405 protein-coding genes, 1 tRNA gene, 1 pseudogene and 3 riboswitches (2 of these 410 running past the window's edge) are annotated in these 451157 nt (G+C 71.3%); of the genes and pseudogenes, 213 read left to right on the top strand and 194 right to left on the bottom strand.

What is annotated here, in order from left to right; genetic code table 11:
• Positions 1–481 carry the 5' end (the start) of an amidohydrolase family protein gene (locus J3S20_RS16305; protein WP_216837542.1) on the bottom strand. It extends 953 nt beyond the left edge of the window, so 481 of the gene's 1434 nt are visible here — the first part of the coding sequence; its start codon is at positions 479–481; its stop codon lies beyond the left edge, outside the window.
• 167 nt (positions 482–648) lie between these two features.
• Here J3S20_RS16305 and J3S20_RS16300 point away from each other — a divergent pair, with 167 nt between their 5' ends.
• The 3 genes from J3S20_RS16300 to J3S20_RS16290 all read left to right on the top strand — a co-directional run bounded on the left by J3S20_RS16300 (position 649) and on the right by J3S20_RS16290 (position 3215).
• Positions 649–1272 (top strand): glutathione S-transferase family protein, encoded by a 624-nt coding sequence (locus tag J3S20_RS16300; RefSeq protein WP_216837541.1) that lies wholly within the window; start codon positions 649–651, stop codon positions 1270–1272.
• Positions 1272–1844 (top strand): histidine phosphatase family protein, encoded by a 573-nt coding sequence (locus J3S20_RS16295; RefSeq protein ID WP_216837540.1) that lies wholly within the window; start codon positions 1272–1274, stop codon positions 1842–1844. Before J3S20_RS16300 ends, J3S20_RS16295 begins: the two co-directional genes overlap by 1 nt.
• 201 nt (positions 1845–2045) lie before the next feature.
• On the top strand, positions 2046–3215 hold the full coding sequence (locus J3S20_RS16290; protein WP_216837539.1) for a sensor histidine kinase: 1170 nt from the start codon (positions 2046–2048) through the stop codon (positions 3213–3215).
• On the opposite strand, the gene J3S20_RS16285 is transcribed toward J3S20_RS16290, so the two are convergent.
• Positions 3212–3934 carry a lysophospholipid acyltransferase family protein gene (locus J3S20_RS16285; protein ID WP_216837538.1) on the bottom strand — a complete coding sequence of 241 codons (723 nt, stop codon included), beginning with the start codon at positions 3932–3934 and terminating at the stop codon, positions 3212–3214. The genes J3S20_RS16290 and J3S20_RS16285 overlap by 4 nt on opposite strands.
• A gap of 160 nt (positions 3935–4094) precedes the next feature.
• Positions 4095–5081 carry a phosphatidate cytidylyltransferase gene (locus tag J3S20_RS16280; protein WP_216837537.1) on the bottom strand — a complete coding sequence of 329 codons (987 nt, stop codon included), beginning with the start codon at positions 5079–5081 and terminating at the stop codon, positions 4095–4097.
• A 136-nt stretch (positions 5082–5217) separates the two neighbouring features.
• On the opposite strand from J3S20_RS16280, the gene J3S20_RS16275 reads away from it, so the two are divergent.
• Entirely contained in the window at positions 5218–5970 is a 753-nt protein-coding gene (locus J3S20_RS16275; RefSeq protein WP_216837536.1) for an SDR family NAD(P)-dependent oxidoreductase, read from the top strand.
• Here J3S20_RS16275 and J3S20_RS16270 read toward each other — a convergent pair.
• Genes J3S20_RS16270 through J3S20_RS16250 form a run of 5 tightly spaced genes read right to left on the bottom strand, consistent with a single transcriptional unit; the run spans position 5967 to position 11193 of the window.
• Positions 5967–6944: a Bug family tripartite tricarboxylate transporter substrate binding protein gene (locus J3S20_RS16270; RefSeq protein ID WP_216837535.1), complete on the bottom strand. Its 978-nt coding sequence runs from the start codon at positions 6942–6944 to the stop codon at positions 5967–5969. The genes J3S20_RS16275 and J3S20_RS16270 overlap by 4 nt on opposite strands.
• 28 nt (positions 6945–6972) lie before the next feature.
• The gene (locus J3S20_RS16265; RefSeq protein WP_216837534.1) at positions 6973–7812 is read right to left on the bottom strand and encodes a fumarylacetoacetate hydrolase family protein; all 840 of its coding nucleotides are present in this window, start codon (positions 7810–7812) and stop codon (positions 6973–6975) included.
• Positions 7809–9305 carry a bifunctional 3-(3-hydroxy-phenyl)propionate/3-hydroxycinnamic acid hydroxylase gene (locus tag J3S20_RS16260; RefSeq protein ID WP_216837533.1) on the bottom strand — a complete coding sequence of 499 codons (1497 nt, stop codon included), beginning with the start codon at positions 9303–9305 and terminating at the stop codon, positions 7809–7811. Before J3S20_RS16260 ends, J3S20_RS16265 begins: the two co-directional genes overlap by 4 nt.
• Positions 9302–10198, bottom strand: coding sequence for a VOC family protein (locus J3S20_RS16255; RefSeq protein ID WP_216837532.1), 897 nt, complete (start codon positions 10196–10198; stop codon positions 9302–9304). Before J3S20_RS16255 ends, J3S20_RS16260 begins: the two co-directional genes overlap by 4 nt.
• Positions 10195–11193: an amidohydrolase family protein gene (locus tag J3S20_RS16250; protein ID WP_246602873.1), complete on the bottom strand. Its 999-nt coding sequence runs from the start codon at positions 11191–11193 to the stop codon at positions 10195–10197. The genes J3S20_RS16255 and J3S20_RS16250 overlap by 4 nt, the downstream gene beginning before the upstream one ends.
• Positions 11194–11299: 106 nt before the next feature.
• Here J3S20_RS16250 and J3S20_RS16245 point away from each other — a divergent pair, with 106 nt between their 5' ends.
• Together J3S20_RS16245 and J3S20_RS16240 are read left to right on the top strand one after the other, a co-directional pair.
• Positions 11300–11974 carry a GntR family transcriptional regulator gene (locus J3S20_RS16245; protein WP_216837530.1) on the top strand — a complete coding sequence of 225 codons (675 nt, stop codon included), beginning with the start codon at positions 11300–11302 and terminating at the stop codon, positions 11972–11974.
• A gap of 52 nt (positions 11975–12026) precedes the next feature.
• A complete protein-coding gene (locus J3S20_RS16240; protein ID WP_216837529.1) occupies positions 12027–12338 on the top strand; it encodes a putative quinol monooxygenase in 312 nt (103 codons plus the stop codon).
• A 4-nt stretch (positions 12339–12342) separates the two neighbouring features.
• Here J3S20_RS16240 and J3S20_RS16235 read toward each other — a convergent pair whose 3' ends face one another.
• The 10 genes from J3S20_RS16235 to J3S20_RS16190 all read right to left on the bottom strand — a co-directional run bounded on the left by J3S20_RS16235 (position 12343) and on the right by J3S20_RS16190 (position 23687).
• Positions 12343–13128: an ABC transporter permease gene (locus J3S20_RS16235; protein ID WP_216837528.1), complete on the bottom strand. Its 786-nt coding sequence runs from the start codon at positions 13126–13128 to the stop codon at positions 12343–12345.
• Positions 13125–13970 carry an ABC transporter permease gene (locus J3S20_RS31130; protein WP_216837527.1) on the bottom strand — a complete coding sequence of 282 codons (846 nt, stop codon included), beginning with the start codon at positions 13968–13970 and terminating at the stop codon, positions 13125–13127. The genes J3S20_RS16235 and J3S20_RS31130 overlap by 4 nt, the downstream gene beginning before the upstream one ends.
• Positions 13967–15022 (bottom strand): ABC transporter ATP-binding protein, encoded by a 1056-nt coding sequence (locus J3S20_RS16225; RefSeq protein WP_216837526.1) that lies wholly within the window; start codon positions 15020–15022, stop codon positions 13967–13969. Before J3S20_RS16225 ends, J3S20_RS31130 begins: the two co-directional genes overlap by 4 nt.
• Positions 15019–16053: an extracellular solute-binding protein gene (locus tag J3S20_RS16220; protein ID WP_216837525.1), complete on the bottom strand. Its 1035-nt coding sequence runs from the start codon at positions 16051–16053 to the stop codon at positions 15019–15021. Before J3S20_RS16220 ends, J3S20_RS16225 begins: the two co-directional genes overlap by 4 nt.
• 17 nt (positions 16054–16070) lie before the next feature.
• Positions 16071–17054: an isopenicillin N synthase family dioxygenase gene (locus J3S20_RS16215; RefSeq protein ID WP_216837524.1), complete on the bottom strand. Its 984-nt coding sequence runs from the start codon at positions 17052–17054 to the stop codon at positions 16071–16073.
• A gap of 79 nt (positions 17055–17133) precedes the next feature.
• Entirely contained in the window at positions 17134–18105 is a 972-nt protein-coding gene (locus tag J3S20_RS16210; RefSeq protein WP_343215239.1) for a Bug family tripartite tricarboxylate transporter substrate binding protein, read from the bottom strand.
• The gene (locus J3S20_RS16205; protein WP_216837523.1) at positions 18102–19697 is read right to left on the bottom strand and encodes a hydantoinase B/oxoprolinase family protein; all 1596 of its coding nucleotides are present in this window, start codon (positions 19695–19697) and stop codon (positions 18102–18104) included. The genes J3S20_RS16210 and J3S20_RS16205 overlap by 4 nt, the downstream gene beginning before the upstream one ends.
• A 19-nt stretch (positions 19698–19716) precedes the next feature.
• On the bottom strand, positions 19717–21555 hold the full coding sequence (locus tag J3S20_RS16200) for a hydantoinase/oxoprolinase family protein (RefSeq protein WP_216837522.1): 1839 nt from the start codon (positions 21553–21555) through the stop codon (positions 19717–19719).
• A 2-nt stretch (positions 21556–21557) separates the two neighbouring features.
• A complete protein-coding gene (locus J3S20_RS16195) occupies positions 21558–22799 on the bottom strand; it encodes an NAD(P)/FAD-dependent oxidoreductase (protein ID WP_216837521.1) in 1242 nt (413 codons plus the stop codon).
• Between the two features lie 87 nt (positions 22800–22886).
• Positions 22887–23687, bottom strand: coding sequence for an IclR family transcriptional regulator domain-containing protein (locus tag J3S20_RS16190; RefSeq protein WP_216837520.1), 801 nt, complete (start codon positions 23685–23687; stop codon positions 22887–22889).
• Positions 23688–23790: 103 nt separating this feature from the next.
• Here J3S20_RS16190 and J3S20_RS16185 point away from each other — a divergent pair, with 103 nt between their 5' ends.
• From J3S20_RS16185 to J3S20_RS16160, 6 genes are all read left to right on the top strand, one after another.
• Complete coding sequence (locus J3S20_RS16185; RefSeq protein WP_216837519.1) at positions 23791–25116, top strand: aromatic ring-hydroxylating dioxygenase subunit alpha; 1326 nt, start codon at positions 23791–23793, stop codon at positions 25114–25116.
• Positions 25113–26528, top strand: coding sequence for a glutamine synthetase family protein (locus tag J3S20_RS16180; RefSeq protein WP_216837518.1), 1416 nt, complete (start codon positions 25113–25115; stop codon positions 26526–26528). The genes J3S20_RS16185 and J3S20_RS16180 overlap by 4 nt, the downstream gene beginning before the upstream one ends.
• A gap of 65 nt (positions 26529–26593) precedes the next feature.
• Positions 26594–27361, top strand: coding sequence for an ABC transporter ATP-binding protein (locus J3S20_RS16175; RefSeq protein ID WP_216837517.1), 768 nt, complete (start codon positions 26594–26596; stop codon positions 27359–27361).
• Positions 27354–28118: an ABC transporter permease gene (locus J3S20_RS16170; RefSeq protein WP_216837516.1), complete on the top strand. Its 765-nt coding sequence runs from the start codon at positions 27354–27356 to the stop codon at positions 28116–28118. The genes J3S20_RS16175 and J3S20_RS16170 overlap by 8 nt, the downstream gene beginning before the upstream one ends.
• A gap of 10 nt (positions 28119–28128) precedes the next feature.
• Complete coding sequence (locus J3S20_RS16165) at positions 28129–29088, top strand: ABC transporter substrate-binding protein (RefSeq protein ID WP_216837515.1); 960 nt, start codon at positions 28129–28131, stop codon at positions 29086–29088.
• Positions 29088–29843, top strand: coding sequence for an ABC transporter permease (locus tag J3S20_RS16160; protein ID WP_216837514.1), 756 nt, complete (start codon positions 29088–29090; stop codon positions 29841–29843). The genes J3S20_RS16165 and J3S20_RS16160 overlap by 1 nt, the downstream gene beginning before the upstream one ends.
• Positions 29844–29850: 7 nt before the next feature.
• Here the strand turns inward: J3S20_RS16160 and J3S20_RS16155 are convergent, their stop codons facing one another.
• From J3S20_RS16155 to J3S20_RS16140, 4 genes are read right to left on the bottom strand one after another with little or no spacing between them, the layout of a single operon-like run.
• Positions 29851–30780 carry a branched-chain amino acid ABC transporter permease gene (locus J3S20_RS16155; RefSeq protein WP_216837513.1) on the bottom strand — a complete coding sequence of 310 codons (930 nt, stop codon included), beginning with the start codon at positions 30778–30780 and terminating at the stop codon, positions 29851–29853.
• Complete coding sequence (locus tag J3S20_RS16150) at positions 30780–31703, bottom strand: branched-chain amino acid ABC transporter permease (protein WP_216837512.1); 924 nt, start codon at positions 31701–31703, stop codon at positions 30780–30782. Before J3S20_RS16150 ends, J3S20_RS16155 begins: the two co-directional genes overlap by 1 nt.
• Positions 31703–32428 carry an ABC transporter ATP-binding protein gene (locus J3S20_RS16145; RefSeq protein WP_216837511.1) on the bottom strand — a complete coding sequence of 242 codons (726 nt, stop codon included), beginning with the start codon at positions 32426–32428 and terminating at the stop codon, positions 31703–31705. The genes J3S20_RS16150 and J3S20_RS16145 overlap by 1 nt, the downstream gene beginning before the upstream one ends.
• The gene (locus J3S20_RS16140; RefSeq protein WP_216837510.1) at positions 32425–33174 is read right to left on the bottom strand and encodes an ABC transporter ATP-binding protein; all 750 of its coding nucleotides are present in this window, start codon (positions 33172–33174) and stop codon (positions 32425–32427) included. The genes J3S20_RS16145 and J3S20_RS16140 overlap by 4 nt, the downstream gene beginning before the upstream one ends.
• Positions 33175–33290: 116 nt before the next feature.
• Between J3S20_RS16140 and J3S20_RS16135 the strand changes: the two genes are divergently transcribed.
• From J3S20_RS16135 to J3S20_RS16115, 5 genes are all read left to right on the top strand, one after another.
• Complete coding sequence (locus J3S20_RS16135) at positions 33291–33626, top strand: TIGR04076 family protein (RefSeq protein ID WP_216837509.1); 336 nt, start codon at positions 33291–33293, stop codon at positions 33624–33626.
• The gene (locus J3S20_RS16130) at positions 33623–34660 is read left to right on the top strand and encodes an aldo/keto reductase (RefSeq protein ID WP_216837508.1); all 1038 of its coding nucleotides are present in this window, start codon (positions 33623–33625) and stop codon (positions 34658–34660) included. The genes J3S20_RS16135 and J3S20_RS16130 overlap by 4 nt, the downstream gene beginning before the upstream one ends.
• Positions 34653–35051: a DUF4440 domain-containing protein gene (locus tag J3S20_RS16125; RefSeq protein WP_216837507.1), complete on the top strand. Its 399-nt coding sequence runs from the start codon at positions 34653–34655 to the stop codon at positions 35049–35051. The genes J3S20_RS16130 and J3S20_RS16125 overlap by 8 nt, the downstream gene beginning before the upstream one ends.
• Before the next feature lie 62 nt (positions 35052–35113).
• The gene (locus J3S20_RS16120) at positions 35114–36397 is read left to right on the top strand and encodes an ABC transporter substrate-binding protein (protein WP_216837506.1); all 1284 of its coding nucleotides are present in this window, start codon (positions 35114–35116) and stop codon (positions 36395–36397) included.
• Positions 36397–37845, top strand: a complete 1449-nt coding sequence (locus tag J3S20_RS16115) for an aldo/keto reductase (protein WP_216837505.1) — start codon at positions 36397–36399, stop codon at positions 37843–37845. Before J3S20_RS16120 ends, J3S20_RS16115 begins: the two co-directional genes overlap by 1 nt.
• On the opposite strand, the gene J3S20_RS16110 is transcribed toward J3S20_RS16115, so the two are convergent.
• The gene (locus tag J3S20_RS16110; RefSeq protein ID WP_246602869.1) at positions 37842–39404 is read right to left on the bottom strand and encodes an ABC transporter substrate-binding protein; all 1563 of its coding nucleotides are present in this window, start codon (positions 39402–39404) and stop codon (positions 37842–37844) included. The two genes, J3S20_RS16115 and J3S20_RS16110, sit on opposite strands and share 4 nt — an antisense overlap.
• 94 nt (positions 39405–39498) lie before the next feature.
• On the opposite strand from J3S20_RS16110, the gene J3S20_RS16105 reads away from it, so the two are divergent.
• From J3S20_RS16105 to J3S20_RS16095, 3 genes are read left to right on the top strand one after another with little or no spacing between them, the layout of a single operon-like run.
• The gene (locus J3S20_RS16105) at positions 39499–40881 is read left to right on the top strand and encodes an amidohydrolase family protein (RefSeq protein WP_216837503.1); all 1383 of its coding nucleotides are present in this window, start codon (positions 39499–39501) and stop codon (positions 40879–40881) included.
• 10 nt (positions 40882–40891) lie between these two features.
• Positions 40892–42193 carry an NtaA/DmoA family FMN-dependent monooxygenase gene (locus J3S20_RS16100; protein WP_246602867.1) on the top strand — a complete coding sequence of 434 codons (1302 nt, stop codon included), beginning with the start codon at positions 40892–40894 and terminating at the stop codon, positions 42191–42193.
• A 12-nt stretch (positions 42194–42205) separates the two neighbouring features.
• On the top strand, positions 42206–43210 hold the full coding sequence (locus J3S20_RS16095) for an aldo/keto reductase (RefSeq protein ID WP_216837501.1): 1005 nt from the start codon (positions 42206–42208) through the stop codon (positions 43208–43210).
• A 4-nt stretch (positions 43211–43214) separates the two neighbouring features.
• On the opposite strand, the gene J3S20_RS16090 is transcribed toward J3S20_RS16095, so the two are convergent.
• From J3S20_RS16090 to J3S20_RS16060, 7 genes are all read right to left on the bottom strand, one after another.
• Complete coding sequence (locus J3S20_RS16090; protein WP_216837500.1) at positions 43215–44321, bottom strand: ABC transporter ATP-binding protein; 1107 nt, start codon at positions 44319–44321, stop codon at positions 43215–43217.
• A 61-nt stretch (positions 44322–44382) separates the two neighbouring features.
• Positions 44383–45108 carry a class II aldolase/adducin family protein gene (locus tag J3S20_RS16085; RefSeq protein WP_216837499.1) on the bottom strand — a complete coding sequence of 242 codons (726 nt, stop codon included), beginning with the start codon at positions 45106–45108 and terminating at the stop codon, positions 44383–44385.
• A complete protein-coding gene (locus tag J3S20_RS16080) occupies positions 45101–46090 on the bottom strand; it encodes an ABC transporter ATP-binding protein (protein WP_216837498.1) in 990 nt (329 codons plus the stop codon). Before J3S20_RS16080 ends, J3S20_RS16085 begins: the two co-directional genes overlap by 8 nt.
• Positions 46087–47058 (bottom strand): ABC transporter ATP-binding protein, encoded by a 972-nt coding sequence (locus J3S20_RS16075; RefSeq protein ID WP_216837497.1) that lies wholly within the window; start codon positions 47056–47058, stop codon positions 46087–46089. The genes J3S20_RS16080 and J3S20_RS16075 overlap by 4 nt, the downstream gene beginning before the upstream one ends.
• Positions 47055–47930, bottom strand: coding sequence for an ABC transporter permease (locus tag J3S20_RS16070; protein WP_216837496.1), 876 nt, complete (start codon positions 47928–47930; stop codon positions 47055–47057). Before J3S20_RS16070 ends, J3S20_RS16075 begins: the two co-directional genes overlap by 4 nt.
• On the bottom strand, positions 47927–48937 hold the full coding sequence (locus J3S20_RS16065) for an ABC transporter permease (protein WP_216837495.1): 1011 nt from the start codon (positions 48935–48937) through the stop codon (positions 47927–47929). Before J3S20_RS16065 ends, J3S20_RS16070 begins: the two co-directional genes overlap by 4 nt.
• Positions 48937–50520 carry an ABC transporter substrate-binding protein gene (locus tag J3S20_RS16060; RefSeq protein ID WP_216837494.1) on the bottom strand — a complete coding sequence of 528 codons (1584 nt, stop codon included), beginning with the start codon at positions 50518–50520 and terminating at the stop codon, positions 48937–48939. The genes J3S20_RS16065 and J3S20_RS16060 overlap by 1 nt, the downstream gene beginning before the upstream one ends.
• Positions 50521–50630: 110 nt before the next feature.
• Here J3S20_RS16060 and J3S20_RS16055 point away from each other — a divergent pair, with 110 nt between their 5' ends.
• The gene (locus tag J3S20_RS16055) at positions 50631–52343 is read left to right on the top strand and encodes an N-acyl-D-amino-acid deacylase family protein (RefSeq protein ID WP_216837493.1); all 1713 of its coding nucleotides are present in this window, start codon (positions 50631–50633) and stop codon (positions 52341–52343) included.
• Here J3S20_RS16055 and J3S20_RS30870 read toward each other — a convergent pair.
• The 4 genes from J3S20_RS30870 to J3S20_RS16040 all read right to left on the bottom strand — a co-directional run bounded on the left by J3S20_RS30870 (position 52340) and on the right by J3S20_RS16040 (position 54383).
• The gene (locus tag J3S20_RS30870) at positions 52340–52471 is read right to left on the bottom strand and encodes a hypothetical protein (protein ID WP_281419543.1); all 132 of its coding nucleotides are present in this window, start codon (positions 52469–52471) and stop codon (positions 52340–52342) included. The two genes, J3S20_RS16055 and J3S20_RS30870, sit on opposite strands and share 4 nt — an antisense overlap.
• Entirely contained in the window at positions 52459–52740 is a 282-nt protein-coding gene (locus J3S20_RS16050; RefSeq protein WP_246602866.1) for a MarR family winged helix-turn-helix transcriptional regulator, read from the bottom strand. The genes J3S20_RS30870 and J3S20_RS16050 overlap by 13 nt, the downstream gene beginning before the upstream one ends.
• A gap of 111 nt (positions 52741–52851) precedes the next feature.
• Positions 52852–53577: an N-formylglutamate amidohydrolase gene (locus J3S20_RS16045; protein WP_216837492.1), complete on the bottom strand. Its 726-nt coding sequence runs from the start codon at positions 53575–53577 to the stop codon at positions 52852–52854.
• On the bottom strand, positions 53574–54383 hold the full coding sequence (locus tag J3S20_RS16040; protein ID WP_216837491.1) for a transglutaminase-like domain-containing protein: 810 nt from the start codon (positions 54381–54383) through the stop codon (positions 53574–53576). The genes J3S20_RS16045 and J3S20_RS16040 overlap by 4 nt, the downstream gene beginning before the upstream one ends.
• 152 nt (positions 54384–54535) lie before the next feature.
• On the opposite strand from J3S20_RS16040, the gene J3S20_RS16035 reads away from it, so the two are divergent.
• Positions 54536–55603, top strand: a complete 1068-nt coding sequence (locus tag J3S20_RS16035; protein ID WP_216837490.1) for a GlxA family transcriptional regulator — start codon at positions 54536–54538, stop codon at positions 55601–55603.
• On the opposite strand, the gene J3S20_RS16030 is transcribed toward J3S20_RS16035, so the two are convergent.
• Genes J3S20_RS16030 through J3S20_RS15980 form a run of 11 tightly spaced genes read right to left on the bottom strand, consistent with a single transcriptional unit; the run spans position 55594 to position 70324 of the window.
• Positions 55594–56181 carry an amino acid synthesis family protein gene (locus J3S20_RS16030; protein ID WP_216837489.1) on the bottom strand — a complete coding sequence of 196 codons (588 nt, stop codon included), beginning with the start codon at positions 56179–56181 and terminating at the stop codon, positions 55594–55596. The two genes, J3S20_RS16035 and J3S20_RS16030, sit on opposite strands and share 10 nt — an antisense overlap.
• Positions 56178–57029: a UPF0280 family protein gene (locus J3S20_RS16025; protein WP_216837488.1), complete on the bottom strand. Its 852-nt coding sequence runs from the start codon at positions 57027–57029 to the stop codon at positions 56178–56180. The genes J3S20_RS16030 and J3S20_RS16025 overlap by 4 nt, the downstream gene beginning before the upstream one ends.
• Before the next feature lies 1 nt (position 57030).
• Positions 57031–58527, bottom strand: coding sequence for a 6-hydroxynicotinate reductase (locus J3S20_RS16020; RefSeq protein WP_246602857.1), 1497 nt, complete (start codon positions 58525–58527; stop codon positions 57031–57033).
• Positions 58524–61211, bottom strand: coding sequence for a molybdopterin-dependent oxidoreductase (locus J3S20_RS16015; RefSeq protein WP_216837487.1), 2688 nt, complete (start codon positions 61209–61211; stop codon positions 58524–58526). Before J3S20_RS16015 ends, J3S20_RS16020 begins: the two co-directional genes overlap by 4 nt.
• Entirely contained in the window at positions 61208–62050 is an 843-nt protein-coding gene (locus J3S20_RS16010; protein ID WP_216837486.1) for an FAD binding domain-containing protein, read from the bottom strand. The genes J3S20_RS16015 and J3S20_RS16010 overlap by 4 nt, the downstream gene beginning before the upstream one ends.
• Positions 62047–63720, bottom strand: a complete 1674-nt coding sequence (locus J3S20_RS16005) for a hydantoinase B/oxoprolinase family protein (RefSeq protein ID WP_216837485.1) — start codon at positions 63718–63720, stop codon at positions 62047–62049. The genes J3S20_RS16010 and J3S20_RS16005 overlap by 4 nt, the downstream gene beginning before the upstream one ends.
• Positions 63717–65747, bottom strand: a complete 2031-nt coding sequence (locus J3S20_RS16000; RefSeq protein ID WP_216837484.1) for a hydantoinase/oxoprolinase family protein — start codon at positions 65745–65747, stop codon at positions 63717–63719. The genes J3S20_RS16005 and J3S20_RS16000 overlap by 4 nt, the downstream gene beginning before the upstream one ends.
• A 5-nt stretch (positions 65748–65752) precedes the next feature.
• Positions 65753–66466 (bottom strand): ABC transporter ATP-binding protein, encoded by a 714-nt coding sequence (locus J3S20_RS15995; protein WP_216837483.1) that lies wholly within the window; start codon positions 66464–66466, stop codon positions 65753–65755.
• Entirely contained in the window at positions 66459–67241 is a 783-nt protein-coding gene (locus J3S20_RS15990) for an ABC transporter ATP-binding protein (protein ID WP_216837482.1), read from the bottom strand. The genes J3S20_RS15995 and J3S20_RS15990 overlap by 8 nt, the downstream gene beginning before the upstream one ends.
• Positions 67238–69091 (bottom strand): ABC transporter permease, encoded by a 1854-nt coding sequence (locus J3S20_RS15985; RefSeq protein WP_216837481.1) that lies wholly within the window; start codon positions 69089–69091, stop codon positions 67238–67240. The genes J3S20_RS15990 and J3S20_RS15985 overlap by 4 nt, the downstream gene beginning before the upstream one ends.
• A gap of 9 nt (positions 69092–69100) precedes the next feature.
• Positions 69101–70324 (bottom strand): ABC transporter substrate-binding protein, encoded by a 1224-nt coding sequence (locus tag J3S20_RS15980; protein WP_216837480.1) that lies wholly within the window; start codon positions 70322–70324, stop codon positions 69101–69103.
• A gap of 187 nt (positions 70325–70511) precedes the next feature.
• On the opposite strand from J3S20_RS15980, the gene J3S20_RS15975 reads away from it, so the two are divergent.
• Positions 70512–70988 (top strand): DUF3830 family protein, encoded by a 477-nt coding sequence (locus J3S20_RS15975; RefSeq protein WP_216837479.1) that lies wholly within the window; start codon positions 70512–70514, stop codon positions 70986–70988.
• A gap of 6 nt (positions 70989–70994) precedes the next feature.
• Here the strand turns inward: J3S20_RS15975 and J3S20_RS15970 are convergent, their stop codons facing one another.
• The 7 genes from J3S20_RS15970 to J3S20_RS15940 all read right to left on the bottom strand — a co-directional run bounded on the left by J3S20_RS15970 (position 70995) and on the right by J3S20_RS15940 (position 76867).
• Positions 70995–71963: a succinylglutamate desuccinylase/aspartoacylase family protein gene (locus J3S20_RS15970; RefSeq protein WP_216837478.1), complete on the bottom strand. Its 969-nt coding sequence runs from the start codon at positions 71961–71963 to the stop codon at positions 70995–70997.
• A gap of 116 nt (positions 71964–72079) precedes the next feature.
• On the bottom strand, positions 72080–73108 hold the full coding sequence (locus J3S20_RS15965; RefSeq protein ID WP_216837477.1) for an ABC transporter ATP-binding protein: 1029 nt from the start codon (positions 73106–73108) through the stop codon (positions 72080–72082).
• Positions 73105–73890 carry an ABC transporter permease gene (locus J3S20_RS15960; RefSeq protein ID WP_216837476.1) on the bottom strand — a complete coding sequence of 262 codons (786 nt, stop codon included), beginning with the start codon at positions 73888–73890 and terminating at the stop codon, positions 73105–73107. Before J3S20_RS15960 ends, J3S20_RS15965 begins: the two co-directional genes overlap by 4 nt.
• Positions 73887–74705 carry an ABC transporter permease gene (locus tag J3S20_RS15955; RefSeq protein ID WP_216837475.1) on the bottom strand — a complete coding sequence of 273 codons (819 nt, stop codon included), beginning with the start codon at positions 74703–74705 and terminating at the stop codon, positions 73887–73889. The genes J3S20_RS15960 and J3S20_RS15955 overlap by 4 nt, the downstream gene beginning before the upstream one ends.
• Position 74706: 1 nt before the next feature.
• Complete coding sequence (locus J3S20_RS15950; protein WP_216837474.1) at positions 74707–75753, bottom strand: extracellular solute-binding protein; 1047 nt, start codon at positions 75751–75753, stop codon at positions 74707–74709.
• A gap of 77 nt (positions 75754–75830) precedes the next feature.
• Positions 75831–76727: a Rieske 2Fe-2S domain-containing protein gene (locus J3S20_RS15945; RefSeq protein WP_216837473.1), complete on the bottom strand. Its 897-nt coding sequence runs from the start codon at positions 76725–76727 to the stop codon at positions 75831–75833.
• The gene (locus J3S20_RS15940) at positions 76718–76867 is read right to left on the bottom strand and encodes a Rieske (2Fe-2S) protein (RefSeq protein WP_216837472.1); all 150 of its coding nucleotides are present in this window, start codon (positions 76865–76867) and stop codon (positions 76718–76720) included. The genes J3S20_RS15945 and J3S20_RS15940 overlap by 10 nt, the downstream gene beginning before the upstream one ends.
• Before the next feature lie 247 nt (positions 76868–77114).
• On the opposite strand from J3S20_RS15940, the gene J3S20_RS15935 reads away from it, so the two are divergent.
• Both J3S20_RS15935 and J3S20_RS15930 read left to right on the top strand, forming a co-directional pair.
• Positions 77115–78146, top strand: coding sequence for an ABC transporter substrate-binding protein (locus tag J3S20_RS15935; protein WP_216837471.1), 1032 nt, complete (start codon positions 77115–77117; stop codon positions 78144–78146).
• A gap of 103 nt (positions 78147–78249) precedes the next feature.
• Positions 78250–78447, top strand: a complete 198-nt coding sequence (locus tag J3S20_RS15930) for a hypothetical protein (protein ID WP_216837470.1) — start codon at positions 78250–78252, stop codon at positions 78445–78447.
• A 19-nt stretch (positions 78448–78466) separates the two neighbouring features.
• On the opposite strand, the gene J3S20_RS15925 is transcribed toward J3S20_RS15930, so the two are convergent.
• Both J3S20_RS15925 and J3S20_RS15920 read right to left on the bottom strand, forming a co-directional pair.
• Positions 78467–78883 (bottom strand): hypothetical protein, encoded by a 417-nt coding sequence (locus J3S20_RS15925; RefSeq protein WP_216837469.1) that lies wholly within the window; start codon positions 78881–78883, stop codon positions 78467–78469.
• A 140-nt stretch (positions 78884–79023) separates the two neighbouring features.
• Positions 79024–79893: a diacylglycerol/lipid kinase family protein gene (locus J3S20_RS15920; protein WP_216837468.1), complete on the bottom strand. Its 870-nt coding sequence runs from the start codon at positions 79891–79893 to the stop codon at positions 79024–79026.
• A gap of 274 nt (positions 79894–80167) precedes the next feature.
• Between J3S20_RS15920 and J3S20_RS15915 the strand changes: the two genes are divergently transcribed.
• The 5 genes from J3S20_RS15915 to lpxK all read left to right on the top strand — a co-directional run bounded on the left by J3S20_RS15915 (position 80168) and on the right by lpxK (position 85455).
• On the top strand, positions 80168–80992 hold the full coding sequence (locus J3S20_RS15915) for a UDP-2,3-diacylglucosamine diphosphatase (protein ID WP_216837467.1): 825 nt from the start codon (positions 80168–80170) through the stop codon (positions 80990–80992).
• 181 nt (positions 80993–81173) lie between these two features.
• Positions 81174–82223 (top strand): glycosyltransferase family 4 protein, encoded by a 1050-nt coding sequence (locus tag J3S20_RS15910; RefSeq protein WP_216837466.1) that lies wholly within the window; start codon positions 81174–81176, stop codon positions 82221–82223.
• A 94-nt stretch (positions 82224–82317) separates the two neighbouring features.
• Positions 82318–83013 carry a lysophospholipid acyltransferase family protein gene (locus tag J3S20_RS15905; protein WP_246602855.1) on the top strand — a complete coding sequence of 232 codons (696 nt, stop codon included), beginning with the start codon at positions 82318–82320 and terminating at the stop codon, positions 83011–83013.
• A complete protein-coding gene (locus J3S20_RS15900) occupies positions 83010–84341 on the top strand; it encodes a 3-deoxy-D-manno-octulosonic acid transferase (protein ID WP_216837464.1) in 1332 nt (443 codons plus the stop codon). Before J3S20_RS15905 ends, J3S20_RS15900 begins: the two co-directional genes overlap by 4 nt.
• A gap of 127 nt (positions 84342–84468) precedes the next feature.
• Complete coding sequence (gene lpxK, locus J3S20_RS15895; RefSeq protein ID WP_216837463.1) at positions 84469–85455, top strand: tetraacyldisaccharide 4'-kinase; 987 nt, start codon at positions 84469–84471, stop codon at positions 85453–85455.
• Between the two features lie 15 nt (positions 85456–85470).
• On the opposite strand, the gene J3S20_RS15890 is transcribed toward lpxK, so the two are convergent.
• The 5 genes from J3S20_RS15890 to gcvT all read right to left on the bottom strand — a co-directional run bounded on the left by J3S20_RS15890 (position 85471) and on the right by gcvT (position 91439).
• Positions 85471–86490, bottom strand: coding sequence for an alpha/beta fold hydrolase (locus J3S20_RS15890; RefSeq protein WP_216837462.1), 1020 nt, complete (start codon positions 86488–86490; stop codon positions 85471–85473).
• Positions 86491–86557: 67 nt separating this feature from the next.
• Positions 86558–87043 (bottom strand): CinA family protein, encoded by a 486-nt coding sequence (locus J3S20_RS15885; RefSeq protein ID WP_343215238.1) that lies wholly within the window; start codon positions 87041–87043, stop codon positions 86558–86560.
• Positions 87044–89950 carry an aminomethyl-transferring glycine dehydrogenase gene (gene gcvP / locus J3S20_RS15880; RefSeq protein WP_216837461.1) on the bottom strand — a complete coding sequence of 969 codons (2907 nt, stop codon included), beginning with the start codon at positions 89948–89950 and terminating at the stop codon, positions 87044–87046.
• A complete protein-coding gene (gene gcvH, locus J3S20_RS15875) occupies positions 89947–90324 on the bottom strand; it encodes a glycine cleavage system protein GcvH (protein ID WP_216837460.1) in 378 nt (125 codons plus the stop codon). Before gcvH ends, gcvP begins: the two co-directional genes overlap by 4 nt.
• A gap of 14 nt (positions 90325–90338) precedes the next feature.
• Positions 90339–91439 (bottom strand): glycine cleavage system aminomethyltransferase GcvT, encoded by a 1101-nt coding sequence (gene gcvT, locus J3S20_RS15870; RefSeq protein WP_216837459.1) that lies wholly within the window; start codon positions 91437–91439, stop codon positions 90339–90341.
• A 47-nt stretch (positions 91440–91486) separates the two neighbouring features.
• A riboswitch (glycine riboswitch) is annotated at positions 91487–91595 on the bottom strand.
• Positions 91596–91607: 12 nt separating this feature from the next.
• A riboswitch (glycine riboswitch) is annotated at positions 91608–91717 on the bottom strand.
• Between the two features lie 140 nt (positions 91718–91857).
• Between gcvT and J3S20_RS15865 the strand changes: the two genes are divergently transcribed.
• The 3 genes from J3S20_RS15865 to J3S20_RS15855 all read left to right on the top strand — a co-directional run bounded on the left by J3S20_RS15865 (position 91858) and on the right by J3S20_RS15855 (position 93832).
• On the top strand, positions 91858–91977 hold the full coding sequence (locus J3S20_RS15865) for a DUF2218 domain-containing protein (RefSeq protein WP_216837458.1): 120 nt from the start codon (positions 91858–91860) through the stop codon (positions 91975–91977).
• Positions 91978–92087: 110 nt separating this feature from the next.
• Complete coding sequence (locus tag J3S20_RS15860) at positions 92088–93263, top strand: zinc-dependent alcohol dehydrogenase (RefSeq protein WP_216837457.1); 1176 nt, start codon at positions 92088–92090, stop codon at positions 93261–93263.
• Positions 93260–93832, top strand: coding sequence for a hypothetical protein (locus tag J3S20_RS15855; RefSeq protein ID WP_216837456.1), 573 nt, complete (start codon positions 93260–93262; stop codon positions 93830–93832). The genes J3S20_RS15860 and J3S20_RS15855 overlap by 4 nt, the downstream gene beginning before the upstream one ends.
• A 17-nt stretch (positions 93833–93849) precedes the next feature.
• Here the strand turns inward: J3S20_RS15855 and J3S20_RS15850 are convergent, their stop codons facing one another.
• Positions 93850–94242 carry a hypothetical protein gene (locus J3S20_RS15850; RefSeq protein WP_216837455.1) on the bottom strand — a complete coding sequence of 131 codons (393 nt, stop codon included), beginning with the start codon at positions 94240–94242 and terminating at the stop codon, positions 93850–93852.
• Positions 94243–94535: 293 nt separating this feature from the next.
• On the opposite strand from J3S20_RS15850, the gene J3S20_RS15845 reads away from it, so the two are divergent.
• The 3 genes from J3S20_RS15845 to J3S20_RS15835 are packed head-to-tail and all read left to right on the top strand — an operon-like array spanning position 94536 to position 96818.
• Complete coding sequence (locus J3S20_RS15845; protein WP_216837454.1) at positions 94536–95318, top strand: hypothetical protein; 783 nt, start codon at positions 94536–94538, stop codon at positions 95316–95318.
• Entirely contained in the window at positions 95311–95712 is a 402-nt protein-coding gene (locus tag J3S20_RS15840; protein ID WP_216837453.1) for a phage holin family protein, read from the top strand. Before J3S20_RS15845 ends, J3S20_RS15840 begins: the two co-directional genes overlap by 8 nt.
• Positions 95709–96818 (top strand): DUF3618 domain-containing protein, encoded by a 1110-nt coding sequence (locus tag J3S20_RS15835; RefSeq protein ID WP_216837452.1) that lies wholly within the window; start codon positions 95709–95711, stop codon positions 96816–96818. The genes J3S20_RS15840 and J3S20_RS15835 overlap by 4 nt, the downstream gene beginning before the upstream one ends.
• A 32-nt stretch (positions 96819–96850) precedes the next feature.
• Here J3S20_RS15835 and J3S20_RS15830 read toward each other — a convergent pair whose 3' ends face one another.
• Positions 96851–97441, bottom strand: a complete 591-nt coding sequence (locus J3S20_RS15830) for a TetR/AcrR family transcriptional regulator (RefSeq protein ID WP_216837451.1) — start codon at positions 97439–97441, stop codon at positions 96851–96853.
• A 148-nt stretch (positions 97442–97589) separates the two neighbouring features.
• Here J3S20_RS15830 and J3S20_RS15825 point away from each other — a divergent pair, with 148 nt between their 5' ends.
• Positions 97590–98366 carry a class II glutamine amidotransferase gene (locus J3S20_RS15825; RefSeq protein WP_216837450.1) on the top strand — a complete coding sequence of 259 codons (777 nt, stop codon included), beginning with the start codon at positions 97590–97592 and terminating at the stop codon, positions 98364–98366.
• A gap of 65 nt (positions 98367–98431) precedes the next feature.
• Positions 98432–100024 carry an ABC transporter substrate-binding protein gene (locus J3S20_RS15820; protein WP_216837449.1) on the top strand — a complete coding sequence of 531 codons (1593 nt, stop codon included), beginning with the start codon at positions 98432–98434 and terminating at the stop codon, positions 100022–100024.
• Between the two features lie 3 nt (positions 100025–100027).
• Here the strand turns inward: J3S20_RS15820 and J3S20_RS15815 are convergent, their stop codons facing one another.
• The gene (locus J3S20_RS15815; protein WP_246602854.1) at positions 100028–101170 is read right to left on the bottom strand and encodes a YihY/virulence factor BrkB family protein; all 1143 of its coding nucleotides are present in this window, start codon (positions 101168–101170) and stop codon (positions 100028–100030) included.
• 129 nt (positions 101171–101299) lie between these two features.
• On the opposite strand from J3S20_RS15815, the gene J3S20_RS15810 reads away from it, so the two are divergent.
• The 7 genes from J3S20_RS15810 to J3S20_RS15780 all read left to right on the top strand — a co-directional run bounded on the left by J3S20_RS15810 (position 101300) and on the right by J3S20_RS15780 (position 108629).
• Positions 101300–102115 carry an MlaE family ABC transporter permease gene (locus J3S20_RS15810; protein WP_216837448.1) on the top strand — a complete coding sequence of 272 codons (816 nt, stop codon included), beginning with the start codon at positions 101300–101302 and terminating at the stop codon, positions 102113–102115.
• Positions 102112–102810, top strand: coding sequence for a P-loop NTPase family protein (locus tag J3S20_RS15805; protein WP_216837447.1), 699 nt, complete (start codon positions 102112–102114; stop codon positions 102808–102810). The genes J3S20_RS15810 and J3S20_RS15805 overlap by 4 nt, the downstream gene beginning before the upstream one ends.
• Positions 102792–103811, top strand: coding sequence for an MlaD family protein (locus tag J3S20_RS15800; RefSeq protein ID WP_216837446.1), 1020 nt, complete (start codon positions 102792–102794; stop codon positions 103809–103811). The genes J3S20_RS15805 and J3S20_RS15800 overlap by 19 nt, the downstream gene beginning before the upstream one ends.
• Positions 103808–104683 (top strand): hypothetical protein, encoded by an 876-nt coding sequence (locus tag J3S20_RS15795; RefSeq protein WP_216837445.1) that lies wholly within the window; start codon positions 103808–103810, stop codon positions 104681–104683. The genes J3S20_RS15800 and J3S20_RS15795 overlap by 4 nt, the downstream gene beginning before the upstream one ends.
• A gap of 42 nt (positions 104684–104725) precedes the next feature.
• Positions 104726–106402 carry a dihydroxyacetone kinase family protein gene (locus J3S20_RS15790; RefSeq protein ID WP_216837444.1) on the top strand — a complete coding sequence of 559 codons (1677 nt, stop codon included), beginning with the start codon at positions 104726–104728 and terminating at the stop codon, positions 106400–106402.
• 164 nt (positions 106403–106566) lie between these two features.
• Positions 106567–107022, top strand: a complete 456-nt coding sequence (locus tag J3S20_RS15785; RefSeq protein ID WP_216837443.1) for a MauE/DoxX family redox-associated membrane protein — start codon at positions 106567–106569, stop codon at positions 107020–107022.
• A gap of 104 nt (positions 107023–107126) precedes the next feature.
• Positions 107127–108629, top strand: a complete 1503-nt coding sequence (locus J3S20_RS15780; RefSeq protein WP_216837442.1) for an ATP-binding protein — start codon at positions 107127–107129, stop codon at positions 108627–108629.
• On the opposite strand, the gene J3S20_RS15775 is transcribed toward J3S20_RS15780, so the two are convergent.
• Positions 108626–109627 (bottom strand): D-2-hydroxyacid dehydrogenase family protein, encoded by a 1002-nt coding sequence (locus J3S20_RS15775; RefSeq protein WP_246602853.1) that lies wholly within the window; start codon positions 109625–109627, stop codon positions 108626–108628. The two genes, J3S20_RS15780 and J3S20_RS15775, sit on opposite strands and share 4 nt — an antisense overlap.
• 72 nt (positions 109628–109699) lie before the next feature.
• On the opposite strand from J3S20_RS15775, the gene J3S20_RS15770 reads away from it, so the two are divergent.
• The 4 genes from J3S20_RS15770 (at position 109700) to J3S20_RS15755 (ending at position 114816) form a co-directional block, all read left to right on the top strand.
• Positions 109700–110683 (top strand): tripartite tricarboxylate transporter substrate-binding protein, encoded by a 984-nt coding sequence (locus J3S20_RS15770; RefSeq protein WP_216837441.1) that lies wholly within the window; start codon positions 109700–109702, stop codon positions 110681–110683.
• A 44-nt stretch (positions 110684–110727) separates the two neighbouring features.
• Positions 110728–112734 carry a M3 family metallopeptidase gene (locus J3S20_RS15765; protein WP_216837440.1) on the top strand — a complete coding sequence of 669 codons (2007 nt, stop codon included), beginning with the start codon at positions 110728–110730 and terminating at the stop codon, positions 112732–112734.
• A gap of 58 nt (positions 112735–112792) precedes the next feature.
• The gene (locus J3S20_RS15760; protein WP_216837439.1) at positions 112793–114427 is read left to right on the top strand and encodes an alpha-D-glucose phosphate-specific phosphoglucomutase; all 1635 of its coding nucleotides are present in this window, start codon (positions 112793–112795) and stop codon (positions 114425–114427) included.
• A gap of 77 nt (positions 114428–114504) precedes the next feature.
• A complete protein-coding gene (locus J3S20_RS15755; protein ID WP_216837438.1) occupies positions 114505–114816 on the top strand; it encodes a chorismate mutase in 312 nt (103 codons plus the stop codon).
• Positions 114817–114947: 131 nt separating this feature from the next.
• On the opposite strand, the gene J3S20_RS15750 is transcribed toward J3S20_RS15755, so the two are convergent.
• Positions 114948–115895: an isocitrate lyase/PEP mutase family protein gene (locus tag J3S20_RS15750; protein WP_216837437.1), complete on the bottom strand. Its 948-nt coding sequence runs from the start codon at positions 115893–115895 to the stop codon at positions 114948–114950.
• 107 nt (positions 115896–116002) lie between these two features.
• Here J3S20_RS15750 and J3S20_RS15745 point away from each other — a divergent pair, with 107 nt between their 5' ends.
• From J3S20_RS15745 to J3S20_RS15735, 3 genes are all read left to right on the top strand, one after another.
• Positions 116003–116968 carry a Bug family tripartite tricarboxylate transporter substrate binding protein gene (locus tag J3S20_RS15745; protein ID WP_216837436.1) on the top strand — a complete coding sequence of 322 codons (966 nt, stop codon included), beginning with the start codon at positions 116003–116005 and terminating at the stop codon, positions 116966–116968.
• A 352-nt stretch (positions 116969–117320) separates the two neighbouring features.
• Positions 117321–118265 (top strand): isopenicillin N synthase family dioxygenase, encoded by a 945-nt coding sequence (locus tag J3S20_RS15740; RefSeq protein WP_343215236.1) that lies wholly within the window; start codon positions 117321–117323, stop codon positions 118263–118265.
• Between the two features lie 17 nt (positions 118266–118282).
• The gene (locus J3S20_RS15735) at positions 118283–119869 is read left to right on the top strand and encodes a CocE/NonD family hydrolase (RefSeq protein ID WP_216837435.1); all 1587 of its coding nucleotides are present in this window, start codon (positions 118283–118285) and stop codon (positions 119867–119869) included.
• A gap of 3 nt (positions 119870–119872) precedes the next feature.
• On the opposite strand, the gene J3S20_RS15730 is transcribed toward J3S20_RS15735, so the two are convergent.
• From J3S20_RS15730 to J3S20_RS15700, 7 genes are all read right to left on the bottom strand, one after another.
• Complete coding sequence (locus J3S20_RS15730) at positions 119873–121057, bottom strand: MFS transporter (protein ID WP_343215235.1); 1185 nt, start codon at positions 121055–121057, stop codon at positions 119873–119875.
• Positions 121054–122394, bottom strand: a complete 1341-nt coding sequence (locus tag J3S20_RS15725) for an NAD(P)-binding domain-containing protein (RefSeq protein ID WP_216837434.1) — start codon at positions 122392–122394, stop codon at positions 121054–121056. The genes J3S20_RS15730 and J3S20_RS15725 overlap by 4 nt, the downstream gene beginning before the upstream one ends.
• A complete protein-coding gene (locus tag J3S20_RS15720) occupies positions 122391–122792 on the bottom strand; it encodes a PadR family transcriptional regulator (RefSeq protein ID WP_246602852.1) in 402 nt (133 codons plus the stop codon). Before J3S20_RS15720 ends, J3S20_RS15725 begins: the two co-directional genes overlap by 4 nt.
• Positions 122793–122859: 67 nt before the next feature.
• Positions 122860–125949 carry an efflux RND transporter permease subunit gene (locus J3S20_RS15715; RefSeq protein WP_216837433.1) on the bottom strand — a complete coding sequence of 1030 codons (3090 nt, stop codon included), beginning with the start codon at positions 125947–125949 and terminating at the stop codon, positions 122860–122862.
• A gap of 3 nt (positions 125950–125952) precedes the next feature.
• A complete protein-coding gene (locus tag J3S20_RS15710) occupies positions 125953–129075 on the bottom strand; it encodes an efflux RND transporter permease subunit (RefSeq protein ID WP_216837432.1) in 3123 nt (1040 codons plus the stop codon).
• Positions 129072–130580, bottom strand: a complete 1509-nt coding sequence (locus J3S20_RS15705; RefSeq protein WP_216837431.1) for an efflux RND transporter periplasmic adaptor subunit — start codon at positions 130578–130580, stop codon at positions 129072–129074. Before J3S20_RS15705 ends, J3S20_RS15710 begins: the two co-directional genes overlap by 4 nt.
• Positions 130577–132067 carry an efflux transporter outer membrane subunit gene (locus tag J3S20_RS15700; protein WP_216837430.1) on the bottom strand — a complete coding sequence of 497 codons (1491 nt, stop codon included), beginning with the start codon at positions 132065–132067 and terminating at the stop codon, positions 130577–130579. The genes J3S20_RS15705 and J3S20_RS15700 overlap by 4 nt, the downstream gene beginning before the upstream one ends.
• A gap of 332 nt (positions 132068–132399) precedes the next feature.
• Here J3S20_RS15700 and J3S20_RS15695 point away from each other — a divergent pair, with 332 nt between their 5' ends.
• The gene (locus J3S20_RS15695) at positions 132400–136560 is read left to right on the top strand and encodes a choice-of-anchor I family protein (protein WP_216837429.1); all 4161 of its coding nucleotides are present in this window, start codon (positions 132400–132402) and stop codon (positions 136558–136560) included.
• Here J3S20_RS15695 and J3S20_RS30865 read toward each other — a convergent pair.
• The 3 genes from J3S20_RS30865 to J3S20_RS15680 form a co-directional block, all read right to left on the bottom strand.
• Positions 136550–138859 (bottom strand): hypothetical protein, encoded by a 2310-nt coding sequence (locus tag J3S20_RS30865; RefSeq protein ID WP_216837428.1) that lies wholly within the window; start codon positions 138857–138859, stop codon positions 136550–136552. The two genes, J3S20_RS15695 and J3S20_RS30865, sit on opposite strands and share 11 nt — an antisense overlap.
• Position 138860: 1 nt before the next feature.
• Positions 138861–139745 (bottom strand): hypothetical protein, encoded by an 885-nt coding sequence (locus J3S20_RS15685; RefSeq protein WP_216837427.1) that lies wholly within the window; start codon positions 139743–139745, stop codon positions 138861–138863.
• Positions 139746–140008: 263 nt separating this feature from the next.
• Positions 140009–141019: a 2-hydroxyacid dehydrogenase gene (locus J3S20_RS15680; protein WP_216837426.1), complete on the bottom strand. Its 1011-nt coding sequence runs from the start codon at positions 141017–141019 to the stop codon at positions 140009–140011.
• A gap of 98 nt (positions 141020–141117) precedes the next feature.
• Here J3S20_RS15680 and J3S20_RS15675 point away from each other — a divergent pair, with 98 nt between their 5' ends.
• A complete protein-coding gene (locus tag J3S20_RS15675; RefSeq protein ID WP_216837425.1) occupies positions 141118–142071 on the top strand; it encodes a 1-phosphofructokinase family hexose kinase in 954 nt (317 codons plus the stop codon).
• 7 nt (positions 142072–142078) lie between these two features.
• Here J3S20_RS15675 and J3S20_RS15670 read toward each other — a convergent pair whose 3' ends face one another.
• Positions 142079–142642, bottom strand: coding sequence for a hypothetical protein (locus J3S20_RS15670; RefSeq protein WP_216837424.1), 564 nt, complete (start codon positions 142640–142642; stop codon positions 142079–142081).
• Between the two features lie 353 nt (positions 142643–142995).
• Between J3S20_RS15670 and J3S20_RS31245 the strand changes: the two are divergent.
• The 3 genes and pseudogenes from J3S20_RS31245 to J3S20_RS15655 form a co-directional block, all read left to right on the top strand.
• Positions 142996–143508 (top strand): annotated as a pseudogene (locus J3S20_RS31245) (glycosyl hydrolase family 8); the annotation flags it as partial.
• 142 nt (positions 143509–143650) lie between these two features.
• Positions 143651–144241 (top strand): glycosyl hydrolase family 8, encoded by a 591-nt coding sequence (locus J3S20_RS30855; protein ID WP_216837423.1) that lies wholly within the window; start codon positions 143651–143653, stop codon positions 144239–144241.
• Between the two features lie 79 nt (positions 144242–144320).
• Positions 144321–145310 carry a hypothetical protein gene (locus J3S20_RS15655; protein WP_216837422.1) on the top strand — a complete coding sequence of 330 codons (990 nt, stop codon included), beginning with the start codon at positions 144321–144323 and terminating at the stop codon, positions 145308–145310.
• On the opposite strand, the gene J3S20_RS15650 is transcribed toward J3S20_RS15655, so the two are convergent.
• Positions 145286–145756 carry a PaaI family thioesterase gene (locus J3S20_RS15650; protein ID WP_216837421.1) on the bottom strand — a complete coding sequence of 157 codons (471 nt, stop codon included), beginning with the start codon at positions 145754–145756 and terminating at the stop codon, positions 145286–145288. The two genes, J3S20_RS15655 and J3S20_RS15650, sit on opposite strands and share 25 nt — an antisense overlap.
• Positions 145757–145842: 86 nt before the next feature.
• Here J3S20_RS15650 and J3S20_RS15645 point away from each other — a divergent pair, with 86 nt between their 5' ends.
• Together J3S20_RS15645 and J3S20_RS15640 are read left to right on the top strand one after the other, a co-directional pair.
• The gene (locus J3S20_RS15645) at positions 145843–146109 is read left to right on the top strand and encodes a DUF6522 family protein (protein ID WP_216837420.1); all 267 of its coding nucleotides are present in this window, start codon (positions 145843–145845) and stop codon (positions 146107–146109) included.
• Between the two features lie 106 nt (positions 146110–146215).
• Positions 146216–148240 (top strand): hybrid sensor histidine kinase/response regulator, encoded by a 2025-nt coding sequence (locus J3S20_RS15640; RefSeq protein WP_216837419.1) that lies wholly within the window; start codon positions 146216–146218, stop codon positions 148238–148240.
• A 41-nt stretch (positions 148241–148281) separates the two neighbouring features.
• Here J3S20_RS15640 and motA read toward each other — a convergent pair whose 3' ends face one another.
• From motA to J3S20_RS15625, 3 genes are all read right to left on the bottom strand, one after another.
• Positions 148282–149148, bottom strand: a complete 867-nt coding sequence (gene motA / locus J3S20_RS15635; RefSeq protein WP_216837418.1) for a flagellar motor stator protein MotA — start codon at positions 149146–149148, stop codon at positions 148282–148284.
• Positions 149145–150239 (bottom strand): flagellar motor protein MotB, encoded by a 1095-nt coding sequence (locus tag J3S20_RS15630; protein WP_246602851.1) that lies wholly within the window; start codon positions 150237–150239, stop codon positions 149145–149147. The genes motA and J3S20_RS15630 overlap by 4 nt, the downstream gene beginning before the upstream one ends.
• Before the next feature lie 76 nt (positions 150240–150315).
• Positions 150316–151728 carry a helix-turn-helix domain-containing protein gene (locus J3S20_RS15625; RefSeq protein WP_216837417.1) on the bottom strand — a complete coding sequence of 471 codons (1413 nt, stop codon included), beginning with the start codon at positions 151726–151728 and terminating at the stop codon, positions 150316–150318.
• Between the two features lie 153 nt (positions 151729–151881).
• Between J3S20_RS15625 and aceA the strand changes: the two genes are divergently transcribed.
• The 3 genes from aceA (at position 151882) to J3S20_RS15610 (ending at position 154072) form a co-directional block, all read left to right on the top strand.
• On the top strand, positions 151882–153231 hold the full coding sequence (gene aceA / locus J3S20_RS15620; protein WP_216837416.1) for an isocitrate lyase: 1350 nt from the start codon (positions 151882–151884) through the stop codon (positions 153229–153231).
• 22 nt (positions 153232–153253) lie between these two features.
• Entirely contained in the window at positions 153254–153442 is a 189-nt protein-coding gene (locus J3S20_RS15615) for a hypothetical protein (RefSeq protein ID WP_216837415.1), read from the top strand.
• A gap of 93 nt (positions 153443–153535) precedes the next feature.
• A complete protein-coding gene (locus tag J3S20_RS15610) occupies positions 153536–154072 on the top strand; it encodes a cytochrome b (protein WP_216837414.1) in 537 nt (178 codons plus the stop codon).
• A gap of 9 nt (positions 154073–154081) precedes the next feature.
• Here the strand turns inward: J3S20_RS15610 and J3S20_RS15605 are convergent, their stop codons facing one another.
• Genes J3S20_RS15605 through J3S20_RS15595 form a run of 3 tightly spaced genes read right to left on the bottom strand, consistent with a single transcriptional unit; the run spans position 154082 to position 156801 of the window.
• Complete coding sequence (locus J3S20_RS15605; protein ID WP_216837413.1) at positions 154082–154696, bottom strand: DUF1345 domain-containing protein; 615 nt, start codon at positions 154694–154696, stop codon at positions 154082–154084.
• A 6-nt stretch (positions 154697–154702) separates the two neighbouring features.
• Positions 154703–155683, bottom strand: a complete 981-nt coding sequence (locus tag J3S20_RS15600; RefSeq protein ID WP_216837412.1) for a threonine ammonia-lyase — start codon at positions 155681–155683, stop codon at positions 154703–154705.
• Positions 155680–156801: an NAD(P)/FAD-dependent oxidoreductase gene (locus tag J3S20_RS15595; protein WP_246602850.1), complete on the bottom strand. Its 1122-nt coding sequence runs from the start codon at positions 156799–156801 to the stop codon at positions 155680–155682. Before J3S20_RS15595 ends, J3S20_RS15600 begins: the two co-directional genes overlap by 4 nt.
• A 182-nt stretch (positions 156802–156983) precedes the next feature.
• On the opposite strand from J3S20_RS15595, the gene J3S20_RS15590 reads away from it, so the two are divergent.
• The 6 genes from J3S20_RS15590 to J3S20_RS15565 all read left to right on the top strand — a co-directional run bounded on the left by J3S20_RS15590 (position 156984) and on the right by J3S20_RS15565 (position 162965).
• Positions 156984–158342 (top strand): ABC transporter substrate-binding protein, encoded by a 1359-nt coding sequence (locus J3S20_RS15590; protein WP_216837410.1) that lies wholly within the window; start codon positions 156984–156986, stop codon positions 158340–158342.
• Between the two features lie 73 nt (positions 158343–158415).
• Complete coding sequence (locus tag J3S20_RS15585; protein ID WP_246602848.1) at positions 158416–159342, top strand: carbohydrate ABC transporter permease; 927 nt, start codon at positions 158416–158418, stop codon at positions 159340–159342.
• Positions 159342–160238 carry a carbohydrate ABC transporter permease gene (locus J3S20_RS15580; protein ID WP_216837408.1) on the top strand — a complete coding sequence of 299 codons (897 nt, stop codon included), beginning with the start codon at positions 159342–159344 and terminating at the stop codon, positions 160236–160238. Before J3S20_RS15585 ends, J3S20_RS15580 begins: the two co-directional genes overlap by 1 nt.
• Positions 160239–160537: 299 nt before the next feature.
• A complete protein-coding gene (locus tag J3S20_RS15575) occupies positions 160538–161638 on the top strand; it encodes an ABC transporter ATP-binding protein (protein WP_216837407.1) in 1101 nt (366 codons plus the stop codon).
• 58 nt (positions 161639–161696) lie between these two features.
• Positions 161697–162782 carry a malate/lactate/ureidoglycolate dehydrogenase gene (locus J3S20_RS15570; RefSeq protein WP_216837406.1) on the top strand — a complete coding sequence of 362 codons (1086 nt, stop codon included), beginning with the start codon at positions 161697–161699 and terminating at the stop codon, positions 162780–162782.
• Positions 162783–162965 (top strand): hypothetical protein, encoded by a 183-nt coding sequence (locus tag J3S20_RS15565; RefSeq protein ID WP_216837405.1) that lies wholly within the window; start codon positions 162783–162785, stop codon positions 162963–162965. It abuts the gene before it with no gap.
• 6 nt (positions 162966–162971) lie between these two features.
• On the opposite strand, the gene J3S20_RS15560 is transcribed toward J3S20_RS15565, so the two are convergent.
• Entirely contained in the window at positions 162972–164057 is a 1086-nt protein-coding gene (locus tag J3S20_RS15560; protein ID WP_246602847.1) for a PA0069 family radical SAM protein, read from the bottom strand.
• Between the two features lie 83 nt (positions 164058–164140).
• Here J3S20_RS15560 and J3S20_RS15555 point away from each other — a divergent pair, with 83 nt between their 5' ends.
• The 4 genes from J3S20_RS15555 to J3S20_RS15540 all read left to right on the top strand — a co-directional run bounded on the left by J3S20_RS15555 (position 164141) and on the right by J3S20_RS15540 (position 166675).
• Positions 164141–164842 (top strand): TIGR04283 family arsenosugar biosynthesis glycosyltransferase, encoded by a 702-nt coding sequence (locus J3S20_RS15555; RefSeq protein ID WP_246602846.1) that lies wholly within the window; start codon positions 164141–164143, stop codon positions 164840–164842.
• Entirely contained in the window at positions 164839–165417 is a 579-nt protein-coding gene (locus J3S20_RS15550) for a TIGR04282 family arsenosugar biosynthesis glycosyltransferase (RefSeq protein WP_216837403.1), read from the top strand. The genes J3S20_RS15555 and J3S20_RS15550 overlap by 4 nt, the downstream gene beginning before the upstream one ends.
• Entirely contained in the window at positions 165414–166184 is a 771-nt protein-coding gene (locus tag J3S20_RS15545; RefSeq protein WP_216837402.1) for a class I SAM-dependent methyltransferase, read from the top strand. Before J3S20_RS15550 ends, J3S20_RS15545 begins: the two co-directional genes overlap by 4 nt.
• Before the next feature lie 110 nt (positions 166185–166294).
• On the top strand, positions 166295–166675 hold the full coding sequence (locus J3S20_RS15540) for a hypothetical protein (RefSeq protein ID WP_216837401.1): 381 nt from the start codon (positions 166295–166297) through the stop codon (positions 166673–166675).
• A 12-nt stretch (positions 166676–166687) separates the two neighbouring features.
• Here the strand turns inward: J3S20_RS15540 and J3S20_RS15535 are convergent, their stop codons facing one another.
• Positions 166688–167182 (bottom strand): cupin domain-containing protein, encoded by a 495-nt coding sequence (locus J3S20_RS15535; RefSeq protein ID WP_216837400.1) that lies wholly within the window; start codon positions 167180–167182, stop codon positions 166688–166690.
• Positions 167183–167289: 107 nt separating this feature from the next.
• On the opposite strand from J3S20_RS15535, the gene J3S20_RS15530 reads away from it, so the two are divergent.
• Both J3S20_RS15530 and J3S20_RS15525 read left to right on the top strand, forming a co-directional pair.
• Complete coding sequence (locus tag J3S20_RS15530) at positions 167290–167961, top strand: ribonuclease HII (protein WP_216837632.1); 672 nt, start codon at positions 167290–167292, stop codon at positions 167959–167961.
• 92 nt (positions 167962–168053) lie between these two features.
• The gene (locus J3S20_RS15525) at positions 168054–169142 is read left to right on the top strand and encodes a site-specific DNA-methyltransferase (protein ID WP_216837399.1); all 1089 of its coding nucleotides are present in this window, start codon (positions 168054–168056) and stop codon (positions 169140–169142) included.
• A 20-nt stretch (positions 169143–169162) separates the two neighbouring features.
• Here the strand turns inward: J3S20_RS15525 and J3S20_RS15520 are convergent, their stop codons facing one another.
• The 3 genes from J3S20_RS15520 to J3S20_RS15510 form a co-directional block, all read right to left on the bottom strand.
• The gene (locus J3S20_RS15520; protein WP_216837398.1) at positions 169163–169684 is read right to left on the bottom strand and encodes a biotin transporter BioY; all 522 of its coding nucleotides are present in this window, start codon (positions 169682–169684) and stop codon (positions 169163–169165) included.
• A gap of 85 nt (positions 169685–169769) precedes the next feature.
• Positions 169770–171851: a methyl-accepting chemotaxis protein gene (locus J3S20_RS15515; protein ID WP_216837397.1), complete on the bottom strand. Its 2082-nt coding sequence runs from the start codon at positions 171849–171851 to the stop codon at positions 169770–169772.
• Between the two features lie 68 nt (positions 171852–171919).
• Positions 171920–172972 (bottom strand): A/G-specific adenine glycosylase, encoded by a 1053-nt coding sequence (locus J3S20_RS15510; protein ID WP_216837396.1) that lies wholly within the window; start codon positions 172970–172972, stop codon positions 171920–171922.
• A 2-nt stretch (positions 172973–172974) separates the two neighbouring features.
• On the opposite strand from J3S20_RS15510, the gene J3S20_RS15505 reads away from it, so the two are divergent.
• The 6 genes from J3S20_RS15505 to J3S20_RS15480 all read left to right on the top strand — a co-directional run bounded on the left by J3S20_RS15505 (position 172975) and on the right by J3S20_RS15480 (position 182293).
• Positions 172975–173436 carry a DUF721 domain-containing protein gene (locus J3S20_RS15505; RefSeq protein WP_216837395.1) on the top strand — a complete coding sequence of 154 codons (462 nt, stop codon included), beginning with the start codon at positions 172975–172977 and terminating at the stop codon, positions 173434–173436.
• Between the two features lie 26 nt (positions 173437–173462).
• The gene (locus J3S20_RS15500; RefSeq protein WP_216837394.1) at positions 173463–174098 is read left to right on the top strand and encodes a thioredoxin domain-containing protein; all 636 of its coding nucleotides are present in this window, start codon (positions 173463–173465) and stop codon (positions 174096–174098) included.
• A 93-nt stretch (positions 174099–174191) separates the two neighbouring features.
• Positions 174192–178202 carry a chromosome segregation SMC family protein gene (locus J3S20_RS15495; RefSeq protein WP_246602919.1) on the top strand — a complete coding sequence of 1337 codons (4011 nt, stop codon included), beginning with the start codon at positions 174192–174194 and terminating at the stop codon, positions 178200–178202.
• 131 nt (positions 178203–178333) lie between these two features.
• Positions 178334–178843: a molybdopterin-dependent oxidoreductase gene (locus tag J3S20_RS15490; RefSeq protein WP_216837392.1), complete on the top strand. Its 510-nt coding sequence runs from the start codon at positions 178334–178336 to the stop codon at positions 178841–178843.
• Between the two features lie 10 nt (positions 178844–178853).
• Positions 178854–181172 carry a putative bifunctional diguanylate cyclase/phosphodiesterase gene (locus J3S20_RS15485; protein WP_216837391.1) on the top strand — a complete coding sequence of 773 codons (2319 nt, stop codon included), beginning with the start codon at positions 178854–178856 and terminating at the stop codon, positions 181170–181172.
• Positions 181173–181318: 146 nt separating this feature from the next.
• Positions 181319–182293: a Bug family tripartite tricarboxylate transporter substrate binding protein gene (locus J3S20_RS15480; RefSeq protein ID WP_216837390.1), complete on the top strand. Its 975-nt coding sequence runs from the start codon at positions 181319–181321 to the stop codon at positions 182291–182293.
• 6 nt (positions 182294–182299) lie between these two features.
• Here J3S20_RS15480 and J3S20_RS15475 read toward each other — a convergent pair whose 3' ends face one another.
• The 7 genes from J3S20_RS15475 to J3S20_RS15445 all read right to left on the bottom strand — a co-directional run bounded on the left by J3S20_RS15475 (position 182300) and on the right by J3S20_RS15445 (position 191867).
• A complete protein-coding gene (locus J3S20_RS15475) occupies positions 182300–183844 on the bottom strand; it encodes a sensor domain-containing diguanylate cyclase (RefSeq protein WP_216837389.1) in 1545 nt (514 codons plus the stop codon).
• Positions 183845–184097: 253 nt separating this feature from the next.
• Positions 184098–185576, bottom strand: coding sequence for an MFS transporter (locus J3S20_RS15470; protein ID WP_216837388.1), 1479 nt, complete (start codon positions 185574–185576; stop codon positions 184098–184100).
• Positions 185577–185583: 7 nt separating this feature from the next.
• Entirely contained in the window at positions 185584–186402 is an 819-nt protein-coding gene (locus tag J3S20_RS15465; protein ID WP_216837387.1) for a TSUP family transporter, read from the bottom strand.
• A complete protein-coding gene (locus J3S20_RS15460) occupies positions 186399–188648 on the bottom strand; it encodes a heavy metal translocating P-type ATPase (RefSeq protein WP_216837386.1) in 2250 nt (749 codons plus the stop codon). Before J3S20_RS15460 ends, J3S20_RS15465 begins: the two co-directional genes overlap by 4 nt.
• A 12-nt stretch (positions 188649–188660) precedes the next feature.
• Positions 188661–190253: an ABC transporter substrate-binding protein gene (locus tag J3S20_RS15455; protein ID WP_216837385.1), complete on the bottom strand. Its 1593-nt coding sequence runs from the start codon at positions 190251–190253 to the stop codon at positions 188661–188663.
• Positions 190254–190264: 11 nt separating this feature from the next.
• On the bottom strand, positions 190265–191089 hold the full coding sequence (locus tag J3S20_RS15450; RefSeq protein ID WP_216837384.1) for a polysaccharide deacetylase family protein: 825 nt from the start codon (positions 191087–191089) through the stop codon (positions 190265–190267).
• 13 nt (positions 191090–191102) lie between these two features.
• Positions 191103–191867 (bottom strand): SDR family NAD(P)-dependent oxidoreductase, encoded by a 765-nt coding sequence (locus J3S20_RS15445; RefSeq protein ID WP_216837383.1) that lies wholly within the window; start codon positions 191865–191867, stop codon positions 191103–191105.
• A gap of 94 nt (positions 191868–191961) precedes the next feature.
• Between J3S20_RS15445 and J3S20_RS15440 the strand changes: the two genes are divergently transcribed.
• Genes J3S20_RS15440 through J3S20_RS15430 form a run of 3 tightly spaced genes read left to right on the top strand, consistent with a single transcriptional unit; the run spans position 191962 to position 194096 of the window.
• A complete protein-coding gene (locus tag J3S20_RS15440) occupies positions 191962–192324 on the top strand; it encodes a PhlB family protein (RefSeq protein WP_216837382.1) in 363 nt (120 codons plus the stop codon).
• The gene (locus J3S20_RS15435) at positions 192321–193466 is read left to right on the top strand and encodes a thiolase family protein (RefSeq protein ID WP_216837381.1); all 1146 of its coding nucleotides are present in this window, start codon (positions 192321–192323) and stop codon (positions 193464–193466) included. Before J3S20_RS15440 ends, J3S20_RS15435 begins: the two co-directional genes overlap by 4 nt.
• Before the next feature lie 60 nt (positions 193467–193526).
• Complete coding sequence (locus tag J3S20_RS15430) at positions 193527–194096, top strand: hypothetical protein (RefSeq protein ID WP_216837380.1); 570 nt, start codon at positions 193527–193529, stop codon at positions 194094–194096.
• A 2-nt stretch (positions 194097–194098) separates the two neighbouring features.
• Here the strand turns inward: J3S20_RS15430 and hemN are convergent, their stop codons facing one another.
• From hemN to J3S20_RS15415, 3 genes are all read right to left on the bottom strand, one after another.
• The gene (gene hemN / locus J3S20_RS15425; protein ID WP_246602844.1) at positions 194099–195439 is read right to left on the bottom strand and encodes an oxygen-independent coproporphyrinogen III oxidase; all 1341 of its coding nucleotides are present in this window, start codon (positions 195437–195439) and stop codon (positions 194099–194101) included.
• Between the two features lie 80 nt (positions 195440–195519).
• Complete coding sequence (locus J3S20_RS15420; RefSeq protein ID WP_216837379.1) at positions 195520–197031, bottom strand: phospholipase D-like domain-containing protein; 1512 nt, start codon at positions 197029–197031, stop codon at positions 195520–195522.
• Between the two features lie 118 nt (positions 197032–197149).
• The gene (locus tag J3S20_RS15415; protein WP_216837378.1) at positions 197150–197617 is read right to left on the bottom strand and encodes a MarR family winged helix-turn-helix transcriptional regulator; all 468 of its coding nucleotides are present in this window, start codon (positions 197615–197617) and stop codon (positions 197150–197152) included.
• A gap of 113 nt (positions 197618–197730) precedes the next feature.
• On the opposite strand from J3S20_RS15415, the gene J3S20_RS15410 reads away from it, so the two are divergent.
• The 3 genes from J3S20_RS15410 to J3S20_RS15400 all read left to right on the top strand — a co-directional run bounded on the left by J3S20_RS15410 (position 197731) and on the right by J3S20_RS15400 (position 200120).
• Positions 197731–198156, top strand: coding sequence for an organic hydroperoxide resistance protein (locus tag J3S20_RS15410; protein WP_216837377.1), 426 nt, complete (start codon positions 197731–197733; stop codon positions 198154–198156).
• Between the two features lie 171 nt (positions 198157–198327).
• Positions 198328–198783, top strand: a complete 456-nt coding sequence (locus J3S20_RS15405; RefSeq protein WP_343215232.1) for a DUF2231 domain-containing protein — start codon at positions 198328–198330, stop codon at positions 198781–198783.
• The gene (locus J3S20_RS15400; protein WP_216837376.1) at positions 198783–200120 is read left to right on the top strand and encodes a PQQ-dependent sugar dehydrogenase; all 1338 of its coding nucleotides are present in this window, start codon (positions 198783–198785) and stop codon (positions 200118–200120) included. Before J3S20_RS15405 ends, J3S20_RS15400 begins: the two co-directional genes overlap by 1 nt.
• 186 nt (positions 200121–200306) lie before the next feature.
• Here J3S20_RS15400 and J3S20_RS15395 read toward each other — a convergent pair whose 3' ends face one another.
• The gene (locus tag J3S20_RS15395) at positions 200307–200663 is read right to left on the bottom strand and encodes an MmcQ/YjbR family DNA-binding protein (RefSeq protein WP_216837375.1); all 357 of its coding nucleotides are present in this window, start codon (positions 200661–200663) and stop codon (positions 200307–200309) included.
• Positions 200664–200743: 80 nt separating this feature from the next.
• Positions 200744–202414: a methyl-accepting chemotaxis protein gene (locus J3S20_RS15390; protein WP_216837374.1), complete on the bottom strand. Its 1671-nt coding sequence runs from the start codon at positions 202412–202414 to the stop codon at positions 200744–200746.
• A gap of 169 nt (positions 202415–202583) precedes the next feature.
• Between J3S20_RS15390 and J3S20_RS15385 the strand changes: the two genes are divergently transcribed.
• On the top strand, positions 202584–203213 hold the full coding sequence (locus tag J3S20_RS15385) for a hypothetical protein (RefSeq protein WP_216837373.1): 630 nt from the start codon (positions 202584–202586) through the stop codon (positions 203211–203213).
• 13 nt (positions 203214–203226) lie between these two features.
• Here J3S20_RS15385 and J3S20_RS15380 read toward each other — a convergent pair whose 3' ends face one another.
• Complete coding sequence (locus J3S20_RS15380; protein ID WP_216837372.1) at positions 203227–204270, bottom strand: Ldh family oxidoreductase; 1044 nt, start codon at positions 204268–204270, stop codon at positions 203227–203229.
• Positions 204271–204420: 150 nt separating this feature from the next.
• Between J3S20_RS15380 and J3S20_RS15375 the strand changes: the two genes are divergently transcribed.
• On the top strand, positions 204421–206061 hold the full coding sequence (locus J3S20_RS15375; RefSeq protein WP_216837371.1) for a methyl-accepting chemotaxis protein: 1641 nt from the start codon (positions 204421–204423) through the stop codon (positions 206059–206061).
• Here the strand turns inward: J3S20_RS15375 and J3S20_RS15370 are convergent.
• On the bottom strand, positions 206042–206788 hold the full coding sequence (locus J3S20_RS15370) for an HpcH/HpaI aldolase family protein (RefSeq protein ID WP_246602917.1): 747 nt from the start codon (positions 206786–206788) through the stop codon (positions 206042–206044). The genes J3S20_RS15375 and J3S20_RS15370 overlap by 20 nt on opposite strands.
• A 129-nt stretch (positions 206789–206917) precedes the next feature.
• Here J3S20_RS15370 and J3S20_RS15365 point away from each other — a divergent pair, with 129 nt between their 5' ends.
• Together J3S20_RS15365 and J3S20_RS15360 are read left to right on the top strand one after the other, a co-directional pair.
• The gene (locus J3S20_RS15365; RefSeq protein ID WP_216837369.1) at positions 206918–207739 is read left to right on the top strand and encodes an IclR family transcriptional regulator; all 822 of its coding nucleotides are present in this window, start codon (positions 206918–206920) and stop codon (positions 207737–207739) included.
• A gap of 205 nt (positions 207740–207944) precedes the next feature.
• On the top strand, positions 207945–210353 hold the full coding sequence (locus J3S20_RS15360) for a recombinase (RefSeq protein WP_216837368.1): 2409 nt from the start codon (positions 207945–207947) through the stop codon (positions 210351–210353).
• Between the two features lie 97 nt (positions 210354–210450).
• On the opposite strand, the gene J3S20_RS15355 is transcribed toward J3S20_RS15360, so the two are convergent.
• Both J3S20_RS15355 and J3S20_RS15350 read right to left on the bottom strand, forming a co-directional pair.
• The gene (locus J3S20_RS15355; RefSeq protein WP_216837367.1) at positions 210451–211119 is read right to left on the bottom strand and encodes a maleate cis-trans isomerase family protein; all 669 of its coding nucleotides are present in this window, start codon (positions 211117–211119) and stop codon (positions 210451–210453) included.
• Between the two features lie 11 nt (positions 211120–211130).
• Positions 211131–211688, bottom strand: a complete 558-nt coding sequence (locus J3S20_RS15350; protein ID WP_216837366.1) for a carboxymuconolactone decarboxylase family protein — start codon at positions 211686–211688, stop codon at positions 211131–211133.
• A 140-nt stretch (positions 211689–211828) separates the two neighbouring features.
• Here J3S20_RS15350 and J3S20_RS15345 point away from each other — a divergent pair, with 140 nt between their 5' ends.
• Entirely contained in the window at positions 211829–213199 is a 1371-nt protein-coding gene (locus J3S20_RS15345; RefSeq protein ID WP_216837365.1) for an esterase/lipase family protein, read from the top strand.
• 7 nt (positions 213200–213206) lie between these two features.
• Here J3S20_RS15345 and cysK read toward each other — a convergent pair whose 3' ends face one another.
• Positions 213207–214193 (bottom strand): cysteine synthase A, encoded by a 987-nt coding sequence (gene cysK, locus J3S20_RS15340; RefSeq protein ID WP_216837364.1) that lies wholly within the window; start codon positions 214191–214193, stop codon positions 213207–213209.
• A gap of 105 nt (positions 214194–214298) precedes the next feature.
• Between cysK and J3S20_RS15335 the strand changes: the two genes are divergently transcribed.
• Entirely contained in the window at positions 214299–214742 is a 444-nt protein-coding gene (locus J3S20_RS15335) for an RrF2 family transcriptional regulator (protein WP_216837363.1), read from the top strand.
• A gap of 58 nt (positions 214743–214800) precedes the next feature.
• Here the strand turns inward: J3S20_RS15335 and J3S20_RS15330 are convergent, their stop codons facing one another.
• Both J3S20_RS15330 and metE read right to left on the bottom strand, forming a co-directional pair.
• Positions 214801–215964, bottom strand: a complete 1164-nt coding sequence (locus J3S20_RS15330) for an MFS transporter (protein ID WP_216837362.1) — start codon at positions 215962–215964, stop codon at positions 214801–214803.
• Between the two features lie 96 nt (positions 215965–216060).
• The gene (metE, locus tag J3S20_RS15325; protein WP_216837361.1) at positions 216061–218343 is read right to left on the bottom strand and encodes a 5-methyltetrahydropteroyltriglutamate--homocysteine S-methyltransferase; all 2283 of its coding nucleotides are present in this window, start codon (positions 218341–218343) and stop codon (positions 216061–216063) included.
• A 60-nt stretch (positions 218344–218403) separates the two neighbouring features.
• Positions 218404–218631, bottom strand: a riboswitch (cobalamin riboswitch).
• Positions 218632–218745: 114 nt separating this feature from the next.
• Between metE and J3S20_RS15320 the strand changes: the two genes are divergently transcribed.
• Positions 218746–219906, top strand: a complete 1161-nt coding sequence (locus tag J3S20_RS15320; RefSeq protein ID WP_216837360.1) for a hypothetical protein — start codon at positions 218746–218748, stop codon at positions 219904–219906.
• A 52-nt stretch (positions 219907–219958) separates the two neighbouring features.
• Here the strand turns inward: J3S20_RS15320 and J3S20_RS15315 are convergent, their stop codons facing one another.
• A complete protein-coding gene (locus J3S20_RS15315) occupies positions 219959–220912 on the bottom strand; it encodes a LysR family transcriptional regulator (protein ID WP_216837359.1) in 954 nt (317 codons plus the stop codon).
• 106 nt (positions 220913–221018) lie between these two features.
• On the opposite strand from J3S20_RS15315, the gene J3S20_RS15310 reads away from it, so the two are divergent.
• Together J3S20_RS15310 and J3S20_RS15305 are read left to right on the top strand one after the other, a co-directional pair.
• On the top strand, positions 221019–221417 hold the full coding sequence (locus tag J3S20_RS15310) for a RidA family protein (RefSeq protein WP_216837358.1): 399 nt from the start codon (positions 221019–221021) through the stop codon (positions 221415–221417).
• Positions 221418–221452: 35 nt separating this feature from the next.
• The gene (locus J3S20_RS15305) at positions 221453–221815 is read left to right on the top strand and encodes a hypothetical protein (protein WP_216837357.1); all 363 of its coding nucleotides are present in this window, start codon (positions 221453–221455) and stop codon (positions 221813–221815) included.
• A gap of 9 nt (positions 221816–221824) precedes the next feature.
• Here J3S20_RS15305 and J3S20_RS15300 read toward each other — a convergent pair whose 3' ends face one another.
• Positions 221825–222079 (bottom strand): hypothetical protein, encoded by a 255-nt coding sequence (locus tag J3S20_RS15300; protein WP_216837356.1) that lies wholly within the window; start codon positions 222077–222079, stop codon positions 221825–221827.
• Between the two features lie 107 nt (positions 222080–222186).
• Positions 222187–222261: transfer RNA gene (locus J3S20_RS15295), tRNA-Gln, on the bottom strand.
• 239 nt (positions 222262–222500) lie between these two features.
• Between J3S20_RS15295 and J3S20_RS15290 the strand changes: the two genes are divergently transcribed.
• Together J3S20_RS15290 and J3S20_RS15285 are read left to right on the top strand one after the other, a co-directional pair.
• Positions 222501–224228, top strand: a complete 1728-nt coding sequence (locus J3S20_RS15290; RefSeq protein ID WP_216837355.1) for a M10 family metallopeptidase — start codon at positions 222501–222503, stop codon at positions 224226–224228.
• 133 nt (positions 224229–224361) lie between these two features.
• Positions 224362–224619, top strand: a complete 258-nt coding sequence (locus tag J3S20_RS15285) for a hypothetical protein (protein WP_216837354.1) — start codon at positions 224362–224364, stop codon at positions 224617–224619.
• Here the strand turns inward: J3S20_RS15285 and J3S20_RS15280 are convergent.
• Positions 224616–224798, bottom strand: a complete 183-nt coding sequence (locus tag J3S20_RS15280; protein WP_216837353.1) for a hypothetical protein — start codon at positions 224796–224798, stop codon at positions 224616–224618. The genes J3S20_RS15285 and J3S20_RS15280 overlap by 4 nt on opposite strands.
• 567 nt (positions 224799–225365) lie before the next feature.
• Positions 225366–226130 (bottom strand): creatininase family protein, encoded by a 765-nt coding sequence (locus tag J3S20_RS15275; protein ID WP_216837352.1) that lies wholly within the window; start codon positions 226128–226130, stop codon positions 225366–225368.
• A gap of 68 nt (positions 226131–226198) precedes the next feature.
• Between J3S20_RS15275 and J3S20_RS15270 the strand changes: the two genes are divergently transcribed.
• Complete coding sequence (locus tag J3S20_RS15270) at positions 226199–227452, top strand: hypothetical protein (RefSeq protein ID WP_216837351.1); 1254 nt, start codon at positions 226199–226201, stop codon at positions 227450–227452.
• Here J3S20_RS15270 and J3S20_RS15265 read toward each other — a convergent pair whose 3' ends face one another.
• Positions 227453–227863, bottom strand: a complete 411-nt coding sequence (locus J3S20_RS15265; protein WP_216837350.1) for a type IV secretion protein Rhs — start codon at positions 227861–227863, stop codon at positions 227453–227455.
• Positions 227864–227974: 111 nt separating this feature from the next.
• Here J3S20_RS15265 and J3S20_RS15260 point away from each other — a divergent pair, with 111 nt between their 5' ends.
• Complete coding sequence (locus tag J3S20_RS15260) at positions 227975–230032, top strand: hydantoinase/oxoprolinase family protein (RefSeq protein WP_216837349.1); 2058 nt, start codon at positions 227975–227977, stop codon at positions 230030–230032.
• Here the strand turns inward: J3S20_RS15260 and J3S20_RS15255 are convergent.
• From J3S20_RS15255 to J3S20_RS15245, 3 genes are read right to left on the bottom strand one after another with little or no spacing between them, the layout of a single operon-like run.
• Entirely contained in the window at positions 230029–231828 is a 1800-nt protein-coding gene (locus J3S20_RS15255; protein WP_216837348.1) for a hydantoinase B/oxoprolinase family protein, read from the bottom strand. The two genes, J3S20_RS15260 and J3S20_RS15255, sit on opposite strands and share 4 nt — an antisense overlap.
• Entirely contained in the window at positions 231825–233216 is a 1392-nt protein-coding gene (locus tag J3S20_RS15250) for a M20 family metallopeptidase (protein ID WP_216837347.1), read from the bottom strand. Before J3S20_RS15250 ends, J3S20_RS15255 begins: the two co-directional genes overlap by 4 nt.
• A complete protein-coding gene (locus J3S20_RS15245; RefSeq protein ID WP_216837346.1) occupies positions 233213–234952 on the bottom strand; it encodes a M28 family metallopeptidase in 1740 nt (579 codons plus the stop codon). Before J3S20_RS15245 ends, J3S20_RS15250 begins: the two co-directional genes overlap by 4 nt.
• A gap of 164 nt (positions 234953–235116) precedes the next feature.
• Between J3S20_RS15245 and J3S20_RS15240 the strand changes: the two genes are divergently transcribed.
• The 9 genes from J3S20_RS15240 to J3S20_RS15200 all read left to right on the top strand — a co-directional run bounded on the left by J3S20_RS15240 (position 235117) and on the right by J3S20_RS15200 (position 246691).
• Entirely contained in the window at positions 235117–236820 is a 1704-nt protein-coding gene (locus J3S20_RS15240) for an ABC transporter substrate-binding protein (protein ID WP_216837345.1), read from the top strand.
• A 16-nt stretch (positions 236821–236836) separates the two neighbouring features.
• On the top strand, positions 236837–237814 hold the full coding sequence (locus tag J3S20_RS15235; RefSeq protein ID WP_216837344.1) for an ABC transporter permease: 978 nt from the start codon (positions 236837–236839) through the stop codon (positions 237812–237814).
• Entirely contained in the window at positions 237801–238697 is an 897-nt protein-coding gene (locus tag J3S20_RS15230) for an ABC transporter permease (RefSeq protein ID WP_216837343.1), read from the top strand. Before J3S20_RS15235 ends, J3S20_RS15230 begins: the two co-directional genes overlap by 14 nt.
• Positions 238697–239701: an ABC transporter ATP-binding protein gene (locus J3S20_RS15225; RefSeq protein WP_216837342.1), complete on the top strand. Its 1005-nt coding sequence runs from the start codon at positions 238697–238699 to the stop codon at positions 239699–239701. The genes J3S20_RS15230 and J3S20_RS15225 overlap by 1 nt, the downstream gene beginning before the upstream one ends.
• On the top strand, positions 239689–240663 hold the full coding sequence (locus J3S20_RS15220; protein ID WP_216837341.1) for an ABC transporter ATP-binding protein: 975 nt from the start codon (positions 239689–239691) through the stop codon (positions 240661–240663). The genes J3S20_RS15225 and J3S20_RS15220 overlap by 13 nt, the downstream gene beginning before the upstream one ends.
• An 11-nt stretch (positions 240664–240674) precedes the next feature.
• Entirely contained in the window at positions 240675–242438 is a 1764-nt protein-coding gene (locus tag J3S20_RS15215; protein ID WP_216837340.1) for a hydantoinase B/oxoprolinase family protein, read from the top strand.
• Positions 242425–244455 (top strand): hydantoinase/oxoprolinase family protein, encoded by a 2031-nt coding sequence (locus J3S20_RS15210; RefSeq protein WP_216837339.1) that lies wholly within the window; start codon positions 242425–242427, stop codon positions 244453–244455. The genes J3S20_RS15215 and J3S20_RS15210 overlap by 14 nt, the downstream gene beginning before the upstream one ends.
• Before the next feature lie 16 nt (positions 244456–244471).
• Positions 244472–245803, top strand: a complete 1332-nt coding sequence (locus J3S20_RS15205; RefSeq protein WP_216837338.1) for an LLM class flavin-dependent oxidoreductase — start codon at positions 244472–244474, stop codon at positions 245801–245803.
• Positions 245804–245887: 84 nt separating this feature from the next.
• Positions 245888–246691 (top strand): class II aldolase/adducin family protein, encoded by an 804-nt coding sequence (locus J3S20_RS15200; RefSeq protein ID WP_216837337.1) that lies wholly within the window; start codon positions 245888–245890, stop codon positions 246689–246691.
• Here J3S20_RS15200 and J3S20_RS15195 read toward each other — a convergent pair.
• Positions 246679–247746, bottom strand: coding sequence for an amidohydrolase family protein (locus J3S20_RS15195; protein ID WP_216837336.1), 1068 nt, complete (start codon positions 247744–247746; stop codon positions 246679–246681). The two genes, J3S20_RS15200 and J3S20_RS15195, sit on opposite strands and share 13 nt — an antisense overlap.
• 99 nt (positions 247747–247845) lie before the next feature.
• On the opposite strand from J3S20_RS15195, the gene J3S20_RS15190 reads away from it, so the two are divergent.
• Positions 247846–250506 (top strand): type II toxin-antitoxin system ParD family antitoxin, encoded by a 2661-nt coding sequence (locus J3S20_RS15190; RefSeq protein WP_216837335.1) that lies wholly within the window; start codon positions 247846–247848, stop codon positions 250504–250506.
• Positions 250507–250577: 71 nt separating this feature from the next.
• On the opposite strand, the gene J3S20_RS15185 is transcribed toward J3S20_RS15190, so the two are convergent.
• Entirely contained in the window at positions 250578–251333 is a 756-nt protein-coding gene (locus J3S20_RS15185; protein ID WP_216837334.1) for an SH3 domain-containing protein, read from the bottom strand.
• An 89-nt stretch (positions 251334–251422) separates the two neighbouring features.
• On the bottom strand, positions 251423–252022 hold the full coding sequence (locus J3S20_RS15180) for a TetR/AcrR family transcriptional regulator (protein ID WP_216837333.1): 600 nt from the start codon (positions 252020–252022) through the stop codon (positions 251423–251425).
• A gap of 129 nt (positions 252023–252151) precedes the next feature.
• On the opposite strand from J3S20_RS15180, the gene J3S20_RS15175 reads away from it, so the two are divergent.
• From J3S20_RS15175 to J3S20_RS15165, 3 genes are read left to right on the top strand one after another with little or no spacing between them, the layout of a single operon-like run.
• Positions 252152–253354: an efflux RND transporter periplasmic adaptor subunit gene (locus J3S20_RS15175; RefSeq protein ID WP_216837332.1), complete on the top strand. Its 1203-nt coding sequence runs from the start codon at positions 252152–252154 to the stop codon at positions 253352–253354.
• Between the two features lie 30 nt (positions 253355–253384).
• The gene (locus J3S20_RS15170) at positions 253385–256555 is read left to right on the top strand and encodes an efflux RND transporter permease subunit (RefSeq protein ID WP_216837331.1); all 3171 of its coding nucleotides are present in this window, start codon (positions 253385–253387) and stop codon (positions 256553–256555) included.
• 53 nt (positions 256556–256608) lie between these two features.
• Positions 256609–257586 (top strand): ketopantoate reductase family protein, encoded by a 978-nt coding sequence (locus J3S20_RS15165; protein WP_216837330.1) that lies wholly within the window; start codon positions 256609–256611, stop codon positions 257584–257586.
• On the opposite strand, the gene J3S20_RS15160 is transcribed toward J3S20_RS15165, so the two are convergent.
• Entirely contained in the window at positions 257583–258014 is a 432-nt protein-coding gene (locus tag J3S20_RS15160) for a SprT-like domain-containing protein (RefSeq protein WP_216837329.1), read from the bottom strand. The genes J3S20_RS15165 and J3S20_RS15160 overlap by 4 nt on opposite strands.
• On the bottom strand, positions 258011–258745 hold the full coding sequence (locus J3S20_RS15155) for a DUF2786 domain-containing protein (protein ID WP_216837328.1): 735 nt from the start codon (positions 258743–258745) through the stop codon (positions 258011–258013). The genes J3S20_RS15160 and J3S20_RS15155 overlap by 4 nt, the downstream gene beginning before the upstream one ends.
• A gap of 73 nt (positions 258746–258818) precedes the next feature.
• Here J3S20_RS15155 and J3S20_RS15150 point away from each other — a divergent pair, with 73 nt between their 5' ends.
• A complete protein-coding gene (locus tag J3S20_RS15150) occupies positions 258819–259763 on the top strand; it encodes a ring-cleaving dioxygenase (protein ID WP_216837327.1) in 945 nt (314 codons plus the stop codon).
• A gap of 1 nt (position 259764) precedes the next feature.
• On the opposite strand, the gene J3S20_RS15145 is transcribed toward J3S20_RS15150, so the two are convergent.
• Positions 259765–260448: a cysteine hydrolase family protein gene (locus J3S20_RS15145; protein WP_216837326.1), complete on the bottom strand. Its 684-nt coding sequence runs from the start codon at positions 260446–260448 to the stop codon at positions 259765–259767.
• Positions 260445–261341, bottom strand: coding sequence for a polysaccharide deacetylase family protein (locus J3S20_RS15140; protein ID WP_246602841.1), 897 nt, complete (start codon positions 261339–261341; stop codon positions 260445–260447). The genes J3S20_RS15145 and J3S20_RS15140 overlap by 4 nt, the downstream gene beginning before the upstream one ends.
• 70 nt (positions 261342–261411) lie before the next feature.
• Between J3S20_RS15140 and J3S20_RS15135 the strand changes: the two genes are divergently transcribed.
• Positions 261412–262473: a TRAP transporter substrate-binding protein gene (locus J3S20_RS15135; RefSeq protein ID WP_216837325.1), complete on the top strand. Its 1062-nt coding sequence runs from the start codon at positions 261412–261414 to the stop codon at positions 262471–262473.
• 183 nt (positions 262474–262656) lie between these two features.
• Here J3S20_RS15135 and J3S20_RS15130 read toward each other — a convergent pair whose 3' ends face one another.
• Complete coding sequence (locus J3S20_RS15130; protein WP_216837324.1) at positions 262657–263925, bottom strand: hydantoinase/carbamoylase family amidase; 1269 nt, start codon at positions 263923–263925, stop codon at positions 262657–262659.
• Between the two features lie 11 nt (positions 263926–263936).
• On the opposite strand from J3S20_RS15130, the gene J3S20_RS15125 reads away from it, so the two are divergent.
• Positions 263937–265448: an amidohydrolase family protein gene (locus tag J3S20_RS15125; protein ID WP_216837323.1), complete on the top strand. Its 1512-nt coding sequence runs from the start codon at positions 263937–263939 to the stop codon at positions 265446–265448.
• On the opposite strand, the gene J3S20_RS15120 is transcribed toward J3S20_RS15125, so the two are convergent.
• Together J3S20_RS15120 and J3S20_RS15115 are read right to left on the bottom strand one after the other, a co-directional pair.
• Positions 265445–266755 (bottom strand): TRAP transporter large permease, encoded by a 1311-nt coding sequence (locus J3S20_RS15120; RefSeq protein WP_216837322.1) that lies wholly within the window; start codon positions 266753–266755, stop codon positions 265445–265447. The two genes, J3S20_RS15125 and J3S20_RS15120, sit on opposite strands and share 4 nt — an antisense overlap.
• Positions 266752–267351, bottom strand: a complete 600-nt coding sequence (locus tag J3S20_RS15115) for a TRAP transporter small permease subunit (protein WP_216837321.1) — start codon at positions 267349–267351, stop codon at positions 266752–266754. The genes J3S20_RS15120 and J3S20_RS15115 overlap by 4 nt, the downstream gene beginning before the upstream one ends.
• Before the next feature lie 99 nt (positions 267352–267450).
• Between J3S20_RS15115 and J3S20_RS15110 the strand changes: the two genes are divergently transcribed.
• From J3S20_RS15110 to J3S20_RS15100, 3 genes are read left to right on the top strand one after another with little or no spacing between them, the layout of a single operon-like run.
• Positions 267451–268788 carry an NAD(P)/FAD-dependent oxidoreductase gene (locus tag J3S20_RS15110; protein ID WP_216837320.1) on the top strand — a complete coding sequence of 446 codons (1338 nt, stop codon included), beginning with the start codon at positions 267451–267453 and terminating at the stop codon, positions 268786–268788.
• Positions 268788–270368, top strand: coding sequence for an ABC transporter substrate-binding protein (locus tag J3S20_RS15105; RefSeq protein WP_216837319.1), 1581 nt, complete (start codon positions 268788–268790; stop codon positions 270366–270368). The genes J3S20_RS15110 and J3S20_RS15105 overlap by 1 nt, the downstream gene beginning before the upstream one ends.
• Positions 270365–272059, top strand: a complete 1695-nt coding sequence (locus tag J3S20_RS15100; RefSeq protein ID WP_216837318.1) for a gamma-glutamyltransferase family protein — start codon at positions 270365–270367, stop codon at positions 272057–272059. Before J3S20_RS15105 ends, J3S20_RS15100 begins: the two co-directional genes overlap by 4 nt.
• Here the strand turns inward: J3S20_RS15100 and J3S20_RS15095 are convergent.
• Complete coding sequence (locus J3S20_RS15095) at positions 272041–275328, bottom strand: DEAD/DEAH box helicase (protein ID WP_216837317.1); 3288 nt, start codon at positions 275326–275328, stop codon at positions 272041–272043. The genes J3S20_RS15100 and J3S20_RS15095 overlap by 19 nt on opposite strands.
• Before the next feature lie 87 nt (positions 275329–275415).
• Positions 275416–276732 (bottom strand): NtaA/DmoA family FMN-dependent monooxygenase, encoded by a 1317-nt coding sequence (locus J3S20_RS15090; RefSeq protein WP_216837316.1) that lies wholly within the window; start codon positions 276730–276732, stop codon positions 275416–275418.
• A 200-nt stretch (positions 276733–276932) separates the two neighbouring features.
• On the opposite strand from J3S20_RS15090, the gene J3S20_RS15085 reads away from it, so the two are divergent.
• Positions 276933–278177 carry an NAD(P)/FAD-dependent oxidoreductase gene (locus J3S20_RS15085; RefSeq protein ID WP_216837315.1) on the top strand — a complete coding sequence of 415 codons (1245 nt, stop codon included), beginning with the start codon at positions 276933–276935 and terminating at the stop codon, positions 278175–278177.
• 2 nt (positions 278178–278179) lie between these two features.
• On the opposite strand, the gene J3S20_RS15080 is transcribed toward J3S20_RS15085, so the two are convergent.
• The 4 genes from J3S20_RS15080 to yghU all read right to left on the bottom strand — a co-directional run bounded on the left by J3S20_RS15080 (position 278180) and on the right by yghU (position 282919).
• Positions 278180–278680 (bottom strand): ureidoglycolate lyase, encoded by a 501-nt coding sequence (locus J3S20_RS15080; protein ID WP_216837314.1) that lies wholly within the window; start codon positions 278678–278680, stop codon positions 278180–278182.
• Between the two features lie 72 nt (positions 278681–278752).
• Complete coding sequence (locus J3S20_RS15075; protein WP_216837313.1) at positions 278753–279166, bottom strand: DUF3775 domain-containing protein; 414 nt, start codon at positions 279164–279166, stop codon at positions 278753–278755.
• 120 nt (positions 279167–279286) lie between these two features.
• A complete protein-coding gene (locus tag J3S20_RS15070; protein ID WP_216837312.1) occupies positions 279287–281884 on the bottom strand; it encodes an HWE histidine kinase domain-containing protein in 2598 nt (865 codons plus the stop codon).
• A gap of 159 nt (positions 281885–282043) precedes the next feature.
• The gene (yghU, locus tag J3S20_RS15065; RefSeq protein ID WP_216837311.1) at positions 282044–282919 is read right to left on the bottom strand and encodes a glutathione-dependent disulfide-bond oxidoreductase; all 876 of its coding nucleotides are present in this window, start codon (positions 282917–282919) and stop codon (positions 282044–282046) included.
• Positions 282920–283054: 135 nt separating this feature from the next.
• Between yghU and paoA the strand changes: the two genes are divergently transcribed.
• The 3 genes from paoA to paoC are packed head-to-tail and all read left to right on the top strand — an operon-like array spanning position 283055 to position 286773.
• Positions 283055–283630 (top strand): aldehyde dehydrogenase iron-sulfur subunit PaoA, encoded by a 576-nt coding sequence (gene paoA, locus J3S20_RS15060; protein ID WP_216837310.1) that lies wholly within the window; start codon positions 283055–283057, stop codon positions 283628–283630.
• The gene (locus J3S20_RS15055; protein ID WP_216837309.1) at positions 283627–284577 is read left to right on the top strand and encodes an FAD binding domain-containing protein; all 951 of its coding nucleotides are present in this window, start codon (positions 283627–283629) and stop codon (positions 284575–284577) included. Before paoA ends, J3S20_RS15055 begins: the two co-directional genes overlap by 4 nt.
• A gap of 3 nt (positions 284578–284580) precedes the next feature.
• Positions 284581–286773, top strand: coding sequence for an aldehyde oxidoreductase molybdenum-binding subunit PaoC (gene paoC / locus J3S20_RS15050; RefSeq protein WP_216837308.1), 2193 nt, complete (start codon positions 284581–284583; stop codon positions 286771–286773).
• Positions 286774–286776: 3 nt separating this feature from the next.
• On the opposite strand, the gene J3S20_RS15045 is transcribed toward paoC, so the two are convergent.
• Positions 286777–287490 carry a GntR family transcriptional regulator gene (locus J3S20_RS15045; protein WP_216837307.1) on the bottom strand — a complete coding sequence of 238 codons (714 nt, stop codon included), beginning with the start codon at positions 287488–287490 and terminating at the stop codon, positions 286777–286779.
• Positions 287491–287619: 129 nt separating this feature from the next.
• Between J3S20_RS15045 and J3S20_RS15040 the strand changes: the two genes are divergently transcribed.
• The 19 genes from J3S20_RS15040 to J3S20_RS14950 all read left to right on the top strand — a co-directional run bounded on the left by J3S20_RS15040 (position 287620) and on the right by J3S20_RS14950 (position 307002).
• Positions 287620–288600, top strand: coding sequence for a Bug family tripartite tricarboxylate transporter substrate binding protein (locus J3S20_RS15040; protein WP_216837306.1), 981 nt, complete (start codon positions 287620–287622; stop codon positions 288598–288600).
• Between the two features lie 8 nt (positions 288601–288608).
• A complete protein-coding gene (araD, locus tag J3S20_RS15035; RefSeq protein ID WP_216837628.1) occupies positions 288609–290348 on the top strand; it encodes an L-arabinonate dehydratase in 1740 nt (579 codons plus the stop codon).
• A gap of 11 nt (positions 290349–290359) precedes the next feature.
• Entirely contained in the window at positions 290360–291076 is a 717-nt protein-coding gene (locus tag J3S20_RS15030; protein ID WP_216837305.1) for a ribonuclease activity regulator RraA, read from the top strand.
• Between the two features lie 24 nt (positions 291077–291100).
• Entirely contained in the window at positions 291101–292075 is a 975-nt protein-coding gene (locus tag J3S20_RS15025) for a C4-dicarboxylate TRAP transporter substrate-binding protein (protein ID WP_216837304.1), read from the top strand.
• Between the two features lie 4 nt (positions 292076–292079).
• Positions 292080–292568: a TRAP transporter small permease gene (locus tag J3S20_RS15020; RefSeq protein ID WP_216837303.1), complete on the top strand. Its 489-nt coding sequence runs from the start codon at positions 292080–292082 to the stop codon at positions 292566–292568.
• Complete coding sequence (locus J3S20_RS15015; RefSeq protein ID WP_343215230.1) at positions 292565–293842, top strand: TRAP transporter large permease; 1278 nt, start codon at positions 292565–292567, stop codon at positions 293840–293842. The genes J3S20_RS15020 and J3S20_RS15015 overlap by 4 nt, the downstream gene beginning before the upstream one ends.
• Before the next feature lie 12 nt (positions 293843–293854).
• A complete protein-coding gene (uxuA, locus tag J3S20_RS15010) occupies positions 293855–295030 on the top strand; it encodes a mannonate dehydratase (protein ID WP_216837302.1) in 1176 nt (391 codons plus the stop codon).
• Positions 295027–296499 carry a mannitol dehydrogenase family protein gene (locus J3S20_RS15005; protein WP_246602839.1) on the top strand — a complete coding sequence of 491 codons (1473 nt, stop codon included), beginning with the start codon at positions 295027–295029 and terminating at the stop codon, positions 296497–296499. The genes uxuA and J3S20_RS15005 overlap by 4 nt, the downstream gene beginning before the upstream one ends.
• Before the next feature lie 212 nt (positions 296500–296711).
• Positions 296712–297191, top strand: coding sequence for a PTS sugar transporter subunit IIA (locus tag J3S20_RS15000; RefSeq protein ID WP_216837301.1), 480 nt, complete (start codon positions 296712–296714; stop codon positions 297189–297191).
• A 9-nt stretch (positions 297192–297200) separates the two neighbouring features.
• Positions 297201–300149 (top strand): monovalent cation/H+ antiporter subunit A, encoded by a 2949-nt coding sequence (locus tag J3S20_RS14995; protein WP_216837300.1) that lies wholly within the window; start codon positions 297201–297203, stop codon positions 300147–300149.
• Positions 300149–300493, top strand: coding sequence for a Na+/H+ antiporter subunit C (locus J3S20_RS14990; RefSeq protein ID WP_216837299.1), 345 nt, complete (start codon positions 300149–300151; stop codon positions 300491–300493). The genes J3S20_RS14995 and J3S20_RS14990 overlap by 1 nt, the downstream gene beginning before the upstream one ends.
• The gene (locus J3S20_RS14985; protein WP_343215229.1) at positions 300490–302085 is read left to right on the top strand and encodes a monovalent cation/H+ antiporter subunit D; all 1596 of its coding nucleotides are present in this window, start codon (positions 300490–300492) and stop codon (positions 302083–302085) included. Before J3S20_RS14990 ends, J3S20_RS14985 begins: the two co-directional genes overlap by 4 nt.
• On the top strand, positions 302082–302573 hold the full coding sequence (locus J3S20_RS14980) for a Na+/H+ antiporter subunit E (RefSeq protein WP_216837298.1): 492 nt from the start codon (positions 302082–302084) through the stop codon (positions 302571–302573). The genes J3S20_RS14985 and J3S20_RS14980 overlap by 4 nt, the downstream gene beginning before the upstream one ends.
• Complete coding sequence (locus tag J3S20_RS14975; protein ID WP_216837297.1) at positions 302570–302866, top strand: K+/H+ antiporter subunit F; 297 nt, start codon at positions 302570–302572, stop codon at positions 302864–302866. Before J3S20_RS14980 ends, J3S20_RS14975 begins: the two co-directional genes overlap by 4 nt.
• On the top strand, positions 302863–303240 hold the full coding sequence (gene mnhG, locus J3S20_RS14970; RefSeq protein ID WP_216837296.1) for a monovalent cation/H(+) antiporter subunit G: 378 nt from the start codon (positions 302863–302865) through the stop codon (positions 303238–303240). The genes J3S20_RS14975 and mnhG overlap by 4 nt, the downstream gene beginning before the upstream one ends.
• A 178-nt stretch (positions 303241–303418) precedes the next feature.
• Positions 303419–304702 (top strand): 3-isopropylmalate dehydratase large subunit, encoded by a 1284-nt coding sequence (locus J3S20_RS14965; protein ID WP_216837295.1) that lies wholly within the window; start codon positions 303419–303421, stop codon positions 304700–304702.
• Complete coding sequence (locus J3S20_RS14960; RefSeq protein WP_216837294.1) at positions 304699–305229, top strand: 3-isopropylmalate dehydratase small subunit; 531 nt, start codon at positions 304699–304701, stop codon at positions 305227–305229. Before J3S20_RS14965 ends, J3S20_RS14960 begins: the two co-directional genes overlap by 4 nt.
• A gap of 7 nt (positions 305230–305236) precedes the next feature.
• Positions 305237–306211, top strand: coding sequence for a Bug family tripartite tricarboxylate transporter substrate binding protein (locus tag J3S20_RS14955; protein ID WP_216837293.1), 975 nt, complete (start codon positions 305237–305239; stop codon positions 306209–306211).
• A gap of 83 nt (positions 306212–306294) precedes the next feature.
• The gene (locus J3S20_RS14950) at positions 306295–307002 is read left to right on the top strand and encodes a 2OG-Fe dioxygenase family protein (RefSeq protein WP_216837292.1); all 708 of its coding nucleotides are present in this window, start codon (positions 306295–306297) and stop codon (positions 307000–307002) included.
• Between the two features lie 11 nt (positions 307003–307013).
• Here J3S20_RS14950 and J3S20_RS14945 read toward each other — a convergent pair whose 3' ends face one another.
• Positions 307014–307196 (bottom strand): KGG domain-containing protein, encoded by a 183-nt coding sequence (locus tag J3S20_RS14945; protein ID WP_216837291.1) that lies wholly within the window; start codon positions 307194–307196, stop codon positions 307014–307016.
• 127 nt (positions 307197–307323) lie between these two features.
• Here J3S20_RS14945 and J3S20_RS14940 point away from each other — a divergent pair, with 127 nt between their 5' ends.
• Positions 307324–308301: a hydroxyacid dehydrogenase gene (locus J3S20_RS14940; RefSeq protein ID WP_216837290.1), complete on the top strand. Its 978-nt coding sequence runs from the start codon at positions 307324–307326 to the stop codon at positions 308299–308301.
• A gap of 21 nt (positions 308302–308322) precedes the next feature.
• Here the strand turns inward: J3S20_RS14940 and J3S20_RS14935 are convergent, their stop codons facing one another.
• The 3 genes from J3S20_RS14935 to J3S20_RS14925 all read right to left on the bottom strand — a co-directional run bounded on the left by J3S20_RS14935 (position 308323) and on the right by J3S20_RS14925 (position 311790).
• On the bottom strand, positions 308323–309246 hold the full coding sequence (locus tag J3S20_RS14935; protein WP_216837289.1) for an MBL fold metallo-hydrolase: 924 nt from the start codon (positions 309244–309246) through the stop codon (positions 308323–308325).
• Between the two features lie 11 nt (positions 309247–309257).
• Positions 309258–310244, bottom strand: a complete 987-nt coding sequence (locus J3S20_RS14930; protein WP_216837288.1) for an MBL fold metallo-hydrolase — start codon at positions 310242–310244, stop codon at positions 309258–309260.
• A 265-nt stretch (positions 310245–310509) separates the two neighbouring features.
• Positions 310510–311790, bottom strand: a complete 1281-nt coding sequence (locus tag J3S20_RS14925; RefSeq protein ID WP_216837287.1) for a class I SAM-dependent RNA methyltransferase — start codon at positions 311788–311790, stop codon at positions 310510–310512.
• A 46-nt stretch (positions 311791–311836) separates the two neighbouring features.
• Between J3S20_RS14925 and J3S20_RS14920 the strand changes: the two genes are divergently transcribed.
• Positions 311837–312658: an FkbM family methyltransferase gene (locus J3S20_RS14920; protein WP_216837286.1), complete on the top strand. Its 822-nt coding sequence runs from the start codon at positions 311837–311839 to the stop codon at positions 312656–312658.
• 148 nt (positions 312659–312806) lie between these two features.
• On the opposite strand, the gene J3S20_RS14915 is transcribed toward J3S20_RS14920, so the two are convergent.
• The 13 genes from J3S20_RS14915 to J3S20_RS14855 form a co-directional block, all read right to left on the bottom strand.
• Positions 312807–314054 (bottom strand): acyl-CoA dehydrogenase, encoded by a 1248-nt coding sequence (locus J3S20_RS14915; protein WP_216837285.1) that lies wholly within the window; start codon positions 314052–314054, stop codon positions 312807–312809.
• Positions 314055–314214: 160 nt separating this feature from the next.
• The gene (locus J3S20_RS14910; protein ID WP_379793686.1) at positions 314215–316398 is read right to left on the bottom strand and encodes a DEAD/DEAH box helicase; all 2184 of its coding nucleotides are present in this window, start codon (positions 316396–316398) and stop codon (positions 314215–314217) included.
• A gap of 153 nt (positions 316399–316551) precedes the next feature.
• Positions 316552–317187: a TetR/AcrR family transcriptional regulator gene (locus J3S20_RS14905; protein ID WP_216837283.1), complete on the bottom strand. Its 636-nt coding sequence runs from the start codon at positions 317185–317187 to the stop codon at positions 316552–316554.
• Positions 317188–317314: 127 nt separating this feature from the next.
• Positions 317315–318280 carry a D-2-hydroxyacid dehydrogenase gene (locus J3S20_RS14900; RefSeq protein WP_216837282.1) on the bottom strand — a complete coding sequence of 322 codons (966 nt, stop codon included), beginning with the start codon at positions 318278–318280 and terminating at the stop codon, positions 317315–317317.
• Positions 318281–318330: 50 nt separating this feature from the next.
• Positions 318331–319173 (bottom strand): 16S rRNA (adenine(1518)-N(6)/adenine(1519)-N(6))-dimethyltransferase RsmA, encoded by an 843-nt coding sequence (rsmA, locus tag J3S20_RS14895; protein WP_216837624.1) that lies wholly within the window; start codon positions 319171–319173, stop codon positions 318331–318333.
• Positions 319174–319270: 97 nt separating this feature from the next.
• Positions 319271–320590 (bottom strand): peptidylprolyl isomerase, encoded by a 1320-nt coding sequence (locus J3S20_RS14890; protein ID WP_216837281.1) that lies wholly within the window; start codon positions 320588–320590, stop codon positions 319271–319273.
• Positions 320591–320688: 98 nt separating this feature from the next.
• Positions 320689–322923: an LPS-assembly protein LptD gene (locus tag J3S20_RS14885; protein ID WP_343215227.1), complete on the bottom strand. Its 2235-nt coding sequence runs from the start codon at positions 322921–322923 to the stop codon at positions 320689–320691.
• A 143-nt stretch (positions 322924–323066) separates the two neighbouring features.
• Entirely contained in the window at positions 323067–324203 is a 1137-nt protein-coding gene (gene lptG, locus J3S20_RS14880) for an LPS export ABC transporter permease LptG (protein WP_216837280.1), read from the bottom strand.
• 6 nt (positions 324204–324209) lie between these two features.
• A complete protein-coding gene (gene lptF / locus J3S20_RS14875) occupies positions 324210–325367 on the bottom strand; it encodes an LPS export ABC transporter permease LptF (protein ID WP_216837279.1) in 1158 nt (385 codons plus the stop codon).
• Positions 325368–325442: 75 nt separating this feature from the next.
• Positions 325443–326090 carry a hypothetical protein gene (locus J3S20_RS14870; protein WP_216837278.1) on the bottom strand — a complete coding sequence of 216 codons (648 nt, stop codon included), beginning with the start codon at positions 326088–326090 and terminating at the stop codon, positions 325443–325445.
• A gap of 98 nt (positions 326091–326188) precedes the next feature.
• Positions 326189–327631: an FAD-binding oxidoreductase gene (locus J3S20_RS14865; protein WP_216837277.1), complete on the bottom strand. Its 1443-nt coding sequence runs from the start codon at positions 327629–327631 to the stop codon at positions 326189–326191.
• 24 nt (positions 327632–327655) lie between these two features.
• Positions 327656–328186 carry a chromate transporter gene (locus tag J3S20_RS14860; protein ID WP_216837276.1) on the bottom strand — a complete coding sequence of 177 codons (531 nt, stop codon included), beginning with the start codon at positions 328184–328186 and terminating at the stop codon, positions 327656–327658.
• Positions 328183–328731 carry a chromate transporter gene (locus J3S20_RS14855; RefSeq protein WP_216837275.1) on the bottom strand — a complete coding sequence of 183 codons (549 nt, stop codon included), beginning with the start codon at positions 328729–328731 and terminating at the stop codon, positions 328183–328185. Before J3S20_RS14855 ends, J3S20_RS14860 begins: the two co-directional genes overlap by 4 nt.
• A gap of 138 nt (positions 328732–328869) precedes the next feature.
• Between J3S20_RS14855 and J3S20_RS14850 the strand changes: the two genes are divergently transcribed.
• The 3 genes from J3S20_RS14850 to J3S20_RS14840 all read left to right on the top strand — a co-directional run bounded on the left by J3S20_RS14850 (position 328870) and on the right by J3S20_RS14840 (position 331537).
• A complete protein-coding gene (locus J3S20_RS14850) occupies positions 328870–329847 on the top strand; it encodes a Bug family tripartite tricarboxylate transporter substrate binding protein (RefSeq protein WP_216837274.1) in 978 nt (325 codons plus the stop codon).
• Positions 329848–329966: 119 nt separating this feature from the next.
• The gene (locus tag J3S20_RS14845; RefSeq protein ID WP_246602838.1) at positions 329967–331016 is read left to right on the top strand and encodes an alpha/beta hydrolase family protein; all 1050 of its coding nucleotides are present in this window, start codon (positions 329967–329969) and stop codon (positions 331014–331016) included.
• A 221-nt stretch (positions 331017–331237) separates the two neighbouring features.
• Positions 331238–331537 carry a hypothetical protein gene (locus tag J3S20_RS14840; RefSeq protein WP_216837273.1) on the top strand — a complete coding sequence of 100 codons (300 nt, stop codon included), beginning with the start codon at positions 331238–331240 and terminating at the stop codon, positions 331535–331537.
• Positions 331538–331556: 19 nt separating this feature from the next.
• Here the strand turns inward: J3S20_RS14840 and J3S20_RS14835 are convergent, their stop codons facing one another.
• Positions 331557–332528, bottom strand: coding sequence for an L-threonylcarbamoyladenylate synthase (locus J3S20_RS14835; protein WP_216837272.1), 972 nt, complete (start codon positions 332526–332528; stop codon positions 331557–331559).
• A complete protein-coding gene (gene cysQ / locus J3S20_RS14830) occupies positions 332525–333283 on the bottom strand; it encodes a 3'(2'),5'-bisphosphate nucleotidase CysQ (RefSeq protein WP_216837271.1) in 759 nt (252 codons plus the stop codon). The genes J3S20_RS14835 and cysQ overlap by 4 nt, the downstream gene beginning before the upstream one ends.
• 88 nt (positions 333284–333371) lie before the next feature.
• On the opposite strand from cysQ, the gene J3S20_RS14825 reads away from it, so the two are divergent.
• From J3S20_RS14825 to J3S20_RS14810, 4 genes are all read left to right on the top strand, one after another.
• The gene (locus J3S20_RS14825) at positions 333372–334877 is read left to right on the top strand and encodes a leucyl aminopeptidase (RefSeq protein ID WP_216837270.1); all 1506 of its coding nucleotides are present in this window, start codon (positions 333372–333374) and stop codon (positions 334875–334877) included.
• A gap of 254 nt (positions 334878–335131) precedes the next feature.
• Positions 335132–336451 (top strand): leucyl aminopeptidase family protein, encoded by a 1320-nt coding sequence (locus J3S20_RS14820; protein ID WP_216837269.1) that lies wholly within the window; start codon positions 335132–335134, stop codon positions 336449–336451.
• Positions 336451–336909 (top strand): DNA polymerase III subunit chi, encoded by a 459-nt coding sequence (locus tag J3S20_RS14815; protein ID WP_216837268.1) that lies wholly within the window; start codon positions 336451–336453, stop codon positions 336907–336909. The genes J3S20_RS14820 and J3S20_RS14815 overlap by 1 nt, the downstream gene beginning before the upstream one ends.
• A 149-nt stretch (positions 336910–337058) precedes the next feature.
• Complete coding sequence (locus tag J3S20_RS14810; protein WP_216837267.1) at positions 337059–337877, top strand: N-acetylmuramoyl-L-alanine amidase; 819 nt, start codon at positions 337059–337061, stop codon at positions 337875–337877.
• Between the two features lie 172 nt (positions 337878–338049).
• Here J3S20_RS14810 and arsJ read toward each other — a convergent pair whose 3' ends face one another.
• The 6 genes from arsJ to J3S20_RS14780 form a co-directional block, all read right to left on the bottom strand.
• Entirely contained in the window at positions 338050–339285 is a 1236-nt protein-coding gene (gene arsJ, locus J3S20_RS14805; protein ID WP_216837266.1) for an organoarsenical effux MFS transporter ArsJ, read from the bottom strand.
• The gene (locus J3S20_RS14800) at positions 339282–340325 is read right to left on the bottom strand and encodes an ArsJ-associated glyceraldehyde-3-phosphate dehydrogenase (protein ID WP_216837265.1); all 1044 of its coding nucleotides are present in this window, start codon (positions 340323–340325) and stop codon (positions 339282–339284) included. The genes arsJ and J3S20_RS14800 overlap by 4 nt, the downstream gene beginning before the upstream one ends.
• Positions 340322–341173 (bottom strand): metalloregulator ArsR/SmtB family transcription factor, encoded by an 852-nt coding sequence (locus tag J3S20_RS14795; protein WP_216837264.1) that lies wholly within the window; start codon positions 341171–341173, stop codon positions 340322–340324. The genes J3S20_RS14800 and J3S20_RS14795 overlap by 4 nt, the downstream gene beginning before the upstream one ends.
• Positions 341174–341233: 60 nt before the next feature.
• Positions 341234–342283 carry an ArsO family NAD(P)H-dependent flavin-containing monooxygenase gene (locus J3S20_RS14790; protein WP_216837263.1) on the bottom strand — a complete coding sequence of 350 codons (1050 nt, stop codon included), beginning with the start codon at positions 342281–342283 and terminating at the stop codon, positions 341234–341236.
• 6 nt (positions 342284–342289) lie between these two features.
• Positions 342290–343264 (bottom strand): Bug family tripartite tricarboxylate transporter substrate binding protein, encoded by a 975-nt coding sequence (locus J3S20_RS14785; protein WP_216837262.1) that lies wholly within the window; start codon positions 343262–343264, stop codon positions 342290–342292.
• Between the two features lie 318 nt (positions 343265–343582).
• The gene (locus tag J3S20_RS14780; protein WP_216837261.1) at positions 343583–345457 is read right to left on the bottom strand and encodes an ABC-F family ATP-binding cassette domain-containing protein; all 1875 of its coding nucleotides are present in this window, start codon (positions 345455–345457) and stop codon (positions 343583–343585) included.
• Between the two features lie 68 nt (positions 345458–345525).
• On the opposite strand from J3S20_RS14780, the gene J3S20_RS14775 reads away from it, so the two are divergent.
• The 4 genes from J3S20_RS14775 to ndk all read left to right on the top strand — a co-directional run bounded on the left by J3S20_RS14775 (position 345526) and on the right by ndk (position 347956).
• Positions 345526–346017: a nucleoside deaminase gene (locus J3S20_RS14775; RefSeq protein ID WP_216837260.1), complete on the top strand. Its 492-nt coding sequence runs from the start codon at positions 345526–345528 to the stop codon at positions 346015–346017.
• 42 nt (positions 346018–346059) lie between these two features.
• Complete coding sequence (locus J3S20_RS14770; protein ID WP_216837259.1) at positions 346060–346659, top strand: TetR/AcrR family transcriptional regulator; 600 nt, start codon at positions 346060–346062, stop codon at positions 346657–346659.
• A complete protein-coding gene (gene map, locus J3S20_RS14765) occupies positions 346656–347456 on the top strand; it encodes a type I methionyl aminopeptidase (protein WP_216837258.1) in 801 nt (266 codons plus the stop codon). Before J3S20_RS14770 ends, map begins: the two co-directional genes overlap by 4 nt.
• Positions 347457–347533: 77 nt before the next feature.
• Complete coding sequence (ndk, locus tag J3S20_RS14760) at positions 347534–347956, top strand: nucleoside-diphosphate kinase (RefSeq protein ID WP_216837257.1); 423 nt, start codon at positions 347534–347536, stop codon at positions 347954–347956.
• A gap of 71 nt (positions 347957–348027) precedes the next feature.
• On the opposite strand, the gene J3S20_RS14755 is transcribed toward ndk, so the two are convergent.
• The 3 genes from J3S20_RS14755 to purM are packed head-to-tail and all read right to left on the bottom strand — an operon-like array spanning position 348028 to position 349947.
• On the bottom strand, positions 348028–348186 hold the full coding sequence (locus J3S20_RS14755) for an aa3-type cytochrome c oxidase subunit IV (RefSeq protein WP_216837256.1): 159 nt from the start codon (positions 348184–348186) through the stop codon (positions 348028–348030).
• 28 nt (positions 348187–348214) lie between these two features.
• Positions 348215–348880 (bottom strand): phosphoribosylglycinamide formyltransferase, encoded by a 666-nt coding sequence (gene purN, locus J3S20_RS14750; RefSeq protein WP_216837255.1) that lies wholly within the window; start codon positions 348878–348880, stop codon positions 348215–348217.
• Positions 348881–348885: 5 nt separating this feature from the next.
• On the bottom strand, positions 348886–349947 hold the full coding sequence (gene purM, locus J3S20_RS14745; RefSeq protein ID WP_216837254.1) for a phosphoribosylformylglycinamidine cyclo-ligase: 1062 nt from the start codon (positions 349945–349947) through the stop codon (positions 348886–348888).
• Between the two features lie 47 nt (positions 349948–349994).
• Between purM and J3S20_RS14740 the strand changes: the two genes are divergently transcribed.
• The 9 genes from J3S20_RS14740 to J3S20_RS14700 all read left to right on the top strand — a co-directional run bounded on the left by J3S20_RS14740 (position 349995) and on the right by J3S20_RS14700 (position 360830).
• Positions 349995–350822, top strand: a complete 828-nt coding sequence (locus tag J3S20_RS14740) for a hypothetical protein (protein WP_216837253.1) — start codon at positions 349995–349997, stop codon at positions 350820–350822.
• Complete coding sequence (locus J3S20_RS14735) at positions 350806–351396, top strand: CDP-alcohol phosphatidyltransferase family protein (RefSeq protein ID WP_216837252.1); 591 nt, start codon at positions 350806–350808, stop codon at positions 351394–351396. Before J3S20_RS14740 ends, J3S20_RS14735 begins: the two co-directional genes overlap by 17 nt.
• A 5-nt stretch (positions 351397–351401) precedes the next feature.
• A complete protein-coding gene (locus J3S20_RS14730; protein WP_216837251.1) occupies positions 351402–352613 on the top strand; it encodes an AI-2E family transporter in 1212 nt (403 codons plus the stop codon).
• A 178-nt stretch (positions 352614–352791) separates the two neighbouring features.
• Positions 352792–353682, top strand: a complete 891-nt coding sequence (locus J3S20_RS14725; RefSeq protein WP_216837250.1) for an alpha/beta fold hydrolase — start codon at positions 352792–352794, stop codon at positions 353680–353682.
• On the top strand, positions 353682–354389 hold the full coding sequence (locus tag J3S20_RS14720; protein ID WP_216837249.1) for an HdaA/DnaA family protein: 708 nt from the start codon (positions 353682–353684) through the stop codon (positions 354387–354389). The genes J3S20_RS14725 and J3S20_RS14720 overlap by 1 nt, the downstream gene beginning before the upstream one ends.
• Before the next feature lie 9 nt (positions 354390–354398).
• Entirely contained in the window at positions 354399–356633 is a 2235-nt protein-coding gene (locus tag J3S20_RS14715) for an RNA degradosome polyphosphate kinase (RefSeq protein WP_216837248.1), read from the top strand.
• A gap of 212 nt (positions 356634–356845) precedes the next feature.
• Positions 356846–358345 (top strand): Ppx/GppA family phosphatase, encoded by a 1500-nt coding sequence (locus J3S20_RS14710; RefSeq protein WP_216837247.1) that lies wholly within the window; start codon positions 356846–356848, stop codon positions 358343–358345.
• A gap of 120 nt (positions 358346–358465) precedes the next feature.
• Positions 358466–360130 carry a DNA methyltransferase gene (locus J3S20_RS30850; protein ID WP_281419533.1) on the top strand — a complete coding sequence of 555 codons (1665 nt, stop codon included), beginning with the start codon at positions 358466–358468 and terminating at the stop codon, positions 360128–360130.
• 79 nt (positions 360131–360209) lie between these two features.
• Complete coding sequence (locus J3S20_RS14700; protein WP_216837246.1) at positions 360210–360830, top strand: transposase; 621 nt, start codon at positions 360210–360212, stop codon at positions 360828–360830.
• Between the two features lie 75 nt (positions 360831–360905).
• Here J3S20_RS14700 and J3S20_RS14695 read toward each other — a convergent pair whose 3' ends face one another.
• Together J3S20_RS14695 and rnd are read right to left on the bottom strand one after the other, a co-directional pair.
• Positions 360906–361472, bottom strand: coding sequence for a lipid-binding SYLF domain-containing protein (locus tag J3S20_RS14695; RefSeq protein WP_216837245.1), 567 nt, complete (start codon positions 361470–361472; stop codon positions 360906–360908).
• Between the two features lie 113 nt (positions 361473–361585).
• Positions 361586–362767 (bottom strand): ribonuclease D, encoded by a 1182-nt coding sequence (gene rnd, locus J3S20_RS14690; RefSeq protein ID WP_216837244.1) that lies wholly within the window; start codon positions 362765–362767, stop codon positions 361586–361588.
• 110 nt (positions 362768–362877) lie between these two features.
• Here rnd and aspS point away from each other — a divergent pair, with 110 nt between their 5' ends.
• Positions 362878–364695, top strand: a complete 1818-nt coding sequence (gene aspS, locus J3S20_RS14685) for an aspartate--tRNA ligase (RefSeq protein WP_216837243.1) — start codon at positions 362878–362880, stop codon at positions 364693–364695.
• A 30-nt stretch (positions 364696–364725) separates the two neighbouring features.
• Positions 364726–365595, top strand: coding sequence for an EipB family protein (locus J3S20_RS14680; RefSeq protein ID WP_246602837.1), 870 nt, complete (start codon positions 364726–364728; stop codon positions 365593–365595).
• Here J3S20_RS14680 and J3S20_RS14675 read toward each other — a convergent pair whose 3' ends face one another.
• The 3 genes from J3S20_RS14675 to J3S20_RS14665 form a co-directional block, all read right to left on the bottom strand.
• A complete protein-coding gene (locus J3S20_RS14675; RefSeq protein WP_216837241.1) occupies positions 365596–366597 on the bottom strand; it encodes an asparaginase in 1002 nt (333 codons plus the stop codon).
• Between the two features lie 139 nt (positions 366598–366736).
• Positions 366737–367159 (bottom strand): hotdog fold thioesterase, encoded by a 423-nt coding sequence (locus tag J3S20_RS14670; protein ID WP_216837240.1) that lies wholly within the window; start codon positions 367157–367159, stop codon positions 366737–366739.
• 28 nt (positions 367160–367187) lie between these two features.
• The gene (locus tag J3S20_RS14665) at positions 367188–368597 is read right to left on the bottom strand and encodes an MATE family efflux transporter (protein WP_216837239.1); all 1410 of its coding nucleotides are present in this window, start codon (positions 368595–368597) and stop codon (positions 367188–367190) included.
• Between the two features lie 119 nt (positions 368598–368716).
• Between J3S20_RS14665 and J3S20_RS14660 the strand changes: the two genes are divergently transcribed.
• A complete protein-coding gene (locus tag J3S20_RS14660; RefSeq protein ID WP_216837238.1) occupies positions 368717–369760 on the top strand; it encodes an alpha/beta hydrolase in 1044 nt (347 codons plus the stop codon).
• Positions 369761–369930: 170 nt separating this feature from the next.
• On the opposite strand, the gene J3S20_RS14655 is transcribed toward J3S20_RS14660, so the two are convergent.
• Positions 369931–371451: a PAS domain-containing sensor histidine kinase gene (locus J3S20_RS14655; RefSeq protein WP_216837237.1), complete on the bottom strand. Its 1521-nt coding sequence runs from the start codon at positions 371449–371451 to the stop codon at positions 369931–369933.
• Positions 371444–372211 carry a response regulator gene (locus tag J3S20_RS14650; protein WP_216837236.1) on the bottom strand — a complete coding sequence of 256 codons (768 nt, stop codon included), beginning with the start codon at positions 372209–372211 and terminating at the stop codon, positions 371444–371446. Before J3S20_RS14650 ends, J3S20_RS14655 begins: the two co-directional genes overlap by 8 nt.
• Before the next feature lie 313 nt (positions 372212–372524).
• Between J3S20_RS14650 and J3S20_RS14645 the strand changes: the two genes are divergently transcribed.
• Genes J3S20_RS14645 through J3S20_RS14630 form a run of 4 tightly spaced genes read left to right on the top strand, consistent with a single transcriptional unit; the run spans position 372525 to position 376276 of the window.
• Positions 372525–374315, top strand: coding sequence for an IlvD/Edd family dehydratase (locus tag J3S20_RS14645; RefSeq protein ID WP_216837235.1), 1791 nt, complete (start codon positions 372525–372527; stop codon positions 374313–374315).
• 11 nt (positions 374316–374326) lie between these two features.
• Positions 374327–375076 carry an SDR family oxidoreductase gene (locus tag J3S20_RS14640; RefSeq protein ID WP_216837234.1) on the top strand — a complete coding sequence of 250 codons (750 nt, stop codon included), beginning with the start codon at positions 374327–374329 and terminating at the stop codon, positions 375074–375076.
• 35 nt (positions 375077–375111) lie between these two features.
• The gene (locus J3S20_RS14635; RefSeq protein WP_216837233.1) at positions 375112–375957 is read left to right on the top strand and encodes a fumarylacetoacetate hydrolase family protein; all 846 of its coding nucleotides are present in this window, start codon (positions 375112–375114) and stop codon (positions 375955–375957) included.
• A 13-nt stretch (positions 375958–375970) separates the two neighbouring features.
• The gene (locus tag J3S20_RS14630; RefSeq protein ID WP_216837232.1) at positions 375971–376276 is read left to right on the top strand and encodes a YdhR family protein; all 306 of its coding nucleotides are present in this window, start codon (positions 375971–375973) and stop codon (positions 376274–376276) included.
• Between the two features lie 7 nt (positions 376277–376283).
• On the opposite strand, the gene J3S20_RS14625 is transcribed toward J3S20_RS14630, so the two are convergent.
• From J3S20_RS14625 to ubiA, 5 genes are all read right to left on the bottom strand, one after another.
• On the bottom strand, positions 376284–378482 hold the full coding sequence (locus tag J3S20_RS14625) for an esterase-like activity of phytase family protein (RefSeq protein ID WP_216837231.1): 2199 nt from the start codon (positions 378480–378482) through the stop codon (positions 376284–376286).
• A gap of 84 nt (positions 378483–378566) precedes the next feature.
• Positions 378567–378959 carry a VOC family protein gene (locus tag J3S20_RS14620; RefSeq protein WP_216837230.1) on the bottom strand — a complete coding sequence of 131 codons (393 nt, stop codon included), beginning with the start codon at positions 378957–378959 and terminating at the stop codon, positions 378567–378569.
• A gap of 32 nt (positions 378960–378991) precedes the next feature.
• Positions 378992–379417 carry a lasso peptide biosynthesis protein gene (locus J3S20_RS14615; protein ID WP_216837229.1) on the bottom strand — a complete coding sequence of 142 codons (426 nt, stop codon included), beginning with the start codon at positions 379415–379417 and terminating at the stop codon, positions 378992–378994.
• Positions 379414–380058 carry a class I SAM-dependent methyltransferase gene (locus J3S20_RS14610; protein ID WP_216837228.1) on the bottom strand — a complete coding sequence of 215 codons (645 nt, stop codon included), beginning with the start codon at positions 380056–380058 and terminating at the stop codon, positions 379414–379416. Before J3S20_RS14610 ends, J3S20_RS14615 begins: the two co-directional genes overlap by 4 nt.
• Positions 380055–380954, bottom strand: coding sequence for a 4-hydroxybenzoate octaprenyltransferase (gene ubiA, locus J3S20_RS14605; protein ID WP_216837227.1), 900 nt, complete (start codon positions 380952–380954; stop codon positions 380055–380057). The genes J3S20_RS14610 and ubiA overlap by 4 nt, the downstream gene beginning before the upstream one ends.
• Positions 380955–380983: 29 nt before the next feature.
• Here ubiA and J3S20_RS14600 point away from each other — a divergent pair, with 29 nt between their 5' ends.
• The 3 genes from J3S20_RS14600 to J3S20_RS14590 are packed head-to-tail and all read left to right on the top strand — an operon-like array spanning position 380984 to position 384352.
• Positions 380984–381703, top strand: a complete 720-nt coding sequence (locus J3S20_RS14600) for a 16S rRNA (uracil(1498)-N(3))-methyltransferase (RefSeq protein WP_216837226.1) — start codon at positions 380984–380986, stop codon at positions 381701–381703.
• A gap of 49 nt (positions 381704–381752) precedes the next feature.
• Positions 381753–383096: a glutamate--cysteine ligase gene (locus J3S20_RS14595; RefSeq protein WP_216837225.1), complete on the top strand. Its 1344-nt coding sequence runs from the start codon at positions 381753–381755 to the stop codon at positions 383094–383096.
• A 2-nt stretch (positions 383097–383098) separates the two neighbouring features.
• Positions 383099–384352: a 3-phosphoshikimate 1-carboxyvinyltransferase gene (locus J3S20_RS14590; protein ID WP_216837224.1), complete on the top strand. Its 1254-nt coding sequence runs from the start codon at positions 383099–383101 to the stop codon at positions 384350–384352.
• On the opposite strand, the gene J3S20_RS14585 is transcribed toward J3S20_RS14590, so the two are convergent.
• The 3 genes from J3S20_RS14585 to J3S20_RS14575 form a co-directional block, all read right to left on the bottom strand.
• A complete protein-coding gene (locus J3S20_RS14585; protein ID WP_343215226.1) occupies positions 384325–384723 on the bottom strand; it encodes a GNAT family N-acetyltransferase in 399 nt (132 codons plus the stop codon). The genes J3S20_RS14590 and J3S20_RS14585 overlap by 28 nt on opposite strands.
• 44 nt (positions 384724–384767) lie before the next feature.
• A complete protein-coding gene (locus J3S20_RS14580; protein WP_216837223.1) occupies positions 384768–385946 on the bottom strand; it encodes a pyridoxal-phosphate-dependent aminotransferase family protein in 1179 nt (392 codons plus the stop codon).
• Positions 385947–386083: 137 nt separating this feature from the next.
• A complete protein-coding gene (locus J3S20_RS14575) occupies positions 386084–387313 on the bottom strand; it encodes an MFS transporter (protein WP_216837222.1) in 1230 nt (409 codons plus the stop codon).
• A gap of 154 nt (positions 387314–387467) precedes the next feature.
• Between J3S20_RS14575 and J3S20_RS14570 the strand changes: the two genes are divergently transcribed.
• From J3S20_RS14570 to J3S20_RS14560, 3 genes are all read left to right on the top strand, one after another.
• Positions 387468–387671, top strand: a complete 204-nt coding sequence (locus tag J3S20_RS14570; RefSeq protein WP_216837221.1) for a DUF1127 domain-containing protein — start codon at positions 387468–387470, stop codon at positions 387669–387671.
• A 79-nt stretch (positions 387672–387750) separates the two neighbouring features.
• Entirely contained in the window at positions 387751–388440 is a 690-nt protein-coding gene (locus J3S20_RS14565; protein WP_216837220.1) for an ArsR/SmtB family transcription factor, read from the top strand.
• Between the two features lie 29 nt (positions 388441–388469).
• Complete coding sequence (locus J3S20_RS14560; protein ID WP_216837219.1) at positions 388470–389123, top strand: LysE family translocator; 654 nt, start codon at positions 388470–388472, stop codon at positions 389121–389123.
• On the opposite strand, the gene tldD is transcribed toward J3S20_RS14560, so the two are convergent.
• The 3 genes from tldD to J3S20_RS14545 are packed head-to-tail and all read right to left on the bottom strand — an operon-like array spanning position 389124 to position 393949.
• Positions 389124–390557 (bottom strand): metalloprotease TldD, encoded by a 1434-nt coding sequence (tldD, locus tag J3S20_RS14555; RefSeq protein WP_379793674.1) that lies wholly within the window; start codon positions 390555–390557, stop codon positions 389124–389126. It lies immediately after the preceding gene.
• Positions 390558–390599: 42 nt separating this feature from the next.
• The gene (locus J3S20_RS14550) at positions 390600–392861 is read right to left on the bottom strand and encodes a PAS-domain containing protein (RefSeq protein WP_216837218.1); all 2262 of its coding nucleotides are present in this window, start codon (positions 392859–392861) and stop codon (positions 390600–390602) included.
• Positions 392858–393949, bottom strand: coding sequence for a COX15/CtaA family protein (locus J3S20_RS14545; protein WP_216837217.1), 1092 nt, complete (start codon positions 393947–393949; stop codon positions 392858–392860). The genes J3S20_RS14550 and J3S20_RS14545 overlap by 4 nt, the downstream gene beginning before the upstream one ends.
• 118 nt (positions 393950–394067) lie before the next feature.
• On the opposite strand from J3S20_RS14545, the gene J3S20_RS14540 reads away from it, so the two are divergent.
• The 4 genes from J3S20_RS14540 to J3S20_RS14525 all read left to right on the top strand — a co-directional run bounded on the left by J3S20_RS14540 (position 394068) and on the right by J3S20_RS14525 (position 397441).
• Complete coding sequence (locus J3S20_RS14540) at positions 394068–394904, top strand: glycosyltransferase family 2 protein (RefSeq protein WP_456305698.1); 837 nt, start codon at positions 394068–394070, stop codon at positions 394902–394904.
• 2 nt (positions 394905–394906) lie between these two features.
• On the top strand, positions 394907–395584 hold the full coding sequence (locus tag J3S20_RS14535; protein WP_216837216.1) for a TVP38/TMEM64 family protein: 678 nt from the start codon (positions 394907–394909) through the stop codon (positions 395582–395584).
• A gap of 56 nt (positions 395585–395640) precedes the next feature.
• The gene (ubiM, locus tag J3S20_RS14530) at positions 395641–396810 is read left to right on the top strand and encodes a 5-demethoxyubiquinol-8 5-hydroxylase UbiM (RefSeq protein ID WP_216837215.1); all 1170 of its coding nucleotides are present in this window, start codon (positions 395641–395643) and stop codon (positions 396808–396810) included.
• Between the two features lie 64 nt (positions 396811–396874).
• Positions 396875–397441, top strand: a complete 567-nt coding sequence (locus tag J3S20_RS14525; protein WP_246602835.1) for a hypothetical protein — start codon at positions 396875–396877, stop codon at positions 397439–397441.
• Here J3S20_RS14525 and J3S20_RS14520 read toward each other — a convergent pair.
• Complete coding sequence (locus tag J3S20_RS14520; protein ID WP_216837214.1) at positions 397428–397724, bottom strand: usg protein; 297 nt, start codon at positions 397722–397724, stop codon at positions 397428–397430. The two genes, J3S20_RS14525 and J3S20_RS14520, sit on opposite strands and share 14 nt — an antisense overlap.
• Before the next feature lie 298 nt (positions 397725–398022).
• Here J3S20_RS14520 and groES point away from each other — a divergent pair, with 298 nt between their 5' ends.
• The 3 genes from groES (at position 398023) to J3S20_RS14505 (ending at position 400593) form a co-directional block, all read left to right on the top strand.
• On the top strand, positions 398023–398334 hold the full coding sequence (gene groES, locus J3S20_RS14515; protein WP_216837617.1) for a co-chaperone GroES: 312 nt from the start codon (positions 398023–398025) through the stop codon (positions 398332–398334).
• A gap of 95 nt (positions 398335–398429) precedes the next feature.
• The gene (groL, locus tag J3S20_RS14510) at positions 398430–400079 is read left to right on the top strand and encodes a chaperonin GroEL (protein ID WP_216837213.1); all 1650 of its coding nucleotides are present in this window, start codon (positions 398430–398432) and stop codon (positions 400077–400079) included.
• Between the two features lie 310 nt (positions 400080–400389).
• Positions 400390–400593, top strand: coding sequence for a cold-shock protein (locus J3S20_RS14505; RefSeq protein WP_168050971.1), 204 nt, complete (start codon positions 400390–400392; stop codon positions 400591–400593).
• Between the two features lie 99 nt (positions 400594–400692).
• Here J3S20_RS14505 and J3S20_RS14500 read toward each other — a convergent pair whose 3' ends face one another.
• A complete protein-coding gene (locus tag J3S20_RS14500) occupies positions 400693–401214 on the bottom strand; it encodes a hypothetical protein (RefSeq protein ID WP_216837212.1) in 522 nt (173 codons plus the stop codon).
• Between the two features lie 100 nt (positions 401215–401314).
• Between J3S20_RS14500 and J3S20_RS14495 the strand changes: the two genes are divergently transcribed.
• Together J3S20_RS14495 and J3S20_RS14490 are read left to right on the top strand one after the other, a co-directional pair.
• Positions 401315–402268 carry a threonine dehydratase gene (locus tag J3S20_RS14495; RefSeq protein ID WP_216837211.1) on the top strand — a complete coding sequence of 318 codons (954 nt, stop codon included), beginning with the start codon at positions 401315–401317 and terminating at the stop codon, positions 402266–402268.
• Positions 402265–403440, top strand: coding sequence for an amidohydrolase family protein (locus tag J3S20_RS14490; RefSeq protein WP_216837210.1), 1176 nt, complete (start codon positions 402265–402267; stop codon positions 403438–403440). Before J3S20_RS14495 ends, J3S20_RS14490 begins: the two co-directional genes overlap by 4 nt.
• 7 nt (positions 403441–403447) lie before the next feature.
• On the opposite strand, the gene J3S20_RS14485 is transcribed toward J3S20_RS14490, so the two are convergent.
• The 5 genes from J3S20_RS14485 to J3S20_RS14465 all read right to left on the bottom strand — a co-directional run bounded on the left by J3S20_RS14485 (position 403448) and on the right by J3S20_RS14465 (position 410903).
• Positions 403448–403888 (bottom strand): tellurite resistance TerB family protein, encoded by a 441-nt coding sequence (locus J3S20_RS14485; protein ID WP_216837209.1) that lies wholly within the window; start codon positions 403886–403888, stop codon positions 403448–403450.
• A 63-nt stretch (positions 403889–403951) separates the two neighbouring features.
• A complete protein-coding gene (locus tag J3S20_RS14480; protein ID WP_216837208.1) occupies positions 403952–406006 on the bottom strand; it encodes a prolyl oligopeptidase family serine peptidase in 2055 nt (684 codons plus the stop codon).
• Between the two features lie 2 nt (positions 406007–406008).
• Positions 406009–408804, bottom strand: coding sequence for an ATP-dependent DNA helicase (locus tag J3S20_RS14475; RefSeq protein WP_216837207.1), 2796 nt, complete (start codon positions 408802–408804; stop codon positions 406009–406011).
• Positions 408805–409091: 287 nt separating this feature from the next.
• A complete protein-coding gene (locus tag J3S20_RS14470) occupies positions 409092–410102 on the bottom strand; it encodes an aspartate-semialdehyde dehydrogenase (RefSeq protein ID WP_216837206.1) in 1011 nt (336 codons plus the stop codon).
• Between the two features lie 60 nt (positions 410103–410162).
• Positions 410163–410903, bottom strand: coding sequence for a carbonic anhydrase (locus J3S20_RS14465; protein WP_216837205.1), 741 nt, complete (start codon positions 410901–410903; stop codon positions 410163–410165).
• A gap of 199 nt (positions 410904–411102) precedes the next feature.
• Here J3S20_RS14465 and J3S20_RS14460 point away from each other — a divergent pair, with 199 nt between their 5' ends.
• Together J3S20_RS14460 and J3S20_RS14455 are read left to right on the top strand one after the other, a co-directional pair.
• Positions 411103–412797 carry a lysine--tRNA ligase gene (locus tag J3S20_RS14460; RefSeq protein ID WP_216837204.1) on the top strand — a complete coding sequence of 565 codons (1695 nt, stop codon included), beginning with the start codon at positions 411103–411105 and terminating at the stop codon, positions 412795–412797.
• Complete coding sequence (locus tag J3S20_RS14455; protein ID WP_216837203.1) at positions 412794–414731, top strand: phosphatidylglycerol lysyltransferase domain-containing protein; 1938 nt, start codon at positions 412794–412796, stop codon at positions 414729–414731. The genes J3S20_RS14460 and J3S20_RS14455 overlap by 4 nt, the downstream gene beginning before the upstream one ends.
• Before the next feature lie 9 nt (positions 414732–414740).
• Here the strand turns inward: J3S20_RS14455 and J3S20_RS14450 are convergent, their stop codons facing one another.
• On the bottom strand, positions 414741–415388 hold the full coding sequence (locus tag J3S20_RS14450; RefSeq protein ID WP_216837202.1) for a S24 family peptidase: 648 nt from the start codon (positions 415386–415388) through the stop codon (positions 414741–414743).
• A 181-nt stretch (positions 415389–415569) separates the two neighbouring features.
• Between J3S20_RS14450 and J3S20_RS14445 the strand changes: the two genes are divergently transcribed.
• The 12 genes from J3S20_RS14445 (at position 415570) to terL (ending at position 427191) form a co-directional block, all read left to right on the top strand.
• A complete protein-coding gene (locus J3S20_RS14445; RefSeq protein WP_216837201.1) occupies positions 415570–415995 on the top strand; it encodes a hypothetical protein in 426 nt (141 codons plus the stop codon).
• Complete coding sequence (locus tag J3S20_RS14440) at positions 415992–416423, top strand: hypothetical protein (protein WP_343215225.1); 432 nt, start codon at positions 415992–415994, stop codon at positions 416421–416423. Before J3S20_RS14445 ends, J3S20_RS14440 begins: the two co-directional genes overlap by 4 nt.
• 172 nt (positions 416424–416595) lie before the next feature.
• Positions 416596–416841, top strand: a complete 246-nt coding sequence (locus tag J3S20_RS14435) for a hypothetical protein (protein WP_216837200.1) — start codon at positions 416596–416598, stop codon at positions 416839–416841.
• Positions 416842–416845: 4 nt separating this feature from the next.
• Positions 416846–418270 carry a portal protein gene (locus J3S20_RS14430; RefSeq protein WP_379793666.1) on the top strand — a complete coding sequence of 475 codons (1425 nt, stop codon included), beginning with the start codon at positions 416846–416848 and terminating at the stop codon, positions 418268–418270.
• 8 nt (positions 418271–418278) lie between these two features.
• Entirely contained in the window at positions 418279–419007 is a 729-nt protein-coding gene (locus J3S20_RS14425) for a capsid assembly protein (RefSeq protein WP_216837199.1), read from the top strand.
• A gap of 261 nt (positions 419008–419268) precedes the next feature.
• The gene (locus J3S20_RS14420) at positions 419269–420108 is read left to right on the top strand and encodes a phage capsid protein (RefSeq protein WP_216837198.1); all 840 of its coding nucleotides are present in this window, start codon (positions 419269–419271) and stop codon (positions 420106–420108) included.
• A gap of 128 nt (positions 420109–420236) precedes the next feature.
• On the top strand, positions 420237–420806 hold the full coding sequence (locus tag J3S20_RS14415) for a hypothetical protein (protein WP_216837197.1): 570 nt from the start codon (positions 420237–420239) through the stop codon (positions 420804–420806).
• A gap of 4 nt (positions 420807–420810) precedes the next feature.
• The gene (locus tag J3S20_RS14410) at positions 420811–422691 is read left to right on the top strand and encodes a hypothetical protein (protein WP_216837196.1); all 1881 of its coding nucleotides are present in this window, start codon (positions 420811–420813) and stop codon (positions 422689–422691) included.
• The gene (locus J3S20_RS14405) at positions 422691–423131 is read left to right on the top strand and encodes a hypothetical protein (RefSeq protein WP_216837195.1); all 441 of its coding nucleotides are present in this window, start codon (positions 422691–422693) and stop codon (positions 423129–423131) included. Before J3S20_RS14410 ends, J3S20_RS14405 begins: the two co-directional genes overlap by 1 nt.
• Before the next feature lie 27 nt (positions 423132–423158).
• Positions 423159–425444: a phage tail fiber domain-containing protein gene (locus tag J3S20_RS14400; protein WP_246602833.1), complete on the top strand. Its 2286-nt coding sequence runs from the start codon at positions 423159–423161 to the stop codon at positions 425442–425444.
• Positions 425441–425758 carry a hypothetical protein gene (locus J3S20_RS14395; protein WP_216837194.1) on the top strand — a complete coding sequence of 106 codons (318 nt, stop codon included), beginning with the start codon at positions 425441–425443 and terminating at the stop codon, positions 425756–425758. The genes J3S20_RS14400 and J3S20_RS14395 overlap by 4 nt, the downstream gene beginning before the upstream one ends.
• Positions 425755–427191, top strand: coding sequence for a phage terminase large subunit (terL, locus tag J3S20_RS14390; protein ID WP_216837193.1), 1437 nt, complete (start codon positions 425755–425757; stop codon positions 427189–427191). The genes J3S20_RS14395 and terL overlap by 4 nt, the downstream gene beginning before the upstream one ends.
• 162 nt (positions 427192–427353) lie before the next feature.
• Here the strand turns inward: terL and J3S20_RS14385 are convergent, their stop codons facing one another.
• The gene (locus J3S20_RS14385; RefSeq protein ID WP_216837192.1) at positions 427354–427575 is read right to left on the bottom strand and encodes a hypothetical protein; all 222 of its coding nucleotides are present in this window, start codon (positions 427573–427575) and stop codon (positions 427354–427356) included.
• 97 nt (positions 427576–427672) lie between these two features.
• Between J3S20_RS14385 and J3S20_RS14380 the strand changes: the two genes are divergently transcribed.
• The 4 genes from J3S20_RS14380 to J3S20_RS14365 are packed head-to-tail and all read left to right on the top strand — an operon-like array spanning position 427673 to position 429981.
• Positions 427673–428047, top strand: coding sequence for a hypothetical protein (locus tag J3S20_RS14380; protein ID WP_216837191.1), 375 nt, complete (start codon positions 427673–427675; stop codon positions 428045–428047).
• Positions 428044–428487: a cell wall hydrolase gene (locus J3S20_RS14375; RefSeq protein ID WP_216837190.1), complete on the top strand. Its 444-nt coding sequence runs from the start codon at positions 428044–428046 to the stop codon at positions 428485–428487. The genes J3S20_RS14380 and J3S20_RS14375 overlap by 4 nt, the downstream gene beginning before the upstream one ends.
• 31 nt (positions 428488–428518) lie before the next feature.
• Positions 428519–428875: a DUF952 domain-containing protein gene (locus tag J3S20_RS14370; protein ID WP_216837189.1), complete on the top strand. Its 357-nt coding sequence runs from the start codon at positions 428519–428521 to the stop codon at positions 428873–428875.
• A gap of 44 nt (positions 428876–428919) precedes the next feature.
• Positions 428920–429981 carry a phosphotriesterase family protein gene (locus J3S20_RS14365; RefSeq protein ID WP_216837188.1) on the top strand — a complete coding sequence of 354 codons (1062 nt, stop codon included), beginning with the start codon at positions 428920–428922 and terminating at the stop codon, positions 429979–429981.
• Between the two features lie 250 nt (positions 429982–430231).
• Here J3S20_RS14365 and J3S20_RS14360 read toward each other — a convergent pair whose 3' ends face one another.
• The 3 genes from J3S20_RS14360 to J3S20_RS14350 all read right to left on the bottom strand — a co-directional run bounded on the left by J3S20_RS14360 (position 430232) and on the right by J3S20_RS14350 (position 433119).
• Complete coding sequence (locus J3S20_RS14360) at positions 430232–431779, bottom strand: UxaA family hydrolase (protein WP_216837187.1); 1548 nt, start codon at positions 431777–431779, stop codon at positions 430232–430234.
• 86 nt (positions 431780–431865) lie between these two features.
• Positions 431866–432276, bottom strand: a complete 411-nt coding sequence (locus tag J3S20_RS14355) for a hypothetical protein (protein ID WP_216837186.1) — start codon at positions 432274–432276, stop codon at positions 431866–431868.
• A 96-nt stretch (positions 432277–432372) separates the two neighbouring features.
• Positions 432373–433119, bottom strand: coding sequence for an SDR family NAD(P)-dependent oxidoreductase (locus tag J3S20_RS14350; protein ID WP_216837185.1), 747 nt, complete (start codon positions 433117–433119; stop codon positions 432373–432375).
• 109 nt (positions 433120–433228) lie between these two features.
• Here J3S20_RS14350 and J3S20_RS14345 point away from each other — a divergent pair, with 109 nt between their 5' ends.
• From J3S20_RS14345 to J3S20_RS14335, 3 genes are read left to right on the top strand one after another with little or no spacing between them, the layout of a single operon-like run.
• Positions 433229–434842, top strand: coding sequence for a thiamine pyrophosphate-binding protein (locus J3S20_RS14345; RefSeq protein WP_216837184.1), 1614 nt, complete (start codon positions 433229–433231; stop codon positions 434840–434842).
• Positions 434839–436434: a hydantoinase B/oxoprolinase family protein gene (locus tag J3S20_RS14340; protein ID WP_216837183.1), complete on the top strand. Its 1596-nt coding sequence runs from the start codon at positions 434839–434841 to the stop codon at positions 436432–436434. Before J3S20_RS14345 ends, J3S20_RS14340 begins: the two co-directional genes overlap by 4 nt.
• The gene (locus tag J3S20_RS14335) at positions 436431–438482 is read left to right on the top strand and encodes a hydantoinase/oxoprolinase family protein (protein ID WP_216837182.1); all 2052 of its coding nucleotides are present in this window, start codon (positions 436431–436433) and stop codon (positions 438480–438482) included. The genes J3S20_RS14340 and J3S20_RS14335 overlap by 4 nt, the downstream gene beginning before the upstream one ends.
• A 99-nt stretch (positions 438483–438581) precedes the next feature.
• Here J3S20_RS14335 and ilvE read toward each other — a convergent pair whose 3' ends face one another.
• Positions 438582–439490 (bottom strand): branched-chain-amino-acid transaminase, encoded by a 909-nt coding sequence (ilvE, locus tag J3S20_RS14330; protein ID WP_216837181.1) that lies wholly within the window; start codon positions 439488–439490, stop codon positions 438582–438584.
• A gap of 96 nt (positions 439491–439586) precedes the next feature.
• Between ilvE and J3S20_RS14325 the strand changes: the two genes are divergently transcribed.
• On the top strand, positions 439587–440681 hold the full coding sequence (locus J3S20_RS14325) for an alpha/beta fold hydrolase (RefSeq protein ID WP_216837180.1): 1095 nt from the start codon (positions 439587–439589) through the stop codon (positions 440679–440681).
• Here the strand turns inward: J3S20_RS14325 and J3S20_RS14320 are convergent, their stop codons facing one another.
• The 3 genes from J3S20_RS14320 to J3S20_RS14310 all read right to left on the bottom strand — a co-directional run bounded on the left by J3S20_RS14320 (position 440682) and on the right by J3S20_RS14310 (position 443532).
• Positions 440682–441629 (bottom strand): hypothetical protein, encoded by a 948-nt coding sequence (locus J3S20_RS14320; RefSeq protein WP_216837179.1) that lies wholly within the window; start codon positions 441627–441629, stop codon positions 440682–440684. It abuts the gene before it with no gap.
• Positions 441630–441839: 210 nt separating this feature from the next.
• Positions 441840–442715: a TauD/TfdA dioxygenase family protein gene (locus J3S20_RS14315; protein ID WP_216837178.1), complete on the bottom strand. Its 876-nt coding sequence runs from the start codon at positions 442713–442715 to the stop codon at positions 441840–441842.
• A gap of 61 nt (positions 442716–442776) precedes the next feature.
• Positions 442777–443532, bottom strand: a complete 756-nt coding sequence (locus J3S20_RS14310) for a GntR family transcriptional regulator (RefSeq protein ID WP_216837177.1) — start codon at positions 443530–443532, stop codon at positions 442777–442779.
• A gap of 208 nt (positions 443533–443740) precedes the next feature.
• On the opposite strand from J3S20_RS14310, the gene J3S20_RS14305 reads away from it, so the two are divergent.
• The 6 genes from J3S20_RS14305 to J3S20_RS31125 form a co-directional block, all read left to right on the top strand.
• Complete coding sequence (locus J3S20_RS14305) at positions 443741–444844, top strand: OmpA family protein (RefSeq protein ID WP_216837176.1); 1104 nt, start codon at positions 443741–443743, stop codon at positions 444842–444844.
• 155 nt (positions 444845–444999) lie between these two features.
• Entirely contained in the window at positions 445000–446622 is a 1623-nt protein-coding gene (locus J3S20_RS14300) for a carboxyl transferase domain-containing protein (RefSeq protein ID WP_216837175.1), read from the top strand.
• A complete protein-coding gene (locus J3S20_RS14295; RefSeq protein WP_343215224.1) occupies positions 446619–448625 on the top strand; it encodes an ATP-binding protein in 2007 nt (668 codons plus the stop codon). The genes J3S20_RS14300 and J3S20_RS14295 overlap by 4 nt, the downstream gene beginning before the upstream one ends.
• Positions 448626–448702: 77 nt before the next feature.
• Entirely contained in the window at positions 448703–449737 is a 1035-nt protein-coding gene (locus tag J3S20_RS14290; RefSeq protein WP_216837174.1) for an SdrD B-like domain-containing protein, read from the top strand.
• An 83-nt stretch (positions 449738–449820) separates the two neighbouring features.
• Positions 449821–450792: a Bug family tripartite tricarboxylate transporter substrate binding protein gene (locus tag J3S20_RS14285; RefSeq protein ID WP_216837173.1), complete on the top strand. Its 972-nt coding sequence runs from the start codon at positions 449821–449823 to the stop codon at positions 450790–450792.
• A 168-nt stretch (positions 450793–450960) separates the two neighbouring features.
• On the top strand, positions 450961–451157 hold the start of the coding sequence (locus tag J3S20_RS31125) for a hybrid sensor histidine kinase/response regulator (protein WP_216837172.1). It continues 1864 nt past the right edge of the window; the window shows 197 of its 2061 coding nt (coding positions 1–197); its start codon is at positions 450961–450963; the stop codon falls past the right edge of the window.

Genomic DNA, 451157 nt, shown 5'->3' with positions numbered 1-451157 from the left:
AGACGCCGGGGCAGAGCACGCTGCGCACGCCGATGCGGCGATAGCCCGCCGCATGCGCCTCCGCATGCGCGGCATCGTCGGTGCGGGAGCCGTAGGCGCCGAAGATGGAAAGCCCCGTGGTGACGCCGGCCTTCAGCCGTTCCAGCGCGGCGAGCGCGCCATCCGCGCCCCAGAAATCGGGCGTCGCGCCGCGCGGATAGATGGCCTCCACCGCTTCCGTCCAGCGCGCCCCATCGCCGCCGCCCAGCGTCTTCACCAGCGTATGGCCGGCATGGGCATGCGCATCGATCAGCCCGGGCAGCACGGCCTTGCCGCTGGCATCCAACTCCGCCGTGCCGGGATGCGCGGCACGCAGCGCGGCGGTATCCCCGACCGCGGCGATGCGCCCATCGGCCACCAGCACCGCGCCGCCCTCGATCACGCGGCGGTCGGGGTCCATGGTGACCACCAGGCCGTTCACGATCAGCAGTGTCTCGGACATGGCTCGCTCCCTCCGTCTTGCGGGGCGAGCCTAGGCAAGCCGCTGCGGCATGGCGAGGCGATGCGCGGGCGTCATCGCTGCCTTCGCCGCCCGGGGATGGCAAGGGGGTGACGCACCCGGCGGCGCAGCCTAGCATCCCGGCAAACCCTACCCCCGGAGCGTCCTCGATGAAGCTGTACTATTCCCCCGGCGCCTGCTCGCTCGGCATCCACATCATCCTGGAGGAGATCGGCAAGCCCTATGAGCTGTCGCTGGTGGCGCTGAAGGAAGGCGCGCAGCACAAGCCGGAATTCCAGGCGGTGAACCCGAAGTCCAAGGTGCCGGCGCTGGATCGCGGCGATGGGCGGGTGCTGACGGAATTCCCGGTGATCGCCTGGTGGCTGGGCAAGTCGAACCCCGAGGCCGGGCTGATGCCGACGGATTTCGAGGCCGAGACCCGCTGCCTGGAAATGCTCGACTATGTCTGCGGCACCATCCACCCGCAGGGCTTCACCCGGCAGTTCCGCGCCGCCAACTTCACGCCGACCGAGGCCGACCAGCCCAAGGTGGTGGAGCAGGGCAAGGCGCTGGCCGCCAAGTACTTCGAGACGCTGGAGAAGAACTGGACCGGCGGCACCTATGTGCTGGCCTCCGGCTATTCGGTGGCCGATGCGGCGCTGTTCTTCGTGGAATACTGGGCGACGCGGCGGTCCGGCATGACCCTGCCTTCGCACCTCGCCAAGCACCTGGACGCCATGCTGGCGCGGCCGGCGGTGCAGCGGGCGCTGCAGCAGGAAGGTCTCCCGGCCTGATGCTGCACCCCACCGCCTTCTGGTTCCTGCGCCATGGCGAGACGGACTGGAATGCCCAGGGCCTGTCGCAGGGCCGCACCGATATCCCGCTGAACCATGTGGGAGAGGCCCAGGCCGCGCGGGCCGCGCGCACCCTGGCGGGCATTGCCATCGCCAGCATCGTCGCCTCGCCCCTCGTGCGCGCGCACCGGACGGCGGAGGTGGCGGCGGCGGCGCTCGGCCTGCCGGTGACGCTGGATGCGGATCTGGCGGAGGTGAATTTCGGCAGCCAGGAAGGCCTGCCGATGGGCGACTGGTACGATGACTGGATCGCCGGCGACTACACGCCCGATGGCGCCGAGACCTTCGCGGAACTGCGCGACCGTGCGGTGCGCGGCGTGAACCGCGCCTTGGCGCTGCCGGGCCCGGTGCTGGTGGTGGCGCATGGGGCGCTGTTCCGCGCGCTGCGCCAGGCGGCGGGGCTGGAGGCGAATGTGCGCACCCCCAATGCGCTGCCGCTCTGGATGGAGCCGCCGGGCGCCGGTGACGCCGCCTGGCGCATCACCCCGGCGCAGCTGGCGCCGGAGGCCTGACGACCCGATCCCAGGTCCCGGCGCATGCGGCGCCGGGGCCGCCATCCTGCTGCCATCCTTGAATGTTTTGTGCGGCGCGGGAACCGTGACGCGGCCGCGGCTTGCATGCCGCGGTCGCCGCATGGGAAGGAACATCCCGTGACCCTCGCAACACGGGGTTGCGATGTGGGATCGAATCTTTCACGCAATGGATAGTCGTTGATGTCGGATATCGGCCGGCCGGAGAACGGCGGGGAATTGCGCCGCCGCCTGCGCCAGCAGCAGCTGATCTCCGCCTTCGGGCGCGAAGCCCTGCGTGGCCCGGACCTCGATGGCCTGCTGCAGGATGCGGCGCAGGCGGCCTCCGATGGGCTCGGCACCTCGCTCGCCAAGGTGCTGCAGCATATCCCGGCGGAGAATTGCCTGCTGATCGTCGCCGGCGTCGGCTGGGGGGAGGATGTGGTGGGCGTGGTGCGCTTCGGCACCGACCTCGCCTCCCCGGCCGGCTTCGCGCTGCGTACCGGCGCGCCGGTGATCTCGAACCACTTGGGCGGGGAGGGCCGCTTCCGCACGCCGCAGCTGATGGTGGACCACGGCGTGCGGCGCGCGGTGAATGTGCTGATCCGCGGCGAGGCCGGCGCGCCCGCCTTTGGCGTGCTGGAAGTGGACAGCCGCGACGAGGGGGAGGAATTCTCCGACAGCGACGTGGATTTCCTGCAGGCCCTGGCCAATGTTGTGGGCCTTGCCATCGACCGGGACCGCGACCGCCGCGACCGCGACCTGCTGACGCGGGAGGCGCATCATCGCGTCAAGAACAGCCTGCAGATCGCCCAGACCCTTCTGCGCCTGCAGCTGCGTGAGGTGGAGGATCCGGAGGCCCGCGTGCAGCTGGAACAGGCCGCGCGGCGCATCATGACCATCGGCGCGGTGCATGAGCGGCTGTTCTCCGGCCCCGCCATCGGCCAGGTGGCGGTGGCCACCTATCTGCGCGGGCTAATCGAGGATCTGCGCAGCTCGCTCGGTGTCGGCGAGGGCGGCCGGCCGCTGGCGCTGGAGGTGACGCCGGCCAGCGAGACGGCGATCTGGGACGGCGACCGGGTGACCACGCTGGGCCTGGTGGTGACCGAGCTGGTGACCAATGCCTTCAAATACGGCCGGGACGGCGTGGTGGTGCGGCTGGATATCGCCGCGCTGGATGGCGCCGGCGTGCTGGTGGTGGAGGATGGCGGCGATGGGCCGCCGGAGGGCTACGACCAGGTGAAGGGCCGGGGCCTCGGCATGCGGATCCTCAACACCCTGCTGCGCGGTGGCGGGCTGGTGGCGGAACGCCCCACGGACGGCCGCTTCCGCTTCGTCGCCACGCTCTCGCCGGCGCCGCCCCCTGCCGCTTAAGAGGCAGGGGGCGGCGCCAGGGCGCGCACCGCGGCCTCGCAGCGCTGCGCCACCTGGGTCCAGCCCTCGCGGTCCTGCGGCGTGTCGGCGAAGGTGAGCGGCGGGCCGATATGCAGGTGCAGCCGGCCCGGCCGCGGCCAGCGGCGCTGCGGCGGCCAGGCTTCATGCGCCCCCTCCAGCCAGCAGGGCACCACCGGCACGGCGGAGCCCGCGACGAAGGCGCCAAGTCCGGGCTGGAAGGCGGCCATGCTGCCGTCGCGGGACCGCGTGCCCTCCGGGAACAGGATGAAGACCAGCCCGTCCTCCTCCAGCCTTGCGCGCAGCGTCACCAGGTCCTTCGGGCGCGTGCGGCGCCGCCAGACGGGCAGGGCGTTGATCGCATAGGCCGCGAAGGCGGCCATGGCGTGGGAGGTGAAGAAGGTGTCGCCGGCCGCCAGCGCATGAGCGCGCCGCGCCGCCGGGCCGCGCAACGCGGCGCCGACCGCCAGCGCATCCAGGTGGCTGGCATGGTTCGCCACGATGACGAAGGGCGGCGCGGGCAGATTCTCGCGGCCTGAGACCGTGAGGCGGTGCATCGCGGCCATATACAGGCGCACCAGGCGGCGCCAGCTGCCCTGCAGCAGCGTGCCGACCAGGCCTGCCTCCCGCCCATGGCTGCGCAGCCGCTCCGCCGGCGGCAGGCCGAGGTCGCGGGCGGGCTTCAGCTTCCAGCCGGTCACGCCAGATCCCGGTGAGCGTGACCGATCACCGCCTCAGTCGCCGGCGCCGGCATCCGCCGGCTTGGCTGCGCGCCACGTGACTCCGCGCCACTGGGCGCGGCGGCCATTTGGCCGCTCGCCCGCCTGCGGCGGGCGCAGGTTCCATCAAGGAGATCTGGTATCATCCGGCGCCACCCGTCATCAGCCGCGTCGGCGCCGAAAGGCCCCAGCCGTTGAAATAGCCGATCAGGTGGAAGGCGGCGGGGGCCACCAGCAGCAGGCTGTTGAAGCGGTCCAGGATGCCGCCATGGCCGGGCAGCAGCACGCCCATGTCCTTGATGCCGATGTCGCGCTTGATCGAGGACAGCATCAGGTCCCCCGCCTGCCCGCCGATGCTGACCAGCGCGCCGAGCAGCACCAGCTTCCAGGTGCTGTCCATCGGCGTGCCCTCGAAGATCATCCCGGCGACGAAGGCGACCACCGTGGTGGTGCAGACCAGCGCGCCGAGGGCGCCTGAGATGGTCTTGTTCGGGCTGGTCGCCGGCAGCAGTTTGGGGCCGCCGATCAGCTTGCCGCTGGTGAAAGCTGCGACATCGTTCAGCCCCACGGCGAGCACCAGCAGCAGCAGCAGCGGCCGGTAGCCCGGCTCGTTCGCCATATAGCCGAGATGGGCGAGGCCGGCGCCGAACAGCATATAGCCGAAGATGGCGAGGCCGGTGCGCTGGATATAGCCGGAGGGCCGGTCCAGCGGGATGGAGGCGATGGCGATCACCGTGACGGTCAGCGGCCAGAGCGCGACGAAGAAGCCGTACCAGTGATCGAGCGCGGCGAAATTCACCAGCACGACGCCCAGCACCACGACGGCCACCAGCGCATATTCGCGGAACAGGCCGGTGGCGCGGTCATACTCGCGCAGGCAGGCCAGGCCCAGCAGCGTGACGGCGCCGATCACCCATTCCCGGCCCAGAAGAATGGGCCCCATGATCAGCGGTAGCAGCACCGCCCAGGACCCCAGCCGCAGCCACAATTCGCGGCGGAAGGCGGGGGTGGCGCGACCGGTGGCGGAGAGTGCGCCGATCACCGCCGCGGCCAGCGCCAGGATGCCCAGCGTGGCGGCCACCAGCCCGCGAGTCACGGGATGGCCGAAGGCGATATCCCAGCCGCTCATCTCATCATCCGTCGCAATGCCCTGCGTAGAATGGCGCGCGCGACCGCCGGGCGATAGCGGCGCGGCTGTCACAGTGTTTCCATCCGCTGCGCGATATGGCCTTTTGGCGTGACGCACGCCGCCGGAGATCCCCCGCATGCCCCGCCCACGCACCATCCTCGTCACCGGCGCCGCCAGCGGGATCGGTGCCGCCTGCTGCCGCGCGCTGGCAGGGCCCGGCACGGCGATCCTCGTACATACGCGGAAGAACGCGGCAGGGGCGGAGGCCGTGGCGGAAGCGGTGCGCGCAGCGGGCGGCCTGGCCGAGGTGATGCTGGGCGACATCGCGGACCCCGCGCTGCCGGCGGCGCTGGTGGCGCGTGCACAGGCGCGCTTCGGCGGGCTGGATGTGGTGGTGGCCAATGCGGGCTTCGCCGATCGCACGCCGGTGGCGGCGCTGACCGAGGCCGGCTTTGCGCAGTCGATGGACACGGTGCTCTGGGCCTTCCTGCGCCTGGCGCAGGCGGCGATGCCGGTGCTGGCGCGGGGGGAGGCGACGCGGCTGGTCGCCATCTCCTCCTTCGTCGCGCATGTTTTCCGCACCGATGCGACGATCTTTCCGGCCACCGCCGCAGCCAAGGCGGGGGTGGAGGCGCTGGTGCGGGCGCTGGCGGTGGAGGCGGCCGCCAGCGGCACCACGGTGAATGCGGTGGCGCCGGGTTTCACCCAGAAGGACGCAACCGGCCACAGCGCCATGACGCCGGCGCAGTGGGATGCGGTGCGGGCCCGCATCCCGCTCGGCCGGCTGGGCACGCCGGCCGATGTCGCGCAGGCGGTGGCCTATCTCGCTTCACCTGGCGCGGGCTATGTCACCGGCCAGGTGCTGCATGTGAATGGCGGGCTGATCTAGCGGGAAGGGCCTACGCCGGCGAGCCGCACCAGCTCCGCGCCCGCCGCGCGTTCCCGCGCGATGATGGCGGCGAATTCGGCGAGGGTGTTGCCGATGCCGTTGAAGAAGTTCGGCGCCAGGGCGCGGCCCACGAATTCCTCGTTGGTCACCACGCGGCGCACCGCGGCGGCCATCGCCTCCGCGATCGCGGGCGGCAGCGCGCCGGGCGCGGCCAGGCCCCACCAGGCGCCGCCATAGGGGAAGTTGAAGCCGAGCTCGGCCATCGAGGGCGTGTCCGGCAGCTCCGCCAGCCGTCGCGATCCCAGCACCGCCAGCGGCCGGATGCGCCCGCCGCGGATCAGCGGCATGGACAGTGCCATGGCGCCGTAGCTGGCCTGCACGCGGCCGGCGACCAATTCGCGGAAGGCGTCGCCGATGCCGCGGAAGGGCACGTGCTCCATGGCGAAACCCTCCTTCGCCTTCAGCCATTCGAAGAGCAGTTGCTGCGCGGAGCCGACGCCGGAGGAGCCGTAGTTGATCTCGCGCTGGCCCTTCGCCCAGGCGATGAAGGCGCGCAGGTCGCCTTGCGGCACTTCCGGGCTGCCGACCAGCACGCTGGGGGCGGAGGCGAGTTGCGTCACCGGCAGCAGCGAGGCGAAGCGGGCAAACAGCTCCGGCTCCGCATGCGGCATGGTCGCCATGGATTCGATGTTCACCGCGCAGAAGGTGGTGCCATCGGGCGCGGCCAGGGCGCAGGCTTCCAGGCCGATGACGCTGTTGCCGCCGGGGCGATTCTCCACGATCACGGGCTGGCCGAGATCCTGGCGCAGCCCCTCCGCCACCGCGCGGACCAAAATGTCCAGGTTCCCGCCCGGCGGCTGCGGCACGATGATGCGCATGGGGCGGCGCGGCCACTCCGGCGCTTGTCCGAGTGCGGGGGCCGCGAGCAGCGCGGTGGCGCCCGCCAAAAGCCCGCGGCGGCTGATGTTGTTCATTGTTGTTTCCTCCCTGGCTTGGCTCGTCTCAGCTTTCGTCGGCGACCGGGTTGCGCAGCAGGCCGACGCGGTCGATCTCCACCTCCACCACATCGCCGGGCTTCAGCCACAGCGGCGGCGTGCGCTTGGCGCCGACACCGCCCGGCGTGCCGGTGGCGATGACATCGCCCGGCTCCAGCCGCGTGAAGGTGGAGCAGTATTCGATCTGGCGCGGGATATCGAAGATCATCTGGCCGAGCCGCGCATCCTGCACCACCTGGCCGTTCACCCGAGTCTGCAGGCGCAGGTCATCGAGCGCGCCGACCTCGTCCGGCGTCACCATCCAGGGGCCGAAGGGGCCGGTCTCCGGGAAATTCTTGCCCGGCGTGAACTGATGCGTGTGGCGCTGCCAGTCGCGCACGCTGCCGTCATTGTAGCAGGCATAGCCTGCGACCTGTGCGAAGGCGTCATCCCGGGAAACGTGGCGGCAGGAGGTGCCGATGATGACGGCCAGCTCGCCCTCGAAGTCGAAATCCGTCGAGACCTTCGGGCGCAGCAGCGGGGCGAGATGGCCGGTCTGGCTGTTCGGGAAGCGCGTGAAGACGGTGGGATTCTCGACCTCGGAGCGTCCCGTCTCCTTGCGATGGGTCTCGTAGTTCAGGCCGATGCAGAGGATCTTGTCGGGGTTCGGGATCACCGGCAGCCAGGTGATCTCCGCGAAGGGAATGCGCGCGCCATCGGCCTGCGCGGCCTGTGCCACGGCGCCGGCGGCGATCAGCGACTTCAGGTCTGGGAAGCGGGCGCGCAGCGTGCCGGCCTCGGTGACGAAGCCGTCGCCGACCAGGCCCCATGTCGCCGTGCCGGCATGAGAGAAGCTTGCGAGTTTCATGCGTATTCCCCTTGAAGCGCTTGCAGCATGTGTTCCAGCGACGCGGCATCCGCGGCGACGCCATAGACATAGTGGTCAGGCCGGACGATCGCGGCCTGCACGGCATGGCGCGAGAACCAGGCGGCGAGCAGGCCGTCCTGTTCCTCGACATCGTCGAGATGCAGGGTGGCGAAGGGTGCTGTGATGCGCGGCGTCTTGGCGCCCAGCACCAGGCGCCAGCCATGGCCGAGGATGCGGTCCATCAGCACCCAGTCCTTCCCCTGGCGCAGGCGTGGCTGCGGAAACAGCGTGCCCTGGGCGGGATGCGCGGGTGTCGCCAAAAATCCACCGGCCAGCGGCGGCACGATTTCCTGCCGCGTCACCACCGGCGCGCGGCCGCCGCCCTGCGCCAGCAGCGCGGCATCGCGCGCGCGGGCGGCGGCGGGATCACGCTCGCAGATCTGCCGGCCGATCGCCTTGATGCGCGCGGTCAGCGTTCGGACATGTTCCGCGCGCTCCACCTCGTAGCTGTCGAGCAGCGCATCCGGCGCGCCGTCGCGCACCGCGGACAATTTCCAGAGAAGATTGGAAACGTCCCGCAGACCCTGGCACATGCCCTGGCCGATGAAGGGCGGCTGCTGGTGCGCGGCATCGCCGGCCAGGAAGATGCGGCCCTGGCGCCAGCGTTCCGCCACCAGCGCGTGGAAGCGGTAGCTGGCGGCGCGCCAGAGCGTCGCCTCCCCCGGCTTCACCCAGCGGGAGAGCAGGCGCCAGACCTCGGGCTCGGTCTGCATCCGCGCCGGATCCTCGCCGGGCAGCAGCATGATCTCCCAGCGGCGATGGTTGCCGGGGCCGACAATGGCGGTGATGGGGCGCGCCGGGTCGCAATGCTGCGCGGCGGTGGCGGGCAGGCGGGCCAGCGCCTCCTCCCCCACCAGCATATCCACTACCAGCCAGGGCTCGTCGAAGACGAGATCGGTGAAGCCGATGCCGAGCGCCTGGCGGGTGAAGGAGGAGGCGCCGTCGCAGGCGATGACCGTCCGCACGGTGACGGCCCGCGTGCCCGCGGCGCTGCGCAGCGTCAGCGTTGCGCGCTCTGCATCCTGCGCGATGCCCACAAGCTCCGTGCCCAGTTCCACCGTCACGCCCGGCTGCGCCGCGGCATGGGCGCGCAGCACCGCCTCCACCGGCGGCTGGGTGAAGACCATGGTGGGCGTGTAGCCGAGCGGATAGGGCGGCGGCACCATATCGATGCGGCGGATTAGCTGGCCGTCGACGCCAAAATGCTCGGAGGCGGGGAAGGGCGCGGTATGCGGCAGCACCTGCTCCGCGATGCCCATATTGTCGAACAGGCGAAGGATCTCGTGGTCGATCGCGATGGCGCGCGGCTTCGGATAGATCTCCGCGCTGCGATCGATGGCGAGCGTGCGGAAGCCGGCCTGGCCGAGCAGCGCGGTGGCGACGGCGCCCGAGGGGCCGAAGCCTGCCACCACCACATCATAATCCGTGCTCATGGCGCGGCGAACCGGATGGCGAGCTGGGCGCGCTTCGTGGCCTCCGGCTTCGGCGGCGCGATGCCCCATTGGTCCGTGCGGCCGGGCGGCCAGACCCATTCGCTGGGGCCGCGCACCACGTGGCTGTCATCCACCTGCTGCACCTCCGCCGTGTATTCCACCACGATGCCGAAGGGGTCGATGAAATAGGCAAAGACGTTGTCGCCCGGCCCGTGGCGCCCGGGACCCCAGGCCATGGGATGGCCGCCATCGATCACGCGGCCGGCGCCGCGCATCACCGCCTCCCACCCCGCCATCTGGAAGGCGACATGGTTCAGCCCGTCATGCGGGGCCTCTGCCAGCACCACCGCGTGGTGGTCGCTGTTGCAGCGTTCGAAGGCCATGAGTTTCGAACGGTCGGTGAGCTGGAAGCCGAGGCCGGATTCGAAGAAGCGTGCGGTGGCATCGACATCGGCGCAGTTCAGGTTGACATGCGCCAGCCGCTCCGGCCGGTCCGGCGAAGCCGCATCCGCTGCACGCCGCTCGTCATCGACGACGAGGCGGAACAGGGAGCCGAAGGGGTCGCGCAGCGTGGCGCCGAAGCCGCCGGCGGGCTCGGCGAGGGGCGCGGGCGGCGCCAGCAGCGAGGCGCCCGCCGCCTGGGCGCTGGCCAGCACGCGGTGCAGCGCATCGGCGTCCGCCGCCCGGAAGGTCACGCTGCGGATGGCCGGCTGCGGCGCCGCATGCAGCGCCAGCACATGGTGATCCGCCCCGGTGGCGCGCAGCCACAGCGAGGAAGGCTCGCGCGCCACGACCGTCAGGCCCCAGGTCGCGGTGTAGAATCGCTCGGCCACAGCGAGGTCCGGCACCAGCAGATCGACGCTGCGCAGCGCGGTGAGGGGGAAGCGTGTCATGCCGGCAGTCCCAGGAAGCTCAATGCATTGTCCCGCAGCACCGCCTCGCGCGCCGTGCCGGGTTCCAGCACTTCGGCGATGCGGCCGACGGGATCGTTCTCGCGGAAGGCGAAGGGGTCGTCGGTGCCGAGCAGAAGTCGCTCGGGCCCCATCACGCCCAGCAGGTGGCGCAGCATCGGCGCGTCGAAGACCAGCGCATCGACGAAGAAGCGCCGCGCCTGCGCGCTCGGCGCTTCCTCGATGCTGTCGCGCAGGGCGGGAAAGGTGTGCCAGGCCTGTTCCAGCCGCGGCAGCAGGCTGGCCAGCGTGCCGCCGCCATGGCTGAAGCAGAGCCGCAGCGCCGGGTGGCGCAGCATGAGGTTGGAGGTGATGACGGAAGCCGCGGCCAGGCCGATCTCGCTCGGATAGCCCAGAGCCTGCTGCAGGTTCTTGGGGCCCACCAGCCGGTCCATGCCCGCGGGCCGCACCGGATGCACCAGCACGGCCATGCCGAGCTGCTCGGCGGCGGCGAAGAAGGGCCGCAGCGCGGCGTCGCCGATCACCGTGCCGTTGATGTTGCTGCCGATCTCGACGCCGGCGAAGCCCAGCTCCTCCTTCGCCCGCCGCATCTCCGTCAATGCCGCGTCCAGGTCCTGCATGGGCAGGGCGGCGAGGCCGATGAGGCGGCCGCCGGAGGCCGCGACCATCTCCGCCGTGCAGTCGTTCACATGGCGCAGCAGCGGCACCGCGGCCTCGGCCGGCATCCAGTACGAGAACAGTTCCGGCATGGGCGAGATCGCCTGCCGCGCCAGGCCCTTGGCATCCAGATCAGCCAGCCGCAGTGCCACGTCCCAGCAGCGCGCGGCGACGGTGCGGTACGGCTTGCCGTCGATCATCACATGCCGCTGGCCGCCTTCCGCGGGCGCCATGCTCGGCCAGCCGGGCAGGTCGCGCGCCGGGAAGGCGCCGGGCACCACATGGGCGTGGATATCGATGGGGCCGGCCGGTTGGGCCATGGTGTTTCCTCGCGTCTGGCCCATGGATGATGGATAAGCGGGCAGCTGTAAAGGGGAATGTATATATTTTGCGGGCGGCCGATCCCTGTGTATATCTGGTCCCGCCATGAGCAGCCCCGCCACCCACGCCTCCTCCGTCTTCGAGCGCATCCGCGCCGATATCCTGGCCGGCCGCCTGGCGCCCGGGCGGCGGCTGCAGATCAAGGCGATGATGGAGAGCTACCAGATCGGCCAGACGCCCTTGCGGGAGGCGCTGAATCGCCTGAGCGCCGATGGCCTGGTGCTGTGCACCGACCAGCGCGGCTTCACCGTCCCCGGCATCAGCGCCGCCGAGCTGCTGGAACTGACAAAAACGCGCTGCTGGCTGGAGGAGCGCGGCCTGCGCGAATCCATGGCCGCCGCCACGGTGGAATGGGAGGAGCGCCTGCTGGTCGCCGGCCACCGCCTGGCCCGCACGCCGCGTGGCCCGGATGGCGAGGCCGCGGCCGAGGATGCGACCTGGGAGGCACGGCACCGCGACTTCCATCGCCTGCTGGTGGGCGGCTGCGGCTCCTCCTGGCTCATCGGCTTCTGCGACCAGCTGACCGACCGCCACCAGCGCTACCGCAAGCTCGCCGCCCGCCGCGCCTTTCCGCGCCGGGATGTGGAGGCGGAGCACCAGGCGATCCTGGATGCGGTGCTGAAGCGGGATGCGGACCGCGCGGTGGCGCTGCTGACCGCGCATTACACGCGGACGGCGGAAATCATCCTGGAGGATGCGGCGGTCTTCCCGCCCGGTTGACGGCGCCCCCGCCCACGGCCGAGGCTGCCGGGACCGGAGAGGAAACGCCCGAATGATCCATGTGCTCGCCTTCATCACCACCAAGCCCGGGATGCGGGAGGCCGTGCTGGCCGAGATGCGCGCCAATATCCCCGCCGTGCTGGCGGAGGAGGGCTGCCTCGAATACGGCCCCACCATCGATGCGGAGGGCATCGGCGCCATCCAGACGCCGCTCGGCCCGGACAGTTTTGTCGTGGTGGAGAAGTGGTCCAGCGCCGCGACGCTCGCCGCCCATGGCGCCGCGCCGCATATGAAGGCCTATGGCGCCAAGGTGCGGGACATGGTGGCGAGCCGCGTCATCCATGTGCTGAGCCCGGCCGCATAGCGCCTCAAAAGGCCCGACGCAGCCCCACCAGGCGCTCGATCAGCACCACGCCGCAGAAGGCGAAGATGACGGAAAGCGTGGCGGCTGCCGCCGCCGTCGGGTCGAAATCGTAGGTGAGGAAGTCGAAGAGCGCCAAGGGCAGGGTATTGCCGCCGATCGGCTTCAGCAGCAGCGAGATGGTGAACATGTCGAAGGAGACGATGAAGGCGAAGAGCCCGCCCGTCAGCATCCCCGACTTCACCAGCGGCAGCACGACCCGGCGGAAGGTCTCGAAGCCCGAGGCGCCGAGCGAGGCGGAGGCTTCCTCCAGCGCCGGGTCCACCTGCTCCAGCGCCGCGACGATGGCCAGGAAGGCGAAGGGGAAGGCGATCACCACATGGCCGATCTGCAGCCCGGGCAGCGTCTTGCCCAGGCCCAGATGGTTCAGGAAGAACAGCAGGCCGATGGCGGTCAGCAGCTCCGGCAGCAGCAGGGGCAGCAGCATGGCCACGCGGAAAGCGGCACCCAGCCGGCGCGTCAGCGCGCGGTGGCAGAGCGCGGCCAACGTCGCGACCGTGACCACCACCAGCACGGTGGTGCCCGCCACCTGCAGCGACAGGGCCAGAGCCTCCCGGAAGGTCTCGCTGCCCAGGAAGCGGCCGAACCATTTGAGCGAAAGCCCCTGCGGCGGCAGGCGCATCATCTCCCCCGCCGTGAGGGAGGCGCCGACCACCGCGACCAGCGGCAGCAGCAGGAAAGCGTAGATCAGGCCGAGGCCGATGGCCGAGAGGCTGCGCAGAAAGGCGGTCATGCCCGGGTGCGCTCCGCCAGGCCCTGCGTCAGCAGGGTGAAGACCGCGACGACGGACAGCGTCGCCACCGCCATCACCACCGCCAGCGCCGCGCCGAAGGGCCAGGCGAAGGAGCCGATCAGCTCCCGCACCACGATGGCCGGCATCAGCGCCACGCCCTGCCCGCCGAGCAGCGCCGGCGTGACATAGGCGGCGACCGAGAGCACGAAGACCAGCACCACCCCCGCCTGCACGCCCGGGAAGGCCAGCGGCAGCGTGACGCGCCAGAAGGTCTCGAAGCGGCCGGCTCCGAGCGAGGTGGAGGCTTCGCGCAGCGCCGGGCTGATATTGCGCAGCGCGGTGGCGATGGGCAGCACCATGAAGGGCGTGAAGACATGCACCAGCGCCAGCACCACCAGCCCCGGCGTGAAGAGCACGCGCAGCGGACGCTCGATGAGGCCGGCGGCCAGCAGCCAGCGATTGGCCGGGCCATCCACCGTCAGCAGCAGCATCCAGCCGAAATTGCGCACCAGCACGCCGATCAGCAGCGGCGAGACGATGCAGGCGAAGAAGACCACATGCCAGCGCCCCTGGGTGCGGGACAGGTGCAGCGCCAGCGGGAAGGAGAGCAGCAGACACAGCAGCGTCACTACGCCGCCCATCAGCAGGCTGCGGCCCAGCGCGCCGAGATAGAGCGTATCGCCCAGCGCCCGCTGGTAGTGCAGCAGCGTATGGCCCTCGCCGAAAGGCAGGCCGCTGGCCGGCGCACGAAAACTCATTGCCACCATCTCGACATAGGGCAGCACGAAGAACAGCAGCAGCAGCGCCACCGCCGGCAGGCCGAGCAGCAGGCGTGTCTTCACGGCGCGATATCCGGCATCAGCCAGGCATGCGCCGCATCCACCGCCAGATGCACCGCATCCCCCGGCGCGACGGCGAGATGGGGCGAGGCCTGCAGCCGCAGCCGCGTGCCATCCGCCAGGGCCACGTCGCATTGCTGGGAGGCGCCGAGGAAGGCCGCCGCCAACACACGCGCCGGCACGCCGGTGGGCGCCAGGGACAGCGCCTCCGGCCGCAGCATCAGCAGGGCGGAGGCGCCCTCGGCCAGCGTGGTCGCGCCCGGCACCTCCAGCACCGTCTCGCCGATCGCCACGCGCCAGAGGCCCTCGGCCAGGCGCTGCGCCGGGCGGGCCGGCAGCATATTCGCCTCGCCGGTGAAGCGCGCGACATAGGCCTCGGCCGGGCGCTGGTAGATCTCGCGCGGCGTGGCGAACTGCACCACGCGGCCGCCCTTCATCACGGCGACGCGGTCGGACAGCGCCATGGCCTCCGCCTGGTCGTGGGTGACGTAGAAGGCGGTGATGCCGGCCTGCTGCTGCACCTCGCGGATCAGCCAGCGCACCTCGTCGCGCAGCCGGGCGTCCAGATTGGCCAGCGGCTCGTCCAGCAGCAGCAGGCGCGGGCGGATCACCAGCGCGCGGGCCAGCGCCACGCGCTGCTGCTGGCCGCCGGACAATGCGCGCGGCAGGCGGGATTCGAGCCCCGTCAGCCGCACCAGCGCCAGCGCCTCCGCCACCCGCTTCTGCTGCTCGGCCGGTGCGATGCGCCGCACCTGCAGCCCATAGGCGACGTTCTGGAAGACGGTGAGATGCGGGAACAGCGCGTAGTTCTGGAAGACCACGCCGAAATCCCGCTTCTGCGGCGGCAGCGCCACGATGTCCTGGCCATCGACGCGGATCTCCCCGCCATCCGGCGTCAGGAATCCGGCGATGCAGCGCAGCGTGGTGGTCTTGCCGCAGCCGGAGGGGCCGAGGAGCGACACCAGCTCCCCGTCCCGTGCCTGCAGGGCCACGCCATCCAGCGCCAGCGTGCCGCCATAGCGCTTGGTCAGGCCCGCGATATCGACCTGTGTCAAATGGCGCGCGTCCAGCGTTCGTTGATCTGGCTGGCCAGCCGCGCCGCCAGCGCCCAGTCGAAGCGCAGCGTGCGGGCCAGCGCCTCCTGCGTGATCGGCAGGGCATCGGCCAGGTCGGGCGGGATCGCCACCGTGCCGTTCACCGGGGCCACGAAAAATTCCCGCGCCAGCAGCAGCTGCACCTCGGGGCTCAGCATGAAGTCGATGTATTTCGCGGCCGCCGCCTTGTCCGGGCCGTTGGCGGCGATGCTGAAGGTCTGGTCGAACATCATCAGCCCGTCCTCCGGCTGGATGATCTCGATCGGCACGCCGCGGCGCTTCAGCGGGATCACCTCGCCATAGTCGAGCGGCGCGATGGCGACCTGGCCCTGGGTCAGCAGCGGCACCATCTGGCCGCTGAAGCCGACCTGCGGGAAGGGCTTCAGCTCGACGAACTTGGCGATGGCGGCATCCAGGTCGTCATGCCCGCGGCCGAACATGGCCCCCGCATGCATCAGCAGCATGATCGAGGCGGAGTTGCCGATGGCATAGAGGCCAAGCTGGTCGCGGTAGCGCGTGCTCAGCAGTTCGCGCCAGGATTTCGGCGGCACGCGGACCATGTCAGTGCGATAGGCGATGCCGATGGGGGAGATCATGCCGATCACGCCCATGTCGCCGGCCGTGCGCGCGGTGGGGATGACATTGGCCATGTTCGGCATGCCGGCCACCGGCAGCTTCTCGAAGAAGCCTTCGTTGCGCAGCAGCACGGCGAAGCGTTCGTTTGTCATCAGGCTGGTGAAGGGCGGGTTGGCGGCGCCGGCGGCGCGGAAATTCGTCACCCAGCCATTGCCGACGCCGATATCCAGCCGCACCGGCCGGCCGAGCAGCGTCTGCAGCCGCGGCGAAAGCTGGTTGCGCCAGAAGGCCTCCCATCGCCCGCCATAGGTATTGGCGATGAAAGGGCCGCTCTGCGCCTGCGCGGGCCGCGCGCCACCCTGGGCGGCGAGCAGCGTGGCGAGGCCGGTGAGCGCGGCGCGTCGTGTGGCGGGCATGGCGTGGGGTCCTTCGGTCAGGCCTCTTGGCGGTACGCGTAGTTCTTGTTCAGCCGTTCCAGCAGGTAGTCGCCATAGAGCACCGGCGGGTGCCTCGGCGGATTGGCGGCGTCGGTGCAGCTCGGCAGGCAGGCCACTTCGCTGCCCATGTCCATGTCGAAGAAATAGGGGCAGGAATAGCGGTCCCCGCCCGAGAGGTTCTTCACGCGGTGCGGCGTGGACTGCCAGCGGCCATTGGTCCAGCGCGCCAGCATGTCGCCGACATTCACCACGAAGCTGCCGGGAATCGGCGTCGCCTTCAGCCAGACGCCATCGGCGCGCCGCACCTCCAGCCCGCCGGACATGTCCTGCACCAGCACGGTGATGAAGCCGTAGTCGGTATGCGGGGCGGAGCCGAATTCATCATCCGCCGAATCCGGCGGCTGCGGCGGGTAGTGCAGCAGGCGCAGGAAGGTGGTGGGTTTTTCGAACCAGGGCAGCAGGTAGTCCCCCGGCAGGTTCAGCGCGAGCGCGATGGGCCGCAGCAGCCGCCGGCAGAAGTCTTCCATCGCCGCCTGGTAGGCGAGCACCTCCGCCCGGAAATCGGGCAGGGGCTCGGGCCACTGGTTCGGCCCCTGCAGCGGCAGGCCGAAGCGCGGATCCTCGGGCGGCACCTCATGCATGAACATGAAGGATTCGGAGTAGTTCGGCTTGGTGACGCGGGCGACGGAGGAGGTGGCGATCACCGAAGTCTTCGGCGCCATATAGCCGCGATGGAAGCCATTCATGTCGATGGCGCGCTTCTCGGCCTCCGGCAGGGCGTGGAAGCGGCGGGAGGCGGCGAAGATCGCGGCCTGCTGCGCTGCGGTGACGGGGGTATTGGCGAAATAGGCGAAGCCGATGCCGCCGAAGGCGGCGTCCAGCTGGCGGGCGATTGCGGCATCGCCGGCCTCGGTGCCGAGGGCGCCGAGGTCGATGATCGGCAGCGTCTCGGGAAGCAAAGCGGATTCGGCGGCGCTCATCGTACAAACCTCCGTGCCGCGGTCGCGCGCCGCGGCACCTGTTGGGATGATCCAGGCAACTCCCGTGCCAGGGATTCGGTCAATCCAGGCTGACGCGGCCCTCGCGCACCACCACGGCCCATTTCGCGACTTCCGCCTTCACGAAGGCATCGAACTCCGCCGGCGTGGTGGCTTCGACCAGGAAGCCCTGGCTCGCAAAGCTGTCCTTGATCTCGGGGGACTGCATGGCGCGCGCCACCTCCGCATGCAGCTTCCCCAGCACCTCGGCCGGCGTGCCGGCGGGCGCGAAGAGGCCCTGCCAGGAGGCCGCGTTGAAGCCGCGCAGCCCGGCTTCCGCCATGGTCGGCACCTCCGGCAGCAGCGGGTGGCGTTCCAGCGAGGTGACGGCGATGGGGCGGATCGCGCCGGCGCGCACCTGTGGCAGCACCACGAGGAAATCCGCGAAGCTCGACTTCACCTGGCCGGCGATGAGATCCGTCAGTGCCTGGGCGGAGCCGCGATAGGGCACATGCGTCAGGTCGACGCGCGCGGCCTGGCCGAACATCACGCCGGTGAGATGCATGGAGGTGCCGTTGCCCGGCGTCGCATAGGTCATGCCGCCATTCGCGGCGCGCGCCGCGGCGATGTAGCCCTGCACATCGGTCGCCGGCACGTCCTTGTTCACCACCAGGATCAGCGGCGCGGAAACCAGGCGGGAGACCGGCGCGAAGGCGGTGGCGGGATCATAGGGCAGGTTGCGGAACAGGCTGCCGGCAATGGCATTGCTGCCGGTGACGCCCATCAGCAGGGTGTGGCCATCCGGCGGCGACTTCGCCACCGCATCCGCGCCCACCGTGCCGCCGGCGCCCGGCCGGTTCTCCACCACCACGGTGTGGCCCAGCGCCACGGTCAGCTTTTCCGCCAGGCGCCGCGCGAGCACATCCGTGCTGCCGCCGGGCGGGAAGGGGACGACGATGCGGATCGGCCGCGTCGGCCAGGTCTGTGCGAAGGCGGGGGCGGCCAGGACCATGGCGAGGGCGGCGCCGAGGCCGCGGCGGGTGAGATGGGTCACGCAGAATCTCCCTGTTGTTGTGCGGGGCCCCAGCCGCCCCCGCCCGCGGTCTCCAGGATGAAGCGCTCGCCTGCCGCCCAGGCGATGCGCGCCTTGGAGGGAAGTGTTTGCGCCGTGCCATCAGTGCGCAGGATGATGGCCGTGGCAGGCGCGCCGGCGCCACCGCCCTGCGCGCCCGGCGCGCCGGCCAGGTGCCGCTCCCCGCGATAGGAGATCTCGGCTGTGCCCGACAGCAATCGATAGATTCGGCGGACACCATCGCCGCCGGGATGCTGGCCGGCGCCGCCGGAGTTGCGGCGGCGCGCGATGGATTCGACGCGGATCGGCGCCAGGCCTTCCAGCATCTCGGCCGGCAGGTTGCGCGCATTCGAGACATCGGCGGAGAGCCCCGGCAGCCCCGGCCCATCCGGCCGCCCACCGGACCCGCCGGCCACGATCTCCGTAAAGATCCAGCGCCGGCCGTCGCCATCGGTGCCGCCGATGGAGAGCACCACGGCGACCCCGGCATTGGGCGCGGCCGCAGGCCTGGGCGAGAGCCGCGCCAGCGCCGCGAACAGCGCATTGCAGGCCAGCTTCACCGTGGCCGTGCGCGCATTCACCGCGGCCGGAAAGCGCGGATTCACCACGCTGCCCTCCGGCAGATGCAGGTCCAGCAATTCGAGCAAGCCGTGATTGGCCGGCGCCTGCGGCGCGATGCGCTGCAGCAGGCAGAAGCAGGCGGCGAGCAGGCCGGAGGGCGCGGCATTCACCGGCCCCTCGGTCTGCGGCGCGGAGCCGGTGAAATCCACCGCCAGCCGCGGGCCCGGCAATCGGCGCAGCGTGACGCGGATGGGCACGGCGGCCGGGCTGCGGCCATCGCCTTCCAGCGCATCCTCCGCCACGGCCGCGCCTTCCGGCAGCGCCGCCAGCGCCTGCGCCAGCGTCTCCCGCGCCTCGGCGAGCAGCCCGGCGCAGCCTGCGGCGAAGGCGGCGGCACCCATGCTCGTGGCGAGCGCCGCGACCTCCCGCGCCGCCAGCGACACGGCCGCCCATTGCGCGGCGAGGTCGCCCGCCAGCATGGCCGGCGTGCGCGTATTGGCGGCCAGGATCGCGGCGATGCCGGCATCCTCGACCCCCGCATGCCGCCATTTCACGGGCGGCAGGCGCAGCCCCTCCTGGAAGATATTATGGGCATCGGGCGGCACGGAGCCGGGAGCGATGCCGCCGACATCCTGGTGGTGCAGGATGGTGGCGGCGATCGCCACCAGCGCGCCCTCGGCGAAGACCGGCCGCGCCAGGATCAGGTCCGGCAGATGCGTGCCGCCGGTCCAGGGGTCGTTCATCAGCAGCCCGTCGCCCTCCGCCAGGCTCGCCGCCGGGAAGGCGCGGAGCAGGCCGGCGATGGCCGGGATCATGCCGCCGAGCAGCAGCGGCAGCGAGCGTGCCTGGGCCAGCACACGGCCATCCGGCAGGAAGAGCGCGGCGGCGCAATCCATCCCCTCCCGCGCCACGGGGGAGAGCGCGGTGGCGAGCAGGCTGTCCTGCATGCGATCGGCCAGCCCCTCCAGCGCCAGGCGCAGGATGTCCCGGGCCGCGGCCTCGGCGAGGCTCATGCCGGGGCCCCGGCGAGGCTCATGCCGCGCGCTCCAGCAGCAGGGCACCATCGGCGCGGGGCATGGCCTGCCAGCCGGGGGGGATGCGCAGCGTGGCATCGGCGCCGTCGCGCAGCTGCGTGCCATCGGGCAGCGTGCGATGCGCCAGCGTGCCGGGGCTGGGCGGGGGCGGCGGCGGGCCGAGCGGCGCCTCCGCGACGCAGCGCAGCGCCAACATGCGCCGCGCGCCGCCGGGGTCATGGCCGCGCGTGGCGGCGTGCAGGGCATCGAAGCGGGTGGCGAGGTCCTGCGGCGCCTCGCCGGGCTGGAAGGGCACGGCGAGCGTCTCCGCCTGGCCGCCATAGGCCATGGCGAGGCTATGGGCGGGCCGGGCGGTGCAGCCCCAGGCCGCCAGCCGCGCGGTGAGCGCCGCGGCCTGGGCGGCAGCCTGCGGGGCGAGCTGCGCCACATACTCCAGCGCCAGGTCGCAGGACGCCTCCAGGCTCGCCGCGGCCGGGGCCAGCGCCACGCCGAAGGCGGAGAGCAGGCCGGGCGTGGGCGGCAACAGCACGCGCCGCGCGCCGATGCGCTGCGCGATGGCCGCCGCATGCAGCGGCCCGGCGCCGCCGCCGGCCACCAGCAGCGCGCGCGTTGGGTCCAGCCCGCGGCGCAAGGCGATGCGGCGCAGGGCGTTCGCAATGACGGCCTCCGCCAGTTCCAGTGCAGGCGCGGCCTCCGCGGTGCCGAGCGCCGCGACCAGCGCCGCGGCCGCCGCCGCGCGGTCCAGCGCCAGGCCGGGCGCGGCACCGGGCAGCCAGCCGGCGCAAAGCGCCGCATCGGTCAGCGTGGCCTGGGCGCCGCCGCGGCCGGCGGGGCGCGCCGCGGGACCGAAGCGAAGGCGCCCCTCCTGCAGCGCCAGCGTGGTGCCGCCGCCCATGGCGAGGCTTTCCACATCCAGCGCCGGGCAGCGCAGGCGCAGCGCGCCGAGGCCGATCTCCCGCGCCGTCAGCGGCTGGCCGGCGCGCACCAGGCTGACCTCCGTCGTGGTGCCGCCCATGTCGAGGCCGATGGCGTTCTCGCCCTGGGCCCAGAAGGCCACCGCACGGGCGCCGGCGGCGGGGCCGGAGAGGGCGAGGCCGAGCGGATGGTCCAGCGCCTCCGCCAGCGGCGCCAGGCCGCCCTCCGCCCGCAGCACCCAGGGCGCGGGGGTGAGGCCGGAGAGGCGCGCGGCGGCAAGCGGTTTCAGCGCCGCATCGGCCAGCGTGGCGAGGGTGCGTTCGAATTCGCGCGGGCCGGGATCGACCTGGTGCGAGAGGGACAGGCGCAGGTCGGGGCGGGCCGCGGCGATGGCCTGCGCCACGGCCAGCTCATGCGCCGGGTTCAGCGGCGCGAAGAGCAGGCAGATGGCAGCGGAAGCGCCGGGCGGCAGCCTGGCCAGATGCGCCAGCACGGCGTCCAGCCCCTCCAGCGGCTCGACCTCCTCGCCACGCGCATCGATGCGGCCGCCGATCTCGCAGCGCAGATCGGGCGGCGAGAGCCAGTGCGGCGTGGGCGGCGGCGGCGCCTCGTCCATCGGGTCGCGCTTCGACTGGCGGCCGAGATCGGGCACATCGGCAAAGCCGCGCGTGGCGACCAGCGCCACCGGGCCGGCCGTGCCATTCACCAGCGCATTGGTCGCCAGCGTGGTGGCCAGGCGCAGCCGCGCGACCTCCGCCGGCGCGATGCCGGCCTGCGCCAGCAACGCGGCCACCGTGGCGCCCAGCGCGGCTTCGGGATCGCGCGGCCGCTTCAGCAGGATCGTTGGCTGGTCCGCGCCATGGGCGACAAGGTCGACAAAATCGCCGCCGACATCGATGGCGACGTCGAGGCGGCGCGGCATGCTCAGGCCGCCCAGCGCGTGGGGGCGAAAGCGGAAAGATCGATCTCCGGATCGCGGCCGGCGACGAGATGCGCAATCTCCCGCCCCGTGCTGGCGGCGCCGCACATGCCGATATGGCCATGGCCGAAGGCGAACCAGGCATTGTCCACGCGCGGCGCGCGGCCGATGACGGGCAGGCTGTCCGGCAGGCAGGGCCTGTGGCCCATCCATTCGCTGGTGACGCTGGTATCGAGATGCGGGAACATCTCCTTCCCACGTGCCAGCAGCATCGCGGCGCGCCGAAAGTCCGGCGCGGCGTTGAGGCCGGCGAATTCGACGGAGCCGGCGAGGCGCAGGCCCATCCGCATGGGGTTCACCATGAGGTTGTGTTCCACCGCCATAACCGTGTGGCGCAGCGCCAGGTTGTTGCTGCCGACCGTCACGTGATAGCCGCGCTGCGTCTCCAGCGGGATGCGCGGGCCGAGCTGGTTGGCGAGGCGCGCGGACCAGGCGCCGCCGGCAAGCACCACGCCCTCCGTCTCCAGCGTCGCGTCGCCTTCGAGTTCCAGCGCATGGACGGAGCCGCCCTTGACGCGGAAGCCGGTGACGCGGGCGCGATGCACCTGAGCGCCGTCGCGTTCGCATTGCTCGAAGAGCGCGCGCGTCATCGCAGCGGGGTCGAGCGTGCTGCCATTCTCCGGCGCCAGGATGCCGAAGCGGAAGCGGCCCTTCAGGTCGGGCTCCAGCGCAACCAGCTCATCCTCGGCCACGTCGCGCATCTCGACGCCGAGCGAGCGGCGCAGGTTCATGCCCCAGGCCCATTGCCGCGCGGCCTCCGGCCCCGAATAGACATAGAGGCAGCCGCTGCGGCGCATCAGCCCGCTGCCATTGGCACGCTGCAGCAGCGGCTCGTAGCAATCAAAGATCGGCGCCAGCAGCCCGCGCAGGGCGGTGGCGATGCGCACCACCTCCTCCCGCGAGGAATGCCTGAGGAAGCGCGTGAGCCAGGGCGCGACGACGGGCGCGTACCACCAGCGCACGGCGAGCGGGCCGAGCGGATCGAGCAGCCAGCCGGGAACCTTCTTCCACATGCCCGGCATGCCAACGGGCAGGCAGGCGGAGGGCGAGAGCGAGCCGGCATTGCCGAAGGAGGTGGCCTCGGCCGGGCCCAGCGGATCGACGAAGGTGACCTGGTGGCCATCGCGCTGCAGCCAGGCGGCGGTGGCGGTGCCGACGATACCATTGCCGATCACCGCGATGCGCATGCTGGGGTCCTGCACCTGGCTGCTGTTCGGAGACCGAACGTCTGTGCGAATGCTAGCTTGCGTTCCGCGCGGAGCGCAACGGATAGGTCACAACAATTGCGGCGCGAGGTCGGCCGCCTGTGCGCGCAGCAGAGGCAGGTAGCCTTCGCGCAGGGCAGTGGCCGTACCGCGTTCGGTATGCATGCCGACGTTGAGCGCCGCGACCACGCGCCCGTCATGCCGCCGCAGCGGCACGGCGAGGGAGCGAAAGCCTTGCTCGGCTTCCTGGTCCACAAGGGCAAAGCCATCCGCGCGCGCCTTGGCGATGCGCTTGCGGATGCGGGCAGGGTCGAGCTCCGTCTGCGGCGTCACGGCGAAGGGCGGGTGCTGTGTGAGCAAGGAGTCCAGCGCATCCTCAGGCAGACCCGCCAGCAGCACGCGCCCAAGCGCGGTGCAGAAGGCGGGCAGGCGCAGGCCCACCATGGTGGTGAGATTGAGCAGACGCGCCGGCTGGCCGTAGGCGATGAAGACGATCTCCGCCCCGTCCAGCACCGCAGCGGAACACGGCGCGCCGACCTCCGCGCTCAGCTTCTCGCAGCGTGGCTGCAGGATCTGCGACAGGCCATTGGCGCCGAGATAGCCGGCGGCCAGCCGCAGCACGCGCGGCGTGAGGCGGAACAGCTTGCCCTCGACCTCGACATGGCCAAGCACGACCAGCGTGTGCAGCGCGCGGCGCACGGTGGCGCGCGGCAGGTCCACGGCGCGTGCGGCCTCGGCCAGCGTCATCTGCCGGCGCTCCGGCCCAAAAGCCTGCAGCACGGCGAGGCCGCGCGCGAGGGCTTCGAGAAAATCCGGGCCGTGGCCGGCGGCCTCGCGACGGCCCGCATCCTCGGCATTCAGGCGCGGCATGGTGAAGAACCTTCCAAAAGCGGCTTGTGCGGAAAGCTGGGCCTTCGCTACTATCGCACAAGTGTTCGGTCAGTGAACACTTGTTGCCGGAGCTGCAGCCGCCATGATCTCCGCCGAGATGAACGAACGCCTGACGCGCGTGGGGCCCGGCACGCCGGGTGGGCGCGTGCTCCGGCAGTACTGGCAGCCGATCGCGCTGGTCGACGAACTCGAGGAGAAGCGCCCGGTGCGCGCCGTGCGCGCGCTGGGGCAGGATTTCGTGCTGTTCCGCGACGAGCAGGGGCGGCTCGGCCTGCTGGATCGCGACTGCCCGCACCGCAACGCCGATCTCGCCTTCGGGCGGCTGGAGGATGGCGGGCTGCGCTGCCCCTTCCATGGCTGGCTGTTCGACACGCAGGGCAAGTGCCTGGATACACCGGCGGAGCCCGAGGGCAGCACGCTCTGCACCCGCATCCGGCAGCGATCCTATCCGGTGGAGCTGCGCAGCGGCATCGTCTTCGCCTTCCTGGGCGAGGGCGCGGCGCCGCCTTTCCCGGCGCTGGATTGCTTCACGGCGCCCGATACGCATGTCTTCGCCTTCAAGGGCCTGATCTCCTGCAACTGGCTGCAGGCGCTGGAGGTCGGCATCGACCCCGCCCATGCCAGCTTCCTGCACCGCTTCTTCGAGGATGGTGACGCGTCCGAGGCCTATGGCAAGCAGTTCCGCGCCACCTCCGACGGTTCCGACCTGCCGATGACCTATGTGCTGCGCGAATATGCGCGGCCGCGGATCGAGGTGGAGAACACCGACTTCGGCCTGCGCGTGACCGCGCTGCGCACCATCAACGACGCGACGACGCATGTGCGCGTGACGAACCTGGTTTTCCCGCAGGCCTTCGTCATTCCGATGAGCGCGGAGATGACCATCACCCAGTGGCACATGCCGGTGGATGATACGCATACCTATTGGGTGGCGATCTTCACCAGCTTTTCGAAGCCCGTGGACAAGGCGCAGATGCGGGCGCAGCGGCTGGAATCCTACAGCCTGCCGGACTACCTGCCGAAACTCGGCCGCCACAACGACTACGGCTTCGACCCGGAGGAGCAGGCGACCGAGACCTACACAGGCATGGGCGAGGACATCAATGTCCACGACCAATGGGCCGTGGAATCGCAGGGCGCCATCCAGGACCGGACTCGGGAGAATCTGGCCAGCAGCGACAAGGCGATCGCCGCCAATCGCCGCCTGCTGCTGCGCGCCATGGCGGCGATGGAGGAAGGCCGCGCGCCGGCGCTGATGCAGGATGCGGAGGCGACGCCGCGCATCATCGGCCCCGCTACCATCGACACCATGGCGCCGACCGCGGAATGGGAAAGCCGCTGGCGCGAGGCCGTGGCACGCCGCCGCGGCGCCGCCCCCTGGGCCCCGCCGGCGCTCGCCGCCGAATGAGTTTTGTTCAGCGACACGGGCTGGATCAGCCCGGGCTGCGTGCCGAGGTCCTGAAGCAGATCGAGGCGGCCGGCCTCGGTGTGCTGCGGCTCGCCTTCCCCGACCAGCACGGCATCCTGCGCGGCAAGACCATCATGGCCAGCGAGGCCACAGGCGCGCTGGCCAATGGCGTGGCGATGACCACGACGCTGCTGCTGAAGGATTCCTCGCATCGCACCGTCTTCCCCGTCTGGTCCGCCGGTGGCGCGCTGGGGGAGAAGGCGATGGAGGGCGCGGCGGATGCGCTGCTGGTGCCGGACCCCGCCACCTTCCGCACCCTGCCCTGGGCGCCGCATACCGGCTGGATTCTCTGCGACGCCTATTTTGCCGATGGCCGCCCGGTTCCGCTCGGCACGCGCCACCTGTTGCGGCAACAGGTTTTGCGGGCTGGCGAGCTGGGCTTCGAGTTCTGCACCGGGCTGGAGGTGGAGTTTCATCTCTTCCGGCTGACCGATCCGAAGCTGGCGCCTGGTGATGCGGGGCAGCCGGGCACGCCGCCGGAGGTGGCGCTGCTGACGCAGGGCTACAACTACCTGACCGAGCTGCGCTACGACCAGCTCGACCCGATCCTCGAAATCCTGCGCCGCGAGATCCAGGCGCTCGGCCTGCCGCTGCGCTCGATGGAGGTGGAATACGGGCCGAGCCAGGTGGAGTTCACCTTCGGCCCGCAGAAGGGCCTGGCGAGCGCCGATGCCATGGTGCTGTTCCGCAGCGCGGTGAAGCAGGTGGCGCGGCGGCATGGCTACCACGCCACCTTCATGTGCCGCCCGCGCATCCCCAATGTGATGTCGAGCGGCTGGCACCTGCACCAGTCGCTTGTGCGGGACGGCCGCAACATATTTGCGGGGGAGGGCACGCTGCTGTCGGAGACGGCGCGGCACTTTCTCGGCGGCCTGCTGTCGCATGCGCGTGCGGCGGCGGTCTTCGCCACGCCGACCATCAACGGCTACCGCCGCTATCGCAGCCATTCGCTGGCGCCGGATCGCGCCATCTGGGGCATCGACAATCGCGGCGTGATGGTGCGCGCGCTGGGCGCGCCGGGCGACGCGGCGACGCGGCTGGAAAATCGCGTCGGCGAGCCGGCGGCGAACCCCTATCTCTACCTGGCCTCCCAGCTCGCCTATGGGCTGGAGGGTATTGTGGCGCAGCGCGACCCCGGGCCGCCGGCGGACACGCCCTATGAGACCGAGGCGCCGCTGCTGCCGCGCAGCCTGGCGGAGGCTGTGACGGCGCTGGAGGAGAGCGCCACGGCGCGCGCTGCCTTCGGCGACATCTTCGTGGACTATTACGCGCGGCTGAAGCGCGCGGAGATCGCCCGCTTCGAGGCCGAGGTCTCGGACTGGGAACATCGCGAGTATTTCGAACTCTTCTGACGGGATCGGGAGGGGCAACGACCCCGTCTTCGGAAACGCCGCACGGCTCCAGGGAAAGGATGCAGATGCTCCTCGAGCTCGATGCGGTCAGCAAGGAATTTCCGACGCGCGGCGGTCCGCCCGCGCGGGTGATGGATCGCGTCTCGCTGGACGTGCGCGCGGGCGAGTTCATGGCGGTGCTCGGCCCCTCCGGCTGCGGCAAGTCCACGCTGCTGCAGATGGCGGCGGGGCTGCTGCCGGTGACTTCGGGCACGGTGCGGCTGGCGGGGCGGCCCGTCACCGCGCCGCCACCGGAGGCGGTCTATGTCTTCCAGCAATACAGCCGGTCCCTGCTGCCCTGGCGCACGGTGCGGGACAATGTGGCCTTCGCGACAGAGCACCGCGTGGGACGTAAGCGCGCACGCGCGGCGGCAGAGGAGCCGCTGGCGCAGGTGGGCCTGGGCGGCTTCGGCGACCACTTCCCCTGGCAGCTCTCGGGCGGCATGCAGCAGCGCGTGGCGATCGCCCGCGCACTGGCGGCGGAACCGGCGATGCTGCTCATGGACGAGCCCTTCAGCGCGGTGGATGCGCTGACGCGGCTCGACCTGCATGCGCTGGTTCTCGAGATCTGCGCGCGCCGCAGCCTGACCGTGCTGCTGGTGACGCATGACGTGGAGGAGGCGATCACCCTGGCCGATCGCATCGCCGTGCTGACGCCGCGGCCGACCACGGTGGCCGAAGTGATCGAGGTCGGCATCGACCGGCCGCGGGATCCGGTGGCGACACGCGAGCTGCCGCGCTTCCTCGAACTGCGCCATGCGCTGCTGGACCGGTTGATGACCCGTCATGGCTGAGCGGCTGCGTGCCATCCTGCCCGGCTTGGCCGTGCTGGCGCTGCTGCTGGCGGGGCTGGAATGGGCGGTGGAGGCGGGGCTGATCCGCCGCGTGCTGCTGCCGCCGCCTTCGGTCATCGGCACCACGCTCTGGGACCTGCTGGCATCGGGCGAATTCATCGCGCCGCTGCTGGCGACGCTGCGGCTGGTCTTTGCCGGCTTCGCCATAGGCAGCGTCATTGGCGTCGTGCTCGGCACCGCGATGGGCTGGTGGCCGGCGGCTTTTCGCCTGTTCGAACCGCTGGTGGAACTGCTGCGGCCGATCCCGAAATCCGCGCTGGTGCCGCCGCTGATGCTGTTCCTCGGTATCGGCGACACCATGAAGATCACCTCCGTCACGCTGGTGGTGATCTTTCCCGTGCTGCTGAATACGCTGCAGGGCGTGCGCGGCGTGGATCGCGTGATGCTGGATGCGGCGCGCACGCATGGCTGGGGCACGGCGCATACGCTGTGGCACCTGGTGCTGCCGGCGGCGCTGCCCTTCATCCTGGCGGGAATGCGCATCAGCCTCGGCCTGGCGCTGGTGCTGGCGGTGCTGGCCGAGATGCTGGCGGGGCAGGGCGGGCTCGGCTTCCTGATCCTCGACATGCAGCGCAGTTTTCTGATCCGGCAGATGTATGCCTGGCTGGTCATTCTCGCGCTGCTCGGCCTGGTGCTGAACGGCGTCTTCGTTGCGTTGGAACGTCGCGCGCTGCATTGGCAGAACCGCAACCCCTGAGGAGGTCTTCGTGGACATCACCCGTCGTACTGCCCTGGCCATCCCCGCCGCGCTGGCCGCGCCTGCGCTGCGCGCGCAGAGTCTGACGAAGATGCGCGTCAGCGTGATTCCCGTGCTGGATGTGGCGCCGCTGCATGCCGCGATCCGCGAAGGCTATTTCGCGGCGGAGGGAATCGAGATCGACACCTCCACCACCGCCGGCGGCGCCACCGGCCTGCCGGGGCTGGTCGCTGGTCAGTTCCGCGTCGTCTTCTCTAACGTCGTCTCCATCATGCTGGGCGCGCGGGAGGGGCTGGATTTCCGTTTTGTCTCCGGCGCCAGCAAGGGCAAGGACGGGCCGCCGGATATCCTGGCGCTGCTGGTGCGCAAGGGATCGGGCCTGCGCACGGGCAAGGACCTGGAGGGCAAGCGCATGGCCTCCAACACCCGCAACAACATCGTTTGGCTGCGCGGCATGGCCTGGGTGGAGAAGACCGGCGGCGACTGGCGCCGCGTCACTACCGTCGAAGTGCCCTTCCCGCAGATGGCGGATGCGCTGGCCGGCGGACAGGTGGATGCCGCGATCTTCTCCGAGCCTTTCGTCGCCGCGGCGCTGGAGACGCATGGCGACAGGCTGGAGCGCATCGGCTGGCCGATCAGCGAGACCGAGCCGGGCGGCACCAATGCGCAATATGTGGCGATGGCCGATGATCTCGCGCGGAACGGCGAGCTCTTCGATCGCTTCGCCCGCGCACTGCACAAGGGCGTGGACTGGGTGAATGAGTGGGCCGGCCAGCCGGCGCTGCTGGAGCTGATCTCCGCCTTCTCCCGTGTCCCGCTCGCGCGGCTGCAGAACACGGCGCTGCCCGCCTATCCGAAGGGTGTGACGCCGGCGGAACTGGATACGCTGGTGGCCACCATGCAGCGCTACGGGCTGACCGGCCGCTACCCCGCCAGCGCCAGCCTCATCCACCGCACCGCACGCGTCTGATGCGGCGGCCGTCCTCCGGTGTCTGGCTGGTGCTGGGCCTGCTCGCGCTTTGGGAAGCCTCGGCGCGGCTGGGCTGGGTGGACAGCACGAACTGGCCGCCGGTGACGGAGGTGGTTGGTGCGCTGGTCCGCGACAGCGTAACGGGCGAACTGCCGCTGCGCGTCGGCGGCTCGCTCTACCGCATGTTCGCGGGACTGCTCGCGGGCGGCCTGGCCGGCGTTGTGGTGGGGCTCGGCTTCGCGCTGGTGCCGATGCTGGCGCGGCTGTTCGGCGTGGTGGTGGAGCTGTTGCGGCCGATCCCGGTTCCGGCGGTGATTCCGCCGCTGGTGCTGTTCCTCGGCCTCGACGATCCGATGAAGATCACCGTGGTGGCGCTGACCGTCTTCTTTCCGGTGCTGACCAATACGCTGCAGGGCGTGCGCGCGGTGGAGGCGGAGGCGCTGGCCATGGGCCGCACCTTCGGCATCGGTGCCTGGCGCCGCGCGGTCTTCATCGTGCTGCCCGCCTGCCTGCCCTATATCCTCGCGGGTCTTCGCGTGGCGCTCGGCCTGGCGCTGGTGGTGACGGTGGTGGCGGAGATGATCGCGGGCGAGCAGGGCGTGGGCAATTACCTGGTCGTGATGCAGTTCGCCGGTCGTGCGCCGGAGATGTATGCGACGGTGTTGCTGCTGGCCGCGCTCGGCTATGCGCTGAACCGCGGCTTCGTCGCGCTGGAACACCGCGCGATCCGCTGGTGGTTCGCGATGGGGCGCTGAGGCCGCGTCACGTCGCATCCTCGGCGGCGTGGCGAGAGACGGTGGCGCGTTCTCCGAACAGCCCGCGCGGCCGCGCCACCAGGATGGCCGCGATCAGCACGCCGATGAGCACCACCTGCAGCGCCGCGCCGCGCGCCTGTTCCGCCTGCGGCAGCAGGTCCCGCAGCAGCCCGCCGGAGACGGTCCAGATGCCCCAGACCAGCACTGCGCCCGCCACGGCGCCGAGGTTGCGGCCGGACCCACCGACGATGAGCATGGCCCAGACCTGGAAGGTGAGGACCGGCAGGAAGTCCTCGGGCGCGATATAGCCGACGAAATGCGCATAGAGCGCGCCGCCCAGCCCCATCAGCATGCAGCCGAGCACGAAGGCCTGCAGCCGATAGCGCCGCGCCGGCTTGCCGAGCGAGGCCGCCGCCGCCTCATCCTCCCGGATCGCGCGCAGCACGCGGCCCCAGGGGCCCGCCACCAGCCGTTCCAGCCCCCACCAGGCGAGGCCCACGACGCCCAGCACCAGCGCGAGATAGGCCAGGTTCCAGGCCAGCCCCGCGCCCAGCCAGGCGGACAGCGGCTTCGGGATGGACTGGATGCCGAAGGGGCCGCCGGTCAGCGCCTGGGCGTTCAGGGCGACCAGCTGGATCACCACCGCGATGCCGAAGGTGGTGATGGCCAGGTAGTCCTCCCGCAACCGCAGCGCCGCCAGGCCGACGATGAAGGCCGCGATGCCGGCCGCCGCCATGGCGCCAATCCAGCCCAGCGCCACGGGCCAGCCGAGCGAGGTGGTGAGCAAGGCGGAGGCATAGGCCCCGATCGCGACGAAGCCCGCGACGCCCACATTGAACAGCCCCGCAAAGCCCCATTGCAGGTTGAGGCCCAGCGCCATGACGGCGAAGATGCTGGCGAAGCACAGAAAAAAACTGCCATAGGCGAGGAGCTCCATCAGGGCTTCTCCCCGAACAGCCCATTCGGCCGCAGCAGCAGGATGGCGATCAGCACCAGGAAGGCGGTGGCGGCACGGTATTCGGCGCCGAAGATCGGCACGGAGAAACTCTCAGCCAGGCCGACGATGAAGCCGCCGAGCACGGCTCCCCAGACGCTGCCGATACCGCCGAGGATGGCTGCGGCAAATAGCGGCAGCAGCAATTCGAAGCCGAGGCCCGGGCGGATCTGCCCGACCAGCCCGGCAAACACGCCGGCCACTGCCGCCAGCGCCGCGCCGATGATCCAGGTGGCGCGGATCACCGCCGCCACATCCACGCCGGCCACGCGGGCTAGCGCCGGGTTCATCGCCGTGGCGCGCATGGCGCGGCCGAGCGTGGTGCGCGTCAGCAGCAGATGCAGGCCGAGCACCACCGCGCCCGTCATGCCGATGACCAGCAGCTGGTCCGGCGTGATGCGCAGTCCGCCGAGCACATCGCGCGGCACCAGCCGGATCGCGATCTGGATTTCCCGCGTGTAGTATTCGGGCAGCGTGCCGTAGAGGAACTGCAGCAGGTTGCGCAGCGCCAGCGCGGCGCCGAAGCTCGCGATCACCAGCGTGATGGCCGCACCCCGCGCGCGCAGCCGCTGGAACAGCAGCCAGTCGACCAACAGCGCCAGCCCCGCCGTCAGCGCGGCCGCGATGACCATGGCCACCAGCAGTTCCCAGCCGAAGGAGAAGGGCCCGATCGGCTGCATCACGCCGCCGCCCGTCACCGCCACGACGAAGCCAAGCGCCGTCACGGCGAGATAGGCGCCCCAGGTCAGGAACTCGCCCTGGCCGAAATTGGCGAAGCGCAGGATGGAATAGGTCAGCGTCAGCCCGACCGCGCCGAGCGCGATGACGGATCCCACCACCAGCCCATCCGCCAGCAATTGCAGCATCACGCGGCCTCCAACCCCGCACCGAGATACAGCCCCGCCAGGCGTGGGTCCTGCGCGAGATCGGCGGCCGCGCCGACCAGCCTCTCGCGCCCCTCCACCAGCACCGCGGCCCGGTCGGCGATGGCCAGCGCCGCCTTCACATTCTGCTCCACCAGCAGGATGGTGACGCCGGCCTCGCGCACCGCCTGCAACCGCTCGAAGACTACGCCGATTAGCTTCGGCGACAGCCCGGCCGAGGGTTCGTCCAGCATCAGCACGCTGGGCGAGGCGACCAGCGCGCGCGCCACGGCGAGCATCTGCCGCTGGCCCCCGGAGAGCCGCCCGGCCGGCAGCTTTCGCAGCCGCTCCAGATCCGGAAACAGCGCGAACATTTTTGACAGTTCCCCGCGCCGGTCCTTCGGCACCAGGGCAGCGGCGAGTTGCAGGTTTTCCAGCACGGATAGATTGGCAAAGATGTTCTCGGTCTGCGGCACGAAGCCGAGGCCTTCCTGCACCATGCGATGCGCGGGGGTGCGGGTGATGTCGCGGCCGTTGAGAAAAACCTGGCCGGACCAGATCGGCACCAGCCCTGCCGCCGCCTTCACCAGCGTGGACTTGCCGGCGCCATTGGGGCCGAGCAGCGCCACGATCTCGCCCGGCGCCACGGCCAGCGAGGCGCCGCGCAGGATGGGCAGGCCTGGCTCATAGCCGCCCTCAATGGAGGAAAGTTCCAAGGCCGGGGTCATGCGCCGAGATAGGCTTCGATCACGCGGGGGTCGCGCTTCACCTCCTCCGGCGCGCCTTCCAGCAGCAGGCGGCCCTGCGCCAGCACCAGCACGGGGCGGCAGAGGCGCGTGACCAGCTCCATATTGTGCTCGATGATGAGGAAGCTGGTGCCCTGGGCGTTCAGCACCTCGATCTTCTCCATGATGGTTTCGAGCAGCGGCGGCGCGACGCCGGCGCCGGGTTCGTCCAGCAGGATCAGGCGCGGTTCGGCCACCAGCACGCGGGCCAGTTCCAGCAGCTTGCGCTGGCCGCCCGACAGGACCCGCGCCGGTTCCTGCGCCAGCCGCGTGAGGCCGACGAAATCCAGCCAGTGCCGCGCCCGGTCGCGGATGCGCCGTTCCTCCGCCGCCACGGCGCCGGGGCGCAGCCAATTGGTCCAGAAGCGCTCGCCGAGCTGGCCCGGCGGCGCCAGCATCACATTCTCCAGCACCGTCATCGCCGGGAAGGGCTTTGGGATCTGGAAGGTCCGCGCCAGGCCGTGGCCGAAAACCTGGTCGGGGCGCAGGCCGTCGATGCGGACGCCGTCCAGGGTGATGCGGCCGGCGCTGGGCTTCAGGCTGCCGGCCAGGCAGTTGAACAGGGTGGTCTTGCCGGCGCCGTTCGGGCCGATCAGCCCGGTGATGGCGCCGCGGGTCAGGGTGAAGGACACGTCCTGCACCACCGGCGGCCCGCCAAAACTTTTGGAAACCCCCTCCGCCACCAGCATCCCGCGGCCATCCCCGATCCACCGGCCATGAAACGTCCGGCCGCGCCCCGGTCAAGGCCCGTCTTGCAGCTTTGTCATCTTCCGCCTGATATGGGGGGCCTGGGGGTGGCGCGGCGATGGAGTCGGACGTTTTCGAATTGTGGGACCTGCGGGTCGAGGTGGTGGCCCCGCCCGGGGCGAAGCTGTGGTGCGGCGCCGTGCCGGGCGACCATTTCGAGGTGCGGGGCGAGATGCTGCACATGCCGCCGGGCCAGGGCTTTTCCATGTATTCCCTCGCCGCCCTGCTGCCCCTGCTGCCGGCCAAGCAGCGGCCGACGCATCCGCAGGACTGGATGAGCACGGATGCGGAGGTGGCCTGCCCCGATCCCAACTGCCCCTCCCGCTTCCGCATCACCCGCACGGCGCTGCGCCGCTTCCGCCATGGCGAGACCACCGCTGTGCCGGCGCCATGAGCGTGGAGCGGTTCGAGCTCGCGCCGGGCTATGCCATCTCCCGCATCCTGCGCGGCGGCTGGCAGCTGGCGGGTGGCCATGGCGACATTGCCAGGGATCGCGCGATTGCGGAGATGCGCGCCTTCGTCGAGGCGGGCGTCACCACCTTTGACTGCGCGGATATCTACACCGGCGTCGAGGAGATGATCGGCGACTTTCGCGCGACCCTCTCGTCGGCCGAACGCGCGGGCATGCAGGTGCACACCAAATTCGTGCCGGACTGGTCGGACCTGCCGCGCGTGGACCTCGCCTATGTCACGCGTATCATCGACCGGTCGCTCCAACGGCTGCGGACCGATCGGCTGGACCTGGTGCAGTTCCATTGGTGGAACTATGCGACGCCCGGATGGGTGGACGCGGCGCAGCACCTGGACCGGCTGCGGCAGCAGGGCAAGATCCGGCATGTGGCCGGCACCAACTTCGACACGCCGCATGCTTCCGCGATGATCGAGGCGGGCGTGCCGCTGGTCTCCATGCAGGTGCAGTATTCGCTGCTGGATCGGCGGCCGGCCGGGGCGCTGTCCGGTTTGTGCGCCGAACTCGGCATGAAACTGCTGTGCTACGGCACGGTGGCGGGCGGCTTCCTCTCCGCCCGCTGGCTCGGCCAGCCGGCGCCGGCGGAACCCCTCGCCAATCGAAGCCTGGTGAAATACAGGCTGATCATCGAGGAGTTCGGCGGCTGGGACGCCTTCCAGGCGCTGCTGCGCGCGATGGAGGCGATCGCGCGGAAGCATGGCGTCTCGATCACGGCCGTCGCCACGCGCTGGGTGCTGGACCAGCCGCATGTCGCCGGCGCGATCGTGGGCGCGCGCTACGCGGAACACCTGGCGGACAATCTCACCGTCTTCCGCTTCGCGCTGGATGCAGCGGATGTCGCGGCGCTGGAGGCTGTGCTGGCGCAGGCGCCGGGGCCGGCGGGCGATACCTATACGCTGGAACGCGACCGGGACGGGCCGCATGGGCGGATCATGAAATATGACCTCAACCGTGACTGACGCCGAGGCCTGCCTGGCCGAAGTGGTGGCGCTGCACGCGCTGTTCGAAAGCTGGCTGGGCGCGCCCGGCCATGGCGATTTCAGCCGGTTCGAGCAGGCTTTCGCGCCCGGCTTCACCATGGTCGGCCCCGGCGGCACGCGGATGGACCGCGCCGGCACGCTGTCCTTCCTGCTGCGCGCCAAGGGCAGCCGCGGCGAGGGCTTCCGCATCGCGGTCGAGGAGGGCGCGCCGCTGCACCAGGCGCCGGGCCTCGTGCTGATGCACTACATCGAGCGGCAGTGGCTGCGCGGCGGCGAAACCGCCCGCCGCGCCGCGGCCCTGCTGCAGATGACGCCGGCCGGGCCGCGCTGGCTCTTCGTGCAGGAAACCTGGGTGACGCCGCCGGTTTGATGCTGGACAGCCGGCCCTGGCTTCAGGACATTCCAGCCACAAGACGAATGGGAGATTCGGGAATGACCCTCCGCCGCGTGGCGCTCGCCGCCCTTGCCGCCGCCGCCTGGGGGGGCACGCCCGCCGCGGCGCAGGCCCCCGCCTGCACCCACAATGTCGGCATGGTCGTCTCGCTCACCGGCCCGGCCGGGCGGTTCGGCCAGGCGGCGGCGAAATCCGTCGAGCTCGCCTTCAACGAATTGAACGCGGCCGCCGGCGCGCAGGGCATCGCCGGCTGCCGGCTGGCCTTCGACCTGCGCGATGCGCAATCCCAGGGCAGCGTGGCGGTGGACCAGGCGCGGCAGCTTGTGGATCTGCGGCGCGTGCCGGCCATCCTCGGCGGCATCATCAGCAGCGTCTCCATCCCCATCGTCACCAGCGTGACGGGGCCGGCCGGCGTGGTGCAGATCTCGCCCGCCTCCTCCTCGCCCACGCTGACGCGCATGGCGGTGGAGGGGCAGACGCGCGGCTGGTTCTTCCGCACCATCACCTCGGACGCGCTGCAGGGCACGGCGGCGGCGCGCTACGCGATGGACCAGGGGCTGCGGCGGCTGGCCATCATCCATGTGAACAACGATTTCGGCGTGAACATGGTGAACGAGTTCCGCCGCGCCTATGTAGCGCTCGGCGGCACCATCGTCTCCGCCACGCCCTACAACCAGGGCCAGGCGAGCTACGCGCCGGAGGTTACCAATGCGCTGCGCGGCGATCCGCCGGCGCTGTACCTGGTAAGCTATCCCGGCGATGGCACCACCATCGCCCGCACCTGGATCCAGCAGGGCGGCCCCGCGACCTTCCTGCTGAATGACGGCATGAACAGCGCCGACTTCATCCGCGATGTCGGGCCGCGCTTCCTGAACAATGCTTTCGGTACCTCCTCCGGCACCGTCACCACGCCCTCCACCGAGTATTTTTCCCGCGCCTATCCCGCCATGTCGGGCGGCTTCGGCGCGGGCGCGCCGGCGGCGGACCGCGCCTTCGATGCGGCGGCGATCCTGGGGCTGGCCATCGCCAAGGCGGGCAGCTTCGAGGCCGCGGCGATCCGTGATGCGATCCGCGCCGTGACCGCGCCCGGCGGCACCGAGATTCATGCGGGGCCAGAAGGCTTCGCACGGGGCCTCGCCGAGCTGCGCGCCGGGCGCGCCATCCGCTATGTCGGCGTGATCGGCGCTGTGGAATTCGACGCGAACGGCGATATCACTGGCCCCTTCCGCAAGTGGCGCATCCAGAACGGCGAGATCGTCACCGTCGGCCAGATGACGGTGGACGAAGTGCAGGCCGTGCAACGCCAGCTGCCGCCGCGCTGATGCCGCACCGTCCACGCCCGCCCCGCGTGCTGCTGGCCCCGGGGCTGGAGGCCAGCCGCATCGTCACCGGCCTGTGGCAGGTGGCGGACCAGGAACGCGACGGCCGCGTGCTGGACCACGCCGCCGCGGCCGCCGCCATGGCGGACTATGCCGAAGCGGGCTTCGACAGTTTCGACATGGCCGACCACTACGGCGGCGCCGAGCAGATCTTCTCGCGGTTCCGCGACGCCGACGGCACCGGCCAGGTTTTCACGAAATGGGTGCCGACGCCGGGGCCGATGACGCGGGAGGTGGTGCGCGAGGGTGTCGGCCGTTCGATGGAACGGCTGGGCTGCGTGCCCGACCTCATGCAGTTCCACTGGTGGTCCTTCCGCCACCCCGCCTGGCTCGATGCGCTGCGCGAGCTGGCGGCGATGCGGGCGGAAGGCGCGCTGCGCCATATCGGCGTGACGAACTTTGATACCGACCATCTGCGCGTCGCCGTCAAGCAGGGCATTCCGGTCATCACCAACCAGCTCTCCTTCTCGCTGCTCGACAGGCGGGCGGCGGGGGCGATGAGCGCCTTCTGCCTCGCCCATGGCGTGAAGCTGCTGGCCTATGGCACGCTCGGCGGCGGCTTCCTCTCGGAGCGCTGGCTGGGGCGCGAGGAATCCGCCGGGATCAGCGACTGGTCCAAGATGAAGTATCGCCGCTTCATCGAGGCACTGGGCGGCTGGGATGCCTTCCAGCATCTGCTGCGCGCAGTGGCGGAGATTGCGCGCAAGCATGGCGTTTCCATCAGCAATGTCGCGACGCGATGGGTGCTGGAGCAGCCCGCGGTCGGCGCCGTGATTTTGGGCGCGCGGCTGACGGAGGCGGAGCACCGCGCGGACAATCTGCGCCTGTTCGGCTTCGCGCTGGATGCGGAGGATCACGCGCGGCTCGACCAGGTCTTCGCGACGCTGCGGCCGATCCCCGGCGATTGCGGCGACGAATACCGCAAGCCGCCCTTCCTGACCGCCTCCGGCGATCTCAGCCACCACCTGGACAGCCTGCCCAAGGCCTTCATGGCCACGGAATTCCGCCCGGGGCGAAGCCGCGTCGACAGCGGCAGCGTGTGGGAGACGAATTGCGGCTATAGCCGCGCCGTCCGCGTCGGCGACCGGATCCTGGTCAGCGGCACCACCGCGACGCATACCGATGGCAGTGTGGTCTGCCCCGGCGATGCGGCGGGGCAGGCGGTCTATATCCTCGACAAGATCGCCGCGGCGATCGAGGCGCTGGGCGGTGCGATGGAGGATGTGGTGCAGACCCGCATCTGGCTGCGCGACGCGCAGGACTGGGAAGGCGTGGGCCGCGTGCATGGCCGGGTTTTCGCGGAAGCGCGCCCGGCCAATACGCTGGTGGAAGTGGCCCGTCTGGTCGGCCCCTATCTCGTGGAGATCGAGGCCGAGGCCGTGGTGGGTTAGTTCGCCGGCTTCATCGACATGGCATAGGTCTCCTCGTCATTGCGCGCGATCACCTCGATGTTGCGGCGAGAGGCCCAGATATTCACCTGGTGGTGCAGCGGGATGATGGCGTGGTCGGCCATGGCGATGCGCGTCGCCTGGCGGTACAGCTCCTCGCGCTGCGCCACGTCGATGGTGGTCAGCGCGCGTTCCAGCAGCGCGTCGAATTCCGGATTGGAATAGAGCGAGCGGTTGGAAGTGCCGCGGCCGCGCTCGCGGTTGGGGGTCGCGATCAGGCCGACCATGGGGCTGTCGGGCTCGCCCGTGCCAGTGCCCCAGCCGGACAGGCCGATGGGGAACTCATTGCGAGCGGAGCGGCTGAAATAGACGTTTGACGGCATGGCCTGCACATCCGCCCGCACGCCGATGCGCGCCCACATCTGCGCCACCGCCTGGATGATCTGCTCGTCGTTCACGTAGCGGTTGTTGGGGCCGGCCAGCAGCGCGCGGAAGCCGTTGGGGTAGCCGGCTTCCAGCAGCAGTTGCTGCGCGCGGGCCGGGTCGTAGGGGGCGGGCTTCAGCGTCGGGTCGTGGCCCATCACGCCTTCCGCGAGGAACTGGCCGGAGGGGGAGGCGAAGCCACCCATCACGCGGCTGACGATGGCATCGCGGTTGATGGCGATGGACAGCGCCTGGCGCACGCGGTTGTCGCGCAGCGGGCTGCGCTCCAGCCTTTCGCCATTGGGACCGGAAAGGCCCGGCGGATCGTCGCGCTCATGGTCGAGATAGAGGTAGATGTTGCGCAGCGCGGCGCGGCTGGCGATGCGGATATTGCTGTCGCTGCGCAGCGTCGGCACGTCGCGCGTGGAGACGGCGTCGATAGCCTGCACGTCGCCGGCGCGCAGCGCCGCGATGCGGGAGGCGTCGTTGGCGATGATGCGGTAGTTCACCCGCGCCCAGGGCTGCGCCGGGCCCCACCAGTTCGGGTTGCGCTCCATCACCGCCTCCGTCCCCGGATTGTAGGAGACCAGGCGATAGGGGCCGGTGCCGATGGCGGCGCGGCCATTGTTGAAATCCGCGGTGTCGATATCCGTGCCGAATTGCGCGCTGATGATGGAGATGCCGCTCATCCAGTTCGGCACCAGCGGGTTGGGCGCCGCGGTGTGCATGCGGATGGTATGCGCATCCACCACCTCCAGCCGCTGCACCTGGCGGGTGTAGATGGTGAAGCTGCCCGGGCTGTTGCGCACATTCGGCACGCGCGCGAAGGTCGAGACGATATCCTCGGCCGTGAAGGGCTTGCCGTCATGCCAGGTGACGCCCTGCCGCAGCTTGAATTCCCAGACGGTTGGGCTGATCGAGGTCCAGCTTTCCGCCAGGCCCGGGCGCAGGCGGAAATCCTCGTCCGTGCCGACCAGCCGGTCGAAGATGTGCTTGTTCAGCGCATTGTTGGGCGTCAGCGTGTGGTAGTGCGGATCCATCGAGGTGAAGGCACCGCCGACGCCGATGCTCAGCGTCTGCGCCATTCCGCCCGAGGCGGCGAAGGCCAGGAAGGTGGCGGCCAGCAGGGTCTTGCGCATGGTTCTCTCCCCGGACATGCTCGTCGGGCTGCATGGTATTGTCCGTACAATGCGGCCGCAACCGCCTTGTCACCGGCCCGGGGGAAAGTCTTCGATGGATTTGCTCGTCACCGATGCAGTCATCGTCACCCAGGATGCAGACCGCACCATTCTCGACCGCGGCGCGATCGCCATCCGCGGTGACCGCATTGCCGATATCGGACCGACGGCGCAGGTCGAGGCCGCGCATCCGGACCTGCCGCGCATGGCGGGGCGCGGCAAGGCGGTGCTTCCAGGCTTCGTCAATGCGCATACGCATACGATCCTGACCGTGCTGCGCGCGACGGTGGAGGATTGGTCGGGCAATGCCGTCTACGGCTATATGTCGCCCGTCTCCTACACCATGACGCCGCATGAGCGCGCGGTGATGGGCATGCTCGGCATCGTCGAGGGCATCCGCTCCGGCACAACCACCTTCGTCGACCCCTTCCGGCATGTGCCGGACTACGCCGATGCCATGGCCTCGCTGCGCGTGCGGCTGGTGCTCAGCGAGAACTGCGCGGACGTCAACACGCTGAAGATCCGCCACGGCGACTGGTCGCAGGACCCGGCCTTCGGCGAGGGGTTTCTCGAGCGCACGCGCGCCGGCATCGAACGCTTCCACAACACGTATGAGGGACGGCTGCAGATCCAGATCGCGGCGCATGCGACGGACAACTGCACGCCGGACTATCTGGAGAAGCTGACCGACCTAGCGCGCCAGCACGGCATGCCGCGCACCATCCACCTGGCGCAGTCGGTGGAAGAGATCCGCGTGATCCGAGAGAAGTACGGCTGCACGCCCGCCGAATACATCGCCCGCCACGGCTGGGCGGAACCCGATGTGGTCGGCGCGCATTGGACCTATCTGACCGAGCACGACATCGCGCTGCTGAGTGAGCGCGGCATGCAGATGGTGCATTGCCCGGCCAATGGGTCCCGCCGCGGCCCGCATCCGGTGCTGGCGAAATCCATCCGCCGCGCCGGGATCAACATCTGCTTCGGCACCGACAACATGACGGAGGACATGTTCCACGCCATGAAGATCGGCCTGATCGTGCATCGCGGCGCCGAGAACCAGCAGGGCACCGATCCGCAGCCGGAAGACATCTTCGACAGTTGCAACCGCAACGGCGCACGCAGCATCGGGCGGCAGGACGACATCGGCAGCCTGGAGATCGGCAAGAAGGCCGACCTCACCTTCCTCAACCTGAACACGCCGGCGCTGCGGCCGGTGACGAACCTGATCGGCAATATCGTGCATTACGGCCACCCCGGCACGGTGGAATCGGTGATGGTGGATGGTGAATTCGTGCTGCGGGACGGCAAGGTGCTGGTGACGGATGAGATGGCCCTGCTGGAGGAAGCGCAGGCGGTGACCAAGGCGGTCTGGGCGCGGATGCTGGCAAACAACCCGGACCTGCCGCCGCCGCGCAAGCTGAACTGGATGGATGTGTGAGGCCGCGCCTATGAAGAAGATGCACCTGGTCGCCTATATGAAGACCGGGCCAAGTGCCAGCTATCCCGGCAGCTGGCGCCACCCCACCGCGACGCTGCACGACCTGTTCGAACCCTCGCGCTACGAGCACATCGCCCGCGTGCTGGAAGCCGCCTGCTTCGACGCCTGCTTCTTCGCCGATGGGCTCGGCCTGCCCGACAACTACAAGAACCACTTCGCCGATTACGCCGGGCGCGGCGGGCAGACCAGCATGCTGGACCCGATGGTGGTGCTGCCGTTGATGGCGCGGGTCACCAAGCATCTCGGCCTCGGCGCCACACTGTCCACCACCTTCCACAATCCCTACAACCTGGCCCGCGCGCTGGGCTCGCTCGACCTGCTCAGCAAGGGCCGCGTCGCCTGGAACGTGGTGACCACGGCGCGGGAGTTCGAGGCGCAGAATTGCGGCCCCGAATCCCTGCCGCCGAAGGAAACGCGCTACGACCGTGCGGATGAGATCCTGGAGGCCTGCTGCGCGCTCTGGGATGGCTGGGATGCGGATGCGCTGGTGCTGGACAAGGCCAGCGGCGTCTTCGCCGATGCGACGAAGATCCGTTACGCCAACTACGTCGGCCAGCACGTCTCCTCACGCGGCCCGCTTTCCATCCCGCGCAGCCCGCAGGGGCGGCCGGTCATCATGCAGGCGGGATCGTCGGAGCGCGGGCGTCGCTTCGCGGCGCGCTGGGCGGAGATGATCTTCTGCTCGCCCGCCACGAAGCAGGCGGCCATCGCCTATCGCAGCGACATCCGCGCGCGCATGGAAGCCATCGGTCGCAACCCCGATGAATGCGCCGTGCTGCCCACGCTGCAACTGGTGATCGGGGAGACGGAGGCGATTGCGAAGGAAAAGGCGGAGCTCTATGCCTCCCTCGCCGATCCGGAGCTGGTGCTGGCCGCCAGCTCCTGGGCCGTCGCCGCCGATCTCAGCCTGCTGGAGACGCCGGAGGCGATCGAGGGCCAGGGCGGCAACCAGGGTGTGCAGGGCCATCGCGACCGCATGATGCAGGTGGCCAAGGCCAAGGGCATCAGCTTTGCGGAAGCGGTGCGCCGCCCGCGCGACCTGACGGCCGGCACGCCGGCGATGATCGCCGATATCATGGAGGACTGGTTCCGCTCCGGCGCCTGCGACGGCTTCATCCTGCCGCCGACCACCTGGCCCACGAGCTTCGAGGAATTCGGCACCATGGTGGTGCCGGAGTTGCAGCGCCGCGGCCTGTTCCGCACCGCCTATGCCGGGTCTACACTACGGGAGAATTTGCATAATCCCGGGTGAGGACAACGCCAGATGAAGTATCGCAACCTGGGCCGCAGCGGCCTGCGCGTTTCACCGCTCTGCCTCGGCGCCATGATGTTCGGCGGCGCGACGGATGAGCCGACCAGCCGCCGCATCATCGACACGGCGCGCAGCCAGGGCATCAACTTCATCGACACGGCGAATGGCTACAATGCCGGCGCGTCGGAGGAGGTGGTGGGCCGCGCCATCGCCGCCGATCGCGCCTGGTGGGTGCTGGCCACGAAGCTGGCCAATCCGGTGACGCCCGGCCCGAATGGCGGCGGCCTGTCGCGACTGCACATCATGCTGGCGGTCGAGGCCTCGCTGAAGCGGCTCGGCACCGACTGCATCGATATCCTCTACTGGCACAAGGAGGATCACGCGACGCCGCTGGCGGAGGCCGTGAACGCAATGGCCGACCTGGTGCGGGCCGGAAAAATCCGGCACTTCGGCGTCTCGAACCACCGCGCCTGGCGCGTGGCGGAAATCTGCCGGCTCTGCGACCTGGCGGGCATCGACCGGCCGGTGGTCAGCCAGCCGCTCTACAATGCGCTGAACCGGATGGTGGAGGTGGAGCACATCCCCGCCTGCGCGCATCTCGGCCTCGGTGTCTTCCCCTATTCCCCGCTGGCGCGCGGCGTGCTGACCGGCAAGTACAAGCCGGATGCGCCGCCGCCCGAAGGCACGCGCGCCGCGCGGCAGGACAAGCGCATGATGGAGACGGAGTGGCGCCCGGAAAGCCTGCGCATCGCCGCCGAACTGGCCGCGCGCGCGGCGGAGCGCGGCATCTCGGCGGGACAATTCGCGCTGGCCTGGGTGCTGCACAATCGCCTGGTCACCGGCGCCGTGGTCGGCCCGCGGACGGAGGCGCATTGGGCCGACTATATGGGCGCGCTGGACTACGCCTTCACGGCGGAGGATGAGGCGCTGGTGGATGGGCTGGTCGCGGCCGGCCATCCCTCCACACCCGGCTACAACGATCCGCAATATCCGCTGGAAGGCCGCGTGCCGCGCTGAGGCGTCACTCCGGCAGGGGGAAGACCAGCAGCCGGTCTGCCGGGATGGCGGCCAGCAGCACTTCCTCCATCGCCGGCGCGGCATCGACATGCGCATCGGCCAGCAGGCGGAGATGGCCGGCCTGCAGCGTCAGGCGCTGCACCGGGCCGCGGAATTCCTGCTGCAGCACGCGCGCGGCGAAATGCCCTTCCATCGCCGACGCGGCGGGGCCGAGCACGATATCCTCCGGCCGCATGAAAGCCTGCACCGGCGTGCCGTAGATTAGGCCGCGCGCCGCCAGGCTCGGCAGCGCCAGGCCGCCGGCGCGCAGCGTGCCGGGCGGCGCATCCACCGTCGCGGCGAAAAGGCTGCCATGGCCGATGAATCCGGCGACGAAGGCGGTGGCGGGATGGCGATAAATCGCCTCCGGCGTGCCGAGCTGCGCGACGCGCCCCTGGTCCAGCACCAGGATACGATCGGCCAGCAGCAGCGCCTCTGCCTGGTCCTGGGTCGCCAGCACCATCGTGCTGCCGAGGCGACGCTGCATCGCCCGCAGTTCCTGCCGCAGCGCCGCCCGCAGCGCGGGGCTTTGGGCCGAAAGCGGTTCGTCCAGCAGCAGCAGCTCCGGCTCCGGCGCCACGGCGCGGGCGAGGGTCAGGCGCTGGCGCTCCCCGCCGGACAGGCGCGCCACGGGCAGCGTGGCCTGCGACGTCAGCGCGAAAAGCTGCAGCAACTCCGCCACGCGCTGCGCCCGCCGCGGCCGCGGCCAGAGCCGGCCGCGCAGCACCTGGCCGAGGACTTCGGCCGTGGTCAGGCGGCTGGCGGCGGCGGCGTCGAGCATCACCGAAATCTGCGGATCGGGCGCCGTGATCTCCCGCCCCTGCAGCAGGATGCGGCCGCTGCTCGGTGGATCGAGGCCGGCGATGGCGCGCAGCAGCGTGGACTTGCCGCTGCCGGAGGGGCCGAGCAGGCCAAGCACCTCGCCGGGCGCGAGGCGCAGGCTGACGCGCTCCAGCAGCCTTCGCCCGCCGCTGTCCTTCGTCACCTGGTCCAGCAGAAGCTGCGCCGGAAGCGGGGTTTCCGGCGAGATGAGGGGCGCCGTGCTGCGCGTGGCGGGCGGCGATGCGGGCATGTCGCGCGTCACATGACGCGGCGGGGCGGTGCCGTCATGTGAAGCTTTGATGTCGGGGCCGCTACAGCTTCGCCAGCTCCTCCGCCAGCCAGGGGCGGGCGGCCAGGACGCGGTGCAGATAGTGGTTCCAGCGCAGTGCCAGCACCTTGTCGGATAGCAGGAAGCGCTTCGCCTCCGCCGCCGTCGCCCCCTCCACCCGGCGCAGCGGGCGGCCACAGGCGGCGGCCATGGCGCCGAGCTGGATGCGGCAGGCCTCGTCCAGCATGATGGCGCAGTGCACCGCCTCTCGCACATTGCGGCCGACCACCAGCGTGCCGTGATTGGCCAGCAGCAGGGCGCGGCGCGGGCCGAGGGCGGCGGCGAGCTGGCGGCCGGTCTCCTCCGTGTCGATGATGCCCTCGTATTCGGTGTGCGTCGCGCAATCGCCCGCGAACATCAGGGCGGATTGGAACAGGGGCAGCAGATCGCTGCCCGTGGCGGTCAGCATCACCGCGCTCGGGCTGTGGGTGTGGATGACGCAGCCGATATCGGGCCGCGCGGCATAGAGGCCGGTGTGGATGACCAGCGAGGGGTTGATGCGGCCGGGGCCCGAGAGCACGCGTAGCGCCATGTCGGCCTGGTGAAGGTCGGCCGCGCGCACTTCCTCGAATCCCTGGCCATAGCCGTGGCACCAGAAGCTGTCGCCGCCAGGCACGCGGGCGGTGAGGTGGCCGGCGATGCCGGCATTCTGCCCTTGGCTGTCGAGGATGTGGAAGGCGGCGAGAACCTCCTGCTTCAGCTCATCCATCGGCGACCTCCGGGATGCGATTGGCGCCTTCGGCGATGCGCAGGCAGGCGGCCTGGTGCGCCGTGTCGCCGTGGACAGCGCGCAGTTCCGGCGCCGTGGCGCGGCAGTCCGGCACGGCCACGGGGCAGCGGCTGGCAAAGTGGCAGCCGGGCGGCAGGGCGATGGGGGAGGGGATCTCGCCTTCCAGCACATGCCGCCGCAGCACCGCCTCGGGGTCCGCCGGCAGATGCGCGGAGATCAGCGCCTGGGAATAGGGATGCGCGGGATCGGCGAAGACCTTGGCCGCCGGCGCATATTCCACGACGCCGCCGAGATAGAGCACCATGATGCGGTCGCTGATCAGCTTCACCGTGCCGAGGTCGTGGCTGATGAACATCATCGCCACGCCCGTTTCCGCCTTCAGCTCCGCCAGCAATTCCAGGATGCCGGCGCGCACCGAGAGGTCGAGCGAGCTGGTCGGTTCGTCCAGCACGATCAGTTTTGGCTGCGTGGCGATGGCGCGGGCGATGCAGACGCGCTGCAGCTGGCCGCCCGAGAGCTCGGAGGGGTAGCGCGTCAGCAGCTCCGTGGTCAGGCGCACGCGGCGGGCCAGTTGCTCCGCGCGGTCGCGGCGTTCGCTGCGCGAGAGTTTTGTGTGCAGCAGCAGCGGCTCCGCGATCAGCTCGCCGATGCGAATGCGCGGGTTCAGCGCGCTCCAGGGGTCCTGGAACACCATCTGCATCTCGGCGCGCAGCGGGCGGCAGGCAGATTCGGGCAGGGTGGTGATGTCGCGGCCCTGGAAGCGGATGCGGCCGGCGGTCGGCTTCAACAGGCGGATGACGGCGCGGCCGATGGTGGATTTTCCGGAGCCGCTTTCGCCGACCACGCCCAGCGTCTCGCCGGGATTGATGCTGAAGGAGACGCCATTCACCGCATGCACGGTGCGGCCGCCCTGCGCCGGGAAATGCTTTTGCAGGTTCTCGACCTGGAGAATGGGCGTCATGCGGCCACCCGATGGCAGCGCGCGATATGGCCGGCGCCGAGCGCGACATCCGGCGGCGTCTGCGCGCAGTCCGGCCCGGCCTGCGGGCAGCGGTCGCGATAGGCGCAGCCCTCCGGCAGGCGGAACAGGTTCGGTGGCGGGCCACCCACCGTGCGCGGCCCGCCGAGGCGCAGGCGTTCCGGGGTCGCGCCAATCAGGTTCGCCGTGTAGGGATGGGAAGGCTGACCAAAGACCTCGCGCACGGGGCCGCTCTCCACGATGGCGCCGGCATACATCACCGCCATCTCGTCGCAGTAATGCGCGACCACGCCGAGGTCGTGGGTGATGATCATCGCGCCGATCCCCGTCCGCCGCACCAGGTCGCGCAGCAGGTCCAGGATCTGCGCCTGCACCGTCACATCAAGGCCCGTGGTCGGCTCGTCCGCGATCAGCAGGCGCGGTGCGTTCATCAAAGCGAGCGCGATCAGCACGCGCTGCGCCATGCCGCCCGAGAGCTCATACGGCCACGCGGCCATGCGGCGCGCCGGGTCCGGGATGCCGAGCGAGGCCAGCATCTCCACCGCGCGGTCCCGCGCCGCGGCCTCGCTCACCTTGCGATGCGCGCGATGGATGCGGATGAGTTGGTCGCCGATGCGGGTCAGCGGGTCCAGCGAGGATTTCGGGCTCTGCACCACCAGGGAGATGTCGCGGCCGCGCAGGGCGTTCACCTGTGCCTCGGGCATCGCCAGCAGGTCCTGGCCCTCGAACAGCGCACGCCCGCCCACGACGCGCGCCGGCGGGCGCAGCAGCCCCATGAGCGATGTGGCGGTCAGCGACTTGCCCGCGCCGGTCTCCCCCACCAGGCCCAGGATACGGCCGGCCTCCAGCGTGAAGGACACGCCGTTCAGCGCGCGCGCGACGCGGATCTGGTTGTCCAGGTCGCGCGAGATGAAGTGGGTGTGCAGGTCTTCGACCGAAAGCAATGTCACCGCGTGGCCGCCTTCCGGCGCGGGTCGAGCATGTCCTGCATTCCATCGCCCAGCATGTTCAGCCCCAGCACCATCAGGATCAGCGCGATGCCCGGGAAGACACCGACCCACCATTGGCCGGTGACGAGATACTCCGCGCCCTGGCGGATCATCGCCCCCCATTCCGGCGTGGGCGGCTGGATGCCGACGCCAAGGAAGGCGAGCGTCGCGGAGATGCGCACCGCCCAGGCCGCGCGCACCGCGGTCTGCGCCATGGCGCCCTGGATGGCATTGGGCAGGATATGCACGAAGAGGATGCGCCAGGTGGGATTGCCGGCGGCGACGGCGGATTCCACGAAGGTGGAGCCGCGCAGCGCGATCACTTCCGCTCGGACTACGCGTGCAAAAACCGGGCTGTCGAGAAAGCCGATCACCAGCACCACGTTCAGCAGCGAGGGGCCGGCGGCAGCGACCACGGCCAGCGCCAGGATGATGGAGGGGAAGACGCGCAGCGCATCGAAGCCGCGCATCATGATCTCGTCCGGCCAGCCGCCGCGATAGCCGGTGTAGAGGCCAAGCGGGACGCCAGCGAGCAGCCCCACCAGCACGGCCGGGATGGCGATGCCAAAGGCCCAGCCGGCGCCGGCGATGACGCGGGACAGCACATCCATCCCATTGCCATCCGTACCGAAGGGATGCGCCCCGCCCGGCGGCGCCAGCACGTTGCGCGGCTGCGCCTGGATCGGGTCGAAGGGCGCGATCCAGGGTGCCAGGATCGCGACCAGCGCAAACACCAGCAGGATGGTGGCGCCGATCGCCAGCGTCGGGCTCCGCCGCGTGATGCCCGCGATGCGCAGGGCCCAGCGCGGGGTGGGGGCGACGGTCGTGCTCATGGTGCCGCCCCCGCGCGCGGCTCGGTCAGCATGACGAAGACATCCACCGCGAGGAAGACGAGCACGGAGAATAGCGCCAGCACCAGCACATAGCCCTGCACCACGGCGAAATCCCCGGCGATGATCGCGGACAGGCCGTATTGCCCAAGCCCGCCCCAGGCGAAGACATATTCGATGAGCGAGGTGGTGCCGACCAGGCCGGTGATCTCTGTGCCGATGAAGGTGACGACCGGCGTGGCGCTGTTGCGCAGTGCCATGGCGCGGATCTGCCCATGCGGCAGGCCCTGGGCGCGGGCATACCGGATATAGTCGGAGGCCAGCACCTCCAGCGCGATGGCCCGCGTCTGCTTGATGATCGGCGCGGCGGAGATGATGGCGACACACAGCACCGGCAGCACCAGCTGGCTGAAGGCGGAGCCCGCCGCCTCCCAATCCGCGGCCAGCAGCCCATCGATCAGGTAGCTGCCGGTGATGCGATCCGGTGGCGTCAGGAACAGGTCGATGCGGCCCATCCCCGGCGGCGCCCAGCCGAGCAGGTAGAAGAAGACGAACAGCATGATCAGGCCGAGCCAGTAGGTCGGCACGGAAAAGCCCAGCAGGGACAGGAAGCGCGTGACCTGGTCGAAGCTGCCATCCGGTCGGAAGGCGGCGCGCAGCCCGGCGGGAATGCCGAGGCCGGCGCCGATCAGCACGCCCCAGAACATCAGCTCGATCGTCGCCGGCGCACGGTCCAGGATCTCGGCCAGCACGGGGCGGTTGCTCAGCCAGCTCTGGCCGAGATCGCCCTGCAGCACCTTGCCGAAATAGACGCCGAACTGCACCCAGATGGGCTGGTCGAGCGCGAGCGAGGCGCGGACCAGCGCGATTTCCTCCGTCGTCGCGGTGGGGCCGGCGAGCAGCCCCACCGGGTCGCTGCCGCTGAGCCGCACCAGCAGGAAGGTGAACAGCAGGATCACTGCCAGCAGCGGCACCACCAGCGCGATGCGCCGGGCGAGCAGCCCGGACATCAGCCCACCTTCAGGTCGTACCAGCGTTCATGATCGTCCGGATGCGGGCACCAGCCAGAGATATTGGGCGCCATCGCCTCCCAGACGCTCGGGTAGACGGTGGCGATCCAGGGCGCCTCCTCCATCCACAGCGCCTGGGCCTGGCGCATCAGCTCGTTCCGCCGCGGCACGTCGAGGCTGGTGCGCGCCTCGTCGATCAAGGCGTCCATGCGCGGATCGGCGAAGCGGGCGCGGTTGGACACGCCCTGGGAATGCGCCAGCAGGTAGGTGGTATAGACCGGGTCCAGCACGATGGGCCCGTCCTCGAAGGCGAAGAAGGGCATGTCCTGCCGCGCCGGGGCGCCGCGTGCGCGCATGTCGCTGTCGCTGATCCGCACGGCGCGCGCCTTCACGCCGATGGATTGCAGCTGCGAGGCCACCTGGATGGACAGCGCCTCCTCCCAGTTGAAGATCTGGCTGTAGAGGATCTCTACATCCTGGTTGAAGTCGAAATTCGCCTGCGCCAGCAGCGCCTTCGCCCGGTCCGGGTTGTGGTCGTATTTGAAGGCGCTGGGGTCGTAGCTGGCGACGATGGGCGGGATGATGGAGCGTGCCTGCTCGGCCAGGCCGAAGAACACGCCCTGGATCAGCGCCTGCTTGTCCACCGCATAGTTGAAGGCCTGCCGCACCAGCTTGTTGTCGAAGGGCGGGAAGCGCAGGTTCATGCGCAGCGAGGAGATGGTGCGGCCGAAGCTGTCCTGCGTCTTCACGCGGCGATCGGCGCGCAGCTCCGCCACCTGCTGCAGCAGCGGCCTGTGGATCCACTGCACCTGGCCGCTGCGCAGCAGGGTGATGCGGGACGCCGCGGAGGGCACGGCGCGGAAGATCACCCGGTTGAAATGCGGCTGTTCGCGGAAATAGCTCGGATTGGCGACGAAGACCGCCTGCTCGCCCGAACGCACCGATTCGAGGTGATAGGCGCCGAAGCCCGCCGTATTGGTCTCCATCCACTTTAGCCCCCAGGGGTCCTCGGCGGTGGCGTGCTTCTTCACCTCGGTGCTGTCGTAGATGCCGGGCACATAGAGCGTCAGCGCGGAGAGCAGGATCAGGCTGGGGGCGGAGAGGGTGAACTCCACCTCGTAGCGCGACTTCGCCTTCACGGCGGTGACGTTGGAGACGCTGGCGATGAAATTGCCGGTGCGGCGCTGCGCGAAGGATTTGGCCCAGCTCCACTCCACATCCGTGGCCGTCAGCTCGTTGCCGTAGAAGCTTTTCACGCCTTGCCGCAGCTTGAAGACCCAGCTCTTGCCGTCCGGCGAATTGGTCCAGCTTTCCGCCAGATGGCCCTCGATGACGTCGGGGTTGAGGTAGGGGCGGCCGTCGCGCTCCGTGCGGCCGTAGCGGGTCAGGCCCTCATAGACCTGCACCACCGTCTCCTGCGTGCCGGGCCGCAGCGCATCGCCGTCGAAGCCCTCCGGTGCGCCGGGGGCGGCCAGCAGCAGGGTGCGGCCGCCGCGCTGCGCCAGCACGGCGGGTGCGCCGAGCGATGATCCGGCCGCGAGTGCCGCGGTGCCCAGCAGAAGGTCGCGCCGTTCGATGCTCATGGAAAAATGGTCCCTCGTTCGCCCCGCGCACATTGACACCGCTTCCGGCAGAGATTTCAAGACTGGGATGCAAGTGCTCTTCCGGGGCACGCCAGGTTGAGGGGGTTCGCATGCACGATTTGGTCATCCGGGGCGGCACCATCGTGGACGGCACCGGCCAGCCCGCCTTCACCGGCGACGTGGCGATCGATGGCGACCGCATCACCCAGGTGGGCGGCAAGGCGGGGCCGGCGAAGCGGGACGTGCCGGCGGAAGGCCGTCTGGTGACGCCGGGCTGGGTCGATGTGCACACGCATTACGACGGCCAGGCCACCTGGGACCCGGTGCTGGCGCCTTCCGTCTGGCACGGCGCCACCACCGTGCTTTTCGGCAATTGCGGCGTGGGCTTCGCCCCGGTGCGCAAGCGCGACCACAAGGCCCTGATCGATTTGATGGAAGGGGTGGAGGATATTCCCGGCATCACCCTGACCGAGGGGCTGAAGTGGAACTGGGAGAGCTTCCCCGAATATCTCGACGTGCTGGGCAGCATGCCGCGCACCATCGATATTGGCGCGCAGATCGCGCATCACCCGCTGCGCGTCTATGTGATGGGCGAGCGCGGGCTGAACCGCCAGGCCGCCACGGCCGAGGATATGGAGGAGATGGCGACACTGACGGAGCATGCGCTCCGCGCCGGCGCCTTCGGCTTCACCACCTCCCGCACCGACCAGCACAAGACGCCGACGGGCGACCTGGTGCCCGGCCGCTATGCGGAGGAGAAGGAACTGCTGGCCATCGGCCGCGCCATGGGCCGCGCCGGCCGCGGCACCTTTGGCATGCTGTCCGACTTCGAGGACGAGGCCGCCGACTTCCGCTGGATGCGGGAGCTTTCGACGATTTCGGGCCGTCCCGTGTGGTTCCTGCTGACGGACCGCAACTACGACCCGCAGCGCTGGCGCCGGCTGATGAGCAATGTGGATGCGGCGCGCGCCGATGGCCTGCCGCTGTCCGCGCAGGTGGCCTGCCGCCCCGTGGGCCTGATCCTCGGCCTGACCACCTCGCTGAATCCCTTTGCCCTGCGCGAAGGCTTTCACGAACTGGCCGCGCTGCCGCCGAAGGAACAGCTGGCAAAGCTCCGGGAGCCGGCAACCCGGGCAAAGATCCTGGCGGAGGAAGCCTCGGAGCGGCTGCTGCATGTGGTGCCGCCGCTGTCGCGTCAGATCGCGACGCGCTGGGACAATATGTTCGCCCTCGGCGATCCGCCGGATTACGAGCCGCCGCCGGAGCGTTCCATCGCCGCCCTGGCCGCCAAGGCCGGGCAGGACCCGGCCGCCTTCTGCTATGACTACCTGACGGCGGATGATGGCGGGCGGATGCTGTACTTCCCCGTGGTGAACTATGTCGGCGGCGATCTGTCGGTCGTGCATGACATGATGCTGCGCCCGCATACGGTGAACGGGCTTTCGGATGGCGGCGCGCATTGCGGCGTCATCTGCGATGCCTCCATGCCCAGCTTCATGCTGACGCATTGGGTGCGCGACCGCGCGCGCGGCGACCGCGTGCCGCTGGAATTCGCGGTGAAGCGGCAGACCAGCGAGACGGCGGATTTCTTCGGCATGACCGATCGCGGCCGGCTGCAGGTGGGCAAGAAGGCGGATGTGAACGTCATCGACTTCGAGGCGCTGCGCCTGCACCACCCGGAGATGATCTACGACCTGCCCGCCGGCGGCCGCCGCCTGGTGCAGCGCGTGGAGGGTTACGACATGACCCTGGTCTCCGGCCAGCCGATCATGGAGCGCGGGCAGGAGACGGGCGCGCGTCCCGGCAGGCTGGTCCGCGCCTAGTCGATAATGGCTTCCGCGGCGGCGCCCGGCTTCGGCCGGGCGCGCCGCAACAACAGCAGCATCGGCACGGCGGCCAGGGCCACGAACATCATCAGCTTGGGGTGCGCCGTTTCCGTCAGATGCAGCACGCGCAGGCGGCGGTCGTTGGGTTAAGGCGGCGCTCGATCAGCCCATTGGCCTGCAACCGGTCCAGGATGCGGACCAGGGTGATCGGCTCGAGCTCCAACAGCTCCGCCAGCGCGCCCTGGTACAGCCCTTCGTTGCGGGCGAGCGTGGCCATCACCTGCCACTGGGCGCGGGTCAGGCCGAGATGCCGCGCATTCTGCTCGAAGCCCTTGCGCAGCATCCGGGCGGTGTCGTGCAGCAGGAAGCCGAGATTGCGGTCGGGCGCTTCCATGTCATCCCCAGGCAATAGAGGATGATGAGGGCAAGCGCGCTTACGATATCCCCAAGCCTGGCAGCCATGCGGCCGGGAAGGGGCGGCTGCCAGGCTTCCGCATGGGTGGGCTCAGGCGATGGCGGTGGAAAGCACCCCCGCCAGGCGCTGGGCCCAGGCCTCGATCCCGGGATCATCGGCCAGCAGGTCCTGCCGCACCTCGATCAACGCGGCCGGGATGTCCCGGGCATCGCCATGCACCGGCACCGTGTAGTCCTCCGCCAGATCGATCCGGTAGGGCTCGTTGTCGCCCACCGTCAGGGCCGGGTCCTCGCGCAGCGCGGCGATCAGCGCGGCGCCGAAGCCGGTGGCCTCGCCATACAGTAACCCGGCCTGCCACGGGCGCGGCACGCCCTGGAAGACCGGGGTGAAGCTGTGCACGCCGAGCAGGAAGCGGGTCGGCCGCGCATCCAGGAAGCGCGAGATGCGGTCCTGGAAGGGCCAGAAATATTCGTCCTGCCGCTGCGCCACCTCGGCCGGCGTCAGGTCGTGATTGCCCGGGATATCCGTCGTCTCGCTGCGCAGCGGGATGCTGCTGGGCACGCCCAGCGGGCGGTTGCAGTAGATCAGCAGGCGGGAATAGCCCGAGAGGAACAGCGGCGCATCCAGCAGCGCGGACAGCCGCCGCGCCAGCGCCGCCGCGCCGATGTCCCAGGCGATGTGGCGCTGCAATTCCGCGGGCGGCAGGCCCAGCGCGGCGTGGCGTGCCGGAATGTGGTTGCTGGCGTGTTCGCAGACCAGCACCAGCGGCGAGGCGCCGGCCGCGTTCACCGCGGTGACGGCCGGCGGGTCGCTCAAGCCGGCGCCTCGTCCGTAAAGACCTGGAAGCCGGAGAGGGTGCAGGGCCCGAAGGTGGTGGTGATGGCGACATCCGTCGCATCCCGCCCGCGCGCCATAAGGATGCGGCCGATGCGCGGCGTGTTGTTGCGCGCGTCGAAGGTGTGCCAGGCGCCGTCGAGATACACCTCGAACCAGGCGGCGAAATCCATCGGCCCATAGGGCGGCGGCATGCCGATATCGCCCAGATAGCCGGTGCAGTAGCGCGCCGGGATATTGACGCAGCGGCACAGCGTGACGGCCAGATGCGCGAAATCCCGGCAGACGCCGACCTGTTCGCGATGCGCATCATGCGCGCTGCGGGTCGCGCTGGCCCGCTGATAGTCGAAGGTGATGTGGTTGTGTGCATAGTCGCAGATGGCCTGCACCCGCGCCCAGCCTTCCGGCCCCTGGCCGAACTGCGCCCAGGCGAAATCGGCCAGCTTGTCCGTGTCGCAGTAGCGGCTGCCCAGCAGGTAGACCAGCGCCTCGTCCGGCAGGTCCTCCACCTTGTGCTGGCGCGCATAGGGCAGCAGCGGGTCCGGGCGGCCGCTATCCTGCACCAGCAGCTTCGTGCCGATGACCAGCCGGCCGGGCGGGGCGACGATGCGCGTGCAGGTATTGCCGAAGCCGTCCCGGTAGTGGTGCGCGGGGATGGGCGGGTCGAACGTGACCTGGTGCGGGCCGATCAGGTCCGGGGTACGAGAGGGATGCGGGCTGATCATCAGCAGCATCGGGGTCGGCTGCGGGCAGTCGTAGGTGATCTGGCAGCCGGCGCTGATGCGCATGGCGAACTCCTCGGGGACGGGATGAGCCGGGAAGGCCCGGCCCTTGGCAACGCAATCACGTGAACGGAACGAACCAGGCTTGGTTCCCTGGCATAGGCCGCGCAGCCGCCGGTGGACAGCGAAAGGTCCTGGCGCCACCATCGCGTGTCCCGATGACAACCTCGCCGACCACGCGCTTCCCGACCTCCGGACCGCCTGACCCCCGCGGGCCGATCCGGCGCGACGGTCTGGCGATCGGGGCCGCGCGGCTGGAGGCGGCGCCGCAACGCATCGGCTTCGTCCTGGTGCCGGACTTCGCGATGCTGGCCTATGCCTGCGCCGTGGAGCCTTTCCGCGCCGCCAATGACCTGGCGGGCGTGATATTGTACCAGTGGATTCATATCTCGCCGGACGGCAAGCCGGTGCGCGCCTCCAACGGCGTGTCGATCGTGGCGGACCAGGGCACCGGCGCGCCGGCGCAGGTCGATGCGCTTTTCGTCTGCGCCGGCGGCAATCCGGCTGAATTCGAGGATCCGGCGACGCTGGCCTGGCTGCGGGCGGAAGCGGCGCGCGGCATCCGCATCGGCGGCGTTTCGGGCGGACCCTATATCCTGGCGCGGGCCGGGCTGCTGGCCGGGCACCGCTGCACGGCGCATTGGGAATACATCCCGGCGATGGCCGAGCGCTTCCCCAACCTGACCCTGACCCGCTCGCTGTTCGAGGTGGATCGCGACCGCTGCACCTCCTCCGGCGGCACCGCGGCGCTGGACATGATGGTGGCACTGATCGAGGCCGCGCATGGCCGCCCGCTGGCGCGCGCCGTGGCCGAATGGTTCCTGCATACCCGCCCGCGCGCCGGCGACGAACCGCAAAGGATGAGCCTGCGGGAACGCTACGACATCGGCCATCCCAACCTGCTGGCGGCGCTGGCGCAGATGGAACGCGCCATTGAGACGCCGCTCTCGCGCGAGGTCCTGGCGGAGCAGGCCGGCATCTCCGTCCGGCAGCTGGAACGGCTGTTCCGCAGCCATCTGGGCCGCACCATCGGCGCGCACTACCTGGGCCTGCGGCTGGACCATGCGCGCCGCCTGCTGCAGCAGACGGCGCTTTCGGTGCTGGAGGTGGCGATGGCCTGCGGCTTCGTTAGCGCCGCGCATTTCTCCCGCGCCTATGGCGCCCGCTTCGGCCGGTCGCCGCGGCAGGATCGCGGCGGCGCGCCAAAGCTCGCGGATCAGCGCTGACCGTCCCAGGCGCTGATCGCATCCTGCGTCAGCCCGCCGACCCGGGCATGCGGGCGGCCGCCGGTGGTCATGGCGAGCGCGAAAAGAATCTCCTCCGGCCGCGGCGCATCCGGCACCGTCGCGGTGATGCCGTCGAAATGGCTGCGCACATAGGCGGCGTTGCGATGGTGGATGGGCAGGTCCAGCACCGCGCCCATCGGCCCCACCTTGGTCATCGACGGCACGATGGACAGCGCCTGGCCAAGCAGGCCGCGCATGGCATAGCCGCCCGCCACATGCCACAGCGCGCCGTGCTCCAGCTCCCCGGCCGAGCCGACCAGGCCGCCCTTGCCATAGGCCTCGATCCGCGCGGGATCGCCGCCGAGGCCCGCCAGCAGCCTTTGGGCCACCATCAGCCCGATCGGCTTCATCGCCTCCATCATCCACATCAGCTCAGGCTCGTGCCGCCCGGCGAAGGGGTTGCGCAGGATCACGGCGCACCAGCCCTTCAGCAGCGGGGTGGCGAGGCGCGGGCCGCCATCATGGTGGATCTCCTCCACGCAGAGCACGGTCTTCCGGATGTCCAGCGTCTGGGTCATGGGCTTGGGGCCTTCAGCGAGAGGAAGGGGGTGCCGACGAGGCGGAACTGGCCGCCGAGGCGCAGCGCGGCGGCGCGGATCAGCCCGGCCTGGCAGCAGGATTCGGCGAAGGTGGCGCCGGCGTGAAGTGCGGCCTCGATCTCGGCCGCGGTCAGCGCGCCGACCGCCATCGTCACCAGACGCTCGCCCAGATCGCTGTCCGGATCGAGCGTGGCGGCGGGGCGGCGGGTGATGGCGGAGCTTTGCACATCCACCGCATTGGCGATCAGCGTCGCTGCCACATCCGCCGCAGCCGCATCGCGCGCCAGCACCGTGACGGCATCGGCGATGCCGAGGGAGAAGGACCGGCCGTGCCGGCCGGAGGTGGCGATGCCGCCGATGCCATCGGCCGCGCGCAAATGCAGCGCGCCGTCGAAGCCGCCGCGCGGATCCATCGCCAGGCCGATATCAAGGCCGTCGCCGGGCAGCACGGCGATATCGCCGCCGTCATTGACGAAGGCGCGGGCGAGATCCGGCGCCGCGGCGCGCATCGCCGCCAGCAGCGCATCCGCCACAGCGCCGGCGACCGCCGCCATGGGCGTGACGAAAAAGCCGCGCGCGGCATGGGGCAGGCAGGCGGCATGCATGGTCCTGGCAATGTCGCCCTGCGGCCGCACGGCGGGGTCCGCGGCGCGGCGCAACAGCGGCAATTCGGCGACGAGCTCGGGCAGCACGCTCTGGAAGCGCGCCACCGCGGCCGCCTCCGCCGCGGCGACGGAAGCAGGCGGACCCCAGGCGCGCAGCACCACGTCGATCGGGCCATGCTGCAGATGCAGCCGGTCCTGCGTCAGGCGCTGCACCTGCGGCATGTCAGCCGGCGAAGGGCCAGGGATTGCCCGCCTGCCAGTCCTCGATGCGCAGCGACGGGCCGAGATTCCGCAGCAGATCCTGCACCGGCACGATCTCGGACATATGCCCGCCGAGGCGTTCGTACAGCGCGCGCGGCAGCGTGAATTCGATGGGCGCGACCAAAGCCGGCGTCGGCACATAGCCGAAGGCGTTCTTCGGCAGGCGCAGCACATCGGCCATGACGGTGATGCCGCCGCCGGGCCAGAGATAGACGGGCGCGCCGCCCATGGTGACGCGCGTTTCGCCGGAGGCCACGCTGCGCGTCAGCAGCACCGGATTCTCCGTGACGCCCGCGCGCAGCGATCCGCCGGCGCCGGCCATGAAGATGACGGTGCAGAGCGAGGGTTCGCAATTCTCGCCGATGCGCTCCACCACCTTGGCAACGCCGTCAGGCATGGGGCCGGGGATGGGGCGCAGCGTGTCATCCAGCACGCACCACAGCGCGTCCTCGCCGGTGGTGGAGGTCAGCAGCAGGCGCAGGCCGGGCCAGGCGATCTTTGGGTCGATGCTCTCGATGATCGCCAGCGGATCGCTGATATCCGTCCCGCCCCAGCCGAGGCCCGGATTCGCCACCTGGAAATAGCGCCCGGGGGTGGAGCGCCGTCCGCGCAGCCGGATGCCGGTGGGCTTCATGCCCAGCACCTTGCCCGCCTGGTGTTCCGAAAGCAGGCCGGTGATGTGGTCATCCACCACGATGACCTCATCCACCTGCCCAAGCCACTGCTGGGCGAAGATGCCGATGGTGGCGCTGCCGCAGCCGACGCGCATGCGCACCTCCGGCTTGCCATCCACCACCGGCGCCTGGCCGGCCTGCACGCGCACCGCATGGCCGCCATCGATGGTGAGGCCCACCGCCTCGCCCGCGCACAGCTTCAGCAGCGTGTCGCAGGTGGTGGTGCCTTCCTTCTTGCTGCCACCGGTGAGGTGCCGTACGCCGCCGAGGGAGAGCATCTGGCTGCCATATTCGGCCGTGGTGACATGGCCCACCTGTTCGCCATTCGCGCGCACGGCGGCGGCCTCCGCGCCCAGGTGCCGATCCGTGTCGATCTTCACCTTCACGCCGCAATAGCTGAAGATTCCCTCCGTCACGATGGTGACGGTATCCACCCCCGCATGGCTGGCGCCGACGATGAAGGGGGCGGGCTTGTAGTCCGGATAGGTGGTGCCGGCGCCGATGCCGGTGACGAAGGCGCGCGACGGATCGAGCAGCTGGCCGTCCCAGGCGCCCTCCGCGAAGGCGACGACGGGGCCGCCCGATTCCACCGCGCGCGCCAGCGTCACCGCCGGATCGGTGCGCACCAGCTGGCCATTCTCATTGGCGTAGCGCGAACAGGCGCCGCTGCGGCCGGGGCGGATGCGGCACAGCACCGGGCAGGCATCGCAGCGCACGATGCCCTGGTCGCCCTCCGGCGCGCCGAACTTCTGGGATCGTGCGGCGAGGCTGCCATGGTCGCTCATCGCATCTGCTCCCACAGCCGGTGCGGCAGCACCGGCACCTGGCGCATGGTGACGCCGGTGGCGTGGCGGATGGCGGAGAGGATGGCCGGCGCCGTCGGCACCAGCGCGGGCTCGCCTACACCTTTCGCGCCGTAGGGGCCTTCGGGTTCCGGATCCTCGATCAGATGCACCGCGATCTCCGGCACGTCGCCTGCGGTGGGGATCAGGTAGTCGTGCAGGTTCTCGGTGCGGCCGGGTATGAATTCCTCCATCAGCGCGAGGCCGAGACCCTGGGCGATGCCGCCATGGATCTGGCCGAGCACGAGCGTGGGATTCACCGCGCGCCCCACATCCTGCGCCGCGACGATGCGCTTCACCCTGGTGACGCCGAGCGCAGTGTCCACGGAGACGAGCGCGATCTGCGCGGCAAAGCCGTAGGTGGCATAGGGCGTGCCCTGGCCGTTCTCGTCGAGCGCCGTGGTCGGCGGATCGTAACGGCCTTCGGCTTCCAGGTCGGCGTCGAGCGTGGCGAGGTCGATCACGCGCGCAGCCCCGACGCGCAGCTGCGTGCCCTCGAGCGCCAGCACCGCATCCTCGCCCGCATTGGCCAGCGCCAGGATGCGCCGCCGCAGCGCCAGCCCCGTCTCCATCGCGGCGCGGCCACTGACGAAAGTCTGGCGCGAGGCGCTGGTCTTGCCGGCGTCATAGGTGCGCGACGTATCGCCCAGCACGAATCGGAAGTTCTGCAGCGGCAGCCCCAGCGCATCGGCGCAGATCTGCGCCATGACCGTCGTGCTGCCCTGGCCGATATCCACCGCGCCGTTGAACAGCGTCAGCGTGCCGTCGCGCGAAAGCGTCAGCTTCATGCGCGAAGGGTTGGACATGCTGGTATTGCCGCAGCCGTACCACATGCAGGCGATGCCCGCGCCGAGCCTTTCGCGCGGCGACGTGGCATTGTGCGCGGCGACGCGCGCCAGCATCGCCTCCCACTCCGGCTTCAGCGCATCCAGGCATTCTGGCAGGCCAGCGGAGGCATGCAGCACCTGGCCGCTATGCGTCGTGTCGCCGCGCCCGATGGCATTGCGGCGCCGGATCTCCCAGCGATCCAGGCCGAGCTGTTCCGCCAGATCGTCCACCAGCGATTCGGTGGCGATCGCCGCCTGCGGTACGCCAAAGCCGCGAAAGGCGCCGGCGGGCGTGTCGTTGGTATAGATGGCCCGCGCGCGGTTGCGCAGGTTCGGGATGCGATAGGGACCGCCGGCATGCACCGGCACGCGATTGGCCACCGTCGCGCCCCAACTGGCATAGGCGCCGGTGTTGAAATCTGCGTCGAATTCGTAGCTGGTGAAGCGGCCTTCCGCATCGGCCGACATGCGCGCGGTGATGCTGGCGGGATGGCGCTTCGTCGTGCTCGCCATGCTTTCGGCGCGCGAATAGACGATGCGTATCGGCCGGTTCAGCTTGCTCGCGGCCACCGCGAGCAGCGGCTGCACCGAGACATCCAGCTTCCCACCAAAACCGCCGCCACAGGCGCTGGGACGGATTCGCACGAGCTCTTCCGCCACGCCCAGCACGCGCGCGGTCTCCTCGCGGTCCATGTAGGGCGCCTGGGTGCAGGCAAAGACCTCCATGCCGAGGCCATCCGGCGCGGGCTGCGCATAGCCGGCTTCGGGCTCGATATAGGCGTGTTCGACGAAGGCGGTGGTGAAGCGGCCTTCTGCATTGGCGATGTCACGCGCCGGCGTCCCGCGATTCAGCTTGCCCTCGATCAGCAGATTGCCGGGCGCATGCGCGTGCAGCTGCGGCGCTTCCGCCGCGCTGGCCTCCGCCGTACCATGCAGCGCGGGCAGAGGGTGCCAGGTGATCGGCAGGGCGGAATCGCGCACCGCCATCACCGCCTCCCGCGTGCCGACCAGGCCCAGCACCGCCTCGCCACGGAAACGCACCAGCCCATCGGACAGTACCGGCTGGTCCTTCAGAGCTGGCATGATGCCGAAGGCGTTCAGCCCAGGCACATCGTCGGCGGTCAGGATGGCGTCCAGCCGCCATTCGCGTCGTGCGGCTTCCAGGTCACCAAGAGTGAACCGCGCGCTGGCATGCGGGGATCGCACCACGCGCAGCCAGAGCGCATCAGCCGGCGCTTCATCCGCGCCGAAGCGATCCGTGCCATCCAACTTCGCCACGCCATCCAGCCGCGCGATGCCGGCACCGACCGCCTTCCCCGCCTCTGGCGCGGGAGCAGCCTGCGGCGCCGCATCCAGCACGGCATCCAGGACCTTCGCATAGCCGGTGCAGCGGCACAGCACACCGCCCAAGGCATCGCGCACCGCCGCGCGATCCGGTGCCGCATTTCTCAGCAGCAGATCCGTGGCGGCCATCAGCATGCCCGGCGAGCAGATGCCGCATTGCGCCGCGCCATGCGCGAGAAAGGCGGCGCGCAGACGCGCCAGCACGGCACCAACCTCGCCCTGCGTCGCCTCCACCGTCTGCACCTCTGCGCCCTGCGCCTGCGCCGAGGGGATGAGGCAGGCGCAGGCCTGGGCGCCATCTACCAGGACGGTGCAGGCGCCGCAGTCGCCGGCATTGCAGCCTTCCTTGGTGCCGGTCAGGCCGAGCCTTTCGCGCAGCGTGTCGGAGAGCGGCGCGAAGGGCGGCGCGGCGACGGTGCAGGGTGTGCCGTTCAGAGTGAAGGCGATGTCGATCATGCGCGCGCCTCCAGCAGATCCCGCAGCAGCACCAGCGCGGCGTCACGGCGATAGGCAGCGCTGGCGCGGATATCGTCGATGGGGGAGATGGATTGCAGGTGATGCGGTTGCACGACCTGCGTGGCCTGCGCACGCGCCACGCCGATCAGCGCCGCCTCCAGCGCCGGCAGCCGCTGCGCCACGGCGGAACAGGCGCCCAGCGCGATGCGGGCGCTTGTGATGCGCCCTGCGGAATCGGTCGCGATCACGCCTGCTGTCATGGCGATGGAGATCACCAGGTAATGCCGCGCGCCCAGCTTGCGGAAGCCACCCTGTCCGCCATGCAGCCGCGGCACGTGCAGCGCGAGAACCAGCTCATCCGCCGCCAGGGCCGTCGTGCGATAGCCGGTGAGGAATTCCGCCACCGCCACCCTGCGTGCGCCACGCCGGCTGATGATCTCCACGGACGCGTCCAGCGCCAGCAGGATCGGAATGCCGTCGCCGGCCGGCGAGGCGGTAACCATGTTGCCTACCAGCGTCGCGCGATTCTGCACCTGCCGGCCGCCTACCTCCCGCGCCGCGGCCTTCAGCCCATCAAAAAGCGGCGGCAGCGCGGCCCCGATCAGCGTGGACCAGGTGACGAGGCAGCCGATGCGCCAGCCTTCGTCGGTTTCGGAGATCTCGCGCAGGCCGGGCAGGGCGCTGATATCCAGCACGTCCTTGTGCGTCGGATCGCCCCAGGCGGCACGCGCGGTGCGGGCGGGAAAGATGTCCGTGCCGCCGGCGAGCACGGCCACATCCGCGCCGGCGCGGATCGCCAGCGCATCCTCCAGCCTCGTCGGGCGGTGATAGGCCGTCATCCCCACACTGCCTTTGCCTGCTCCGGCGTATAATAGCCGCGCCGCACATCCCGCGCGACGAGCGCGGGATCGCGCGCGCGCGGGTCGCCATAGCCGCCGCCGCCGGGCGTCATCACCTCCACCCGGTCGCCCGCGCGCAGCTGCAGCCCCTGGTCCTTCGACAGATGCAGCGGGATGGTGGTCTGGCCGCCGCGATGCAGCTTCACGACGTTCTTCGCGCCCTCGCCGCCGCCGAGCACGCCGGGCGGGCCGAAGCGGCCGTGATCCATGACGAAGCTGGCCTTGGCCTCGCCGCGCAGCAGCTCCACCTCGTAATGCACGCCAAAGCCGCCGCGCTGCGCGCCGGCGCCACCCGAACCCTCATGGATCGCGAAACGCCGGAACAGGACGGGGTAGTACTGTTCCATCACCTCCACCGGCGCGGTCTTGCTGATGCCGATGGTGGAGCAGCCATTGGTCAGCCCGTCCGCCTCCGCCGTGCCGCCATAGCCGCCGCCGGTGATCTGGTACATCACATAGCCGGCCTTGCGCGCCGGATCGAAGCCACCAAGGGCGAAATTGCCGGAGGTGCCGGCGGGCGCGGCCCAGACTTCCGCCGGCAGCGCCTGCGCGATCGCAAGGAACACCGCCTCCGCAATCCGCTGCGAGACTTCCGCCGCGCAGCCGGAGACGGGCCGCGGATAGCGCGCATCGAGGAAGGTGCCCTCGGGCCGGATCACGCGCAGCGGTGCGAAGGTGCCGGCATTGATCGGCACATCCGGGAAGATGTGCTTCATCGCCAGATACACGGCGGAACAGGTGGTGGCCCAGACGGAATTCATCGGCCCCTGGCAGGGCGGCGAGGAGTCCGAAAGATCGAAGACAAGCTCGTCGCCCTGGCGCGTGACGGTCAGCGCGATGCGCAGCGGCGCATCCACCACGCCATCCGAATCCACGAAGGTTTCAGAGGTATAGACGCCATCCGGAATGCGTTGGATTTCCGCCAGCATGCGCTCCGCCGCGCGCGCGCGGATTCCGGCGATGGCCTCGCGCAGCGTGGGCAGGCCATAGCGCGTCACCATCTCCGCCAGACGCGTCTCGCCCACCAGCAGCGCCGCCGCCTGCGCCTTGATGTCGCCGATGCGCTGGTCCGCGACGCGGATGTTGGACTGGATGATCGACAGGATCTCCCGATCCAGCGCGCCCTTCTTGAACAGTTTTACGGGCGGCAGGCGCAGGCCTTCCTGTTCCACCTCGGTCGCATGCGCGGAGAAGCCACCGGGCACCATGCCGCCGATATCGGGCCAGTGGCCGGTGTTCTGCAGCCAGCAGAACAGCTCGCCATCCACGAAGAAGGGCCGGCAGAAGCGCACATCCATCAGATGCGTGCCGCCGAGATAGGGGTCGTTGACGATGTAGATGTCACCCGGCTCCGGCGCCGCAACCGCACCCTCGCCGATCAGCCGCACCAGATGCGCGGCCGAATGCGCCATGGTGCCGACGAAGACCGGAAGGCCGAGCTCGCCCTGCGCGATGAGCGCGCCATCCTCCGCCGCATAGATGCCGTCCGAGCGGTCATCGGCCTCCGCAATCACCGGCGAGAAGGCGGCGCGGGAGAAGGTGATGTCCATCTCGTTGCAGACCTGCTGCAACCCGGCCTGGATCACGGCGAGCGTCAGGGCATCGATCATGGCTTCACCGTGATGCGCAGGTTGCCGATGGCATCGACCACGGCCTCGGATCGCGGCTCCAGCACCGTGGTGGCATCCGCCTGCTGGATGATGGCGGGGCCGGCGATGCGCGCGCCCTCCGCCAGCCTCTCCCGCTGCCAGACCGCGGCGCGATGCCAGGCGCCCTCGGCATAGAGGTCGCGCTCGCCGAGCCGCGCCTCACCCACGCGCTCGGCAGGGTCGAGCAGGGCAGAGAGGGAGAAGGCGCGGCGGCGGCCGATTACGGTGGTGGTGAGGTTCACCAGCACCGCGCGGATCTCGGGCAGTTGCACCTGAAAACGTGAAAAATACGCAGCCTCGAAGGCGGCTTGGATCTCGGCGCGGGTCATGTCGATGCGCGGCAGGGCGACGCGGATAAGATGCGTCTGGCCGCGGAACTGCATATCCGCGGCATGCAGCACATCGGTCCGCTCGATCTCGGCACTGTCGGCGGCGACGACCGCCAGCGCGCGGTCGCGCTGCGTAGTCAGCGTCGACGTGATCTCCTCGGCCGTCACGTCGTCCAGGCCGCGGTTCAGCGTATTCACCGCATCCTGCCGGAGGTCGGCGACCAGGCAGCCCAGCGCATTGGTCAGGCCGGGCCGCGCCGGCACCAGCACCATGGGGATGCCGATCTCCCGCGCCAGCGCCACGGCATGCAGTGGCCCGGCGCCGCCGAAGGCAAACAGACAGAAATCGCGCGGGTCGTGGCCGCGTGAGAGCGAGACCATGCGGATCGCGCCGCTCATATGCACATTCGCCAGCCGCAGCGTCGCCTCCGCCGCCTGTTCCACGCTCATGCCGAGCGGCGTGCCGATCTGATCGGCAAAGGCCGCGCGCAGCTGTTCCATCGGCACCGCATCGCGCACCGCCAGCAGCCGCGCCGGATCGAGCCGGCCGAGCACCAGGTTGGCATCCGTGATGGTGGGTCGCGTGCCACCGCGCCCAAAACAGATCGGTCCCGGCAGACTGCCCGCACTTTCCGGGCCGACGCGGAACATCCCGGCGCGATCGATGCCGGCGATGGAGCCGCCGCCGGCGCCCACCGTGCGCACATCCACCATCGGCAGATGGATCGGCAGGCCATAGGCGATGGACAATTCGGCGGAGACCTCCGGCACGCCACCCGCGATCAGCGCGACATCGGTGGAGGTGCCGCCCATGTCATAGGTGATGGCGTTGCGCAGGCCGCTCTGGGCCAGTGTCGCCGCCGCGGCCATGACGCCGGAGGCGGGGCCGGACATCACGGTCTTCGCGGCTTCACGCGCCACCAGCCGCGCCGGCACGGTGCCGCCATTGCCGTTCATCACCAGCAGCTCGCGACGGTGGCCCTGCATGGCGAGCTGCGCCTGCAAGCGGGTGATGTAGCGATCCAGCACCGGCTGCACGGCCGCATTCACCGCGGCGGTGGTGCCACGCTCGTATTCACGGAATTCCGAGAGAAGCTCATGGCCCAGCGTGACGTAGTCGTTCGGCCAGAGGGCGCGCGCGATCTCGCCTGCGCGGCGCTCATGCGCGGGATTGGCATAGGCGTGCAGGAAATGCACGACCAGCGCCTCGCAGCCCTCCGCCAGCAGCGCACGCACCTCGCGCTCGACCGCGACTTCATCCAGTGGCGTCACCACGCGGCCGCACGCATCAATGCGCTCCGCCACCTCGCGGCGCCATTCGCGTGGCACCAGGGGTTCGAAGCTGCCCTTCAGCCCATAGGGATTCGGGCGGGTGCGACGGCCAAGCTCCAGCACGTCACGGAAGCCGGCGGTGGTGATCAGGCCAACCTTGGCGAGCTTGCGCTCCAGCACCGCATTGGTGGTGGCGGTGGTGCCGTGGATGATGAGGTCGAGCTCGGCCGGCGAACTGCCTGCGGCCGCGATCGCCGCCAGCACGCCCTCCGCCTGGTTCGCCGTGGTGGTCGGCACCTTGGCCAGTCGCACGCGCCCTTCCGCATCCTGCAGCAGAAGGTCGGTGAATGTGCCGCCGACATCGATGCCGGCCGTGATGCGGGACATGCGCGTCAGACCGTCAGATAGGTGGTGCGGATGTGGTCATCCGCTTCCAGCGCCGCCATGGTTCCGGCGAAACGGATGCCGCCCTTCTCGATGACATAGGCGCGGTCTGCGACGGCGGCGGCGAAATCGAGGCTCTGTTCGGAGAGCAACACGGACAGCCCTTCCGCCTTCATGCGCAGCACGGCCTCCGCCATCAGCTCCACGATCACCGGCGCGAGACCCTCGGAGGGTTCGTCCAGCAGCACGGCCTCCGGATTGCCCATCAGCGTGCGGGCGATGGTCAGCATCTGCTGTTCTCCGCCCGACATGGCCGCCGCGCGGCGGCCGCGCATCTCGGCCAGGTTCGGGAAGATTTCGTAGAGGCGCTCCACCGTCCAGGCCGCACGCCCGCCCTGCGCGGCGCGGCGGCCGACTTCGAGATTCTCCGCCACGGTGAGATCCGTAAAAATGCGGCGGTCCTCCGGCACATAGCCGAGGCCCGCGCGCGCGATTCGGTAGGGTGCCCAGCCGGTGATATCCTGGCCGGCGAAGCGCACCTGGCCGGCGCGTGGCGGCAGCAGGCCCATGATGGCCTTCATCGTGGTGGATTTGCCGGCGCCGTTGCGGCCCATCAGCGCCGCAACCTCACCGCGTTCCAGCGTGAGGTCGACGCCGAACAGCACCTCGGCCGGGCCATAGCCGGCGGTGACGCCCGAGACTTCGAGAACGGTCTCAGCCATGCGTGCCTCGCCGCGCCCGCAGCGCCGCCTTGTGGCCGGATTGGCCGAGATAGACGCGCTGGACTTCGGGATTGGCGCGCACGGATTCAGGCGAGCCTTCCGCGATCACCTCGCCCCGCACAAGTACCAGGATGCGGTCGGCATGCGCGAAGACGGCGTCCATGTCGTGTTCCGTGAACAGCACGCCGATGCCCTTTTCGCGCGCGATGTTTGCGGTGAGCTGCATCAGCGCGGCGCGCTCGCGCGGGGCCATGCCCGCGGTGGGCTCATCCATCAGCAGCAGCTTGGGTGCGGCGGCCAGCGCGATGGCGAGCTCCACACGCTTCACATCGCCATAGGCCAGTTCGCCGATCGGGCGATCCGCCGCCTCCGCCATGCCGACCTGCGCCAGCAGCGCCAGTGCCTCCGCGCGATAGAGCGAGGCCGCATCCGCCACCACATCCCGCGTGCGGCCATGATGTGCGATCAGCGCCATCTGGACATTGCCGGCGACCGACATGGACAAGAAGGTCTGCGCCACCTGGAAGGTGCGGCCGACGCCGAGCTTGCAGACCTGGCGCGGCGGCAGGCCGGTGATGTCCTGGCCGGCCAGCAGCACGCGGCCGGAGCTCGGCGCCAGCTGCCCGCCCACCATGTTGAAGGTGGTGGATTTGCCGGCGCCGTTCGGGCCGATGATCGCCAGCATCTCGCCCGCCGCCAGGGCGAAGGAGACATCCTTGGCCGCGACCACGCCGCCAAAACGCTTGTTCAGCTTCTCCGCCGCCAGCAGCGTCATGCGCGCCTCCGCAGCGCGCCATAGGCGCCCGACAGGCCTCTCGGAAAGATCAGCACCAGGGCGATGATGGAGGCGCCGAGGAAGAACCGCCAATGGTCCGTCAGCGGCATGAAGAAGTCCTTGATGGTGTGGAAGGCCGCGGCACCGGCGACCGCGCCCATCACCGTCTGCATGCCGCCCAGCAGCAGCATGGCCAGGAAGTCGATGGACATGGGGATGGAGAGCAGCGTGGGGTCGATGGAGCCCTTGGAGAAGGCGTAGAGACCACCCGCCAGCCCAGCCGCGCCGCCGGCGAGCGTAAAGGCCAGCCAGCGATGCATGCGCACATCGATGCCAATGGCATCCGCGCGCTGTTCCGAATCCCGCGCCGCCCGCAGCGTGGCGCCGAAGGGCGCGTAGATCACATGGCGCAGCGCCGCGATGCCGAGGATGCAGCAGGCGGCGACGAGGTAGTGAAACACGTCGCGGGAGCGCGCCCAGGCGCTGGGCCAGACGCCGACCACGCCATTGTCGCCGCCGGTCACCTCCACCCATTGGAAGCAGACGGCATAGGCGATCTGCGCGAAAGCCAGCGTCAGCATGGCGAGATAAATGCCGCTCAGCCGCACCACGAAGAAGCCGAAGAGCGCGGCGAAGGCGGCGCCGGCGATCGGCGCGGCGATCAATGCCGGCTCCATCGGCAGGCCGCCCTTCGTCACCAGCAGCCCGGCCGCATAGGCGCCGAGGCCGAAATAGGCGGCATGGCCGAAGGAGACAATGCCGCCATTGCCGACCAGAAAATTCAGGGAGAAGGCGGCGAGGGCGAAGATCAGCACCTCGGTGGCCACCTTCACGGTATAGGCGTCGCCGAACACCGGCACGGCCAGTGTCGCGACCAGCACGACGGCCAGGATGACCTTCTCCCAAGGGCCGAAGCGTGGGGTGGCCAGGATTCCCTCCGGCAGCGCGGCACGTCCCGCCGCCGCTTCCGGCCGGCCGAGCAGGCCCCAGGGCTTCACCACCAGCACCACCGCCATCAGCAGGAAGACCAGCACCAGCGTGATCTTCGGGAAGATCAGCACGCCGAAGGAATTCAGCTGGCCTATGATGACGGCGGCCAGGAAGGCACCGGGCACGGACCCCATGCCGCCGATCACCGTGACCACGAAGGCCTCCGTGATGATCGAGAGATCCATCTGCGAGTTGGCGGAGACGCGCGGAATCTGCAGTGCGCCGCCGAGCCCCGCCAGAAAGGCGCCGAGGAAGAGCGTGCCGGTGAAGAGCATCGCCTGGTTGACGCCCAGCGCACCCACCATCTCCCGGTCCCGCGTCGCCGCGCGGATCAGGATGCCGAAGCGCGTGCGATGCATCAGCAGCCACAGCAGCCCGAGCACCGCGGGGCCGACGCAGATCAGAAACAGCTCATAGGCCGGGAAGCGCTGGCCCAGGATTTCCACGCCATGGCGCAGCCCCGGCGCGCGCGGCCCGGGAATTTCCACCGGCCCCCAGAGCCACAGCACCGCATCCTGCACCATCAGCACCACGCCGAAGGTGGCCAGCAGCTGGAACAGTTCCGGCACCTTGTAGAGTCGCCGCAGCAGCAGGACCTCCATCACCACGCCCAGCACGCCCACCACCGCGGCGGAGATCAGCACGCCGCAGAAAAACAGCAGTGGCGAGCGGTCGAAGTCCAGCAGCCAGGGCACCACCGTCACCGCCATATAGGCGCCCAGCATGTAGAAGCTGCCATGCGCGAAATTGACGATGCGGGTGACGCCGAAGACCAGCGTCAGCCCCGATGCAATGACGAAAAGCGAGGAGGCGCTGGCCAGTCCCGACAGGGACTGGACCACCAGGAACCCGAAATCCATGCGCCGCGATCAGCTCCGCGGGCGCGCGGCGCGCACCTCGTCCTCGGGGAACATGTAGTTCGCGCCATCGGCGTAGCGCGCATTGCGCATGGTGCCGGTGCGGCCGCGCAGCACGGTCTCGCCGACCCAGGTGCCCATGGTGCCCTGGTGGTCCAGCGCGCGCATCACGACGGGCCCCACGATGGTCTGCGTCGGCAGGTCGGCCAGCGCATCGACCAGCGCCTCCGTCTCGGTGGAATTCGCCTTGTTCAGCATGCTGGCCACGACCTGCGCTGTGACGTAGCCGAGCACGCTGCCCTTGCGCGGCGTGTCGTTGAAGCGGGCGCGATAGGCGTCAATAAAAGCCTTGTGCGGGGCTTCCTGCACCTGTTCCCAGGGATAGCCGGTGGTAATCCAGCCATCGGGGCATTCATCGCCCAGCGGCAGCATGTATTCGGGCTCGCCGGTCAGCAGGGACAGCACCAGGCGACGCTCGAACAGGCCGCGGGTATTGCCCTCGCGGACGAAGGCCGTCAGGTCCGGTCCGAAGAGCACGTTGAAGATGCCGTCCGGCCGCGCCTGCGCCAGCGCGCCCACCGTGGCGCCGGCGTCCACCCGGCCGAGCGCCGGATATTGCTCCGCCACGATCTCGGCGCCCGGAATTGCGATGCCGATCAGCTTCTTGAAATTGGCGGCGGCGGATTGGCCGTATTCGTAGTTCGGCGCGACGATTGCCCAGCGCTTCTGCGTCTTGCCGCGCGCGGCTTCCACCACCATGCGCGTCTGCATGTAGGTGCCGGGGCGCAGCCGCCAGGTGTAGCGATTGCCCTGCGCCATGGTCAGCGCATCGGTCAGCGGCTCCGTCGCCAGGAACAGCTTTTTGCGCTGGTTGGCGAGGTCCGACACGGCCAGGCCGACATTGGAGAGGAAGGTGCCGGCGAGGAAGGCGCAGCCTTCGCGGGTCAGCAGATCCTCCGCCACGCGCACGGCGTCGCCGGGGGTGGAGCCGTCGTCGCGGAAGATGAATTCCAGCGGCCGGCCGCCCATCACGCCACCGGCCGCGTTGATCTGGTCCACCGCCAGCTGGATAGCGTTGCGATAGGGCATCGCGAAGGCCGCCATGCGCGCGTAGGAGTTCAGCTCGCCGATCTTGATCGGCGTACCCTGCGCCGGCGCCAGGCCGGGGCGCAGCCCCGCCAGCAGGCCGCCGCCGGCGGCGAGTGCGCTGCGTCGGGTAACGGTGAAACCAGCCATGGCACGGATCCCCATCTCACTCTCTGGCGGCATCCTCCAACGGCCCGAGCCGCCGGTCCAGCGGGTTTCCGCGGCGTGGTGCGGCCGCGGCCTCGGCGGATTGCCCAAATGCCGGGCGCCGCGGCCCCCGGTTGACCAGTGCGGCGGCGTGGGACGATCCTGCGCGCCTTGGATACAGGAGACTCCGATGCCCCGCCTGCTGCGCTTCACCTTCGTCGATGCCGGCGTTTCCGGCCGTGTCGAACTGCATGAGACGCTCGCCGCCCGCACGGTGGAGGCCATCTGGGGCGCGCTGGCGACGCCGGTGCGGCAGCTGTCCTTCCACGCGATGTTCGCGGGGCCGGAGATCATGATCGGCCTGCCGCCGGAGAACCAGACCTTCGACCCGCGGAGCCTGCCGCCCGAGAACCAGACGGTGATCCCGACGCCGGGCGACGTGCTGTGGTTCTACCAGGCACCGAAAATGATGAAGGGCCTGGCCGACGAGTTCTGGGAGATCGGCATGTTCTACGGCGATGGCGGGCGCGTGTTCGGCCCGCTGGGCTGGACACCGGTGACCATGTTCGGCCGCATGCTGCCCGAGGACCTGCCGGCCTTCGCCAAGGAATGCGCGGATATCCGGCTGCGCGGCGCGAAGATGCTGGAGATCAAGCGGGAGGGCTGAGCCCTCCTACTTGCGCTCGACCACCTCCACCACCTGGTCGCCGGCATAGAGCGGCATCCAGGGGCGGCGGATGGAGCCGACCCAGGCGGATTGCGCGGGGCAGGTGATGGTCTCCACCACCTGTCCCGTCATGTCGACCATATGGCCCATGACATCGCCCGCCTGAATGTCCTGGCCCGGCTCCACGCGGCAGTCCCAGTAGCCGCCCTGGCTGCACTTCACATGCACCGCATTGCCGCCGTAACGGATGTCGCTCGCGGTCGGCGGCGTGCCCGGCAGCATGCCGAGCGCCTGCGCCGTGCCGGTCAGGGCCTTGGCGAAATTCGCCAGATCCTCCGGCCGCACGCGGGCGCCGCCGCCGCTTTCCACGATCAGCGCCGCCTTGTTGTGCCGGCGCGTGACATGGGTGAGGAAGGTGCCCTCCATCCAATCCTCCGTCGCGCCCCATTGGTAGCGGCTGCCGACCTGCGCCGAGAGCTGCTTGGAGGCAAGCTGGGCGGGCGACGTGCCCTTGGCGTCGTGGATGACGTAGAAGGCGGTGATGGTCAGCTCGCCGCCGCTGTGCAGGTCCAGCACCGCATCGCCGCCATGCTCGCCGGCGAGCGCCAGCAGCCGGTCGGCCAGCTGCTCGCCGACGCTGCCCCTGGGGTTGCCGGGGAAGATGCGGTTCAGGTTGGTGCCGTCCTGCGGGATCAGCCGGCTGTGCATGCGCTGGCCGAGCGGATTGGCGCACATCAAGGCGGCGATGCTGCCCTTGAAGGTCTTGAGGTCCAGACCGCGCAGGAAGCGCGCGGCGGCGATCGGCCCGACATTCTCGCCGCCATGGATCAGGCACTGAATGTACAGCCGCGGCCCCGGTAGCGCGCCGCGCGCGAGCATGACGGGCGAGAGCAGCGGGCCGATCGGGTCGCTGGTCAGCGTGATGGTGCCGGTGGCGAGTTCGCCGGGGGCGGCTTCGGCGGTGCCGAATTTCATGGGTGAGTCTCCTGCGTATTTGCCCCCACCCCGACCCTCCCCCGCGCCGCGGGGGAGGGAGAGCGGCGGCCTTCTCCCTCCCCCGCTCTTGCGGGGGAGGGTCGGGGTGGGGGTTTCTACTCCGCCGGAAGCGCCACCAAATCGTCCCGCATCCAGCGCGCCGTCGCCGGCCCGCCGGTGTGAAAACGGTCGGCGAGCGAGGCCGGCCCCTCGACCAGCAATTGCCGCCCGCCAGGCAGCCGCAGCACCGCCTGGGTCCCGGTGCCGAGAAAACTCAGCAGATCGACCGTGCCCGCAACCGCGTTCGGCCCCTCGGCCGGCGCCTCGTCCAGCGTCACGCGCTCCGGCCGCAGCACCAGCGTGCCCTCCGGCCCATCGAGCGGAATCCCATCCTCCGACCGCCCGTCGCGACTGACAAAGATATTGGCGCGGCCGATGAAGCTGGCGACGAAGCGGGTGGCCGGGCGCTCATAGACCTCACGCGGCGTGCCGAGCTGTTCCAGGCGGCCCTTGTTCATCACGGCGATGCGGTCGGAGATGGCCATCGCCTCCGCCTGGTCATGCGTGACGAAAAGGGTGGTCAGGCCAAGTTCCGTCTGCAGCCGCCGCAGCTCGATCCGCGTGCCCTCCCGAAGAAGGGCGTCGAGGTTGGAGAAGGGCTCGTCCAGCAGCACGACGGCAGGGTTGATGACCAGCGCACGGCCCACCGCGACGCGCTGCTGCTGGCCGCCCGAAAGCTGCTTGGGCAGCCGCGCCTCCAGCCCCTGCAGTTGCAGCAGGGCGACCATGCGGGCGACGCGCTGCGCGATCTCGGGCTTCGGCACGCCACGGCGCTTCAGGCCGAAGGCGATATTCTCCGCCACGCTCAGATGCGGAAACAGCGCATAGGACTGGAAGACCATGCCGGTGTCGCGCTGATGCGCCGGCATGGTGGTGATGTCCTTGCCGCGTAGCAGGATGCGGCCCTCGCTGGGTTCGATGAAGCCCGCCACCATGCGCAGCGTGGTGGTCTTGCCGCAGCCGGAGGGGCCGAGCAGCGCCACCAGCTCCCCGGCCGCGACGGTCAGATCCATGCGGGCGACGGCGGTGGTGCTGCCGTAGCGGCGCGCCAGCCCGTCCAGCACCAGATCCGCGCTGTTCGTCATCGATTCGCATACATCTGTTGGGCCACCATCAGCAGCAGCGCGAGCAGGATGAGCAGCGAGGAGACGGCGGCGACCGTCGGGTCCATCTGCATCTGCGCGGCGCCATAGAGCACGACGGTGAGCGGCGCGTCCCGGACCGAGCCCAGGAACAACGCCATCTCGACCTCGTCGAAGGAAAAGATGAAGGCCAGCGCCGCCGCGGCGATCAGCCCCGGCCGCAGCACCGGTAGCGTCACCAGGAAGAACGCTTTTGTTGGTGAAGCGCCGAGGTTGCGCGCCGCCTCCTCGATCGCCGGGTCCACCCGCCGCAAGACGGGGAGCATAACTCGCAAAACCATCGGCACGCCGACCAGGAGATGCGAGATGACGAGGCGAGTCATGCCCGGTGGCGCGATGGGATTGGCGGAGAAGAACAGCGTCAGTGCCACCGCCAGCACCAGCGCCGGCAGCACCAGCGGCGAGAGGAACAGCGCCTCCAGCAGCACCGATCCCGGGAAGGCGAAGCGCGTCAGCGCCACGGCGGCGGCGGTGCCGATGATCAGCGACAGCACCGCGACCATCGCCGCCAGCCGCAGGCTGACGAAGAAGCCCGTCAGATAGCGCGCATCGGCCAGCGCCGCGTGATACCAGCGCAGCGAAAAGCCCTGCGGCGGGAAGGCCAGGTAGCCGGTATCGCTGAAGGAGGCCGCGACGATCACCAGCAGCGGCCCCAGCAGATAGATGAAGCCGAGCACCGCCATGCCGCGCAGCACCCAGCCCAGCGGAGAGCGCAGGCTGGTCATCGGGTTTTCTCCCCCAGCAGCTTGCCATAGGTCAGCGCGACGGAGAGCGAGATCACCAGCAGGATGGCGGCGATGGCCGCGGCGAAGGGCCAGTCCAGCAGCTCCAGCGTCTGCTCATAGATCGTCACCGCCATGAAATGCGCCCGCGCCCCGCCGATCAGCGACGGTGTTGCGAAGGCGGAGACGGAGAGCGAGAAGACCAGCAGCGACCCCGCCAGAACGCCGCCGCGCGCCAGCCGCAGCGTCACCAGCCACAGCGCCACGGCCGGGGAGGCGCCGAGGTTCATCGCCGCATGTTCCAGGTCCCGGTCGACGCCACGGATCACCGCATAAAGCGTGACGATCATGATCGGCAGCAGCACCTGCGCCAGCGCGATCACCACCCCCGCAAAGGTGCCGATGAGCTGGAAATCCGGCGCGACCAGCCCGGTGCCCTGCAGGAAGCGGGATGCGACGCCGGAGCGGAAGAACAGCACCATCCAGGCGAAGCTGCGCACCACCGCGGAAACCCACAGCGGAAAGGTGGTCAGCAGCAGCAGCAGCCCGGCCCAGCGCGTCTCCGCCCGCGCCAGCAGGAAGGCCAGCGGAAAGCCCAGCACCAGCGTCACCAGCGTGACACAGACGCCAAGCAGCAGGCTGTTACCCAGCACGCCAAGATAGTAGCTGTCGCCGAGGAAGCGCGAAAAGGTCGGCGGGCCGCCGAGGGATTGCAGAAACAGCCCGAGCTGCGGCCAGACGAACAGGATGGCGAAGACCAGCGCCGCCGGGGCGAGCAGCCCGGCAGCGATCAGCCCTCGCCGGGCGCCTTCGATCATCTCAGCGCGCGATCTCGCGGTTGAAGCGGTCCGTCCAGGCCGGGCGGTTCGCGTTGATCGCGTCGCGGTCGAGATTCGCCAGCTTGTCGGTGGGCGCCATGAAGGGCGCGACATCCGGCGGCAGTTGCGTCGCAGTGTTCACCGGCGCCCAGCCGATCTCGCGCGCGATGGCGGTCTGCACCTCGGGGTCCAGGTGGCGGTTCAGCACGAAGCTCGCGATATCCGCATTGCGCGACCGCTTCGCCACCGCGCCGGTCAGCAGCACATAGGGCGCGCCCTCCTCCGGCACCGCGTAGGAAACGGGGATCCCCATGGCCTTGCTGCGCATGGCGGAGGCGCCGTCATAGGGCATGATCCAGATATCGCCCGAGGCGAACAGCGTCTGCACCTCCGCCGCCGAGCGGAAGATATTGGCGCGGCCGGAGATGCGCTTCAGCGCCTCGAAGCCCGGCCCGATATTCTGCTCGCTGCCGCCGAAGGTCTTGGCCAGCATCACCAGGAAGTCGGTGCCATAGCCGTTTGTGATGTGCGGGAAGGCGATATGGCCTTCGAACTCCGGCTTGAAGAAGTCCCGATAGCTGCGCGGCGGCGTCGCGATCTTGTCCGGGCGATAGAGGATGCCCTCCGTCACCAGGCCCCAGGCGATCCACTGCCCATCGGCATCCTTCAGATTGGCGGGGACATTGGCGAAGTTGGGCGCATCCGGCAGCTTCTGCGTCAGGTCGCCGGCCTTGGCCGCCACCTGCTGGCCGCCGGAGTACATGAAGAGGTCGATCTGCGGCGCCTGCGTCTCGGCGCGCATGCGGGCGAAGGCATTGGCCGAGAGCAGCGGCGTCTGCGTGCCGCGCGCGCCGGTCTCCCGAGCGATCGGGTCATAGACCAGGCGCTGGATCAGGTCCTGGCTCGGCCCGCCGAAGGCCGTCGCCACGATCTCGCGCCCCGTGAAGCGCTGCTGCGCCCGGGCACTGGGCGCCAGCAGCGGCAGGGTGGCGGCGGTGAGTGCGGTGCGTCGCGTCAGGGGGCGGGACAGGAAGCCATCGCGGGACATGATCGGATCCTCGATCGAAGCTGATTTGTCCGGACTATGCGACCGGGCCGCGGCGCCCCGCAAGCCCGGGCGAGGCATCATTCCTCGGCGGGAAGCCGGGCCTCCCGCTCGCCATGTTCGGCTAGCAGCGCGGCCAGGCGACGCCGCATCTCGATGCCCGGCTTGTCCGCCGGCATGTGCAGCTCCGCCCCCATTTCCAGCGGCACGTCGAAGGTCGTGGTCTCCAGCACCGTGCGATCCTCCATCGTCACGGCGCGGTCGAATTCGATGACCTTGGCGGCGGGCGACTCCGCCTCGCTGTCGTTCCGATAGACCCATTGGCAGATCATGCTGTGCGCATCGTCGATCGGCGCGGCGCCGGTGCAGAGGATGTGGGTCAGGCCGCTCGGATAGTCGATGCGGCTGGTGCGGAAGAAGGGCAGGAACCAGCGGCCCTCGATGACCCGCACCGTGCGGTCGCTGTCCGATTTGATCAATTGCTTGCTGATGCCGCGGTTGGAGACCGGGGCCTCGGACCGCATGACGAAGCCCCAATCGGTATGCTCGATGGTCGAGGGTGCGGGCCTCGGATCCTCGGGGATCCCGAAGGTGGCCGCATGCACATAGGAGAAATGCGCGGTATCAAAGCTGTTCTCCATGATGCGCAGGCCGGAGACGGCCCAGGCCTCGTGGAATTCGTCGATGCGGCGGAAGGCGGGGTCCGCGGCCTCCGGGATTTCAGGGATGGGCTGCGCAGGATCCTCCAGGCACACCCAGATCCAGCCATAGCGCGCCGCGGCGTGATGCGCCCGCGCGCCGCCCTTCATGCCGCGCAGCGGGTCATGCGCCTGCGGCACCTTCACGCAGCGCCCATCGGCGCCGAAGGCCCAGCCGTGATAGCCGCAGGCCAGCGCCGGCCCTTCCGGCACCGCCTCGTCCAGGAAGCCGGTGGAGAGCTTCGCGCCGCGATGCGGGCAGCGATCGGTCAGCGCCACGGCGCGCCGCCCGGCCCACACCACAGCACGATGTCCCGGCCGAGCAGGCGGAAGGGCACCGGCTTGCCGGCTGCCAGCGCGCCCTCCGGTATCACCGGATACCAGAAGCGTCGCAACACTCTTTGGCGCGTGGCCAGCATGAGATGGTCCGTGGAACTGCCTCGCCCCCATGGCGGCTGCAGGCCCCTCGCAACGCGCGTGCCAGCCTGCTTCGAAGGCATTTCCCGCGTGATGCAGGATTTTCGCCCATCCAGCGAGCGTGCTTGCCTGCAAACTGGGCTTCGCTGGTCGCTGCAGGCCCCGTGGGCGCGGCATGCGGGTTGCTCGCATCGAAGGCCGAACAAACCGCCGCGCCGGCCCCACGGCGCGCGACAGAGAGGCCGAACGATGCATCCCACCCGTCGTACCCTGCTCGCCGCCCCCGGTGGCCTGCTTGCCCTGCCCAACCTCGCGCGCGGCCAGGCCGCGCTGACGCCCATCAAGTTCTCCCTCGACTGGGCCTTCCAGGGTCCCCAGGCGCCCTATCTGCTGGCGCTGGAGCGCGGCTATTTCCGCGAGGAAGGGCTGGATGTCAGCCTGGATCGCGGCTTCGGCGCCGGCGACGTGCCGGTGAAGGTCGCCAGCGGCGCCTATCAGTTCGGCGTCGGCGACGTCTCCGCCGTCATGCGCCTGCGCCTGACCCAGCCGGGCACGGACCTGATCTGCCCCTTCGTCCTGGCTCAGGGCAGCCCGCTTTCCGCCATCACCCTGCGCCGCACCGGCATCCGCGTGCCGAAGGACCTGGAGGGCAAGCGCCTTGCAGCGCCGGAGACGGATGGCGGCCGCCAGTTCTTCCCCGCCTTCGCCCGCGCCAACGGCATCGATGCCTCCAAGATCACCTGGATCACCGTCACCCCGCCGCTGCGGGAGCCGATGCTGGCGCGCGGCGATGCCGACGCCATCACGGGCTTCGAGACCTCCGGCGTCTTCAGCCTGCGCGCGCTGAACATCCCGCAGGCCGATATCGTGGTGATGCGCTATTCCAACTTCGGCGTGGCACTGCTCTCCACCGGGCTGCAGGTCCGGAAATCCTATGCCGAGGCCAATCCGCGCATCGTCACCGGCATGATCCGCGCCATCATCCGCGGCCATGCCGATGCCTGGAAGGACCCCGATGCCGCCATCGCCGCCCTGGTGCGGCGCGACCCGACCGCGCCGGCGGCGCTGGAGAAGGAACGGCTGATCGCCAACTTCGAATTCCTGCGCACGCCCGAGGTGCTGGCGGGTGGCTATGGCAACCTGCCGATGGAGCGGGTGCAGGCCTCCATCGAGACCATCCGCAGCGCCTTCGGCATTTCGGCCACCCTGGCGGCGGCCGATTTCTACACCTCCGCCTATCTGCCGGCAGCGGACCAGCTGCGGGTGGCCAGCGCCGGCTGATTGCGGGAGCGGGAGGTTGCGCCAGCGACCTCTCTTTCTCGTGCCTGGATCGTGGCTGAAAAAAGGCGCATACCCGAATTTCGCCATGATTGGAGGTCCAAGCATGCTCCTCGCCCTCTGCATCCTGGCCGGATCGACGGCGCTGCTCGGCATGGCCAGCGTGGCGCTGACGCTGCTTCCGGCGCTGGGGATGGGCCTGGCCGGGCTGAGTGCCGCCGCCGGCTTCGGCCTGGTGTCGCTCGCCGCGGGCGTGGGTGCGGCCGTGCTGGCGCTGGGGCAGGAGCGGATGCGCACGGGCTGAAGGCCCGGCGAACAGGAATTCAGCCGCGGCGCGCCAGCAGGGGGGCCAGGCCGGGGTCTATGTAGCGCACCTCGTGCAGCATCACCTCCGGCCCGCCGATCGTCTCCCCCATGCTGATGGTCAGGCAGAGGCTGGCGCCCATCAGTTCCAGCCGCTTATGGCCGCGCAGCGGCAGCGGAAGGCGGTTGCGGCGGCAGGCCTGCAGGATGACGGCCAGCATATCCCCGGCGGTGAAGGACCAGGCGGCGCGCTGGCCGCGGCGCTGCTTCTGCGGCACCAGCCGCGCGATCACCTCGCCCGAGGGCGCGGTCGCCATGTCCAGCCGCACCGGACCCGTGGCGGCTGGCCAGCCGGAATCGGCCAGCGTCATGGCCTCCACCAGCATGTCCAGCACCTCCTCCGGCGAGAAGAGGATGTAGCGGACTTCCTTCGGCATCGGCGGCTCAGCTGGCCCAGGGCGAGGCATGCAGGCGCCAGCCCTGGCCGCCTGCCACCCCATCCCGCCATCCGCGCCTGCCTTGCACCATCCGGGTATCATGGCGGCCGGCCTGCTGAAGGAAGCGATAATGCGGGCCTCTATGGCAGCAGGATGCGCAGCGGCGCGGGGGCATCCTCGATCCAGGCCGGCAGCCGCCCGGCCGGGTCGCCATCCGCCTGGGCGGGCACCGCGACATTGCCGAGTTCCACCCGCTGCACATGGCGGATCGTCACGCCCGGCAGCCGGGAGACGAGGCCGAGCGGCAGGGCCGCCCCTGCCAGCGCCGCGGCGGCCGGCCCGCCCTGCTGGAACAGCACCACCTGGAAGCCGGGCTCCGCTGGCCTGGCCGCCGGCGCCAGCAGGTAGCGCCCGGCATAGAGCCGGCCCTTGCTGACAATGACGCTGGCGGCCTGCAGCGGCTGCCCATCCAGGCGCAGTTCGATCGGTGGGAAGCCGTAGCGCGGCAGCTCCGCCAGCGTCTGCAGGACATAGGCGGCGCGGCCCAGCCGGCGCTTCAGCCGCAGGTCCAGCCCGGCTACCACCGCGGCGTCGAAGCCGGCGCCCAGCATCTGCACGAAAAGCCGCCGCCGGCCATCGGCGAATCGCGCCTGGCCGGGCCAGATCCGCCCAGGCCGCCCGCGCGCCAGCACCCCGGCCGCCGCTTCCGGCGCCAGGTGCAGGCCCAGCTCCCAGGCCAGCACATTGGCGGTGCCGAGCGGCAGAAGCCCGAGCGTGGCCTCGCTGCCCTCGAGCCCCGCCGCGACCTCTGCGATGGTGCCATCGCCGCCGGCGGCCACCACCACGGCCCTGCCGTGCCGGGCGGCGGCGGCGGCGATCAGGCGGGCATCGCCGGGGCCCTGGGTCTCCGCCACTTCCGGCCGCAGGCCGAGGCCGGCCAGCGCCGCCATGGCGCGGGCCAGGCGGCGGCGGCGGCCGGCGCCGGCGGTGGGATTGAAGACGATGAGCATGGCCGGGCCCTAACCCGCGCATCGTGACACGCCGTGGTCATTCCGCTGACGCGGCGGTGACAAGCGCGCGGCAGCGCCCCAGCGGGGCACAAGTCATTCAAGATTCACGTCGCAGCGCCCGATCCCGCGCTAGAGCGCGCTCGCGCAACGGAACCGCTTGCGGTGCGTTCCGGGCCGCGCAGGGAAGGGCCGGCGGGATCCTGCGCAGCGGATCGCCGGCCTCGCATCGTGCCGCGGTTCGCCGTGGCGGCGTGGAAGAAGGCGGGCAGATCGCATGGACAGCACGGCAAGCCGGTTCGACGCAGGCCTCCGGCGGCGCTACCGGACGGTCTTCCTGTCCGACCTTCATCTCGGCACGCGCGGCTGCCGCGCCGACTTCCTGGTGGATTTCCTGCGCCAGACGGAATGCGAGCAGCTCTACCTGGTGGGCGACATCGTCGATGGCTGGCGGCTGCGAAAATCCTGGTACTGGGACGCCGAGCATGACGAGGCGATCCGCCTGGTGTTGCGCATGGCGCGCAACGGCACGGAGGTCACCTATATCCCTGGCAACCACGACGAGATGTTCCGCGACTGGCTGGGGCTCGAGATCGCCGGCGTGCGGCTGGCCAAGGAAGCGGTGCATGACGCCGCCGATGGCCGCCGCTTCCTGGTGATCCATGGCGATGAATTCGACAGCGTGGTGCGCTACGCCAAGTTCCTCGCCCATCTCGGCGACTGGGCCTATGATTCCGCGCTGGTCGCCAACCGCTGGTTCAACGCGCTGCGCCGCCGCTTCGGCTATCCCTATTGGTCGCTGTCGCAATGGCTGAAGCGGCAGGTGAAGGGGGCGGTGATGGCAATCGACCGCTTCGAGACGGCGCTGGCCCAGGAAGCCCGCCGCCGTGCGTTGGACGGCGTGGTCTGCGGCCATATCCACCACGCCGAGATGCGCGAAGTGCAAGGCGTTCTCTACATGAACGATGGTGACTGGGTGGAAAGCTGCACCGCGCTGGTCGAACACCATGACGGCCGCTTCGAATTGGTGGACTGGGCGCGGGAGAACCGGCTGAGCTTCTTCCGCGGCGCTGCGCCCGCCGCCGTGCCGGAAGCGGCTTAGGCCGGCCGCGCGGGGGCGCGAGGCGCATGCGATCCGCCATCCGCTGCCACGGCACCCCTTTCACCGAAGCGTCTTCTGGGGCACCAGAAGGCCCGCGCGCCATGCATCGGGCGGCTGAGGTGAAGAGGACCCTTTGGACGACGAAGCCGTTTGGGGCATGGGCGCGCTCGAGGATTCCGAGATGACGGGCGTATCCGGCCCGCTCCGGATCCTCGTCGTCTCCGATGCCTGGACCCCGCAGGTGAATGGCGTGGTCCGCACCATGGCGACCGTGGTGGAGGAGCTGCAGCGCCTGGGCGATGTGGTGGAGGTGATCGGCCCCGATCGCTTCCGCACCGTGCCCACCCCCGGCTATGCCGAGATCCGCCTGGCCATCGCGCCGAAGCGCCGGCTGGCGCGGCTGGTCGACGATTTCCGGCCGCAGGCGGTGCATATCGCGACGGAGGGCCCGCTGGGCTGGGCCATGCGGTCCATCTGCAAGGCGCGCGGCTGGCGCTTCACCACCTCCTTCCACACCAAGTTCCCGGACTATGTGCATGCCCGCACGCGCACCCCGAAGGCCTGGTCCTGGGCGTTGATGCGGCATTTCCATGCGGCCGGGCAGGGCACGCTCTGCGCCACGCCGACACTCGCGGCGGAGCTCTCCGCGCGGGGATTCACCCATGTGGTGCCCTGGTCGCGCGGGGTGGACCTCGAACGCTTCCATCCGGACGCCGCGCATCGCGGCGAAGCCGAGGCCTGGGAAGACCTGCCGCGCCCCATCTTCCTCGTCGCCGGGCGGGTGGCGGTGGAGAAGAACCTGGAGGCCTTCCTGGCGCTGGACCTGCCGGGCAGCAAGGTGGTGGTGGGCGACGGGCCGCAGCGCGCCGCGCTGATGCGCCGCTTCCCCGAGGCGCATTTCACCGGCTGGCGGGAGAATGGCGCCCTGGCCCGGGCCTATGCGCGGGCGGATGTCTTCGTCTTCCCCTCCCGCACCGACACCTTCGGCCTGGTGCTGCTGGAATCACTCGCCAGCGGCACGCCGGTGGCGGCCTTCCCGGTGACCGGCCCGCTGGACGTGATCGCGGATCATCCGGTGGGCGCGCTGGATGCGGATCTGCGCGCCGCCTGCCTGGCCGCGTTGCAGGCGGACCGCGCCACCTGCCGGGCGCATGCCCAGAAATTCTCCTGGGCCGCCTGCGCCCTGCGGTTCCGCGACAGCCTGCTGCCCGGCCCCGCGGCCCCCGGCTGAACCGCACCCGCGGGGGGTGCATTTCCCCTCCCGCCGGGCCGTGCTACCGGCTTGCGCATGGCGTGCGTCCACCTCCGCCCCTGATGCGCAAGTGATGCGCAAGCTGATCCGGCATCCGGCGGTCCAAGGGGGCTTGGCGCGGCTGGTGGGACTCTACCTGTCGCTGGTGGTGCGGACCACGCGCTGGCAGCTGCAGGGTGCCGAGCCCGCCTTGGCCCTGGTCGCCGCCGGCCAGCCGCTGATCCTCGCCTTCTGGCATGAACGCCTGCCGCTGATGCCGGCGCTGGTCGGCCTCGCCCGGGCGCGGGAACCGGCGGCCGCGCGGGTGCGGCCGCAGGTTCTGGTCAGCCAGCACCGCGATGGCCGCTTCATCGGCGCCGCGGTGGCGCGCTTCGACATGGACATGATCTACGGCTCCTCCCGCCGCGGCGGGGCGGGGGCCATCACGGCGCTGCTGCGGGCGCTGCGAAAGGGCCAGCCGGTGGCCATCACGCCGGATGGCCCGCGCGGCCCGCGCCGCCGGGCGGCGCCGGGCGTCGGGCAGATCGCCGCCGTCTCCGGCGCGCCGGTGGTGCCGGTGGGCGCCGCCACCACCGCGCATCGGCGGCTGGGGTCCTGGGACCGCATGATGTTCCCGCTGCCCTTCGGCCGCGGCGCGGTGGTCTGCGGCCTGCCCATCACCGTGGCGCGGGACGCGGCGGAAGCCGCGCTGCCCGAGATCGAGGCGGCGCTGACCGCCGCCTGCACTGAGGCCGACCGCCTCTGCGGCCTGCCGGATGCGGGCGCATGACGCTGCCGGCGCTGGCCTGGCAGCTGCTGACCCGCCTGGCCGCGCCCCTGCTGCCCTGGCACCTGGCCCGCCGCGCCCGGCGGGGCAAGGAAATCCCGGCGCGGCTGGAGGAACGCCGTGGCGGCGGCGCGCAGCGCCCCGAAGGACGGCTGTTCTGGCTGCACGCCGCGAGCGTGGGGGAGGCGCTGTCCGCCCTGCCGGTGCTGGAGGCGCTGCTGGCGCGCGACCCGGCGCTGCACCTGCTGGTCACCACCGGCACCGTCACTGGCGCCGAATCCCTGGCCCGCCGCCTGCCGCAGGCCTTCACCGCGCCCGGCCCCGATGGCCTGCCGCGCATCGCCCACCGCTTCCTGCCGCTGGACGTGCCGGCCTTCGTCGCGCGCTTCCTGGATGGCTGGCGGCCGGATGCGGGGGCGCTGGTGGAAAGCGAGCTCTGGCCCAACCTGCTGCGCGCCGCCCGCGCCCGCAACCTGCCGATGGCGCTGGTGAATGCCCGGGTCAGCCCGCGCTCCTTCGCCCGTTGGCGCCGCCTGCCGCGCACGGTGGCCGAGCTGCTCGGCGGCTTCCGGCTGGTGCTGGCGCGGTCGGAGGCGGATCGGGCACGGCTGCTGCAATTGGGCGCTTCGAGCGCGCAGTGCTGGGGTGACCTCAAGGCCGCCGCGCCGCCGCTGCCGGCGGATCCGGCGGCGCTGGAGCGCCTGCGCGGGCTGCTCGGCGACCGGCCGGTCTTCCTTGCCGCCTCGACCCATCCGGGGGAGGAGACGCTGGCGCTGGCCGCCCATGCGCTGCTGGCCCCGGCCTGGCCGGAACTGCTGACCGTGCTGGTGCCGCGCCATCCGGACCGCGGGGCGGCGGTGGCGGAGCAGGCGGCAAAGCTGGGGCTGACGGTCGCGCGGCGCAGCGCCGGCGGGGCGCCGGGGGACGAGGTCTCGGTCTATGTGGCGGATACGCTGGGCGAGCTCGGCCTGTTCTACCGCCTGGCGGGCGTCGCCCTGGTCGGCGGCAGCCTGGTGCCGCATGGCGGGCAGAACCCGCTGGAGGCGGCACGGCTGGGCTGCCCCATCCTGCTCGGCCCGCATACCTTCAACTTCGAGGAGCCGGTGGCCCGCCTGCTGGCCGCTGGCGGGGCGCGGCTTGTGGCGGCCGAGGCCGGGGCGCTGGCGGAGCAGGTGGAGGCCATGCTATCCGATGCGGCGAGGCGCCACGCCATGGCCGCCGCTGCCGCGCAGGTGGCGGAAGGCCAGGCCAGCCTGCCGGGGATGGTGGCCGCTGCGCTGCTGGACCTGATCGACGGGGAACGGGCCCAGGGGGATTGCCCAGGGGGGTGACCGCGATCCGCAAGGGATGGGGGGCGTCCAAGCCGGCGGCCCCTGGCGACAGACCCCCGGGGCGGCAGGGCGCTTCGGCGGCGCTGCGGCACAAGGTTGTTGAACGGAACATGATGGTCGAGGCCTGATGCGAGCACCCGCCTTCTGGGCGGGCGGCGGCGGGGTGATGCCCCTGCTGCTGGCCCCCTTCTCCGCGATCTATGCGCAGGCGACCGCGCGGCGCATGGCGCAGCCCGGCTGGCAGGCTCCGGTGCCGGTGATCTGCTGCGGCAATGCGACGGCCGGCGGCGCCGGCAAGACCACCGTCGCCATGGATATCGGCCGGCGCCTGGCCGATCGCGGCGTCGCGGCGCATTTCCTGCTGCGCGGCTATGGCGGCACGGTGCGTGGCCCGATGCGGGTGGACCCCGCCAGCCATGACAGCACCATGGTGGGCGACGAGGCGCTGCTGCTGGCCGAGGTGCGCCCCACCTGGGTCTCCGCCGACCGCGCCGCCGGCGCCAAGGCCGCCGTGGCCGGCAATGCCCAGGCCATCGTCATGGATGACGGGCTGCAGAATCCGGGCCTGGCCAAGGACCTGTCGCTGCTGGTCATCGATGGCGGCTTCGGCTTCGGCAATGGCCGCATCATCCCCGCCGGCCCGCTGCGCGAACCGGTGGCCGCCGCCGCCGCCCGCTGCCAGGCCGCGGTGCTGATCGGGGAGGATGAGACCGGCGCGCTGGACCTGCTGCCCCCCGGCCTGCGCGTGCTGCACGCCCGCCTGGTGCCGGGGCCAGAGGCCGCGGTGCTGCGCGGCCAGCCGGTGTATGCCTTCTGCGGCATCGCGAACCCGCGCAAATTCTTCGCCACGCTGCAGGAGGCCGGCGCCGTTCTGGCCGGGCGCGAGGCCTTCGGCGACCACTACCAATACGATGCCGAGGAAATCCGGGACCTGCTGGCCCAGGCGGATGCCGCCCGCGCCTTGCTGGTGACCACCAAGAAGGATTTCGTCCGCATTCCGGCCCAGTTCCGGTCCCGCGTCACGGTGGTGACGGTGGGGCTGGAATGGGCCGAATCGGCGCAGATCGAAAGCCTGCTGGACCCGCTGGCCGGCCGGGTGCCGATCCCGGCCTGACCAGCCCGCCAGGGCCTATCGCCAGAGGCCCTGCGCCGCCAGCCAGTCCTGCACCGCCTGCGCCACCTGATCGCTGTTGCGGTCCATCATCACCATGTGGCTGTTGCCGGGAATGCCGCGGCTCGGCAGGTCCACATCCTCGACCTTGCCGCCGGCCGCGGTGATGGCGGCGGCGAAGCCGCGGGCATTGCGGCGGATGACGGACCAGCGCGGGTCCTGGTCCACGTAATCGCCATAGAGCAGCATCTGCGGCACATCCTTCAGCCGCGCCGCCTGCGCCGCATCGCCGATGCCGGCGGGTTCCACCAGCACCAAAGCGCGGAAAAGCTCCGGCCGGCGCTGCGCCACCTGCCAGGCCAAGGCGCCGCCCTGGCTATGGGCGATGACGACGGAAGGCCCGACCCGCTCCAGCAGCGCGATATAGGCGGCGATCACATCGTCATCCGTGCCCAGGTAGCGCGCCACCACCTGGCGCATGAAGGCCTGGTAGTGCTCGGGCTCGCTTGGGAACTGGTTGCCCGGCAGCACGCTGCGCGTGGCATAGGACCCGGCGCCGGTGCCGATGCGGAACCGCTCCCACGGATTCTGGGCCGGCAGGTGCAGCGGCGGGGCGTAGATCTCCGGCACCATGGCGGCCCCGCTGCGGCCGCGTTCCACCGCATCCGTCACATAGGTGGCCCAGCCGCGGCGCAGGAAGAACTCGTCCCAGCCCGGCCGGCCATCCGGCGTGGTTTCCCAGGTGACGCCGGTGAGATAGGCGCCGTGCCACAGCATCATCGGCGCCGCGCCACGCTGCGGCGCGGGCACCATGAAGCGGGCATACATCTGCCCCACCGTGTGCACGCCGTTCGGGTCGATCCGCAGCGGCACGCTGCCCGCCGTCGGCAGGTATTCGCGCACCGGCCGGTCCTTCAGCTCCACCAGCCGCCCGCCGACATGGAAGGAGCCGAAGCGTTCCAGCGTGATCGGCTGCGCCTGGGCGACGCTGCCCAGGCCGAGACAGGCCGCGACCAGCGCGGTACCCCATTTGGTCATGACATTTCCCCCGGCCGGCTGCCGGGCCGGCATGGGAAACATCCTAGGATGCAGGACGGCGTCCCGCCTATGCCCCGGCGAGCGACTTTTCGAACACGTCTAGCAGCGCCATGGCGAAGGCCTGCATATTGGCCGCCCGGTCGCCATGGCCGGTTTCCAGCGTCACCACCACCTCCGCCGGGCCGGAGACCGCCAGGCAGCTATGCCCCGCCGCATCCCCGTAGCGATTGCCGGAAGGCCCGGCCGCGCCGGTTTCCGCAATGCCCCAGCTGGTGCCGAAGCGCGACCGCAGGCTGCGCGCCAGCAGCAGGGCATAGGGTTCCGAGGAGGAGCGCAGCCCCGCCATATCGGCAGTGGTGATCCCCAAAAACTGTTCCCGCGCCGTGGCGGTGTAGACCACCGCCCCGCCGAGGAAATAGGCGCTGGCCCCTGGCACCGCGAGCAGGCTGGCCGAGACCAGCCCGCCGGCCGAGCTTTCGGCCACCGCCACCGTCTCGCGCCGCGCCTTCAACAGCGCGCCGACCGCCTCGCCCTTAGCTAAGAGCGCCTCCACCTATTCCGCCGCCTGGGCGTAAGCTTCCAGCGGCGCGCAGGTGCAGACCAGGTTGCGGTCGCCATGCACATTGTCCACCCGCTTCACCGGCGGCCAGTATTTCTGGCGCGCGACGTAAGGCAGCGGGAAGGCCGCCTCCTCCCGCGTATAGGGGTGCGACCAGTCGCTGGCCATGACCTCGGCCGCCGTGTGCGGGGCGTTCTTCAGCGGGTTGTCGGCGCGGTCCATGCGGCCCTGCTCGATGGCGCGGATTTCGCCGCGGATCGAGACCATGGCGGCGATGAAGCGATCCAGCTCGCCCATCGTCTCCGACTCGGTCGGCTCCACCATCAACGTGCCGGTCACCGGCCAGGACATGGTCGGCGCGTGGAAGCCGTAATCCTGCAGGCGCTTGGCGATGTCCTCCACCGAGGCGCCGCCATTCTGCTGGAAGCCGCGGCAATCCAGGATGCATTCGTGGGCCACCATCCCCTGGCGCCCGCGATACAGCACCGGGAAGTGCTCGCCCAATTTCACGGCCATGTAGTTGGCGTTGAGGATCGCCACCTGCGTGGCGCGCTTCAGGCCGTCCGGCCCCATCATGCGGATATAGGCATAGGAGATCGGCAGGATGGAGGCGCTGCCGAAGGGCGCGGCGGCCACCGGCCCGTGGCTGGTCGCCTGCGGGCCCGCTTCCGCCAGCATCGGATGCGCCGGCAGATAGGGTGCCAGATGCGCCGCGACGCCGATCGGCCCCACGCCCGGACCGCCGCCGCCATGCGGGATGCAGAAGGTCTTGTGCAGGTTCAGGTGGCACACATCCGCGCCGATCGCGGCCGGGCTGGTGAGCCCGACCTGCGCGTTCATGTTCGCACCGTCCATATAGACTTGGCCGCCCTTGGCATGGATGAGGGCGCAGATCTCGCGGATGGCCTCCTCGAAGACGCCATGGGTGGAGGGGTAGGTCACCATCAGCGCGGCGAGGCGATCCGCATGCTGCTCCGCCTTGGCGCGCAGATCGTCCAGATCCACGTTGCCATCGCGGTCGCAGCCCACCACCACCACCTTCATGCCGGCCATCACGGCGGAAGCCGGGTTGGTGCCATGGGCGCTGCTCGGGATCAGGCAGATGTCGCGATGCAGGTCGCCCCGTGCGCGATGCCAGCCGCGGATCGCCAGCAGCCCGGCATATTCGCCGGCGCTGCCCGCATTCGGCTGCAGCGATATGGCGGCGAAGCCGGTGACGGCGCAGAGCCAGGATTCAAGGCGACGGATCATCTCGATATAGCCGGTCGCCTGGTCCACCGGCGCGAAGGGGTGGATGTTCCCGAAACCCGGGAAGGTCACAGGGATCATCTCGGCCGTCGCATTCAGCTTCATCGTGCAGGAGCCCAGCGGGATCATGCTGCGGTTCAGCGCGACGTCCTTGTCCTCCAGCTTCTTCAGGTAGCGCAGCATCGCGTGTTCCGCGTGATGGCTACGGAAGACCTCGGCCGTCAGGAAGGCGCTGGCGCGGGTGAGGGAGGCGGGGATGCCCCCCTCGGGGTCGATGCCATCGATCTGCGGCGCAGCCTGGCCGGCGGCCTCCGCGATCGCATCCAGCAGTGCCAGCAGGTCCTGCCGCGTCACCGTCTCATCGAGCGCGATGCCAACGCCGCCGCCCTCATGGCGCGCCAGGTTGAAGCCGCGCTTCAGGGCGCCGGCGATCAGCGCCTCCTGCTTGCCGCCTGCCTCGATGCAGATGGTGTCGAAGATATCGCGATGGCGCAGCGCGAAGCCGGCGCGCTTCGCCGCCCCCGCCAGCAGCCGCGCCTGCAAGGCGACGCGTTGCGCGATGCGGGTCAGGCCTTCCGGCCCGTGCCAGACGGCGTACATGCTGGCCATGACCGCCAGCAGCACCTGCGCGGTGCAGATATTGCTCGTCGCCTTCTCGCGCCGGATGTGCTGCTCGCGCGTCTGCAGCGCGAGCCGCATGGCGGGCTGGCCCGCGGCATCGAGCGAGACGCCCACGAGGCGCCCCGGCATCAGCCGCTTATGCGCATCCTTCACCGCCATATAGCCGGCATGCGGCCCGCCATAGCCCATCGGCACGCCAAAACGCTGGGTGGAGCCGACGACGACATCGGCGCCCATCTCGCCCGGCGGCTTCAGCAGCACCAGCGACAGCGGATCGGCGGCGACGATCGCGAGACCGCCGGCGCCATGCACCGCCGCGATCTCGCGCGTCAGGTCGCGCACCTCGCCCGTCGTGCCGGGGTATTGCAGCAGTAGCGCGAAGGGCTTTTCCGCGTTGCATGTCGCCACGATCTCAGAAGGCTTCGCGATCAGCACGCGAAAACCCAGCGGCTCCGCCCGGCCCGCCACTACGGCGCGGGTCTGCGGATGCACATCCGATGCGATCACCAGCGTATCGGACTTGCCGCGCGTCGCGGCATGCGCGAGCGCCATCGCCTCGGCCGCCGCCGTCGCCTCATCCAGCAGCGAGGCATTCGCCACCGGCAGGCCGGCGAGGTCCGTCACCATGGTCTGGAAGTTCAGCAGCGCCTCGAGCCGCCCCTGGGCGAGCTCCGCCTGGTAGGGTGTATAGGCCGTGTACCAGCCGGGATTTTCCAGCACGTTGCGCAAAATCACGGGCGGCGTCAGCGTGCCGTGATAGCCGATGCCGATCAGCGACTTGATATCGGCGCGGTTCTTGCCGGCGAGCGCGCGCAGCTCCGCGATCGCCTCGGCCTCGGTCGCCGCGGGCGGCAGGGGCAGGGGGGCGTTGCTGCGGATATCGGCGGGCACGGTGCGCTCGGCGAGCGTCTCCAGGCTCTCGGCGCCGACCACCTTCAGCATGGCGGCGATCTCGGACTCCGAAGGCCCGATATGGCGGCGGGCGAATTCGCCCTTGTCCTCCAGGGCGCTGAGCTGGGCGATGGCGTTCATGCGAGCTCGTCCACGAAGGCGGCGTAGGCGGCCTCGTCCATCAGCGCGGCGACGGCGGCGGCATCCACGCCGCCGATCTTGAAGAACCAGCCCTCGCCGGTCGGCGCGCTGTTGATCAGCGCGGGATTCTCGACCAGCGCGGCATTGGTCTCCACCACCTTGCCGGCGACGGGCGCATAGACGTCGGAGGCGGCCTTCACGCTTTCCACCACGGCGCAGGCCTCGCCTTCGGCGACTTCGCGGCCCGCTTCGGGCAGGTCGACGAAGACCACGTCGCCGAGCGCGTTCTGGGCATGGTCGGTGATGCCGATGGTGGCGACATCGCCTTCCAGCCGGATCCACTCATGGTCTTTGGTGAAGCGCAGTTCGGCCATTGTCGGGAACCTTCTCAGCGAGCGTAGCGGTGGGGGGCGAAGGGCAGGGGGGCGACGCGGCCGGGCAGGGCCTTACCGCGCACCAGAAGTTCGAGGGCGGTGCCATCGGCCGCCGCGCCGCGCGCGACATAGCCCATGGCGATGGGTGCATTGACGGAGGGGCCGAAGCCGCCAGAGGTGATTTCGCCGACCACCTCGCCCGCAACCTGCACCGGCGTATGGCCGCGCGCGGGCTGGCGCCCCTCCGGCTGGATGCCGACGCGCAGGCGCTTCGGCCCGTTGTCCAGCTCCTCGCGGCAGCGCTCCGCGCCGCGGAAATCCCAGGCGGTTCGGCGGCGCTTGCCCATGGTCCAGACCAGGTTGGCTTCCACCGGGCTGGTCGTCTCGTCCAGGTCGTTGCCGTAGAGGCAGAGCCCGGCCTCCAGCCGCAGCGAATCGCGGGCGCCCAGGCCCGCCGGCATCACGCCCGGCAGTGCCAGCAGCGCCTTGGCCACGGCTTCGGCCTGCTCGGCCGGGATGGAGATCTCCACCCCATCCTCCCCGGTATAGCCGCTGCGGCTGACCAGGCAGGCCACGCCGGCGATCTCATGCTCGGCAAAATCCATGAACTTCATGGAGGCCACGCCCGGCGCCAGGGTTGCCAGCGCCGGCACGGCGCCTGGCCCCTGCAGCGCGATCAGCGCCCGGTCCGGCAGCGGCCGCAACTTGACGCCGGCCGGCAGCACCGCCTCGATGGCGGGGATATCCAAATGCTTGCGGGAGGCGTTGAGCACCAGGAACAGCCGGTCGCCGCGATTGGCCACCATGAAGTCGTCCAGGATGCCGCCCGTCTCGGTCATCAGCACGCCGTAGCGCTGCCGGCCGGGCTTCAGGATCTGCACATCGGCGGGCGTCAGCTGTTCCAGGGCCGCCGCAGCGCCTTCGCCGATCAGTTCGGCCTGACCCATATGGGAGACGTCGAACAGCCCGGCCGCAGCGCGGGTATGCAGGTGCTCCGCCATGATGCCGGCCGGGTACTGCACCGGCATCGCATAGCCGGCGAAGGGCACCATGCGCCCGCCAAGCTCCCGATGCAGCGACGCGAGCGGGGTCTCCAACAGTTCGGTATCGGCCACGGTGCCCCCAAAGGCTTCCCATCGCCGGAATGGCGCCGGGTGTTCCGTGACCCCCCTCTGTCCGGTGACCTGAGAGATTCGGCCTGCCTCCCGGCGCAGCCTTACTCCGTCGGTGCCGCCCCCCGTTCGAGGGGCGAGCTTTCCAGAGTCCCGCCGGGCCCTTCGGCCCCTGCCCGCGCGGCCCTTCTGCCTGAGCGTTTCCGGGGGCCGGTTGCGCCTTCGGCGGTGGTTTCGGTGGCCCTTGCAGGCGCCTCGCCACTCTCTCCCGCGCGGTCCACGGGAGCGGCGGGTATGCCCGAGCCGGGGGCGACGCGCAACGGCACATTGGGGGGGCAGGGCGCGCGGCCGCTTTCCTGCCGCGGGCAGGGGCGGAACAGCCCGTCAGCATCAGCGGCATGGGCGGGGGGGCGAGTCGAAGATGAAGGAAAATACGGCCGCCGATGCCGCAAAGCTGGCGCAGCTGCAGGATGTGGTGGCGCGCCACCTGCTGCGCTTCGCCTTCCGTGAGGAGATGCAGGTCGCCTGGCACCCCGCCTGACCCGACCGCACGGCGCCCGAAGCGCCGAATGGCGGCAGCGTGACCGACCGGCCGGCAAACCGGTGGCAGGCCCGCGGCATTGAGGCCCCGACGGAATAGGGGAGTGGCCCATGCGTGCGCTGGTCTGGCACGGCAAGGAAGATATACGCTGCGACACGGTGAGCGATCCCACCATCGAGGATCCGCGCGACGCCATCATCAAGGTCACGGCCTGCGCCATCTGCGGCTCCGACCTGCACCTGTTCCACAACCTGATCCCCGCCATGAAGCCCGGCGACATCATGGGCCATGAGACGATGGGCGAGGTGGTGGAGGTCGGCTCCGCGGCCCAGGGCGCGCTGAAGAAGGGCGACCGCATCGTGGTGCCCTTCACCATCAACTGCGGCAGCTGCGAGCAGTGCCGGCGGGGCAATTTTTCGGTCTGCGAAACCACAAACCGGAACAAGGAGATGGCCGACAAGGTCTTCGGCCATGCCGGCGCCGGCCTTTTCGGCTATAGCGCGCTGACCGGCGCCTATCCCGGCGGCCAGGCGGAATATCTCCGCGTGCCCTTCGCCGACCAGACCCACATCAAGGTGCCGGACGGGCTGACGGATGAGCAGGTGCTGTTCCTGTCCGACATCCTGCCCACCGGCTGGCAGGCCGCCGTCGCCTGCGACATCGAGCCGGAGGACACCGTCGCGATCTGGGGCTGCGGCCCCGTCGGCCAGATGGCCATCCGCAGCGCCGTGCTGCTGGGCGCGAAGCAGGTGATCGCCATCGACCGCTTGCCGGAACGTCTCGGCATGGCGGCCGCCGGCGGCGCCATCACGCTGAACTTCGAGGAAGACAATGTCATCGAGCGGCTGAACGAGCTGACCGGCGGCAAGGGGCCGCAGAAATGCATCGATGCCGTGGGCCTCGAAAGCCATGTCAGCCTGGCGCAGCCGGATACGCTGCTGGATCGCGCCAAGCAGGTGGTGATGCTGGAGAATGACCGGCCGCATGTGCTGCGGGAGATGATCTATGTCTGCCGCCCGGCCGGCATCCTCTCCATCCCCGGCGTCTATTCGGGGCTGATCGACAAGGTCCCGATGGGGCTGATCATGAACAAGGGCCTCACCATCCGCACCGGCCAGACCCATGTGAAGCGCTGGACCGACGACCTGCTGCGGCGGATCCAGGAAGGGCAGATCGATCCCTCCTTCGTCATCACGCACAGTGTCGGGCTGCAGGACGGGCCGGAGATGTACAACGTGTTCCGCAACAAGCAGGACGGCTGCATCAAGGTGGTGTTGAAGCCATGAATCTTCGCGCGAATAGCGCCCGCATGAAGGGCGATCCTCGTATCCTGCGCAGCGGTCGCGGCTCGCTCGGCGCGGCGGACAGGCTGGGCCGCGCGCTCGGCTGGTTCAGCATCGGCCTCGGCCTGGTGCAGCTGCTGGCGCCGCGGCAGATGACGCGCAGCCTGGGCATGCAGGGGCAGGAAGGGCTGGTGCGGGCCTATGGCGCGAGAGAGGTCGCCAGCGGCGTGCTCTCGCTTTCGGTCGATCGCTCCATGGGCCTGCAATCGCGCCTGCTGGGCGATGCGGCGGATGTGGCGATGCTGCTGGCGGCGCTGCGGCGCGACAATCCGAAGCGGGACAATGTCATGCTGGCGCTCGCCATGGTGGCCGGCGTCACCGTGCTGGATGTGGTGGCCAGCCAGGCCCTGAAGGCGCGCCACGGGCGCGAAAGGGCGCAGCCTGTGCCGCGCAGCGTCACGCCTCATCGCGGCGACCGCAGCGGCTTCCCGCAGGGCCTGGCCCGGGCGCGTGGCGCGGCGCGCGACTTCGTCGTGCCGCCGGATTTCCGGTCCTCGCCCCGCCCGGTGTGACGGCTGGCCGGCCGCTGCTATTGCAGCGCCGGCCCCTCCTCCTCCTCCTCCTCCTCGATCCAGGCGCCGGCAGGCGCCTCCACCTCCGGCGTCGGGTTCTCGGCGAGGATCGCGGCCGTCTCGTCGTCGAAGGCGGCGACCACCTCGCTGCCCTCGGCGGGTTCCGCCAGGCCGAGCGCCGCCACCGTGGCCGCGACCACGCGGGCGGCGAGTGCGGCGGTGCGTTCGTCGCGGCATTCCACCACCACCTCCGCATCCTCCCCGCCATCCTGGACCAGCTCGACCAGGAAGAAATGCGCGCCGGCACGTTCGGCGCTTTCCCACATGCCCTCCGCCGTGCGGCGCATCGGCGTGACCGCCACGCTGAGTGCGGCATCGGTCTTCGGCGCGCGGCTGCTGTCTTCCGACATGGTCCCCCTCCTTTCGGTATCCGGGTGCAGAACGCGAAGCGGCCGGGGTGGTGCCGAATGCGCGGCCTGATTTCCGCGCTGAACCGCCGCGGTGCCAAACGCCTTGGTACATCAACATCTTGTGCAAAGACCTGGCGAGCCGGCCTTGCGGCACGGGGCAGGCGAAAAAGCGCCCTGAAGCTGCGCAAGCGCAAGGAACGCCGGGCCTCCACCCCTGTTGGCATGACAGCGGTCCGAGGTCGACGGCGCGGCATGGCCCGCCCGTCAGCCTCGATGACAGGGGAGGTGCGCAGATGAGTGACATGAGACAGAGTGGTTTTCCGGATCGCGATCCACCGCGGGGCCCGCAGCCCGATCCGCTGCGCCAGGCGTCCGCGGATGGCCGCGCGGCGTTGGAGCAGGCCAAGGCCGGCGCCAGCGAGGCGGCCGACAGCGTGAGGCGCGAGGCCAGCGGCATCGCCGAGGAGCTGAAGGCGGAAGGCGCCGGGGTGCTCGATGCCGCGCGGCAGCGCGCCATGGGCTTCGCCGAGGCGCAGAAGCAGGCGGGCGCTGAGCAGGCCGAGGGATTCGCGGAAGCGGTGCATGGCGCGGCCGACCAGCTGGGCGAGCAGTCGCCGGTGATGGCGCGCTATGTGCACGAGGCCGCCTCGGCGATCGAGGATATGGGCCGCACGCTGCGCGAGAGCAGCCCGGCCGATCTGCTGGGCCGGGTCGAGGACCTCGCCCGCCGCCAGCCCGTCGCCTTCTTTGGCGCCGCCGTGCTGGCCGGCTTCGGCCTGGCGCGCTTCGCCAAGAGCTCGGCGGAAGCCGCCCGCAGCCGCGGGCACGGCCAGTCCTGGCAGGGCCGCAGCGGTGGCGCGCCGATGGGTGGTGCGGTTTCGCCAAGCGCGGCCGCGCAGGCGCCGGGCTGGATGCCGCCGGAAGCGGCCAGCACGCAGGATACAGGCATGGCCGGCACCGGCGCCAAGCCGGCGACGCTCGCCGCCGCCTCGCTCGGCGGTGCGGCGGCCTGGCCGGGTGGCAGCGCCTCCGGCCTGCCGCAGCGTCCGGTGGCGGGGGGAGGCGATCATGTCTGATCCCTACCGCACCACCGACCGGTCCCTGCCGGAGCTTTTCGGCGTCGCGATCGACCAGATCTCGACGCTGTTCCGCCAGGAGGTGCAGCTGGCACGCGCGGAGGTGGGGGAGAAGATCTCCCAGACCACGGGTGCCATCACGCCACTCGGCGCCGGTGCCGGGATGCTGCTGGGCGCGCTGATCCTGCTGCTTTTCGCGCTGGTCTCGCTGCTGGTGCAACTCGGCGTGCCGATCGGCTGGTCCCAGCTGATCGTCGGCCTTGTCGCGGCGCTGCTCGGCTATGCGCTGATCCGCGGCGGCGTCTCCAAGTTGAACACCACAAGCCTGATGCCCCATCGCACGGCGGAACAGCTGTCGCGCGATGCCCAGGTGGCCAAGGAGCAGGTACGATGAGCGGCACGACGGACACCGGCCATCGCGGCAGCGCGGAGATCGAGCATGAGGTGGAGGCGACGCGCGCCGGCCTGACGCAGACGCTGGAGGAGCTGCGCGAGCGTGCCTCCCCCGGCCAGCTCTTCGAGCAGGCGCTGGACTATGCCCGCACCTCCGGCGGCGCGGAATTCACGCGCAACCTGGGCACCGCGGTGCGCGACAATCCGTTGCCGCTGCTGCTGATCGGCGCCGGGATCGGCTGGCTGATGCTCGGCAAGGCGCCCTCCACAGCGCCGCGCCGCAATGGCGCCTATGCGCCGCCCCTGAGCCCTGCCTATCCCGGCCAGGACGACTATCGGCATGGGGACTATCGCCATGAGGACTCTGGCCCCGGCCTGCTGAGCCAGGCTGCGGAGGCCGTGGGCGATGCGGCGGGCGCGGTGCGGGACGGTGTGACGGGCGCGGCCCGCAGCGCCGCCGATGCGGCGGGCTCCGCCTATCGCAGCGTGGCGGGTGCCGTCGGCTCCGCCGGCGAGTCCGTCGGCCAGGCGGCGCGCGACATGCGCGGCCGCAGCGGGCAGGCGGCGCATGTGGCCTCCGGCTATGCTGGCCCGATGCGGAACGGCGCAGCCGATTATGCCGATCGTGCCTCGGGCTATGCCGACGCGGCGCAGCATCGCATGGGCGAATGGGCGGATGAGGCGCAGCACAGCATGGGCGCACTGCTGCGTGACCAGCCGCTGGTGCTCGGCGCGCTGGGCGTCGCACTCGGCGCCGCGGTGGGCGCGATGCTGCCGCGCACGGAAACCGAGGACCGGCTGATGGGCGAAACCCGCGACGACCTGGCCCAGCAGGCGGCTGGGATGGCGCAGCAGGGCTATGAGCGGGCGCGGGACAGCATCGGCGGCCATGCCGAGCAGGCGCGCGGCACGGCGTCCGAAGGGCTGTCGACGCTGGCCGGGCAGGCGCGGGAAGCGGTGGTCGGCGCCGCCCACAACCTGGCCGAACAGGCGAAGGAGGCGCTGGCGGAGAAGCCGGATGCCGAGCCCGCCAAGCCGGGGACCGGTCCCCAGACCGGCCCCCAGACGGGCGCCCAGACGGGCGCCCGCCCGTCCGGCCTGGGCTGACGGGGATAGCGCGCCATCCGGCGGATGGCGCGCTATCTTGAAGGCGGCTCGTCCAGCAGGCTGAGGCCCTGGCGCAGCGCGCCTTCCATCACCGCCCGGTCCGGCCGCCCGCGGGCCAGCACCCGCAGGCCGAGCAGCAAGGTCATCAGCAGCCGCGCCAGGTCCGCGGCATCGCGCCCGGCCGCGATGCTGCCCTCGGCCTGGCCGGCCTGCACCCGGCGGCGGAAGAAGCCCTCCAGCTCCTCCAGCCGCGCGGCGACCACGGCGCCCAGGCCGCGGTCATGCGGCGCCACCTCCAGCGCGGTATTCACCAGCAGGCAGCCGAGGCGGTCGCGCAGGGACCGCGCGACAATCTCCCGCAGCAGCGATTCGATGGCCTGGCGCGGCGGCTGCGTCGCCTCCAGCCGGGCGATGCGCTCCCGCATCCCGCCGTCCAGGTAGCGGTCCAGGCAGCGGGCGAACAGGCTGCGCTTGTCGCCGAAGGCATTGTAGAAGCTGGCCTGGCCCATTCCCATCACCTGGCCCAGGTCGCGCACGCTGGTGCCGGCATAGCCGTGCCGCCAGAAGTGGCGCATCGCCGCGTCGAGCACGGCATCCTCGTCGAAGCTGCGGGGGCGGGACATCGGGGGCGGGAAGCCTCGCGGCCAAGGCGGCACAGGATAGGGCTGCGGCGGCCGGGTCGCAAATCGCCCGGGCGGCAAGGGTCCCTTATTGTCCTGGGCGCAGCATGGTCGCAACCTTGGCCGTTGCCACCCTCCGGACCCTGCCCCGATGTGCCGCTTCCTCGCCTATCTCGGCGAACCCATCTTCCTCTCCGACCTCGTCTGCGCCCCGGCGCATTCGCTCATCCACCAGTCCATGCATGCCGATGAGGGCAAGACGCCCACCAATGGCGACGGCTTCGGCCTGGGCTGGTACGGGGAGCGGGAGGAGCCGGGCCTGTACCGGGAAATCCGCCCCGCCTGGTCGGATGAGAACCTGCGCTCGCTCTGCGCCCAGGTGCGCTCGCGCCTTTTCTTCGCCCATGTCCGCGCCTCCACCGGCACTTCCACCACGCGGGCCAATTGCCATCCCTTCGGCCTCGGCCGGCAGCTGTTCATGCATAACGGGCAGGTCGGCGATTATGCGCGGATCAAGCGGCGGATGGAGGCGCTGATCCCGGACCGGCTCTACGAACACCGCCTCGGCACCGGCGATACGGAGGCGATCTTCCTGGCCGCGATGGCGGATGGGCTGGCGGAGGATCCGATCGGCGCGCTGTCGCGCACCCTGGCGCGGGTGCAGGCGCTGATGGAGGAGGCCGGCAGCAGCCAGGCGCTGCGCTTCGCCGCCGCGCATAGCGACGGCACCCGGCTGACCTGCTTCCGCTGGTCCTCGGACGGCCGCCCGCCCTCGCTGTATTGGCGTCGCGTCGGCGGAAATGTGCTGGTGGTGTCGGAACCGGTGGATGAACGCAATGCCGGCTGGCTGCCGATCGCGGCCAATCACGCGCTGGTGGCGCGGCCGGGGGAGGAGGTGCAGGTGATGCCCTTCGCGGTCGCGGCGTGATCCCCGTCTTGTCCGATCTGTAACAACCGGTCCATAAACCCCCGTCACGAAACGGGGGACGATCCATGCTGACCCGCCTCGCCACACTGGTCCTCGGCGCGAGCCTGCTCGCCGGGGCGGCGCTTGCGCAAACCATCCCGCCGGAGCGCATCCTGCGCATGGTGCCGAATGCGGACCTGCAGACGCTGGACCCGATCAACACCACCGCCGGCGTGGTGCAGTCCCATGCGCATATGATCTACGACCAGCTCTTCGGCCGCGACGCGCAGCAGCGCCCGCAGCCGCAGATGGTGGGCGCCTACAGCGTCTCCGACGATGCGCTGGTCTGGCGCTTCACGCTGCGCGAGGGGCTGGCCTTCCATGACGGCGCGCCGGTGACGGCGGAGGATGTGGTGGCCTCGCTGCGCCGCTGGGGCGCGCGGGACCCGCATGGCCGGCAGCTGATGGCCATCACCGCCAGCATGGAGCCGCAGGCCGATGGCAAGACGGTGGTCTGGACGCTGAGGCGCCCCTACGGGCTGATGCTGGACGCATTGTCAAAACCGGCCGGCAACATGCCCGCCATCATGCCGGCCCGCATCGCGGCCACCGACCCCTTCACCGCAATTCGCGAGACGATCGGCAGCGGGCCCTTCATCTTCTCCCGCGAGGAATGGGTGCCGGGCAGCACCGTGGTCTATCGCCGCAACCCGAACTACGTGCCGCGTTCCGAGCCCGCCTCCGGCACCGCCGGCGGCAAGGTGGTGCATGTCGATCGCGTGGAATGGCAGAACATCGCCAATGCGCAGACCTCGACCCTGGCGCTGATCCAGGGCGAGATCGACTATATCGAGAGCCCCGGCGTGGACTTCCTGCCCATGCTCGCCCGCCGTGGCATGCGGATTGTCCGCACCAATACGCTGGGCGCGCCGGGCATGATCCGGATGAACCACATCCACCCGCCCTTCAACGATGCCCGGGTCCGCCAGGCGCTGATGCTGCTGGTGAACCAGGAGGAGATCCTGCAGGGGATGTTCCCCGACCCGGCGCTGTACCAGGTGTGCCACGCCTTCTTCGTCTGCGGCAGCCCGCAGGAGACGAATGCGGGCGTGCCCGCCGGCCTCGGCAGCCCCGCCGCCCGCGAACGCGCCCGTGCCCTGTTGCGGGAGGCGAATTACGACGGCACGCCGATCGTCATCATGGACCCCACCGACAATCCCTTCGTGCATACCGCCACGCTGGTGCTGGCGCAGCAGATGCAGTCGGTGGGCTTCCGCACGGATGTGCAGGCGACGGACTTTGCCTCGATGGCCGGCCGCCGCGCCAATCGCCGTCCGCCGAGCGAGGGCGGCTGGCATATCGGCCTGACCTTCTGGAACGGCCTCGGCGCCTCGGACCCCGTGGGCAATGTGCCGATGCAGGCCAGCTGCGACCGCGCCTGGCCGGGCTGGCCCTGCGATGCCGCGCACCAGGCGCTGATCGATGCCTTCCCCTATGCCGCCAATGCGGCGGAGCGGAAGCGCATCCTGGATGAGCTGCAGGAAAGCGCCTATCGCCTGGTGCCCTATGTGCCCTACGGCCAGTGGTACCTGCCCTCCGCCGTCACGCCGCGCATCTCCGACGTTCTTGCGATGCCTGGCATCATCATCGCCTGGAACATCCGCAAGGCGGCGCGCTGAGGGTCAGGCCACCGTATCCGCCATCTCCGCGCCGCGGCTGCCCATCGGGCGGTCCGGCACGGTGGTGGTGTCCCGCGCCGTCTGGTGCTCCATCTCCGCATTCAGCTCGGCGCCGAACAGGATGACGATGGCGGAGATCCAGATCCAGGTCATGAAGCCGACCACGGCGCCCAGCGAGCCATAGGTTTCGTTGTAGCTGCCGAAATTGGCGACGTACCAGGAGAAGCCGGCCGAGGCGCCGAGCCAGGCCAGGGCGGCAAAGGCGCTGCCCCAGCTGACCCAGCGCCACTTGGCAGAGGCGCGGCTCGGCCCCCAGCGGAACAGGCAGGCCAGCACCAGCGCGACCAGCACCAGCAGCACCGGCCAGCGGCCGTAGGCCAGCAGCGTCTCCGCGGTGCTGCCCAGGCCGATGAAGTTCAGCACCACGGGCACCGCCACCACCGCCACCATGGTCAGGATGGCGAACAGGATGAAGCCCAGGGTGAAGGTGAGGGTGGTCAGCGTCAGCGTGATGAAGCTGCGCTTCTCATGCTCCTCGTAGACCACGTTCAGCGCGTCGAACAACGCCTTGGCCGCCTGGTTGGCCGACCACAGCGACACCAGCAGGCCGGCGATGGCGCCGAAGCCCAGCGTGCCATCGGCCGATTGCGCGACGCGCTGCACCTGCTCCGTGATGATGTCCATGCCGCCGCCGGGCACGATGCCGGCCAGCGCGTCCAGGTGGCCCTGGATGGTGGTGGGGTCCGCCACCAGCGCATACAGCGAGACCAGCGCCGCCAGCGCCGGGAACAGCGCCAGCAGGGTGTAGAAGGTGATGCCGGCGGCCTCCGTCAGCAGCCGGTCCTCGCTGGCCTGGGACAGGGTGCGCTTCAGGATCTGCCACCAGCCGAGGGCGGGGATTTCGGATGGGGCATCGGCGGAGCGGCCCTGGCCCGTGGCGCCGCGCTCCGCCTCGCCCCCGCGGTCGGAGGCGGCATCGCGGCCGATCCGCGCGCGCGCCGCCGGCGGCGCGGCCGCCTGGCGCAGCGGGCGCGGCGAACGGCGGGCGGAATCGAGCGCCAGCAGCCCGGCCAGCGCCGCGGCGGCCACCATCCAGCTTCCCCCCTCCGCCATTCTGCTGCGCCGCCGGTCTCGCGCTTCGCTCATCCTGCCAATCCCATCCCGGTCGGTTCGATAGGTTCGGCAACGCCGTGCCCGGCCCGCGGGTGCATGCGCGCGCGGAAACTTTCCGCGACCGGCCGCGCTGACCGGTACGGGATGGCAAGGGAGGGGGCGATGGCGAAGGCGCGGCCCGTGGCGCTGCCATGGCTGGTGCTGGAAAGCATCGGCGGCCCCGCGCGACGCGGCATCCAGATGGTGCTGGCCACCGCGGCGCTGGCGCTCGGCGTGTTGAGAGAGGGGCTGGACCCGCGCAGCTGGCGGCGCCGCACGCTGCGGGCGGAGCTGCGCCGCACCCTGCACCAGGCGGTCGCCGGCGGCTTCGGCACCGTCATCATCACCGCCAGCCTGGTCGGCTTCGGCGTGGTCCACCAGGCGATCCGCTGGCTGAGCTTCGCGGGCCAGGAGGATTATGCGGGCAGCCTGCTGACCACGGTCCTGGTCCGAGAGGTGACGCCGGTGCTGACCGGGCTGATCCTGCTCGGCCGGAGCGGCACCGTGACGGTGGTGGAATTCGGCGCCACCAAGGCCGGCGGCCAGCTGGACATGCTGGAGGCGCAGGGCCTGGATCCCTTCAGCCTGCTGGTGCTGCCGCGGGTGGTGGCGCTGGCGGTGGCGGGCTTCACGCTCGGCGTCATCTTCCTGGCGGTCGCACTGATCACCGGCTGGCTGACCGGTTGGCTCGGCGGCCTGGTGCAGAACGCGCCGCGGGAGCTGCTGACGAACCTCTTCGCCGCCACGGATACCGCCGAATTCGTGCTGTTCGCCGTTAAGCTGGTGGTGGTGGGCGCGCTGGTGGCGCTGGTCTGCGCCATCACCGGCATGTCCTCCACCCGGGCCGAATCGCCCTCCCACCTGCTGCCGCGCGCCTTCGTGCGCGGGCTGCTGGGCATCCTGGCGGCCAGCGCCATCCTCAGCGTAGCCGTCTCGTGACGCCGCTGCTGGAGGTGGAGGCGGCGCGCCCGGTGCCGGGGGCCTCGCCGATCCAGGGCGCGGTGACGCTGCGGCTGGCGCCGGGCGACCTCGCCTTGGTGCATGCCGAGGATCCGGCCATGGCCCGGGCGCTGGCGCTGCTTTGCGCCGGGCTGGTGAAGCTGGCGGCGGGCGAGGTGCGCTTCCTGGCGCAGGATTGGGCGGCGCTGCCGCGCCAGCCGGCCCAGGCGCTGCGCGGCCGCATCGGCCTGGCGCCGGGCGATGGCGGCTGGCTGCCGCATCTGACGGTGGCGGATGGCATGCTGCTGGCCTGCCGCCACCATGGCAGCACGCCCGATGCGGAATTGCGGTCCGAGGCCGTGGCGCTCTGCAAGCAATTCGGCCTGCCGGGCCTGCCGCTACGCCATCCGGCCGAGCTCAACCGGGTGGATCTGGCCCGGGCCGGCTGCGCCCGCGCCTTCCTGGGCGCGCCGGAGCTGATCCTGCTGGAAAGCCCGCTGGACCAGGAAACGGCGGATCTGCTGGCAGAGCCGCTGCTGGCGGCGCTGGCCCCGGCGCGCGAACGCGGCGCGGCGGCGCTGTGGTCCACGCGCTCGCGCCGCGCCTGGAACACGCCCGGCTTTCCTGCAAGCCAGTGGTGGGTGCTGCAGCAGGATGGTCTGAAGGGGGATGAACCATGTCTGGCTCCACGTTAAGCCAGGAAGACCGCGTCCGGCTGCGCCACACCGATCGCTGGGTGGGCGCGCTGGTCGTGCTGGCGCTGGTGCTGTTCCTCGGCGCGCTGTTCCAGCGCGGCGTGATCCGCGAATGGTTCGCCGATGGCGCCACGCTGATGGTGCTGCTGCCGGAGGAAGGCGTGGCCGGGCTTTCGGTGGGGGCGGAGGCCGAGGTGCTGGGCATCCGCGCCGGCTCCGTCCGCCGCATCATCGTCGACCCCGAGCGGCGAATCCGCGCGGAACTCCGCATCGAGGAACAGGCGAAGCCCTTCATCCGCCGCGATTCCACGGCCGTGGTGCGGCGCCGCTTCGGCGTGGCCGGCCCGGCCTATCTGGATATCCAGCGCGGGCGGGGGGAGGAGCTGAACTGGGACCGCGCCTGGATCCGCGCCACCAGCGAGCGCGCGCCCACGGAAACGCTCGGCACGCTGCTGGATGAGCTGCAACAGCGCGTCTTCCCGATCCTCGACGAGCTGCGCACCGGCACCGCCGCCTTCGCCGCCGCCACCCAGCGGCTGGAGCGCGGGGAGGGCACGGTGGGCCGCCTGCTGGCGGACGATACGCTGATCCGCCAGGCGGAAGCCGCCACCGCCCGCGCCGCCGCGGTGATGGAGAATATCGAGGCGGCAAGCCGCGAGGTGCGCCAGCTGACCGCCGGCCTGTCCAGCGGCCGCGGCAGCGGCAGCCTGCCCGGGCTGGTGCAGCGGGCGGAGCGCGTGCTGGCCCAGGTGGAGCGCGCCAGCGCCGACCTCGCCCGCGCCACGCCGGCGCTGCCGCAGGTCACCGCGAATCTCCGCGACGGCACGGACAGCCTGCCGGCGGTGATGGTGCAGGCGCAGGAAGCGGCTCGGCAGATGGAGCTGCTGCTGGTGCAGCTGCGCCGGCACTGGCTGCTGGGCGGCGGCGGCGGCAGCGTGCGGGAGACCAGCATCTCCTCCGGCGCGGTGCCACGGCCGATGGTGGAGCGGCTGCGCCCGTGAGAGGTGTCTTCGCGGCTCTGCTGCTGTTGCTGGCGGCCTGCGGCGGGCGCGCGCCGCCCGCGGGGCCGCCGCGCGACGGGGTGCTGGACCGGGCGGCGGATGCGGCGCGGGATGCGCTGAACCAGGACCAGCCGGTGGTGGCAGGCCGCCTCTATGCCCAGGCCCTGGCCCGCGCGCGGGAACGTGACGACGCGGTGGCGATCGATGCCATGGGCTTCGGCCAGGCCACTTCCGCCCTGGCGCGCGGCGACGCGCCGGCGGCGCTGGCGGTGGCGCGGGAGGTGCGGGCGGAACTCGCCCGGCGCGGCCGCGGCGCCTCCGCCGGGCTGCTGCTGGCGGAGGCGACGGCCCTGTTCCGCCTGGGCCGGATGGCGGAGTCCGATGCCCTGGCCCGCATCGTCGCCAGCCGCGGCGCCGAGAATCCGGAGGCCGCGCTGCGGGCGCATTTTCTGGTGGGCCTTCTGGCCGCCGGGCGCGGCGACCTGCCTGGCGTCGAGGCGGCGCGGGCGGCCATCGGCGCGCCGGACCAGCTGGCCTACCGGGCCGATGCGGTGGAGTTGGAAGGCCTGGCGGCACTGCTGCGCGGCGATGCGGCCACCGCCCGGCTGCAGGGCGTAACCGCCGCGGCGCTGCGCCGGGATTCGCTGGACTATCGCGGCCTGTCGCGGGCGCTCGCTTTGCAGGCCGCCGCGCTGGAACGGCTGGGGGAGCGGGAGGCGGCGGCGGATGCCTGGCTCCGCGCCGGGCGTGGCGCCGCCGAGCGGAGCGAGGCGGATGCGCGGGGCTGGCTCGACCGGGCCCAGCAGCTGGCCGGCGGCCGCGCCGATCTGCTGGCCGCGATCGCGCAGGCGGAGGCGCTGCTGGCGCGCTGAGCGGTTTGACGCGATCCTGCCCGCGCCAGGAGGGGGAAGGCCATGAAGAAGCTGGTCAACGATCCGCGCCGCGTCGTCCGGGACATGCTGGAAGGGCTGGTCGACCTGAACCCGGGCCTCGCCTTGCTGGAGGCCGAGGATGTGGTGCTGCGCGCCGAGCTGCCGGTGCCGGCGCAGCGGCCGGTCGCCGTGCTGTCGGGCGGCGGGGCGGGGCATGAGCCGGCGCATGCGGGCTATGTCGGCCCCGGCATGCTGGCGGGCGCCATCGCCGGCGATGTCTTCACCTCCCCCTCCACGGATGCCGTGCTGGCCGCCATCCGCGCCGCCGCGGGGCCGCGCGGGGCGCTGCTGGTGGTGAAGAACTACACCGGCGACCGGCTGAACTTCGGCCTGGCCGCCGCGCTGGCGACCGCCGAAGGCATCCCGACCCGGGTGGTGGTGGTGGCCGATGACGCCGCGCTGCATGCGACGGTGGACCGCGCGCAGCGCCGCGGCATCGCCGGCACCGTGCTGGTCCACAAGGTGGCCGGCGCGGCGGCCGAGGCCGGGCTCGATCTCGATGCGGTCCTGGCGGAGGCCGAGGCCGCCGCCGCCGCCGTGGTCAGCATGGGCGTGGCGCTCGGCGCCTGCACCGTGCCGGCGGCGGGCCAGCCGGGCTTCGAACTGGGCGCGGAGGAGATGGAGCTCGGCCTCGGCATCCATGGCGAGCAGGGGGTGCGGCGCGCCCCCATGGCGCCGGCGGACGCCATCGTCGCGACCATCCTGGAGACGCTGGTGGCCGATGCCGGGCTGGCGGCGGGCGACCAGGTGGCGATGCTGGTGAACGGGTTGGGCGGCACGCCGCCGATGGAGCTTTCCGTGGTGGCCCGTGCCGCCCTGGCCGGGTTGCGCGCCCGCAGCATCGTCGTGGCGCGCGGCTGGGCGGGCAACTTCATGACCGCGCTGGAAATGCCCGGCTGCTCGATCAGCCTGATGCGGCTGGATGCGGCGCGGCTCGCCCGGCTGGATGCGCCGGCCAGCGCGCCGGCCTGGCCCGGCGGCGGGGTGCTGGCGCCGCGCGCCCTGGTCGCGACTCCGGCTGCGCCGCCGGCCGAGCATGCCGCGCCAGGCCCCCTCGCCGCGACGCTGCACCGTGTCGCGATGGAGGTCGCGGCGGCGCTGGAGGCGGAGGAAGCGGCGCTGACGGCGCTCGACAGCCATGCGGGCGATGGCGACCTCGGCCTGTCCCTGGCGCGCGGTGCCGCCGCCATCCGGGCGCTGCCCCAGGCCGCCTTCGCCACGCCGGCCTCGGCGCTGGAAGCCATGGCCGGCGCCCTGCGGCGGGCCATCGCCGGCAGTTCCGGTCCCTTCTACGCCACCGCCCTTCTGGGCGCGGCGCAGGTGCTTGAGGGGCGGGAGGCCAACCGCGCGGGCTGGGCTGCCGCCTTCCGGGCCGCGGTGGCGGCAATTGGCGAACTCGGCGGGGCGAAGCCCGGGGACCGCACCATGCTGGATGCCCTGCACCCGGCGGCGGAGGCTTTCGCTACCGCACAGGGCCCCGGCCCCGCGGCCTGGCAGGCGGCGGTGGCGGCGGCGGAGCGGGGGGCGGCGGCCACCGCCGGCATGCGCCCGCGCCTCGGCCGCGCCGCCTATCTCGGCGATCGGGCGATGGGCCAGCCGGATGCCGGGGCCAGCGCGGTGCTGGTCTGGATGCGCGCCATAGCTCGCAGCCTGGGCTGACTGCCGAATTGATGAAACGGCGACGGATTTTCTCCATAAGGCTGCATCCGCTGCATCCGCTGCTCCGTAGCGCTTCGGATTTGCGGAGAACGATAGGATGCCGGCTGACCTGGCTGGACGTGTCTGGGACGATTTCGTGCAGGATGCCGTTGCGGCCTGGCGGTATGCCCTTGCTTGAGCGACCGCCGCCGCCCTCGGCCGGTGGCGACTGGGCCTGGCCGCCCGCCTGGTTCCTGGCCGCGGTCTTCCTGGCAGCCGGCCTGGCCAAGCTGGTCGACCTGCCGGGCTTCACCGCCATTCTCGACACCTACCGGCTTCTGCCCGCGCCCCTGCTCTGGCCGCTGGCGGTGGCGGTGGTGCTGGTGGAATGGGCGATCGCCCTCGGGCTGGTGCTGCCGACCCGGCGGCGCGCCGCGGCGCTGGCGGCCGGGCTGCTGCTGCTGGGCTGCGGCACGGCGGTGGGGACGGTCCTGCTGCGCGGGTTGGAACTGGTCAATTGCGGCCGCTTCGGCGTCTTCCTGGCGCGGCCGCCGGACGGCATGACCCTGCTGCAGGACATGGCCCTGCTGGGGCTTGCGCTCTTCGTGCTGGTAGCCGGTGAGAAGCAGCCGCAGGGCTGAAGCCGATTCGGCGGCGCCGCCTGTCGAATCAAGGGCCTGGCGCGACTCGCTTCCGGGCGGGGCCGGTTGCGGCTACTCAGCCTCGCGCGCCCCTGGAGTCCTGGATGACGATCGCCATCGATATCGGCCTGAGCGCCTCCGGCACCCCCGCCGAATTCGATCTTGAGGAACTGCTGTCCACCCGCCTGCTGGTCCAGGGCAATTCCGGCTCCGGCAAGTCGCATCTGCTGCGCCGCCTGCTGGAGCAATCCGCCCCCTGGGTGCAGCAGGTGGTCGTAGACCCTGAGGGGGATTTCACCTCCCTCGCCGACCGGTTCGGGCATCTGGTGGTGGATGCGGCCGACTACGCCGATACCGCCCTGCAGCAGGTGGCGGAGCGGGTGCGGCGGCATCGCGTCTCCGTCGTGCTGAACCTGGAGAATGTCGAGGTGGAGCAGCAGCTTCGCCTGGCGGCCGCCTTCCTGGGCGGGCTGTTCGACGTGGACCGGGATGCCTGGAACCCGGTGATGGTGGTGGTGGACGAGGCGCAGCTGTTTGCCCCGGCGGCGGCCAGCGAGACCTCGGACGAGGCGCGGCGCGCGGCGCTCGGCGCCATGACCAACCTGATGTGCCGTGGCCGCAAGCGCGGCCTGGCGGGCGTCATCGCCACCCAGCGCCTGGCCAAGCTGGCCAAGAACGTGGCGGCCGAAGCCTCCAACTTCATGATGGGCCGCACCTTCCTCGATATCGACATGGCCCGCGCCGCGGACCTGCTGGGGATGGAGCGGCGCCAGGCGGAGATGTTCCGGGACCTGGAGCGCGGGCATTTCATGGCGCTCGGCCCGGCCGTGTCCCGCCGCCCGCTGCGGGTGCGGGTCGGCGTGGTGGAGACCGGCTCGCGCAGCGCCGGGCCGAAGCTGGTGCCGCCGCCGAGCCAGGCCAGCGCGGCCGAGGCGCGGGAGCTGATTTTGGCGGCGCCGGAGCCAGAGGCGCCGCGCCCGCCGCGCCGCCTGCCGCGCGCCACCGCGCCCGACCTGCTGACCCAGCTCGCCCAGCACCGACCCGTCCTGCCGGCGGCCGAACCCGTTGCCCCGCCGACGCCCGAGGAAAAGGCGGAGCACCGCCGCAAGATCGCGGGCGTATTGGCAAAAATCCTGGCGGAGCCGGATGCGCCCTTCCGGCCGGCCAGCGTGCTCTATCAGGACTTCCTGGTCCGCTGCCGGATCGAGGAGGTGGCCGGCCCCGCCATCGATATCCCCGCCTTCCGCCGCCTGCTGACCACGGCGCGCGCGGGCATTGGGGCGGAGGCCGCGGAGGGCAGCGAATGGGCGCAGGCCGTGGCGCGGGCGGAGGCGCTGCCGGATGACGTGCAGGGCGTCTTCCTGCTGCTGGCCCGCGCCGCGCTGGAACGCCAGCCCTGTCCCTCGGACGCCACCCTGGCGCGCGCCTATGGCAGCCGCTCCCTCGGCCGGGCGCGGCGGCTGCTGGCCTATCTGGAGGAGCAGGGCACGCTCGTGGTGCGGGCGGAACGCGGCGGCCGGCGCAGCGTGGTGCTGGTGGGCCTCGCCTGGGAGACGGTGCCTGGCGACCCGAACGGGCCCGAGGAGACCGTGACCGCGGCGGCTTAGCTGAGCACCCGCACGGGCCGGCCGGCGAGCCAGGCCGCGACGGCCTCGTGGCTCTCGCGATAGCGCACCCGAAAATTCTCCTGCGTGCGGCCGCCGATATGGGAGGTCAGCAGCGTGTTCGGCAGGCTGCGCAGCGGATGGTCCGCGGGCAGGGGTTCCTGCGAAAAGACGTCGAGGCCGGCGCCGCCGATGCGGCCCTCGCGCAGGGCCGCGACCAGCGCCGCCTCCTCCACGATCGGGCCGCGGGAGGTGTTGATCAGCAGCGCATCCGGCCGCATGGCCGCGATCTCCGCGGCGCCCACCAGGCCGCGCGTGCGCGGTGACATCCGCATATGGATGCTGATGACGTCGGAGGCGCCGAACAGCGCCTCCCGGCCCACAAGCTGCACGCCGCAGGCGGCGCAGCGTTCGGCGGTGAGGTTCTCGCTCCAGGCCACGACCTGCATGCCGAAGGCGAGGCCGACGCGCGCCATGCCTTCGCCGAGTTGGCCGAGGCCCAACAGTCCCAGCCGCCGCCCGGTGAGTCCGCGCCCTAGCGCGGCGCCCCAGCCGCCTTCGCGGATCGTGCGATCCTCCGCGGCGATGTGCTTGACCAGGCCGAGCACCAGCCCCCAGGCGAGCTCCACCGTTGCCATCGGATAACCCAGCGCGGTGCCGCACACCGTGACGCCGCGGGCGGCCAGTGCCGGCAGGTCCAGCGCGGCATTGCTCATGCCATGCGTGACCAGCAGCTTGAGCCGCGGCAGCCGGGCGAGCAGCGCGGCGTCGAAGCGGGTTTCCTCGCGTGCCGTGACGATGATCTCGGCCTCGGCGAGCAGCGCGGCGGCATCGGCATCGGCGACGCGGCCGTGGAAGTCCAGCACATGCGCGGCCGCGAGATCCTGCCAATCCACCGCCTGCTGAGCGAGGCCGTGATAGTCGTTGATGACCGCGATGCGCATCTGCCTCAGCCCGGTGGTGGCGCGGCCGAGGATGCGCGCCGTGCCAGCCTGGCGCAACGGCCGCGCCGATACCGCTTTGCAGCCCGCGCCGAAGCTGCCAGCCTGCCCGTAACGAACGGGAGCGAAATCATGTTCAAGCTGCTGCAGCGCGGCCTGGTCTGCGGAATCATGGCCGTCCTTGCCGGGGATGCCGTCGCCCAGGGCAGTGCCCAGAGCTTTCCGGCGCGCCCCATCACCATGGTGGTGGGCTTCGCGCCCGGCGGGCCGGCGGATGTCGTGGCGCGGCTGATCGCGCCCGCGCTCGGCGCGGATCTCGGCCAGTCCGTGGTGGTGGAGAATGCCTCGGGCGCCGGCGGGTCGATCGGGCAGGGCCGCGTCGCGGCGGCGCGGCCGGATGGGCACACGATCCTGTTCGGCAGCCTGGCGCAGGCCACGATCCCGACCCTGCTGCGCAACCTCAGCTTCGATCCGCAGGCGCTCGAGGCGATCGGCCTGGTGAACGAGGTGCCGATGGCGATCATCGCGCGGCGCGATTTTCCCGCCGCCAACCTGGCCGAATTCGTGGCCGCGGTTCGCCGGGACGGGCGCCGGATGAACCTGGGCAATGCGGGCATCGGCTCCACCAGCCATCTGTGCAGCCTGCTGTTGATTTCGGCGATCGGCGCGCCGGTGACGCTGGTGCCCTATCGCGGCAATGCGCTGGTGATGAACGACCTGATGGCCGGCACGCTCGACATGGGCTGCGACCAGACCACGAATAATGCGCAGCAGATACGCGGCGGCACGATCCGTGCCTATGCAATCAGCACCCCGACCCGCGCCGCCGCGCTGCCGGAGGTGCCGACCACGGCGGAGGCCGGCCTGCCGGCGATGAGCATGTCCGGCTGGAACATGCTCTTCGCCCCCGCCGGCACGCCGGGCCCGGTGGTGGAACGGCTGAACCGCGCTTTGCTGGCGGCGCTGCGGGACGAGAATGTCGGCCGCCGCCTGGCCGAGCTGGGCAGCGAGCCCGCCAGCGGGGAACGCACCGCGCCGGCCGCTGCGCAGGCCTTCTGGCGGTCCGAGATCGCCCGCTGGAAGCCGTTGCTGGAGGCGGCGGAGGCGGCGAACTGACGCGCCGCTTGGCCGCCCTGTCCGCGCCCTGCTAATTTGGCGGCATGACCGAAAATCCGCTGCTCGCCCCCTGGACCACGCCCTTCGGCGTGCCCCCCTTCGACCTGATCCGGCCCGAGCATTTCGGGCCCGCCTTCGACCAGGGCATGGCCGAGCAGCTTGACGAGATCGCCGCCATCGCCGGCGATCCGGCGCCTGAAACCTTCGCCAATACGGTGGAGGCGCTGGAGCGCAGCGGGCGGACGCTGGACCGGGTGCGCAGCGTCTTCTTCAACCTGGTCTCCAGCCAGGCGACCGACGCCTACCAGGCGATCGAGCGGGACTACGCGCCGCGGCTCGCCCGCCATCGCGCGGATATCGTGCTGAACCCGGCGCTCTTCGCACGCATTTCCGCGTTGTTGCAGCGCCGCGAAAGCCTCGGCCTGGATGCAGCCCAGGACCGGCTGCTGCTGCGGCTGCATGCCGGGCTGGTGCGCAGCGGCGCGGCGCTGGATGCGGCGGGGCGGGAGCGGATGGCGGCGATCTCCACGCGGCTCGCCGTGTTGCACACGCAATTCGGCCAGAACGTGCTGGCGGACGAGAACGAATGGCAGCTGGTACTGTCCGAGGCCGACCTCGAAGGGCTGCCGGACTTCGCCCGCGACGCGGCGCGGGAATCCGCGCGGGAGCGCGGGGTGGAGGGCTGGGTCATCACCCTGTCCCGCTCCTCCATCGAGCCCTTCCTGGTGTTCTCGACGCGGCGCGACCTGCGCGAGGTGGCCTGGCGCGCCTGGGTGGCGCGGGGCCTTGGCGCACGCGACAACACGGTGCTGATCAAGGACATCCTGGCGCTGCGCGCCGAACGCGCCCGGCTGCTGGGCCACGCGGACTTCGCGGCCTGGCGGCTGGCCGACAATATGGCGCGCGACGCCGACGCGGCCTCGGACCTGCTGCACCAGGTCTGGGCCCCCGCTAAGCGTCGCGCGGCGGTGGAACGGGCGGAGCTGGAGGCGCTGGCCGGCCATCCCATCGAGGCCTGGGACTGGCGCCACTATGCCGAGATCGCGCGCCGCGCGCGGCACGACATCGATGAGAGCCTGACAAAACCCTATTTCCCGCTGGACGGCATGCTGGCCGCCGTCTTCGATACGGCGCGGCGCCTGTTCGGCGTGCGCTTCGTCGAGCGGCCGGACATTCCCGTCTATCACCCGGATGTCCGCGCCTTCGACATGCAGGACGAGGCCGGCGCGCATCGCGGCGTCTTCCTGCTCGACAGTTTTGCGCGCGCGGGCAAGCGATCCGGCGCCTGGATGAGCAGCTATCGCGTGGGGCATGGGCTGGATGGCCCGGTGACGCCGATCGTGGTGAACAACAACAACATCGCGAAATCCACGCCCGCGCTGCTGTCCTTCGACGAGGCGCGGACCCTGTTCCATGAATTCGGCCATGCGTTGCACGGCCTGCTCTCCACCGCGCATCACCCGTCCCAATCCGGCACCGCCGTGCTGGCGGATTTCGTTGAGTTCCCGAGCCAGGTGCTGGAGCATTGGCTGGAAGTGCCCGAGATTTTGCGCAGCCACGCCCGCCACCACGAGACCGGTGAGCCGCTGCCGGAGGATCTGCTGCGCCGGCTGCTCGCGGCACGCCAGGATGGGCAGGGTTTTGCCAGCGTGGAATTCGTCTCCTCCGCGCTCATCGACCTGGCGCTGCACACGCATCCCGACCCGCAGGCGCTCGACGTGTTGCAGTTCGAGGAAGAATTTCTGGGCGAGATCGGCATGCCGGAGGCGATCGGCCTGCGCCATCGCCCCGCGCATTTCCAGCACCTCTTTGCCGGCGGCGGCTACGCGGCGGGCTACTACGCCTATATGTGGGCGGAGGTGCTGGATGCCGATGCCTTCGAAGCCTTCGAGGAAGCCGGCGATCCCTTCGACCCGGCGCTGGCGGCGAAGCTCAAGGCCATCTATCAGGCCGGTGACACGCGCGACCCAATGGAACTCTACGTCGATTTCCGCGGCCGCCCGCCTTCCGTGCAGGCGCTGCTTCGCAACCGGGGGCTCGCCGAAGCGTAGGGGTCTTGCCGCCGGCGAAGCCGCAGGGTGAAGCTGCGGCAATGCCGGGAGAGAACGCATGAGCCTTCGCCGCATCGCCACCACGCCCTTCGCCGACCAGAAGCCCGGCACCTCCGGCCTGCGCAAGAAGGTGACCGTCTTCCAGCAGCCGCACTACGTCGAGAATTTCGTGCAGGCGATCTTCGACGTGCTGGGCGAGAAGCGGAACGGCGCAACGCTGGTGGTGGGCGGCGATGGCCGCTTCCTGAACCGGGAGGTGGTGCAGACCACGCTGAAGATCGCCGCCGCCAACGGATTTGCCCGGATCCTGGTGGGGCAGGGGGGGCTGCTGTCGACGCCGGCGGCCTCGAACCTCATCCGCATCTCCGGTGCGATTGGCGGCGTGGTGCTCTCGGCCAGCCACAATCCCGGCGGGCCGGACGGCGACTTCGGCATCAAGTTCAACGCGGCGAATGGCGGGCCGGCGCCGGAGGAGATCACCGGCGCCATCTTCCGGCGCGCCAGCGCGATCACTGGATATGCGATGATGGAGGTGCCGGACCTCGATCTGGACCAGCTCGGCGAACAGCGCCTGGGCGACTGCCTGATCCAGGTGGTGGATCCGGTGGCGGACTACGCCGTGATGATGCGCAAGCTGGTGGATTTCGACGCCCTCGCGGAGCTCTTCGCCGGCGGCTTCCGCATGCAGTTCGACGCGATGAGCGCGATCACCGGGCCCTATGCGAAGGCGATCCTGGAGAACACGCTGCGCGCCGCGCCGGGCACGGTGCGCAACGGCACGCCGCTGCCGGATTTCGGTGGCCACCATCCGGACCCCAATCCGGTGCATGCGGCCGAATTGATGGAGGCGATGATGCGCGCCGATGCGCCGGATTTCGGCGCCGCCTCCGACGGCGATGGCGACCGCAACATGATCGTGGCGCCGGGGCTTTTCGTCACGCCCTCCGACAGCCTGGCGATCTTGGCGGCGCATGCGCATCGCGCGCCGGGCTATGCGCGCGGGCTTTCGGGCGTCGCGCGATCGATGCCCACCAGCCGCGCGGTGGACCGCGTGGCCAAGGCGCTCGGCATTCCCTGCTACGAGACGCCGACCGGCTGGAAGTTCTTCGGCAACCTGCTGGATTCCGGCCGCATCACGCTGTGTGGCGAGGAAAGCGCCGGCACCGGCTCCGACCATGTGCGGGAGAAGGACGGGCTCTGGGCCGTGCTGCTCTGGCTCAATATCCTGGCCGCCACCGGCCAGCGCGCGGATGCGCTGGTGCGGGATCACTGGGCGCGCTTCGGCCGCGACTACTACACGCGCCACGACTATGAGGAGGTGGATGCCGCCGCCGCGAACGGGCTGATGCAGGCGCTGCGCGCGCAGCTTCCCACGCTGCCCGGCAAGACTTTTGGTGGCCTCACCGTCTCCGAATGCGACGACTTCGCCTATACCGACCCCGTCGATGGCTCGGTGACTGAACAGCAGGGCGTGCGCATCCTGTTTGCCGAGGATGCGCGGGCGGTCTTTCGGCTCTCCGGCACCGGCACGGTCGGCGCCACGCTGCGGGTCTATCTCGAGCGCTTCGAGCCCGACCCGGCGCGCCACGCGCTGGAAACCCAGGCGGTGCTGGCCCCGGTCATCGCCGCGGCCGGCGAGATTGCCGGCATTGCCCGGCATACCGGCCGGGACGCTCCCTCCGTGGTGACCTGACCCCGCTTGGCTTCCCCTGGCCGGCCGCCTTCTGCTAGGGCTGGGGCGCGACATCCAGGCGAGAAGGCGGCAGACCCATGCCCAACGACACCGCGGCCAAGCCGGCCGCCCCGGAGGACCTCTGGCGACTGCGCACCAGCCTGGACAATATCGACACGGCCTTGATCGCCATGCTGGCGGAACGTTTCCGGGTGACGCGGGAAGTGGGCCAGCTCAAGGCCCGGCACCGGCTGGACGCGGTGGACGTGGCGCGGGAGGAGGCGAAGGTCGCCCGCCTGCGGGAGACCGCCGCCCGCGCCGGCCTGGATGAGGATTTTGCCGAGGAGTTCATCCGCCGGGTGATGGCGGAGGTCGTCCGCCAGCACCGGATCATCGCCGAGAAGGGGTAGAGTCTTTGCCGACCTTCAAACGCCAGGCGCCGCGCTCCGCGCGGCTTGGCTTCGCCGCATAAGCGGCGGCGGCCATTCGGCCGCTCGGCCGGCGAGATGCCGGCCGCAGGTTGCGTCGTGACCGGCGCAGGTCACCCCTTCGCCGGCGTCTCCACCCGCAGGTAGCGATCCTCCAGCGCCCGCCAGGTGGCATTGTCAAAAAGCTCCCAGAGCTTGCCGTGGCTGTACATGCTGCCCGCCACGGCATTGGTCGAGCCGGTCTCCTTCAGCGAGGCCAGCATCTCCATCCCCGCCTTGGCGATCAGCCGGGTCATGGCATTCGGGTAGATCGCGAGCCGAAAACCCAGTTCCTGCAGCCGTTCCGCCGGCAGGATCGGCGTCTTGCCGCCCTCCACCATATTGGCCAGCAGCGGCACCTCGGGGAAGGCGCGGCCGACATCCTCCAGCTCCGCCTCGCTCTGCGGGCTTTCGACGAAGATCACATCGGCCCCGGCCTCCCGGTAGGCGCGGGCGCGGCCGATGGCGGCGGCCAGGCCCTCGCCGGCGCGGGCATCGGTGCGGGCGATCACCACGAAGTCCGGGTCCCGCCTGGCTTCGACCGCCGCGCGGATGCGCATCTGCATATCGGTGGTGGAGACCAGCTTGCGGCCCGGCTCATGGCCGCACTTCTTCGGCCATTCCTGGTCCTCGATCTGGATGGCGGAGACGCCGGCACGCTCATATTCCCGCACCGTGCGGATGACGTTCAGCGGCCCGCCATAGCCGGTATCGCCATCGGCGATGACGGGGATGGAGACCACGTCGCAGATGCGGCGGATGCGGTCGATGATCTCGCCGAAGGACAGGGCCGCGACATCCGGCGCGCCGAGCGCGCTCATCGAGATGCCGGCGCCGGTGATGTACAGCGCCTTGAAGCCGGAGGCATCGACCAGCCGGGCCGTGACGCAATCGAAGGCGCCAGGGGCCAGCAGCAGCTCCGGCCCGGCCAGCAACTGGCGCAACCGGCGGTTGCGGCCGGCGGCATCTGCCAAGCCGATGGGCAGAACGGGGCCGGAGGGAGCAGAAACGGCATCGGGCATGGGCGGCGACCTCCATCTGCGGCGCCGGGGGGCTCTGCGCGAAGCTTCACCCTGGCGCCGGGTTATCCCATGCTACTGCCATGCAACGCCTTCGGACCAAACCCCCCATGCGCCTATCCCGCCGAGAACTGATCGCCGGCCTGGCCGCTGCCCCCCTGGCTTCCGCCCCCGCCGCGGCCCAGGGTCGCCCCTTGCGGATCATCATGCCCTTCCCGCCCGGCCAGGGCTCCGACCTGCTGATGCGCATGCTGGCGGAGCGCCTGACCGGCCCGCTGGGCCAGCCGGTGGTGGTGGAGAACCGCCCCGGCGCCGGCGGCACGCTGGGCATGGACTACGCGGCCAAGGCGGCGCCGGATGGGCTGACCATCGTGATGGGCGGCAGCGGCCCCACCACCATCGCGCCCAGCCTCTACCCCACGCTGCCCTACGACCCGCAGCGGGACATGACGCCGATCTGCCTGATCGCCAGCGTGCCGCAGCTTTTCGTGGTGAACGTCGATTTCCCCGTGCGGACCATCCCGGAGCTGATCGCGCGCGCCAAGGCGAATCCGGGGGGCATCTTCTATGCCTCCTCCGGCAACGGAACGACGCAGCACCTGAATGTCGAGATGTTCGCGGCGATGACGGGCACGCAGCTGACCCATGTGCCCTATCGCGGATCGGGCCCCGCCATCACGGACCTGGTGGCGGGGCAGGTGCCCTTCCTGTCGGATACGCTCTCGGCACTCACCGCCATGGTGCGGGACGGCCGGGTGCGGGCGATCGGCGTCACCTCCCGCACCCGCTCGCCCTTCTTCCCGGACGTGCCCACGATCCATGAGCAGGGGGTGGAGGGCTATGAATCGGTGGGCTGGATCAGCCTGCTGGGCCCCAAGGGCCTGCCCGACGCCCAGGCCGCCCGGATCGAGGCGGAGGTGGAGAAGGTGCTGGCCCAGCCCGATTTCCAGGCGCGGCTGGCCGAGCAGGCCTTCACGCCGACCTTCCTGAATCGCCGCGACTTCGCCGGCTTCATCGCCAGCGAGACCGCGAAGTGGCGCCAGGTGGTGCAGACCGCGGGCGTGAAGCTGGACTGAGCCGCCGCCGCCATGCCCAGGCCGCGGTCACTGCGGCCGGGGCAGCGGCGTGCATTTGGGCAGCTTCGGGGGGGCTTGGGTGGCTGGTCGCCGCCGGCCCGCTGGCATGGCGATTGCACACGTGCTGCGTGTGTCGCCGAGGCATCCGGCGACGCGGCAGGAGATGGGACGAATTGCCAGGCCCCTTCCACCACGGCAGCCGATCGCGCGCGCCGCGCCCTGACCGGCCCCGCCACCCGCGCGCCCGGTTGCGGCCGGGACGGGAGAACCTGCCCCGCGACGCGGAGGCCGATCCGCCTGGCCTGCCGAGCCCCGGCAGGATGCGAAGCCATATCCCGCAGGAGAAAGCCGCGTGAGCATCTACAGGGCGCCCGCAGCCATGACGTCGATCCCCGTCATCGATATCGGCGGGCTTGCCTCGGCCGAGCCCGCGTCGCGCAAGGATGTCGCCTGGCAGATCCACAAGGCCTGCCGCGACACCGGCTTCTTCTACGCCGCCAATCACGGCATTCCGCAGCGCCTGCTGGATGGCCAGTTCGCCGCCGCCCGCGCCTTCTTTGCCAGGCCGCTTGCGGAGAAGATGGCCGTGCATTTCCGCCCCGGCGCGCACAACCGCGGCTATGAGGCGATGCAGCGCCAGCGCCTGGACGAAGGCTCCCCGCCCGACCTGAAGGAGAGCTTCATGTTCGCCGGCGAAGCGCCGGACGGCCCGCGCAACCTGTGGCCGGAGGGCATGGCGGAGTTCCGCGCGCAGATGGAAAGCTACCACACCGCGGTGACCTCGCTGGCCGACCGGCTGATGCGCGCCTTCGCCCTGTCGCTCGACCTGTCCGAGAGCTATTTCTGCGACGGCTTCGAGGGCGTGAAGCCTTCCATCCGCCTGCTGCACTACCCGCCGCAGCCGAAGGATGCCGCCTTCAACCAGCTCGGCGCCGGGGCGCATACCGATTGGGGCGCGCTGACGCTGCTGCTGCAGGACGATGCGGGTGGGCTCGAGGTCTGCAATGCCGATGGGCAATGGATCAGCGCCACGCCGATCCCCGGCACCTTCATCGTCAATCTCGGCGACATGGTGCGGCGCTGGACCAATGACATGTACCAGTCGACGCCGCATCGCGTGGTGAATGCCGCGAGCGGGCGGGACCGCTATTCCTGCGCCGCCTTCTACAGCCCGCGCCGCGACTATGTGGTGCGCTGCGTGCCCACCTGCCTGCCGGAAGCCGGCCCGCCGCATTACGCGCCCTGCACCACCGGCGAACACATGGATGAGATGGTGCGGCGGACCTACGGCGGGTGAGTCCAGAGACGCTATCCATGCGCACCTGCGATGGGGTGCGGCTGGATGCGGATGTCTGGCGCCCCGCCGCGCCCGGCCCGCATCCCGTTCTGCTGATGCGCCAGCCCTATGGACGGCGCATCGCCTCCACCGTCGTCTTCGCGCATCCCGCCTGGTATGCGGCGCAGGGCTATATCGTGGTGATCCAGGATGTGCGCGGCAGCGGCACCTCCGAAGGGGTCTTCGTCGCCTATGACCGCGAGGCGGAGGATGGCGCGGAGGCCGTTGCCTGGGCCGCTTCCCTGCCGGGCGCGGATGGCCAGGTGGCGATGTACGGCTTTTCGTATCAGGGGGCCACGCAGCTTCTTGCCTTGTCGCAACAGCCGCCGGCGCTGCGCGCCATCTCGCCGGCCATGGCGAGCTGGGACCTCTATGCGGAGAAGGCGCGCGACAGGGGCGCCTTCCTGCTGGCGGGCAATGCCTATTGGGCGGCGCAGGTCGCGGCGATCCAGGCGCGGCGCGCGGGGGATGCGGTGGCCTATGCCGCGCTCGCCGCGGCCGGGCCTTCGATCTTCGCCGGGCCGGTGCCCGCGGCGCCGGCGCTGCTCGATCGCCACAAGGCGCTGCACCACTACGAGGTCTGGCGCGATGCGCCGGCCGAGGATGCCTACTGGACGCGCGCCTCGCCCGCACAGGCGATTGGCGCGGCGCGGCCCGCAATCCCCGCGCTCTGGGTCGGCGGCTGGTTCGACTATCACCTGGACGGCACGCTGGCCGGCTTCGCGGCGCTTTCGCAGCTTCATGCGGAGAATTGGCTGATCATTGGCCCCTGGCCGCATCTCGCCTGGTCGCCGCAGGGCGCCGGCACGGATTTCGAGCCGGCGGCGCTGAGCGATATCGATGCGATGCAGGTGGCGCTCTTCGACCATGTGCTGAAGGGGCGGGACCCGCCGGGCTGGATGGCCGAAGGCCGCGTGCGGCTTTTCGACCTCGGCCTGCGCATCTGGCGCTGCTTTTCCGCGTTTCCGCAGCCGGCGTTGCGTCCGCTGTACCTGGCGGGCGATGGCCGCGCCGCGGTGCGGGATGGGGAGTTGGCGGATGCGCCGCCCGCAGAGGCGGTGTGGGAGCGTGTGACGCATGACCCCTGGCGCCCGGTGCCTGCAATCGGCCTGCATCACGGCAACCCCGCCTGGTGCGACAGGGCGCAGGTCGATGCGCGCTTCGACGTCGCCTGCTTCACCACGGAACCGCTGGCCGCGCCGCTCGACCTGGTCGGCGTGCCGGAGCTGGTGCTGGAGATCGAGGCCAATGCGCGGAGCTTCGATGTCAACGCCACGTTGTCCCTGGTGACGCCGGAGGGACGAAGTTTTGCGCTATCCCAGGCGCATGCGGTGGTGACGCGGCCGGGCGAGGTGCGGCTGAAGCTGCGCGCGCTGTGCATCACGCTGCAGCCGGGGCAAAGGCTGCGCCTGTCCCTCGCCGGTGCCTGCTTCCCTGCCTATCCGGTGAACCCCGGAACTGGCACGGATCCGCGCGCGGCGACGGTGGCGGAGGCGCTGCCCCTCACCCTGTCCATCCGCTGTGGCGGACCGATGGCGTCCCGCCTGCTGCTGCCGGTGATGTAGGGTTCAGCCCTCGGGCGCGGCGGCCGGCGCCGGCCGCAGCAGCAGAAGCGCCAGGCAGCCGGACAGCGCCAGCGCCATGGTGACGCTGAGCGCGGCCGCTACGCCCCCGCGTTCCAGCAGCAGCCCGAAGAGGAAGGGCGAGGCCGCCTGAAGGAAGCGCGCCGGCGCCCCCAGCAGCCCCTGCCGCGCGCCATAGCCACCGGGACCGAAGACGGCCAGCGGCAGCGTGCCCTTGGCGATGGTCATCACGCCATTGCCCATGCCGTGCAGCACGGCATAGGCCGCCGCCGCCGGCCCGCCGAAGATCAGCAGCACCGCGGCGCCCAGGGGATGCCCCAGCATGGCCAGCCGCGCCGAGACCAGCGGGTGGAAGCGCCGCAACAGCCCGAATTCGGCGACGCGCGCCGCCACCTGCGCCGGCCCGATCAGCGCCGCCGCGGCCACCGCCGTGGCCCCCGTGGCCCCTGCGGCCTGCAGCAGCGCCGGCAGATGCGCCGCCATGGCGCCGGCGATGAACCAGCTGCCGGCGAAGACGAAGGCGAGCAGCGGCATGGCCAGGCGGCTCGGCGCCGGCGGCGCCTGCTGCGTCATCGCCGCCTTGCGCTCCGGCGGCGGCGCCGGCGGCACCAGCAGCCGGTTCAGCGGCAGGCCCACCAGCAGATGCAGTGCCGCCCAGCCGAGGCAGGCGCCGCGCCAGCCGAAGGCCTCCTCCATCAGCGCGGAGACCGGCCAGCCCACGGTGCTGGCGAAGCCCGCGATCAGGGTGATGCCGGTGATCGGCCCGCGCGCCGCCAGGCCATAAAGCCCGGCCAGTGTCGCGAAGGCCGCGTCATAGAGCCCCATGGCCATGCCGATGCCCAGCACGACCCAGCCCGCCGCCATCCCCCAGGGCCCCTGCGCCAGGCCCAGCGCCACCAGCCCGAGCGCCAGCACCAGGTTGGAGGCGGTGAGCATGCCCCGCCCGCCCCTCTGGTCGATCGCCCGCCCCACCAGGGGGCCGAGCAGCGCCGAGAGCATGAGCGCGGCGGAGAAGGCCCCGAAGATCCAGGCCGTGGACACGCCGAACTCCGCGGCCATCGGCGCCGCCAGGATCGCTGGCAGGTAGTAGGAGGAGGCCCAGGCCAGCGTCTGGGCCGTGCCGAGGGCAATGACGACGCGCTTGGCGCCGGCGGGCGATGCCTCGCTCACGCCACGCCGCAGCAGGGCGCGGTGGCGGCAAGCTCCGGCTTGGGCGCGCAGCAGCTGACCTGCGGCGTCACCGGCGTGCAGCAGGATGAGGCGGCGGGTGCGCGGTCCAGGTTGCAGACGCCCGTCTCCGGCAGCACCAGCTCCACGCGCTGCGCGGCGGCGGTGTCGCCCGCCAGGTGGGCGGCGATGCTGCGCACCTGCTCATGGCCCGTGGCCAGCAGGAAGGTGGGGGCGCGGCCGTAGCTCTTCATGCCGGCGATGTAGAAGCCCGGCTCCGGCTGGCGCAGCTCGGCCTCGCCATGCGGGCGCACCGTGCCGCAGCTGTGCTGGTTCGGGTCGATCAGCGGGGCGAGGGCGGGGGTCGCCTCCACCGCCGGGTCCAGCAGCAGCCGCACCTCCCGCAGGAAGCCAAAATCGGGGCGGAAGCCGGTGGCGACGATGAGGCGGTCGGCCTGGACGGTCAGCGCCTGCGCCGCCTGCCGGCCGGTGATCGCCAGCGCCCCGTCCTGCGCCGCGATGCGGTCGATCAGGAAGGGGGCGAGGGCGGTCACGGCGCCGCGCTCCACCAGCGCCTGCGCCCGCGCGCCGAGCGCGCCGCGCGCCGCCAGCCCATCCTTCGCGCCGCCGCCGAAATTCACCGCGCCGAGCGGTCGGCGAAACGCCCAGAGGATGCGCGTGCCCGGCACCTGCCGCGCCAGCTCCGCCAGGTCCAGCACCGCATTCATGGCGGAATGCCCGGCGCCCACCACCAGCGTGGTGCGCCCTGCATAGTTTTCGCGGGCGGCGCCGAGCACATCGGGGATGCCATAGGCGATGCGGTCGGCGTGGCGCGCCTCGCCCAGTGCCGGCAGGCCATGCGCGCCGGCGGGATTCGGGGCGGACCAGGTGCCGGAGGTGTCGATCACCGCCGCGGCCTCGATCGCCTCCTCATCCGCCAGATGCAGCACGAAGGGCGCCGCGGCGCGGTCCGCGCCATCCTGCAGCCGGCCGAGATCCCGCCGCGCGACACCGGTGACGCGGGTATCCGTGCGAATGTCCTCGGCCAGCGCCTCGGCCAGCGGGTCCAGGTAGCGCGCCACCAGCTCGGCGCCGGTCGGATAGGTTTCGGGGTCCGGCGCCTGCCAGCCGCGCGACGCCAGCAGTGCGGCGGCGGCCGCGTCGATGTTGTAGCGCCAGGGCGAGAACATCCGCACATGGCCCCATTCCCGCACCGCGGCCGCGATGTGCGGCCCGGCTTCCAGCACCAGCGGGCGCAGCCCGCGCGCCCGCAGATGCGCGGCGGCGGCCAGCCCGATGGGGCCGGCGCCGATGACGGCGACAGGCAGGGATTGGGTCATGCGCAATCCTCCTTGCAGGGTTTGGCGAAGGCGCGGCCGGTATCGGTCAGCGCGGCGGTGGCTTCCATCCAGGCCTCCAGCGCGACCTGGAAGGCGGCGCGGCCGCTGTCCGTCAGGGCATAGACGCGGCGCTGCCGGCCCTGCACCACTTCCTCCGCCACGGTGACGAAGCCGCCGGCTTCGAATTCGCGCAGGACGGGGTAGATGGTGCCCTCGGTGGGCGAACAGCAGCCGCCCGTCACCCGCTCCACCGCCCTCGCCACGTCATAGCCATGCAGCGGCGCGTCATGCAGCACGCGCAGGATGAAGAATTTCGACAGCCCCATCTTGATGGTGCCGGCCCAGTAGTCGCGGGCGCCATAGTCGATGCGGGGAGGGACGGGGCGGAGCTTGGCCATGCATCGAGGCTAATACCTCGGGGCTCGATGCATCAATCCACTATGGATGAAGATTTCTTCATCCGGCTCAGGCCGGCGCGGTCACCTTGGGCAGCGGCCGGCGCCGCTTCGCCGCCATGCGCTCAAACGTCAAATAAACCGCCGGCGTGGTGTAGAGCGTCAGCAGCTGCGACAGGATCAGCCCGCCGATGATGGTGATGCCGAGCGGCTGGCGCAGCTCCGCGCCCGGCCCCGTGGCGATGGCCAGCGGGATGGCGCCGAACAGCGCCGCCAGCGTGGTCATCAGGATCGGCCGGAAACGTTCGCGGCAGGCCTCCAGGATCGCCACCATGCCGCCCTCGCCACCTTCGCGTTCATGGGCCAGCGCGAAGTCCACCATCATGATGGCGTTCTTCTTCACGATGCCCATCAGCAGGATCACGCCGATCATCGCGATCACGCTGAAGGGCGTGCCGGTGGCCAGCAGCGCCAGCAGCGCGCCTATGCCCGCGGTCGGCAGCGTGGACAGGATGGTCAGCGGGTGGATCAGGCTTTCATAGAGCACGCCCAGCACGATGTAGATGGTGACCAGCGCCGCCAGGATCAGCAGCGGCAGGCCGGTGAGGAAGGTCTGGAAGCTGCGGGCATTGCCGGCGAATTCGCCGCGCACGCTGGCCGGCATTTGGATATCCAGCGCCGCCTGCTCGACGATCCGCGTCGCGGCACCCAGCTCCACCCCCTCGGCCAGGGAGAAGCTGATGCTGGCCGCCGGGAACAGGCCCTGATGGGTGATGGAACGCGGCGCCGTGGTGCGTTCCAGCCGCACCAGGGTGGCCAGCGGCACCGGCCCGTCGCGCCCCGGCACGAAGATGCCGGTGAGCTGGGAGGGGTCCTGCGTCAGCCGCGGATCGATCTCCAGGATCACGCGATACTGGTTGCGCGTGCGGTAGATGGTGGAGACCTGGCGCTGCGCGAAGGCATTGTTCAGCGCGCCGCCGAGCGCCGAGATGGAGACGCCGAGGCGCGCCGCCGCATCGCGATCGATCACCAGGCGGGAGACCAGGCCGGTGCGTTCCTGGTCCGAGGAGACATCCACCACCTGCGGAATCGTGCGCAGCTGGTTCACCAGCCGCTCGCTCCAGGTGCCAAGCTCCTCCAGGTCCGGGGTCAGCAGCACGTACTGATAGTTCGCATTGCCTTGGCGGCCGCCGACCATGATGTCGCTCTGCGCACGCAGGAAGGTCTGCGCGCCGACGATGCGGCCGAGCGGGGCGCGCAGCCGCGCGATGACCTGCGCCGCATTCATGCCGCCCCGATCGGCCAGCGGCTTCAGCCCGACCTGCAGGCGGATGTTGGAGGAGCCGAAGAAGCCGCCGCCACCGAGCGAGGCGGAGACGCTCTCCACCGCCGGATCGGCGCGTATCACCTCCACCACCCGCTCCTGGTAGCCGACCATGGCCTGGAAGGAAGTGTCCGGCTGCGCCACCACCGCACCCACCAGCAGGTTGCTGTCCTGCTCCGGGAAGAAGGCCTTGGGCACCTGCATGTAGAGCCAGACGGTGAGTGCCACGAGGCCGATGGTCACCGTCACCGTCAGCCGCCGCCAGCGCAGCACCGCCACCAGGCTGCGCATGTACAGCGCGATGACGCCGTCCATCGCCGCCTCGAAGCCCCGGCCGAAGCGGCCCGGCACATGCGGCCGCTGCCGCGCCAGAAGCACCGCCAGCATCGGCGTGACGGTCAGGGAGATGACTGCGGAGATGGCCACCGCGATGGACAGCGTCGCCGCAAATTCGAAGAACATGCGGCCGACGATGCCGCCCATGAACAGCAGCGGGATGAAGACCGCGATCAGCGAGACGCTCATCGAGACCACGGTGAAGCCGATCTGCCGCGCGCCCTCCAGCGCCGCCTCCCGCGGCCGCAGGCCACGCTCGGTCATGCGCGCCATGTTCTCGATCATGATGATGGCGTCGTCGACGACGAAGCCGACCGAGATGGTCAGCGCCATCAGCGAGAGGTTGTTGAGCGAGAAGCCCACCATCCACATCACGCCCAGCGTACCGAGCAGCGACAGCGGCACGGAAATGCCGGCGGCGATGATGGCGGAGGTGCGGCGCAGGAAGACCGCCACCACCAGCACCACCAGCACGATGCTGATCAGCAGCGTGTGCTGCACCTCCGCCACGCTGGCGCGGATCGTCTCCGACCGGTCGCGCATGATGGTCACGTCGATGCCGGCGGGGATCCAGCGCGCCAGGTCCGGCAGCAAAGCGCGCACGCCGTCCACCACCTCCAGCACATTGGCGTCCGCCTGCTTGTAGACGGTGAGGATCACCGCCGGGCGGCCGTTGTAGGACCCCGCCTGGCGCCGGTCGCGCGGCCCCAGATCCACCTGCGCCAGGCTGGACAGGCGCACGATGGCACCATTGGCCTGGGTCACCACGATGTCGCCGAAGTCCTGCGGCGTCGCCAGCCGGTCATTCACCGAGATGGCGGCGGACTGATAGGGGCCGTCGATCAGCCCGGTGGCCTGGGTGACATTGGCATTGGTGATGGCGGTGCGGATCTGGTCGAGCGAGACATTGGCCGCCGTCGCCGCCGCGGGGTCCACCGCGACCCGCACCGCCGGCTGCTCCGCCCCCGCGATGCCCACAGTCGCCGTGCCATTCACCTGCGACAGCCGCGGCACCACCACGCTGTCCGCCGCATCGTAGATCTCGCCCGCCGTCAGCGTGTCGGAGGTCATGGCCAGGATCAGCACCGGCAGGTCGCCGGGGTTCAGCTTGCGGAAACTCGGCTGGCTGGTGAGGCCGGACGGCAGGTCCGCCTGCGCCGCATTGATCGCCGCTTGCACGTCCCGCGCCGCGGATTCGATGGAGCGCGAGAGGTCGAACTGCAGGATGATGCGCGTGGAGCCGAGCGAGGAGCTGGAGGTCATCTCGCTGATGCCGGGAATCTCGCCCAGCTTGCGCTCCAGCGGCGCCGCGACGGAGGAGGCCATGATGGCCGGATCCGCGCCGGACTGGCTGGCCGTCACCGCGATGGTCGGGAAATCCACCTTTGGCAATGGCGCTACGGGAAGGTCGAAATAGGCGACGAGACCGGCCAGCGCGAGGCCGATCGCCATAAGCGTGGTGCCGATGGGGCGCGCGATGAAGGGGGCGGAGATCGACACGGGCTATTCCGCCGGCGCCGGCGGGGCGCTGCCCCGGCCAAGCCGCGCGGCGCGGCTGCGGATCGCCTCCATCGCCAGGTAGATGACGGGGGTGGTGTAGAGCGTGATCACCTGGCTCAGCAGCAGCCCGCCGATGACGGAGACGCCAAGCGGCAGCCGCAGCTCCGACCCCGCGCCCGATCCCAGCACCAGCGGCAGCGCGCCGAGCAGGGCGGCCATGGTCGTCATCATGATCGGCCGGAAGCGCAGCAGGCAGGCTTCCCGGATTGCATCGCGCGGCGACATGCCGTGCTCGCGCTGCGCCTCCAGCGCGAAGTCGATCATCATGATGGCGTTCTTCTTCACGATGCCCATCAGCAGCACGATGCCGATCAGCCCCACCACGGACAGGTCCAGCCCGAACAGCTCCAGCCCAAGCAGCGCGCCGATGCCGGCTGAGGGCAGGGTGGACAGGATGGTGATGGGGTGGATGACGCTTTCGTAGAGCACGCCGAGCACGATGTAGATGACGATGATGGCGGCCAGGATCAGCCAGCCCTGGCCGGCCAGGGACCGCGTGAATTCCGCCGCATCGCCGCCGAAGCGGCCGGAGATGGAATCCGGCATGCCGAGCGAGGCCTGAGTCCGGCGCACCGCCTCAAGCGCCGCGCCGAGCGAGGCATCGGGGGCGAGGTTGAAGCTGAGCGTCACCGCCGGGAACTGGTCCAGCCGCGTGATGGTCAGCGGGCCGCGGCCGCGGCTGATGGTGGCGATCTCGGATAGCGGGATCTGCGCCGCGATGCCATCCGTGCCCGCCACCGTGCTGGTCACGCGCAGCAGGCCGATGGCGGCGGGGTCGCTGGCCTGCGCCGGGTCGGCTTCCAGCACCACGCGGTACTGGTTGTTCTGCGCATAGATGGTGGAGATCTGGCGCTGGCCGAAGGCGTTGTAGAGCGTATCGTCCACCGCCTGCATGGTGACGCCGAGCCGCGCCGCGCGCAGCCGGTCCACCTGCACCTGCACGCGCAGCCCATCCTCCCGCTGGTCGCTGCCGACGTCGCGCAGCTCCGGCAATTGCCGCATCGCCGCCAGCATGCGCGGCGCCCATTCGGCCAACTGCGCCGCGTCGCTGTCCATCAGCGTGTACTGGTACTGGGTGGAGGAGGGCCGCGTGCCGATCTGGATGTCCTGCACCGGCTGCATATAGGTCTCGATGCCCGGTATGGTGGCCAGCCGCGGCGCCAGGCGCGCCATGATGGCGGAGACATCGTCGCTGCGTTCGCTGCGCGGCCGCAGCACCGCGGTCAGCTGCCCGGTGTTCTGGGCCGCATTCACCGTGCCGGCCCCGGCGACGGAGGTCACTGCGACCACGTCCGGATCCTGACGCACCAGCTCCGAGACCCGGCGCTGCAGCTCCGACATGCGGGCGAAGGAGACGTCCTGCGGCGCCTCCGTGGTGATGGTGATCAGCCCCGTATCCTGGAGGGGAAGAAAACCCTTCGGCATGACGATGTAGAGCCCCACCGTGCCGGCGAGCGTCAGCCCGGCCAGCACCAGCATCAGCCCCTCCCGCGCCAGGGCCATGTCCAGCGTGCGGGCATAGCCGCGGCGCAGCGCCTCGAAGCCGCGCTCGAACAGGTCGGAGATGCGGCCGGGCTTGTCCTCCCCATGCGGGCGCAGCAGAAGCCCGCACATCATCGGCGTCAGCGTCAGCGACACGACCATGGAGACCAGCACGGAGATGGTCAGCACCATGGCGAATTCACGGAACAGCCGGCCGACCACACCCTCCATGAACAGCAGCGGGATAAAGACCGCGATCAGCGAGAGGGTGAGGGAGACGATGGTGAAGCCGATCTGCTTCGCACCCTCATAGGCCGCCTGCAGGGGCTTCTTCCCCTCCTCGATCATGCGGACGATGTTCTCGATCATCACGATCGCATCGTCGACCACGAAGCCCGTCGCGATGACCAGCGCCATCAGCGAGAGGTTGTCCATGGAATAGCCGAGCAGCGCCATGATGCCGAAGGTGCCGATGATGGACAGCGGCAGCGCCACGCCGGGCACGATGGTGGCCCGCGCCGTGCGCAGGAACAGGAAGATCACCGCCACCACCAGCACGATGGACAGAACCAGGGTCAGCTGCACCTCATGCACCGAGGCGCGGATGGTCTCGGTTCGATCCGAGACAACCGAAAGCTCCACCCCCGCCGGCAGCGCGCGCTGCAGCCCCTCCAGCTGGCCGCGCAGCGCCTCCACCGTGGCGACGATATTGGCGCCGGGCTGGCGCTGCACATCCAGCAGCACGGCGGGGCGGCCGTTGAACCAGGCCGCCGTCAGCGTGTTCTCCAGCCCCTCCACCGCCGCGCCGATATCGCGCAGCCGCACCGGCGCGCCGTCGCGCCAGGCGACGATCAGGTCATCGAAGCCCGCGGCGGTGGTGATCTGGTCGTTCGCCATGACGGCGGAGGACTGCTGCGGCCCGTTCACGGACCCCTTGGCGCCGGCGACATTGCTGGCGGTGACGGCGCTGCGCACCGCCTCCATGCCGATGCCATAGGCGGCGAGCCGTCGCGGATCCACCTGCAGCCGCACCGCCGGGCGCATATTGCCCTGCACGGCGACGCGGCCGACGCCGCCCACCTGCGCCAGGCGCTGCGCCAGCAGCGTATCGACGATATCCGACAGCCGCGCCACCGGCAGCGTCTCACTGGTCAGGGCGAGCGTCAGGATCGGCGGATCGGCCGGGTTCACCTTCGCATAGGTCGGCGGATAGGGCAGGGTGGAAGGCAGCGTGCCGCGCGCCGCATTGATCGCCGCCTGCACATCCTGCGCCGCATCGTCGATGTCGCGATCCAGGTTGAACTGCAGCGTGATGCGGGAGACGGAGGGGCCGCTGACCGAGACCATCTCGGACAGCCCCGCAATCTGCGCCAGCTGGCGTTCCAGGGAGGCGGTGACCAGCACCGCGATGGTGTCCGGGGACGCGCCGGGCAGCTGGGTTGTCACCTGGATGGTGGGGAAGTCCACCTCCGGCAGCGAGGACACCGGCAGGCGCAGATAGCCATAGAGCCCGGTCAGCAGCACCGCGATGGCCAGCAGCGCGGTGGCGATGGGCCGCGCGATGAAGGGCGCGGAGATGTTCACGGTGCGGGGGCACCCGCAGGCCGCGCGCCGGAAGCGGGCGCCGGTGCGCCAGCGGGCGGATTGCCAGGCGCACCGCCAGCCGGAGCACCCGCGCCCTGCGGACCACCCGCTCCCTGCGGACCCCCCGCGCCCTGCGGGCGACGCCGCTGCTGCCGCGGCACCGCCGCCGGCACCACGGGATCCGCCACCTGCACCGCGCTGCCCTCCACCAGGCGCAGCGCGCCGGAGGTGACGGCCCGCTCACCCGGGCGCATGCCGCGCTGCACCACGGCCTGCTGGCCGGCGATGGTGCCGAGCGTCAGCGGCCGCTGCTCCACCGTATTGTCGTCGCGGATGACGAAGGCATAGGGGCCCTGCGGCCCGCGCTGCACGGCGACCAGCGGCAGCACCACCACGTCCCGCAGCGTTGCCACCTGGATGCGCGTATTGACGAAGGCGCCGGGCCACAGCCGCAGGTCGGCATTGTCGAATTCCGCCTTCAGCTTGATGGTGCCGGTGGTCTGGTCCACCTGATTGTCCACCGTGACCAGGCGGCCAATCGGATTGGGCGGCGGGGCGCTGCCATCCAGCCGCGGCGGCGCGGTTTCCGCCAGCCGCGCTTCCACCGGCACGGGCCCCGCCTGCAGCGCCTGGATCACCTGCGCCAGGTTCTGCTGCGGCAGGGTGAAGGTCACCGCCACGGGCCGCAGCTGCGTCACAACCACGATGCCCGTGGTGCTGCTGGACTGCACGAAATTGCCGATATCCACCTGGCGCAGGCCGACGCGGCCATCGATCGGGGATCGGATGGTGGTGTCGTCCAGCTGCGCCTGGGCGGCGTCGATCGTCGCCTGGTCGAATTGGAGCTGCGCCTCCAGCTGCGCCACGGTGGCGCGCTGCGTGTCCAGCGTCTGCTGCGATGTGCCGCTGCTGCGCGCCAGCTGCTGGTAGCGCTGCAGGTCGCGCTGCGCATTGGCCAGCTGCGCCTGGCGCTGCGCCCGCGTCGCCACCGCCTGGTCCAGCGCCGCCTGGTAGCTGCGCTGGTCGATGCGCACCAGCACATCTCCCGCCTTCACCTCCTGCCCCTCGCGGAACAGGATCTCGGTGATGCGGCCGGAGACCTGCGGCACCACGGTGACGGTGTTGGAAGCCTGGACCGTGCCCAGCGCATCCAGCAGGATCGGCAGGTCTTCCACCGTCGCGGTCGCGGCGGTCACCGGGATGGCGGGCGCGCCGGCGCCGCGCCGGGCGCCGGCGGGGCCCGCCGCGGGCGTGCCGGAAGCGGGCGCCGCCGCATTGCCGAACCAGCCCTGCCGCCAGCCATACCAGCCCCCGCCGGCCGCCAGCAGCAGCAGCAGGACCAGGAGCCAGGGCCAGCGGCGCCGGCGCCCTACCGGGGCGGGGGTGGGGCTCGCCGTTGCGCCGGGTGCGGGCAGCGCCAGCACCTCCGGCGGCGCGGGCAGCGCTGCCTGGCTGGTTGAGGCAGTCGGGGCTTCCGGCCGAGGCGGGCGGGGCAGGTCGTTCATCTTGGGGGGCTCATCCTGCCGACGGCAGCGGGGGCGGCTTCCGCAAATGGGGCGGAGGCCGGCGGAACATAGGTCCAGCCGCCTCCCAAGGCCGTGAACAGCGCCGCGGCGGCCTGCAGCCGGTCCGTCTGCGCCTGGGCCACGGCGTTGCGCGCGGTGAACAGGCTGGACTGCACCGAGAGCACGGTCAGCAGATCCACCGTGCCGGCCTGCAGCTGCGCATCCGCGATGGCATAGGCGCGCTGCGCCGCTTCCGCCCGCACGCGCTGCAGCTGCAGCGCCTCCGTCGTGCGGCGCAGGGCGGACAGGCTGGTTTCCGTATCCTGCAGCGCGGCCAGGATGGTGCGGCGGTAATCCGCCAGCAGCTCCGCCTGCCGGGCGCTGAACTGCTCCACCTGGGCGCGCAGCGCGCCGCCATCGAAGATCGGCGCGGTCAGACCCGCGGCCAAGCTGTAGACGGTGGCGCCTGGCCGCAGCAGCGTATCCAGCGCCAGGCTCTGCAGCCCGCCGCTGCCGGTCAGCGCGATGGTGGGAAACAGCGCGGCGCGGGCGGCGGCGACATTGGCATTGGCGGCGGCCAGGTTCGCCTCCGCCTGCTGCACATCCGGCCGGCGGGCCAGAACCTCGGAAGGCAGGCCCGGCTCGATCACCGGAACCACCAGGGAATCGAGGCGCACCGCGCGGATATCGATCTCCCCCGGCGCCACGCCGGTCAGCGTGCCGAGCGCGAAGCTGTTCTGCTCCGCGGTCTGCTGCAGCGGCGGAATGGCGGCGCGCTGCTGCGCCACCACCGTTTCCTGCTGCGCCACGTCCAGCCCGGTGGCGGTGCCGACGGCGACGCGCTGGCGCAGGATGGACAGGTTGCGCTCCGCCACCTCCAGGTTGCCGCGCTGGATCTCCAGCTGCTCCTGCGCGCCCAGCACGTTGAACAGCGCGGTGGCGACGGAGGATTGCGTGCTCAGCGCCGTGACGCCGATGGCATAGCGCGCCGCGGTGGCGGAGGAGCGGGCGCTGTCCAGGATCGCCCGGTTGCGGCCCCAGAAATCCAACTCGTAGCTGGCCGAGAGGCCGGTGCCGAAGCTGTTGTTGGCGCTGGCCGAACTGCCCAGGTTGCGGTTGCTGGAGCGGGACCGCGCGGCCTGGATATCCCCATCCACCGTCGGCAGCAGCGCGGCGCCGGAAATGCGCACCTCGGCATCCGCCTGGCGCAGCCGGGCGGCGGCGGCGGCCAGGTCCAGGTTGCCGGCCATGGCCGCCTGCATCAGCTGGTCCAGCTGCGGCGCGTTGAAGCCCTGCCACCAGCTGGCATCCGGCCAGCGCATGGCATCCGGCACCGGCTCCGCATTCGCGGCGCGGAAGAAGCTGGGCAGGCGGAGGCCGGAGGCGGCGGGGTCGATTCGGGCGGCGCAGCCGCTGGCCATGGCGGTCAGGCCGAGCAGGCTGGTGGCGCGCAAAAGGAAGCGGCGGTCAGGAATGGGGGAAGGCATGCGCAACAGTATGGACCTCGCTTGTGGCGCCTTGGAGGCCGCCCTCCAGGAGTCTCCTCTTTGATACGATGGGGGCGGCAGGGCTACCGGCTTTTGGATACGAAGCGTTGCGGCGCGTAAGCATGCTTCGGCTCCTGGCGCATGACGCCAATTCTGCGCCATCCGCTGGGACCAAGGTTAACATTTTTTCAGCATAACTGACCGCGGCATGTAACACGGCCCCGATACCTCCTCCGCCCGATGAAGGGGCTGGCCCCGTCGCCAGCACCATGCGCCCAGACCTGGGCCAACCGCCCCGGTGAGGGCGGATGGCGCCGCCACGGAGTATCGCCATGAGCCTGAGCACCACCCCCACCAATGCCCTGACCATCGTCGAGTCCGGCAGCCTGGCCCTGGTCGGCGCCGAGATTTCGGCCTTCGACCCGGGCAGCAACCGGCTTTTCGTGACCTCCAGCGCCGGGCTGCAGGTGGTGGACCTCTCCAACCCCGCCGAACCCGTCCTGCTGACGACGATCGACTTCACCGACCTCGGCTTCGCCACCACCGATATCACCAGCGTGGCGGTGGCCAATGGCGTGGTGGCCGTCGCCCTGCCGAATGCGGACAAGGCGCAGCCCGGCCAGGTGGTGCTGCTGAACGCCGCCGATGGCGCGCTGCTGAATGCGGTGGAGGTGGGCGCGCTGCCCGACAGCCTGACCTTCACCCCGGACGGTAACCGCATCCTGGTGGCGAATGAGGGCGAGCTGAACGAGGACGGCACCGATGGCGATGGCAGCGTCAGCATCATCGACCTGGGTGCTGGTGCCGCCAACGCGACCGTGACCACCGCCACCTTCGACGCCTTCGACGGGCAGGAGGACGCGCTGCGCGCCGAGGGCGTACGCATCTTCGCCGGCCGCAGCGTCTCCCAGGATGTCGAGCCGGAATATGTGGCGATCTCCGCCGATGGGCAGACGGCGATGGTGACGCTGCAGGAGGCCAATGCGGTCGCCCTGCTGGATATCGGCACCGCCACCTTCACGGATATCGTGGCCCTGGGCACCAAGGATTTCTCGGACCTGCTGGCCGATTATTCGGACCGCGACGGGCCGGGCAACGACCCGCTGCCCGCCAACCTGGTGAATGCGCCGGTCTTCGGCCTCACCATGCCGGATGCGATCGACAGCTACCAGTCGGGCGACCAGACCTACTATGTCATCGCCAATGAGGGCGACGACCGCGACGACTTCCTGCCCGATGGCGAGACCATCCGCCTCGGCAATGACGACTACGAGCTGGACGCCACCGTCTTCCCGGATGCCGAGACGCTGAAGGACAACGACAATCTCGGCCGCCTCACCGTCTCCAACGCCCCGGGCCTGCGCGGCGACACGGACGGCGATGGCGATATTGATCAGATCCTGATGTATGGCGGCCGCTCCTTCTCCATCCTGGACGCCCAGGGCCAAATCGTCTTCGACAGCGGCGACGCGATCGAGCGGATCGTGGCCGAGTTTTTCCCCGAGCTCGTCGATGACAGCCGCAGCGACAACAAGGGGCCGGAGCCGGAGGGGATCGAGATCGCAACCATCGGGGGCAGCACCTATGCCTTCGTGGCGCTGGAACGCTCCAACATCACGCTGAGCTTCGACGTGACGAACCCGGAGGCCGTGACCTATGTCGGCGCGGCGCAAATGGACGGCGCGGTGAGCCCGGAGGGCGTGTTGGCGATCTCGGCCGAGGATTCGCCGACCGGCAAGGCGCTTTTGGTGGTCAGCAACGAGGTGAGCAGCACGCTCTCTGTCTTCACCACGACGCAGACGCCGGCCTTCACCCTGCAGCTGCTGCACTTCTCCGATGCCGAGGCCGGGCTGCTGGCCGGCAGCACGGCGAAGAACCTGGCAGCCCTGGTCGATGCCTTCGACGGCACCTATGAGAACACGCTGATCCTGGCCGGCGGCGACAACTACATCCCCGGCCCCTTCCTGGCCGCCGGCACCGATGCCTCCGTCGCCGCCACCCATGGCCGCGGCAACAACCCCGGCGCCGCGGATATCGAGATCCACAACCGCATCGGCGTCGAGGCCTCCACCGTCGGCAACCATGAATTCGACCTCGGCACCAATGCCTTCGGCGATGCGGTGAACGACGCCGCCTTCCCCTACCTGACTGCCAATCTGGACTTCTCCGGCGACCCGGCGCTGTCCGGCCGCTACACGGAAACGGTGGGCGTCGGCGGGCTGGAGGATGCTTCGACGCTGGCCGGCCGCATCGTGCCCTCCGCCGTGGTCGACAAGGGCGGCGAGAAGATCGGCCTGGTCGGCGTCACCACCCAGATCCTGGAGCGCCTCTCCTCCACCGGCGGCGTCGAGGTGGAGGGCTTCGCGGGCGACGGCAGCGAGACCAACGACATGGCGCTGCTGGCGGCCCAGCTGCAGCCGGTGATCGACGACCTGATCGCCCAGGGCGTCAACAAGATCATTCTGATGTCCCACCTGCAGGAAATCCGCTTCGAGAAGGAGCTGGCCACCCTGCTGAACGGCGTCGACATCATCCTTGCCGCCGGCTCCAACACGCGCCTCGGCGATGAGAATGACGAGGCGGTGGAATTCCCCGGCCATGCGGCGGACTTCGCCGATACCTACCCGCTGGTCGCAACCGGCGCCGATGGCGGCACCACGCTGATCGTGAACACGGACAACGAGTTCACCTATCTCGGCCGCCTGGTCGTCGATTTCGACGCCGAGGGCCGCATCATCCTGGAGAACCTCGACAGCACGATCAACGGCGCCATCGCCTCGACCGAGGAGAATGTGGCCGAGGCCTGGGGCGTGGAGGTCGAGGACCTCGACACCACCGCGTTTGCCGAAGGCACCAAGGGCGCCGAGGTGGCGGAGGTCACCGATGCGGTTCAGGCGGTGATCCTGGAAAAGGACGGCAATGTCTTCGGCTTCACGGATGTCTATCTGGAAGGCGAGCGCGCCCAGGTCCGCAGCCAGGAAACCAACCTCGGCAACCTGACGGCCGATGCGAACCGCGAAGCGGCGGTGGATGCGCTGGACGACCAGCCCTTCATGGTCTCCTTGAAAAATGGCGGCGGCATCCGCGCCCAGATCGGTGCCATCGACGTGGTGAGCGGCGACAAGGAACCGCCGCTGGCGAACCCCGAGGCCGGCAAGCCGGAGGGCGGCATCTCCGAGCTCGACATCGAGAATGCGCTGCGCTTCGACAACAAGCTGATGGTCTTCGACACCACGCCGCAGGGCCTGCTGAACATCCTGGAGTTCGCCGCCGGCATCGCGCCGGGCAATGGCGGCTTCGTGCAGCTCGGTGGCGTGCGCTTCTCCTACGACCCGGACAATGCCGCGGGCAGCAAGGTGCTGAGCGTGGCGCTGATCGACAATGACGGCCGCGTCATCGCCCGGGTGGTGGAGAATGGCGAGATCCTGGAGGAGGCGCCGGACCTGATCAGCGTGGTGGCGCTGAACTTCACCGCCAATGGCGGCGACGGCTACCCGGCCAAGGCGAACGGCACCAACTTCCGCTACCTGCTGGCCGATGGCACGCTGAGCGCGCCGATCGACCCGTCGCTGGACTTCACCGCCGCCGCCAACGTCCCCGCCAATGCGCTGGGCGAGCAGCAGGCGCTGGAATCCTACCTGCAGGAATTCCACGGCACGCCGGAGACCGCCTATGCCGAGGCGGATACCCCCGCCTCCGAGGATATGCGCATCCAGAACCTGAATGCGCGCGACACGGATGCGGTCTTCCAGGGCGATGTGGTCCAGGGCGACGCGGCGGCGGAGCGTCTGTTCGGCACCGCGGGCGACGACGCCATCTTCGCCGATGCCGGCAACGACACCGTCTTCGGCGAACAGGGCGACGACCTGATCTTCGGCGGCGACGGGCTGGACCGCCTGGTGGGCGGCACCGGCAACGACACGCTGCTGGCCGGCGGCGATGACGACCGCCTGCTGGGCGGCGACGGCAACGATCTGCTGGATGGTGCGGCTGGCAACGACCGTGCCGTCGGCGGCGCCGGGCAGGACACCGTTCTGGGCGGCCTCGGCAATGACACGCTGCAGGGCCAGGACGGCGACGACATCGTCCAGGGCGGGGAGGGCGACGATCGCCTCTATGGCAATGTGGGAAACGACACGCTGGAAGGCGGGCTGGGCGCGGATGTGCTGTTCGGCGGTGCGGGCGACGATCTCTTCGTCTTCAACGCCTTCGCCGAAAGCCCGCGCGAGGCGGCGGACCGCATCCTCGACTTCGCGACCGGCGACCGGATCAGCTTCGCCGCCATCGATGCGGATCTGACGGTCGATGGCGACCAGGCCTTCGCCTTCGTCGGCACGGAGGCCTTCCTCGGCGAGGGCGAGGCCTCCATCCGCATCCAGTATGGGCTGAACGGCACGGCCATCCAGCTCGATGCCGGCGATGGCGGCGCGGCGGAGATGGTGGTGCGCCTGGCGGGTCAGCCGATGCTGCAGGCCAGCGACTTCATCCTGTAGCGTCCAGCAGCTGCGGCCGCGCATCCGGAATCTCCTCCGGAGGCGCTTCCGCCGCGGCATCCGGCGCGGCCTCCTCCGCGGTGGCCGCGACCAGGGCCGTCGCCACGCCCTGCAGGCTGGCGATGGTCTGCCCCAGCCGCGCCAGAAGCTGGGGCGCCTGCTGCGCCAGCCGGTCCGACAGCGCCGCGCGGTCCGCATCCAGCACGATCGCATCGGCGCCCTGCAGCAGTGCCTCCGCCTCCTGCCCGATGGCATCCAGCCGGCGCAGCGTGGCGGCGATGCCGGGTTCGGCCGCGGGTGGGGCAGGCAGCGCCGCCAGCCGTTCCGTCACCTCCCGCGCCGTCTCCCGCAGCGCCTCCGCCGCCGCGGACAGCTCCGCCGCCGCACGGGTCGGGGCCTCGCCGGCGCGTTCCAGCGCTGCGCAGCTGCCGGGCAGCAGCGCGGCCAGGTCGCCCAGCGCCTGCGCTGCCGGACGCAGCCGGTGGCTCGCGGCATCCATGGCGCCCACCGAGGCCGCCATGCGCTGGGCCGCCACCTCCATCACCGGCTGCGCCGCGCCGATCGCCGCCAGATGCGCCTCCGCCGCCGGACCCAGGCTTTCCAGCCGCGCCATTTCGCGCCGCAGCGTTTCCGTCGCTGCGTGGATGCCCGCCGCCGCCAGCCCCGCCTGGGATTCCAGCGCCGGCACGACCAGGCCGAGGCCCGCGGCTTCCTGGCGCAGCGCCTCCGTCGCATCGTCGATGCGCACCGCCATCTCGCCGAGCTGCGCGCCGAGCCCCGGCAGCGCCGCCTCCAGCCGCGCCGCCTCCGCGCGCAGCGCCTCCGTCGCCTCGGTCACCTGCGTGGAGAGCGTGGCGGCCTCCGCCGCCAGGCTGGGCGCGACGGCGCGAAGGCCGGTGATCTCCTCCTGCAGGCGCTCATGCGTCTCCGCCGCCTGCGCCGCCATGGCCGCGGCCTCCGCCGCCAGCTGCGGCGCGAAGGTGGTGAGCTGCGCCAGTTCCGCGCGCAGCGCCGCCGCGGCCTCGGCGCCGCGCGCCGTCATCGCTTCCACCTCGGCTGCCAGGCGCGGGGCGATGGGGGCCAGGCCGGCGGCCTCCTCCTGCAGCGCCGCAAGCGCCGCCTGCGCCTCCCCGGCCAGCTTCGGGCCGAGCGCCTCGAGGCCCGTGACCTCGGCCCGCAGCGCCGTGGTCGCCTCGCGCGCCTCGGCGGCGAGGGCCGCAACCTCCTGCGCCATGGCCGGGCCCAGCGTGCCGAGGCGCGTCACCTCCGCCGCCAGCGCATCCGGCAGCGCGGCCAGCCTTTCGCCGGCCTCGCGCAGCGCCGTGGCGCCTTCCTCGCTTTGGGCGGCGAGGCCCTGGCACAGGGTCCCGGCCAGTCCCGCGATCTCCTGGCGCAGCATCTGGCCGGCTTCCTCGATCGGGCCGGGCAGCGCCTCCAGCCGCGCCAGCAGGGGCGGCATCGCCGCTTCCAGCTGGTGGCCCATGGCGCTGGCCGCGCGTTCCAGGCGCTGCGGCAGGATCTCGCCCAGGCCGAGGATGGCGCCACCGGCACGCTCCAGCCGCTGCGCCACCACGGACAGGCGGGCGGCCATCACCTCATCCTCCGCCCGCGCCGGCGGGGGTTGGATCGTCTCCAGCCTAGCGGCCAGCCGCGCCTCGGCGGCGGTGATCGAGGCGTCCAGCGGGCCGGCCAGCGCCGCCCCCACCTCCCGCGGCAGGCTGTCCAGCCGTGCGCCGAGGCCCTGCGGCAGCAGGCCGAGCGCCTGTTCGGCGCGGGCCGCCATCTGCTCGATCCGCTGTGCCTGCGTATCCGCCAGCCCCGGCAGCAGGGCCAGCGCGCGGGCGGCGATGGCGCTGCTTTCGGCGCTGTCCTCCAGCCGCGCCGTGGCGGTGGCGGCGGCTTCCGCCATGCGGCTGCCGGCCTGGCCGGCCTCGCCCAGGGCGCGGCTGACCTCGGCGCCGTCCTGCTTCAGGCGCAGCATCTCCTCGGAGAGGGCCCGCAGCAGCGTGGCGATGCTTTCCGTCGTTGCGGCCTCGGCCGGCGGCATGGCGGGGCCGGCTGGACCGCGGCGCCAGAGCCCCGCCAGGGCAGCCGCCGCGGCGGCCAGGCCGAGCCCGGCGGCGGCGGGTGCGGCCCAGGGCGCCTGCCATGTGCCGTCCAGCATCGCCCCGGCGAGCGCCGCGGCGCCACCGGCGAGCAGCAGGGCGATCGCGCCCTCCGCGCCCAGCCAGCGCAGGTCGAGCCGCCTGGTCTCGGGCCTTTCCGGGGCGCCGGCGGCGGCAGCCATCGCGTCGTTCATCTCAAGCCACCTCGGCTGTCTGGGTCTCGGCCATGGGGTCGGGCGCCGCGCCGGCGCCCTGTGTCTGCAGCGCCTCGGCCAGGCCGTGCCACAGGCGGTTCAGCGCCGCCGGCGGCACCGGCTCCGGCAGCAGGCGCAGCGCCCAGGCGCCCTCCGGCCCCTCCGGCACCAGGCGCAGCGGCGCGGGGGACAAAGCGGGCAGCGGGCCGTGCCATGTGCAATGGGCCGCGTGCGCCGCCGCCGGCGGCAGGCGGTGCAGCGCCTCCCGCAGCAGGGCCTCGGCGCCGGCCTGGATGATGACGGTCAGCCCCGCCTCGCCCTCGGCCGTGGCGGGCGGCGGCTCGGCGATGGCGATGATGCGGGGCAGCAGCGCCTGGCGCAGCGCCTCCCGCCTGAATTCCTGCTCCTGCGCCAGGGCCTCGCGCATGGCGGCGGCGCGCGCCGCGCCCTCGGCCGGCCATTCCGGCGCGGCGCGCAGCAGCGCATCGGCTTCCCAGCGCAGCACCACATCCCATTGGTGGCGGCGGCCGAAGCGGGCCAGCGCGGTGGCCAGCGCGTTGGCATTCTTCTCGATCAGGTCTTCCAGCGCGGCTTCCGGGATGGTGGCGGAATCGGGGTCGCAGGCCAGGAAGGCGCCCGTCTGGCAGGCCTGTTCCAGCCGCGCCTGCACCAGCTGCATCCGGCGCAGCAGCGCGGCGCGGTCGCGGCGGAGAAACAGGCGCCGCAGCGGCGGGTCGCGCGGCTGCGCCAGCGCCGCGACGGCACCCGTGCGCAGCACCACCACATCCTCGCCCATCGCCGCCGCCAGCGCCTCGGCCTCATCGGCCGCGAGGATGCCGAGCAGCCGCAGCCGACGCACGGCGACGCGCTCCGTCGTCCCGGTCACAGGTCCCACCGCCTCATCCAGCTCGCGAGCAACATTGGCAGGGTGCATGGTCGAGGCTCGTCTGGCGTCCCTGGCGGCGCGGCAGGCGGCCGCTGCGCCCCGGGAGGCGTGGCGCCGGGGGCGAAGTGGCAAGGCCGGGCATCCTGTCCGGTCCGGGTTCGCGCCCGGCCGCCGGCACCCCTCCTGGGCGCCAGGCCCGGAGGCTAGCAGCGGCTTCGTGAACGAGGGGTGAAGCGGCCGGCGCGCCCGCGCGCGCCGGCCATTCAGGCCAGCTTTTCGATGGACACCGCGTGCAGCGCGCGCCCCGTCTCGGCAAAGGCGGTGATATTGCCGATGGTGGTCTCGCCGATCGCCGTCAGCGCCTCCGTCGTGAAGAAGGCCTGGTGCGCGGTGATCAGCACATTGGGGAAGGTCAGCAGGCGCGCGAAGACATCGTCCTGCAGCATGTGGCTCGACAGATCCTCGAAGAAGAGATCGCCCTCCTCCTCATAGACATCGAGGCCGAGCAGCCCGATGGCGCCGGATTTCAGCCCGGCGATGGCGGCCCGCGTATCGACGATGGCGCCGCGGCTGGTGTTGATCAGCATCGCACCCGGCCGCATGCGTGCGATCGCGGCGGCGTCGATCAGGTGGTGCGTGGCGGGCGTCAGCGGGCAGTGCAGCGTCACGATGTCGGACCGCGCCAGCAGCGCCTCGACCGTCACGAAATCCAGCCCCAGCGCCCGGCCTTCCTCGGAGGGATAGGGGTCGTAGGCCAGCAGCCGGCAGCCAAAACCCGAGAGGATGCGTGCGACGGCGAGGCCGATGCGCCCGGTGCCGACGATGCCGGCCGTGCGGCCATGCATGTCGAAGCCCAGCAGCCCGTCCAGCGCGAAATTGCCCTCCCGCACGCGGTTATAGGCGCGGTGGATGCGGCGGTTCAGCGCCAGCATCATCGCCACCGTGTGCTCCGCCACCGATTCCGGCGAATAGGCCGGCACCCGCGCCACCGTGATGCCCAGGCGCTGCGCCGCGGCAAGGTCCACATTGTTGAAGCCGGCCGAACGCAGCGCCAGCAGCCGGATGCCGCGCTGCGCGAGATCCTCCAGCACCGCCGCATTGGCCTGGTCGTTGACGAAGGCGCAGACCGCCTCCGCCCCCTGCGCCAGCGCCGCCGTCTCCGGCGTCAGCCGCGCCTCCAGGTAGCGCAGGCGGTGCGGGCTGCCGGCCGCTTCATTGGCGGCGTCGAGGAATTGCCGGTCATAGGGTTTCGCACTGAAGACGACGACCTGCATGCGCGGCACTCCCCAAGGAACCGCCAAGGTCGCGGTCGGCGCGGCGGCGCGCAACCCTGTCACTCGCCCGGGCCGTGCCGGTCTGGCAGTCTGCCGGCATGGCAACCGAATCCCTGATCGTCACGCTGACCGCCAATCCCTCCGTCGACCTGGGCTGCGAGGCCGAGGCGGTGCGCCCGGTGCGCAAGATCCGCACGCGGAACGAACGATTCGACCCTGGCGGCGGTGGCGTGAACGTCTCCCGCGTCGTGCGGGAACTGGGCGGGGAAACGCTGGCGGTGGTGCTGGTCGGCGGCGTGACCGGCCGCTTCATCGAGGAGCTGATCGACGGCGAGGGCGTTCCCCGCCGCAGCGTGCCGATCGCCGGCCGCACCCGCATCAGCCAGATCGTGCAGGACCTGTCGAGCGGGCTGGAATACCGCTTCGTGCCGGAAGGCCCCGTGGTGGCGGAGGCCGAATGGCATGCCACGCTCGCCACGCTGGAGGAACTGGGCACGCCCAGCGGCTGGCTGGTGCTCAGCGGCAGCCTGCCACGCGGCATGCCGGAGGATTTTTTCGCGCGCGCCGCAGCCGCGGCAAGGGCGCGCGGGCAGCGCGTGGTGGTGGACAGTTCCGGCGCCCCTATGCGCGCCGCCATCGCCGGCGGCGGGCTGGAGCTGATCAAGCCCAGCCTCGGCGAATTCGAGGCGCTGCTCGGCCGCAAGCTGCCCGAGGGGCCGGAGCAGGAGGCGGCGGCGCTGGCCTTCGCGCGCAGCGGCGCCGCACGGCTGGTGGCGGTCACCCTCGGCCATCGCGGCGCGGTGCTGGCCTCGGCGGAGCGCGTCTGGCGGCTGCCGGCGCCCGATGTGCCGGTGCGCGGTGCCTCCGGCGCCGGCGACAGCTTCGTGGCCGCCATGACCCTCGCGCTGGCGCGCGGCGCGGCGCCGGAGGAGGCCTTCGCCTGGGGCAGCGCCGCCGGCGGCGCCACCGTGGCGCAATCCGGCACCGCACATGCGAAGCGGGCGCAGGTGGAGGCGATCTACGCGCAGCTGCGGCCCCAGCTGGATCGCTGAGGCGCGGTCACTCGCTGCGGGGCTGGTGCTCCGGCGGCGAAGGATCGGGCGTCGCGGACCAGCCGATCCGCAGCACGCGCGGCGCCGCGGGATCGTCGGGCGCATCCTCCAGCACGAAGACCGCCTCCAGCCGCAGCGCCGGCGCCTGGTCGGCCAGTCGCCACAGCATGCGGTGCTGCGGCATGTCAAAGCCGCGCATCATGTCGCGCTCGGCGGCCTCGCGCTCCGGCGCGCCGTGCCGGGCGATGGCCTCCGCGCGCAGCGGGGCGAGCGGCAGGGGGGCCGGCGGCATCAGGGTGAGCCAGGCGGCGCGCAGCGGCGCCTCGGCGCCATCACCCTCGCCGGCCAGGCGCAGGCCGGGGCAGAGCAGCCAGGCCGCCTGCGGGCTGCAGTCATCGCCGTCCGGCACCAGCAGATGCAGGGTCAGGCCGCCGGCCAGGGGCAGGCTGGGCAGCCGTTGCAGCTCCGGATGGGCCTCGAGCACCTGGCCCACCGCCTGCGGCGGCAGCGGCAGCTCCGCGCATTCCAGCTGGGCAGGAAGTGGCCCGGCCAGGCCGGCGCAAAGCAGCATCGTCAGCCCGGGCCGGCGGCGGGGCGACAGGCGCGGTCGAAGCCCGGATGCGCGAAGGCGGGGCAGGGCAGGACAAGGCGGGCGGCGTGTTTCGCAGTGGGTCATCGGAGGGCCCGGCGCGGTGATCGCGCCGCAGGATGATCCAGTTCATATCATTGCGGAATCGTTCAAAAATGGGAAGGCGTCGCGGACCTGCTTCGCCCTGGCGCCGGCCTCAGTGCGCCTTCTGCGCGCCCGGCAGGAGGGCGCTTCTCGGTTGTGTCAGGAATTGTACGCCGCCCGCGGGGGTTCCTTGAGAGGGGTGGTCATTCGCGCCAGGGTGGCGGCCTCTGTCCTGCTGCCGGGGTTTCGCGATGGTCCGTCCCGACTTCACGGCCCGCACTGTCGCTTCCCCCTGCCTCGGGCGGCGCGGCCTGGGCCGTGCCGCCTTCGCCTTCGCCCTCGCTGGCGCGGTCGTGGCGCAGGCCGCGCCGCGGGGTCTGCCATCCGCCCGCGGCCTGACGGACCTGCGCGACCTGCCGGGCGCCACACCCACGGCCGGGCAGGCCGGTGCCAGCCTGGCGCGGCAGATGGCGGAACGCGACCAGGCCGACTGGGCCAGCTTCCGCAGCCGCTGGCTGGATCCGAGCGGCCGGATCCTCGATTCCGGCAACCGCGGCATCTCCCACAGCGAGGGCCAGGGCACCGGGCTGATCTTCGCGGTGCGGCACGAGGACCGCGCCAGCTTCGACCGCATCCTGGCCTGGACCCGCGGCACGCTGCGCCGGCCCGGGGATGCGCTGCATGCCTGGCGCTACACGCCCGGCGCCGCGATTCCCGTCGACGACCCGAACAATGCGACGGATGGCGACCTGCTGATCGCCTGGGGCCTGCTGCTGGCGCATCAACGCTGGGGCGACCCGGCGCACCGGGCGCTGGCCCAAACCATCACGCGGGACGTGCTACGTCTCTGTACCAGGCCCCGGGGGGCAGGGCCACCGCCTGCTGCTGCCGGGGGCACATGGCTTCGTGCATGCGGACCATCTGGTGGTGAACCTGTCCTACTGGGTCTATGGCGCGCTGCGGATGATCGGCGAGGCCTTCCCCGATCCGGCCTGGCAGGCGCTGCGGGAGGGTGGCCTGCAATTGGCGCGGGAGGCGCGCTTCGGCCGCTGGGGCCTGCCGCCCGATTGGCTGCGCGTGCCGATGGACGCGCGCAGCCCGGTGCCCGCTTCGCCCTGGCCGCCGCGCTTTTCCTGGGATGCGGTCCGGGTGCCGCTGCACCTGATCTGGGGCGGCCATCTGCAAGAGCCGGTGCTGCGCGCCTGCGCCGAATTCTGGGGCGATCCGCGCTGGCGCAGCATGCCCGCCTGGGTGGACCTGACCACCGGCGCCACCGCCCCCTATGCCGCCACCGCCGGCATCCGCGCCGTGGCACAGCTGACCCTGGCGGCGCAGGTCGGCTGGGGGCGGCACGAGTCGCTGCCCCGCGTCGCCGATGCAACCGACTACTACGCCGCCAAGCTGGTGCTGATGTCGCATTATGCCTGGCACGAGCGTGGGCTCGACATGTCCGAGGAACCGCGGCTGCGGCTGCGCCAGGGCCAGCGCGGCAACTGAGATTTCGGCGCGGCCCCGTGACGAATTCGCCGCGGGAGGAAGACTTTGTTCAGCCCCGGCGGGCAAGCTGGCCGCCTGGATGCCCCAAACATTCGCCGATCTTCCCGAGGATGCCGAGGCTGCCCTGGCGGAACGCCCGGCGAGCTTCGCCGAGCGCGGCTGCGCCGTGCCCTTCACCGCGCCGCAGCTGCGCGGTGCCCGCCTGCGCCGCGGCGCCGGCGGCCAGGCGGAGCTGCTGCTGCCGGCGCGCGACGGGCGCGGGATGCGGGTGCTGCGCTGGGAGGACTGCCTGCGCCTCTGCGCCCCCACCCTGCATGACCGGCAGCTCTGGGACCGGGTGGCGGCGCAGGGCCGGCCGACGCCGGCCCTGATGCGCGCCACGGCGCGGGAGGTGGCGCGCCTCGGCTATGCCGGGCGCAGCGCCCAGGCCGCCGCCTTCGCCGCGCTGCGCCAGCAGGACCAGGTGCGCGAGGCGGTGCGGGAGGCGCTGTCCGCGCATTTCGAGGCGCTGGAGCCGGAGGCGGCGGAGCTGCTCGTGCCCATGGTCGCGATCCTGGCCCAGACCGGCATGGGACCGGCCCTGAGACCGCAGCAGGGCGCGACCATCCCGCGGGTCCTGGTCGCGCTGGATGCGCTGGGCCGCAGCCTGGCCGCCTTCGCGCAGCTGGCGCCGAGCCTGGCGGAACGCCGCGCCGCGGCCATCACCCTCGGCGCCGCGCGGATGACGCTGCCGGTGGCCGAGGCCTGCCTGCGGATGCTGTGGCAGGCGGTGGAGGACCTGCCCGGGCGGCTGGCGACCGGCGAGCTGCGCCGCGTGGACGTGCTGCCGATGCTGGCGGACCTGGCCTCGCGCGCCGATTGGCTGCTGGATGGCTGGCCGCGGGTCACCGCGCTCTGGGACGCGGCGCAGCCGGCCGGGCGCGGCGCGGTGCTGGCGGAGCTGGTGGGCCTGCTGCCGGTGCCGCCGCTGGAAGCCGCGGGCTGGCCCGGGGCGCGCGGCGAATGGGATACGCTGCTGCGCGCGCGCCGCGCCGTCTCCGGCGCTCAGTCCCTGGCGGAGGCCGGCTGACCCTCATGCGTCTCGCTGCCCGCGCGCCAGCGATGGGTGGAGGCGCCGAAGGCCACCATCTGCCCGGCCTCGTCGAAGACCTCCGTCCGGCAGAAGAAGATGTTGCGGCCGCGCTGCGCGACCTTGCCCTCCGCGACCAGACGGCCGCCGCGCACCTGGCCGGTGAAGCGGCAATCGAGGTCCAGCGTCACCGCCTTGCGGACATTCCCCGGCACGCTGCACCACAGCCCGGCATAGCCGGCCGCCTGGTCGATCATCGACAGGATCAGCCCGCCATGGATGATGCCGGAGCGGTTGCGATGCGCATCGCCGGCCTGGCAGGCCAGCCGCGCCAGCCCTTCCTCCCAGTGCACCAGGGTGAGGCCGAGCAGCCTGTGATAGGCTGCGCCCTCCGGATCGAGGTCGAGGTCGGGCGTGGCGGGCGGGGCGGTGGGGGTCTGGGTCATGCCCCCCGATGCCGTCCCCGCGCCCTTCGGTCAACCGTCCCACCCGGGCTGCATCTGCCCCGGGCTGAATCGACAAGGAGGCTGCGATGGACCCCTGGCCCGAGGACCTGCCGCGGCAGGTGGAGATCGACGCCGCCGGCGACGTGGCGCTGACCGCGCCGCAGGCGGCGGCGCTGCTGGGCGTGGCGCTGGACGCCTTCCTGGCCGATCTGCGGGCGGGGCATGTCTATTCGGTGGTGGAGCGCGGGGAGGGCGAGGATGCCGGCCGGCTGCGCCTGACCCTGCGGCGCCGCGCGCGGCAGCGCCAGCTGCTGGTGGAGGCCGCGACCGGGCGGGTTCTCGACGCCAGCTGAGAATATGTTAGCCCTTCCACTCCAGGAGGGCTGATAGCATCCCCCCGCGCCCGGTTTCGTTGCGACTTGAGACCAAAAACCTGGACCAAGGGGAGGTCTTCGGGACATGGCTTCGCCAGATTCGCTGCCGCGTCCGCGGCCGGACCCCGGTGCCGGACCTTGGGGGGATGCGCCGGAAGGTGGCACCCGCGGGGCTGCGGAGGGGAAAGGGGCGCCGGCGGATTGCGCCATCATCCCGCTTTCGCCCGAGGGCAGGATCCGGCACTGGTGCGCCAATGCGGCCCGCATGCTGGGCCATGCGCCGGAGGCGGTGCTCGGCCGCCACATCCAGCTGCTCTACCCGCCCGAGGCGCTGGCCGAGGACCTGCCGGGGCAGGAGCTGGAGGCGGCCCGCCGCGAGGGCTGCTGCGCGGTGCAGGCGCCCCGCCGGCGCCACGACGGCAGCTGCTTCCTCGCCGCCAGCGTGCTGACCGCGGTGCCGGAGGGCGCGGCCGGCCCCGGCTTCCTGCTGCTGCTGCAGGACCTGACGGAGCGCGAGCAGCTGCGGCAGGAGTTGCAGGCGGCGCAGGCGGAGGTCGCGCGCCGCCTGGCCGAGCTGGATTTGCTGCGCCGCGCCAGCCGCGGCGCCGGGGAGGAGCGCTTCCGCCAGGTGGTAGAGGCCGCGCCGAATGCCATGGTCATGGTCAATGCCGCCGGCCAGATCGAGATGGTGAATGCCCAGGCGGAGCGGGTCTTCGGCTATCGGCGGGAGGAAATGCTGGGCCAGCCGGTGGACATGCTGGTGCCGGCCGCCTTCCGGGCGCAGCACCCGAAGCTGCGCCAGGCCTTCCTGGCCAAGCCGAAGTCGCGGCCGATGGGGGCGGGGCGGGACCTGCACGGCCTGCGCAAGGATGGCAGCGAATTCCCGGTGGAGATCGGCCTGAACCCGATCGAGACCGAGGACGGGCCGATGGTGCTGTCCGCCATCCTCGACCTCTCGGCCCGCGTGCAGCTGGAGGCGCTGCTGCGCCAGGCGCAGAAGATGGAGGCGGTTGGCCGGCTGACCGCCGGCGTCGCGCACGACTTCAACAACCTGCTGCAATCCATGATGGGCAGCCTGGAACTGCTGCAGGACCGCGTCAGCGACGACCCGGTCGCGGACGAGCTGGTCTCCGGCTCGATCGACGCCGCGCTGCGCGGGGCGCGGCTGACGCATCACCTGCTCGCCTTCTCCCGCAAGCAGGTGCTGCGGCCGAGTCACATCGAGATCGCCGCCCTGCTGCGCAAGACGGTGGCGATGCTGGAACGCACGCTGGGCCCCAATATCCGCATCCTCGCGGCGGAGGAGGCCGGCGGGCTGCATGCCTTCGCCGACCCGGCGCAGCTCGAGGCCTGCATCCTGAACCTGGCGATCAATGCGCGGGACGCCATGCCGCGCGGCGGCAGCCTGACGATCCGCGCCTTTGGCACGCGCATCGCGCTGGAGGATGCGACGGAGACGCTGCAGCCGGGCGACTATGCCGTGCTGGCGGTGGAGGATACCGGCGCCGGGATCGGCGAGGATATCCTCGACAAGATCTTCGAGCCCTTCTTCACGACGAAGAATGTGGGAGAGGGATCCGGCCTCGGCCTGCCCATGGTGCTGGGCTATGCGCGGCAATCGGGCGGCGATGTGCGCATCGCCTCCACCCCCGGCCATGGCACGCGGGTGGAGGTGCTGCTGCCGCGCATCGCGCCGGGACGGGCGGAGGAGCCGGCGCAGGTGAAGGGCGGGGCGCAGCCGTCCGGCCGCGGCCGCGTGCTGCTGGTGGATGACGCGCCGGCGGTGCTGCAGACGCTGGGGGCCTTCCTCTCCGGCGCCGGCTACCAGGTGACGCGGGCGAGCAATGGCGACGAGGCGCTGCGCCTGGTGCGCGAAGGCGCCCGGCTGGATTGCGTGGTGACGGACTACGCCATGCCCGGCCTGTCCGGCGTGGACCTTCTGCTGCAGGTGACGGAGCTGCGGCCGGAGCTGCCAGTGCTGGTGGTGACGGGCTATCCGGGGCTGGGGACGCTGGGCGACCTGCCGCCGCATATCGAGATCCTGCGCAAGCCCTTCCTGCGCGCGGAACTGCTGCGAAGGGTGGCGAAGCTGGTGGCGAATCCGGGGTGAGGCGCGGCACGGGGCGCCGCGGGGCTGAGGCGCTGCCTGGGTCAGCCGATGGTGAGGTTCTGCAGCGCCTCCTCCAGCTCGGCGAAGCTCGGCATGGAATGGGTCGGCGCGGTCTTGCGGCCGGCCTCCACCGCCACCTGCGGCGCATTGCCGTGCAGATGCGCGACCAGCACGGCGCGGATCACCTCGTAGTACTTGCAATCCTCCTCGATCACGCCGTTCAACCGCGTCGCCATCGGGCCCATCACGCCATAGGCCAGCAGGATGCCGAGGAAGGTGCCCACCAGCGCGCCGCCGATCATGCCGCCGAGCACGGCGGGCGGGCTGTCGATCGCCGCCATGGTCTTGATGACGCCGAGCACGGCCGCGACGATGCCGAGCGCGGGCAGCGCATCCGCGGTGTTCTGGAAGACGTGCGCGACGTGCAGCTCCTCCTCCCGCACCTTCTTCAGCTCCTTGGACATGATGTCCTCGATCTGGTGCGGGTCGTCGGCATTCATGCCGACCATGCGGAGGTAGTCGCAGATCATCGCCAGCGCGACCTTGTCCGCCATGATCTTGGGGAACTTCTGGAAGGCCGGGCTTTCGGAAGGCTTCTCGATATGCGCCTCCAGCGCCATGGCGCCCTTGGTCTGCGCCAGGCGGACCAGCCAGTAGAGCAGCGACAGCAGGTCGACATATTCGTGCTTGTGGAAGCGCTCGCCCTTGATGATCTTTCCGAAGCCGCCCAGCGTGTGCTTCACGCCATGCATGCTGTTGCCCATGACGAGCGCGCCGATGGCAGCGCCGCCGATCATCATCATCTCATAGGGCAGCGACTTCAGGATGATGCCGAACTTGCCGCCGGCGATCACATAGCCGCCGAAGACCATGGCCAGCAGGAAGACCAGGCCGCCGATCGTCGTCATGGGGCGGGGGTCCTCGGTGGGCGCGGCGTGGTCGGGGGGTCGTCGCGCAGCAGCGTGATGGAGACGCGGCGATTGGCCGCGGCATTGGGTGTTTCCGGCAGCAGCGGGTCGCGCGCCGCATTGCCGGTGACGCTGCGGATGCGCGCCTCCGGCAGGCCGGCCTCCGTCAGCAGCCGGCGCGTGACATTGGCGCGCTCCGCCGAAAGGTCCCAGTTGGAGCGGTCGCCGCCGCCGCGGAAGGGCGTGGCATCGGTATGGCCCGCGATGGCGATGCGATTGGGCAGGCGGGTGATCACCTGGGTGATGCGCGCCAGCAGCTGCCGCGCACGGTCGCTCGGCGCGGCGCCGCCGAGGGCGAACATCGGCAGGCCCTCATTGTCCACCAGCTGGATGCGCAGGCCTTCCGGCACCTGTTCCACCAGCATCTGCTTGGCGAGTTCCGCCAGCGCCGGGTCCATCGCGATCGCGGCGCGGATCTCCTCCGCCGCCTTCTCGAATTCGGCGCGCTCGCGGCGCTCATGCTCGGCGCGCAGCGCGGCATCGGACAAAGCGCGTGCCTCGGCCTCCTGGCCCTCGGCCTGCAGCTGCGCCTCCAGCCGCGCCTGGCGGGCCTGTTCCTGCGGATCGCTGTCGCCGGGCGGCAGGTCGGCGCGGGCCTGGCGCGTGCGGCGCGGATTGGCCTCCTCATCCTCGCCCTCCGGCCCCTCCCGCATCGGGACGGGGCGGGCGACGGTGGGCACGTCCTCCTCCACCTCCACATCCTCCAGCACCGGCAGCGGGCCGCGCTGCAGGCGGATGGCGCCGGCATTCTGGGTCATCTGGGCGGATTCATTGGGCGTGCGGCCGCCGAAGGGCTGGCCCGTGCCGGTCTGGCCCTGGCCCATCACATTGGTCGGCGCGAAATAGTCGGCGAGGCCCCGGCGCTGCTCCTCCGTGGTCGCATTCAGCAGCCACATCAGCAGGAAGAAGGCCATCATCGCCGTGACGAAATCGGCATAGGCCACCTTCCAGGCGCCGCCATGGTGCCCGTGCCCGCCTTCCTCGATGCGCTTGATGACGATCGTCGCGCCGTTCTTGCCGCCCTTCGCCATGGATCCCCATGCATCACCGCGCGCCCGTCATGGGCGGCGCTTGGGAAGGAGATACCGGCTGGGGGTTAAGGCGCGGCTAAACGCGCCGGGCCGGGTCAAAGCGCCAGGGGCTGGCGCCGTCCTCATTGGGGTCCAGGTTCAGCCGGTGCTCCAGCGGCGGGAAGGCGCGGCTGCGGCAATCGGCGCGGTCGCAGAGCCGGCAGGACAGGCCGATGCCCACCGCCGCCCGCCGCAGGTCCAGCCCATCCGCATAGACCACCTCCGCCGCGCGGGAGAGGTCACAGCCCATCGCCACCACATGCATCGGCGCCGGTTCGCCCCAATGCGTGGTGGGTGCGACGATGGCGCGGGCGAAGCAGAGGAAGGCCGCGCCATCCGGCAGTTGCGCCACCTGCACGCGGGTGACGGCGGGGGTGGCGAAGGCCTGGTGGACGATCCATTTCGGGCAGGACCCGCCGAAGCGGGCGAAGGGAAAGCCGGCGGCGGAAAAGCGCTTGTCGACATTCCCCGCCGGATCGACGCGCAGGAAGAAGAACGGCACGCCGCGCGCGGATCCGTTGTCCCCTGGGCGCTGCAGCGTGGAAAGCCGATGCGCCGCCTGTTCGAAGGACACGCCGAAGCGCGCCGCCAGCGCCTCCACCTCATGCCGCAGGGCGCTGGCGGCGGAGAGGAAGGCGCCATAGGGCATCAGCAGCGCGGCCGCTGCATAGTTCAGCAGGCCGATCCGCACCAATGCCCTGGCCTCCGCGGTCGAGAGTTCGGCGGGCGCGATCACGGCCTCCACCGCCTCCCGCGCCTCCAGCAGCATCAGCTGGAAGGCCATCTGGAAGCCGCGGCTTTCGCGCGGCAGGGATTCGGAAAGATCGAGCCGCCGCAGCGCCGGATCGTAGCGCCGCAGTGCGCCATCCAGCCGGCCGACGGAGACGGTGACGCCATGGGTGCGGCGCAGCCGTTCCGCCACGGCATGGTTCATCTCCGCGGGTGTCGCGCGCAATTCGCCGCCGATCGCCTCCGCCACCTGCTCCAATTCGGCAAAATGGTTGGCGCGGTCGTGGAAGAAGTCGCGCGCCTCCTCATTCGGCAGCAGCAGGCGGCGGCCGGAGGGCAGGGCGATGCCGGAGGCATCCTCCCGCGCCACACGCCAGGCGCGGTACAGCGCGAGCATCGCGCGGGCGGCCTGCGGCGCGCTGCCGGCCAGCGTCGCGATCTCCGCCTCCGGCACCTCCTCCAGCCCCAGCAGCGGGTCTGACAGCACCTCCCGCAGCCCGGCCTCCGCCTGGCGCTCGTCGGTGCCGGACAGCGCGGCCAGGTCGACCGTCAGCACCTGGCCGAGCTTGATCAGCAGGCTGGCGGTGACCGGGCGCTGGTCGTGCTCGATCAGGTTCAGGTAGCTGGCGGAGATGCCGAGGCGCACCGCCAGCGCCTGCTGCGTCAGGCGCTGTTCCTGGCGCAGGCGCCGGACGGTACGGCCGATCAGGGGGCGGGCCATTCTTTTCAAACTTTACGGATTTGCCGGCCTGTCTGTGAAGAACACCACAGGATTGCCGCGGGAGTCCGAGGATTCCAGAGGATTTTTCGCGGCGCAATGTGAATCATTGACAGGTGCCGCAGTGATCGCGGCCCCCGTTGAGGAGTTCGATTCATGCGTCCTTCACCTGCCAAAGCTTTCGCCCCCGATGGCGGCCTCGGTGCCGGTCCGGCCCAGCCCGGCCGCTTCGACGGCATCCGGCGCGACTACACCCCCGCCGATGTCGCCCGCCTCGCCGGCAGCTTCCGCGTCGCGCATACCCTGGCCGATCGCGGCGCGCGGCGGCTGTGGCAGCTGCTGCAGTCGGAGCCCTATGTGAACACCCTCGGCGCGCTCACCGGCATGCAGGCGGTGCAGCAGGTGAAGGCGGGGCTGAAGGCGATCTACCTCTCCGGCTGGCAGGTGGCGGCGGATGCGAACACCGCCGGCCAGATGTATCCCGACCAGTCGCTGTATCCGGTGGATGCCGTGCCGAACGTCGTGCGCCGCATCAACAACGCGCTGCGCCGCTGCGACCAGATCGCGGTGCAGGAGGGCAAGGGCGATCCGACGCAATGGATGGCGCCGATCGTGGCGGATGCGGAGGCCGGCTTCGGCGGCGCGCTGAACGCCTATGAGCTGATGCGCGCCATGATCGAGGCCGGCGCCGCCGGCGTGCATTTCGAGGACCAACTGGCCTCGGAAAAGAAGTGCGGCCATCTCGGCGGCAAGGTGCTGGTGCCGATCAGCCAGCATATCCGCACGCTGAACGCCGCGCGCCTGGCGGCGGATGTGGAGGGTGTGCCGACCGTGCTGCTGTGCCGCACGGATGCGGAATCGGCGCAGCTGCTGACCAGTGACGTGGATGAGCGCGACCGCCCCTTCATCAGCGGCGACCGCACGCCCGAAGGTTTCCACCGCATCACCCCCGGCATGGGCAAGCGCTACGCCATCGCGCGCAGCCTGGCCTATGCGCCCTATGCCGACCTGCTGTGGTGGGAGACCTCCGACCCCGACCTGCAGGATGCGCGTGACTTCGCCGAGGCGATCCATCGCGAGTTCCCCGGCAAGATGCTGGCCTATAACTGCAGCCCTTCCTTCAACTGGCAGCGGAAGATGGGCGTGGAGGCGGCGGCGCGCTTCCAGCGGGAGCTCGGTGCCATGGGCTACAAGTTCCAGTTCGTCACGCTGGCCGGCTTCCACAGCCTGAACCTCTCCATGTTCCAGCTCGCGCGCGGCTATGCCGAGCGCGGCATGGGCGCCTATTCCGAATTGCAGCAGGCCGAATTTGCCGCCGAGGCCGAGGGCTTCACCGCCATCCGCCACCAGCGCGAAGTGGGCGTCGGCTATTTCGACGCGGTGGCCACCGCCGCGAGCGGCGGCACCGCGAGCACCACCGCGCTGGCCACCAGCACCGAGGCCGCGCAGTTCCATGCGGAGCCGGCCGCGCCGTCGCGCGAGGCCGAACCCGCCCCCGCCCACTGACCCATCCGAAGGGAGACGAAAGATGAGCCACGACCAGTATGACGACGGCCTGGTGCACAGCCATGGCTGGGCCTGCGGCGAGCGCGGCCGCATGGCGCATCCCCCCTCGGCCCCCGGCCAGGCCCGGCGGCAGGAGGCCGATCACGATGACGGCCTGGTGCACAGCCATGGCTGGGCTTGCAGCGAGCGCGGGCGCATGGCCGGCGGCTGAAAGGCCGCGCGCCTCGCTTGCGATGCATCAATGCCGCAGGCGGGGCGCGGGCGCAGGCTGGGGCCTCGGTCACGTTTCGCGAGGAGGTCCCGCATGCCCGCGCGCCATTCGACGCTGCAAATCGTTCTGCATTGGACCATGGCGGCGGTGATCGCCGCGGCTTGGCTGCTCGGCTCGCTGCTGGAGGATCTGGCGCGCGGGCCGGACCGCGCGGCGGGCCTCGGCGTGCATGTGCTGCTCGGACTCGGCGTGCTGGCGCTGCTGCTGCCGCGGCTGATCGCCCGGCTGGCGGGCCCCACCCTGCCGCCCGAGCCCGGCGAGACGCGGTGGGAGCACCGGCTGGCCGCCGCCGCACATCTCGCGCTCTATGCGCTGATGCTGCTGGTGCCGCTGGCTGGTCTCGCCACGGCGCTTTCCGCCCGCGCTCCGGTGCCGGTGCTCGGCCTGTTCGACCTGCCGAACCCTTTGGCCGGCCTCGGCCAGCGCAAGCTGTTCGAGGGCGCGCATGAACTGCTGGCCAATCTGCTGCTCGGCGTGGTGGTGCTGCATGTGCTGGCCACGCTGTACCACGCGGTCATCCGGCGCGATGGCGTGGCCGGGCGCATGATCCCCTGGCTGCACCAGCCCTGAGGCGAGATCCTATCCGGCCAGCGCCGCGGCCAGGTTCACCGCCGCCGCCAGGATGACGGCGTTGAACAGGAAGGCCAGAAGCCCGTGCAGCAGCACGAGCCGCCGGATCGCCGCCGTCTCCGTGGTGGCGTCCGAGACCTGGAAGGTCATGCCCACGGTGAAGGCGAAGTAGAGGAATTCCTGGAAGTCCGGCAGCGTATTGCCGGGGAAGGCGATGCCCTTGCCGTGCCGCCAATGCGCATGCGCGTAATGCACGGCGAAAAGCACCTGCAGAAACAGCCAGGACATCGCGATAGTGCCGAGGCCCAGCAGCAGCAGGCCCGGCGGCGCCGGCCGCGGCGCCTCCACCAGCGCCCAGGCGACGGCGGCGAGAGAGGCCAGCGCCGCGCTCAGCGTCGCCGCCAGCATGGTCCAGCGATTGCCGTCCAGCGCCGCCGCCTGCTGCCGCAGCCCCTGCGCCGTATGGGCATGCCGGCGCAGCAGCACCAGCGCGATCCAGCTTGCCGCAGCGGCGCACCAGCCCATCAGCAGCGCCGAGGGCAGCCGCGCCGCGCCGGTCACATGCACCGCCGCCACGACCGCCAGGCCGAGCGCCAGCGCCCCGCCCAGCAGATCCCGGCGCATGCCGCCTCAGGCCGCCAAAGCGCGGGCGAAGACGGCGGGATCCACATTGCCGCCGCTGATCACCACGCCCACCGTGCGGCCGCGCGTCGGCACCTTGCCCGCCAGCACCGCGGCCAGCGCCACCGCGCCGCCGGGCTCGGCCACGATCTTCAGATGCGCGAAGGCGAAGCGCATGGCGGCGAAGACCTCGGCTTCCGTCACCACCACGCCGCCGGCCAGCCGCGGCTGGTTCACCGCGAAAGTCAGCTCGCCCGGCCGCAGGGATAGCAGCGCATCGCAGAGCGTCGACCCCTGACCGTCATTGGCGACGCGCTGGCCGGCCTGCAGCGACAGACGCGTATCGTCCCACCCCTCCGGCTCCACCGCCCAGAGGCGCGTGGCGGGCGAAGCGCCTTCCGCCGCCAGGGCGCAACCGGCGATCAGCCCGCCGCCGCCGGTGCAGACGGCGAGATCCTCCAGCGCCAGGCCCGCCGCCGCCGCATCCTCGAACAATTCCAGCGCCAGCGTGCCCTGGCCGGCGATGACATCCGGATGGTCGAAGGGCGGCAGCAGCGTGGCGCCGCGCTGCTCGGCCAGGCGGGCGGCCAGGCTTTCGCGGTCTGTGGTCCGCCGATCGAAATGCGTGATCTCGGCGCCCCAGCGGCGCGTGCTCTCCACCTTGATGGCGGGCGCATTCATCGGCATGGCGATCAGCGCCGGCATGCCGAGCATCGCCGCCGCGCAGGCGGTGGCCTGGCCGTGATTGCCGGAGGAATGCGTCACCACGCCGCCGGCGCGCGCGGCCTGCGGCATCCGCAGCGCGGCATTCGTCGCGCCGCGCAGCTTGAAGCTGCCGGTGCGCTGCAGCGGCTCCGGCTTCACCAGGATGGTGCCGCCGGTCAGCTGGTCTAGCAGCGCATGGCGCAGCATGGGCGTGCGCACGATATGCGGCGCAATCCGCGCGGCGGCGGCGCGGACATCTTCGGGCGTCGGCAGGGCGGCTGTCATGCGGCCACCTTGGCGAAGCGGTTCGGGTCCACCAGCGGCACCACCGGCAACAGGTCCTCCGCCACCGCGCCCGCCACCAGCCCGGCCACCAGCCGGCCCGCCGCCGGCGCCGTCTGGATGCCATAGCCGCCCTGGCCGATCATCCAGCAGAAGCCCGGCGCCTGCGCGTCGAAGCCGATGGCGAGGCTGCGGTCGGGGGTGAAGCTGCGCAGGCCGGCCCAGCGGTGCTCCACGCGGTGCACCGGAATATCGAGGGCCTGCTGCATGCGGTCGATGGCGATGGCGATGTCGATCTCCTCCGGCTGCACGTCATGCGGCGGCATGTCGGTTTCATCGGCCGGGGAGACCATCAGCTTGCGCCGCGCCTCCGGCCGGACGTACCAGGAATGCGCGGCATCGCCGATCAGCGGCCAGAAGCTGCAATCATGCTGGCCGGGGTCGATGATCAGCGCGGTGCGCCGCTTCGGCTGCAGGCCGAGCGGTGGCAGGCCCGCCAGCACCGCCACCTCGTCGCCCCAGGCGCCGGCGGCATTCACCAGCACGGGGGCGCGGAAGATGGCGCCGTCGCGCGCCTCCGCATGCCAGAGGCCTCCGGCCCGCCAGATCCGCCCGGCCCGCGCCCGCAGCGCCAGCGCTCCGCCGGCGGCCCGCGCCGTCTTCAGGAAGCCCGCATGCAGTGCGGCCACATCGATGTCGAAGGCATCCCGCTCGATCGCCGCCGCCACCGCATAGCCGGGCCGCAGCGGCGGGCCCATGGCGCTGATGGCGGACAGCGGGATTTCCTCCAGCCCCTGGCCGGCGGCCAGCATCGCGTGCAGCGCCTCCGCCTGGTCGGGCGGCGCCAGGGTGACCACCGGGCGCTGCGCCAGCAGCGGGGCCGGGGCGAAGCCCTGCGGCGGTGCGGCGAAGAAGGCGCGGGAGGCAGCCGAGAGGCGGCGCACATCCGCCGGCCCGTAGTTCTGGATCCAGATCGCGGCGGACCGGCCGGTGCTGTGATAGCCGGCGGTCTCCTCTGCCTCCATCAGCGCGACCCGGCTGGTGGCGGCGCAATGCGCGGCGGCGGTGGCGCCGGCAATGCCGGCACCGATGACGAGAACGTCGAATTCCTGGGTGTCCATGCCCGGCATGCTCCGCGCCGCGGCGGGGCGGGTCAATCCTGCGGGCCCATCCCCGAGGGCGGGGTCAGGCAATCCTATCGTCAAAGCAACGTCATGGAAGGTTGCAACCTTCGGCAGGGCCTGACTAACCTGCCTCCGGGAAAAGGCGGACCGGAGAACCGGCCGCGAGGGAGGAGGTTCGGATGGCATTCGACGGGATGAGCCGGCGCGATGTTCTGCGCGCCAGTGCCTTGGCCACCGTGGCGGGGGGGACGCTTGCCGCCCCGGCGGTGCATGCCCAGGCGACGACCACGCTGCGCTGCGGCTTCTGGGACCACTGGGTTCCGGCCGGCAATGGCATCATGCGCGAGCTCTGCGCCGAATGGGGGCGCAACAACCGGGTCGATGTGCAGGTGGACTTCATCACCTCCGTCGGCAACCAGAACCTGCTGACCATCGCCGCCCAGGCGCAGGCCCGCAGCGGCCACGACATCCTGTCCTTCCCGACCTGGGAGCCATCCGCCCATGCCCGGCTGCTGGAGCCGGTGGACGACGTGGTCGGCCGGCTGGTCGCGAAATACGGCCCGATCAACCCGGCGGCCGAGTTCCTGGCCAAGCGGGAAGGGGCCTGGCGGGCCATCCCGGCCGTCTCCGGCACCCAGCAGAAGCCCTGCTTGGCGCGCTTCGACCTGCTGCAGGAACACGCCGGCCTCGATGTCCGCGCCATGTATCCGGCGGAGGACCGCACCGGTCCGGGCGTCGACCAGTGGAACTGGGACACCTTCCTGGTGGCGGCGGAGAAGTGCCACGCCGCCGGCTTCTCCTTCGGCCTGCCGATGGGCAGCTTCACGGACGCCGTGGACTGGGTGGGCGCGCTGTTCCGCAGCTATAACGCCAAGTTCATCGACGAGAGCGGCACCGTCACCGTCCGCCGCGACCCCGGCGTGCGCGCCGGCCTCGAATACATGGTGAAGCTGGCGCGCTTCCTGCCGAATGATGTCTGGGCCTGGGACGATGCCAGCAACAACCGCTCCCTGATCTCCGGCCGCTCCGCGCTGATCTTCAACCCGCCCTCCACCTGGGCGGTGGCCAAGCGCGATGCGCCGCAGGTGGCCGAGAAGTGCTGGACCTTCCCGATGCCCGCCGGCCCGGCCGGGCGCTTCACGCCCTACCTGCCCTATTTCTGGGGCATCTGGTCCTTCAGCCGGAACAAGACGGCGGCCAAGGGCCTGCTGGAATTCCTCTCCGACCGCACCTCCGCCGAGCGGCAGACGACGACCAGCAGCGGCTACGACATTCCGCCCTTCGGCAGCATGGCGAACTTCGACATCTGGCGCACCGAAGGCCCGCCGGTCGGCGTGGTCTACAACTACCCGCTGAAGCCGCACCACAACGCGACCCAGTCCGTCGCCTTCGCCCCGGCGCCGGCCGAGATCGCGGTGCAGGCCTACAACCAGGCGATCAACACCAAGCTGGTCGCCCGCGTCGCCCAGGGCGGGGAGACGATCGACCAGGCGCTGACCTGGGCCGAGCGCGAGCTGCGCAACTTCGCGCGTGGCTGAAGTGGCCTGAGGCAGGGCGGGGCACGGCAGGGCGCCCCGCCCTTTTCGTGACTGGCGGATGGGGAGAATGGGCATGGCAGCCGATGGCAGCGTGCTGGTGGGCCGGACGGAGGGGGTCACCTCCCTGCAGCGATTCGCGCGGCGGCGATCGACGATCGCCTTCCTGATGACCCTGCCGCTGATCCTGGTGATCGGCGGGCTGGTCGCCTATCCCGCCGTCTACGCCATGTATCTGTCGACGCTGAACCGCACCATGGTGCGCAATATCGGCCTCGAGAACTTCGCGATCCTGCTGGATACCGACACCTTCTACATGGTGATCCTGCAGTCCTGCATCTTCGCCATCAGCGCGGTGCTGCTGAAGGCGCTGATCGGCTTCTGGCTGGCGCATATGCTGCACGACATCCCGGCCAAGGGGCAGCGCAAGTGGCGCGGCATGCTGCTGATTCCCTGGGTGATCCCGCCGGCGCTGTCGACGCTCGGCTGGTGGTGGATGTTCGACCCCAGCTATTCCTCGATCAACTACCTGCTGAATGTCTTCGCCGTGCCATCGGTGCCCTGGCTGGGCGAGCCCTGGTGGGCGCGGGTTTCCGTCATCATCGTCAATGTCTGGTACGGCGCGCCCTTCTTCATGATCATGTACCTGGCGGCGCTGAAATCCGTGCCGGAACAGCTGTATGAGGCGGCGGCGATCGACGGCGCCACGGGCTTCCAGCGGCTGCGCTACATCACCCTGCCGATGATGCGCAACATCATCAGCATCACCGTGCTGTTCAGCCTGATTGTCACCTTCGCGAATTACGACATCGTCCGGGTGCTGACCAATGGCGGGCCGCGCGACCTGACGCATGTCTTTGCCACCTATGCCTTCCAGGTCGGCATCCTGTCCGGCAACGTGCCGCGGGGCGCGGCCGTCTCCCTCTTTATGTTCCCGCTGCTGGCGATCTTCGCCTTTTTCGTGCTGCGCGGCGTGACACGCCGCAACAAGGAGGAAGCGTGATGAGCACCTCCACCGCGACGCGGGAGATGCCCGATATCTACCACAAGGCGGGAAGCCTTTCCTCCGAACGGCGCTGGGCGCTGTGGACGGCCTATATCTCGCTGATCTTCGCCGCCATCATCTTCCTGGCGCCGCCCGTCTATATGTTCATCACCAGCCTGAAGACGAGCGCGGAGGTGGCGAACCTGACCGGCAGCCCCTGGCTGGTGCGGGAGCCGACGCTCGAGAACTACGCGGCCATCCTGGGCAACCCGACCTTCCTGGTCTTCTTCTGGAACAGCGTGAAGATCACGGTCTGCGTCGTGCTCATCACCATGGTGATCAGCACGCTCGCGGCCTTCGCGCTGGCGCGGATGCGCTTCTGGGGCAGCCAGGCGCTGGCCACCGGCGTCTTCCTGACCTACCTGATCCCGGAGACGCTGCTGTTCATCCCGCTGTACCAGATCGTCGGCGGGCTCGGGCTGCTCAATTCCTCCTGGGGCCTCGTCGTGGTGTACCCGACGCTGACGGTGCCCTTCTGCACCTGGATCATGATCGGCTACTTCGCCTCCATCCCGAAGGAGCTGGACGAGGCGGCGCTGATCGACGGCGCCTCCTGGTCTCAGATGCTGCTGAAGATCTTCATCCCGGTCGCCATGCCCGGGATCATCGCCGCGACGATCTTCGCCTTCACCGTATCCTGGGCCGCCTTCGTCTATCCCACCGCCTTCGTCACCACGCCGGATGAGATGCCGCTGACCATCGGCGTCGTCTCGCAGCTCGTGCGCGCGGATACCTTCGCCTGGGGCCAGATCATGGCCGGCGCACTCCTCGCCGCACTGCCCCCCGTCATCGTCTATGCCTTCCTGATGGACTACTACATCGCCGGCCTGACCGCCGGCGCAACCAAGGGCTAGCGGGGTGAGGTTGGGTGCGGGGGGTGCCTGGTGGTTCGCAGGGGGACGCTGTCCCCCTGCACCCCCTGCCAAAGGGACAGTGGTCCCTTTGGAATCCCATCCAAGGAGTGGGCGAGAGGAGGGGCACCAAGCGCGCTCCGCTGCGGCGGGCCTTTCCCGCCCCTCCTCTCGCCTACTCCTAAGTCGAAGGTTCAAAGGGGCCGCTGCCCCTTCGCGGGAGGGTGCAGGGAGGGCAGCGCCCTCCCTGCGAGTCCACCCGCGCCGTCCGCATCCATTCTCATCCTGCTAGGGGTTCTCACATGGCTGAGGTTTCAGTCCGCAAGGTGGTCAAGGCCTATGAGGGCAATGTCCAGGCGGTGAAGGGCATCGACCTGGAGATCGCGGACCATGAATTCGTCGTGCTGGTCGGCCCCTCCGGCTGCGGCAAGTCCACCACGCTGCGCATGATCGCGGGGCTGGAGGAGATCACCTCGGGCGAGATCGCCATCGGCGGCACGGTGGTGAACGACATCCCGCCGCGCGACCGCGACATCGCCATGGTCTTCCAGAACTACGCGCTTTATCCGCACATGTCGGTCTACGAGAACATGGCCTTCGGGCTGACGCTGCGGAAATTCGCGAAGGAGGAGATCGCCAAGCGCGTGAACAATGCCGCGCGCATCCTGGACATCGAGGCCTTGCTGCAGCGCAAGCCGAAGGCGCTGTCCGGCGGCCAGCGGCAGCGCGTGGCCATGGGCCGCGCCATCGTGCGCGACCCCAAGGTCTTCCTGTTCGACGAGCCGCTGTCGAACCTGGACGCCAAGCTGCGCGTGCAGATGCGGACCGAGATCAAGAAGGTGCATCAGAGGGTGCGCACCACCACCGTCTATGTCACGCACGACCAGGTGGAGGCGATGACGCTGGCCGACCGCGTGGTGGTGATGAACCATGGCATCATTGAACAGGTCGGCCCGCCGCAGGAGCTGTATCACAGCCCGAAGACCCGTTTCGTCGCGGGCTTCATCGGCAGCCCGGCGATGAACTTCTTCCCGGCGCAGGTCGAGAACGGGTCCGGCGCGCTGCGCGTGATCCTGCCGAACGGCGTCGCCCTGCCGGTGCCCACCGACCGCACCGCCCGCTACCAGGCGATGGCGGGGCGGGAGGTGATCTTCGGCATCCGACCGGAGCACCTGACCGAGCCCAAGAACCTCGACCGCGACAATATCGCGGTCTTCGAGGTGACGCCGGAGGTGATCGAGCCGATGGGCATGGAGACGCTGGTGCATTTCTGGATGCAGGGGGCCGAGATCTGCGCCCGCATCGACCCGACCACGCCGGCCGAGCCCGGCCGGCCCATGCAGCTGGCCGCCGACCTCAATCACATGCACCTGATCGACGTGCAGAGCGGGCGGGTGCTGTAGGTTCCCGAAGCGCCGCGGCGGGCCTAGACTGTTTTGGGAAGAACATCCGAGAGACAGCATGGCCGCCGAATATGTGAATGTGCCCGCACCGGCCCTCGAAGCCGTGGTGACGAAGATCTTCGGCGCCGCCGGGTGCGACGGCGCCGAGGCCAACCGCATCAGCACGCATCTGCTGGGCGCCAACCTGGCAGGGCATGACAGCCACGGCGTGGCGCGCGTGCCGCGCTATGTCGAATGGCTGGAAGCCGGCTTCGTCCTGAAGGGCCAGACGGCGGAGATCGTCACCGATGGCGGCTGCTTCGCGCTGCTGGATGGCAAGTTCGGCTTCGGCCAGACGGTGGCGCCGCAGGCCGTGGAACTCGGCATCGCCCGCGCCCTGCAGCACGGCATCGCCGTGGTCGGTCTGCGCAATGCCGGGCATATCGGTCGGGTCGGCGAATACTCCGAAAAGGCGATCGAGGCCGGGCTGATCTCCGTGCATTTCGTCAATGTCGCCGGCAGCGTGCTGGTGGCGCCCTTCGGCGGGGTGGAGCGGCGTTTCTCGACCGCGCCCTTCAGCGTCGGCGTGCCGCTGCCGGGCCGGCCGCTGATCCTCGATTTTGCCACTTCCCTGGTGGCGGAGGGCAAGGTGCTGGTCGCCTCCAACGGCGGCAAGGCGCTGCCGCATGATGCGCTCATCGAGCCGGATGGGCGGCTTTCGGCCGATCCGCACACGCTCTACGGCGACTATCCGCAGATCGGGCCGCGCAATCCTTCCAACGGCAAGGGTGCCATCCGCGCCTTCGGCGAGCACAAGGGCAGCGGGCTGGCCTTCATGTGCGAGATGCTGGCCGGCGCGCTGACCGGCGGCGGCACCTCCGGCCCGGTCGAGGCGCGCGGCCGCATCACCAATGGCATGCTGAGCTTCTATGTCTCGCCGAAGCATTTCGGCACGCAGGCCGAGTTCGAGGCGACGGGCCGCGCCTATGTCGACTGGGTGATGGAAACCGCGCCGGCGGATGCGGCCAGCCCGGTTCTGGCGCCGGGGGACAAGGAGGCGCAGACCCGCGCCGATCGCCTGGCCAATGGCGTGCCGCTGCAGCCGGATACCTGGGAGAGCATCCTGCAGGTGGCGCGCCGGCTGGGCGTGCCGACCAACGGCTAGGTGGATCCGCTCACCCGCGTGCTGATCCGGATGGCGCAATGGCTGCGCCATCCGCCATCCCGCCGCACTGTCCAAATCATCGTCGTGGTTCTGGTCGTCGCCACCGTGCTGGTGCTGGTGGAGAAATTCATCGGCTGGCCGGACTGGGCCACCACGGAACGGGTGCCGATGCGGCGGATGTAGCGCCCGCTACAGCAGCTCCATCTGCCGCGCCGGCGCCTTGGGTGCGCGGAACTGGCTGCAATCCAGCGACCCGCGCATGGTCTTGCGCCCATCCAGCCCGTAGCGGCGCAGCGCCAGGCGAAAACGCTGGGCCAGCAGCTCGGCATACGGGCCGCTGCCGGTCTGGCGCTGGCCGAAGCGGGCGTCGTACAGCCGGCCGCCGCGGGTCTCCCGCACCAGGGCCAGCACGCGGGCCGCGCGTTCCGGATGGTGCTGCTGCAGCCAGGCCTCGAACATCTCCTTGATCTCGAGCGGCAGGCGCAGCAGCACGTAGCCGGCGTGGCTGGCCCCCGCGCTGGCGGCCGCTTCCAGGATGCGCTCCATCTCCATGTCATTCAGCGCCGGGATCATCGGCGCCGCCAGCACGCCCACCGGCACGCCGGCACGCGCCAGCTCCGTCACCGCCGCCAGGCGCTTCAGCGGGTTCGCCGCGCGGGGTTCCATGACGCGGGCCAGCTTCATGTCGAGCGTGGTGACGGAGAGGCAGACATGCACCAGGTTGCGCTCCGCCAGGCGCTTCAGGATATCCAGGTCGCGCGTCACCAGCGCGCCCTTCGTCACGATCGTGACGGGATGGCCGAATCGCTCCAGCACCTCCAGCACCCGCCGCGTGATGCCCAGCGTGCGTTCCACCGGTTGGTAGGGGTCGGTATTCGCGCCCAGCGCCACCGGCTTCGCCTCATAGCCGGGCTTGGAGAGCTCCTTCTCCAGCAGCTCCGGCAGGTTCGGCTTGAACATCAGCTTGGTTTCGAAATCGAGCCCCGGCGACATGCCGACATAGGCATGGGCAGGGCGCGCATAGCAGTAGACGCAGCCATGCTCGCAGCCGCGATAGGGGTTCAGGGACCGGTCGAAGCCGAGGTCGGGGCTGTCGTTCCAGGACATGGCGCTGCGCGCATGGTCCTGGGTGAGGGTGGTGGCGAGCGGCGGCAGGGCGGCGAAATCCGCATCCAGCGTGCCCCAGCCGTCGTCGTAGAGCTCGGAATGCGCGGATTCGTAGCGGACGCCCGGGTTGGTGACGGCACCCCGGCCCTTGCGGGCCAGGGAGGGCATCGTGGTAGCTCCTCCGTAACCTGCTCCGTCCGGCATCGTCCGATCCTCAATTCGTGGTTTGTTCTCATGCATCTCAAGCCATCTTGCGGCAGATCGTCAAGAACAAAATGCGAATAGAGGGGCTCTCGGTCGTCATCCCCGCCCTCAACGCCGCGGCCGGCCTGCCCGCCACCCTGGCGGCGCTGGGCGGCGCGCCGGATGAGATCCTGGTGGTCGATGGCGGCAGCACGGACGGCACGGCGCAGGCCGCCGCCGGCGCCCGTGTCATCACCGCCCCGCGCGGCCGCGGCACGCAGCTGGCGGCAGGCATCGCGGCGGCCCAAAACCCCTGGCTGCTGCTGCTCCACGCCGACACGATCCTGGCGCCCGGCTGGGCCGAGGCGGTGGCGCGCGCCATGGCCGAGCCCGGTTTCGCCTACCACTTCCGCTTCGCCCTGGACGACCACAGCGCCCCGGCGCGCCGGTTGGAACGCGCCGTCGCCTGGCGCTGCCGCGCCCTCGGCCTGCCCTATGGCGACCAGGGGCTGCTGATCCACCGGTCCCTGCTGGATGAAGTCGGCGGACTGCGCCCGCTGCCGCTGATGGAGGATGTGGACCTGGTCCGCCGCCTCGGCCGGCGCCGGCTGCGCGCGCTGCCCGTCGCGGCCGTCACCAGCGCGGCGCGCTGGCGGCGGGACGGCTGGCTGGCGAGGTCGGCGCGGAACCTGACCTGCCTCGGCCTCTTCACCCTCGGCGTCCCGCCGCGCATCATCGCGCGGATCTATGCGGGAAGGCGAGGCGGATGAGGGGAGACAGGCTGCTGGTCTTCGCGCGCGCGCCCCGGCTCGGCACGCTGAAGCGCCGGCTGGCGCGCGGCATCGGCGCCATGGCGACGCTGCGCTTCTATCGGGGCCAGCTCGCCGCGCTGCTCGGCGCCGTGGCGCGGGATCGGCGCTGGACCACGCAGATCGTGGCCACCCCCGATCGGGCCCGCGCCCGCTGGCCGCGCCGTGTCCCCGTGCGGCCGCAGGGCAGGGGCGATCTCGGCCAGCGCATGGCCCGCGCCATGGCGCCGCATCGCCGCGTCGTGCTGGTGGGCAGCGACATCCCCGGCATCCGCGCCGCCGATATCGCCGCCGCCTTCCGCGCGCTGGGCCGCGCCCAGGCGGTCTTCGGCCCGGCGGTGGATGGCGGCTATTGGCTGGTGGGTTTCGGCCCCCGCCGCCCCGCAAACCCATTTGCGGGCGTGCGCTGGTCCACCCGCCATGCGCTGGCCGATACGCTGGCCAATTTCAGCGGCCGTCCCGTCGCCCTGCTGCGTCCGCTGCGGGACGTCGACACCGCAAAAGACCTTCGTGCCATCAGGACCCGTGCCGCATGAGCAGACCCGACTGGAGCAATACCAGCGCCGACTATGCCCGCCATCGCCAGGGCTTTCCGGACGGGCTCTACGACCTTCTGGCGCAGCACGGCCTGCTGCGCCCTGGCATCCAGGCGCTCGACCTCGGCACCGGCACCGGCACCCTGGCGCGGGGGATGGCCGCGCGCGGCGCCAGCGTGCTGGGCTTGGATCCCGCCCCCGGCCAGGTCGCCGCCGCCACCCGCCTGGCCGCCGAGCAAGGCCTGGCCGATCGCGCCCACTTCGCCGAGGGACTGGCCGAGCGCACGGAGCAGCCCGAGGCGCAGTTCGACCTCGTCACCGCAGGCCAGGCCTGGCACTGGTTCGATCGCGGCCTGGCGGCGGCCGAGGCGCGGCGCGTGCTGAAGCCGGGCGGCGCGCTGGTGATCTGCCACTTCGACTGGATCCCGCTGCCCGGCAATGTGGCCCATGCCACCGAATGGCTGATCGAGGCGCATAGCCCGCATTGGCGCATGGGCCGCGGCACCGGCTTCTACCCCGCCTGGGCCACCGACCTCGCTTTGGCCGGCTTCCGCGACATCGCCTTCGCCGGCTTCGACCACGAAGCCCTCTACAGCCGGGAGGATTGGCGCGGCCGCATCCGCGCTTCCGCCGGCATCGGCGGCGCGCTGGACAGTCCGGCGGTGGCGCGTTTTGACGCGGAGCTCGCCGCAATGCTGGATGCGCGCTTCCCCCCGGACCCGCTGGTGGTGCCGCACCGCGTCTTCGCCATCTGGGGCCGCGCTTAGAGACCGTTTGAGCGCCGCGGAACCGACCCGTCCGGTATTCTCCAACGGTCTCTTAACCCCCGGGCAACCCGGCCTGCCGCAGGCTTCCGCCCAAACCGGAGGCAACGTCCATGCCCGACAGCGACCCCAGCCGCCCCGATTCCGCCCGCGAGATCCGGCAATCCATCGCCCGCCACTTGGCGGAGCTGCACCGGCTGCACTTGGCGCTGGCCGCCGATAGCCGCAGCCTGAAGGTCCTCACCACCGAGGGGCGTGCCCAGGCGGAAATCGAAATCGCGGCCGAGATGCTGGAACACTACATGGCCGCCACCGCCACCTTCCTCGAGAATATGCGCGGCCGCTTCGAGAATCGGCTGGGCCTGCTGCGGCGGGGCGATCCGGTGGGGCCGGATGCGGCGCCGGGGCAGGGGCCCGTGGGGCATGGCCCCTTCTGGTACGCCTTCTCGCGCCTCTGCGTCGCGCTGCGCCAGGCGGAGCGGCGGGCGGGCTGACCGGCTACAGGTTCAGCTGTAGCCGCGGTGCTCGGGCTCGGCGGCTTCCTGCCGCGCCTCCTGCTGCGCCTTCTGGTCCACCGGCCGGGTCTCGCCTTCGCCCTGCGGCGGCGTGGACCCGGCGGGCGCCGAGCCGCTCTCCTCGGCCGGCTCGAAGTCGAAGTCGCCATTGTGCGACTGCCAGCTCTGGACCGTCAGCAGCCGGGCACCGCCGCGGCTTTCGTGTGGGCCATGCACCACGCCCGCGGCATGCGTCAGGCAGGTGCCGTGCGCCACCTCCTGCCCGGCTTCCCGCAGGTCTCCCTCCAGCAGGAAATGCATCTCGGCGCCGGCCTGATGGCGGTGCGCGGGAATGTGCCCACCGGCCGGGATATGCACGATCGTGGTCACCACGCCGCGCGTGGTGTCCTCGTTCAGCACCTGGATGCGGAAGGTGCCGCCCGTCGCGCCGGGGATGACGAAGGGCACCGGCTCCACCTGGTCGGCGGCCATCTGCAGGCTCGGCATGTTCGTTGTTCCCTCTGTCCAGCCAGCCGAACGCGGCGCGCGTCGCGACGGTTGCCCGGCGTAGGGCGGAGATTCCCCTCGGCGCCGGAAGGCTCTATGGCTGGGCCATGCCGGATTACAGCCTCGAATCGGAAGCGGGTGGGCGCGTCGCGGGCGTGGACGAGGCCGGGCGCGGGCCGCTGGCCGGGCCGGTTCTGGCCGCCGCCGTGGTCTTCACCGGCCCGCCGGACCCGGATCTGGCGGCGCTGCTGGACGACAGCAAGAAGCTGAACGCCGCCCGCCGCGACCTCGCTTTCGCCGCGCTGCGGGAGGCCGCGCGGCTGGGCCAGCTGGATTACGCAATAGCCGCCGCCAGCGTGGCGGAAATCGCCCGCCTGAACATCCTGCGCGCCAGCCACCTCGCCATGGCCCGTGCCCTGTGGCGGCTGCGCGCGCCCTGCGACCTGGCGCTGGTGGACGGCAACATGGCGCCGGCCGTGCCGGGCCCGGCGCCGCGGCTCGGCTTCCGTTGCGTGATTGGCGGCGATGCGCTGAGCCTGTCCATCGCCGCCGCCTCCATCCTCGCCAAGGTCACGCGCGACCGCGCCATGGCCCGGCTGGACCGCCGCTTCCCTGCCTGGGGCTTTGGCCGCCACCAGGGCTATGCGACGCCGGAGCACCGGGAATGCCTGGCCCGCCTCGGCCCCACGCCGCACCATCGCCGCGGCTTCGCCCCGGTGGACCAGGCCTGGCTGCCCATGCTGGCGACGCCGCCACGGCTCACAGAGGCGGCGGCATAGGGCATTCCAAAGGCTTTTCCAGCGGCTCGGTTGACGGCGCGACTCCGCGCCGCGCATCTTGCCGTTGCGACTCGGGGGACGGTGGCGAAACGATGGGCACGGGACTCGACCTGCCGCTGGACGAGGTGCTGGTCGGCGACTGCATCGCCACGCTGAAGCGCCTGCCGCCGGCCTCGGTGCACATGATCTTCGCCGACCCACCCTACAACTTGCAGTTGAAGGGGGAGCTGCGCCGGCCGGATGACAGCCTGGTGGATGGCGTCGACGATGCCTGGGACCAGTTCGCCAGCTTTGCCGCCTATGACGCCTTCACCCGCGAATGGCTGACGGAATGCCGCCGGGTGCTGCGCAAGGACGGCACCATCTGGGTGATCGGCAGCTACCACAATGTATTCCGCCTGGGCGCCGCGATGCAGGACCTGGGCTATTGGATCCTGAACGACGTGGTCTGGCGCAAGGCCAACCCCATGCCGAACTTCCGGGGCCGCCGCTTCACCAATGCGCATGAGACGATGATCTGGGCGGCGCGCGGCCCGGAATCCCGCTACCGCTTCAACTACGCCGCCATGAAGTCGCTGAACGACGACGTGCAGATGCGCAGCGACTGGTATTTTCCCCTCTGCACGGGAGGGGAGCGGCTGCGCGGGGAGGATGGCGCCAAGCTGCACCCCACCCAGAAGCCGGAAGCCCTGCTGCACCGGGTTCTGCTGGCCTGCACCACGGCCGGGGAGGTGGTGCTGGACCCCTTCTCCGGCACCGGCACCACGGCTGCCGCGGCCAAGCGCCTCGGCCGCCGCTATATCGGCATCGAGCGCGACCCGGTCTATGCCGCGGCCTCCGAGGCCCGGCTGAAGCTGGTGGAGCCGATGGATGAGGGGGCGGTGCTGTCGCTGCCCAGCAAGCGGGAACAGCCGCGCATCGCCTTCGGCGTGCTGGTGGAGCGCGGCCTAGTGCCGGCCGGCAGCACGCTGGTGGACCGCAACCGCCGCTGGCGTGCGACGGTGGGCGCCGATGCCACGCTGCGTTGCGGCGCCGCCACCGGCTCGATCCACAAGGTGGGGGCGGAGTTGCAGGCCGCGCCTTCCTGCAATGGCTGGACCTTCTGGCACCTGGAAACCCGCGACGGCCGGCTGCGGCTGATCGACGAGCTGCGCCAGGAGATTGCGGCCCAGGGGGGGTAGGCCCCCCCAGGGCGGTGCCGTCAGCGCCGCGCCAGCGCCCGCAGCAGCGCCAGCGCCAGCGCCGTCTTCACCAGCGTGCCCGGCACGAAGAGCAGGAAGCCCGCCTCGAGGGCGCGCGCCAGGCCGACATAGCCGGAAAGCCAGGCGACGCCCGGCACGAACAGCAGCAGATGCGCCGCCAGCAGCACCAGGGCCTGGCGGGCGAAGCCTTGGCCGCGGGCAAAGCCGGCGAGCCAGGCGGCCAGGGCGAAGCCCAGCAGATAGCCCCCGGTCGGCCCAAGCAGCGCCGCCGGCCCGGCCGCGCCATTGGCGAAGACCGGCAGCCCCATGACGCCCTGCGCCAGATAGGCCACCACCGCGGCAAAGCCCGCCGCCGGCCCGCCGAGCGCGCCCAGCAGCAGCACTGCCAGGCTCTGCAGCGTCGCCGGCACCGGCCACATGGGCAGGCTGACCTGCGCCGAGGCCGCCAGCAGCCAGGATCCCAGCAGCGCCATGCCGGCGAAGCGCAGGGCGGGGCGGGCGGTGGTCAGGGCAATGGCCATGGCGGATCTCCTCGCGGGTCGGAGACCCGGTGTGGCGCCGCCCCGCGCGACTGTCCAGGCCCCCCTCAGCCCGACCCCGGGACAATCAGGCGGCGCGGATCGCCGTCAGGAAGCCGGCCACCTGGTGGCGCAGCGTATCCGCCTGCTGCGACAGGCTGGAGGAGGCGTCGCGCAGGCCGCTGGTGGCGGCGGCGGTGGCCTCGGCGCCCTCCATCACCTCCGCGGTCTGGCGCGTCACCTGGTCGGTGCCGGCGGCGGCCTCCGCTACGGCGCGGCCGATCTCCTGCGTCGCGGAGGACTGTTCCTCCGCCGCCGCGGCGACCTGGGTGGCGATATTGGACAGTTCCTCAATGGTGCGGCCGATGCCGCGGATGGCGTCCACCGCCCGCGTCGTCTCGGCCTGCATGGCGCCGATCTGCGCGCCGATCTGCTCGGTGGCCTTGGCGGTCTGCGCCGCCAGCGCCTTCACCTCCCCGGCCACCACCGCGAAGCCCTTGCCGGCATCGCCGGCACGGGCGGCCTCGATCGTCGCGTTCAGGGCCAGCAGGTTGGTCTGGCCGGCGATGGACTGGATCAGCCCGACCACGTCGCCGATCCGCGTCGCCACCTCCGCCAGCCCGCCCATGGCGGCGTCGGTCGCCCTGGCATCGATGGCGGCGCGCTGCGCGATGCGGGCGCTGTCGGCCACCTGGCGCGCCACCTCCGCGATGCTGCTGGCCAGTTCCTCGGCCGAGGCGGCGACGGTCTGCACATTGCCGGCCGCGGCGCCGGCGGCCATGGCCATGCCCTCCGCCTGGTCGCGCGCCTGGCTGGCGGCGCGGCCCAGCCGGTCCGCGGTGGCGTCCAGCGGCGCGGCCGCCCCGGCCACGGCTTCCAGCACGGCGGCCACCTGCGTCTCGAACTGCCGGACCAGCGCCTGCGTCGCCTCGGCGCGCTGCATCTTCTCCGCCTGTTCGGCCGCCGCCGCCGCCGCCATCTGGCGGGCGGCCTCGGCATTGCGGCGCAGCACCTCGACCGCATCCGCCATGGTGCCGATTTCGTCGCGGCGGCCCTGGCAGGGCACGGCGATGTCGTTCTCGCCCTGCGCCAGCGCCTGCACGGTGCCGGTCAGCTGCACCACCGGCGTCACCACGCGCCGCACCAGCAGCACGCTGAGGGCGGCCAGCAGCAGGCCGGCGAGGCCCGTCAGCAGGCCTTCCACCACCAGCCGCGTGGTGGCCTCCCGTTCCTGCGCCGCGGCCACTGCGGTTGCTTCCTCCAGCGCCGCGTCGCGCACCACCAGCAGGATCTGCAGCGCCGGCGTGGCGAAGGCGGTGAAGGTGTCGTTGTCCATCGGATAGGTGCCGCCGACGCGGCCGGCGGCGACCAGCGCCTCGGTCTTCGCCATGGCCTCGGTGAAGAAGCGGCGGTCCACATCCTCCACCGCCGCGGCCAGGCGCGGGGGATTGCCCAGCAGCCCGGCCAGCAGCCGCAGCTGCCGCCAGCTGGTGTCCAGCACCCGGTTGGAGCCGGCGATGATCTCGAGCTGCGCCGGGGTCAGGGCGCGGCCATTGCCGCGGGCGGTGGCGATGACCGTGATCATCCGGCTGCCGGCATCGCGCATGTCCCAGCTGCTCCGCGCCGCCAGCATCAGCATCTCCAGCCCGCCGCCGAGGCTGGCGATGCCGCGATGGGCGCTGTCCAGCGCCGCCCCCACCTGGCCGAGCAGCGCGTCATAGACCTGCTGCGGCCGGGCGCGGGTTTCCGCGGCGCGTTCCGCGATCGGCAGCAGCGCCGCGGCGCGGGTGGGCCCGCGCAGCGCGGCCAGGCGCGCCGCCATCGCCTCGACCTCCTGCAGATGTGTCTGCAGGCCGGGCTGCGCGGCTTGCCGCAGGCCGGCGACCGCCCGTTCCAGGGCGGCATCCGTCGCCTGCTCCAGCACCGTCAGCCGGCCCAGCAGGGCGGCATCCGCAGGGGTGGTCGAATTCATCCGGATCACCCAGTTGCCACGCTCGATGGCCAGGGTCTCGGTCAGGCGCAGCAGGCTGGCGGAGGCCTCGGTCAGCCCCTTGGCCTCGATCGCGGCGGCGCGCCGCTGCCATTGGCCAAAGGCCAGCGTGCCCCCGACCGCGGCGCCGACGGCGGCGATGCCCAGCATGGCGAGGGTGAAGAGGGTCTTGATGCGCATGGGCGTTCCGGACGGTGAAAGTCGTCCCGAGTCTAGCGCCAGAGGTCTTTCCGCCCGCTGAATCGCGCTCAGCCGGATTTCGCGAGGTCCAGCAGCCGGTGCATGACGCTCGGCATGGCCGCGCGGGCGGAAGCGGGCTCCATCCAGGCGAAGCCGGGCGGCTCGGCGTCGCCGGGCAGGCGGGCCGCCAGCAGGGTCATGCGCAGCTCGAAATGGGTGAAGCCGTGCCGGGCCTCCCCCGGCAAAGGCTGCCAGGCCAAGCCGGGCAGGGGCGCATGGGCCAGGGCATCCGCCGGGTCCCAGGGCGCGGCGCGCCAGGGCGTGCCCGGCACTTCCAGCATGCCGCCCAGCAGGCCCTTGGCGGGCCGGCGGCGCACCAGGATGCGGCCGGCGGGGTCGGCCAGCAGGAAATGCACCCCGTGCCGCGTCGGCCGCGCCGCCTTGGGCGTCTTCCGGGGAAGCTCCGCCTGCACTCCGGCGGCATGGGCGGCGCAGCCCTGGCGCCAGGGGCAGAGCGCGCAGGCTGGGTTGCGCGGGGTGCAGATCGTGGCGCCCAGGTCGAACAGCGCCTGTGCGAAATCCCCCGGCCGGGCGCGGGCGGCCGGCTGCGCCATCCAGCCCTGCGCCAGTTCGGCGAGGCGCTTCTTGGCGGCCGGCAGCGGCGTCTCCACCCGGAAGATGCGCGCGGCGACGCGCTCCACATTGCCATCCGCCGGCACCACCGGCGCGTCGAAGGCGATGGCGGCCACCGCCGCGGCGGTATAGGGGCCGATGCCGGGAATCGCGCGCAGCCCGGCCTCGGTGCTGGGAAAGCCCTGCGCCACCAGGGCCTTGGCACCGGCATGCAGGTTGCGGGCGCGGGCATAGTAGCCGAGGCCCGCCCATTCCTCGGCCACCTCCTCCCACCCCGCGGCGGCCAGCGCCTGCACATCGGGAAAGCGGGCGAGGAATCGTGTATAGCGGGGGCCGACCGCCGCGACCGTGGTCTGCTGCAGCATCACCTCGGACAGCCAGACCCGGTAGGGGTCGGGCCGGCCAGCGGTGCCGCGCCAGGGCAGCACGCGGCTGTGGCGGTCGTACCAGGCGAGCAGCAGCGCGGAATCGGGAGGGGGAGGGGTCACGTATGGCGCAGGATGGCGATCACCGGCGATTCCCGACAGCCCCCCTGCCGCTCTCGGCCCTGATTCCGCGGCTGACCCGGCCCGCCTTCCGCAAGCGCAGCCCGGCCGGCGCTCAGCTGATGGCGGACTGGCCGGCCATCATCGGCCCGGCGCTGGCCGCCGTCACCCAGCCGCTGCGGGTCACCGCCGGCACGCTGACGCTCGCCTGTTCCGGCCCGGTGGCGATGGAATTGCAGCACCTGGCACCGGAGCTGATCGGCCGCATCAACGCCCATTTCGGCCGGACCGCGGTGGAACGCCTGCGCTTCGTCCAGCAGGCGCCGGCCGGCGCCCCGCGCGCCGCGCCGCGCCCCAGGCCGGTCGAGCTGCCCGCCCCCGTTACCGCCCGGCTGGCCGAGATGCCGGAGGGCGAATTGCGCGATGCACTGGCAAAGCTGGCCCTCGGCGTCTATCGAAAGCGCTGAACCTGTCCTTTCGGGGAGCCTGCCTGATGCTCGACCGCCGTTCCGTCCTGACGCTCGCCGCCGGTTTTGCGCCCGGACTCGCCCTGGCTCAGGGCGCCGCGCCCGCACAGCCGGCCCCGCCGCCGCTGGCCGCCGACGACCCGCGCATGGCGGAGCGCAGCGTCGGCCGTGCCGATGCGCCGGTGACGGTGATCGAATACTTCTCCCTCACCTGCGGTCATTGCGCGGCCTTCCACCGCGAAACCTATCCCAAGGTGAAGTCGGACCTGATCGAATCGGGCCGCATGCGGCTGGTCTTCCGCGACTTCCCGCTGGACGGGCTGGCCCTGGCCGCCGCCGCCGTGGCCCGCAGCCTGCCGCCGGAGCGCTACGAGCCCTTCATCTCCACCCTGCTCTCCACCCAGGACCGCTGGGCCTTCGCCCGTGGCGGCGACCCGCGGGAGGAGCTGTTCAAGGTGGCCGCGCTGGCCGGCATGTCCCGCGCGAAATACGACGAGGTGCTGGCCGACCAGTCCCTGGCGCGCGCCATCCTCGCCGCCCGCGTCGCCGGGCAGCAGGAGCACAATGTCTCCGCCACGCCGACCTTCGTCTTCGGCAACCGCCCGGTTTCCGGCGCCATAGCCTTCCCGCGCTTCGCCGCGCTGGTCGCCGAGACGCGCTGATCCATGGAGGCCGTGCCGGCACCCGAGACGGGCGAAAACCCCGAGGAACCGGCGCGCAGCGAGGCCCAGGCGGAGGCCGCGCGCCATGCGCGGCTGACCCGCCTGCGCATCGCCGGCTTCAAATCCTTCGCCGAGCCGACGGTGGTGGAGGTGATGCCGGGGCTGACCGGCATCGTCGGGCCGAATGGCTGCGGCAAGTCCAATGTGGTCGAAGCCCTGCGCTGGGCGATGGGCGAGACGAACGCCCGCGCCATGCGCGGCGGCGAGATGGACGACATCATCTTCGCCGGCACCTCCACCCGCCCCGGCCGGAATCTGGCCGAGGTCACGCTGGTGCTGGAGGAAGCGGCCGGACTGGCGCCGCCGCCGAATTCTGAAGCCGCGGATCTCGAAATCTCGCGCAAGATCGCGCGCGGGGAGGGCAGCTCCTTCCGGGTGAACGGGCGCGAGCTGCGCGCCCGCGACGTGCAGACCATGTTCGCCGATATCGGCTCCGGCGCCCGCTCCTCCGCCATGGTCAGCCAGGGCCGCGTCGCCGCCCTGATCTCGGCCAAGCCCGAGGAACGCCGCGCGGTGCTGGAGGAGGCGGCCGGCATCGCGGGCCTGCGCGCCCGAAAGCACGAGGCCGAACTCAAGCTGCGCCAGGCCGAGAACAACCTCGGCCGCGCAGAGGATCTGATCGGCCAGATGGAGGCCGGGCGCCAGAACCTGCAACGCCAGGCCCGCCAGGCCGCCCGCTACCGCAATCTTTCGGGGCTGGTGCGGGAGGCGGAGGTCGAATGGCTGTCCATCCTGCGCGCCCGCGCCCAGGGCGCTCTGACCACGGCGCGCGAAGCCTTCGCCAATGCGCGCCAGGCCACAACCCAGGCCGAGGCCGCCGCCGAGGCCGCCGCCCGCCGCGCCTTCGCCGCCGAACAGGGCCTGCCCGCGCCCCGCGCGGCCGAGGGCACCGCCCGCACCGCCCTGGAACGCCGCCGCGTCGAAGCCGAGACCCTCGGCGCCGAGGAAGCCCGCGCCCGCGAAGCCTTGGCCGGCGCCGAGGCCCGCCACGCCGCCCTGGCGCGCGACCTGCAGCACGCCGCCGGCGTCGAGGCCGACGCCGACACCGCCGAGGCCCGCCTGCAGGCCGAGGCCGAGCCCCTTTCGCGGATTGCCGCCGAGCTTCCCGGGCGCAGCGCGGATGCGGAACGGGCCGAGGCCGAGGCGATCGCCGCCGTGGCCGCCGCCGCCGAGGCCGCCGACCGTGCCACCGAAGCCGCCGCCGAGGCCGCCGCCCAGGCCAATGCCCTGGCCACCGCCGAGACCGAGGCGCGCGGCCGCGCCGACCGGCTGGCCCAGCAATTTTTGCGAATTGCCGCCGACCATGCCACTGCCGAGCGCGCGATTGTCCCGGAAGCGGCGCTGGCCGAGGCCGCCGGGCGCAGCGGCACGGCCGAATCGGCGCTGGCCGAGGCCGAGGCCGCGCTCGCCGCCGCCGAGGCCGCGCGCGGCACCGCCCAGGCAGCGCATGAGGCCGCGCGCCGCCTGGCCGCCGAGGCCGAGGCCACCGAATCCCGTGCCACCGCCGAACTCCAGGCGGCCGAGACCGCCGTGCGCCGGGGCACCGAACAGCACAGCCGCCTCGCCGCCGAACGCGACGCTGCCCGCGCCGGCGCCGTGCCGGAGGCCGAGATGACCGCCGCCCGCGCCGAGGCCACCAACGCCGCCGCCGCGCTGACCGAGGCCCGCGCCGCGCTGGAGGCGGCCGAGAAGGCCCGCAGCGCCGCCCAGTCCCGCCACGAGGCCGCCCGCGCTGCCGCCAGCGAGGCCGAGGCCTTGCGCGCCCGCGCCGCGGCGGAGGCGGCTGCCTTGGCGGAAGTGCTGCGCGCCCGCGAGGTGGGCGGCGGGGCGGAGGCGGTGCTCGACCGCATCGGCGTGCCGCCGGGCCTGGAAGCCGCCCTCGGCGCCGCGATGGGGGAGGGGCTGGACGCCGCCCTGGACCCGGAGGCGCCGCGCCACTGGCGCAACCTGCCGCCGCTCGACCCCATGCCAGCCCTGCCGCCCGGCGCCACGCCGCTGGCGCGCCTGGTGGAGGCGCCGGATGCGCTCGCGCGCGCCTTGTCGCAGATCGGCCTGCTGCCGAAGGGCGCGGATGGCGCGGCGCTCCAGAAACTGCTGAAGCCCGGCCAGGCGCTGGTGACGGAGGAAGGCGCGGTCTGGCGCTGGGACGGCCAGGGCCTGCTGCCCGGCATCCCCACCCCCGGCGCCGTCCGCCTCGCCCAGCGCAATGCCTTGCGGGCGGCCAGCGCGCGGCTCGACAGCGCCGAGGCCGCGGCCGGCGCCGCCAGCCAGGCGCGCAGCCAGGCCGCGGCGGCGGAGCAGGAAGCGCGGGGCGCCGAGGCCCGCCATCGCGAGCAGCGCAGCCAGGCCGAGCGCCGCCAGGGCACGGCGCAGGCGGCGCTGGACCGGCTGGTGGCGCGCGACCAGCAGGCGCAGCAGCGCCTGGCCGCCCTTGCCCCGCAGCTCGCCCGGCTGGAGCAGGAGATGCAGGCGGCCCCCGCGGCGCTGGAGGCCGCGCGCATCGCCGGCGCCGCCGCCCCCGATGCCGCCGCCGCCCGCCAGTCCCGCAGCGCCGCCGCGGCCGAGGAATTGTCGGCAACCCGCGCCGAATCGGCGGCGCGCGAGGCCCGCCGTACCGCCGAGCAGCGGCTGGCGGCCGCGCGCGATGCGGCCCGCGCCCTGGCCGCCCGCGCGGCGGAGGCCGCGGCCCGGCTGGCGGCGCTGACCCCCGAACTCGCCCGCATTACCGGCGAACGCGATGCCGCCGCCGCCGCATTGTCCGAAGCTCAGGCCGCCCGCGCCGCCGCGCCAGACCTCGCCGCGCTGCGCGCCGAGGTCGAGCACGCCCGCGCGGCGCTGGCGGCGGCGCTGGCGGCCGAGGCCGGCTGCCGCGACAGCCGCGCGACCCTGGCCGCGGAGGCCGCCCGCATCGCCCAGCGACAGGCGGCAATCGGGCCGGAACGCGCCGAATGGGCCCGCCGCAAGGCGGAGGCTGCCGGCCGCCGCCAGGACCTCGCCCACCGCGCCGCCGCCGCCGCCGCCGAGCGCGACGAACTCGCCGAGGCGCCGGAGACCGCTGCCGCCCAGCGCGCCACCGCCGGCCGCGCCCTGGCCGAGGCCGAGGCCGCGCACCAGGCCGCCGCCGCCGCCCTGGCGGCTGCCGAGTCGGAGGATCGCGAGGCCGCGATTGCCCGGCGCAGCGCCGATGCCGCCTTCGCCCAGGCCCGCGAGGCGCAGCTCCGCGCCGAAGGCGCCGCCGGCCAGGCGGAAGCGGCCGCGCTGGCGGTGGAGGAACGCATCGTCGAGCGACTCGGCGAAGACCATGCGGCCCTGCCCGAGCCCGAGGGCGAGCTGACCGACCAGACGGAAGAAAAAGCGCGCCGCAAGATGGAGCGGCTGACCCGCGAGCGGGAGGAGATGGGCCCGGTCAATCTCCGCGCCGAGGCCGAGCTCAACGACCTCGACGCCACCCGCGCCCGCATCGAGACGGAGCGCCAGGAAGTCGCCACCGCCATCGCCAAGCTGCGCGGCGTGATCGGCCATCTGAACCGCGAGGGGCGCGAACGCCTGCGCGTGGTCTTCGACAAGGTCGATACCGAATTCCGCGCCCTGTTCACCCGGCTGTTCGGCGGCGGCCGCGCGCATCTGGCGCTCGTCGGCTCGGACGACCCGCTGGAAGCCGGCCTCGAGATCTTTGCCGAGCCGCCGGGCAAGAAGCTGTCCTCGCTGAACCTGCTCTCGGGCGGGGAGCAGGCGCTGACGGCACTTTCCCTCGTCTTCGCCGTCTTCCGCTGCAACCCCGCGCCGGTCTGCGTGCTGGACGAGGTGGATGCGCCGCTGGACGATGCGAATGTGGAACGCCTCTGCGACCTGCTGGAGGTGATGGCGACGCCGGATGCGGAAGGGCGCGGCGGCACGCGTTTCCTGATCGTCACCCACCATCCGCTGACCATGGCGCGGATGCATCGCCTGTACGGCGTGACCATGCAGGAACGCGGCGTGTCGCGCCTGCTCAGCGTCGATCTGCAGCGGGCGGTGGAGATGGTGGAGGGCAGCCCGGGCTGAGGCCTGGCTCGCCCGGTTCGGCGCCCCGCTCGGCGCGGGCCGGATTAACCATTTGCTGACACTTTGCGTCCAGACTGCCCCACCCGGCGGAAAAAATGCGCGCGGCTCCCCTTGCTCAAGGATGTCTCGCAGTGCGCCGTCGCAGTCTCGCGATTCTGCCAATCGTCGGTGCCCTGGCGGGGCTCGCGGCGCAGGCGCAACCGGCGCCGGGGACCGCCTCATCCGGACCGGGGCGCATCATCCTGCGGGTCGGTGGCCGCATCGCCGGCGGCGCGCGGGACTTCGACCTGGCGGGGCTGGAAGCGCTGGGCCTGGAGGTCCTGCAGACCCAGACCCAATGGACCGGCACGGAGGAACGGCGCTTCAGCGGCGTGCCGCTGGCCCGGCTGCTGCAGGCGGTCTCGGCGCAGGGCGAGACGCTGCGCGTGCAGGCGCTGAACGACTATGCGGTGACCCTGCCACGCGAGGATGCGGATCGCCACGGCGCGCTCCTGGCGACGCGGGAAGGCGGCGTGCCGCTGCGCATCCGCGACCGCGGGCCGATCTGGCTCATCTACCCCTGGACCGAGCGGCCGGAACTGGACCTGCCGATCTACCGGGAGCGGGCGATCTGGCAGATCCGGTCGATCGACGTGATCTGAGCCGGCCGCGATGCCGCGCCTTTCCCGATTCTGGTCGCGTGCGCCAGGCCGCACCACGGCCGCGCTGCTGCTGGCCGCCGGCCTGCTCTTCGTGCTGTCGATCGGCGTCTCGCTGCAGCGGGCGCGGGAACAGCTCCGGCTGGAAGCCGGCAGCCAGCGCGTCTCGATCTGGTTCAGCACTCAGGCGCTGGTGGAGATGCAGCGCTTCCGCGTGGCGCTGCTGCGCTTCGATCGCGGCGATCCGGGCTGGGACAAGGACCGCCTGCTGGAACGCTACGAAATCCTGCTGAGCCGCCTGCCGCTGCTGAACGGGGCGGAGGAGGCGACGACGCGTTCCGTGCTCGACCACGGCGACGTCGTCCAGGGCCTGCAGGCGGCGCTGGAGCAGGTCGAGCCGGATGTGATCGCGCTGCGGCCCGGCGATGTGGTGCCGCTGGCCCGCATCGATGCGGTGGCGCAGGAGGGCGACCTGCTGCTGACGCGGCTGAACCTGGCGCTGCACAGCGAGCGTCGCCGCGCGGTGGAGGAGGCGAAGGCCAGCGCGCGTCACCTCTCCCTGGTCTTCCAGGTCAGCCTCGGCGGATTGCTGCTGGCGGCGCTGCTGCTGCTGCTGCTGATCGCCCGCGCCGCGCGGCGCGCGGTGCAGGCGGAACGGACGCTGCGCGTGCTGGTGGACGCCCTGCCGGTCGGCGTGGCCGCCTTCGACGAGGAGGGTCGCATCGTGCTGGTGAACGACGCCTATCTCGGCCTCGCCCGCCTGAACCAGGAGGCGGAGGCGCTGGGCAGGCGGCCGAGCGAGTTGGGCGCCGGCACGGCGGTGGAGGAGGATATCGCGCGCGTGCTGTCGCACCGCACGGCGGTGCCGCCGCAGGAGGCCACGCTGAGCTACTGCGACGGCACGGCGCGCACGCTGATGGTCAGCACCGCGCCGGTCTTCGCCGGCAATGGCGCGCTGCTGCGGGTGGTGCGCGTGGCGCTGGACGTGACGGAGCAGCGCGCGGCCGATCGGCGCATCCGCCACCTGGCGGAGCACGACACGCTGACCGACCTGCCCAACCGCCTGCTGTTCGGCAGCCACCTGAAGTCACAGCTCGTCCGCGCCGCGCCGGGCCGGATGGTGGCGGTGCATTGCATCGACCTGGACCACTTCAAGGAAGTGAACGACAGCCTGGGCCATCCGGTGGGCGACCAGCTGCTGCTGGCGGCTTCCGCCCGCATGCGCGGCGCGCTGCGCGACGGCGACATGCTGGCGCGGCTGGGTGGCGACGAATTCGCCGTGATCCAGCCCAACCTGGCCCGGCAATCCGATGCGCGGATCCTGGCGGAGCGGCTGACCGAACTGCTGGGCCGCCCCTATCGCCTGCAGGGCTATACGCTGCGCGCCGGCGCCAGCATCGGCACCGCCCTGGCGCCGGAGCACGGCATGACGGTGGAGGCGCTGCTGAGCCGCGCCGATATCGCGCTGTACCGCGCCAAGGCCGGCGGCCGCGGCCGCGCCGTGCTGTTCAGCATGGAGCAGGAGGAAGGGCTGCGCGAGCGGCGGCGGATCGAGGAGGAGCTGCGCCAGGCGCTCAGCCGCCGCGAACTGTCCCTGGCCTACCAGCCGAAGTTCCGCATCACCGATGGCCGCATCGAGGGCTGCGAGGCGCTGCTGCGCTGGCACCATCCGGAAATGGGGATGGTCTCCCCGGGGCTCTTCATCCCCGTGGCGGAGGAGACCGGCCTGATCCACCCGATCACCCAGCAGGTGCTGGACATGGCCTGCCGCCAGGCCATGACCTGGCGCGCCCAGGGGCTGGACGTGCCGGTGGCGGTGAACCTCTCCGCCGGGCATTTCGGCGCCGAGCAGGGCGTGCGGCTGGTGGAGGAGGCGCTGGCCGCGACCGGCTGCGACCCGGCGCTGCTGGAGGTGGAGGTGACCGAGGGCGTCTTCCTGCGCAGCGCGGAAGCCGCCACGCGCAGCTTCAAGGCGCTGCGCGGCATGGGCGTGCGGGTCGCGCTGGATGATTTCGGCACCGGCTATTCCTCGCTCGGCTATCTGCAGCACCTGCCCTTCGACGTCATCAAGGTGGACCGCACCTTCATCGCGGGGCTGGAGGAGGCGGGGCCCGGACGGCGCATCGTCGATGCCATCGTGCGCCTGGCGCATGGTCTGGGGGCGGAGGTGGTGGCGGAGGGGGTGGAGACGCCGGGCCAGCTGGCCACGCTGCGGCAGCTCGGCTGCGACAAGGCGCAGGGCTTCCTGCTCGGCCGGCCGATGCCGCCCTGCGCCCTGGCGGAAATGGCGGCGCATCCGCCGGAACGGCCCGAGGCCCGCAGCGCAGCCTGATGGGGCTGCGGCCCGGCGGCGGCTTGACCGGCTTTCGCGGCCGCCCAACAATGCATGCGTTAGAAGATGCGTTGCGGGCCAGGCTCGGTGCGCGGCGCGATCCGGAATGGTGGCGGGCCAACCGCTGCCGCTTGGGGGAAACCGAGATGACGACCCGCCGCCTGCTGCTGGGCGCCGCGCTGGCGCTGCCCGCCCTTCACGCCACGCGAGCCCAGGAGGCCTGGCCCGAGCGGCCGGTGCGCATGATCGTGCCCTTCCCTCCGGGCCAGGCGGCCGACATCTTCGCCCGCGTCATGGCCGACGAACTCTCGAAGCGCTGGCCGCAGCGGGTGGTGGTGGAGAACCGGGCGGGCGGCGCCGGCGCCATCGGCATGGATGCCGTGGCCCGTGCGCCGGCGGATGGCTACACGCTCGGCATCGGCACCTCCGGCACGCTCGGCGTGAACCCTTCCGTCATGGCGCGGCTGCCCTATGACGCGGAGAAGGACTTCGCGGCGATCACCAATATCTTCACCCTGCCGCTGGTCTTCGTCGCGCATCCGTCCTTCGAGGCGAATGACATTGCGGGCTTCGTGGCGCTGGCCAAGGCGCAGCCGGGGCGCGTGCAATACGCCTCCGCCGGGCCGGGCACGGCGCAGCACATGACGGCGGAGATGCTGGCGCATCGGCTCGGCCTGCAGATGCAGCACGTGCCCTATCGCGGCAGCGGCCCGGCCATGGCGGATCTGATCGCCGGCAATGTGAAGGTGATGGTGGACAGCCTGGCCTCCGCCCTGCCGAATATCCAGGGCGGCCGCGTCAAGCCGCTGGCCGTCACCGGCCGTGCCCGCACGCCGCAGCTGCCGGATGTGCCGACGGTGGCGGAAAGCGTCTCCCCGGGCTTCGAGGCGCTGGGCTGGTCCGGCATCGTGGCGCCCGCCGGCACGCCCGCCGGCGTGATCCGCAAGGTGAATGCGGATGCCGTGGCGATCCTGCGCGACCGGGATGTGGCGGCGCGCATGGTGCAGCTCGGCGGCTTCCCGGACCCCGGCACGCCGGAGGAATACGGCCGCTTCATCGCCGCCGAGATCGCCAAGTGGCGCGAGGTGGCGCGCGCGGCGAATGTGCGGCTGGACGGTTGAGGAAACCTACCGCGACAGGTTGCTGGCGCGCATTTCCTCCGGCACCTCGCTGACCATCCGAACCTCCACCCGGTTGCGGCCCTTGGCCTTGGCCAGGAAGACGGCGGCATCGGCGCGCTTCAGCAGATCCTGCGCCGAGGCATCGCCCGGCAGCAGGCCGGTGACGCCGAGGCTCGCGGTCAGCCGCGCCGGCACCGCGTCATCCGTGAAGGTGAAGCTGTGCCGCGCGACGGCGGCGCGCATCCCCTCCGCGAGCGAGGCGCATTCCGCCGCGCCGGAGCCGGGCAGCAGGGCGGCGAAGACCTCCCCGCCCAGCCGGCCGAAGCTGGCATTCCAGCCATCCAGCTGCACCGCACAAAGCTGCGCCACGGCCTGCAGCACCAGGTCGCCCGCGGCATGCCCGCGCATGTCGTTCAGCGGGCGGAAGTGGTCCAGGTCCAGCACCACCAGCGCCAGCGGGCTGCCCTGCCGTCGCGCCGCGGCGAAGGCCTCGTCCAGGCGGCGCAGGAAATGGCCGCGATTGCCGATGCCGGTCAGGTCGTCGGTTTCCGCGCGCTGGCGCAGTTCCGCGGTGCGGGCGGCGACTTCCGCCGTCAGCCGGGCATTGCCTTCGGCCAGCAGCGCCTCCGCCTCCCGTCGCTCGCTCAGCAGGGCCATCAGCGCCAGGGCATTGGTCGCCATCAGCACGATCATCATGCCCACCGCGCGCAGCGGATTGGCCACCACCTCCGGCTGGAAGGGGCCAAGGCCGGCAAGCGTGCCGATGGTGGCCACCACGCTGATCAGCGTCAGCAGCGAATAGGCGGCGCGCAGCGAGATGCGCAGCGTCACCCAGGTGACCGGGATGGTCAGCAGGAAGACCGCCTCCGGCTGCACCTGGGCTGCGAGTTGCGGCGGCAGGGCGAAGACCAGGGCGGTGAGGCCCGCGGTGGCGGCCAGCACCAGCGCATCCGCCGTGCCCGCCGTGGCGCCCGGTGCGGCCGGCGTCCGCTCCGCGCCCAGCCACAGCATCAGCGCGGGCGCCAGGAAGAAGACGCCGCCGGCATCGCTCAGCAGCCATTGCGAGGCGACGGCGAAGCCGGCCTCCATCGGCAGGCCGCCGGCCAGCAGCAGCGCCGCGGTGCCGCCGCCGCTGGTGATCGCCGCATGCAGCACCACGCTGCCGGCCAGGAAACCGAAGACGCCGCGCAGCCGGGTGAAGAGGCCGCTAGGCGGCCGCAGCCGGCGCGTCAGCCAGGCGCCGGCCAGCGGCCCCAGGCTATTGGTTGCAGAGATCAGCCCCGCCGTGAGCAGCGTGGCATCCAGCAGCAGGTAGTTGACCGCGAAGGAGCCGACGAAAAGCCCCGGCACCAGCCGCGGCCCCGCCAGCATGCAGGCCACCGCGGCGACGCCGGCGGGCAGCCAGATGGGGGAGGGAAACAGGCCGAAGCGCGCGAAGTACAGCCCCGCGGCCGCGCCAAGCCCGGAATAGAGCCCCGCGACAAGAAGATTGCCCAGCACCAGCCGGCCTGCCGAAATCCGGCCGAGGCCATAGTCCGAAGGGTGTCGCATCGGGTCGGTGGGGTCTCACTGGTGTCGAATGATCCGGCGCTACCACCCGGCCGAGGCAGGCCACGTCTGCACTCGGCTGGACGTGGCCGCGCGGCGGGCGGCGGGCCGGAAGTAGCCGGCGTGCACACGCATTCGGGTCACGACCACTCACGCGAAGCGTAAATGATCCTGCCACCAAGCCGGGCATGCCGCAACAACAGCTTGCCCCTGGCGCGGTGCCGCCTGCGCCGATTCCAGCATCCTGCCCGCGGTTTCAGGCTGGCGGCGCATCGCGGCGCGCCAGGCCGCGGCCGAACAGCGCGATGGCCAGCAGCGGCAGCGCCAGGCCCACCAGCGTCGCGGCGATGACCAGCGAGGGCAGCTGCGCATAATCGCCGCGCCCCACCACGAAGACCGCGTTCAACCCGCGCGAGAGCAGTGCGCCCGCCTGCAGCGCCAGGTTCATCAGGGAGGCCATCAGCGCGAACCAGGTGGCGCGCCGCCCTTCCGGCGCATGCATGGCGATCAGCGTCAGCATCGGGATCATCGCAAGCTGGGCCAGCGGCGCGGAGAAGGCGGTATCGACCAGCCCGATGGTGCGCGCGCCGAAGCCGAAGACCTGCGCGGTCCATTCGTGCAGCCCGAAGAGCATGCCGATGCTGGGCAGCATGAAGGCCGCGTTCAGCACCGCCAGCCAGAAGAACACCGCCCCCAGCGGCCAGCGCACGATCCGCCCGCCGAGCAGCAGCGCGCCGGCGATGGCAAGCCCCGTGCCCAATTGCCCGAGCGTGCCGAAGAAGCCCTGGCTGTAGCCCAGCACGTCGATCTGCCACCATTGCAGCGCCGGGCCCGGCAGGGGTGCGGCGCGGAAGGCGAAGATGATGAGGCCCGCCGCCGCCATGGCGCGCTTCGTCGCGGCCGGCACCTCCGCCACCGTCACGCGCAGCAGCGCCAGGATGACGGCCAGCGTCAGCAGGAAGCCGATCTCCTCGGCAAAGGGCGGCTGGCCAAGGCCGAGCGCCACCATCGCCGCGCCGAAGCCGAGCCCGCCCCAGAGGATGCGCGCATCCCGCGCGCCCGGCGGCTCCTCCGTCTCGCGCAGCATCGCGGCAGCGATCAGGCTGGGCAGCGGCAGGGCGGCGGCCATCAGGAAGATGGTGGAGGCCGGCAGCACCTGCGCCAGCCAGCCGCCAGCGCCGGCCACGGCGAAGGCGCCGCCCATCAGCGCGACGCGGCCGAGGACCTGGATATCGCCCAGCTCCGCCTGCACCTCGGCCTCCGGGCGGGGCGTGCCATCGGGGTGGGTGCGGTCCACCACCTCCGTCGTCATCGCATCCGCCACGCTGTCCTGCACCACCAGCCCCAGCACGGCCGCCAGCGAGGCGCCGACATAGGCGGCCTCGGCCGGCACCGGCGCCGTCATGCCCGCGGCGGCGGCGGCCAGCAGCAGATTGGCGCCGATCTGCAAGGCGGCGCCCAGCAGCACATAGGCGCGGCGACGCGACCCCAGGATGGGCACCGTATCCACCAGATGGCCGATCACCATCTTCAGCGTCCAGGGCACCGTCAGCCAGGCGGCCAGCGCCAGCAGGCTGGCGGGCGACAGGCCCAGCCTGTCCCGCACCCAGAAGGTCTCCGCGATCGCCGCGAAGCCGCTGGCGCCGGCCACCAGGTAGATCAGCAGCGGCGGCGCGGTGCGGCGGTTCAGCATGGCCAGCGGCGCCAGCAGGCCGCGTTGGGGCGTCTCCGTCATGCAGGCTTCAGCCTTTCATCGCGTGCAGCAGCACCTGCAACGCGATCAGGGCCAGCCCGGCTGCAAACAGCCGGCGCAGCAGGGATTCGCGCAGCCGGCTGCTGAAGCGCGCGGCGACCGGCGCCGCCAGCATCGCCGGCAGGGCCAGCAGCAGCACCGCCCCCAGCGCCACCTGCCCCAGCGCATCCGGCATCGGGGCGCGCGGCGCCAGCGCGAAGGCCAGCGCCGCCGGCACTGCCACCACCAGGTTGAACACCGCCCCGGCGCCCGCGGCGCGCAACAGGGGCACGCGGAACATGCCCAGCACCGGCCCGCTGAGCGTGCCCGCGCCGAGGCCCAGCGCCGCCGAAAGCAGCCCCACCAGCAGCGGCGGCAGCAGGCCGAGCGGCGGCGCAGGCGGCGCCTCCGCCAGCATGAAGCCACTGCCCAGCCCCATGCGCAGCGCCAGCAGCCCGACCAGCAGTCCGAACAGCGCGACGGACAGCGCCGGCGGCAGGAAGCCCGCCAGCACCAGACCGGCCAGGCCACCCAGCAGCACCGCCGGCGTCCATCGGCGCAGCAGCGTGCGGTCCAGCGTGCCGCCGCGCGCATGACCCCAGGCGGCCGGAATGGCGGAGAGCGCCACCACCAGATGCGCGGTGCCGATGCAGACCGGCAGCAGCCGATCGGGCGGCAGCGTGCCGCCTTCCAGCACCGCCAGCAGCACCGGCACCGCCACCACGCCGCCGCCGATGCCGAGCAGCCCGCCGATCGCGCCGATCACCACGCCGGAAGCCGCGAGCGCAAGCGCCCCGCCCAGCCCATAGGCCCCGAGCAGGCCCATCATGCGCCGTCCAGATTGGCCAGCATCTCCTCCTCGACCACCAGGTGCATCCGCAGCAGCGCCTCCAGCGCGAAAAGGGTGCGTCGCAGCTCGGCTTCCGTCACCGTACCGTCCTCCGCCAGGCGCAGCAGGGTCCCAAGGCGCTCCGCCAGGGTTTCGAGCTCCGCATGCATGCGGATCAGCGGCGCCATCGGGTCCGCCCCGCCCAGGCGCCGCGCGGCTTCGGGGTACAGGCTGCGCTCCTCGGCGCGCTGGTGCGGCAGCATCTCCGCCCGCAGCCGGGCCTCCAGCGCGGGCAGGGTTTCCAGCCGCGGCGCGGCGGCGGCGGCGCCCAGCGCATCGGCCAGGTCGCGCAGCCCGGCATGCTCCTCCTGCCGCGCCGCCAAGCCGGCGGCATCGGACAGGGCCTCCGGCGCCGCATCCTGCCGGCCGGGGCGCAGCGCGGTCAGCGCCAGCAGGATGGCGGCGACATCGATGCCTTCCTGCACCAGCGCGCCCGCCAGCGGCGGCAGCAGGCCAGCGGCGGCGAAGCCCATCGCCACGCCGGACAGGCCCATGCCGAGCCAGATGGCGCGCAGCGCGATGGCGCGGGACCGGCGGGCGATGGCCACTGCCTCCGCCACCCGGTCCACCCGGTCGACCAGCAGCACCACATCGCCGGCCTCGGCCGCCGCCGCCGTGCCGGCCGCCCCCATGGCGATGCCGACATCGGCGGCGGCCAGCGCCGGCGCATCATTCACGCCATCGCCCACCATGGCGGTGGGGGCGGCCGCGGCTTCCCGCCGCACCGCTTCCAGCTTCGCCGCCGGCGCCTGTTCCGCCAGCACCGCATCCAGCCGCAGCGCGCGGCCGACCGGCGCGACGGCGGCGGCGCGGTCGCCGCTCAGCAGCAGGATGCGGCTGATGCCGAGCGCGCGGAGCCGGCGGATGGCGCGCGGCGCGTCCTGGCGTAGCGCATCGGCCATGACGAAAGCCGCCACCACGCGCCCATCCAGCGCCAGCCAGGCGACCGAGCCGGCGGCAGCGGCCACCTGGGCGGCGATGCCGAAGCCGGGGCGGGGCTCCAGCCCCTCCGCCAGCAGGAAGCCCTCCGCGCCGAGCAGCAGCGCCTGCTCCTCCACCACGCCGCGCAGGCCGCCGCCGGCGATCTCCTCCACCGCATCGGGCACCGGCAGCGCCAGGCCGCGCGCGGCGGCGGCGGCGACCAGGGCGGTGGAGACGGGGTGGGAGGAGCCCTGCGCCAGCGCCGCGCCCAGCCGCAGCGCGCCGTCCCGCCCCAGCGCGGGCTCCGCATCCAGCGCCACCAGCCGCGGCCGGCCGGGGGTCAGCGTGCCGGTCTTGTCGAAGATCACGGTCTGCACCCGGGCCAGGCGTTCCAGCGCGCCACCGCCCTTCACCACGATGCCGCGCCGCGCGGCGCGGCCGATGCCGGCCATCAGCGCCACCGGCGCGGCCAGGATCAGCGGGCAGGGGGTGGCGACGACCAGCACCGCCAGCGCGCGCAGCGCATCCCCGCTGAAGGCCCAGGCGCCGCCCGCCACCAGCGCGGTGGCCAGGGTGAAGCCCAGCGCCCAGCGATCGGCCAGCCGCACCAGTGGCGCGCGGGCCTCGGCCGCCGCCGCCGTCAGGCGCAGGATGGCGGCATAGGTGCTGGCGGCGGCCTCCCGGCGGGCGCGCATGCGGAAGGCGCCGCCCGCATTCACCGCGCCGCTGCGCAGGGCGGCGCCTTGCACCAGCGCCACCGGCAGGGATTCGCCGGTCAGCGCGCTGTCATCCAGCGTGGCGCCCGCTTCCTCCAGCACGCCATCGGCGGGGATGGTGGCGCCGGGGCGGACCAGCAGCAGGTCGCCGGGGCAGATGTCCGCGACCGGTATCTCCTCCAGTCCCGCATCGGTCTGGCGCAGGGCGAGGCGCGGCGCGCGGGCCATCAGGCTGGTGAGTGCCGCGGTGGCGCGGCCTTCCGCCCAGGCTTCCAGCGCCTCCCCACCCGCCACCATCAGCGCGACGACGGCGGCGGTGGCGGCCTGGCCCAGCGCCAGCGCGCCGAGGATGGCGGCGAGCGCCACCACATCCACGCCCATCCGCCCGCCCGCCAGCGCCCGCAGCAGCCCGAGCCCGACATGCAGCGCAACCGGCAGCGCGGCGGCGGTGAAGGCCCAGCCTGCCTGCAGCGGCCAGCCCGCCAGATGCAGCACCACCCCGGCCGCGAGACCCGCCGCCACCCAGGACAGCAGCAGGAAGCGGCGCATCGCCGGGCGCGATCAGCGCGCCGGCTTCTCGATGTTCCAGATCACCGGGAAGCCGAAATCGATCACGCCGCGCAATTCGCTGCGCCAGACCGCGGGGCTGCGGAACTGGCCAGCGATGGGGAAGGTGGCGTTCTCGAAGGAGATCTTCTGCAGCTGCGCGGCAAAGTCGCGGCGCCTGGCCGGGTCGCTCTCCGCCTCGAAGGCCTGCAGCACCGGGGACATCTCCTCGACGCAATAGCCCCAGGGCTGGTTGTCCGTGCAGTTGAAGCCGACGCCCATGTTGGACAGCGGATTGGCCAGGTCGAAGCCGGTATAGACCACCGGCACGATGTTCCAGCCGCCCTGGTCCAGCGGCTGGCGCTGCACCCAGCGCTGCGCGATGGAGGCCCAGTCGCTGGCCTGCACATCCAGGTTGAAGCCGGCGCGCTTCAGCCGGTCGATCATCACCAGGCCATAGGGGTTCAGCAGCGGGCTGTCCGCCGGATGCAGCAGCACCACGCGTTCATTGTTGTAGCCGGCCTGCTGCAGCAGCGCGCGGGCGCGGTCCAGGCTGGGGTTCTGGATGATGTCGCTGCCCAGCGTGCTGGAATAGGGCGCGCCGCACATGAAGAGGCTGGCGCAATCCGGCTGGCCGAGGCCTTCGCCGAAGCCGGCGCCGGCCAGAACTTCCGTCCGGTCCAGCGCCTGCTGCACGGCGCGGCGCATCAGCACATTGTCGAAGGGCGGCAGGTAGTGGTTGAGGCTGGCGCAATACATCAGCGTCGCCTGGCCGCCGGCCTGGGCGATGGCCATCTGGCGGTTGGTGCGCAGCCGCGGCAGGTAGTCGACGGGCGCGTATTCCAGATAGTCCACCTCGCCCGTCTGCAGCGCGGCGACGCGCAGGCCGGGGTCGGACATGGTCGCCATTTCGACCCTGTCCAGCTTGGCGATCTTGCCGCCGGAGAGGCCATCCGCGGGCTCATCGCGGGGCACGTAGCGCGCGTTGCGGGTGAAGCTGGCACGCTCGCCCGGAATCCAGCCGGTGCGTTGGAAGATGAAGGGGCCGGAGCCCATGATCTCCTGCACCTGCTGCGCCGGCGGCGTGGCATTGGCGATGCGCGCGGGCATGATGAAGGGCACATGCACCGAAGGTTTGCCCAGTGCCTCCAGCACGCCACCGAAAGGTTTCGACAGTTTCAGCGTGAAGTGGCGGGCATCGGTGGCCGTCAGGCTTTCGGTCGAGGCCATCAGGCGGCGGCCGATGGAATCGCGGCCGCCCCAGCGCTTCAGGGAGGCGACGCAATCCTCCGCCGTCACCGGGCTGCCATCATGGAAGGCGAGGCCGGGGCGCAGGGCGAAATTCCAGGTCAGCTTGTCGGCGCTGATCTCCCAGCCGGCCAGCATCTGCGGCTTGTAGTCGCCGCGACTGTCCATGGAGACCAGCGTATCGAAGACCAGATAGGCGAAATTGCGCGTGACGAAGCTGGGGCTGGAGATCGGGTCCAGGTTCTGCAGCCCGACATTGACGATGAAGCGGAAGGGCGCGGCCTGCGCCTGGGCGCGTGCGCCGCTGCCGAGGATGGTGATGCCGGCGCCGGCCAGCGCCTGTCGGCGGGTGATCTGCATGGTCGTTCTCCTCAGCGTGCTTCCTGGGCGGCCCAGGCCTCGGCGATCTCGGTGCAGGTGGCAAACCATACGCCTTCGAAGCCGCGCATGAAGGCGATCATTTCCCGCAGCAGGGCGATGCGGCTCGGGCGGCCGGAAAGCTGCGGGTGCATCACCAGGTTGTAGAAGCCGCCCCAGCGATGGATTTCCCGGAACTCCTCCTGCCAGACCTCGCGAATATGGCTGTTGGTCATGATCGGGCGCGGGGTCTTCACGCTGAACAACACGAAGGGCGCGTCATCCAGGCTCCAGTGATAGGGCAGCTCCACCAATTCGCGGCCGCCATCGGGATGCGGCAGGCGATAGGGATTCACATCGCCCATCATCGAGCTGTCGTAGAGGAAGCCGTGCCGGTCGAGCTGGCGCACCAGCTCATCCGTCGTTTCCCCGGCCGGGGAGCGATAGCCCTTCGGCACCACGCCGAGCACGCGCTTCAGGCTTTCGAGGCCCTTCTCCATTTCCTCGATGTCCTTCTCCGGCGCATCCGGATCGGGCCAGGCATGGGAATAGGAGTGGTGGCCAATCTCGTGGCCGCCCTTCAGGATCATCTCGGCGCGGTCGGTGTGGTGCTCCACCGTCCAGCCGGGGATGAAGAAGGTGCCCTTCACGCCGGCCTCCTCCAGCGTCTCCAGGATCTTGGGCACGCCGACCTTGGCGCCGTACTGGCCCTGGCTGAGCGTGCCGGGCCGGCGCGCATTGGACGGGTCGCGCGAGAGCCAGAGCGTTTCCGCATCGAAGTCGAAGGTCAGCGCCACGGCGCAGCGCGCGCCGTTCGGCCATTTCACGCTCATATCCATGCGATGCGTTTCCTCATGCCAGCCTGCCGCCATCGATCGGCAAGGCGGCGCCATTGATGTAGCTGGCGGCGTCGCTCAGCAGGAACAGGATCGCCGCCGTCACCTCCTGCACCTCGCCGAAGCGCGCGGACGGATTCTTGGCGCGGAACATCGCCTCGACCTCGGCGGCGCGGTCGCCGAGTTGCGCAAAGACGCCGCGCAGCATCGGCGTCTCGATCTGGCCGGGGCAGACGGTATTGGCGCGGATGCCCTGCATGGCATGGCCCACGGCGACGCTGCGCGTCATCAGCACCACCGCGCCCTTGCTGACGGAATAGGTCGGGAAGACCGCATTGCCGACGATGCCGGAGCCGGAGGCGATGGTCACCACCGCGCCGCCACCGGCGGCCGCCATGCGCGGCAGCACGGCCTTCAGCGCCATCCAGGTGCCCTTCACATTCACGCCAAGCACCTGGTCGAATTCCGCCTCCGTCACCTCCGGCAGCGGCCGCGTCGGGCCCAGCATGCCGGCGGCGGTCACCAGCAGCGTGGCAGGCCCCAGCGCATCCAGCGCGGCGGCGGCGCGATCCAGGTCGGCGGCGCGGGTGACATCGCCGGTGATGGCCACCGCGCCCGCGCAGCGCGCAGCGGTTTCCGCCAGCCCGGCCGCATCGCAATCGAACAACACCAGCCGCGCGCCCTCCGCCGCCAGCGCCACCGCAGCATCGCGGCCAAGGCCCGAGGCGGCGCCGGTGACCAGGCCGATGCGGCCGTTGAAGCGGGGCGTCCCATCCGGCATGGCAGGTGTATTCCTCGCGGCCTGGGCCACGATCCGACCAGTATCCGGCGCGGTCAAGGGGCGGCTATCCTGCCGCGAGGGGGAGAGGAACGAGATGGAGCTGCGCGAACCGCGCCTTTATGCGCCCGCCGAGGACGGGAAGGGCGCCGTGCTGCTGGCACTGCGCGATCCCGCCACGGGCGCGCTGACCTTCCCGCGCTCGCCCCATGCCGCGCCGGGGCAGGAGGAGGTGGAGCTGGACGGCAAGGCCGCGCTGCTCGCCTGCATCACGCTGCACCAGCCGGTGCTGCCTGGCGTGGTGCCGCCGCTGGTGGTGGCGCGGCTGCAGCTGGATGCGGGGCTGGTGGTGGATGGCGTGCTGGTGGGCACGGCGGAACCGCCGCCGGGCACGCGGATGCGGGCGGTGCTGGTGGAGCAGGACGGCGCGCTGGATTGCCGCTTCCAGGCCCTGGCATGAGCACGATGCGCGACCTGCGCCCGGTGCGCGTCATCGGCATCGGCATGCATCGCTACCAATTCGCCAGCGACACGCCTTATGTCACCCTCGGTCTGACGGCGCTGCGTGCGGCGCTGGCGGATGCGGGCCTCGGCTGGCCGCAGATCCAGGCGGCCATGATCGGCACCGCCGGCCTCGGCATGGCCGCAGGGCGCGTCATGCTGCGGCATATGGGCGGCACGGGGCTGGAGGTGATGCAGGTGGAGAATGCCTCCGCCTCCGGCTCCTCCGCCTTCCGCATGGCCTGCCTGCTGGTGGGCAGCGGGCAGCGCGACATCGTGCTGGCGCTGGGCGTGGACAAGCACGGAAGCTCGCATCGCGCGGTGGACAAGGACGGGCTGCCGCGGCTTTCGACCACCGATCACAGCCCGCTGGTGGAATTCGCTCTGCTGGCGCGGCTGTGGCGCGATCGGCATGGGCTGACGCCGCAGGACATGGCGCGCGTCGCGGTGAAGAACCACGGCAATGCCGCGCGCAACCCCTTTGCGCAATTCCGCAAGCCGCGGACGCTGGAACAGGTGCTGGCCTCCGCCCCCGTCGCCGGCGACCTCACCGCGCTGCAATGCTGCCCGCGCGGCGAGGGGGCGGCCGCCGTCATCGTGGCCAGCGACGCGGCCATCGCGCGGCTCGGCCTGGATCAGCGCCGCGCCATCCGCGTGCTGGCCTCCACCGCCAGCAGCGAGGCCGATGTCGCGCCCGGCGATTTCGGCATGGTGGAGATGGTGCGGCAATCGGGGCTGGAGACGCTGCGCCAGGCTGGGATCGACGCGGCGGCGCTGGATATCGTCGAGCTGCACGACGCCTTCAGCATCGAGGAGATCGTCTATGCCGAGGCGCTCGGCCTCTGCCCGCCCGGCGAAGGCGCGGCGCGGCTGCGCGATGGCGCCTGGGAGATCGGCGGGCGCTGCGCGGTCAATCCCTCCGGCGGGCTGATCGGCATGGGCCATCCGATCGGCCCCACCGGCATCGGCCAGGTGGCGGAGATCGTGCGGCAATTGCGCGGGGAGGCGGAGGGCCGCCAGCAGCCTGGGGCGCGCACGGCGATGGCGCATATGATCGGCCTCGGCGCCGTGGCCGTGGGACATGTTCTGCAACGCGAATGACGCGTGAAGCGATCCGCGCGCCGCGCTAGGCTGCGCGCGCTTGCATGAGGGAGCGACTCCATGAGCCAGGAATTCCTCGACGACCGACGCCGCGCGCTGGAGGAAGCCTTCTTCGCACGTGAGACGGAAGCCTGGCGCCAGCGCCAGCGCGAGGCAGCCGCCGCCGCATCGCGGCGGGAGGCGCTGCAGGCGGCCTCCGGCATCACGGACACGGTGCTGCTGGACCGCCTGGCCGGGCAGGGGCTGGAGGCTTCGACGCTGGCCGCGCTGTCGCTGGTGCCGCTGGTGATGGTGGGTTGGGCCGATGGCACGCTGGATACTAAGGAGCGGGAGGCGCTGCTTGCGGCCGCGGCGGAATCCGGCATCGGCCGCGACAGCCCGGCCTATCGCTCGCTCACCGCCTGGCTCGCCAGCCCGCCGCCGGCCTCGCTGCTGGAGACGTGGACGGACTACATCCGCGCCAGCAGCGCCGGCATGGAGGACGCCGCGCGTCAGGCGCTGAAGGCCGGGCTGCTGGACCGCGCACGCGCCGTGGCGCAGGCGGCGGGCGGCTTCCTCGGCCTCGGCGCGCGGATTTCGCCGGCCGAGGCGGCGATGCTGGAGAAGCTGGACCGCGCTTTCGCGGCGTAGCGCTACACCGCGGTGGAATGCCGCCCGGCGCGCGCCAGATGCGCGTCGAAGGCGGCGGCCGCCAAGCGGAGGAAGGGCGCGCCTTCCGCCGTCATGGCCACCACGCCATCCTCCAGCGTCAGAATGCCGGCCTCGCGCAGCGCGCACAGCTCGTCCCAGGCGCTGGCCAGCAGCGCGGGCGGCGGGCGGACGGAGAAGTCGCACATCAGCCGCTCGATCACCGCGCCGCGCGCCTGGTCGTCCTCGGTCAGCGCCAGGCCGCGGGCGATGGGCAGGTGGCCCGCGGCGATGCGGCGGCGCCAGGCGCCGATCTCCGGCTCGTTCTGCCCAAAACCCTGCGGCAGGCGGCCGATGGAAGAGGCGCCGAGGCCCGCCAGCGCATCCGCGACATCGGTGGTATAGCCCTGGAAATTGCGCCGCAGCGTTCCGGCGCGGGCGGCCTGCGCCATGGGGTCCTCGGGCCGCACGAAGTGATCGAGCCCGATGGCGGCATAGCCGAGTTCGCCGAGCAGCGCGCGCGCCATGCGGGCCTGTTCCAAGCGCTCCGGCACGCCCGGCAGCAGCGCCGTGTCGATCAGCCGCTGGTGCTTCTTCATCCAGGGCACATGCGCATAGCCGAAGAGCGCGATGCGATCCGGCGCCAGGGAATGCGCGAGATGGATGCTGTGCGAAAGGCCTTCCACGCCCTGCAGCGGCAGGCCGTGGATCAGGTCGAAGTTGATCGCGGCGATGCCGGATTCGCGCAGGAACTGCACGCTGGCCTGCACCAGCTCGAAGGGCTGCACGCGGCCGATGGCGCGCTGCACCTCCGCGTTGAAATCCTGCACGCCGAGGCTGGCCCGCGTCACGCCCAGACGCGCCAGCGTCTTCGCCAGGTTGCGAGTCAGGCTGCGCGGATCCAACTCGATGGCATGTTCTGCGAGCGCGGAGAGATCGAAGTGCCAGGCGATGGCGGCCATCACGCGTTCCAGCCCGGCCTCGCCCAGCATGCTCGGCGTGCCGCCGCCCCAATGCAGATGCGTCACGCGCCGTGCCGGCGTGGCGGCTGCCAGCAGGTGGATTTCCGCGATCAGCGATTCGACGTAGGCCTCGATCGGCGCCTGCTGCCGCGTGACCTTGGTGTGGCAGCCGCAATAGGCGCACATCGACGCACAATAGGGCACATGCAGATAGAGCGAGAGCGTTGCCTCCGGCGCCAGTGCGGCTAGCCAGCCGGCATAGTCGCGGCCACCGATGCCCGCATGGAAATGCGGGGCGGTGGGGTAGGAGGTGTAGCGCGGCACAGACCGCTCCGCGAGGGCGAGACGCGTGGAATCCAGGGCGCGCGGGGTGGTGATCAACATCAAGACATCCCTGCGGGCGATATCGCCGCGCGGGAAGGCTAGGTTTCTCGTTGTGGCGACGCCTTGATCTGGGTCAAGCGTCAGCTGCGCGGCCTGGCGCGCCGCAGCCGGCTGAAGCGGCGGAACAGGCCACGCTTCTCGATGGCCTCGAACATCTCCTCCGGCCCCTCGGGGTCCAGCACCTCGTGATCTGCCAGCCAGGCCTCCACGGTGGTGAGGTCCGGCGTCTCATAGGGCACAAGGCTGCGGCCGGGGCCGCGCAGCGCCTCGATCGCCGCGATTAGCGAACCCTCGGCATCGATGCGCGCCGCCACCGTTTCCGGCGCGCAGCCGAGGTGTTCGGCCAGCAGCCCGTCGCGCATGCCGCGGATGGTGGGGCGCAGATGCGCATTGGCGGGCAGCGCGGCGTCGATCACCACGTCGCATTCGGTATCCAGCCGCATGGAGCGGTTGTTCATGTTGGAGGAGCCGACGCGCAGCACGCGGTCATCCACCACCAGGATCTTGGCATGGACATAGATCGGCTGCCCGCCCTGCGTCACCGGATGGTAGATGCGGAAGCGCCCATGCACATCCAGCCGGTGCAGCGCCTCATGCAGCCGGGCGCGGGCGGAATCCATGGCGATGGGCTCCAGCCAGCCCTGCGCGCTATGCGGGTTCACCAGCACGATCTCCGGCCCATCCGGCTCCGCCAGCCGTCGCGCGATCACCTCCGCGATGCGGCGGGAGGCGAAGTACTGGCTCTCGGCGTAGATCATGTGCCGGGCGGAGGCGATCAGGTCGAGATAAAGCCGCTCGATCTCCAGCACCGCCGGGCTTTCCGGCATCTCCGGCTGGCTGCGGGCGATGCCGACCTGGATATTGTGGAACTGGGGCGCCAGGCCTTCCGGCCAGCAGCTGCCGCGGGCTGTGACGGGGGGCAGCACCTTGCCGCTGGCCAGCCGCCAGCGTTCCCGCGCCAATTCGCCCAGCGCCGCGGCGGCCGGGCCTTCCAGCGCCGTCGTGGCATCATGCCAGGGGCTGTGCGGCTTGCCGCCCGGGCGCAGGCGCAGCGGATTCTCATCCGCATGGTCGCGCGTGTCCCAGCGGTCCGCCGTCATGTCGATGCCGCCGCAGAAGGCCAGGCAATCGTCGATCACCGCGATCTTCTGGTGGTGCGAGGCCGCCGGCGGATGGCTGCTGTCCAGCTGCGCCGTGATGCGCGCATGCGCCTTCCAGCGCAGCAGGGTCAGGATGGTGGAGCCGCGGAACAGCGCCTTCAGCGCGCCGAGGTCCCAGCGCAGCAGGAAGATCTCAAGCTCCGGCCGGCGCTTCACCAGCCAGATGATGAATTCGCCGAGGCCATGCGGCGCATCGGTCGATTCCTCGCCCGGGATCAGGTCGATGCGGGAATCGAAGTCCCAGCCGATCAGCATGATGCGCTGCTGGGCGGCGAGCATGGCGGTGCGTGCCGCGCGGAAATACTCGGCGGCATCGATGATCACCGTGGCCCGGCTGGCCGTTTCGATGCGCCAGCAATTGTCGCCGGGCCGCAGGGTGGTGACGGCCGGATCCAGGTGCTTGGCGGCGGTGGCGTTGGGGGAGGCCTCCATCGGCTCCGTTTGGATGCGTGGTGGGTTGCGGGTCAAGGCGCGGGCTGGTGACGATCTGCGGCGCGGCTGGAAGCGCGAGGTCACCGGGAAAGTTCCATGCCGGCCGCGTCGCGCCGCCTCAGGCCGGCGGCGGCCCCCGGCGCAGGGCGCGGGTGAGGGCGAGGAGCGCGTCGCGCAGCGCCGCGGGGCTTGCCTCCTGCAGCAGGCAGGACAGCCTGCGCTGCACCTCCACGGTCCGGGCCTGCAGCGCACGGCCTGCCTCGGTCAGGGCGATGCGCACCTGGCGCTCATCCTCCGCATCGCGGCGGCGGCGGACCAGGCCCGCCGTCTCCATGCGTTTCAGCAGCGGCGTCAGCGTGCCGGAATCGAGGTGCAGCCGCTGGCCCAGGGCCTTCACCGTCTGGTCCTCGGCTTCCCAGAGCACCAGCAGCACCAGGTATTGCGGATAGGTCAGGCCGAGCGGGTCCAGCAGCGGCTTGTAGGCCGCGGTGAAGGCGTGGTTGGCCGCGTAGAGGGCGAAGCAGAGGTTGTCCTCCAGCTTCAGGCAGGGCGAGGGGGTGGTGTTCGGGGCGGGCTTGCTGGGCATGGGGCACCTTATCCCGAATTTGGCTTGCGGGCAAAAAGATTGTGCACTATTAAATAGCGAGCCAGAAGATTTGCATCCGGCACCTGGCCTGCATCGAGCAAAGGACCAACCGCATGACCGTCGACGTGAAATACAGCACCGAAGCCACCGCCGAGGGTGGCCGCGATGGCCGCGCCCGCACCACGGATGGCGCGCTGGAGGTGAAGCTCGCGACGCCCCGCGAGCTCGGCGGCGCCGGCGGTGCGGGCAATAATCCGGAACAGCTTTTCGCCGCCGGCTATGCGGCCTGCTTCCTCGGCGCGTTGAAGTTCGTCGCAGGGCAGGAGAAGGTCCGTGTGCCGGAGACGGCGAAGGTGACGGCCAAGGTCGGCATCGGCCCCCGTTCCGAGGGCGGCTTCGGCATCACCGCCGACCTGACCGTTTCCCTGCCGGGCCTGGAGCCTGCGCAGGCGGAGGCGCTGGTGCAGAAGGCGCACCAGGTCTGCCCCTATTCTAACGCGACCCGCGGCAATGTCGCGGTGGGCCTGACACTGGCCTGACACGCTTTTGAGGCCGGCGCGCTGCCAGCGCGCCGGCCGAGGGGCTCAAGCACCGGGCCAGAAACCGGGGCGAAGAATCGGGCCCCGGGGGAAACCCTGCCGCGCGCTGTGCCGTTGACCTGCAACCCAAGCCGATCCAACGGCCGGGTTCCGGCAAGGAGTACAGACGCCGTGGTTGCCATCCCCGCCAACGCGCCCGCCGCGAATCCGCATCTGCGGCCATTCCAGCCGATCCATCCCCTGCATGCGATCCTGCTGGCCTTCCCCTTTCCCCTGTTCCTCGGCGCCCTGCTGAGCGACCTGGCCTATCGCGCCACCTTCCAGGTCCAATGGGCCAATTTCGCCTCCTGGCTGATCGCCGGCGGCCTGCTGGTGGGCGGCTTCGCCCTGCTCTGGGCGTTGATCGACCTGGCGGTCGGCGGCCGTGCGCGGCGCCGGCGCAACCTGGTCTATTTCCTCGTGCTGGCCGCCATGTGGGTGCTCGGTCTCATCAATGCGCTGGTCCATGCCAAGGATGCCTGGGCCACGATGCCGGAGGGTCTCTTCCTCTCGGTCATCGCCACCATCCTGGCGCTGGTCGCGTCCTGGCTCGGCTATTCCCGTTTCAACGCCCGCGAGGTGAAGTGATGCGCACGAAACTGCTCCTCGGCGCGGCGGTCATCGCGCTCGCCGCCTGCGACAGCGATCCGGGCCCGCTGCAGCGCGGCGCCAATCCGCAGATGCCGGAGCCCGAGCGCGGCCTGCTGCCCAATATGACGATCCCGCGCCCCGTGGGCTGGGGCAATGAAGTGCCGACGGTGCCGGCCGGCTACACGATCCGCGCGATCGCCACCGACCTGCGCATCCCGCGGCAGACGCTGCTGCTGCCGAATGACGATATCCTGGTGGCGGAGGGCACGGGCGGCAGCGCGCCGGTGCTGCGGCCGAAGGATTTCATCGCCGGCATCATCAAGAGCTGGGGCAAGACCTCCGTCGCGCCGGGCCACCGGCTGACGCTGCTGCGCGATGCCGATGGCGACGGCACCTATGAGACGCGCAACGTCTTCGCCGAAAACCTGAACGCGCCCTATGGCCTGGCGCTGGTCGGCAATGCGCTGTTCGTGGCGAACCAGGACGCGCTGGTGCGCTTCGACTACGCCGAGGGCCAGACCCAGGCCAGCGGCCCGCCGACCACCGTCGCGGCGCTGCCTTCCGTCATCAACCACCATTGGACCAAGGCGCTGACCGCGAGCGCGGATGGCCGCTTCCTCTATGTCGGCATCGGCTCCAACAGCAATATCACCGAGCGCGGCATGGAGGCGGAGGAAGACCGCGCCATGATCTGGCAGATCGATGTCGAGACCGGCGCGCATCGCCCCTATGCCAGCGGGCTCCGCAACCCGACCGCGCTGACCATCCAGCCCGGCACCGGCCAGCTCTGGGCCGTGGTGAATGAGCGCGACGAGATCGGCCCGAACATCGCGCCGGACTACCTGACCTCGGTGCGCGAGGGCGGCTTCTATGGCTGGCCCTACGCCTATTGGGGCCAGAATGTAGACCCGCGCGCACAGCCGCAGGATCCCGAACGCGTCGCGGCCACGATCCGACCGGATTACGCGTTGGGCGCGCATGTGGCCGCGCTGGGCGTGGATTTCTCGGAACCCGCCATGGGCCCGGACTTCGCCGAGGGCGCCTTCGTCGGCGAACACGGCAGCTGGAACCGCACCCCGCCGTCCGGCTACCGCGTGGTCTTCGTGCCCTTCCGCGATGGCCGCCCGGCGGGCGAGCCGGTGGATTTCGTCACGGGCTTCCTGAACAGCGAGGGCAATGCGCGCGGGCGCCCGGTGGGTGTCACGGTGGATCCGCGCGGCGCGCTGATCGTGGCGGATGATCTGTCGAACACCGTGTGGCGGATCACGCGCAACCAGGCGCAATCGGCGGATGCCGGGGCGGCCGGGCAGGGGGCTGCGGCGCAGACGCGCTGAGGCAGGGTGACGCGGGCGCGGGTGGCCGCCGGCCATCCTCGCGCCGCTCGAACTTCCCCAGGCTGCCCCGCTGCCTGGGATCCAGCTGTGCGCAGAAGGTCCGCCTTCCTGGGATGAGGCAGGGTTGCTTCCTCGGCGCCGTCTGCCGCGCAGCCACCGTCACCCGGCGATGAGCGGGTTGCTGGTTCAGGTGGGTCCGACCGCCTGGGCCGCCAGCCGCTTCGGTGCGATGAGGGAATAGCTGCGGCGGACCAGCGCCTCCGCCTCCGCCCAGTCCACCGCGCCAGCCAAGCGCAGCGCCACCCAGCCCTTGGGGCCGAGATAGGGCGGGCGGAAGAAGCGGTCCGGCGCGGCTTCCACCAGCAGCTCCTGGCTGCCCGGCGGCGCCTTGAACCACACGGCCAGGCCGTGCTCCCCCAGGTGCAGCATCGCGAAGATCCGCCCGCGCACCCGGAAGGTCGGCTGCTCCCAGGTCTCCACCTCCGCCGCTTCGGGCAGGGCCATGCACAGGCGGCGCAGGCGGGTGGTGGGGGAGGCAGGCATGCGGCGATCCTGGCACAGGATTGCCGCCTCTTTTCAAGTCCCAGGCGATCCTCTCACAGGATCGCCGCGGTTCGGAAGGCTCAGGCGGCGCGGATGCCGGACAGGAAGGCGTCCACCTGGTTCCGCAGCCGCAGCGACCGCTGCGTCAGCTCGCCCGAGGAATGGCCGACCTGCGTCGCCGCCTCCCCGGTCGCCACCGCACCCTGCGACAATTCGCCGGTATAGCGGGAGACCTCCCGCGTGCCGGCCGCGGCCTCCGCCACCGCGCGGACGATTTCCTGCGTCGCGCTGGCCTGTTCCTCGGCCGCCGCGGCCACCTGCACGGTGATCTGGTCGACCTGGTCGATCGTGGCCGCGATGCCGCGGATGGCATCCACCGCGCCGCGGGTCTCCGCCTGCATCGTGGCGATCTGCGTGCCGATCTGTTCCGTGGCCTGGGCGGTCTGCGCGGCCAGCGCCTTCACCTCGCTGGCGACCACCGCGAAGCCCTTGCCGTGCTCGCCGGCGCGCGCCGCCTCGATGGTGGCGTTCAGCGCCAGCAGATTGGTCTGGCCGGCGATGTCGGCGATCAGCCGCACCACGTCGCCGATGCGCTGCGCCGATTCGGACAGGCTGGTGATGGCGGCATCGCTGGCCCGCGCGCCTTCCGAGGCGGCGCGCGCCGCGCTGGCGCTGTCCGTCACCCGGCGGGCGATCTCGGCGATCGAGGCGCCAAGCTCCTCGGCGGCAGCCGCCACGTTCTGCACGCTGGCCGAGGCCTGTTCGGCGGCGGCGGCGACCGAGGCGGCGCGGCTTTCGCCGTCCCTTGCCGTCTTCGTCATGCTGCCGGCCATGGCATCCAGCTGCGTGGTGGCGGTGGCGACGCCGGCCAGCGCCTCGGTGGTCTCTGCCTCGAAGCCGGCGACCAGGGCGGCCACCGTCTCGGCGCGGCGGGACTTGGCCTCCGCCTCCTCGCGGATGGCGGCATCGGCGCGCTGCTTCTCCTCCAGCGCCGCCTTGAAGACGCGCAGTGCGGCGGCGATGCGGCCCATCTCCGTGCGTTCGGCGATGTCGGGCACCTGCGCGCCCAGATCGCCCTGCGACAGGCGCTGCATGGGCGCCACCACATCAGCGATGCCCTTGCTGATGGCGCGCAGGATGACGAAGGCAACGGCCAGGCTGATGAGGAGCACGACGCTGATCCCGACCAGGATGAGCATCCGATCGGTCTTGAATTCGGCATCCGCCGCGGCGCTGGCGGCCGCGGCGCCCGCGGCATTCAGCGCATCCAGCTCGGTCAGGCGCTCGGCGATGACGGCGCCGGGTGGCACCAGCCGCTGGGTCAGCGCCGCGCCGGCTTCCTCGCGCCGGTTGGAGCGGGAGAGTTCGAGCACGCCTGGCATGGCGCGCTGGTAGGTCGCGATGGCTTCCGCCAGGGCGTCGTAGAGGCGGCGTTCCCCGGCGCTGCTGATCAGGCGGAGATAGGTCTGCTGCTCCGTTGCCAATTCGTTGTTCAGCTGAGCAATCCGGGCCTCCAGCCGCTGCATGCGCGCATCATCCGTCGAATTGACATGATTCAGCACGGAAATGCGGATCTCGAACATGTGGCCGCGAATCCGGCTGAGCGCCTGGATGCTGGGCAGCCAGTTGTCGACAATCTCCGAGGAGGCATGGTTGATCGCCTGCATGCGATTCACGGAGAAGGCGCCCAGCCCGATGACGCAGACCAGCATGAAGCTGAAGGCGGCGATCAGGCGTTCGCGGATGGACATTTTTGACAGCATCGGGGATGCGGCTCCGGTTGATCCGGCGGATCCTGCGTCGCCGGTGTTCAACAGGTCGTGAATCGCAACGGCGCATGGCCGCTATTTCATCCGGGATCGCCTTGATTGCGGAAGCTCTGCGGTGCGGCGGCTTCACGCTAGGAAAGGAAACTTCCGCATGCCCGCCACGCGCCGCCGCCTGATGCCGCTGCTGGCCCTGGTGCTTCCCCTTGTGCTTCCCCTGGCTGTCGCGCCCCCCGCTGCGGCGCAGGACCGCCCGCTTCTGTTTCCCGCGCGCGACGTCGCCGTCACCTATCGCGTCACCGGCACCCAGGCCGGACCGCGGGAGGTGACGCTGTCCTGGCTCGCCGCCCGGCACCTGCTGCGGGCCGATCTCGGCGGCACCGGCTATGTGGTGGCGGACCCGCGGGCGCCGCGCGGCTTCATGGTGATGGAGCAGATGCGCATGGTGATGGATGTGCCGGTGAACCAGGCCCTGGCCGGGCTGCCCGCCAGCGGCCGCTTCCGGCGCGCCGGGCAGGACCGCGTCGCCGGCCATGCCTGCCAGATCTGGCATTACGAGGAGGGCAACGACCGCGGCACCGCCTGCATCACCGCCGATGGCGTGACGTTGCGGGCGGAGGGCCGGGCGCGCGGCGAATCCGGCCGGGTGGAGGCGACGCGCGTCGCCTATGGCGCGCAGGACCCCGCCCGCTTCGTCCGGCCGCAGGGCTACCAGGCGATGCAACTGCCCCAGGGCCTGCCGCCCGGCCTGCTGCAGGGCCTGGCCGGCGTGCCGCGGCGCTGACCGGGTCAGGCTCTCAGGCCGGCATCTTCACGCCGAATTTCGCCGCCGCGCCCTGCAGCCCGGACCAGATGGCGGGCGACAGCGCCAGCCCGTCCCGCAGCGCGGCACGGCGATGCGCCAGGCCGGATTCGCCGGGCAGCCGCACCGGCGGGCCGCCCGGCCGCGGCGTGGCGGCGCGGCAGGCGGCGGCGGTGTGGCTGGTCTGCCGCAGGAACTGTGCCTGGCCGGCGAAGGCCTCGGGGTCGTAGAGCTGCAGCAGCACGCTGGCGGTCCAGCCGGTGGGCCTGTCGGCGCGGCCATAGCCGGACAGGCCCTGGGTCAGCGCCTCGTTCAGCAGGGCCCAGGCATAGCCCTTCTGGCCGTGATCGAGCCCGCCCGCCGGCAGCAGCGTGCCGCCCTGGGACAGCACGGCCGGATCGGTGCTGGGATTGCCCTCCGCATCCTGCACCCAGGGATGCGGATACCGCGCGCCCGCCTTCTGCAGCTGCCCCGCCATGTTGATGGTGGTGATGGAGGCGCTGACATCCATCAGGATCGGGTCGCCCTCGGTCGGGATGCCCGCCGCCATCGGATCCGGCGCCAGCACCCCGGTGATCGCCCCGAAGGGCGCCACCGCGGCGGCGGCGGAGGCGGAGGAGGAGAGCACCATCAGGAAGCCGCGCTCCGTCGCCCGCGTCAGATAGGCGGCGAGGCAGCCGATATGGTGGCTGTCGGCGATGGCGATGGTGGCGGTGCCGTAGGTCTCCGCACGCTCCAGCGCGATGTCCAACGCCTTGTGCACCAGCCAGGGCCCCGGAAGGCGGCGGCCGTTCCAGGTCAGGCAGGCGCCGCGGTCGCGCAGCACCTCCGGCCCGCCATCCCGCGTCATGCCGCCGGAGACGGCATCATCCAGGTAGCGCGGCAGCAGCGCCAGGCCATGCGTCGCATGGCCGAGCAGGTCGGATTCCACCAGGGTCTGCGCCACCGCCTGCGCCTTCCCGGCCTCCAGCCCGGCGGCCTGGCAGAGGTCGCGGGCGAAGCCGGTCAGCAGGGCGGCTTCGTGGCGCGGGGTGGTCATGCCGGGCGGCTCCTCATCATCTCGTTGCGCCCAGCATCCCCCGTGCGGCCCCCAAAGGCCACCCTGCCGGCCACCAACAGGCCGCATTCACGGGATGCTAAAGCCTGCCATGCCAGGATGCCGCACCACCACTGCAGACCGGACGCGCGGATGACCAGGAATTCCGAGCAGGACAAGCGCCTCGGCGCCTTCGGCGTGACGCCGGCGCATCTCGAAACCCTCGCCACGCTGCGCGGCTTCGCCACGGACCGGCTGCCGGCGCTGCTCACCTCCCTGCACGCCACCTTCGACCCCTGGCCGGAGATGCAGGCGGCGCTGGTGAAGCCTGAGGTGCATGCGGTGCGGCTGGCGCATTGGCAGCGCGTGGTGACCGGCGCGATCGGCGAAGGCTTCGTCGAATCGGCCGGCCGCCTGGCCTCCGCCTTCTATACCCATGGCGTGCCCGGCTTCGCCGTCGCCATCTGCCACTACAGCGTGATGAGCGGCATCCTGCGCGACCTGGCGGCGCAGCCCGCCGCCGCCCCCGGCGGCCTGTTCCGCCGCGCGAAGCGGCAGCGGGAGGCAGCGCTGCAGGACGCGCTGAGCCGCCTGGTCTGGCTGGACCTGGAACTGCTGCTGGAAACCTATACCGCGGCGGCAACCGAAAGCCGCGACGCCGCCCTGCTGGACATGGCGGAGACGGTGGAGCGCGAGGCCGGGGATGCGGTGACGCAGGTCAGCGCCCTGACCGGGGAGCTGGCACGCACCGCGCGCGCCATGTCGGAAAGCGCCGGCCGCACCGGCCGGAATGCGGAGGATGCCGCCGCCGCCGCCGGCCAGACGCAGGAGACGGCGCAGACCGTGGCCGCGGCGGCGGAACAGCTCACCGCCTCGATCGGCGAGATCACGCGCCAGGTGGGCATCAGCGGCAGCGCCGCCCAGCAGGCGGTCGCCGCCGGAGAGGGCGCGCGCGGCAGCATCGAGGTGCTGTCCCGCCAGGCCGACCAGATCAGCCATGTCGCCGGCATCATCGCCGATATCGCCAGCAAGACGAACCTGCTGGCGCTGAACGCCACCATCGAGGCCGCCCGCGCCGGGGAGGCCGGCAAGGGCTTCGCCGTGGTGGCCAGCGAGGTGAAGCAGCTGGCCACCCAGACCGCCCGCTCCACCGAGGATATCAGCCGCCAGATCACCGCGATCCGGGACGCGACGAGCACGGCGGTGGGGGCGGTGACGCAGATGGTCTCGCAGATCGGCGAGATCGACCGCGTCGTCGCCAATGTGGCGGAGGCGGTGCAGCAGCAGGGCGAGGCCACGGCGGAAATCGCGCGCAGCATCGGCAAGACCGCCTCGGCGGCCACCGAGATGTCGAAGCGCACCGATGCGGTGCGCGCCGCGGTGCGCCAGGCGGACCAGCAGGCGAGCGATGTGCAGACCACCGCCACCACGCTGGATTCGGCCGTGTCGAGCCTGCGCACCGCCGTGATCCGCGCCGTCCGCACCTCGACCGACGGCGCCAATCGCCGCCGCCATCCGCGCCATGCGGTGGACCTGCCGGCGGAGCTGGTGCTGCAGGGCGCCGCCTCGATGGCCGTGCGGCTGCGCGACCTTTCGGCACAAGGCGCGCGGCTGGAGGGGGCGGCGACAGCCGCCGGCGCGCGCGGCCGGTTGCGGCTGCAGGGCATGGAGCTGGCGGTCACCGTCACCCATGCCGGTCAGGATGGGATCTGCGGCGTCAGCCTGGCCCCCGCGCCCGCCGATGCGGCGCGCTTCGCCGCGCTGCTGGCCGAGGTCAGCCGGAAGGCGGCGTGACCGGCAGCAGCCCGCGCAGCTGCGTGGCATCGGCGCGGGCGGCGGCCATCAGATAGCCCACGTCATTGCCCGCGATCAGGAAGCGGGCGCCGAGGCCGATCAGATCCTGCTGCAATTCGGCATCGCCGCGGATGCCGCCGATGCCCAGCACCTTGCCCTGCGCCCGGCAGGCCGCGGCGACCTCCGCATAGGCCTGGCGCAGCCGCGGGCTGCGCAGCTCGCCCGGGATGCCCATCTCTGTGCACAGGTCGTTGGAGCCGATCAGCAGCACATCCACCCCCTCCACCGCTGCGATGGCGGGGGCATTGGCCACGCCTTCCGGCGTCTCGATCATGCAGGCCACCAGGGTTGCGGCATCGAGCGCCGCATTGATCTCGCCGAGCTTGAGCGCGCGATAGCCGATGCCCGGGCCGGGGCCCATGACGGAGCGCCGGCCGGCGGGCGGGAAGCGGGCGGCCTGGACGATGGCGCGGGCCTCCGCCGCCGTGTTCACATGCGGCACGATGAGGCCCTGGGCACCGCCATCCAGGATGCGCCCGATCCATTCCGCGCCATGGCCGGGCGGGCGGACCAGGGGCGTGACGCCGAAGGCCGCGGCGGCGGTGCAGATGGCGGAGGTCGCCTCCAGCCCGATCGGGCTGTGTTCCATGTCCACATACAGCGCATCGAAGCCGCAGGCGGCGGCGATCTGGCCGATATCCACCGTGCGCGCCTGGCGCAGCCCCATGCAGAGCACCAGCCCTCCGGCGGCGAGCCTGCGCCGCGCCGCATTCGCGGCTATACCCGCTTCGGAAATGACCCTTCTCCTCCCCCACTGCGCCCGTGACGCTAAAATCGGGCTATCGGACTGTCCAGCATGACGGGAATTTCTTCAAAGACCCTGGAAGCCCGGCGCGGGGCCAGCAGCCTCGAGAAGATGCTCGGGCTGCTCGACCTCTTCACCACCGCATCCCCCGCCTGGTCGACGGAGGAGCTGATCCGCGTCTCCGGCACCTCCCGCTCCACCTGCTACCGCTACATCAAGGCGCTGCAGGCGGCGGGGCTGCTGACGCCGGTGGCGGGGGGCGCCTGGATGCTGGGGCCGCGGGTGATCGAGCTGGACCGCACCATGCGGCTGTGCGATCCGGTCACGGCCGGGGGGTATCCCTCGATGCAGCGTCTGGCGGCGCAGACCGGGCATACCGGGCTGCTCTGCCTGCTTTTCTCCGGCACGGTGATGTGCGTGGCGGATGCGCGGGCGCCCGGCGCGCCGGCCGGGCTGTTCAGCCGCGGCCAGCGGCGGCCGCTGTTCAATGGCGCGGCTTCCAAGGTCATCCTGGCGCATCTGCCGCCGCACCAGCTGCGCGCCATCTTCGCCCGGCATCGCGGGACGATCGCGGCGGCGGGCCTCGGCGGGGACTGGGAGAGCTTCCGGCACACGCTGCGGACCATTCGCGAGGCCGGGCACAGCATCACCCAGTCCGAATTCCTGCCCGGCGTGCTGGGCATCGCCGCCCCGCTGTTTAATGCGGAGGGGGGCGTGCTGGGCAGCCTCGGCATCGCCGCGCGGATCGAGGAGGTGCCCGAGTCCGCCCATGCCGGGCTGGCCGAACGGGTGGCCCAGGCGGCGCGTGAGGCCTGTGCCCGCATCGCGGAGGAGGCCCAGGTGGCGGCCCGCCCCGCCCGCGCGGTGGGCTGAACCCACTACACGATCTCTTGCTCACAGGGCTGGGTCGGCCGGGCGCAAGCTGTTCGGCCGCGTTTTCCGCGCGCGCGGGGTGCTGGCTGGTCGCCCATATATGGTGGCCAACCAGGGGTGTTTCCCCTATATGTAGTGGGCACCGCAGATTCGGCGCCCACCGCAGATGGCGGGGGCCCGCGGCCCTGAGACTAGGATGTACGACATGGATGGTTCACTGCCCGGCGCCCCCGCCCTTCGCCACCGCCGCACCCCTGGCGCCCGCTTCGGCGGCCCGCCGGCGAAAGCGCGGGCGCTGGATGCGGGGATGGGCGTGGCGGTGGCCCGGCGCACGGTGTTCCGCCCCTCCGATGCCGAGGATTTCGGCCGGGTGGCGGACCGCGTCGCCGCCGGCAACATGGCGCTGCTCGGCGACCGCGCCGACCGGATGGAATTGGGCCGGCTGCGCAATGCCATCGCCACCGGCGCGCTGATCACCTCCGGCCGCCATCTGCAGCACGGCGATGCCGACCAGCCGCGCCGCAACATGGAGGTTTTTACCAACTGCGCGACCGCGGCCGCGTCCTTCAGCCTGTTCTATCTGCTGCTGAACGGCAGCGGCGTGGGCCGGGCCTATGATGACGAGCTGATGGCGGTGGATTGGGCGCGGGCGCCGAACCTGTTGCTGCACCTCGGCAGCGCGCATGCGGATTTTCCGGCGACGCGCGCCACGCTGCACCGCTTCGGCCTGGATTTTTCGCTGCTGCCCTGGGGCACCTCGCTGGAGTCGATGACGGCCGAGCAGGAGGCCGATCTTCGCAGCTGGATCGCGCGCGAATTCCTGGCCGACACGGCCGAGGCGCCGGCGGATGCGATCCGGCATGTGATCGAGGACAGCCGCGAGGGCTGGGGCAAGGCGGTGGAACTGCTGGAAAGCCTCGCCTTCGAGGGTGCCGCGGACCGCACGCTGCTGCTCGATTTTTCGGCCATTCGCCCCTGTGGCGCGCCGATCGGCGGCATGCAGGGCCGGCCGGCCTCCGGCCCGCTGTCGCTGATGCGCGCCTTCGTGAACCTGCGCGCGCAGGTCATCGCGCCGGCGCGCAGCGGCACGATGCAGCCCTGGGAACAGGCGATGATGGTGGACCATCACCTGTCGGTCGAAGTGCAGGTCGGCGGTGCCCGCCGCGCGGCGCGCATGGCGACGAAATCCTGGCGCGACCCGGGCATCCTGCGCTTCATCCGCGTGAAGTCCGAAGGCGGGCTCTGGACCGCCAACAACTCCGTCATGGTCGATGCGGAATTCTGGGACGGCGTGCGCGCCGCCCGCGCCGGCAGCACCCAGCCCCTGCACCAGCACGCCTTCACGGTCTTCGAGGAAGCGACGCGCTGCGGCTACATCAATGGCGAGCCCGGCTTCATCAATGGCGATAAGCTGGAAGACCACCGCACCGGCACCGCCTGGGACAAGCCGGTGCATGAGGATGGCCGCGACGTGCGATCCGCCCGCTACCAGGCCGACCATGCGGTGGGCCTGCTGGCCGAGATCGCGCGCCGTGCCGGCACTGCCCGCTTCCCCGCCACCACCAACCCCTGCGGCGAGATCACGCTGCACGTCACCGGCGGCTACTGCGTCATCGCCGATTTCGCGCCGCTGCTGGCTTGCCCGGTGGATTACGCGGCGCTGACGCCCGGCGAAATGGCGGATGACCTGGCCGAGGATTGGGATGCACGGGTGGAGGACAGCGTGCGCCTCGGCGTGCGCTTCCTGATGCGCGCCAATCTCATGGACGCGCTTTATGGCGCGGAGGTCGCGCGTACCAACCGCATGGGCATCGGCCCGACCGGCCTGCATGAATGGGCCTGGATGCGCTACGGCCTCGGCTTCTCGGATCTGCTCGATGAGGACCGTTCCGCCGACTTCTGGGCGATGCTCGACCGTCTTTCGGCCGCGGCGAAGGACGAGGCGGAGGCCTATGCGCAGGAGCTGGGCCTGGAGACGCCGCACACCGTCACCACGGTGAAGCCGGCCGGCACCACCAGCAAGCTGTTCGGCCTGACCGAGGGCGCGCATCTGCCGGCGCGGCGCCACTACCTGCGCTGGGTGCAGTTCAAGGGGGTGCGCGCCGAGGATGGCGGCTGGACGCCGGATAGCGACCCGCTGCTGGCGGATTACGAGGCGCGCGGCTATCCGATCCGCAGCCTCTCCTCCTTCCCCGGCATGTCGATCGTCGGCTTTCCCACGCTGTCGCTGATCGAGCGGCTCGGCCTCGGCGAAAAGCTGGTGACGGCGCCCGAGGCCTCGCCCGAGGCGCAGTATCGCTGGCTGTCGCTGCTGGAACGCCACTGGATCGGCGCCGAGCGCGGCAACCAGGTCTCCTACACGCTGAAGATCCTCACGGACCGGCACGACCTCGACGCCTTCCGTGACATGGTGCTGACCCACCAGCCGCAAATCCGTTGCTGCGCCATCCTGCCGAGCCGGCCGGATAGCGAACTCGGCTACGAATACCTGCCGGAGGAGGAGGTGACGCCGGAGCGCTTTCTCGAACTCGTGGCCGGCATCAACGACCCGGCGCTGCACGAGGCGGTGGACGGCGCGCATCTGCAATGCGCCTCGGGCGTTTGCCCGATCTGAGGATCGGATGCGTCTGCCCGATCTGATGGGCGGCAAAAAGCCCTCTCCCCCGGGGGGGGGGGGAGAGGCTTGGGTGAGGGGGGCAAAGCCCGACCTGCTATACGCGCAGCGCCTGTTCCGCCGTCGCGCTGATCGAGGACAGCACCGGCCGCCCCACATCGCGCGCCAGCTCGGCCAGAAACGCCTGCGTCGGCAGCTGCGTGCAGCCGATGAACAGCGCGTCGCAATCGGGCGCCATGGTGCGGCGCGCCAGCGCCTCCACCTCCGGCGCCTGGATGGCGCAGAGCGCGGCCACATCCGGCGCGCGCAGCGAATCCATCCGCGTCACGCCGATGCCGCCATCGGCCAGGAAGGCCTCGAGCTGCGCATTCACCGCGTCCGAATAGGGCGTGACCACCGCGATCTGCTGCGCGCCGAGCCGCTGCAGGCCGAGCACCATGGCGCGCGCCGTCGTCACCACCCGCAACCCCGTCGCCTCCGCCAGCGCCGCCGCCAGCGCCGCATCCCCCGCGGGCCCGGCGGCGAAGCCCGCCGCGGTGCAGCCATAGACCAGCAGGTCATGCGTGGTCCGGGAAAAGTGCTGCGCGGCCAGGGCCACCACCGCCGCCTGATAGTCCGGCATGGTCGCCGGCGTCAGCGGCGCGCTGCTGGGTGGGATGCCGATGCGGGTGATGGCGGAGCCCGGCGGCAGGAAGCCGCGCATCTCGCCTTCCATGGTGGTGTTGGAGCCCGGCACCATCAGCCCGACCCGCAAGGCCTTTGTCATGGCAGCCTCCGTCACAGCAGCTTCAGCGGCGGCGCGGCGCCCTCGGGCAGCGCCGGGTCAGCCGTGTTCAGCACCATCGCCAGCATCGAATAGTAGCCGGCCAGCGCCAGCAGATCGAGCACGCCGGGCTTACCGAAGCGCGCCTCCGCCGCGGCGTAGAGGGCATCGGTGGGCTTGCCGTCGCGATGCACCGCCACGGCGAAGTCATGCACCATGGCCTGGTCCTCCGTCATCGCCTCCGGCCGGCGGCCCTCGGCGATGGCCGTGATCACCGCCTCCGGCAGGCCCTCGGTGCGGGCGATGCGGGCATGGGCGAAGAATTCGTACTGGCAGGACCAGCGCCGCGCCGTCACCAGGATCAGCAGCTCCACCAGCGCCTGCGGCATGCCGGTGCCGTAGCGCAGATGCGCGCCCAGCCCCTGGATCTGCATGGCCAGCGCCGGGTGGTGCAGCAGCGCCAGGAAGGGGCCGCGGACGGAGCCGCGCGGGCCGCCGGCGATGGCCGCCGCCACCTCCCGCTGGGCATCGGTCATCCGTTCGGGCGGGATGGCGGGGAAGCGTTCGGTCATGCGTGCGTCTCGCGAGAATGAGGCGGGGAGTGTGCCGCCTTTCCGTCATGCTGCGGAAGCCGCCGGCGCGCCACTTGTTCGTTGCGGCAGTGTGCAGGGCCATGCCAGCCTGCCCGCGGCGAGGGGGAGGAGTTTCTATCATGCCGCCCAAAAATCCGGTGGTGCTGCTGCACGGCTATTCGGATCGCGGCCTGTCCTTCAAGCCGTGGCAGGACCAGCTCGTGGCGGCGGGCCATGACCGCGACCAGGTGCATATCTGCGAATACCGCAGCCTGACCAACGAGGTCACCATCAAGGACCTGGCGGAGGGCTTCGATCGCGCGCTCCGCACCCGCATGGCGCCGGACCAGCCCTTCGACGCCATCGTCCATTCCACCGGCATGCTGGTGATCCGTTCCTGGCTGACCACCTATGCGGGCCGCCGCGGCCGGCTGAAGCGGCTGATCGGCCTGGCGCCGGCGACCAATGGGTCCCCGCTCGCGCATCGCGGCCGCGGCTATCTCGGCGCCATCTTCAAGGGCAACAAGATTCCGGGCACGGATTTCATGGAGGCCGGCGACCGCATCCTCGATGGGCTGGAACTCGGCAGCCGCTTCACCTGGGACCTGGCGCATGAGGACCTGCTCGGCCGGGCGCCCTTCTACCGCCCCGGCCCGGAATCCCCCTATGTCTTCATCCTCTGCGGCACCGCGCGCTTCACCGGGCTGAAGGCCATCGTGAATGAGCCGGGCACGGATGGCACGGTGCGGCTCGCCGGATGCAGCCTGGACAGCCAGAAGCTGACCATCGACCTTTCCGTGGATGCGCAGGGCAAGGGCCGGCGCAACCGCATCGCCGCCAGCGAGGTCGCGGCCCGGACCGCGCTGCCGATGCCGCTTTTCCCGATCGGCGACAAGAACCACTCCACCATCCTCAGCGCGCCGGATGGCACGCTGCGCGACCTGGTGCTGGCCGCGCTGCGGGTGGAGGACGACACCGCCTTCAAGGCCTGGCACGCAACGGCCGAGGTCGAGACGAAGGCGGCGCGGAACGGCATGGACGAGTACCAGCAATTCGTCGTCCGCGTGCAGGATGAGCGGGGCGACCCGGTCAGCGACTATTTCATCGAGCTGTTCAGCATGCAGCAGGGCGCCAAGCAGCGTATCGACTTCGACCTCGACGTGCATGCCTACCGCGCCGATCCCAGCCTGCGCTGCTTCCACATCAACCTGACCCGGCTCTATGCCGACTTTCCCGGCGGCGCCGTGCCGGAACTCTGGGTGCGCATCATCGCCTCCTCCGGCTCCGAGCTTGTGGGCTATCACGGGCTGAACAGCGAACGGGTGACGGGCGACCCGGAAGCCCGAACCGCGGGCGGCGTCTGGGATGCCGAGGTGAAGCTGCCGGAGGAATTCGGCAAGCAGGGCACCAAGCTGTTCTGGCCCTTCACCACGACCTTCCTGGAGGTGCGGCTGAACCGCGACCCGATGCCCTTCGGCGCCGTGCCGAACAAGGTCTGCTACTTCGTCTGAGGCCGGGTCAGAACCCCTCGAAGAGCTCGGTCGAGAGGTAGCGCTCGGCGAAGCTCGCGGCGATGGCCACCACCAGTTGGCCCTGCATCGTCGGCTCCGCCGCCAGCTGCATCGCCGCATGCAGCGCGGCGCCGGAGGAGATGCCGATCGGCAGCCCCTCCTCCCGTGCGCAGCGGCGGGCGGCGGCGATCGCCTCCTGCTCTGTCACGCGCAGCACGCCATCGAGGTGCTCCAGCTCCAGCACCGCCGGCCGGAAGCCGGCGCCGATGCCCTGGATGCGGTGCGGGCCGGGCTCGTCGCCGTTCAGCACGGCGCTCTCGGCGGGCTCCACCCCCAGCACGCGCAGCCCGGGCAGGCGGGGTTTCAGCGCCCGGGCCAGGCCCGTGGCAGTGCCGCCGGTGCCGATGCCGGCGACGATCGCGGCCAGGTCCCCGCCGGTATCGGCCCAGATCTCCTCGGCCGTGGCCTGGGCATGGACCTCCGGATTGGCGGGGTTGTCGAATTGCCGCGGCATCCAGGCCTCGGGGGTGGCCGCCACGATCTCCTCGGCGCGGGCGATGGCGCCGGCCATGCCGCGGCGGGCGGGGGTCAGCTCCAGCTCCGTGCCCATCAGCCACATCATCTTGCGACGCTCGATGCTGGCGCCGTCGGGCATCACCACGATCAGCCGGTAGCCCTTGGCGGCGGCGACGAAGGCCAGCGCGATGCCGGTATTGCCGGAGGTCGGCTCTACCAGCACGGACCGGCCGGGGGCGATCAGGCCGGCGCGTTCGGCGGCCTCCACCATCGCCAGGCCGATGCGGTCCTTCACCGAGCCCAGCGGGTTGAAGAATTCCAGCTTCAGCGCGAGGCGCGCCGCCAGCCCGGCCGAGGCCGCCAGCCGCGGCAGCAGCACCAGCGGCGTGCCGCCCACCGTCTCCAGCACGCTGCCGTAGATGCGGCCGCGCGGCGCGGCGAGAGCGGGTGCCTCGGTGCGTGGTTTCTGTGGTGCCATGCAGGGAGTCTACAGCCGCGCGCACGGGGCCAGAAGGGGGCGGCTGGCAATTCACGCGCGGCTCGCGTAGATCAGGCGCTTGGGACCCAGCAGAAGGCCGACCCCATGATCCTCCGCCGCGATCGCGCGCTGCTCGCCATCGATATCGTGCTGGACGTGGCCTTCCATGCCGGGCGAGGGACGGAAGCGACGGGCGGGGCGGAGATCGCGGACCGGCTGCAGGCGCAGCGGCGCGGGATCGAGCCGGTGCTGCAGGCGCTGAGCCGCGCCGGCATCCTGGACAGCACGCGCGGCCCGAAGGGCGGCTATCGCCTGGCCCGCGCCGCGCGCGGCATCACCCTGGCCGAGGTGGTGGAGGCGGTGCTGGACGGGGGCGAGGACGAGGCCGCCGGCCGGCTTTCCACCGCCGTCACCCGCCCCTTCTGGCAGTCGCTGGAGGCGCTGCTGCGGGACCGGCTGGCCGCCACCACCGTGGCCGACCTGCTGCGCCAGGCCGCCGCCGCCGGGTTGCGCCGGCCGGCGACGGAGCCGCTGAATTTTGCGATCTGACGCGCGCCCCCTTTCAACACGGCAGCCGCCCACTTCAACGCGGCAGCCGCCGCCCCCTTTAACGCGGCAGCCGCCGCAGGGCCGGCAGCGCCGCCGCCACGCTCAGGGCCGCCAGCAGGAAGGCCCCGGCATAGCCCACAAGGCCCACCGCCAGCCCGCCCAGCAGCGGCCCCAGTAGATAGCCCAGCTGCAGCGTCAGCATCATCAGGTTCAGGTTGGCGCCGCGGCGCTCCGGTGGCGAATGGCGGTGCATCAGGGCATTCAGCAGTGGCAGCGCCGCGCCGAAGCCGAGGCCGATGGCCAGCGCCAGGGGCACCAGGGCCAGCGCCGGCAGCGGCAGCGCCAGGGCGCCCAGCGCCAGGGCCACCAGTCCGAGCCCCGCGGCCGCGGTGCTGCGCTGGTCCAGCCGGTCGAAGGCGCTGCCGGCCAGCAGGCGCAGGGCCATGATGGTGGCGGTCTGCAGGCCGAAGAACAGGCCCACCAGGGCGGCGCCTTCCAACTCCAGCGCACGCGGCTTCAGCAGGCTGAACAGCAGGGCATGCGCCAGGAAGGCCGCCGTGTTCACCGCCAGCAGCAGCCGCACCGGATGGGCCATCGGCGCGGCCGGGCCCGGCGCCTCCGCCGGCGGCGCGGCGGGGGGCGGCCGGCGGGCGATCCAGGCGGCCAGCAGCAGGGCGGGCGCCTGCAGCAGCGCCATGGCGGCATATTGCGCGGCCGGATCGCCGCCGAAGCGGGGCAGGGAGAGTTCCATCAGCGGCGGCAGCAGCGCGAAGGGCAGCAGGTCCGCCACGCCGAACAGGGCATAGGCCTCGCCCTCCCGGCCCGGGGGCACCGTGGCGACGAAGGCGGTGATGATGCCGACCAGGGTCAGCACGAAGCCCAGCCCATGCAGCAGCCGCAGCGCCAGCAGCGCCGGGAAGCCCTCGGCCAGGGCATAGAGCGGCAGCGCCAGCAGCGTGACCGCGAACCCCGCGACGATGCAGCGCCCGGCGGTGGCGGGCGTGATGCGCGCCGAGAGCGGCGGAATCAGCACCAGCGCCACCAGCGTGAAGCCGGCAATGGCCAGGCCCGCCTGGGCCGGCCCCAGGCCGCGGCTGCGCAGCCAGGGTTCCAGCCCGTAGAAGGCGGCGAGATTTGCGAAGCCGAGCAGGACCAGCGCCAGCAGCCCGGCGAAGCCGGCGCTCCAGAGGGGCGGCCGCCGGGCAGACCCCTGATCCATCATCGCCGTTCGCCCCCCGCAACCATCCCGCAGCATGGCGGCTGGCGCGGGGGGAAGCCAGGGGGCGGCATCGCCCCCCGCATCGCCCCCGTGGGCGCGTCAGGCCAGCTCGGCCCGCAGCGTCCGGGCCGCGGCCACCAGGTTCGCCATGGCCGGCCGCACCTCCGCCCAGCCGCGCGTCTTGCAGCCGCAATCCGGATTGGCCCAGAGCCGCGCCGCCGGCACCCGCCGCGCCGCGCGCCGCAGCAGGTCCAGCATCTCCGTGGCCTCGGGCACGCGCGGGCTGTGGATGTCCCAGACCCCCGGGCCGATGGCATTGGGATAGGCGAAGCTCTCGAAGGCGGCCAGCAGCGACATGTCGCTGCGCGCCGTCTCGATCGAGATCACATCCGCATCCATCGCCGCGATCTCCGCGATGATGTCGTTGAATTCGCTGTAGCACATATGCGTGTGGATCTGCGTCGCGTCGCCCACAACGGAGGCCGACAGCCGAAAACATTCCACGGCCCAGCGCAGATAATCGGCGCGATCCGCCTGGCGCAGCGGCAGGCCCTCCCGCAGGGCGGGTTCGTCGATCTGGATCATGCCGATGCCGGCCGCCTCCAGATCCGCCACCTCGTCGCGGATCGCGAGTGCGATCTGCCGGCAGACCGTCTCGCGTGGCAGGTCGTCGCGGACGAAGGACCAGTTCAGCATCGTCACCGGCCCGGTCAGCATCCCCTTCATCGGCCGGCTGGTGAGCGACTGCGCGAAGGCGGACCAGCGCACCGTCATGGGATGCGGGCGGGAGACATCGCCCCAGATGATCGGCGGTGCGACGCAGCGGCTGCCATAGCTCTGCACCCAGCCATGCTTCGTGAACGCATAGCCGGCCAGCTGCTCGCCGAAATACTTCACCATGTCGTTGCGTTCGAACTCGCCGTGGACGGGGACATCGACGCCGATCTCCTCCTGCCAGCGCACCGCCTCCGCCGTCAGGCGCTGCATCTCCGCGTCATGCGCGGCCTGGTCGATCTCCCCGCGGGCGAGGCGGGCGCGGAGTGCGCGCACCTCCGCCGTCTGCGGCCAGGACCCGATGCTGGTGACCGGCAGCGGCGGCAGGTCGAAGCGGGCCTGCTGCGCCGCCGCCCGCTGGGCAAAGGGGCTTTGGCGCTGCGTCATGGCGGGGGTCAGGGTGGCCAGGCGCGCGGCGACGGCGGAATCGGGCGGCGGCGCCTCGGCGCGGGCGGCGTCGCTGGCGCGCAGCTGCGGCGCGATGGCGGCCTCGCCCTCATCCAGCCCGCGCGCCAGGCAGACGACCTCGGCCAGCTTTTCTTGCGCGAAGGCCAGGCGCCGGGCCAGCGCCGGGTCCAGCGCCGTCTCCAGCTTCAGGCTGTGCGGCACATGCAGCAGGGCGCAGGAGGGCGCGACCATCAGCCGCCGCGCCCGCCCGGAAGCCGCCGCGCGCTGCGCCAGGCCCAGCGCCCGGCGCAGGTCGGTGCGCCAGACATTGCGGCCATCGACCAGGCCGAGCGAGAGCCAGCGATCCGCCGGCAGCGCCGCCAGCACATCCTCCAGCTGACCTGGCGCGCGCACCAGGTCGATATGCAAGCCGGCAACCGGCAGCTCCGCCACGAAGGGCAGGTTCTCCCGCAGGCCGCCGAAATAGGTGGCGAGCAGGATGTCCAGGCCGGGCGCCGCCTCGGCCAAAGCGCGATAGGCGGTGGCATAGGCGGCCTCCGCGCCCAGCGGCAGGTCGGTCACCAGGCAGGGCTCGTCGATCTGCACCCAGCTGGCGCCGGCTTGCGCGATGCCGCGCAGCACCTGCGCATAGACCGGCAGCAGGGCCGGCAGCAGCTCCAGCGGGCGGACATCCTCGGCCTTGGAGAGCAGCAGGAAGGAGACCGGGCCGAGCAGCACCGGCCGCGTGCGGGTGCCCAGCGCCAGCCCTTCCCGCACCGCATCGGCCCAGCGGTTGGTGGTGAGCTGGAAGCGCGTGGCGGCGGTCAGGCGGGGGACCAGGTAGTGGTAGTTGGTGTCGAACCACTTGGTCATCTCCAGCGCCGGGGCGCCGGGCGAGCCCGCGGTGCCGGGGATGCCGCGCGCCAGGGCGAAGTGGGTGGCGAGCGGGACGGGGCCCTCGCCGGACCAGCCGTAGCCGGGCGGCACCGCGCCGAGGGCGCAGGCGGTGTCCAAAACATGGTCGTAGAGCGCGAAATCGGCGGAGGGGATGTGGTTGATGCCGCTGCCCTGCTGCAGCGCGCGGCTGGCGGCGCGCAGCGCCTCGGCCGAGGCCAGCAGCTCGGCCTCCGTCGTCTGCCCGGCCCAATGGGATTCGAGGGCGGTCTTCAACTCGCGGCGGGGCCCGATTCGCGGGTAGCCGAGATTGGCGGCGATGGTCATCGCAAATGTCTCCACATCCCCGGTCCCCACAGCCCGGCGGCAGAAGGTGGCGCGGCCCGGTGCGGGTCCGCGGCGCTGGCAGGTCTCCTGGCTCGCGGGTCATCGGTGCCGGCCTGGCCTTCCCGCGGGGGCGTGTTCCCCGCAGTGGCCCGCCTGGCCGTCTGGCCAGGCGTGAGGGCCGGCGCCTCGCCGCCGACAGTTGCTGGGGCAGCCGCCGACTTGGGGCGAGGCCCCGCACGGCGTTCCCTTTTCACCCGCTCGCGCGGGACCAACGCCACATCAACATATCTTTATGGGTTTTGTCCGGCAAGGGGGCGTCGGACAGGCCGCAGCGGCTGGAGCTGCAGTCGGATGGATGTTATGTTATCACATAACCTATCCACGATCCCGCCAGGACACCGCATGTTCCGCACCCTTTCCCTGCTGCTCCTCGCCGCCCTGCCCGCGGCCGCCGAGACCGTCACCGTCACCCGGCTGGTGATCGCCGACCATGCGGCGCCCCGGCTGCTCGTCACCGACGCGGCGGGTGCGACGCTGCTGCAACTGAGCCTGGCGGAGCCGGTGCGGCTGCATCACGGGCTGCACCACGGCCAGGTGGCGCTGCGCGAGGCCCAGCTGGGCCGCGTGAGCCTGCTGGAGACGGGGCTGCGGCTGGAGGGGCATGGCGACCATGGCGACCTGCGGCTGGCCGCGCCCTCCCTGCTGCCGGTCGAGCTGCGGGGGCCGCGGCCGTCGCATGTCGTGGGCTCCGATGGCCGCCTCGCGGTCTTCTTCGACGGCGACGGCTCCGCCAGCCTGATCGCGGCGGGGCAGGAGGCGGCGCCGGTCCGGCTGTCCGCGGCGCATGCCCATCACGGCGTGGCCTATCCCTTCGCCAGCCTCGCCGGGCCGCGCCTGGCGATCAGCGAGGCGCCGGCCGCCGGCGAAAGGCCCTCCGCCGTCAGCCTGCGCGGTGCGGATGGCGCCGAGCTGGCGCGGCGCGAGGACTGCCCGCGCCTGCATGGCGAAGGCCGCAGCGGCGCGCTGATCGCCTTCGGCTGCGCCGATGGGGTGCTGCTGCTGGATGCGCGCAGCGGCGCCTTCCGCAAGATCGCCAATCCCGAGGGGGCCGGGGAGCGGATGGTGAGGAACCTGGCCGGCGGCGAGGATTGGCGCCTGCTGCTGGGCGATTTCGGGCCGGAGGCGATGATGGTGGTGGACCCGGAGGCCAATGCCATGCGGGTGGTGCCGCTGCCGGCACGTCGCCTGCACTTCACGCTGGACCCCGCGCGGGCCGAGACGGGCTTCGCCATCACCGAGGATGGCGTGCTGCACGCCTTCTCCACCCTGGACGGCACACCGCGCGGGCGCATCCAGGCGACCGGTCGCTACAGCCTGGAAGGCGGGGCGGCCGTCGCCCGTCCGCGGCTTTCGGCGGCGGGCGGGCTGGTGGCGGTGACCGACCCGGCCGCTGGCCGCGTGGCGCTGCATGATGCGGAGACGCTGGCCCTGCGCCAGGTGATCGAGACGGGCGGGCGCCCCTTCGACATCCGCCTGGTCTCCCTGACCGGCGAAAGCCACTGAGCCTTCAGCACGGTCGCCGGGCCCTATTGCAGCCTGGCGCCAGCGGCGCGGATCACCGCGCCCCGCCGGCCGGTCTGCCCGCGGCCTGGCGGAGCCAGGGCGCCTTCGGCGTGAAATCCGCCACCAGCCAGTCGACGAAGGCGCGCGTCTTCGCCGGCACGAGGCGCCCGGGCGGCAGGACCACCTGCACCGCCCCGTCCACGTCGAAGCGCCAGCCCGGCAGCACCCGGACCAGTCGCCCCTCGGCCAGCTCCCGCCCGATCTCCCAGTCGGAGGCAGGCAGGATGCCGGCGCCGGCGAGGCAGGCGGCGAGCAGCCCCTCGCCCTCATCCGAGACGATCGCGCCCGAGACGCGCTGGGTCACGCGCCGGTCGCCGTGCCGCAGTTCCCAGCCGCCATGGAACCGTTCCTTCGGGAAGCGGAGGCATTCATGGGCCGCCAGCTCCTCGGGTCGCGACGGCGTGCCGCGGCGCGCGAGATAGGCCGGCGCCGCGCAGAGCATCGTCTCGACGGCGGCCAGGTGGCGCACGAGGAGGCTGCTATCCGACAGCGCGCCGATGCGCACCGCCGCGTCGAAGCCTTCCGCCACCAGGTCCACGAAGCGGTCGCCATGCAGCAGTTCCAGCTCGATGGCCGGATAGGCGGCGACGAAATCCGGCAGCCGGGGCGCGATCCAGCGCCGGGCATAGGTCGCCGGCAGGCTGAGGCGCAGGCGGCCGCGGGGCGAGGCGGCCACCTCCGCGGCCTCCGCATCCGCGGCCGAGAGCTCGGCCAGGACGGTCCGGACGCGGGTCAGATAGGCGGCGCCGGCCTCGGTGAGCGTGATCCGCCGCGTCGTGCGGGACAGCAGCCGCACCCCGAGCCGGGCCTCCAGCGCATCCAGGCGGCGGGAGATGACGGAGGGGTCGCGGTCCAGCGCGCGCGCCGCGGCGGAGATGCCGCCATGCTCGACCACCGCCACGAAGGCGTCGATCTGCTCGAAGCGGGACCGCGACCGGTCTTGCATCTGATGCACGAGTCCCTTGCCAATCGCCGGGATTAAGGGGTGGGAGGCACTGATTATCTGGGTCGGGCCGGGGGAGGACCATCCCCCATCAACGAAAGGCCCTTCCATGACCCAGCTCCACGCCGTCTTTCCCCCTGGTCGCCACGCACTCTACGAGAAGCACCGCTATTCCGCGGCCATCCGCTCCGGCGATCTTCTCTTCGTCTCCGGCCAGGTCGGCAGCCGCGAGGATGGGAGCCCGGAGCCGGATTTCGCACGTCAGGTGCGGCTGGCCTTCGACAATCTCGCCGCCGTGCTGGCCGCCGCGGGCTGCAGCTTCGCCGATGTGATCGACGTGACCAGCTTCCACACCGACCCGGCCAGCCAGTTCGACACCGTGCTGGCGATCCGGGAGGGGGTGCTCGGCGCGCCGCCCTACCCGGCCTGGACGGCGGTGGGCGTCAACTGGCTCGCCGGCTTCGACTTCGAGATCAAGGTCATCGCCCGGATCCCCGCCAAGGCCTGAGCGCCACCCCCACCCCTGCCATCAGGAGACTTCGGATGAAGGTAACTGTTCACTCCCCCGCCGATGCGGCGTTCGAGCGTGCGCCCGGGCTGGATGAGGAGGTTTTCGTCGCCAACCTGGTCGATGAGCGTCACGGCGGGCCGATCACCATCGGCTACGGGCGCTACGGCCCGGGCCAGGGCCTGCGGGAGAGGATGGCCGTGGACGATGTGATGATCGTCCTCGAAGGCCGGCTGACCATCACCTCCGCGGCCGGCGAGCGCACCGCGGCGCGGGGCGACATCGTCCATATGCCGAAGGGCGAGACGGTCGGCATCCGGGCGCGGGAGGAGGGCGCCCTGACCGCCTATGTCACCTTCCCGCATTGGCGCACGGCGCGCGAGGCGGCGGAGGGCTGAGTCCGCCGCTCAGGCGGACAGCGCCCGCGCGATCGCGGCGGCGCCCAGGCGGGCGGTGGCCAGCAGCCGCTCCGCGCCATGGCCGTCGCGGGCCATGGCGGACAGGCCGGTCATCAGCGTCACGACATAATCGGCCAGCGGCTCTGCCAGCTCCGGATGGCTGGCGGCGATGAAGCGGCGGATCCGGTCCTCGGCCGCCGAGCCCAGGCTGCGGGCGGCCTCCCGCGCCTCGGGCGCGCTGCAGCGGCCGCCCTCGATCACCATGCAGCCGGCACCTCGCGGCTTCGCATAAGCCTTCGAGCGCACGGGGGCGGGGCTGACGGCGCCGCCGCCTGCCGGATAATGCCTGCAACGGTCGGCTGGCGAGGGGCTGGTTGGGGCGCCAGGATTCGAACCTGGGAATGGCGGTACCAAAAACCGCTGCCTTACCACTTGGCGACGCCCCATCGCCGGCCCCCGGGTAGCGCAGCCGGCGCCGGGCTGCAACCGGGCGGGCGCGGGCGCGCCGCATTCACGCCCGGTTCATCGCGTCGCAGCACAATGCCCGGGCGGGGCCTGCCGGCGCGGGCCTCGTGACCAGCCCCGCAACAGGCGGAGGGCAGGCACCGGGCGAGACCTCGGCCGCAAAAGCGGCCCCGGACGCAGCCGCGGGCCGAGGCGCCGGACGATCCGGAATTTCGAAGCCATGTGCTGGCTTTGCCGGCCCCATAATGGGGCCCCCGAGGGCGGCGCCGCCGCCGGCGGCACGCTGCGTGCGGACCAACCGCAGGAAACCGCGCCGCGCTTCCAGTTCACCAGCTCCGGCCATGCCGGGGTGGACGGCCTGCTGAGTGGCTATGCCTGGGACATGGGCGACCCTGTCAGCTTCGCCTTCCCGGACAGCGGCAACGACTACGAAGCGTGGTACGGCACCAGCGAGCCGACCCGCGGCTTCTCCCCGGTCAGCGCCATGATGCGCGACGCGGTGCGCAAGATCCTGGTGGGCGAGGCGAGCGGCGGGCCCGGCAGCCCTGGCGTCGCCGTCACCGGCTTCACCAACCTGGCGATCGTCGAGGCATCCCAGGACTGGGCCGCCGATATCCGCGTCGCCCGCTCCTCCGTCCCCTCCACCGCCTGGGCCTATTATCCGAATGGGCGGGAGGGCGGCGATGTCTGGTTCGGCAGCCGCAGCAGCTTCACCACGCCGACGCTCGGCAGCTACGGCTTCCTGGTGGCGGTGCACGAACTCGGCCACAGCCTCGGCCTCAAGCATCCCCACGAATCCGCCAATGGATTCGGCGCCATGCCGCTGACCTGGGACACGATGGAATTCACCGTCATGTCCTATCGCTCGCATGAGGGGCTGGCGACGACCAACGGCTATACCAACGGCACCTACGACTACGCCCAAAGCTGGATGATGCTGGACATCGCCGCGCTGCAGCACCTCTACGGCGCCGACTACACCGCCCGCGCCGGCCATACCCGCTACAGCTGGAATCCCGTGACCGGGGAGACGCTGATCGACGGCATCGGCCAGGGCGCGCCCGGCGCCAACCGGGTCTTCCTGACCATCTGGGATGGCGGCGGCATCGATAGCTACGACCTCTCGGCCTATGCCAATGGCGTGGCGGTGGACCTGGCGCCCGGCGCCTGGTCCGTCACCGCCGCGGACCAGCTGGCCAGGCTGGATACGCGCGCGGGGCTGGAGGAACTGGCCCGCGGCAATGTCTTCAATGCCATGCTGTTCCAGGGCAATGCCGCCTCCCTCATCGAGAATGCGCTGGGTGGCGCCGGGGCGGATACGCTGTCGGGCAATGAGGCGATGAACCACCTCTCCGGCGGCGCCGGGCGGGACCTGCTGCAGGGCCGCGACGGCGACGACGTGCTGGATGGCGGCAGCGGCGCCGATACGCTGGAAGGCGGCAGCGGGCACGACCGCTACCTGGTGGAGTCCTCCAGCGACGTGGTGCGGGAGACCGCGGGCCAGGGCACCGATACGATCGTGGGCGCCGCCCTGTCCCGCGTGACGCTGCCGGATGCGGTGGAGGCCCTGGTGCTGGGCGCCGGCACCATCACCGGCATCGGCAATGCGCTCGGCAACCTGATGACCGGCAATGCCCTGGCCAACCGGCTGGAGGGGCGCGAGGGCGCCGACCTGCTGGAGGGCCGCGGCGGCAACGACACGCTGCTGGGCGGCGCCGGCGCGGATATCTTCGTGCTGCGCCACGGCGACGATTTCGACCGTATCGAGGATTTCACCAGCGGCACGGACCTGCTGGCGCTCACCGGCTTCGGCCGCAGCGCCAGCGCGATCCTGGCGCTGGCGGTGCAGGTGACGGACGGGCTGCGCATCGACCTCGGCGATGGCGACGGCGTGCTGCTGGCGGGGCTGACGCGGGGGCAGCTGACCGTGGCGGATATCGTCGCCTAGTTGTCGTGGCTATGGAGGTTGTCCCCCCGGGCCTGAGGGCTGGCATGTGCCAACGAGGCGATGCGGCAACGTAATGCAGTGGCGGATCCGTGCAGCGGCTGCCATGGTGACGACTTCAAGGAAAGAACCGTCCATGCAGATCGCGCGCATTGCCTCCTTCGCCGCCGGGTTCCTTGCAGGCGGCATCGTCCTGGGCGGCTACGTGGCCCACGCCCGCATCACCTCGGTGAATCTCTCCATCGGCGGGGTGCTGCCGAATAGCGAGGGGGGCCTGCTCTGCGTCACCGCTGCGAATGCGGTGCGACCTTCTATCCGTGGGACCTGGCGGGAAGGCACCGTCGGTGTGCCGGGCGGCACCGCCACCGGGATCTGGATGCGCTGCCCGGCCTAGAGCTGTTGGACTTCCCGACTTTGCAGCAGCACCAGCGCCTGCCGCACGATGTCGAAGATGTCCTCGATGCGGCGGGCGAGGTTCTGCAGGAGAGAGGTGAGGCCCAGCTCCTCGTCGATGGCGTCGGCACGGCATGGATGGAGGTTCGGCTGGGGAGGGGTATCGAGCGTGCAACTCATGAGAAATGACGCGGCCCGTCGAAGCTCGGGGTCGTATTTCGAGCCGTCATAGGAGACGCCCCTATGCTTCTGGGCAGGGCGCGACCGTATCTCGATTATCCCGGCGCGCGTGCCCTGCTCCTATCGAACCGTATCCGGCGGAATGTTGCCAGCCGGTCCCTCAGGGCGTGCGATCGCCACTCCGCGGGCATGCCCTCGCGCCACGCCTGCACGCGCAGAACGGGCAACATGAGCACGGCGTCGCCACGCGGCTCGCTGGGCCGCATCTCCTCCGGCCGCAGATAAAGCCGTCCGGTGGTCGCGATGGGCGCGGGCGACGGCTGGCCACCGGGCATCTGGAAGGCGAAGCCAAAGCTGTTCCAGCGGTTCACCTGCTGCCGTCGCATCCGCTCCAGCGCCCCGCCGGAGGGCGCGCCGGGAGGTGGGCGAGCGGCAGGTGGAAGGTGTGGCCCGCGACCTCGACCGTGATGATCTCGGACGCCTCGCGGGCGCCCTGCGCCGCGCCCGCGCCCGGCGCGAGCAACGCCGCCCAGCCGGGCGACGCAAGCGAGGAAACATCATCCCGTCCTAGGACCACAGCTCCGGCCGGGCGAACTCCTCGGACAGGCGCTTGGCCGCCGCCTCCAGCAGCCGTTCCCCCTTCTCGGCGCTGGCGCTGCGCGGGTCGCCGATGACGCCGGTATCGGTCATCTCGGCAAACGGGCGGCTGCGCTTGAAGCCGGGCGGGGCAGGGGGCGCGAAGCGTTTCGGCACCGCGGCCTGGATGCGGTCCGTGCGCACGCAATCGGGCGCCACGGCCATCATCATCGAGGTCTCGGCCTCGCAGGCATGCATGACATTGGGCTGGCTTTCCAGGATCGGCCCAAAGGTGTCGGCATTGGCGAGCCAATAGGTCAGCCCCACCACCGGCACGCCGAGGCTGCGGGTCAGCTCGATGGCGGCGCTGGCGACCGCCTCGGTATTGCCGCCATGGCCATTGACCAGGGCGATGCGCCGGAATCCGTGCCGCGCCACGCTGCGGGCGATGCCGCCGACCAGTGCGGAGAAGGTGGCGAGGTCCAGCGTCATGGTGCCGCCGAAGGCCATGTGGTGCTCGGCGAGGCCGGACCAGATGGTGGGGGTGACCAGCGCCGGTTGGCCGGCCGCGAGCATCCGCCGCGCCGTGCGTTCCGCCACCGCCGTGGCCAGCAGCGTATCCACGCCCACCGCCAGATGCGGGCCGTGCTGCTCGATGGAGGCGACGGGGATCAGCACCACCGTCTCCGGGGTGGCGCGCGCCTGGATCTCGGCGGCGGTCAGCCGCGCCCAGAACACCTCTGCATCGATCGTCATGCCCGCACATTCCCGTCTGGTTGCACGAACAGGCTAGACCAGCGGCGCGGAGGCGGCATCCTGTGTGCATGCGCATCCTGCCGCTTCTCCTCGCTTTGCTGCTCTCCACGCCGGTTGCGGCGCAGGAGGCCGTGCATGGCGGCCCGGTGCGGGCCCTGGCGGTGGCGGAGGATGGCGGCCTGGCCTCGGCCGGATTCGACCAGGCGATCATTTTGTGGGCGCCGGACGGGCTGCGGGCGCGGGCGGTGCTGCGCTGGCACCAGGGCGCGGTGAATGCCCTGGCGGCGCTGCCCGGCGGGATGCTGGCCAGCAGCGGGGAGGATGGGCTGGTGGCGCTCTGGCCGCCCCGGCCGGGGCCGGAGCCGCTCCGCGTGCTGACGGGACATGACGGGCCGGTGGCGGGGCTGGCGGCGGCGGGCGCGCGCCTGGCCTCGGCCTCCTGGGACGGCACGGCGCGGGTCTGGGATCTTTCGGGAAGCGCCGCCCGGGTCCTGCAGGGGCATCAGGGCCAGGTGAATGCAGTCGCCTTCCGCAGCGACGGGTTGGTGGCCACCGCCGGCTTCGACGGCACGTTGCGAATCTGGCCGGAGGGGGAGGCGCCACGCACCCTGGCGGAATTCGGCCCGCCGCTGAACGCGCTGGCGGCGCTGCCCGGCGGCCTGCTGGCGGTGGGCGGGGCGGAGGGCGCGCTGCGCCTGGTGGCCCCCGACGGCGGGGTGCGGGAGGTGCAGGCGGGCGCCCGGCCGATCGTGGCGCTCGCAGCCTCCCCGGACGGCACGCAACTCGCCGCCGCCGGCCTCGGCGGCAGCGTCACGATCTGGGAGGTGGCGACGCTGCGCCTGCGCCACACGCTGGAGGGGCCGGGCCTGCCGGTCTGGTCCGTCGCCTGGGCGCCGGACGGGAACAGCCTGTTCACGGGCGGCACGGATCGCCGCGTGCGCCGCTGGAGTTCGGCGACCGGCCGGCCCATGGGTCCGGTGGAGGGTCCGGCGGAGGAGGCCGTGCCGGCCGGCCTGCACCCCCAGGGCGCCCGCGTCTTCCGCGCCTGCGCCGCCTGCCATGCGCTGGAGGCCACGGCGCCGCCCATGGCCGGCCCGCATCTGCACGGCATTTTCGGCCGCCGCATGGGGTCGCTCCCCGGCTACGCCTATTCGGAGCGCCTGGCCCGCGGCGATATCGTCTGGACGCGGGAGACGGTGGCGGATCTCTTCACCCGCGGCCCGGATGAGGTGACGCCGGGCACCCGCATGCCCATTCAGACCGTGGGCAATGCAGAGGAGCTTTCCGCGCTGCTCGATTTCCTCGAAGCCGCGACGCGGTAGCTACTTCTGCAGCCGGCCCGTGCTGCGGCCCTGGCTGTCGTAGAAGCGGGTGGTGTCGCCACGGGTCTCGGCACGGCCCTGGCTGCGGCCGCTCGCATCATAGTCCCGCCGCGTGCTGTCGCGCGTCTCGCTGCGGCCAGTGGCGCGGCCCTGCGCATCGTAGTGACGCTGCGTCTCGCCGCGCTGCTCGCTGCGGCCGGTGCTGCGCCCCTGCGCATCATAGTGGCGCGTGACGCCGTCGCGGGTTTCGCTGCGACCCGTGTTGCGGCCCTGGCTGTCGTAGTAGCGCGTGGTGTCTCCGCGCGTCTCGGCGCGACCCGTGGCGCGGCCCTGGCTGTCATAGGAACGCTGCGTCTGCGCCACGGCAGGCAGCGCAAGCAGAAGCGACAGAAGCAGGACGGCGAGGCGCATGCGGCGAGATTGCCAGGGCCTGATTAACAGGACGATGCCAAAATCGGCCGCGCCCGATTTCCCCCCGCCACGGAGTATCCTAGCATCCCGGCTGCACAAGACGGGGCTGGCATGACGGACGATCGCGCGCAGGGCTCTCTTTCCATCGCCGTCGATGCCGGCGGCACCTTCACCGACATCGTGCTGGTGGACCGCGACAGCGGCCGGCGCTGGCAGGCCAAGGTGCCCTCCACTCCCGCCGACAGATCGCAGGCTTTCGCGGATGGCATCGCCCAGATCTTGGCCCAGGCCGGCCGCGCGGCCGCGCAGGTGACGCATGTGCTGCACGGCACGACCGTGGCGACGAATGCGATCCTCGAACACAAGGGAACGCAGGCCGGGCTGCTGACCACGCAGGGCCTGCGCCATGTGCTGGAGATCGGCCGGCACGACATTCCGCGGCACGAGAACCTCTATGCCTGGGTGAAGCCGCGCCGCCCGATCCCGCCCGAACACGTGCTGGAAGCGCGCGAACGCCTGGCCGCCGATGGCAGCGTGGTGACGCCGCTGGAGGAGGACGATGTGCGCGCCGCCGCCGCCGAATTCCGCCGACTCGGCGTGCAGGCCGTGGCCGTGTGCTTCCTGCATGCCTATGCCGATCCGCGCCACGAGCAGCGCGCCGGCGCCATCCTGGCGGAGGCGCTGCCCGGCATTCCCATCACGCTCTCGACCGAAGTGCTGCCCGTCTTCCGCGAATACGAACGCAGCATGGCCACCGCGCTGAACGCCTATGTCATGCCCGCCGTCGCCACCTATGTCCGCCGCGTGGAGGATCGACTTCGCGACGGCGGCATCAGCGCGCCGCTGCTGCTGATGAAATCGAGCGGCGGCGTGATCCGCGGCGAGGGCGCGGCCAGGCAGCCGGTGCAGACCGCGCTTTCCGGCCCCGCGGCAGGCGTGGTGGGGGCGCGCGCGGTCGGCCTGCGGTCCGGGCATCCGCGGCTGATCACGCTGGATGTCGGCGGCACCTCCGCCGATATCAGCCTGATCGACGGGGAGCCGCGGCTGACCAGCGAGGGCCGCGTCGGCGACTGGCCGCTGACCCTGCCGATGATCGATATCCACACCATCGGCGCCGGCGGCGGCTCCATCGCGCGCGTCTCGCCGGAAGGCGCGCTGCTGGTGGGCCCGGAGAGCGCCGGCGCCGATCCCGGCCCCGTCGCCTATGGCCGCAGTGGGGAGGCGCCGACGCTGACGGATGCGAACCTGGTGCTCGGCCGCCTGCCGCCCTCGCTGCTGGATGGCAGCATCCGGCTCGACGTGGACGCCGCCGCGCGCGCCATCGAGACGCGCATCGCGAAGCCGCTGGGCCTCAGCCTGCAGGATGCGGCGCGCGGCATCGTGGCGGTGGCGGACAATGCCATGGCCGGCGCGATCCGCGTCGTCTCCGTCCAGCGCGGCCACGATCCCCAGGATTTTGCACTGTTTCCCTTCGGCGGTGCGGGGCCGTTGCAGGCGGGCGCGATCGCGCGGTTGCTGGGCATGACGCGCATCCTGGTGCCGGCGCGGCCCGGCGTGCTCTCCGCCGAGGGGCTTCTGGCCGCGCCGCTGCGCAACGAATTTGCGCGGACGGTGATGCTGCGCGCGCCGGTGACCGATGTGGCGCCGCTGGCCAGCGCCTTCGGCGCGCTGGATGCGGAGGCCGCTTCCTGGCTGGTGGCGGAAGCGGTGCCGGAGGGCGCGCGCGAGATCCGTTGGCGCGTCGGCATGCGCTATATGCACCAGGGCTTCGAGCTTTACGTGGAATGGCCCGGCCGTGTTGCCGATGCCGCCGCGCTGGCCGCGGCGGTGGAGCGCTTCCACGCGCAGCACGAACAGCTCTACACTTTTGCGCAGCGCGACACGCCGGTGGAGATCGTGACGCTGGAAGTCACCGCGCTCGGCACGCTGCCGGGTCCGGCGGCGGAGGCCGCGCCGCCCGCCGGCGAGACTGGCCACACTGCGACGGCGCTGGTGCATCTGGAATCCGGCCCGGCGCAGGTGCCGGTCTGGCGCCGCGATTCACTCGGCGCCGGCGCCGTGCTGCGCGGCCCGGGCATCGTCGTACAGATGGATGCGACGACCTGGCTGCACGAGGGCGACGTTGCGACGCTCGACGCTTTTGGAAACTTGGTGGTGGAGGTCGGCTAACTCGCCATCGCTTCCCACCAGGCATCCGCATCGCGGTGCTGGCCGTGCCGGTGGAACATCGCGGTGTTGTCTCGGCGCTGGTCGCGCAGCGCCGTGGTCGCCGCCTCATCCACCTCGCGATCCGGGCCTTCGCGGAAGACCACGCCGTAATCCGCGCGCGCGCCATCTTCCGTGATGAAGCCGCCCCGCAGATCCTGCCGCACGCGCCAGGGTTCACGCGCGAAGGGATCGCCCCAGCCGCCGCCGCCGGTGGATTCCATGCGCACCACATCGCCGCGCTTCATCGGGATGCCTTGCGCCAGGCGCGGCAATTCGCGCTCGTTTGGCGTGCCGGGATTCAGCACAAAACGCCCGGGGCGGCCGCTCTCGCCGCCCTTCGCGCCCCAGGGCGGGTTGTCCACATTGTCCATGCGCGTGTTGAGCGTGGCGCCATCCACCAGCACCTCCATCTCCCGCACCATGCCGCAGCCGCCGCGCCAGCGCCCGGGGCCGCCGGAATCGGCGCGGATGGCGTAGGTGCGGATGCGAACGGGCATATCGGTCTCAAGGAACTCGATCGGATAGTTCTGCTGCGCGACGTAGTAGATGACGTCGAGCCCATCGGCGAAAGGCCGCGCGCCCTGGCCGGTGCCGTGGCCGCCGGATTTGTAGAACAGCGAACCATCCGCGGGCTGCCGCCCCGTCAGCGTATAGATGGTGTAGATCGAGCTCGCCGCCGGGCTTTCGCCCTCCGTCGCCTGCGCGATCAGGCCGAGGCAGCTGGAGATGACGCGCGCCAGGGTGTTCGATCGCTGGCCGAGCGGCGCCGGAAAGGCGGGCTGTATGATGGTGCCGTCCTTCGTCCGCACATCGGCGATGGCGCGCAGCAGGCCCTCGTTCATCATCAGCCCCGGCTCGTCGCGCAGCAGATACAGGCCGAAGACGGTATTGGGCACGGTGGGGTTCATCAGGAAGTTGATGGGGCCCTTGGCCTGCGCGTCGGACTCCGTGGTGTCCAGCGTGAACCCGTCCTCGCGGGATTCCAGCGTGAAGCGCACCGTGAAGGGCCCGCCGCCCTTGCCGTCGCCATCGACGCGATCGGCAAAGCGCCAGCTGCCGCCGGGCGGAAACAGCTCCGCCAGGCGCCGGCGAAACACGCGCGAGGACTGGTCGATCATTGTCTCGACCGCGCCCAGCAGCACCTCCGTGCCGAAGCGCGAAAAGAGTTCCGCAAGCCGCTTCTCGCCCAGCCGCACCGCCGCCGTCAGCGCCCGCGTATCGCCGCGCGCATGCTGCGGGAAGCGGGAGTTGCGGACAAAGGTCTCAAAGAGATCGGTGTTTAGTACGCCTTCGCGGTAGAGCCGCACCGGCGGCACGATGATGCCTTCCTGGAAGATGCTTTCGGTGCCCGGCGTGTTTGAGCCCGGCCAGGCGCCGCCGATGTCCCGGAAATGCGCCCAGCTCTGCGCGAAGGCGACCAGCCGGCCCTCCACGAAGACCGGCGTGGCAAAGACCTGGTCCGAGGTGTGCGAGACGCCGCCGCGGGAGGCGTAGCAATCATTGTACCAGATGATATCGCCCGGCCTGATGTCCTCCGCCGGAAAGCGGTCGAGGATCGGCCGCAGCACGTCGCCGAAGAGCGGCAGCTTGGTGCCGGTCACCAGCCTTCCATCGGCGCCGTAGAAGCCGATGAAATAGTCCTGCTTCTCCCGAATCACCGGCGACATGGCGGTGCGTTCCAGCAGCGCCTCGCACTCCGCCTGGGCCGAGCGCAGCGCGCCCTTGATGATCTCGACGGTGACGGCGCTGACGCTCATTTCGGCCATTCCTGCTCGCCCAGATCCCAGAAGACGCCGGCTGCGATCTGCAGCCCCTCGCGCATCAGCGGCAGCAGCGCGTGTTCGTTCGGCGCGTGCTGCGAACAGCCGCTGTAAGAGTGGGGGATGTAGAGCGTGGGCAGGCCGAGCGTGACCGCAAAGGTGTCGTTGGGCAGGGACCCGCCGGCATTCGGCACGACCATCGGCGCCTTGCCGGTGCTGCGCTGGATCGACTCCGCGACGAAGCGTGGCCAGGGCCCGTCCGGATCCATCCGCGTCGCCGCCCATTCCGCGCCGGATTTCACCGGCTCCACCGTCACATCATCGAAGCCTGCCTCGGCAAGATGCTTTCGGATGGCCGGGATGAAGGTGTCGGGCGGCCGGTCCACCGTGTAGCGAATCTGGCAGCGGGCAAAGGCTTCCGGCGGCACGGCATTCACCGGCGCTTCCGGATGCCCGCATTTGAAGGCGAGAACCTCGAATGTGTTCCAGCCGAAGACTTTCTCGGCGGCAGTCAGGCCGCGCTCGCCCCACCAGTGATTGATCTCCGGCCCATCCTCGCCGCCATCCACCGCGCAATGCGCAAGCGCCGCGCGCACGCTGTTGGGGATACGCTCTGGCAGGATATCGCGCACCAGCACATGGCCGTCGCGGTCGATGATGCTGGCGATGGCATGCGCCAGCCGCACACCGGGATTGGCAAGCAGCCCGCCCCAATTGCCCGAATGGTGACCACCCTCGCGATACTTCACGCGCAGATCCATGCTGAGCGCGCCGCGCGTGCCGAGCACCAGCGCCGGCACATCCGGCACCAGGCGCGGCCCGTCCGAGGCGATCAGCACATCGGCCCGCAACTCGTCCCGATGCGCGCGGCAGAATTCGTCGATGCCGGGGGAGCCGACTTCCTCGCTGGTCTCCAGCAGGATGATGACGTTGAAGCCGAGCCTGCCGCGCACCTTCAGCACCGCTTCCAGCGCCGCCAGGTTGCAGCAGTGCTGCCCCTTGTTATCGACGATGCCGCGGCCGTAGAGCCGTTCCCCGCGCTGCGTCAGCACATAGGGCGAGAGCCCCTCATGCCATTCGGCATCCAGCCCGCGCACCGTATCGCCATGGCCATAGGTCAGCAGCGTCGGCAGCTTCTCGTCCTCGATGCGCCGGCCGATCAGGAAGGGGCCGCCCTTGCCGGTGGGATTCGCATGGATGCTGCAGGTGAAGCCGATGCGCCGCAAATCCGGCGCCATCTCCTGCTCCAGGTAGCGCCACAGGCCGGGGCCGCTATCGGCGTCCTGGCTCGGCGTCGGGCAGGCGACGCGCCGGGCAAGCAGCGCCAGCAGGCTGCCATCATCCAGCAGCCCGCTCGCGGCGGCGATCGCGGCCTCGCGCGTCATGCCGCGCTGGCCTGCTGCACGCGGCGCGTGGCGGCGCGCAGCGCCGCGACGAAGCGGTTTTGGCCGCGCATCAGCTCCACCTGCGCGGGTTTTTGGAGCGCGGCCTCGAGCTGCGGCAGTTCCGCCGCCACAGCGAGGCCGGGCAAGGGCGGCACGGTATAGGCCGGGTCATGCGCGAAGCGGGCCTCCCGCGTGTAGTTGATCGGCACCAAAATCCGGGAAAGTTCGTGCACGGCCGCATTGCGCGCCGCGATCGGCGCTTTGGCCAGCGTGCCCAGCGCCTCCCGCAGTCCTGCGACCGCAGCCTTCGCCGCCGAAAGATCCGCCGCACCGGCAGATGCCTTTTCATAGCCTGCGATGGTCGCGTCGAACTCGTCGCAGGTCGCGGTCCAGTCGAAGGGCAGCGCCTCCGCATTCACGATGCGCAGGATCGACAAAAGATAGATCTTCATGTCGGTCATCAGCACGGCCTGGTCGGCGATCTCCAGCGTGTCGTTCTCCGTATGCCAGGCGATATTCGCGCCGCAGCCAGAGACGTCGTAGTAGCCCTTCTCCTTGCGCAGCGCCTCCGGCATCGTGCTGGACAGCATGAAGAAGCTGGGCAGGCCGATATTGTTGAAGGAATAGTCGCCGGCCTGCGGCGGCCGCATGGTCTTGATATCCGCCTCCGGCACCACGTCGCGGATCGCGCCGACGGCCAGCGCGGCGCTTTCGGTGAAGGCGCGGGTCTGGTGGTAGCTGGTGGCCCAGCGGCAGCCGGGGCTGTCGCAATTCACCTGTGCCAGGCAGTTTTCGTCCAGCTCCAGCGCGAAGGCATCGGTGAACCAGGTGGAGCCGGCGTAGCGCCCCGTCGAATGCCCCGGCCACCAGGCGATCTTCACGCTGCGCTTCAGCTCGCCGCGCTTCGTCCAGAGCACGCGCGCGAGCTCCAGCATCGTCGCATCGCCCGTGGCATTATCGCCGACGCCGACTTCCCAGCTGTCGTAATGCCCGTGCAGCAGCACGAATTTCTCCGAATCCTCGGCGCCGGGGATGTTGACCACGGGAATCTTCTGCGGGAACCAGCCTTCCTGCATATCCGTCATGATGGTCGCCTCGCCGCCCGCTTCCGCCAGCGCCATCAGCTTCTGGCCATCCGGGTTGTTCACGGCGACAACAGGAATCTTCGGCTTGCGCGGCAGGTCGTGCAGGTCCGGGCTGCCCCAGATGGTGGTGCAGGTACCCCAATGGATGTCGATGCCCGGATTGACGGCGATGAGGCCCAGGCCGCCCCATTCCTCAATCAGGCTGGTCAGCGCCGGATTCCCGAAACCCTGCATGATGACGATCTTGCCGCCGACCTTCTGCTTCACCTCCTCCACCGAGGAAATCGAGCCGCCGAAGAGCGTCTTGATGTCGCGGGAATAGGAGCGCAGCGCCTTCGGATTCGCGTCCAGCTTCACCAGCGGCGCCGTGCGCCCGCCTGGCACCGGCAGGGCGGAGGAAGGCGGCTTGGCGCGATAGGTGACGCCGCCCGCGGTGACGGAGGCATCGAGCGGCACCGAAAGGCAGATCTCCGGCTCATGCACCTCCACCGGAATGCCGTGCTTGCGCAGCTTCGCCACGATGACGTCCGCCGCCTTGTTCACATCCTCCGGCCGCCAGCGATGCATGCCAGCGAAGGTGGTCACCAGGTCCCAGGGTGCATCCAGGCTGATGGCATCCAGGAAGCGCTGTTCTTCGGTGGTGATGGGCATCGGTGAGCTCCCTCTCGCGGCGCGGCGGGAGATGCCAGCACCAGCGGCCGCATTGCGCAAGCCGTCTAGCCTGATGCCGAAACGCGATCGCGCGTTTCGCACAAATCTATGGTGCGTCTGGCACGGATTGTGCTGACATCGGCGTGCCATTCGGGGAAGCCGCCATGAATCGTCGCACAATGCTGCTCGCCGCCTCATCGCTCGCCGGGCTTGCCGGCCTGTCGCGGACGCCTCTCGGCGGCGGTTCGGCCTTGGCACAGGCGGCGCAGGGCGATCCGATCCGTCCGCTGGTGCTGCTGACGCGCCCGCAGGCCGCGGCGCCGGCGGCCTATCAGGCGGCGGAGCTGATTGCACAGGAATGGCGCAAGCTTGGCCTGCAAATCGAGCTTCGGCCGCTGCCGAACCAGCAGATGAGCCAGGTGGTCTGGTACGAGCGCCAGCGCTGGGACGCGACCATGTGGCAGATGGTCGGCCGGCCGGAGCGCGGCGATCCTGACGAGATGGTCTATAACCTGCTGCACTCCGCGAACATCGCCACCGGCTACAATTTCGTCGGCTACAACAACCCCGCCTATGACCGCCTGGCCGAGGCGCAGCGCAGCGAGATGGACCAGGCCCGACGCCAGCAGTTGGTTCGCCAGGTGCAGGAGGTGGTGAACCAGGACCAGCCCTACGCCTTCCTGGTGCATCCGGTGAACCTGCAGGCCTTCAACAAGCAGATCTTCGTCGAATCCAGCGCGGTGAACCAGGCGGGCCTCGGGATCCGCAACTTCTGGAACTGGATCAGCCTGCAGCCGGCCGGCCCGCAGCGCGATATCATCGTCAACAGCACGGAGCCGGTGAAAGCGACGAACCCCTTCTACGTCAGCGGCGCGCCGGATAGCTGGGTGACCGACCTGGTCTGGGACCGGCTGATGCGCGTGGGCCCCGATGGCCTGCCGCAGCCCTGGGCCGCCGAGAAGGTTGAGCAGCCTGACCCGCTGACCATCATCTGCACGCTGCGCGACGGCATGGCCTTCCACAATGGCGACCCGGTGACGGCGGAGGATGTCGTCTTCTCCTTTGAGGCACCCGGCGTCGGTAACGAATCGCCGATGTACCGCCCCTTCGTGCAGAACATCGCCAGCGTCGTCGCCGCCGATGCGAAGACCGTGCGCTTCACGCTGAAGCGGCCCGACGCCGCCTTCCGAATCGCCGTGCTCGCCAAGCTGAACATCGTACAGAAGAAGACCTGGGCACCGGTGCTGGCGGACTACCAGAACCGGCCCGAGAATTTGGAATCCTATGTCGAGGAGCGCCCGATCGGCTCCGGCCCCTACCGCTTCGTCCGCTCGCGGGTGAATGAGGAAGTGGTGCTGGAGGCGAATCCGAATCACTGGGCGAAGCCGAAGGCCGATCGCTGGATCATGCGCATCATCACCAATACGGAAGCCACGCTCGGTGCCTTCCGTCGCGGCGAGATCAATGTGCTGGCCGACTATTTCGGCGACCCCGACCTGGTGAAGGAAATGGCCGCGCAGATGCCGCGCATGATCGCCGTGCGGGAGGAAGTGGACATCGGCTTCCAGTTCGTCGGCATGAACCTGCGCCGCCCGCCCTTCTCCGACGCTGCCTTCCGCCGTGCGCTTTCCGCCGCCGTGAATCGCGAGATGATGGCGGGCGCCGCCTGGAACGGCCAGGCCGTGCCGTCGAACTCCATGGTCTCGCCGGCGCTCGCCGCCTGGCATGATGAGGGAATCGTCGGGCGCGTGCCCGGCGGCAATCTCGCCGGGGCGCAGCGCCTGCTGCGGGAGGCGGGCTATCGCGTGGTGAATGGTCGGCTGCACTACCCGGCCGGGGTGCGCGAGACCACGACGCCGTATCAGTGAAAGGCACACGCCTCTCGTGAAGCGATTTGGCGCGCGCGTCGCGCATGCCGCCTTTGTGCTCTGGGCGGTTGCGACGCTGACCTTTCTGCTGTTCCGGCTGATGCCGGGCGATCCGACGCTGAACTTCCTCTCGGATTCCTTCAGCGAGGAAATGCGGGCGGACCTGCTGCAATCCTTCGGTCTCGACAAGCCGCTGCCGGAGCAATACCTGATCTATCTCGGCAGCCTGCTGCGCGGGGACCTCGGCGTCTCCTTCCTGCAGAAGCGGCCGGTGCTGGATATTTTGCTGGCGGCCTTGCCGAATACGGCGGCGCTGACCGTCACGGCGCTGGTCATTGCCTATGCCTTCGGCATCGTCGCCGGCGCCTTCCTCGCCTTCGCGCGCGGCACCGTCACCGAGGGCATCGCCATTCCCGCGGCGCTGATCACGCGCGCGGCGCCGGAGTTCTGGCTGGGCATGCTGCTGCTGTCCTGGCTGTCCTTCGCCTGGGGCATTTTTCCCTCCGGCGGGGCGAATGTGGCGGGCTCGGAATTCGCCTCGGAATGGGCGCGGATGACCTCGGCCGATTTCCTCTGGCACCTGATCCTGCCGGCGCTGACCTTGGCGCTTTACCTGCAGGGCCTGCCGCTGCTGCTGATGCGCGCCACCATGCTGGAGGTGCTGAATGACGAGTTCATCGTCATGGCGCGCATGAAGGGGCTTTCGCGCTGGGCCATCGTGATGCGTCATGCGGCGCGCAATGCGCTGCTGCCGGTGGCCACCGCCTTCGCGCTCGGCCTCGGCAGTTCCTTCGGCGGGAATGTGGTGATCGAGACGGTCTTCTCCTGGCCCGGCCTCGGTCGCGTGCTGGTCTCCGCCGTTCAGGGCGCGGATTATCCGCTGGCGCAGGGCGCCTTCATCATGATCTCCGCCGTGCTGGTGGTGATGAATATGGTGGCGGACCTGCTCTATGCCTGGCTCGATCCGAGGGTGTCCGTCGGTGCCCGGCGCTAGCGCAGTGCCGCGCCGGCCGCTGCCCGGCGCCCTGCGCGCGAGCTTCGGCTTCCTGCGCAGCCAGCCCTTCGCCATTGCGGGCCTGGCCATCTATTTGCTGTTCATCGTCATGGCGATCTTCGCGGACCAGATCGCGACCCACGACCCGCGCGAGATCCTGTTCCGTGGCGCCTATCGCGTGGCCCGCTACCTGCCGCCTTCCGCCACCCACTACCTGGGCACCACGGCGGGCGGGCGGGACGTGTTCTCGCAGCTCGTGCATGGCTCGCGCTCCGCATTGCAGGTGGGCGTCACCGCGGCCTTCTTCGTCGTGGTGATCGGCACGCTTCTGGGACTGCTCTCGGGCTATCTCGGCGGCTGGGTGGACAAGGTGATCATGCGGATCTCCGACATCATCCTGGGCCTGCCCTTCCTGCCCTTCGTGCTGGTGATCTCCGCGCTGACGCGGCCCGGCACCACCACCCTCGTCGCCTCCGTCGCGTTGATGCTCTGGCCGAATACGGCGCGCGTCATCCGGTCCCAGGTCCTGTCACTGCGCGAGCGTGGCTGGGTGGAGGCGGCGCGCGTCACCGGCTGTTCCACGCCGCGCATCATCTTCGTGCATATCGCCCCGCAGGTGGCGCCGCTGGCCGCGCTCTACGGCTCCATTGCGGTCGGCTGGGCGATCCTGACGGAGGCCTCCGCCTCCTTCCTCGGCTTCGGCGACCCCGCTGCCATTTCCTGGGGCCTGATGTTGCAGGACGCCTTTGCGAATCAGGCCCTGTCGCGCGGTGTGTGGAGCTGGTTCGTTCCGCCCGGCCTCTGCATCGTGCTGCTGGTGCTGGCGGGCTTCCTGGTGTCGCGCGGGTCCGAGAAGCTGCTCTTTCCAAAACTGGGGGATTGATGGACGCGCTGCTGTCCGTGCGGGATCTCGCCGTGCACTACCGCACCGCCGCCGGGCCGGTGCGTGCGGTGGATGGAGCGAGCTTCGATGTGCCGGCGCGCTCCATCGTCGGCCTCGTGGGCGAAAGCGGCTGCGGCAAATCCACGCTCGGCCGCGCGCTGATGGGCGTGATGCCGCGCAGCGCCAGCATCGCCGCCGGTAGTGCGGTGTTCGAGGGCAGGGACCTCGTGACGCTGAGCGCAGCGGAACGGCGCAAGCTGCTGTGGCGCCGCATGGCTTTCGTGCCGCAGACAGCGATGAATGCGCTGGACCCGGTGCAGCGTCTCGGCGCGCAGATGATGGAAGTGCTGGTGGAGCGCGGCGGCCTGTCCCGCCCCGAGGCCGGCACCCGCGCGGCGGAGCTTTTCGCCCTGGTCGGCCTGGATTCCGGGCGGCTGCGCGACTGGCCGCACCAATTCTCCGGCGGCATGCGCCAGCGCGCCTCCATCGCGCTGGCCCTCGCACTTAATCCGGCACTGCTGATCGCGGATGAGCCGGTGACGGCGCTGGATGTCATCGTGCAGCGCCAGATCCTGGACGTGATGCGCGAATTGCAGGCGCGGCTCGGGCTGGCGATGATCCTGGTGACGCATGATGTCGCTGTGGTTGCCTATGCCTGCGACCGCGTCGTGGTGATGTATGCCGGGCGCGTGGTGGAAAGCGGCCCGGTGCGCGCGGTGCTGGAGGCGCCGCTGCATCCCTATACCATGGGCCTGATGAACGCCTTTCCGGATCTCGAACGCGCGGGGGGCGAGCTGGTGCCGATCGAGGGCGCGCCGCCATCCCTGCTGAACCCGCCGAGCGGCTGCCGTTTTGCCGCGCGCTGCCCCTTTGCCGTGGCGCGCTGTGCCGAGGATCCGGCGCTGGTCGAGCAGGCGCCGGACCATCACGTCGCCTGCTGGCGCGCCGCGGAAGCGCCGGCGCTGCGCCCCCTGGCCTCGGAGGCGGCGACATGGGCCAGCTGATCGCGGCCAATGACCTGGTGAAGGCCTTCCCCGCCTCCCGCCGCATGGCCGATGTGCTGCGCGGCCATCGCCCGGTGCTGCGCGCGGTGAATGGCGTCTCGCTGGCCGTCGGCGCTGGCCAGGCGCTGGGCATCGTCGGCGAAAGCGGCTGCGGCAAGACCACCACGGCACGGCTGCTCTTGCGGCTGGAGGAGCCGACCTCCGGCAGCGTGGTCTTCGAGGGGCAGGATGTCACGGCCCTGCGTGGCGCCGCCCTGCTGCCCTTCCGGTCCCGCGTGCAGCTGGTGTTCCAGAATCCCTTCGATGCGCTGAACCCGCGCTTCACCATCCGCCGCTCACTGACGGAACCGCTGCGCAATTTCGGCCTCCCGGCGCAGGAGCGCCATGCGCGCATCCTGGAAGCCATGGCGCGCGTCCGGCTGGATCCACCCGAGGCCTATCTTGACCGCCATCCGCATGAATTGTCGGGCGGGCAGTTGCAGCGCGTGGTCTTGGCGCGCGCCCTGGTGACGCATCCGCGCGCCATCATCGCGGATGAGCCGGTCTCGATGCTCGACGTCTCCGTGCGCGCCGGCGTGCTGAACGTGCTGCGCCGCGCGCGGGACGAGCTGCAGCTCGCCGCCATCTATATCAGCCATGACCTCGCGCTGATCCGCTATGTCTGCGAGGAAGTGGCGGTTATGTATCTCGGCCGCATCGTCGAAAGCGGGCCGACGGCAGAGGTCATCGCGAGCGCCGCGCATCCCTATACGCGCGCCCTGGTCGCCGCCGTGCCGGTGCCGCGCGTCGACCAGGATCGCGGGGACCTGCCGATCCGCGGCGGGCTGCCGGACCAGCTGAACCAGCCCAGCGGCTGCGCTTTCCGCGACCGCTGCCCGCTCGCCTTCGCCCGCTGCACGGAGGAAGCGCCGCCGCTGCGCGCCATCGCCCCCGGCCGCCACGCAGCCTGCCACCTGGCCTGAGGACTCCGATTTTGCCCCTACCCCTCTGCAATGCCGTAACGCTCGAAATCGTGCGCGGCGCGATCCGCGCCGCGCAGGCGGAGATGGAGGCGCTGATCGAGCGCACCGCCATGTCCGCCTTCATCCGCGAGAAGAAGGATTTTTACACGGCCCTCTTCGACGCCGATGGGGTCATGGCCGTGGGGTCCAACGTGCCGGTCTTCGGCGACATCTGCGGGCCCGTCTTCCGTGACTTTCCGATCGAGACGATTCGCGAGGGCGACCTCTACTGGTACAATGACTGCTACGGCTCGCGGGGCGCGGTCAGCCATTCCAACGACCAGGTTTTCCTGGCGCCGGTCTTCCTCGATGGCGTGCGCGTCGCCTTCGTCATGGGCTGGGCGCATTTTGCGGATATCGGCGGGCTGCGGCCCGGCTCCATCAGTCCCGACGCCACCGAAATCTTTCATGAGGGCGTCATCATCCCGCCGACGCGGCTGATCCGCGGCGGCGAGATCAACCAGGCGGCGCTGGCCATCTTCTACCGCAACTCCCGCTACCCCGAGCAGGCGCAAGGAGACACGCGGGCGCTGATGGCGAGCGTGGAACTCGGCGTGGCGCGGATGCGGGAAGTGGCCGGGCGCTTTGGCGCACCGGTGCTGGCGGATGCACTGCGGCAATTGCTGGACCGGACGCGGGAGACGGTGCGGGGGCGGCTGCGCGGCACCTTTCCGGTGGGGACGCATCGCTTCACCGACCGCATCGACGGCGACGGCCATGGCAGCGGCACGCTGCGCCTGCGCTTCGCCCTGACCCGCACGGCGGAGGACCGCTTCATCCTGGATGCGACGGAGACGGACGACCAGTCGCCCGGGCCGGTGAACTTTTTGATGAATCCGGACGTGCCCGGCATGGCGTTGGGCCTCTATTTCCTCGGCGGCGATGCGACTCAGGTGGTGAATGCGGGCGGGCCGCAATCGCTGGACGAAGTGCGGCTGCGCGAGGGTTCGCTGCTGCAGCCGCGCTTCCCCGCGGCGCTCGGCATGCGCGGCCTGACCATGATGCGCATGCTGGCCGCGCTGAACGGCCTGGTCTCCGTCGCCGGCGGCGAGGCGCCCGCCGCGCACGCCGCCTATGTCATCATGCTCCTGCGCGGGACGATCGGCGGAAAGTCCTTCCTGATGAGCGACGGTCTCGGCGTCGGCTATGGCGCCCGAAGCTTCGCGGATGGCATCGACGGCGTCTATTTCGTGGCGCAGGAGAACTATCCGGTCGAGTTCCTGGAGCTCGAATACCCCGTGCGCCTGCGCCATTACGGTCTGAATTGCGACAGCGCCGGGCCGGGCCGCTGGCGTGGTGGCTGCGGCATCGTGCGTGAATACGAGATCATGGCCGAGGAAGCCGTGCTCGCCGTGCGGCTCGATGGCGTCGAGAATCCGCCCTGGGGCGCGGCGGGTGGCATGTCCGGTGGGCCCGGCCGCGTGCTGGTCAATCCGGGCACGCCGCAGGAACGGCTGCTGCGGCCGCTGTCGGATGGCAATCGCGTCGTGCGTGGCGACATTCTTCGGATCGAGACCGGCGGCGGCGGCGGGCGCGGCCATCCCTATGATCGTCCGGCGGAGGCGGTGCTGGAGGATGTGCTGGGCGGGCTGGTCAGTGCCGAGGCAGCACGGCGCGACTATGGCGTGGTGATCGAGGGCCGGCGCATCGATGTTGTCGCCATGGACGCGCTGCGCAGCGCGCGTCCGATGACGAAAGCCTTTCATCGCGGGAGCTATGCTGATGCCCTCGACTGAGCCGCGGCCGCTTTCCGTCGCGGTGGATATCGGCGGCACCTTCACCGATATCACGCTGCAGGATTCGGCGACGGGCCGCGCCTGGACGGCCAAGACTCCCTCCACGCCGCATGATCCCTCGGAGGCCTTTCTCACCGGCGTGCGCCTGGTGCTGGAGACGGCGGGAGAATCGGCAGCCCGCATCGGCCGTGTTCTTCATGGCACCACCATCGCCACCAACCTGATCCTGGAGAACAAGGGCGCCCCCACCGCCCTCGTCACCACCGAAGGCTTCCGGCATGTGCTGGAGATCGGCCGGCAGGACATTCCGCGCCGCGCGAACCTGCACGCCTGGGTGAAGCCGCGCCGCCCCGTTCCACCCTCCCGCGTCTTCGAAGTGACGGAGCGCATCGCCGCCGATGGCGCGGTGCTGACGCCATTGGACGAGGACAGCGTGCAGCGCGCCGCGGAGGCCTGCCGGGAGGCGGGTGTGGCAGCTGTCGCGGTCTGCCTGCTGCATGCCTTCACCGCGCCGGCGCATGAACGTCGCGTGGCCGAGTTGTTGCGCGCAGCACTGCCCGGCGTGGCGGTTACCGCCTCGGTCGACGTGCTGCCGGTGGTGCGCGAATACGAACGTTCGCTGGCCGCGATCCTGAACGCGCAGGTCATGCCCGCCGTCTCCACCTATGTGCGGCGGCTGGAGGAAAGGCTGGCCGAGGATTCCATCGACGCGCCGCTGCTGCTGATGAAATCGAATGGCGGCGTCGCCGGCGCGGCCTCCATCCGACGCGCGCCCGCCGTCACCGCGCTTTCAGGTCCCGCCGCCGGCGTGGTGGGCGCGCGCGCCGTGGCGGCCGCGGCGGGTGTGCCCAGGATCCTCACGGTGGATATTGGCGGGACCAGCGCGGATATCTGCCTGATGCAGGGCGGCGCCATCAACCTGACGCAGCGCGGCGCGGTCGGGGACTGGCCGCTGCCGCTGCCGATGCTGGACATGGTGACGATCGGCGCCGGCGGCGGCTCCATCGCGCGCGTCACCGCGGAAGGCGCCCTGGCGGTGGGGCCGGAGAGTGCCGGCGCCAATCCCGGGCCGGCCTGCTACGGCCGCGGCGGGCAGCGCGCCACGGTGACGGATGCGCATGTGGTGCTCGGCCATCTGCCCAGCTCGCTGCTCGGCGGCCGCATGCAGCTGGATGTCGCGGCCTCGGAGGCGGTGGTGATGCGCGAGGTCGCGGCACCGCTGAACCTTTCGCTGCATGAGGCGGCGCGCGGAATTTTGGCAGTCGTCGATTCCAACATGGTCGGCGCGCTGCGCGTCGTCTCCGTGGAACGCGGGCATGACCCGCGCGATTTCGCACTGGTGCCCTTCGGCGGCGCGGGGCCGCTGCATGGTTGCGCACTGGCGGCGATGCTCGGCATCGGCCAGGTGCTGGTGCCGCCTTCGCCCGGCGTGCTCTGCGCGCAGGGCCTGCTCTCCGCCGATCTGCGCGCGGAATTCAGCCGGTCCGTGCTGCCGGGCCAGGCGGATCTCGCCGCCATCGAGGCGGGTTTTTCCCAACTCGAAGCGGAGGCCGCGGCCTGGTTCGCGGAGGAGGGCGTGGCGCCGCCCGCGCGCAGCACGGAGAGGATCGTGCTGATGCGCTATGCCGGCCAGGGCGGCGAATTGCCGGTGCCCTGGCGCGGCGCCAACGCGGCGGCGGATTTCGCGGCGGCGCATCGCGCGCTCTATGGCTTCGACCTGCCGCAGGGCCGCGCGGAGATCGTCACGCTGCGGCTGGAGGCGGTGGGCGCGCTGCCCGCGCCGGTGGCGAAGGCCTTGCCCCAGGGTGCGGGCGCGCAGCCCACTGCGACGCAGGCGGTGCATTTCGAATCCGGCACCGCGCAGGCCGGTATCTACGATCGTGCCGCGCTGGGGCAGGGAGATCGGCTGCAGGGCCCCGCCATTATCACCCAGCTCGATGCCACCACCCTGCTGCCACCCGGCTGGGTGGCAGAGGTGCTGGAATTCGGCGCCCTGCTGCTGCGCCGCCTGACCTGAGATCGAGGCCCCGCCGATGATGCATCTCGCCGCCTTCCTCTTCACTCCCGGCAGCCATTCCGCTGGCTGGCGGCACCCCGATGCCGTCACCGAATGCGACATGGAATTCGCCGAATACGTCCGCATCGCGCAGCTCGCCGAACGCGGGAAATTCGATACGATCTTCTTCCAGGACACGGTCGCGGTGAATGGCAGCGGCGCGCTGGATGGCGTCAGCCGCTATCGGCCGAGCCAGGGCCGCACCGCCTATCTGGAACCCACCACGCTGCTGGCGGCGCTGGCCGTGGTGACGCAGCGCATCGGCCTGGTCGCGACGGCGACCACCACCTACAACGAGCCCTACAACATCGCCCGCCGCTTCGCCTCCATCGACCATATCAGCAAGGGCCGCGCGGGCTGGAACCTGGTGACCTCGCAGATCGAGGACGAGGCCGGCAACTTTGGCGCCGACCACCACATGCTGCATTCCGAACGCTACGAACGCGCCGAAGAATTCTACGATGTGGTCGCCGCACTATGGGACAGTTTCGGCGAGGGCGCGCTGATCCGGGACAAGGCGAGCGGCATCTACATCGATCCGTCAAAAATCCATTTCCAGGATCATGTCGGCAAGCACTTCAAGGTCCGCGGCCCGCTGAACGTGGCGCGCTGCCCGCAGGGGCGGCCGGTGGTGACGCAGGCCGGCTCCTCCGGCCCCGGCATGGAACTGGCGGCGCGCACGGCGGATCTCGTCTTCACGGCGCAGAGCGACCTGGCGGAGGCGCAGGCCTTCTACCGCGATCTCAAGGCGCGTGCCCAAAAGTACGGCCGCGAGCCGGATCATGTGAAGATCATGCCCGGGCTGATGACCATCATCGGCAGGACGGAGGAGGAGGCAGAGGCAAAATATCGCGACCTGCAGGGGCTGCTCTCGGATGAGAATTCCATGCGGCTGCTGGCGCGGCTCTGCGGTGACCTCGACATCTTCGCGCTGCCGCCCGATGCGCCCCTGCCACCGCTGCCGCTCTCCAACGCCGCCCAGGCGCGGCAGCGGCACCTGATGGACAAGGCAGCGCGGGAAAATCTCTCCATCATCCAGACGGCACGCTACCTCGGCACCTCGCTCGGCCACCATCTGCTGGTCGGCACGCCCGCGCGCATCGTGGACACGATGCAGCAATGGGTGGAATCCGGCGCCTGCGACGGCTTCACCCTGCTCTCGCCGCACTACCCGCGGCCGCTGGAGGATTTTGTCGAGCTGGTGGTGCCGGAACTGCAGCGGCGCGGATTGTTCCGCACGGACTATGCCGGCACCACGCTGCGCGAGCATCTGAACATCCCCGTGCCTCCAAACCGCTACGAGGTGTAGCTCTTCCCTTCTCCCGCCGCCTGCCCGAAACTGGCACCCGCAAGAACGCCAGGCCGGAAATCGGCCGGAGAAGGAAACGCCCGCATGGATGCCGCCGCCCCCCGCTACGACACCAACTGGCCCTCGATCCGCGACGAGGTCAGCCCCACCGAATGGCGCGCGCGCTGCGACCTGGCCGCCTGCTACCGGCTGATGGATGTCCACGGCATGACGGACCTGATCTACAACCACATCACGCTGCGCATCCCCGGCACGGACCACCTGCTGATCAACCTCTACGGGCTGCTGTACAAGGAGATTACGGCGACCTCGCTGGTGAAGATCGACGTCGAGGGCAATATCCTTTGGAAGCCGGATACCGACTACGGCATCAACAAGTCCGGCTATGTCATCCACGGCGCCATCCACAAGGCGCGGCCGGATGTCGCGGCGGTGATCCATACGCATACGCGGGCCGGCATGGCGGTGGCGGCGATGAAGTGCGGGTTGTTGCCGCTGAGTCAGACTTCCATCCGCTTCGTCGGCCATCTCGGCTATCACGACTATGAAGGCCCGGCGATCGACCTGTCGGAGCGCGAGCGCATCGTGCGCGACCTCGGCGCGCATGATGCGCTGATCTTCCGCAACCACGGCCTGCTGACCTGCGGCGCGACGCTGCCGCAGGCCTTCAACACCATGTACCAGCTGGAGATGTCCTGCCGCGCGCAGGTGGATGCCATGGCTGCGCGCACGGAGCTCACCATGCCGGGGGAGGAGATCCTGGCGAAGACCGCGCATCTGTACCAGCCCGGCGCGCGGCGCCCCTATGGCGTGCTGGAATGGCACGCCATGCTGCGGCAGCTCGACGCCGAGCAGAAATCCTCCGGCTACCCCCCCTACGCCATCTGAGCGAAGGCGGGGTCCAGCCCGTAGATGCGCGTGGCGGTGCCGGCGAAGAGCGCGGCCCGCTCCGCATCGCTCGCCCCCTGCGCCAGGCGCTTGAAGGCATTCCACAGCACGCCGTAGCTGCACATGCCCTTGTCGACCGGGAAGTTGCTCTCGAACATGCAGCGCGGCGCGCCGAAGGCCTCGATCAGCGGCTCCACCACCGGGCGCCAGGCCTCGGCCAGCGTTGCCGAAGCCGGCGGGCGGTCCTTCAGATGGAAGTCGTGGCCGCCCACCTCCATGGCCAGGCCGCCCAGCTTCATCACCACATTGGGCAGCGTCGCCAGCGGCATCACCACGGCGCGCCACTCGGCCAGGGCCTCCGCCCGCCGCCCCGCATAGGGGCCGATGCCGAGCGGCCCGCCGCAATGATTCACCACCACGGTCAGCTCCGGCACCGCCCGGGCCAGCGAAGCCACAAGCGGCAGCTGCGTGTGATAGGCCCAGACATCCAGCACCAGCCCCTGCCGCGCCACTTCCCGCGCGCCCTCGATGAAGCGCGGATCGGCCAGCGGGCCCGGCGGCGGCGAGACCAGATTCGATCGCACCTCCGGCGAGGCGTGCCAAGCAGTACGGTTGCGGATGCCGCGGAAGCGCGGGCCGGCGGCGGCGCGATGCGCCTGCAGCAGCGGCGCCACGTGATCGCCCAGCGTCAGGTCGACATAGCCAATGATGCCGGCGCAGGCGCGCATTCGGCCGTAGCGGCCGCTGGCGCTGGCGGCGGCGATACCATTGACGAATTCCGTCTCGCCCAGCGGGCGCAGCGCCTCCGGCCCCTCGGCGCGGTACATCGAAGCGCATTGCACGAAGATCGTGGCGCGGATGTCGTGGCCGCTGGCGGCGTCCTGCAGCAGCTCCTCCAGCAGGTAGCGCTCGTCGTCGCGGTCCCAGAGGTGGTGGTGCGGATCGACGATCGGCAGCGCGGGATCCAGCGCAGCCTCCCGCCACTGGTCGAGCCAGGCCTCGCGGATGGCGACCTGGCGGGAGGCATTGAGCGTGGGCGGGGGAATGGCGGGCATGGCGGGCAGGATGCGCGGCGCCGCGCCGCTTCGGCAAGCCGGGCGCAGGAGGTTTGTGGCACAGATTGACACATCGGCGCCCCTCCGGAACAATCCGCCATGGCTCCCCGCCGCACCCGCAACGTCTCCCTCACACCACAGCTCGATGGGCTGATCGATCGGCTGATCGCCAGGGGCGGCTACCGCAGCTCCAGCGAGGTCGTGCGCGCCGCGCTGCGCCTGCTCGAGGCGCGGGAGGCGTCAGCGGATGCGCCGGCCGATACGCCGCCGGCGGAGACGGAGGAGGCAGGCTTTGGCCTGCTGGCCGAAAGCCTGCCCGCCATGCTCTGGATGGGCGATTCCAGCGGCCGGCCCATCTACATGAATCTTAGCCTGCGCGCCTTCTGGGGCGTGGGGCCGGAGGAAATGGTCGGCTTCGATTGGATCGGGCGGCTGCACCCCGAGGATGCCGCCCGCGTCGCCGCCTGCTTCCGCCAGGGCCGGCAGACCCGCACCGGCTTCACCGTGGAGGCACGCTACCGCAATGCCGCCGGCGAATGGCGCCTGCTGCGCACGGAGGCCGAGCCGCGCTTCGCGCCCGATGGCACCTTCTTCGGCCTGGTCGGCACGAACCTGGATGTGACGGAGCTGCGCCGGACCGAACAGGCGCTGCGCGAAAGCGAGGCCCAGCTGCGCGACCTGGTCGCGACGCTCGACCTTTCCACCCTGCTGGTGCGGGAGCTGGACGGCACCATCCGCTTCTGGGCGGCGGGCTGCCAGCGCCTCTACGGCTGGGCGGCGGAGGAAGCGGTGGGCCAGCCGGCGCATCGGCTGCTGCAAACGGAATTCCCGCTGCCGCAGGCGGAGATCGATTCGCTCCTGCTGCGCGACGGCGCCTGGAAGGGAGATCTGCGCCAGCGGCGGCGGGATGGCAGCGAGGTGGTGGTCTCGGTGCAGATGGGGCTGCGGCGCGATGCGGCCGGGCGCCCGGTGGCCATTGCCGAAAGCCTGACGGATGTGACGGTCCTGCGCCGCACGGAGGCCGGGCTCAGCGCCAGCGAGCAACGCCTGCGCATGGCGCAGGAGGCTGCGGAGATCGGCATCTTCGACTGGGACGTGCAGCGCCGCGCCACCAGCTGGTCGCCCGAGATGTTCCGCCTGATGGCGATCGACCCGGCAACGCCGCCGGAGGCCTGCTTCGATGCCTGGCTGGATCGCGTGCACCCCGCCGACCGGGCCCGCGCCAAGGCGGAGACGGTGGGCTTTCTCGCCCGCCCGGGGCCGCTGCAGATCGAGTACCGGTTGAAGCTTCCCGATGGCAGCGTGCGCTGGATGCTGGGCCGCGGCGTGGTGGAGACCGACGAGGCTGGCCGGCCGCGGCGCATGCTGGGCGTGAACCTCGATGTCACCAGCCTGCGCCGGGCGGAAGCCAAGGCGCGGCAGAGCGAGGCGCGGCAGCGCGCGCTGTTCCACGCGGCGCCCTTCGCCGTCATCGTCATCGACCAGGCAACGCTCGACATCCTGGAGGTGAACGACCGCGCCTGCGCCGATTACGGCTATACGCGGGCGGAATTCCTGCGAATGAACATCGGCGACATCGACATCCTGGGCAATACGCCGGCTATTCGCGAACGTGGCCGACGCAGCGCGGTGGGTCCGCGGACCCAGGAATTCGAGGCCAGGCACCGCCTGCGCAACGGGCAAATCCGCGACGTGCTGGTGCGCGTGCACGGGGTGGATCTGGATGGGCGCCGCGTGACCTATGGCGCGCATTTCGACATCACCGACCGCAAGGCGGCGGAGGCGGCGCTGCGCGGCAGCGATGTGCGGCTGCGCCTGGCGCTGGAGGCGGCGGAATTCGGCAGCTGGGAATATGACATCGCCCGCGACCTAGGCTGGCGGCGCGGCCTGCTGCAGGACGATTTCCCGCAGCTGGCCGTGGATGGCTTTCCGCTCTCCGCCTGGGTGGAGCCGATCCATCCGGCTGAGCGTGAGATGGTGGAAGGCCGGCTGCGCGCCGTCTGCGAAGGCCGCAGCCCGCGCTTCGAGGCGGAATTCCGCGTGCCCGCGCCGGAAGGCGGCTGGCGCTGGATCGCCTCCCGCGGCGCCGTGGTCGAGACCGGGCCGGAGGGCCGGCCGAGCATGCTGGCCGGCGTCGCCCGGGACATCACCGAAAGCCGGCAGGCGGCCGAACGCCAGGCGCTGCTGGCGCGGGAGGTCGACCATCGCGCCAAGAACGCCCTGGCCGTGGTGCTCGCCGCGCTGCGCCTGACCAAGGCACCGGACCTGCCGAGCTACACCGCCGCCATCGAGGGACGGGTGAGCGCGCTGGCGCGGGCCCAGACGCTGCTGGCGGACCGGCAGTGGGAGGGGGCGGAGCTGGAGACGCTGCTGCGCGGCGAGGTCCTGCCCTTCCTCGGCGGCCAGCGGGTGAGCATGCAGGGGCCCTGCGTCACCCTCTCGCCGGTGGTGGCGCAGGCGCTCGCCATGACGGTGCATGAGCTGGCGACCAATGCGGTGAAGCACGGCGCCCTGTCCGCGGCCGATGGCGAGGTGCGGCTGGAATGGTGCTGGTCGGGTGGCGAGCCGGGGCGGGTGCTGCTGCTGCACTGGACCGAGACCGGCGGCCCACCGCTGGCAGAGCCGCCACTGCGCCGGGGCTTCGGATCCCGCGTGCTGGAAGCAACGGTGCGCAGCCAGCTGAGCGGCCAGATCACACTGGACTGGCGGCCGGAGGGCCTGGCCTGCCGCCTCGAACTGCCGCTCGGGCGGCGGCGGTAGGATCCACTCGGCAGGCCGGCAACCCGGCCGACGTCACGGGGTCGGCCCGCCTCTAAGCAGGCGGCCGCCTGCTACAGCGGCGCCGGGGACAGCAGCGTGCCATGCGCCCAGCCGGCGGGCGCCACCTCGTCGCCGATCTGCACCCAGCCGCCCGGGGCCTGGCCATGCACATGGAAGGCGCGGCCGCGCTCGGCCACCCAGAGGATCTCGGCCTGGCCGCTGGGCGCGGCGCGCACCCGCACCGGGTTCAGCACCGTGACGGTGGCGGTCGGGCCGGAGGACGCCGCCCCGGCGGCCGGTGCCCCCTGCGTCGCGGCGCTGGCGGCGGCCTGCAGAACGGGCTCCGCGCCCTGGCGGGGCTGCGTGCCGCAATAGCGCCGGCGCGGCTCACCCGGCGCGCCGCCGCGCCAGAGGCCCGGCGCATCCTCCATCACCACCAGCGGCTGGCTGCCGCGTGCGGGCTGGCCCGTGCGCGCATCGCGGATCGCGAGGCTGGAGAGGATGACCCGCGCCACGACATCGGCCGGCGCGCCGGAGGCGGAGGGCAGGGTGGCGCAGACGGCCAGCTCCTCGCCCTCACCCAGGCGGATCAGCTTCACCTCCTGCAGCGGCGCCGTATGGCCGGCGCGGCGCAGCTGCGCCTCCACCGCCCGTAGGGCCACCTGTTCGGCGGCGCGGGTGGTGCCACTAGGGCCGGGCAGGGTTTCGGCCGCAACCTCGGCCGCCGCGCTGCCACCCCCGGCGCTGTTCCAGCTCCAGGAGGCGGCGCCGCCGGCGGCGAGGCCCAGCGCGGTGAAGGCGAGCAGGGGTGGGACGAATCGGCGCATGCTTTGTCTCACCGGAGGTTGTGATGTCGCGCAAATGACGCGCCGGCACCCCCGGTGGTTCCATGATGACGCAAGCTTGTATCCAGGCTTCAGGCGCCAGCGGGGAACGGCTCCACCAGCCCGCCGCGCAGCACGGCCTCGGCCCCCTGCCGCAGCACCTGTCCGGCGCGCTCCCCGCCCAGATAGGGCAGGCTGGCCCAGGCGCCATCCATCAGCATGGCCAGGCTCTCGCCCAGCAGCACCGGGTCTTTCGCCCCTGCCTGGCGCGCCAGCTCCACCAGCCGGTCCCGCATGCCGGCCTTCTGCCCCGCCACCAGCTGGTGGATCGGATGCGCCGGGTCGGGGAATTCGGCCTGGGCCAGCAGCAGCGGGCAGCCGCGATAATCCGGGTCGCGCAGCTTCTGCACCACCGCATCCACCAGGGCCTGCAGCCGGGCCGCCGGCGTCGGTGCGTCGGCGATCACCGACTGGAACCAGGCGTCGTAGCACTGCCCGTCGTCGCACAGCACCGCCGCCACCAGCGCATCCTTGCTCGGATAGGTCCGGTACAGGCTCATCTTGGTCGCATCCGCCACGCGGCAGACCTCCTCGATGCCCGTGGCGCGGATGCCGTGGCGGTAGAACAGGTCCTTCGCCGCCGCCTGGATGCGCTCGGCAGCCTTCGGACGATCGGCGGGGGTGGTCGACATGGTGGCAGGAACTCCCTTCGCGACGGGCTGCCTTTTCCGGCGGTCCGGGTGGCAGCGCCTCTTGATGATACCGACCGGTCACTTAATTAGGGACGAACCGGTCGGTATCATTCGGCCCTGGAGATTGTCATGCCTGACCCCTTCAACAAGGCCTCCGCGCCTGCAAAGCTTGGAAATCTGTGGTCCGACTGGCTGCGCCGCGCGCTTCCCCTGCCCGCCGCCGCCCTGCTGGCGGCCAGCCTGGCGCAGCCGGTGCAGGCCCAGCAGGCCCCCGCCGCGCCCCCCGTCACCGTTGCCAATCCGCTGACCCGTAACGTCACCCAATGGGACGAGCATACCGGGCGGATTGAGCCCTCCGCCCTGGTCGAGCTGCGCCCGCGCGTCTCCGGCCAGGTCGTGCAGGTGCATTTCCAGGATGGCGCCCTGGTGCAGGCGGGGGACCTTCTCTTCACCCTGGACCCGCGCCCCTTCCGCATCGCGGTGGACAGCGCCCGGGCCGAGGTGGCGCGCAACGAGGCGCGGCTGGCCCTGGCGCAGCAGCAGCTGCAGCGTTACGCCGGCCTCACCGCCCAGCGCTTCTCATCGGAAGCCGACCAGGACAATCGCCGCGGCGCAGTGCGGGAGGCCCAGGCCGGCCTCGCCGCCAGCCAGGCGGCCCTGCGCCAGGCGGAGCTGGATCTGGAATTTTCCGAGGTGCGCGCGCCGCGGGCCGGCCGCGTCAGCGACCGGCGCGTCGATGCCGGCAACCTGGTGCAGCAGGGCAGCACGCTGCTGACCACGCTGATGGCGCTCGACCCCGTCTATGTCACCTTCGATGCCAGCGAGGCGCAGTATCTGCGTTACGCCCGCGCCGCCCGCGGCGGCTTCCGCCCGACCGGCGGAGAGGCTGGCGCCCAGGTGCAGCTGCGCCTGCTGGACGAGACGGAATTCGGCCATGAGGGCCGCGTGACCTTCGTCGACAACAGCTTCGATGGCCGCAGCGGCACCATCCGCGGCCGCGCGACCATCGCCAATCCGGACCTCTTCCTCACCCCCGGCAGCTTCGCCCGGCTGCGGCTTTTCGCGGGCGATGCGGAGGCGCTGATGGTACCGGATGCGGCGGTGGTGGCGGACCAGTCCGGCCGCATGGTGCTGACGGTGGCGGCCGACGGCACCGTGGCGCCGCGCCCGGTGCAGCTCGGCCCGCTGGTCGATGGGCTGCGCGTGGTGCGGAACGGCCTCGGCCCGCAGGACCGCGTCATCATCGGCGGCCTGCACCGCGCCCGCCCGGGCAGCCGCGTCACCGCCCAGCAGGGCAGCATCGGGCAGAGCCCGCTGGCCTCCGCGCGCTGATCCAGCCGCGATTCACAAGGTTCCCGCGCCATGCGCCTCGCCCGCTTCTTCATCGACCGCCCGGTCTTCGCGGCGGTCATTTCCATCGCCCTCGTGCTGGTCGGCGCCATCGCGGCGCTGCGCCTGCCGGTGGCCGAATACCCCGAGATCGCGCCGCCCACGGTGCAGATCACCGCGACCTATCCCGGCGCCTCCGCCGAGACCATCGCCCAGACGGTGGCCGGCCCCATCGAGCAGGAGGTGAACGGCGTCGACGGCATGCTGTACCTCACCTCGCAATCCACCGGTGACGGGCGGCTGTCCGTCAGCGTCGTCTTCCGCCAGGGCGTCGATGTCGACCAGGCGCAGGTGCTGGTGCAGAACCGCGTCGCTGTGGCGGAGCCGCGGCTGCCGGAGGAGGTGCGCCGGCTGGGCATCACCGTGCGCAAGGCCTCGCCCGACCTGCTGATGGTCGTGCACATGACCTCGCCGGACGGAAGCCGCAGCGCGGAATACGTCTCCAACTACGCGACGCTCGCCATCAAGGACCGGCTCTCGCGCATCGACGGCATCGGCGATGCGCAGGTCTTTGGCGCCCGCGACTATGCGATGCGGGTGTGGCTGGATCCGGACCGCGTCGCCGCCCGCGGCCTGGCGCCGGGGGAGGTGGTGCAGGCGCTGCAGCGCGCCAATGCCCAGGTCGCCGCCGGCGCCATCGGCCAGGCGCCACGTTCCGACGCTGCCGGCGCCTTCGAGACCAGCGTCCAGGCCCAGGGCCGGCTGGAGACGCCGGAACAGTTCGACGAGCAGGTGATCGCCACCGGCCAGGGCGGTGCGCCCGTGCGGCTGCGCGACGTGGCGCGCACCGAGATCGGCGCCGCCGACTATTCGGTGAACGCGCTGCTGAACAACCAGGTGGCCACCGCCATCGTCATCTTCCAGCGCCCCGGCAGCAATGCGCTGGAGACCGCGGCCGCGGTGCGCGCCACCATGGAGGAAGCGGCCCAAACCTTCCCGCCCGGCATCGGCTGGAGCGTGGTCTACGACCCCACCCGCTTCATCGCCCAGAGCATGGAGGCGGTGCTGGTCACCTTCGCCGAGGCCGTGGTGCTGGTGGTGCTGGTGGTGATCCTGTTCCTGCAGAACTGGCGCGCCGCCGTCATCCCGCTGCTGGCCATTCCGGTCTCCATCATCGGCACCTTCGCGGTGCTGCTGATGCTGGGCTTCACGCTGAACACGCTGACCATGTTCGGCCTGATCCTCGCCATCGGCATCGTCGTCGACGACGCCATCGTGGTGGTGGAGAATGTCGAGCGGCACATGGCCGATGGCCTCTCGCCGCTGGAGGCGACGCGGCGCACCATGGACGAGGTCGGCTTCGCGCTCATCGCCATCGCTTTGGTGCTGGTGGCCGTCTTCGTGCCGACCGCCTTCATCACCGGCATCTCGGGCGCCTTCTACCAGCAGTTCGCGGTGACCATCTCGGTCGCCACGCTGCTCTCGGCGCTGGTCTCGCTCACACTCTCGCCGGCGCTGGCCGCGCTGCTGCTGAAGCCGCATGGCCACACCAAGCCGCGCGGGCTGATGGCGCCCATCGGCCTGTTCTTCCGCGGCTTCAACTGGGTCTTCGACCGCATGTCGCTGGGCTATGGCGGGTTGACACGGCGGCTGGTGCGGCTGCCGGCAATCCTGCTGCTGCTCTATGCCGGGCTGCTGGCGGCCACCGGCCATTCGGTGCTGACCACGCCGACCGGGCTGATCCCGCAGCTCGACCGCGGCTATTTCATCGCCGCCTTCCAGCTGCCGCCGGGCGCCAGCCTCAGCCGCACGGATGCGGTGGTGCGCCGCGCCTCGGACGCCATCCTGGCGACACCGGGCGTGGAAAGCGCGGTGGCCTTCGTCGGCTTCGACGGCGCCACCTTCACCAATGCGCCGAATACCGGCGTGGTCTTCGCCAGCCTGAAGCCTTTTGCCGATCGCACGGCGGAGGGCCTGACCGGCAACGGAATCCTGGCCGATCTGCAGGGCCGGCTGATGGGCGAGGACCTGGCCCAGGTGCTGGTGCTGCCGCCGCCCTCCGTCCCCGGCATCGGCACCGGCGGCGGCTTCAAGCTGATGATCCAGGACCGCGCCGGCCGCGGGCCACGGGAGCTGGAACGCGCCACCCAGCAGGTGCTGGCCGCCGCCAATGGCGCGCCCGGCATCGCCTTCGCCTTCAGCCTGTTCAACACGGCCACGCCGCAGATCCGCGCCGAGATCGACCGGTCCCGCGCCGAGATGCTGGGCGTGCCGATCTCCCGCGTGCATGAGGCGATGGGCATCTACATGGGCTCCGCCTTCGTCAACGACTTCAACCTGCTGGGACGCACCTGGCGGGTGACGGCGCAGGCGGACATGCAGCACCGCATGGGGGTGGAGGATATCGCGCGCCTGCGCACCCGCAGCGACGATGGCGGCATGGTGCCGCTGGGCAGCATCGCCACCTTCCACGAGACCTCCGGACCCTATCGCGTGCCGCGCTACAACCTGTTCCCGGCCGCGGAAGTGCAGGGCGCGGCGCTGCCCGGCATCTCCACCGGCCAGGCGATCGCGGCGATGGAGGAGGTGCTGCGCACCAGCCTGCCAGAGGGTTTCGGCTATGAATGGACGGAGCTCGCCCTGCAGGAACGTATCGCCGGCAATACCGCGCCGATCGCCTTCGGCATGGCCGTGGTCTTCGTCTTCCTGGTGCTGGCGGCGATGTATGAAAGCTGGCTGCTGCCGCTGGCGGTGGTGATGATCGCGCCGATGTCGGTGCTGGCGGCGCTGGTGGGCGTCGGCTTCTCCGGCCTCGACAACAATGTGCTGGTGCAGGTCGGGCTGGTGGTGCTGGTGGGGCTTGCCGCGAAGAACGCCATCCTGATCGTCGAATTCGCCCGCGCGGCGGAGATGGCGGGGGCCACGCGGTGGGAGGCGGCGGCGGATGCGGCGCGCACCCGGCTGCGGCCGATCCTGATGACTTCGCTCGCCTTCATCCTCGGCGTGCTGCCGCTGACCGTGGCGACGGGGGCGGGCGCCGAGATGCGCCAGAGCCTGGGCATCGCGGTGTTCTACGGCATGCTGGGCGTGACGCTGTTCGGCCTGTTCTTCACGCCGCTCTTCTACGTGGTGGCGCGCGCCATGGCGCGCCGCACGAAGCCGGCGCCGGCGCTGCATCCCTCGCCCGAAGCCGGGGGGGCTTGAGCTTCCGCGCGTCCCGGTCCGCAATGTGCCCCTGAATCGAGGAGTCTGGGGCCATGCGGATCTGCATCTTCGGCGCGGGCGCCATCGGCGGCTTCATCGCCGCCTATATGGCCCGCGCCGGCATCGAGGTTTCGGTCGTCGCGCGCGGCGCGCATCTGGCGGCCATCCAGGCCAAGGGGCTGACGGTCGAGACCCGCGACGAAAGTTTTACGGCCCAGGTGCGGGCCAGCGCGGATCCGGCGGAGTTGGGGCCGCAGGACGGCGTCTTCGTCACGGTGAAGGCGCCGGCCCTGCCGGGCGTGGCCGGCCAGCTCGCCCCGCTGCTGGGGCCGGAGACGCCCGTCACCTTCCTCACCAACGGCATACCCTGGTGGTACTTTCGGGGGCATGGCGGTGAATGGGACGGGCGGCCGCTGCCGACGCTCGACCCCGGCGAGGCCATCTGGTCCGCTATCGGGCCGCGTCGCCTGGTGGGCGGCATCGCCTGGCCGGCCAGCAGCGTGCCGGAGCCGGGCCTCATCCGCATGATCGACCCGCGCAGCCGCCCCACGATCCTGGGCGCCCCGGATGGCTCCGACATGCCCGGCGCGCGGCTGCTGGCCCAGGCGTTGGAGACGGCGACGCTGCCGGTGGTGATCGACAACCGCATCCGCGACCGGATCTGGGAGAAGCTGGCCTTCAACCTGAGCGCCGGCCCGCTGACCGTGCTGACCGAAACGCCGGTGCGCGCGACGCAGGTAGAGCCGGCGCTGGTCGAGGCCTCCCGCCGCATCCTGGCCGAGGTCGCGGCGCTGATCGCGGCGCTGGGCTGCCGTGCCGAGATCGACGTGGCACGCATCCTCGACCAGAACAGCCGCCTCGGCCACCGCCCCAGCGTGCTGCAGGACCTGCAGGCCCGCCGGCCGATGGAGGTGGAGGCGTTGTACAACGTGCCGCTGGAACTCGCCGCGCTGACCGGCGTGCCGATGCCGACGCTGGAGATGCTGGCGGCGCTGATCCGGGTGAAGGCGCGGGAATACGGGCTGGCCTAGTCGCGCAGCAGGGCGGGCCGGGCATCGGGATTCCAGGCGATGCCGGCCTCGGCGAGCGATTGGGCGAGCATGTCGCGATCCAGCCGCGCATGCCGCACCAGCAGATGCACATAGAGGCCGACGAAATCCGCGCCGTGGTCGCCGGCGCGGCCGTCATCGGGATCGCAGAGCGCATGCGCGATCTCATGCAGCAGCACCCAGCTCGGCAGCTCGTCCGGCGCCTCGATGGCCAGGCGGCTGCCGGTGGCGAGTGTGGCGCGGGTCGCCTTGCGGTGGCGCATGCGGGGCGGCCAGCGCAGCCCCTCCGCGGCCCAGACATGATCGACCAGCGCCTGCATGTGCTCGAAGCGCACCACTGACCGGTCGCGGGGCGCCACCACGCGATCCTCCCAGGCATAGACGCGGCGCGCCACGGCGTCGCGGCTCACTTCGGCAGCAGGCCCCGCCCGGCGCCGGCGCCCACCGGCCGTTCCAGGCTCACGCGCCTGCCCGCCTCCTGCCCCTGCCGATAGGCGGCGCTGTCGCTGACCCGCCGCGTGGTGGAACGCGAGCGCAGCCGGATGCCGAGATCGCGAAACGCCTCCGCGATCCGCTTCTCCTTCGCCACGACCAGCGCCGTGCCGGTGCTGCCCGGGCTGCGCGCCGCGGCCTCCGCCGCCTGGCGATGCTGCGCCAGCTCCTCCAGCCGGTCGGAGACCCGTTCGGCAAAACCGTAGCGGAAACTGCGCAGCCGCTGCTGCGTAGTCTGCCGGCTGCGCTGGAAGGCGGCGCTCGCGCGAAACACCTGCTCCTCATGGTCCACCGCGCCGGCCACCAGGTGCAGCAGGTATTCCCCCATCAGCACATCAGGCTCCAGCCCGAACAGCACCATCTCGTTGCGTCCGTTCATCCAGCCGCGCGTCTCCGTCAGGCGGATGATCGCCATGAAGATGATGGTCACCGCCTGCAGCCGCGGCCCGGTGATGGTGACGCTGCGCTGGATGCAGGCCTCCTCCCGCAGCTCCACCTCGGACATGCTGAGGCCATAGACTTCCAGCAGCTCGCCCACCTTCTGCGCCGCGATCATCGCCTCGGCCTCGGAGCAGCCGCGGTCGATGGTCTTGGCGGCCAGGGCGCGGATACGGCCCTTGACCTTCTCCAACTCTGTCCTTTGCGTCATGTCCCGCGCGGTGTCTCCTGTATGGCCTGCTGCGGCACCCCATATCGGGCGCCATGCGGGCGAGGAGAATAGGATGCAGCTGCACGGACTTCATCACCTGACGGCGGTTTCGGCCGATGCGCCGGGCAATCATGATTTCTACACCCGAGTCCTGGGCATGCGCATGGTCAAGAAGACCGTGAACCAGGACGATGTCAGCGCCTATCACCTGTTCTACGCCGATGGCCTGGCGAGCCCCGGCACCGACCTGACCTTCTTCGACTGGCCCGTGGGACGCGAGGTGCGCGGCACCCACGCGATCGTGCGCAGCGGCCTGCGCGTGGCCGGCCCGGCGGCACTCGACTACTGGGCGGCGCGGCTGGCGGAGCATGGCGTGCGGCACGGCGCGGTGCAGACGGTGGATGGCCGACTGCAGCTGGAATTCGAGGATCCGGAGGGCCAGCGCCTGGCCCTGGTGGATGATGGCGGCGCCGGCGAGGCGCATGCCTGGGCGCGCAGCCCGGTGCCGGCGGAAAGCCAGATCCGCGGCCTCGGCCCCATCACCCTCAGCGTGCCCGATCTGCGCCCTTCCGCCCTGTTCCTGACCGAGGTCATGGCGATGCGCGAGGCGCGTCGCTACGAGGCGCCGGATGCGCCCGGCACGGCGGTGCATGTCTTCGAGATGGGCGAGGGCGGGCCGGCGGCGGAGCTGCATCTGCGCGTCGAGCCGCACCTGCCCCAGGCGCAGCCCGGCGCCGGCGGCGTCCATCACGTGGCCTTCCGGGTGAAGGATGACGAGTACGGCTACTGGGTCGACCGGCTGAACCGCCTGCGCATCCCTTCCAGCGGCCCGGTCGATCGCTACTACTTCCGCAGCCTCTATACGCGGGAGCCGAACGGGATCCTGTATGAGATCGCGACCGATGGCCCCGGCTTCGCGGTGGATGAGCCGATGGAGACGCTGGGCGAGGGCCTGGCCCTGCCGCCCTTCCTGGAACCGCGCCGCGCCGAGATCGAGCGGGGCCTGAAGCCGCTGTGACTCAGGCCTTCCGGGCGAATTGCGGCGCGCTGGCGTCCCAGATCGCCCGGATCTCGGCGGCCGGCAGCACGTCGTAGCGGCTGCGCTGCACGAGCAGGGAGGCTTCGTGCAGCGCCGGGTCGTGGTTCGCCACCGCATCCTCCACCACCACAGGGTAGTAGTCGTAGAAGCCGGCGTCGCGCGCGGTGGATTCGACGCAGCCCTGGGTGATGAAGCCGCAGCAGACCACGGTGCGGATGCGGTGGACCCGCAGCAGCATGTCGAGATTGGTGCCGACGAAGGCGCTGCTGCGCCATTTCTGCACCACGATATCCGTGCCCGTGGGCTGCAATTCCGGCACGAATTCCGCGCCCCAGCTTCCGGCCAGGCACACTTCCGGCTCCTCGGTGATGCCGTTGCGCACCGTCAGGAAGCGCAGCCAGGCCGGGGAGGTGGAGCGGCCATTCGCCAGCTTCTGGTTCTGGATGAAGAAGACCGTGACGCCGGCCGCCCGCGCCGAATCCACCAGCCGGGCGCAGGCTTCGATGGCGGCGGGCATGGTCGACATGTCCTTCCCCGCGCGGGCGAAGATGCCGCCCTCCGCGCAGAAATCGTTCTGCGGGTCGATGACGACCAGCCCGGTATGCGCAGGGTCCAGCAACTCGTGTGTCTCGGTGAAGACCTCCTGGTTGTCGATGGTGATCATGGCGTGGCTCCGCGTGGCATTGTGGCGTGCAGGTGGTCCGCAATGTCGCGCCGCCGCGCGACCCAAACATCCTCGCCGCGGGCCTTCAGTGCCCGCAGAATGCCCTCCACCGCGCGGAAGCGCGCGGGCCGGCCGCAGATGCGCAGATGCAGGCCGATGTTGAGCAGTTTCGGCACGCCGCGCGCGCCTTCCTCGATCAGCTGGTCCATCGCGGCTTCCGCATAGCTGACGAAATGCTCCGGCAGCACGAAGCCGTTGGGGTGGAAGAACTTCATGTCGTTGCAGTCCAGCGCATAGGGCAGCACCAGCATGTCGCCGTCCCAATAGGGCAGGTCATCGTCGAAGGCGTTGCTGTCGTAGCGATAGCCGTGCTTCGCCAGCAGCCCGCGTGTCCAGGCGGAGGCGCTGCCGCGGCAGAAGAATCCCACCGGCCTTTCCCCTGTTGCGGCCTCGATAGCTGCCGCCGAGCGCAGCAGCGCCGCTTCCTCCTCCGCCTCGCTGGTGTAGTCCGCATGCGGGCGCCAGACCCAGCCGTGATTCGCCGCCTCATGCCCGCGCCGCACCACCTCCGCCGCCAGCGCCGGCGTGCGTTCCACCGCGCGGCCGCACATGAAGAAGCTAGCCTTCACCCCATGCCGGTCGAAGGCCTCCAGGAATCGCGGCAGCCCGGCGCGCAGGCCATAGCCAAAGATGCCTTCCTGGCCGAGGTCGCGGCGGCCGGGCGGGACCACGCTGATGACCTCGCCGATGCGCTCATTCTCCGCATCCCCGGCCTCCACCGCCATCTCCGCCCCTTCCTCGTAATTCACCACCAGGGAGACGGCGAGCTTCGCGCCGCCGGGCCAGGCGATGCGGGGCGGGTTCAGGCCGTAGCCGACCAGGTCGCGGCGCATGGGGAAACATCCTCACTTTTGGCCCGGATGTTGCAAGCCCCGTGCCGCATTCGCTGTCAGGAGAGTCGCCATGCTTCGCCTTTCGCGCCATCTCGCCGCCGGCTGTCTGGCCGTCGCTTCCGCCTTCGGCCTCGGTGCTCCGGTTGCGGCACAGACGCAGATCCCGCTGCGCGTCGCCGGCAATTTCAGCCAGAACACCAAGCATGTGGACGGTGTGGAGCGGCCCTTCTTCGCCGGCCTCGGCGCGGCCTCCGGCACCCCGCTGGCGGTGAACTACAACCCGCTGGACGTGCTCGGCATCCAGGCGGCGGACAGCCTCCGCCTGCTGCGCTCCGGCGCCTTCGATGTGATGAGCGTGCAGATCGGCATGGTGGCGCGCGACGATCCCTTCTTCGAGGGGCTGGACCTGATCGGCGTCTCCACCACCGTGCCGGAGCTGCGCCGCGCCGTGGAATCCTACCGCGAGGCCTTCGACCAGCGCCTGCAGCAGCGTTTCGGCACGCGGGTGATGACGCTCTGGCCCTTCGGCCCGCAGATCATCTACTGCAACGCGCCCATCAACTCCGTGCGCGACCTGCGCGGGCTGAAGGTGCGGTCCTTCACGCCGACCATGTCCGCTTTGCTGCAGCACCTGGGCGCCACGCCGGTGACGCTGCAGTTCAGCGAGGTCTATCCGGCGCTGCAGCGCGGCGTGGCGAGCTGCGCCATCACCTCCGCCACCAGCGGCAATACCGGCAACTGGCCGGAAGTCACCACCCATATCCTGCCGCTGGGCCTGTCCGGCGCCGTGCAGGGCCATTTCATGACCATGGCCGCCTGGCGCCGCTTCTCGCCGGAGCAGCAGACGGCGCTGACCCGCGAGTTCCGGCGCATGGAAGACGCGATGTGGGACATCGCCACGAACTCCAACGGCGATGCGCTGTCCTGCTCCACCGGCGGCGCCTGCAGCGAGCACAAGCCTTTCCGGAACACGCTGGTGACGGTGAACGAGGCCGATGCGGCGCTGGTGCGGGAAGCGGTGAGCGCCGTGATCCTGCCGACCTGGCGCGACACCTGCAACCGCGTCTGGGCGCAGTGCACCCAGACCTGGAACAGCACGGTGGGCGCTGCCCGCGGCTTCACCATCAACTGAGTGTCGGTGCGGCGCCAGCAGAAGCCCTCTCCACCCAAAGGGGGGAGAGGGTTTGGGTGAGGGGGGCGCGAGCTTCGCGCTTATGCTCAGCCATCGGCGCGTCCCCCTCAGCCAACCGTCGGCATATATGCCGACCCCCCATGAGAAGTGGGGGAGCGGGCTTTTCCAGCAAAGTTTCGGCGCTTACCCGAACCGCTTCACCGCGCCGGCGGCGATCCGAAAGGCGGCCGCAAAATCCCCCATCTCCATCGCCTCCTGCGGATTGTGGCTGCCGCCATCGTTGCGGATGAACAGCATGGCGGAGGCGATGCCCTGGCCCGCAAAAGTCGCGCAATCATGTCCGCCGCCGGAGGCCATCTGCAGCACCGGAATGCCGGCCGCCGCCGCCGCCTCGGCCAGCGCCGCGCGCAGCCGCGCATCCATCAGCGCGGGGGCGACATGCAGCGCCGGACCGTAATCCACCGTCACGCCGTGCCGCGCCTTCGCCTGCGCCGCGGCCTCGGCCAGCCAGGCCTCGGCGCGCGCCAGCGCCGCCACATCCTCGCTGCGAATATCGAGGGTGAAGCGCACCTCGCCGGGCACCCGCGTCGGCGCATGGCGCGTCGCATCGGTGAAGAACTCGCCGATGGTGCAGACCAGGTCGGTGCCGGCGGCCTCCTCCGCCGTCCAGAATGCGTCGAGCCCGGCCACCAGCCGCGCCGCCGCGATCACGGCATCGCGACGGCTTCGCCGCGGCGCGCCTCCCGCATGGGCATCCTGCCCAATCGCGCGGCAGTTCCGGTGCCGCAGGGACCCGCGGATGCCGGTGACGATGGCGGCGGGGATGCCGGCCTCCACCAGTTCCGGCCCCTGCTCGATATGCGGCTCCAGGAACCAGGCGATGCGCTCGGCCGCCAGGCTGGCGCGGCCGGCGCGGATGAAGTCGGGGTCGAAGCCCTCCTCCGCCATGTGGTCGGCCAGCGTCCGCCCCGTATCGCTCCGCCGCAGCGTATCGGGCGCCTCGCGCGGCAGAATGCCGAAGGCGGCGCGGCTGCCGAGGTAGTTGGCGGGGAACCACACCATCTCCTCCGCACGGATCGCCAGCACCGTCAGGTCGCGTGGCAACCGCCGGCCGAGATGCCGCAGCCGCGCCGCAACGGCCAGGCCCATGGCGACCCCCGCCGCGCCATCGAAATTGCCGCCATGCGGCACGCTGTCCGCATGGCTGCCGATCATCCCCGCCGGCAGGCTGCGATCCTCGCCCGGCAGGGTCATGAACAGCGTGCCGATCGGGTCCACGCGCACCTCCAGCCCCAGCTCCTCCGCTGCCTCCCGCGCCCTTGCATGCGCCAGGCGCTCGCCGGGGCCGTAGGAGGCGCGGGTGACGCCGGGTGCATCCAGGCTGCCCGCGCGGATCGCCTCCAGATAGTCTTGGGCCAGATCCAGCGCGCGGGATTCGGCGGTGAGGGTCATGGAGAACTCCGATGAGCGGTGACGGCGGCATCATCCTGACGGCGGAGGCGCTGATCGCCGGTGCCACGGATCCCGCGGCGCGGGAAGGCATGGGCGTGCTGGTCGCGGAGGGGCGCATCACCGCCATCGCGCCGCTTGAGGACCTTGCGGCGATGGCGCCGGGCGCGGAACGCCTGCATCTCGAACACTGCGTGCTGATGCCGGGCCTGGTGAATGCGCATCAGCACGGCCGCGGCCTGACGCAATTGCAGCTCGGCTTCCCGGACATGATCCTGGAGGCCTGGCAGACGACTAAGCGCCGGCGCGGCTGGCTGGACCCGGCGGCGATGGTGCCGCTGGCGGGGATGCAGATGCTGGCCTCCGGCATCACCGCCACGATCCATGCGAACACCACCTGGGGCGCCGCCGGCCGGCAGCCGGACGACCTCGCGCGCACCATCGCCGCCTACGACGCCGCTGGCCTGCGCGCTTTGGTCGGCATCGGCGCGCAGGACCGCGCCAGCCTGGTCTTCCCGGCCGAGGACCAGACCGGCTTCGTGGCGGGCCTGCCGCCCGAATTGGTCGAACTCGTCGGCAACCCCGACCCGCCGATCTTCGCCACCACGGCGGAGGAAGCGGCCGCGCTGTACGACAGCCTGTCCGACCAGCTGCCGAGCCATGGCCGCATCACGCTCGCCTTTGCGCCCGCCGGCCCGCAATGGGTCAGCGACGCGCTTTTCGCCGGTATCGCGAAGGCCGCGCACGCCCGCGGCGGCGTGCCGATTCATATGCATGCGCTGGAAAGCGTGGCGCAGGCGGCGGCGGCACGGCACCTCTACCCTGAGGGCACGCTGGCGCGGCTGGAGGCGCTGGGCGTGCTCGGCCCCGCCACCTCGCTTGCCCACGCCGCGCAGCTGACGCCGGGCGATATCTCGGTGGCGGCGCGCAGCGGCACCATGCTGGTGCGCAACCCGGCGAGCAACCTCCGCCTCGGCTGCGGCATCGCGCCGCTGGCAGCCTATTGGGCGGCCGGGGTGGGCGTCGCGATCGGCACGGATTGCCAAGCGATGGATGACGAGGAGGATCTGTGGAAGGAGCTCCGCCTGGCGGCGCGCTTGGCCACCGAAGCCTCCTGGCAGGCGGCGGGGCCGCCGGATGCGGCCACGCTGCTGGCCATGGCGACCACGCAGGGCGCGGCCGCCATGGGGCTGGCGGGCCGGGTGGGGCAGCTCGCGCCCGGCTGCGCCGCGGATTGCATCGCCGTCGATCTGCGGCGCGTCCGCGGCGTCTATGCCGACCCCTCCGTGCCGCTGCTGGACCTGCTGCTGGCGCGGGCCGATGCGCGGGATGTGCGGCTGACCATGGTGCAGGGCCGCGTGCTGTATCGCGACGGCCACTTCCCGCATCTCGATCCTCAGGCCATCGCCGCCGCGGCGGCCGAGGCAGCGGCGCGCGCCCGCGCGCCGTGGAGCGCCGGGCGCGAAGCGGCTGTCGCCGCGCTGGTGCAGGCCGTGCGCGCGCATTACGCGACGCGCGCGCCCTAATCGAACATCATCCCCGGCAGCCACAGCGCGATGCCGGGGAAGGCGATCAGCAGCAGGGTCAGCAGGATCATCACGCCCAGGAAGGGCAGGGTGCCCTGGATGACCTGACCCACCGAGCCGCCCCGCCGGATGCCCTGAACCACATAGAGGTTCATGCCCACCGGCGGCGTGATCAGCGCGATCTCGCACATGATGACCAGGAAGATGCCGAACCAGACCGGATCGACGCCGAGCGCCACGACGATGGGGAAGACGATGGGGATGGTGCCCACCATCATCGACAGCGTCTCCAGGAAGCAGCCGAGGATCAGGTAGAAGACGAACAGCACGAACAGGATGCCGATGGGCCCGACGCCGAGCGAGGTGACGAAGGACGACAGCGCCTGCGGCACGCCCAGGATGCCCAGCACGAAGTTCAGGTAGAAGGCGGCGGCCACGATCAGCACGATCATCGAGGTGACGGTCACCGTCGTCTCGAAGCAGGCATGCAGCATCGAAAGCTTGAAGCGGCCGTAGAACATCGACAGCAGGAAGGCGAAGACCACGCCGACGGCCGCGCTTTCCGTGGGCGTCGCCCAGCCGGCATAGATGCTGCCCATCACCACGACGAAGAGCGAGACCGGTGCCGCCAGCCCGCCCAGCGCGCGCAGCCTTTCGCCGAGCGGCAGGCGCGGCTCCGGCGCGCCTGCCAAGGCGGGCTTCCACAGGCAGACCACCGCCGTCATCGCCATGAACATCGCCGTCAGCAGCAGCCCCGGCACCACGCCCGCGGCATAGAGCTGCCCGACCGAGGTATTGGTCATGGCGCCGTAGATGATCATGTTGATGGAGGGCGGGATCAGGATGCCCAGCGTCGATCCCGCCGCGATCGTGCCCAGCACCAGCCGCGGGTCGTAGCGCCGATCCTCGAAGGTGGGCAGCGCCACCGTGCCGATTGTGGCCGCCGTGGCGACGGAGGAACCTGAGACGGCGGCGAACAGCGCGCAGGCGCCGATATTGGTGTGCAGCAGCCCGCCCGGCAGCGGCCCCAGCCAGACCGAGAGCGCCTTGTACATCCGGTCCGTCGCGCCGCCGCGCACCAGCAATTCGCCCAGCAGCACGAAAAGCGGCACGGCGAGCAGGGTGAAGCTGTCCGTCGCCCCCCAGAACTGCGTGCCGATGGCATTGATGACCGGCCCGCCCAGATAGAGATCCGCCCCCAGCAGCGCGATGGCACCCATCACCACGCCGATATGCAGGCCGGTGAACATCAGCGCCAGCATCAGCACGAAGCCGATGGCGGCCTGGGCGATTCCGAAGCCGCTCATGCCGCGGGTTCCTTCGTCTCGGCCGCGATCTCCTCCTCCACCGTGGGCGGGCCGTACCAGGCATTCACCTGCCCGACCCGGCCGCGCAGCAGCAGCGTGGCGGCATGCAGGGCGAGCAGCGTCGCCACCAGGCCGAAGACCGCCAGGCCCGCGAACCAGACGCCCTGCGGAATCCACAGCGGCACCTGCAGCGGGCTGGTGGAGACGGACATGAAGTCGATGCTGTCCGCCACCTCCGCCCAGGCGCGCCAGGCGACGAAGCCGGCGAAGGCGGCGATGGCGATGGCGGCCAGCACATGCGCCACGGCGCGCGGCCAGGCGGAAAGCCGCACCAGCAACAGGTCGATCCGCGTATGCCGCCGGGCGAGCAGCGTATGGCCGAAGCCGAAGGCGCAGAGCCCGGCCAGCGTATACCCGCCGATCTCATCCGTGCCCTGCAGCGAAAGGCCGAAATAGCGCCGCGCCACCAGGTCGGCGCAGACCAGCAGGCTGTAGCCCAGCAGCCACCAGCCGGTGAGCAGGATGAAGACGCGCGTCACCGGCAGAAGCCGCCGCGCCAGCGGATTGTCAGCATGAAAGGCGGATGAGGAGGCCATGGACACCTGCTGCAAAGGTGTCCTGGCTTAGCAACTTCAATGCCACCCGCCCGGCCTTCCCGGGTTGACGGCGGCGCCCGCGCCGCCGAGGCTGCCCGCATGACAGGCCCCGACGCCCTCTTCGCGCCTGGCTTCCGCGAGACGCCCTATTGGTGGGAGGCCGCGCCCCCCGCGCCCGCCGCGGCGCCCTTGCCCGATATCGCGGAGGTGCTGATCGTCGGCGGCGGCATCGCCGGCCTTTCCGCGGCGCTGGAACTGGGCCGCCAGGGCGTGAAGGCGCTGGTGATCGACCGGGAGACGATCGGCTGGGGCGCCTCCTCGCGCAATGGCGGTGCGCTGTCCGGCGCCGGCAGCCTGGGCAAGGTGCGCGCCGACCTGGCTGAGGCGTTTGGCAAGCAGCTGGTCGCCGAGATGGTGGAGGAAGGCGAAGCGGCCTATGAGGAATTCGCCGCGCTGATCGCGCGCGAAAATCTCGTATGTGATTTCGTCCGCAGCGGCCGCTTCGTCGGCGCGCATGCGCCCAAGGCGATGGAGGGGCTGAAGCGCCGGGCAGAGATGCTGAACGCCGCGACCGGCGCGGAGGAGGCTTTCGTCGTGCCGCGCGCCGCGGTGGCGGAGGAGATTGCCACCCAAAAATATCACGGCGGCATGGTGATGCTGCGCGCGGGCGGGCTGCATCCGGCGAAATACGTGCGCTCCCTGGCCGAGGCGGCGGCGCGATATGGCGCCACCCTCGTCTCCGGCGTCGCGCTGCAATCCTACGCCCGGCAGCCGGATGGCAGTTTTGTCGCCGCGACCGACAAGGGACGCATCGCCGCAAAACATCTGGTGCTGGCAACCAATGGCTATACCGGCGCGGCGACGCCCTGGTTCCGCCGCCGGCTGATCCCGGTCGCCAGCTACATGATCGCGACGGAAGAGCTGGGCGAGGACCGCGTGCGCCGTGCGCTGCCGAAACTGCGCGTCTATGGCGATACGAAGAAGATCCTCTACTATTTCCGCCCCTCGCCGGACCATCGCCGCATCCTGTTCGGCGGCCGCGCCAGCTTCGTGCAGACGGATCCGCGAAGGGCGGCGGCGACGCTGCATCGCTTCCTGGTGGACCTGATCCCGGACCTCGCCGGCGTGCGCATCACCCATGGCTGGAAGGGCAATGTCGCCTTCGCCTTCGACATGATGCCGCATGTCGGCATTCAGGACGGCGTGCATTACGCGCTGGCCTGCAATGGCAGCGGCGTGGTGGGGATGACGCATTTCGGCCGCGTCGTCGCGCGGCAGATCCTGGGCGGATCCAACCGCGTCTCCGCCTTCGCCCGGCTGAATTTCCCGACGAGGCCGCTCTACACCGGCCATCCCTGGTTCATGCCGCTGGTCGGCACGGCCTATCAACTGCGCGACCGGCTGGATGGCTGGCGCGTCACCAAAGGAGGCGTCTGATGCGGTCCAACACTTGGTCCCGGCTGCTGGCGCTCGCAGCGCTCTGCCTGCCGCTCTCGGCGCCGGCCGGCGCGCAGACGCTGACCATGGCGGTGCAATCCACCTTCGGCATCGACCCGCACTTCTTCTTCAACGGCCCGAACATGGCCGCCGCGCGCCACATCTACGACACGGTGATCAGCCGCGACGAGAACAGCCGCCAGGTGCCCGGGGCGGTGCAAAGCTGGCGCGCGGTGGAGCCCACGATCTGGGAGCTGAAGCTGCGCCCCGGCGTCACCTTCCATGACGGCTCCCCTTTCACGGCGGAAGACATCGCCTTCTCCATCGCCCGCATCCCGAATGTGCCGGGCAATATCGGCCCCTATACCATCAACCTGCGCACCATCGACCGCGTCGAGATCGTCGATCCGCTGACCGTGCGGCTACATACCAGCGAGCCGAATCCGCTGATCCCCGGCCAGATGACGAATGTCTTCATCGTCTCCGCCCGCGCCGCGGCGCAGGCGAGCACGGAGGATTTCAACCGCGGCCGCGCCGCCATCGGCACCGGCCCCTATCGCGTCGTCGGCACCGGCGTCTCGCCCAGCGGCATGCGGCTGCAGCGCAATGAGAGCTACTACGGCACGAAGCCCGCCTGGGCCGAGGTGGATGTTCGCGTCATCGCCAATGACGCGGCGCGCCTGGCCGGCCTGCTCGCCGGCGATTATGACCTGATCGAGGATGTGCCGCTGAGCGACCTGTCGCGGCTGCGTCGGGAAGGGCGCGTGAACATCGCCAGCCGTCCGACCGACCGCATCATGTACCTGTCGCTGAACGTGGCGCCGGATCCGCTGCCGCTTGTGGTGGACGGCAATGGCCAGCCGCTGCCGGTGAACCCGCTGTCCGATGTGCGGGTGCGCCGCGCACTCTCCATGGCCATCGATCGCAACGCGCTGGTCGAGCGCGTGATGGAGGGCCAGGCGGTGGCCTCCGCCCAGCTCACGCCCGAGGGTTTCGGGGGCTACGACCCGGCGGTGCGCGTCACGCCGGCCGATGTCGCCGGCGCACGCCGGCTGCTGGCGGAGGCCGGCTATCCGGATGGCTTCGGCCTGACCATCTCCTGCTCCAACGACCGCTACGTGAACGATGCCCGCATCTGCCAGGCGGTCGGCCAGATGCTGTCCCGCGCCGGGCTGAAGATGACGGTGGATGTTACGCCCAGCACGGTCTTCTTCCCGCGCATCCGCCCGGCCCGCGTGCTGCTGCCGATGCATTTCGTGGGCCGGTCCTTCTCCTCCGGCGATGCCACCTACGTGCTCTCCACCTCCTTCCACACCCGCGACGTGCCCCGAAACCTTGGCGGTGCGAACCGCAGCGGCTTCAGCGATCCGGCCGTGGACGCCATGGTGCGGGAGGTGATGGTGCGCATGGATGAGGGGCGGGAGGCTGCGGTGCGCCAGGCGATGCACCGAGTGCAGGACCTGCACGTGCAGATCCCGCTCTATGTGCAGATGTCGGCGATCGGCACGCGGCGCGGCATCACCTATACGCCGCGGATGGATGAGCAGGTGGTCGCCGTCCACGCCCGCCCGGCGCCATGACGGGCCGCCCCACCCTCTACGGCACGCGCCACGCCGTCTCCGCCGGCCACTACCTGGCCACCGCGGCGGGGCATGCGGTGCTGGAGGCGGGGGGCAATGCCATCGATGCCGGGGTGGCAGCCGGCATCACGCTGGGCGTGGTGCAGTCGGACATCGTGAATGTCGCCGGCGTCGCGCCCATCATCCTGCGCACCGCGGCGGGGCAGGTGGAGACCATCGCCGGCCTCGGCCATTGGCCGAAGTCCATTCCCGCCGATCTCTTCCTGCGCGAACACGGCGGCAAGATGCCGCCGGGCGTGCTGCGCACGGTGGTGCCGGCGGCGCCCGATGCCTGGATCACGGCGCTGCAGCGCCACGGCACGATGACCTTCGGCGAGGTCGCCGCCGCCGCCATCCGCCATGCGCGGGATGGTTTTGCCATGCACCCCACCATGGCGAAGAACCTGGTTCAGAAATTCGACTCCTACATGCGCTGGCCGAGCACCGCCGCGATCTACCTGCCCGGCGGCAAGCCGCCCGCGGTGGGCCAGAAATTCGTGCAGGCCGATCTCGCCGCCATGCTCACCTACATGGTGGAGGAGGAAGCCGCCGCCGTTGGCGACCGCGCCGCCGGCCTCGCCGCCGCGCATGCCGCCTTCTACCGGGGCGACATCGCCGCCAAGATCGTCGCCTTCCAGCAGGAGCAGGGCGGCTATCTCGCGCGCGAGGACCTCGCGAATTTCCGCAGCCGCATCGAGCCCGCGGTGACGCGGATGTGGCGCGGCCATGCCATCTCCACCTGCGGCCCCTGGTGCCAGGGGCCCGCGCTGCTGGAGGCGCTGCTGGTCGCCGAGCGCATCGGCTTCACCGGCCTCGCACACAACAGCGCCGCATACCTGCATGTGATCGCGGAGGCGCTGAAGGCCGCGCTGGCTGATCGCGAATACCACTTTGGCGATCCGGCGATGGCCGATGTGCCGCTGGACCAGCTGCTCTCCGCCACGCACATCGCCGCCCGCGCCGCCGGCTTCCGCGCCGAAGCCGCCTGCCCGGACATGCCGCCGCCGCTGATCGGCCATGGCACCGAACTGCCGCCGCTCATCCGCGAAAAGCCGCCGGAGGTGGAGGCCGATACCAGCTACGTCTGCGTCGTCGATCGCTGGGGCAACGCCTTCAGCGCCACGCCCTCAGACGGGTCCTGGAACGCGCCTGTGGTGCCTGGCCTCGGCATCGTGCCCTCCGCACGCGGCTCGCAGAGCCGGGTGGATCCCGCGCATCCCTGCGGCGTGGCGCCCGGCAAGCGGCCGCGCCTCACGCCCAACCCCGCCCTCGCCGTGCTGGCCGATGGCGGCGTCATGCCCTTCGGTACGCCGGGCGGCGATGTGCAGGTGCAGTCCATGCTGCAGGTGCTGCTGAACGTGCTGCATTTCGGCATGGAGGTGCAGGAGGCGATCGAGGCGCCGCGCATCGCGACCTATGCCTTCCCCTCCTCCTTCGCGCCCTTCGAGTATTTCCCGCGCAAGCTCGCCGTCGAATCGCGCATCCCCGCCGGAACGCGCGCCGCGCTGGCGGCGCTGGGCCATGAGATCCAGGCCTGGCCCGACTGGGCCTATGCCGCCGGCAGCGTGGAGGCGATCCGCATCGATCCGGCGACGGGCCTGATGGCCGCCGGCGCCGATCCCCGCCGCCCGGCCTATGCGATCGCCAGTTGAAGCGGCGCCAACGCCGCCAGCAGCGCCTGCGCCACCGCCAGCCGTTCCGCCGCCGTGCCGCTCGCCTGGCGCAGCAGCAGTCGGCCCTTCGACCATTCCAGCGCGGCGGGCGGGTCGGCCGGCACCTGGCGTGGCGTAGCCGCCGCGGCCGCCGGCCCCACCTCCAGCCGCGCGATGCCGAGGCGTCGGCAGGCGATGGACAGCCGCACCAGGGCGAACAGATTCTGCAAGGGCTCCGGTGGCGCGCCGAAGCGGTCCTCCATCTCATCCTCCAGCGCATCCACCGCCGCCGCATCGCCGTCCCGCAGCATGCGGCTCAGCCGCGCATGCACATCGACGCGCAGCGCCTCCTCTGGCACATGCGCCTCCGGCACGAAGGCATCGACGCCGAGTGCCAGGGACGGGCTCCAGATCTCCGGCGGCGTCTCCCCGCGCGCCACGGCCAGGGCGCGCTCCATCAGGTGGCGATACAGCTCCATCCCCACCAGCCGCACATGCCCGGCCTGCGCCTCCCCCAGCAATTCCCCGGCGCCGCGCAGATCCAGGTCGCGCAGGCTGATGGCGAAGCCGGCGCCGACGCGGTCCAGCGCTTCCAGCGTGCGCAGCCGGCCCTCGGTGGCGGGCGAGATGCGATGCGCGGGGTCGGTCAGCAGGTAGATCGTGCCGCGGTCCCGTCCGCGCCCGACGCGGCCGCGCAGCTGGTGCAGCTGCGACAGGCCGAAGCGGTCGGCGCGCCAGACCAGGATGGTATTGGCGCGCGGCACGTCGAGGCCGGATTCGACGATGTTGGTGGAAAGCAGCACATCCGCCCCGCCCTCGGCGAAGCGCAGCATGGCCGCATCCACCTCCGCCGCAGGCAGGCCGCCATGCGCGACGATCAGCTTCAGCTCCGGCACCAGCGCCGCGATGCGCTGGCGCAGCGGGTCGATATCCTCGATGCGCGGGCAGACGACGAAACTCTGCCCGCCGCGCCGCGCCTCTCGCCGCAGCGCCTGGGCCAGCAGCGCGTCATCCGGCGTGGCGCGCAGCGTGCGCACCGGCTGGCGCCGCGCCGGGGCGGTGGCGATCACGCTCAGCTCCCGCAGCCCGACAAGCGACGCCTGCAGCGTGCGCGGAATCGGCGTGGCCGTCAGCGTCAGCACATGCGGCGCGCCGGCTTCCCGAAGCTTGCGCAGCTGCGCCTTCTGGCGCGCGCCGAATCGCTGTTCCTCGTCGATCATCAGCAGCGCCAGGTCGGCGAAGTGGACGGAGGAAGCCGCCAGCGCCTGGGTGCCGATGGCGATCGCCACCTCGCCGGTCGCGATGGCGGCGCGGATCGCCCGCGCCTCGGCCGGCGGCGTCAGGCGGGACAGCGCCTCCACCCGCAATCCGGTGCCGGCGAAGCGGCGGCGGAAGCTTTCCAGATGCTGGCGCACCAGCACCGTTGTGGGCGCCAGCAGCGCCACCTGGTGGCCAGCCAGCGCGGCGATAGCGGCGGCGCGCAGCGCCACCTCCGTCTTGCCGAAGCCGACATCGCCGCAGACCAGCCGGTCCATCGGCCGGCCGCTTTCGAGATCCGCGCGCACCGCCGCCACAGCGGCGGCCTGGTCGGGTGTCAGCTCATGCGGGAAGCGGGCGACGATGGGCGCGAGTGCCTCCGGCGGCGCTTGCAGCACCGGCGCCTTCGCTGCGCGCCGCGCCTGCACGGCGGCCAGCAGGGCGCGCGCCGTCTCCGCCACCGCGGCCTCGGCCTTTGCCCGGCGCTTCGGCCAGCTCTCGCTGCCCAGCCGGTCCAGGCTCAGCCCCGTGGTCTCCGCGCCATAGCGCCACAGCCGGTCCAGCTCATCGAAGGGCACCAGCTGCGCCGCATCGGCGTAGTCGAGTTTCAGGCAGTCCAGGCAGGCAGCGCCGGTTTCCACCGACTGCACGCCGCGCAGCGCGCCCAGCCCGTGCTCGGCATGGATCACCGCATCCCCGGGCTGCAGGCTGGCGAAGGTGAAGGCGGCAAGCGGATCGGCGGCCTGGCCGCGCGGTGCCTCCGCCGGCGCGCGGATATGGCGCAGCGGCAGCACCACCGCCTCCGCCGTCGCGATGCCCGGCAGGTCGGCCGGCGCCGGCAGGATGGCCAGGCTGCCGGGCGGCAGGGCCAGCAGCGCCGGCCAATCCGCCACCGGCTGCGCGGGCCGGTTCAGCGCCTCCGCCAGCCGGGCGCCGAGCCGCCGCAGGCCGCTGCCGGGCACGCCCGCCAGCGCCAGGCGGGCGCCGCCTTCCAGCAACGCGCGGGCATGCGCCACCAGCGCGGACTCCGGCTGGCGGCTGAAATCGGGAAGGGGGTTTGGCGGGTCCTTGGGCGCCGCCAGTTGCACTGGCCTGCGGCCGGCCAGCGCGGCCTGCCAGGCGGCGGCATCCAGGTGCAGCGCCTCGGCCGGGGGCAGCGGCGGCGCATCGGCAGGGCGCAGGGCGGCATGGCCGCCGAAACCCTCCGCCACCTCTGCTCGGCGGCGCGCCAGCGCCTCCTCCGCCCCGGCATCCAGGATCACCTCGGCCTCCGGCCACAGCGCCAGGGGCGCGACCAGATCCTCGCTGAAGGCGGCGAGCGCATGTTCCAGCCCGGGCGGCCGCGCCTCCAGCAGCGGATGGCCGGGCGGCAGCACGAGTTCGGAGGCCGGGTTCAGCACCAACTCCGCCTCCGCCTCCTCCTGGCTGCGCTGGGTGACGATGTCGTAGCGATGGATGCCGAGCAGCCGCCCGGCCTCATGCCGCAGCCGGAGCGCCAGCGGTTCCTCGGCGCCGGCTGGCGTCACGTCGATGACGCTGCCGCGCAGCGCGACCTCGCCCGGATCGTCGACGCGGTCATCCAGCCCATAGCCCAGCCGCAACAGATCCTTGCCCAATGCCTCCACCTCCAGCGCCTGGCCGGGCTCCAGCCGCAGCGAGAGTCCCGGATCGGGCCGCGGCAGACGCTGCGCCAGCGCCTCGACGGACCCGATCAGCAGCCCGGCGGCGCCGCCCGAAGCCAGCGCGGCGGCCACCGCCATGCGCTGGCCCATCACGGCACGTGATGGCGAGACGCGGTCATAGGGCAGGCAGTCCCAGGCCGGCAGCAGCCGCACCGGCATTGCGGCCGGCGCCAAAGCGCGGGCGGCGTTATAAAGCCGCCTGGCGCGGCCTTCGCTGCGCGCCACGAAGACCAGCCCCGCTTCGCCTCGCTCCACCAGCCGCGCGGCCAGCAGCCCCTCCGGCTCCGCGCTCAGCGTCGCCGGGTCATCCTGGCCTTCCGTATCGCGCATCCCCGGTCCCATCCGCCAAGGATGCGCCAGCGCGCGGCGTGGGGGCGCGGTTCCGCCAGGCGCATGCAAGGCGGCGTGATGCGGCCGTCAGAACTCCAGCAGATTGTCGCGGAACTGCGCATGGGCATAGGCGCGCCGCGCCAGGCCGCGCGCCTGCAGCGCCGGCACCAGCCCGTCCGCGATCTCCGCCACGCTGCGCCGGCTGACATCGCCGAGCGAGAGCAGGAAGCCATCGCCGCCGGCCTCCTGCATCGCCTCCGCCATCTGGGCGGCCACCGCATCCGGCGTGCCGGTCAGCTCCACCGATCCGGGCGTGCCGCGATAGGCCATCATGGCATCGCGCAGGCTGCGCTTGCCGGCGACGCGCTTGAAGTCGTCCAGCGACTGCTGGTGGCCATTGGTGCGCAGGTCCAGCTGGTCCACCGGCGTATCCAGGTCGTAGCGGCCGAAGTCGATATTCGTGATCTTGCCGAAATGCGCGAGGAACAGCGGCACCTGCGCCTCCGCCCGCGCCAGCCGCTGGCGCTTGCGCAGCTGCGCTTCCTCCATCGTCTCGCCCAGCGTCGGCGCCACCAGGAACAGGATCTTGATCCGATCCGGATCGCGCCCCTGCGCTACGGCATTGGCGCGCACGTCGTCCCTATAGGCACGCATGGCGGCGACGCCCTTCACGCTGGCCACCACCGTATCGGCATGCAGCGCCGCGAAGCGCTTGCCGCGCCCGCTGCCGCCGGCCTGGGCGATGACGGGGCGGCCCTGCACGCAGGGGCCGGAATTCAGCGGGCCGCGCGTCCTGAACCACCTGCCCTCGAAATTCGCGGCATGGACCTTGGTGTGGTCCACCAGCACGCCGGTCTCCGTATCCGCCAGGATGGCGCCGGGCTCCCAGCTGTCCCACAGCGCATTCACCGCGGCCATGTATTCATCGGCCATGTCGTAGCGCAGGTCGTGCTCCGGCATGCCCGGCATGCCGTAGTTCATCGCCGCATAATCGCTGCTGCCGGTCACCATGTTCCAGCCGATGCGGCCGGCGGAGACCTGGTCCAGCGTCGCCACCAGCCGGGCCAGCAGATAGGGCGGATAGGCGAAGGTCGAGAGCGTCGGCACGATGCCGATGCGGCTGGTGGCGGCGGCCATCAGGGTTGCGATCACACTCGGGTCCTGGCGCGGCACGGACAGGCCATTGGCCAGGTAGATCTCGCGCGATCCGCCGAAGCTTTCGCCGACATAGGAACTGTCCTCGATCAGCACATAGTCGAAGCAGGCGCGTTCCAGCGCGCGGGCGATGTCGCAGAACAGCTCCGGCACCCGCCAGTCGCGGCCGATCGCGCCGGTCCAGGGCTCGCCCCAGGCCTGGACGGAGGAGCCTTGCAGGAACCAGCCGAGGTGGAAGGGACGCGTCATGGGCAGGACCTCTTGCGACGTATGGGCGCGGCATGGCCGCGGGCACGCGGCCCGCAGCCGCCTGGGGCGGGCGGTCGGCCGTCTGTCGTTCTGGCGATTGGGGGCGAGCATGGCGGGGCGGGGCCAGCCTCGCAAGACGGGGCTACCGCCCGGCGCCGCTTGCCCGCAAGCTGCCTGCTGCGATGCGAAGGGACAGGCGGATGACGGGATCGGTGCTGGTGCTGGGGGCCGGGATGGTCGGCGTCTCCGTGGCGCTGCATCTGCGCATGCGGGGGCGGGAGGTGGTGCTGCTGGACCGCCAGGCGCCGGGGGAGGGGGCGAGCTTCGGCAATGGCGGGCTGATCCAGCGCGAGGCCGTCTTCCCGCATCCCTTCCCGCGCAAGCTGTCCGAGATCCTGCGCATCGCTGGCAACCGCTCCGTCGATGCGGTCTACCATCCCCGCGCGCTGCCGGGCCTGGTCCTGCCGCTGCTGCGCTACTGGTGGCATTCCTCGCCAGAGCGCTATGCCCAGGCCGTCGCCGGCCATGCCGCGCTGATCGCCAGCTGCTTGGATGAGCATCTGGCCCTGGCGCAGGGCACGCCCGCAATGGCGCTGCTGCGGCCGATCGGCTGGATGCGTCTCTATGCCTCGGACCAGTCGCTGGCGGCGGCGCTGGCGGAGGCGGAGCGTGCCAGGCGCGAGCATGGCGTGAATTTCGCGGCGCTGGACAGCCAGGCGCTGGCGGCTGCAGAGCCGCATCTGCAGGTCGCGCGCGCGGGCGCCATCCACTGGACCGACCCGCTTTCGGTGAGCGACCCGCAGGCGCTGACGCTGGCCTATGCCGCGCAGTTCGAGGCGGCGGGCGGGCAGATCCTGCGCGGCGATGCCACCACGCTGGCGCGCCACGGCGCCGGTTGGCGCGCATCCACGCCGCACGGGCCGGTGGAGGCGGCGCAGGTGGTTATCGCGCTGGGCGCCGCGGCCGCCACCGTGACGCGGCGCCTGGGCTATGCGCCGCCGCTTTTCGGCAAGCGCGGCTACCACAGGCACTATCGGCTGCGCGGCAATGCCGTGCTGAACCGCCCCATCCTGGATACGCAGAGCGGCTTCCTGCTGGCGCCGATGCGGGCCGGCGTGCGGCTGACAACGGGGGCGGAATTCGCCACGAACGAGGCACCGCCGACGCCAGTGCAGCTGGCCCGCGCGGAACCCTTGGCGCAGCGCCTGCTGCCGCTGGACGGGCGGGTCGAGGAGGCGCCCTGGATGGGCGTGCGCCCCTGCACGCCGGACATGCTGCCGATCATCGGCCCGCTGCCACGCCAGCCCGGCGCCTGGTGCGCCTTCGGCCATGCCCATCAGGGCCTGACCCTGGGCCCGAGCACCGGCCGGCTACTGGCGGAGATGATGGAGGGCGCGACCCCCTTCCTGCCGCCCGCGCCCTATCGGCCGGAGCGGTTCGCCTGACGTCAGGCCGCCGCGATCGTCACCGGCTGCGGCAGCGTCGCCCATTCCTCGTCATCCTGCTTGCGGCCGGTGGTCCACATCAGCACGGCGAAGCGGCCCGGCCGGTCCAGCGCGCGCACCGGGTGGTGCCAGGTGCCGCGGTGGTAGTTCACCGCCTGGTCGCCGCGCACCAGGAAGGCGCGCAGCCCTGCCGTATCCGGCCGACCACCGCGATCTGGTGCCACGAGAATGACCCAGCGCGCCACATCCATCGGCACGAAGCATTGCGAGGAGCGGTTGTGCCGCTCCATCTCCCGCACCTCCAGCGGCAGCGTCCAGGCCGGGGCGCAGCTGAAGGACAGGCGCGGCTGGTGTGCGCCATCCTGCCCGCCGAGGCTTTCGGCCAGCAGCGCGGGTGCGGCCTCCGCCGGCGGGTCCACCACATCGCCGAAGGCCGCGAAGGCCTCCGCCGTCAGTGGTTCCAGGATGAGGCGACGGGTCGCCTTGCCGGTGTCATGCGTCATGTCCGAGGCCCTGCCAATAATCGGCCAAGCCTAGACCGCGCGACGCGCCATTCCCATGCGCCGCTGGCGGCCTTACCGCTCCTCCTCCTCCGCCGGCAGGCCGAGCTCGGCCAGGCCCTCGGAGAGCAGGTCGCCCAGCAGCTCCATCTCGGCCAGGTAGCGCGCGGTGCCGCCGCCTGCCGCACGCTCCCGCGCCATGCGGCGGGCCTCGTCCCATTCGGCCGCCCCGTAATCGCCGCGGCCGATCCAGGCGAGGGCGATCAGCGCCGCCTGCTCATCCTCGTTCAGCGCCGCGATCCGCGCCTCCAGCTGCGCCGAGAGCGCATCGGGGTCGAGATCGTCCGGCGTCTCCGGATCCTGCATCTCCTCATTCGCCGTCTCCTCCTGCATCTCGCCGGCGGCGCGGGCGGTGTCGATGATGGCGACGACATCGGGCAGGCTGACCACCAGGTCGAAGTCGGATTCGGACGCGTTGCGGCCACTCATGCGGAAGGTTCCTTGGGTCGGGCCGGCCCCGCTGCGGGCGGTGGAGGGCGGGCGATGGATGCGGGTTCAACGCCGCAGGCCGCCTGCGGCGGCGGCCTCAAGGGCCTTTGATGGGCCCGCCTAGGGAGAGGGCCCCGCCGCTTGCGGCGAAGGCAGAACCAGGCGGCAGAGCACCACCGCCAGGGCGGGCGGGTCGATCGGCTTGCGCATCAGCGTCACCCGGCCCTGCCCGGCTTCCGGGGTCCAGCCGGCGGGCAATTCGCTGTAGCCGGTGGCGAAGATCACCGGCACCCCATGCCGCAGCAGCAGATCGGCCAGCGGGAAGGCGGCCTGGCCGCCCAGGTTCACGTCCAGCATGGCCGCATCCAGCCGCGGCGCCTCCGTCTCCGCCAGGCGCAGCCCCTCGGTCAGGGTTGCCGCCGGGCCCACCACCTCGCAGCCCAGCTCGCGCAGGGTCTCCTCCAGATCCAGCGCCACCAGCGGCTCATCCTCCACCAGCAAGATGCGGCGGCGGGCCAGCCGCGCGACGGGCGGCCCGGCCGCGGCGGCTTCGCGGCTGGTGGGGGGCGTGGCCGCATCGCGCAGCGCCACCCGGCCCGCGCCGATCCGCAGCCGGCAATGCAGCCCGCCCGGCCGCCAATCCAGCTCCATCGTGCCGCCCAGCTGCCCGGTGACGGTGGCCGCGATCATCCGCGATCCGAAGCCGCGCCGCGGCGGCGCTTGCACCGGCTGGGTCGCCCAGGGGGAGGCAGGTGCGCCATCCTCCTGCCAGTCCAGGCGCAGCCTCCCATCGTCTTCCAGCCGCCAGGCCACGGTCAGCCTTCCGCCGGCGACGGAAAGCGACCCGTATTTGGCGGCATTGGTGGCCAGTTCATGCAGCACCAGCGACAGCGGCTGCACCGCATCCGGCACCAGCCGCAGCGGCGGCCCGCCGATCTGCAGCCGGCCCTCGGCGCCATAGGCGGCCAGTTCCGTCTGCACCAGCTCCCGCAGGCTGCCGCCGACCCAACGTTCGCGCGCCAGCAGCGTATGGGCACGGGCCAGGGCATTCACCCGCCCTTCCACCGCGGCGGCGTAATCCTGCGGCCGTTCCGCGCGCGTCAGGCGCAAAATGGACTGCACCACGGCGAGCGCATTCTTGGCGCGGTGGTCCACTTCCCGCATCAGCAGCGTCTGGCGTTCCTCCGTCGCGCGCCGGTCGGTGATATCCTCGCCCGAGGCGACCACGGCCAGCAGCCCGCCCGCCGCATCGCGCAGCACGGCATTGCGCCAGACCACCAGCCGTTCCTCGCCATCGGCGCGCAGCACCGCATTCTCGAAGCTGGCGGCGGCTTCCTCCGTGTCCTCGGCCAGGGCCCGGAACAGCTGCCGGAGCTGCGGGCGCAGGCGCGGCGGCACGAAGCTGTCGAACCAGTTGCGGCCGACCGCCTGGTCCTCCCGCTCCAGCCCCAGCACGGCCAGGCCGTGGCGGTTGATGCTGCGCACCCGCCCATCGGGTCCGAGCACGACCAGCACCGCCTGCACCATGTCGAAATACAGCCGCGCGCGGTCGCGTTCCGCGCGCAATTCGGCCGCCGCCTCCTCCGCCGCCGCGGCACGGCCTTCGGAGACGGAGCGCGCCCGCGTGGTCTCCGCCGCCTGGGACAGCACGCTGCGCAGCGCCTCGAATTCCGCGACGGCGGTGGAGGGCATGGCGGAAGCCGCGGCACGGCCGGCCGCGAGGTCCTGCGCGTCCCGCGCCAGGGCGCTGACCGGGCCCAGCAGCCGCCGCGCCAGCAGCCCCGCCAGCAGCAGCCCCGCCGCCAGCAGCGCCGCGCCCCCGATCGCCAGGCGTTCGAGCGGCCTGCGCCAGGCAGCCTCATAGGTGGCGCGGGACGCGCTGACCGCGACCGCCCAGGGCACGCGGTCCAGCCGCTGGAAGGCGGCGACAACCTGGGTGCCATCGAAGGCGGGGCCAGAGGCCAGGCCGGTGGCCCGCCCGCGCAGCGGGCCCACCACCCAGTCCGGCGCTGACCGGCCAAGGGTGGCGGCGTGATTCTCGGACCGGGCGATGAGGCGACCATCTTCCACCTGGACCAGGCCTGCGACCCCGCCCTCTCCCGCCTGGGCCAGCAGGGCGGCCAGCCGGGCGGGGTCGAAGGCCAGCAGGATGGCCAGCGGGGCCGCCTCCTCCCCGGCGCTGTGCCCGTGGGCCAGCACGGGTGCGACCACCGACAGCACCGGCCGCTGCGAGACATTGCCGGTGACCAGGTTGGTCACGGCGGGCTGGCCGCTCTGCGTGGCGCGGCGGATCCAGGGCTGGGAGGCGGCCTCGGGCAGCGGGGTGCCCAGCGGGCGCTGCGTATTGAACAGCTGCTCCCCATCCGCGCGCACCAGCAGCACCCAGCCGCCGAAGGCACTGCCCAGGGTGCGCGCCCGCTCATAGATCTCCGCGATCGCGTCATCCGTCACGCTGTCGCCGCGCGCGGCCATGGCGCGCAGCGCGCGCGTGCCGGCCAGCGAGGTGGCCGCGGTCACCGCCACCTCGATCTCCCGGTCCAGGGCGACGGCCAGGGTGCGGGCGCCCGCCTGCAGCGCGGCTTCCACGGCCTGGCGATAGGCGCGTCCCAGCTCCCAGGCGGTCAACCCACCCGCCAGAAGCGCCGGCAGCAGGACCACGAGGGTGAGGCGGAGCAGATGCGCCCGAAGCGTCAAGGGGCGCCCCGGAGCAGGGGCCATGCGGGGTCCTTGGCCGGATGATCGGGTCCGGCACTGCAGCCGGAACACTTCCTCGGCATTAGGGGTGGCGATGCCGGCTGGGAAGAAGCCGGGCCGCGCTTTCCCACGCTGGGTGCGTGAGAGGCGTCGAACACAGTTTCGTGTCCACCGCCGCCACCACTAGCCGGCGGCCGCCAGCTTGTCCTGCGTGCGCGTTTCGAAATCGCGCGCGTCATGGCGCTCATGCAGCTGCATCGCCGGATCGCCGAAGCTGCGGTTCACCATGCGGCCGCGCTGCACGGCTGGGCGGGCGAGAATGGTATCGGCCCAGCGGTTCACATGCTTGTAGTCCTGCACCTGCAGGAATTCCGCCGCGTCATAGAGCCACCCCTTCACCAGCCCGCCATACCAGGGGAAGACCGCGATATCGGCGATGGTATAGTCGGCGCCGCCCAGGAACGCGCTCTCGGCCAGGCGGCGGTCGAGCACATCCAGCTGGCGCTTCACCTCCATCGCGAAGCGGTCGATCGGGTATTCCATCTTGCTCGGCGCATAGGCGTAGAAGTGGCCGAAGCCGCCGCCGAGATAGGGCGCGCTGCCCATTTGCCAGAACAGCCAGGACAGGCATTCGGCGCGCGGCGCCGGGTCCTTCGGCAGGAAGGCGTCGAACTTCTCGGCCAGGTGCACCAGGATGGCGCCGGATTCGAAGATGCGGATGGGCGTAGGCCCGCTGCGATCCATCAGCGCCGGGATCTTGGAGTTCGGATTGACCTCCACGAAGCCGCTGCCGAATTGCGCGCCGTCGCGGATCGAGATCAGCCAGGCATCATATTCGGCCCCGCTGTGGCCGGCGGCCAGCAGCTCCTCCAGCATGATGGTCACCTTCACGCCATTCGGCGTGGCCAGGGAATAGAGCTGCAGCGGGTGGCGGCCCACCGGCAGCGCCTTCTCATGCGTCGGCCCCGCGATGGGGCGGTTGATGCTGGCGAACTGCCCGCCATTCTCGCGGTTCCAGGTCCAGATCTTGGGCGGCGTGTAGGGTGTGGTCTCGGTCATGCCTGCGGTTCCCGGATGGCTCGATGCCAATGTGGAGCGGCCGAGCCCTGGCTCAAGCCGGCGGCCGCGCATCGCGAGGCAACGTTTGCGCCCCCGCTGCGCTGTCACGTCAAACCGCGCGCCGGAGCCGCCACCATGCCCATCCCAGATACCGAAACATCGTCCCGAACGCCCGCCCCGGATCCCGTCCCGGGGGATGTCAGCCTGGCGCGCCTTTCCCTGCGCGTGAACGGCGCGGTGCGTGAGCTGGAGCTGGATACCCGCACGACACTGCTGGATGCGCTGCGCGAGGCGCTGCGCCTGACCGGCACCAAGAAGGGCTGCGATCACGGCCAGTGCGGCGCCTGCACCGTGCTGGTGGAGGGAAGGCGCATCTATTCCTGCCTGACCCTCGCCGTGATGCATGAGGGCGAGAGCATCACCACCATCGAGGGCCTCGGCACGGCGGAGGCGCTGCACCCGATGCAGGCGGCCTTCGTCAAGCACGACGGCTACCAATGCGGCTATTGCACGCCCGGCCAGATCTGCAGCGCCGTCGCGGTGCTGGAGGAGATCGAGGCCGGCATCCCCAGCCATGTCAGCGAAAGCCTGGACGCGGTCCGCATCAGCGACGCGGAGATCCGCGAGCGCATGAGCGGCAATATCTGCCGCTGCGGCGCCTATGCGAATATCCTGGATGCCATTAACGAGGTCGGGGGGCAGCCGGCATGATGCCCTTCACCTATGAACGTGCGCAAAGCCCCGCCGCGGCCGCCGCGGCGGCGGCGCGCAGCCCGTCCGCGAAATTCATCGCCGGCGGCACCAATCTGCTGGACCTGATGAAGCTGCGGATCGAGCGGCCTGGCCATCTCATCGACGTCAACGGCCTGGCGCTGGATCGGATCGAGCCGACGGCGGAGGGCGGGCTGCGCATCGGCGCGCTGGTGCGCAATACGGATCTCGCGGCCGATGCGCGGGTGCGGCGCGATTATGCGGTGCTGGCCCGCGCGCTGCTGGCCGGTGCCTCCGGCCAGCTGCGCAACAAGGCGACCACGGCGGGCAACCTGCTGCAGCGCACTCGCTGCCCCTATTTCTACGATACCGACCAGCCCTGCAACAAGCGCGAGCCCGGCAGCGGCTGCGGCGCATTGGCCGGCTACAGCCGGCAGCTCGCCGTGGTCGGCGGCAGCGAGGCCTGCATCGCGACGCATCCCAGCGACATGGCGGTGGGCATGCGCGCGCTGGATGCGGTGGTGGAAACGGTGCGGCCCGATGGCGCCACAAGCGAAATCCCGATCGAGGGTTTCCACCGCCTGCCGGGCGAGACGCCGCAGATCGAGACCGCGCTGCAGCCCGGCGAGCTGATCACCGCCGTGACGCTGCCGCCGCCCGTGGGCGGCACCCATGTCTATCGCAAGGTGCGCGACCGCGCCTCCTATGCATTTGCCCTCGTCTCCGTCGCGGCGGTGATCCAGCGCGACGGTAGCGGCGCGGTGGCACTCGGCGGCGTGGCGCCGAAGCCGTGGCGGCGGGCGGAGGCCGATGCGGCCTTGCCGCAGGGGGCGCAGGCCAGCGCCGCCGCCCTGATGCAGGGCGCGCGCCCGACCGAGGACAACGCCTTCAAGCTGAAGCTGGTCGAGCGCACGCTGGGCGCGGTGCTGGCCGAGGCGAGGAGCTGAGCCATGCGCTTCGACACACCTGCCACCACCAATCCCATCGACCGGCTGCGCATCATCGGCCAGCCGGTGGATCGCATCGACGGCCCGCTGAAGGTGCGCGGCGCCGCGCCCTATGCCTATGAGCAGCACGAGGCCGTGCCGAACCAGGCCTATGGCTGGGTGGTCGGCGCCGGCATCGCCAAGGGGCGCATCACGCGGATGGATCTCGATGCCGCGCATGCCGCGCCCGGCGTCATCGCCATCCTGACGACGGAAAATGCCGGCCCGCTCGACAAGGGCAAGCGCAACGCCGCGCCGCTGCTCGGCGGGCCGGAGATCACGCATTACCACCAGGCCATCGCGCTGGTGATCGCCGAGTCCTTTGAACAGGCGCGCGATGCCGCGCAGCGTGTGCAGGTGGCGTATGCGGTGGAGGAGGGCGCCTTCGACCTGGCGGAAGCCAAGGCGGAAGGCGTCGGCCCGTCCAAGGACTCGCCCGATTCGAAGATCGGCGACTTCGCCAAGGCCTTCGCCGAGGCCCCGGTGCAGCTCGATGCCACCTACACCACGCCGGACCAGACGCATGCGATGATGGAGCCGCATGCGAGCCTCGCCGCCTGGGACGGTGAGAGCCTGGAGGTCTGGACCTCGAACCAGATGGTCGCCTGGGCGCATCAGGACCTGGCCAAGACGCTGCGCCTGAAGAAGGAGCAGGTGCGGATCCGTTCGCCCTATGTCGGCGGCGGTTTTGGCGCGAAACTGTTCCTGCGCGCCGATATCCTGCTGGCGGCCCTGGGTGCGCGGCTGGCCGGGCGGCCGGTGAAGGTGGCGCTGCAGCGGCCGCTGATCGCCAACAACACCACGCATCGTGCCGCGACCATCCAGCGCATCCGCCTTGGTGCCGGGCGGGATGGGCGCCTCACCGCCATCGCGCATGAAAGCTGGTCCGGCAATGTGGAGGGCGGCGAGGAGGAGAATGCGATCCAGCAGACGCGCCTTCTCTACGCCGGCGCCAATCGCCTGACCGGCACGCGCCTCGCGCATCTCGACCTGGCCGAGGGCAATGCGATGCGCGCGCCGGGCGAGGCGCCGGGCCTGCTGGCACTGGAAGTGGCGATGGACGAGATGGCCGAGAAGCTCGGCATCGACCCCGTCGAATTCCGCATCCTGAACGACACGCAGGAGGATCCGGAAAAGCCTGACCGCCCCTTCTCCCAGCGCCAATTGATAGAGTGCCTGCGCCAGGGCGCGGCCGGGTTCGGCTGGGACCAGCGCAGCGCGCAGCCCGGCACGCGGCGGGAAGGGCGCTGGCTGGTCGGCCTCGGCATGGCCGTGGGCTTCCGGAACAACCTCGTGGACAAGTCCGGCGCCCGGGTGCGGCTGGACGGCGAAGGCATCGTCACCGTTGAGACCGACATGACCGATATCGGCACCGGGAGCTACACCATCATCGCGCAGACGGCGGCGGAGATGATGGGCGTGGCGCTGGACCGCGTCGTGGTGCGGCTGGGCGATTCCAGCTTCCCGGCCTCCGCCGGTTCGGGCGGGCAATGGGGCGCCAATACCTCCACCGCCGGCGTCTATGCCGCCTGCGTGAAGCTGCGCGAACAGGTGGCGCAGGCGCTCGGCCTCAATGCCAGCGATGCCGACTTCGCCGATGGCATGGTGCGATCCGGCGAGCGCAGCATCCCGCTGGCCGATGCGGCGCGCGACGGCGCGCTGACGGCGGAGGACACGATCGAATTCGGCGATTTGCAGAAGCGCTTCCAGCAATCGACCTTCGCGGGCCATTTCGTGGAAGTCGCCGTGGATGCCGCGACGGCGGAGGTGCGGGTGCGGCGCATGCTGGCGGTCTGCGCCGCCGGCCGCATCCTCAATCCGAAATCCGCACGCAGCCAGGTGATCGGCGCCATGACCATGGGCCTCGGCGCCGCGCTGATGGAGGAGCTGGCCGTCGATACGCGCCAGGGCTTCTTCGTCAACCACGACCTGGCGGGCTACGAGGTGCCTGTGCATGCCGATGTGCCACGGCAGGAGGTGATCTTCCTCGACGAGGTCGATCCCACCTCCTCGCCGATGAAGGCGAAGGGCGTGGGCGAGCTCGGCCTTTGCGGCGTCGGTGCGGCGGTGGCGAATGCGATCCACAACGCCACCGGCATCCGTGTGCGGGATTATCCGATCACGCTCGACAAGCTGCTGGACCGCCTGCCGGGCTGACGCTCAGGCGAAGAAGGCGGGGTTGGCCGCGCGCAGGCGTTCCGCCTCGGCAAAGGTGCCGGAAAGATGCGCGCGCAGCGCCGCCTCCGCGCCCGCCACATCGGCGGCGAGGATGGCGGCGGCCAGCGCCTCATGCTGCTGCAGCACGGCCTCGGTCTTGCCGGGCTCCGGCAGGTGCAGGCGGCGCAGCCGGTCGAGATGGCCGCCGCGGCTGCGCACCAATTCGCGCAGGCGCGGCACGCGTGCGGCGCTGAACAGCGCCAGATGGAAGGCCTCGTCGGCCTCGGCGAAGGTCGCGCGGTCGCTGTCGGCCAGCACGGCGCGCATGCGCCGCAGCTCCTCCCGCAAGGCCTCACCCAGTTCCGGCGCCGGCGCGCGGGCCAGGCGCCGCACGACCTCCACCTCCAGCGCCAGGCGCAGGAAATGCGCCTCCCGCGCATGGTTCAGGTCGATGCGGGACACGCGCGTCGCGGATTGCGGCACCACCTCGATCAGATGCTCGTCCTGCAGCCGGATCAGCGCCTCCCGCACCGGGGTCTGGCTGATGCCGAGGCGCTGCGCGATCGCGAGGCGCGAGACGACGGAGCCTGGCGGCAGGGCGAGCGAGATCAGCGCCTCGCGCAGCCGCGCATAGGCGATATCCGCGGCGGATCGCCGCGGGCCGACGGGGGACAGGGCCGAGAGCTCGGGCTCGGCTTCCGGGAAGACGGTGTTCATCGCGCCGTTCCTTTAGCAGCCGCCGCGGTGCCGACCAGAATGCATATTGACGTTCTGGAATCTAACATATCAGATACGGCTGTCCGGAAGCGAGCCCCGTCGAGGCCGCGCAGGACAGAGGAGACATCCATGCGCCTACCCACCCGCCGCCTGGCGCTCGCCGCGCTGTTCTCGCTTGCCGCGCTGCCGGCACTGGCCCAGGGCCGCGCGGCCGCCTGGCCGAGCCAGCCGATCCGCGTCATCGTCCCCTTCGCGGCCGGCACCTCCGACACCGTGGCCCGCCTGGTGGGCGCGGAGATGTCGAAGTCGCTGGGCCAGCCGCTGGTGATCGAGAACCGGCCCGGTGCCGGCGGCAATATCGGCACGGAGGTCTGCGCGCGCGCGGCGCCGGATGGCTACACGATCTGCCTCGGCACCATCAGCAGCCACGCAATCAACCCGGCGATCTATCCGCGCCTGCCCTATGACAATCTGCGCGACTTCGCGCCGATCACGCAGCTTTCGGCGCAGCCCAATGCGCTGGCGGTGACGCAGAATTTCCCGGCGCGGACGGTGCCGGAGCTGGTGGCGCTGCTGCGCAGCCGCCCGGCGCGCGACGTCGCCTTCGGCACCTCCGGCGTCGGCACTTCCGTGCATCTCGCCGGCACGCTGTTTGGCCAGCTGACCGGGACGGAGCTGGAGCATGTGCCCTATCGCGGCAGCGCCGGCGTGGCGACGGCGCTGATGAGCGGCGAGCTGCCGATGGCCTTCGACAATCTTTCCTCCGTCTGGCCGCTGGCGCGCGAGGGCAAGCTGCGCGTGCTCGGCGTCACCAGCCTGCAGCGCAGCCCCGCCGCGCCGGACGTGCCCGCGGTGGCGGAGACGGTGCCGGGCTTCGAGAGCCTGTCCTGGAACGGCTTCTTCGCCCCCGCCCGCACGCCGCCCGAGATCGTGCTGCGCCTGCATCGCGAAGCGGTGGCCGCACTCGCCCAGCCCAGCGTGGCGGACCGTTTCCGCGACCTCGGCATCACCGCCAACGGCACCTCGCCGGATGATTTTCGTAGTTTCGTCGCCAGCGAGACCGCCCGCTGGGGCGAGGTTGCGCGCCGCGCCCGTATCCAGATCGACTGAGAGTGATGATGACCGACGCCCGTAAAAAGCCCGAAGATCTGCGCAGCGCCCGCTGGTTCGGCCCGGCGGATCTGCGCTCCTTCGGCCACCGTTCCCGCACCATGCAGATGGGCTACGCGCCGGAGGAATGGCAGGGCCGGCCGGTCATCGCCATCGTCAACACCTGGTCCGACCTGAACCCTTGCCACACGCATCTGCGCCAGCGGGCGGAGGATGTGAAGCGCGGTGTGCTGATGGGCGGCGGCTTCCCGGTGGAGCTGCCGGCGCTGTCGCTCTCCGAGAGCCTGGTGAAGCCCACCACCATGCTCTACCGCAACATGCTGGCGATGGAGACGGAGGAGCTGCTGCGCAGCCATCCGATCGACGGCGCCATCCTGATGGGCGGCTGCGACAAGACCACGCCGGGCCTGCTGCTCGGCGCCACCAGCATGGACATTCCCGCGATCTTCATCCCCGCCGGCCCGATGCTGCGCGGCAATTGGGGCGGCAAGGTGCTGGGGTCCGGCTCCGACAGCTGGAAATACTGGGATGAGCTGCGCGCGGGCAAGATCACGCAGCAGGACTGGCTCGGCGTGGAAGCGGGCATCGCGCGCAGCCACGGCACCTGCATGACCATGGGCACGGCGAGCACCATGACGGCGATTGCGGAATCGGTCGGCATGGTGCTGCCCGGCGGCTCCTCGATCCTCGCCGCCGATGCCGGCCATATCCGCCTGTGTTCCGAAAGCGGCCGGCGGATCGTCGAGATGGTGTGGGAGGATCTGACGCCGAAGCGCATCCAGATCCACAAGGCATTTCTCAATGCGATCAACGTCGCCATGGCGATGGGCTGCTCCACCAATGCGATCATCCACCTGATCGCCATGGCACGTCGCGCCGGCCATGACATCGGCCTGGATGATTTTGAGCGCGCCAGCCGCGTCGTGCCCGTCATCGGCAATGTCCGCCCCTCCGGCAGCACGTACCTGATGGAAGACTTCTTCTATGCCGGCGGCATCCTGGGCCTGATGGAGCGGATGCGCGCGCATCTGCACCTGGATTGCCTGACCGTCTCCGGCCGCACGCTGGGCGAAAACATCGCCGGGGCAAAGGTCTACAATGACGACGTGATTCGCCCGCTCGACAATCCGATCTATGGCGAGGGGTCGCTGGCGGTGCTGAAGGGGAACCTCGCGCCGGATGGCTGCGTGATCAAGCCGGCGGCGATGGACCAAAAATTCCTGAAGCACAGCGGCCCGGCGCTGGTCTTCGACGACTATCCCAGCATGAAGAAGGCGGTGGATGACGAGACGCTCGACATCACGCCGGACCATGTCCTGGTGCTGCGCAATGCCGGGCCGCAGGGCGGGCCGGGCATGCCGGAATGGGGCATGCTGCCGATGCCGAAGCGCCTGTTGAAGGAAGGCCACCGGGACATGCTGCGCCTGTCCGATGCGCGCATGTCCGGCACCAGCTACGGCGCCTGCGTGCTGCATGTGGCGCCGGAAAGCTACATCGGCGGCCCGCTGGCCCTGCTGCAGACCGGCGATATCGTGGAGGTCGATGTGGATGCGCGCAGCATCAACATGCGCGTTTCGGAGGAGGAGCTGGCGCGCCGCCGCGCCGCCTGGACGCCGCCACCGCCGCGCTTCGAACGCGGCTACGGCTATGCCTTCACAAGGCACGTCCAGCAGGCCAATGAGGGCTGCGACTTTGACTTCCTGCGCACCGATTTCGGCGCGCCGGTCCTCGAACCCGTGATCTATTGAGAGAAAGCCTGATGGCCCTGAACGACACCACCCGCGACCTGCTGCGCAAGGTCAGCACCGCCACCGTCGCGACCATCCTCTTCAAGCGCGGCCTGCGGAACCAGATGATCCAGGGCGTGCTGCCGCTGCATCCGGTGACGGAGAGCATGGTGGGGGAAGCGGTGACCGTGCGCTACATCCCGGCGCGGGAGGATCTGAACGGCCTCGAGGTCTTCAAGGACCCCACCCATCCGCAGCGCCGCGCGGTGGAGAACTGCCCGGCCGGCAAGGTGCTGGTCTTCGACAGCCGCAAGGATGCCCGCGCCGCCTCCGCCGGCGCCATTCTCGTTGGTCGGCTGAAGGCGCGCGGCGTGGCCGGCGTGGTGACCGATGGCGGCTTTCGCGACAGCGCGGAGATCGCGGCGCTCGGCATTCCCGCCTATCATCAGCGCCCCTCCGCGCCGACGAACCTGACCTTGAACCAGGCCATCGACATCGACGTGCCGATCGCCTGCGGCGATGCGCCGGTCTTCCCGGGCGATGTGATGCTCGGCGATGCCGACGGCGTCATCGTCATCCCCGCGCATCTGGCGGAGGAGATCGCCAAGGAGGCCACCGAGATGACGGCCTATGAGGATTTCGCCGCCGCCAAGGTGGCGGAGGGCCGCAGCCTGGTCGGGCTCTATCCCGCGACCGACCCCGCCAGCCTCACCGAGTTCGCCACCTGGCGCCAGAAACGGGGCGTCTGACAACAAGAACAGGAGGAAGCCGCCATGATCACCCGTCGTCTTGCCCTCACGGCCACGCTCGCCACGCCTTTCCTCGCGCGCCCTGCGCTCTCCCAGGCCGCGACGCTGAACGTGAACTCGGCACTGACGGCGGATGATCCGCTGTTCAAGGGTCTCGAAGCCTTCAAGCAGGGCGTCGAGACGCGCAGCAATGGCCGCCTGCAGGTGCGGCTGTATCCTTCCTCCCAGCTTGGCTCGGATGAGGATGTGCTGGAACAGGCGCGCGCCGGCGCCGGCGTCGCCGTGGTGGTGGATGGCGGGCGCCTCGCGCCCTTCGTCCGCGAGTTCGGCATTCTGGGCGCGCCCTATATCGCCAATGGATTCCCGGAGCTCCGCAAGCTCGCCACCTCGCCGTTGTTCGACCGCTGGGCGGACCGGCTGCGCACGGCCTCCGGCCACCAGGTGCTGTCCTTCAACTGGTTCCAGGGCGACCGCCACCTGCTGACCAACCGCGCCATCGCAGCACCTGCGGATCTCAACGGCCTGCGCCTGCGCACCCCCGGCGCGCCGGTCTGGCTGGAGACGATCCGCGCCATGGGTGCGACGCCGACGCCGCTGCCCTGGACGGAGGTCTATTCCGCCCTGCAGCTGCGCGCGATCGATGCGGCGGAGGCGCAATACCCCGCGCTCTGGGGCTCGCGGCTGTATGAGGTGGTGCGCTTCATCACCAAGACCTCCCACATCAACCTGATCACCGGGCTGATCGGGTCCCGCATCTGGTTCGACCGCCAGCCGGCGGAACTCCGCACCATCCTGCGGGAGGAAGCGCTGAAGGGCGGCGACACCGGCTCCCAGGCCACGCTCGCCTCGCTCGATGATTTCGAGACGCGGCTGAAGGCCCAGGGCCTCACCATCACCACGCCGGACCTGGCGCCGTTCCGGGAGGCGACGAAGGTCGTGTACGACAAGCTGAACTATGCCGCGGTGCGGCGCGAGGTCGAAGCCGTGCTGGCGGGCTGAGGCGATGCGCGCCCTGGAGAAGGCCGAGGAGACGGTCGGCATCATCCTCTTCGCCGGCGTCTGCCTGCTGGTGCTGCTGGGCGCCATCTCCCGCACCATCGGCATGCCGCTGATCTGGGCGGTGGATGCGGCGCAGCTGCTGTTTGCCTGGACCGCGGTGCTCGGCGCCGATGTCGCACTGAAGCGTTGGCAGCACATCGAGATTGACATCCTGGTGCGCGCGTTTCCGGCGGCGCTGCGACGCCTGCTGGCCTATGCCTGGCTGGTGCTGATCGCGACCTTCCTGGCCGCGCTGGTCTGGCTCGGCACGGAACTCACGCTGCTGAATCTGGAGCGGGAGCTGGGCGATACCCCGCTCTCCTATGGCTGGGTCACGGCGGCGATTCCGGTGGGGGCGGCGCTGATGCTGCTGACCACCGTCGTGCGGCTGCTGCGCGGATTGATGGGCCGGCAGGCGATCACCACCGGCAGCGTGGATGGGATGGTGCTGTGACAGCCATCGTCAGCGGGGCGTTCTTCGTCCTGATGTTCCTGGGCATGCCGGTCGCCTTCGCGATCGGCACCGCCGCCTTCCTGTTTTATCTGTTTGGCCCGATGCCGCCGGCGATCGCTGTGCAAAAAATCGTCTCGGCAACGCAGTCCTTTCCGCTGCTCGCCGTGCCCTTGTTCGTGCTGGCCGGGCACCTGATGAACGAATCCGGCATCACGGAACGTCTCATCAGGCTCGCCAGCGTGCTCGCCGGCTGGATCCGCGGTGGCCTCGCGCAGGTGGCCATCGCGCTCTCGGCACTCATGGGCGGCGTCTCCGGCTCCGCGGTGGCGGATGCGGCGATGGAGGCGCGCATCCTCGGCCCCTCCATGCTCGCCCGCGGCTATTCGCGCGGCTTCACCTGCGCGGCCATCGCGGTGGGGTCGCTGATCACGGCGACCATCCCGCCCAGCATCGGCCTGATCCTCTACGGCTTCCTCGGCAATGTCTCCATCGGGCGGCTCTTCGTCGCGGGGCTGGTGCCGGGCATCCTGATGACGCTGTTCCTGATGGTCACCGCCTGGCTGGTCGCGCGCCGCCGCGGCTATGCGCCGGAACGCGCCACCCTGCCTTCGGCGAAGGAAGTGGCGGTGGCGCTGTGGGAGAGCAAATGGGCGCTGGCTTTTCCGGTCTTCCTGATCGTCGGCATCCGCTACGGCATCTTCACGCCGTCAGAGGCCGGGGCCTTCGCCGTCGCCTATGCCATCGTCATCGGCGCGCTGGTGTACCGGGAACTGACCTTCGCCAAGGTGGTCACCGCGCTGCGCCACAGCCTGACCGATACCGGCATGATCATGCTGATCATCATGTTCTCCGCCATGATCGGCTACATGATCACGCTGGAGCGCGTGCCGCAGGATGCCACCGCCTTCCTCGCCGGCCTGTCTTCGGACCCGCAGGTGCTGATGCTGCTGCTGGTGGTCTTCCTGGCCTTCCTCGGCATGTTCCTGGAATCCACCGTGGTCACCCTGCTGCTGACGCCTATCCTGGTGCCGGTCATCATGCGGCTGGGCATCGACCCGGTGCATTTCGGCATGGTGATGATGACCACGGTGACGCTGGGTGGCATGACTCCGCCGGTGGGGGTTGCCATGTACACCGTCTGCGGCATGCTCGACTGCCCGATGGACGAATACACGCGGGAGGCGCTGCCCTTCCTCGCCGCCGTCATCGCGCTGATCGTGCTGATGGTGTTCTGGCCGGGACTGGTGCTGTTCCTGCCCAACCTGGTGTTCTGAGGAGACGCCGCCGTGGAGGAGACCTGGCGCTGGTTCGGCCCGCTGGACGAGATCCGGCTGGAGGAAATCCGCCAGACCGGCGCGACGGGCATCGTCACCGCGCTGCATGAGATCCCCTATGGCGAGGTCTGGCCGGAAGACGCCATCCGCGCCCGTCAGGCGATGATCGAGGCCGCCGGCCTGCGCTGGTCCGTGGTGGAAAGCCTGCCGGTGCATGAGGATGTGAAGCGCGGCACCGGCAACCTCGCCCGCATCTTTGCCAACTACCGCGAATCGCTCCGCAACCTCGGCCGCGCCGGCATCCGCACGGTCTGCTACAACTTCATGCCGGTGCTGGACTGGACCCGCACCGATCTCGCGCATCCCATGCCCAGCGGCGCCGTCGCGCTGCGCTTCGACGCGGTGCGCCACGCCGCCTTCGACATGCTGATGCTGGCCCGCCCGGGGGCGGAGGCGGATCACCCGCCGGCGGTGCTGGAGGCGGCGCGGGGCTGGTTCGCGCAGGCGTCGGAATCGGACAAGTCGACGCTGCTGACTTCGATCATGGCCGGCCTGCCCGGCGCCTATGACCGCTACGACATCCCCGGCCTGCGCCGCATGCTGGACAGCTACGCCGGCATCGACGCCGCCGCGCTGAAGGCGAACCTCGCCCGCTTCCTGGCGGAGATGGTGCCGGCGGCGGAGGAGGCGGGCATCGTGCTGGGCATCCATCCGGACGATCCGCCGCGCCCCATGCTCGGCCTGCCGCGCATCGTCTCGACCGCTCAGGATCTTTCGGACCTTCTGGCCGCCGTGCCTTCGCCCGCCAATGGCCTGACCTTCTGCACCGGCTCGCTCGGCGCCGGCCGTGGCAACGACGTGGCGGCGATGGCCCGGCGCTTCGCCCCCCACACGGTCTTCCTGCATCTGCGCAATGTGCGGCATGAGGCCGATGGCTCCTTCCACGAGGCCGCGCATCTGGACGGCGATGTGGACATGCCCGCGGTGCTCGCCGCCTTCCTGGCGGAGCAGGCGCGGCGCGGCGGCGCCCTGATCCCCTTCCGGCCGGACCATGGCCACCAGCTGCTGTCGGATGCCGAGCGGCCCACCCATCCCGGCTATCCGCTGATCGGCCGGCTGCGCGGCCTGGCGGAGCTGCGCGGCGTGATCGCCGGGCTGCGCCACGCCGCCGCAGCGCGGCCCGGATGATGCGCCTTTCGGGCGCGAAGCTGACGCATCTGCGGCCGCATGTGCTGCGGCCGGGCTATGACCGGGCCGCCGTCACCCCCGGCATCGTGCATCTCGGCCTCGGCGCCTTCCACCGCGCGCACCAGGCGGTGATGACGGAGGCGGTGCTGCGCGCCGGCGCCCGGGACTGGGGCATCGTCGCCGCCAGCCTGCGCAGCCCCGCCACGCGCAATGCCCTGTGCCCACAAGGCGGCCTCTATGCCTTTGCCGAGCGGGAGGGCGCGGCGGAGCGCCTGCAGGTGATCGGCGCCCTGCGCGGCCTGCATGTGGCGCCGGAGGATCCGGAGGCGCTGCTGGCCGCCATGGCCGCGCCGGCGACGCGCATCGTCTCCCTGACCGTCACCGAGAAGGGCTATTGCCACGACCCGGCCAGCGGCGCGCTGGACGAGGCGCATCCCGACATTCGCCACGACCTGGCGTTGCCCGTCGCGCCGCGCTCCGCGCCGGGCTTCCTGGTGGAGGCGCTGCGCCGCCGCCGCGCTGCCGGCACGCCGCCCTTCACCGTGCTGTCCTGCGACAACCTGCCCGCCAATGGCGCCACCACCCGCAGGCTCACCGCCCGCCTGGCCGCGCTGCGGGATCCCGATCTCGGCGCCTGGATCGCAGGCGAGGTGGCCTTCCCCTGCACCATGGTGGACCGCATCGTGCCCGCCACCACGGATGAGGACCGCGCCCGCATCGCCGCCGCGCTCGGGCTGCAGGATGCCTGGCCGGTGGTGGGGGAACGCTTCAGCCAATGGGTGATCGAGGACCACTTCCCCACCGGTCGGCCCGACTGGGCCATCGCTGGCGCGGAATTCGCCGCCGATGTCGCGCCCTTCGAACTGGCGAAGCTGCGCATGCTGAACGGCGCCCATTCGGCGCTGGCCTATCTCGGCTATCTGGCGGGGCACGGGACGGTGGCCGATGCCGCGGCCGACCCGGCCTTCAGCGCCTTCCTGGACGCCTTCTGGGCGGAGGTGATGCCGCATCTGGCGCCGCCGCCAGGGCTGGACCTGCACGACTATGCGGCCCGGCTGCTCTCCCGCTTCCGCAACCAGGCGCTGCGCCACCAGACCAGCCAGATCGCCATGGATGGCAGCCAGAAGCTGCCGCAGCGTTTGCTCGGCACGATCCGCGCGGCGCTGGAACAGGGCCGGCCGATCGACTGCCTGGTGCTCGGCGTAGCCGGGTGGATGCGCTACACGGTGGGCGTGGATGAGGGCGGGGCCCCCATCCATCTGCGCGATCCGCTGATCACGGAACTGTCCCAGGCCTGCGCCCCTGGCCTGGCCGACCCCGCCGCCCTGGCGGACCGGCTGCTGGCCATCCCGGCCATCTTCGGCGAGGACCTGCCCCGCCACCCGGTCTTCCGCCCGGCGGTGCAGGCGGCCCTGGCCCGTCTGGTGGCCCAGGGCGCGCGCGCCAGCGTGCTGGAAGCGGTTCGCTGAGGCAGCCGTCCGCAGCCCAGGGAACCCGCGCGCTTCAAACCCGCTTCAGCCCAGGCAGCCCGCCCGTCCGGCGGATTGCACCCAGTTCATATATCGACTAGGCCCGTTGCATCCCGTCCCGCCGGCCGGCGAGCATCCACTTGCGCATGGCCGCCTGGGCGAGGGCAGCCGATGGGTGAGGTGGCCGAGGCGCCGCAGAAGGGTAGGGGACCATGGCCATCACCGAACGCATTTCCGCCGCCGATGTCCGGCTCGACCTCGGCGCCGGCAGCAAGCGCGCTTTGCTGCAGACCCTGGCGGCGGAGGCCGCGCAGCGCCTGGGAAGGCCGGAACAGGAGATCCTGGAGGCGCTGGAGGATCGCGAGAACCTCGGCTCCACCGCGCTCGGCCGCGGCGTCGCCCTGCCGCATGCCCGCCTGCCCGGCGAGTCCCCGCCCGTGATGCTCTTCGCCCGCCTGAAGCGCCCGATCGACTACGAGGCGAAGGACGATGAGCCGGTGGACCTGGTGATCCTGGTGCTCTGGCCGGAAGCCGCGCCGGAAGGCTTCCTGCCCGCGCTGTCCGACACCTGCCGCGCACTGCGGGAGCCGGCGGCGCTGCGCCAGCTGCGCGCCGCCGCCACGCCGGAGGAGGTGGTGGCGCTGCTGCACCGGCACGGACGGTCGGTGGATTCGATGCCCGAGGCGGATTGACCTGATCGGATGCCCGACGCCCTGCTGCTGCTGACCCTTCTTGTCCTGCCCTTCCTCGGCAGCTTCGCGGCCGGGGTCCTGCCGCGCCGTGCGCGCAATACCGCGGCGGGCCTCGCCGGCGCCATCGCGCTGGTCAACCTGGCGCTGGTCTGGGCCGCCTATCCGACGGTCGCGGCCGGCGGGGTGCTGCGGGCGGAATTCGAATGGATGCCGAGCCTCGGGCTGAACCTGGTGCTGCGGATGGATGGCTTCGCCTGGCTGTTCGCCGGCATGGTCACCGGCATCGGCGCGCTGGTGGTGCTGTATGCCCGCTACTACATGTCGGCCGAGGATCCGGTCCCGCGCATCTTCGCCTTCCTGCTGGCCTTCATGGGCGCGATGACCGGCCTGGTGATGGCGGGCAACCTGATCCAGCTGGCCTTCTTCTGGGAGCTGACCAGCCTCTTCTCCTTCCTGCTGATCGGCTATTGGCACCACACGGCGGCGGCGCGCGACGGCGCGCGCATGGCCATGACCATCACCGGGGCGGGCGGCCTGGCGCTGTTCGCCGGCATGCTGGTGCTCGGCCATATCGTCGGCAGCTACGACCTGGAGGTGGTGCTGGCCTCGGGCGATGTGATCCGCGACCATCCGCTGTATCTGCTGGCGCTGCTGCTGATCCTGCTGGGCGCGCTGACCAAAAGCGCGCAATTCCCCTTCCACTTCTGGCTGCCGCACGCCATGGCGGCGCCGACGCCGGTCTCGGCCTATCTGCATTCGGCAACCCTGGTGAAGGCCGGCGTCTTCCTGCTGGCGCGGCTCTGGCCGGTGATGGCGGGGACCGAGGAATGGACCTGGCTGGTCGGCGGGGCCGGGCTGATCACCATGCTGATCGGCGCCTATATCGCCATCTTCCAGAACGACCTGAAGGGGCTGCTGGCCTATTCCACCATCAGCCATCTGGGCCTGATCACCCTGCTGCTGGGGCTGAAGAGCGAGCTGGCCCTGGTTGCCGCCATCTTCCACATCCTGAACCACGCCGCCTTCAAATGCTCGCTCTTCATGGCGGCCGGCATCATCGACCATGAGACGGGCACGCGCGACATCCGCCGCCTGTCGGGGCTCAACCGATCGATGCCCTTCACCGCGCGGCTGGCGCTGGTCGCCGCCGCGGCCATGGCCGGCGTGCCGCTGCTGAACGGCTTCATCTCGAAGGAGATGTTCTTCGCCGAGGCGCTGTCGGCCGAGGCGCCGGTCTTCACCCTGCTGAACATCCTGCCCTTCGCCGCCATGCTGGCCAGCGCCTTCAGCGTCACCTATTCGCTGCGCTTCATCCATGGCGCCTTCTTCGGGCCGGAGCCCACGGACCTGCCCAAGACGCCGCATGAGCCGGCGAGCTGGATGCGCTTCCCGGTCGAGATCCTGGTGCTGGTCTGCATCATGGTGGGCGTGCTGCCCGCGGCCACCGTCGGCCCCTTCCTGCATTTCGCCGCGCAATCCGTGCTGGGCGATGCCATGCCGGCCTACAGCCTTTCCGTCTGGCACGGCTTCAACCTGCCGTTGCTGATGAGCGTGCTGGCGCTGGCCGGCGGCGTGGTGCTGTACCTGCTGCTGCAGGACCGGCTGCGCGTCATGGACGGCCCGCCGCTGATCCGCCGCCTGGAAGGCCGCCGCATCTTCGAACGCAGCATGGTCTTCCTCTCCTGGCGCCTGGCGCGGCTGCTGGAACGCCGGGCCGGCACGCAACGCCTGCAGCCGCAGCTCCGGCTGATCCTGGGCGCGGCGATCGTGGCCGGGGGGGCCGCGGTCTGGCTGCGGGGCCTCGGCCCCGGCAACCTGGTGCCGGCGCCGATCGACCCCGTGCTGGTGCTGATCTGGGCGGTAGGCGCCGCCTGCGCGCTGGGGGCCGCCTGGCAGGCCAAGTACCACCGGCTGGCGGCGCTGATCCTGGTGGGCGGCGCGGGCCTGATGGTCTGCATCACCTTCGTCTGGTTCTCCGCGCCGGACCTCGCCCTGACCCAGCTGACGGTCGAGATCGTCACCACCGTGCTTCTGCTGCTCGGCCTGCGCTGGCTGCCCAAGCGCCGCCAGGTGCCGGGGGATCGGGGGCCGGAGGTGCTGACGCGCGGCCGGCGCGCCCGCGACCTGGCCATCGCGCTCGGCGCCGGCCTCGGCATGGCGGCGCTCAGCTATGTGGTGATGACCCGCACGCCGGCCGACCTGCTGGCGCAGCATTTCCTGGAGCGTGGCTATACCGAGGGCGGCGGCACCAATGTGGTGAATGTCATCCTGGTGGATTTCCGCGGCTTCGACACGCTGGGCGAGATCTTCGTGGTCGCCGCCGTGGCGCTGGCCACCTTCGCCCTGCTGCGCCGCTTCCGCCCCGCCGCCGATAGCCGGCAGGTGCCGGAACAGCAGCGCGACCAGGCGCCGGGTGCCGAGGGGGGCAGCCGCCACGGTGCCGCCAGCGGGCCGGGCTCCGACTGGCTGCTGGTGCCCTTCATGCTGACCCGGCTGGTCTTCCCGATCATGATCGTCACCGCCTTCTTCCTGCTGCTGCGCGGGCATGACCTGCCGGGCGGCGGCTTCTCCGCCGGCATGGTCGTGGCGATTGCCATCATCCTGCTCTACATGGTCGGCGGCACGGACTGGACCGAGGACCGGCTGCGGCTGCGGCCGCAGCTCTGGATCGGCACCGGCCTGCTGCTGTCCACCGGCACGGGCCTGGCCGCCTGGGCCTTCAGCAAGCCCTTCCTGACCTCCTATTTCGACTATGCGGACCTGCCGGTGATCGGCCGGATTCCGGTGGCCAGCGCGCTGGTCTTCGATATCGGCGTCTTCGCGCTGGTGGTGGGCGCCACGCTGCTGATGCTGATCGCGCTCGCGCACCAGTCGGTGCGCGCCCACCGGAGCGTGCCGAAGGCGGTGCCGGAGCCGGCGCCGGAACGGCCGAAGCTTGGCGTGGCGGGGGGCGGCTGATGGAACTCGTCCTGTCCTTGGCCATCGGCGTGCTTGCCGGCTCCGGCATCTGGCTTCTGCTGCGGCCGCGCACCTTCCAGGTCATCATCGGCCTGTCGCTGCTCTCCTATGCCGTGAACCTGTTCATCTTCTCCACCGGCGGGCTACGCACCGGCGCCGCGGCCATCCTGGAGAAGGGCGAGATGGGCACGCTGGCCCGCTATGCGGATCCGCTGCCGCAGGCGCTGGTGCTGACCGCCATCGTCATCGGCTTCGCCACCACGGCGCTGCTGCTGGTGGTGCTGCTGGCCGCGCGCGGCCTGACCGGCACGGACCATGTGGATGGCCGGGAACGCGACCGGTGACCGGCTGGATGGACCACCTGACCATCGCGCCGATCGTCCTGCCGATGCTGGCCGGCATCGCCATGATCCTGATCGGGGACCGCTGGCGTGGCGCGACGGTGGCGCTGGGCCTGGCCTCCTGCCTCGGCCTGGTGGTGCTGGCGGTGCTGCTGCTGGGCCTGGCGGATGCGCCGGTGGTCCGGGTCTATCGGCTGGGCGACTGGCCGGCGCTGTTCGGCATCGTGCTGGTGCTGGACCGGCTGTCCGCGCTGATGCTGCTGCTGGTCGCCATCCTGGGCGCCGCGGCCTTCACCTTCTCGCTCGCCCGCTGGCATCGCGCCGGGCCCAATTTCCACCCGCTGTTCCAGTTCCAGTTGATGGGGCTGAACGGCGCCTTCCTGACCGGCGACCTGTTCAACCTGTTCGTCTTCTTCGAGGTGATGCTGGCCGCCTCCTACGGCCTGGCGCTGCATGGCTCCGGCACCGCGCGGGTGCGGGCGGGGCTGCACTACATCATCGTCAACCTGGTCGCCTCGCTGCTGTTCCTGGTGGGCGTCAGCGTCATCTACGGCATCAGCGGCACGCTCAACATGGCGGACCTCGCCATGCGCATGCGCAATGTGGCGCCGGAGGATCGCGCGCTGCTGGAGGCCGGGGCCGCCATCCTCGGCATTGCCTTCCTGACCAAGGCGGCGATGTGGCCGCTGGGCTTCTGGCTTTCACCCACCTATGCGGCGGCCAGCACGCCGGCGGCCGCGGTACTGTCCATCCTCAGCAAGGTCGGCATCTATGCGGTGCTGCGCGTCTGGCTGCTGCTGTTCGGCACGGATGCGGGGGAGTCCATCGGCTTCGGCGGCACCCTGATCACGCTGGGCGGCCTGGCGACCATCGCCTTCGGCTCCATCGCCGTGCTGGCGACGCAGAACCTGTCGCGGCTGGCCGGCGCCAGCGTCATGGTCTCCTCCGGCACGCTGCTGGCCGCGATCGGCACGGGGCAGGTGGCGGCCACCGCCGGCGCGCTGTTCTACCTCACCACCTCCGTTCTCGCGATCGGCGCCTTCTTCCTGCTGATCGAGCTGGTGGAGCGGGGGCGGGAGGTGGGCGCCGACGTGCTGGCGGTGACCCGCGAAGCCTTCGGCAGCGGCGAGGAGGAGGAGGAGGATGAGGAAGATGAGGTCGGCGTCGTCATCCCAGGCTCGCTCGCCATCCTCGGCTTCGCCTTCCTGACCTGCACGCTGCTGCTGGCCGGGCTGCCACCGCTTTCGGGGTTCCTGGCGAAATTTGCCATCCTCTCGCCGCTGCTGGGCGCGGGGCCGGTGCCGGCGCTGAGCTGGGTGCTGCTCGGCGCTCTGGTGCTGTCGGGCCTGGCGGCGGTGGTGGCCATGCTGCGCGCCGGCATCGAGGTCTTCTGGGCCTCCCCCGCCCGGCGCACCCCGGCGATCCGGGTGATCGAGATCGCGCCCATCGGCCTGCTGCTGCTGCTTTGCGTCGCGCTCAGCGCCGGGGCGGGGCCGGTGATGCGCTACATGCAGGACACCGCCCAGGCGCTGCATGCCCCGGGCGGCTATCTGGGCGGCGTGCTGGCCGCGCCGCCAGCGGAGCGGGTGCGATGAGGCGCCTGCTGCCCTTCCCGGTCTTCGCTGTGTCGTTGGCCGCGCTCTGGCTGCTGCTGGTCGGCAGCGTGAAGCCGGGCAGCCTGCTGCTGGCGGCGGGTTTCGGCCTGGCCGGCGGCTGGATGCTGGTCTCCCTCACCCCGCCGGACGGGCGCCTGCGCCGGCTGGCCGGCATTCCGCGCCTGCTGGGCCTGGTGCTGGTGGAGGTGCTGCGATCGAACGCCGATGTGGCGCGCATCATCCTGCGCCGCGGCGGCTGGCAGCCGCGGCGGTCCGGCTTCGTGCGGGTGCGGCTTCAGATGCGCAGCCCCTATGGCCTGGCGGCGCTGGCCTGCATCCTGACCACCACGCCGGGCACCGTCTGGGTGGAATACGACAGCGTGGAGAACACCATGCTGCTACATGTGCTCGACCTGATCGACGAGGAGGCCTGGGTCGGCATCATCAAGGACCGCTGGGAGGCCCGGCTGATGGAGATCTTCGAATGACCCTGGAAGAGCTCGCCTGGTCCGTCCTGTCCTGGTCGCTGCTGGGCGCGCAGATCCTGCTGGTGGCCTCCATGGGCTGCGCCGCCTTCCGCGCGCTGCGCGGGCCGCGGGCGCAGGACCGGGTGCTGGCGCTGGACACCATGTATGTGAATGCCGCCATGCTGCTGCTGGTCTTCGGCATCCGCACCGGCAGCACCCATTACTTCGAGGCCGCGCTGCTGATCGCGCTGCTGGGCTTCGTCGCCACCGCGGCGCTGGCCAAGTTCCTGATGCGGGGGGAGGTGATCGAATGATGGCGCAGGCCGAGGTCTCGCTCTGGCTCGCCGTGCCGGTGGCGCTGCTGCTGCTGGCCGGTTCGGCGCTGGCGCTGGTCGGCTCCATCGGCTTGCTGCGGCTGCACAGCTTCTACGACCGGATCCATGCGCCGACACTGGCCACCTCGCTCGGCATCGGCTGCGTGCTCGTGGCCTCGATGCTGTTCTTCTCCGTCACCCAGGCGCGGCCGGTGCTGCATGAGCTGCTGATCGCGGCCTTCATGGTGGTGACGACGCCGGTCACGCTGATGCTGCTGGCCCGCGCGGCGCTGTATCGCGACCAGCAGGAGGGCAACCCGGAAGTGCCGCCGCTGCCGCCGCTGCCGGCGCGGGAGGAGAGGCCGGAGGGGTGAGGGGGCTGCGCGTTCCCCCCACCCCGACCCTCCCCCGTAAACGGGGGAGGGTTGGGTGGGGGCTCAGCACGAGGCCCCCAAGGCTTCCTTCGGCCATAAGTCTGTCCTATAAGCCCAGCACCAACGGGCTGCGCCCAAGACCGGCCGGTGGAGGAAGCATGCGGTTCAAGACCGGCGCATGACCGCGCCGCAAACCATCGCCCAGAAGATCATCGCCGCGCATTGCGGGCGGGCGGCGGTGGAGGTCGGCGACTACGTCACCGTCACGCCCGACTACACCGCCTGCCAGGAACTGTTCTGGCCCGGCCACAAGCGCAACCTGGAGCGCATCGGCGTCGACCGCATCCCGCGCCCGGACAAGGCGGTGATGGTGATCGACCACTCCACCTCCGCCGCCATGGGCTCGCCCCACCACGAGACGCATCGCACGCTGCGCGACTGGTGCGCGCAGCAGGGCATCGAGAACTTCTTCGGCCCCGGCAACGGCCTGCGCCACCTGGTGCTGACCGAGCGCGGCTTCGCCAGGCCCGGCACGCTGATCTTCTCGGATGAGGGCAACATCGCCAGCATCGGCGCGCTGGGCGCGCTGAACCTGCCGATCTCGACGGAGGTGATCGTCGCCATCATCCAGGACGAGAACTGGATCGCGGTGCCACCCTCCGCCCGCATCACGCTGACCGGCCAGCTCGGCTTCGGCGTCACCGCCCGCGACCTCATCCAGACCATCTTGCGGGATTGCACCGCGGACGGGCGGCTGCTGCAGTGCTGCGTGGAATTCGAGGGGCCGGGGCTTGCTTCGCTCAGCCTGGACGACCGGCAGACGGTGCTGGCCTCGCTGTTCCATTCGGGGGCCTATACCGGGATCATGGCGCCGGACGCGGCGGTGCTGGACTATGTCCGCGCCCGCGACGCCGGGCGGCCCTGGCAGGTGGTGCGCGCCGATCCGGGTGCGGCCTATATGACCGAGCTGACCTACGACCTCTCGGCCATCCAGCCGATGGTCACCCTGCCGCCGGATGCGCATGGCGGCGTGCCGGTGGAACAGGCCGCGGGCCAGCGTATCGACCAGGCCACCATCGGCTATTGCTCCAACGGCCGCCTGGACGATCTGCGGGAGGCGGCGCGGCTGCTGCGCGGCCGGCGCATCGCCTCCCACGTCACGCTTTACGTCACGCCGGGCTCGCGCGGCGTCTATGTCGAGGCGTCCCGCGAGGGCATCCTGGGGGACCTGGCCGAGGCCGGCGCCACCATCCTGGCCCCGGGCTGCACCACCTGCTGGGGCTACCAGGGCGTGCTGAATGCGAATGAGGTCCTGATCTCGACGCAGCAGTTCAACTACCAGGGCCGCAACGGCGACCGCACCTCCCGCGTCTTCCTGGCCGGCCCCGCGGTGGTCGCGGCCTCCGCCATCGCGGGCGCCATCGCGGACCCGCGCCCGCTGCTGGCGGAGACGGCGGCATGACCACCTGCACGGGCCGTGTGTGGAAGTTCGGCGACGACGTGCATGGCGATGACGGGATCATCGAGTTCTCGATCATCCGCGACAGCTTCGGGAAAGAATTCGACGAGGACGCGCTGCGGGCGATGTGCTTTCGCCGGATGCGGCCGGAATTCGCGCAGCTGGTCCGGCGCGGCGACATCATCGTCGGCGGCCGCAATTTCGCGCATCACAACCATGTCGAGGTCAGCGTCGCGCTGCGGGCCTCCGGCATCGCCGTCGTCGTCGTGGAATCCTGCGATTCCGGCTTCCTGCGCCGCGCCCTGAACCACGGCCTGCCCGTGATGATCTGCCCCGACATCCACGCCGCCGTTCAGGATGGCGAGGCGCTCTCGGCCGACCCCGCGACCGGCCTCGTCACCCTGCCGGATGGCCGGATCCTGCGCGCAAAACCCTTCTCGGAGCGCATGGTGCAGATCTGGCAGGCCGGCGGGTCGATCCCGCTGCTCGAACGCGAATTCGCCGCGCGCCGCGCGGCCGCAGGGAGGTAGAAGAAACATGATCACCCGCCGCAGCACCCTCATCGCCGGCGCCGCCCTGCTGGCCACGCCGGCCCTGGCCCAGACTTTCCCGGACCGTCCGGTGCGCCTGGTCGTTGCCTATCCGCCCGGCGGCAATGTGGATTTCTCCGCCCGCCTGCTGGCCCCCGCGATGAGCCATGCGCTGGGCCAGCAGGTGGTGGTCGACAACCGCGCCGGCGCCGGCGGCATCGTGGGGACGGAGGCTGTGGCCCGCGCCCGGCCGGATGGCCACACCATCCTGATCACCGGCACCGCCCCCGTCTCCATCTTTCCGGTGGCGATGGAACGCCTGCCCTATGACCCGCTGCGCGACTTCACGCCGATCGGCATGACCTATCGCGTGCCGATCGTGCTGATGGTCGCGAAGGACATCACGGCGCGCACCCTGGTCGAATTCGTCGCCCGCTCCAAGGCGACGCCGGGCGGCATGTCCGCCGGCACCGCCGGCATCGGCTCCGGCGCGCATCTGGCGATCGAGCTGTTCAACGCCGGCAGCGGCGCCAACCTGGTGCATGTGCCCTATCGCGGCACTGGCCCGGCACTAAACGACCTGATCGCCGGCAATATCCCGGTGGTCTTCGACCAGCTCTCCTCCGCGTTGCAGCTGCATGCCGATGGCCGCGCCCGCATCCTGGGCATCGCCTCCGCCGCCCGGTCGCGGCTGTTGCCGGAGGTCGAGACGCTGCGCGAGGCCGGCATCGTGCAGCCGGAGCTCAGCACCACGCTCGGCATGCTGGCCCCCGCCGGCACACCGGCCCCGGTGGTGGAGAAGCTGCGCAGCGCCATGGAAGCCGCGCTGTCCGAGGGCATGGCGCGGGAGCGCCTGATGTCGCTGGGCGCCGAGATCCCGGCACCGGCGCAGATGACCTCCGCCCATTACGGCGCGGTGATCCGGGAGGAGCTGGAGATCTACCGTCGCGCCGTGCAGCTGGGCAATGTGAAGCTGGATTAGCCAGCCGGGGGTGCGGCGATGCAGGGCGGGAATGACAATTTCGCGCATCGCGCCCCGTCACGGGCGATCCTAACATCCCCGCGATGACCCCCGAGAAAACCCCGCTGGTGCAGGCCGGCTTTGTCCATCTGCAGGCCGAGGCCACCGAAGCGGCGCTGCCGCCGGCCGCCCTCGCCGATTTCCCCGCCTTCGCGGCAAGCTGGGAGGGCATGCCGCTGGATCAGCACATGGCCGATGGCGGCCGCTACCGCCGCCGACGCCATGCCGTGCTCTCCGCCCGCGCCGGCACGCCCGGCCTGGTGCGGGAGGCCGATGCCCCGCATTGGCAGGCGCGGGACCACAATCCGCTGAATGGCGGCATCCAGCGCCATTTCGAACCCATCCCCCGGGCCATCACCGCCTCCGCCGGCTTCGCCGGCATCGCCGACTGGGCCCGCGCCGCCTTCGATGCCGCCGATCCCGGCCGGGACTGGCATATCGAGGCGCATCAGTTCCGCATCGAGGCCGGCCCCGATATCGCCGGCCGCCCGACGCCGGAAGGCATGCATCGAGATGGCGTGGACTGGGTGCTGGTGCTGCTGGTGCGGCGGGAGAATGTGGATGAGGGGGTGACCGAGATCGCCACCCCCGATGGCACCCGCCTTGGCGCCTTCACCCTGACGCAGCCGCTGGACGCCGTGCTGCTGGACGACCACCGCATCCTGCACGGCGTCACGCCCGTGGTGCCGCATGACGCGACCCGCCCGGCCTGGCGCGACGTGCTGGTGCTGACCTTCCGGCGCCGCGGCTGAGCCCTGCCGGCTCAGCCCTTGCCGCGGGACTGCCCGCCCTTGCGCCCGGCTTCCGCCGCGCGCTCCGGGTCGTTCGCAAAATTGTTCGGGTCCTTGTCCTTGCCGCTGCCCACCGTGTCCTGCGACACGCCCTTCTGGCCCTCGGCGCTGTGCTTCCCGCCGGACTTGTCCTGGCTGCCCTGCTGATTCGCCATGCTGGCTTCCTCCGTGATCGCGACCCGCGCTTGCTGCCGGGCGCCCGCATCAAACGCCCTGCGGCGGCGGCCAGTTCAGGCGCGGGCGCGTATTGACCGGCGCGGCGGGAAGGGCGATCCCCGGGCCATGACCTTCCATATCCTCGTCACCGCCGCGCGCCTGGAACAGGCGGGCCTGGCGCTGCTCCAGGCCGCCGGCTGCACGGTGGATTTCGTCTCCCTCGAAGGCGGGCGGGCGGAGATGGAGCACAAGCTCGCCACCACCCCGGTGCAGGGCGTCATCTCCCGCGCCATCCCGATCACCGGGGAGGCGATGGCCGCCTGCCCGACGCTGCGCGTGATTTCCCGCGCCGCGGTCGGCTACGACCTGATCGACGTCGCCGGCGCCAGCGCCCGCGGCATCCCGGTGCTGACGGCGGTGGGCGCGAATGCGCAGTCGGTGGCGGAATACAGCCTGGGCCTGATCCTCGCCGTGGCGCGGAACATCCCGCACCACGACCGGCTGACCCAGGCCGGTGGCTGGGACCGCAGCCGGTTGGGGATCGAGCTCTACGGCCGCCGCCTGGGCCTGGTTGGCTATGGGCGCATCGCCCAGAACCTGGCGCGCATGGCGCTGGCGATTGGCATGAAGGTCTCGGCCTACAGCCCCAACTTGGCGCGGCGCGGCGACATTTCGCCCGTCAGCGCCGCACCGTCCCTGCATGCGCTGCTGGCGCAATCCGATGTGGTGTCGCTGCACGCGCCGATGAATCCGCAGAACCGCGGCATGATCGGCGCGGCGGAGCTGGCGCTGCTGGGGAAGGAGGCGATCCTGGTGAATACCGGCCGCGGCGGGCTGATCGATGAGGCGGCGCTGGCCGAGGTGCTGCGCGCAGGCCGGATCTACGGGGCGGGGCTGGATGTTCTCTCCACCGAGCCGCCACCGCCCGGCGGCAACCCCCTGGTGGGCTGCCCCAATACGCTGCTGAGCCCGCATATGGGCGCCGCCACCACCGTCGCCCGCAGCGCCACCGCCCAGGCCGCCACCATCCATGCGCTGGCGGTGCTGCGCGGCGAGGCGCTGCCGTCGGATGCCTGCGTGAACCCCGAGGCGCTGGGGCGGTAGCGCAGCCCGCCCCAGAGCTCGTCAGGCCAGCGGCACCAGCCGATAGCCGCTGCCCGCGCGCTCCACCATGCCGGTCGCCGGCATCGGGAAGTGATAGCCGACCACCGCGATGCGGTCCGTCGCCAGCTGGTCCAGCAGGCGCTTGCGCGTCGCCACCGCCTGGGTCGGGTCCATGTCGAAGACCGGATACCATTCGGGATTGGCCATGAAGAGCGCCGGCGTGGTGATGGCATCGCCGATCACCATCAGCTGCCTGTCGCCATCCGCCACCAGGTAGGAGACATGGCCGGGCGAGTGCCCCGACGTTGCGACGGCGGTGATCCCCGGCGCCACCTGCGCGCCCGGCGCGAAGCGGGTGATCCGCCCCGCATAGGGGGCGAAGCGGCGGCGGGCATTGGCGAAGCCGGGGCGCCGCATCTCGCTGGCGCGGGCTTCCTCGGCGGGATCCATCCAGAAGGTCCATTCGACCTCCGGCACCGCGATCTGCGCATTCGGGAAGGCCGGGCTGCCATCGGCGGCCAGCAGCCCGCCAATATGGTCGCCGTGGAAATGCGTATGCGCGACCAGCACCACCTCGGCCGGGTCCAGCCCGGCATTGCGCATGTTCACCTGCATGGCGGGGGTTGCGCCGGTGCCGGCATCCAGCAGCACCAGGCCGCGCGGCGTGCGGACCACGGTGACGTTGTAGGGGTTCACCAGCGCCGGGCCGGGCGTGCCGCCGGCCTGCAGCGCGGCGGCCACCTGCGCCGGCTGGGCGTTCACCACAAAGCCCTGGGTGGCATCGGGCCGCGTCGCGGCGCCGTCATTCACCACCGTGGCGCGCAGCCCGCCCACCATCACGTGGTGGAAGGGGGGCGTCACGGCGGCGCCCTGCGCCAGGGCGGGCAGGGTAGGGGCCAGGGCAGCGGCGCTGCCGGCGGCGAGAAGGGTGCGGCGGTCGATCATCGGGTCTCTCCTCAGCCGGCCGCCGACCAGTCGGAAGCCACGAAACGATAGCCCTGGCCGTCCTTGGCCATATGGCCGGTGGCGGGGAAGGGGAAGTGGTAGCCGGTGACGCGGATGCGGTCGGTGCTGACCATGTCGAGGATGCGCCGCCGCGTCGCTTCCGCCGCCGCGGGGTCGAAGTCGAAGGCCACGCGGAAATCCGGGCGGCGGGCGAACAGTTCCGGCCGGTTGGTGAGGTCGGCCAGGAAGATCAGCTGCTCCGCGCCATCGGCGATCCGATAGACGGTATGGCCCGGCGTATGGCCATGCGCGGCGATGGCGGTGACGCCCGGCAGCACCTCGGCATCCGCCGCGATCTGCCGGACCTTGCCCTGATAGGGGGCGAAGCGGCGCGCGACATTGGGGAAGGTGCCGCGCTGCGACTCCGGGCTGCGGCTTTCATTGCCGGTATCGGTCCACCAGGCCCATTCGGAGGCGGGCACCACCAGTTCCGCATTCGGGAAGGCGGCGCTGCCATCGGCATTCAGCAGGCCGCCGACATGGTCGCCGTGGAAATGGCTGAAGACCACGGTGGTGACGCGGGCCGGGTCCAGCCCGGCAGCGCGCATATTCGCCGCCAGCAGCCCGACCGGCGCGCCCGCCGGCTGCGGCCCATTGCCGGTGTCGAACAGCACCAGGCCGTTCGGCGTCTCCAGGCAGGTCAGGGTGAAGGGGATGCGGAAGGTGTCGGTGGGCAGGAAGCTCTCCGCCAGCACGCGCTGCACCTCCGCCAGCGGCGTGGCGGGCACGAAGCCCTGAGCCAGCGGGATGGCGCGGCTGCCGTCATGCAGCATGGTCACGGTGCGGCTGCCGACCCGGAAGCGGTAGAAGCCCGGCGGCTGGGCGAGGGGGGCCGGCGCCGCGGCGGGGGCGCCCTGCGCCAGGGCGGGTGAGGCGCGCCAAAGCGCCGGGGCGGCCAGGGCGCCGGCGGCGCCCAGCATGAGGTGACGGCGATCCATGGAAGCCTCTCCCGCTTCGTTGCAGCGGTCAGGTTGGATGCGGGGGGTCGGATGCAAGCCCCCAGCCATGGTTCCGCGCAACGATCTTTCGCGGTCGAGCCTCAGAGGCCGTTTGAGAACACCGGTCGGTGGGTTTCGCGGGGCTTTTCCGCCCTGGCTGCGTTGCAGGTCTTGCAGATGCAACCAGTATCGGCTGCGCCCAGCGCCCTCCCAGGACGAAAAATCCCCTGCGAACCCTCAGCCGCCGGAATTCTCAAACGGCCTCTCAGCGCCGGAAGCTGACCACCGATTCCAGGTGCGGCGACCAGCGGAACTGGTCCACCGGCACGGCCGAGACCGCCTTGAACCCCGCTTTCACCAGCGCCGCCGCGTCGCGGGCCAGCGCCACCGGGTTGCAGGAGACATAGATCACCACCGGCACCTTGCTGCGGGTGATCTGCGCCACCTGCTCCGCCGCGCCGGCATAGGGCGGGTCCAGCACCACGGCGCCGAAAGCGTTCAGCTCTGCCGGCAGCAGGGGGCGATAGGCCAGGTCGCGGCGGATCGCCTCCACCCGGCCGCCGGCCTTGCGCGCCCCGGCATCCAGCGCAGCGACGGCCGCCGCATCGCCCTCATAGGCCGCGACGCGGCCGCGGGCGGAAAGCGGGAAGGACAGCGTGCCGATCCCGGCATAGAGATCCGCGATCCGCGCCCGCACCGGCAGTTTCTGGGCGGACAGCCCGGCCAGGACGGCGGCGATGATGGCGGCCTCACCCTCCGGCGCCGCCTGCAGGAAGGCGCCCGGCGGCGGCGCCACCGAAACCCCCGAGAGATCCAGCCGCACCGGCCCGGCCTGCGCCGCATTCTCCACCGGCCCGTCCTTCAGCGCCCAGGCGATGCGGGGAATGCCATGCGCGGTGCCGAAGGCGGCCAGCATGGCGCGCTGCGGGGCATCCAGCGGCCCATCCGTGCGCAGCAGCAGGTCCGGCCCCGAATCCAGCAGGTTCAGCACCGCCGAGCCTTCCCGCTTCAGCGCCGGCATCCGCCGCAGCAATTCGCGCAGCGGCCGGAACAGCGCCACCAGCACCGGGTCCAGCACATGGCAGGTGGCCAGGTCCGCCACCGCCGCGCTGCCGCGCTGGTGGAAGCCGAGCGCCATGGCGCCGCCCTGCAGCCGCTTCAGCGCCAGGTCGGCGCGGCGCCGGGTATTGGGTGCCGCGATCACCATCTCCGCCACCGGGGTCGCCGGCTGGCCCGCGCGCTCCAGCGCATCCACCAGCCGGGCGCGCTTCCAGGCCGCATAGGCGGGCATCGCCCAGTGCTGCAGGGCGCAGGCGCCGCATTCCACCAGGAAATGCGGGCAGGGCGGCGCCACCCGGTCGGGGCTCGCCGCCCGGATCTCAAGCGGTTCCGCCGCCTGCCCCTCGCCGCGTCGCCCGGCCATCCGGGCCAGCACCCGCTCCCCCGGCAGGGTGCCGGCGAGGAAGACCGGGCCCTCCGGCGTTTCCGCCACGCCGTCGCCGGCCGAGCCCAGGCGGGCAATCGTGACCTCCGCCTCCGGTTGCATCGCGCCCGGCTGGGTGCGATGGGGGGCCAAACCAGGACGGGGCTCCATGCTCGACAAGCTGAATTCCTTGCTGCGCCGCAGTCTGCGGCAGCCGCGCGAGTGGTACTATCTCGGCAATGGGATGGGTTTGGCCCTGACCCACTTCGGCCGCAAGATCTACCTGCCGGGCGATGATGCGGGGATGACACCGGAGATCATCCTGCGCGGCCAGTGGGAACCGCATGTGGAGACGGTGCTGCGCCAGCGCCTGAAGCCCGGGATGCAGGTGGCGGAGGTCGGCGCCAGCCTCGGCTTCCATACGCTGGTGATGGCGGAGGCGGTGGGCGCCGGCGGCCATATCCACAGCTTCGAACCCTATCCCAAGGTGCTGCCGCTGCTGCGCCGGACCATCGCCGCCAACCACCTGCACAGCCGGGTGACGCTGCGGGAGATGGCGGTGCTGCACGAGCCCGGGGAGGTGCGCTTCGCTGCCGATCCCGAGCAGACCGGCAGCGCCCACCTGGCCATCGCCGTGGCCGCGGCCAACTACACCGAGGGCTTCGCCGTCCCCGCCGTCCGGCTGGACGATGCCCTGGCCGAGCTGCCCTCGCTGGATCTGCTGCGCATGGATGCGGAGGGGACGGAGGGGCTGGTGCTGCTGGGCGCCCAGCAGCTGATCGCGCGGTCCCCCCGCCTGGTGGTGGTGATGGAATGGTCGCCGGTGATGCTGGCCGCGCGCGGCGACGTGGCGGAACTCGCCAATTGGGTCGAAGGGCTGGGCTTCCGCTGCCATCGCATCGAGCGCGACGGCGCGCTGACCCCGATTCCTGCGGCGCAGATGCCGGGCCTCGAGCACTGCGACATCGTGCTGAGCCGCGACGGCACCTGATCCTGGGCGACAGCGCGATCTTGCCGTCGCAGGTGCTTGAGAGTCGCGGGACGCTGAGGCGCCGCGGTCAGGATAGGGGCGCAGGCCCCCACCCGTCGCGGCGGGACCGCAAACCCTCCCCCCGCAAGCAGGGGGAGGGGAAGCGTGGTCAGCCCCCGAAGGCGTTCAGCCCGGTCTGCGCCCGGCCGAGGATCAGCGCATGGACGTCATGCGTGCCCTCATAGGTGTTCACCGTCTCCAGGTTCATGACGTGGCGGATCACGTGGTACTCGTCCACGATCCCGTTGCCGCCATGCATGTCGCGGGACATGCGGGCGATATCCAGCGCCTTGCCGCAATTGTTGCGCTTGACCAGGGAGATCATCTCCGGCGCGACCTTGTGCTCATCGAACAGCCGGCCGACGCGCAGCACGGCATGCAGGCCCAGCGTGATCTCGGTCTGCATATCGGCCAGCTTCTTCTGGATCAGCTGCGTCTGCGCCAGCGGCCGGCCGAACATCTTGCGGTTCAGCGTGTATTCGCGGGCGGCGTGCCAGCAGAATTCGGCGGCACCCAGCGCACCCCAGGCGATGCCGTAGCGCGCCCGGTTGAGGCAGGAGAACGGCCCGGCGAGCGACTTCACGCCCGGGAGCTTGTTCTCCTCGGGAACGAAGACCTCATCCATCATGATCATGCCGGTGACCGAGGCGCGCAGGCTGAACTTGCCCTCGATCTTCGGGAAGGTCAGGCCCTTCATGCCGCGCTCCAGCAGGAAGCCGCGGAGAATCCCCTCATCGTCCTTCGCCCAGACCACCGCCACATCGGCGATCGGCGAATTGGTGATCCAGGTCTTGGAGCCGCTGACCAGGTAGCCGCCATCCACCTTCTTGGCGCGGGTGCGCATGGAGGAGGGGTCGGAGCCCGCATCCGGCTCGGTCAGGCCGAAGCAGCCCACCCATTCGCCAGTCCGCAGCTTCGGCAGGAACTTCTGCTTCTGCTCCTCCGACCCGAAGGCATGGATCGGGTACATGACCAGGGAGGACTGCACGGAGAAGGCGGAGCGATAGCCGCTATCCACGCGCTCAACCTCGCGCGACATCAGGCCGTAGGACACATAGCTCACGCCGGCGCAGCCATAGCCATCCAGCGTCGCGCCCAGAAAGCCCATCTCGCCGAACTCGTTCATGATCTCCCGGTCGAAGGACTCGTTCCGGTTCGCCATGAGCACGCGCGGCATCAGCTTTTCCTGGCAGAACTCGCGCGCCGCATCGCGGATCATGCGCTCGTCCTCGGTCAGCGCCTGGTCCAGCAGCAGGGGATCGTCCCAGGTGAAGCTGGAATGGCTGGCCTTCTTCGCCGTGCCCTGCGCCTCGATAGGGGCGCCGGCGCTATTGGGAACCGGGGTGACGACGTTCATGGAGTCCTCCTGGCGGGCGGCCTCTGATCCGGCAAAGCCAGGTTAAGGGCCCGAACTACGACAAGGGCGACAGGCCGGGGCGTGCGGACCCCGTCCCGTCAATCTGGCGCGGTCCCCGCCATCCGGCAACCGCGCCCTAACCCCTTTCGGGGCGATGGGGTCAGGCGGCCTCGGCGTCCGAGGACGCGTCGCGCCGGGGCTTCGGCACGGTCAGCAGCATGAAGGCCGGCACGGTATCACCGAATCCGCGCGGCGTGGGGCCGGCATCGCGGTCCTCGCGGCGCTCGCGGCGGAATTCCTCGCGCCGCGCTTCCATCGACTGCGGCGCCTCACGCGGGCCGGGGTCGCGGCGGGTATCCGGCCGGCCGTCGCGGCGCGGACCGCGATCGTCACGCGGCGGACGCGCCTCGTCCCGCGGCGGGCGGGCCTCGTCCCGCGGCGGGCGGGCCTCGCGGCGCGGGCCTCGGTCGTCGCGCGGCGCGCGCTCCTCCCGCGGCGGACGGTCGGCGCGCACGGCCTCCTCGGCCCGCGGCGGCGGCGGCGCGTCGCGGCGCGGGCCATCGCCCCGGCCGCGCCCAGCGTCCCGAGCCCCATCCCGGCCGCGCCCGGCGTCACGCCCGCGGCCGGCATCGCGCCCGACGGGCGCCCCGCGGCCGCCGCGACCGCGGCGGGCCTTGGCGCCCTCCTCGATCTCCTCGGCCGTCACCGGCGCCAGACCCTCGATCTCCATGCGCGGGATCGGCTTGCCGGTCAGGCGCTCGATCGCGGCGACGGATTTCGCATCCTCGGGCGCTGCCAGCGAATAGGCATGGCCCTGGCGCCCGGCGCGGCCGGTGCGGCCGATACGGTGGACATAGTCCTCCGCATGGAAGGGCACGTCGAAGTTGAAGACATGGCTGAGCCCGCCGATGTCGAGGCCGCGCGCCGCGACATCGCTGCAGACCAGCAGCTGCAGCTCATTCGCCTTGAACTTGTTCAGCGTCGCGAAGCGCACCGACTGTTCCAGGTCGCCATGCAGCGCGCCGACCGAGAAGCCGTGCTTCTTCAGCGACTTGTAGAGGATGTCGACCTCGACCTTCCGGTTGCAGAAGATCAGGGCGTTCTGCACGTCCTCCTTGTTCAGCAGCCGGCGCAGCGCCTCCCGCTTCTCATGCGGATGCACCCAGGCGAGGCCGGTGGTGATGGTCGTGGCCACGGTGGCGGGGGCGGAGACGGTGATCTCGCGCGGGTTCTGCAGGAAGGCATCGGCCAGGCGGCGGATTTCCGGCGCCATGGTGGCGGAGAAGAACAGCGTCTGGCGCATGCGCGGCAGCATGGAGACGATGCGCTCAACATCCGGGATGAATCCCATGTCCAGCATGCGGTCGGCCTCGTCGATGACGAGCACCTTGCAATCCGCCAGCAGGATGCGGCCGCGATCGAACAGGTCCAGCAGCCGGCCCGGCGTCGCGATCAGCACGTCGACGCCCTTCTCCAGCACGTCGCGCTGGTCGTTCATGCTCTCGCCGCCGATCAGCAGGGCATGGTTCAGGTTCAGGTGCTTGCCGTACTTGACGAAGTTCTCGGCCACCTGAAGGGCCAGCTCCCGCGTCGGCTCCAGGATCAGGCTGCGCGGCATGCGCGCCTTGGCCCGCGACCCGGCCAGGATGTCGAGCATCGGCAGGGTGAAGCCGGCGGTCTTGCCGGTGCCGGTCTGCGCGCAGCCCAGCACGTCGCGGCCCATCAGGACGATCGGGATCGCCTGTTCCTGGATCGGCGTGGGGTGCAGGTAACCGGTCTCGGCCACCGCGCGCAGGATGGGCTCGGACAGGCCGAGATCGGCGAAGGTGGTGCGCGGCGGTTCCTCGGCGGCCCAGCTCGCGGCTTCCTCGGCATCCTGCTCGGCCTCGGCCTGGGCTTCCGGAGACAGCGGCTCTGCCTCGGGCTCGGCCTGCGTCTCCGGCTGCGCCTCGGCCAGAGTTTCCGTCACCGGAGTCTCCGTCACCAGAGTCTCCGTCACCGGAGCCTCCGCCACCGCCTCGCTCTCCTGGGCACCCGTCTCCTCGGGCGCGGTCACAGGGGCGGAATCTTCCGCCGGCGCCACGGCCTTGGCGCGGGACCGGGTGGTCTTGCGCTTGGGGGCCGGGGCGGCCTCGGCCTCGGCCTCGCCGGGCGCGGCCTCCGCAGGCGCGGCCTTGGCGGCGCGGGGCGTGCGCGCGCTGGGCGCCCGCCGCTTGCGCGGCGCGACTTCCGGCGTCGCGGCCTGGCCCGCTTCGGTGGCACCCGTCTCGACGGGACCCGTGGCGGCTTCGGTGTGTTCGGTCTCGGCCGCGCGCGGGGCGGTCGCGTCGCTATGATCGCTCAACGTGCTTGGTTCTCTGCATGCCTCGGACCTGCCCGCCACCTGCGCGCACCCCATCGGGACGCGTACTCGGCGGGGGCGCCCCGCAGGCGCGATGACAGGCGCTTGGCGGGGCCGGGCGGGATGCAGCGCATATGCGCCGCAATGGCGCGGAAATCAAGGCAAGACGCCGCTTCGCTCTGTCCGGGCGCCAGGCCGCGCCGCCGCCAGGATCGCCGGCAGCATCACGGCATCGACCAGTTCCGCAATCGCCTCCGCATCCTCCGGCGGGCGCGGGAACATCGCCTGGTAGGTCACCAGCGCGGCCGGCAGCCGCCTGAACACGGCGGGCAAGGCGCGCGATGGCAGGTCGCCCCGCCGCACCGCGCGCGTGATGATCATGTCCCAGTGCCTTGCCCCCAGGCGGTGCGCCGTTTCCGTCAGCAGCGCGATCGGCTCCGGATCCCGCCGGGCCTGGAAGACCAGGCTGCCCAGGATTCGCATGCGGCTCGGGGAGAGCTCGCGCACGATGATGCCGATCCAGTCCAGCAGGTCGGCGCGCAGGCTGCCACAGTCCGTCGCCGGATCGCGGATCTTCGCCAGGTCATCCGCCAGCGCGGCCAGCAACAGCTTCGGCTTGTTGGAGAAGCGACGGTAGATCGCGGGCGGCGTGGTGCCCGCGCGCCGCGCGACATCGGCGATCGACAGCGGCTCGAACCCCACCTCCGCCAGGGCCTCCAGCGCCGCGGACAGGATCGCGGCATCGAGCGCCTTGCTGGGCTTGCGGCCGGCCTTCCGCGAAGGATGCTCCATCGCCCGAAGTCTCCGTCTGCGGCTGGTCGCCCAGGCCGATACGGGACTTCGGGGCGGTGTTCAAACCGCATCCTTTTGCAGATCGTAACCGCGTGTTGCGGGATCCGAGGCGGCGGATCCGGCGCGCTCAGACCACCTGGTTGACCAGCTTCTCCCCGGCCCGCAGTCGCGGCAGGTTCGCCTCCAGCAGGTCCAGCACATTGCCCTCATAGGCCCGGGTCTCGCCGCCGGTGTGCGGCGTGATGAAGACATTGGGCAGGGTCCAGAGCGGGCTTGCCGCCGCCAGCGGCTCCTCCACCGTCACATCCAGCGCCGCCTGGCCGAGCTGGCCGGAGCTGAGCGCCGCGATCAGCGCCGCCTCATCGCAGACCGCGCCGCGCGCCACGTTGACCAGCGTCGCGCCGGGCTTCATGGCGGCGAAGGCGGCGGCATTCATCAGGCCGCGCGTCTCCGGCGTCAGCGCGCAGCACAGCGCCACGATGTCGGCACGAGCAAGCTGGGCGTGCAGCTGGTCCATGCCGTGGATCTCGTCGGCGCCTTCGCTGCCCTTGGCCGGGTCCTGCCGCAGGCCGATCACCTTCATATCAAAAGCCTTGGCCAGCCGCGCCAGCCGCCCACCGATACGGCCGATGCCCACCACCAGCAGCGTCTTGCCGCCCAGCTCATCCTCGCGCTGGGTCAGGTCACCGATCATGCCGCGCCAGTGCTGCTTCACTTGGTTGTCGCGCGCCTGCGGCAGCAGCCGGGCCTGGGCCAGGATCAGCGACATGGCGTGTTCGGAGACCGCATTGGCATTGGCCCCCTGGGCGGAGGCCAGCCGGATGCCCGCCCCCGCCAGCACCGCCTTGTCGTACTGGTCGACGCCCGCGCTGATCGACTGGATGAATTTCAGGCGCGGCGCCTTGGCCGCCAGGTGGTTGCGCCACATGCCGGAGACCAGCAGCACATCGGCCTCGCCGATCCGCGCCTCCAGCTCCTCCAGGCTGCGCACCTCGAAATGCTTCAGCCTGCCGCCGCGCTGCGCGTAACGCTCGGCGAAGCGATAGGCGACATGGGCGAAGCAGAGGGTGAGCTGGTCATCCGGCGGCAGCATTGTGCGAGTCTCCTGTGATCAGGGGTCGCACCAAACCCGTGCGGCGCCGCTCAGGCAACCCCGGCGGGGGACTCGCGGGCCAGAAGGGCGCGGGCCAGGCGGTCGAATTCGGCGATGGTCAGTGTCTCCGCCCGCCTTTCCCCGGCGATGCCCGCCGCCTCCAGCAGCGCCTCCGCCTGGCCCAGCTGCTTCAGCGAACCGCGCAGCATCTTGCGGCGCTGGCCGAAGGCGGCGGCCGTCGTGCGCTCCATGGCGGCAAACAGGGCCGGGCCGGGATCCTCGGCGTGCGGCGTCAGGCCGACGACTGCGGAAAAAACCTTGGGCGGCGGGCTGAAGGCGCCCGGCGGCAGGCTCAGCAGGAACTGCGCCCGGCAGCGCCACTGCGCCAGCACGCCAAGCCGGCCATAGGCGTCGCTGCCCGGTGCGGCGCAGATGCGTTCCGCCACTTCCTGCTGGAACATCAGGGTCATGCCCTCGATGCCCGCCGCCTGGCGCAGCCAGCCGACCAGCAGCGGCGTCGCGACATTATAGGGCAGGTTGGCGATGATGCGGCGCGGCGCCGGCATCTCGGCCAGCGGGTCGATCTGCATCGCATCGGCCTCCCGCACCGTCAGCCGGCCGGGATGGTGCGCGGCCAGGACCTGCTGCGCCGCGATGGCGCGCCGGTCCAGCTCCACCGCCAGCACATGCGCGGCCGGCGTGGCCAGCAGGGCGCGGGTCAGCCCGCCCGGCCCCGGCCCCACCTCCAGCACCTGCCGCCCCGAGAGGTCGCCGGCCAGGGCGGCGATGCGGGCGCAGATGGCGGGGTCGAGCAGGAAGTGCTGGCCCAGGGACTTGCGCGCATCCAGGCCGTATTCGCGGACGGTGTCGCGGAGCGAGGGGAGGGGGGGAATCACGGGCTGTCGCCGGCCCGATCATTCGGCGCGGCCCCCCCCACCCAACCCTCCCCCCCCTTCGGGGGGAGAGGGCTTTTGGGGCGGGGCGGCGGTTTCAACTGCGCATCTCGATCTGCGCGCGCCGGCGCAGGTCGCGCTGGATCTGGCGGGACAGCAGCTCGGCGCGGTCGCGCACCAGCTGGGCGCGGGCGGCGTCCGGCGTCAGCTCCGCCTGGTTCCGCGTCTCCCGCGTGCAGACCATGATGACGGCCACGCCATCGGGCGCGATCACCGGCTGGCTGGCGCGGCCGGGCTGCAGGCCGGCGATCAGCTGGCGCAGCGGCGGCGGCTGCACGCCTTCCAGCCGCACCTCGCCCGGATCCGGGTCGCGCCCGCTGCCATTCGCCCGCGCCGCGGCCTCCACCGCCTCGCAGCTGCGGGCGGAGGCGGAAAGGGCGCGCGCCCGCTCCACCGTCTGGATCTGCTGCTGCGTCGGATTGTTGGGGTCGAGCGGCGAGGAGAAGGGAAAGAAGGCCTGGCGCAGCGTCAGGATGGTGGCCATGTCGCGCCCCACCTCCCGCTTCTGGCGCAGGGCCACGATCTGGAAGCCGCCGGGCACGCGGATCGGGTTGGCGATGGCGCCGGGCGGCATCTGGCGGACTACATCCGCCACCTCCCGGTCCAGCGCCTCCGCCCCCACCCAGCCGAGGTCGCCGCCCTGCAGCGCGGTCTGGGACTGGCTGAACTGGGTCGCCGCCACGGGGAAGGGCACGCCGCGGCGCAGCTGGCTCACCACCTCATCCACGAAGCTGCGAACCTCGTCCTCCTCCGTCGGATCGTCGACGGGGATGAAGATCTCGCTGACCAGGTATTCCGGCTGTCCGGTGCGGGCGCGCTGGCTGGCGATCAGCTCCGCCACCTCGGCCTCGCTCGGCTCCGCCTGCGGCCCCAGCAGCTGGCGCACCAGCCGCGCCCAGCCGATCTGCACGCGCAGCTGGTCGTACAGCACGCGCGGCTCCACCCCGGCGCGGCGCAGCTGGGCCACCAGGCCGCCCGCGGGCAGGCCGTTGCGGCGCTCCAGCTCGGCCACAGCTGTGGCGATGTCGTTGTCGGTGACCGGGATCCGGCGGCGCTGGATCTCCTGCATGCGCAGGCGCTCATCCACCAGCAGGCGGGTGACCTGCGGCGTCAGGCGCTGCAGCACCTCGGGCGTCATGTTCAGCCCGGCATTCAGGGCGAAAAGCCGCCGGCGGCCATCGACATCGGCCTGGGTGACGATGTCGCCATTGATGACGGCGACGATGCGGTTCACCTGGGACGCCGGCGCGGGCGCAGGCGCCAGGCCCCGCTGGGCCCAGGCGGGGGCGGGAAGGGCGGTGATGGCGCCGCTGGCCAGGGTGGACAGCAGCAGCAGGGCTCGGGCGGTGGGGCGCATCGCGCGTTCCTAGAGCATTTTCCGGCCAGGCGAAATCGCCCGGCCCATCTACGACAGCTTGGCAGGCCAGGGGGCAGGCAAGGGGGCGGGCCGGGCCGTCACAGCGCGCGCAGCCCGAAATCGCCGATCGTCTTCAGCCCGACGCGGAACAGCAGCAGCGTGCCGCCGGTGTAATCGGCCCGCGTCGTCGGATCCTCCGCCCAGCTGCGCACGAAGCGCGTCTCGAAGATGAAGCACTCATCCTCATAGGTGGCGGAAGCCTGGGCGGCCACCGGCCGGTCCAGGCCGATGTCGTAGCGGCCGAACAGGCCGACGCGCCAGTTCTCGTTGATCCGGAAGGTCCCGCCGAGCGAGAATTCCTCCCGCTTCCGGGTCGTCACATTGGGTGCCGGATTGGTCAGCAGGTAGCCGCCGGACAGGCTGAAGGGCCCGCCGAAGAAGGTGGCGGTGCCGTCCCACAGCCGGCCCTCCCCGGTGTCCTTGTCCAGCCGGCCGCGGCCGAGCAGCTCCAGCCAGGGGACAGGGGCCAGCCGCACCCGCCCGACCCAGTCCGAGGACCGGTTCTCGAGGCCCGAGCCATCGGCGAAGGTCTCATCCGTCGCCAGGCGGACGGAGCGCCCGGCCAGGCCCTCCAGCTGCCCGCCATTCGGGAACAGCCAGGCGCCGCGCAGCGCCGCATCGGCCCGGGTGCCGCCCTCGAAGCGATCGCGGCCGGGGTAGCGGTTCAGGCTGAACAGGTTGGCGTCGGTGAATTCGAAATCCAGGCTGTCCTCGTTCGGGAAGCGCAGCTGCGCGCCCGTGGCCGGGCCGGTGACCAGCTGCACCCGCGGCTCGATGATCTGGGACCCGTATTCGCCGGCGCTGCGCAGGAAGGGCATGCGCCAGTCGACGGCGGTGCGGATATTGCCGCGGCCATAGAAGCCGTCGCCGCCGGCATTGCCGAAGGTCGGCGCCAGGGCCAGGCCATCGACCCAGCCGCCCACCACATCGGCATGGGTCCGGAAGGTCCAGATATCGCCGAGGTCGCCCACCAGCGGCAATTCGTAGGTGGCGCGGCTGGCGATCCGCCGCGTATCCGTGCCGCTGGCGCGGAACAGGCTGAAGGCGGAGGCATCGACGGTGAAGCGGCCGCCCAGACTGTCATTGGGGAAGACGTAGTCGGCATAGCCGCGCGGCAGCACGAAGGGCGTCAGATCCGTCGAATTGGCCGCATCCAGCCCCTGGTAGAGCAGCGTATCGATCCGCGCATAGCCCTCGGCGCCCCAGAACCCCTCGGCATAGGCTGTGGTGGTCAGCACGCGCGGCGCGCCATAGCGCCAGGCCTGGAGATATTCGCGGGAGGAGGCGCGGTTCAGCGCGAAGCCGGCGCGCCAGTTCTCGTCCAGCGTGAAGCGGCCCTGGGAGAAGATATGCCCGCCGATGCCATCCGCATCGGTGCCATCCAGATTGCCGATCGAGCCCTCGAAGGCCACCTCGCCATTGTTGAAGCGCCGCCGATAGGCGCCGCCCAGATTCGGCAGCTGGTCGGTGGAGGCGGTGACGCTGATGGTCGCGTCGGAGCTTTCGTCGATCGCCCAGTAGTAGGGCAGCTCCATGAAGCCGCCGAGGAAGCGGGTCTGCCCCAGCGTCGGCGAGAGGAAGCCCGAGGCGCGCGGCGCATCCGGCGAGGCATGGCTGAAATAGGGCGCATAGAGCAGCGGCACGCCGCCGAACTGCACCGAGGCATCCCGGTAGCGCACCCGCTGTTCCACGCTGTCCAGCGTCGCGATGCGGGCGCGCAGCTGCCACAGCGGCGGGCGGGTCGGATCCTCGGCGCAGAGGTCGCAGGAGGAATAGACCACGCGCGCCAGGTCGGTGACGGTGCCGCCGGTGCGCCGCCCGCCGGCCGCCGCCACCCTTGCATTGGAGGCGAGCAGCCCGCGGATACCCTCGATGGCCGCATCGCGCATGCCATCGGTCAGCTCCACCCGATCGGCGAACAGCGTCTGCCCATCGGGCTCGATCAGCGCGACATTGCCGGTGGCGGTGGCGACCCCGGTGTCGCGGTCATAGGTGAATTCATCGGCGCGCAGCACGCGGTCGCCCTGCCAGGCCTCCACCCGGCCGCGGGCGGTCACCCGGTTCTCGGTCTGGTCGTATTCGACCTCGTCCGCCGTGAAGGTCACCGGCCCGTCATTGGCGCCGCGGTTGCCGATGCCCATCAGCCCCTGGGGGCTACTGGGTGGGCTACCCTGTTGGGCGCCGGGCCCGTTGGGGGCCAGCAGCAGGCCGAAGGCGGTCAGCGCCAGCAGCCCGGCGAAGCGCAGCCGGTCCGGGCGCGGCGCCGGAAGCACCGGATCCGCCGGCAGGTGCGGGGACGCCGGCCGCAGTACGGGCCGGATCGGCGGCGGCAGCTTGGGCGCGCGGCCGGATGGCCGCTGGGGCACACGGCCGGATGGCCGTTGGGGCACACGGCCCGATGGCGCGGGTCCGGGCATCAGCCATCCTCCAGGTGCAGCAGCAGCGCCAGCGCCAGCAGCAGGCCGGCCAGGGCGGGTGCCCAGGCCGCCAGCAGCACCGGCAGGGACCCCGCCTCGCCCATCTCGTTGCTCACCCTGTCCAGCACGAACAGCGCGAATCCGGCCGCGACTCCGCCGCCGATCATCTGCGCCACCCCGCCCCTGCGGGTCTGGCGCATGGAGAAGCCGGCGGCAAGCAGGGCCATACCCAGCGCCAGCACCGGCAGGGCCAGCAGCGACTGGAACTGGATGCGGTGGCGCACGGCGGAAAAGCCCGCCTCCTCCAGCACCGCGATGAAGCGGGGCAGGGCCCAGAAATCCAAGGTCTCCGGCGAGGCGAAGCTGTCCTGGATGCGGTCGGGCGTCAGCTCGGTCGGCAGGCTGACGCGCTGCGGCGGGCCGGCAAGCCGGTCGGCGCCAAAGCTTACCGCATCCTCCATCACCCAGGCGCCGTTGATGAGCCGGGCGCGCGGCGCCTCCAGCCGGGCCAGCGGCCGGTCATCGCCGGACAGGCGCCAGATGGTCACCTCCTGCAGCTCGAAGCGCGGGCCGCGCGGCAGCGGATCGGTGCCGTCGCGCATCGCGACCGGCCGGCCGGAGATGATGGCCACCCCCTGCGGGTCCAGCGCCCGGTCCGCCTGCCGCAGCCAGAGCCGCCCGCCCGCCAGCGAGGACAGGCCGCCGCCGGTGCGCAGGAAGCTCATATCCAGCCGCTCCGCCCGCGCCAGCAGGGCGGAGGAGATCGGCGAGATGCCGAAGGTGCCCAGCATGCCCAGCAGCACGGCCACCACCAGCGGCCCGGTCAGGAAGCCCCAGGCGGAAATGCCGGCGGCGCGCGCCACGATCAGCTCGGAGGACCGCGTCAGCCGCCAGAAGGCGATGATGCCGCCCAGCAGGATGGCGAAGGGCAGGATCTGCAGCGCCACGAAGGGCAGCCGCATGGCCGCGATCTCCAGCGGGATGGAGAAGCCGACCCCGGGGCGGGTGGCGGCGCGGCGCAGCAGCTCGATGAAATCGAACAGCGCGACCAGCCCGGTCAGCGCGGCCATCACCAGCAGCGTCGCCAGCAGGAAGCCGCGCGCCACATAGCCGGTCAGCGTGGGGGTGAGGACCATGCGGGATCAGGAAGGCTGGAGGGGGGCGGGGCGGAAGCGCGGCAGGCCGGGGGCGCCGAACAGCCACCAGGCGGCGACCACGCCGGGCAGGGTGGCATGCGCCCAGATCAGCCAGACGAAGGCATTGTCGCGGGTCGCCAGGTTGCCGATGGTCAGCCCCATCGCCAGCAGCCCGACCACCAGCCCGACGCCGATCGCCAGCCGCAGCCCGCCGCCATGCCGACGGAACTGGCCGGTCAGCGCCACCGCCATGCCGACCAAAGCGAAGGTGAGGGCGGTGAGGGGGGAGGACAGGCGCTGATGCGCCTCCCCCACAAAGCGCGCCAGCTCCCGCGGGCGAAGCTGTTCCGCCGGGTCCGGGTGCAGCAGCTCCACCACGCTGCGCTCCCGCGAGTCTCGGAAACGCACCTCCTCCTGCCGCGTGGCGCGGGCCAGGTCGACGCTGTTCTCCTGGAAGCTGAGGACCGACAGCCGCATGGTGGGCGGCGTGCCGGGCGGGGATCCCGACGGCGGCGGCACCCGTTCCAGCTGCTGGCGCACGCCGTTCTGCAGGGTGACGCGCGGCCCATAGGGGCCGTTGGTGATGCGGCCGACCTCGGCCAGGATGGTGGCCGGCGCGCCGGCCTCCCGCGCGTCATGCACCAGGATGCCGCGCAGCGTGCCGTCCCGGTCGCGCAGCCTGGCATAGACGGTCAGGTCGCCGCCGACCGAGGAAAACACCCCCTCCTGCACCAGGATCGCGGCCATTTCGTTGCGGATCTCGTATTGCCAGATGCGGAAGGCGGTGTGCGACATCGGCACCAGCCAGAGGTTCAGCGCATAGCCGATGGCCACCGAGGCCATGGCCAGCAGCAGCGCCGGACGGCCGAGGCGGAGCTGCGACAGGCCGGCGGCGCGCATCACCACCAGCTCCCGGTCCGTGTTCATCCGCACATAGACGAACAGCACCACGACGAAGGTGGTGATCGGCAGGATCACCGCGATGAAGCCCGGCAGCATCAGGCCCGTGAGCTGGACGAAAACGGCCAGCGACAGGCCGCGGTCCAGCACCAGCTCGATGAAGCGCAGCGACTGGGTCAGCCAGACGAGCGCCGCCAGGCCGAAGGTCACGGCCAGCAGCGCGGCCGTGAGCTGGCGCAGGATGTAGCGGTCGATCCGTGTCATCCGGCCCCTTCTACCAGCCGGAGGGGGCGGGCTGCAAAGCGCCCGCCAGCGGCGGGGGTGGCGCCGGGCAGGCGCTCACGGTGCGGTGACCCCAAGGTGCACCCCTTGCGGCACCCCTTGGGGCACCCGGCCGAGGAAGCGGGCGATCACCGGCGCCGGCACCAGCCGGGTGCGCGCCGGCCCGGACCCGGCCCGCTCCGGCTCGTCCCGATGGCTGACCAGGCCGGCCAGGCAGCCGGAGGCCGATTCGAAGACCGCGCCGCCGGATTCGCCGGGCAGCAGGGTCTCGGGGATCTCCAGATAGGCGCCGAAGCGCGGGTCGGGGTCGGCCACCGGGGGCAGCAGCCGGGTGCGGATGGCCCGCTGCGGCGTGACCAGCAGGGCCGGCTGCCCCGGCTGCGGCAGTCCGGCGCAAAGCCGGGCGGCGCCGAGGCTGGGGAAGGCCCCGACCGGGCGCAGCAGCGCCACATCCTCCCCGTCCAGGTAGCGCTGGCCGATGCCGCGGTCGATCCGGTCCTGGCCGGCCGCCAGCAGCCGGGCCGGGGCGGGGCTGCCGGCGATGCCCAGCACCAAGGGCCCGGCGCCTTGCGGGCAGACCCCGCGCAGCCGCTGGGCGGAGCCATCCACGACATGCGCCGCCGTCACGAAGCGGCCGCCGCCCACATGCACGGCGCCGCCGGTGGCCAGGCAGCGCGCCGATTCGCCGGACCGCAGCTGCGCCACGGAGGTGGCGGCGGCGAGTGCCGGATCGGCCGGGCGTGGCGCCGCCGGCGGGGACGGCGCGCCGCAGCCGGCCAGCAGCAGCAGGGCGAGCCAGGGCTTCAGAAAAAGACCTTGCCCGGGTTCATCAGGCCCCAGGGGTCCAGCGCCGCCTTGATGCGGCGCATGGTGTCCAGCTCCGCGCCGCCGCGCCATTCGGGCATCATGTCCGTCTTCAGCCGGCCGATGCCGTGTTCGGCGCTGAAGGACCCGTCCATCTCCCGCACCACGGCATTCACGCAATCCATGATGTCGTGGCTGCGGGCCAGGAAGGCGGCGGGGTCCATCCCCTCCGGCTGTTCCAGGTTCATGTGGATATTGCCGTCGCCGATATGGCCGAAGGGCACCGGCCGGCTGCCCGGGATCAGTTTCGTCAATTCCTCGGAACAGCGTCGGATCATCTCCGGCACGCGGGAGACGGGGACGGAGACGTCGTTCTTCACGGAGGCGCCCTCGCGCTTCTGCGCCTCGGGATGCTCCTCCCGGATCTTCCACAATTTCTGGGCCTGGGCCTCGGATTCGGCGAGGACCGCGTCCAGCACCTCGCCGGCCTCCATCGCCTCGCCCAGCAGGGTCTCGGCCATCTCGCGCAGGCCCGCATCGGGGCGGGGGGAGGCAAGGTCGACCAGGACATAATGCTCGGCCCGCGTCTCCACCGGCAGGGTCACCCCCTCGATGTGCTTCAGGCAGAAATCGACGCCGGCGCCGGACATGTATTCGAAGGCGCGCACCGCGCTTTCGTCCCGGTCGCGGAAGCGGCGGAACAGGGCCAGGGCGGCATCCGTATCCGCCACGGCGCAGAAGGCCAGGGCCGTATCGCGTGGGCGGGGAAACATGCGCAGCGTGGCGGCGGTGATGAAGCCCAGCGTGCCCTCCGCGCCCACGAACAGGTGGCGCAGCGCATAGCCGGTATTGTCCTTGCGCAGCCGGCGCAGCCCATCCCAGACCTGCCCATCCGGCAGCACCACCTCCAGCCCCAGCATCAGCTCCCGCGCATTGCCGTAGCGCACGGTGGTATTGCCGCCGGCATTGGTGGACAGCACGCCGCCGATGGTGGCGGTGCCCTCGGCGCCCAGGCTGAGGGGAAACAGGCAGCCGGCCTCGGCGGCGGCGTTCTGCGCCAGCTTCAGCACCACGCCGGCTTCCGCCGTCATGGTCAGGTCCACCGGGTCGAGGGCGCGGATGCGGTTCAGCCGGGACAGGCTGACCACGATCTGCCGACCGGATTCATCCGGCGTCGCCCCGCCGACCATGGAGGTATTGCCCCCCTGGGGCACCATCGGCACCCCGGCCGCGGCGCACAGCTTCACGGCGGCGGCGAGTTCCGCCGTTTCCGCCGGCCGCAGCACGCAGGGCGTGGCGCCCCGATACAGCGCCCGCCAGTCGGACAGATGCGGCGCCAGATCCTCCGGCGCCGTCAGCATGCCGCGCGGGCCGAGCAGCTCGGCCAGCGCCTCGAGCAGGCCGGGCGGGGTGGCGAGGGGGGCGTTCAGTGTGTCAGGCATCGCGCAGTCCTACAGGATCACCCGCTACAGGAAAATCGCGCCGATCAGCGCGCCCACCGCCAGCACCCAGAGCGGGGACCGGTTGGAGCGCCAGACGAAGATCGTGGACCCCACCGAGACCGCCAGCGCCAGCCAGTTCACCGCCGCCGCCTGGGTCAGGATGACGCCGGAGGAGAAGATGAGGCCGACCGCCACCGGCACCATGCCCCGCTCCGTCACCCGCAGCCAGCGGGCGCCGGCCAGCCGCGAGCGCATGCGGGAGAAGCCGAAGGCCAGCAGCCCGGCCGGGCCGGTCATCGCCAGGGTGGCCACCAGCATCCCGGCGAGGCCGCCCACATGCCAGCCGATCAGCCCCACCACCAGCACATTGGGCCCGGGCGCCGCCTGGGCGAGCGCGAAAAGCTGGGCGAAGCGCGCATCGCTCATCCAGCCATGAACATCCACCACCAGCCGGTTCATCTCCGGCACCACCGCGATGCCGCCGCCCACCGCGATCAGCGAGATGGCGAGAAAACCCAGCGCCAGCTGGCCGAGTACGCCGCTGTCCTCGCTCATGGCCGCGCCTTGTCCGTCCACCAGGCGGCCAGGATGCCGAAGGGCGCGAGGCCGAGCACGATCCAGGGCAAGGGCAGCCGCAGCACCGCGCCGCCCAGCAGCGCCGCGATGCCCACCGCCAGGATCGGCCAGGCCGGGCGCAGCTTTTCGGTGATCTTGGCGGCGGTGCCCAGGATCATCCCCGCCGCCGCCGCCGCGGTGCCGGCCAGCACCGCCTTCACCAGCGGCACCTCGCCATAGGCATCGTGCAGCATGGCGAGCCCCAGCAGCACCACCAGCGGCCCGCCGAACAGGCCGGTGCTGGCGGCCAGCGCCCCCCAGCCGCCGCGGAACCGCTCGCCGAGCTGCACCGCCACGTTCAGCGCATTGGGGCCGGGCAGCACCTGGCCGAGGCCCAGCACCTCGGCATATTCCTGCTCCGTCACCCAGCGCCGCTCCTCGACCAGCACGCGCCGCGCCCAGGCGTTCACCCCGCCGAAGCCGACCAGCCCGATCTTGAGGTAGGTGAGGAAAAGCTCCGCGACGGTCGGCCTGGGTCGGTCCATCCCGGCAGGCAAGCCCGCGCGGCGGCCGGGATCAAGCCCCGCCTCCCGCGCCTTTCCGCCGGGCAGCCCCCACACCGTGGTTGCCCAGGTCCTTCGGAGGTTGCAAATAGCCCGCAGCCTTACACGGACACCCAGAACATGTTCACCCGCCGCACGCTGCTTGCCACCAGCATGGCCACCCCGCTGATCGCCGCCGGCGGCGGCGTGCAGGCGCAGGAGGCCTATCCCAGCCGTCCGGTCCGCCTGCTGCTGGCCTTCGCGCCGGGCGGCGGCACCGACCTGATCGCCCGCACCCTCGCCTCCGCCATGACGCCGAGCCTCGGGCAGCAGATGGTGGTGGAGAACCGCCCCGGCGCCGGCGGCAATATCGCGACCGAGGCCGTGGCGAGCGCGCGCCCCGATGGCTACACGCTGCTGATGGGCAACCATGGCCCGATGAGCGTGAACGTCTCCCTGTTCCGCAACATGCGGGTGAACCCGGAGACGGCGCTGGAGCCGATCGGCCTGGTCGCGGATGCGCCGCTGATCGTCGTGGTGGGCCCGGCCTCCAAGGCCACCACCCTGCCGGAACTGCTGCAGGAACTGCGCGCTGGCCGTGGCAACCTGAACTACGCCAGTGCCTCCAACGGCTCCGCCAGCCACCTGGCGGCGGCGCTGATGCTGCAGATGGCGGGGCTGCAGGCGGAACACGTGCCTTTCCGCGGCGCGGCGCCGGCGCTGACCGACGTGGTCGCCGGCCACCTGCACTTCATGGTCACCACCCTGCCTTCCGTGGTCGGGCTGATGAACAGCAATGCGGTGCGGCCGCTGGCGGTGACCGGCGATACGCGCATGACGCTGTTCCCGAACATCCCGACGGTGGCGGAGACCATCCCCGGCTACAAGGCCACCGCCTGGTACGGCATCCTGGCGCCGAAGGAGACGCCGGAGCCGATCCGCGCGCATATCTTCGCCTCGATGCGCGCCGCGCTCTCCAACCCCGATGTGGTGCGCCGCCTGCGGGACGAGGGCGCCGAGCCCTCCACCCTCGACGGCCCCGGCTTCGCCGCGCTGATCAAGTGGGAGCGCGAGCGCTGGGCGACGGTGGTGCGCCAGGCCGGCATCACGGTGGACTGAGACGGGCCGCTCCAGCATGCCGCGGTGGCAGCCATGCCGCCGCGGCAGATAGCGATCCGCGCCGCTGCATGATCCACTCCCCCGACCCGGCACGATCGGGACCGAAGGGGAGTGAGACCATGCACAAAACCATCCTCGCCATGGCGCTGGCCGCCGTCATGGCCGGGCCGAGCCTGCCGGCCCGCGCGCAGCCCGCCACCACCACCCAGCCGCCGGTTTCCCTGCAGAGCTGGGGCAGCTTCCATGTCGGGGGGCGGGAGGTGGTGATCTCCGGCCAGCCGGTGCGGGAGGTGCTGTTCACCCCCGGCGGCGTGCCCGCCCGCGTCGATCCGAACGGCACCTACCTGATGGGCGGCATGTATGCCCAGTACATGATCCCCGCTTCCCCCCGCGGCCAGGTGCCGCTGCTGATGTGGCATGGCGGCGGGCTGACCGGCGTGACCTGGGAAACCACGCCGGATGGCCGCGAGGGCTGGCAGAACTTCTTCCTGCGCCGCGGCTGGCCCACCTATGTCTCCGACGCCGTGGAGCGCGGCCGCGCCGGCTGGACCATGATCCCGGAACAGACCGGCGGCCAGCCCGTGCTGCTGACCCTGGACAATCCCTTCGAACGATTCCGCATCGGCGCCGGCCAGGGCAGCTACCAGCGCGGCGAGGTGCTGCCGGGCAACCAGTTCCCGGCCGACCGCGAGAGCTACCTGAACTTCGTCCGCCAGGTGGTGCCGCGCTTCACCACCACGGATGCGCTGACGCTGGAGGCCTATCTGGCGCTGCTCGACCGCGTCGGCCCCTCCGTCGTCATGGCGCATAGCCAGGCGGGCCTGTTCGGCTGGCGCGCCGCGCAGGAACGCCCGGACAAGGTGCGCGCTTTGGTGCTGATCGAGCCGGCGGCGGTGGGCGACATCGCCAAGGTGGCGGCGCTGCGCAACATCCCGGTGCTGATGGTCTATGGCGACTACATCGCCCAGGACAGCCGCTGGCCGACCATCCGCGGCAATGGGGTGCGATTCGCGGAAGCCGTGCGCGCCGCCGGCGGCAGCGTCGATGTGGTGGACCTGCCGGAGCGGGGCATCCGCGGCAACAGCCACATGGTCATGATGGACCGCAACGGCGACCAGGTGGCGCAGCTGGTGCAGGACTGGCTGGCGGCCAAGGGTCTCTGGCAATAGGGCGCGGCGCGCTTCATCGCGGGATCGTGATGTCTTCCGATCCCGCGTTAACGGTTCGCTAGTCTCCCAGGCGCAGTTTGCGACCGCGGCTGGACCCTGTCCCAGGCCCGCCACAGCCCGCGTCCAACACGGGAGCCTCCAGAATGGAGATGTCAGGACCAGCCGGTCTTGCCCGGCTGGCTCGACGCCGCGACCTCCGCCCCGCTGCCGAAATGGCGGCTGTGGCCGCGCGTCCTGACCTCAGCGCCCCCGGTCACGAAGCCCCCACCGTCGCCTTGGCCGGCGCCGCCGATTGGGACCTGACCCAGCCGACCGGGCTACCGCCCATTCCCGGCAGCCTCAGCGGCCAGATGCTCAACCTGCTGCTCGCCGCGCAGGCGGAAGCCGCGCAGGCGGGCAGCTGGTCCTCCGAGACCGAGGCCGAGCTCGCGGCACGCATGACGGCGCTGCTGGAACAGGCGCTGGGCGGCGAGACGCCAACGGTCGCCAGCCCGCGGCCCGGCCCCCCGGCCGAAGGCTGACCCCGCCCGCCTCCCGCCGCTATCCCCGCGGCGCCGCCGCGCGGGCCAGGCGATCCTGGATCGCCTCCCCCAGCCCCTCCGCCGGCACGGGCATGGCCGCGATGCCGCGCAGCCCCAGGCGCTGCCCCTCCGCATCCAGCCAGCGCAGGCCGGAAAACAGCCGCGCCGCCGCTTCCGCCACATTTCCGGAGGGCGAGAGGTTCCACAGCGCGCCCGCCCCCGGCAGTGGCGCCGGGCCGAAGGCCAGCAGTGCCTCATCCGCGCCGACCCTATCCGCCGCCAGCCGCAGCGGCAGGCTGGGCGCATAATGGGACAGCAGCATCCCGGGGCTGCGCAGGCTGCGCGTGGCCTCCGCGGCGGACAGCGGCACGGGGCGTCCGACGCGGCCGATCACCGCCTCGATCGCCGCCGCCGGCACGCCGCCGGGGCGCAACAGCACCGCACCGGATCCGGTCAGGTCGAGCACCGTGCTCTCCACCCCCACGGCGCAATCGCCGCCCTGCAGCACCGCCGCGATGCGCCCCGAAAGCCCCGCCAGCACATGCGCCACGCTGGTCGGGCTGACCTGGCCGGAGCGGTTGGCGGAGGGCCCGGCGATCGGCCGCCCGGCCTCCCGCAGCATGGCCAGCGCCACCGGATGCGCCGGCACCCGCACCGCCAGCGTCTCCAACCCGGCGCCGGCCAGCAGGTCCACCCGGCAGGACGTCCGCCGCGGCAGCACCAGGGTCAGCGGCCCCGGCCAGAATCTTTCCGCCAATGCCTGCGCGCGGGGATCCGCCACCACCTCGGCAAACGCCGCCTCGGCACTGGCAAAATGGCAGATCAGCGGGTTGAAATGGGGGCGGCCCTTGGCCTCAAACACCGAGGCCACCGCGCGGCCGTTCCAGGCATCGGCGCCCAGGCCATAGACCGTCTCGCTGGGGAAGGCGACGAGTTCCCCCGCCCGGAGCAGCGCGGCCGCCTCCGCCGGATCAGTCAGCACCCGCGTCATGCCCGCCCCTCCGCCAGGAATCCCGGATTGCGCCAGCCCGGCTTGCCATAGCGCAGCGGCACCCCGTCCCAATCCGCCATGCGCCCGCCGGCGGCCAGCAGCACCGCCTCCGGCGCCGCCGTGTCCCATTCCATGGTGGGACCGCGGCGCGGATAGAGATCCGCCACCCCCTCCGCCACCCGGCACAGCTTTGCGGCGGACCCCAGCGGCCGGACCTCCGCCACGCCCCGCGCCGCGAGAAAATCCGCGATTCGCTGATCGCGCCCGTGCTGCCGGCTGACCATCGCCACCGGGTCGCGCGCCAGCGGCCGCGCCGCGATCGGCCGCCGCTCGCCCCCCGCCAGCTTCCAGGCGCCGCGCCCCACAATCCCCGAAAACACCTCTTCAAATGCCGGCAGGGCCACCGCGCCGAGCACCGGCCGACCGCCCTCCACCAGCCCGATATTCACCGAATGGCCGTCCAGCCCATTGGCAAAATCCCGCGTGCCGTCCAGGGGATCGACCAGCCAGAAGCGGCCCTGCGGCACCGCCACCGCGCTCGCCTCATGCGCCTCCTCCGCCACCACCGGAATGCCCGGCGCGGCGTTCCGCAGGCCCTCGACGATCAGCGCCTCGGCGATCCGGTCGGCCACCGTCACCGGCGAATGGTCGCGCTTGCGCTCCACCACGAAGCCGGCCGCGCGCACGGCCATGATCGCCGCCGCCGCCGCCCCGGCCAGGCGCACCGCCAGCGCCAGCAGGTCATCCTCATCCATGCCGGGGCATTAGCGCCGCGCCGGTGGCGCTGTCACGGTGACACAGCGATGATACGCTGCCCGCCAGAAACGCCGGAACGGAGCCACCATGCCCGATATCGCCTTCGCGAAGCCCACCCTGCCGCGCTCCGGCACCCTGGTGCTGCCGCTTCCCGAAGCCGAGGGCCCTCCCTGGTCCGGCCTGGCCGCCGAGGCCGATGCCGCGACCGGCGGCGCCCTGTCCCGCGCGCTGGAGGCCGCCGGCTTCAAGGGCCGCAAGGGCCAGTCCACCACCCTCTTTCTTCCCCTGGGGGCGCCCGGCGGCAGCCTCACCAAGGTGCTCGCCATCGGCCTCGGCAAGCCCGGCGACCTCACCCCGCTCGCGGCCGAGGCCGCCGGCGGCAGCATGATCCCCGCCTTGGCGCAGGACCGCGAAGCCACCATCGCCGCCGATACCCTCTCGCCCAGCCTGGCCGCTTCGCTGGCCATGGGCGCGCTGCTGCGATCCTGGCGCTTCGACCGCTACCGCACGAAGGAGAAGGAGGAGGACAAGCCGAAGCTCGAACGCCTCGCCTTCGCCACCAGCGACACCACCGCCGCCAAGCAGGCCTTCTCGCCCATGCGCGCGGTGGCCGACGGCGTCTTCCTCACCCGCGAACTGGTCAGCGAACCGCCCAACATCCTGCACCCGGTCGAATTCGCCGACCGCTGCAAATCCCTCGAAAAGCTTGGCGTCGAAGTGGAAATCCTTGGCCCCAAGGAAATGAAGCGCCTGGGCTTCGGCGCCCTGCTCGGCGTGGCCCAGGGCAGCGCCGTGGAACCGCGCCTGGTCGTCATGCAATGGAAGGGCGCGCCGAAAGCGAAAAAGGCCAGCAAGCCGCTCGCCTTCATTGGCAAGGGCGTCACCTTCGACACCGGCGGCATCTCCATCAAGCCCGCCGGCGGCATGGAAGACATGAAGTGGGACATGGCCGGCGCCGGCACCGTCGTCGGCCTCATGGCAGCCCTCGCCGGCCGCAAGGCCAAGGTGGACGCCGTGGGCCTCATCGGCCTGGTCGAGAACATGCCCTCCGGCACCGCCCAACGCCCGGGCGACGTGGTGAAATCCTACTCCGGCCAGACCATCGAAGTGATCAACACCGACGCCGAAGGCCGCCTCGTCCTCGCCGACGTGCTCTGGTACTGCCAGGAACGTTTCGAACCCCGCTGCATGATCGACCTGGCGACCCTCACCGGCGCCATCATCGTCGCACTCGGCCACGAACACGCCGGCCTCTTCTCCAACGACGACGCCCTGGCGCAACGCATCCTCGCCGCCGCGAACCTCACCGGCGAAGGCGCCTGGCGCATGCCCCTCGGCGAGGCCTACGACAAAGCCATCCGCTCCGACATCGCCGACATGAAGAACGTCGGCGGCCGCCCCGCCGGCGCCGTCACCGCCGCACAATTCATCCAACGCTTCATCAACACCAAGAACGGCCCCATGCCCTGGGCCCACCTGGACATCGCCGGCACCGCCTGGACCAACAAAGACCACCCCACCACCCCCAAAGGCGCCACCGCCTACGGCGTGCGACTCCTCGACCGGCTGGTGGCGGATTGGGACGAGGCCTGAGCCGTGAGGGTGGCGCGGGTGGTTCGCGGGGAGGGCGCTGCCCTCCCCGCACCCCTCCCGCGAAGGGGCAGTGGCCCCTTCGAACCCATGGATGAGGGGTGGGAAGGAGGAGGGGCCTGCACGCCCGCTTCGTCCGCGCGCCCGCCATGCCCCTCCTCCTTCCCACCCCTTAACGGGTTTCCAAAGGGACCACTGTCCCTTTGGCAGGGGGTGCAGGGGGACAGCGTCCCCCTGCAATCACGCGCGCGACCCTCATGCTGAAGCTCCGTTTCAAGCGCCCACCCGTCGATCCAGGTGTGCAGCCTGTGGTGGCGCCGCCTGGGGGGGGGCGGCTGGCCTGGGAGGAGGCGGGGGCGGCGCTGGTGGGGCGGTTGGAGTCGGTTGTTGCGGCGGTGGTGGGGGCGGAGGGGGTGGCTCCGCGGGATGTTGCGGCCTTTGCGGCGGGGATGGTGTTGCGGGCCTGGCGGTTTGCCGGGTTTCGGGCGGCTGGTGGGGAGGCGGGGCTGGAGCGGGTGACGCTGGTGGTCGATGACCCGGCGGCCTGTCGTCTGGCCTGGGAGGCGGCCTTGCCGGCGGTGCGGGGGTGTCTTTTCGCGCGAGACCTGGTGGCGGAGCCGGCCAATCATTTGACGACGCGGGCTTTCGCGAAGCGGCTGGAGGGGCTGGCCGAGTTCGGGATTCATGTGGATGTCTGGGGCCGCAAGCGGCTGGCGCGGGCGGGGTTTGGCGGCTTGCTGGCGGTGGGGGGTGGGTCGGAGCATCCGCCGCGGCTGGCCGTGCTGCGCTGGCGCGGCAGTTTCGATGCGCCGCCGGTGGTTTTCGTGGGCAAGGGGCTGGTGTTCGATACGGGCGGCATTTCCATCAAGCCGGCCAGGGGGATGGAGGCGATGCGCGCGGACATGGCCGGCGCCGCGGCCTGTGCGGGTGCGATGCTGGCCTTGGCCTTGCGGCATTCCCCGGCGCCGGCGGTGGCGGTGCTGGCGATCGCGGAGAATGCGACGGGCGCGGGCTCCTATCGTCCAGGCGATGTGTTGCGCATGGCCTCGGGCCGGACGGTGGAGGTGGTGGATACGGATGCGGAGGGGCGGCTGGTGCTGGCCGATGCGTTGCATCATGCGGTGACGCGGTATCGGCCGCGGGCGGTGGTGGACCTGGCGACGCTGACGGGCGCCATCGTCACGGCGCTGGGGCATCACCGGGCGGGGTTGTTCGGGCGCGATGCGGCGCTGCTCTCGGCCCTGGCCGCGGCGGGGGAGGAGGTGGGGGAGCGTTTGTGGCCGATGCCGATCGGGGAGGGGCACCGGGCGGACCTGCGCTCCGACATCGCCGATCTCCGGCAATGCATGCCGGCCGGCACCGGGCGGCAGCCGGATGCGAGCCATGCGGCGGCGTTTCTGGAATCTTTTGTGGGCGAAGCGCCTTGGGCGCATCTGGATATCGCGGGGGTGGAGACGCAGGCGAAGCCGCATGCGCTGGGCCCGGCGGGTGCCACCGGCTTCGGCGCGCGGCTGCTGGATCGCCTGGTGGCGGCGCAGTATGAGGAGCCGCCCGAGCCGCCGGGAGGGCGCCCCTGATGGCCGATTACGGCTTCTACCACCTGACCCGCACGCCGCTGGAACAGGCGCTGCCCAAGCTGCTCGGCCGGGTGCTGTCGGGTGGTGGCCGCGCCATGGTGCGGCTGGCGGAGCCGGCGCGGCTGGAGGCGCTGGATGCCGCGCTCTGGACCTGCCAGGACCCGGACTGGCTGCCGCATGGCTCGCCGCGCACGGGGCATCCGCAATTGCAGCCGATCTGGCTGACGACCGAGGATACGGGGCCGGAGGGGGCGCCGAATGGCGCGCGCTTCCTGTTCCTGCTGGAGAATACCGCGGGCGCGCATCTCGAGGCCTTCGACCGCGTGCTGGACCTGTTCGATGGCGGGGATGCGGAGGCGGTGGCGGCTGCGCGCGGCCGCTGGAAGGCGGCGAAGGCCGCCGGCCATGCCCTGACCTATTGGCAGCAGGGCGCGCGGGGCTGGGAGAAGAAGGCCTGAGGCGCTCCGGCCCGGCCGTTAACCCACCACACGTTTTGGTTGCAATTCGCACCGAATATGGATAATGTTCCTAACGCGCGATCGGCCGCCCGGCGCTGTGCCGGGGCTGTGAATCGCAGGCCCGGCCCGCATCGGAGGGAACCTCGTCCATGCGTATCGAGAATCATCGCCTGGCGGAGGCGCCCTTCGACGCGACGCCGCATTGTGGCGGCCCGATCACCCCGCGCTTCCTGGTCATGCACTATACCGCCGGCGGCTCTGCGCTGAATTCGGTGCGCGCGATCCGCGACCGCGGCCTTTCGGCGCATTTCTTCGTCGATCGGGATGGCGCGGTGATCCAGACGGTCCCCTGCGACCGGCTCGCCTATCACGCCGGCCCCTCCTATTGGAGGGGGCATGACGGGCTGAACACCTGTTCCATCGGCATCGAGATCGCCAATCTCGGCTGGTTCGACCGCCGCGAGGCTGGCGGCTGGACCCGCAGCGGCCTGGCCCGGCCGCTGCCGGAGGGAGAGGTGGTGGTCGCCGCGCACAAGAATGGCGGCCCGAGCATGGGCTGGGAGGCCTATCCCGAAGCGCAGCTCAAGGCCGTGGCGGCGCTGACGGAAGCGATCCGCGCCGCCTATCCCAGTATCCAGGAGGTGGTGGGCCATGACGATATCGCCCCCCGCCGCAAGCAGGATCCCGGCCCGGCCTTCCCGCTGGCGCGCTTCCAGCACCTGGGCGGCGCCGCCGGGTCCGGCACGCTGGCGGAGAATGATCTTGGGCAGTTCGAGGTCTCTGCGCGGGACAATCTGAACCTGCGCGGCGGCCCGGGCACGGGCTTCGCGGTGCTCGGCAAGCTGGCCCCCGGATCGCGCCTGCGCGTGCTGCGGGAGGAGGGGGATTGGCGCCTGGTGGACCTGCAGGGGGATGCGGTGCCCGATGGCTTCGTCCATGGCGCCTTCCTGCGGCGCCTGGGCGGGTAGGGCGGCCTCAGAGACCGTTTGAGAATGCCGGACGGGTCGGTTCCGCGGCGCTTTTCCGCCCCTGCCGCGTTGGGCGGCTTGCCGATGCAACCAGCATCGACCGCACCGCCCCCCTTGCAGGGACGAAAAATCGCCTGCGGTCCCTCAGCCGGGAGCATTCTCAAACGGTCTCTCAGCGCGCCTCCCGCGCCACCGGCAGCGCCGTGGTCAGCGCCCAGCAGGCCAGCAGCATCAGGGCCGAGCCGGCCAGGCAGGCCGTGATTCCGCCCAGCCCATAGAGCAGGCCGGACAGCAGCGTGCCGCCGAAGCGCCCGGCGGCATTGGCGGCATAGTAGAAGCCCACATCCTCCGCCGCCTTCTCCGACCCCGCATAGGCCAGCACCAGGTAGGAATGGACCGAGGAATTCACCGCGAAGACGAAGCCGAACAGCGCCAGCCCCGCCACCACCACCAGGTCCGGCCGCGGCACATCGGCCGCCAGCGCGACGGCCAGGCCGATGGGCAGCAGCGCCAGTAGCAGGGACCACAGCCGCGCCGCCGGCACCTCCGCCGAAAGCCCATCCGGGCTGCGCCGCACCAGCCCGGGCGCTGCCGCCTGCACCAGCCCGTAGCCGATGGTCCACAGCGCCAGGAAGCCGCCGACCATGGCGAAGCTCCACCCCGCCGCATAGAGGAACACCGGCAGCCCGACGACGAACCACACATCCCGCGCGCCGAACAGGAAGACCCGCGCCGCCGCCAGCAGGTTCACGCCGCGGCTCTTGCCGAGGAATTCCCGCGCATTGCGCGAGGGCTTGGCGCGCCCCATCAGCGGCGGCAGGGACAGCAGCACGGCGGCCAGCACCACCCCGAGCCCCGCCGCCATCAGCCACAGCGCGCCGCGGAAGCCGGCCACTTCCAGCAGCACGCCGCCCAGGAAGAAGCCGAAGCCCTTCATCGCGTTCTTGCTGCCGGTGAAGAACGCCACCCAGCGGAACAGCCGGCCGGAAGCCGCGCCCGCCGTCATCTTGATGGCCGATTTGCTGGCCGTCTTCGTCACGTCCTTCGCGACGCCACACACACCCTGCGCCAACACCACCCAGGCGACGGAGGTCGCCGCCGCCCAATCCGGCGACAGGGCCGACAGCATCAGGAAGCCCGCGATCTGCGTGGCCAGCCCCACCGCCAGCATCCGCGCGATGCCGAAGCGCACCGCCAGCCATCCGCCCGCCAGGTTCGCGCCGATCCCCGCCGCCTCATACAGCAGGAACAGGAAGGCCAGCGTGAAGGGCGAATAGCCCAGGCGGAAGAAATGCAGCAGCACCAGCATCCGCAGCGCGCCATCGGTCAGCGTGAAGCCCCAATAGGCGGCGGTGACGATGGCGTAGTTGCGCGTGCCCGAGCCGCTGCCGGCGACCGCGCTGCTCACAGCCCCACCCGTGCCATGTGGCAGGCCAGGTCCACCATGCGGCAGGCATAGCCCATCTCATTGTCGTACCAGGCATAGACCTTCAGCAGCGTGCCATCCGTCACCAGTGTGCTCGGCGCATCGATGACGGCGCTGCGCGTATCCCGCGCATAATCGGCCGAGACCAGCGGCCGTGCCTCATAGCCCAGGATGCCGGCGAGCGGCCCGGCGGCGGCGTCGCGGAACAGCGCGTTCACCTCCTCCGCGCTCGTCTCCCGCCGCATCTCGAACACGCAATCGGTCAGGGAGGCATTCAGCACCGGCGCGCGCACCGCATGGCCGTTCAGCTTGCCCTTCAGCTCAGGGTAAATCAGCGCGATGGCGGTGGCGCTGCCCGTCGTCGTCGGCTGCAGCGACAGCATGGCGGACCGCGCGCGGCGCAGATCCTTGTGCGGCGCATCGACCACGACATTGGTGTTGGTCGGGTCGTGGATGGTGGTGATCTGGCCGTGCCGGATGCCGATCGCCTCATGCACCACCTTCACCACCGGGGCGAGGCAATTGGTGGTGCAGGAGGCCGCGGTGACGATCGGGTGGCGTGCCGGATCGTAGAGATGCTCGTTCACGCCGACCACCACGTTCAGCACGCTGTCGAACTTCACCGGCGCGGCGACGATCACCCGCTTCGCGCCGCGCGCCAGATGGCCCTGCAGCACCTCCGGCGTCAGGAATTTGCCGGTGCATTCCAGCACCACATCCACGCCGAGATCGCCCCACGGGATCTCACCAGGCCTTGCATGTTCGGAAAAGCCCAGGCGCCGGTCGCCGATACGGATCGCGCCATCGCCCTCCGCCGCGATGCCGCCGCGCCAGCGGCCCTGCACCGTGTCGAATTCCAGCAGATGCGCGCAGGCGGCGGTGCCGCCCTTGATCTCGTTCAGATGCACCACGTCCAGCCGGTTGCCGGCGCGCGGATCCTCCGCCTGGCGGTCCGCCGCCCCGAAGGCTGCGCGCAGCGCCAGCCGCCCGATGCGGCCCATGCCGCTGATGCCGACCCTCATGCGCGCGCAAAGCCCTGTGAGGTCGCCAGCTCATCCAGCCGCGCCTGCAGCGCCATGCGGCTCAGCGTGGTGAAGCGCAGGCTGGTGAAGATGCCGAGGCGGCGTTGCAGGGCGGCATAAAGCTCGTTCAGCAGCGTCGCGCGTTCCGCCGCGCTGCCGGCGAATTTCGCCGGATCCGGCAGCGGCCAGGCGGCGGTCAGCGCCGTGTCGCCGAAATCCGGGCAGGCTTGGCCGGCCAGCGTGTCGCACAGCGCGATGACGAAATCCATGCGCGGCGCGCCCGGCCCGGTGAAGTCGTCCCAGGACTTCGACCGCAGCGCGGAGACATCATGGCCGAGCGCCTTGAGCTGGCTCAGCACCTCCGGCAGCGGACCTTCCGGCGAAGGCTCGGAGCCGGCGGAGAAGGCGCGGAAGCGGCCCTCCCCGATCCGGTTCAGGATCGCCTCCGCCATGATCGAGCGGGCGGAATTGCGCGTGCAGAGGAACAGCACGTTGAAACGTGGCGCGTCCATCGAAGGGGTCTCCGTCTCGAACAATCGGTGCAGGTCGCCGCAGAGCGCCGGCTGCCCGCCGCAGCAGGCCTCCGCCAGGAAGGCGACCAGCCCGCGCAGCCGGGCGACCTGCGCGGCATAGACCAGGCTGCGGCCCTGCCGCGTCGCCGCCACCAGCCCCGCCTGTTCCAGCGCCCGCAGGTGGAAGGACAGGGTGGAGGCCGGCACGCCGAGCCGCGTGCCGATCTCGCCAGCCGGCAGGCCCGAAGGCCCGGCCGCCAGCAGCGCGCGCATCAGCTCCAGCCTGGTGCCTTGGCCGAGGGCGGTGAAGCCGGCGGCCGCCTGTTCGCTATCCATGCTTCCGGTATTATCGAAATATCGGCGAGCGCGGCGTGACGCTTCGATGAAACCAGCGGGTCAGCCCAGCAGCCGCGCCACCCCCTGCACCGCGCTCCGCGCCGCCCGCGTCACCCCGGCCAGGGTGGCGGAGGCCATGCCCGTCCAGTCGCCATAGCCCAGCAGGAACAGCCGCTTCTCCGCCAGCGCCTGCCCGTCCTCCGCCACCGCCACATGGCCCGCCGCGTCGAACAGGCCGAGCGGCGCCAGATGCGCCAGCGCCGGGCGGAAGCCCGTGCACCACAGGATCGCATCGGCCGGGATGCGCGTGCCATCCGCCCAGATGGCCGCATCCTCCTCCAGCCGCGCGAAGGGCGGCAGGTGGCGGGCATAGACGCCGCGGGCCCGCGCCTCTCGCACCGCCGGCACGGCGACGATGCTGCCGAGGCCGCCCAGCGCCTCCGGCGGCGCCCGCCCCTCCCGCTGCGCCTGCCAGCGGGCCGTGGCGCGTTCGAACAGCACGGCGCCATCGATATCGTCGGGCAGGAAGACCGGCGGGCGCTCCGTCACCCAGGTGACGGCGGCATGGCGGGACAACTCCGCCAGGATCTGCGCGCCCGAATTGCCGCCCCCCACCACCAGCACGCGCCGGCCCGCCAGCGCTTCCGGCCGGCGATACTGGGCGGAATGAAGTTGCAGGCCGCGGAACAGGGCGCGGCCGGGAATCGCGGGGATGAAAGGCTGGCGCCAGGTGCCGGTGGCGCTGATCACGGCGCGGGCGAACAGGCCCGCGCCCTCCAGCCACAGCCCCTCCGCCCCCCGCTGCACGGCCGTGACGCGGACCGGCCGGCGCACCGGCAGGGTGTAGCGCGCCTCATAGGCGGCCAGGTAGGCCAGCACCTGGTCCCGTGTGGGGTAGCCCCCGCCCGGCGGCGGCGGCATGGCCCAGCCGGGCAGCGAGGATTGCGCGGCCGGGGAGAACAGCGTCAGCGAATCCCAGCCATGCGCCCAGGCCCCGCCCGGCGCCGCGCCATCGTCCAGGATGGCGAAGCTGAGGGCGGTGCGGCGCAGGAAATAGCCGGCCGCCAGCCCAGCCTGGCCGCCGCCGATGATGGCGACGTCCAGCCGCACCGCGGCTCAGCCTTCCAGCTTCACGCCGGTCAGGTCGATCATCTCCGCCCAGCGCGCGACCTCCGCCCGCTGGAAGGCGGCGAAGGCGGCGGGGCCCTGCGGATCCAGCGTGAAGGCGGCGGCGGCCAGGCGGCGCTGCGCCTCCGCATCCTGCAGCGCGCCCAGGAAGGCCTGGGCCAGGCGCTCCGCCGCCGCCGCCGGCAGGCCGGCCGGGGCGAACAGGCCGAACCAGGCGTCCACCGCCATGTAGGGCACGCCGGCCTCGGCCGCGGTCGGCACATCCGGGAAATCCGCCAGCCGCGCCGGGGCGCCGATCTGCAGCGCGCGCAGCCGCCCCTCCCGCACCAGTCCGGCCACGGTGGGGAAGGTGGAGGTGTAGAAATCCACCACCCCCGCCATGGTGTCGGTGGCCGCCGGCGCCGCGCCGCGATAGGGGACATGCGTCGCAGTCATCCCGGCGCGCCGGACCAGCGTCTCCGAGATCACATGGCTGGCCGATCCGGCCTGGGAGGAGGCGTAGCTCAGCTGCCCGCCATTGCGCCCCATCTCCATCAGCTCCGCCATGGTGCGGGCACGGGAATTGGCCGGCACCACGGTCGCGTGATGCACCGTCGCCAGCTTGGCGACCGGGGTGAAGCTGTCCACCACGTGGTAGGGCAGGCGCGCCATCATCGCCTGGTTCGAGGCATGGGTCTGGTTGTGGCCGAGGATCAGCGTCAGCCCATCCGGCGGGGCGCGGCTCGCGGCCTCCGCCCCGATCACGCCGCCGGCGCCGGCGCGATTGTCCACCACCACCGGCTGGCCGAGCGCCGCGGCCGCCTTTTCGCCGGTGACGCGCGCCAGGATATCCGTGGGGCCGCCGGGCGGGGCGGGGACGATCAGCCGGATGGGGCCGGCGCCCTGGGCCCGCGCCTGGGAGTGCAGGGCGGGCGCGGCGAGCGCCATCAGCGGCAGGGCGGCAAGGCTGCGGCGGCGGATCATGGCGTTCTCCCGTCGATCTTATCGGAACCGCGTGTCGCAACCGCCCCCGCCAGCGTCAAGACCGCAGGCGCGCCGTGACCACCGCGCGAGGATTTTCACCAGCGCGACAACAGCTCGCCTTCCGGTTGCATCCGCTCGTCCCCCTGGTGCAGTCTGCCTTGCGCCACGCCTCGGGGAAGGACTTGGCCATGGAAACGCTTCCAATCCTGGAACATGCGGCCCGAGAGGCCCTGCCGGCCGAACCCGGCACGGCGCGCGCCCTCTGGCCCACCTTCCTGCGCCGGACCCTGGCGGAGGAGATGGTGGAGGCGACGCCCCTCAGGCCGCCTCAACCTGCTCGGACAGGGTCAGCCATTCCTCCTCCAGCGCCGCCGTCTGGCGGGCGATGACGATGCGGCGCGTATTGGCCCAGGTGATGTCCTCGGGCTTGCGCTTGGCATAGGTCGCGGGGTCGGCCAGGCGCTTCTCGATCAGCCTGGCCTCCAGGGCCAGCTTTTCCATCTCGCGCTCGATCTCCTTCAGCCGGGTGCGCATCGGCGCCAGGGCGGCGCGGGCGCTGGCCGACTTCTTCCGCTCCAGCGACCCCTTGCCGCCGGCCTCTGCCTCCGCCGGGCGGGCGCCGCCGCGGGCGCGCTCGGCCAGCAAGGCGCGGTATTCGTCCATGTCGCCGTCGAAGGACTTCACCTGGCCGTCGGCGACCAGCCAGAGCCGGTCCGCCACCAGCTCCACCAGATGCGGGTCGTGGGTGATCAGCAGCACGGCGCCCTGGTAGTCCGCCAGGGCCCGCACCAGCGCCTCCCGCGCATCGATGTCGAGGTGGTTCGTCGGCTCGTCCAGGATCAGCAGCTGCGGCGCATCGCGCGTGCACAGCGCAAGAAGAAGACGGGCCTTCTCGCCGCCCGAGCAGTTCGCGATCTGCGTCTCCGCCCGCTCCACCGTCAGGCCGAAGCGGGCCAGCTGGCTGCGGCACTGGCTGACCGTGGCATGGGGCAGCGCCGCCTGCATGTGGGACAGCGGCGTGCCCGTCGCGTCCAGATCCTCCGACTGGTGCTGGGCGAAGAAGCCGACGCGCAGCCGCGGCGCCCGCTTCACCGTGCCGCGGGACGGGCCCAGGCGGCCGGCCAGCAGTTTGGCGAGTGTCGACTTGCCGTTGCCGTTCGCGCCCAGAAGGGCGATGCGGTCTTCCTGGTCGATCCGCAGGTCGAGCCCCTTCAGGATCGGCGGGCCGCCATAGCCGACATCGACATGCTCCAGCGCCAGCACGGGCGGCGCCAGCTCCTCCGGCTCCGGGAAGGCGAAGGTGGTGCTGGCATCCTCCACCACCGCATCGATCACCGGCAGCTTTTCCAGCGCCTTGATGCGCGACTGCGCCTGCTTGGCCTTGCTGGCCTTGGCGCGGAAGCGATCGACGAAGGCCTGCATATGGGCGCGCTGGGCGGCGATCTTGCCGCGCTGCGCCTCCTGCTGCGCCGCGCGTTCCGTGCGGATGCGGACGAAGCGTTCGTAATTGCCGGGGTAGTAGAGGATCTTGCCGCGATCGAGATGCGCGATGCCGTCCACGGCCCGGTCCAGCAGCCCGCGATCATGGCTGACGATGATGGCGGCGCCGGCGAAGCGGTTCAGCCAGCCCTCCAGCCAGAGCGTCGCTTCCAGGTCCAGGTGGTTGGTCGGCTCGTCCAGCAGCAGCAGGTCCGGCTCCAGGAACAGCGCGCGGGCCAGCGCCACGCGCATGCGCCAGCCGCCGGAGAAGGAATCCAGCGGCCGCGCCTGCGCCTCCGCATCGAAGCCGAGGCCGGCCAGCACCGTCGCCGCGCGGGCCGGCGCGGCATCGGCCTGGATCGCCATCAGGCGTTCATGGATTTCCGCCGCCCGATGCGCCTCCTCGTCGCGTTCCAGCGCCGCCAGCAGCTCGGACCGCTCGGTATCGGCCTCCAGCACCGCCTCCAGCAGCGATCCGGGGCCGCCCGGCGCCTCCTGCGCCACCACGCCCATGCGGGCGCGGGCGGCCAGCTTGATCTCGCCACCGTCGGGGATCAGCTCCCTGGTGATGGCCTTCAGAAGGGTGGACTTGCCCGCGCCATTGCGCCCCACCAGGCCGAGCTTGTGGCCGGTGTCGAGCGTCAGCTCGGCGCCGCTGAGCAGCTCCCGCCCGCCGAAGCGGATGGTCAGGTCGCGGATGATGAGAACGGTCATGAGGGCTTCTTAGCGGGCCTTTCCCGCCAGGCGTAGGGGCTTCAAGCTGCACGCGAAGGAGAGCCCCCATGAACGAGACCGACGAGACCTTCATGCGCCGCGCCATCGCCCTGTCTGCGCAGGCCGCGGCCACGCCGGGCGCGCAGCCCTTCGGCGCCGTGGTGGTGAAGGACGGGCAGGTGGTGGGGGAGGGGTTCAACCAGGCGATCGGCAAGCTCGACCCCACCTCGCATGGGGAGACGGAGGCGATGCGCGACGCCTGCAACCGCCTCGGCACGCTGGACCTTTCGGGCTGCACCGTCTTCACCAGCTGCGAGCCCTGCGCGCTCTGCGTCGCCGCGATGCAGATCGCGAAGGTAGACGCCGTGGTCTATGCCGCCGCCATGGCCGACAGCGCCCGGGTGCTGGGGGGCGTCGGGCCGGACCGGCGCGTGCGCGTCGATGCCACCGCCCTGCGGCTGGAGACCTCCGCCCCCATCGGCACGCACCGGATGAAGGCCCGCCGCGCTTTGGTGGCGGAGGCGGTGGGCGTGCTGGAGGGCTGGGCGGCACGCCCCTGAACACGGCTGGACGGACCATTCTAGAACATCTATTCTAGATGCATGGTTCGCACCGCCCGCTTCACCGCCGAGCATTTCATCGACGCCGCCATCGCCCTGGTGGCAGAGGGCGGGCCCCAGGCGGCCACCATGCAGGCGGTGGCGCGCCGTGTCGGGGCGCCCACCGGCTCCATCTACCACCGCTTCGCCTCCCGCTCCGCCATCCTCGCCGCCGCCTGGAATGCCAGCTATGGCGCTCTGTCACGGGTGCTGGTGCCGCTGCTGCAGGCCGGCCGGGCGCGGGAGGCAGCGCTGGCGCTGCTGCCCTGGGCGGCGGAGGACCGCCACCGCGCCGCCTTCCTGCTGCTGCACGAGCCCGTTGCCCTGTTCGAGGACGCCCCGCCGCCCGAGACGCTGCGCCAGGAGATGGAGCGGCTGGAAGCCGCCATGGACGAGGCCTTCCGCGCCTGCGTGGCCCGCCTGTGCCAGGGCGCGGCCGGGGAGGCTGAGCTGGCGCGGGCCAGGTTCCTGATCTTCGACGCACCCATCGCCATCCTGCGGCCGCACCTGCTGGCCGAGGGCGGAATTCCCGCCTTCGCCGGGCAGATGATCGCCGAGCTGCATGCCGGCCTGCCCTTCGCCGCGGACCCCGCAGCCGCATGACCCGGCAAGCCGAGTCCCGGCGCATCACCCTGCACGGGCCGGAGGATTTTGCCGGCATGCGCGCTGCCGGACGGCTCGCCGCCGCCACGCTCGACATGATCACGGCGCATGTGCGGCCCGGCATCAGCACCGCGGCCCTCGACCGGCTCTGCCACGACTTCATCCTGGACCATGGCGCGGTCCCGGCCTCTCTGGGCTACCAGGGCTATGGCCATGCCACCTGCATCTCGCCCAACCATGTCGTCTGCCACGGCATCCCCGGGGAGCGGCTGCTGGCGGAGGGCGATATCCTGAATATCGATCTGGCCGTGATCCTGGATGGCTGGCATGGCGACAGCAGCCGCATGTATGTGGCGGGCGCCCCTGGCACCCGCGCCGCGCGGCTGATCGCCGTGGCGCATGAGGCGATGATGCAGGGCATCGCCGCCATCCGCCCCGGCGCCCGTCTCGGCGATATCGGCTTCGCCATCCAGCGCCATGTCGAGGCAGCGCGCTGCAGCGTGGTGCGCGACTTCTGCGGCCATGGCCTCGGCCGTGGCTATCACGAGGCGCCCAATGTCCTGAATTACGGGCAGAAGGGCCAGGGCGTCACGCTCCGCCCCGGCATGTTCCTGACGGTGGAGCCCATGGTGAATGCCGGCAGGGCGGAGGTGAAGATCCTGGCCGATGGCTGGACCGCGGTGACCCGCGACCGCAGCCTCTCGGCCCAGTTCGAGCACAGCATCGGCGTGACGGAGACCGGCTGCGAGATCTTCACCGCCTCCCCCGCCGGCTTCACCTGCCCGCCCTACGGCTGAAGGTCGTCACGGCCGCGACCCTTGCGCATAGGCGAAACCCCGCCTATCCGGCGCGCCACCAACCAAGGATCAGTCCCATGGCCATCGAGCGCACCTTCAGCATCCTCAAGCCCGACGCGACCCGCCGCAACCTGACCGGCAAGATCAACGCCGTCTTCGAGGCAGCCGGCCTGCGCATCGTCGCGCAGAAGCGCATCCACATGACCCGCGCCCAGGCCGAGGCCTTCTACGGCGTGCACAAGGAGCGCGGCTTCTTCAACGACCTGGTCACCTTCATGACCTCCGGCCCGGTCGTCGTGCAGGTGCTGGAAGGCGAGAATGCGGTGGCGAAGCACCGCGAGGTGATGGGCGCCACCAACCCGGCCAATGCCGCCGAGGGCACCGTGCGCAAGCTGTTCGCCGAGAGCATCGAGGCGAACAGCGTGCATGGCTCCGACAGCCTGGAGAATGCCGCGATCGAGATCGCCTATTTCTTCGCCGGCACCGAGATCGTCGGCTGAACCGAAGCCCTTCCCCCCGCCGGGGGAAGGGAATGGCGACAGGGGCGGCGCACTGGCCGCCCCGGCCTGGCTCAGACCAGGAAGATCCACATCAGCACCAGCACGGCCACCGTCGCGCCGATGCTCCAGACCGTGGCGCGCAGGAAGCCGGCATAGAGGCCCTGGCGCTCGGCCATGATGTCCTCTGCCTTGACTTCGATCATCTCGTAGGTCGGCGCCTGTTCGGCCATGGGATCCTCGTGGGGGTCAACGTATGGGTCAGCTTGTAGAAACCGGGGCGAAGCCGGGCAAGGGGTTCACCAGCGCGCCGGCGGCCGCAGGGGCCGCCACCGTCACCACATCGCCCTGCACCTGCACCAGGCCCGCCGCCAGCCAGGCTAGCGCGGCCGGGTAAATCCGGTGTTCCTGTTCCAGCACCCGCGCGGCCAGGCTCGCCTCGTCGTCGCCGGGCAGCACGGGCACCGCGGCCTGGGCCAGGATCGGCCCCTCATCCACCCCGGTGCGCACCAGGTGCACGCTGCAGCCATGCAGCTTCACCCCGGCGGCCAGGGCCCGCGCATGGGTGTCCAGCCCCTTGAACAGCGGCAGCAGCGAGGGATGGACATTGATCAGCCGGTCGCGCCAGCGATCGACGAAGCCTTCCGTCAGCACCCGCATGAAGCCGGCCAGCGCCACCAGCTGCACGGCGTGGCGGGCGAATTCCGCTTCCATCGCCGCCTCGAAGCCGGCGCGGTCGCCCTTGAAGCCGCGGCTCTCGACCACGGCCGTGGGCACCCCCGCTTCCTGCGCCACCGCCAGCCCGGCGGCATCGGCGCGGTTGGACAGCACCAGGGCGATGGTCGCGGGATAGCCCGGCTGGGCCGCGGCGCGCAGCAGCGCGGCCATGTTGCTGCCGCGGCCGGAGATCAGGACGGCGACGCGCATCCGACTCACCCCGGCCAGCCGGCCCCGAGATGGTCGATCCGCACGCCGGCCTTGCCCTCGCCGGCCTCCAGCGTGCCGATCCGGAACACCGTCTCGCCATCCGCCTCCAGCTGCGCCTGCGCCGCCGCGGCCTGGTCCTCGGCCACCACCAGCACCATGCCGAGCCCGCAATTGAACACCCGCAGCATCTCCTCCGCCGCGACATTCCCCGTCCGCGCCAGCCAGCCGAAGACCGGCGGCAGCGTCCAGGCGCGGGCGTCCAGCGCCGCCACCACGCCATCCGGCAGCACGCGGGGCAGGTTGCCCGGCAGCCCGCCGCCGGTGATGTGGGCGGCCGCCTTCAGCATCCCCGCCCGGTGCAGCGCCAGCACCGGCTTCACGTAGATGCGCGTCGGCACCAGCAGCGCCTCCGCCACCGTCCTGCCCGGCGCGAAGGGGGCGGGGGCGTCCATGGTCAGGTTGGTGCCTTCCAGGATGCGCCGCACCAGCGAGAAACCGTTGGAATGCACGCCGGAGCTGGCCAGCCCCAGCAGCACGTCGCCCGGCCCCATATCCGCCCGCGGCAGCAGCGCGTCGCGTTCCGCAGCACCCACGGTGAAGCCGGCCAGGTCATAGTCGCCGCCCTTGTAGAGGCCCGGCATCTCCGCCGTCTCGCCACCCACCAGGGCGCAGCCGGCGATGCGGCAGCCTTCCGCGATGCCGCCCACCACGGCGGCGGCCTGCGCCACCTCCAGCTTGCCGGTGGCGAAGTAGTCCAGGAAGAACAGCGGCTCCGCCCCCTGCACCACCAGGTCGTTCACGCACATCGCCACCAGGTCCTGGCCGACGAAGCCATGGATGCCGGAATCGATCGCCAGCTTCAGCTTGGTGCCCACGCCATCGGTCGAGCTCACCAGGACCGGGTCCCGGAAGCCCGCCGCCTTGAGGTCGAAAAGCGCGCCGAAACCGCCGAGCCCGCCCATCGTTCCAGCCCGGTCGGTGCTGCGGGCCAGGGGCTTGATCACCTCCACCAGCGCGTCGCCGGCTTCGATATCCACCCCCGCGTCACGGTAGGTCAGGCTGGTCATGGCGGCCCCCGATCGGGTATGCGTGAGAGACGGAAAAGGATTGCGAAATGCCGGGTTCGAGCCTGCCGATCAGCTTCCTGCCCGGCCAGCGGGGCGGAAACAACCACGCGCGCGTGACCTCCGCAATCCGGATGCTGGGCATGCTCCTCCTGCTGTGCGGTCTGGCGGGCGCGCCGGCCCTGGCGCAGGACGACCCGCTGGTGCAGCGCGGCGTGCCGGCCGAGGCGACGGCGGAGACGGCGGTGCAGGCGCGGGAGCAGGCGCTGAATGCCGGCCAGCGCCTGGCCTATGAACGCATGGCCGCGGCCACCGGCCTCAGCGCCAGCGCCTCGACCCAGCAGATCGAATCCATGGTCCGCTCCCTGGTCATCGAATCGGAGCGGATCAACGCGCGCACCTATACCGCCCGCATCACGGTGAACTTCAACCCGCAGCGCGTGGCCGCCGCCGGTGGCCGCGTCCCCGCCGGCGAAGCCCCCGCCACGCCCGGCGGCATGGGCACGGAGGCTCCGGCCGCGCCGGTGGCCAGCGGCCCGGCGGTGGCGACGGTGGAGGCGCTGGCCAGCTACCGCAGCTTCGCCGAATGGGTGGAGATCACGCGCCGCCTGGGCAGCGCTGCGCCGGTGGCGCGATTCGAGGTGGTGACGCTGGCCGGCGACCAGGCGCGGCTGCGCCTCGGCCTGCGCAGCCAGCCGCCGGAAGCGGCGATGGAGCTTGCGGGTCTTGGCCTCTCGCTCGGCCAGGCGCCGCCAGGGGTGGTTGACCCGCGCCTGGCCGGGCTGGCGGGCCGGCCGCCCCAGGGCCAGGGGATGAGCCAAGGCGCGGGCCAGCGCGTGGGCGAGGGATGGCGCCTCAGCCTTGCCGGGGGGCGCTGACCCGGCTGCGGCGCCTCCGCCCACCCCCCCTGCCGATGCCGGGCCCTTCACGCTGCCCAATGCGATCACCTTCGCACGCCTCTGCGCCGTGCCGGCCGCCATCTGGCTGATGCTGCAGCACAGGCTGGACCTCGCCTTCTGGGTCTTCGTCGCCGCCGGGGTCTCGGATGGGCTGGATGGCTGGCTGGCGCGGCGGCGCAACAGCCGCTCGGCGCTCGGGGCCATGATGGATCCGGTGGCGGACAAGGCGCTGCTGGTCTCGGTCTATGTCACGCTCGCCGGCCTCGGCGTGCTGCCGGACTGGCTGGCGATCCTGGTGGTCTTCCGCGACCTGCTGATCGTCGGCGGCGTGCTGGTCCTGTATTTGCTTGGGCAGCCGCCGCTGATCAAACCGCTCTGGATCTCGAAGCTGAACACCCTGCTGCAGATCGGCCTCGCGGCCTTCGCCCTGCTGATGGCCGGCTACGGGCTGGGCGCCCGCCCGGTGCTGGAGGCGGCGATCCTGCTGGTGGCGCTGACCACCTTCGCCTCCGGCGCCGCCTATGTGGTGCAGGCGGCGCGGTCCGGCCGGTGAATGGCATGACCCGCCCGCCCTATGCCCCACCGGGCCCCCCACCGGCCCTGCCGCCCGCCGTGCCGCTGCCGCCCGGGGATCTGCCGAAGCCGCGCCCCGGCCCGGCGCCGCTGCCGCCCCCCGTGCAGCCCGGCCGCCGTGCTACGCGGGCGGAACGCTGGGCGGTGGTGCTGGGCGGGCTGGCGGCGCTGCTTTTCGCCGTCTGGCTGTTCTCCGCCATCCTGACGCCCTTCGTGCTGGCCGGCTGCATCGCCTATTTCCTCGACCCGCCGACCACGCGGCTGGCGCGCCTCGGCCTGCCGCGCGCCGTGGCCGCCTTCCTGCTGGTGGCGGGGCTGACGGCGCTGGCCCTGCTGGCGCTGCTGCTGCTCTATCCGCTGCTGGTGGCGCAGATCGGCGTGCTGGTGGTGCGCACCCCGGCCTATGTGGCCGGCATCGGCCAGGCCATGCGCCAGGCTCTGGAAGCCGCGCAGAACGCCTTCGGGCCGGAGGTGGTGGACACGCAGCTGCGCGACCTGGTGATCGGCCAGGCCGGGCAGATGATCACCTTCCTCGGCACCGCCGTGGCGCGGCTGATCGGCGGGGGCGTGGCGCTGTTCAACGTCTTCGCCCTGCTGGTGGTGACGCCGATCGTGGGCTTCTACCTGTTGCGCGACTGGCAGGCGATGATGCACCGCATCGAGAGCTGGCTGCCGCGCAAATCGGCGCAGACGCTGCGGCAACTGGCGCGGGATACGGACCGCGTGCTCTCGGCCTGGCTGCGCGGCCAGCTGCTGTGCTGCGCCATCCTGGCCGCCTACTACGCCGCCGCCCTGTCCGCCGCGGGGCTGGAGCTGGGGCTGACGGTGGGGCTGATGGCGGGGCTGCTGTCCTTCATCCCCTATGTCGGCTCGCTCACCGGCTTCGCCACCGCGGTGGTGCTGGCGGTGGCGCAGTTCGGCACCTGGAACGAGGTGCTGATCGTCGTCGGCATCTTTGTGGTGGGCCAGGTGGTGGAAGGCTATGTCATCTACCCGCGCCTGCTGGGCGACAGGGTGGAACTGCACGCGGTCTGGGTGATCTTTGCCCTTTTCGCGGGCGGCGTCGCCTTCGGCTTCCTCGGCGTGCTGCTGGCGGTGCCCATGGCGGCGGCCATCGGCGTGGTCGCGCGCTACTGGCTGCGCCGCTACCTGGAAAGCCCGCTGTATCTGGACCCGCCGCGCACCGGCACCGGGTGAGGCGGGCGGGACAGGGCCGGCCGCATCGGATAGCATCCGCGGCAGCCATGCCGCGCGCCAATCCCCCACCTCCGCCGTCGCGCCGAACCTGTCGCGGCTGGCCGCGCGGACCTGTCGCGGCTGGCCGCGCGGAACCTGTCGCGGCCGGCCGCGCGCGGCACTGCTGGCTGGGCTGGCCATGACCTCCCTGCCGGCGGGGGCGGAGACGCGGCTGCAGGCGCCCGGGCCGCAGGGGCCGCTGGAGGGCAGCCTGCTGCCCGGCCAGCCGATGGTGCTGATCATCCCCGGGTCCGGCGCCACCGACCGCGACGGCAATGGCCCGGGCTACCGCCCCGAGACCTACCGTCTGCTGGCCGAGGGGCTGGCGGCGCGCGGCATCGGCAGCCTGCGCATCGACAAGCGCGGCCTGCACGGCAGCCGCGCCGCAGTGCCGGATGCGGAGGCGGTGACCATGGCGGATTACGCCGCCGATATCGCGGCCTGGGCCGGCGTGCTGCGGGCGCGCGGCGCCGACCGCCTCTGGCTCGCCGGGCACAGCGAGGGCGGGCTGGTGGCGCTGCTGGCCGCGGGCCGGCTGCCGGATCTCTGCGGCCTGGTCCTGCTGGCCACGCCGGGCCGCCGGATCGGCCTGGTGCTGCGGGAACAGCTCGACCGCGCCCTGCCGGGCCCGCTGCGGGCGGAGGCGGAGGGGCTGCTGGCGCGGCTGGAGGCCGGGCAGGGGCTGCCGGAGGCGATCCCGCCGGCCCTGCTGCCGCTGTTCCGCCCGAGCCTGGCCGGCTTCCTCGCCAGCCTCTTCGCCCTCGACCCGCCGGCCCTGGCTGCCGCGGTTCGGCCGCCGCTGCTGGTGCTGCAGGGGCTGCTGGACCTGCAGGTGACGCAGGCGGATGCGGCGGCGCTGGCGGCGGCGCGGCCCGACGCGCGGCTGGTGCTGCTGCCCGGGGTGAACCATGTGCTGAAGGCGGTGGGCGAAGATCCGGCGGACAACCTCGCCGCCTACGCCGACCCCGACCGCCCCCTGGCACCGGGGGTGGTGGAGGCCATCGCCGATTTCGTCGCGCCGGCGCCGTGATGGGCCTGCAACTGGCCCTGCCCTTGCCGCTGCAGGGCTCGGACGCCGCCGAGGACCTGGTCCCCGACCCTTCCAATGCCGAGGCCCTGGCCTGGCTGGAAGCGCCGCCCGAAGCCTGGCCGCTGCGCCGCCTGGCGCTGCATGGGCCGGAGGGGGTGGGCAAGACGCATATGCTGCAGGCCGCTTCCCGGCGCTTCGGCTGGCGGCGGCTGGAGGGGCCGGGCCTCACCATGGATGCGGCGCTGGCCGATGCGCCTGGCACCGCGCTGGACCGCGCCGATGCGGCACCGGAACAGGCGCTGTTCCACCTGATCAACCATGCGGCGCAAACTGGCGCGCCCCTGCTGCTGGCCGCCCGCATGGCGCCGGCGCGCTGGCCCACCATCCTGCCCGACCTCGCCAGCCGGCTGCGCGCCACCACGGCGGTGGAGATCGCCGGGCCGGGGGAGGGGTTGCTGGCCGCGCTGCTGGCCAAGCACCTGGCAGACCGGCAATTGCGGGTGGAGGCCGGGGTGCAGGCTTACCTGCTGTCCCGCCTGCCGCGCCATGCGGCGGCCATCGCCCAGGCGGTGGCGGCGCTGGATGCGGCCTCGCTGGCGGGCGCCACGCCGGTTACCCGGGCGCTGGCACGCCAAATCCTCGCGCTGGATGACCGTTTCGAGACGTCATCGCAAACGCCCTCCCCGCCGGCGGGAGGGCTGGGCTAGTCTCATTCCATGGATACGATGCCGCCGCCCGCCAATCCGGCCGCCCCCGCCGCCCCCTCGGCCCCCAAGCCCGGCGCGCCCCATGGCGCGGTGCGGCTGCCGCCGATCGCCCTCGACAGCCCGAACCGCTTCATCAACCGCGAATTGTCCTGGCTGGCCTTCAACACCAGGGTGCTGGAGGAAGCGGCCAATCCGCGCCATCCGCTGCTGGAACGGCTGCGCTTCGTCGCGATCTCGGCCTCCAACCTCGATGAATTCTACTCGGTCCGCGTCGCCGGCCTGGTCGGCCAGGACCGCGCCGGCATCACCACGCCGTCGCCCGATGGGCTGACGCCGGCGCGGCAGCTGGCCGCGGTGAACGCCGCGGCGCAGGCGCTGATCGAGGGCCAGCAGCAGGCCTGGCACGAGCTGCGCGGCCTGCTGGATGGGGCGGGCGTCACCGTCTGCAAGCCGGCGGAGCTCACCGAGGCGGACCGCGCCTGGCTGGAAGGCTGGTTCATGGACCGGGTCTTCGCCGTGCTGACGCCACTCGCCGTGGACCCTGCGCATCCCTTCCCCTTCATCGCCAACCTGGCGCTCTGCATGGTGCTGAAGCTGGTGCGGACGGAAGACGGCGGCACCATGCGCGCCCTGCTGCCGCTGCCGCCCCAGATCGAGCGCTTCATCCGCCTGCCGGCCGAGCCGGAATCGCGGGGAAAAATCCGATTCGTGATGCTGGAGGACCTGATCGTCCTCTTCCTCGGCCGCCTCTTCCCCGGCTTCATCGCCGCCGAGCACGGCCTGTTCCGGCTGATCCGCGACACCGATGTGGAGTTCGAGGAAGAGGCCGAGGACCTGGTGCGGTCCTACGAAACCGCGCTGAAGCGCCGCCGCCGCGGCCAGGCCATCCTGCTCTCGGTCGATGCCCGCATGTCCGCGGACATGGTGCACCTGGTGGCGGAGGAGCTGGATTCGGACCGCGCGGGCGTGGTGAAGGTGGATGGGCTGCTCGGCATCGCCGATATCAAGCAGCTGATCGTGGACGACCGCCCCGACCTGCTGTTCACCCCCTATACGCCGCGCTTCCCCGAACGGATCCTGGATTTCGGCGGCGACTGCTTTGCGGCCATCGCCGCCAAGGACATCGTCGTCCACCACCCCTACGAGTCCTTCGACGTGGTGGTGCAGTTCCTGCGCCAGGCCGCGCGCGACCCCAACGTGGTCGCCATCAAGCAGACCCTCTACCGCACCAGCCGCGACAGCCCCATCGCCCGCGCCCTGATCGAGGCGGCGGAGGCCGGCAAGTCCGTCACCGGCATCGTCGAGATCAAGGCCCGCTTCGACGAGGAGCGGAACATCGCCCTCGCCCGCGAATTGGAAGCCGCCGGCGTGCAGGTCGTCTTCGGCTTCGTGGAACTCAAGACCCACGCCAAGGTCAGCCTGGTGGTGCGCCGCGAGCGCGAGGTGCTGCGCAGCTACGCGCATTTCGGCACCGGCAACTATCACCCCATCACCGCCCGCATCTACACGGACCTGTCCTTCTTCACCGCCGACCCGGCCCTGACGCGCGACGCCGCGAAACTGTTCAACTACATGACCGGCTATGCCCGGCCCGAAACCATGGAAGGCCTGGCCTTCGCGCCGCTGACCATCCGCCCCGCCTTGCTCGGCCTGATCGAGCGCGAGATCGCCTTCGCGCAGGAGGGCAAGCCCGCCGGCATCTGGCTGAAGATGAACTCCCTGGTGGATGAGCAGCTGATCGATGCGCTCTACCGCGCCAGCCAGGCCGGCGTGCGGGTGGAATGCGTGGTGCGCGGCATCTGCTGCCTGCGCCCCGGCGTGCCCGGCCTGTCCGAGCATATCCGCGTGAAATCCATCGTCGGCCGCTTCCTGGAACACAGCCGCGTCTATGTCTTCGGCAATGGCCACCGCCTGCCATCCCGCCGCGCCCGCGTCTTCATCTCCTCCGCCGACCTGATGGCGCGGAACATGGACTGGCGGGTGGAGACGATGGTGCCGATCGAGAATCCCACCGTGCATACCCAGATCCTCGACCAGGTGATGGCGGTGAACCTGCAGGACACCATGCAGTCCTGGCAGCTGCGGGCGGACGGCACCTATCGCCGCATGGCGCCTGGTCCGAAGCCGGTCTCGGCGCATGAGTACTTCATGACCAACCCCTCCCTCTCCGGCCGCGGCAGCGCCGCCCAGCGCCCCGCCGGCCCACCCCGCCGTGCCCGCCAGGACCGGGTGCTGCAGGACTGACAAAGCCCTCCCCCGCACTTGCGGGGGGTTGGACGCATGCGTCCAACGGGTGGGGGCCGGCATCCACGCCCCGACCACCCCTGCACGACTGAGCAAGCTTCGCGCGCGAAACTCACCCGCCCCGCCTGCCACCGCCCGCGCTTCCCTGGCGTTGACGGCGCGGCTCGATTTCGCCACGCACTCCCCAAGTCGTCTGGACGCTGCACCGCACCATGCCCCGTAACCGCATCGACAGCTCGCCGACCCGCCTCGGCGTGGTGGACCTCGGCTCCAACTCCGTCCGCCTGGTGGTGTTCGAGGGGCTGTCCCGCAACCCGCTGACCATCTTCAACGAGAAGGCGGTGCTCGGCCTCGGCCGCGGGCTGCAGAACACCGGCCGCCTGAACGAGGAAGCCATCGGCCCCGCGCTCACCGTGATGGGCCGCTACGCCGCCGTGGCCCGCGCCATGGGCGCCGAGACGGTGGAGGTGGTGGCCACCGCCGCGGCGCGGGACGCCGAGAACGGCCCCGACTTCATCGCGGCGCTGCGCGACCGCCTGCCCGACCTGCCCGTGCGCGTGCTGACCGGGGAGGAGGAGGCGAATCTCTCCGCCGACGGCGTGCTGCTCGGCTTCCCCGAGGCCGATGGCATACTGGGCGACATCGGCGGCGGGTCGCTGGAGGTGGTGGAGCTCGACCGCGGCCGCGCCACCGCAGCCGCCAGCCTGCCGATCGGCGCCATCCGCCTGGCAGACCGCGCCGGCGGCGATGTGGCCAAGGCGCGCGCCATCGTCGAGGCCGACCTGGCCCGCGTGAACTGGCTGAAGCGCGGCGAGGGGCGGGACCTGTACTTGGTGGGCGGCGCCTGGCGCGCCCTGGCCAAGATGCACATCGCCCAGACCGGCTACCCTCTGTCCATCGTCCACCACTACGTGCTGCGGCGGGAGGAGGCGCGGGACCTGGCCGGCGTGGTGGCCAAGGCCGACCGCAAGATGCTGGCCGCCATGCCCGGCGCCCCCGCCAAGCGGCTGGGCGACATGCCCTTCGCCGCCGTGGTGCTGCGCCGCCTGCTGCGCGCCACCGGCGCCAGCCGCGTGGTGTTCTCCGCCAACGGCCTGCGGGAAGGCTGGTATTCCCGCCTGCTGCCGGAAGGCGTGCGCCGCGAAAACCCCATGCTGGCCGCCGGCCACGACCTGGCCCGCCAATGGGGCCGCGACCCCGAACTGCCGCCGGCCCTGTTCGCCTGGACCCAGGCCCTGTTCGAGACCGAGGCGCCAGACCAGGCGGCGCTGCGCGAGGCCAGCTGCTGGATCGCCGACATCGGCAGCCACGACCACCCCGACTACCGCGCCGAACAAGCCTTCTTCCGGGTGCTGCGACAGCCCGGCGTGGGCCTGGACCACCACCAGCGGGCTTTTCTCGCGATGGTCGTGGCCCTGCGCTACGAGGCCGACGCCACCGCCCCCTTCCTGGCGACCGCCCGCATGCTGCTGGACGCCGCCGCCGTGAAACGCGCTGAAACCCTCGGCGCCGCCCTGCGCCTGGCTTTTACCCTCTCGGGCGGCACCCCGGTTCTGCTGGCCGGCACCGCGCTGCGGGTGCGGGGCGGGGAACTGCAATTGCGGCTGGTGGAGGGGAGCGGCGTGTTCGCGGGCGAAAGCGTGCAGCGGCGGCTGGATGCGCTGGCGGGGGCGCTGGGGCTGGTGGCGCGGGTGGAGGTGGCGGCGATTTGACCGAAAAGCCCTCCCCCGCTTGCGGGGGAGGGTTGGGTGGGGGGTCGCGCCGACTTCGCGCCGCCTTCCAACACGCATCACCCCTTCGCATCCCCGCATCAACCCGCCACACTGCACCGCATGAGCAACAACAAGCTGTTCTACGGCGACAACCTCGAAGTGCTGCGGGGGCGGGACGCCGATGGCCGTCCGCTGATGCCGGATGAGAGCGTGGACCTGATCTACCTCGACCCGCCCTTCAACTCCGCCGCCAACTACAACGTCCTGTTCCGGGCCCCGGACGGTAAGGCGAGCGACAGCCAGTTGGAAGCTTTCGACGACACTTGGCATTGGGGCGACAGTGCCGAGGCGGCCTATAATGACGTGCTGACGCAGGTCTCGCACACGGATGCTGCCACGCTGATGCGCGGCATCGTGACCGCACTCGGCCGCAACGATATGACCGCCTATCTGGTAATGATGGCGGTGCGCCTGATGGAATTACATCGCGTCCTGAAACCGACTGGCAGCCTGTATCTGCACTGCGATCCAACAGCCAGCCATTATTTGAAGATTGTGCTAGATGGGATTTTTGGCCCGCATAATTTCCGTAATGAGATCGTTTGGAAGAGAACTAGTGCGCATAGTAGTACAAAGCGGTGGGGGCCTGTTCACGATACGATTTTCTTTTATTCAAGGGGTGAGAATTTTATTTGGAACCCGCAATATGTTCCGTATGAGCGAAGCTACATTGAAGGATTTTACACACACGTTGATCCGGACGGTCGGCGCTGGCGTCGTTCAGACCTCACTGGTGCAGGGACTCGTAATGGCGAGACTGGCGAGGTTTGGCGAGGCCTAAATGTAACGGCGAAAGGGCGGCACTGGGCCTACCCACCTCGGGTGCTCGACGAAATGGATGCGGCTGGACTATTGCACTGGCCAAACAAAGCCGGCGGCATGCCGATGTTTAAGAGGTACCTCGATCAACAGCCTGGGCAAGCTATTGGCGACACTATTACTGATATCCCACCAATGCATAATCTTTCAGAGGAACGCCTCGGCTACCCGACACAGAAACCACTCGCTCTTCTCGAACGCATCATCGCCGCCTCCTCCAATCCTGGCGATGTAATCCTTGATCCGTTCTGCGGCTGCGGCACCGCCGTCCACGCTGCCCAGAAACTCGGCCGCCACTGGATCGGCATGGATGTCACGCATCTGGCGATCAGCCTGATCGAGCGCCGGTTGAAGGACGCCTTTTCTGGGATCGCCTTTGAGGTGCTCGGCACCCCGCGCGACCTCGCCGCTGCCCGCGACCTCGCCAGCCGGGACAAGCACCAGTTCCAGTGGTGGGCCGTCTCCCTGCTCGATGCCGTGCCGCAGGGCGGCAAGAAGAAGGGCGCGGACCGCGGTATCGACGGCATCCGCTGGGTCCGGACGGGCCCAAAGACGGAGCATCTGGACCGCATCATCGTCTCCGTGAAGGGCGGCGAGAACATCTCGGTCCGCGACGTGCGCGACCTTGTGGGCACCGTTCAGCGTGAAGGTGCCCTGGGTGGCGTCCTGGTTACTCTCGCAAAGCCCACCAAGGACATGATGCGCGAAGCCGCCAGCGCCGGCTTCGCCGATACCGGCTTCGGCCAGTTCCGCAAGATCATGGTCAAGACGATCGATGAGCTGTTGCGCGGCATCCATGACGACCAGGAGCGCCTGCCCCCGCTCGGCCGACAGGAAGGATTCCGGCGCGCCGCCCGCGAAACAACGCGGCGTTCCGCGACCGATCAGGCGGCGCTGGACATCTGAGCGGCTGGGAAAAATCTTGCGAATCGGGATAAATTCCTATAGGAACACTTCCCCATAAACCCGCGCCCGGAGCACCCCCATGCGGCTCCACTTCCCGCTCCGCCCTACCACCCCGCATGACTGGTTTCCCCTGACGGACAGCGAGTGGGCGGCCCTCTGCGACTACCTGCCGAGCGGCATTGGCCGCCCCCCTCGGGACCGCCGGAAAATCTGGAATGCCATCTTCTGGGTGGCTTGCGGCACCGATCCCTGGGCGGCGCTGCCCAAGGATTTCTGCGACTATGGCACCGCGCACAGCGCCCTGATCTACCAGGCCCGCAATGGCACGCTGGACCGGCTGCTGATCGCCGTCTCCCGCCACCCCTTTGCCAGGCCGGACATGGCCAGCCTGGAGTGGCGCATCTGCCGGGCCTTTCGCCGGGCCGCCCGGCAGCTCAGCCCCTATAGCCTGCTGCTGGCGCGCAATCTCGGCATGGAGAGTGCCTTGCCCGGCCCGGCCGAATTGTTGCCGGAGACACCGGTGCCCCAGCCAGGCCGGCCGGATGCGCCCTACGAGGTGCCGCGGATGCCCCGCATTCCGCGCCGCACCCTGCGCGGCCTGCCCCCGCCCCGCCTGCACATCCCCGCCCTGCCGCCCTTGGTGGACAAGGCCCCCCGCCGCCCCCGCCACCTGGTCCTCCGCCCCGTCCGCCGGGTCTAGCCCCAATACGAAAAGCCCTCTCCCCAGCGGGGAGAGGGTTGGGTGAGGGGAGAATCTCCGTCCTCCGAAACCGCGTCAGACCGGATTGAACGGCGAAATCTTCGTCCCGTTGATGGTCAGTGCCGCCATCAGCCCTTCCTGGCCGAAGGTCACCGCGTAGACCGGCTCGCGCAGCGTGGTGGCCGTCACGTTCGCCTGCACGCCGCGGTCGAGGGCGACGACGGACGGGCCGGTGCCGATTTCCCAGCCATCGGCCGCTTGCAGGGCGCGCAGCGCCTCGTCGGTCATGAAGAACATGGCCAGCCCCGCCACCTGCGCGCCCGCCTGCAGGCCGAAGGAGGCGCCGGCGATGCGGTAGTAACCCTGGCGTTCGTTGCCGCGGAACAGGATGCCTTCGCCGTACTGGCCGCCGACGATCAGCCCGCCGCTGACGATGCGCGGGAAGATCAGCACCGCCTGGGCGCGTTCGAACAGCGGGGCAGTGTTGGGCATGCCGCGCAGCGTGGTCAGGGCGGCGTTGGTCTGCGCGTCGATCTCGGCCCGGCTCGCGGCGTAGGACGGGCGGGGCAGGGTGGAGAGCAGGCTGCCGCCGGTCAGGGCCAGGGCGGCGTGGCGGGCGAGGGTGCGGCGGTCGATCGGCATGGCGTTGGGCTCCAAGGTCCAGATGCCGCGACAACGTCGCTGCTCCGTTCCGGTTGCAACCCTTCGCCGGAGTTTCGTGTAACCGCCTGTCGCGCGCTGGCGCCCGTTCGGGTTCAGGCCTGGATCAGCCGCACGCGCCTTCCGTCCACGCCGAGCGCCACGCGCCCGGCCCGCAGGTCCAGCGCGGCGGCGCCGAAGACCTCCCGCCGCCAGCCCTGCAGGGCGGCCAGTTCGGTCTCGCCGGCGGCCAGGCGTTCCAGCTCCTCGGAATTGGCCAGCAGGCGGGGGGCCACCTGGTGTTCCTCGGATTTGGCGGCCAGCAGCACCTTCAGCAGCGCGACGAGCGCGGGGGAGGGGTTGGCGCCATTGGCGCGTTCCTTCGGCGCCTCGGGCAGGGCCGAATCCGGCAGGGCCTTGGCTTCCTGGATGGCCAGCAGGAGGGAGGCGCCGGACTTGCCCTTGGCAAACCCCTCGGAGATGCCGCGGGCGCGGGACAGGTCGCCCACGGTTTCGGGGGCGGTGGCGGCGATCTCCAGCAGCGTCTCGTCCTTCACCAGGCGCTGGCGGGGGATGTTGACGCGCTGGGCCTCCCGCTCCCGCCAGGCGGCGGCGGCGCGCAGCAGGCCGAGGAAGCGGCGGTTGCTGGTGCGCGGGCGCAGCTTTTCCCAGGCCGTCTCGGGGTCCTGTCGATAGGTGGCGGGCTCGGCGAGGGCCGCCATTTCCTCCGCCACCCAGCCGCCGCGGCCCTCGCGGTCCAGCTTGGTGGTCAGCGCCGTGTAGATGCGGCGCAGGTGGGTGACGTCCGCGGCCGCATAGGCGATCTGGGCGGGGGAGAGGGGGCGGGCGGCCCAGTCGCTGAAGCGATGCGCCTTGTCGATCTGCGCGCCGGCCAGGGACCGGGCGAGCTGGTCGTAGCTCACCTGGTCGCCGAAGCCGGCCACGGTGGCGGCGATCTGCGTGTCGTAGATGGGGGTGGGCACGGCGCCAAAGCGCAGCAGGAAGATTTCCACGTCCTGCCGGGCGGCGTGGAACACCTTCATCACGGCGGTATCGGCGAGGAGGTCGCCCAGGGCGGTCAGGTCGATGCCGGGGGCGAGGGCGTCGACCACCGCCACCTCGTTCTCGCCGGCCAGCTGGACGACGCAGAGCTCGGGCCAGTAGGTCCGCTCCCGCATGAACTCCGTGTCCACCGTCACGAAGCTTTCGCCGCGCAGGCGGGTACAGAGGGCGACCAGCGCCTCGGTCTCGGTGATCAGGTACGGCGCCGCTTCGGCGCCCGCGTTCCGGCGGCTCATGGAATGTCTGTAGCGCCCGGCCGGCTTCGGCGAAAGGCGCGGCCTTGACATCCGGGGCCCGGTCGGGCGGTTTGCCGCCTCAGCATCATCACCGCCAGGCCAATACCCCCATGCACGCCTACCGCACCCATCACTGCGGCGCGCTCCGCGCCGCCGACGCCGGCAAGACCGTCCGCCTTTCGGGCTGGGTGCATCGCAAGCGGGACCATGGCGGGCTGCTGTTCGTCGACCTGCGCGACCATTACGGGCTGACACAGTGTGTGGTGGCCCAGGGCAGTGCGGCCTTCGCGACGCTGGACGGGGCGCGGCCGGAGTCGGTGGTGACGGTGACGGGCCAGGTGGTGCCGCGCGAGGGTGCCACGGTGAACGCCAAGCTGCCGACCGGCGAGATCGAGCTGCGGGTGGCGGAGGTCTCGGTGCAGTCCGCGGCCGAAATCCTGCCGATCCAGGTCGCTGGCGAGCAGGAGTTTCCCGAGGACCTGCGCCTGCGCTACCGCTTCATCGACCTGCGCCGGGACCGCCAGCATCGCAACCTGATGCTGCGCAGCGCGGTCATCGCCAGCATCCGCCGCCGCATGATCGACCAGGGTTTCACGGAATTCCAGACGCCGATCCTGACGGCGAGCAGCCCGGAGGGCGCGCGGGACTTCCTGGTGCCGGCGCGCAATCACCCCGGCAAGTTCTACGCCCTGCCGCAGGCGCCTCAGCAGTTCAAGCAGCTGGCGATGGTGGCCGGCTTCGACCGCTACTTCCAGATCGCCCCCTGCTTCCGCGACGAGGCCTCGCGGGCGGACCGGTCTCCGGGCGAATTCTACCAGCTCGACTTCGAGATGTCCTTCGTGACGCAGGAAGACGTCTTCGCGGCGATCGAGCCGGTGCTGTCGGGCGTCTTCGAGGAATTCTCCGACTTCTCCGGCACCAAGCGGTCCGTGACCCCGGCGCCCTTCCCGCGCATCCCCTATGACCAGGCGATGCTGGAATTCGGCTCCGACAAGCCGGACCTGCGCAACCCGATCCGCATCGCCGACGTGACGGCGCATTTTGCCGGCGGCGGCTTCGGCCTGTTCGCGCGCGCGGTGGAGAAGGGCGCGGTGGTCCGCGCCATTCCGGCGCCAGGCGCGGCCGGCAATCCGCGCAGCTTCTTCGACAAGATGAACGAATGGGCCCGCGAACAGGGCGCCGGCGGCCTGGGCTACATCACCTTCGCCAATGGCGAGGCCGGCGGCCCGATCGCCAAGAACCTGCAGCCGGAGCGCGTCGCCGCCATCAAGGCCGCCTGCGGGCTGTCCGATGGGGATGCGGTGTTCTTCGCCGCGGACAAGGTGGAGGCCGCCGCCAAGTTGGCTGGCCAGGCGCGCACCCGGCTCGGCCAGGAACTCGGCCTGATCGAGAAGGATTCGTACAGGTTCTGCTGGGTCACCGACTTCCCCATGTATGAATTGAACGAGGAAACCGACCAGGTCGACTTCAGCCACAACCCCTTCTCCATGCCGCAGGGGGAGCTGGAGGCGCTGAACACCATGGATCCGCTGCAGATCAAGGCCTATCAGTACGACATCGTCTGTAACGGTATTGAGCTGTCCTCCGGCGCCATCCGCAACCACCGGCCCGACGTGATGATCCGCGCCTTCGAGATCGCGGGCTATTCGGCGCAGACGGTGGAAGACCGCTTCGGCGGCATGCTGAACGCCTTCCGCTACGGCGCCCCCCCGCACGGCGGCTCCGCCCCCGGCATCGACCGCATCGTCATGCTCCTGGCCGATGAGCCGAATATTCGTGAAGTAATTTTGTTTCCCATGAATCAACAGGCCGAGGACCTGATGATGGGCGCCCCGGCGCCGGTCGATGCCGCGCGGTTGAAGGAGCTTTCGATCAAGCTGGACCTGCCGCCGCCGAAAGGTGGTGCAGCCGGCCCCAAGGCTTCCTAGATGCAGCGCAGCACGCTTCGAGGAACCCCCATGCCGATCCGCCATCGCCGCCGACACCTCCTCGCCGCGTTCTGCCTGCTTGCGCTTCCGGCTGCCGCCCAGCAGCCGCCCGCCCCGATCACCGCCGGCCCCCGCGCCGGCGTCTCGGCGGAGGCGCTGGGTCAGGGCATCGCGCGGATGCTGCCGCACCGCGCCGCCTATCGGCTGGACCTCGGCGAGGCGCGCAATTCCGGCATCACCGCGGTGCGCGGCGCCATGGTCTTCGACGTGGCCGATGCCTGCGAGGGCTGGGCGACCCGCCAGCGCATGACCATGACCGTGGTGGATCGCGAGGGGCAGGAGATCGAGACCGTCTCCGACTACGCGACCTATGAGGCGAAGGACAATTCCAGCCTGCGCTTCTCCCTCACCCAGACCACCCAGGGTGCCGTCAACCAGCGCGTGGCCGGGGAGGCGGAGCTGAAGCCGGATGGCAGCGGCACCGTGCGCTTCAGCGAACCCGCGGGGCAGGAGGAGACGCTGCCCGCCGGCACGCTGCTGCCGATGCGCCACACGGTGCTGGCCGTGGAGGCCGCCCGCGCCGGCCAGCGCCTGCTCGCCGCCCCGCTGTTCGATGGCACCAGCAACGAGGGCGCGCAGGACACGACGACCGTGATCCCAAGCTGGACCCAGCCCAGCGGCACGCCGCGCTTCCCGCTGATGTCGGGCGCGGCCTCCGGCCATATGCGCATCGCCTTCTTCGAGCGCGGCGCCGGCGGCAATGGCGCCTCGCAGCCCGAATACGAGGTCGGGCTGCGCTACTACGACAACGGCATCGCCGATGAGATCGTGATGGATTTCGGCGAATTTTCCGTCACCGGGCAGGCGCTGGAGCTCTCGCCCCTGCCAGGCGGCTGCTGATCAGGCCGTCTCGAACAACCGGGCGATCATCGCCCGATCCCGCCCGCGGGTCAGCGCCAGCGTCAGCAGGATGCGCGCCTTCTGCGGGTTCAGGTTGTCGGCATTGAGGAAGCCTTCCTCCCCGTAGCGCTTCGTCGGGAAGGTCCGCCCCGATCCGGCGCGGGAGGAGAGGACGGCGACGCAGCCCTGGGCGATCGCCTCCACCATGGCGCTGCGCTCGGCCGGCGTCAGGAAGCCCGGCGCCAGCGCCGCGCAGACGATGCCGGCGGCGCCCGCCGCCAGGAAGGCATGCACCGCCACGCTATCGCCGCCCGCCACGGAATAGAGAACGTCGACGCGGGGCGGCCGGTCCAGCTTCAGGATGTCGAAGCGCTCCGCCACCGGCATCACCCGCGTGGGCCGCCGCCAGAAGCTGTTGCGGTCGGCATCGACATGGCCGAGCGCGCCGAGATCCGGACTCCGAAAAGTCTGCATCCGGCCGGTGGAGGTCTTGGTCACTTCCCGTGCCGCATGGATCTCATCGTTCAGCACCACCAGCACGCCGAGGCCCCGCGCCTGCGGGTCGGCCGCCACGCGCACCGCCGCCACCAGGTTCATCTGCGCGTCAGAGGACAGGCCGGTGAAGGGGCGCTGGGCGCCGGTCACCACCACGGGCAGGTCGGTCGGCAGGGTCAGGGACAGAAGGTAGGCGGTCTCCTCCAGCGTCGCCGTGCCATGGGTGATGACGATGCCGGCGAGGTCCGGATGCGCCGCCTCCAGCTCCAGGATCTTCGCCACCAGGGCGCGCCAGTCGGACCAGCCGATGGCGGTGGAGGGGATGGCGGTGAAAGGCACGGCGAAGACATCGGCGACGCGCGCCAGGTCCGGCACGCCGGCGACCAGCGCCTCGGCGTCCAGGATGGGACGGCCGGAGGAGGCATAGTCCTGCACATCCAACCCGTGCAGGCCCTGGGAGGCGATGGTGCCGCCGGTGCCGATGACGGCGACTTTGGGCTTGGTCATGGTGGTCGTGCTCTCCAATCAGAGGCAGGCGGGCCGAGGTCGCGAATGCGGCCCGCGGCCTGTGCCGCGAAGCCAAGCCGCGCGGATGCGCGGCGCCCGGCGTTCGAGGGGCAGCAATACACTGGCATTCATGCCGGCATCACGCACCGACGACGGCGCAGGTGAGGCGGGAGACGCAGGCGAGCTTGCCGTCGGCGCGGCGGATTTCGGTCTGCCAGACCTGGGTGCGCGCGCCGGTATGCATCGGCCGGCAGATGGCGGTGACGGTCTCGCCCCGCTTCACGCCGGCCATGTGGTTGGCATTCACCTCGATGCCCACGGCGCGCTTGCCTTCCTCCAGCGTCATCATGCAGGCCAGGGAGCCCAGCGTCTCGCTCAGCACCACGCTGGCGCCGCCATGCAGCAGGCCGAAGGGCTGCGCGTGGCGGGCATCCACCGGCATGGTGGCGTGCAGCGCGTCCGAGCCGATCTCCGTCACCTCGATCCCCAGCATGCCGGCCATGTTGTCCGCCATGCGGGCATTGATCTGCGCCGGCGTCCAGTCGCGTTTCCACAAGGTCATGGCAGGTTCCGTCGAAGCATGGTCCCAGTCATCGCAGCCGGCGGCGCAGCGTCAAGCCGCCGCGGGCGGAAAGCCGCATCCATCGCGCGAGCATCATCCCGGCCACCAGCAGCAGCCCCACCGAGAGCCCGATCCACAGCCCGATCGGCCCCACCTCGAAGCGGAGCGCCAGTACAAGGCCGAGCGGCAGGCCGAGGATCCAGTAGCCGAGTCCCGCCAGCAGCATCGGCACCCTTGTATCCTTCAACCCGCGCAAGGCACCGGCGGCCACCGCCTGCACGCCATCCGAAAGCTGGAAGAAGCCCGCCATCACCAGCATCACCGCGGCCAGCGCCGCCGTCTCCTCCGCGCCCGGATTGCCTTTCGCCAGGAATAGCCAGGCGATCGGGCCGGCCAGCAGCACCAGCGTGGCGGCGGAGATCGCCATGAAGCCGGCGCCGAGCCCGATGCCGATCCAGCCCGCGCGTGCTGCCTCCCGCGCCCGGCCGGCGCCGGTCATCAGCCCGACGCGTGCGGTGGCGGCCTGGCCGATGCCCATCGGCACCATGAAGGTGGCGGAAGCCACCTGCACCGCGATGGCATGCGCCGCGACGGCCACCGCGCCGAACCAGCCCATCGCGATGGCGGCGAAGGCGAAGACCGAGATCTCCAGCGCCATGGATCCCGCGATCGGCAGGCCGATCTGCGCCACCTCCCGCAGCCGTGCCAGGTCGTAGCGCCAGAGCCGGCCGAACAGGTGATAGCGCCGCAGTCGCCGGTCGCGCGCAATCACCACCACCAGCCCTGCGAACATCGCCAGGTTGCAGAGCGCGGAGGCGATGCCGGCGCCGACCACGCCCATCGCCGGCAGGCCCAGCCCGCCATGGATCAGCCAGTAGTTCAGCGGGATGTTCAGCGCGACGCCGACGAATGAGACGACCAGCGCCGGGATCGGCCGCTGCTCCGCCGAGAGGAAGCCGCGCAGCACGACGAAGCCGCAGAACAGCGGCATGCCCCACATCAGCGCGCCGACATATTGCGCCGCCAGCGCCGCCAAGGCGGGGTCCTGGCCCAGCAGGCCCAGCAGCGCCTCCGTGTGCCACAGCGCCAGCCAGACCGGGATGGTGGCGGCCGCGCAGGCCCAGAAGGCGGCGCGCACGTCGCGGCGCATGCCGCGCAGATGGCCGCGCCCGCGGCCGCGGGTCTGCGCGCACATGGGTGCCGCTGCCAGCGCCAGGCCGAAGGCCGGGGAGAGCGCGGCGAAATAGAGGTTGGCGCCCAGCGTGGCCGCCGCCAGCGCCTCCGTCGACACCCGGCCGAGGAACAACGCATCGGTCAGCGACAGGGCAAATTGCGAGAGGTTGGTGAGCACCAGCGGCCAGGCGAGCGCCAGGGTCGCGCGAATCTCCGGTCCCCAGGCACCCAGGCGCCCGGGGGTGTGTAATGCTTTGTGTGACATGGCGGCGGGGTGTTAGCCCGGATCGCCGGCGCGGTCGCATGATCTTCCTGTGCGTCGCGCTTGGGGGGCGGGCGGGCGGAGGCTACACTCCCGAAAACCGACGTCCGGAGCCTGTCTTCATGAAGCGACGCCTCATCCTCGCCGCGCCCGCCCTGGCGGCGGCCGCCTCGGCCCTGCCGGGGGCGGTGCGCGCCCAGTCCGCTACCCAGGTGCTCACGGAAGAGTTCATGGTGCCGAGCGGCGAGGGCATCGAGGTGTTCCTGCGCAACAAGCGGCAGGAGGGCGCGACCACCGGCGCCTCCCGCACCCTGCTGATGGTGCATGGCGCGGGCTTTGGCGCTTCCTCCAGCTTCGACCTGCCCTTCGGCGGCCTGTCCTGGATGGATTACATCGCCAGCCGCGGCTTCGATGTCTGGACGCTGGATGTGCGCGGCTTCGGCCGCTCCACCCGCCCCGCCGCCATGTCCCAGCCGGCCGACCAGAACCCGCCGGTGGCGCGCGGCGAGCAGGCGATGGCGGACCTGACGGCGGCGGTGAATTTCATCCGGCAGCGACGGTCGCTCGAGAAGCTGGTGCTGCTGGGCCACAGCTGGGGCACCAAGCTGGTCGGCCGCTTCGCCGCGGACCAGCCAGGGCAGGTGGAGCGTCTGGTGTTGTTCGCGCCGCCCTGGCTGCGCGACGGGCCGAGCCGGACGGACCCCGGCGGCGGGCCGCTCGGCGCGTGGCGGCCGCTGACCCAGCGCGCGCTGCGGGAGGGAATCCTGGCCCAGGCGCCGGAGGCGCAGCGCGCCGGGCTGATCCCGCCCGGCTGGTTCGAGCATTTTGCCGGCGTCACCTGGGCGCTGGACCCGGACGGCATCCGCGCCAACCCCGCCGTGCTGCGGGTGCCGAACGGGCCGGTGGCGGATGGGCGGGAATTCTGGAATGCGGGCAAGCCCTGGTGGGAGCCGGGCAAGGTGACCGCCCCGGCGCTGGTCGTGCTCGGCGAATGGGACCGCACCACGCCGCCGGCGCTGGGCTTCGCGGTATTCTCGGAGCTAAGCCGGTCGCCCGGCAAGCGCATGGTCGTGCTGGCGGAGGGCACGCACAACATGTGGATGGAGCGCAACCGCGGCGCGCTGTTCCAGGCCGTGCAGGGGTTTTTGGAGGAAGCGGCGGCGTAAGGGGGAAAGCCCTCTCCACCCGAAGGGGGGGAGGGTTGGGTGGGGGGCTTCGCCGAATACGGCAGGCCAGTGCAACTCATGTGCGGCTGCTGCGGCAGGGTAGCCGCGTTACCGAGCCCCCCACCCAACCCTCCCGCCCAAGCGGGGGGGGGGGGGGAGGGCTTTGGGTCTCACCCCAGCGGCAGGCGCACCACCAGGGTGGCGCCGCCGCCCGGCGTATCCTCCACCGCGATGCTGCCGCCATGCGCCTGGGCGATGGTGCGGCAAAGCGCGAGGCCCACGCCCGTGCCCTCCCCATCCGGCTTGGTGGTGAAGAAGGGGTCGAAGACGCGCTCGCGCAGGGCAGGTGGAATGCCGGGGCCATTGTCCTCCACCCGCAATTCCAACTCCTTTGGCCCGACCCGTGCGGAAAGGCGGATGCGCGGCTGCCAATCCGGCGAGGGCGGCGCATGGCCGGCCAAGGCGGCGCAGGCATTGGCCAGCAGGTTGCCCACCAGATGCGCCAGCTGGTCGGCATCGCCGCGCACCGGCGGCAGCCCGGCCGGCACCTCCCGCACCAGGGCCACGCCGGCCCGCGCACCCTCGGTCAGGTCGAGGCCGGTCTCGATCGCCTGGGCCAGGGAAACCCTGTCCCGCTTCGGCGGCTTCTGGCGGGCGGAGGCGAGCAGGCTGGCGACGATGCGGCCGCAGCGTTCGGCGGCCAGGCGCACCTTCTCCGCCCGCGCGGCCAGTTCCGTGCCCTCCGCCTCCTCCGCCAGCAGCAGGGATTGGGCGGCGACCACGGCGAGGGGGTTGTTGATCTCATGCGCCACGCCGGCGAGCAGGGAGGCGATGGCCGAAAGCCTCTCGTTGCGGCGCAGCGCCTCCCGCCCCGCGCGGCGGGCGCGCTCGGCCTCCCGCCGCAGGGTCAGGTCGCTGTAGGTATTGACCAGCGTGCCATCGGCCAGGCGTTCGGTGCGCAGCTCGATCACGCGGCCATCGGGGCGGGTTTCCTCCTGCCGGCCGGGCGGGCGGGACATGATCTCCGCCACCCGGGCCAGCACCAGCGCCTCCTCCGGCGCGCAGGGGTCTTCCTCCGGCCGCAGATCGGCGCGGCGCAGGCGGTTGCGGACGAAATCGGCCACGGGGGTGCCGGGCGTGCCGAGATGCGGCGGGAAGTCGAACATCGCCAGGAAGCCGTCATTGGCCAGCACCAGCCGCGCATCGGGGCCGACGATGTTCACCCCGTCGGCCACGCCTTCCAGGATGGCGCGCAGCTGCTGGCGGCTGGCTTCTGCCTCCTCCTCCCGCCGCTTCTCCTCCGTCAGGTCGCGCATGAACAGGATGAAGGCCTCGTGCAGCCCCTCCGCCGCACCGCCCGGCGGGGCGCCGAAGGGGGTGAAGGTCCAGGCGATGAAGCGCCGGCCGTTGCGGCGGTAGTCGATCCATCCCTCGCGCTTCACCACCTCCCCGGCCAGGGCGCGGTCGGCCAGCGGGTCCAGCTGGCCGGCGACTTCCGGGCCCACCAGGTCGCGCGTCGCCATGCCGAGGATGCTCTCCGCCGGACGCTGCGCGAATTCGGCGAATTCGCGATTGACGTAGAGGTAGCGGCGATCGCGGGAGACGACGCAGACCCGCGCCGGCGCCGCATCCAGCACGCCGCGCAGCAGCGCCACATCGGCATCCTGCCCCGGCGGGCCGGCTTCAGGCATTCGCGGTGGGGTCGAAGACATAGCCGGCGCCGCGGATGGTGCGGATGACCGCGGGCCGGTCGGGCACCGCCTCCACCTTGCGGCGGATGCGGGCGATGCGGACGTCGATCGAGCGGTCGAAATGCTCCTCCCCCCGCGGATGGGCCAGGTCGAGCAGCACCTCCCGCGTCAGCACCCGGCCGGGGCGTTCGGCGAAGGCGCGCAGCAGGGCGAATTCCGAGGGGCCGAGCGGAATCTCCTGGCCATCCGGCCCGGTCAGGCGGCGTGCCTCCAGGTCCAGCCAGGTGCGGCCCATGCGGATGCGGTGGCTGGGCGTGGCGGCGGCCACGGCGGCCACGGCGCTGCCGGGGGCGGCAGCGGCGGGCTGGGCGGCCAGCAGCGCCGCCGTCGCTTCCCGCCGCCGCAGCACGGCGCGCAGCCGGGCGAGGAGTTCGCGCAGGTCGACGGGCTTTGCGACATAGTCGTCGGCGCCGACCTCCAGCCCCACCACCCGGTCCACCACATCCCCGGCGGCGGAGAGCATGACGATGCCGATATCGGATTCGGCCCGCAGCGCGCGGGCGAGGGACAGCCCATCCTCCCCCGGCATGGCGATATCGAGCACGACGAGATCTGCCATCTCCTCGGCCAGCAGCCGGCGCAGTTCCGCGCCATCCGCCGCGCGGCGCACGGCGAAGCCGCGGCGCGAAAGGTATTCGGCCACGGCCTCGCGCAGATCGGGTTCGTCGTCGCAGACGATGATGGCGGCAGTCTCCGCCATGGCGGGCGGTCCTTCGTTGCGGAGGGGCGTCGTTGCGCAGCATGCCTGCGCAACGCCGCGCAATAAAGCCCGCAGCACGGCGGCGGGGCGCGACATCATCCGGAAACGGATCGCGGTCAGAACCGGGGGGCGCCAGGAGGAGACGCGCCATGTCCTGTCCAGCCGAACCCACCCTCTGGGACCTGCTGTCCCGGCAGTGGCTGGAGCGTGCCGCGGGCCGGAAGGCCAAGCCCGCCGGTTGCGGGAGAGGTTGACGAAAGGGCGGTGCGGCGCCTCACTTCCCCCAACGGCACAGGCCGATGGGGGAACCGCCATGGACGACCACGACCAGACCAAGAAGCCCTTCAAGCTTCGCAGCCAGCGCTGGTTCGACGACCCCCAGGATCCCGGAATGACCTCGCTCTATATCGAGCGGCAGTTGAACTTCGGGATGACGCGCGCCGAATTGCAGTCGGGCCGGCCGATGATCGGCATCGCCCAGACCGGCTCCGACATCTCCCCCTGCAACCGGCACCACATCGCCCTGGCGGAGCGGGTGAAGGCGGGCATCCGCGATGCCGGCGGCGTGCCCCTGGAATTTCCGGTCCACCCGATCCAGGAAACGCTCAAGCGCCCCACGGCCTCGCTGGATCGCAATCTTCAGTACCTGTCACTTGTAGAGATCCTGCACGGCTATCCGATCGATGGCGTCGTGCTGACCACGGGCTGCGACAAGACCACGCCGGCGATGCTGATGGGCGCGGCCACCATGAACATCCCGGCGGTCGCGCTGCCCGGCGGGCCGATGCTGGATGGCTGGTGGCATGGGCGGCTGGCGGGGTCCGGCACCATCGTCTGGGAGGCCCGGAAGAAGCTCGCGGCCGGGGAGATCGACTACGAAGGCTTCATCGAGATGGTGGCGGCAAGCTCCACCTCGGTCGGGCATTGCTCGACCATGGGCACGGCGCTGTCGATGAATTCGCTGGCCGAGGCGGTGGGGATGACGCTGACCGGCAGCGCGGCGATCCCCGGGCCTTACCGGCAGCGGGCGCAGATGGCCTACATGACGGGCGTGCGGGCGGTGGAGATGGTGAAGGCGAACCTCCGCCCCTCCGACGTCATGACCAAGAAGGCCTTCGAGAATGCCGTCATGGTGGCCTCGGCCATCGGCGCGTCGAGCAACTGCCCGATCCACATGGTGGCGATCGCCCGCCATATGGGCGTGGAGCATGACTTGTCCGACTGGCAGCGCGTGGGGGCGGAGATCCCGCTGCTGGTGGATTGCCAGCCCGCCGGCCGCTTCCTGGGCGAGGCCTTCTACCGCGCCGGCGGCGTGCCGGGCGTGATGCGCGAATTGCTGAAGGCGGGCCTTCTGCATGGCGATGTGATGACCGTCACCGGCAAGACCGTGGCGGAGAATCTGGCCGATGTGCCGGAGCCGGACCGCGAGGTGATCCGCGCCATGGACCGGCCGATGAAGGAACAGGCCGGCTTCATCGTGCTGAACGGCAATCTGTTCGACAGCGCCGTGATGAAGATCAGCGTCATCGACAAGGCCTTCCGGGCGCGCTTCCTGTCCGAGAACCCGGATGTCTTCGAAGGCAAGGTCGCGGTCTTCGAGGGGCCGGAGGACTACCACGCCCGCATCGAGGACCCGGCGCTGGGCATCGACGAGAAGACCGTGCTGGTGGTGCGCAATTGCGGCGCCGTGGGCTATCCGGGTGCGGCCGAGGTGGTGAACATGCAGCCGCCGGCGGCGCTGATCAAACGCGGCATCATGGCGCTGCCGACCATGGGCGACGGGCGGCAGTCCGGCACCTCCGGCAGCCCCTCCATCCTGAACGTGACGCCGGAGGCGGCGGTGGGCGGCGGACTCGCGCTGCTGAAGCATGGCGACCCGATCCGCATCGACCTGAAGGCGCGCCGCGTGGATGTGCTGATCCCGGCCGAGGAGCTGGCCGCGCGCCGCGCCGCCTGGACCGCGCCGGTGCTGCTGCACAAGACGCCGTGGGAGGAGATCTACCGCAGCATGGTGGGCCAGCTCGGCACCGGCGGTTGCCTGGAGCCGGCGACGATGTTCCTCAATATTCTGGAGACGCGCGGCGAAAGCCGGCACAACCATTGAGGAGCGGATCCATGGCGGGACGTCTGGCGGGCAAGCGCTGCCTGGTGACGGCGGCGGCGCAGGGCATCGGGCGCGCCACGGCGCTGGCCTTCGCCGCCGAGGGCGCGGAGGTGATCGCCACCGACAAGGATGTGGCGAAGCTCTCGGACCTGGCGGCGCCGGGCCTCACCACGCGGGGCCTGGACGTGCTGGACGGGGCGGCGATCGCGGAGACGATCGCGGCGGCCGGCGAGATCGACATCCTGTTCAACTGCGCCGGCTTCGTGCACCAGAACACGGTGCTGACGGCGACCGATGCCGAATGGGATTTCGGCTTCGCGCTGAACGTGCGGTCCATGTGGAAGATGGTGCAGGCGGTGCTGCCGGGGATGCTCGCGCGCAAGCGCGGCACCATCGTCAACATGTCCTCGGCCTGCTCCTCGATCAAAGGCGCGCCGAACCGCTTCGTCTATGGCACCACCAAGGCCGCGGTGATCGGCCTGACCAAGTCGGTGGCCACCGAATACGTGGCCCAGGGCATCCGCTGCAATGCGATCTGCCCCGGCACGGTGGATACGCCGAGCCTTGGTGAGCGGATCAGCGCCAATGCGGCGGCGGCCGGCAGCGAGGAAGCGGCGCGCGCCGCCTTCGTGGCGCGCCAGGCCATGGGAAGGCTGGCCACCGCCGAGGAGATGGCGGCGCTGGCCGTCTATCTCGCCAGCGACGAAAGCGCCTTCGTCACCGGCCAGGCCATCGTCATCGACGGCGGCTGGACGCTGTAGTTCCGCGATCCCCCCAACACGGGTATAGGCATATTATGAAACTCCTTCGCTACGGCCCTGCGGGCCAGGAAAAGCCCGGCCTGCTGGACAGCTCCGGCACCATCCGCGACCTTTCGGGGGTGATCCCGGACCTGTCGGGGGTGGCGCTTTCGGCCGCGGGCCTGGCGCAGATCGCGGCGCTGGAGCCTTCCAGCCTGCCCGCCGTCACCGGCACGCCGCGCCTCGGCCCCTGCGTTGCGGGGATGAAGAACTTCGTCTGCATCGGGCTGAACTACGCCGACCATGCGGCGGAGACGGGCGCGGCCATCCCGAAGGAGCCGATCGTCTTCCTGAAGTCGCTCGGCGCCGTCTGCGGCCCGAATGACGATGTCATCATCCCGAAGGATTCGGTGAAGACGGACTGGGAGGTTGAGCTCGCCATCATCATCGGCAGCACCGCGAAATGCGTGCCCGAGGAGACGGCGATGGAGCATGTGGCGGGCTATGCCATCTGCAACGACGTCTCCGAGCGCGAATGGCAGATCGAACGCGGCGGCAGCTGGGACAAGGGCAAGGGCTGCGACACATTCGGCCCGCTCGGCCCCTGGCTGGTCACCAGGGACGAGGTGGCGGACCCGCAGGACCTGGCGATGACGCTGGATGTGGACGGGGTGCGGATGCAGGACGGCTCCACCCGCACCATGATCTTCGGGGTGCGGCACCTGGTCTCCTATGTCTCCCACTTCATCACCCTGCATCCGGGCGACGTGATCTCCACCGGCACCCCGCCGGGCGTCGGGCTGGGCAAGAAGCCGCCGGTCTTCCTGAAGGCGGGGCAGACGATGCGCCTGTCGATCCAGGGGCTGGGCGAGCAGGTGCAACAGACGGTCGCCTATGGGTGATGCCGGGTCCCGCATGGCCGCCACCGTCCTGATCTTCGACTTCCCCAACAGCGCCTTCGGCCCCGAGCGGACCGAGGCGCTGAAGCCGCTGGCGGAGGATATTGCCGGCCAGCACGGCCTGCTCTGGAAGATCTGGACGGAGGAGCCTGCCGCGGGGCGCGCCGGCGGCGTCTATCTGTTCGAGACGCGCGCCGCGGCCGAGGCCTATCACGCCATGCATGCGCAACGCCTGGCGGCGCGGGGCGTGACGGGCATCGAGGCGACCTATCGCGGCGTGAACGAGGTGCTCAGCCGGATCGACCGCGGGCCGATCGGCTGAGCGGGGCTCAATCGAGCGGCAGGCGGCCGAGGCGCAGGAACTGGGTCTCGCCCGAAGTGCCCTGCACGCCGTCATTATCCGTCACCGCGAAGGCCTCGCCGGCAGCGTCGATGGCGAAACCCTCCAGCTTCTCCTGCACCACGCCGCGCGCGGCGGCCAGGTCCGGCACCATGTCGCGCAGCAGGCGGCGGGCGACGACGGGCACCTGCGCCGCGCCGGGTTCCGCCGGGGTCAGGCCGGCGGTCGACACCAGCACCAGGCGCTTGATCGCGGCCTCGCCCCATTGGTTGTTGCGCTCGATCACCACGAAGCGGTCCGGGCCGACGGCAGTGATCTCGGACAGGCCCATCCAGCCGGCCGGCGAGCGGTCCAGCGGGAAGTGCAGCACGCCCCAGGCGCGGGTGGCGGGCAGGTAGCGCAGGATCATGGCATGGCCTTCGGGCGCGCCGGACCAGGGGCGCTGCACGGCGATCCAGACCGCTTCCTCCGCCCCTTCGCCGGTCACCGTCACACCCTCGAAGCCGAAGCGGCTGGCGGTGGCGGCCAGGGCCTCGGGCAGGGCGATCTCCTCCTCGATCGCGCCGCTGGCTGAGACGCGCAGCAGCAGGTTCGCGGTCTTGTTCTGGGCACGTTCGGGATTGCCTTCCGAGGCCAGCCAGAAGCTGCCATCGGCGCGCATCGCGATGCCCTCGATATCGAGGTTCTGGGCGGGCGCGCCGTTGCGGGTGACGGTGACGCTGCGGGTGATGCGGGCGGGGGTCGCGGTGGCGTCGATCGCCAGGATCTGCGCCTCGGCATAGACGCTGTCGGTCACCGCATGCAGCTGGCCGGGGCGGCTGCGATCCGCCGTCAGGCCGGACAGCGCACCCCAGGGGATCGGCGTGCCCTGCGGGCCGTTCTCCGACTGCAGGGTCGGATAGGCCGCCGGGCCGGTGCCGAGGCGATGGATCGTTAGGGTGGAGCGCAGGCCGATCTCCGGATTGTCGCCCTCGCCGGCTACCACCAGCAGGCCGCGGGCGGGGATGGCGAGGATCCCCTCCGGCGCCACGCCCACCGGCAGCGCCTGCAGGAAGGCCGGCGCCCGGCCCGGGCCGCGATCCTGCCAGACGCTGACCAGGGAGGCGCGTTCGGAGCCGATGAAGATCAGCCGGCGATCGCCGAAGGTGGCGATCTCCACGCCCTCCGGCTCATTGCCGCGGGCGGCGGAGCGTGCCTCGGGGTAGTGGCCGAGGCGGATCGCCAGATGGTCCAGCAGATTTCCGGAATCCCATTCCACGCTGCCGTCGCGACGGAAGATGGTGAAGCCGCGGGATCCGGTGACCATGTCGCCTTCATTGGCGGTGACGAAGCGTTCGTCATCCAGCCAGCGCACCGCATCGGGTTCCCGCACCAGGCCCGCCAGGCGCTGGGTGGGGCGGATGACATTGTCGCGGCGGCCATCGACCTGATCGAGATCCACCGTGCCGGCGCTGAAATGCGCGACGACGCGTCCCTCGGCCAGGTTCACGATGGCGATGTGGTTGTTCTCCTGCAGCGTCACCACCGCCTCGCCGCGGCCATTCACATCGGCGAATTCCGGCTCCGGGTCGGTCGGCGCCACGGCGGCGATGCCGGTGAGGTCCACGCGGCGCAGCGCGGCGCAATCCAGGCCGGTGGCGGTCAGCGGGATGGTGGTGAGGTTGCCGGGCGGCAGCTGCGGGATGCGGCCGCCGTCGAGTCGCTCGTCCCTTTCATTCTCGATGACGATGACCAGCGTGGCGCCGTCGCGGCTGATGGTCGCGGCATCCGGCTGGCCGCCCAGCTCGCAGGCCTGTTCCGGGCGGCGGCCGGCGATATCCACCACCACGACGTGGCCGGAGGGTTCGGTCTTGTTCGGCGAGGTGTCCAGCACCGCATAGGCGCGGCCGCCGCGCGTGGCCACCGAGGTGGGGTCGCCATCCAGCGGCAGGAAGCCGGCCGGGCGCGGCGCTGCGGGGTCCGTGATATCGACGAAGCCGAGGCCGCGCTGGCCGCCATCGACATAGACCAGCGTGTTGCCGTCGCCGGAGGCCGCGACGATTTCCGCGATGGACCGGCCGCTGCGGTCTTGCCCGGGGGGCAGCATGCGCACCGCCTCGATGGTCGCGATGCGGTTGAAGAACGGCGCCTCCTGCGACCAGGCCGGGGTGGCGCAGAGGCTGGCGAGCAGCAGGGTGCGAAGGCGCATTTTTGGGGGCCTGGGATGATGGCGCGCCCCGGTCGCATGCCGCCCCCGCTGCGACAAGCCAGTCTCATGACTGTCCCGAAACTTTCACACAGGTGGGTCCGGCCAATAGGTGCCGAAGGACCAGACATGGCCTTCCGGGTCGCGCACCGTGAAATCGCGGCTGCCGTAGTCGGTGGTCTGCAGCGGCCGCACCAGCTCCGCCCCGGCCGCCAGGGCGCGGGCATGCGCCGCATCGGCATCCTCGGTGCGGATATAGATGCTGCCGGTGATGCCGCCGAGCTGGCCGGGGGCCTGGCCGAAACCGTCGGCGCGGACCGAGCCGAGCATCACCAGCCCGTTTTCGCCCAGATGCAGCTCCGCATGGGCGATGCCGCCCTTGTCGTCGGGCACCACCAGGCCGCGGCGGAAGCCGAAGGCGCGTTCCAGCCAATCCAGCGCCGCCGGGGCGTCCTGGTAGCGCAAAGTGGGGCACAGCATCACGAACCTCCTTGCTCCTTGGGGAGCCGAGGCTAGCCGGGCGGGTGGCCGCCGGATTGGAGAAATGTCGCGGCCTGCCAGCGCGGCCAGATCGCCGCCACGGCGACGGCGCGGGCCGCCTGGAAGGACGGATCCGCGGTGTCGGTCCCCGGGCGGTAGCGGGCATCGGGCGCCGGGCAGCCGAGGAGGGGCGGCGCGCCGAACTGGTCCGCGGTCAGGTCCAGGATCAGCCCCGTCGATTCCACCCAGGCATGGCGCGCCGGCGGGCGGCCCGGGGCGAGGAACCAGCCGTGGCGGATCCGGGCCTCCTGCCCGGCCTCCGCCAGCACGCGTTGCAGGAAGCAGGCGGAGCGGCCGCAGGTGCCGGTGGAGGGGATGGCGGGCAGGGGGCGGCCGCGCTCGGCGTGCCACTCCGGCCAGACGGTTTCGAGGAAGCGCCGGGCCTGCGCGAGAATCACGGCAGCAGGCGGTGGATGGTCACCTGGCGGGTGTCCCGGTCTTCGAGCTCCCGCGTCGTCGGCACCAGGTGGGTGGAGAGCAGCGTCATGCCGTCCCGCGGCAGATAGGCGCGGCCCGGATCGGCGATCCAGACCTCGGCGCCGGCGGCCGACATGGCACGCAGCCAGGGCAGGATATGGGCGGTCATCGGCGCCTCGTAGCAGACGTCGCCGGCCAGGATCAGGTCCCAGCGGCAGGCGGCACCCACCACATCGCCCTCGGGCGTTGCCACCTCCACGCCGTTCAGCGCGGCGTTCAGGCGGGTGGCGGCCAGGGCGAGAGGGTCGATCTCGGCGGCCTCGACGCTGGCGGCGCCGGCCAGGGCGGCGGCGATGGCGCCGATGCCGCAGCCGGCGGCGAAATCCAGCACGCGCTTGCCGGCGACCAGCCCGGGCTGGTCCAGGACCGTGCGAGCCAGGGCCTGGCCGCCGGGCCAGGCGAAGGCCCAGAAGGGGGGCTCGATGCCTTCCTGCGCCAGCCAGGACTCGGTGGCCTGCCAGATCGGGGTGATCTCGGTGGCCAGGTGCAGGCGCAGCTCCGGCACCAGGGAAGGGCAGGCGATGGCGGTATGGGCGAGGATGAAGCTTTCCGGGTCGCTCACAGCCGGCCGGCCAGGAAAGCCAGCGCGATGGCGAAGCCGACCTCGCGGTTGGAGCGGAACAGCATCAGGCAGCGTTCCGGGTCATCGATGTCCAGCGTCAGCACCTGTCGCGCCAGCAGCGCGGCCGCCGGCAGCAGGGCCGGCAGGAACAGCCAATGCAGCCCGGCCAGCAGCCCGGCGGCGACCAGCAGCGCCAGCATGGCCGCGTAGCAGAAGGTCAGGAACCGCGCAGTGCCGGCGCCCAGCCGCAGCGCGGTGCTGCGGATGCCGACCTTCGCATCATCCTCCCGGTCCTGATGGGCGTAGATCGTGTCATAGCCCAGGATCCAGAAGAAGCCGGCGGCCCAGAGCAGCAGGGCCGGCCAGCCGAGGCCGCCGGTCGCCGCCGCATAACCGGTGGGTGCGGCCCAGGAGAAAACCAGGCCGAGCACCGCCTGTGGCCAGTCCGTCACCCGCTTGGCCAACGGATAGAGCGCGATCAGCAGCAGCGAGCCCAGGCCCACAGTGATGGCCGCCGGCGGCAGCTGCACCAGCACCAGCAGCCCCACAAGGCAGAGGGCCGCCAGGAAGACCAGCGCCTGGAAGGGGGTGACCATGCCGGCGGCCAGTGGCCGGCCGCGGGTGCGCTCCACCTGGCGGTCCAGGTCCCGGTCCCAGAGATCGTTCACCACGCAGCCCGCCGCCCGCATGGCGAAGGCGCCGATGGTGAAGAGCAGCGCCAGCCGCAGACCCTCGGCCCAGCCCGGCGCGGCCATCGCAAAGGCCCAGAAGCCGGGCAGCAGCAGCAGCCAGGCGCCGATCGGCCGGTCGAAGCGGCCGAGCAGCGCATAGGGGCGCCAGCCGGGCGGCAGGCGGGCCACCCAGCCGGTGGCGCGGATATCGGTCCAGCCGGTCATGGTCCTATACCTGTCCGCGGAGGTTCTGGATGTCCATCCCCCGTCTTTTCATCGATCAGCCTCTGGCCGAGGGCCACCTGGTGGAGGCCGCGCCCGGCCAGGCGCATCACATCGGCACGGTGCTGCGGCGCGGCCCCGGCGATGCGGTGCGGCTGTTCAACCCGCGCGACGGGGAATGGGACGCGACCATCGAGGCGATCCGCAAGGACCGCGCCCGCTTTGCCATTGGCGCCCAGGCGCGCCCACCGGCGGCCGAGCCGGAATGCCGCCTGCTGGTCGCAGCCCTGAAGCGGGATGCGATGGACTGGGTGGTGGAGAAGGCGACGGAGCTGGGCGCGACCCTCATCCAGCCGGTGCTGACCCGCCGCACCGTGGCGGACCGCGCCAATGCCGCGCGGCTATCCGCCATCGCCCGCGGCGCGGCGGAGCAATGCGAGCGGCTGTCTGTGCCGGAGGTGGCGGAAGCCGTGCCGCTGCATCGCCTGCTGGATGGCTGGGACGGGGCGCCGCTGGTGGTCGCCATGGAGCGCAGCCAGGCGCGCCCGCTGCGCGAACTGGCCCGGCCGGAAGGCGCGCCGCTGGCCCTGCTGGTGGGGCCGGAGGGCGGCTTCGCGGAGGCGGAACTTGACGACCTGCGCCGGCGGCCCTTTGTAGTGCCGGCCGCACTCGGGCCCCGGATTCTCCGGGCCGAGACCGCGGCCGTGGCCGGGCTCGCGGCGCTGCAGGCGCTGATGGGCGATTGGGCCTGATCGGCCGGGGCAACCGCCCCGGCTGGACGCCTGGAAGAGAACGCACAGCATGTCGAATCCCGGCGAGGCCGACCTGACGCCGATCACCTCCACGCGCCAATTGGCCGAGTGGTTCGCCCAAGGGTCCAAGCCCAAGGCCGCCTGGCGGATCGGCACGGAGCACGAGAAGTTCGGATTTTCTCGGGCAGGCTTCGCGCCGCCGCCCTATGAGCCGGGGGGCATCAAGGCGATGCTGGAAGGGCTGCAGGCGAAGGGCTGGGAGCCGATCCTGGACGCCGGGAATGTCATCGGCCTGAAGCGCGGCGGCGGCTCCGTCAGCCTGGAGCCGGGCGGGCAGTTCGAGCTTTCGGGCGCGCCGGTCGAGGACCTGCATGCCGGCCGCGTGGAGCTGGCCGAGCATCTACGGGAGGTGCATGAGGTGGCCGGGCCGCTCGGCCTCGGCTTCGCGCCGCTGGGCTTCCACCCGCTGGCGAAGCGGGAGGACATGCCCTGGATGCCGAAGGGGCGCTACGCGATCATGCGGCGCTACATGCCGATGGTCGGCGGCATGGGCCTCGATATGATGCTGCGCACCTGCACGGTGCAGGTGAACCTCGACTTCGGCGACGAGGCGGACATGGTGGAGAAGCTGCGCGTCTCGCTCGCGCTGCAGCCGCTGGCCACCGCGCTGTTTGCCAATTCGCCCTTCCTGGAGGGCAAGCCTTCCGGCCTGCTGACGCTGCGCGGACGGGTCTGGACGGATACCGACCCGGACCGCACGGGCATCCCGCCCGTGGCCTTCGAGGACGGTTTTGGGTTCGAGCGGTTTGCCCAGTTCGTGCTCGACGTGCCGATGTATTTCATCATGCGCGATGGCCAGTACATCGACGCCGCGGGCGTGTCCTTCCGCGCCTTCCTGGAGGGCCGCGCGGAGAAGCTGGCGGGGCATGAGGCGACGATGGGGGACTGGGCGGACCACGTCACCACCGTCTTCACCGATGTGCGCCTGAAGCGCTTTCTCGAGATGCGCGGCGCGGATGCCGGCAGCCCGGCGATGCTGATGGCGCAGCCGGCCTTCTGGACCGGGCTGCTCTATGACGATGCGGCACAGAAGGCGGCGGCGGCGCTGATCCGCGGCTGGACGGTGGAGGAGATGAAGCTGCTGCGGAACGCCGTGCCGCAGCAGGCGCTGGCCGCCACCATCCGCGGGCGTACGCTGCAGGCGACCGCGCGCGATGCGGTGGCGATCTCGCGCGAGGGGTTGCGGGCGCGCGGGCTGGGCGAGGAGGTGTACCTGGCGCCGCTGGCCGAGATCGCGGAATCCGGCATCACCCAGGCGGAGCGCTGGCTGCAGCGCTGGGAAGGCGCCTGGGGCGGCGACGTTTCGCGGATTTTTGCGGAAGCCGAGGCCTGACCATGCAGGCGGTGACCATCGTGCCGCCGGGCCGGCCGCTGCGCGGGCGCGTGGCGCCGCCGGGGTCGAAATCCATCACCAACCGGGCGCTGCTGCTGGCGGCGCTGGCGCGGGGGACCAGCAGGATCACCGGCGCGCTGAAAAGCGACGACACGCGGCATATGGCCGAGGCGCTGCGCGCCATGGGTGTGACGGTGGCGGAGCCGGACGCGACGAGCTTCGTGGTGACCGGCAGCGGGGCGCTGCGCGCGCCGGCGGCGCCGCTCTTCCTCGGCAATGCTGGCACGGCGACGCGCTTCCTGACCGCGGCGGCGGCGCTGGCGGATGGGCCTGTGGTGCTGACCGGCGATGCGCATATGCAGAAGCGGCCGATCGCGCCGCTGGTGACCGCGCTGGCGGCGCTCGGCGTGACGGCCGAGGCGCCGACGGGCTGCCCGCCGGTGACGGTGCAGGGGCGCGGCGGTTTTGCCGGCGAGGCGGTGACGGTGGATGCCGGCCTGTCCAGCCAATATCTTTCGGCCATCCTGATGCTGGCGGCCTGCGGCGCCAGGCCGGTGCGCGTGACGCTGGCCGGCGATGCGATCGGCGCGCGCGGCTATATCGACCTGACCGTCGCCGCCATGCGCCACTTCCGGGCGACGGTGACGCAGGAGAGCGCGGCGGCCTGGCTTGTGCAGCCCGGCGGCTACCGGGCGGCCGATCTGCATGTGGAGCCGGATGCCTCGGCCGCGACTTATCTCTGGGCGGTGGAGGTGCTGACGGGCGGTGCCATCGATCTGGGGGCGGAAAACTTCACGCAGCCGGATGCGCAGGCGCAGGCGCTGATCCGGCAATTCCCGCATTTGCCGGCGGAGATCGAAGGATCGCAGATGCAGGATGCGGTGCCGACTCTCGCGGTGCTCGCGGCCTTCAATGCGACGCCGGTGCGTTTCACCGGCATCGCCAATCTGCGCGTGAAGGAATGCGACCGCGTCGCCGCCATGGCCACCGAATTGTCCCGCATTGCCCCCGGGCTGGCGGTGGAAGTCGGCGACGACCTTCTGGTGACGCCGCAGCCCCGCGAAAACTTCCGGCCGGCACGGATCGAGACCTATGGCGACCACCGCATCGCCATGAGCCTGGCGCTGGTCGGGCTGATGGTGCCCGGCGTGACCATCCTGGACCCGGGCTGCGTGGCGAAAACCTATCCGGATTACTGGCGCGATCTTGCGCGCCTCGGCGTGGCGCTTCAGGCGGAGAGCGGCTTCGCCATATAGACCCGCGCGCGGCCCTTTTCCGTCACCCGCGCGGTCTCCGCAAAACCCAGGCGGCGATACATCGCGATATTCGCCGCCATCAGCGCATTGGTCAGCAGGCGCAGCTCCGGCAGCCCGCGGCGGCGCGCCTCGGCTTCCGCGAAATCCATCAGCATCCGGCCGAGGCCCTGGCCCTTCAGGGCGGGCTCCACCGCGATATTGTCGATCCAGAGATGGTCCGGGAAATCCAGCAGCACGATCAGCCCGGCCAGGGCCTCGTCCCGGAGCAGGACAAAGGCCTGGCCCGCCTCGCAGCGGGCGGCATAGTCGTCATCCATCGGCAGGGGGCGCGCGCCCGTCACCGGCAGCCAGGGCGCATAGGCGCGCTCCACCAGCGCGGCCAGCGCCGGCGCTTCCGCCAGGGTGGCCAGGCGGATCAGGCGGCGGTCTCCGCGAGATAGGCGATGGCCGCCTCCACGCCGCCGCCGGCATGCGGCACGCCTTCCAGCCGCAGGCCGATCTCCGTCGAGGCGAGAGTGCCCAGCAGCATCGGCTCGTTCAAATCGCCCAGATGGCCGATGCGAAAAACCTTGCCGTTGAGGCGCGACAGTCCGGTGCCGAGCGCCACGTTCAGCGTGCCGACGCGCCGGCGCAGCGCCTCCGCGTCATACCCCTCCGGCATCAGCACGGAGGTGACGGAATCGGAAACCCGTTCCGGCGACAGGCAGAAAAGCTGCGGCCCGTTGTTGCCGGCCCAGTGCCGCACGCAGCGCCGCGTGGCTTCCGCCAGGCGGGTGTGGCGCGCCAGGACATTGTCGAGGCCTTCCTCCTGCTCGATCAGGCGCAGCGCCTCCTGCAGCCCGTAGATCAGCGCGATGGGGACGGTGCCGATGAAGCTGCGGTGGCGCCGCGTCAGCATCGTGGTCCAGTTGAAGTAGTGCTTCGGGAAGGTGCTGGCCTTGTGCGCGGCCATCGCCTTTTCCGAGACGCCGCTGAAGGAGAAGCCCACGGGCAGCATCAGCCCCTTCTGGCTGCCGCCCACCGCGGCATCGATGCCCCATTCGTCGAAGCGGAAATCGATGGAGCCGAGGGAGGAGATGATGTCCGCCAGCAGCAGCGCCGGGTGCTTCGCATCATCCAGCGCGGCGCGGACGCGCGGCAGGTCCAGCGTCATGCCGGTGGAGGTCTCGTTGTGCACGGCACAGACCGCCTTGATGGCATGGCCGGTATCGGCGGCGAGCGCGGCGGCGAGATCGGCGTAATCCACCCCGCGGCGCCAATCGGCGGCGAGCGTCTGGACCTCGATGCCGAGATCGGCGGCCATCCTGCCCCAGGCCTCGGAGAAATGGCCGGTCTCGATCACCAGGATGCGGTCGCCGGGCGAGAGCAGGTTCACCAGCGTGGCTTCCCAGGCCGCGTGGCCGGTGCCGGTGTACATGAAGAGGTGCTGTTCGGTGCGCAGCACGCGCTTCAGCCCGGCCAGGCAGGCGTCATAGACCGCGAGGAAATCGGGGCCGTTGAAATCCACCGTGTGGTGGCTGACGGCCTGCAGGATGCTGTCCGGGATATTGGTCGGGCCCGGATTGGCGAAGAAGTGGCGGCCGCGCGGTGTCATCTGCCTGCTCTCCCCGGGGTCTGCGCCCCGCTTTCCTTCTCCGCGCAAAATGGCGAAAAGGGAAGCCACGGCCAGTGGTGCGGGGCATGTCCCTGCTGGCGCCAGCGCGGCGCTGGCGCGGCATGTGGCGCCGACACCTAGCGCCGCCCGGCCAGCACCACCAGCGCGGCCGCCGCCTGCAGCACCGCCGCGGCGATGAACAGGGCAGGCGCGCCGGCCGCCTCCCGCAGCAGGCCGAAGCCGGCGGGTGCGAAGGCATAGGCGGCCTGGCCGCAGGCGGTCACCAGGGCCACCGCGCGGGCCGTGTCGCCGGCCGTGAATTCGCGCTGCACGATCATCGGCGGCAGCGAGGTGAGATTGCCCAGCCCCAGCCCGAACAGCACCAGCCCCGCCAGCAGCAGCGGCACCTGCTCTCCGCCCGAGGCCAGCAGCAGCAGCGACCCCGCCGCCTGCACCGCGTGATTGCCGGCGGCGACCAGGCGCCGCTCCCCGCTCTCCGGCATCAGCCAGCCCGCCAGGCTGCGGCCGAGGACGGCGCAGACCGTCGCCAGCCCGGCCGCCAAGCCCGCCCCCTGGGTGCCGAGCGGCCCGGCCATCAGCGAGAAGAGATGCACGATCAGCCCGATCTGCGCGAAGAGCGACAGCGCCGCGGCGATGGCCAGGGTGAGGAAGCCACGGTCCCGCCACAGCAGGCCGCCCGGCAGCACCGCCGCGGCGCGCGGGGCGGCGGTGACGCTGGCCGGTGGCAGGCCGTCCGGATGCTGGGCGAAGGCCTCGGGCCCGGTCGCGAAATAGCGGCCGGAGAGCCACCACAGCACGCCGGCGATCGCCGCCCCCAGCAGCAGCGCCGCCTGGGGAAAGCCGAGACCGGCGATCAGCGTGCCCCAGAGCGGCGAGAACAGCGCCCCGCCGACCGAGGCGCCGTTATAGGCCAGGCTCAGCGCGGCCGGCCGGCGGCGGCTGAACCAGGGCGCCACCATGGCATTGATCGCGGCGCCGCCGGTCATCGCCCAGCCGGCGCCGCTGATCAGGGTGGCGGCGAAGAGCTGCCAGGGCTCGGTCGCCAGCGCCCAGGCCAGCACGCCGAGCCCTGCCAGCACCCCGCCCAGCCGGGTGCCGCCGGCGACGCCGAACTGCCGGTGCAGCGCGGGCAGCCGGGCGACCACCAGGGCGCTGATCAGGAAGTGGCAGGTGATGGCGCTGGCGATGAGGGAAACCGGCCAGCCCCGCGCCTGTTGCACCGCCAGCAGGAAGACGGGCGGGCCGTAGAAGCCGATTCCCCAGCCGAAGACGGCGACCGCGAAGGCGGCCCAGGCGACGCGCCAGCCGCGAAAGGGAGGATTGTCGGCGGGCGGGGGCAGGGACATGGGGGCTCTTCGAGGTGGCCCTACAGGATGACGGTGGGCGCCCCGGCATGCTGCGGTCCCGGCCGAAGCGAGGCAATCGCGGTTCGGCCACGCCCTAAGCACGCGGCGGGCGCGGGGCGGCAGGGTGGGCCGGTGATTGACCGGAGCTCCCGCCATGTCCACCGTTGCACTGACCAAGTCTGCCGCGCGCCCGGGCTTTCGGCCGTGGCGGGCCATGGTCGATTGGCTCGCCGCCTGCCTGGCGCGGCATCGGAGCCGGCAGGATCTTTCGGAATTGTGCCCCCATCTGCGGCGCGACCTCGGCCTGACCGCGGCGGAGGTGGCGCGGGAAGTCGCAAAACCCTGCTGGCGAAGCTGAGCCAGGCTGAGCATGCTTCGGTCTGGGCCGAAGCATGCCGGGCACGCCGGGCCTAGCCTGCGCGCAAAGGAGCCCCACCATGTCCACCAATGCCGCCATGGCCGAGACCGCCGCGCTGGTCGGCGACCCCGCCCGCGCCGCCATGCTGAACGCGCTGATGGATGGCCGCGCGCTGACGGCGGGGGAGCTGGCCGGCGTCGCCGGCATCACCGCGCAGACCGCCAGCGGCCATCTGGCGCGGCTGGCCGCCGCCGGGCTGCTGGCGATGGAGCGCCAGGGGCGGCACCGTTACCACCGGCTGGCGACGCCGGCCGTGGCGCGGATGCTGGAGGCGATCATGACAGTGGCCGGCAGCGCCCCGCCCCCCGCGCGGCCGCGCCGCATCGGCCCCGCGGATGCGGCGATGCGGAATGCCCGCACCTGCTACGACCACCTGGCGGGGCGGCTGGGCGTGGCCATCGCCGATGCCATGGCGGCGCGGGGCCAGGTGGAGCTCGCCACCGATGGCGGCGCTGTGACGGCGGCGGGCGAGGCGTTTCTCCAAAGCCTCGGCATCAGCCCGCAGGCCGGCACGCGCCGCGCCTTCTGCAAGCCCTGCCTGGATTGGAGCGAGCGGCGGCATCACCTGGCCGGTGGGCTGGGGGCGGCGCTCTGCACCCGCTGCTTCGAGTTGGGCTGGGTGAAGCGGGTGCCGGCCTCCCGCACCGTGCTGGTGACCCGTGCCGGGGAGGCGGGGCTGCGCCAGGCCTTTGGGATCGAACTGGCCTGAAGGCCGCGCATCGTGCTTTAGGCTTGGCCATGCTCGACCTGACCCAGCTTTCCCTCTACTTCGCCGCGGCGCTGCTGCTCGCCGTCACGCCCGGGCCCGGCATCTTCTATGTCGCCGCGCGCAGCCTGGCGGGGGGACGGGGGGAGGGTGTCGCCTCCAGCTTCGGCACCGGCCTCGGCGGGATGCTGCATGTGCTGGCCGGCAGCCTCGGCGTCTCGGCGCTGGTGCTGGCGAGTGCGGAGCTGTTCACGCTGCTCAAACTGGCGGGGGCGGCCTATCTCGTCTGGCTTGGCCTGCGGACGATCCGGGCCGCGCGGGGGCTGAATGCGGCCGCACCGCCTTTGGGACCGGGTGCGGCTCCGCCGATGGGCGCCCGCCGTGCCTTCCGGGAGGGGGTGTTGGTGGAGGCGCTGAACCCGAAGACGGCGGCCTTCTTCCTGGCCTTCGTGCCGCAATTCGTGGACCCCGCCGCGGGCCATGTGGCCCTGCAATTCGTGGTGCTGGGTTCCGTTTCCGTCGTGCTGAACACGCTGGCCGATGTCGTGGTGGCGATCGCCGCCAGCGGCATCCGGCGGGGCGCTGCGGCGCGCCCCACCCTGATCCGGCGCCTGCGGCAAGGCTCGGGCGGGGCGATGGTTGCCCTGGGCCTGGGCCTCGCCTTCGCGCGCCGCCCGGCGGGCTGACTACACCACGGCGGTCCCGCCGATCGTGAGCCCCGTCATCTTCAGCGTCGGCTGGCCCACGCCCACCGGCACGCCCTGGCCCTGCTTGCCGCAGGTGCCGATGCCGGCATCCAGCGCCATGTCGTTGCCGACCATCGCCACCTTGGTCAGCGCATCGGGCCCGTTGCCGATCAGCGTCGCGCCCTTCACCGGGGCGCCCAGCTTGCCGTCCTCGATGAGGTAGGCCTCGCTGGCCGAGAACACGAATTTTCCTGACGTGATGTCCACCTGGCCGCCGCCGAAATTCACGGCGTAGATGCCGCGCTTCACGCTGGCCATGATCTCGCCCGGGTCGCGGTCGCCGTCCAGCATCACGGTGTTGGTCATGCGCGGCATCGGGATATGGGCGTGCGACTGGCGGCGTCCGTTGCCGGTGGGCGCCACGCCCATCAGCCGGGCGTTCTGCCGGTCCTGCAGGAAGCCGACCAGGATGCCGTCCTCGATCAGCGTTGTGCGGCCGGAGGGGGTGCCCTCGTCATCCACGGTCAGCGACCCGCGGCGGTCCGGCATGGTGCCGTCATCCACCACGGTGACGCCGGGGGAGGCGATGCGCTGGCCGAGCAGGCCGGCGAAGGCGCTGGTCTTCTTGCGGTTGAAGTCGCCCTCCAGCCCGTGGCCGATGGCTTCGTGCAGCAGGATGCCCGGCCAGCCCGGACCGAGCACCACCTCCATCTCCCCGGCCGGGGCGGGCACGCTGTCGAGGTTCAGCAGCGCCTGGCGCAGCGCCTCCTCCACCGAGGCCTTCCAGGTGGCGGGGTTCAGCACGCGCTCATAGGCGAAGCGGCCGCCGGTGCCGGTGCTGCCGGTCTCCCGCCGCCCGTTGCTCTCGACCACCACGGAAACGTTCAGCCGCACCAGCGGCCGCAGGTCGGCCACGCGGGACCCGTCGGGGCGCAGGATCTGCACCGCCTGCCATTCGCCGAAGATGGAGGCCATCACCTGGCGCACCCGCGGGTCGCGGGCGCGGGCATAGGCGTCGATCTCGGCCAGCATTTCCGTCTTGGCGGCGAAGGCCATGGCGGAGAGCGGGTTCAGCTCGGAATAGAGCTGGGTATTGGTGGCGCGCGGGCCGACGTCCAGCGTGCCGGAATGGCCGGCGGCCACCGCCTTCACCGTCTCCGCCGCCCGGCCCAGCGCGGCTTCGGAGATTTCCGCGGCATGGGCATAGCCCGCGGCCTCTCCGGCCACGGAGCGCAGGCCGAAGCCGCTGGTCACGTCGAAGCTGGCGGAGCGGATGCGGCTGTCCTCCAGGCTGATCGCCTCGGATTCGCGATGCTCCAGGAACAGCTCGCCATCCTCCGCGCCTTCGGTCGCGCTCCGGGTCAGGCGCTCCGCGGCTGCGCGGTCCAGCCTGGTGAAGAACAGCGCATCGGTGGCGGCCAGGGCGTCGGTCACGGCAATTCCTTCACGGGCAGGCGGCCAGGCGGCCGGGTGCGGTCAGCCTTCGGTATATGGGGTGGCTTCCGCCGCCTCGCCGGTCGAATCGATCAGGCGGTCGGCGGGAAAGCGCAGAACGGCGACGGTGCCCGGGCCCTGCGGCGCTTCCAGCCCGACCTTGCCACCCAGCGCCTCGGCCAGGGTGCGCGCCATATAGAGGCCGAGGCCGGAGCCATGGAAGCGGCGCGAGAGGGAATTGTCCACCTGGGTGAAGGGTTCGAAGACCCTCTCCCGATCCTCCGGCGCGATGCCGATGCCGGTATCGGCAACGCGGATCGCCAGCCCCTCCGCCGTCACCTTGGCCGAGAGCGTGATGCGGCCGCCCGCCGGGGTGAACTTGGCGGCATTGGACAGCAGGTTCACCAGCAGCTGGTGCAGCCGTCCGGCATCGCTGCGCAGCATCGGCAGGCCCGGCGGCACGTCCAGCGTCAGCGTCAGGCCGGCCTGGCGGGCGGCCTCGCCCACCGCCTCTCCGGCCGCCTGCAGCAGCGGGCCGAGGCCCACCGGCGCTTCGTTGAATTCCAGCGTGCCGGTCTGGCTGCGCGCCACGTCCAGGATATCGTCGATCAGCAGCAGCAGGTGGCGCCCGGCCTCATTGATCCAGCGCGCGTAGTCGTCCCGCCGAGCCGGGTCGCGCTCGGCGCTCAGCGCCTCGGAATAGCCGATCACGGCATTCAGCGGCGTGCGCAGCTCGTGGCTCATTGTCGCCAGGAAACGCGACTTGGCTTCCGATGCGGCTTCCGCCGCGATGCGCGCGCGCTCCAGCTCGGCGCGGATGCGGTAGTCCTCCGTCACATCGCTGAAGGTCATGACGAAGCCGCCATCCGGCGTGGGGTCGGAGGCCACTTCGAGCATCCGGCCATCGCTGGTGCTGCGGTGGTAGCGGTAGGGCTTTGTGCGGTCGTTCGCCTTGGCGCGGGCAGCGGCCTCGGCCGCGATCTCGCCGCGGCGCACCTGCTCATCCAGCAGGTCGTTCACATCGAGGCCCGGGCGCAGGAAGTCCTGCGGCACGCCGATGATCGGCGCGGTGCGGCTGCTGGTGGCGATCAGCCGGTGGTCCGGCCCGTACATGCAGATGCCGTGGCGGATCGCATCCTGCATCGCCCCCAGCATCGCGGCGCGATGGCTGGCCTCCGATTCGGCGCGGTGCAGGGCGGTGACATCGGTCAGTACGCTGAGATGGCCGCCATCGGCCAGGCGCGCCACCCGGCTTTCCACCGCCGTGCCATTGGGCCGGATATGGCGCAGCAGGCCGTCGCTGGCCGGGTCGCTGGGCCGCAGCCGGACCAGCGCGGCCTCGGCGGCGGTGAATTCGCCCTCCGCCTCCCGCCGCGCGACCATATCCTCCAGCAGGTCGCCGATCCGGACCGGGGAGCCGGCCATGATGCGCCCATAGGCCTCGTTGAACATCGCCACCCGGCGATCGGGGCCGAAGACGCAGACGCCATGCGGCAGCGCCGCCAGCACCCCATCCAGCAGGGCGGCGCGGCGGCTGGCCTCGTCCTGGGCCCGCTTCAGGTCGGTGACGTCGTCCACCTCGATCATGAAGCCTTCGGGCGGCAGCGGCTGGCTGCCGACGCGCAGCACATGGCCGGTGGGGCGGATCCTTTGCCGGGTGCCGGAGCGGAAGCGGCCATCCGCCACACGCTCCGCCGTCTGGCGCAGTTCCTCCGCATCCATTTCGCCGCGCTCGGCGAGCAGGTCGAGGATCTCGCGATGCCGCATGCCGGGGCGGATGCTGCCGGCGGAGAGGCCGATCAGCCCCTCATAGGCAGGGTTCGAGAGGGTCAGTCTCAGCGCGCCGTCGAAGACGGCGATGCCGGCCTGCAGCCGGGAGAGCACCGTCTCCAGCAGCCGGGCGCGGGCGGCGGATTCCGCCTCCGCCCGGGTCAGCGCGGTGACATCGGTGGCGCAGGTCAGGAAGCCGCCATCCGGCAGCGGCCGGCTTTCCATCAGGCAGACCCGCTCCGCCCGGCTCCGCACCAGCCGGGTGGAGGGGCGGGAACGGTCGAGCGCCAGCACCTCGCGCACCAACTGCTCGGGGTCGCCGTGGCCATAGGCGCCGTTCCAGGCCAGCAGGCGAAGCGCCTCGGCGAAGGCGATGCCGGGGGGGAAGCTGCCCGGGGCCAGGCCGTGCCAGGTATAGCCCTGGTCGCTGACGGCCCGCAGCCGATGGTCCGGACCATAGACTGCGACCGAGACCGGCAGCGCGGCGAGCAGCGCCGCCAGCGGGTCGGACGGGCCGGCCGGCGCCTCGGTCACGCTGTCCGGACCCTGGAAGCGGGCAGCGGCGCCGCGCGCAGCGCATGCAGCGCGACCAGGGCCGCGGCCAGGACCAGCACCGCCACCGCCTGGTGCAGCGTGCCGAGTGAGACCGGCACCACATACAGCAGCGTGGCGATGCCCAGCGCATATTGCAGCGCCACCGCCGCGCCGAAGCCCAGCACGGCGCGGCGCGCCCCGCCCGCCGGCAGGCGCCGCAGCGCCGCCCAGACGGCGCCCGCCGCGAACAGCGCCGTCAGGCTGGCCAGAAGGCGGTGGTTGAACTGCACGGCGGCGATATTGGCGGTCAGGTTGGTCCAGGCCGGGGAGAGCAGCCAGTAGCCGTCCGGCACCAGCTGGCCGTCCATCAGCGGGAAGGTGTTGAAGCTGAGCCCGGCGCGGGTGCCCGCGACGAAGCCGCCCGCGAGCATGGCGCCCACCAGCGTCCAAGCCGCCACCTTCAGCATCCGCCGCACCGGCCGCGCCTCGGCGGGTGCCCTGCCTTCCGGCCGCAGCAGGCCGAGCGCGGTCCAGACCAGGGCGGAGAAGATCAGCAGCGCCAGGCCGAGATGGATCACCAGCCGGTAGGGGGCGACGGCGGTGCGATCGGCCTCGAAGCCCGAGGCGACCATGTACCAGCCCACCGCGCCCTGCAGCCCGCCAAGTGCCAGCAGGCCGAGCAGGCGGGGCTTGCTGCCGGCGGGGATGCGGCCGCGCAGCCAGAACCAGGCGAGCCCCGCCGCATAGGCCAGGCCGATCAGCCGCCCCCAGAGGCGGTGCAGCCATTCCAGCCAGAAGATCTGCTTGAAGCCCTCGATCCCGAAACCCTGGTTGACCAGCTGGTACTGCGGGATGGTGCGGTACAGGTCATACAGCCGCTGCCACTCCGCCTCGCTCAGCGGCGGCAGGGTGCCCGACAGCGGCGCCCATTCCATGATGGACAGGCCGGAGCCGGTCAGCCGGGTGGCGCCGCCGATCGCCACCATGATCCAGACCAGCCCCGCCACGCCGAGCAGCCAGAAGGCCACGGCACGCGAATCGCGGCGCAGGGTTGCGGTGCGGGTGGGCGGAGGCGGATCGAAGGGCATGCGGCATCATATAAGGCGATGCGCCATGATGCAGCATGTGCCGCGCAGATTGCACGCTGATGGCCCGCGCGCGTGGCCAGCTTGCCGCCCGCCCCGCCCCCTGCTACCCCGCCGGCCCATGGCCCCCGACCTGTCCCCGAGGCCGGACCGGCCCAGCCCCGCCGACCCGACCCCCCCCGTTTCCGCGATCGACCCCGCGATGGTCCCCGTGATCGCCCCTGCGATCGACCCCGCGATTTCCGTCGTCATCCCGATGCGGAACGAGGGGCCGAACGTGCTGCCGCTGATCGATGAGATCGCGCAGGCCCTGGCCGGCCAGGCCTTCGAGATCGTCTGCGTCGACGATGGCTCCACCGACGATACGCGCGACCGGCTGCTGGACGCCGCGGCGCGGCATCCCGTGGTGGTGCTGCGCCATGCGGCTTCCTGCGGGCAATCGGCCGGGGTGGTCAGCGGCGTGCTGGCGGCGCGGGCGCCCTGGATCGCGACGCTGGATGGCGATGGGCAGAACGACCCGGCGGATATCCCGGCGCTCTGGCGTCGCGCCCAGGCGGAAGGCGCGGCGGACCTGCTGGTGGCAGGCCACCGCGTCAGCCGCAAGGATAGCGGCGTGAAGCGGGTGACCAGCCGCATGGCCAATGCCATCCGCGCCCGGCTGCTGGGCGATGCGACGCCCGATACCGGCTGCGGGCTGAAGGTGTTTCCGCGCGCCCTGTTTCTCGAATTGCCGCGCTTCGACCATATGCACCGCTACCTGCCCGCCCTGGTGCTGCGCGCCGGCGGGCGGGTGGTGAGCGAGCCGGTGAACCACCGGCCGCGGCTGCGCGGCCAGTCCAACTACGGCACGCTGGACCGTCTGGCGGTCAGCATCTCGGACATGCTGGGCGTGATCTGGCTGCAGCGCCGCTGGAAGCGGCCGGTTGCCGAGCGGGTCAGCCCCCCGCCGGCGGGCTGAACATGCCCGAACGCTGGAAGTCATTGGCCAAACTGCTGGTGCTGGCGGCGGGGCTGCTGGCCGGCGGGGCGCTGCTGCGGCAGCTGGGCGGCGTGCCCGGCACCGGCTGGATGGATCGCGAGATCCTGGGCGATGGGCTGCGGGGCGAGCTGGTCTTCGTCCTCGTCGGTGCGGCGCTGACGGCGGTCGGCGTGCCGCGGCAGAGCATCGCCTTCCTTGGCGGCTATGGCTTCGGCACCGTCCTCGGCACGGCGCTGGCGCTGGCGGCGCAGCTGCTGGGCTGCGCGGCGGGCTATGCCTGGGCGCGGCTGCTGGGCCGCAGCTGGGCGGAGCGGCGCATGGAAGGGCGCTTCGGCCACCGGCTGCGGCCGCTGCGGGATGCGCTGCGCGCCAATCCCTTTGAGGCCACGCTGGCGCTGCGGCTGCTGCCGGTGGGCAACAACCTGGCGCTGAACCTGCTGGGCGGCATGGCGGGGCTGGCGGCCGGGCCCTTCCTGGCGGGATCGGCGCTCGGCTACCTGCCGCAGACGGTGGTTTTTGCGCTGCTCGGCAAGGGCATCCGGGTGGAGGGGGCCTGGCAGCTGGGGCTGGGCATCGGGCTTTTCGTGGTCTCGGCCGGGCTGGGGCTGCTGTTGCTGCGCCGGCACCGGGCGGGGCAGGCGCTGCAGGGCGAGGGCTGAACCGCGGCTTGCGTCTGATCAAGGACGCCCGACATGGTCCGGGGCAAGGAGCGATCATGAAGACGGATATCGCCATCATCGGAGCCGGGCCCGCCGGATTGTCCCTGGCCGCGGCGCTGGCCGGAGCCGGGCATCGGATCACCCTTCTGGAACGCGCGCCGGAAAAGGCGATCGCGGAGCCCGCCTTCGACGGGCGGGAGATCGCGCTGACCCATCGGTCCCAGGCCATCCTGCGCGCCATCGGCGCCTGGGACCGCATCCCGGCGGCGGAGACGGCGCCGCTGCTCGAGGCCAAGGTGCTGGATGGCGGCAATCCCCTGGCGCTGCGCTTCGCCCCCGGCCAAACCGGGGAGCCGCTGGGCAGGCTGGTGCCGAACCAGCTGATCCGCCGCGCACTGTTCGAAACGGTGGCAGGCACCGAGGCCAGGCTGGTGGCCGGCCGCGGGGTGACGGGCCTGGAGCTCGGCGCCGCCGGCGCGGTGGTGACGCTGCAGGGGGGCGAAAGGGTGGCGGCGCGGCTGGTGGTCGCGGCCGATTCGCGCTTTTCCGAAACGCGGCGCCTGGCCGGGATCGGCGCGGCGATGCTGGATTTCGGCCGCAGCATGATCGTGGCGCGGGTGGCGCACGAGGCGCCGCATGGCGGCGTGGCCACCGAATGGTTCGGCCATGGCCAGACCATCGCCATGCTGCCGCTGAATGGGGAGATGTCCTCCGTCGTGCTGACGCTGGCGCCGAAGGAGGCCGAGGCGGCGATGGCGATGGCGCCGGAGGCCTTCGGGGCGGAGGTGACGCGGCGCTACCAGGGGCGGCTCGGCCGGATGACGCTGGCCGGCACGCGGCACCTCTATCCGCTGGTCGCGGCCTATGCGCATCGCTTCGCCGGGCGGCGCTTCGCCCTGCTGGGGGATGCAGCGGTCGGGATGCATCCGGTGACGGCGCATGGCTTCAACTTCGGCCTCTCGGGCGCCGAGACCCTGGCCGGGCAGCTGCGGGGCGCGTCCGATCCGGGCGCGGTGGCGGGGCTGTTCCGCTACGCCAGCAGCCACCGGGCGGCCACCCTGCCGCTGTTCCTGGCAACCAATGCGGTGGCGCGGCTCTATTCGGACGACCGCGCCCCGGCCCGGCTGGCCCGCGCCGCGCTGCTCGGCGCCGGGTCTGTGCTGGCGCCGGTGCGGCGGGCGATCGTGGCGCGGCTGATGGATGCGCCGGCGGCGGCGCGGGTCTGAAACGAATTATTGATTATTTTCCTATGTCGCGATAGATCGTTTCCCTGTTGCAGGGAGGCGTGCCATGGCGGAAGTGACTTGGACGGCCCAGGCGTTTCTGGAGCAGGTGATCGACCCGGCGCTGGAGGCGCTGGCGCTGGATGACGCGGCGGCGCGGGACGGGCTTCGGTTGCTGCTGCTGGGCACCGCGCTGCAGGAAAGCGGCCTGAAGCATCTGCGGCAGCTGCCGAACCGGGACGGCTCCCGCGGCCCGGCGCTGGGATACTTCCAGATGGAGCCGGCGACCCATGACGATATCTGGGCCACCTGGCTGGCCTATCGCGGGCCGCTGGCGAGCCGGGTGCTGGCGGTTGCGGGGCTGCTCGCCGGGCGGCCGAAGGCGGAGCTGCTGGTGCAGAACCACATCTATGCCGCCGTGATGGCACGGCTGCGCTATCGCCGTGCGCCGGGCCGGCTGCCGGCGGCGGGGGATGTGGCGGCGATGGCCGCCTATTGGAAGGCGCATTACAACACCGCGCTGGGGCGCGGCCGGGCCAGCGAGTTCGAGGCGAAGCTGGCCGCGGCGCTGCCGGCGCTGCGGGCGGCGCCGCAGCGGGCGTGGCCCGAAGCGCAGGCGTTCAGTGCAGGATGAACTGCCCGTTGGCGTAGCGCAGCTCGGCCGGCTTGATCAGCGCGGTGGAGGCGACGCGCACCGAATGCAGCGGCCCCTCGATCTCGCGCTGCCAGAAGGCGAGGAACTTGCCGAGCGCGGGGAAGCTCGGCGCCAGGTCGTGCTTCTGCCAGATAAAGGTCTGCAGCAGGCCGGGATGGTCCGGCATGTGATAGAGGATCTCCGCGGTGGTCAGGTGCCAGTCCGGCACGGCGGCGAGGCGGGCGAAGCGTTCGAGGCCAGTGAGATCGGTAAGCGGGGTCATCGTGCTCCTTCCGGCCCGGTCTGGGCCCGTTCCCGAAACCACCCGCGGTCCTCAATTGCCGCGGGGCAGGGGAAGCTTGCCATGGAGCGGTCAAGGATTTGCAAGAAAAATCCTGCGCGAACAAGGTGTTAGCACTCGCACTCTGAGAGTGCTGCCGAACCTTGACGTGGCGCGGCGCTTGTCCTACATCGCTGGCACTCCTCTGGGGGGAGTGCTAGCGGGTGCCGAAGACCGGGGCCGCTGGCCGCTGTTATCTCCGGAAGAGCTTGCCAATCACTGGAAGCGACAGGAGAAGTCCATGGGCTTTCGTCCACTGCACGACCGCGTTCTCGTCCGCCGCGTCACGGCCGAAGAGAAGAGCAAGGGCGGCATCATCATCCCCGACACCGCCAAGGAAAAGCCGCAGGAAGGCGAAGTGATCGCCGTCGGCTCCGGCACCCTGAACGACAAGGGCGAGCTCCGCGCGCTCGACGTGAAGGCCGGCGACCGCATCCTGTTCGGCAAGTGGTCGGGCACCGAGGTGAAGCTCGATGGCGAGGAGCTCCTCATCATGAAGGAGTCCGACATCATGGGCATCCTCGACAACCCTTCCGTGGCGAAGGCGGCCTGACGACGGCGGAACGGGGCGTGCAGCGCGCGCCCAGTCCGGCCGCTCGGCCGCATCTTCGCCTGGTTTCCTCAACGGATTGAACGGGATTACTCACCATGGCAGCTAAAGACGTTAAGTTCGGCGCCAGCGCGCGCGAGCGCATGATCCGCGGCGTGGACATTCTGGCCGACGCCGTGAAGGTGACGCTGGGCCCCAAGGGCCGCAACGTCGTCATCGACAAGAGCTTCGGCGCGCCGCGCATCACCAAGGACGGCGTCACCGTCGCCAAGGAGATCGAGCTGGCCGACAAGTTCGAGAACATGGGCGCCCAGATGGTGCGCGAAGTGGCCTCGAAGACCAACGACACGGCCGGCGACGGCACGACGACCGCGACCGTCCTGGCGCAGGCGATCGTCCGTGAGGGTGCCAAGGCGGTGGCCGCCGGCATGAACCCGATGGACCTGAAGCGCGGCATCGACAAGGCGGTCTCCCAGATCGTGGCCGAGCTCGAGGCCAAGACGAAGAAGATCACCACCTCCGCCGAAGTGGCGCAGGTCGGCACGCTGTCGGCCAACGGCGAGTCCGAGATCGGCGAGATGATCGCCAAGGCGATGGAGAAGGTCGGCAACGAGGGTGTCATCACCGTCGAGGAAGCCAAGTCCATCCAGACCGAGCTCGACGTCGTCGAGGGCATGCAGTTCGATCGCGGCTACGTCTCCCCGTATTTCATCACGAATGCGGAGAAGATGATCGCGGAGATGGAGAACCCCTACCTCCTCATCTTCGAGAAGAAGCTGTCCCAGCTGCAGCCGATGCTGCCGCTGCTCGAGGCGGTCGTGCAGTCCGGTCGCCCGCTGGTGATCGTGGCCGAGGACGTCGAGGGCGAGGCGCTCGCGACCCTGGTCGTGAACAAGCTGCGTGGTGGCCTGAAGATCGCCGCCGTCAAGGCGCCGGGCTTCGGTGACCGCCGCAAGGCGATGCTGGAAGACATCGCGATCCTGACCGGTGGCCAGGTGATTTCCGAGGACCTCGGCATCAAGCTCGAGAACGTGACCCTGAACATGCTGGGCCGCGCGAAGCTGGTGAAGATCGAGAAGGAAAACACCACGATCGTCGACGGCGCCGGCGAGAAGACCGAGATCCAGGGCCGCTGCGAGCAGATCAAGGCGCAGATCGAGGAGACCACCTCGGACTACGACCGCGAGAAGCTGCAGGAGCGCCTGGCGAAGCTGGCCGGTGGCGTCGCCGTCATCCGCGTCGGCGGCTCGACCGAGGTCGAGGTGAAGGAGCGCAAGGATCGCGTCGACGACGCGCTGCACGCGACCCGCGCCGCGGTCCAGGAAGGCATCGTCCCCGGTGGTGGCACCGCGCTGCTGCGCGCCAGCACCAACCTGCACACGCTGAAGGGCTCCAACAGCGACGAGCAGGTTGGCATCGAGATCGTTCGCCGCGCCATCCAGGCGCCGCTGAAGCAGATCGCCGAGAACGCCGGCAAGGACGGCGCCGTGGTGGCCGGTGAGGTGCTGCGCACCGATACCTACACCTACGGCTACGATGCCCAGAAGGACGAGTACAAGGACCTGGTGGACGCCGGCATCATCGACCCGACCAAGGTCGTGCGCACGGCGCTGCAGGATGCGGCCTCCGTCGCCTCCCTGCTGATCACCACCGAAGCCATGGTGGCCGAGCGTCCGGCGAAGTCGGCCCCGGCCGGCGGTGGCGGCGGCGGCGGCATGGGCGGCATGGGCGGCGACATGGACTTCTGATCGCGACGGCAGCCGGGCAACCGGCTGCCACAGCGAGCAGGATTTTGCCGAAGAAGGGAGGCGGACCGCAGGGTCCGCCTCTTTTTTGCATGGTGTCGACACAATTCTGACAACGGCGTGACCGCAGCTTTGACACCTTTGACTCGCTGTTACACGAGCCAGCATGCTGGCCGCGTCATCGCGTATCGGCTCGCCTTACCGTGCCTTCCGGGTCAGGCCCCGGGGCCGCTCCACAGGTTCCGCCGCCGCATGGCGCCCCGCCCGGGCGATCGGCGCACGGGCGTGCTAGTCTGGAAGGAGCCCGGTTCGCATGGCGACTGGTACCGTGAAGTGGTTCAACGCGACGAAGGGCTTCGGCTTCATCGTCCCGCAGGATGGCGGCAAGGATGTCTTCGTGCACATCACCGCGGTCCAGAAGGCGGGCCTGCAGGGCCTGAATGAGGGCCAGAAGGTCTCCTACGAAGTGGCGATGGAGCGCGGCAAGGCGGCCGCCATCAACCTCCGTCCGCTCTGAAACCCGGGCGGGCGGCTGACCCGCCCGGCCGGCAAGAAATTTCGGAACCTGGGGCGGGGCAATCCCGCCTTTTTTCTGCGCCCCTTGCAGCGCCCCGCTTCAGTCCTGATCGAAGGTGATGCGGATGGCGCCCAGCTCGCGCAGCGCGGTCTCCGCCGCCTTGCGCGTCGCCTCGTCCGGCGCCCGCAGGCCGATCAGCGGGCCATCGCTGGGCGGCAGCCGCGTGGGCGTGGTCGGTTCATCCGTCACTGCGGCGGCCACCGCCTCTCCTGCCACGCCAGCGCCAGCGCCCGCGGCGGCCGCGGCGGCAACGGCGGGCAGCAGCGCGCCGCCGGTGGCGATCACCAGCCCTGCCGCACCCATGGCGCTGGCCGCCATGCCGATGCCGACGCCAAGCTGGCGGCGGTTGCGCAGGTCGGCCCCCTCCGGATCCTCATCGGGCTGATCGAGCGGCCGGTCCCCGTCCGTCGCCGGCGTATTGTCGGCCTGGCCGAGTTCGCGCAGCCGCAGGATCGCGGCGTCGCGCGTCGCCTCATCCGCGAATTCGCCCCAGACCACCGGCGGCCCCTTCGCCTCGCTGCTCTCGCCGGTCCACTGGCTGCTGTCCACCGTGATGGCCATCGCGGCATCCTCCGTTATGCTTCGTCCAGCCCCATCAACGCCGGCATCCGGCCGTTGTTCCGGTCGGGGCCCGCATCGGTTGCAAGAAGGAGGAGCCGGTTTGTTCGACCTGCCTGCGCTGGAGGCGGCCGCGAGGCTGGTCCATTCGGTCTTCCCGCCGACGCCGCAATACGCCTGGCCGCTGCTGGCCGCCCGCAGCGGCGCCGAGGTCTGGGTGAAGCATGAGAACCATACGCCGACCGGTGCCTTCAAGGTGCGGGGCGGCGTGGTCTTCATGGACCGGCTGAAGCGCGAGAGGCCGCAGGTGCCGGGCCTCATCTCCGCGACGCGGGGCAATCACGGGCAATCGCTGGCCTATGCCGGGCACCGGCTCGGCGTGCCGGTGACCATCGTGGTGCCGCAGGGCAATAGCCGGGAGAAGAACGCGGCGATGCGGGCGCAGGGCGCGCGGCTGGTGGAGCATGGCGCGGATTTCGACGCGGCGCGCGAATACGCCATGCGGCTGGCGGCGGAACAGGGTCTGGAATTCGCGCCCTCCTTCGCGCCGGACCTGGTCAAGGGCGTCGCCACCTATGCGCTGGAGCTGTTCCGGGGCGCGCCGAAGCTCGATGCGCTCTATGTACCGATCGGGCTGGGCTCGGGCATCTGCGGCTGCATCATGGCGCGCGACCTGCTGGGACTATCGACCGAGATCATCGGCGTGCAGAGCGCCGGCGCGGATTCCTATGCGCGCAGCTTCGCCGCCGGGCATGTGGTGACGACGGAGCGCGCCGAGACGCGGGCCGATGGCATGGCGACGCGCGTGCCGGACCCGGCGGCGCTGGCCCTCATCAGGCAGGGCGCGGCGCGCATCGTGACGGTGACGGATGAGGAGGTGGCGGACGCCATCCGCGCCTATTGGCAGGACACGCACAACCTGGCGGAGGGCGCCGGCGCCGCGCCGCTGGCCGCGCTGCTGCAGGAGCGCGACCGCATGGAAGGCAAGCGCGTCGCCACCATTTTGTGCGGCGGCAATATCGACCTCGACCTGTTTCGTGAATGGGTGCTGGCATGAGCCTGCTGCTGCGCAATTTTCGGCCGCTGGGTGGCGCGGCCACGGACCTGCTGATCGAGGGGGAGCGGATCGCGGCCATCGGGCCGGGGCTCGCGCCGCCGCCCGGGGCCAGGCTGCTGGACGGGCAGGGCATGCTGGCGCTGCCGGCTTTCGTCGAGGGGCATACCCATCTCGACAAGTCGCGCTGGGGCATGGGCTGGTGGGTGAACGAGGTCGGCCCCCGGCTGATCGACCGTATCGACACGGAGCGCGCGACGCGCCGCGGCGGCTTCGACCCCGCCACCCAATCCGCCCGCCTGGCCCGGGAGTTCCTGGCCCGCGGCACCACCCGCATCCGCAGCTTTGCCGATGTGGATACGGAGATCGGCACCGCGCATAGCGACGCGCTGGTGGCGCTGCGCGAGGCGCTGCGCGGCACCATGGACATCCAGGTGGTGGCCTTTCCGCAATCCGGGCTGCTCGTGCGCCCCGGCACGCTGGAACTGCTGGACCAGGCGTTGCGGAACGGCGCGGATATCGTCGGCGGGCTCGACCCCTCCGGCATCGACCGCGATCCGAAGGGGCATCTGGATGCGGTCTTCGGGCTCTCGGAAAAGCACGGCAAGCCGCTGGACATCCATCTGCACGAGCCGGGAGAGCTCGGTGCCTTTGCGCTGGAGCTGACCATCGAACGCACCCTGGCCTTGGGAATGCAGGGGAAGGTGGTGCTGAGTCATGCCTTCTGCCTCGGCGATGTGGCGCGCGCGCCAGCCCTCTATGCGGCGCTGGCGGAGGCGGGGATCGCCGTGGCGACCACCGCGCCGCCGTCCCGTGCCGTGCCCTCCGTCCGCGCCATGCGGGCGGCGGGCGGGAAGATCTTCGCGGGCAATGACGGCATCCGCGACACCTGGACCCCCTACAACATGCCGGACATGTTGCAGCGGGCCATGCTGGTGGGGCTGAAGAACGAGTTCCGCCGCGACGACGAGATCGCCTGGGCGCTGGCCACCGTCACCGACTGGGCGGCGGAGGGCTGCGGCTTCGGCGATTATGGCCTGGCGGTGGGCGCCCGGGCCGACCTGGTGCTGCTGGAGGCCGAGACGGTGGCGGAAGCCGTGGTCGCCACCCCGCCGCGGCGGCTGGTGCTGAGCCATGGCAGGGTGGTGGCGCGGGACGGGGCGCTCGTCCGGTAACGCCGGCTCAGATGACCTGATAGCGCGCCTTGGCCGCCCGCTCGATGGCGCCGGCGATCAGGCGGTCGAGGTCGAGGCCGATGCGCAGGTCCTGCAGGAAGCGCAGCTCCTCCTGCGTCGCCTCGCCATCGGCGGCACAGACTTCGCAGGCGAGCAGGTAGGCCGTCTCTCGCAGGCGCATCGGCAGGGTGTCGCGCAGCATGGCCATGGCGCGGTCCAGGCCATCCGTGCGGCCGAGCAGGCGGGCGACCGTGTCCGTGACCGTCTCGATATCCGTGGAGTGGAAATCGGCGAAGACCGGCAGTTCCTGCACCATGCGGGACATCATGGCGAGCTCGGGGTCCGTCATCGGCCCATCGGCCACCGACATCAGCACCATGGCGCAGACCAGGGCTTCCTGGGCGGTGAAGCTGGAAACTTGAAGATCTTGGGCGGCGCGGCTGGGCATGCGGGGAACTCCGGTCTTTGCCTTGTGGTCGCGCTGGAAGCGCGGCGGGTCAAGCGGGAAGCACTACACATCCCAGCCGATGGCCCGCCTCAGGAAGGCGGCGCCGAGGCTGGCGAAGGCGGCGACCTCCGCATTGTCCTTGCCGTAGCCATGCCCGCCGGCCTCGGGTTCGAGCAGCGAGGCATCATAGCCCAGCGCCTGCAGCTTGGCCGCCATCTTGCGGGCATGGCCGGGATGCACGCGGTCGTCGCGGCGGGTGGTGGCCAGCAGGATGGGCGGGTAGGGGCGGCCGGGCTCGGCGGCGTGATAGGCGGAGAAGTGGCGGATGAAGGCCCAGTCCTCGGGCCTTGCGGGGTCGCCGTATTCCGCCATCCAGGAGGCGCCGGCCAGCAGCCTGGTGTAGCGGCGCATGTCGATCAGCGGGATGGTGCAGAACAGGGCGCCGAAACGCTCAGGATAGCGGGTCAGCATATTGGCGATCAGCAGCCCGCCATTGGAGCCACCTTCCGCGGCGATGCGGCCGGGCACGGTGACACCGCGGGCCACCAGGTCGGCGGCGATGGCGGCGAAATCGTCGTGGCTCTTCACCTTGTTGGCCAGCCGCCCGGCCTCGTGCCAGGCGACGCCGAACTCGCCGCCGCCGCGGATCTGGCCGAGCACGGTCGTGCCGCCCTTCTCCAGCCAGAGCAGGCCGGAGGTGGCGGCATAGTTCGGCAGGCGGGAGACCTGGAAGCCGCCATAGGCCGAGAGATGCACCGGCGCGCGGCCGGACTTCTCGTCCTTCGGGCCGACCTGCACATAGGGGATGCGCTCCCCATCCGAGGACACGGCCTCGTGCCGCGTCACCATGAGGCCGGTGGCATCGAAGCTGGGGGAGGAGGCCTTGAGCAGGGCCGGCGCCGCAGGGGTGGTGGCGGTGAGCTGGAGCCGGGGCGGGGTCACCGGATCCTGCGCCATGACCAGCAGCGTGCCGTCGGATTCGGTGGCCTCCGTATCCAGCGCCCAGAGGTCGACCACGCCGATGCGCGGCAGGCCCGGCACCTCCCGCCGCTGCCAGCCGGCCTCGCCAGGGGTGAGCAGGGCGAAATGGGGCTCGAGATCGTCCAGCACGTGCAGCACCAGCGTGCCGTCGCACCAGAAGAAGCCCTGGAGGGCTCGGCGCGGGGCGGGCGTGAACAGCACCTCCGGCACCGCCTGCCCGGCCATGGCGGCGTCGAAGGACAGGCCGAGCAGGGTATCGGGCGGGTAGGTGGTGCCGGCGAGGGTCCAGGGGGTGCGGGGCTTCGCGGCGAGCCAGCCGCGCTGCCAGCTGTATTCGGCATCGGTCGGCAGCGGGATCTCGCGCTGGGGGCCGCTGCGGTCGCCGAGATGGATGCGGGCGTCGTAGAAGCTGAGCTGTTCGTAGAAGACCACGACCTCCCGCCCGCCTTCGCGGTCCACCCCGGCGCCGAGGGCCATGCTGGTGGCCGGCACCTCCAGGATCGGCGGCGTCGTGGCGGGGTCCGTGCCGCGGCGCCACACCCGCACCGTGCTGGCATAGCCGGAATTGGTGGCGCCGAGCAGGGCGGAGGAGAGCAGCAGCGTGTCGCGGTCCAGCCAGGCGGCGGCGGACTTGGCTTCGGCCAGGTGGAAGCCCTCGGCCGGGAAGGCGCGGGTGCCGAGGTCGAATTCGCGCAGCACCACCGCATCCCCGCCGCCGCGCGACAGGCGCAGGATGGCGCGGTCGTGGCTGCCGGGCAGGGTGGTGGCGCCCTTCCAGATCCAGTCGGCGCCTTCCGCTGCCGCCAGCGCATCGAGGTCCAGCAGCACGTCCCATTCCGGTGTCTCGGTCCGGAAACTGTCCAGGGTCGTGCGGCGCCAGAGGCCGCGTGGGTTCGCCGCATCGGTCCAGTAGTTGTAGAGGAAGGCGCCGCGGCGGGTGACGTGGGGCAGGCGGCCGGGGCGGTCGAGCGCCGCTTTCAGCGCCTCCCGGTCCGCGGTCACGCGGTCATCGGCGAAGCGGGCGCGGGTGCGGGCGTTTTGGTCGGCGACCCAGGCGAGCGCGCGGTCCCCCTCCACATCCTCCAGCCAGAGATACGGGTCGTCATCCGGCGCATCGAGGGTCGGGCGCAGGTCCATGCTCAGTCTTCCCCCAAAAATTCGCGGATTTCGGCGACGGCATCGCGCAGGCCCAGCCGCCGCGGCACCACGCCCGGCGGCAGACCGGCCAGCAGTCGGGAGGGGCAGGACTTGTCGAGCAGCACGAAGACGCCCTTGTCGTCGCCGCGCCGGATCAGCCGCCCAAAGGCCTGGCGCAGGCGGTGGCGGGCGATGGCGTCGTCATAGGATTTCGGCTGGCCTTCGGAGAGATGCGTCCGCCGTTCCCGGTGCAGGATGGAGGGCCTTGGCCAGGGCACGCGGTCGAAGACCAGCAGACGCAGCGACCGGCCGGGCACGTCCACGCCGTCCCGCATCGCATCGGTGCCGAGCAGGCAGGCATGCTCCTCGGCCCGGAACACATCGACCAGGGTCGCATTGTCCATGGCATCGACATGCTGGGCGTAGAGGGGAATGCCGCGCTCGGCCAAGGGCTGGGCGATGCGGGATTGCACGTCGCGCAGCCGCCGCACCGCCGTGAACAGGCCGAGCGCGCCACCGCCGGAGGCGGTGAAGAGCGCGCGATAGGCGGCGGCCACCTGGGCGGGATCGCCCTTGCTGACATCCTCCACCACCAAGGCGCGGGTTCGGGTGGCGTAGTCGAAGGGGGATGCGACGGCGGCGCGGATGGCGGGGTTGGGCAGGTGGGCGGCGCCGGTGCGGGATTCGGCGGCGCGCCAGGCGGCCTCCCGATCCTCCTCGCCTTCCGCGGCGCCGGCATGGTCGCGCAGCGTGGCAGAGGTGATGAGCACGCCATGGGCAGGGGCGGCGACCGCCATGGCGAAGGGCTGGGTGGGGTCCAGGTGGTGGCGGTGCATTCCGCAATCGATCTCGCGACCCTCCCGCCGGTCGAGGGCGAACCAGTCGACATAGTCGGGGCGCAGGCCGGGGGCGCGGGGCGGGCTGGCGAGGGTGCCGAGCATGGCGGACCAGGCGGTCAGCGGCATCAGGGCGCGGCGTTCCAGGCCGCGGCAGGCGGCCTCGATACGAATGCGGTCGCCGACCTCCAGCTCCTCCGCCTCATCCTCCAGCCGGGCCGCGAGCCGGTCGTGCAGCGCCTGGAGCGGGTTTTTCAGGCGGGTCAGGCTTTCGGCCAGGGCTGCGCCGGCCTCGGCCACCGCCTCCGGCAGCGGGTGCAGGTCGCATTCGACGCCATAGCCGGCCTCCTCATCCTTGGCGCGGGCCAGGATCTGGCGGCGGACGGATTGCAGAAAGGCCTCGGCAGTGCCGCGGGGCTCGTCCATTTCGGAGAGGCGGCTGGGCCAGCCGGGGGCGGGCAGGGCGCGCGCGGCCTGGAGCGCTTCCTCCAGCGGCAGCAGCAGGTCGGGGCGGTCGCCGATCAGATCCTCCAGCCGCCGGGCCAGGCCGCGGGCGCGGGAACGGCCGCCCTCCGCCCCCAGCAGCCAGCGGCGCAGCTCCGCGGCCTCGCCGCCGGTCAGGTCGGCGGAGAAGGCGGCGTCCGCCGCGTCGAACAGGTGGTGGCCCTCGTCGAAGACCAGGCGCAGCGGGCGGCCATCCTCGCCGCCGCCCAGCGCCGCCTGCACCATCACCAGCGCATGGTTCGCCACCACCAGCGTGGCGGATTTGGCGCGGCGGATGGAGTGTTCGACGAAGCACTGCTTGTAGTGGCCGCAGGCGGAGTGGATGCATTCGCCGCGCCGGTCGGCCAGCGGCCAGACATGGTGCGGGCCGAAGAGCTCCGTCAGCCAGCCCGGGAAGTCGCCGCCCTGCAGGTCGCCGTCGCGCGTTGCCAGCGCCCAGCGCGCGACCAGCGACAGCGGCAGCAGGATGCCGGCCATGGAGGCGGCGCCGACCGCCTCCTCCATGTTCAACAGGCAGAGGTAGTTCTCACGGCCCTTGCGGACGACGATGCGGCGGCGGCGCTCGGCGGGTTCGGGGTAGAGGCGCGCGGCCTCCTGGTCGATCTGGCGCTGCAGGTTGCGGGTGAAGGTGGAGATCCAGACCGGGGCGCCGTTGCGCTCCGCCCAGAGGCTGGCCGGCGCCACATAGCCGAGCGTCTTGCCGGTGCCGGTGCCGGCCTCCGCCAGCACCAGGTTGGGGGCGCCGCGCGTTTCCCGGGCCTGAAAGGCGCCGGCGGCGGCGGAGGCGTAGTCGGCCTGCTGCGGGCGCTGCTCCGCGCCCTCGCCGAGGATCTCGGCGAGGCGGCGGCGGGCATCGGCGGGGGAGACGGGGTGTTGCGCGGGGGGCGGGGGCGGCGCCACCTCCTCCCATTCCGGCAGGCGGCGCCAGACCTTGAGTGGATCCAGCGAGGGGCGGGCCTGCTGGCCCAGCGCCGCGAGGACGGAATCGGCCCAGGGCCAGTGCACTTCGGCGCCGAGCTTGGCGGCCAGCGCCGCGGCATCCCGGTTCAGCGGCGCGTTGCGGCCGGCGGCGAGGTGGCGGAGCATCGCCGTGGCGAGCTCCGGCAGCAGGGCGGCCAGACCCTCCTCATCCTCCGGCGGGTCGCGGTCCAGCGCCATGGCCAGGCCGCGCGGCGTGGGGGCGGCGGGGCGAGCGGGCAGGCAGAAGGCGAAGAGTTCCAGCAGATCGCAGGCCGGGAAGGGGCCGAGGCCGAGGCGGCGGGCGGTGGCCGGCGCATGCACCAGCATGGGCGGCGGCATGTCGCGCAGACGGCGGCCGATCTCGAGGGCGGGGCCGGAGAAGAGCTCGCCATCCGGGGTGAGGAGGGTGCCGCGGCCGAAGCCCGCGATCAGCGCCGGGCTGTCCGGCAGCAGCAGGCGCGGCTGCCGGAGCTCGGCCGAGGGACGCGGGGTGGTCATGCCGCCAATGTGGCCGCAGCGTGCAGGCGAACAAAGAGGGAAAGGCGCGGCGGCATGCAGATTTCCGTCATGGCGGCGCGTGACTTGAGGCCCTCTCCCCCCGACGGGGGGTTCGACGCATGCGTCGAAGGTGGGGTGAGGGGGGCTCGGCGGCCTGATGCACCGCGCCCATCGAGACGGCGCATCTGGTGGCGCTGGCCGTCTAATCCTGCACGGCCCCCCTCACTCCGACCCTCTCCCCCCGTTGGGTGGAGAGGGAGTCATGCGGTGAGGGAGGACTGCGCGGCTCAGGCCGGCACGCGCAAGGCGGGCACCCGCTCCGCGATCTGCACCGCGTTCAGCGCCGCGCCCTTCAGCAGCTGGTCTCCGCAGAGGAAGAAGTCCAACCCGCGGTCACCGAAGACCGGGTTGGCGCGGATGCGGCCGGCCTCGACGTCGTCCTGGCCGGTGGCGGTCAGCGGCATCGGGTAGAGCAGGGCGGCCGGGTCATCCAGCACCTTCACGCCGGCGGCCTGGCGCAGCACGGCGCGGGCGGCCTCGGCGGTGACGGGGCGCTCCGTCTCGATCGTCACGCTCTCGCCGTGGACGCGCATGGTCGGGATGCGGACGGCGGTGCAGGAGATGAGAAGATCGGGCAGGCCCATGATCTTCCGGGATTCCCAGGCGACCTTCATCTCCTCCCGCGTATAGGCGTTCGGCTGGAAGCTATCGATGTGGGGGATGACGTTGAAGGCCAGCGGGTGCGCGAAGACCTCGTTCTGGGCCTTGGCGCCGTCCACCAGCACGCGCCGCGTCTCGCGCTCCAGCTCCACCATGCCCTCCGCCCCGGCGCCGGAGGCGGCCTGGTAGGTGGAGACGATGACGCGCTTGATGCCGAAGGCGGCATGCAGCGGGGCCAGCGCCACCACCAGGATGGCGGTGGTGCAGTTGGGATTGGCGATCAGCCTGGCATCGCCGATGGCCGCCGCATTCACCTCCGGCACCACCAGCGGGACATTCTCCTCGAGCCGGAAGGCCGAGGAATTGTCCACCACGGTGACGCCGGCGGCGACCAGCCCGGGGGCGTGCTTCTTGGCGAAGTCGCCGGAGACGGCGAGCAGGGCCAGGTCCAGGTCGCGCGCGGCCTCCTGGCTGAATTCCTCGATCACCGTATCGCCGAAGGGCGTGGGCAGGACGGTGCCGGCACTGCGACCCGAGGCGAAGAGGCGGAGTTTCGTCACCGGGAAGCGACGCCGCCCGAGGACCTCCACCAGCTCCCGCCCCACCGCTCCGGTGGCGCCTATCACACCCACACGCATCGCACGCTGCTCCTGTCTCGCAAGGACAGGTCGCATAGCGCAAAGCCGGGCTTCGGCCAATCACGCGATGGCCGAGACCTGCTGTGTGTCCAGGGCATAATGGCCGCCCACCACCTTGAGCCGGCCGGCCGCGGCGGCGCTGGCCAGGACGGGGCTTTCGGCCAGCAGCCGGGCCACGTTCATCGCCACATTGGCGCGGACGGTGCCTTCCACCACATCGCCGCCGGCGCGCAGCGCGGCCAGCGCCGCCGGCAGCATGGGCAGCAGCATGTCCCGCAGATGCACGGGCAGGGACAGCGGCTGCTGCGCCAGCGCCACGGCCGCGCCGGCGGCGCCGCAATGCTGGTGCCCCAGCACCATGATCAGTGGCACGCCCAGATTGGCCACCGCATATTCCAGGCTGCCGATGGCGCCGGTATCGGCCAGGTTGCCGGCATTGCGGGCGACGAAGATCTCGCCGAGGCCGGCCTGGAACAGCACCTCCGGCGTCGCGCGGCTGTCGGCGCAGCCGAGCACGGCGGCGAAGGGCGCCTGGCCGGTGGCGAGGATGGCGCGGCGTTCCAGGTTGCCCGGGCCGGGCTGCGCCGCCTGGGCCAGGAAGCGGCGATGGCCCTGCATCAGCCGGTCCAGCGCCTGGTCGGGCGTCAGGGTGGTGGGGGGCAGGCTGCTGGCGGCGCGGGCCGGGGTGAGGCCGGCGGCGGTGGCCGCCAGGCCGGCCATGGCCGCCATCAGCCCGCGGCGGCCATGGCCGCGGCTGGCGCGATGCGGGAAGGCGTCGGTGCAGCAGGGGCAGGCCGGCATGGCGGATCCTTCGGTGGGCGGACCGTCCGGGCAGGATGGTGCGCCTCTGGAATGAAGGCTGTGCGCCTTCGATCCCACCGAGGCTAGGCATCATTGGCTTCCGGAGCGTGAATGCCCGGCGCATTGCGGATGGCCTCGCCTGGACCGCCCGCCGCACCTATAAGGCGGCACCGCCTCCAGCCTGAGGATGACCTGACGCATGTCCGCCGATTTCACCACCGCCAAGTCCTGGCCCTTCGAGGAGGCGCGCAAGGTCGCCGACCGGGTGCAGGCGGGCGGCAAATCGGCGGCGCTGTTCGAGACCGGCTACGGCCCCTCCGGCCTGCCGCATATCGGCACCTTCGGGGAGGTGGCGCGCACCACCTGGGTGCGCCGTGCCTTCGAGAAGCTGACCGGCCTGCCCACCAACCTGATCGCCTTCAGCGACGACATGGACGGGCTGCGCAAGGTGCCGGACAATGTTCCCAACCGGGAGATGCTGGCCGGCTATCTCGGCCGGCCGGTCACGGCGGTGCCGGATCCCTTCGGCACGCATGAAAGCTTCGGGCACCACAACAATGCCCGGCTGCGCGCCTTCCTGGACCGTTTCGGGTTCGATTACGAATTCGCCTCATCCTCCGACTACTACCGGTCGGGACGATTCGATGCGGCGCTGCTGCGGATGGCGGAGAGGCATGAGGAGGTGCGGGCGGTGATCCTGCCGACGCTCGGCCCGGAACGCCGCGCCACCTATTCCCCCTTCCTGCCGATCCATCCGAAGACCGGCGTGGTGATGCAGGTGCCGATGGAGGAGGTGCGGCCGGCGGAGGATCTGCTGGTCTGGATCGACCCCGCCACCGGCGAGCGCCACGGCACGCGCATCACCGGCGGCCATTGCAAGGCGCAGTGGAAGGCCGACTGGGCGCTGCGCTGGTACGCGCTGGGCGTGGATTACGAGATGTCCGGCAAGGACCTGATCGACAGCGTCCGGCTGTCCGGCCGCATCTGCCAGGTGCTGGGCGGCCAGCCGCCGATCGGCTTCACCTATGAGCTGTTCCTGGACGAGGACGGCGGCAAGATCAGCAAGTCGAAGGGCAATGGCCTGACCATCGACGAATGGCTGCACTACGCCCCGCCCGAGAGCCTGGCGCAGTTCATGTACAACCAGCCCGGCCGCGCCAAGCGCCTGCATTTCGACGTGATCCCGCGCGCCGTCGACGAATACGTGCAGAACCTGGACCGGCTGCGCACGGTGCCGGGGCCGGACAATCCGGCCTGGCACATCCATGGCGGGCCCACCAACGACCCGGGCACGCCGGTGTCCTTCACCATGCTGATGAACCTGGCCAGCGTGATCAACGCGGATGCACCGGAAATGCTCTGGGGTTTCCTCCGCCGCTACGCGCCGGATGCGAAGGGGGAAACCCACCCGCTGCTGGCCCGCCTGGTGGAGCACGCCGTCGCCTACTACCGGGACCGCGTCGCGCCGAACAAGCAGCACCGCGCGGCGACGGAGGCCGAGCGCCCCGCCTTCGAGGCGCTGGCCGCCGCGCTGCGGGCGCAGCAGGGGGAGCTGGAACTGCTGCCGCCGGATGAGCAGGCCAAGGCGATCCAGGACCTGGTCTATGATGCCGGGCGGCGCGAGCCCTTCATCGAGATGACGAAGGACGGCCGGCCCGGCGTCTCCCGCGCCTGGTTCAATGCGCTGTACCAGGTGCTGCTGGGCCAGCCGGAAGGCCCGCGCTTCGGCGGCTTCGTCGCGCTGTACGGCATTGCCGGCACGATCGGGCTGATCGAGACGGCGCTGGCGCGGCCCGCGGCCAGCGGCGAAAGGCCCAGCGCCGCCAGCGGCGAAAGGCCCAGCGCCGCCAGCGGCGAAGTTTCGCGCGCCGCCAGCGGCGACGCCGCCGCGTGAGGAAGCTCGGCGAGCTGCTGCGCCGCCACGGCGTGGCAGGCTTCGGCGTCCTGCTGCTGATCGCCGCCATCTGGGTGGTGCAGAAGGAATTCCGCAGCCTCTCCATCGCCGATATCCGCGCCTCGCTCGCCGCCATCTCCACCGCTACGCTCTGGGTGGCGGCGGGCTGGACGCTGCTGGCCTATGCGGTGCTGACTATCTACGACCGGCTGGGCAGCGTCTATGCCGGCTATCCGGTCAGCTATGCCCGCACCTCGCTGGCCTCCTTCTGCGCCTATACGCTGGCGCACAACCTGGGCTTCGCCGCGGTCTCCGGCGCCGCGGTGCGCTATCGCTTCTATGCCGCCTGGGGGCTGCCGGCGCTGGCCATCGCCAAGGTGGTCGCCTTCACCAGCCTGACCTTCGGCCTGGGCGGCTTCGCCCTCGGCGGGCTGGTGCTGCTGGTGGAGCCGGATGTGATCCCGGGCCTCGGCGAGCATGTGCCGCATTGGGCCATGCGCATCCTGGGCCTCGCGATGTGGGCGCTGGTGATCGCCTATGTGACCCTGTCGCGCATCCGCAGCCATGTTGTGATCTTCAAGCACCGCATCGACCTGCCGGGCTTCCGCATGGCGGTGGCGCAGACCACGCTGGCCAGCGTCGATGTCGCGATCACGGCGATGATCTTCTACACCCTGCTGCCGTCGGCGGAGGGGCTGACCTTCCTCCGCTTCCTCGGCATCTATGTGGTGGCCTATACCGCCGGCATCGCGGCAAGCCTGCCGGGCGGCATCGGCGTCTTCGACGGCGCTATCCTGCTGGGCCTCGCGCCCTGGCTGACGCCGGCCCAGGTGGTGGGCGCGCTGCTGCTGTTCCGGCTGTACTACTACATCGTGCCGCTGTTCCTGGCCGGCATCCTGTTCGCCGGCTTCGAGATCGCCCAGCGCCGCCATGCGCTGAAGCGCTTCGCGGTCGAACAGGGCGTGGCCGATGCGCTGGAAGTGCCGGTGATCGCCGGCCTCACCGGCCTCGGCGGGGCGCTGCTGCTCTTCGTCGGCGCGCTGCCGGCGCGCGGCACGGCGGTGGCGGAATGGGCGGGGTATGAGGCGGCCGTCGCCAGCCACTTCGCGGCCTCCGTCATCGGCTCGCTGCTGCTGGTGATCGGCTATGGGCTGCTGCGGCGGCTGACGCTGGCCTGGGGCGCGGGCATCCTGCTGCTGCTGACCGGGGCGCTGATCTGCTGGCTGCGCGCCGATGGCTGGTGGCTCTGGGGCGCCTTCCTGCTGGTGGCGGGGCTGCTGGCCGCCATGCGCGGCGCCTTCTACCGCACCGCGCGGCTGATGACGGAACCGCTGGCCGGCGCCACGCTGCTGCCGCTGGTGGTGGTGGGGCTGTGTGCGCTGATGCTGGCGCTGGTCAGCTATGGCGGCAAGGTGGCGGGCGACAGCTGGTGGGGCGTGGTGATCTCCCCGCTCGCGCCGGACAGCCTGCGGTTTTCCGTGGGCCTGGCCGGGGTGCTGCTGCTGGTGGCGGCGGTGCGGCTGCTGCGGCCGGCCCGCATCCAGCCGGAGGAATGGGACCCCGAGGTGCGGGCGCGGCTGCGGGCGCTGGGGGCGGAGGCGCCGGAACTGGCCGATGGCGCCGTCTTCGGCGAGGCCGGGCGGGCCGGCTTCGCCTTCGTCAAGCGCGACGGCATCTGGCTGGCGCTCGGCGATCCGGCGGGGGATGAACGCGACCGCGTCTCCGCCATCTGGCGCTTCCGCGACATGTGCGAGCGAGCGGGGGTGGATGCCGCCTTCTGGCGCGTCGGGCCGGGGCTGCTGCGGGTCTATGGCGATATCGGCCTGACCGCCTTCCCGGTCGGCGCGCCGCTGCCGGGCGATGGGCCGCGCTTCCTGGCCTGCCGGGCGGAGAAGGACCTGGAGACGCTGGCGCCGCTGCTGCCGGGGCGATGAGCCGCGGCGCTACTGCGTCGCCCAGATGATCCGGTGCATCCAGGCCAGCTCGGCCAGGTCGAAGGTATAGTTCGGATGCGCCGGGTTCAGGCTGGCCAGCTCCACCCGGCGGGCGGATTGGCGCAGCAATTCCTTGGCCATCACCTCCCCCTGCCGGGTGCGGACCACCACGCGGTCGCCGCGCCGCACCGGCGCGCCGGGGGACACGATGACCACGTCGCCATCCCGGAAGACCGGCTCCATGCTCTCCCCACTGATTTCCAGCGCATAGGCGTTGGGGTCCGGCACATCGGGCACCGAGATCTCGTCCCAGCCGCCGCCGACCGGGTAGCCGCCATCGTCGAAGAAGCCCTCGCCGCCCGCCTGGGCCAGGCCGATCAGCGGGATGCGCCGCGCGATCGGGCCGCGGCCGCCGCGCGAGAGCGCCGGGGCGCCGGTGACGAGGGAGGCGAAGGCCTCGAACCCCGTGCCGGTGGCGCCCAGCACCTTGGCGACGCTTTCGGTGGAGGGCCAGCGCGCGCGGCCATCCACGCCCGTGCGCTTGGACGGGTTGAAGGCGGTGGCATCGAGCCCCGCCCGGCGGGCGAGGCCCGAGGCTGACAATCCATGTTCCGCGGCGAGCGCATCGATCGCCCGCCAGATGTCCTCGTGCCGCATGGCCAAGGGATTCCCTGCTGCGGGAGGCGACGCGGGGAGGCGTCGCTTCCTGGGATGGGACATCCTAGGTTTCGAGTCGCGATGCAATAGGAACGATATCCTTGCAACCCCGGGTGGAAAAGGTTAAGGGGTCTTTGTTCCTGTTTTGTTCAGGAACCAAAGCCCCTGAGGACCCAAGGTCATGTCCATCGCCCCCTGCCGCGCCCCCGTCCTGGTCAGCCTGGAACGCGCGCAACCCTTCGATTCGGCTGAGGATGCCTGGTTCTGGACCATGGCGGCCCTGACGGCGCGGCGCGACGGCGCCAGGCTGGGCGCCGGGCGCGGGCAGGTGGTGCGGCCCTGCGAGCCCGACGATGTGGTGAAGTGCCTCGACCGGCTCTATCGTCAGCGCCGCATCGAGCTGGCGCATGCGCGCATCCTGCGCATCTGGGGCGAGCGCCACGAAGCCCCCAGCCCGCGCGTCCCGCAGGAGGCCGGCGACCTACGCCTGTGGCGGGAGGCGATGGACCGGCTGGATTTTCCCCTCCGCGCCAAGGGCATTGTCGGCGGCCCCCCGCGCGGGCTGCAGGAGGCGGAGGTGGTGCCATTCCGGGGACGCCTCCAGTGAGGCAGCGGCTCGCGCATCGGCGGGCTGTGGAGGCGGCGGGGCAATCGGTCTGGATCGCCTTCGGTGGCGTCGCCGACCAGCCCTGGCTGCGCCTGCTGCGCCCTGGCTTCCGCCACTGCTTCGCAGCACTCGGCGACGAGGCCGGCTGGACGGTGCTGGAGCCGCTTTCCGGGCGCCTGATGGTGGCGCGGCTTCCCGTCGAGGGCAGTTTCGACCTGCCGGCCTTCTATCGCCGCGCCGGGCTGCGGGTGCTCGGCCCCTTCACGCCGGGGGATCCGGCGCCGCGGCTGCTGCCGCCGATCGCCCCCTTCAGCTGCGTCGCGCTCTGCCGCGCCCTGCTGGGCCCGGAGGCGCCTGCGGCCTGGACGCCCTATCAGCTGTTCCTTGGGCTGGGTGGGCAGGTGAAGGAAAATAATCATCAGACATAGGAATAAATATTGACGCGGCCGTGAGGCCGGTCTATCACCCCCTTGCCACGGGGTGATCTGCGCCCCGCGGCATCCTCCTCTCCCGGTCCCCCAAACTCGACCCGTCCGGCTCTGCCGGGCGGGTCTTTTTTTGGGCGCGGCCGGGGAGCAACCCCAGCCGAAGGAAGCGCGCATGGGTGGCCTGTTCCAGGCGCCGAAGCCGGCCGTGTCCGCCCCGGACACCAACGCCGCCGTCGAGGCGGCCGCCGAGAAATCCGCCGCCACCGAAGCCAGTGCCGAGGAGGCCGCACGCCGTGCCCGGCAGCGGGCGCTGGACCGGGCCCGCCGCGGCCTGGCCGGCACCATCGCCACCTCCGCCCGCGGGGTGCTGGACCCCGCGCCGGCCTTCGCCGCGCGCAAGAACCTGCTGGGCGAATGAGGCGATGATGACCCCGGAACAGATCCTCGCCCGCCATGAACGCGCCCTGGCGCGCCGGCGGCCGCTCGAGGGGCGTTGGCAGGACTGCTACGACCACGCCCTGCCGGCGCCCCATGCCGCGCCGCTGTTCGACGCCACCGCCGCCGATGCGGCCGAACAGCTCGCCGCCTCCCTCCTCGCCGAACTGGCGCCGCCCTGGTCGCGCTGGTTCGGCCTGGCGCCGGCCCGCAAGGTCTCCGAAGGCCCGGCAGCGCAGGAGGTGGCGCGGCTGCTGGAAGCGGCGGCCGAGACGCTGCAGGGCCACCTGGATCGCTCCAATTTTTCGTTGGAACTGCATCAGGCTTTTCTCGAACTGGTGGTGACCGGCACCGCCGTGCTGCTGGTGGAGGAGGCGCCGCCCGGTGAGACCTCCGCGCTGCGCTTCACGGCCGTGCCGCTGCGGGAGACGGTGCTGGAGGAGGGCCCCTCGGGCCGGCTGGACACCGTCTTCCGCGCCATCCGCCTGACGCCGGCCGAAATCCGCGCGCGCTGGCCCGGTGCGCAGCTGGTGCTGCCGCGGCAGGACGGCAATGAGGCGCCGCCGCAACTGCGCGTGGTGGAGGCGGTGTGGCCCGACCCGCGCGCCGGCCATCGCTTCGCGGTCGTGCTGGATGGCGGTGAGTCGGCGCCGGAACTGCTGGCGGAGGGCCGCTTCGCGGAGAATCCCTTCATCGCCTTCCGCTGGCTGAAGGTGCCCGGCGAGACCTATGGCCGCGGCCCCGTCGCCAAGGCGCTGCCCGATATCCGCACCGCCAACAAGGTGGTGGAGCTGATCCTGAAGAACGCCTCCATCGCCGCTACCGGCATCTGGCAGGCGGAGGATGACGGCGTGCTGAACCCGGCGACGATCCGCCTGGTGCCCGGCGCCATCATCCCGAAGGCTCAGGGCTCGGCCGGCCTCACGCCCCTGGCAGCACCCGGCAATTTCGATGTCTCGCAGCTGATCCTGCAGGACCTGCGGGCGCGCATCCGCGGCGCGCTGCTGGCCGATCGGATCGAGGCCTCGGACAAGGTCGGCATGACGGCCACCGAGGTGACGGCGCGCAGCGCCATCTCCATCCGCCTGCTGGGCGCCATCTACGGCCGGCTGCAAGCGGAGCTGCTGGGGCCGCTGGTGGCGCGCTGCCTGTCCGTGCTGCGCCGGCGGGGCGAGGTGCCTTCGCTGCTGGCCGATGGGCAGGAGGCGCGGCTGGTCTACAGCTCGCCGCTCGCCCGGGTGCAGGCGCGGGCGGATGCCAGCGACACGCTGCTGTTCCTGCAGGCCGCCGCGGGCCTCGGCGCGGAAGCGCGCGCGGTGCTGGACGAGCCCGCCGCCGCCCGCTGGCTGGCCCGCACCCTCGGTGCGCCGCCCGAGATCATCCGCCCCCCCGTCAACACGAACCAGGAGTGAGCCCCGGCATGTCCGACAACCTTCTCGACGCCGCGAGCGAGACCGCCACGACGAGCACCCGGCCGGCCGAGATCCCCGAGAAATTCTGGGACGAGGCGAAGGGCGCGCTGCGCGTCGATGCGCTGCTGAAATCATACATCGAGCTGGAGCGCCGCCTGTCCCAGCGCTTCGCCCCGCCGGGCGATGACGCGCCGGAGGAGGACCGCCTGCGCTGGCGCCGCGCGCTGGGCATTCCGGACAGCCCGGACGAATACCAGGTGACGCCGCCGAACGAGCTGCTGACGCCGGACGCCGCGGTGAACCAGCGTCTGCACGAGGCCGGCTTCAACGCCCGCCAGGTGCAGCTGGTCTACGACCTGGCGGCGGAACGCCTGCTGCCGCTGATCGCCGAGGCGGCGGCGGAGTTCGAGGCCGGGCGCCAGGTGGAGAAGCTGCGCGCGCATTTCGGCGGGGAGGAACGCTTCCGTCGCATCGCCGCGCAGCTTTCCGCCTGGGGCCGCGCGCATCTGCCCGAGGCCGTCTTCACCGCGCTCGCTTCCACCGCCGATGGCGTGCTGGCGCTGCACCGGATGATGGAGGGCAAGGAGCCCAGCCTGACGCGGGAGGCGCAGGCCGAGGCCGGTCCGGATGAGGCGGAGCTCCGCCGCATGATGCGCGACCCGCGCTACTGGCGCACGCGGGAGCCCGATTTCGTCAAGCGCGTGACCGAAGGTTTTCGGCGGCTGGTCAGCGACTAGCGCATTTTCAAGTTCGGCGTTCACGCCGAACGACTCGGAAAATGCGCCAGCACCATCCCGAGTTCCGGCCCGGTGCGGCGCAAGCCCCGGGCCGGTCCGGCGGGGCGGATGGTGCGGGCTCGCCCCCATCCGCCCCGCCCCCCAATCCCCGCAGGGAACCCGCCGCCGCGGGCTGCGGGCTGCTGCCCTGACGCCGGCCCGAAGGGGGCAACCGGCGTGCCGGGCCGTTCGCCAAACCCCTTTCCGTGACAAGGAAATCGCATGTCCGCTTCCACCCAGATCGACGCCGTCTTCACCCGCCAGTTCCAGGCCGAGGTGCATGAGGCCTATCAGCGCCAGGGCAGCAAGCTGCGCCCCACCGTGCGCTCCAAGACCGGCGTGACCGGCAGCAGCACCTTCTTCCCCAAGGTCGGCAAGGGCATCGCCGCGGCGAAGACGCGCCATGGCTCCGTGCCCGTGATGAACCTGGAGCATGCGCAGGTCGAATGCGTGCTGCAGGACTATTATGCCGGCGACTGGATCGACCGGCTGGACGAGCTGAAGACCAATGTGGATGAGCGCAGCGTGGTGGCCAATGCCGGCGCCTATGCGCTGGGCCGCAAGACCGACGAGCTGATCATCGCGGCCCTCGACACCGCGACCAACGAGGCCGTGGGCACCGCCGCCGGCACCACGGATGCCGATGGCCTGACCAAGGCGAAGGTGCTGCTGGCCTTCGAGATGATGGGCGCGGCGGAAGTGCCCGACGATGGCGGGCGCTATGCCGTGGTCGGCTGGAAGCAGTGGTCGCAGCTGCTGGAGATCGAGGAATTCGCCTCCTCCGAATATGTCGGCGAGGATGCGCTGCCTTGGAAGGGCAGCCAGGCGAAGCGCTGGCTGGGCGCGATGTGGATGCCGCATTCGGGCCTGACGCTCTCGGGCGGGCTTCGCTACTGCTACTTCTACCACCGCACCGCCATCGGCCATGCCGCGGCCGCCGAGGTCGAGACCGACATCACCTGGCACGGCGACCGCGCCGCGCATTTCGTCGCGAACATGATGAGCCAGGGCGCCGCGCTGGTCGACAACTTCGGTGTCGTGCGCATGCGCGCCGCGGAATAGTCGTGCGGATGCGCGCGGCGGCATAGCCCGCGCAGCCGCAAAGCCCTCTCCCCCCAACGGGGGGAGAGGGTGGGGTGAGGGGGGACCTCACCACCAGACCAGCCACCCTACATTCGGAAGAATCCCACATGGCCCTGACCGCTGTCGCGCTCTGCTCGCGCGCCCTGCTGCGCCTCGGCGCGCAGCCCGTCGCCTCGCTCGATGAGGGCACCGCGGAAGCGGAGGTCGCGGCCAATCTCTACGCGCCGACGCGTGATGCGCTGCTGTCCGCGCATCCCTGGTCCTTCGCCACCGGCCAGGCCAGCCTGCCGCGGCTTTCCGCGGCGCCGCCGGCCGACATGGCGCATGCCTTCCAGCTGCCGCCCGGCTTCCTGCGCGCACTCTCCGCCGGCAGCGGCGGGCGGGGCGGCGGCATGCCCTATCGGCTGCATGAGGACAAGCTGCAGGCGGATGCCACCAGCGTCACGCTGACCTACATCTTCCGCCCCGACGAAAGCGCCTTCCCGCCCTTCTTCGCTCAGGCGCTGGTGGCACGCCTCGCCGCCGAATTCTGCCTGCCGCTGACCGACAGCGCATCGCGCGCCGAGATGCTGTTCCGCCTGGCGGAGGGTGAGCTGCGCAGCGCGCGGCTGATCGACAGCCAGCAGGATACGCCGCGCGCCATCGAGCATTTCCCGCTGGTCGATGTGAGGGGATGAGCGGATGAGCATCGCCACGCGCCGCGTCAAATCCTCCTTCACCGCCGGCGAGCTTGCGCCCGAGCTCTATGGCCGCGCCGATCTGCGCGCCTTCGAGAATGGCGCGCGGCGGCTGCGCAATGTCGTCATCCAGCCGACGGGCGGCGTCGCGCGCCGGCCCGGCCTGGTGCATGTGGCGACGCTGCCCGGCCCGGCCCGGCTGGTGCCCTTCGAGTTCAACACGGAGCAGACCTACCTGCTGGCGCTCAGCGAGGGCCGGCTGCAGGTCTTCCTGGGCGATGCGGAGGTCGCCAGCCTGCCGGCGCCCTGGTCCACCACCATGCTGCCGCAGCTGGCCTTCACGCAAAGCGCGGATACGCTGCTGCTGTTCCATCCGGAGATGCCGCCGCAGCGCCTGACGCGCAGCAGCCACACCGCCTGGACCATCGCGCCCTTCGCCTTTTCCCGCGTCGCCTTCCACAATTTCACGCGCGACGTGGCGATGGCGGCGTCGGCCACGACGGGCACGGTGGCGCTGACCTGCTCCGCGCCGGTCTTCAGCCCCGGCCATGTCACCAGCCGCTTCCGCCTGAAGGGCAAGCGCGTGGTGATCCTTTCCGTCGAGGGGCCGCAGAACGCCACCGCGCTGGTGGAGGATCCGCTGGAGGATACGCTGGCGACGCAGGACTGGCAGGAGACGGCCTTCAGCGGCGTGCGCGGCTGGCCGGTCTGCGCCTGCTTCCACCAGGATCGCCTGGTGCTCGGCGGGTCGCGCGATGCACCGAACCGGCTGTGGCTGTCGCGCACCGGCGACCTTGGCGATTTCGATGGCGGTACGGGCCTGGATGACGAGGCGATCGAATTCGCGCTGGTCTCCGACCAGGTGAATGCGATCCGCGCCGTCTTCTCCGGCCGCCACCTGCAGGTCTTCACCTCCGGCGCCGAATGGATGGTGACCGGCGATCCGCTGACGCCGTCCTCCATCCAGCTGAACCGGCAGACGCGCGTCGGCACGGCGGTAGACCGGCAGGTGCCGCCGGTGGATGTGGATGGCGCGACGCTGTTCGTCGCGCGGTCCGGCCGCGGCGTGCATGAATTTGCCTATACCGATGTCGCCGATACCTACCAGGCGAATGACCTCGCGCTGGTGGCGCGGCACCTGGTGCGCGACCCGGTCTCCATGGCCTATGACCAGACGGCGCGGCTGCTGCATGTGGTGATGGCCGATGGCTCGATCGCCACGCTGACGCTGTATCGCGCCGAGCAGGTCACCGCCTGGACGCGGCTGGAGACGGAGGGCGCCTTCCGCGCGGTTGCCGAGACCGAAGGCCGCGTCTTCGCGCTGGTCGAGCGTTTCGGCAGTTTTCGCCTCGAGCGCTTCGATGCCACGACGGGCCTGGACGCCGCGCTCTCCGGCAGCAGCGCGACGCCACAGGATCGCTGGCTGGGGCTGGCGCATCTGGAAGCGCGGCAGGTGGGCGTGCTGGCCGATGGCGCGCCGCGCGCGCCCGCCACCGTGCTGGATGGTGCGATCACGCTGGATCCGCCCGCCAGCAGCGTGCAGGCCGGGCTGCCCTTCCGGCATCTGATCGAGCCGCTGCCCGCTTCGCTCGGCAATGCCACGGGCTCGGCTTCCGCGCCGCTGCGCCTGGTCTCCGCCACCTTCCGCCTGCTGGACACGCCGGCGCTGGAGGTGGATCTCGGCCGCGGCGTGCAGCCGGTGCCCTTCCGGCGGCTGGACACGCCGCTGCTGGATGCGGCGCCCGTGCCCTTCACCGGCGATGTCGCGCTGCGTGCCCTCGGCTGGCGGCGGGACGCCATGGCGCCGCTCTGGCGGATCGAGGGCGAGACGCCGCTGCCGCTGACGCTGCTTTCCGTCACCACCGACATGAGGATCACGAACTGATGGCGCAACTCGCCCCCATCGCGGCCGCCATCGGCGCGGGCGCCTCCATCTACGGCAATGTGCGGCAGGGCCAGGCGCAGGCCGCCAATGCCAAGGCGCAGGCCCGCGCCGCGCAGGAACAGGAAAGGGCGCGGGCGGAGCAGACGGCGCTGCAGCAGGCCGCCGAGGCCCGCGCGCGGGAGGCGCGGCTGGCCGGCACGCTGGCTTCCACCCGCGCGCGGCTGGCGGCCGGTGGCCTCTCGCCCGACGAAGGCTCCGCCGCCAACCTGACCGCGGGGATCGAGCGCGATGCCGCCGCGGCGCAGGCCGATAGCGACCAGCTTTTCGCGGCGCGCCTGTCCGCCGGCCGCCGCAGCCTGCTGAACAGCGACGGATCGCTGACCAGCTTCCTGCGCGCCGGCAGCACCTTCGGCAGCTCGCTGCGCAACCTGCTGGATTGAAGCCCGAATTCCACAGCATCGGAGCCCATGATGGCCGAGCATATCCGCATCGGCGACGTCGCGCCGCGCGTCCAGTATCTGGGCGACGGCAGCCGCGTTGCCTTCACCTATCCCTTCCCGATCTTCCAGGCCGCCGAACTGGAGCTGCGCCTGGATGGCGTGGTGCTGGCCGGCGGCTTCACCGTCTCCGGCGCCGGCAATAGCGAGGGCGGCACCGTCACCCTCGCCACGCCGCCGGCTTCCGGCAGCACCGTGACGCTGCGCCGGCGCATCCGCGTGGAACGCAGCACGGACTTCCAGGACAATGGCGTGCTGCGTGCCCGCACGCTGAACGACGAGCTGGATCGCCTGGTGGCCGCGCTGCAGGAGCAGCAGGAGGAGCTTTCCGCAGCCCTGCGCCAGGACCCGGCGGAGGTCGGCGGCAATTTCATCCTGCCGCTGCGCGGCGCGCGGGCCAATCGCATGCTTGGCTTCGACGGCACCGGCGAGCTGGTGGTGCTGCCGCGCGATTCCGGCCTGATCAGCGCGCCCTTCCCCGGCGCCGTGCCCCACACCGTGGAGGACAAGCTGGCCGAGCAGCTGAGCGCGCGCGACTTCGGCGCCAGCGGCAATGGCGTGACGGATGACGGCCCGGCGCTGCAGGCGGCGATGAACGCCGCCGGCGCCTCCGGCAAGACGCTGCTGATCGGTGAGGGCAGCTACCGCACCACGCAGCCGCTGACCCTGCCTGGCGCCGCCGCGGGCCTGACCATGCGTGGCAGCATCGTCTATGCAGGGCCCGGCGGGCAGCCGGCGCTGACCATCGGCGATGGCGGCACGGCGCGCAATGCCAGCAAGCGGCACAGCGGGCTGACGGTGCTGCGCGGGACCCAGGCCGATTGGGAGAACGACAACGATATCGGGATCCTGCTGCGCAACCACGATGCCTCGATCATCGAGGTGCGGCGTGTGGAAGGCTTCTCCATCGGCGTCCGCACGCTGGGCGATGGCCGTGGCTTCGAGGACTGCACGCTGGTGCTCGGCCGCATCGTCAACAACCGCATCGGGCCGGATGTGCACACCGCGACGGCGGGCGCCTGGAACACCTCCATCCGCTACCATGGCGGCCACTTCGCCGTGGGCTCCTCCGTGCATGTGGACAAGGACCGCTTCGGCATCCGGCTGTCCGCCGCGCCGGGCGCCTATGTCGCGCACAACCGGCATGTCTTCGACGGGCAGAACTTCGAGCTGAATGCGGAAGGCCGGCCGATCTCCGGCATTCCCTTCCTCTGCGAGGTGAACAGCCGCGCCATCATCGCGCGCGGCCTGCGCATGGAAGGCTGCAGCGGCTTCGTCGCGCGCCATACCGGCGCGGCGCAGGACCATGTCTATGAGGTGGCCTGGGCCAGCCAGGGCTATGCGGTGGAGATCGAGCACACCCTGGCCGCCACGCGCCTCGGCGGCGTGGTGCAGGCGCTGCACCAGGCGGCCCCGCACCGGGAGGCGACGCGGGAGGTGGCGAGCGTGCCAAGCCTGCGCGCCGCCGCCATCCGCTGGAATGCGACGGAGACGGGGTTCGAGAAGCTGGCCTGCCTCTCCTCCAACGTCTCCGGCAGCCCGGCCACGCTGCACGACTTCGTCTTTCCGGCGCTGGATTCCTTCACGCTGACCAATCGCGGCGTGATGATGACGGGCGGGCGGGCGCTGGGCTTCATCGTCGATGCGCGGCTCTGCCGCGACTTCGCGCTGAGCGTGGATGCCGATGCGCCGCGCATGATCGTCATGTGCTTCGACGGCGTCAACAACCTGCTGACCGACAGCCTCGGCCCGCTGGTGCTTGCCTCCGGCCAGTCCATGGTCTGGAACCCGACGGCGCGCTGGTGGCAGGGGGCGGCGGATATGACTGATGCGGGGCTGTCGCGGCTGCAGGCGGTGCGGCTTTCGCCGGCGGTGGCCACGGCAGTGATCGGCGTGGCGCGCATCGGTGCGGATTACGAGCTGCGCGCGCTGCGGCTGAACTGCGACCCGCGACATGCGCCGGCGGTGATGTACGGCCTGCCGGATCTGCGGCTGGGCGTGCGGGATCTGGTGGCGGAGCAGGCCTGGGACCCGCCCTCGATCGCCGCCGGAGCCAGCGCGCAGACCAATGTGCCGGTGCCCGGCGCCAGGCCCGGGGATTTCGTGCAGGCGGCCTATTCGCTCTCCACCTCCGGCGTCGTCTTCCTGGCGCAGATCGGCGCGCAGGACGTGGTGACCGTCACCGCCTGGAATCGCAGCGGCGCGGCTGTGGATCTCAATGCCGGCACGGTGCGCGTGCGCGTGGTGAAGGCATGAAACGAACCGGCCGTGGCAAGGCGTCTTCCAAGCCGCCCGCCTCGCCCTTGCCGCGGGAGACGCTGGAGGCGGCGATGCAGCGCGTGGCCGTGGACTACGCAGAATTCGTCGCCTCCTGGCCGCGGGGGGAGGCGCCGCCCGATCCCAAGGCCTTCGCCGCACACCAGGCCGCCGCCCGCGCCGCGCTGGCGCATATGGCGGAGCTTGCGGCGATGACCTCGGGCGAGGCCACGAAGCCCGGCGAGGCCGCCCCGGATGAGGACCAGCTGCTGGCCGCGATGCGGGCGCAGATGGCCAAGGAAGCAGAGGCATGAGCGAACGGCCTGCCGACCTGTTGGAATTCGCCTGGATCTGGAACCGCATCGCGGGCCTCGGCACGCCGGCGGTGCATCGGCGCATGCTGCGCTGGCTGAGCGAGCGCGGCGAGGCGGGCGATCTGCGGCTGCTGCTGATGGCCTTCCGGGGCTGCGGCAAGTCCACGCTGGTCGGGCTCTACTGCGCCTGGCAGCTGTATCGTGCGCCGGAGACGCGCATCTTGGTGGTGGCCGCCGATCATGCGCTGGCGACGCGCATGGTAGCGACGGTGCGCCGCATCCTCGGCCGGCATCCGCTGTGTGGCGCGCTGCTGCCCGACCATGGCGACGGATCCTGGGCCTCGGATCGCTTCACCGTGGCGCGGGATGCGGTGCTGCGCGATGCCTCCATGCTCGCAGCCGGCATCGGCGGCAATATCACCGGCGCGCGCGCCGACCTCATCGTCTGCGACGATGTGGAGGTGGCGGGCAATTGCGGCTCCCCCGGCCAGCGCGCGGAATTGCGCGAGCGGCTGACGGAGACGGAATTCGTGCTGGTACCCGGCGGCCGCATGCTGTTCGTCGGCACGCCGCATTGTGCGGACAGCCTCTATGCGGAAGGGGAGGACGCCTTCCTCTCGGGCTATCGCCGCCTGGTGCTGCCGCTGCTGGATGCGGAAGGCCGCAGCGTCTGGCCCGAACGCTTCACCGAAGCCGGCATCGCCAGTCTGCGCCGGCGCGTCGGCCCGCTGGCCTTCCGGCGGCAGATGCTGCTGGAAGCGGTGACGGAGGAGGCGGCGCGGCTCGATCCCGGGCTGATCCTGCGCTACGCGGAGGATACCGACTACCGCGAGGCGAATGGTCGCGGCGTACTGAGGTTGATGGGCCGGCAGATGGTCTCGGGCGGCGGCTGGTGGGACCCGGCCTTCGGGCGGCCCGGCGTGGGCGATGCCAGCGTGCTGGCCTGCACCTATGCCGATGCCGAGGGGCGGCACTACCTGCACCGTCTGGCCTATCTGCTGCACGACCCCGACGCGCAGGACGACGCCGCCACGCAGCAATGCCGCGCGGTGGCGGAGATTGCGCGCGACCTGCTGCTGCCTGTGCTTCGGGTGGAGACCAACGGCATCGGCAAGTTCCTGCCCGGCCTGCTGAAGCGAGAGATCAACCGCATCGGCTTCCATTGCAGCGTGCTGGAAGCCACCAGCCGCCGCGCCAAGGCGGAGCGCATCCTGGCCGCGCTGGACCCGGTGCTGGCCGCGCGCCGGCTGCTGGCGCATGAGGATGTCTTCCGCACCCGCTTCGCGCGGGAGATGGCCGATTGGCGGCCGGACCTGCCGGGCCAGCACGACGATGCGCTGGATGCCGTGGCCGGCTGCCTGCTGGCGGAGCCGGTGCGCCTGCCCGGCGCACCGCCGCTGCGGCCAACCAGCCTGCCCTGGCGGGGCGTCTAAAGCACTATCCGATAACACTGAATCAGTGTTGTCGGATTTTGTGCTTTAGAAACAATAACTTCTAGAGCACGAGATCCATCCGAGAGGATGGATCGTGCTCTAGCAGCTTCGTTTCATCGCATTTTTGGAGTCGTCAGGCGAAGCCGCCTGACTTGAAAATGCTCAGGCGCTCTTTCGCGGCACGATTTCCAGCGCATGCCGGTCCCAGCCGGCCGGCGTCGCCTCGAAGCGCCCATCCTCCCGCTGCCGGGCCAGGCCCATGCCCTCAAGCCGCCGCAGGCAGGGGCCGTCCTTCAGCCCGTCCGGACGGCCCGGCCGGCCCACCAGGGTCAGGCGGTGCAGCGCGGAGCGGCAACAGGTCTCGAGATAGGGCTGGTTCCACATCGTTCGCGCAGCGGTCGCTTTGTCCTGTTGAACCGCATCTCCCGCGGTGCCTCCAGCTTGGGCCCGCCGGGCTTCCCCTTCAAGGAGTCTCCCCCCGATGATCCCCGAAATCCCGCCCCAGGTGCTGAGCGCGCTGGCGGATGCGCCGCTGGCCGCGCTCATGCTGTGGATGATGCATCTCCTGCGGCGCGACCTGCAGTCGCGGCCCGAGGCGCCGCCCAGCGCCTCCCAAGCCCCCGGGCCTTCGCGCGACGAACTGGTGGATTTCAAGCTGGAAGTCGCGCGCACCTATGTGCCGCTGTCGCTGATCCGCGACCTCGATTCGCGCCTTTCGCTGCAATTGCTGCGGATCGAGGAGAAGCTGGACGAGGTCAGCCGCACCGCGACCACGGCCACCGCCATCGCCGGCCATAACCTGCCGGGCCGCAAGATGGGCTTCGCGGCGCGCGCCGATGCGGAGCCGGGCCGATGAGCGCCGCCATGCAGATGACCCCGCCGCAGGCCGCCGGCGTGCTGGAACTGACCCTCTGGGGCGAGGCCGGCTTCCGCCCCGTGCGCGCGATCGAGGGCGTGGCCGCGGTCGTGATGAACCGTCGGCGCCTGGCGCTTGCGCCCGGCGGGCCGCGGCACCTGGGGCTGGACGTGGCCGAGATCTGCCGCGCGCCCTTCCAATTCGCCTGCTGGCATCCGCAAAGCCCGCGTCGTGCGGCGATGCGGGCGCCGGAGCTGGCGCAGGACCCCAGCTTCGCCATCTGCCGCCGCATCGCCGCCCGCGCGCTGGCCGGCGCGCTGCCGGATGCGACGCAGGGCGCCACGCACTACCACGCAGCCGATTCGCTGCCGCGCTGGGCCATCGGCCAGATCCCGACGGTGGAGGCAGGCGGGCTTGTCTTCTACCGCCTGCTCGGCTGAAACCGGCCCGCACAGGCTCGGAGCGCGCCGCATGGAAGACCGCATCTACACCATGGTCCGGGAAGCCGATTGGCGCGCCGCGGAAGCCGCCGGCGCCTATGCCGGCAGCGCCGATGATGCGCGCGACGGCTTCCTGCATTTCTCCACCGCCGCCCAGCTGCGCGCCAGCGCGGCCAAGCATCGCGCCGGCGTCGCGGATCTCTGGCTGCTGGAAGTGGATGCCAGGCGCCTGGGGCCCGCGCTGCGCTGGGAAGCGGCGGCGGGCGGCAGCCGGCCGGGCCTGTTCCCGCATCTCTACGCACAGCTGCCGCTTTCCGTCGTGCTGGCCGCCACGCGGCTGCCGCTGGGCGCGGATGGCCGGCACGACTTTCCGCCACAGATTCCCTGAACCCTCGGCTTGCACCACCCGCCCCGCCGCCGCAGTTTGTCCCGATGACAAGCCAGGAGGCGGGGCGGATGGCGGGTTATGTGCAGACGGTGCTGGGCGCGGTGCCGCCCGAAAGCCTGGGCCCGACCCTGATGCATGAGCATGTGCTCTGCGACATCACGCCGCCCAGCCTGCGCCAGGCCAGCGCGCAGCGCCCCGAGCTGCTGCAGCCCATCACCCTCGCCAGCCGCTACGACATCGACTACGGCCGCCACCCGCATGCCGGCAAAACGGTGATGCTGGACCGGGACCTGGCCGTGGCGGAACTCGACCTGTTCCGCGCCGAGGGTGGCGCCACCATGGTCGAGATGACCATCGGCGGCCTGGCGCCGGACCCCGAGGGGCTGGTCGAAGTCTCCCGCCGCAGCGGCGTGCAGCTCGTCATGGGCTGCGGACAGTATGTGGAGGACTTCCAGGACCCCGCGAACCATGCCCGGGGCGTGGAGGACTTCGCCGCCGAAATGCTCGGCGCCCTGCGCCACGGCGCCTGGGGCACCACGGTTCGCGCCGGGATCATCGGCGAGATCGGCTGCTCCGCCCCCTGGACGCCGCTCGAACGCCGCGTCATGGCCGGCGCAGTCCTCGCGCAGCAGGAGTCCGGCGCGTCCCTCACCATCCACCCCGGCGTGCACCCCGACCAGCCCGCCGAAGTCATCGCCTTCCTGCGCGACCACGGCGGCACCATCCCGCGCACCATCATCGACCACGTCGACCGCACCATCTTCGACGACGACCGTCTTTTTGCCCTGGCCGATACCGGCTGCATCCTGGAATTCGACCTGTTCGGCTACGAACACGCCTACTGGTCCTTTGCGCCGATCAACATGCCGAACGACGGCACCCGCATCGACACCATCCGCCGCCTGCTGGACCGCGGCCACACCGACCAGATCGTCATCAGCCAGGACATCTGCCGCCTGACACGCCTCCGCCACTTCGGCGGCCACGGCTACGGCCACATCTTCCGCAACATCATCCCCTTCATGCGCGAACGCGGTTTTTCGCAAACCGAACTCGACGCGATGCTCGTGCACACGCCGCGGCGGCTGCTGACATTGCCGGGGTGAGGTTTGCGCGGGAGATTTGCAGGGGGACGCTGTCCCCCTGCACCCCCTGCCAAGGGGCAGCGGCCCCTTGGAACCCTTGAATCATGAGCAGGAATGGAGAGGGGGCCGGAGCTACCGCATGATCTGCGGTACCGCCGGCCCCCTCTCCATTCCTGCTCAAAGGTCCTGAGGTCCAGGAGGCCACTGCCTCCTGGCGGGGAGGGTGCAGGGAGGGGCAGAGCCCCTCCTTGCAAGGCCCCCCGCGCAACCCTCACCCGGTAATGCCAATCTGCCACGGCGCGAATTCGTGTTTGCCGAGGCCGAGTTGTTCGCTCTTGGTTGGTTCGCCGGAGGCGGTGCGGAGCAGCAGGTCGAGGATGCGTTCGCCCATTTCGGCGAGGCTGGCGGTGCCGTCGAGGATTTCGCCGCAGTTGATGTCCATGTCTTCTTCCAGCCGGCGGAACATCGGTGTGTTGGTCGCGAGTTTCACGGAGGGTACGGGTTTCGCGCCGTACATGGAGCCGCGGCCGGTGGTGAAGGCGATCATGTTCGCGCCGCCGGCGACCTGGCCGGTGGCGGAGACCGGGTCGAAGCCGGGCGTGTCCATGAAGACGAAGCCTTTGGTGGTGATGGGCTCCGCGTAGCGGAACACGTCCATGAGGGGGCCGGTGCCGCCTTTCATGGAGGAGCCGAGGGATTTCTCCAGGATATTGGCCAGGCCGCCGGCCTGGTTGCCGGGGCTGACCACGCCGTTGATCTGCGTGTCGCGGCCGGGGGTGTAGACGTCCTTCCACCAGCGGATGCGCTCGATGAGTTTCTCGCCGACTTCCTGGCTGACGGCGCGGCGGGTGAGGGTGTGTTCGACGCCGTAGATCTCGGGCGTTTCGGAGAGGATGGCGGTGCCGCCGTGCCGCACGAGAAGGTCCATTGCGGCGCCGAGCGCTGGGTTGGCGGTGATGGACGAAAATCCGTCGGAGCCGCCGCATTGCAGCCCGACCGAGAGATGCGCTGCGGAGACCGTTTCCCGGCGGGCCTTGTTGGCCTCCGCCATCATCTCCTTCACCGCAGCCACGCCCGCGTCGATGCTCTTCCGAGTTCCACCAACCTCCTGCATCACGAGCGATTTCAGCATCGGCCCCGGTGTCAGGCCCTGTTCGGCCAGCAGGCCCGCGATCTGGTTGCGCTCGCAGCCCAGGCCGATGACGACCACGCCGGCGACGTTGGGGTGGCGCATATAGCCGCCGAGGGTGCGACGCAGCAGCTGCATCGGCTCGCCGGACAGTTCCATGCCGCAGCCGGTGGAATGGGTGAAGGCGGCGACGCCGTCGACATTCGGCCATTCCGCCATGCGATCCGGCGTGAACCAGTCCGCCACGGCGTGGGAGACGGTGGCGGAACAGTTCACCGAGGAGACGACAGCGATGAAATTGCGCGTGCCGACGCGGCCATCGGCGCGGACGTAGCCCTCGAAGGTCTTGCGCTGGTCTTCAGGGATCATCTCGACGGGCCGGTAGTCGCGGCCGATGGCGTAGTCGCGGTCGAACTCCCGGAAATCGATGTTGTGGGCGTGCACCATGGTGCCGGCGGGAATGTCCTCCGCCGCGAAGCCGATGGTGACCTGGTACTTCAGCACCGGGTCGCCCTTGCGCAGCTGGGTGGTGGCGATCTTGTAGCCGGCGGGCACCTTGTTGCGCGCCAGCATGTTCTCGCCGGGGATGGAGGTGCCCGGCTCGATGTCGATGCGCGCGACCACCACATTGTCGTCCGGATGCAGGCGGATGACGGGGCCGTTCAGGCGCTTGGCTTTCAGGTCGATCATGGGGCGTCTCCGTTTTCCCCAATCCACCATGTTCCGCGGCCTGTGTCAGCCTCCGCCGCTCTGCGGCGGGCTCGGAGGAGGCGCGCTTATTCGGCGGGCTGCAGCACCGGCAGGCGGCGGGGCGCGGCATAGAGCGCCAGCAGCACGAGCCGAACCAGGAAGAGCACGACGCCGGCCAGCCAGGCCAGGGCGGCGCCGATCGCCAGCCCCGGCGCCTCATGCAGGATGGACAGGTAGATGCCGGCCGGGAACAGCACCGCGGCGCCGACGCAGAGGCAGAACTGCACCACGCTCGGCAGCACCGCGCGCCCCAGCTCCGGCCAGGCGCGGAACACCAGCCCCATCAGCGCGAGCGAGGCCCAGCCCAGCAGGTTCAGATGCGCATGCACCGGCGCCAACTGGAAATCATGCGCGATGCCCATCCAGATGCCGAGGCAGACGCCGACCAGCAGGTTGAACGCGGCGGCGATGATATAGAGCAGGGGCAGGCGGGACATGGCGCGGCTTCTCCGGACATTCGGGGCGCGCCTTCTGCGCCACGCCTGTTCCACGCGCATTTCGCCGGGGACCGCGATTGTTTCGCCTGTTGCGCGCTACCCCAGCATCTGGCCGCCATCGACGATGATGGTCTGCCCCGTCACCCAGCGCGCCGCCGGGCTGGCCAGGAACAGCACCACCTCCGCCACCTCCTCGGGCGTGCCGAGGCGGCCGAAGGGGACGGAGCCGAGGATGCGGTTGTACAGCGCCGGGTCGCTGGTGCGCCGGGCTTCCCAGGACCCGCCGGGGAATTCGATGGAACCAGGCGCCACCGCATTCACCCGCACCCCGTCCGGCCCGAAGGCGGCCGCCTGGCTGGAGGTATAGTTCACCAGCAGCGCCTTCACCGCCGCATAGGCGGGCGTGCGCAGCGAAGGCCGGAAGCCGGAGATGGAGGAGACGTTGACGATGCTGCCGCGCGCCGCCTTCAGGAAGGGCGCGGCGGCGCGGCTGGCGCGCACCGTCGCCATCACATCCACATTCAGCCCGCGCGCCCAATCCTCCTCGGTGTCCTTGGCGCCGAAGCCGCTGGCATTGTTCACCAGCACATCGACGCCGCCCAGCGCTTCCGCCGCCTGCGCCACCCAACCCGTCACCTGATCCGCCACGCCAAGATCGGCGACCGTCGCATGCGCGGTGACGCCGAGCGCCGCGATTTCCGCCCGCGTCGCCTCCAGCGCCTTGGCGTCGCGCGCGCAGATGGACACGGCCGCGCCGGCCTGGGCGAAGCCCAGCGCGATGGAGTGCCCGATGCCGCGCGATCCGCCCGCCACCAGCACGCGCTTGCCCCTGAAATCCGCCATGACCCCGTCCCCTCGATGCATCCGGCCCCCAGCAGAGGCCATCCGCGCATGGCTTGGCAAGCCGCCCTGGCCGGTGCAAGTGATGCGGTATGGTGGGAGTATCCAAGTCATGCCGGAAGCCCAGGCGGCACATCAGACCGTGGCCGAGGCGCTGCTCGCGGCGCTGGCCCAGCGTGGCACGAAGCGAATCTGGGGCGTGCCGGGCGGCGGCTCCTCGCTCGATGTGATCGCGGCGGCGCCGCGCTTCGGCATCGACTTCATCCTGGCCCGCCAAGAAGCCAATGCGGCGATGATGGCGCTGGCGGATGCGGAGCTGACGGGCGCGCCGGGCGTGGTGATGACCACCAAGGGCCCGGGCGTGTCCAACGCCGCCAATGGCCTGGCCTGCGCCATGCTGGAACGCGCGCCGCTGCTGCTGCTCTCGGATGGGTTTACGCCCGCGCAGCTCGCCTATGTCACGCATCAGGTCTTCGATCAGCAGGCGGCGACGGCGGCGATCGCCAAGGGCTATGCGCGGGCGGAGGGCGAGGCGCCGGCTGACGAGATCGGCGCGCTGCTGGACCTGGCCCTGGCCGCGCCGCGCGGCGCCGTGCATCTGGACCTGACCGGCCAGGCCGCACGCCGCACGGCCCTGCCGGCCGCGCCGCGCGTGGCGGGGGCGGCGGCCGCACCCAGCTTCGGCGATGCCGCGGCGCTGCTGGCACAGGCGCGGCGCCCGGTGATCCTGGCCGGAGTCGAAGCGGCGGAGCCCGCGGCGGCTGCGGCGCTGCGTGGCCTGGCGGAGGCGCTGGGCTGCCCCGTGCTGGTCACCTACAAGGCGAAGGGCGTGATGCCGGATGCGCATCCGCTCTATGCCGGCCTCTTCACGGGCGGCTCGCTGGAGGCGCCCTGCGTCGGCGCGGCGGATCTCATCATCCAACTCGGGCTGGATCCGGTGGAGCTGATCCTGCAGCCCTGGCGCTATGCCGCGCCAATTCTGGACCTCGCGCTGCGGCCGCATCCGGTGCGCTACGCCGCGCCGACCGCGGCGCTGCATGGTGACCTCGCGGTGAGCCTCGCCAGGCTGCGGCCGCGGCCTTCGGACTGGACGGCGGCGGAGATTGCGACGCTGCGCGCGGATGCGCTGGCGGCGCTGGAATGGAAGGGGCAGGGCGGCGTCTCCCCGCCCGACATCGTGCGGCTGGCGCAGCAGGAGGCGCGCGCCGCCGGGCACGCGCCGCGCGTGGCGGTGGATGCCGGGGCGCACATGTTCTCCGCCACCGCCTTCTGGCAATGTGAGCAGCCGCGCGACCTGCTGATCTCGAATGGCCTGGCCTCCATGGGCTTCGCCCTGCCGGCGGCGCTGGCGGCGGCGCTGCATGATCCGGCGCGGGGCGGCCTCGCCTTCACCGGCGATGGGGGGCTGATGATGTGCATCGGCGAATTGGCCACCGCCGCGCAGACCGGCGCGAAGCTGGTGGTGGTGGTGTTCAACGACAGCGCCCTGTCGCTGATCGACATCAAGCAGCAGCAGCGCCAGCTGGCCCCGGCCGGCGTCGCCTTCACGCCCACGAACTTCGCGCAGGTGGCGGAGGGTTTTGGCGTGCGTGGCTTCCATGCCAATACGCCCGAGGGCTACCGCACGGCCCTTCGCGCGGCCTTCGCGGTGGATGGGCCCAGCCTGATCGACGTGCAGGTCAACCCCGCAGGCTACCCCGCGCAGCTGCAGGCGATGCGTGGATGACCGAACCCCTTTCCGCGCTGCGCCTCGGCACCGCCTGGGCGCGCATCGCCGGCCTGATGGACGAGGCGGCCGAGACCTTCGTTCGCACCAGCTTTTCGTCAGTTGTGCGCGACAACTGGGACATGGCCGTGGGCCTGATGGACAGCGCCGGACGGCAATTCGCGCAGTCCTCCCGCTCGGTCCCCAGCTTCGTCGGCACCATGCCGGTGACCCTGGCCGCCATGCTGCGGAAGATCCCGGCGGCGCGGCTGGTGGATGGCGATGTGCTGATCTCGAATGACGGCTATCTCGGCACCGGCCATCTGAACGACATCACCATGGTCAAGCCGATCTTCGCCGGCGGCCGCATCACCGCCTGGATCGGCAGCACCTTCCACGCCACCGACATCGGCGGCGCGCCGAGCGTGGAGGCGCGCGATTCCTGGGAGGAAGGCCTCACCATCCCCGTCGCCCGCATCCTGCGCGGCGGTGTGGAGAACGAGGACGTCTTCGCCTTCCTCGAAGCCAATCTCCGCCTGCCGGAGGAAGTGCTGGGCGACCTTCGCGCGCAATTCGCCATGTACGACCAGGCGGCGCCGCGGCTGCTGCGCATCCTGGCCGAGGAAGGCATCGCGGATGCGGATGCGCTCTCTGCCGAGATCTTCGCGCGGTCGGAACGCGCGATGCGGGAGGCGATCGCGGCGGTGCCGGATGGCGAGGTGTTCGACGAGGTCACGGCCGATGGCTTCGAGCATCCCGTCACCATCCGGCTGCGGCTGGAAGTGAAGGGTGACCAGCTCACGCTCGACTTCACCGGCACGGATGCGCAGATCGCGCGCCCCGTGAACTCGCCGCTGAATTTCTCGCGCGCCTATTCCAACTACGCGGTGAAATGCGCCTTCGACCCCACCACGCCGAACAATGACGGCTGCTTCCGCCCGATCACGCTGATTGCGCCCGAGGGCTCCATCGTGAACCCTCGCCGCCCCGCGCCGGTCTGGGGCCGGCACCTCACGGGGCATTACCTGCCGATGCTGGTGCTCTCGGCACTCGGAAAGCTGATTCCGGATCGCGTCGTGGCGGAATCCGGCAGCCCATTGTGGAATGTGTACTTCACCGGCGAGCACGCCGATGGCCGCCGCTACGTCCGCATGTTCTTCATGAATGGCGGCCATGGCGCGGCGGCCAGCCATGACGGCGCCGCCTGCCTGTCCTTCCCCTCCAACGTCGCGACGCAGCCGGTGGAGCAGTTCGAGAATGCGGCGCCCATGCTGATCACGGAGAAGTCGCTGATCCCCGGCAGCGGCGGCGATGGCGCGATGCGCGGCGGCCTCGGCCAGCGCCTCGGCTTCCGCGTGATCGGCGGCAAGCCCGTCACCGCCACCTACCGCCACGAACGCGTGCAGCACCCGCCGCGCGGCTTGCTGGGCGGCGAGGCCGGGCGCGGGGGGCGGGACCTGCTGAATGGCGCGCAGGTGGCGGCCAAGGCGCGCCTCGTCCTGCAACCTGGCGACACGCTGGTCTTCGAAACCCCCGGCGGCGGCGGCTTCGGCCCGCCGGCCGAGCGCAGCGCCACCGCGCGCGATGCGGACGCCGCGGAGGGCTACGTGTGACGCCGCCCTGGCAGATCGGCGTTGATATCGGCGGCACCTTCACCGATTTCGTGCTGCTCGACACGCGCGACGGCCGCCTGTTCAACGGCAAGGTGCTGACCACGCCACATGCGCCGGAGCAGGCGGTGCTCGCCGGCATCGCGGGCCTGCTGGCGCAGCACGGCGTGGCGCCGGAACAGGTGCGCCATGTGATCCACGGCACCACCCTGGTCGCCAATGCGCTGATCGAGCGCCGCGGCGTGCCGACCGGCTTCCTCACCACCGAAGGCTTCCGGGACGTGCCGGAGATCGGCACGGAGCTGCGCCACGACACCTACGACCTGTTCATGCGCCGCCCCGATCCGCTGGTGCCGCGGCGCCTGCGCCTCGGCGTGCCCGAGCGTCTGCGCGCCGATGGCAGCGTGCTGACGCCGCTGGATGAAGCGGCCGCGCGGGCACAAATCCGCGCGCTGCGCGACGGTGGCGCGCAGGCGCTGGCCATCTGCCTGCTGCACGCCTTCCTCAACCCCGTGCATGAACGCCGCCTGGCGGAGCTCGCGCGGCAGGAGGCGCCGGGGCTGACGCTGTGCCTTTCCTCGGACCTCGTGCCCGAGATCGGCGAATACGAGCGCGGCACCACCACCATCTGCAACGCCTATGTGCAGCCGGTCTTCGAACGCTATCTCGCGCGGCTCGGCGATGGGCTGCGCGGCGCCGGCCTCACCGGCCCGCTCTTCCTGATGCTGTCCGATGGCGGCACGGTGCGGGAGGATGTGGCGGCCCGGCACCCGATCCGCCTGGTGCAATCCGGCCCGGCGGGCGGCGTGCAGGCGGCACGCGTCATTGGCGAAAGCGCGGGCGCCGAAGACATCCTCTGCTTCGACATGGGCGGCACCACGGCCAAGGCCGCGCTGATCGATGGCGGGGAGCCGCAGCGCAGCCTCGATTTCGAAGTTTCTCGAGTTGACCGGTTCCGAAAAGGCAGCGGGTTCCCGCTGAAGGTACCGGTGATCGAGATGATCGAGATCGGCGCCGGCGGTGGCTCCATCGCGCGCGTCGATCGGCTCGGCTTGATCCGCGTGGGTCCGGACAGCGCCAGCAGCGATCCGGGCCCGGCTTGCTACGGGCTGGGCGGCACGCTGCCCACAGTGACAGATGCGGATCTGCTGCTCGGCTACCTCGCGCCGAACAGTTTCTTGGGCGGCGACATGACGCTGGACGTGGCCGCGGCCGAGCGCGCAATTTCCAGAAATATCGGCAAGCCGCTGGGCCTGTCCGCGCTGGAGGCGGCCTGGGCGGTGCATGAGACGGTGAACCAGTCCATGGCCCAGGCCGCCGCCGTGCATGCGCTGGAAAAGGCGCGGCGGATCGAGGGCTATACCATGGTGCCGATCGGCGGCGCCGGGCCGGTGCATGCCTGCGCCATCGCCATGAAGCTCGGCCTGCCGAAACTGGTTTCGCCGCCCGGCGCCGGCGTCGCCTCGGCTTTCGGATTTCTGGCCGCGCCCATCTCCTTCGCGCTGCTGCGCGCCATGGTGGCGCCGCTGGCGACGCTCGATCTCGATGCGCTGCACCGCATGCTGGCGGAACTGGAGGCGGAGGGCCGCGCCATGGTGGCGGAGGCCGGGGTCACGGACATCACCATCCGCCGCATCGCCGCCATGCGCTATGCCGGCCAGGGCTACCAGGTCGAGGCGGAGGTGACGGCGCTGGACCGCGATTCGCTGCGCGCCGCTTTCGAACAGGAATACCGCCGCCTCTATGGCCGCATCGAGGCCGGGCTGCCCGTGGAGACGGTAGGCTGGCGCGTCATCGTCGCCGGCCCGACGCCGAAGCTGGAGCTGGCGCGCGCGCGCGACGGTGCGGCGCGGTCGCTGAAAGGCACGCGCCAGGCCTGGTTCGGTACCGGCTTCGTGCAGGCCGAGGTGCATGACCGCACGGCGCTGCGCCCCGGCGACAGGCTCGCCGGTCCGGCGCTGGTGGAGGAGCGCGAAAGCACGCTGGTATTGCCGCCCGCATCGCGCGCCACCGTCGATGCGGCGCTGAACCTCGTGGTGGAATTCGGCTAGCGCAGTTTCAAGCCTTGCGGCTTCGCAAGGCGGTTCGGAAAATGCGTTCAGACATTTAGCTAGATCCGTTTCACCGTCTTCACTGTCGGTGAAACGGATCTAGACCCGCGCGCGCCATTCCGGATGGGCGTTGGTGGTGCCCCGCACCACCGCCTCATAGGCTGACTGCAAACGCTGCGTCACCGCGCCCGGCCGGCCATCGCCCACCGGCAGTCGGTCCACGCTGGTCACGGCCACCAGCTCCTGCCCCGTGCCGCAGAGGAAGACCTCCTCGGCCACGTAGAGCTCGGTGCGGTCCACGTCGCGCTGTTCCACAGGAAGGCCGGCCTCCGCCGCCAGTGTCAGCACCGTCTCCCGCGTCACGCTTTCCAGGATGTCGCTGGACTTGCCCGGCGTCACCAGCACGCCGTCGCGCAGCAGGAAGATGCAGGCGGATGCGGCCTCGGACAGCTTGCCGCGCTGCGTCAGCAGCAGCGCACTGTCGTAGCCATCGGCCCGCGCCTGCAGATTCGCCAGGCGGCTGGCGTGATAGTTCGCCGAGGCCTTGATGCGCGGCGGCATCGCATTGTCCGAGATGCGGATCCAGGAGGAGACGGTGGCGGCCAGCCCCGTGGCGAATTTTGCCGAACGCTCGCGCGGCAGCGCCGCCACCACCCAGCCCACCGGCCCGGTGCTGGCCAGCGTGCCGAGGGTCTCGATCTGCGCCTGCAGGCGGATATAGGCGTCGTCATCCGGCGCGTTCAGCCGCACCACCTCCAGCACCGCTTCGCGCAGCACTTCCGTGCTCGGCGGCGCATCGAAGCGCATCACCTTCATGCCCTGCTGCAGCCGCGCCAGATGCTCGTCCAGGCGGAAGACGCTGAAGCTGCCATCGGCCGGGTTGCGATAGGCGCGCAGCCCCTCGAACACCGCCACGCCATAGGCGACCGCGACGGACAGCGGATGCAGTCGCGCCTCCGCGAAGGGCATCGCCGTGCCGTTGTGGATGATGGTGTGGGCCTGCCACATGAAGCTTGTTCCCTCGCGACCTTCGGGCGAGTGTGCGCGGCCCCGCCGGCACCGGCAAGACAACCCCGCCGGGACGGCAAGACGTAGAGGATCGCGATGACGCCGCTCGACCCGAAGCTGCTACACGAAGGGCTGCGCAGCCGCATCGTCCCCGATGTGAACGGCCTCGCGGTGCATCTGCTGGAAGCCGGGCAGCCGGGACAGCCCGCGGTTCTGCTGCTGCACGGCTTTCCCGAACTCGCCTTCTCCTGGCGCAAGGTCATGCCCGGCCTGGCGGAGGCGGGCTATCACGTCCTCGCCCCCGATCTGCGCGGCTATGGCCGCACCACGGGATGGAGCGCGGGCTATGACGAGCCGCTGGCGCCCTTCCTGCTGACCAATATCGTGCGCGACCAGCTTGCGCTGCTGGAGGTTCTCGGCATTCCCGCGCTGCATGCGGTGGTGGGCCACGACTACGGCTCGCCCGTCGCCGCCAGCTGCGCGCTGATCCGTCCCGATGTCTTTCGCCGCGTGGCGTTGATGAGCGCGCCCTTCGCCGGCGTGCCGCCGCGCCCCTTGCCCAATGCGGCGGATGTGCATGCGGCGCTGGCCGCGCTGGACCCGCCGCGCAAGCACTACCAGTGGTACTATGCCGAGCGTCACGCCGCCGCCGAGATGTACCATCCGCCGCAGGGCCTGCACGCCTTCCTGCGCGCCTACTACCATCACAAGAGCGCCGACTGGCCCGGCAACACGCCCTTCGAACTGTCCGGCTGGACGGCGGGGGAATTGGCGAAGCTGCCCGACTACTACGTGATGCCGCTGCAGGCGACGATGCCCGAAGCGGTCGCGCCCTATGCGCCGACGGGCGAGGCGCCCTGGCTGACGGATGCGGAACTGGCCGTCTATGCCGCTGAATATGCCCGCACCGGATTTGCCGGCGGGCTGCAATCCTATCGCGCAGGCACCACCGGCGCGAATGCGGCGGAGCTGGCGCTGTTCCGCGGCCTTCGCATCACCGTGCCGGCCTGCTTCGTCGCCGGCGCCAGCGACTGGGGCATCCACCAGTTCCCCGGCGCCCTGGCGCGCATGCAGCGGGAAGGCTGCGCCGATTTTCGCGGCCTGCACCTGGTGCGCGGCGCGGGGCATTGGGTGCAGCAGGAACAGCCGGCTGCCGTGCTGGCCCTGCTGCGGGATTTTCTCGCCGCCTGATCACTCCTCCGCCGGCAGCCAGATTTCCAGCGTGCCGGGCCTGGGCCGCGGGCTGAAGCGCGTCAGGTCGTGCAGCCGCCAGCCGGGGCCGAGCGTGCCGGCCAGGCGGCGTGCCAGCGCCTCGTCGGAGGGGCGGAAGAAGCGCACCTGCGGCGTGGGCGGCGTGAAGGGCACGTCGCGCACCTCCACGCTGCCGCCCAGGCGCGCCGCGCGGGCCGCCAGCGCGCCGGCGGCCGCGCTGCTGCCAGGCAGGTGATGGACGAAGATGCGAGGCGCGACGGCACCCTCCGGCGCCGCCTCCAGCGGCGCGGCCTCGGCCAGCAGGGGCGGCGCCGGCGGCGGCGGGGGCAGCGCAGCCGGTGCAGGCGGTTGGGCGGCAGGGGGCAGGGGCGCGGCATCGGCGGGCGAAGGCGCGGCCTGCAGCGCGGGGGCGGGGCCGGGCGCGGCCTGGCGGGACGGCAGGGCAGCCTCCGCCATCGGCGCGGGGGGTGGGGCAGGGGGCGGGCCCAGCAGTTGCAGCACCGCGGCCAGCGAGCCGGCACCCGCCAGCAGGCCGCACCAGAACAGCAGCAGCGCCGGCGGCCGGCTGCGGCGGGGCGGCACGGCCGCCGGCTGCAGCATCCGCCGCGCGGCCCCGATCCAGTCCTCCGCCTGGCCGTCCCGATCCAGCGGCGGGGCCTCGGCGAAGGCCTGGTCGAGGATGCCGCTCAGGCGCCAGCCATCGCCCGGCCCGAGGCTGCGGTGGATGAGCGGCAGGCGCGCGATGCCGGGCCCGCCCGCCCGCAGCCTCTGCCGCAGATCCTCCGCCAGCCTTCCTTCCCCCGCGGGTGAGAGCGCGAGCAGTGCCAGGCCATGCCCCGGATGCGCGACCAGCAGCGGACCGTCCGGCGCGGGCGGCCCTGCCCCGAGGGGCAGTTCCTGCCAGCCCAGGTCGCGCAGATGGGCCATCAGCTCCTGCCGCCTCGGCGCGGGCAGGGCAGGCGGGCTTGGCAAGGGGTTCGGTTCGGCTGGGCGCATGGTTGCGCCCCAGCCCTTGGGCGTATTCGCGCCCTGCGGCCAGGGCACGCGGCCGATCTCCGCCAGCTGTGAAGGCGCGCCTTGCGGCCAGCTCAAACAGGTGGATCCAGCGTCAACCGTTCTGCGGGAAGCGCAGCGCCGTCAGGCCGCCTGGTCCAGCGTCGGCGCCGAATCCATCAGCGTCACGCGCCGCATGTCGCGCTTGTAGCGCGTATCCTCGAAGGGCCGGGCGCGGTGCATGGTGCAGCGGTTGTCCCACAGCACCAGGTCATGGTTGCGCCATTCATGGGCGTAGACGAAGTGGCGCTGCGTCGCGTGTTCCGTCAGGTCGCGCAGCAGGGCCATCGCCTCCGGCACCGGCATGCCCTGGATCCGGCCGATATGGGAGGACAGGTAGAGCGAGAGGCGGCCGGAGCCCGGGTGCCGGCGCACCAGGCGCTGCGGCACGGGTGCGAATTTCTTCCGCTCCTCCGCCGTGAAGTCGCCGAAGCCGAGCATGGCGCGGGAGAAGATCAGCGAATGGTCGGCCACCAGACCGCGCAGCCGGTCCTGCTCGGCGGGCGGCAGCGCGTCCCAGGCGGCGCGCATATCGGCGAATTCGGTATTGCCGCCGGCGGGGGGCACGCTGCGGGCATGCAGCATGGAGTATTTGGCGGGCACCCGCTTGAAGCTGCTGTCGCTGTGCCAAAGGCGGTTGCCCAGGTTGAACATCCGCCGCCGGTCATCCGCGGCCAGCAGCCGGCCCTGCTCGTCCAGGTTGGAGATGTCGTTCATCTGGGCGTGCTGCAGGCGGCGCTTGTGGACATCGACCGTCGCCGTCTCCTGCTCCAGCGGGCCGAGCGCCGCGCCGAAGGCCATCTGCTGGTCGTCATCCAGCGCCTGGCCGCGGAAGACCAGGACGGCGTAGCGATCCGCCGCCGCCTCCACCGCCGCCAGATCGGCCGGCATCAGGGGGCGGCGCAGGTCGAGGCCCGAGATCTCCGCCACGAAATCCGTACCGACCGGTTGCACCTGCATGGCCGTTTCCCCCCTGATGCCTGCTTGACGTGCTGGCATGCCAGTCATGTTCCAGGGCGATCTATGCGGTGGGGCCGGTTTCCGGGTCAAGCTCGGGCACGGTGCGGCGGGCCAGGCGGATCATCTGCGCGATCAGCCGGTCGGAGGCCTCGGCCGCCATCGCCTCCTGCCCCTCCGCCACGGCGCCGGCGACGGCCACGTGCAGCGCGGCGGTCTCGGTCAGCTCCTCCTCGGCGCTGTGGTGGTAGAACCAGAAGCGCCGCGCCACGGCATGCAGGCTGGCGACGCAGGCGGCGGCCACCGGGTTGCGGGCCGCCTCGGCCAGCGCCTGGCTGAGCTGCCCGTCCAGGCGCAGGAAACCGCGCGCATCCTGGATGCGGGCGGCTTCCGTCATGCCGGCGGCCAGCGCGGCCAGGGCGGCGCGCTCGGCCGGGCGGGCGCGGCGGGCGGCGGCGCGGGCGATCAGCCGGTCCAGCTCCCGCCGGGTTTCCAGCACATGCAGCTGCTGGTGCAGGTCCACCCCGGTGACCACCACGCCCCGGCGCGGCAGCACCTGCACCAGGTGTTCCCGCGCCAGGCGCTGCAGCGCTTCCCGCACCGGGGTGGTGCCGATGCCCAGCAGCCGGCCGAGAATGGCCTCGGAGACCACGCTGCCGGGGGCGAGGTCGAGGGTGACGATCATTTCCTCGAGTCGGGCATAGGCCGACTCGGTCAGGGTGGGCGCGGCCCAGCCGGGGGCGGGGGAAGGGTGCGCCGAAGCGCTGCCGGAGGGGCTGCCGGAGGGGCTGGCAGAGGGGGAGGCGGCGGGTCGGGTCATGCGGAGGCAGCTTAACATGCGGCGGCAGCCTCCGCGCCCGGCTTAACAACTGTTGCGCCGCAGCCACAGCCTGCGACCCGTTGCCGGAGCGGCATCATCAACCTCTCGCTCGCGCCGCGGTTGCGAGGTAGAAAATCCTCGAATGGGCGTCCGGATCGTGCCGGCCTGCCATCTCTCCGGACTAACCGGGGACCAAGGAGCGATGATCATGCGAGTTCGGAACGCCCTCCTGGCCGCAACCTTCCTGGCCCTGCCGCTGGCAGCCCAGGCACAGCCGATCAGCGGCTTCTATGTCGGCGCTGGCGCCGGCGTGAACCTGCTGCAGGAAAGCGATGTCAGCACGAGCGGCCCCGTGGTCGCCGGCACGACCAACGCCCAGCGCAGCGGCCAGATCGAGTTCAACTACGGCTATGTTGGCGTGATCAGCCTCGGCTACGGCTACGGCAACGGCGTCCGCGTGGAGCTCGAGGCCTCCTACCGCGAGAACGAGGTGGACGGCATCAGCGGCTTCACCGGCCTGACCCGCCCGGTGCGGACGGATGGCAAGGCCCGCTCCTACGGCGTGATGGCCAACGCCCTGTATGACTTCGACCTGGGCCCGGGCAGCTTCATCACGCCGTATGTCGGCGCCGGTGCGGGCTACATCTGGCACGAGTATGACAGCGTCCGCGCGGTTGGCGCCAATGGCATCAACTCCGTGACCGATGGCGAGCAGGGCCGCTTCGCCTACCAGGCGATCGTCGGCGCCGCCTTCCCGATCTCCGCGGTGCCCGGCCTGGCCGTGACCACGGAATACCGCTTCATGGGCACGCTCTCCCCGGAGCTGGACACCCGTAGCAACGCCCGCCCGGGCGCGGCCGGCAATGCCGAGGTGGACAACTTCAACCACAGCCTGCTGATCGGCCTGCGCTACGCCTTCGGCGTGACGCCGCCGCCGCCGGTCGTGGCCCCGGCCGCCCCGCCGGCCGCCGCCCCGGCCGTCGCCCGCACCTACCTGGTGTTCTTCGACTTCGACCGCGCCGACCTGACGGACCGTGCACGCCAGATCATCGCGGAAGCCGCGACGAACAGCCAGCGCGTCGGCACGACCCGCATCGAGGTCTCCGGCCACGCCGACCGCTCCGGCACGCCGCAGTACAACCAGCGCCTGTCCGAGCGCCGCGCTGCCGCCGTGGCGGCCGAGCTGGAGCGCCGTGGCGTGGCCCGCTCCGCCATGTCGATCCAGGCCTTCGGCGAGAGCCGCCCGCTGGTCCCGACCGCCGACGGTGTGCGCGAGCCGCAGAACCGCCGCGTCGAGATCGTCCTGCGCTGATCTCAGGCCCTTCAGGCCAGACGGAAGAGGGCGCCTTCGGGCGCCCTTTTTTGTTGTCCGGTGCGCCCCGCCCCGGGGGCTGATTGACGGAACCCCGTCCGGCATGCCGCAGTGGCGGAAAGCTGGGGGGAGTGGCGGATGACGGGGTTCGGGCCATGCCGGTGATCGTCAGCGCGGCCGATCCGCGTTCCACCAGCTTCCGCGCCCATGCGGCGCGCATGGCGGAACTGGTGGCGGAGCTTCGCAGCACGGTGGAGCGGATCCGGCTGGGCGGCGGGGAAGCCGCCCGCAAGCGCCACCTGGACCGCAGCAAGCTGCTGCCGCGCGATCGCATCCGCGCCCTGATCGACCCGGCCTCGCCCTTCCTGGAACTCTCCCAGCTCGCTGCGCAGGGGATGTATGGCGGGGAGGTGCCGGCGGGCGGGATCATCACCGGCATCGGCCGCGTCGCCGGACGCGAATGCATGATCGTCGCCAACGACGCCACGGTGAAGGGCGGCACCTACTTCCCCGTCACCGTGAAGAAGCACCTGCGGGCGCAGGAGATCGCGGAGCAGAACCGGCTGCCCTGCCTCTATCTGGTGGATAGCGGCGGCGCCAACCTGCCGAACCAGGACGAGGTCTTTCCGGACCGCGACCACTTCGGCCGCATCTTCTTCAACCAGGCCCGGATGTCGGCGGCGGGCATCCCGCAGATCGCGGTGGTGATGGGCAGCTGCACGGCCGGCGGCGCCTATGTGCCGGCCATGGCGGACCAGGCCATCATCGTCCGCAACCAGGGCACCATCTTCCTGGCCGGCCCCCCTTTGGTGAAGGCCGCGACCGGGGAGGTGGTCTCCGCCGAGGATCTCGGCGGGGCGGAGCTGCATAGCCGCACCTCCGGCGTCACCGACCACCTGGCGGAATCGGACGACCATGCGCTGGGCCTGGCGCGGCGGATCGTCGCCGGGCTGAACCGCGCCAAGCCCGCCGGCTTCGACGACCCCGCGCCGCCGCGCCCGCCGCTCTACCCGCCGGAGGAGCTGGGCGGCGTAGTCCCCACCGACTTCGCCGAAGGCTATGACGTGCGGGAGGTGATCGCCCGCCTCGTCGACGCCAGCGAATTCGACGAGTTCAAGCCGCTTTATGGCCCGACGCTGGTCACCGGCTTCGCCCGGATCTGGGGCTACCGAGTCGGCATCGTCGCCAATAACGGCGTGCTTTTTTCCGAATCGGCCCAGAAGGGCGCGCATTTCATCGAGCTGTGTGACCAGCGCGGCATCCCGCTGGTCTTCCTGCAGAACATCACCGGCTTCATGGTCGGCCGGAAATACGAATCCGGCGGCATCGCCAAGGACGGCGCCAAGATGGTGACCGCCGTGGCCACCGCCCGGGTGCCGAAATTCACCGTCATCATCGGCGGCAGCTTTGGCGCGGGCAATTACGGCATGTGCGGCCGCGCCTATGCGCCGCGCTTCCTCTTCATGTGGCCGAATGCGCGCATCAGCGTGATGGGTGGGCCACAGGCCGCCGCGGTGATGGCGACGCTGCGGCGCGACGCGATCGAATCCCGCGGCGGCGCCTGGTCCGCGGAAGAGGAGGCCGCCTTCAAGGCGCCGATCGCGGCACAGTATGAGGCTCAGGGTAGCCCGGCCTATGCCTCGGCCCGCATCTGGGACGATGGCGTGATCCCGCCGGAGGATACGCGGCTGGTGCTGGCGCTCGCGCTCTCGGCCGCGCGCAACAACCCGGTGCCGGGCTGGGATGGGGAGGCACGCTTCGGCGTGTTCCGCCTGTGACCCGCCCCTTTGGCAGCCTGCTGGTCGCGAATCGCGGGGAGATCGCGGTCCGCATCCTGGCCACCGCCCGGCGCATGGGGCTGCGCGGCATCGCGGTGTTTTCCGATGCCGATGCGGGGGCGGCGCATGTCGCCGCGGCCGATGCGGCCGCGCGGCTCGGCCCGGCCCCGGCCCGCGAAAGCTATCTCAGCATCCCCGCCATCCTGGCCGCCGCCCGCGCCACGGGGGCAGAGGCGGTGCATCCCGGCTATGGCTTCCTCTCGGAAAACGCGGATTTCGCCGAAGCCGTGATCGAAGCCGGCCTCACCTGGGTCGGGCCCCCGCCCGCCGCCATCCGCGCCATGGGCTCCAAGGCCGCGGCCAAGGCGCTGATGGAGGCTTCCAGCGTGCCGCTGGTGCCCGGCTATCACGGGGAGGACCAGTCGGAGGACCGGCTGCGGGCGGAGGCCGCGCGCATCGGCTTTCCCATCCTGGTCAAGGCCAGCGCCGGCGGCGGCGGCAAGGGCATGAAGGTGGCGACCAGCGCGGCGGAGCTGGAGGAGGCGCTGTCCCTGGCCAAGGGCGAGGCGCGCGCCGCCTTCGGCGACGACCGCCTGCTGCTCGAACGCTACCTGGCGCAACCTCGTCATATCGAGATCCAGGTCTTTGGCGACAGCCAGGGCCATATCATCCACCTGCATGAGCGCGACTGCTCCATCCAGCGCCGTCACCAGAAGGTGGTGGAGGAGGCGCCCGCCCCGGGCATGACCGCGGAACGCCGCGCCGCCATGGGCGCCGCCGCCTGCGCCGCCGCCCGCGCGGTGGGTTACGTCGGCGCCGGCACGGTCGAATTCATCGCCACCGACGAAGACTTCCACTTCATGGAGATGAACACCCGGCTGCAGGTGGAGCATCCGGTGACGGAGGCCATCACCGGCCTCGACCTCGTGGAATGGCAGCTGCGCATCGCGATGGGGGAGGCGCTGCCGCTGCGCCAGGACCAGGTTCTCCTCAATGGCCATGCCATCGAGGTGCGGCTTTATGCCGAGGACCCGGCGCGGGACTTCGCGCCCTCCACCGGGATGCTGAAGCATCTGGCGCTGCCCGAGGGCCTGCCGGGCATCCGGGTGGACGCCGGGGTGCGGCCGGGGGATGCGGTCTCCATCCATTACGACCCGATGCTGGCCAAGATCATCGCCCATGGGCCGGACCGCGCCACGGCGCTGCGGCGGCTGGACCGTGCGCTAGCTGCCTCCGCCGTCGCCGGCATCCGCAGCAACCTGCCGCTGCTGCGTGGCATCGCCGCGCATCCGGACTTCGCCGCGGCGGCGCTGGATACCGGCTTCATCGCCCGCCATGCCGAGGCGCTGCTGGCGCCGTCCGGCCCGGCCCCCCGCGCGGCGCTGGCGGCGGCGCTGCTGCGCATGCTGCGGGATGCCTCCCGCACCGAGGCGGCGGATCCGCATTCCCCCTGGGGCGAGGCCAGCGCCTGGCGCCTGAACGGCCCCGGCCACCAGGATTTCCGGCTGCGGGACGGGGAGGCGGTGCTGCGGCTGCGGACGCATCCCGGCGCCGATCCGCGCCTCGACCTGCCGGATGGCCCGGCCGAGGTCGCGGCGGCGCACTGGCAGGGTGAGGCGCTCTCGGCCGTGCTGGACGGCCAGGCCTTCCGCGCCACCGTGCTGCGGGACGGCGCCGCGCTGACGGTGCTGCTGGATGGCGCGACCCATGAGCTGGCGCTGGTCGATCCCGGCGCGGCCTCCGGCACCGCGCAGGAAGGCGGCGGCCGGGTGCTGGCGCCCATGCCGGGGCGGATCCTCAGCCTGCTGGTGGAGGAGGGGCAGGCGGTGGCGCGCGGCACGGTGCTGCTGGTGATGGAGGCGATGAAGGTGCAGATGCGCATCGCCGCCCCGGCAGATGGCCTGGTGCAGGCCCTGCGCTGCCGGGTCGGCGAGCTGGTGGAGGATGGGGCGGAGCTGGTGCTGCTGGTCGCGGCGGAGGAGCACGCGGCCGGCAAGGCTTGAGATGGTCTAAAAAATAGGTATATGGATCATTAACGGGATGATCCGGCGCCCGGCCGGCGACCCGCTGAGGGTCCCGCATGTCCGTCACGCCGCGCCTTGCCCCCTTCGACCTGCTGAGCCTCGACGCGCCGGAGGACAGGGCCGCCGCCGACTGGCGCCTCGCCTGGCTGCTGGAACGGCCCGGCCCGCCCGGCCATGGCGCCCCGGCCACGCCTGCCGATCCGGGTCCCGGCGTCCCCCCACCCCCGGCCTGGGAGCAGCTGGCGACAGAAATGCCGGGGGAGGCGGACTGGACCGAAGCGGGCCTCGCCAGGCCGGAGGATCCGGCGGCGCCCCCTGCGCCCCGGCAACCCGACGCCGCCTTGCCGCCCGAGCCGGTGGCCGAGGCGCCGGCGCCCGGCCGCGCCACGCTCGGCGGCCGGGTCTTCGAGGATGCCAATGGCAATGGCCGGCAGGACCCTGGCGAGGCTGGCGTCGCCGGAAGGCTGGTGGCGCTGCTGGATGCCACGGGCCTCGCCACCGGCCGCAGCGCCGTCACCGATGCGGAGGGCCTGTTCCGCTTCGAGGATCTGGCCGCCGGCACCTATCGCCTGGGTTTCGCGCCGCAGGGCGCGCAGCCCTTTTCCACGCCCTCGCCCGGGAGCCAGGTCGATCCGCGCAGCGGCCTGACCGAGGCGGTGACGCTGGCGGAGGGCGGGGCGGCCCGGCTGGATGCGGGCGTCTTCACCCCCGCAGCGCTCGCCGGCCGCGCCTGGCAGGACCTGGATGGCGACGGAAGCCGCGCGGTGGGGGAGGCGGCGATCGCCGGCGCCGGGGTACGCCTGCTGGATGCCGCCGGCCGCGTGCTGGCCGCCACCAGCACGGATGCGGAGGGCGCCTGGCGCTTCAGCGGTCTTGCCCCCGCCACCTATCGGGTGGAGATCGCCTGGGACGCTCATCTGGGCCGCAGCGGAATGCTGCTGCTCGCCTCAGGCGAGCTGGCGCAGGACATCGATCTCGGCCTGGTCCCGCCGCCGGCCCCATCGGTCGGCCTGGACCAAGGCGTGGCGGCAGATCCCGCTTCAGGCCTGGCCGCGCTGCATGCCATGCTGGGGTCCGACCTCGTACTGTAGCGGAACGGCTTGACACCTCCCATCCCCTGCCAGGATGCTTAGGTATTGAAGCATTTACCGAAGCAAGAACCGAAGGGGGAAACATGACCGTCGCACCCACGCGCCGGGGGGCGCTCGCGCTGGCGCTCGGTGGATTGGCGCTGCCTGCGCCGGGCCGGGCCCAGGGCCTGCGCAATGCCCGGTTGGTCGTGCCCTATCCGCCCGGCGGCACCACGGACCTCACCGCCCGGCTCATCGCCCCCCGCGCGGCGGAGCTGCTGGGCGGCGCCTGGGTGATCGAGAACCGCTCCGGCGCCAATGGCGTGGTGGGGGCGGAGCTGGTGGCGCGCAGCGCGCCGGATGGCGGCACGCTGCTCTATTCGAATGAGGTCCTGACCGTGCTGCCCTTCGTGCAGCGCAACGTGCCCTTCGACCTGCGGGCGGATTTCACCCCGGTCGCGCGCACCGTCTCCATCCCCTATGTGCTGGTCGGCGGCAGCGGCCTGGCACCGCAGGACCTGACGGCGCTGCTGGCCGCGCTGCGCGCGACGCCGGAGCGTTTCTCCTTCGCCGGCTCCTCGCTCGGCTCGGTCGGCCAGCTGGCCACCGCGGCGCTGTGGCAGAAGCTGGGGGTGGAGACCACCTTCGTCTCCTATCGCGGCACCGGCCCGGCGATGAACGACCTGGTCTCCGGCGCCGTCAGCCTGTTCTTCGCCCCGCTCGGCCCCGCCATCCCGCTGGTGCGGGAGGGCCGGCTGCGCGCCTATTGCGTCACCTCCGCCGGCCGCCAGCGGGTGCTGCCGGAGGTGCCGACGCTGATCGAGGCCGGCTTCCCCGACATGGCCTATGAGGGCTGGACCGGCATCTGGGGGCCGAAGGACCTGCCGGCGGATTTCGTCACCCGCGCCAATGCGGCGGTGAACCAGGCGGCGGCCGAACCCGCGGTGGCCGCCCGCATGGCCGATCTGGGCCTGACACCACTGGCCGAGACGCCGGCCCGCTTCGCCGAGGTGATCGCCGCCGAGATCGCCCGCAACCAGGCGCTGGTGGCCGCGGCGCGAATCCAGCCGCAATAGCGGGTTGCGGCCGCGCAGGGGCTTGCCCGTGGCGGTAGGCCTGGTGGGTGACTTTGCCTGTGCGGATGGTATGTTGGGACTGCGGTTAACCCGTCATCCGGCGTTCCGGAGCAGGAGGTCCGCGTACGCACCCCTGTCCGGCCCCGGTCCGAAGGCCCCCGCGCGCTCGTGTTCCCCCCCGCAGCCGATCCGGATGTACCGCCTGGCAAGGTCGCGAAGCGGTCCTGGCCCTGGCGCCAGTTCGAGCTGATCGGCCCCTTCCTGGCCATCCTGCCGCTGGCCGCCTTCAGCCTGGCCGTGGTGCTCGGCTTCAAGGCGGAACGCGCGGCGGACCGGGCGGAGGATGTGGTGCGCACCACCACGGC

It is taken from the genome of Falsiroseomonas tokyonensis (genome assembly GCF_019024325.1).
Lineage (GTDB): Bacteria > Pseudomonadota > Alphaproteobacteria > Acetobacterales > Acetobacteraceae > Falsiroseomonas > Falsiroseomonas tokyonensis.
The sequence above is the reverse complement of the archived record's forward strand: the minus strand, read 5'-3'. Positions and strand labels throughout refer to the sequence as shown.

Coding starts and splice junctions, on each gene's coding strand:
- J3S20_RS14370 (WP_216837189.1), top strand. CDS start 428,519: ATGGAAGACCGCATCTACACCATGGTCCGGGAAGCCGATTGGCGCGCC.
- J3S20_RS15305 (WP_216837357.1), top strand. CDS start 221,453: ATGAAGGTAACTGTTCACTCCCCCGCCGATGCGGCGTTCGAGCGTGCG.
- J3S20_RS15055 (WP_216837309.1), top strand. CDS start 283,627: ATGATGCCCTTCACCTATGAACGTGCGCAAAGCCCCGCCGCGGCCGCC.
- J3S20_RS15165 (WP_216837330.1), top strand. CDS start 256,609: ATGCGGATCTGCATCTTCGGCGCGGGCGCCATCGGCGGCTTCATCGCC.
- J3S20_RS15000 (WP_216837301.1), top strand. CDS start 296,712: ATGGCCATCACCGAACGCATTTCCGCCGCCGATGTCCGGCTCGACCTC.
- J3S20_RS14670 (WP_216837240.1), bottom strand. CDS start 367,159: ATGACCTTGTGGAAACGCGACTGGACGCCGGCGCAGATCAATGCCCGC.
- J3S20_RS15365 (WP_216837369.1), top strand. CDS start 206,918: ATGACGGGAATTTCTTCAAAGACCCTGGAAGCCCGGCGCGGGGCCAGC.
- J3S20_RS14955 (WP_216837293.1), top strand. CDS start 305,237: ATGATCACCCGCCGCAGCACCCTCATCGCCGGCGCCGCCCTGCTGGCC.
- J3S20_RS14810 (WP_216837267.1), top strand. CDS start 337,059: ATGCGTATCGAGAATCATCGCCTGGCGGAGGCGCCCTTCGACGCGACG.
- J3S20_RS15540 (WP_216837401.1), top strand. CDS start 166,295: ATGCCCGACAGCGACCCCAGCCGCCCCGATTCCGCCCGCGAGATCCGG.
- J3S20_RS15155 (WP_216837328.1), bottom strand. CDS start 258,745: ATGACGCAAAGGACAGAGTTGGAGAAGGTCAAGGGCCGTATCCGCGCC.
- J3S20_RS15470 (WP_216837388.1), bottom strand. CDS start 185,576: ATGACGGAGACGCCCCAACGCGGCCTGCTGGCGCCGCTGGCCATGCTG.
- J3S20_RS16260 (WP_216837533.1), bottom strand. CDS start 9,305: ATGAGCACGGATTATGATGTGGTGGTGGCAGGCTTCGGCCCCTCGGGC.
- J3S20_RS14820 (WP_216837269.1), top strand. CDS start 335,132: ATGCTGAAGCTCCGTTTCAAGCGCCCACCCGTCGATCCAGGTGTGCAG.
- J3S20_RS15920 (WP_216837468.1), bottom strand. CDS start 79,893: ATGCTCATCGTCTTCAATCCCACCGCCGGCGCCGGCCGCCGCCGCCGC.
- J3S20_RS15450 (WP_216837384.1), bottom strand. CDS start 191,089: ATGGATATGAGCGTGAAATGGCCGAACGGCGCGCGCTGCGCCGTGGCG.
- J3S20_RS14930 (WP_216837288.1), bottom strand. CDS start 310,244: ATGGATCGCCGTCACCTCATGCTGGGCGCCGCCGGCGCCCTGGCCGCC.
- lptG (WP_216837280.1), bottom strand. CDS start 324,203: ATGGTCCTCACCCCCACGCTGACCGGCTATGTGGCGCGCGGCTTCCTG.
- J3S20_RS14680 (WP_246602837.1), top strand. CDS start 364,726: ATGCCGATCCGCCATCGCCGCCGACACCTCCTCGCCGCGTTCTGCCTG.
- J3S20_RS15820 (WP_216837449.1), top strand. CDS start 98,432: ATGCTGACCCGCCTCGCCACACTGGTCCTCGGCGCGAGCCTGCTCGCC.
- J3S20_RS15480 (WP_216837390.1), top strand. CDS start 181,319: ATGACGACCCGCCGCCTGCTGCTGGGCGCCGCGCTGGCGCTGCCCGCC.
- J3S20_RS15915 (WP_216837467.1), top strand. CDS start 80,168: ATGGACAGCACGGCAAGCCGGTTCGACGCAGGCCTCCGGCGGCGCTAC.
- J3S20_RS16090 (WP_216837500.1), bottom strand. CDS start 44,321: ATGCCCGCATCGCCGCCCGCCACGCGCAGCACGGCGCCCCTCATCTCG.
- J3S20_RS14595 (WP_216837225.1), top strand. CDS start 381,753: ATGTCGAATCCCGGCGAGGCCGACCTGACGCCGATCACCTCCACGCGC.
- J3S20_RS14445 (WP_216837201.1), top strand. CDS start 415,570: ATGTCCATCGCCCCCTGCCGCGCCCCCGTCCTGGTCAGCCTGGAACGC.
- J3S20_RS14720 (WP_216837249.1), top strand. CDS start 353,682: ATGGGCCTGCAACTGGCCCTGCCCTTGCCGCTGCAGGGCTCGGACGCC.
- J3S20_RS15625 (WP_216837417.1), bottom strand. CDS start 151,728: ATGGCCCGCCCCCTGATCGGCCGTACCGTCCGGCGCCTGCGCCAGGAA.
- J3S20_RS16105 (WP_216837503.1), top strand. CDS start 39,499: ATGGATTTGCTCGTCACCGATGCAGTCATCGTCACCCAGGATGCAGAC.
- J3S20_RS16085 (WP_216837499.1), bottom strand. CDS start 45,108: ATGGATGAGCTGAAGCAGGAGGTTCTCGCCGCCTTCCACATCCTCGAC.
- J3S20_RS15430 (WP_216837380.1), top strand. CDS start 193,527: ATGAGCCAGGAATTCCTCGACGACCGACGCCGCGCGCTGGAGGAAGCC.
- J3S20_RS16215 (WP_216837524.1), bottom strand. CDS start 17,054: ATGAGCGCCGCCGAATCCGCTTTGCTTCCCGAGACGCTGCCGATCATC.
- mnhG (WP_216837296.1), top strand. CDS start 302,863: ATGATGGCGCAGGCCGAGGTCTCGCTCTGGCTCGCCGTGCCGGTGGCG.
- J3S20_RS15585 (WP_246602848.1), top strand. CDS start 158,416: ATGGCAGCCGATGGCAGCGTGCTGGTGGGCCGGACGGAGGGGGTCACC.
- J3S20_RS15910 (WP_216837466.1), top strand. CDS start 81,174: ATGACGGGCGTATCCGGCCCGCTCCGGATCCTCGTCGTCTCCGATGCC.
- J3S20_RS15290 (WP_216837355.1), top strand. CDS start 222,501: ATGTGCTGGCTTTGCCGGCCCCATAATGGGGCCCCCGAGGGCGGCGCC.
- J3S20_RS15130 (WP_216837324.1), bottom strand. CDS start 263,925: ATGACCCTCACCGCCGAATCCCGCGCGCTGGATCTGGCCCAAGACTAT.
- J3S20_RS15810 (WP_216837448.1), top strand. CDS start 101,300: ATGGCGAAGGCGCGGCCCGTGGCGCTGCCATGGCTGGTGCTGGAAAGC.
- J3S20_RS16130 (WP_216837508.1), top strand. CDS start 33,623: ATGAGCGTGGAGCGGTTCGAGCTCGCGCCGGGCTATGCCATCTCCCGC.
- J3S20_RS15395 (WP_216837375.1), bottom strand. CDS start 200,663: ATGCCTGCCTCCCCCACCACCCGCCTGCGCCGCCTGTGCATGGCCCTG.
- J3S20_RS16065 (WP_216837495.1), bottom strand. CDS start 48,937: ATGTCCGGGCTGCTCGCCCGGCGCATCGCGCTGGTGGTGCCGCTGCTG.
- J3S20_RS14480 (WP_216837208.1), bottom strand. CDS start 406,006: ATGGACCTGCGCCCGACCCTCGATGCGCCGGATGACGACCCGTATCTC.
- J3S20_RS15680 (WP_216837426.1), bottom strand. CDS start 141,019: ATGCAGGTCGTCGTCTTCAGTGCGAAACCCTATGACCGGCAATTCCTC.
- J3S20_RS14650 (WP_216837236.1), bottom strand. CDS start 372,211: ATGGCGGAGACTGCCGCCATCATCGTCTGCGACGACGAACCCGATCTG.
- J3S20_RS14990 (WP_216837299.1), top strand. CDS start 300,149: ATGGAACTCGTCCTGTCCTTGGCCATCGGCGTGCTTGCCGGCTCCGGC.
- J3S20_RS15240 (WP_216837345.1), top strand. CDS start 235,117: ATGAATCGTCGCACAATGCTGCTCGCCGCCTCATCGCTCGCCGGGCTT.
- J3S20_RS15125 (WP_216837323.1), top strand. CDS start 263,937: ATGAGCGGTGACGGCGGCATCATCCTGACGGCGGAGGCGCTGATCGCC.
- ubiM (WP_216837215.1), top strand. CDS start 395,641: ATGAAGACGGATATCGCCATCATCGGAGCCGGGCCCGCCGGATTGTCC.
- J3S20_RS15855 (WP_216837456.1), top strand. CDS start 93,260: ATGAATCTTCGCGCGAATAGCGCCCGCATGAAGGGCGATCCTCGTATC.
- J3S20_RS14675 (WP_216837241.1), bottom strand. CDS start 366,597: ATGACCAAGCCCAAAGTCGCCGTCATCGGCACCGGCGGCACCATCGCC.
- J3S20_RS14535 (WP_216837216.1), top strand. CDS start 394,907: ATGCCCGAACGCTGGAAGTCATTGGCCAAACTGCTGGTGCTGGCGGCG.
- map (WP_216837258.1), top strand. CDS start 346,656: ATGACCCGGCAAGCCGAGTCCCGGCGCATCACCCTGCACGGGCCGGAG.
- J3S20_RS16295 (WP_216837540.1), top strand. CDS start 1,272: ATGCTGCACCCCACCGCCTTCTGGTTCCTGCGCCATGGCGAGACGGAC.
- J3S20_RS14630 (WP_216837232.1), top strand. CDS start 375,971: ATGGCCGCCACCGTCCTGATCTTCGACTTCCCCAACAGCGCCTTCGGC.
- J3S20_RS14375 (WP_216837190.1), top strand. CDS start 428,044: ATGAGCGCCGCCATGCAGATGACCCCGCCGCAGGCCGCCGGCGTGCTG.
- J3S20_RS15500 (WP_216837394.1), top strand. CDS start 173,463: ATGCTCGACCGCCGTTCCGTCCTGACGCTCGCCGCCGGTTTTGCGCCC.
- J3S20_RS16035 (WP_216837490.1), top strand. CDS start 54,536: ATGACAACCTCGCCGACCACGCGCTTCCCGACCTCCGGACCGCCTGAC.
- J3S20_RS14635 (WP_216837233.1), top strand. CDS start 375,112: ATGAAACTCCTTCGCTACGGCCCTGCGGGCCAGGAAAAGCCCGGCCTG.
- J3S20_RS15075 (WP_216837313.1), bottom strand. CDS start 279,166: ATGAGTGGCCGCAACGCGTCCGAATCCGACTTCGACCTGGTGGTCAGC.
- J3S20_RS15525 (WP_216837399.1), top strand. CDS start 168,054: ATGGGCACGGGACTCGACCTGCCGCTGGACGAGGTGCTGGTCGGCGAC.
- J3S20_RS15330 (WP_216837362.1), bottom strand. CDS start 215,964: ATGATGGATCAGGGGTCTGCCCGGCGGCCGCCCCTCTGGAGCGCCGGC.
- J3S20_RS14490 (WP_216837210.1), top strand. CDS start 402,265: ATGAGCCTGCTGCTGCGCAATTTTCGGCCGCTGGGTGGCGCGGCCACG.
- J3S20_RS14520 (WP_216837214.1), bottom strand. CDS start 397,724: ATGACCCCGCTTACCGATCTCACTGGCCTCGAACGCTTCGCCCGCCTC.
- J3S20_RS14860 (WP_216837276.1), bottom strand. CDS start 328,186: ATGAGCGAGGACAGCGGCGTACTCGGCCAGCTGGCGCTGGGTTTTCTC.
- J3S20_RS15475 (WP_216837389.1), bottom strand. CDS start 183,844: ATGCGACACCCTTCGGACTATGGCCTCGGCCGGATTTCGGCAGGCCGG.
- J3S20_RS16135 (WP_216837509.1), top strand. CDS start 33,291: ATGGAGTCGGACGTTTTCGAATTGTGGGACCTGCGGGTCGAGGTGGTG.
- J3S20_RS15260 (WP_216837349.1), top strand. CDS start 227,975: ATGACGGACGATCGCGCGCAGGGCTCTCTTTCCATCGCCGTCGATGCC.
- J3S20_RS14755 (WP_216837256.1), bottom strand. CDS start 348,186: ATGGCCGAACAGGCGCCGACCTACGAGATGATCGAAGTCAAGGCAGAG.
- J3S20_RS15120 (WP_216837322.1), bottom strand. CDS start 266,755: ATGAGCGGCTTCGGAATCGCCCAGGCCGCCATCGGCTTCGTGCTGATG.
- J3S20_RS15040 (WP_216837306.1), top strand. CDS start 287,620: ATGCGCCTACCCACCCGCCGCCTGGCGCTCGCCGCGCTGTTCTCGCTT.
- J3S20_RS15960 (WP_216837476.1), bottom strand. CDS start 73,890: ATGACCAGCCTGCGCTCTCCGCTGGGCTGGGTGCTGCGCGGCATGGCG.
- J3S20_RS15385 (WP_216837373.1), top strand. CDS start 202,584: ATGCCCGCCACGCGCCGCCGCCTGATGCCGCTGCTGGCCCTGGTGCTT.
- J3S20_RS15145 (WP_216837326.1), bottom strand. CDS start 260,448: ATGATCACCATCGACAACCAGGAGGTCTTCACCGAGACACACGAGTTG.
- J3S20_RS15110 (WP_216837320.1), top strand. CDS start 267,451: ATGACAGGCCCCGACGCCCTCTTCGCGCCTGGCTTCCGCGAGACGCCC.
- J3S20_RS15970 (WP_216837478.1), bottom strand. CDS start 71,963: ATGAAATTCGGCACCGCCGAAGCCGCCCCCGGCGAACTCGCCACCGGC.
- J3S20_RS16245 (WP_216837530.1), top strand. CDS start 11,300: ATGAGCAGCCCCGCCACCCACGCCTCCTCCGTCTTCGAGCGCATCCGC.
- J3S20_RS15850 (WP_216837455.1), bottom strand. CDS start 94,242: ATGTCGGAAGACAGCAGCCGCGCGCCGAAGACCGATGCCGCACTCAGC.
- J3S20_RS15965 (WP_216837477.1), bottom strand. CDS start 73,108: ATGACGAACAGCGCGGATCTGGTGCTGGACGGGCTGGCGCGCCGCTAC.
- J3S20_RS16155 (WP_216837513.1), bottom strand. CDS start 30,780: ATGGAGCTCCTCGCCTATGGCAGTTTTTTTCTGTGCTTCGCCAGCATC.
- J3S20_RS15070 (WP_216837312.1), bottom strand. CDS start 281,884: ATGGCCCCTGCTCCGGGGCGCCCCTTGACGCTTCGGGCGCATCTGCTC.
- J3S20_RS15205 (WP_216837338.1), top strand. CDS start 244,472: ATGATGCATCTCGCCGCCTTCCTCTTCACTCCCGGCAGCCATTCCGCT.
- J3S20_RS14350 (WP_216837185.1), bottom strand. CDS start 433,119: ATGGCGGATTTCAGGGGCAAGCGCGTGCTGGTGGCGGGCGGATCGCGC.
- J3S20_RS14785 (WP_216837262.1), bottom strand. CDS start 343,264: ATGATCCGCCGCCGCAGCCTTGCCGCCCTGCCGCTGATGGCGCTCGCC.
- J3S20_RS15590 (WP_216837410.1), top strand. CDS start 156,984: ATGGCATTCGACGGGATGAGCCGGCGCGATGTTCTGCGCGCCAGTGCC.
- J3S20_RS15200 (WP_216837337.1), top strand. CDS start 245,888: ATGGATGCCGCCGCCCCCCGCTACGACACCAACTGGCCCTCGATCCGC.
- J3S20_RS16015 (WP_216837487.1), bottom strand. CDS start 61,211: ATGATCGACATCGCCTTCACTCTGAACGGCACACCCTGCACCGTCGCC.
- J3S20_RS14560 (WP_216837219.1), top strand. CDS start 388,470: ATGCTCGACCTGACCCAGCTTTCCCTCTACTTCGCCGCGGCGCTGCTG.
- J3S20_RS14950 (WP_216837292.1), top strand. CDS start 306,295: ATGACCCCCGAGAAAACCCCGCTGGTGCAGGCCGGCTTTGTCCATCTG.
- J3S20_RS14660 (WP_216837238.1), top strand. CDS start 368,717: ATGAAGCGACGCCTCATCCTCGCCGCGCCCGCCCTGGCGGCGGCCGCC.
- J3S20_RS15185 (WP_216837334.1), bottom strand. CDS start 251,333: ATGCGCCGATTCGTCCCACCCCTGCTCGCCTTCACCGCGCTGGGCCTC.
- J3S20_RS15515 (WP_216837397.1), bottom strand. CDS start 171,851: ATGCGCATCAAGACCCTCTTCACCCTCGCCATGCTGGGCATCGCCGCC.
- J3S20_RS16250 (WP_246602873.1), bottom strand. CDS start 11,193: ATGGCCCAACCGGCCGGCCCCATCGATATCCACGCCCATGTGGTGCCC.
- J3S20_RS16060 (WP_216837494.1), bottom strand. CDS start 50,520: ATGAGCATCGAACGGCGCGACCTTCTGCTGGGCACCGCGGCACTCGCG.
- J3S20_RS15085 (WP_216837315.1), top strand. CDS start 276,933: ATGACGGGATCGGTGCTGGTGCTGGGGGCCGGGATGGTCGGCGTCTCC.
- J3S20_RS14855 (WP_216837275.1), bottom strand. CDS start 328,731: ATGGACCGACCCAGGCCGACCGTCGCGGAGCTTTTCCTCACCTACCTC.
- J3S20_RS16300 (WP_216837541.1), top strand. CDS start 649: ATGAAGCTGTACTATTCCCCCGGCGCCTGCTCGCTCGGCATCCACATC.
- J3S20_RS15675 (WP_216837425.1), top strand. CDS start 141,118: ATGGCAACCGAATCCCTGATCGTCACGCTGACCGCCAATCCCTCCGTC.
- J3S20_RS15950 (WP_216837474.1), bottom strand. CDS start 75,753: ATGTCCCGCGATGGCTTCCTGTCCCGCCCCCTGACGCGACGCACCGCA.
- J3S20_RS14900 (WP_216837282.1), bottom strand. CDS start 318,280: ATGCTGCCGCCGGATGACCAGCTCACCCTCTGCTTCGCCCATGTCGCC.
- metE (WP_216837361.1), bottom strand. CDS start 218,343: ATGACCATCGCCGCCAATCTCGGCTACCCGCGAATCGGGCCCCGCCGC.
- J3S20_RS15310 (WP_216837358.1), top strand. CDS start 221,019: ATGACCCAGCTCCACGCCGTCTTTCCCCCTGGTCGCCACGCACTCTAC.
- J3S20_RS14625 (WP_216837231.1), bottom strand. CDS start 378,482: ATGCGCCTTCGCACCCTGCTGCTCGCCAGCCTCTGCGCCACCCCGGCC.
- J3S20_RS16290 (WP_216837539.1), top strand. CDS start 2,046: ATGTCGGATATCGGCCGGCCGGAGAACGGCGGGGAATTGCGCCGCCGC.
- J3S20_RS14325 (WP_216837180.1), top strand. CDS start 439,587: ATGACGCCGCTCGACCCGAAGCTGCTACACGAAGGGCTGCGCAGCCGC.
- J3S20_RS15605 (WP_216837413.1), bottom strand. CDS start 154,696: ATGCGCCGGGATCTGCTGGGCGGGGCGCTGGCGCTCGGCCTGGCGGTC.
- J3S20_RS14575 (WP_216837222.1), bottom strand. CDS start 387,313: ATGTCCCTGCCCCCGCCCGCCGACAATCCTCCCTTTCGCGGCTGGCGC.
- J3S20_RS15610 (WP_216837414.1), top strand. CDS start 153,536: ATGCCCGCGCGCCATTCGACGCTGCAAATCGTTCTGCATTGGACCATG.
- J3S20_RS14725 (WP_216837250.1), top strand. CDS start 352,792: ATGACCTCCCTGCCGGCGGGGGCGGAGACGCGGCTGCAGGCGCCCGGG.
- J3S20_RS15840 (WP_216837453.1), top strand. CDS start 95,311: ATGTCTGATCCCTACCGCACCACCGACCGGTCCCTGCCGGAGCTTTTC.
- J3S20_RS15485 (WP_216837391.1), top strand. CDS start 178,854: ATGCCGCGCCTTTCCCGATTCTGGTCGCGTGCGCCAGGCCGCACCACG.
- J3S20_RS30850 (WP_281419533.1), top strand. CDS start 358,466: ATGAGCAACAACAAGCTGTTCTACGGCGACAACCTCGAAGTGCTGCGG.
- J3S20_RS14835 (WP_216837272.1), bottom strand. CDS start 332,528: ATGACGCGGGTGCTGACTGATCCGGCGGAGGCGGCCGCGCTGCTCCGG.
- J3S20_RS15435 (WP_216837381.1), top strand. CDS start 192,321: ATGAGCACGATGCGCGACCTGCGCCCGGTGCGCGTCATCGGCATCGGC.
- J3S20_RS15545 (WP_216837402.1), top strand. CDS start 165,414: ATGAGCAGACCCGACTGGAGCAATACCAGCGCCGACTATGCCCGCCAT.
- J3S20_RS15210 (WP_216837339.1), top strand. CDS start 242,425: ATGCCCTCGACTGAGCCGCGGCCGCTTTCCGTCGCGGTGGATATCGGC.
- J3S20_RS15420 (WP_216837379.1), bottom strand. CDS start 197,031: ATGGAGGCCTCCCCCAACGCCACCGCCGCCAAGCACCTGGATCCGGCC.
- J3S20_RS16280 (WP_216837537.1), bottom strand. CDS start 5,081: ATGAGCGGCTGGGATATCGCCTTCGGCCATCCCGTGACTCGCGGGCTG.
- J3S20_RS15440 (WP_216837382.1), top strand. CDS start 191,962: ATGGAGCTGCGCGAACCGCGCCTTTATGCGCCCGCCGAGGACGGGAAG.
- J3S20_RS15905 (WP_246602855.1), top strand. CDS start 82,318: ATGCGCAAGCTGATCCGGCATCCGGCGGTCCAAGGGGGCTTGGCGCGG.
- ndk (WP_216837257.1), top strand. CDS start 347,534: ATGGCCATCGAGCGCACCTTCAGCATCCTCAAGCCCGACGCGACCCGC.
- groES (WP_216837617.1), top strand. CDS start 398,023: ATGGGCTTTCGTCCACTGCACGACCGCGTTCTCGTCCGCCGCGTCACG.
- J3S20_RS15030 (WP_216837305.1), top strand. CDS start 290,360: ATGGCCCTGAACGACACCACCCGCGACCTGCTGCGCAAGGTCAGCACC.
- J3S20_RS15360 (WP_216837368.1), top strand. CDS start 207,945: ATGGATGGTTCACTGCCCGGCGCCCCCGCCCTTCGCCACCGCCGCACC.
- paoA (WP_216837310.1), top strand. CDS start 283,055: ATGCCCATCCCAGATACCGAAACATCGTCCCGAACGCCCGCCCCGGAT.
- lpxK (WP_216837463.1), top strand. CDS start 84,469: ATGCGAGCACCCGCCTTCTGGGCGGGCGGCGGCGGGGTGATGCCCCTG.
- J3S20_RS14465 (WP_216837205.1), bottom strand. CDS start 410,903: ATGCCGGCCTGCCCCTGCTGCACCGACGCCTTCCCGCATCGCGCCAGC.
- J3S20_RS30865 (WP_216837428.1), bottom strand. CDS start 138,859: ATGAACGACGCGATGGCTGCCGCCGCCGGCGCCCCGGAAAGGCCCGAG.
- J3S20_RS15800 (WP_216837446.1), top strand. CDS start 102,792: ATGTCTGGCTCCACGTTAAGCCAGGAAGACCGCGTCCGGCTGCGCCAC.
- J3S20_RS15445 (WP_216837383.1), bottom strand. CDS start 191,867: ATGCCGGATGGGACGCCCCGCTTCAACGGCCGCATCGGCCTGGTCACC.
- J3S20_RS14980 (WP_216837298.1), top strand. CDS start 302,082: ATGAGGCGCCTGCTGCCCTTCCCGGTCTTCGCTGTGTCGTTGGCCGCG.
- purN (WP_216837255.1), bottom strand. CDS start 348,880: ATGCGCGTCGCCGTCCTGATCTCCGGCCGCGGCAGCAACATGGCCGCG.
- J3S20_RS15245 (WP_216837346.1), bottom strand. CDS start 234,952: ATGCCCATCACCACCGAAGAACAGCGCTTCCTGGATGCCATCAGCCTG.
- J3S20_RS14915 (WP_216837285.1), bottom strand. CDS start 314,054: ATGAACGTCGTCACCCCGGTTCCCAATAGCGCCGGCGCCCCTATCGAG.
- J3S20_RS16240 (WP_216837529.1), top strand. CDS start 12,027: ATGATCCATGTGCTCGCCTTCATCACCACCAAGCCCGGGATGCGGGAG.
- J3S20_RS14825 (WP_216837270.1), top strand. CDS start 333,372: ATGCCCGATATCGCCTTCGCGAAGCCCACCCTGCCGCGCTCCGGCACC.
- J3S20_RS15170 (WP_216837331.1), top strand. CDS start 253,385: ATGCGCCTCGCCCGCTTCTTCATCGACCGCCCGGTCTTCGCGGCGGTC.
- J3S20_RS14620 (WP_216837230.1), bottom strand. CDS start 378,959: ATGCTGTGCCCCACTTTGCGCTACCAGGACGCCCCGGCGGCGCTGGAT.
- J3S20_RS16010 (WP_216837486.1), bottom strand. CDS start 62,050: ATGACGGCCTATCACCGCCCGACGAGGCTGGAGGATGCGCTGGCGATC.
- J3S20_RS15090 (WP_216837316.1), bottom strand. CDS start 276,732: ATGACGCGTCCCTTCCACCTCGGCTGGTTCCTGCAAGGCTCCTCCGTC.
- J3S20_RS15890 (WP_216837462.1), bottom strand. CDS start 86,490: ATGACCAAATGGGGTACCGCGCTGGTCGCGGCCTGTCTCGGCCTGGGC.
- J3S20_RS14315 (WP_216837178.1), bottom strand. CDS start 442,715: ATGCAGGTGCAACCGGTCGGTACGGATTTCGTGGCGGAGATCTCGGGC.
- J3S20_RS16145 (WP_216837511.1), bottom strand. CDS start 32,428: ATGACCCCGGCCTTGGAACTTTCCTCCATTGAGGGCGGCTATGAGCCA.
- J3S20_RS14385 (WP_216837192.1), bottom strand. CDS start 427,575: ATGTGGAACCAGCCCTATCTCGAGACCTGTTGCCGCTCCGCGCTGCAC.
- J3S20_RS15370 (WP_246602917.1), bottom strand. CDS start 206,788: ATGGGGCTGCGCCAGGCGCGCACGGTGGATATCGGCCAGATCGCCGCC.
- J3S20_RS15250 (WP_216837347.1), bottom strand. CDS start 233,216: ATGACGCGCGAGGCCGCGATCGCCGCCGCGAGCGGGCTGCTGGATGAT.
- J3S20_RS15925 (WP_216837469.1), bottom strand. CDS start 78,883: ATGCCGAAGGAAGTCCGCTACATCCTCTTCTCGCCGGAGGAGGTGCTG.
- J3S20_RS15560 (WP_246602847.1), bottom strand. CDS start 164,057: ATGCCCTCCCTGGCCCGCAAGGGCCGGGGTGCCGTCACCAACCCGGGC.
- J3S20_RS14405 (WP_216837195.1), top strand. CDS start 422,691: ATGGCGCAACTCGCCCCCATCGCGGCCGCCATCGGCGCGGGCGCCTCC.
- J3S20_RS14995 (WP_216837300.1), top strand. CDS start 297,201: ATGCCCGACGCCCTGCTGCTGCTGACCCTTCTTGTCCTGCCCTTCCTC.
- J3S20_RS15785 (WP_216837443.1), top strand. CDS start 106,567: ATGCCCTTGCTTGAGCGACCGCCGCCGCCCTCGGCCGGTGGCGACTGG.
- J3S20_RS15835 (WP_216837452.1), top strand. CDS start 95,709: ATGAGCGGCACGACGGACACCGGCCATCGCGGCAGCGCGGAGATCGAG.
- J3S20_RS14475 (WP_216837207.1), bottom strand. CDS start 408,804: ATGACCACCCCGCGTCCCTCGGCCGAGCTCCGGCAGCCGCGCCTGCTG.
- J3S20_RS16095 (WP_216837501.1), top strand. CDS start 42,206: ATGAAGTATCGCAACCTGGGCCGCAGCGGCCTGCGCGTTTCACCGCTC.
- J3S20_RS14435 (WP_216837200.1), top strand. CDS start 416,596: ATGGGTGGCCTGTTCCAGGCGCCGAAGCCGGCCGTGTCCGCCCCGGAC.
- J3S20_RS16175 (WP_216837517.1), top strand. CDS start 26,594: ATGCTCCTCGAGCTCGATGCGGTCAGCAAGGAATTTCCGACGCGCGGC.
- J3S20_RS15465 (WP_216837387.1), bottom strand. CDS start 186,402: ATGATGGGCCTGCTCGGGGCCTATGGGCTGGGCGGGGCGCTTGCGCTC.
- J3S20_RS16255 (WP_216837532.1), bottom strand. CDS start 10,198: ATGACACGCTTCCCCCTCACCGCGCTGCGCAGCGTCGATCTGCTGGTG.
- J3S20_RS14380 (WP_216837191.1), top strand. CDS start 427,673: ATGATCCCCGAAATCCCGCCCCAGGTGCTGAGCGCGCTGGCGGATGCG.
- J3S20_RS14355 (WP_216837186.1), bottom strand. CDS start 432,276: ATGTCCCGCCTGCCCCTGCTCTATATCATCGCCGCCGCGTTCAACCTG.
- J3S20_RS16150 (WP_216837512.1), bottom strand. CDS start 31,703: ATGCTGCAATTGCTGGCGGATGGGCTGGTGGTGGGATCCGTCATCGCG.
- J3S20_RS15095 (WP_216837317.1), bottom strand. CDS start 275,328: ATGCGCGATACGGAAGGCCAGGATGACCCGGCGACGCTGAGCGCGGAG.
- J3S20_RS14305 (WP_216837176.1), top strand. CDS start 443,741: ATGCGAGTTCGGAACGCCCTCCTGGCCGCAACCTTCCTGGCCCTGCCG.
- J3S20_RS14600 (WP_216837226.1), top strand. CDS start 380,984: ATGTCCATCCCCCGTCTTTTCATCGATCAGCCTCTGGCCGAGGGCCAC.
- J3S20_RS14665 (WP_216837239.1), bottom strand. CDS start 368,597: ATGTCACACAAAGCATTACACACCCCCGGGCGCCTGGGTGCCTGGGGA.
- J3S20_RS16050 (WP_246602866.1), bottom strand. CDS start 52,740: ATGGAAGCGCCCGACCGCAATCTCGGCTTCCTGCTGCACGACACCGCC.
- J3S20_RS15975 (WP_216837479.1), top strand. CDS start 70,512: ATGCCCCGCCTGCTGCGCTTCACCTTCGTCGATGCCGGCGTTTCCGGC.
- J3S20_RS15140 (WP_246602841.1), bottom strand. CDS start 261,341: ATGCGCCGCGACCTGGTCGGCTACGGCCTGAACCCGCCCCGCATCGCC.
- araD (WP_216837628.1), top strand. CDS start 288,609: ATGACCGACGCCCGTAAAAAGCCCGAAGATCTGCGCAGCGCCCGCTGG.
- J3S20_RS15745 (WP_216837436.1), top strand. CDS start 116,003: ATGCGCCTATCCCGCCGAGAACTGATCGCCGGCCTGGCCGCTGCCCCC.
- J3S20_RS14890 (WP_216837281.1), bottom strand. CDS start 320,590: ATGCGCCCCACCGCCCGAGCCCTGCTGCTGCTGTCCACCCTGGCCAGC.
- motA (WP_216837418.1), bottom strand. CDS start 149,148: ATGACGACGATCGGCGGCCTGGTCTTCCTGCTGGCCATGGTCTTCGGC.
- J3S20_RS15630 (WP_246602851.1), bottom strand. CDS start 150,239: ATGGCGAAGGGCGGCAAGAACGGCGCGACGATCGTCATCAAGCGCATC.
- J3S20_RS16235 (WP_216837528.1), bottom strand. CDS start 13,128: ATGACCGCCTTTCTGCGCAGCCTCTCGGCCATCGGCCTCGGCCTGATC.
- J3S20_RS15410 (WP_216837377.1), top strand. CDS start 197,731: ATGACCGTCGACGTGAAATACAGCACCGAAGCCACCGCCGAGGGTGGC.
- J3S20_RS14800 (WP_216837265.1), bottom strand. CDS start 340,325: ATGAGGGTCGGCATCAGCGGCATGGGCCGCATCGGGCGGCTGGCGCTG.
- J3S20_RS15780 (WP_216837442.1), top strand. CDS start 107,127: ATGACGATCGCCATCGATATCGGCCTGAGCGCCTCCGGCACCCCCGCC.
- J3S20_RS15100 (WP_216837318.1), top strand. CDS start 270,365: ATGACGGGCCGCCCCACCCTCTACGGCACGCGCCACGCCGTCTCCGCC.
- J3S20_RS16220 (WP_216837525.1), bottom strand. CDS start 16,053: ATGCCCGCCACACGACGCGCCGCGCTCACCGGCCTCGCCACGCTGCTC.
- J3S20_RS16070 (WP_216837496.1), bottom strand. CDS start 47,930: ATGAGCACGACCGTCGCCCCCACCCCGCGCTGGGCCCTGCGCATCGCG.
- J3S20_RS15115 (WP_216837321.1), bottom strand. CDS start 267,351: ATGGCCTCCTCATCCGCCTTTCATGCTGACAATCCGCTGGCGCGGCGG.
- J3S20_RS15025 (WP_216837304.1), top strand. CDS start 291,101: ATGATCACCCGTCGTCTTGCCCTCACGGCCACGCTCGCCACGCCTTTC.
- J3S20_RS14740 (WP_216837253.1), top strand. CDS start 349,995: ATGCCGGGTTCGAGCCTGCCGATCAGCTTCCTGCCCGGCCAGCGGGGC.
- J3S20_RS15400 (WP_216837376.1), top strand. CDS start 198,783: ATGCGCACGAAACTGCTCCTCGGCGCGGCGGTCATCGCGCTCGCCGCC.
- J3S20_RS15045 (WP_216837307.1), bottom strand. CDS start 287,490: ATGAACACCGTCTTCCCGGAAGCCGAGCCCGAGCTCTCGGCCCTGTCC.
- J3S20_RS15860 (WP_216837457.1), top strand. CDS start 92,088: ATGCGTGCGCTGGTCTGGCACGGCAAGGAAGATATACGCTGCGACACG.
- J3S20_RS16170 (WP_216837516.1), top strand. CDS start 27,354: ATGGCTGAGCGGCTGCGTGCCATCCTGCCCGGCTTGGCCGTGCTGGCG.
- J3S20_RS15845 (WP_216837454.1), top strand. CDS start 94,536: ATGAGTGACATGAGACAGAGTGGTTTTCCGGATCGCGATCCACCGCGG.
- J3S20_RS15575 (WP_216837407.1), top strand. CDS start 160,538: ATGGCTGAGGTTTCAGTCCGCAAGGTGGTCAAGGCCTATGAGGGCAAT.
- J3S20_RS14965 (WP_216837295.1), top strand. CDS start 303,419: ATGACCGCGCCGCAAACCATCGCCCAGAAGATCATCGCCGCGCATTGC.
- J3S20_RS15285 (WP_216837354.1), top strand. CDS start 224,362: ATGCAGATCGCGCGCATTGCCTCCTTCGCCGCCGGGTTCCTTGCAGGC.
- J3S20_RS14340 (WP_216837183.1), top strand. CDS start 434,839: ATGACCGAACCCCTTTCCGCGCTGCGCCTCGGCACCGCCTGGGCGCGC.
- J3S20_RS14715 (WP_216837248.1), top strand. CDS start 354,399: ATGGATACGATGCCGCCGCCCGCCAATCCGGCCGCCCCCGCCGCCCCC.
- J3S20_RS16055 (WP_216837493.1), top strand. CDS start 50,631: ATGCACGATTTGGTCATCCGGGGCGGCACCATCGTGGACGGCACCGGC.
- J3S20_RS15720 (WP_246602852.1), bottom strand. CDS start 122,792: ATGGCCAAGCTCCGCCCCGTCCCTCCCCGCATCGACTATGGCGCCCGC.
- J3S20_RS16205 (WP_216837523.1), bottom strand. CDS start 19,697: ATGAGCCTCGCCGAGGCCGCGGCCCGGGACATCCTGCGCCTGGCGCTG.
- aspS (WP_216837243.1), top strand. CDS start 362,878: ATGCACGCCTACCGCACCCATCACTGCGGCGCGCTCCGCGCCGCCGAC.
- J3S20_RS15300 (WP_216837356.1), bottom strand. CDS start 222,079: ATGGTGATCGAGGGCGGCCGCTGCAGCGCGCCCGAGGCGCGGGAGGCC.
- J3S20_RS15760 (WP_216837439.1), top strand. CDS start 112,793: ATGAGCCTTCGCCGCATCGCCACCACGCCCTTCGCCGACCAGAAGCCC.
- terL (WP_216837193.1), top strand. CDS start 425,755: ATGAGCGAACGGCCTGCCGACCTGTTGGAATTCGCCTGGATCTGGAAC.
- J3S20_RS16040 (WP_216837491.1), bottom strand. CDS start 54,383: ATGCGCATCAGCGCCGGCTGCCAGATCACCTACGACTGCCCGCAGCCG.
- J3S20_RS14365 (WP_216837188.1), top strand. CDS start 428,920: ATGACAAGCCAGGAGGCGGGGCGGATGGCGGGTTATGTGCAGACGGTG.
- J3S20_RS14775 (WP_216837260.1), top strand. CDS start 345,526: ATGAACGAGACCGACGAGACCTTCATGCGCCGCGCCATCGCCCTGTCT.
- J3S20_RS15220 (WP_216837341.1), top strand. CDS start 239,689: ATGGGCCAGCTGATCGCGGCCAATGACCTGGTGAAGGCCTTCCCCGCC.
- J3S20_RS15790 (WP_216837444.1), top strand. CDS start 104,726: ATGAAGAAGCTGGTCAACGATCCGCGCCGCGTCGTCCGGGACATGCTG.
- J3S20_RS14975 (WP_216837297.1), top strand. CDS start 302,570: ATGACCCTGGAAGAGCTCGCCTGGTCCGTCCTGTCCTGGTCGCTGCTG.
- J3S20_RS16185 (WP_216837519.1), top strand. CDS start 23,791: ATGATCTCCGCCGAGATGAACGAACGCCTGACGCGCGTGGGGCCCGGC.
- J3S20_RS16180 (WP_216837518.1), top strand. CDS start 25,113: ATGAGTTTTGTTCAGCGACACGGGCTGGATCAGCCCGGGCTGCGTGCC.
- groL (WP_216837213.1), top strand. CDS start 398,430: ATGGCAGCTAAAGACGTTAAGTTCGGCGCCAGCGCGCGCGAGCGCATG.
- J3S20_RS15815 (WP_246602854.1), bottom strand. CDS start 101,170: ATGAGCGAAGCGCGAGACCGGCGGCGCAGCAGAATGGCGGAGGGGGGA.
- rnd (WP_216837244.1), bottom strand. CDS start 362,767: ATGAGCCGCCGGAACGCGGGCGCCGAAGCGGCGCCGTACCTGATCACC.
- J3S20_RS15520 (WP_216837398.1), bottom strand. CDS start 169,684: ATGGCCATTGCCCTGACCACCGCCCGCCCCGCCCTGCGCTTCGCCGGC.
- J3S20_RS15765 (WP_216837440.1), top strand. CDS start 110,728: ATGACCGAAAATCCGCTGCTCGCCCCCTGGACCACGCCCTTCGGCGTG.
- J3S20_RS14580 (WP_216837223.1), bottom strand. CDS start 385,946: ATGACACCGCGCGGCCGCCACTTCTTCGCCAATCCGGGCCCGACCAAT.
- J3S20_RS15955 (WP_216837475.1), bottom strand. CDS start 74,705: ATGATCGAAGGCGCCCGGCGAGGGCTGATCGCTGCCGGGCTGCTCGCC.
- J3S20_RS14290 (WP_216837174.1), top strand. CDS start 448,703: ATGTCCGTCACGCCGCGCCTTGCCCCCTTCGACCTGCTGAGCCTCGAC.
- J3S20_RS14920 (WP_216837286.1), top strand. CDS start 311,837: ATGCTCGACAAGCTGAATTCCTTGCTGCGCCGCAGTCTGCGGCAGCCG.
- J3S20_RS15345 (WP_216837365.1), top strand. CDS start 211,829: ATGCCGCCCAAAAATCCGGTGGTGCTGCTGCACGGCTATTCGGATCGC.
- J3S20_RS16005 (WP_216837485.1), bottom strand. CDS start 63,720: ATGATCGATGCCCTGACGCTCGCCGTGATCCAGGCCGGGTTGCAGCAG.
- J3S20_RS14945 (WP_216837291.1), bottom strand. CDS start 307,196: ATGGCGAATCAGCAGGGCAGCCAGGACAAGTCCGGCGGGAAGCACAGC.
- J3S20_RS15645 (WP_216837420.1), top strand. CDS start 145,843: ATGGACCCCTGGCCCGAGGACCTGCCGCGGCAGGTGGAGATCGACGCC.
- J3S20_RS14770 (WP_216837259.1), top strand. CDS start 346,060: ATGGTTCGCACCGCCCGCTTCACCGCCGAGCATTTCATCGACGCCGCC.
- J3S20_RS15380 (WP_216837372.1), bottom strand. CDS start 204,270: ATGACCACCCCGCGCCACGAAGCCGCCCTGCTGACCGGCTTCGCCCGC.
- J3S20_RS16120 (WP_216837506.1), top strand. CDS start 35,114: ATGACCCTCCGCCGCGTGGCGCTCGCCGCCCTTGCCGCCGCCGCCTGG.
- J3S20_RS15725 (WP_216837434.1), bottom strand. CDS start 122,394: ATGACCCAATCCCTGCCTGTCGCCGTCATCGGCGCCGGCCCCATCGGG.
- J3S20_RS16110 (WP_246602869.1), bottom strand. CDS start 39,404: ATGCGCAAGACCCTGCTGGCCGCCACCTTCCTGGCCTTCGCCGCCTCG.
- J3S20_RS14415 (WP_216837197.1), top strand. CDS start 420,237: ATGGCCCTGACCGCTGTCGCGCTCTGCTCGCGCGCCCTGCTGCGCCTC.
- J3S20_RS14400 (WP_246602833.1), top strand. CDS start 423,159: ATGATGGCCGAGCATATCCGCATCGGCGACGTCGCGCCGCGCGTCCAG.
- J3S20_RS14395 (WP_216837194.1), top strand. CDS start 425,441: ATGAAACGAACCGGCCGTGGCAAGGCGTCTTCCAAGCCGCCCGCCTCG.
- J3S20_RS15225 (WP_216837342.1), top strand. CDS start 238,697: ATGGACGCGCTGCTGTCCGTGCGGGATCTCGCCGTGCACTACCGCACC.
- ubiA (WP_216837227.1), bottom strand. CDS start 380,954: ATGACCGGCTGGACCGATATCCGCGCCACCGGCTGGGTGGCCCGCCTG.
- J3S20_RS14285 (WP_216837173.1), top strand. CDS start 449,821: ATGACCGTCGCACCCACGCGCCGGGGGGCGCTCGCGCTGGCGCTCGGT.
- J3S20_RS15390 (WP_216837374.1), bottom strand. CDS start 202,414: ATGTCCATCCGCGAACGCCTGATCGCCGCCTTCAGCTTCATGCTGGTC.
- J3S20_RS14710 (WP_216837247.1), top strand. CDS start 356,846: ATGCCCCGTAACCGCATCGACAGCTCGCCGACCCGCCTCGGCGTGGTG.
- J3S20_RS15705 (WP_216837431.1), bottom strand. CDS start 130,580: ATGAACGACCTGCCCCGCCCGCCTCGGCCGGAAGCCCCGACTGCCTCA.
- J3S20_RS15750 (WP_216837437.1), bottom strand. CDS start 115,895: ATGCCCGATGCCGTTTCTGCTCCCTCCGGCCCCGTTCTGCCCATCGGC.
- J3S20_RS15460 (WP_216837386.1), bottom strand. CDS start 188,648: ATGCGCCGCTTCCTGCTGCTGTCCTGGGTGGCGGCGGGTCTCGCGGCC.
- J3S20_RS15355 (WP_216837367.1), bottom strand. CDS start 211,119: ATGACAAAGGCCTTGCGGGTCGGGCTGATGGTGCCGGGCTCCAACACC.
- ilvE (WP_216837181.1), bottom strand. CDS start 439,490: ATGTGGCAGGCCCACACCATCATCCACAACGGCACGGCGATGCCCTTC.
- J3S20_RS15455 (WP_216837385.1), bottom strand. CDS start 190,253: ATGCAGATCACCCGCCGACAGGCGCTGGCCGGCGCCGGCATCACCATC.
- J3S20_RS14500 (WP_216837212.1), bottom strand. CDS start 401,214: ATGGCCATCACGGTGGACAGCAGCCAGTGGACCGGCGAGAGCAGCGAG.
- yghU (WP_216837311.1), bottom strand. CDS start 282,919: ATGACCGAGACCACACCCTACACGCCGCCCAAGATCTGGACCTGGAAC.
- J3S20_RS15600 (WP_216837412.1), bottom strand. CDS start 155,683: ATGACAGCCGCCCTGCCGACGCCCGAAGATGTCCGCGCCGCCGCCGCG.
- J3S20_RS16190 (WP_216837520.1), bottom strand. CDS start 23,687: ATGCCGCGCCTGAATGCCGAGGATGCGGGCCGTCGCGAGGCCGCCGGC.
- J3S20_RS15825 (WP_216837450.1), top strand. CDS start 97,590: ATGTGCCGCTTCCTCGCCTATCTCGGCGAACCCATCTTCCTCTCCGAC.
- J3S20_RS14485 (WP_216837209.1), bottom strand. CDS start 403,888: ATGCCCAGCCGCGCCGCCCAAGATCTTCAAGTTTCCAGCTTCACCGCC.
- J3S20_RS15315 (WP_216837359.1), bottom strand. CDS start 220,912: ATGCAAGACCGGTCGCGGTCCCGCTTCGAGCAGATCGACGCCTTCGTG.
- J3S20_RS16275 (WP_216837536.1), top strand. CDS start 5,218: ATGCCCCGCCCACGCACCATCCTCGTCACCGGCGCCGCCAGCGGGATC.
- J3S20_RS15900 (WP_216837464.1), top strand. CDS start 83,010: ATGACGCTGCCGGCGCTGGCCTGGCAGCTGCTGACCCGCCTGGCCGCG.
- J3S20_RS15930 (WP_216837470.1), top strand. CDS start 78,250: ATGCTCCTCGCCCTCTGCATCCTGGCCGGATCGACGGCGCTGCTCGGC.
- J3S20_RS14540 (WP_456305698.1), top strand. CDS start 394,068: ATGGCCCCCGACCTGTCCCCGAGGCCGGACCGGCCCAGCCCCGCCGAC.
- J3S20_RS15150 (WP_216837327.1), top strand. CDS start 258,819: ATGCAGCTGCACGGACTTCATCACCTGACGGCGGTTTCGGCCGATGCG.
- J3S20_RS14310 (WP_216837177.1), bottom strand. CDS start 443,532: ATGACCCGACCCGCCGCCTCCCCCTCTGCCAGCCCCTCCGGCAGCCCC.
- J3S20_RS15195 (WP_216837336.1), bottom strand. CDS start 247,746: ATGCCCGCCATTCCCCCGCCCACGCTCAATGCCTCCCGCCAGGTCGCC.
- J3S20_RS15175 (WP_216837332.1), top strand. CDS start 252,152: ATGCCTGACCCCTTCAACAAGGCCTCCGCGCCTGCAAAGCTTGGAAAT.
- J3S20_RS16000 (WP_216837484.1), bottom strand. CDS start 65,747: ATGTCCCGCATCACGGCCGGCATCGATGTCGGCGGCACATTCACCGAC.
- J3S20_RS14410 (WP_216837196.1), top strand. CDS start 420,811: ATGAGCATCGCCACGCGCCGCGTCAAATCCTCCTTCACCGCCGGCGAG.
- cysK (WP_216837364.1), bottom strand. CDS start 214,193: ATGGCACCACAGAAACCACGCACCGAGGCACCCGCTCTCGCCGCGCCG.
- J3S20_RS16080 (WP_216837498.1), bottom strand. CDS start 46,090: ATGACGCCCATTCTCCAGGTCGAGAACCTGCAAAAGCATTTCCCGGCG.
- J3S20_RS14780 (WP_216837261.1), bottom strand. CDS start 345,457: ATGACCGTTCTCATCATCCGCGACCTGACCATCCGCTTCGGCGGGCGG.
- J3S20_RS14545 (WP_216837217.1), bottom strand. CDS start 393,949: ATGCCCTTCGATCCGCCTCCGCCCACCCGCACCGCAACCCTGCGCCGC.
- J3S20_RS15595 (WP_246602850.1), bottom strand. CDS start 156,801: ATGGACACCCAGGAATTCGACGTTCTCGTCATCGGTGCCGGCATTGCC.
- J3S20_RS14845 (WP_246602838.1), top strand. CDS start 329,967: ATGCACAAAACCATCCTCGCCATGGCGCTGGCCGCCGTCATGGCCGGG.
- J3S20_RS14655 (WP_216837237.1), bottom strand. CDS start 371,451: ATGCCTGAAGCCGGCCCGCCGGGGCAGGATGCCGATGTGGCGCTGCTG.
- J3S20_RS15265 (WP_216837350.1), bottom strand. CDS start 227,863: ATGCGCCTCGCCGTCCTGCTTCTGTCGCTTCTGCTTGCGCTGCCTGCC.
- J3S20_RS15415 (WP_216837378.1), bottom strand. CDS start 197,617: ATGCCCAGCAAGCCCGCCCCGAACACCACCCCCTCGCCCTGCCTGAAG.
- J3S20_RS15255 (WP_216837348.1), bottom strand. CDS start 231,828: ATGAGCGTCAGCGCCGTCACCGTCGAGATCATCAAGGGCGCGCTGCGC.
- J3S20_RS15005 (WP_246602839.1), top strand. CDS start 295,027: ATGATGCGCCTTTCGGGCGCGAAGCTGACGCATCTGCGGCCGCATGTG.
- J3S20_RS16030 (WP_216837489.1), bottom strand. CDS start 56,181: ATGACCCAGACGCTGGACATCCGGAAGACCGTGCTCTGCGTGGAGGAG.
- J3S20_RS14795 (WP_216837264.1), bottom strand. CDS start 341,173: ATGGATAGCGAACAGGCGGCCGCCGGCTTCACCGCCCTCGGCCAAGGC.
- J3S20_RS15180 (WP_216837333.1), bottom strand. CDS start 252,022: ATGTCGACCACCCCCGCCGATCGTCCGAAGGCTGCCGAGCGCATCCAG.
- J3S20_RS15980 (WP_216837480.1), bottom strand. CDS start 70,324: ATGGCTGGTTTCACCGTTACCCGACGCAGCGCACTCGCCGCCGGCGGC.
- J3S20_RS15335 (WP_216837363.1), top strand. CDS start 214,299: ATGATCCTCCGCCGCGATCGCGCGCTGCTCGCCATCGATATCGTGCTG.
- J3S20_RS16020 (WP_246602857.1), bottom strand. CDS start 58,527: ATGAGCGACCATGGCAGCCTCGCCGCACGATCCCAGAAGTTCGGCGCG.
- J3S20_RS15755 (WP_216837438.1), top strand. CDS start 114,505: ATGCCCAACGACACCGCGGCCAAGCCGGCCGCCCCGGAGGACCTCTGG.
- J3S20_RS15320 (WP_216837360.1), top strand. CDS start 218,746: ATGTTCCGCACCCTTTCCCTGCTGCTCCTCGCCGCCCTGCCCGCGGCC.
- J3S20_RS14865 (WP_216837277.1), bottom strand. CDS start 327,631: ATGCCTGACACACTGAACGCCCCCCTCGCCACCCCGCCCGGCCTGCTC.
- J3S20_RS16195 (WP_216837521.1), bottom strand. CDS start 22,799: ATGCGCATCGCGGTGATCGGCAATGGTATCGTCGGCACCGCCACCGCC.
- J3S20_RS15375 (WP_216837371.1), top strand. CDS start 204,421: ATGACCAGGAATTCCGAGCAGGACAAGCGCCTCGGCGCCTTCGGCGTG.
- aceA (WP_216837416.1), top strand. CDS start 151,882: ATGCGTCCTTCACCTGCCAAAGCTTTCGCCCCCGATGGCGGCCTCGGT.
- J3S20_RS15700 (WP_216837430.1), bottom strand. CDS start 132,067: ATGCCTTCCCCCATTCCTGACCGCCGCTTCCTTTTGCGCGCCACCAGC.
- J3S20_RS14300 (WP_216837175.1), top strand. CDS start 445,000: ATGCCGGTGATCGTCAGCGCGGCCGATCCGCGTTCCACCAGCTTCCGC.
- J3S20_RS15735 (WP_216837435.1), top strand. CDS start 118,283: ATGCGCACCTGCGATGGGGTGCGGCTGGATGCGGATGTCTGGCGCCCC.
- J3S20_RS14525 (WP_246602835.1), top strand. CDS start 396,875: ATGGCGGAAGTGACTTGGACGGCCCAGGCGTTTCTGGAGCAGGTGATC.
- J3S20_RS15670 (WP_216837424.1), bottom strand. CDS start 142,642: ATGCTGCTTTGCGCCGGCCTGGCCGGGCCACTTCCTGCCCAGCTGGAA.
- J3S20_RS15770 (WP_216837441.1), top strand. CDS start 109,700: ATGTTCAAGCTGCTGCAGCGCGGCCTGGTCTGCGGAATCATGGCCGTC.
- J3S20_RS15105 (WP_216837319.1), top strand. CDS start 268,788: ATGCGGTCCAACACTTGGTCCCGGCTGCTGGCGCTCGCAGCGCTCTGC.
- J3S20_RS15655 (WP_216837422.1), top strand. CDS start 144,321: ATGCCCCAAACATTCGCCGATCTTCCCGAGGATGCCGAGGCTGCCCTG.
- J3S20_RS15995 (WP_216837483.1), bottom strand. CDS start 66,466: ATGGCTGAGACCGTTCTCGAAGTCTCGGGCGTCACCGCCGGCTATGGC.
- J3S20_RS16100 (WP_246602867.1), top strand. CDS start 40,892: ATGAAGAAGATGCACCTGGTCGCCTATATGAAGACCGGGCCAAGTGCC.
- J3S20_RS16200 (WP_216837522.1), bottom strand. CDS start 21,555: ATGCCGCGCCGCCTCGACGTCGCCATCGATGTCGGCGGCGATTTTGTC.
- J3S20_RS15135 (WP_216837325.1), top strand. CDS start 261,412: ATGCTTCGCCTTTCGCGCCATCTCGCCGCCGGCTGTCTGGCCGTCGCT.
- J3S20_RS14960 (WP_216837294.1), top strand. CDS start 304,699: ATGACCACCTGCACGGGCCGTGTGTGGAAGTTCGGCGACGACGTGCAT.
- J3S20_RS14425 (WP_216837199.1), top strand. CDS start 418,279: ATGTCCGACAACCTTCTCGACGCCGCGAGCGAGACCGCCACGACGAGC.
- J3S20_RS14695 (WP_216837245.1), bottom strand. CDS start 361,472: ATGCCGATCGACCGCCGCACCCTCGCCCGCCACGCCGCCCTGGCCCTG.
- J3S20_RS15080 (WP_216837314.1), bottom strand. CDS start 278,680: ATGACGCATGACACCGGCAAGGCGACCCGTCGCCTCATCCTGGAACCA.
- J3S20_RS15640 (WP_216837419.1), top strand. CDS start 146,216: ATGGCTTCGCCAGATTCGCTGCCGCGTCCGCGGCCGGACCCCGGTGCC.
- J3S20_RS15550 (WP_216837403.1), top strand. CDS start 164,839: ATGAGGGGAGACAGGCTGCTGGTCTTCGCGCGCGCGCCCCGGCTCGGC.
- J3S20_RS16265 (WP_216837534.1), bottom strand. CDS start 7,812: ATGAAACTCGCAAGCTTCTCTCATGCCGGCACGGCGACATGGGGCCTG.
- J3S20_RS15505 (WP_216837395.1), top strand. CDS start 172,975: ATGGCGCAGGATGGCGATCACCGGCGATTCCCGACAGCCCCCCTGCCG.
- paoC (WP_216837308.1), top strand. CDS start 284,581: ATGCGCTTCGACACACCTGCCACCACCAATCCCATCGACCGGCTGCGC.
- J3S20_RS15280 (WP_216837353.1), bottom strand. CDS start 224,798: ATGAGTTGCACGCTCGATACCCCTCCCCAGCCGAACCTCCATCCATGC.
- J3S20_RS14940 (WP_216837290.1), top strand. CDS start 307,324: ATGACCTTCCATATCCTCGTCACCGCCGCGCGCCTGGAACAGGCGGGC.
- J3S20_RS14505 (WP_168050971.1), top strand. CDS start 400,390: ATGGCGACTGGTACCGTGAAGTGGTTCAACGCGACGAAGGGCTTCGGC.
- J3S20_RS14460 (WP_216837204.1), top strand. CDS start 411,103: ATGTCCGCCGATTTCACCACCGCCAAGTCCTGGCCCTTCGAGGAGGCG.
- lptF (WP_216837279.1), bottom strand. CDS start 325,367: ATGACACGGATCGACCGCTACATCCTGCGCCAGCTCACGGCCGCGCTG.
- J3S20_RS14590 (WP_216837224.1), top strand. CDS start 383,099: ATGCAGGCGGTGACCATCGTGCCGCCGGGCCGGCCGCTGCGCGGGCGC.
- J3S20_RS15830 (WP_216837451.1), bottom strand. CDS start 97,441: ATGTCCCGCCCCCGCAGCTTCGACGAGGATGCCGTGCTCGACGCGGCG.
- J3S20_RS14935 (WP_216837289.1), bottom strand. CDS start 309,246: ATGATCGACCGCCGCACCCTTCTCGCCGCCGGCAGCGCCGCTGCCCTG.
- J3S20_RS14640 (WP_216837234.1), top strand. CDS start 374,327: ATGGCGGGACGTCTGGCGGGCAAGCGCTGCCTGGTGACGGCGGCGGCG.
- J3S20_RS16160 (WP_216837514.1), top strand. CDS start 29,088: ATGCGGCGGCCGTCCTCCGGTGTCTGGCTGGTGCTGGGCCTGCTCGCG.
- J3S20_RS14925 (WP_216837287.1), bottom strand. CDS start 311,790: ATGCAACCGGAGGCGGAGGTCACGATTGCCCGCCTGGGCTCGGCCGGC.
- J3S20_RS15940 (WP_216837472.1), bottom strand. CDS start 76,867: ATGCTGGCCACGCGCCAAAGAGTGTTGCGACGCTTCTGGTATCCGGTG.
- J3S20_RS15935 (WP_216837471.1), top strand. CDS start 77,115: ATGCATCCCACCCGTCGTACCCTGCTCGCCGCCCCCGGTGGCCTGCTT.
- J3S20_RS15530 (WP_216837632.1), top strand. CDS start 167,290: ATGCCGGATTACAGCCTCGAATCGGAAGCGGGTGGGCGCGTCGCGGGC.
- J3S20_RS16025 (WP_216837488.1), bottom strand. CDS start 57,029: ATGCCGCAGGTGCAGCGCCTGACGCAGGACCGGCTGCATCTGCAGCAT.
- gcvP (WP_216837461.1), bottom strand. CDS start 89,950: ATGAACGCCATCGCCCAGCTCAGCGCCCTGGAGGACAAGGGCGAATTC.
- J3S20_RS14565 (WP_216837220.1), top strand. CDS start 387,751: ATGTCCACCAATGCCGCCATGGCCGAGACCGCCGCGCTGGTCGGCGAC.
- J3S20_RS14470 (WP_216837206.1), bottom strand. CDS start 410,102: ATGCGTGTGGGTGTGATAGGCGCCACCGGAGCGGTGGGGCGGGAGCTG.
- purM (WP_216837254.1), bottom strand. CDS start 349,947: ATGACCAGCCTGACCTACCGTGACGCGGGGGTGGATATCGAAGCCGGC.
- J3S20_RS16140 (WP_216837510.1), bottom strand. CDS start 33,174: ATGCTGGTGGCGGAGGGGGTTTCCAAAAGTTTTGGCGGGCCGCCGGTG.
- J3S20_RS14645 (WP_216837235.1), top strand. CDS start 372,525: ATGGACGACCACGACCAGACCAAGAAGCCCTTCAAGCTTCGCAGCCAG.
- J3S20_RS15570 (WP_216837406.1), top strand. CDS start 161,697: ATGGCCGCCGAATATGTGAATGTGCCCGCACCGGCCCTCGAAGCCGTG.
- J3S20_RS16270 (WP_216837535.1), bottom strand. CDS start 6,944: ATGAACAACATCAGCCGCCGCGGGCTTTTGGCGGGCGCCACCGCGCTG.
- J3S20_RS15190 (WP_216837335.1), top strand. CDS start 247,846: ATGGCTCCCCGCCGCACCCGCAACGTCTCCCTCACACCACAGCTCGAT.
- J3S20_RS15615 (WP_216837415.1), top strand. CDS start 153,254: ATGAGCCACGACCAGTATGACGACGGCCTGGTGCACAGCCATGGCTGG.
- gcvH (WP_216837460.1), bottom strand. CDS start 90,324: ATGGCCGAACTGCGCTTCACCAAAGACCATGAGTGGATCCGGCTGGAA.
- J3S20_RS14450 (WP_216837202.1), bottom strand. CDS start 415,388: ATGCGGCACGAGGACATCTGGCGGGCGATCGATGCGCTCGCCGCGGAA.
- J3S20_RS14905 (WP_216837283.1), bottom strand. CDS start 317,187: ATGGAGCATCCTTCGCGGAAGGCCGGCCGCAAGCCCAGCAAGGCGCTC.
- J3S20_RS14850 (WP_216837274.1), top strand. CDS start 328,870: ATGTTCACCCGCCGCACGCTGCTTGCCACCAGCATGGCCACCCCGCTG.
- J3S20_RS15695 (WP_216837429.1), top strand. CDS start 132,400: ATGAGCCTGAGCACCACCCCCACCAATGCCCTGACCATCGTCGAGTCC.
- J3S20_RS14570 (WP_216837221.1), top strand. CDS start 387,468: ATGTCCACCGTTGCACTGACCAAGTCTGCCGCGCGCCCGGGCTTTCGG.
- J3S20_RS15020 (WP_216837303.1), top strand. CDS start 292,080: ATGCGCGCCCTGGAGAAGGCCGAGGAGACGGTCGGCATCATCCTCTTC.
- J3S20_RS14420 (WP_216837198.1), top strand. CDS start 419,269: ATGTCCGCTTCCACCCAGATCGACGCCGTCTTCACCCGCCAGTTCCAG.
- J3S20_RS15990 (WP_216837482.1), bottom strand. CDS start 67,241: ATGACGCTGCTGGCGGCGGAGAAGCTGAACAAGCGTTTTGGCGGCGTG.
- cysQ (WP_216837271.1), bottom strand. CDS start 333,283: ATGGATGAGGATGACCTGCTGGCGCTGGCGGTGCGCCTGGCCGGGGCG.
- J3S20_RS14360 (WP_216837187.1), bottom strand. CDS start 431,779: ATGATCGACCTGAAAGCCAAGCGCCTGAACGGCCCCGTCATCCGCCTG.
- J3S20_RS14320 (WP_216837179.1), bottom strand. CDS start 441,629: ATGGCCCATCTGCGCGACCTGGGCTGGCAGGAACTGCCCCTCGGGGCA.
- J3S20_RS14345 (WP_216837184.1), top strand. CDS start 433,229: ATGCCGGAAGCCCAGGCGGCACATCAGACCGTGGCCGAGGCGCTGCTC.
- J3S20_RS14815 (WP_216837268.1), top strand. CDS start 336,451: ATGGCCGATTACGGCTTCTACCACCTGACCCGCACGCCGCTGGAACAG.
- J3S20_RS14730 (WP_216837251.1), top strand. CDS start 351,402: ATGACCCGCCCGCCCTATGCCCCACCGGGCCCCCCACCGGCCCTGCCG.
- J3S20_RS15985 (WP_216837481.1), bottom strand. CDS start 69,091: ATGGATTTCGGGTTCCTGGTGGTCCAGTCCCTGTCGGGACTGGCCAGC.
- J3S20_RS14430 (WP_379793666.1), top strand. CDS start 416,846: ATGATGACCCCGGAACAGATCCTCGCCCGCCATGAACGCGCCCTGGCG.
- hemN (WP_246602844.1), bottom strand. CDS start 195,439: ATGTTGATCACCACCCCGCGCGCCCTGGATTCCACGCGTCTCGCCCTC.
- J3S20_RS15275 (WP_216837352.1), bottom strand. CDS start 226,130: ATGACGATCGATGCAGAGGTGTTCTGGGCGCGGCTGACCGCCGCCGAG.
- J3S20_RS16115 (WP_216837505.1), top strand. CDS start 36,397: ATGCCGCACCGTCCACGCCCGCCCCGCGTGCTGCTGGCCCCGGGGCTG.
- J3S20_RS15865 (WP_216837458.1), top strand. CDS start 91,858: ATGAAGGAAAATACGGCCGCCGATGCCGCAAAGCTGGCGCAGCTGCAG.
- J3S20_RS15580 (WP_216837408.1), top strand. CDS start 159,342: ATGAGCACCTCCACCGCGACGCGGGAGATGCCCGATATCTACCACAAG.
- J3S20_RS15535 (WP_216837400.1), bottom strand. CDS start 167,182: ATGCCGAGCCTGCAGATGGCCGCCGACCAGGTGGAGCCGGTGCCCTTC.
- J3S20_RS15270 (WP_216837351.1), top strand. CDS start 226,199: ATGCGCATCCTGCCGCTTCTCCTCGCTTTGCTGCTCTCCACGCCGGTT.
- J3S20_RS14700 (WP_216837246.1), top strand. CDS start 360,210: ATGCGGCTCCACTTCCCGCTCCGCCCTACCACCCCGCATGACTGGTTT.
- J3S20_RS15350 (WP_216837366.1), bottom strand. CDS start 211,688: ATGACCGAACGCTTCCCCGCCATCCCGCCCGAACGGATGACCGATGCC.
- J3S20_RS15650 (WP_216837421.1), bottom strand. CDS start 145,756: ATGACCCAGACCCCCACCGCCCCGCCCGCCACGCCCGACCTCGACCTC.